The 458,205-nt window shown below is 70.7% G+C and carries 409 protein-coding genes, 7 tRNA genes, 5 pseudogenes and 1 riboswitch (2 of these 422 only partly in view); of the genes and pseudogenes, 229 read left to right on the top strand and 192 right to left on the bottom strand.

Annotation, left to right across the window (positions count from 1 at the left end; translation table 11 throughout):
- From EDD27_RS26275 to EDD27_RS26260, 4 genes are all read right to left on the bottom strand, one after another.
- On the bottom strand, positions 1-669 hold the 5' portion of the coding sequence (locus EDD27_RS26275; protein WP_127934750.1) for a F510_1955 family glycosylhydrolase. 183 nt of this gene lie to the left of the window's left edge; 669 of the gene's 852 nt are visible here — the first part of the coding sequence; it begins with the start codon at positions 667-669; its stop codon lies off the left edge, out of view.
- A 116-nt stretch (positions 670-785) separates the two neighbouring features.
- Positions 786-1,004, bottom strand: a complete 219-nt coding sequence (locus EDD27_RS26270) for an oxidoreductase C-terminal domain-containing protein (protein WP_164903791.1) — start codon at positions 1,002-1,004, stop codon at positions 786-788.
- Between the two features lie 244 nt (positions 1,005-1,248).
- Positions 1,249-2,223: a C40 family peptidase gene (locus tag EDD27_RS26265; RefSeq protein WP_241564259.1), complete on the bottom strand. Its 975-nt coding sequence runs from the start codon at positions 2,221-2,223 to the stop codon at positions 1,249-1,251.
- A 219-nt stretch (positions 2,224-2,442) separates the two neighbouring features.
- Positions 2,443-3,066, bottom strand: a complete 624-nt coding sequence (locus EDD27_RS26260) for a helix-turn-helix transcriptional regulator (RefSeq protein WP_241564258.1) — start codon at positions 3,064-3,066, stop codon at positions 2,443-2,445.
- A 56-nt stretch (positions 3,067-3,122) separates the two neighbouring features.
- On the opposite strand from EDD27_RS26260, the gene EDD27_RS26255 reads away from it, so the two are divergent.
- Complete coding sequence (locus tag EDD27_RS26255) at positions 3,123-3,713, top strand: MDR family MFS transporter (RefSeq protein ID WP_206641660.1); 591 nt, start codon at positions 3,123-3,125, stop codon at positions 3,711-3,713.
- A 200-nt stretch (positions 3,714-3,913) separates the two neighbouring features.
- Positions 3,914-4,062, top strand: a riboswitch (cyclic di-AMP (ydaO/yuaA leader).
- A 12-nt stretch (positions 4,063-4,074) separates the two neighbouring features.
- Entirely contained in the window at positions 4,075-4,728 is a 654-nt protein-coding gene (locus EDD27_RS26250) for a CHAP domain-containing protein (RefSeq protein WP_127934748.1), read from the top strand.
- Positions 4,729-4,982: 254 nt separating this feature from the next.
- Here EDD27_RS26250 and EDD27_RS26245 read toward each other — a convergent pair whose 3' ends face one another.
- The 7 genes and pseudogenes from EDD27_RS26245 to EDD27_RS26210 form a co-directional block, all read right to left on the bottom strand.
- The gene (locus tag EDD27_RS26245; protein WP_164903790.1) at positions 4,983-5,408 is read right to left on the bottom strand and encodes a cupredoxin domain-containing protein; all 426 of its coding nucleotides are present in this window, start codon (positions 5,406-5,408) and stop codon (positions 4,983-4,985) included.
- Between the two features lie 230 nt (positions 5,409-5,638).
- Positions 5,639-6,010 (bottom strand): BlaI/MecI/CopY family transcriptional regulator, encoded by a 372-nt coding sequence (locus EDD27_RS26240; RefSeq protein ID WP_127934746.1) that lies wholly within the window; start codon positions 6,008-6,010, stop codon positions 5,639-5,641.
- A 169-nt stretch (positions 6,011-6,179) separates the two neighbouring features.
- Positions 6,180-8,420 (bottom strand): heavy metal translocating P-type ATPase, encoded by a 2,241-nt coding sequence (locus tag EDD27_RS26235; protein WP_277750751.1) that lies wholly within the window; start codon positions 8,418-8,420, stop codon positions 6,180-6,182.
- Between the two features lie 64 nt (positions 8,421-8,484).
- Positions 8,485-8,697 (bottom strand): heavy-metal-associated domain-containing protein, encoded by a 213-nt coding sequence (locus EDD27_RS26230; protein WP_127934745.1) that lies wholly within the window; start codon positions 8,695-8,697, stop codon positions 8,485-8,487.
- 24 nt (positions 8,698-8,721) lie between these two features.
- Positions 8,722-9,003, bottom strand: a complete 282-nt coding sequence (locus EDD27_RS26225; protein ID WP_127934744.1) for a metal-sensitive transcriptional regulator — start codon at positions 9,001-9,003, stop codon at positions 8,722-8,724.
- A 579-nt stretch (positions 9,004-9,582) separates the two neighbouring features.
- A complete protein-coding gene (locus EDD27_RS26215; RefSeq protein WP_127934743.1) occupies positions 9,583-10,980 on the bottom strand; it encodes an MBL fold metallo-hydrolase in 1,398 nt (465 codons plus the stop codon).
- Positions 10,981-11,313: 333 nt separating this feature from the next.
- Positions 11,314-11,570 (bottom strand): annotated as a pseudogene (locus EDD27_RS26210) (metal-sensing transcriptional repressor).
- 215 nt (positions 11,571-11,785) lie between these two features.
- On the opposite strand from EDD27_RS26210, the gene EDD27_RS26205 reads away from it, so the two are divergent.
- The gene (locus tag EDD27_RS26205; RefSeq protein ID WP_127934742.1) at positions 11,786-13,213 is read left to right on the top strand and encodes a lipase maturation factor family protein; all 1,428 of its coding nucleotides are present in this window, start codon (positions 11,786-11,788) and stop codon (positions 13,211-13,213) included.
- A gap of 16 nt (positions 13,214-13,229) precedes the next feature.
- Here the strand turns inward: EDD27_RS26205 and EDD27_RS26200 are convergent, their stop codons facing one another.
- Positions 13,230-14,288 carry an alpha/beta hydrolase gene (locus tag EDD27_RS26200; RefSeq protein ID WP_241564256.1) on the bottom strand — a complete coding sequence of 353 codons (1,059 nt, stop codon included), beginning with the start codon at positions 14,286-14,288 and terminating at the stop codon, positions 13,230-13,232.
- A gap of 559 nt (positions 14,289-14,847) precedes the next feature.
- On the opposite strand from EDD27_RS26200, the gene EDD27_RS26195 reads away from it, so the two are divergent.
- From EDD27_RS26195 to EDD27_RS26175, 5 genes are all read left to right on the top strand, one after another.
- The gene (locus EDD27_RS26195; protein ID WP_127934741.1) at positions 14,848-15,267 is read left to right on the top strand and encodes a CBS domain-containing protein; all 420 of its coding nucleotides are present in this window, start codon (positions 14,848-14,850) and stop codon (positions 15,265-15,267) included.
- Positions 15,264-15,719: a hypothetical protein gene (locus EDD27_RS26190; RefSeq protein ID WP_127934740.1), complete on the top strand. Its 456-nt coding sequence runs from the start codon at positions 15,264-15,266 to the stop codon at positions 15,717-15,719. The genes EDD27_RS26195 and EDD27_RS26190 overlap by 4 nt, the downstream gene beginning before the upstream one ends.
- Complete coding sequence (locus EDD27_RS26185; RefSeq protein WP_127934739.1) at positions 15,703-16,209, top strand: hypothetical protein; 507 nt, start codon at positions 15,703-15,705, stop codon at positions 16,207-16,209. Before EDD27_RS26190 ends, EDD27_RS26185 begins: the two co-directional genes overlap by 17 nt.
- Positions 16,210-16,398: 189 nt before the next feature.
- Positions 16,399-16,740, top strand: a complete 342-nt coding sequence (locus tag EDD27_RS26180; RefSeq protein WP_164903789.1) for an STAS domain-containing protein — start codon at positions 16,399-16,401, stop codon at positions 16,738-16,740.
- A gap of 479 nt (positions 16,741-17,219) precedes the next feature.
- Complete coding sequence (locus EDD27_RS26175; RefSeq protein WP_164903788.1) at positions 17,220-18,251, top strand: LacI family DNA-binding transcriptional regulator; 1,032 nt, start codon at positions 17,220-17,222, stop codon at positions 18,249-18,251.
- Between the two features lie 103 nt (positions 18,252-18,354).
- Here the strand turns inward: EDD27_RS26175 and EDD27_RS26170 are convergent, their stop codons facing one another.
- The 4 genes and pseudogenes from EDD27_RS26170 to EDD27_RS56915 form a co-directional block, all read right to left on the bottom strand.
- A complete protein-coding gene (locus EDD27_RS26170; RefSeq protein ID WP_127934736.1) occupies positions 18,355-20,550 on the bottom strand; it encodes a xanthine dehydrogenase family protein molybdopterin-binding subunit in 2,196 nt (731 codons plus the stop codon).
- On the bottom strand, positions 20,547-21,527 hold the full coding sequence (locus EDD27_RS26165) for an FAD binding domain-containing protein (RefSeq protein WP_127934735.1): 981 nt from the start codon (positions 21,525-21,527) through the stop codon (positions 20,547-20,549). The genes EDD27_RS26170 and EDD27_RS26165 overlap by 4 nt, the downstream gene beginning before the upstream one ends.
- 1 nt (position 21,528) lies before the next feature.
- Positions 21,529-22,044, bottom strand: a complete 516-nt coding sequence (locus tag EDD27_RS26160) for a (2Fe-2S)-binding protein (RefSeq protein ID WP_241564848.1) — start codon at positions 22,042-22,044, stop codon at positions 21,529-21,531.
- A gap of 15 nt (positions 22,045-22,059) precedes the next feature.
- Positions 22,060-22,185, bottom strand: a pseudogene (locus EDD27_RS56915) (twin-arginine translocation signal domain-containing protein); the annotation flags it as partial.
- A 423-nt stretch (positions 22,186-22,608) separates the two neighbouring features.
- Between EDD27_RS56915 and EDD27_RS26155 the strand changes: the two are divergent.
- The 7 genes and pseudogenes from EDD27_RS26155 (at position 22,609) to EDD27_RS58390 (ending at position 29,528) form a co-directional block, all read left to right on the top strand.
- Positions 22,609-23,499 (top strand): helix-turn-helix domain-containing protein, encoded by an 891-nt coding sequence (locus EDD27_RS26155; RefSeq protein WP_127934733.1) that lies wholly within the window; start codon positions 22,609-22,611, stop codon positions 23,497-23,499.
- Positions 23,500-23,787: 288 nt separating this feature from the next.
- Complete coding sequence (locus EDD27_RS26150; protein ID WP_206641659.1) at positions 23,788-25,089, top strand: ABC transporter substrate-binding protein; 1,302 nt, start codon at positions 23,788-23,790, stop codon at positions 25,087-25,089.
- Positions 25,086-26,018: a carbohydrate ABC transporter permease gene (locus tag EDD27_RS26145; protein ID WP_206641658.1), complete on the top strand. Its 933-nt coding sequence runs from the start codon at positions 25,086-25,088 to the stop codon at positions 26,016-26,018. The genes EDD27_RS26150 and EDD27_RS26145 overlap by 4 nt, the downstream gene beginning before the upstream one ends.
- Positions 26,015-26,842 carry a carbohydrate ABC transporter permease gene (locus EDD27_RS26140; RefSeq protein ID WP_127934732.1) on the top strand — a complete coding sequence of 276 codons (828 nt, stop codon included), beginning with the start codon at positions 26,015-26,017 and terminating at the stop codon, positions 26,840-26,842. The genes EDD27_RS26145 and EDD27_RS26140 overlap by 4 nt, the downstream gene beginning before the upstream one ends.
- 4 nt (positions 26,843-26,846) lie before the next feature.
- Positions 26,847-27,629, top strand: coding sequence for an alpha/beta hydrolase family protein (locus EDD27_RS26135; protein ID WP_127934731.1), 783 nt, complete (start codon positions 26,847-26,849; stop codon positions 27,627-27,629).
- An 82-nt stretch (positions 27,630-27,711) separates the two neighbouring features.
- A complete protein-coding gene (locus EDD27_RS26130) occupies positions 27,712-28,974 on the top strand; it encodes a multidrug effflux MFS transporter (protein WP_241564254.1) in 1,263 nt (420 codons plus the stop codon).
- Between the two features lie 25 nt (positions 28,975-28,999).
- Positions 29,000-29,528 (top strand): annotated as a pseudogene (locus EDD27_RS58390) (cyclophilin-like fold protein).
- 52 nt (positions 29,529-29,580) lie between these two features.
- Here EDD27_RS58390 and EDD27_RS26120 read toward each other — a convergent pair.
- Positions 29,581-30,429, bottom strand: coding sequence for a class I SAM-dependent methyltransferase (locus EDD27_RS26120; RefSeq protein WP_127934730.1), 849 nt, complete (start codon positions 30,427-30,429; stop codon positions 29,581-29,583).
- Entirely contained in the window at positions 30,426-30,968 is a 543-nt protein-coding gene (locus EDD27_RS55795; protein ID WP_206641657.1) for a PhnE/PtxC family ABC transporter permease, read from the bottom strand. Before EDD27_RS55795 ends, EDD27_RS26120 begins: the two co-directional genes overlap by 4 nt.
- 10 nt (positions 30,969-30,978) lie before the next feature.
- Between EDD27_RS55795 and EDD27_RS55790 the strand changes: the two genes are divergently transcribed.
- The 13 genes from EDD27_RS55790 to EDD27_RS58880 all read left to right on the top strand — a co-directional run bounded on the left by EDD27_RS55790 (position 30,979) and on the right by EDD27_RS58880 (position 39,359).
- Positions 30,979-31,503 carry an ATP-binding protein gene (locus EDD27_RS55790; protein WP_206641656.1) on the top strand — a complete coding sequence of 175 codons (525 nt, stop codon included), beginning with the start codon at positions 30,979-30,981 and terminating at the stop codon, positions 31,501-31,503.
- Positions 31,504-31,585: 82 nt separating this feature from the next.
- Positions 31,586-32,293 (top strand): response regulator transcription factor, encoded by a 708-nt coding sequence (locus EDD27_RS26105; protein ID WP_127934727.1) that lies wholly within the window; start codon positions 31,586-31,588, stop codon positions 32,291-32,293.
- Positions 32,290-33,630, top strand: coding sequence for a sensor histidine kinase (locus tag EDD27_RS26100; protein ID WP_127934726.1), 1,341 nt, complete (start codon positions 32,290-32,292; stop codon positions 33,628-33,630). Before EDD27_RS26105 ends, EDD27_RS26100 begins: the two co-directional genes overlap by 4 nt.
- 42 nt (positions 33,631-33,672) lie before the next feature.
- Positions 33,673-33,924, top strand: a complete 252-nt coding sequence (locus tag EDD27_RS26095; RefSeq protein WP_127934725.1) for a multicopper oxidase domain-containing protein — start codon at positions 33,673-33,675, stop codon at positions 33,922-33,924.
- A gap of 80 nt (positions 33,925-34,004) precedes the next feature.
- Positions 34,005-34,532 (top strand): hypothetical protein, encoded by a 528-nt coding sequence (locus EDD27_RS26090; RefSeq protein WP_127934724.1) that lies wholly within the window; start codon positions 34,005-34,007, stop codon positions 34,530-34,532.
- Positions 34,529-35,578, top strand: coding sequence for a peptidoglycan-binding protein (locus EDD27_RS26085; protein ID WP_241564253.1), 1,050 nt, complete (start codon positions 34,529-34,531; stop codon positions 35,576-35,578). Before EDD27_RS26090 ends, EDD27_RS26085 begins: the two co-directional genes overlap by 4 nt.
- Positions 35,575-36,255 carry an ABC transporter ATP-binding protein gene (locus tag EDD27_RS26080; RefSeq protein ID WP_206641655.1) on the top strand — a complete coding sequence of 227 codons (681 nt, stop codon included), beginning with the start codon at positions 35,575-35,577 and terminating at the stop codon, positions 36,253-36,255. The genes EDD27_RS26085 and EDD27_RS26080 overlap by 4 nt, the downstream gene beginning before the upstream one ends.
- On the top strand, positions 36,252-37,427 hold the full coding sequence (locus tag EDD27_RS26075) for an ABC transporter permease (protein ID WP_127934722.1): 1,176 nt from the start codon (positions 36,252-36,254) through the stop codon (positions 37,425-37,427). Before EDD27_RS26080 ends, EDD27_RS26075 begins: the two co-directional genes overlap by 4 nt.
- Before the next feature lie 104 nt (positions 37,428-37,531).
- Entirely contained in the window at positions 37,532-37,774 is a 243-nt protein-coding gene (locus EDD27_RS26070; RefSeq protein WP_127934721.1) for an acyl carrier protein, read from the top strand.
- Entirely contained in the window at positions 37,771-37,989 is a 219-nt protein-coding gene (locus EDD27_RS55785) for an SRPBCC family protein (RefSeq protein WP_127934720.1), read from the top strand. The genes EDD27_RS26070 and EDD27_RS55785 overlap by 4 nt, the downstream gene beginning before the upstream one ends.
- Complete coding sequence (locus EDD27_RS55780; RefSeq protein WP_127934719.1) at positions 37,952-38,215, top strand: cupin domain-containing protein; 264 nt, start codon at positions 37,952-37,954, stop codon at positions 38,213-38,215. The genes EDD27_RS55785 and EDD27_RS55780 overlap by 38 nt, the downstream gene beginning before the upstream one ends.
- Entirely contained in the window at positions 38,212-39,084 is an 873-nt protein-coding gene (locus EDD27_RS26055) for a beta-ketoacyl synthase N-terminal-like domain-containing protein (protein ID WP_127934718.1), read from the top strand. The genes EDD27_RS55780 and EDD27_RS26055 overlap by 4 nt, the downstream gene beginning before the upstream one ends.
- Positions 39,015-39,359, top strand: a complete 345-nt coding sequence (locus EDD27_RS58880; protein ID WP_421917322.1) for a trypsin-like serine protease — start codon at positions 39,015-39,017, stop codon at positions 39,357-39,359. Before EDD27_RS26055 ends, EDD27_RS58880 begins: the two co-directional genes overlap by 70 nt.
- A 219-nt stretch (positions 39,360-39,578) precedes the next feature.
- Here the strand turns inward: EDD27_RS58880 and EDD27_RS26045 are convergent, their stop codons facing one another.
- Positions 39,579-40,190 carry a hypothetical protein gene (locus EDD27_RS26045; protein WP_127934717.1) on the bottom strand — a complete coding sequence of 204 codons (612 nt, stop codon included), beginning with the start codon at positions 40,188-40,190 and terminating at the stop codon, positions 39,579-39,581.
- Positions 40,191-40,384: 194 nt separating this feature from the next.
- On the opposite strand from EDD27_RS26045, the gene EDD27_RS26040 reads away from it, so the two are divergent.
- Positions 40,385-43,612, top strand: coding sequence for a CHAT domain-containing protein (locus EDD27_RS26040; protein WP_127934716.1), 3,228 nt, complete (start codon positions 40,385-40,387; stop codon positions 43,610-43,612).
- A gap of 6 nt (positions 43,613-43,618) precedes the next feature.
- Here EDD27_RS26040 and EDD27_RS26035 read toward each other — a convergent pair whose 3' ends face one another.
- Both EDD27_RS26035 and EDD27_RS26030 read right to left on the bottom strand, forming a co-directional pair.
- Positions 43,619-44,677, bottom strand: a complete 1,059-nt coding sequence (locus EDD27_RS26035; protein WP_127934715.1) for a tetratricopeptide repeat protein — start codon at positions 44,675-44,677, stop codon at positions 43,619-43,621.
- A 657-nt stretch (positions 44,678-45,334) separates the two neighbouring features.
- The gene (locus tag EDD27_RS26030; RefSeq protein ID WP_338324665.1) at positions 45,335-46,804 is read right to left on the bottom strand and encodes a family 43 glycosylhydrolase; all 1,470 of its coding nucleotides are present in this window, start codon (positions 46,802-46,804) and stop codon (positions 45,335-45,337) included.
- A gap of 247 nt (positions 46,805-47,051) precedes the next feature.
- On the opposite strand from EDD27_RS26030, the gene EDD27_RS26025 reads away from it, so the two are divergent.
- Positions 47,052-47,900 (top strand): endonuclease/exonuclease/phosphatase family protein, encoded by an 849-nt coding sequence (locus EDD27_RS26025; protein ID WP_127934713.1) that lies wholly within the window; start codon positions 47,052-47,054, stop codon positions 47,898-47,900.
- A gap of 105 nt (positions 47,901-48,005) precedes the next feature.
- On the opposite strand, the gene EDD27_RS26020 is transcribed toward EDD27_RS26025, so the two are convergent.
- The 7 genes from EDD27_RS26020 to EDD27_RS25990 form a co-directional block, all read right to left on the bottom strand.
- The gene (locus EDD27_RS26020) at positions 48,006-48,596 is read right to left on the bottom strand and encodes a TetR/AcrR family transcriptional regulator (RefSeq protein WP_127934712.1); all 591 of its coding nucleotides are present in this window, start codon (positions 48,594-48,596) and stop codon (positions 48,006-48,008) included.
- Positions 48,596-49,579 carry an aldo/keto reductase gene (locus tag EDD27_RS26015; protein ID WP_206641654.1) on the bottom strand — a complete coding sequence of 328 codons (984 nt, stop codon included), beginning with the start codon at positions 49,577-49,579 and terminating at the stop codon, positions 48,596-48,598. Before EDD27_RS26015 ends, EDD27_RS26020 begins: the two co-directional genes overlap by 1 nt.
- 251 nt (positions 49,580-49,830) lie before the next feature.
- Positions 49,831-52,002 carry a glycoside hydrolase family 43 protein gene (locus tag EDD27_RS26010; RefSeq protein ID WP_127934710.1) on the bottom strand — a complete coding sequence of 724 codons (2,172 nt, stop codon included), beginning with the start codon at positions 52,000-52,002 and terminating at the stop codon, positions 49,831-49,833.
- Positions 52,003-52,005: 3 nt separating this feature from the next.
- Positions 52,006-52,815: a carbohydrate ABC transporter permease gene (locus EDD27_RS26005; RefSeq protein ID WP_127934709.1), complete on the bottom strand. Its 810-nt coding sequence runs from the start codon at positions 52,813-52,815 to the stop codon at positions 52,006-52,008.
- Positions 52,812-53,726 (bottom strand): carbohydrate ABC transporter permease, encoded by a 915-nt coding sequence (locus EDD27_RS26000; protein WP_127934708.1) that lies wholly within the window; start codon positions 53,724-53,726, stop codon positions 52,812-52,814. The genes EDD27_RS26005 and EDD27_RS26000 overlap by 4 nt, the downstream gene beginning before the upstream one ends.
- A complete protein-coding gene (locus tag EDD27_RS25995; RefSeq protein ID WP_206641653.1) occupies positions 53,726-55,057 on the bottom strand; it encodes an ABC transporter substrate-binding protein in 1,332 nt (443 codons plus the stop codon). Before EDD27_RS25995 ends, EDD27_RS26000 begins: the two co-directional genes overlap by 1 nt.
- 452 nt (positions 55,058-55,509) lie before the next feature.
- The gene (locus EDD27_RS25990; protein WP_127934707.1) at positions 55,510-56,511 is read right to left on the bottom strand and encodes a LacI family DNA-binding transcriptional regulator; all 1,002 of its coding nucleotides are present in this window, start codon (positions 56,509-56,511) and stop codon (positions 55,510-55,512) included.
- A 128-nt stretch (positions 56,512-56,639) separates the two neighbouring features.
- Here EDD27_RS25990 and arfA (EDD27_RS25985) point away from each other — a divergent pair, with 128 nt between their 5' ends.
- Together arfA (EDD27_RS25985) and EDD27_RS56905 are read left to right on the top strand one after the other, a co-directional pair.
- Positions 56,640-58,118, top strand: coding sequence for an arabinosylfuranosidase ArfA (gene arfA / locus EDD27_RS25985; protein WP_127934706.1), 1,479 nt, complete (start codon positions 56,640-56,642; stop codon positions 58,116-58,118).
- 50 nt (positions 58,119-58,168) lie between these two features.
- Positions 58,169-58,375, top strand: coding sequence for a universal stress protein (locus tag EDD27_RS56905; RefSeq protein WP_421915820.1), 207 nt, complete (start codon positions 58,169-58,171; stop codon positions 58,373-58,375).
- A gap of 22 nt (positions 58,376-58,397) precedes the next feature.
- Here the strand turns inward: EDD27_RS56905 and EDD27_RS25975 are convergent, their stop codons facing one another.
- The 5 genes from EDD27_RS25975 to EDD27_RS54555 all read right to left on the bottom strand — a co-directional run bounded on the left by EDD27_RS25975 (position 58,398) and on the right by EDD27_RS54555 (position 68,173).
- Positions 58,398-59,366, bottom strand: coding sequence for a hypothetical protein (locus EDD27_RS25975; RefSeq protein ID WP_127934705.1), 969 nt, complete (start codon positions 59,364-59,366; stop codon positions 58,398-58,400).
- On the bottom strand, positions 59,363-64,222 hold the full coding sequence (locus EDD27_RS25970; RefSeq protein ID WP_127934704.1) for a hypothetical protein: 4,860 nt from the start codon (positions 64,220-64,222) through the stop codon (positions 59,363-59,365). The genes EDD27_RS25975 and EDD27_RS25970 overlap by 4 nt, the downstream gene beginning before the upstream one ends.
- Positions 64,219-66,216: a CHAT domain-containing protein gene (locus EDD27_RS25965; RefSeq protein WP_127934703.1), complete on the bottom strand. Its 1,998-nt coding sequence runs from the start codon at positions 66,214-66,216 to the stop codon at positions 64,219-64,221. The genes EDD27_RS25970 and EDD27_RS25965 overlap by 4 nt, the downstream gene beginning before the upstream one ends.
- A complete protein-coding gene (locus EDD27_RS25960; protein ID WP_164903787.1) occupies positions 66,213-67,388 on the bottom strand; it encodes a hypothetical protein in 1,176 nt (391 codons plus the stop codon). The genes EDD27_RS25965 and EDD27_RS25960 overlap by 4 nt, the downstream gene beginning before the upstream one ends.
- Positions 67,389-67,471: 83 nt before the next feature.
- Positions 67,472-68,173 (bottom strand): MFS transporter, encoded by a 702-nt coding sequence (locus EDD27_RS54555; protein ID WP_164903786.1) that lies wholly within the window; start codon positions 68,171-68,173, stop codon positions 67,472-67,474.
- Between the two features lie 222 nt (positions 68,174-68,395).
- Here EDD27_RS54555 and EDD27_RS25945 point away from each other — a divergent pair, with 222 nt between their 5' ends.
- Entirely contained in the window at positions 68,396-69,733 is a 1,338-nt protein-coding gene (locus EDD27_RS25945; RefSeq protein WP_127934701.1) for a sensor histidine kinase, read from the top strand.
- A 5-nt stretch (positions 69,734-69,738) separates the two neighbouring features.
- Here the strand turns inward: EDD27_RS25945 and EDD27_RS56900 are convergent, their stop codons facing one another.
- Together EDD27_RS56900 and EDD27_RS25935 are read right to left on the bottom strand one after the other, a co-directional pair.
- Entirely contained in the window at positions 69,739-70,587 is an 849-nt protein-coding gene (locus EDD27_RS56900) for a lytic polysaccharide monooxygenase (protein WP_241564252.1), read from the bottom strand.
- Positions 70,588-70,735: 148 nt separating this feature from the next.
- Entirely contained in the window at positions 70,736-71,959 is a 1,224-nt protein-coding gene (locus tag EDD27_RS25935) for a cytochrome P450 (protein ID WP_127934700.1), read from the bottom strand.
- Positions 71,960-72,155: 196 nt separating this feature from the next.
- Between EDD27_RS25935 and EDD27_RS25930 the strand changes: the two genes are divergently transcribed.
- Positions 72,156-72,689: an SgcJ/EcaC family oxidoreductase gene (locus tag EDD27_RS25930; RefSeq protein WP_127934699.1), complete on the top strand. Its 534-nt coding sequence runs from the start codon at positions 72,156-72,158 to the stop codon at positions 72,687-72,689.
- Here the strand turns inward: EDD27_RS25930 and EDD27_RS25925 are convergent.
- On the bottom strand, positions 72,652-74,010 hold the full coding sequence (locus EDD27_RS25925; protein ID WP_127934698.1) for a sensor histidine kinase: 1,359 nt from the start codon (positions 74,008-74,010) through the stop codon (positions 72,652-72,654). The two genes, EDD27_RS25930 and EDD27_RS25925, sit on opposite strands and share 38 nt — an antisense overlap.
- Positions 74,007-74,678: a response regulator transcription factor gene (locus tag EDD27_RS25920; protein ID WP_127934697.1), complete on the bottom strand. Its 672-nt coding sequence runs from the start codon at positions 74,676-74,678 to the stop codon at positions 74,007-74,009. Before EDD27_RS25920 ends, EDD27_RS25925 begins: the two co-directional genes overlap by 4 nt.
- A gap of 151 nt (positions 74,679-74,829) precedes the next feature.
- Between EDD27_RS25920 and EDD27_RS25915 the strand changes: the two genes are divergently transcribed.
- The 3 genes from EDD27_RS25915 (at position 74,830) to EDD27_RS25905 (ending at position 77,348) form a co-directional block, all read left to right on the top strand.
- Positions 74,830-75,717, top strand: a complete 888-nt coding sequence (locus EDD27_RS25915) for a class I SAM-dependent methyltransferase (RefSeq protein ID WP_127934696.1) — start codon at positions 74,830-74,832, stop codon at positions 75,715-75,717.
- The gene (locus tag EDD27_RS25910; RefSeq protein ID WP_127934695.1) at positions 75,717-76,379 is read left to right on the top strand and encodes a TetR/AcrR family transcriptional regulator; all 663 of its coding nucleotides are present in this window, start codon (positions 75,717-75,719) and stop codon (positions 76,377-76,379) included. The genes EDD27_RS25915 and EDD27_RS25910 overlap by 1 nt, the downstream gene beginning before the upstream one ends.
- A gap of 117 nt (positions 76,380-76,496) precedes the next feature.
- Positions 76,497-77,348 carry a glutamate ABC transporter substrate-binding protein gene (locus EDD27_RS25905; protein WP_241564251.1) on the top strand — a complete coding sequence of 284 codons (852 nt, stop codon included), beginning with the start codon at positions 76,497-76,499 and terminating at the stop codon, positions 77,346-77,348.
- A 50-nt stretch (positions 77,349-77,398) separates the two neighbouring features.
- On the opposite strand, the gene EDD27_RS25900 is transcribed toward EDD27_RS25905, so the two are convergent.
- The 9 genes from EDD27_RS25900 to EDD27_RS25860 all read right to left on the bottom strand — a co-directional run bounded on the left by EDD27_RS25900 (position 77,399) and on the right by EDD27_RS25860 (position 86,833).
- Positions 77,399-78,775 carry an NADH-quinone oxidoreductase subunit N gene (locus EDD27_RS25900; protein ID WP_127934693.1) on the bottom strand — a complete coding sequence of 459 codons (1,377 nt, stop codon included), beginning with the start codon at positions 78,773-78,775 and terminating at the stop codon, positions 77,399-77,401.
- A complete protein-coding gene (locus EDD27_RS25895; RefSeq protein WP_241564250.1) occupies positions 78,772-80,217 on the bottom strand; it encodes a complex I subunit 4 family protein in 1,446 nt (481 codons plus the stop codon). Before EDD27_RS25895 ends, EDD27_RS25900 begins: the two co-directional genes overlap by 4 nt.
- Before the next feature lie 14 nt (positions 80,218-80,231).
- Positions 80,232-82,028 (bottom strand): NADH-quinone oxidoreductase subunit 5 family protein, encoded by a 1,797-nt coding sequence (locus tag EDD27_RS25890; protein WP_206641652.1) that lies wholly within the window; start codon positions 82,026-82,028, stop codon positions 80,232-80,234.
- Positions 82,025-82,330: an NADH-quinone oxidoreductase subunit NuoK gene (gene nuoK / locus EDD27_RS25885; protein WP_127934692.1), complete on the bottom strand. Its 306-nt coding sequence runs from the start codon at positions 82,328-82,330 to the stop codon at positions 82,025-82,027. The genes EDD27_RS25890 and nuoK overlap by 4 nt, the downstream gene beginning before the upstream one ends.
- Positions 82,327-82,860: an NADH-quinone oxidoreductase subunit J gene (locus EDD27_RS25880; RefSeq protein WP_127934691.1), complete on the bottom strand. Its 534-nt coding sequence runs from the start codon at positions 82,858-82,860 to the stop codon at positions 82,327-82,329. The genes nuoK and EDD27_RS25880 overlap by 4 nt, the downstream gene beginning before the upstream one ends.
- Positions 82,860-83,735: an NADH-quinone oxidoreductase subunit H gene (locus EDD27_RS25875; protein ID WP_127934690.1), complete on the bottom strand. Its 876-nt coding sequence runs from the start codon at positions 83,733-83,735 to the stop codon at positions 82,860-82,862. Before EDD27_RS25875 ends, EDD27_RS25880 begins: the two co-directional genes overlap by 1 nt.
- Entirely contained in the window at positions 83,728-84,867 is a 1,140-nt protein-coding gene (locus EDD27_RS25870; protein WP_127934689.1) for a hypothetical protein, read from the bottom strand. Before EDD27_RS25870 ends, EDD27_RS25875 begins: the two co-directional genes overlap by 8 nt.
- On the bottom strand, positions 84,858-85,205 hold the full coding sequence (locus EDD27_RS25865; RefSeq protein ID WP_127934688.1) for an NADH-quinone oxidoreductase subunit A: 348 nt from the start codon (positions 85,203-85,205) through the stop codon (positions 84,858-84,860). The genes EDD27_RS25870 and EDD27_RS25865 overlap by 10 nt, the downstream gene beginning before the upstream one ends.
- A gap of 188 nt (positions 85,206-85,393) precedes the next feature.
- Entirely contained in the window at positions 85,394-86,833 is a 1,440-nt protein-coding gene (locus tag EDD27_RS25860) for an MFS transporter (RefSeq protein ID WP_127934687.1), read from the bottom strand.
- 228 nt (positions 86,834-87,061) lie between these two features.
- Between EDD27_RS25860 and EDD27_RS25855 the strand changes: the two genes are divergently transcribed.
- The 6 genes from EDD27_RS25855 to EDD27_RS25830 all read left to right on the top strand — a co-directional run bounded on the left by EDD27_RS25855 (position 87,062) and on the right by EDD27_RS25830 (position 94,711).
- The gene (locus EDD27_RS25855; protein ID WP_127934686.1) at positions 87,062-87,274 is read left to right on the top strand and encodes a heavy-metal-associated domain-containing protein; all 213 of its coding nucleotides are present in this window, start codon (positions 87,062-87,064) and stop codon (positions 87,272-87,274) included.
- Positions 87,271-88,239, top strand: coding sequence for a hypothetical protein (locus tag EDD27_RS25850; protein ID WP_127934685.1), 969 nt, complete (start codon positions 87,271-87,273; stop codon positions 88,237-88,239). Before EDD27_RS25855 ends, EDD27_RS25850 begins: the two co-directional genes overlap by 4 nt.
- A gap of 21 nt (positions 88,240-88,260) precedes the next feature.
- Positions 88,261-90,486: a heavy metal translocating P-type ATPase gene (locus EDD27_RS25845; protein WP_127934684.1), complete on the top strand. Its 2,226-nt coding sequence runs from the start codon at positions 88,261-88,263 to the stop codon at positions 90,484-90,486.
- Between the two features lie 368 nt (positions 90,487-90,854).
- Positions 90,855-91,466: a DUF305 domain-containing protein gene (locus EDD27_RS25840; RefSeq protein ID WP_127934683.1), complete on the top strand. Its 612-nt coding sequence runs from the start codon at positions 90,855-90,857 to the stop codon at positions 91,464-91,466.
- 378 nt (positions 91,467-91,844) lie between these two features.
- A complete protein-coding gene (locus EDD27_RS25835; RefSeq protein ID WP_206641651.1) occupies positions 91,845-93,071 on the top strand; it encodes a pectate lyase in 1,227 nt (408 codons plus the stop codon).
- A gap of 53 nt (positions 93,072-93,124) precedes the next feature.
- Complete coding sequence (locus EDD27_RS25830) at positions 93,125-94,711, top strand: right-handed parallel beta-helix repeat-containing protein (protein ID WP_206641650.1); 1,587 nt, start codon at positions 93,125-93,127, stop codon at positions 94,709-94,711.
- 143 nt (positions 94,712-94,854) lie between these two features.
- Here the strand turns inward: EDD27_RS25830 and EDD27_RS25825 are convergent, their stop codons facing one another.
- Positions 94,855-95,637: an IclR family transcriptional regulator gene (locus EDD27_RS25825; protein ID WP_127934681.1), complete on the bottom strand. Its 783-nt coding sequence runs from the start codon at positions 95,635-95,637 to the stop codon at positions 94,855-94,857.
- Positions 95,638-95,708: 71 nt separating this feature from the next.
- Here EDD27_RS25825 and EDD27_RS25820 point away from each other — a divergent pair, with 71 nt between their 5' ends.
- From EDD27_RS25820 to EDD27_RS25805, 4 genes are read left to right on the top strand one after another with little or no spacing between them, the layout of a single operon-like run.
- Positions 95,709-96,857, top strand: a complete 1,149-nt coding sequence (locus EDD27_RS25820) for a cupin domain-containing protein (protein ID WP_127934680.1) — start codon at positions 95,709-95,711, stop codon at positions 96,855-96,857.
- Positions 96,854-97,690, top strand: coding sequence for a fumarylacetoacetate hydrolase family protein (locus EDD27_RS25815; protein ID WP_127934679.1), 837 nt, complete (start codon positions 96,854-96,856; stop codon positions 97,688-97,690). Before EDD27_RS25820 ends, EDD27_RS25815 begins: the two co-directional genes overlap by 4 nt.
- Before the next feature lie 38 nt (positions 97,691-97,728).
- Positions 97,729-98,409 (top strand): maleylpyruvate isomerase family mycothiol-dependent enzyme, encoded by a 681-nt coding sequence (locus EDD27_RS25810; protein WP_127934678.1) that lies wholly within the window; start codon positions 97,729-97,731, stop codon positions 98,407-98,409.
- Between the two features lie 32 nt (positions 98,410-98,441).
- Positions 98,442-99,686, top strand: a complete 1,245-nt coding sequence (locus EDD27_RS25805; RefSeq protein WP_127934677.1) for an FAD-dependent monooxygenase — start codon at positions 98,442-98,444, stop codon at positions 99,684-99,686.
- A gap of 99 nt (positions 99,687-99,785) precedes the next feature.
- Here the strand turns inward: EDD27_RS25805 and EDD27_RS25800 are convergent, their stop codons facing one another.
- Complete coding sequence (locus EDD27_RS25800; RefSeq protein ID WP_127934676.1) at positions 99,786-100,613, bottom strand: intradiol ring-cleavage dioxygenase; 828 nt, start codon at positions 100,611-100,613, stop codon at positions 99,786-99,788.
- A gap of 178 nt (positions 100,614-100,791) precedes the next feature.
- On the opposite strand from EDD27_RS25800, the gene EDD27_RS25795 reads away from it, so the two are divergent.
- The 3 genes from EDD27_RS25795 to EDD27_RS25785 all read left to right on the top strand — a co-directional run bounded on the left by EDD27_RS25795 (position 100,792) and on the right by EDD27_RS25785 (position 104,127).
- Entirely contained in the window at positions 100,792-101,601 is an 810-nt protein-coding gene (locus EDD27_RS25795; protein ID WP_127934675.1) for an SAM-dependent methyltransferase, read from the top strand.
- Positions 101,602-101,861: 260 nt separating this feature from the next.
- On the top strand, positions 101,862-103,178 hold the full coding sequence (locus EDD27_RS25790) for an MFS transporter (protein WP_206641648.1): 1,317 nt from the start codon (positions 101,862-101,864) through the stop codon (positions 103,176-103,178).
- A 136-nt stretch (positions 103,179-103,314) separates the two neighbouring features.
- A complete protein-coding gene (locus tag EDD27_RS25785; protein WP_127934673.1) occupies positions 103,315-104,127 on the top strand; it encodes an IclR family transcriptional regulator in 813 nt (270 codons plus the stop codon).
- A 7-nt stretch (positions 104,128-104,134) separates the two neighbouring features.
- Here EDD27_RS25785 and EDD27_RS25780 read toward each other — a convergent pair whose 3' ends face one another.
- On the bottom strand, positions 104,135-104,749 hold the full coding sequence (locus EDD27_RS25780) for a helix-turn-helix domain-containing protein (RefSeq protein ID WP_206641647.1): 615 nt from the start codon (positions 104,747-104,749) through the stop codon (positions 104,135-104,137).
- A gap of 66 nt (positions 104,750-104,815) precedes the next feature.
- On the opposite strand from EDD27_RS25780, the gene EDD27_RS25775 reads away from it, so the two are divergent.
- On the top strand, positions 104,816-105,088 hold the full coding sequence (locus EDD27_RS25775; protein WP_127934672.1) for a hypothetical protein: 273 nt from the start codon (positions 104,816-104,818) through the stop codon (positions 105,086-105,088).
- 152 nt (positions 105,089-105,240) lie between these two features.
- Here EDD27_RS25775 and EDD27_RS25770 read toward each other — a convergent pair whose 3' ends face one another.
- The 3 genes from EDD27_RS25770 to EDD27_RS25760 form a co-directional block, all read right to left on the bottom strand.
- Positions 105,241-106,506 carry an MFS transporter gene (locus tag EDD27_RS25770; RefSeq protein WP_127934671.1) on the bottom strand — a complete coding sequence of 422 codons (1,266 nt, stop codon included), beginning with the start codon at positions 106,504-106,506 and terminating at the stop codon, positions 105,241-105,243.
- A gap of 98 nt (positions 106,507-106,604) precedes the next feature.
- On the bottom strand, positions 106,605-108,305 hold the full coding sequence (locus EDD27_RS25765; RefSeq protein ID WP_127934670.1) for an HAL/PAL/TAL family ammonia-lyase: 1,701 nt from the start codon (positions 108,303-108,305) through the stop codon (positions 106,605-106,607).
- Positions 108,306-108,468: 163 nt separating this feature from the next.
- Positions 108,469-109,833 carry a sensor histidine kinase gene (locus EDD27_RS25760; RefSeq protein WP_241564249.1) on the bottom strand — a complete coding sequence of 455 codons (1,365 nt, stop codon included), beginning with the start codon at positions 109,831-109,833 and terminating at the stop codon, positions 108,469-108,471.
- A gap of 244 nt (positions 109,834-110,077) precedes the next feature.
- Between EDD27_RS25760 and EDD27_RS25755 the strand changes: the two genes are divergently transcribed.
- Both EDD27_RS25755 and EDD27_RS25750 read left to right on the top strand, forming a co-directional pair.
- On the top strand, positions 110,078-111,016 hold the full coding sequence (locus EDD27_RS25755) for a sulfite exporter TauE/SafE family protein (protein ID WP_127934669.1): 939 nt from the start codon (positions 110,078-110,080) through the stop codon (positions 111,014-111,016).
- A complete protein-coding gene (locus tag EDD27_RS25750; protein ID WP_421915805.1) occupies positions 111,013-111,453 on the top strand; it encodes an RrF2 family transcriptional regulator in 441 nt (146 codons plus the stop codon). The genes EDD27_RS25755 and EDD27_RS25750 overlap by 4 nt, the downstream gene beginning before the upstream one ends.
- Here EDD27_RS25750 and EDD27_RS25745 read toward each other — a convergent pair.
- The 4 genes from EDD27_RS25745 to EDD27_RS25730 all read right to left on the bottom strand — a co-directional run bounded on the left by EDD27_RS25745 (position 111,450) and on the right by EDD27_RS25730 (position 114,361).
- Positions 111,450-111,953, bottom strand: coding sequence for a hypothetical protein (locus EDD27_RS25745; protein ID WP_127934668.1), 504 nt, complete (start codon positions 111,951-111,953; stop codon positions 111,450-111,452). The two genes, EDD27_RS25750 and EDD27_RS25745, sit on opposite strands and share 4 nt — an antisense overlap.
- Positions 111,950-112,171 carry a hypothetical protein gene (locus tag EDD27_RS25740; protein WP_127934667.1) on the bottom strand — a complete coding sequence of 74 codons (222 nt, stop codon included), beginning with the start codon at positions 112,169-112,171 and terminating at the stop codon, positions 111,950-111,952. Before EDD27_RS25740 ends, EDD27_RS25745 begins: the two co-directional genes overlap by 4 nt.
- A gap of 190 nt (positions 112,172-112,361) precedes the next feature.
- Positions 112,362-113,867 carry a multicopper oxidase family protein gene (locus tag EDD27_RS25735; protein ID WP_206641646.1) on the bottom strand — a complete coding sequence of 502 codons (1,506 nt, stop codon included), beginning with the start codon at positions 113,865-113,867 and terminating at the stop codon, positions 112,362-112,364.
- A 38-nt stretch (positions 113,868-113,905) separates the two neighbouring features.
- Positions 113,906-114,361, bottom strand: coding sequence for a hypothetical protein (locus tag EDD27_RS25730; protein ID WP_127934665.1), 456 nt, complete (start codon positions 114,359-114,361; stop codon positions 113,906-113,908).
- Between the two features lie 215 nt (positions 114,362-114,576).
- On the opposite strand from EDD27_RS25730, the gene EDD27_RS25725 reads away from it, so the two are divergent.
- Both EDD27_RS25725 and EDD27_RS25720 read left to right on the top strand, forming a co-directional pair.
- The gene (locus EDD27_RS25725; RefSeq protein ID WP_127934664.1) at positions 114,577-116,031 is read left to right on the top strand and encodes a hypothetical protein; all 1,455 of its coding nucleotides are present in this window, start codon (positions 114,577-114,579) and stop codon (positions 116,029-116,031) included.
- A gap of 128 nt (positions 116,032-116,159) precedes the next feature.
- Positions 116,160-117,878, top strand: a complete 1,719-nt coding sequence (locus EDD27_RS25720; RefSeq protein ID WP_127934663.1) for an RNA polymerase sigma factor — start codon at positions 116,160-116,162, stop codon at positions 117,876-117,878.
- Between the two features lie 118 nt (positions 117,879-117,996).
- On the opposite strand, the gene EDD27_RS25715 is transcribed toward EDD27_RS25720, so the two are convergent.
- Positions 117,997-118,818 (bottom strand): SAM-dependent methyltransferase, encoded by an 822-nt coding sequence (locus EDD27_RS25715; RefSeq protein ID WP_127934662.1) that lies wholly within the window; start codon positions 118,816-118,818, stop codon positions 117,997-117,999.
- 142 nt (positions 118,819-118,960) lie between these two features.
- On the opposite strand from EDD27_RS25715, the gene EDD27_RS25710 reads away from it, so the two are divergent.
- Both EDD27_RS25710 and EDD27_RS25705 read left to right on the top strand, forming a co-directional pair.
- Entirely contained in the window at positions 118,961-120,385 is a 1,425-nt protein-coding gene (locus EDD27_RS25710) for a basic amino acid/polyamine antiporter (RefSeq protein ID WP_241564248.1), read from the top strand.
- A gap of 19 nt (positions 120,386-120,404) precedes the next feature.
- Entirely contained in the window at positions 120,405-121,664 is a 1,260-nt protein-coding gene (locus tag EDD27_RS25705) for an arginine deiminase (protein ID WP_127934660.1), read from the top strand.
- On the opposite strand, the gene EDD27_RS25700 is transcribed toward EDD27_RS25705, so the two are convergent.
- The 9 genes from EDD27_RS25700 to EDD27_RS25660 form a co-directional block, all read right to left on the bottom strand.
- Positions 121,646-123,418 (bottom strand): cytochrome c oxidase assembly protein, encoded by a 1,773-nt coding sequence (locus EDD27_RS25700; RefSeq protein WP_127934659.1) that lies wholly within the window; start codon positions 123,416-123,418, stop codon positions 121,646-121,648. The two genes, EDD27_RS25705 and EDD27_RS25700, sit on opposite strands and share 19 nt — an antisense overlap.
- A gap of 117 nt (positions 123,419-123,535) precedes the next feature.
- A complete protein-coding gene (locus EDD27_RS25695; RefSeq protein WP_127934658.1) occupies positions 123,536-123,988 on the bottom strand; it encodes a hypothetical protein in 453 nt (150 codons plus the stop codon).
- A gap of 79 nt (positions 123,989-124,067) precedes the next feature.
- The gene (locus tag EDD27_RS25690) at positions 124,068-124,952 is read right to left on the bottom strand and encodes an aldo/keto reductase (RefSeq protein ID WP_127934657.1); all 885 of its coding nucleotides are present in this window, start codon (positions 124,950-124,952) and stop codon (positions 124,068-124,070) included.
- Entirely contained in the window at positions 124,949-125,245 is a 297-nt protein-coding gene (locus EDD27_RS25685; RefSeq protein WP_164903785.1) for a cupin domain-containing protein, read from the bottom strand. Before EDD27_RS25685 ends, EDD27_RS25690 begins: the two co-directional genes overlap by 4 nt.
- Entirely contained in the window at positions 125,238-126,212 is a 975-nt protein-coding gene (locus tag EDD27_RS25680) for an aldo/keto reductase (protein WP_127934655.1), read from the bottom strand. Before EDD27_RS25680 ends, EDD27_RS25685 begins: the two co-directional genes overlap by 8 nt.
- A 3-nt stretch (positions 126,213-126,215) precedes the next feature.
- A complete protein-coding gene (locus EDD27_RS25675; RefSeq protein WP_127934654.1) occupies positions 126,216-127,118 on the bottom strand; it encodes a carbohydrate ABC transporter permease in 903 nt (300 codons plus the stop codon).
- An 8-nt stretch (positions 127,119-127,126) separates the two neighbouring features.
- A complete protein-coding gene (locus tag EDD27_RS25670) occupies positions 127,127-128,017 on the bottom strand; it encodes a carbohydrate ABC transporter permease (RefSeq protein ID WP_127934653.1) in 891 nt (296 codons plus the stop codon).
- On the bottom strand, positions 128,014-129,426 hold the full coding sequence (locus EDD27_RS25665) for an ABC transporter substrate-binding protein (protein WP_164903784.1): 1,413 nt from the start codon (positions 129,424-129,426) through the stop codon (positions 128,014-128,016). Before EDD27_RS25665 ends, EDD27_RS25670 begins: the two co-directional genes overlap by 4 nt.
- Positions 129,427-129,445: 19 nt before the next feature.
- Positions 129,446-130,753, bottom strand: a complete 1,308-nt coding sequence (locus tag EDD27_RS25660) for an alpha-L-fucosidase (RefSeq protein ID WP_127934651.1) — start codon at positions 130,751-130,753, stop codon at positions 129,446-129,448.
- A 179-nt stretch (positions 130,754-130,932) separates the two neighbouring features.
- Here EDD27_RS25660 and EDD27_RS25655 point away from each other — a divergent pair, with 179 nt between their 5' ends.
- The 4 genes from EDD27_RS25655 to EDD27_RS25645 are packed head-to-tail and all read left to right on the top strand — an operon-like array spanning position 130,933 to position 135,604.
- Positions 130,933-132,678, top strand: a complete 1,746-nt coding sequence (locus EDD27_RS25655; protein ID WP_164903783.1) for a glycoside hydrolase family 97 protein — start codon at positions 130,933-130,935, stop codon at positions 132,676-132,678.
- Positions 132,675-132,809 (top strand): hypothetical protein, encoded by a 135-nt coding sequence (locus EDD27_RS57915; protein WP_277750750.1) that lies wholly within the window; start codon positions 132,675-132,677, stop codon positions 132,807-132,809. Before EDD27_RS25655 ends, EDD27_RS57915 begins: the two co-directional genes overlap by 4 nt.
- On the top strand, positions 132,806-134,002 hold the full coding sequence (locus EDD27_RS25650) for a carbohydrate-binding protein (RefSeq protein WP_127934649.1): 1,197 nt from the start codon (positions 132,806-132,808) through the stop codon (positions 134,000-134,002). The genes EDD27_RS57915 and EDD27_RS25650 overlap by 4 nt, the downstream gene beginning before the upstream one ends.
- A 9-nt stretch (positions 134,003-134,011) precedes the next feature.
- On the top strand, positions 134,012-135,604 hold the full coding sequence (locus EDD27_RS25645; protein ID WP_206641645.1) for a pectate lyase family protein: 1,593 nt from the start codon (positions 134,012-134,014) through the stop codon (positions 135,602-135,604).
- A gap of 5 nt (positions 135,605-135,609) precedes the next feature.
- Here EDD27_RS25645 and EDD27_RS25640 read toward each other — a convergent pair whose 3' ends face one another.
- Together EDD27_RS25640 and EDD27_RS25635 are read right to left on the bottom strand one after the other, a co-directional pair.
- Positions 135,610-137,697 carry a glycoside hydrolase family 36 protein gene (locus tag EDD27_RS25640; RefSeq protein ID WP_206641644.1) on the bottom strand — a complete coding sequence of 696 codons (2,088 nt, stop codon included), beginning with the start codon at positions 137,695-137,697 and terminating at the stop codon, positions 135,610-135,612.
- A gap of 1 nt (position 137,698) precedes the next feature.
- Positions 137,699-138,865, bottom strand: a complete 1,167-nt coding sequence (locus EDD27_RS25635; protein WP_127934648.1) for an ROK family transcriptional regulator — start codon at positions 138,863-138,865, stop codon at positions 137,699-137,701.
- A 338-nt stretch (positions 138,866-139,203) separates the two neighbouring features.
- On the opposite strand from EDD27_RS25635, the gene EDD27_RS25630 reads away from it, so the two are divergent.
- From EDD27_RS25630 to EDD27_RS25610, 5 genes are all read left to right on the top strand, one after another.
- The gene (locus EDD27_RS25630; RefSeq protein WP_206641643.1) at positions 139,204-141,615 is read left to right on the top strand and encodes a PQQ-dependent sugar dehydrogenase; all 2,412 of its coding nucleotides are present in this window, start codon (positions 139,204-139,206) and stop codon (positions 141,613-141,615) included.
- Between the two features lie 20 nt (positions 141,616-141,635).
- The gene (locus EDD27_RS56895) at positions 141,636-142,841 is read left to right on the top strand and encodes a carbohydrate-binding protein (protein ID WP_241564247.1); all 1,206 of its coding nucleotides are present in this window, start codon (positions 141,636-141,638) and stop codon (positions 142,839-142,841) included.
- 48 nt (positions 142,842-142,889) lie between these two features.
- A complete protein-coding gene (locus tag EDD27_RS25620) occupies positions 142,890-143,276 on the top strand; it encodes a VOC family protein (protein ID WP_127934647.1) in 387 nt (128 codons plus the stop codon).
- A gap of 29 nt (positions 143,277-143,305) precedes the next feature.
- Positions 143,306-143,734, top strand: coding sequence for a MarR family winged helix-turn-helix transcriptional regulator (locus tag EDD27_RS25615; RefSeq protein WP_206641642.1), 429 nt, complete (start codon positions 143,306-143,308; stop codon positions 143,732-143,734).
- Between the two features lie 115 nt (positions 143,735-143,849).
- Complete coding sequence (locus EDD27_RS25610; RefSeq protein ID WP_127934645.1) at positions 143,850-144,386, top strand: dihydrofolate reductase family protein; 537 nt, start codon at positions 143,850-143,852, stop codon at positions 144,384-144,386.
- On the opposite strand, the gene EDD27_RS25605 is transcribed toward EDD27_RS25610, so the two are convergent.
- Entirely contained in the window at positions 144,379-145,170 is a 792-nt protein-coding gene (locus EDD27_RS25605) for an isocitrate lyase/PEP mutase family protein (RefSeq protein WP_127934644.1), read from the bottom strand. The two genes, EDD27_RS25610 and EDD27_RS25605, sit on opposite strands and share 8 nt — an antisense overlap.
- 245 nt (positions 145,171-145,415) lie before the next feature.
- Between EDD27_RS25605 and EDD27_RS25600 the strand changes: the two genes are divergently transcribed.
- The 5 genes from EDD27_RS25600 (at position 145,416) to EDD27_RS25580 (ending at position 151,238) form a co-directional block, all read left to right on the top strand.
- Entirely contained in the window at positions 145,416-147,038 is a 1,623-nt protein-coding gene (locus EDD27_RS25600; protein WP_127934643.1) for an FAD-binding oxidoreductase, read from the top strand.
- Positions 147,039-147,174: 136 nt separating this feature from the next.
- On the top strand, positions 147,175-148,953 hold the full coding sequence (gene kstD / locus EDD27_RS25595) for a 3-oxosteroid 1-dehydrogenase (RefSeq protein WP_127934642.1): 1,779 nt from the start codon (positions 147,175-147,177) through the stop codon (positions 148,951-148,953).
- Between the two features lie 34 nt (positions 148,954-148,987).
- Positions 148,988-149,539: a Chromate resistance protein ChrB gene (locus tag EDD27_RS25590; protein ID WP_127934641.1), complete on the top strand. Its 552-nt coding sequence runs from the start codon at positions 148,988-148,990 to the stop codon at positions 149,537-149,539.
- A gap of 49 nt (positions 149,540-149,588) precedes the next feature.
- The gene (locus tag EDD27_RS25585; RefSeq protein ID WP_241564246.1) at positions 149,589-150,779 is read left to right on the top strand and encodes an MFS transporter; all 1,191 of its coding nucleotides are present in this window, start codon (positions 149,589-149,591) and stop codon (positions 150,777-150,779) included.
- 96 nt (positions 150,780-150,875) lie between these two features.
- Positions 150,876-151,238, top strand: coding sequence for a hypothetical protein (locus EDD27_RS25580; protein ID WP_127934640.1), 363 nt, complete (start codon positions 150,876-150,878; stop codon positions 151,236-151,238).
- On the opposite strand, the gene EDD27_RS25575 is transcribed toward EDD27_RS25580, so the two are convergent.
- The 8 genes from EDD27_RS25575 to EDD27_RS25540 all read right to left on the bottom strand — a co-directional run bounded on the left by EDD27_RS25575 (position 151,222) and on the right by EDD27_RS25540 (position 159,822).
- The gene (locus EDD27_RS25575) at positions 151,222-153,354 is read right to left on the bottom strand and encodes a SpoIIE family protein phosphatase (protein WP_127934639.1); all 2,133 of its coding nucleotides are present in this window, start codon (positions 153,352-153,354) and stop codon (positions 151,222-151,224) included. The genes EDD27_RS25580 and EDD27_RS25575 overlap by 17 nt on opposite strands.
- A gap of 175 nt (positions 153,355-153,529) precedes the next feature.
- Positions 153,530-154,624, bottom strand: coding sequence for a bifunctional 3-oxoadipate enol-lactonase/4-carboxymuconolactone decarboxylase PcaDC (gene pcaDC, locus EDD27_RS25570; protein ID WP_127940941.1), 1,095 nt, complete (start codon positions 154,622-154,624; stop codon positions 153,530-153,532).
- 2 nt (positions 154,625-154,626) lie between these two features.
- Positions 154,627-156,000 (bottom strand): lyase family protein, encoded by a 1,374-nt coding sequence (locus EDD27_RS25565; RefSeq protein WP_241564245.1) that lies wholly within the window; start codon positions 155,998-156,000, stop codon positions 154,627-154,629.
- Positions 155,987-156,511 carry a protocatechuate 3,4-dioxygenase subunit alpha gene (gene pcaG / locus EDD27_RS25560; RefSeq protein ID WP_127934638.1) on the bottom strand — a complete coding sequence of 175 codons (525 nt, stop codon included), beginning with the start codon at positions 156,509-156,511 and terminating at the stop codon, positions 155,987-155,989. Before pcaG ends, EDD27_RS25565 begins: the two co-directional genes overlap by 14 nt.
- Complete coding sequence (gene pcaH / locus EDD27_RS25555) at positions 156,508-157,269, bottom strand: protocatechuate 3,4-dioxygenase subunit beta (RefSeq protein WP_127934637.1); 762 nt, start codon at positions 157,267-157,269, stop codon at positions 156,508-156,510. The genes pcaG and pcaH overlap by 4 nt, the downstream gene beginning before the upstream one ends.
- A gap of 5 nt (positions 157,270-157,274) precedes the next feature.
- On the bottom strand, positions 157,275-158,420 hold the full coding sequence (locus tag EDD27_RS25550) for a thiolase family protein (protein WP_127934636.1): 1,146 nt from the start codon (positions 158,418-158,420) through the stop codon (positions 157,275-157,277).
- Positions 158,417-159,046: a CoA transferase subunit B gene (locus EDD27_RS25545; RefSeq protein ID WP_127934635.1), complete on the bottom strand. Its 630-nt coding sequence runs from the start codon at positions 159,044-159,046 to the stop codon at positions 158,417-158,419. The genes EDD27_RS25550 and EDD27_RS25545 overlap by 4 nt, the downstream gene beginning before the upstream one ends.
- Positions 159,043-159,822 carry a CoA transferase subunit A gene (locus EDD27_RS25540; protein WP_127934634.1) on the bottom strand — a complete coding sequence of 260 codons (780 nt, stop codon included), beginning with the start codon at positions 159,820-159,822 and terminating at the stop codon, positions 159,043-159,045. The genes EDD27_RS25545 and EDD27_RS25540 overlap by 4 nt, the downstream gene beginning before the upstream one ends.
- A gap of 109 nt (positions 159,823-159,931) precedes the next feature.
- Between EDD27_RS25540 and EDD27_RS58385 the strand changes: the two genes are divergently transcribed.
- Complete coding sequence (locus EDD27_RS58385) at positions 159,932-161,437, top strand: IclR family transcriptional regulator domain-containing protein (RefSeq protein ID WP_127934633.1); 1,506 nt, start codon at positions 159,932-159,934, stop codon at positions 161,435-161,437.
- 560 nt (positions 161,438-161,997) lie between these two features.
- Here EDD27_RS58385 and EDD27_RS25530 read toward each other — a convergent pair.
- Positions 161,998-162,930 (bottom strand): sporulation protein, encoded by a 933-nt coding sequence (locus tag EDD27_RS25530; protein WP_127934632.1) that lies wholly within the window; start codon positions 162,928-162,930, stop codon positions 161,998-162,000.
- 32 nt (positions 162,931-162,962) lie between these two features.
- On the opposite strand from EDD27_RS25530, the gene EDD27_RS25525 reads away from it, so the two are divergent.
- The 3 genes from EDD27_RS25525 (at position 162,963) to EDD27_RS25515 (ending at position 166,187) form a co-directional block, all read left to right on the top strand.
- Positions 162,963-163,151 carry a hypothetical protein gene (locus EDD27_RS25525; RefSeq protein WP_127934631.1) on the top strand — a complete coding sequence of 63 codons (189 nt, stop codon included), beginning with the start codon at positions 162,963-162,965 and terminating at the stop codon, positions 163,149-163,151.
- A gap of 81 nt (positions 163,152-163,232) precedes the next feature.
- Positions 163,233-164,468: a serine hydrolase domain-containing protein gene (locus EDD27_RS25520; protein ID WP_241564244.1), complete on the top strand. Its 1,236-nt coding sequence runs from the start codon at positions 163,233-163,235 to the stop codon at positions 164,466-164,468.
- Between the two features lie 153 nt (positions 164,469-164,621).
- The gene (locus EDD27_RS25515) at positions 164,622-166,187 is read left to right on the top strand and encodes an ATP-binding protein (protein ID WP_206641641.1); all 1,566 of its coding nucleotides are present in this window, start codon (positions 164,622-164,624) and stop codon (positions 166,185-166,187) included.
- 19 nt (positions 166,188-166,206) lie between these two features.
- Here the strand turns inward: EDD27_RS25515 and EDD27_RS25510 are convergent, their stop codons facing one another.
- The gene (locus EDD27_RS25510) at positions 166,207-167,349 is read right to left on the bottom strand and encodes an MFS transporter (RefSeq protein ID WP_206641640.1); all 1,143 of its coding nucleotides are present in this window, start codon (positions 167,347-167,349) and stop codon (positions 166,207-166,209) included.
- A gap of 253 nt (positions 167,350-167,602) precedes the next feature.
- Between EDD27_RS25510 and EDD27_RS25505 the strand changes: the two genes are divergently transcribed.
- Positions 167,603-169,684, top strand: coding sequence for an alpha/beta hydrolase-fold protein (locus EDD27_RS25505; RefSeq protein ID WP_127934628.1), 2,082 nt, complete (start codon positions 167,603-167,605; stop codon positions 169,682-169,684).
- 2 nt (positions 169,685-169,686) lie between these two features.
- On the opposite strand, the gene EDD27_RS25500 is transcribed toward EDD27_RS25505, so the two are convergent.
- Positions 169,687-171,165 carry an Nramp family divalent metal transporter gene (locus EDD27_RS25500; RefSeq protein WP_127934627.1) on the bottom strand — a complete coding sequence of 493 codons (1,479 nt, stop codon included), beginning with the start codon at positions 171,163-171,165 and terminating at the stop codon, positions 169,687-169,689.
- A gap of 214 nt (positions 171,166-171,379) precedes the next feature.
- Positions 171,380-172,615 carry a glucose-1-phosphate adenylyltransferase gene (gene glgC, locus EDD27_RS25495; RefSeq protein WP_127934626.1) on the bottom strand — a complete coding sequence of 412 codons (1,236 nt, stop codon included), beginning with the start codon at positions 172,613-172,615 and terminating at the stop codon, positions 171,380-171,382.
- Positions 172,616-172,824: 209 nt separating this feature from the next.
- On the opposite strand from glgC, the gene glgA reads away from it, so the two are divergent.
- Positions 172,825-173,997, top strand: coding sequence for a glycogen synthase (gene glgA / locus EDD27_RS25490; RefSeq protein ID WP_127934625.1), 1,173 nt, complete (start codon positions 172,825-172,827; stop codon positions 173,995-173,997).
- Positions 173,998-174,200: 203 nt separating this feature from the next.
- On the opposite strand, the gene EDD27_RS25485 is transcribed toward glgA, so the two are convergent.
- Positions 174,201-175,232, bottom strand: coding sequence for a TrmB family transcriptional regulator (locus EDD27_RS25485; RefSeq protein WP_127934624.1), 1,032 nt, complete (start codon positions 175,230-175,232; stop codon positions 174,201-174,203).
- A 73-nt stretch (positions 175,233-175,305) separates the two neighbouring features.
- Here EDD27_RS25485 and EDD27_RS25480 point away from each other — a divergent pair, with 73 nt between their 5' ends.
- Positions 175,306-178,593, top strand: a complete 3,288-nt coding sequence (locus EDD27_RS25480) for a S8 family serine peptidase (RefSeq protein WP_127934623.1) — start codon at positions 175,306-175,308, stop codon at positions 178,591-178,593.
- 58 nt (positions 178,594-178,651) lie between these two features.
- Here EDD27_RS25480 and EDD27_RS25475 read toward each other — a convergent pair whose 3' ends face one another.
- The gene (locus EDD27_RS25475; protein ID WP_127934622.1) at positions 178,652-179,056 is read right to left on the bottom strand and encodes a nitroreductase family deazaflavin-dependent oxidoreductase; all 405 of its coding nucleotides are present in this window, start codon (positions 179,054-179,056) and stop codon (positions 178,652-178,654) included.
- A 143-nt stretch (positions 179,057-179,199) separates the two neighbouring features.
- On the opposite strand from EDD27_RS25475, the gene EDD27_RS25470 reads away from it, so the two are divergent.
- The 7 genes from EDD27_RS25470 (at position 179,200) to EDD27_RS57910 (ending at position 193,059) form a co-directional block, all read left to right on the top strand.
- Positions 179,200-180,195 carry a LacI family DNA-binding transcriptional regulator gene (locus EDD27_RS25470; RefSeq protein WP_127934621.1) on the top strand — a complete coding sequence of 332 codons (996 nt, stop codon included), beginning with the start codon at positions 179,200-179,202 and terminating at the stop codon, positions 180,193-180,195.
- Positions 180,192-181,469, top strand: coding sequence for a sugar ABC transporter substrate-binding protein (locus tag EDD27_RS25465; RefSeq protein WP_206641639.1), 1,278 nt, complete (start codon positions 180,192-180,194; stop codon positions 181,467-181,469). The genes EDD27_RS25470 and EDD27_RS25465 overlap by 4 nt, the downstream gene beginning before the upstream one ends.
- Before the next feature lie 64 nt (positions 181,470-181,533).
- Positions 181,534-182,457 (top strand): carbohydrate ABC transporter permease, encoded by a 924-nt coding sequence (locus tag EDD27_RS25460; protein ID WP_206641638.1) that lies wholly within the window; start codon positions 181,534-181,536, stop codon positions 182,455-182,457.
- The gene (locus EDD27_RS25455; RefSeq protein ID WP_127934620.1) at positions 182,454-183,275 is read left to right on the top strand and encodes a carbohydrate ABC transporter permease; all 822 of its coding nucleotides are present in this window, start codon (positions 182,454-182,456) and stop codon (positions 183,273-183,275) included. Before EDD27_RS25460 ends, EDD27_RS25455 begins: the two co-directional genes overlap by 4 nt.
- A 12-nt stretch (positions 183,276-183,287) precedes the next feature.
- Positions 183,288-184,796 (top strand): glucoamylase family protein, encoded by a 1,509-nt coding sequence (locus tag EDD27_RS25450; protein WP_127934619.1) that lies wholly within the window; start codon positions 183,288-183,290, stop codon positions 184,794-184,796.
- Between the two features lie 13 nt (positions 184,797-184,809).
- Positions 184,810-186,588, top strand: coding sequence for a GH39 family glycosyl hydrolase (locus EDD27_RS25445; protein ID WP_127934618.1), 1,779 nt, complete (start codon positions 184,810-184,812; stop codon positions 186,586-186,588).
- Between the two features lie 45 nt (positions 186,589-186,633).
- Positions 186,634-193,059 carry a CHAT domain-containing protein gene (locus tag EDD27_RS57910; RefSeq protein WP_127934617.1) on the top strand — a complete coding sequence of 2,142 codons (6,426 nt, stop codon included), beginning with the start codon at positions 186,634-186,636 and terminating at the stop codon, positions 193,057-193,059.
- A gap of 8 nt (positions 193,060-193,067) precedes the next feature.
- Here EDD27_RS57910 and EDD27_RS25435 read toward each other — a convergent pair whose 3' ends face one another.
- Together EDD27_RS25435 and EDD27_RS25430 are read right to left on the bottom strand one after the other, a co-directional pair.
- On the bottom strand, positions 193,068-193,322 hold the full coding sequence (locus tag EDD27_RS25435) for a hypothetical protein (RefSeq protein ID WP_127934616.1): 255 nt from the start codon (positions 193,320-193,322) through the stop codon (positions 193,068-193,070).
- Positions 193,323-193,424: 102 nt separating this feature from the next.
- Entirely contained in the window at positions 193,425-193,880 is a 456-nt protein-coding gene (locus tag EDD27_RS25430; protein WP_127934615.1) for a hypothetical protein, read from the bottom strand.
- Positions 193,881-194,141: 261 nt separating this feature from the next.
- Between EDD27_RS25430 and EDD27_RS25425 the strand changes: the two genes are divergently transcribed.
- Entirely contained in the window at positions 194,142-194,657 is a 516-nt protein-coding gene (locus tag EDD27_RS25425; protein ID WP_127934614.1) for a hypothetical protein, read from the top strand.
- On the opposite strand, the gene EDD27_RS25420 is transcribed toward EDD27_RS25425, so the two are convergent.
- Positions 194,654-195,202, bottom strand: a complete 549-nt coding sequence (locus tag EDD27_RS25420; RefSeq protein ID WP_127934613.1) for a GNAT family N-acetyltransferase — start codon at positions 195,200-195,202, stop codon at positions 194,654-194,656. The genes EDD27_RS25425 and EDD27_RS25420 overlap by 4 nt on opposite strands.
- A 43-nt stretch (positions 195,203-195,245) precedes the next feature.
- Positions 195,246-196,013, bottom strand: a complete 768-nt coding sequence (locus EDD27_RS25415; RefSeq protein WP_241564242.1) for a sirohydrochlorin chelatase — start codon at positions 196,011-196,013, stop codon at positions 195,246-195,248.
- Positions 196,014-196,210: 197 nt separating this feature from the next.
- On the opposite strand from EDD27_RS25415, the gene EDD27_RS25410 reads away from it, so the two are divergent.
- On the top strand, positions 196,211-197,509 hold the full coding sequence (locus tag EDD27_RS25410; RefSeq protein WP_164903781.1) for an MFS transporter: 1,299 nt from the start codon (positions 196,211-196,213) through the stop codon (positions 197,507-197,509).
- A gap of 70 nt (positions 197,510-197,579) precedes the next feature.
- On the opposite strand, the gene EDD27_RS25405 is transcribed toward EDD27_RS25410, so the two are convergent.
- Positions 197,580-198,914 (bottom strand): MFS transporter, encoded by a 1,335-nt coding sequence (locus EDD27_RS25405; protein ID WP_164903780.1) that lies wholly within the window; start codon positions 198,912-198,914, stop codon positions 197,580-197,582.
- 94 nt (positions 198,915-199,008) lie between these two features.
- Between EDD27_RS25405 and EDD27_RS25400 the strand changes: the two genes are divergently transcribed.
- From EDD27_RS25400 to EDD27_RS25380, 5 genes are read left to right on the top strand one after another with little or no spacing between them, the layout of a single operon-like run.
- Complete coding sequence (locus tag EDD27_RS25400) at positions 199,009-199,689, top strand: GntR family transcriptional regulator (RefSeq protein WP_164903779.1); 681 nt, start codon at positions 199,009-199,011, stop codon at positions 199,687-199,689.
- A 9-nt stretch (positions 199,690-199,698) separates the two neighbouring features.
- Entirely contained in the window at positions 199,699-200,061 is a 363-nt protein-coding gene (locus EDD27_RS25395) for a DUF2203 domain-containing protein (protein ID WP_127934610.1), read from the top strand.
- Between the two features lie 47 nt (positions 200,062-200,108).
- Entirely contained in the window at positions 200,109-200,852 is a 744-nt protein-coding gene (locus EDD27_RS25390) for an SDR family NAD(P)-dependent oxidoreductase (RefSeq protein ID WP_127934609.1), read from the top strand.
- Positions 200,853-200,857: 5 nt separating this feature from the next.
- Entirely contained in the window at positions 200,858-201,199 is a 342-nt protein-coding gene (locus EDD27_RS25385) for an ArsR/SmtB family transcription factor (protein ID WP_127934608.1), read from the top strand.
- The gene (locus EDD27_RS25380) at positions 201,192-201,665 is read left to right on the top strand and encodes an SRPBCC family protein (RefSeq protein ID WP_127934607.1); all 474 of its coding nucleotides are present in this window, start codon (positions 201,192-201,194) and stop codon (positions 201,663-201,665) included. The genes EDD27_RS25385 and EDD27_RS25380 overlap by 8 nt, the downstream gene beginning before the upstream one ends.
- 47 nt (positions 201,666-201,712) lie before the next feature.
- Here the strand turns inward: EDD27_RS25380 and EDD27_RS25375 are convergent, their stop codons facing one another.
- The gene (locus EDD27_RS25375) at positions 201,713-202,495 is read right to left on the bottom strand and encodes a hypothetical protein (RefSeq protein ID WP_127934606.1); all 783 of its coding nucleotides are present in this window, start codon (positions 202,493-202,495) and stop codon (positions 201,713-201,715) included.
- A gap of 263 nt (positions 202,496-202,758) precedes the next feature.
- Here EDD27_RS25375 and EDD27_RS25370 point away from each other — a divergent pair, with 263 nt between their 5' ends.
- On the top strand, positions 202,759-203,763 hold the full coding sequence (locus EDD27_RS25370) for a TolB-like translocation protein (RefSeq protein WP_127934605.1): 1,005 nt from the start codon (positions 202,759-202,761) through the stop codon (positions 203,761-203,763).
- A gap of 5 nt (positions 203,764-203,768) precedes the next feature.
- Positions 203,769-204,737, top strand: a complete 969-nt coding sequence (locus EDD27_RS25365) for a hypothetical protein (protein ID WP_127934604.1) — start codon at positions 203,769-203,771, stop codon at positions 204,735-204,737.
- 424 nt (positions 204,738-205,161) lie between these two features.
- Here EDD27_RS25365 and EDD27_RS25360 read toward each other — a convergent pair whose 3' ends face one another.
- The gene (locus EDD27_RS25360) at positions 205,162-205,929 is read right to left on the bottom strand and encodes a VOC family protein (RefSeq protein WP_127934603.1); all 768 of its coding nucleotides are present in this window, start codon (positions 205,927-205,929) and stop codon (positions 205,162-205,164) included.
- A 161-nt stretch (positions 205,930-206,090) separates the two neighbouring features.
- Between EDD27_RS25360 and EDD27_RS25355 the strand changes: the two genes are divergently transcribed.
- A complete protein-coding gene (locus tag EDD27_RS25355; RefSeq protein WP_127934602.1) occupies positions 206,091-206,720 on the top strand; it encodes an alpha-ketoglutarate-dependent dioxygenase AlkB in 630 nt (209 codons plus the stop codon).
- 434 nt (positions 206,721-207,154) lie between these two features.
- Here the strand turns inward: EDD27_RS25355 and EDD27_RS25350 are convergent, their stop codons facing one another.
- The 7 genes from EDD27_RS25350 to EDD27_RS25320 all read right to left on the bottom strand — a co-directional run bounded on the left by EDD27_RS25350 (position 207,155) and on the right by EDD27_RS25320 (position 214,572).
- Positions 207,155-208,216 carry a WD40/YVTN/BNR-like repeat-containing protein gene (locus EDD27_RS25350; RefSeq protein WP_127934601.1) on the bottom strand — a complete coding sequence of 354 codons (1,062 nt, stop codon included), beginning with the start codon at positions 208,214-208,216 and terminating at the stop codon, positions 207,155-207,157.
- A gap of 149 nt (positions 208,217-208,365) precedes the next feature.
- Complete coding sequence (locus EDD27_RS25345; RefSeq protein WP_127934600.1) at positions 208,366-209,247, bottom strand: D-alanyl-D-alanine carboxypeptidase family protein; 882 nt, start codon at positions 209,245-209,247, stop codon at positions 208,366-208,368.
- Between the two features lie 135 nt (positions 209,248-209,382).
- Positions 209,383-210,564 (bottom strand): glycosyltransferase family 4 protein, encoded by a 1,182-nt coding sequence (locus EDD27_RS25340; protein ID WP_127934599.1) that lies wholly within the window; start codon positions 210,562-210,564, stop codon positions 209,383-209,385.
- The gene (locus tag EDD27_RS25335; RefSeq protein WP_127934598.1) at positions 210,561-211,406 is read right to left on the bottom strand and encodes a sulfotransferase family protein; all 846 of its coding nucleotides are present in this window, start codon (positions 211,404-211,406) and stop codon (positions 210,561-210,563) included. The genes EDD27_RS25340 and EDD27_RS25335 overlap by 4 nt, the downstream gene beginning before the upstream one ends.
- Positions 211,407-211,487: 81 nt before the next feature.
- The gene (locus EDD27_RS25330; RefSeq protein WP_127934597.1) at positions 211,488-212,321 is read right to left on the bottom strand and encodes a carbohydrate ABC transporter permease; all 834 of its coding nucleotides are present in this window, start codon (positions 212,319-212,321) and stop codon (positions 211,488-211,490) included.
- Positions 212,318-213,241, bottom strand: a complete 924-nt coding sequence (locus EDD27_RS25325) for a carbohydrate ABC transporter permease (RefSeq protein WP_421917320.1) — start codon at positions 213,239-213,241, stop codon at positions 212,318-212,320. The genes EDD27_RS25330 and EDD27_RS25325 overlap by 4 nt, the downstream gene beginning before the upstream one ends.
- The gene (locus tag EDD27_RS25320; protein WP_241564241.1) at positions 213,241-214,572 is read right to left on the bottom strand and encodes an extracellular solute-binding protein; all 1,332 of its coding nucleotides are present in this window, start codon (positions 214,570-214,572) and stop codon (positions 213,241-213,243) included. The genes EDD27_RS25325 and EDD27_RS25320 overlap by 1 nt, the downstream gene beginning before the upstream one ends.
- 166 nt (positions 214,573-214,738) lie before the next feature.
- On the opposite strand from EDD27_RS25320, the gene arfA (EDD27_RS25315) reads away from it, so the two are divergent.
- Positions 214,739-216,229 (top strand): arabinosylfuranosidase ArfA, encoded by a 1,491-nt coding sequence (gene arfA / locus EDD27_RS25315; protein ID WP_127934594.1) that lies wholly within the window; start codon positions 214,739-214,741, stop codon positions 216,227-216,229.
- On the opposite strand, the gene EDD27_RS25310 is transcribed toward arfA (EDD27_RS25315), so the two are convergent.
- Both EDD27_RS25310 and EDD27_RS25305 read right to left on the bottom strand, forming a co-directional pair.
- Entirely contained in the window at positions 216,216-217,229 is a 1,014-nt protein-coding gene (locus tag EDD27_RS25310; protein WP_127934593.1) for a LacI family DNA-binding transcriptional regulator, read from the bottom strand. The genes arfA (EDD27_RS25315) and EDD27_RS25310 overlap by 14 nt on opposite strands.
- Before the next feature lie 71 nt (positions 217,230-217,300).
- Positions 217,301-218,761, bottom strand: coding sequence for a family 43 glycosylhydrolase (locus EDD27_RS25305; protein ID WP_127934592.1), 1,461 nt, complete (start codon positions 218,759-218,761; stop codon positions 217,301-217,303).
- 145 nt (positions 218,762-218,906) lie between these two features.
- Between EDD27_RS25305 and EDD27_RS25300 the strand changes: the two genes are divergently transcribed.
- A complete protein-coding gene (locus tag EDD27_RS25300) occupies positions 218,907-219,638 on the top strand; it encodes a DUF3592 domain-containing protein (RefSeq protein WP_127934591.1) in 732 nt (243 codons plus the stop codon).
- 86 nt (positions 219,639-219,724) lie between these two features.
- Here the strand turns inward: EDD27_RS25300 and EDD27_RS25295 are convergent, their stop codons facing one another.
- Entirely contained in the window at positions 219,725-220,708 is a 984-nt protein-coding gene (locus EDD27_RS25295; RefSeq protein ID WP_206641637.1) for an AraC family transcriptional regulator, read from the bottom strand.
- A 35-nt stretch (positions 220,709-220,743) separates the two neighbouring features.
- Here EDD27_RS25295 and EDD27_RS25290 point away from each other — a divergent pair, with 35 nt between their 5' ends.
- The gene (locus EDD27_RS25290) at positions 220,744-221,523 is read left to right on the top strand and encodes a phytanoyl-CoA dioxygenase family protein (RefSeq protein ID WP_127934590.1); all 780 of its coding nucleotides are present in this window, start codon (positions 220,744-220,746) and stop codon (positions 221,521-221,523) included.
- A 3-nt stretch (positions 221,524-221,526) separates the two neighbouring features.
- Here the strand turns inward: EDD27_RS25290 and dusB are convergent, their stop codons facing one another.
- Positions 221,527-222,636 carry a tRNA dihydrouridine synthase DusB gene (gene dusB / locus EDD27_RS25285; protein WP_241564240.1) on the bottom strand — a complete coding sequence of 370 codons (1,110 nt, stop codon included), beginning with the start codon at positions 222,634-222,636 and terminating at the stop codon, positions 221,527-221,529.
- Positions 222,637-222,791: 155 nt separating this feature from the next.
- On the opposite strand from dusB, the gene EDD27_RS25280 reads away from it, so the two are divergent.
- The 5 genes from EDD27_RS25280 (at position 222,792) to EDD27_RS25260 (ending at position 225,054) form a co-directional block, all read left to right on the top strand.
- Positions 222,792-224,018, top strand: coding sequence for an RNA-guided endonuclease InsQ/TnpB family protein (locus tag EDD27_RS25280; RefSeq protein WP_127934588.1), 1,227 nt, complete (start codon positions 222,792-222,794; stop codon positions 224,016-224,018).
- A 136-nt stretch (positions 224,019-224,154) separates the two neighbouring features.
- Entirely contained in the window at positions 224,155-224,778 is a 624-nt protein-coding gene (locus EDD27_RS25275) for an ACT domain-containing protein (RefSeq protein ID WP_127934587.1), read from the top strand.
- Positions 224,779-224,817: 39 nt separating this feature from the next.
- Positions 224,818-224,889 (top strand) — tRNA-Gly (locus EDD27_RS25270).
- A gap of 14 nt (positions 224,890-224,903) precedes the next feature.
- A tRNA-Cys gene (locus EDD27_RS25265) sits at positions 224,904-224,974 on the top strand.
- A gap of 5 nt (positions 224,975-224,979) precedes the next feature.
- Positions 224,980-225,054: transfer RNA gene (locus tag EDD27_RS25260), tRNA-Val, on the top strand.
- A 72-nt stretch (positions 225,055-225,126) separates the two neighbouring features.
- Here EDD27_RS25260 and EDD27_RS25255 read toward each other — a convergent pair.
- Positions 225,127-225,609, bottom strand: coding sequence for a GNAT family N-acetyltransferase (locus EDD27_RS25255; protein WP_127934586.1), 483 nt, complete (start codon positions 225,607-225,609; stop codon positions 225,127-225,129).
- A gap of 83 nt (positions 225,610-225,692) precedes the next feature.
- A complete protein-coding gene (locus EDD27_RS25250; RefSeq protein ID WP_127934585.1) occupies positions 225,693-226,847 on the bottom strand; it encodes an ROK family transcriptional regulator in 1,155 nt (384 codons plus the stop codon).
- A gap of 160 nt (positions 226,848-227,007) precedes the next feature.
- Here EDD27_RS25250 and EDD27_RS25245 point away from each other — a divergent pair, with 160 nt between their 5' ends.
- From EDD27_RS25245 to EDD27_RS25215, 7 genes are read left to right on the top strand one after another with little or no spacing between them, the layout of a single operon-like run.
- Positions 227,008-228,312 carry a glycoside hydrolase family 36 protein gene (locus tag EDD27_RS25245; protein ID WP_127934584.1) on the top strand — a complete coding sequence of 435 codons (1,305 nt, stop codon included), beginning with the start codon at positions 227,008-227,010 and terminating at the stop codon, positions 228,310-228,312.
- Positions 228,309-229,241 carry a carbohydrate ABC transporter permease gene (locus EDD27_RS25240; protein ID WP_164903778.1) on the top strand — a complete coding sequence of 311 codons (933 nt, stop codon included), beginning with the start codon at positions 228,309-228,311 and terminating at the stop codon, positions 229,239-229,241. The genes EDD27_RS25245 and EDD27_RS25240 overlap by 4 nt, the downstream gene beginning before the upstream one ends.
- Positions 229,242-229,248: 7 nt before the next feature.
- A complete protein-coding gene (locus EDD27_RS25235; protein ID WP_127934583.1) occupies positions 229,249-230,058 on the top strand; it encodes a carbohydrate ABC transporter permease in 810 nt (269 codons plus the stop codon).
- A gap of 14 nt (positions 230,059-230,072) precedes the next feature.
- Positions 230,073-231,389 (top strand): ABC transporter substrate-binding protein, encoded by a 1,317-nt coding sequence (locus EDD27_RS25230; RefSeq protein WP_127934582.1) that lies wholly within the window; start codon positions 230,073-230,075, stop codon positions 231,387-231,389.
- An 8-nt stretch (positions 231,390-231,397) separates the two neighbouring features.
- Positions 231,398-232,942 (top strand): alkaline phosphatase D family protein, encoded by a 1,545-nt coding sequence (locus EDD27_RS25225; RefSeq protein ID WP_127934581.1) that lies wholly within the window; start codon positions 231,398-231,400, stop codon positions 232,940-232,942.
- A 10-nt stretch (positions 232,943-232,952) separates the two neighbouring features.
- The gene (locus EDD27_RS25220; RefSeq protein WP_127934580.1) at positions 232,953-234,890 is read left to right on the top strand and encodes an NPCBM/NEW2 domain-containing protein; all 1,938 of its coding nucleotides are present in this window, start codon (positions 232,953-232,955) and stop codon (positions 234,888-234,890) included.
- Between the two features lie 13 nt (positions 234,891-234,903).
- Positions 234,904-236,502, top strand: coding sequence for a beta-N-acetylhexosaminidase (locus tag EDD27_RS25215; protein WP_127934579.1), 1,599 nt, complete (start codon positions 234,904-234,906; stop codon positions 236,500-236,502).
- A gap of 16 nt (positions 236,503-236,518) precedes the next feature.
- On the opposite strand, the gene EDD27_RS25210 is transcribed toward EDD27_RS25215, so the two are convergent.
- On the bottom strand, positions 236,519-237,022 hold the full coding sequence (locus EDD27_RS25210) for a DUF2087 domain-containing protein (protein ID WP_127934578.1): 504 nt from the start codon (positions 237,020-237,022) through the stop codon (positions 236,519-236,521).
- A gap of 8 nt (positions 237,023-237,030) precedes the next feature.
- Between EDD27_RS25210 and EDD27_RS25205 the strand changes: the two genes are divergently transcribed.
- Positions 237,031-237,594, top strand: a complete 564-nt coding sequence (locus EDD27_RS25205; protein WP_127934577.1) for a sensor domain-containing protein — start codon at positions 237,031-237,033, stop codon at positions 237,592-237,594.
- A gap of 130 nt (positions 237,595-237,724) precedes the next feature.
- Here the strand turns inward: EDD27_RS25205 and EDD27_RS25200 are convergent, their stop codons facing one another.
- Positions 237,725-240,232 (bottom strand): DEAD/DEAH box helicase, encoded by a 2,508-nt coding sequence (locus EDD27_RS25200; protein WP_127934576.1) that lies wholly within the window; start codon positions 240,230-240,232, stop codon positions 237,725-237,727.
- A gap of 105 nt (positions 240,233-240,337) precedes the next feature.
- Entirely contained in the window at positions 240,338-241,606 is a 1,269-nt protein-coding gene (locus tag EDD27_RS25195) for an acyltransferase family protein (RefSeq protein ID WP_127934575.1), read from the bottom strand.
- Between the two features lie 179 nt (positions 241,607-241,785).
- Here EDD27_RS25195 and EDD27_RS25190 point away from each other — a divergent pair, with 179 nt between their 5' ends.
- Both EDD27_RS25190 and EDD27_RS25185 read left to right on the top strand, forming a co-directional pair.
- Positions 241,786-243,033 carry a sensor histidine kinase gene (locus EDD27_RS25190; protein WP_127934574.1) on the top strand — a complete coding sequence of 416 codons (1,248 nt, stop codon included), beginning with the start codon at positions 241,786-241,788 and terminating at the stop codon, positions 243,031-243,033.
- Complete coding sequence (locus EDD27_RS25185; RefSeq protein ID WP_127934573.1) at positions 243,024-243,671, top strand: response regulator transcription factor; 648 nt, start codon at positions 243,024-243,026, stop codon at positions 243,669-243,671. Before EDD27_RS25190 ends, EDD27_RS25185 begins: the two co-directional genes overlap by 10 nt.
- A 179-nt stretch (positions 243,672-243,850) precedes the next feature.
- On the opposite strand, the gene mihF is transcribed toward EDD27_RS25185, so the two are convergent.
- The 3 genes from mihF to EDD27_RS25170 form a co-directional block, all read right to left on the bottom strand.
- A complete protein-coding gene (gene mihF, locus EDD27_RS25180) occupies positions 243,851-244,156 on the bottom strand; it encodes an integration host factor, actinobacterial type (protein WP_127934572.1) in 306 nt (101 codons plus the stop codon).
- 103 nt (positions 244,157-244,259) lie between these two features.
- Entirely contained in the window at positions 244,260-244,664 is a 405-nt protein-coding gene (locus tag EDD27_RS25175; protein WP_127934571.1) for a GlcG/HbpS family heme-binding protein, read from the bottom strand.
- Between the two features lie 107 nt (positions 244,665-244,771).
- A complete protein-coding gene (locus tag EDD27_RS25170; RefSeq protein WP_127934570.1) occupies positions 244,772-246,028 on the bottom strand; it encodes an ROK family transcriptional regulator in 1,257 nt (418 codons plus the stop codon).
- Positions 246,029-246,051: 23 nt separating this feature from the next.
- Between EDD27_RS25170 and EDD27_RS25165 the strand changes: the two genes are divergently transcribed.
- The 11 genes from EDD27_RS25165 to EDD27_RS25115 all read left to right on the top strand — a co-directional run bounded on the left by EDD27_RS25165 (position 246,052) and on the right by EDD27_RS25115 (position 257,254).
- A complete protein-coding gene (locus EDD27_RS25165) occupies positions 246,052-247,278 on the top strand; it encodes an MFS transporter (protein WP_127934569.1) in 1,227 nt (408 codons plus the stop codon).
- Between the two features lie 268 nt (positions 247,279-247,546).
- On the top strand, positions 247,547-248,566 hold the full coding sequence (locus tag EDD27_RS25160; protein WP_127934568.1) for a LacI family DNA-binding transcriptional regulator: 1,020 nt from the start codon (positions 247,547-247,549) through the stop codon (positions 248,564-248,566).
- On the top strand, positions 248,563-249,477 hold the full coding sequence (locus EDD27_RS25155; protein WP_127934567.1) for a carbohydrate ABC transporter permease: 915 nt from the start codon (positions 248,563-248,565) through the stop codon (positions 249,475-249,477). Before EDD27_RS25160 ends, EDD27_RS25155 begins: the two co-directional genes overlap by 4 nt.
- Complete coding sequence (locus EDD27_RS25150) at positions 249,474-250,292, top strand: carbohydrate ABC transporter permease (RefSeq protein WP_127934566.1); 819 nt, start codon at positions 249,474-249,476, stop codon at positions 250,290-250,292. Before EDD27_RS25155 ends, EDD27_RS25150 begins: the two co-directional genes overlap by 4 nt.
- Before the next feature lie 9 nt (positions 250,293-250,301).
- Positions 250,302-251,612 carry an ABC transporter substrate-binding protein gene (locus EDD27_RS25145; RefSeq protein ID WP_127934565.1) on the top strand — a complete coding sequence of 437 codons (1,311 nt, stop codon included), beginning with the start codon at positions 250,302-250,304 and terminating at the stop codon, positions 251,610-251,612.
- The gene (locus tag EDD27_RS25140) at positions 251,609-252,637 is read left to right on the top strand and encodes an ADP-ribosylglycohydrolase family protein (protein ID WP_127934564.1); all 1,029 of its coding nucleotides are present in this window, start codon (positions 251,609-251,611) and stop codon (positions 252,635-252,637) included. Before EDD27_RS25145 ends, EDD27_RS25140 begins: the two co-directional genes overlap by 4 nt.
- 6 nt (positions 252,638-252,643) lie before the next feature.
- Entirely contained in the window at positions 252,644-253,609 is a 966-nt protein-coding gene (locus EDD27_RS25135) for an ADP-ribosylglycohydrolase family protein (protein ID WP_127934563.1), read from the top strand.
- Positions 253,606-254,745, top strand: coding sequence for an ADP-ribosylglycohydrolase family protein (locus EDD27_RS25130; RefSeq protein WP_127934562.1), 1,140 nt, complete (start codon positions 253,606-253,608; stop codon positions 254,743-254,745). Before EDD27_RS25135 ends, EDD27_RS25130 begins: the two co-directional genes overlap by 4 nt.
- Positions 254,742-256,076, top strand: coding sequence for an ADP-ribosylglycohydrolase family protein (locus tag EDD27_RS25125; protein WP_127934561.1), 1,335 nt, complete (start codon positions 254,742-254,744; stop codon positions 256,074-256,076). The genes EDD27_RS25130 and EDD27_RS25125 overlap by 4 nt, the downstream gene beginning before the upstream one ends.
- Entirely contained in the window at positions 256,073-256,957 is an 885-nt protein-coding gene (gene rbsK / locus EDD27_RS25120) for a ribokinase (RefSeq protein ID WP_127934560.1), read from the top strand. Before EDD27_RS25125 ends, rbsK begins: the two co-directional genes overlap by 4 nt.
- 60 nt (positions 256,958-257,017) lie before the next feature.
- On the top strand, positions 257,018-257,254 hold the full coding sequence (locus EDD27_RS25115) for a hypothetical protein (protein ID WP_127934559.1): 237 nt from the start codon (positions 257,018-257,020) through the stop codon (positions 257,252-257,254).
- An 18-nt stretch (positions 257,255-257,272) separates the two neighbouring features.
- On the opposite strand, the gene pyrF is transcribed toward EDD27_RS25115, so the two are convergent.
- The gene (pyrF, locus tag EDD27_RS25110) at positions 257,273-258,112 is read right to left on the bottom strand and encodes an orotidine-5'-phosphate decarboxylase (protein WP_127934558.1); all 840 of its coding nucleotides are present in this window, start codon (positions 258,110-258,112) and stop codon (positions 257,273-257,275) included.
- A gap of 122 nt (positions 258,113-258,234) precedes the next feature.
- Between pyrF and EDD27_RS55770 the strand changes: the two genes are divergently transcribed.
- Complete coding sequence (locus tag EDD27_RS55770; RefSeq protein WP_206641635.1) at positions 258,235-258,711, top strand: DUF2283 domain-containing protein; 477 nt, start codon at positions 258,235-258,237, stop codon at positions 258,709-258,711.
- 24 nt (positions 258,712-258,735) lie between these two features.
- Here EDD27_RS55770 and EDD27_RS25100 read toward each other — a convergent pair whose 3' ends face one another.
- Complete coding sequence (locus tag EDD27_RS25100; RefSeq protein WP_127934557.1) at positions 258,736-259,095, bottom strand: hypothetical protein; 360 nt, start codon at positions 259,093-259,095, stop codon at positions 258,736-258,738.
- 19 nt (positions 259,096-259,114) lie between these two features.
- Between EDD27_RS25100 and EDD27_RS25095 the strand changes: the two genes are divergently transcribed.
- Positions 259,115-259,909: a Cof-type HAD-IIB family hydrolase gene (locus EDD27_RS25095; RefSeq protein WP_127934556.1), complete on the top strand. Its 795-nt coding sequence runs from the start codon at positions 259,115-259,117 to the stop codon at positions 259,907-259,909.
- Here EDD27_RS25095 and EDD27_RS25090 read toward each other — a convergent pair.
- Complete coding sequence (locus EDD27_RS25090) at positions 259,900-260,289, bottom strand: winged helix-turn-helix transcriptional regulator (RefSeq protein WP_127934555.1); 390 nt, start codon at positions 260,287-260,289, stop codon at positions 259,900-259,902. The two genes, EDD27_RS25095 and EDD27_RS25090, sit on opposite strands and share 10 nt — an antisense overlap.
- Positions 260,290-260,377: 88 nt before the next feature.
- Here EDD27_RS25090 and EDD27_RS25085 point away from each other — a divergent pair, with 88 nt between their 5' ends.
- Positions 260,378-261,040: an NADPH-dependent F420 reductase gene (locus EDD27_RS25085; protein WP_127934554.1), complete on the top strand. Its 663-nt coding sequence runs from the start codon at positions 260,378-260,380 to the stop codon at positions 261,038-261,040.
- 119 nt (positions 261,041-261,159) lie between these two features.
- Positions 261,160-261,531 carry a hypothetical protein gene (locus EDD27_RS25080; RefSeq protein WP_127934553.1) on the top strand — a complete coding sequence of 124 codons (372 nt, stop codon included), beginning with the start codon at positions 261,160-261,162 and terminating at the stop codon, positions 261,529-261,531.
- Between the two features lie 246 nt (positions 261,532-261,777).
- Here the strand turns inward: EDD27_RS25080 and EDD27_RS25075 are convergent, their stop codons facing one another.
- Positions 261,778-262,413 (bottom strand): TetR/AcrR family transcriptional regulator, encoded by a 636-nt coding sequence (locus tag EDD27_RS25075; RefSeq protein WP_127934552.1) that lies wholly within the window; start codon positions 262,411-262,413, stop codon positions 261,778-261,780.
- Between the two features lie 142 nt (positions 262,414-262,555).
- Here EDD27_RS25075 and EDD27_RS25070 point away from each other — a divergent pair, with 142 nt between their 5' ends.
- From EDD27_RS25070 to EDD27_RS25060, 3 genes are read left to right on the top strand one after another with little or no spacing between them, the layout of a single operon-like run.
- Positions 262,556-263,749, top strand: a complete 1,194-nt coding sequence (locus tag EDD27_RS25070) for an NAD(P)/FAD-dependent oxidoreductase (protein ID WP_127934551.1) — start codon at positions 262,556-262,558, stop codon at positions 263,747-263,749.
- Between the two features lie 58 nt (positions 263,750-263,807).
- Entirely contained in the window at positions 263,808-265,019 is a 1,212-nt protein-coding gene (locus EDD27_RS25065; RefSeq protein WP_127934550.1) for a cytochrome P450, read from the top strand.
- Positions 265,020-265,059: 40 nt separating this feature from the next.
- Positions 265,060-265,260, top strand: a complete 201-nt coding sequence (locus tag EDD27_RS25060) for a ferredoxin (protein WP_127934549.1) — start codon at positions 265,060-265,062, stop codon at positions 265,258-265,260.
- 20 nt (positions 265,261-265,280) lie between these two features.
- On the opposite strand, the gene EDD27_RS25055 is transcribed toward EDD27_RS25060, so the two are convergent.
- The 6 genes from EDD27_RS25055 to EDD27_RS25030 form a co-directional block, all read right to left on the bottom strand.
- A complete protein-coding gene (locus tag EDD27_RS25055; RefSeq protein WP_127934548.1) occupies positions 265,281-265,943 on the bottom strand; it encodes an endonuclease V in 663 nt (220 codons plus the stop codon).
- A 120-nt stretch (positions 265,944-266,063) separates the two neighbouring features.
- On the bottom strand, positions 266,064-266,783 hold the full coding sequence (locus EDD27_RS25050) for a type 1 glutamine amidotransferase (RefSeq protein ID WP_127934547.1): 720 nt from the start codon (positions 266,781-266,783) through the stop codon (positions 266,064-266,066).
- 63 nt (positions 266,784-266,846) lie between these two features.
- Positions 266,847-267,674, bottom strand: coding sequence for a bifunctional 5,10-methylenetetrahydrofolate dehydrogenase/5,10-methenyltetrahydrofolate cyclohydrolase (locus tag EDD27_RS25045; RefSeq protein WP_127934546.1), 828 nt, complete (start codon positions 267,672-267,674; stop codon positions 266,847-266,849).
- On the bottom strand, positions 267,671-268,276 hold the full coding sequence (locus tag EDD27_RS25040) for a cyclodeaminase/cyclohydrolase family protein (RefSeq protein WP_127934545.1): 606 nt from the start codon (positions 268,274-268,276) through the stop codon (positions 267,671-267,673). Before EDD27_RS25040 ends, EDD27_RS25045 begins: the two co-directional genes overlap by 4 nt.
- Positions 268,277-268,305: 29 nt before the next feature.
- Positions 268,306-268,824 (bottom strand): ABC transporter permease family protein, encoded by a 519-nt coding sequence (locus tag EDD27_RS25035; protein ID WP_127934544.1) that lies wholly within the window; start codon positions 268,822-268,824, stop codon positions 268,306-268,308.
- A 49-nt stretch (positions 268,825-268,873) separates the two neighbouring features.
- Entirely contained in the window at positions 268,874-270,196 is a 1,323-nt protein-coding gene (locus EDD27_RS25030; protein ID WP_206641634.1) for a M1 family metallopeptidase, read from the bottom strand.
- 253 nt (positions 270,197-270,449) lie between these two features.
- Here EDD27_RS25030 and EDD27_RS25025 point away from each other — a divergent pair, with 253 nt between their 5' ends.
- A complete protein-coding gene (locus tag EDD27_RS25025) occupies positions 270,450-271,361 on the top strand; it encodes an NHL repeat-containing protein (RefSeq protein ID WP_127934542.1) in 912 nt (303 codons plus the stop codon).
- Here the strand turns inward: EDD27_RS25025 and EDD27_RS25020 are convergent.
- The 3 genes from EDD27_RS25020 to EDD27_RS25010 form a co-directional block, all read right to left on the bottom strand.
- Positions 271,351-272,016 (bottom strand): FMN reductase, encoded by a 666-nt coding sequence (locus EDD27_RS25020; RefSeq protein WP_127934541.1) that lies wholly within the window; start codon positions 272,014-272,016, stop codon positions 271,351-271,353. The genes EDD27_RS25025 and EDD27_RS25020 overlap by 11 nt on opposite strands.
- Positions 272,017-272,030: 14 nt before the next feature.
- On the bottom strand, positions 272,031-273,152 hold the full coding sequence (locus EDD27_RS25015) for an LLM class flavin-dependent oxidoreductase (RefSeq protein WP_127934540.1): 1,122 nt from the start codon (positions 273,150-273,152) through the stop codon (positions 272,031-272,033).
- A gap of 96 nt (positions 273,153-273,248) precedes the next feature.
- Positions 273,249-273,794 carry a CGNR zinc finger domain-containing protein gene (locus EDD27_RS25010; protein ID WP_127934539.1) on the bottom strand — a complete coding sequence of 182 codons (546 nt, stop codon included), beginning with the start codon at positions 273,792-273,794 and terminating at the stop codon, positions 273,249-273,251.
- Positions 273,795-273,886: 92 nt separating this feature from the next.
- On the opposite strand from EDD27_RS25010, the gene EDD27_RS25005 reads away from it, so the two are divergent.
- Positions 273,887-275,125, top strand: a complete 1,239-nt coding sequence (locus tag EDD27_RS25005) for an MFS transporter (protein ID WP_127934538.1) — start codon at positions 273,887-273,889, stop codon at positions 275,123-275,125.
- Here EDD27_RS25005 and EDD27_RS25000 read toward each other — a convergent pair.
- From EDD27_RS25000 to EDD27_RS24955, 10 genes are all read right to left on the bottom strand, one after another.
- Positions 275,112-275,762: an NAD(P)H-binding protein gene (locus EDD27_RS25000; RefSeq protein ID WP_127934537.1), complete on the bottom strand. Its 651-nt coding sequence runs from the start codon at positions 275,760-275,762 to the stop codon at positions 275,112-275,114. The two genes, EDD27_RS25005 and EDD27_RS25000, sit on opposite strands and share 14 nt — an antisense overlap.
- Positions 275,759-276,340 carry a DUF4291 domain-containing protein gene (locus EDD27_RS24995; protein WP_127934536.1) on the bottom strand — a complete coding sequence of 194 codons (582 nt, stop codon included), beginning with the start codon at positions 276,338-276,340 and terminating at the stop codon, positions 275,759-275,761. Before EDD27_RS24995 ends, EDD27_RS25000 begins: the two co-directional genes overlap by 4 nt.
- 50 nt (positions 276,341-276,390) lie before the next feature.
- Positions 276,391-277,527, bottom strand: coding sequence for a rod shape-determining protein RodA (rodA, locus tag EDD27_RS24990; RefSeq protein ID WP_127934535.1), 1,137 nt, complete (start codon positions 277,525-277,527; stop codon positions 276,391-276,393).
- Positions 277,524-279,377 carry a penicillin-binding protein 2 gene (gene mrdA / locus EDD27_RS24985; RefSeq protein WP_127934534.1) on the bottom strand — a complete coding sequence of 618 codons (1,854 nt, stop codon included), beginning with the start codon at positions 279,375-279,377 and terminating at the stop codon, positions 277,524-277,526. Before mrdA ends, rodA begins: the two co-directional genes overlap by 4 nt.
- Positions 279,370-279,876 (bottom strand): rod shape-determining protein MreD, encoded by a 507-nt coding sequence (locus EDD27_RS24980; RefSeq protein ID WP_127934533.1) that lies wholly within the window; start codon positions 279,874-279,876, stop codon positions 279,370-279,372. Before EDD27_RS24980 ends, mrdA begins: the two co-directional genes overlap by 8 nt.
- 3 nt (positions 279,877-279,879) lie before the next feature.
- Complete coding sequence (mreC, locus tag EDD27_RS24975) at positions 279,880-280,620, bottom strand: rod shape-determining protein MreC (protein ID WP_127934532.1); 741 nt, start codon at positions 280,618-280,620, stop codon at positions 279,880-279,882.
- Entirely contained in the window at positions 280,617-281,837 is a 1,221-nt protein-coding gene (gene mreB, locus EDD27_RS24970; RefSeq protein ID WP_127934531.1) for a rod shape-determining protein, read from the bottom strand. The genes mreC and mreB overlap by 4 nt, the downstream gene beginning before the upstream one ends.
- 134 nt (positions 281,838-281,971) lie before the next feature.
- The gene (locus EDD27_RS24965) at positions 281,972-282,403 is read right to left on the bottom strand and encodes a nuclear transport factor 2 family protein (protein ID WP_127934530.1); all 432 of its coding nucleotides are present in this window, start codon (positions 282,401-282,403) and stop codon (positions 281,972-281,974) included.
- A gap of 15 nt (positions 282,404-282,418) precedes the next feature.
- Entirely contained in the window at positions 282,419-284,965 is a 2,547-nt protein-coding gene (locus tag EDD27_RS24960; RefSeq protein ID WP_164903777.1) for a hypothetical protein, read from the bottom strand.
- A 57-nt stretch (positions 284,966-285,022) separates the two neighbouring features.
- Complete coding sequence (locus EDD27_RS24955; protein WP_127934528.1) at positions 285,023-285,457, bottom strand: hypothetical protein; 435 nt, start codon at positions 285,455-285,457, stop codon at positions 285,023-285,025.
- A gap of 133 nt (positions 285,458-285,590) precedes the next feature.
- Between EDD27_RS24955 and EDD27_RS24950 the strand changes: the two genes are divergently transcribed.
- The gene (locus EDD27_RS24950) at positions 285,591-287,579 is read left to right on the top strand and encodes a sensor histidine kinase (RefSeq protein ID WP_127934527.1); all 1,989 of its coding nucleotides are present in this window, start codon (positions 285,591-285,593) and stop codon (positions 287,577-287,579) included.
- Positions 287,579-288,244, top strand: coding sequence for a response regulator (locus tag EDD27_RS24945; RefSeq protein ID WP_127934526.1), 666 nt, complete (start codon positions 287,579-287,581; stop codon positions 288,242-288,244). The genes EDD27_RS24950 and EDD27_RS24945 overlap by 1 nt, the downstream gene beginning before the upstream one ends.
- A gap of 174 nt (positions 288,245-288,418) precedes the next feature.
- Here EDD27_RS24945 and EDD27_RS24940 read toward each other — a convergent pair.
- The 5 genes from EDD27_RS24940 to EDD27_RS24920 all read right to left on the bottom strand — a co-directional run bounded on the left by EDD27_RS24940 (position 288,419) and on the right by EDD27_RS24920 (position 290,653).
- A tRNA-Val gene (locus EDD27_RS24940) sits at positions 288,419-288,490 on the bottom strand.
- A gap of 5 nt (positions 288,491-288,495) precedes the next feature.
- Positions 288,496-288,566: transfer RNA gene (locus EDD27_RS24935), tRNA-Cys, on the bottom strand.
- A gap of 15 nt (positions 288,567-288,581) precedes the next feature.
- Positions 288,582-288,653: transfer RNA gene (locus EDD27_RS24930), tRNA-Gly, on the bottom strand.
- Between the two features lie 77 nt (positions 288,654-288,730).
- A complete protein-coding gene (locus EDD27_RS24925; RefSeq protein WP_127934525.1) occupies positions 288,731-289,456 on the bottom strand; it encodes an SDR family NAD(P)-dependent oxidoreductase in 726 nt (241 codons plus the stop codon).
- A gap of 15 nt (positions 289,457-289,471) precedes the next feature.
- The gene (locus EDD27_RS24920; protein ID WP_127934524.1) at positions 289,472-290,653 is read right to left on the bottom strand and encodes a hypothetical protein; all 1,182 of its coding nucleotides are present in this window, start codon (positions 290,651-290,653) and stop codon (positions 289,472-289,474) included.
- 102 nt (positions 290,654-290,755) lie between these two features.
- Here EDD27_RS24920 and EDD27_RS24915 point away from each other — a divergent pair, with 102 nt between their 5' ends.
- From EDD27_RS24915 to hutH, 3 genes are read left to right on the top strand one after another with little or no spacing between them, the layout of a single operon-like run.
- On the top strand, positions 290,756-291,307 hold the full coding sequence (locus tag EDD27_RS24915; protein WP_241564239.1) for a hemerythrin domain-containing protein: 552 nt from the start codon (positions 290,756-290,758) through the stop codon (positions 291,305-291,307).
- Between the two features lie 49 nt (positions 291,308-291,356).
- Positions 291,357-292,064, top strand: a complete 708-nt coding sequence (locus EDD27_RS24910; RefSeq protein ID WP_127934523.1) for an ArsR/SmtB family transcription factor — start codon at positions 291,357-291,359, stop codon at positions 292,062-292,064.
- 19 nt (positions 292,065-292,083) lie between these two features.
- The gene (gene hutH / locus EDD27_RS24905) at positions 292,084-293,634 is read left to right on the top strand and encodes a histidine ammonia-lyase (RefSeq protein ID WP_127934522.1); all 1,551 of its coding nucleotides are present in this window, start codon (positions 292,084-292,086) and stop codon (positions 293,632-293,634) included.
- Here hutH and EDD27_RS24900 read toward each other — a convergent pair.
- Positions 293,615-294,781, bottom strand: a complete 1,167-nt coding sequence (locus EDD27_RS24900) for an NAD(P)-binding domain-containing protein (protein ID WP_127934521.1) — start codon at positions 294,779-294,781, stop codon at positions 293,615-293,617. The two genes, hutH and EDD27_RS24900, sit on opposite strands and share 20 nt — an antisense overlap.
- A 57-nt stretch (positions 294,782-294,838) precedes the next feature.
- Between EDD27_RS24900 and EDD27_RS24895 the strand changes: the two genes are divergently transcribed.
- From EDD27_RS24895 to EDD27_RS24880, 4 genes are all read left to right on the top strand, one after another.
- Positions 294,839-295,741 (top strand): LysR family transcriptional regulator, encoded by a 903-nt coding sequence (locus tag EDD27_RS24895; protein ID WP_127934520.1) that lies wholly within the window; start codon positions 294,839-294,841, stop codon positions 295,739-295,741.
- Entirely contained in the window at positions 295,708-296,721 is a 1,014-nt protein-coding gene (locus tag EDD27_RS24890; RefSeq protein WP_127934519.1) for a chorismate-binding protein, read from the top strand. The genes EDD27_RS24895 and EDD27_RS24890 overlap by 34 nt, the downstream gene beginning before the upstream one ends.
- On the top strand, positions 296,718-297,548 hold the full coding sequence (locus EDD27_RS24885) for an aminotransferase class IV (protein ID WP_206641632.1): 831 nt from the start codon (positions 296,718-296,720) through the stop codon (positions 297,546-297,548). Before EDD27_RS24890 ends, EDD27_RS24885 begins: the two co-directional genes overlap by 4 nt.
- Positions 297,549-297,708: 160 nt before the next feature.
- Positions 297,709-298,224 (top strand): hypothetical protein, encoded by a 516-nt coding sequence (locus EDD27_RS24880; protein ID WP_127934518.1) that lies wholly within the window; start codon positions 297,709-297,711, stop codon positions 298,222-298,224.
- 1 nt (position 298,225) lies between these two features.
- On the opposite strand, the gene EDD27_RS24875 is transcribed toward EDD27_RS24880, so the two are convergent.
- Positions 298,226-299,566 (bottom strand): LVIVD repeat-containing protein, encoded by a 1,341-nt coding sequence (locus tag EDD27_RS24875; RefSeq protein WP_127940930.1) that lies wholly within the window; start codon positions 299,564-299,566, stop codon positions 298,226-298,228.
- Positions 299,567-299,691: 125 nt separating this feature from the next.
- Here EDD27_RS24875 and EDD27_RS24870 point away from each other — a divergent pair, with 125 nt between their 5' ends.
- Positions 299,692-300,306: a DUF305 domain-containing protein gene (locus tag EDD27_RS24870; RefSeq protein WP_127934517.1), complete on the top strand. Its 615-nt coding sequence runs from the start codon at positions 299,692-299,694 to the stop codon at positions 300,304-300,306.
- Between the two features lie 83 nt (positions 300,307-300,389).
- On the opposite strand, the gene EDD27_RS24865 is transcribed toward EDD27_RS24870, so the two are convergent.
- Complete coding sequence (locus EDD27_RS24865; protein WP_020547189.1) at positions 300,390-300,806, bottom strand: SsgA family sporulation/cell division regulator; 417 nt, start codon at positions 300,804-300,806, stop codon at positions 300,390-300,392.
- Positions 300,807-301,277: 471 nt separating this feature from the next.
- On the opposite strand from EDD27_RS24865, the gene EDD27_RS24860 reads away from it, so the two are divergent.
- From EDD27_RS24860 to EDD27_RS24830, 6 genes are all read left to right on the top strand, one after another.
- A tRNA-Val gene (locus EDD27_RS24860) sits at positions 301,278-301,352 on the top strand.
- 222 nt (positions 301,353-301,574) lie between these two features.
- Positions 301,575-303,071: a class I adenylate-forming enzyme family protein gene (locus EDD27_RS24855; RefSeq protein ID WP_127934516.1), complete on the top strand. Its 1,497-nt coding sequence runs from the start codon at positions 301,575-301,577 to the stop codon at positions 303,069-303,071.
- A gap of 141 nt (positions 303,072-303,212) precedes the next feature.
- Positions 303,213-304,769, top strand: a complete 1,557-nt coding sequence (locus EDD27_RS24850) for a phospholipase D family protein (RefSeq protein ID WP_127934515.1) — start codon at positions 303,213-303,215, stop codon at positions 304,767-304,769.
- Positions 304,770-305,328: 559 nt separating this feature from the next.
- A complete protein-coding gene (locus tag EDD27_RS24840; protein WP_127934514.1) occupies positions 305,329-306,072 on the top strand; it encodes an SDR family NAD(P)-dependent oxidoreductase in 744 nt (247 codons plus the stop codon).
- 83 nt (positions 306,073-306,155) lie between these two features.
- Entirely contained in the window at positions 306,156-307,019 is an 864-nt protein-coding gene (locus tag EDD27_RS24835) for a hypothetical protein (RefSeq protein WP_127934513.1), read from the top strand.
- Between the two features lie 169 nt (positions 307,020-307,188).
- Positions 307,189-308,457, top strand: coding sequence for a hypothetical protein (locus tag EDD27_RS24830; protein ID WP_127934512.1), 1,269 nt, complete (start codon positions 307,189-307,191; stop codon positions 308,455-308,457).
- A gap of 1 nt (position 308,458) precedes the next feature.
- Here EDD27_RS24830 and EDD27_RS24825 read toward each other — a convergent pair whose 3' ends face one another.
- Positions 308,459-309,031 carry an RNA polymerase sigma factor gene (locus EDD27_RS24825; protein WP_127934511.1) on the bottom strand — a complete coding sequence of 191 codons (573 nt, stop codon included), beginning with the start codon at positions 309,029-309,031 and terminating at the stop codon, positions 308,459-308,461.
- Positions 309,032-309,210: 179 nt separating this feature from the next.
- Between EDD27_RS24825 and EDD27_RS24820 the strand changes: the two genes are divergently transcribed.
- The 3 genes from EDD27_RS24820 to EDD27_RS24810 are packed head-to-tail and all read left to right on the top strand — an operon-like array spanning position 309,211 to position 314,466.
- Positions 309,211-309,921, top strand: coding sequence for a Crp/Fnr family transcriptional regulator (locus tag EDD27_RS24820; RefSeq protein WP_127934510.1), 711 nt, complete (start codon positions 309,211-309,213; stop codon positions 309,919-309,921).
- A 22-nt stretch (positions 309,922-309,943) separates the two neighbouring features.
- Complete coding sequence (locus EDD27_RS24815) at positions 309,944-311,263, top strand: oxygenase MpaB family protein (RefSeq protein ID WP_127934509.1); 1,320 nt, start codon at positions 309,944-309,946, stop codon at positions 311,261-311,263.
- The gene (locus EDD27_RS24810; protein ID WP_127934508.1) at positions 311,260-314,466 is read left to right on the top strand and encodes an ATP-binding protein; all 3,207 of its coding nucleotides are present in this window, start codon (positions 311,260-311,262) and stop codon (positions 314,464-314,466) included. Before EDD27_RS24815 ends, EDD27_RS24810 begins: the two co-directional genes overlap by 4 nt.
- A gap of 13 nt (positions 314,467-314,479) precedes the next feature.
- Here the strand turns inward: EDD27_RS24810 and EDD27_RS24805 are convergent, their stop codons facing one another.
- Complete coding sequence (locus tag EDD27_RS24805) at positions 314,480-314,899, bottom strand: hypothetical protein (protein WP_127934507.1); 420 nt, start codon at positions 314,897-314,899, stop codon at positions 314,480-314,482.
- A 495-nt stretch (positions 314,900-315,394) separates the two neighbouring features.
- On the opposite strand from EDD27_RS24805, the gene EDD27_RS57905 reads away from it, so the two are divergent.
- Complete coding sequence (locus tag EDD27_RS57905) at positions 315,395-315,517, top strand: hypothetical protein (RefSeq protein ID WP_277750749.1); 123 nt, start codon at positions 315,395-315,397, stop codon at positions 315,515-315,517.
- Between the two features lie 77 nt (positions 315,518-315,594).
- Here the strand turns inward: EDD27_RS57905 and EDD27_RS24795 are convergent, their stop codons facing one another.
- Complete coding sequence (locus EDD27_RS24795; RefSeq protein WP_241564237.1) at positions 315,595-316,875, bottom strand: alpha-hydroxy acid oxidase; 1,281 nt, start codon at positions 316,873-316,875, stop codon at positions 315,595-315,597.
- Between the two features lie 119 nt (positions 316,876-316,994).
- Between EDD27_RS24795 and EDD27_RS24790 the strand changes: the two genes are divergently transcribed.
- A complete protein-coding gene (locus EDD27_RS24790) occupies positions 316,995-317,693 on the top strand; it encodes an HD domain-containing protein (RefSeq protein ID WP_241564236.1) in 699 nt (232 codons plus the stop codon).
- On the opposite strand, the gene EDD27_RS24785 is transcribed toward EDD27_RS24790, so the two are convergent.
- The 5 genes and pseudogenes from EDD27_RS24785 to EDD27_RS24765 form a co-directional block, all read right to left on the bottom strand.
- Positions 317,682-317,954, bottom strand: coding sequence for a DUF4031 domain-containing protein (locus EDD27_RS24785; protein ID WP_127934506.1), 273 nt, complete (start codon positions 317,952-317,954; stop codon positions 317,682-317,684). The genes EDD27_RS24790 and EDD27_RS24785 overlap by 12 nt on opposite strands.
- A complete protein-coding gene (locus EDD27_RS24780; RefSeq protein ID WP_127934505.1) occupies positions 317,951-318,712 on the bottom strand; it encodes an HAD family hydrolase in 762 nt (253 codons plus the stop codon). Before EDD27_RS24780 ends, EDD27_RS24785 begins: the two co-directional genes overlap by 4 nt.
- 186 nt (positions 318,713-318,898) lie before the next feature.
- Positions 318,899-319,039: pseudogene (locus EDD27_RS58875) on the bottom strand (SDR family oxidoreductase); the annotation flags it as partial.
- Between the two features lie 235 nt (positions 319,040-319,274).
- Positions 319,275-319,967 (bottom strand): DUF2786 domain-containing protein, encoded by a 693-nt coding sequence (locus EDD27_RS24770; protein WP_127934504.1) that lies wholly within the window; start codon positions 319,965-319,967, stop codon positions 319,275-319,277.
- A 22-nt stretch (positions 319,968-319,989) separates the two neighbouring features.
- Complete coding sequence (locus tag EDD27_RS24765) at positions 319,990-321,228, bottom strand: hypothetical protein (protein ID WP_127934503.1); 1,239 nt, start codon at positions 321,226-321,228, stop codon at positions 319,990-319,992.
- A gap of 167 nt (positions 321,229-321,395) precedes the next feature.
- Between EDD27_RS24765 and EDD27_RS54550 the strand changes: the two genes are divergently transcribed.
- Together EDD27_RS54550 and EDD27_RS24760 are read left to right on the top strand one after the other, a co-directional pair.
- Positions 321,396-321,569, top strand: a complete 174-nt coding sequence (locus tag EDD27_RS54550) for a hypothetical protein (protein ID WP_164903776.1) — start codon at positions 321,396-321,398, stop codon at positions 321,567-321,569.
- Between the two features lie 147 nt (positions 321,570-321,716).
- The gene (locus tag EDD27_RS24760; protein WP_127934502.1) at positions 321,717-322,892 is read left to right on the top strand and encodes a cytochrome P450; all 1,176 of its coding nucleotides are present in this window, start codon (positions 321,717-321,719) and stop codon (positions 322,890-322,892) included.
- Positions 322,893-323,052: 160 nt separating this feature from the next.
- Here EDD27_RS24760 and EDD27_RS24755 read toward each other — a convergent pair.
- Positions 323,053-323,136 (bottom strand): annotated as a pseudogene (locus EDD27_RS24755) (IS200/IS605 family transposase); the annotation flags it as partial.
- Positions 323,137-323,317: 181 nt separating this feature from the next.
- On the bottom strand, positions 323,318-324,946 hold the full coding sequence (gene pgm / locus EDD27_RS24750) for a phosphoglucomutase (alpha-D-glucose-1,6-bisphosphate-dependent) (protein WP_127934501.1): 1,629 nt from the start codon (positions 324,944-324,946) through the stop codon (positions 323,318-323,320).
- Positions 324,947-325,044: 98 nt separating this feature from the next.
- On the opposite strand from pgm, the gene EDD27_RS24745 reads away from it, so the two are divergent.
- From EDD27_RS24745 to thrS, 3 genes are all read left to right on the top strand, one after another.
- Entirely contained in the window at positions 325,045-325,944 is a 900-nt protein-coding gene (locus tag EDD27_RS24745; protein ID WP_127934500.1) for a TIGR03564 family F420-dependent LLM class oxidoreductase, read from the top strand.
- Between the two features lie 39 nt (positions 325,945-325,983).
- Complete coding sequence (locus EDD27_RS24740) at positions 325,984-326,580, top strand: glycoside hydrolase family 25 protein (RefSeq protein ID WP_164903775.1); 597 nt, start codon at positions 325,984-325,986, stop codon at positions 326,578-326,580.
- Between the two features lie 64 nt (positions 326,581-326,644).
- Positions 326,645-328,609 (top strand): threonine--tRNA ligase, encoded by a 1,965-nt coding sequence (gene thrS, locus EDD27_RS24735; protein ID WP_127934498.1) that lies wholly within the window; start codon positions 326,645-326,647, stop codon positions 328,607-328,609.
- Positions 328,610-328,698: 89 nt separating this feature from the next.
- Here thrS and EDD27_RS24730 read toward each other — a convergent pair whose 3' ends face one another.
- Positions 328,699-329,424 carry a PIG-L deacetylase family protein gene (locus EDD27_RS24730; RefSeq protein WP_127934497.1) on the bottom strand — a complete coding sequence of 242 codons (726 nt, stop codon included), beginning with the start codon at positions 329,422-329,424 and terminating at the stop codon, positions 328,699-328,701.
- Between the two features lie 763 nt (positions 329,425-330,187).
- Positions 330,188-330,757 carry an Asp23/Gls24 family envelope stress response protein gene (locus EDD27_RS24725; protein WP_127934496.1) on the bottom strand — a complete coding sequence of 190 codons (570 nt, stop codon included), beginning with the start codon at positions 330,755-330,757 and terminating at the stop codon, positions 330,188-330,190.
- A 77-nt stretch (positions 330,758-330,834) separates the two neighbouring features.
- Here EDD27_RS24725 and EDD27_RS24720 point away from each other — a divergent pair, with 77 nt between their 5' ends.
- Positions 330,835-331,365, top strand: coding sequence for an HIT family protein (locus EDD27_RS24720; RefSeq protein ID WP_241564235.1), 531 nt, complete (start codon positions 330,835-330,837; stop codon positions 331,363-331,365).
- On the opposite strand, the gene EDD27_RS24715 is transcribed toward EDD27_RS24720, so the two are convergent.
- From EDD27_RS24715 to EDD27_RS24705, 3 genes are all read right to left on the bottom strand, one after another.
- A complete protein-coding gene (locus tag EDD27_RS24715; protein WP_241564234.1) occupies positions 331,321-333,444 on the bottom strand; it encodes a hypothetical protein in 2,124 nt (707 codons plus the stop codon). The two genes, EDD27_RS24720 and EDD27_RS24715, sit on opposite strands and share 45 nt — an antisense overlap.
- Before the next feature lie 385 nt (positions 333,445-333,829).
- A complete protein-coding gene (locus tag EDD27_RS24710) occupies positions 333,830-335,419 on the bottom strand; it encodes a glycoside hydrolase family 10-like protein (protein WP_127934493.1) in 1,590 nt (529 codons plus the stop codon).
- A gap of 151 nt (positions 335,420-335,570) precedes the next feature.
- On the bottom strand, positions 335,571-337,709 hold the full coding sequence (locus EDD27_RS24705) for an elongation factor G-like protein EF-G2 (protein WP_127934492.1): 2,139 nt from the start codon (positions 337,707-337,709) through the stop codon (positions 335,571-335,573).
- A 146-nt stretch (positions 337,710-337,855) separates the two neighbouring features.
- Between EDD27_RS24705 and pgsA the strand changes: the two genes are divergently transcribed.
- The 21 genes from pgsA to EDD27_RS24605 all read left to right on the top strand — a co-directional run bounded on the left by pgsA (position 337,856) and on the right by EDD27_RS24605 (position 359,814).
- A complete protein-coding gene (pgsA, locus tag EDD27_RS24700; RefSeq protein WP_127934491.1) occupies positions 337,856-338,479 on the top strand; it encodes a phosphatidylinositol phosphate synthase in 624 nt (207 codons plus the stop codon).
- Positions 338,476-339,384 carry a phosphatidylinositol mannoside acyltransferase gene (locus tag EDD27_RS24695; RefSeq protein WP_127934490.1) on the top strand — a complete coding sequence of 303 codons (909 nt, stop codon included), beginning with the start codon at positions 338,476-338,478 and terminating at the stop codon, positions 339,382-339,384. The genes pgsA and EDD27_RS24695 overlap by 4 nt, the downstream gene beginning before the upstream one ends.
- The gene (locus EDD27_RS24690; protein WP_127934489.1) at positions 339,381-340,508 is read left to right on the top strand and encodes a glycosyltransferase family 4 protein; all 1,128 of its coding nucleotides are present in this window, start codon (positions 339,381-339,383) and stop codon (positions 340,506-340,508) included. The genes EDD27_RS24695 and EDD27_RS24690 overlap by 4 nt, the downstream gene beginning before the upstream one ends.
- Before the next feature lie 37 nt (positions 340,509-340,545).
- Positions 340,546-341,076, top strand: coding sequence for a LemA family protein (locus tag EDD27_RS24685; RefSeq protein WP_164904229.1), 531 nt, complete (start codon positions 340,546-340,548; stop codon positions 341,074-341,076).
- 62 nt (positions 341,077-341,138) lie between these two features.
- Positions 341,139-342,152 carry a DUF3048 domain-containing protein gene (locus EDD27_RS24680; RefSeq protein WP_241564233.1) on the top strand — a complete coding sequence of 338 codons (1,014 nt, stop codon included), beginning with the start codon at positions 341,139-341,141 and terminating at the stop codon, positions 342,150-342,152.
- A 115-nt stretch (positions 342,153-342,267) separates the two neighbouring features.
- Positions 342,268-343,182 (top strand): pyridoxal 5'-phosphate synthase lyase subunit PdxS, encoded by a 915-nt coding sequence (pdxS, locus tag EDD27_RS24675; RefSeq protein WP_127940925.1) that lies wholly within the window; start codon positions 342,268-342,270, stop codon positions 343,180-343,182.
- Positions 343,183-343,399: 217 nt separating this feature from the next.
- Entirely contained in the window at positions 343,400-345,085 is a 1,686-nt protein-coding gene (locus EDD27_RS24670) for an alkaline phosphatase D family protein (RefSeq protein ID WP_127934487.1), read from the top strand.
- Between the two features lie 51 nt (positions 345,086-345,136).
- Positions 345,137-345,988 carry an endonuclease/exonuclease/phosphatase family protein gene (locus EDD27_RS24665; protein WP_127934486.1) on the top strand — a complete coding sequence of 284 codons (852 nt, stop codon included), beginning with the start codon at positions 345,137-345,139 and terminating at the stop codon, positions 345,986-345,988.
- Between the two features lie 265 nt (positions 345,989-346,253).
- A complete protein-coding gene (gene pdxT / locus EDD27_RS24660) occupies positions 346,254-346,868 on the top strand; it encodes a pyridoxal 5'-phosphate synthase glutaminase subunit PdxT (RefSeq protein ID WP_277750748.1) in 615 nt (204 codons plus the stop codon).
- 3 nt (positions 346,869-346,871) lie between these two features.
- Positions 346,872-347,627: a YebC/PmpR family DNA-binding transcriptional regulator gene (locus EDD27_RS24655; RefSeq protein ID WP_127934484.1), complete on the top strand. Its 756-nt coding sequence runs from the start codon at positions 346,872-346,874 to the stop codon at positions 347,625-347,627.
- A 64-nt stretch (positions 347,628-347,691) separates the two neighbouring features.
- The gene (locus EDD27_RS24650) at positions 347,692-349,323 is read left to right on the top strand and encodes a hypothetical protein (protein WP_127934483.1); all 1,632 of its coding nucleotides are present in this window, start codon (positions 347,692-347,694) and stop codon (positions 349,321-349,323) included.
- An 11-nt stretch (positions 349,324-349,334) separates the two neighbouring features.
- Complete coding sequence (locus EDD27_RS24645) at positions 349,335-350,492, top strand: GNAT family N-acetyltransferase (protein WP_241564232.1); 1,158 nt, start codon at positions 349,335-349,337, stop codon at positions 350,490-350,492.
- Positions 350,493-350,674: 182 nt separating this feature from the next.
- Positions 350,675-351,205: a crossover junction endodeoxyribonuclease RuvC gene (ruvC, locus tag EDD27_RS24640; protein WP_127934482.1), complete on the top strand. Its 531-nt coding sequence runs from the start codon at positions 350,675-350,677 to the stop codon at positions 351,203-351,205.
- Positions 351,202-351,561, top strand: a complete 360-nt coding sequence (locus tag EDD27_RS54545; RefSeq protein WP_164903774.1) for a hypothetical protein — start codon at positions 351,202-351,204, stop codon at positions 351,559-351,561. Before ruvC ends, EDD27_RS54545 begins: the two co-directional genes overlap by 4 nt.
- Positions 351,558-352,178: a Holliday junction branch migration protein RuvA gene (gene ruvA / locus EDD27_RS24635; protein ID WP_127934481.1), complete on the top strand. Its 621-nt coding sequence runs from the start codon at positions 351,558-351,560 to the stop codon at positions 352,176-352,178. The genes EDD27_RS54545 and ruvA overlap by 4 nt, the downstream gene beginning before the upstream one ends.
- Positions 352,179-352,355: 177 nt before the next feature.
- On the top strand, positions 352,356-353,387 hold the full coding sequence (gene ruvB / locus EDD27_RS24630) for a Holliday junction branch migration DNA helicase RuvB (protein WP_127934480.1): 1,032 nt from the start codon (positions 352,356-352,358) through the stop codon (positions 353,385-353,387).
- Positions 353,388-353,609: 222 nt separating this feature from the next.
- Positions 353,610-353,963: a preprotein translocase subunit YajC gene (gene yajC, locus EDD27_RS24625; RefSeq protein ID WP_241564231.1), complete on the top strand. Its 354-nt coding sequence runs from the start codon at positions 353,610-353,612 to the stop codon at positions 353,961-353,963.
- Between the two features lie 43 nt (positions 353,964-354,006).
- Positions 354,007-355,773, top strand: coding sequence for a protein translocase subunit SecD (secD, locus tag EDD27_RS24620; RefSeq protein WP_338324664.1), 1,767 nt, complete (start codon positions 354,007-354,009; stop codon positions 355,771-355,773).
- Position 355,774: 1 nt separating this feature from the next.
- Positions 355,775-356,764 (top strand): protein translocase subunit SecF, encoded by a 990-nt coding sequence (secF, locus tag EDD27_RS24615; RefSeq protein ID WP_127934478.1) that lies wholly within the window; start codon positions 355,775-355,777, stop codon positions 356,762-356,764.
- Positions 356,765-356,906: 142 nt separating this feature from the next.
- Complete coding sequence (locus tag EDD27_RS24610; RefSeq protein ID WP_127934477.1) at positions 356,907-357,425, top strand: adenine phosphoribosyltransferase; 519 nt, start codon at positions 356,907-356,909, stop codon at positions 357,423-357,425.
- A gap of 205 nt (positions 357,426-357,630) precedes the next feature.
- Positions 357,631-359,814: a RelA/SpoT family protein gene (locus tag EDD27_RS24605; protein ID WP_127934476.1), complete on the top strand. Its 2,184-nt coding sequence runs from the start codon at positions 357,631-357,633 to the stop codon at positions 359,812-359,814.
- Positions 359,815-360,292: 478 nt separating this feature from the next.
- On the opposite strand, the gene EDD27_RS56875 is transcribed toward EDD27_RS24605, so the two are convergent.
- The 3 genes from EDD27_RS56875 to EDD27_RS24585 all read right to left on the bottom strand — a co-directional run bounded on the left by EDD27_RS56875 (position 360,293) and on the right by EDD27_RS24585 (position 363,619).
- Positions 360,293-361,384: a cupin domain-containing protein gene (locus EDD27_RS56875; protein ID WP_241564230.1), complete on the bottom strand. Its 1,092-nt coding sequence runs from the start codon at positions 361,382-361,384 to the stop codon at positions 360,293-360,295.
- A 67-nt stretch (positions 361,385-361,451) separates the two neighbouring features.
- Positions 361,452-362,681 (bottom strand): DUF349 domain-containing protein, encoded by a 1,230-nt coding sequence (locus EDD27_RS24590; protein WP_127934475.1) that lies wholly within the window; start codon positions 362,679-362,681, stop codon positions 361,452-361,454.
- A 62-nt stretch (positions 362,682-362,743) separates the two neighbouring features.
- Entirely contained in the window at positions 362,744-363,619 is an 876-nt protein-coding gene (locus EDD27_RS24585; RefSeq protein WP_338324663.1) for a peptidylprolyl isomerase, read from the bottom strand.
- Between the two features lie 138 nt (positions 363,620-363,757).
- Between EDD27_RS24585 and EDD27_RS24580 the strand changes: the two genes are divergently transcribed.
- The 3 genes from EDD27_RS24580 to aspS are packed head-to-tail and all read left to right on the top strand — an operon-like array spanning position 363,758 to position 367,439.
- Positions 363,758-364,438, top strand: coding sequence for an MBL fold metallo-hydrolase (locus EDD27_RS24580; RefSeq protein WP_127934473.1), 681 nt, complete (start codon positions 363,758-363,760; stop codon positions 364,436-364,438).
- Positions 364,438-365,694 (top strand): histidine--tRNA ligase, encoded by a 1,257-nt coding sequence (gene hisS, locus EDD27_RS24575; protein ID WP_127934472.1) that lies wholly within the window; start codon positions 364,438-364,440, stop codon positions 365,692-365,694. The genes EDD27_RS24580 and hisS overlap by 1 nt, the downstream gene beginning before the upstream one ends.
- Positions 365,691-367,439: an aspartate--tRNA ligase gene (aspS, locus tag EDD27_RS24570; RefSeq protein ID WP_127934471.1), complete on the top strand. Its 1,749-nt coding sequence runs from the start codon at positions 365,691-365,693 to the stop codon at positions 367,437-367,439. Before hisS ends, aspS begins: the two co-directional genes overlap by 4 nt.
- 85 nt (positions 367,440-367,524) lie before the next feature.
- Here the strand turns inward: aspS and EDD27_RS24565 are convergent, their stop codons facing one another.
- Complete coding sequence (locus EDD27_RS24565) at positions 367,525-368,433, bottom strand: peptidylprolyl isomerase (RefSeq protein WP_127934470.1); 909 nt, start codon at positions 368,431-368,433, stop codon at positions 367,525-367,527.
- A 169-nt stretch (positions 368,434-368,602) separates the two neighbouring features.
- Here EDD27_RS24565 and EDD27_RS24560 point away from each other — a divergent pair, with 169 nt between their 5' ends.
- The 10 genes from EDD27_RS24560 to EDD27_RS24515 all read left to right on the top strand — a co-directional run bounded on the left by EDD27_RS24560 (position 368,603) and on the right by EDD27_RS24515 (position 379,336).
- Positions 368,603-369,085, top strand: a complete 483-nt coding sequence (locus tag EDD27_RS24560; RefSeq protein WP_127934469.1) for a DUF2231 domain-containing protein — start codon at positions 368,603-368,605, stop codon at positions 369,083-369,085.
- Positions 369,086-369,154: 69 nt separating this feature from the next.
- Complete coding sequence (locus EDD27_RS24555; protein ID WP_479680944.1) at positions 369,155-370,405, top strand: replication-associated recombination protein A; 1,251 nt, start codon at positions 369,155-369,157, stop codon at positions 370,403-370,405.
- Between the two features lie 44 nt (positions 370,406-370,449).
- Positions 370,450-371,388 (top strand): oxygenase MpaB family protein, encoded by a 939-nt coding sequence (locus EDD27_RS24550; RefSeq protein WP_127934467.1) that lies wholly within the window; start codon positions 370,450-370,452, stop codon positions 371,386-371,388.
- An 85-nt stretch (positions 371,389-371,473) separates the two neighbouring features.
- Positions 371,474-371,854, top strand: a complete 381-nt coding sequence (locus tag EDD27_RS24545; RefSeq protein ID WP_127934466.1) for a DUF948 domain-containing protein — start codon at positions 371,474-371,476, stop codon at positions 371,852-371,854.
- Positions 371,851-372,081 (top strand): hypothetical protein, encoded by a 231-nt coding sequence (locus tag EDD27_RS24540; protein ID WP_127934465.1) that lies wholly within the window; start codon positions 371,851-371,853, stop codon positions 372,079-372,081. The genes EDD27_RS24545 and EDD27_RS24540 overlap by 4 nt, the downstream gene beginning before the upstream one ends.
- 21 nt (positions 372,082-372,102) lie before the next feature.
- Positions 372,103-374,775 (top strand): alanine--tRNA ligase, encoded by a 2,673-nt coding sequence (gene alaS / locus EDD27_RS24535; protein ID WP_127934464.1) that lies wholly within the window; start codon positions 372,103-372,105, stop codon positions 374,773-374,775.
- Between the two features lies 1 nt (position 374,776).
- Positions 374,777-375,256, top strand: coding sequence for a Holliday junction resolvase RuvX (ruvX, locus tag EDD27_RS24530; protein ID WP_127934463.1), 480 nt, complete (start codon positions 374,777-374,779; stop codon positions 375,254-375,256).
- 376 nt (positions 375,257-375,632) lie between these two features.
- Positions 375,633-376,922 carry an endolytic transglycosylase MltG gene (gene mltG, locus EDD27_RS24525; protein WP_127934462.1) on the top strand — a complete coding sequence of 430 codons (1,290 nt, stop codon included), beginning with the start codon at positions 375,633-375,635 and terminating at the stop codon, positions 376,920-376,922.
- Positions 376,923-377,133: 211 nt separating this feature from the next.
- Entirely contained in the window at positions 377,134-378,291 is a 1,158-nt protein-coding gene (mltG, locus tag EDD27_RS24520; protein ID WP_127934461.1) for an endolytic transglycosylase MltG, read from the top strand.
- A 187-nt stretch (positions 378,292-378,478) separates the two neighbouring features.
- Positions 378,479-379,336 carry a shikimate dehydrogenase gene (locus EDD27_RS24515; RefSeq protein WP_127934460.1) on the top strand — a complete coding sequence of 286 codons (858 nt, stop codon included), beginning with the start codon at positions 378,479-378,481 and terminating at the stop codon, positions 379,334-379,336.
- Here the strand turns inward: EDD27_RS24515 and EDD27_RS24510 are convergent.
- Positions 379,311-379,727 (bottom strand): type II toxin-antitoxin system VapC family toxin, encoded by a 417-nt coding sequence (locus EDD27_RS24510; protein ID WP_127934459.1) that lies wholly within the window; start codon positions 379,725-379,727, stop codon positions 379,311-379,313. The genes EDD27_RS24515 and EDD27_RS24510 overlap by 26 nt on opposite strands.
- Positions 379,724-380,011, bottom strand: coding sequence for a type II toxin-antitoxin system Phd/YefM family antitoxin (locus tag EDD27_RS24505; protein ID WP_127934458.1), 288 nt, complete (start codon positions 380,009-380,011; stop codon positions 379,724-379,726). The genes EDD27_RS24510 and EDD27_RS24505 overlap by 4 nt, the downstream gene beginning before the upstream one ends.
- Before the next feature lie 316 nt (positions 380,012-380,327).
- On the opposite strand from EDD27_RS24505, the gene infC reads away from it, so the two are divergent.
- From infC to EDD27_RS24465, 8 genes are all read left to right on the top strand, one after another.
- Positions 380,328-380,936 carry a translation initiation factor IF-3 gene (gene infC / locus EDD27_RS24500; RefSeq protein WP_127934457.1) on the top strand — a complete coding sequence of 203 codons (609 nt, stop codon included), beginning with the start codon at positions 380,328-380,330 and terminating at the stop codon, positions 380,934-380,936.
- A gap of 125 nt (positions 380,937-381,061) precedes the next feature.
- Positions 381,062-381,256 (top strand): 50S ribosomal protein L35, encoded by a 195-nt coding sequence (rpmI, locus tag EDD27_RS24495; protein ID WP_043622108.1) that lies wholly within the window; start codon positions 381,062-381,064, stop codon positions 381,254-381,256.
- Positions 381,257-381,283: 27 nt separating this feature from the next.
- On the top strand, positions 381,284-381,667 hold the full coding sequence (rplT, locus tag EDD27_RS24490) for a 50S ribosomal protein L20 (RefSeq protein ID WP_127934456.1): 384 nt from the start codon (positions 381,284-381,286) through the stop codon (positions 381,665-381,667).
- 63 nt (positions 381,668-381,730) lie between these two features.
- The gene (locus tag EDD27_RS24485; protein ID WP_127940921.1) at positions 381,731-382,534 is read left to right on the top strand and encodes a TrmH family RNA methyltransferase; all 804 of its coding nucleotides are present in this window, start codon (positions 381,731-381,733) and stop codon (positions 382,532-382,534) included.
- Between the two features lie 50 nt (positions 382,535-382,584).
- The gene (locus EDD27_RS24480; protein WP_127934455.1) at positions 382,585-383,679 is read left to right on the top strand and encodes a sensor histidine kinase; all 1,095 of its coding nucleotides are present in this window, start codon (positions 382,585-382,587) and stop codon (positions 383,677-383,679) included.
- 141 nt (positions 383,680-383,820) lie between these two features.
- Entirely contained in the window at positions 383,821-384,861 is a 1,041-nt protein-coding gene (pheS, locus tag EDD27_RS24475) for a phenylalanine--tRNA ligase subunit alpha (protein ID WP_241564842.1), read from the top strand.
- The gene (locus tag EDD27_RS24470; protein ID WP_127934453.1) at positions 384,861-387,416 is read left to right on the top strand and encodes a phenylalanine--tRNA ligase subunit beta; all 2,556 of its coding nucleotides are present in this window, start codon (positions 384,861-384,863) and stop codon (positions 387,414-387,416) included. The genes pheS and EDD27_RS24470 overlap by 1 nt, the downstream gene beginning before the upstream one ends.
- Before the next feature lie 153 nt (positions 387,417-387,569).
- Positions 387,570-387,803, top strand: a complete 234-nt coding sequence (locus tag EDD27_RS24465) for a hypothetical protein (protein ID WP_127934452.1) — start codon at positions 387,570-387,572, stop codon at positions 387,801-387,803.
- A 3-nt stretch (positions 387,804-387,806) separates the two neighbouring features.
- Here EDD27_RS24465 and EDD27_RS24460 read toward each other — a convergent pair whose 3' ends face one another.
- Positions 387,807-388,415 (bottom strand): Uma2 family endonuclease, encoded by a 609-nt coding sequence (locus tag EDD27_RS24460; protein ID WP_241564228.1) that lies wholly within the window; start codon positions 388,413-388,415, stop codon positions 387,807-387,809.
- Between the two features lie 118 nt (positions 388,416-388,533).
- Here EDD27_RS24460 and EDD27_RS24455 point away from each other — a divergent pair, with 118 nt between their 5' ends.
- Positions 388,534-389,280 (top strand): metallophosphoesterase family protein, encoded by a 747-nt coding sequence (locus tag EDD27_RS24455; RefSeq protein ID WP_127934451.1) that lies wholly within the window; start codon positions 388,534-388,536, stop codon positions 389,278-389,280.
- Here the strand turns inward: EDD27_RS24455 and EDD27_RS24450 are convergent.
- The 5 genes from EDD27_RS24450 to EDD27_RS24430 all read right to left on the bottom strand — a co-directional run bounded on the left by EDD27_RS24450 (position 389,277) and on the right by EDD27_RS24430 (position 395,587).
- Positions 389,277-390,581 carry an MFS transporter gene (locus EDD27_RS24450; protein ID WP_127934450.1) on the bottom strand — a complete coding sequence of 435 codons (1,305 nt, stop codon included), beginning with the start codon at positions 390,579-390,581 and terminating at the stop codon, positions 389,277-389,279. The two genes, EDD27_RS24455 and EDD27_RS24450, sit on opposite strands and share 4 nt — an antisense overlap.
- Positions 390,582-390,681: 100 nt before the next feature.
- Positions 390,682-391,041 carry a nuclear transport factor 2 family protein gene (locus EDD27_RS24445; RefSeq protein ID WP_241564227.1) on the bottom strand — a complete coding sequence of 120 codons (360 nt, stop codon included), beginning with the start codon at positions 391,039-391,041 and terminating at the stop codon, positions 390,682-390,684.
- 17 nt (positions 391,042-391,058) lie between these two features.
- Positions 391,059-391,466, bottom strand: a complete 408-nt coding sequence (locus EDD27_RS24440) for a hypothetical protein (RefSeq protein WP_127934448.1) — start codon at positions 391,464-391,466, stop codon at positions 391,059-391,061.
- Positions 391,467-391,600: 134 nt separating this feature from the next.
- Complete coding sequence (locus tag EDD27_RS24435; RefSeq protein WP_127934447.1) at positions 391,601-393,868, bottom strand: hypothetical protein; 2,268 nt, start codon at positions 393,866-393,868, stop codon at positions 391,601-391,603.
- Positions 393,869-393,922: 54 nt separating this feature from the next.
- A complete protein-coding gene (locus tag EDD27_RS24430) occupies positions 393,923-395,587 on the bottom strand; it encodes a class I adenylate-forming enzyme family protein (protein WP_127934446.1) in 1,665 nt (554 codons plus the stop codon).
- Positions 395,588-395,835: 248 nt separating this feature from the next.
- On the opposite strand from EDD27_RS24430, the gene EDD27_RS24425 reads away from it, so the two are divergent.
- The 3 genes from EDD27_RS24425 to EDD27_RS24415 all read left to right on the top strand — a co-directional run bounded on the left by EDD27_RS24425 (position 395,836) and on the right by EDD27_RS24415 (position 399,180).
- Positions 395,836-397,497: an endo-1,4-beta-xylanase gene (locus EDD27_RS24425; RefSeq protein ID WP_127934445.1), complete on the top strand. Its 1,662-nt coding sequence runs from the start codon at positions 395,836-395,838 to the stop codon at positions 397,495-397,497.
- Between the two features lie 104 nt (positions 397,498-397,601).
- Positions 397,602-397,988: a hypothetical protein gene (locus tag EDD27_RS24420; protein WP_127934444.1), complete on the top strand. Its 387-nt coding sequence runs from the start codon at positions 397,602-397,604 to the stop codon at positions 397,986-397,988.
- A gap of 286 nt (positions 397,989-398,274) precedes the next feature.
- A complete protein-coding gene (locus tag EDD27_RS24415; RefSeq protein WP_127934443.1) occupies positions 398,275-399,180 on the top strand; it encodes a hypothetical protein in 906 nt (301 codons plus the stop codon).
- Positions 399,181-399,679: 499 nt separating this feature from the next.
- Here EDD27_RS24415 and EDD27_RS24410 read toward each other — a convergent pair whose 3' ends face one another.
- A complete protein-coding gene (locus tag EDD27_RS24410; RefSeq protein ID WP_127934442.1) occupies positions 399,680-400,585 on the bottom strand; it encodes a hypothetical protein in 906 nt (301 codons plus the stop codon).
- An 83-nt stretch (positions 400,586-400,668) separates the two neighbouring features.
- Here EDD27_RS24410 and EDD27_RS24405 point away from each other — a divergent pair, with 83 nt between their 5' ends.
- Complete coding sequence (locus EDD27_RS24405) at positions 400,669-401,133, top strand: ATP-binding protein (protein WP_127934441.1); 465 nt, start codon at positions 400,669-400,671, stop codon at positions 401,131-401,133.
- Positions 401,130-401,879: a tRNA(His) guanylyltransferase Thg1 family protein gene (locus tag EDD27_RS24400; protein ID WP_127934440.1), complete on the top strand. Its 750-nt coding sequence runs from the start codon at positions 401,130-401,132 to the stop codon at positions 401,877-401,879. Before EDD27_RS24405 ends, EDD27_RS24400 begins: the two co-directional genes overlap by 4 nt.
- A 16-nt stretch (positions 401,880-401,895) precedes the next feature.
- On the opposite strand, the gene EDD27_RS58870 is transcribed toward EDD27_RS24400, so the two are convergent.
- From EDD27_RS58870 to EDD27_RS24370, 5 genes are all read right to left on the bottom strand, one after another.
- Positions 401,896-402,330: a VOC family protein gene (locus EDD27_RS58870; RefSeq protein ID WP_206641631.1), complete on the bottom strand. Its 435-nt coding sequence runs from the start codon at positions 402,328-402,330 to the stop codon at positions 401,896-401,898.
- A 42-nt stretch (positions 402,331-402,372) separates the two neighbouring features.
- Positions 402,373-403,248 (bottom strand): LLM class flavin-dependent oxidoreductase, encoded by an 876-nt coding sequence (locus EDD27_RS24385; RefSeq protein WP_164903773.1) that lies wholly within the window; start codon positions 403,246-403,248, stop codon positions 402,373-402,375.
- Between the two features lie 213 nt (positions 403,249-403,461).
- Entirely contained in the window at positions 403,462-404,283 is an 822-nt protein-coding gene (locus tag EDD27_RS24380; protein WP_127934438.1) for a carbohydrate ABC transporter permease, read from the bottom strand.
- Entirely contained in the window at positions 404,280-405,197 is a 918-nt protein-coding gene (locus tag EDD27_RS24375) for a carbohydrate ABC transporter permease (protein WP_127934437.1), read from the bottom strand. The genes EDD27_RS24380 and EDD27_RS24375 overlap by 4 nt, the downstream gene beginning before the upstream one ends.
- Positions 405,194-406,549: an extracellular solute-binding protein gene (locus EDD27_RS24370; RefSeq protein WP_127934436.1), complete on the bottom strand. Its 1,356-nt coding sequence runs from the start codon at positions 406,547-406,549 to the stop codon at positions 405,194-405,196. Before EDD27_RS24370 ends, EDD27_RS24375 begins: the two co-directional genes overlap by 4 nt.
- 85 nt (positions 406,550-406,634) lie before the next feature.
- Between EDD27_RS24370 and EDD27_RS24365 the strand changes: the two genes are divergently transcribed.
- Positions 406,635-407,810, top strand: coding sequence for an ROK family transcriptional regulator (locus tag EDD27_RS24365; protein WP_127934435.1), 1,176 nt, complete (start codon positions 406,635-406,637; stop codon positions 407,808-407,810).
- On the opposite strand, the gene EDD27_RS24360 is transcribed toward EDD27_RS24365, so the two are convergent.
- A complete protein-coding gene (locus tag EDD27_RS24360; RefSeq protein ID WP_127934434.1) occupies positions 407,791-410,793 on the bottom strand; it encodes an alpha-mannosidase in 3,003 nt (1,000 codons plus the stop codon). The genes EDD27_RS24365 and EDD27_RS24360 overlap by 20 nt on opposite strands.
- A gap of 228 nt (positions 410,794-411,021) precedes the next feature.
- Here EDD27_RS24360 and EDD27_RS24355 point away from each other — a divergent pair, with 228 nt between their 5' ends.
- Positions 411,022-414,744, top strand: a complete 3,723-nt coding sequence (locus EDD27_RS24355; protein WP_241564226.1) for a S8 family peptidase — start codon at positions 411,022-411,024, stop codon at positions 414,742-414,744.
- Between the two features lie 32 nt (positions 414,745-414,776).
- Here EDD27_RS24355 and EDD27_RS54540 read toward each other — a convergent pair whose 3' ends face one another.
- Genes EDD27_RS54540 through EDD27_RS24325 form a run of 7 tightly spaced genes read right to left on the bottom strand, consistent with a single transcriptional unit; the run spans position 414,777 to position 422,134 of the window.
- Positions 414,777-414,950, bottom strand: coding sequence for a hypothetical protein (locus EDD27_RS54540; RefSeq protein WP_164903772.1), 174 nt, complete (start codon positions 414,948-414,950; stop codon positions 414,777-414,779).
- Positions 414,947-416,548 carry an ABC transporter ATP-binding protein gene (locus tag EDD27_RS24350; RefSeq protein ID WP_127934433.1) on the bottom strand — a complete coding sequence of 534 codons (1,602 nt, stop codon included), beginning with the start codon at positions 416,546-416,548 and terminating at the stop codon, positions 414,947-414,949. The genes EDD27_RS54540 and EDD27_RS24350 overlap by 4 nt, the downstream gene beginning before the upstream one ends.
- Positions 416,545-417,594, bottom strand: coding sequence for a serine hydrolase domain-containing protein (locus EDD27_RS24345; RefSeq protein ID WP_127934432.1), 1,050 nt, complete (start codon positions 417,592-417,594; stop codon positions 416,545-416,547). Before EDD27_RS24345 ends, EDD27_RS24350 begins: the two co-directional genes overlap by 4 nt.
- A gap of 37 nt (positions 417,595-417,631) precedes the next feature.
- Complete coding sequence (locus EDD27_RS24340) at positions 417,632-418,801, bottom strand: anhydro-N-acetylmuramic acid kinase (protein WP_127934431.1); 1,170 nt, start codon at positions 418,799-418,801, stop codon at positions 417,632-417,634.
- Positions 418,798-419,628 carry an ABC transporter permease gene (locus tag EDD27_RS24335; RefSeq protein WP_127934430.1) on the bottom strand — a complete coding sequence of 277 codons (831 nt, stop codon included), beginning with the start codon at positions 419,626-419,628 and terminating at the stop codon, positions 418,798-418,800. The genes EDD27_RS24340 and EDD27_RS24335 overlap by 4 nt, the downstream gene beginning before the upstream one ends.
- The gene (locus tag EDD27_RS24330; protein WP_127934429.1) at positions 419,625-420,593 is read right to left on the bottom strand and encodes an ABC transporter permease; all 969 of its coding nucleotides are present in this window, start codon (positions 420,591-420,593) and stop codon (positions 419,625-419,627) included. Before EDD27_RS24330 ends, EDD27_RS24335 begins: the two co-directional genes overlap by 4 nt.
- Positions 420,593-422,134 carry an ABC transporter substrate-binding protein gene (locus EDD27_RS24325; RefSeq protein ID WP_127934428.1) on the bottom strand — a complete coding sequence of 514 codons (1,542 nt, stop codon included), beginning with the start codon at positions 422,132-422,134 and terminating at the stop codon, positions 420,593-420,595. The genes EDD27_RS24330 and EDD27_RS24325 overlap by 1 nt, the downstream gene beginning before the upstream one ends.
- A gap of 78 nt (positions 422,135-422,212) precedes the next feature.
- Between EDD27_RS24325 and EDD27_RS24320 the strand changes: the two genes are divergently transcribed.
- Positions 422,213-423,100 (top strand): MurR/RpiR family transcriptional regulator, encoded by an 888-nt coding sequence (locus tag EDD27_RS24320; protein ID WP_241564225.1) that lies wholly within the window; start codon positions 422,213-422,215, stop codon positions 423,098-423,100.
- On the opposite strand, the gene EDD27_RS54535 is transcribed toward EDD27_RS24320, so the two are convergent.
- Positions 423,097-423,948: a hypothetical protein gene (locus tag EDD27_RS54535; protein WP_164903771.1), complete on the bottom strand. Its 852-nt coding sequence runs from the start codon at positions 423,946-423,948 to the stop codon at positions 423,097-423,099. The two genes, EDD27_RS24320 and EDD27_RS54535, sit on opposite strands and share 4 nt — an antisense overlap.
- 160 nt (positions 423,949-424,108) lie before the next feature.
- Between EDD27_RS54535 and EDD27_RS24310 the strand changes: the two genes are divergently transcribed.
- Together EDD27_RS24310 and EDD27_RS24305 are read left to right on the top strand one after the other, a co-directional pair.
- Positions 424,109-424,996 carry a sulfotransferase family protein gene (locus EDD27_RS24310; RefSeq protein ID WP_127934427.1) on the top strand — a complete coding sequence of 296 codons (888 nt, stop codon included), beginning with the start codon at positions 424,109-424,111 and terminating at the stop codon, positions 424,994-424,996.
- 97 nt (positions 424,997-425,093) lie between these two features.
- Complete coding sequence (locus EDD27_RS24305) at positions 425,094-426,728, top strand: arylsulfatase (protein ID WP_164903770.1); 1,635 nt, start codon at positions 425,094-425,096, stop codon at positions 426,726-426,728.
- A gap of 11 nt (positions 426,729-426,739) precedes the next feature.
- Here the strand turns inward: EDD27_RS24305 and EDD27_RS24300 are convergent, their stop codons facing one another.
- The 6 genes from EDD27_RS24300 to EDD27_RS24275 all read right to left on the bottom strand — a co-directional run bounded on the left by EDD27_RS24300 (position 426,740) and on the right by EDD27_RS24275 (position 435,043).
- A complete protein-coding gene (locus tag EDD27_RS24300) occupies positions 426,740-427,276 on the bottom strand; it encodes an NUDIX hydrolase family protein (protein WP_127934425.1) in 537 nt (178 codons plus the stop codon).
- Positions 427,277-427,410: 134 nt separating this feature from the next.
- Entirely contained in the window at positions 427,411-428,412 is a 1,002-nt protein-coding gene (gene nrfD / locus EDD27_RS24295; protein WP_127934424.1) for an NrfD/PsrC family molybdoenzyme membrane anchor subunit, read from the bottom strand.
- Between the two features lie 52 nt (positions 428,413-428,464).
- The gene (locus EDD27_RS24290; RefSeq protein WP_127934423.1) at positions 428,465-429,349 is read right to left on the bottom strand and encodes a 4Fe-4S dicluster domain-containing protein; all 885 of its coding nucleotides are present in this window, start codon (positions 429,347-429,349) and stop codon (positions 428,465-428,467) included.
- 3 nt (positions 429,350-429,352) lie between these two features.
- Entirely contained in the window at positions 429,353-432,559 is a 3,207-nt protein-coding gene (fdh, locus tag EDD27_RS24285; protein ID WP_127934422.1) for a formate dehydrogenase, read from the bottom strand.
- A gap of 70 nt (positions 432,560-432,629) precedes the next feature.
- Positions 432,630-434,042, bottom strand: a complete 1,413-nt coding sequence (locus EDD27_RS24280) for a rhamnulokinase (RefSeq protein WP_127934421.1) — start codon at positions 434,040-434,042, stop codon at positions 432,630-432,632.
- Complete coding sequence (locus tag EDD27_RS24275) at positions 434,039-435,043, bottom strand: LacI family DNA-binding transcriptional regulator (RefSeq protein WP_127934420.1); 1,005 nt, start codon at positions 435,041-435,043, stop codon at positions 434,039-434,041. The genes EDD27_RS24280 and EDD27_RS24275 overlap by 4 nt, the downstream gene beginning before the upstream one ends.
- A 352-nt stretch (positions 435,044-435,395) precedes the next feature.
- Between EDD27_RS24275 and EDD27_RS24270 the strand changes: the two genes are divergently transcribed.
- From EDD27_RS24270 to EDD27_RS24250, 5 genes are all read left to right on the top strand, one after another.
- Positions 435,396-437,324, top strand: coding sequence for a beta-galactosidase (locus tag EDD27_RS24270; protein WP_127934419.1), 1,929 nt, complete (start codon positions 435,396-435,398; stop codon positions 437,322-437,324).
- A gap of 98 nt (positions 437,325-437,422) precedes the next feature.
- Positions 437,423-440,308: an exo-rhamnogalacturonan lyase family protein gene (locus EDD27_RS24265; protein WP_338324662.1), complete on the top strand. Its 2,886-nt coding sequence runs from the start codon at positions 437,423-437,425 to the stop codon at positions 440,306-440,308.
- 230 nt (positions 440,309-440,538) lie between these two features.
- On the top strand, positions 440,539-440,856 hold the full coding sequence (locus tag EDD27_RS24260; RefSeq protein WP_127934417.1) for an L-rhamnose mutarotase: 318 nt from the start codon (positions 440,539-440,541) through the stop codon (positions 440,854-440,856).
- 10 nt (positions 440,857-440,866) lie between these two features.
- Complete coding sequence (gene rhaI / locus EDD27_RS24255) at positions 440,867-442,024, top strand: L-rhamnose isomerase (protein WP_127934416.1); 1,158 nt, start codon at positions 440,867-440,869, stop codon at positions 442,022-442,024.
- A 6-nt stretch (positions 442,025-442,030) separates the two neighbouring features.
- Positions 442,031-444,070, top strand: coding sequence for a bifunctional aldolase/short-chain dehydrogenase (locus EDD27_RS24250; RefSeq protein WP_127934415.1), 2,040 nt, complete (start codon positions 442,031-442,033; stop codon positions 444,068-444,070).
- Here the strand turns inward: EDD27_RS24250 and EDD27_RS24245 are convergent.
- Positions 444,067-444,600: a hypothetical protein gene (locus tag EDD27_RS24245; RefSeq protein WP_241564224.1), complete on the bottom strand. Its 534-nt coding sequence runs from the start codon at positions 444,598-444,600 to the stop codon at positions 444,067-444,069. The genes EDD27_RS24250 and EDD27_RS24245 overlap by 4 nt on opposite strands.
- Before the next feature lie 133 nt (positions 444,601-444,733).
- Here EDD27_RS24245 and argC point away from each other — a divergent pair, with 133 nt between their 5' ends.
- The 9 genes from argC to EDD27_RS24200 all read left to right on the top strand — a co-directional run bounded on the left by argC (position 444,734) and on the right by EDD27_RS24200 (position 453,922).
- Positions 444,734-445,762 carry an N-acetyl-gamma-glutamyl-phosphate reductase gene (argC, locus tag EDD27_RS24240; RefSeq protein ID WP_127934414.1) on the top strand — a complete coding sequence of 343 codons (1,029 nt, stop codon included), beginning with the start codon at positions 444,734-444,736 and terminating at the stop codon, positions 445,760-445,762.
- A gap of 106 nt (positions 445,763-445,868) precedes the next feature.
- Positions 445,869-447,020: a bifunctional glutamate N-acetyltransferase/amino-acid acetyltransferase ArgJ gene (argJ, locus tag EDD27_RS24235; protein WP_127934413.1), complete on the top strand. Its 1,152-nt coding sequence runs from the start codon at positions 445,869-445,871 to the stop codon at positions 447,018-447,020.
- Positions 447,017-447,889 (top strand): acetylglutamate kinase, encoded by an 873-nt coding sequence (gene argB, locus EDD27_RS24230; protein ID WP_127934412.1) that lies wholly within the window; start codon positions 447,017-447,019, stop codon positions 447,887-447,889. The genes argJ and argB overlap by 4 nt, the downstream gene beginning before the upstream one ends.
- A complete protein-coding gene (locus EDD27_RS24225; protein ID WP_127934411.1) occupies positions 447,889-449,052 on the top strand; it encodes an acetylornithine transaminase in 1,164 nt (387 codons plus the stop codon). The genes argB and EDD27_RS24225 overlap by 1 nt, the downstream gene beginning before the upstream one ends.
- 2 nt (positions 449,053-449,054) lie before the next feature.
- Positions 449,055-450,065, top strand: a complete 1,011-nt coding sequence (argF, locus tag EDD27_RS24220; protein WP_127934410.1) for an ornithine carbamoyltransferase — start codon at positions 449,055-449,057, stop codon at positions 450,063-450,065.
- Positions 450,062-450,580, top strand: coding sequence for an arginine repressor (locus EDD27_RS24215; protein WP_127934409.1), 519 nt, complete (start codon positions 450,062-450,064; stop codon positions 450,578-450,580). Before argF ends, EDD27_RS24215 begins: the two co-directional genes overlap by 4 nt.
- On the top strand, positions 450,577-451,776 hold the full coding sequence (locus tag EDD27_RS24210; protein ID WP_127934408.1) for an argininosuccinate synthase: 1,200 nt from the start codon (positions 450,577-450,579) through the stop codon (positions 451,774-451,776). Before EDD27_RS24215 ends, EDD27_RS24210 begins: the two co-directional genes overlap by 4 nt.
- An 8-nt stretch (positions 451,777-451,784) precedes the next feature.
- Positions 451,785-453,233, top strand: coding sequence for an argininosuccinate lyase (argH, locus tag EDD27_RS24205; RefSeq protein WP_206641629.1), 1,449 nt, complete (start codon positions 451,785-451,787; stop codon positions 453,231-453,233).
- Entirely contained in the window at positions 453,215-453,922 is a 708-nt protein-coding gene (locus EDD27_RS24200; RefSeq protein WP_127934407.1) for a DNA-3-methyladenine glycosylase, read from the top strand. The genes argH and EDD27_RS24200 overlap by 19 nt, the downstream gene beginning before the upstream one ends.
- Here the strand turns inward: EDD27_RS24200 and EDD27_RS24195 are convergent.
- A complete protein-coding gene (locus tag EDD27_RS24195; RefSeq protein ID WP_127934406.1) occupies positions 453,862-454,263 on the bottom strand; it encodes a PH domain-containing protein in 402 nt (133 codons plus the stop codon). The two genes, EDD27_RS24200 and EDD27_RS24195, sit on opposite strands and share 61 nt — an antisense overlap.
- Before the next feature lie 89 nt (positions 454,264-454,352).
- On the opposite strand from EDD27_RS24195, the gene tyrS reads away from it, so the two are divergent.
- On the top strand, positions 454,353-455,621 hold the full coding sequence (gene tyrS / locus EDD27_RS24190; protein WP_127934405.1) for a tyrosine--tRNA ligase: 1,269 nt from the start codon (positions 454,353-454,355) through the stop codon (positions 455,619-455,621).
- 112 nt (positions 455,622-455,733) lie between these two features.
- On the opposite strand, the gene EDD27_RS24185 is transcribed toward tyrS, so the two are convergent.
- On the bottom strand, positions 455,734-457,203 hold the full coding sequence (locus EDD27_RS24185; protein ID WP_241564223.1) for a glycosyltransferase family 39 protein: 1,470 nt from the start codon (positions 457,201-457,203) through the stop codon (positions 455,734-455,736).
- A 32-nt stretch (positions 457,204-457,235) separates the two neighbouring features.
- On the opposite strand from EDD27_RS24185, the gene EDD27_RS24180 reads away from it, so the two are divergent.
- Positions 457,236-457,841 carry an HAD family hydrolase gene (locus EDD27_RS24180; protein WP_241564222.1) on the top strand — a complete coding sequence of 202 codons (606 nt, stop codon included), beginning with the start codon at positions 457,236-457,238 and terminating at the stop codon, positions 457,839-457,841.
- 107 nt (positions 457,842-457,948) lie between these two features.
- On the opposite strand, the gene EDD27_RS24175 is transcribed toward EDD27_RS24180, so the two are convergent.
- Positions 457,949-458,205: the 3' portion of a PPOX class F420-dependent oxidoreductase gene (locus tag EDD27_RS24175; RefSeq protein ID WP_127934404.1), read on the bottom strand. The gene runs 127 nt beyond the window's last position; only the last 257 of its 384 coding nucleotides appear in the window; its start codon lies off the right edge, out of view; the stop codon is at positions 457,949-457,951.

Genomic DNA, 458,205 nt, shown 5'->3' with positions numbered 1-458,205 from the left:
CTGACCTGCGACGTCCACTCCGATCAACAGATCGGCAGCGGGCGCCTCGACCTGGTTGAGCGCGGGGGCGTTCTCCACCGGCTCGAATTCCATGCCGCCGTTCGCGCTCGCCTGCACACCGCTGCTCGTGGCCGCGTAAACCCGTTCGGGCTGCCCTGCGTGGGCGGCGAGGTCGATGATCTCCTCTTGAGCGCCCTGCCGCCAGGTCGCGCCGCCGTCGACACTGGCCCGGAGACGGCTGGTCTGGCTGTCGTACGCATAGAGGGTGGAGCCGGCCGGCTGGAGGGCATGGAAGTCGGCCGTGCCGTGCTCGGAGACCGTCTCCCACGTCCTGCCGGCATTGACGGTCCGGATCAGGCCGAGGTGGGGCGGTGCGGTGGTGTCGGCCTCGCCTGGGTGGCCGCTCGCGAGGAACGTCTTGGGACCGATCACAGTGAACCCCATGTGGTCCTGCACACGCCCGGCCACGCGCTCGGTGGTGTTCGCAGAAGTGACCTTGAACAAGCCGTAGTGCCCGGCAAGGTAGAGGGCGCCGTCGGCCGGGTCGACGCCGACGCCGTGAACGTGTCCGATGCCCGGATCCTGGCCCTCCACCGGCTCGCCTGACTGCGCGCAGGACCCCAGCGCCAGCACCAAGGCCGCCAGCGCGGCACCACGAAATCCTCGCATGGCGCCAAGTCTACTAAGTGTGTTCGTAGGCAGGCGAGAGCAGCAAAGGGCCATGATCGCGGATTAGAGCTCGCCGGGACCGCGTATCGTGCCGGTAATCCTGTGGGCGATCGTAGTCACACGGTCTCGCGTGCCGCGATCGCCCGCTTGAGCCTGATCAGGTCCCTGGGGGAGTTGACCGCGACGGCACCCACCAGCCCGCCGCCCCGCGTGAACGCCATCGCGAAGCGGTCCTCCTCTGGGCTGCCCGCGACGAGGCGAGCATCCTCCGTCAGATGCGGCAGCCCGGCCGTCTGGATGCGGGCGCCGTGCACGTGCGTGGCGAAGTTCGGCACCTCCGCGAACGGCTGGGCCTCCTGATGTCCGCCGAACCCCGGGCGAACAGGGTCGGCTCGGACAGCACGCTGTCGTCCACGGTCAGGCCGCTGCCGTCCAGCCATTCGGTGTACGGGACCACGCCACTGATCACGACGCGAAGGGCCTCCCTGCGCACGGGCGCGGGCAGGCCCCCCGCGTTCGCCCTCAGCCTCGCCTTCAAGCAGGCGCGAGGGATCCAGTGCCCATGCGGAATGCGTGCTGTCACGGCCGGACGGCGCCGAGGAGGCGGCCGCGCCAGTAGCCGTCGAGACTGCTCACCTTGATGACGTCACCGGTCTGGGGCGCGTGGACCATCTTGCCGTCGCCGGCGTACATGCCCATGTGTCCGAGCCCCTTGCTGAAGAGCAGGTCGCCGGGCTCCAGCGCGTCAAGGGGGACCCGACGCTCGGCGCCCCAGCTCCATTGGGTCCAGGTCGTGCGGGGCAGCTCGACACCCGCGGTTCGCCAGGCGGCCTGGGTGAGGCCGGAGCAGTCGAAGGATCCGGGTCCCGTGCCGCCGTACCGGTACGGCTTGCCGATCTGAGCGAAAGCGAACTGCAGCGCCAGGCGGGCGTTGCCGGAGGCTGGACCGGTGTATGTGATCCCCGCGCTGTTGGGGTCGCCGGCCTGGAATTCTCCCAGCCGCCGCAGGATCTTGGTCTGCTCGGCGACCATCTTGTCGACCTTCGCCTTCTCGTCGCGTACCTTGCTGCGCGCCGTCTCGGCCTCGGTCAGGACGCGCTTGGCCTCGGCGCGTCGATCGCGCAGGTCCTTGGTGGTCGCCTCGAAGGCCTGCACCTTCGCCGCCCTGGTCAGCGCGATGTGCTCCAGCGAGGCCATGGTGCTCAGAACAGTATCGGGGCTGCCCTGAAAGGTGAATCGTTGCCAGCCCAGGAGCGAGCCGGTCTGGTACTCGCCGACCACTGCCGTGACCAGATCCCTGCGCAGGAGGCCGGCTTGGGCGTTTTTGCGGCCGACCTCCGCGTTGAGCGCGTCGTACTTCTTCTTGGCGGCCTTGTGCTCTTCGGTGGCCTGGTTGTAGCGCTCGACCAGTTGGTCGGCCTGTTCGTTCAGCTTCACCAGTTTGGCCCTGGCCTCGGCGGGCGACGGGTCGGCGACGGCACTGCCTGAGCCGACGGTCAACACGGTCAAGGCCAGTGCCGCGGCCACTGCCATCTGCCCAAGCCTTGTCGGCACGGCCACTACGATGCCTCCTCGTAAATCGCTAAACCTGGGGCGAAATAGTACAGAAACGGAGGGTCTGGTTAGCCTGTTCGTGCCAACTGCCTTCGCGGGCGGGGACGTACTAACCGGCATAGCGGCAGCCGCGCCGGCCCATGTGGAGATACGCCCGGCACCTCCAGTGCGTTCAGCGCACGCAGGCGTACCGGCTCCGGGGAGCCGGGCGCAGGAACCTCAGCGATCGGCACCGCTCAACTGCTGAGGCCGAGCGGTGAGGCGGAGATCGGCGGCGGCGTGGGGATCTTCGTCCCGGCAGGGGAGGAACACCACTTCGTGGACATCACTGAGGACCTGGCGCTGCTGGTGGTGCGCTTCCGTTGAGGTAGCGCCGGGTGAGGTGCCGACGGTTCGGCGGAATGCCGCGAGAAAAGCACTCGGGGTCGCGTACCCCACGGCGTGCGCGGCCTGCGACACCGGCCGGCCTTCGGCGAGGAGAGGCAGGGCGGCCCGCAGCCGCATATGGGTGCGCCAGCGGTCGAAGCTCAACCCCGTGTCGCGGGCGAACAGCCGGGTCAGGGTGCGCCGGCTCGCCCCGATGGCGCGTGCGTGATCGTCAAGGCTCCGGGAGTCGGAGGGGTCGGCGAGCAGGGCGTCGGTCACGGCGCGCACGCGTTCGTCCACGGGAAGCGGAACATCGATCGGCAGCGCCGGCAAAGGATGCAACAGGTCGAGCACCACCGCCTCGGCCCGCAGCCGCGCGTCATCGGCGAGGTCCTCACGGGCGAGGTAGCCGATCAGATGGGGCGACCTGCTGGGTCGGCGCCGCGTCTTCCTCATCGGGGTGGCGCTGTTCGGCATGGCGAGTCTCGCCTGCGGGCTCGCCCAGCAGCCGTGGCAGCTCGTGGCCAGGCCTGGTGATCTCCGGTGTGCTGACCGACCTCACCTCGTGGCGCTGGATCTTCCTGATCAACCTTCCCGTAGCGGTGGTGGCCCTCGTACTGGTATCCCTGGTCTACGGCCTGCTCCAAGCCGGGGAATCGGGCTGGGGAGAGGTGGCCGTCATCGCTCCCCTGCTGCTGGCCGCCGTCCTGACCGCCGGGTTCCTCGTGGCGGAGTCACGGACGGCTGAGCCTCTGGTGCCGATGTCGTTCCTGGCCGACCGGACGCGTGCCGTCGCAGGCGGCGCGACCCTGCTGTTCTCCGCGGCCTTTTACGCGATGGCCTTCCTGCTGATGATCCACCTGCAGACCGTGCTCGGATACGGTCCGCTCCATGCCGGCGTCGCCTACCTGCCCTACGGCGCTGGAATCCTTGTGGGCATGTGGCTTTCCGCCCACGAGATGGGCTCCCCTCGTCCGGCGGCGGAAGGCTTCTCGTTCGCGCTCACCGTCGCCGCCGCCCTCCTCGCCCTCGGCTCCATCCTGATAGCCGCCCTGCTCCGAACCCGCCGCTCGGCCTCCGCACCTGACACCGCCGCCCACCAGACTCCAGCACGTCGCCGATGAAGTAAGCCCGGTTCGTAAAGTGCCGAAAGGTAAAGAATTATGCGGGAAATCCCCTATATGGCAGGGGATTTCGTCAGTCTGGCGAGAGGTGGAGTTGCCTAGCTCTATACGCGTCGCTTACGTTGAGGGATCCGTCGGGGGCCGATGCTGCCCCCACATTGCCGAGACCGCGTTCAGCAGCATGAACATCCTTCGTGTGGAGGACGCGGCCGCCGAATCCGCTTCGATGCGGAACCGGGGACCCAATCTCGTTGGGGTGAATCGGTGCGTGCCTCACGATGGCCGCCCCGTAGGGCACTTCCAGGCCCGAATCCGTCAGCTAACCCGGTAGGCGGCATGGAAGCAAGGAGCAAACCTCAGCATGACCAAGCACGTCCTCTCCCGTACCCTCATGCCCGCAAACCTTTCCCTGCTCGCTGCGGGCGTCACCATCGCGGCCGGCGCCCTTCTGGCGGGCGCCCCGGCATTCGCCGACCACCAGGGGCACAGGCAAGCCAACGCCCCTCAGGCCGCGCAGCAGAAGCCCGCCACGGCAGATGCGATCCTCAAGATCGCCGAGTCCCAGATGGGCGTGACGGAGAACGCGGCGGGCGGTGGGACGCCGTTCCACAGCTGGTACATGGCCTCGCAGCGGGCGAAGGAGACCGTGGCCCGTGACGGTGGGAGCATCCAGGCCTACGCGAACGCGCCGTGGTGCGCCATGTTCGTCTCCTGGGTCGGCGAGAAGGCCGGCGCCCGGCCGACCATCGGCTGGGACGCCTACACCATCACCTGGGCCAAGTGGTTCCAGAAGAACGGCCACTGGGGCACTCAGGCCAAGCCGGGCGCCGTCGTCTACTTCTCGTGGGACGACAAGAGCACCGACAGCATTGACCACATGGGGCTGGTCAAGAAGGACAACGGCGACGGCACCATCACCACGGTGGAAGGCAACACCGGCAACGGCAAGGTGGAGCAGCGCATCCGGCCCACGTCCCAGGTCGTCGGCTACGGCTACCCGCAGTACAACGCATAAGGAAAGCTTCATGGCTGGTGCACGGCGATGGTCTTCGCCGTGCACCAGCGCTTTTTCAGGAAAAGGTCGATGCCATCCGCAGCTGCCCGGTCCTGCTCAACACGTGCACAGCGGTCGCGCAGGCGCGGCCCACCGCGATCAACATCCACCACGGCAGACTCGGCAGCCCGAGCGACCGGCCGGCGTCGAGCGCAGCACGTGAGGTGGGCGCACCAGCCAGAGCGCCGCGTCTCGCCGTGCGGTGCCGGCATTGGTCACTTGACGGTCAGGGTGGTCTCCATGCCTTGGGCGCGGTGGTTTCCCACCGGGCACCACACCTCGTAGGTGCCGGGCTGAAGGGTTACCGTCCATTCGGTCTTCTTGCCGCCGTCGATGACGTCCGACTGTTGGGTGCCCATGCCGGGTCCCTTGAGGGCCATCGCGTGGGGCGCGCTTCCGACGTTGTCGAGCATGAACGTGTACGTGCCGGCGGTGAGGTCTCGCTTGGCCATCACGAAAGAGAACTCGTTCACCGTCACGTTGATCATGCTTCCCTGCTGGGCAGGCGACGTGGTCGCCTGACGGGCAGGAGGAGCCTCGGGTGCGCCCGCGCCGCCCCCGCAACCGGAGACGGCCAGCAGTGCAACGGCAGCCGCCCCTGTGGCGAGGGCCAGTCGCCGTCGATGGGTGATCCTGTGCATGGAAGACCTCCTCCTTGGCCTCGCTGCCCTGTCTCCTGCGGGCGCGGTGGCTTCGGCCATGGCCACGCCCGGTGGTCCAGACTGCTGCGGCCAGCCGTATGTGGTGGTCTCTCTCCAGTCTCCCGCCATCACCCTCAACTGGGAACACGCAGAGGTCCAGCGTGTGCCCCATGTTCTGCTACGGCTCGGTTCCCCCGGGCACTCTCTGTGCTCCAGCGCCCTGGCAACGATCAGGAGCGGCGGTCATGCGGCGGGAACACCTTGAGTGCGGCATCCAGCGCCGCCGACTCTTCCGGGCTCAGCCGCTCCAGGAAATGCACCAATGTGGCCGCCTGATTGCCGCTCCTGGCCAGCGTTTCGCGCATCAACTGAGCCGTGTAGGCCTCTTTGGTGGCCACTGGCTCATAAATGTAGGCCTTGCCTTGTGGATGCCGCTTGAGCAGGCCCTTCTTGAAAAGCTTGTCCATCACGGTCATGACGGTGGTGTAGGCGATCTGCCGGTCGCGACGCAGATCCTCCAGCACATCCCTGACTGACGCGGGTGCATGGTAGGCCCACATGCGATCCATGATCGCAGCCTCCAAATCCCCCAGAGTGCGCACTACGCGGACCGCCCTTCTCGCCGTAATACCCTCCGATGCTAGCCACGATCGTAAAGGCGTGACATCGGCTCGAAACCCACGTCGTTGGCGTACTCCCGCCCGTCCGACGGCGGTGCGGCCGATACGGATGGTCCTGTATGCCGACGGGCACACGATCGTGGGTGCTCTTCTACGTGAAACGCCGCAATCTGAGGCTGTTGCTGACCACGAACACGCTGGAGAACGCCATCGCCGCTCCGGCGATCATGGGGTTGAGCAGCCCCATCGCCGCCAATGGCAGAGCGGCCACGTTGTAGGCGAACGCCCAGAACAAGTTGCCCTTGATGGTGCGCAGTGTCCTGCGGGACAGCCGGATCGCGTCGGCCGCCACCCGCAGGTCACCGCGGACCAGCGTCAGGTCGGACGCCTCGATCGCGGCGTCCGTGCCGGTCCCCATCGCCAGTCCGAGGTCGGCCTGGGCGAGCGCGGCGGCGTCGTTGACGCCGTCACCCACCATGGCCACCGTCCTGCCCTCGGCCTGGAGCTTCTTGACCGCGTCGACCTTGTCCTTCGGCAGGACCTGGGCGATCACCTCGTCGATGCCCACCTCGGCGGCCACGGTCTTCGCGACGGCCTCGTTGTCGCCCGTCAGCAGCACCGGCGTCAGCCCCAGCGCCCGCAACCGCCGGACGGCCTCGGCAGAGGTGGGCTTGACGACGTCGGCGATCACCAGGACCGCTCGAGCCTTGCCGTCCCAGCCGACCGCCACGGCCGTACGGCCGGCGGCTTGTGCCGCTTCCAGAGACTCAGCAAGGCCGGCAGGCAGGTGCTGCGACCGCTCGGCGAGCAGCGCGGGCCGGCCCACGAGGACCGCGTGCCCGTCGACGATGCCCTGAACGCCGAGCCCTTCGACACTGGCGAACTCCTCGGGCGTGGACAGTTCGCCCACACGCTCGGCCGCGCCGCGGGCGATGGCCTGGGCGATGGGGTGCTCGGAGGCGTGTTCCAGGGCGCCGGCCAGGCGCAGCACCTCGGCGACGTCCTCGCCGTCGGCGACATGCGTCTCGACCAGCGTCATCTTGCCCTCGGTGACCGTGCCGGTCTTGTCCAGCACCACGGTGTCGATCCGGCGAGTGGACTCCAGCACCTCGGGGCCCTTGATCAGGATGCCCAGCTGCGCGCCGCGCCCGGTGCCCACCAGCAGAGCGGTGGGCGTGGCCAGACCCAGGGCGCACGGGCAGGCGATGATCAGGACGGCGACCGCGGCGGTGAAGGCGGCGGCCGCTCCCGCTCCGGTGCCCAGCCAGAATCCGAGGGTGCCCAGCGCCAGCGCGATCACGATCGGCACGAAGATGCCGGAGATGCGATCGGCCAGCCGCTGCACCCGTGCCTTGCCGGTCTGCGCCTCCTCCACCAGCTTGGCCATCTGGGCCAGCTGGGTGTCGGAGCCGATCCTGGTGGCCCTGACGACGAGCCTGCCGCCCGCGTTGACCGTCGCGCCCGTCACGGCATCGCCTGGCCGGACCTCCACGGGGACCGATTCGCCGGTCAGCATGGAGGCGTCCACCGCCGAGGAGCCCTCTTCGACGACGCCGTCGGTGGCGATCTTCTCACCGGGCCGTACCACGAAGAGGTCGCCCACGGCAAGCTGGTCGGTGGGGATCCGGACCTCCGCGCCGCCGCGGAGCACGGCGACGTCCTTGGCGCCCAGTTCCAGCAGCGCCCGTAGCGCGGCTCCGGCTCGCCGCTTCGAACGGACCTCGAAGTAACGGCCTGCCAGAATGAACGCCGTCACGCCCGCCGCGGCCTCGAGGTAAATGTTGCCCGAGCCGTCGGTACGGGCGATCGTGAACTCGAACGGGTGCGTCATGCCCGGCATGCCCGCCGTGCCGAAGAACAACGCCCACAGCGACCAGCCGAGAGCGGCCAGCGTACCGAGTGAGACCAGCGTGTCCATCGTGGCGGCGCCATGACGCAGGTTGGTCCAGGCGGCCTTGTGGAACGGCCAGCCCGCGTAGACCACCACCGGCGCGGCCAGAGTCAGCGACAGCCACTGCCAGTTGGTGACCTGGAGCGGCGGGATCATCGCCATCGCGATCATCGGGATGCTCAGGACCAGCGAGGTGATCAGCCGGTTGCGCAGGGGAGCGAGCTCATCCTCGGGCTCGGCCTCGTCGGCTGTGGTCTCCGGTGGAGCGGGGAGCGCCGCGGTGTAGCCGGCCTTCTCCACCTCCGCGATCAGCTGCTGCGGATCGATCCCTGCGGGGAAGCTGACCTTGGCCTTCTCGGTGGCGTAGTTGACGGTGGCGGTGACGCCGTCCACTTTGTTGAGCTTGCGTTCGATGCGGTTGGCGCAGGACGCGCAGGTCATGCCACCGATCGACAGCTCGACGGTGCTCTGAGGCTTCTCGTCAGTGATGGGGGAGGACACCACCGCTCCTTTCGTCTGCCCACCGCGTTGCCGCTGCCGAGGGCGTCGGCCTTCACAGCCGTGTTCAGGGCTGGCTCGCCACTTCGTATCCGGCCTCCTCGACGGCGGCAACGATCTTCGCCTCGTCGACCGGGGGCTCGCTCTCAACGGTCAGCAGGCCGGTGGCGAGGTCCACCTCGACGCCGGTGACGCCGGGCACCTCGCTGACCTCCTCCTTGACCGAGCTGACGCAGTGGCCGCAGGTCATGCCCTTGACGGTGTAGGTGGCGGTAGCCATACAGATCACTCCTTCTGAGGGAAATCAGGAACGGACGAGCCGCGCGATCGCGTCGGAAGCTTCTTTGACCTTGGCCTCGGCCTCGGGGCCGCCTTTCATGGTGGCCTCGGCGACGCAGTGGGCCAGGTGCTCTTCGAGCAGGGAGAGAGCGAAGGACTGCAGGGCGCTGGTGGCCGCCGACACCTGGGTGAGGATGTCGATGCAGTATTTGTCGTTTTCGACCATCCGCTGCAGCCCGCGAGTCTGTCCTTCGATCCGGCGCAGCCGCTGGAGGTGGTCTTGCTTGGTGTCGGTGTATCCGGCCATTTCCTTACCCCTCCCCCTTCTGTACTACCTATCTTAACACCATACCCCCCCACCGTATTCCGAAGGCTTTCGGACCTGCCTTTCGATGACGGATTGGCGACCTGTCCAAGCCCTCCGTCGCCATCGGGAGTCTCTCCGGTCGGCGGCGTTGACGCGGCCCACACGTCCCCAGGTCCCCGCCGGGCTCATTGAGCGTGGGCGAGGACCTCGGCGACCGAGTCGATCACAGCCGGTTGAGAGCCGCGCCTCGAAAGCGTGTCCGGTCCGCAGGGGGTCAGGGGCGCTCGGCGGCCAAGGCCCTGTGCACGGAATCGATGTCGGTACGCGGGCCGCGGTTGTAGGGCAGCTTGGTCAGCAGCATGCCCATGGCACAGGTGCCCGACAGGGTGGCGAAGACCAGCCCACCACCGATGAATGCGGCGATCCGAACTTGCCGGGGGTGCGCACGTCGATCAGCCGGGGAGCGCCACCGGACTCCAGCAGCCGCTGCAGGGTGGCGGCGTCCAAGGCAGTAGGGGCGCCGGGGTGGCGGCGGTCATGTCATTCTCCTGGTGGAACAGCGGCGATGCCGGGTCCGGGTCAGTTTCCGGGGGTGATGATGGTCAGGCCTGCCTCGGCGGCCCGGGCGTAGGTGTCGTCGATATGCACCACGTGGTGCCCGGACCTGGCCAGCAGGCTGCTGGCGGCTGCGGCGCGGTAGCCGGAGCCGCAGTGCACCCACACCGTGCCGTCCGGCACCTCGGCCAGGCGGGCAGGCAGGTCCGGCAGCGGGATGTGGGTGGCGCCGTCGATGTGCCCGGAGCGCCACTCGTTGGTCATGCGCACATCGAGCAGTACGTCCGGCGCCGGCAGGCCGTGCGGCGTGCGGCCGGCACGGGACGCGGCCAGATCGGCGAAGGCGGCCACCATGAGCTTGCCGAGGCGGGCCTCCTCGCCGGCGGCCCAGGCGTCGGGAGTGCCGGGCGCGGCGGCGGCCGGGCGGTCGATCCCGATGCGCGCCAGCTCCCGCTGGGCGGCGGCGACCTGCTCGGCCGACTCACCCAGCAGGGTGATGGGCGACCCCCACGGGGCCATCCAGCCCAGCCAGGTCGACATGGGCCCGTCCAGGCCGAAGCTGAGCGTGCCGGCAAGGTGGCGGTGGGCGAAGGCTTTGCGTGAGCGCAGGTCCACGACCCACTCGCCGGCATCGATCCGCTCCCGCAGTTGGTCGGCGCCGGCGATCTGGGCGGGAGTCAGGTCGATCAGGTCGGCGCCGGCGCTGTTGCGGGCGCCCATGTGCGCGTAGTAGGCAGGGTAGGCGTCCAATCCGGCCAGCGTCTGGGCGACGAAGTCATCGGCCTCCAGCCGCAGCACCGGGTTGACGTCCTTCTCCCGTCCGATGGTCGAAGCAGGGGCGTCTGACTGGGTGGCCGAGCAGAAGCTGCCGAAACCGTGGGTGGGCCAGATGTGCGCGCCGTCGGGCAGCAGATCGGCCAGGCGCCTGGCCGAGGCGTGCTGCTGGTGGGCCAGGCGGTGGGCGTGCCGGGCGCCGAGCAGGTCGGTACGGCCGGTGGTGCCGAACAGCAGCGACCCGCCCGTGAACACCCCTTCAGGGCCGCCGGGGCCGGACACGACGTACGACAGGTGATGGAAGGTATGGCCAGGCGTGGCCACCGGCGACACGCGCATGCGTCCAGAGATGACGATCTCCTGCCCGTCGGCCACCGGCGTCCGCTCGAAGGAGACGTCCTCGGCCTCGGCCATCAGGTAGGTCGCGCCGGTGACCCGGGCCAGGGCCAAGCCGCCGGAGACGTAGTCGTTGTGCAGGTGAGTCTCGGCCACATGCGTGATGCGCACGCCCAGCCGTCCGGCCAGGGCCAGGACGCGATCGATGTCGCGCTGCGGGTCGACCACCAGCGCGACCTGCCCATCGTGCACCAGGTAGCTGCGGTCCCCCAGGGAGGAAGTTTCCACCACCTCGACATGGACCGTCGTCATCGTCATGCCTTTCGCTTGGTCGTCGTTCTGATCGGTGCCGTGCCCCGGCAGCGGTCCGGCACTGCCCTCGTCCCGAGTGCCGCCCCGCTTCTGCGCAGGCCTGTTCACGCCACCGCGGGCAGGTGTCCTGAGCGAACTCCGCGTGGCCGCGCACACTTCCGGCCGTCGTCACACCGATCGGGACGTGTCGCTGCAGCTCACCGGGAGTCTGCTGACGCATCGCCATCAGAGAGCTCTCTTCCCCGCATATACCCATGGGGGTATATGCCACGCACACCATGGCCTTGCCGTCCCATGGCTCCGCGAACGTACCCGCCAGCGGGGAACCGCTCTTCAGGACAGGGCCAAAAACAGCGCCTCGAGCCGCTCGGTGCTGATCGATGGCTCTTCGCCACGTTCACGCGCGGCCTGGCATTGCTGCAGCCAGTCGATATGATCTTGAATCCGGCGCGGTCCAGCGCCTTGGACACCGCTGCCAACTGGGTCAGCACTCGCTCCCAGTCGTCGCCCTTCTCGATCATGGCGATCACCCCTCGCACAGTCTCCCTAATACCTGGGGGTATATCGCACAGGTCGGCACCAGTGGGCATACGTCGGCGCCGGCCTGTGCGATGAGCAGCGGTCATGGCTGCCGACCGGCACGGCGATTCTCCGCATCTCCACACAGAGACAGAACATTGCCTCATTTGGGGATTCTGTTGCCACGGGCCTCTGATGATGTGGGTAGGGCCCAGGCGGCGCATCTGGCGGCGCGCTGTGTGTTCCCATCGGTACCGGCGGAAGGGACGGTGAAGGGGGACTGGCCGTGGAGTGGTTGGCGGCATCCGATTACTGGCTCGGCCGGCTGGTCTTCCAGCGAGGCCTGGCGGTGATCTATCTGGTCGCCTTCCTGTCAGCGGCTCACCAGTTCCGTGCCCTCATCGGCGCGAACGGCCTGACACCGGTGCCGGCGTACCTGCGGCTCGTGTCCTTCCGCAGCGCGCCGAGCATCTTCCACCTGCACTACAGCGATCGGTTCTTCGCCGCCGTGGCCTGGAGCGGAGTGGCGCTGTCGGCCGCCGTCCTGGCCGGACTGGCCGATCTGGTTCCGCTGTGGGGCTCGATGCTGCTGTGGGCCGTCCTGTGGGTGGTGTACCTGTCGATCGTCAACGTGGGACAGGTGTGGTACTCCTTCGGCTGGGAGTCGCTGCTGTGCGAAGCGGGCTTTCTCGCCATTTTCCTCGGCAACCGGCAGATCGCCCCTCCGGTCCTGGTGCTGTTGCTGCTGCGCTGGCTGCTCTTCCGGCTGGAATTCGGCGCCGGCCTCATCAAGCTGCGCGGCGACCGCTGCTGGCGCGACCTGACCTGCCTGTACTACCACCACGAGACCCAGCCGATGCCCGGCCCGCTGAGCTGGTACTTCCACTGGCTGCCCCGTCCGCTGCATCGCATCGAGGTCGCCGGCAACCACGTCGCGCAGCTGGTTGCCCCGTTCGGGTTGTTCGCGCCTCAGCCCTATGCCACGCTGGCCGCGGCCATCATGATCGTCACGCAGCTGTGGTTGATCGTGTCGGGGAACTTCTCCTGGCTGAACTGGCTGACCGTCGTGCTGGCGGCATCCGTGGTGGACTGGTCGATGATTCTTGCCTCGCCCGCCCCGGCACCTGCCGCCCTGGCCGCGCCCGTATGGCACGACGCGCTGGTGGTGGCGGTCACGACGCTGGTCGTGGTGCTCAGCTACTGGCCGGTGCACAACCTGCTGTCCCGCCACCAGCTGATGAACGCCAGCTTCGACCCGCTTCGCCTGGTCGGCACCTACGGCGCCTTCGGAACCGTCAGCAAGGTCCGCGTCGAGGTCGTGATCGAGGGCACCGACGAGCCGGAGATCACGGCCGATACGCAGTGGAAGGAGTATCACTTCAAGGGCAAACCCGGCGATCCCGCTCGCCATCCGCCCCAAGTCGCCCCGTACCACCTCCGGCTGGACTGGCTCATGTGGTTCGCGGGTCTGTCGCCGATCTACGCCGAGCCGTGGTTCATCCCGCTGGCCGTCAAATTGCTCGAAAACGATCGGGCGACGCTCCGGCTGCTGGCCGGCAACCCGTTCCCCGACACCCCGCCGGCCTTCCTCCGCGCCCGCCTGTACAGCTACCGCTTCACCACCTGGCGGCAGCGTCGTGCGACAGGCGCATGGTGGGATCGGGACCTGATCGACGAGTACCTGCCGCCCGTCCGCCTGCAGCGGCTCTCATGACATGCGGCGGGCGGGACTAGGACGCGCAGGCCGCGCGCCGGCCTCGGGGCTGCCCGGCGCGAGCCGCGTGCCCGTCAGCCGTGCTCCGCACGATCAGCCGGGCGACCTGGTCGGGTGCGTCGTTCATGGGGACGTGCCCGCACCCGGGCAACTCGACGAGCCGTGCGTGGGGGATCACGGCCGTGACGCGCGCGGCCTGGCGACCGGGCAGGATGCGGTCGCAGGTGCCCCAGGCGATGGTGACCGGTATATCGGGGATGGTGCCCGTGAACAGGTCCGGTGCGCGTCCGGCACGCAGCGTGGCCTGGAACGCCACCGATTGGCGCAAGGAGTGCAGGCAGGCCACCAGGGTGTCGGGCGCGCAGGAGTCGGCGCGTCCGTACAGGGTGCCGGTCAGCGCCGCCCGTCCCACGGCCGTGCCGGCCATCCGCTCCACGACGGTGTCCGGCAGCCGGGCAAGCTGGCGTGCGGTCGTCAGGACGGCGAAGGCGTAGCGTCGCTCGACCTCGTTCCAGAACCCGGCCGGCGCCAGCGCGGTGACGCTGCGGGCGAGCCCGGCCTGGGCAAGCCGCAGCGCGATCAGGCCGCCCAGCGAGTGACCGACCACATGTGGCCGGCGAACGCCGAGCGTGGTGAACACCGCCTCCAGCGCCGCCACCATGGTGGGCAAGTCGCGCGGTGTGCCGTCGGGCAGGTCCGGCGACCTCCCGAAACCGGGCAGGTCCAGCACGATGACCTCGCGTTCGGCGGCGATCAGGGGGACCACCAGGTCCCAGGCGTGCAGGTCTTGTCCGATGCCGTGCAGCAGGACCACCGGCTCGCCCGTGCCCTGCCGTCGGTAAGCCAGAGTGGTCGCGGCCGAGCCGTCCAGCCGGCCCTCCACGAAGGACACCGTCTCGGCGGGCGCCGGGTCCCGGTCGGGGCGCCCGCCGGTGCCCGCCGGTCCCGCGCGAGCGCCGTGTCTGCTCGCTCCTATGAGGAGTTCGGCGGCGGTGCGCATCCCGACGGGGAGGACCCCACTCAGTCTGGTTACGGTGTCGAACCCGCGCGCCACCGTCGATGGAAGCTTCCACATGGCTTGCCGGACCCCCTTGTCACGGTGCGCCGTTTTGCAGGTATCCATCCTTGAGGCTGTGCTGACTCGCTGGATGTCCTGCGATGAGGAATGCCGTGAAAATCCTTCCCGCCGCTCTTGCCTTGACCGAACCGGCTGGTGCGGTGGTGTGGCGGTCCCGCTCGTGAAGCATGCTTCCTTGTCTCTCCTTTGTACCCACGAACCGGACGGGCGACGAGGGATTTGACCGATACCGTCCCGGATCATGGACATCTCCATGGGCCTGGCCCTTCATGCCACGGCGTCCTCCTGCTCTTCGTGGCATGGCAGATCAGTGAGAAGCGGCAGTGCGAGGGCTCGCCGGCGTCACCGCACCGCCGTCGCCGCGCGTTTGCGTACCAGGCCTTCGCTTTGCCGTCCCCTGACCGCGCCCGCAGCGCGGCCTTGAGAACGTGGGGATATCTCCTCAAGACTGCAAAATCGGCGAGGGACGCGACTTTGCTGCCTGTGCCCGGGGCAGTGTCGAAACCGGGAGCGCCGGTGGTGGTCTCCACATGCCGACGAATGGGGTGTGACTGCCATGAAACGCCGCGTTCGAGACGTAATGACGAGGGATGTCGTGATGGTGAGCGTCGACTCCACGCTGGTGGCCGCGGCTCGGCAGATGCGCGAGCACGATATCGGCGACGTCTTCGTCCTGGAGGACGGACGGCTGTTCGGTGTGCTGACCGACCGGGACATCGTGGTGCGCGCGGTCGCGCGCGGTCTGTCGCCGGACGTCGTCACGGCCGGCGACATCTGCAGCAGGAAACTCGTCACCGTATCGGCGGACGATGGTGAGTGGTACGCCGTGGAGTTGATGCGCCTGCACACGGTGCGACGGCTGCCCGTGCTCGACCGGGAGCGGCCGGTGGGCGTGCTCTCCCTGGGCGACCTTGCCATCGATCTGGACCGCGACTCCGCGCTGGCGACCATCAGCGCGGCGCCACCGAACACATGAGGTCCTATCAGCCGGCGCACGGCCACGAGCGCCGTGCGCCGGCGTACGAGTCCACCCGTCGGCAGCGGCAGCAGGCGATGGTCTTGCTGCGCCGGCTCACCGGTCTCATGGTCGCCCCGTCCCAGCGGCCGATCAAAGCCGTCCCGGGCAGGCCCGGCACAATGCTGCTGACCGGCCTCGCCTCGGCACTCCATTACTCGGCCCTGGCCTTGACCATGTGGGCGCAAAGCGAGTGGCCTGGTGCCGGCAGCCACACGTCGGCTGCGATCAAGGCGGATACCAGCATCACCAGACGGCAGCGCCGGATGCTGCTCGACATCTATGAGTCGTTCCTGAAAGAAAATCAGGCCAAGGCCGCGCGGGCCGGCCTGGAACATCCCACGGACAGACCGCCGACAGCGCCCATGCTGCATCAGACAACCGAAGGAACAGTCCATGACGCTCGCCTATGAAGTCAAGAAGATTGTCGAGTCCAAGCCCTTCTGTGCCGCGGCAGGCGCCGGCGGCTACGCCGTCGACCGGCTGCGCAAGGTGCGGGCCAGCGATGTTCCGCGGACCGCCCGTGCCGTGCAGGACAGGACAGCCGAGATCATCACCCAGGATCTGCCCGCCAAGGCCCGCAGCTACGCTGACAGCGTCGCGGAGAGGGTCGCCAAGGCGTACGACGACCTGGCCGTCCGGGGGCGTGAGATCGTCAGCAGCGTCAGCGGCCGGGCTGCCCACGAGTTCGAGGACGTCTCCGCGGGGGCGAAGCCGCGGGCCGGCCGGGCCAAGATCCCTGGTCGCAGGCAGGAACCGGTCGTGACCCCGTCGCCGGTCGGCGCTCCGGTGCGCAAGAAGCAGGAACCCGTGGTGCAGCCATCTCCCGTCGGCGCGCGCGTGCGGAGCGCTGCAAAGGCCGGCACATCCCGCGCTGGGCGCACATCGACCCGCAAGGTCTGACCGGCGCCGCGAAACCTCTCCAGGTTCGGTCGCAACGCTAAAGGGAAGCTCAACGCAAGTTTGGCCACCCGTGTGACAGGACTTGACAGGCCTTGACATCTGAGTGGATACGGTGTGGAGGCATTGTCCGCTTCTGCGTGGTTTATGTGAGTTGTGATGTCTTGTTTCAGCCCATGGCGCGAGGTCGAGATGTCCGATACTCGGCTGGCCTTGCGTGTCGATGACCATGAGGGGATTTCCGTCCTGCATTTGGACGGCGAGCTCGACCTGGCGACTGAGCACATCTTCCTGCGTGCCTGCGACCAGTTGCTGGCACGCGGCCACGCCAAGATCGTGGTGGACGTGAGCAGGCTCGGCTTTTGCGACTGCACCGGCCTGGGTGCGTTCATCGCCGTGCAGCAGCAGGCCGAGTTGTGGGGTGGCTACCTGCGCCTGGTCGGTGTGCGAAGGCAGCTGGCCAAGTTGCTGAGGCTCGCTCAGCTGGTCGACACCTTCCCGCCGTATACGGATCTGCAGCATGCCTGTGGCTGACCACCCTGTGCACACCGCTGGGGTGCCGCTGTGTGTCCGGCGGGCAGCGGGACTCCCAGCTCCGTACGTTCCGGAACTGACGCCCGCTGCCACTGCGCAGGGTTGCGGCGCGGTTCAGGGGGCCGTCGCCGCTATGAAGGTGAACGAACCGGACGGCACGTTGTACACGGCATAGTTCCCTTCCATCCGCAGGAACGTGGCCCGATGCGAGCTCGCGGTGGAACGGGCATCCTTGGCGGGCACCCATGCAGTGGCGGGGCGGCTTCCGCCTTGTCACAAAACGTTTTAACCTTGCAGGTCGGCTGGGGCGCGTCGATCACCAATCGTGAATGGTGCCGTCCGCGAGCCGGGCGCGCTCCGACTCCTCCGTCGGCGGTGATGAGTGACGTTGCCCAAGCTGGGCATCGCTCTGAGCTCGTACAATCGGATCACGCCTCGGGAGATGGAGTTCCATGGTCACGTCCGGACGACGACGACGAGTGACGATCGCCGACGTGGCGAGCCACGCCCAGGTCTCCGTCACCGCGGTGTCGAAGGTGATCCGCAACGCGACCGGCGTCAGCCCGGCCATGAGGGACCGGGTCAAGACAGCCATCGAAGAACTGGGCTATCGACCGCAGGCCGTGGCGCGCGGGATGCGCGGGCGCACCTTCACGATCGGCCTGATACTGCCGCACATCAGAAACCCCTTCTTCGCCGACATCCTCGACGGGCTCACCGAATACCTGGAGAACACCGACTACCAGGCCTTCATGATTCAGGGAGGCGCCACCCGCAAGGTCGAGAGGCGGGCGGTGGACGCCCTCATGGACCGGCAGGTGGACGGCATCATCATGGTCGCCCCGCTCGCCTCGAAGGCGCGGCTGGAGGAGGTGGCGAAGGAGAAGCCCACGGTGGTGCTCGCCCGGCACGAGGGGTCGGCGTTCTACGACTCGGTGTTCGACGATGACGAAGCAGGCGCCGAGCTCGTCGTGAAACACCTCATCGAGCTGGGTCACCGCCGGATCGCGCACATCACGCACCAGGACGACAGCCAGGCGCGCCCTGCCGACCTGCTGCACAACATCCGGGCCGCGACCTATGAGCGCGTCATGCGCGAGCATGGACTCGACGACGAGATCGCCATCGCGACCAGCTTCTACAACGAGCAAGGCGGCTACGACGGGGCTCGCCAGCTGCTGGGCCGTTCGCCGCGCCCCACGGCGATCTTCGCGGGAGCCGACCAGGCGGCGCTCGGCACCCTCGCCGCGGTCCACGAGATGGGCCTTTCCGTCCCGGCGGACGTCTCGGTCGCCGGCTACGACAACATCCACCTGGCCGCCCTGTCCAACATCACGCTGACAAGCGTCGACCAGGACGGCGCCGTGATGGGCCGCGCCGCCGGGAAGCTTCTGCTGGAACGCATCGAAGGGCGGATGTCCGCAGTGCGCTTCTCCGTGACCCCGAGCCTGGTCGTCCGCGGCTCCACGGCCCCGCCAGGGGGTCCGGCGGATGCGGCATCGATTCCCTAGCCCCCGCGGATCGACGATCGTCTTCCTCCACGGGGGGAGACCCAGTAACGCCTGAAAGTGACGTCATCGCGTGGGGCCGCCCTTGTCGGCGGCCATCCAGTGTTCAGAGCAGGGCTTCGGCGGTGATGGGGAGTTCGCGGACGCGGCGCCCGGTGGCGTGGAAGACGGCGTTGGCGATGGCGGGCGCCACGCCGACGATCACCACCTCGCCCAGGCCCTTGACGCCGATGGGGTCGGCGGTGCGGTCGTCGCCGTTGAGATAGATGGCGCTGACGTCGGGGACGTCGGCGTTGACGGGGACGAGGTAGTCGGCCATGTTCGCGTTGACGATGCGGCCGTCGCGTGGGTCGGTGACGGTGTGCTCCAGCAGGGCCATGCCGATGCCGCCGACCATGCCGCCGATCGCCTGGCTCTCGGCGAGCTTGGGGTTGATGATGCGGCCCGCGTCGTACACGCCGAGCACCCGCCGGATGCGTACCAGGCCGAGGCGTTCGTCGACGGCGACCTGGGCGAACACCGCGCCGTAGGCGTGCGTGGAGAACCGTTCCACCTCGTCGCCGGGGGTGTAGCCGCCGCGCACCTCCAGGTGGGGGCGGTTGGTGCGGGCCAGCAGTTGCCGGTAGGTCTCGCCGCGTCCAGGGTTGTCGCGCAGGTGCAGCCGGCCGTTCTGGACGACGACGTCGTCGGCCGGAATCCCGTGCAGAGGGGAACCAGGGTCCTCGACGGCGAGCCGGATGGCCTGCCGGCGGAGCTTGTCGCAGGTGTCCTGGACGGCGGAGCCGACGCTGGCCATGGTCATGGAACCGCCGTGGGGCGGGGCGGGCGGCATGGTCGAGTCGCCGAGCTGGAACCGCACCCTGGGTATCGGGAGGCCGAGGGCGTCGGCGGCGACCTGGGTCATGGAGGTGTAGGTGCCCGGCCCCATGTCGGAGGTCGCGCACTGGACGATCGCGGTGCCGTCGGCGTCGAGTCTGGCCAGGGCCTGGGCCGGGGCGCGCTGCGTGTGGTAGGTGGCCACGGCGACGCCGGTGCCGATCAGCCAGTTCCCGTCGTGGGCCGAGCGCGGCCGGGGGTTGCGTTCGTCCCAGCCGACGGTGCGGGAGCCGATGCCGAAGCACTCGCGCAGCCGCCGGGTGGAGAACGGCACTCCCGTGCCAGGATCCCGGTCGGGTTCGTTGCGCAGGCGTAGCTCGATCGGATCCATGCCCAGCTCGTAGGCGAGCTCGTCCATCGCGCATTCGATGGCGTACGCGGCGGTGGCGGCCCCGGGGCCGCGCATCCAGGTCGGTGTGTTGACGTCCAGTGGTATCGACCGGTAGGTCTGGCGGACGTTGGGCGTGGCGTACACCATCTGCCCCTGAACGGTCAGCGCCTCCCGGTAGTCCTCGTAGACGGAGGTCTCGGCGCGTATGTCGTGCACGGCCGCGGTGAGCCGGCCGCGCTGGTCGGCGCCGAGGGTGAGCTTGTATTCGGTCACGGGGCGAAAGCCCGTGCCGGAGTACATCTGCTTGCGTGTCAGCACCACCTTCACCGGGCGGCGCGCCTCGCGGGCGGCCAGTGCGGCGATGGCGACGTGCGGCCAGGCCCGCAGGGCGCTGCCGAACGCGCCGCCGACGAACGGCGAGACGACCCGGACCGACTCCTCCGGGATGCCGAACACGGTGGCCAGGTCGGCCCGGGTGTTGAGGACGATCTGGGTCTTGTCCCACACGGTGAGCCGGTCGCCGTCCCAGCGGGCGATGGTGGCGTGCGGCTCCATCGGATTGTGGTGCTCACGGTTGAGCCGGTAGGTCTGCTCCAGACGGGCGTGCGCCCGCCCCAGCGCCTGATCGACGTTGCCCCGCTGGTAGTTCTCGGGCTGGTTGGGCGAGCCGGCCGGGGAGGCCATGTCCGTCGCCGGCCGCTCGCCGTCGTAGCCGACCTTCACCAGGCTCGCCGCGTGCTGGGCGATCTCCAACGTCTCGGCCACCACGACCGCGACCGGCTGGCCGAAGAAGCGGACCCGGTCGTCCTGGAAGACCCGCAGCCGCTCCCCCCGGGCAGGGTCGGGCACGCCGCGGAAAGGCCGGTAGGGCAGTTTCGGCGCGTTCAGATGGCTGATCACCTTGAGCACACCGGGCTGCTCGACGGCGGCCCTGGTGTCGATCCCGGTGATCCGCCCCCGGCCGACGGTGCTGGTGACGATCACGCCGTGAACGACGCCGCGTACGTCATGCTCGGCCGCGTACGTGGCCTGGCCGGTCACCTTGAGTCGTCCGTCCACCCGGGACAGCGGCGTGCCCGCCGCAGGCCGTGTCATCGTGTGCCTCCCACAGCGCGCAGTTGACGTTCGACGGTGCGTTTGAGCAGCTCCGCCTTGAATCCGTTGTGGCGGAGCGCGCGGGCGCCGTCCGCCGCGACCGCCGCGGCCTGCGCCCACAGCTGGTCCGAAGGACGGGCGCCGGCCAGCCGCCGCTCCACCGCCGTCAGCCGCCACGGCACCGTGCCCACACCGCCGGCGGCGACCCGGGCGTCGCGGATGACATCGCCGGTGATGTTCAGGACGACCGCCGCGGAGGTGAGCGCGAACTCATACGACTGCCGGTCGCGGACCTTCAGGTACCCCGATCGCAAGGATTGCGGATGCGGCGGGATCTCCACCCCGGTGATCAGCTCGCCCGGCCGCAGGTCGTGCTCGCGGTCGGGGGTGTCGCCCGGCGGCAGCAGGAACTCCGCCAGGGCGAGGCTGCGCTCCCCGTCCGGGCCCAGCAGGTGCACGGTCGCGTCCAACGCCGCCAACGCCACGGCCAGATCGGACGGATGGGTCGCCACACACGCCTCCGACGTGCCCAGGATCGCGTGCGAGCGGTTGTAGCCCTCCAGAGCGGCACACCCCGAACCGCGTTGCCGCTTGTTGCAGGCGGCGGTGACGTCGCGGAAATAGGTGCAGCGGGTGCGCTGCATGATGTTGCCCCCGATGGTGGCCATGTTCCGCAACTGTGCCGACGCGCTCAGCTCCAGCGCCTGCGAGACGACCGGGTAGGCGGTGCGCACCCGTGGGTGCGCGGCGACATCGGACATGCGTGCCAGCGCGCCGATCCGCAGCCCGCCGCGCGCCGCGGCCTGCACGTCCCGCAGCGGCAGGCCGCTGATGTCGACCAGCGTGCCGGGACGCTCCACCGTCTCGCGCATCAGGTCGACCAGCGTCGTGCCGCCGGCGATGTAGCGGCCGCCGCGCGCCCCGGCGGCGAGCGCGGCGCGGGTGTCGGCGGGCTTGGTGTAGGCGAAGGGATACATGTCAGGCACTCCCCTTGCGTGCGGCCTGCGCGACCGCGTTGACGATCTTGACATAGCAGCCGCAGCGGCAGATGTTGCCGCTCATCCACTCCCGGATCTCCTCCCGGGAGCCGGTGTGGCCCTCACGGATGCAGCCGACGCCGGACATGATCTGCCCGGGGGTGCAGTAGCCGCACTGGAAGGCGTCCTGTTCGATGAACGACTGCTGCAGCGGGTGCAGCTCGTCGTCCGCGCCCGGGGCGAGCCCTTCGATGGTGGTGACCTCGGCGCCCTCCAACCGCACCGCCAGCGTCAGGCAGGCGTTGACGCGGCGGTCGTCGACCAGGACGGTGCAGGCCCCGCAGGCGCCGGCGTCGCAGCCCTTCTTGGTGCCCGTCAGGCCGAGCTGCTCGCGCAGCAGATCCAGCAGCGAGGTCCGGTTGTCGACCGTCACGGTGTGCCGCTCGCCGTTGACCGCCAGCGAGACACGTCCGCTGACCGGCGCCGCGGCCGCCGCCTCCGCCGGCTCTATGCCCAGCGGAGACAGCCCTGGGAGCAGACCGCCCGACGCGGCCGCACCTCCAGCGGCGGTGGCCGTCGAGATGAACGTCCGCCGAGACAACGTCGACGCAGAGTCCGCCTCGGGCGGAACATGGGAGTCCGGGGGTTCGGAAGACATATGCACCCTCTCGATTCCGCGCGAAGGATCGGTGCTCTCACTCGCCGGCGTGCCCCGCGGGGGCCATGTCCGTGTCGAGCAGCCGGCGGGAGAGACGGCAATGCTGACCAGCTCCCTCGCCCACTCTCCATGAAACCGCTGGTCAACGGCCTGTGGGAGGGCCTGTTGAGACACGTACTGACAGAGCACCCCTGAGCGAGCGTCGCCTTGGGACGTCTCCACCGTGCTGCCGAGAGCCGCCTTGACCTCTTCGCCTGGGAACGGTGGTCGGTGCGCCTCCGCTCACAGGGTGGCGGTGGCGACGTGGCAGCCGACGACACAGGGGACCAGGAAACCTCGATCGCCCATGACCAGGGAGTTCTTGATAAAAGGTGTACTGGCAGGGCATCCCACACGAGGGGCCGCGGAGCGTACGGTCGAAATGTGGACAATCGCAAGGAGGTCCGCGAGTTCCTCGTCTCGCGGCGAGCCAAGATCACGCCGGAGCAGGCCGGACTGCCCTCCGGACGCAATCGCCGGGTCCCGGGACTGCGCCGGAGCGAGGTCGCCGATCTCGCCGGCGTGAGCATCGAGTATTACTCGAAACTCGAACGAGGCGCCCTCGCCGGAGCGTCAGCCAGCGTGCTGGAAGCCATCGCCCGCGCGCTTCGGCTCGATGACGCCGAGCGGGCGCACTTGTTCAATCTGGCGCAAGCCGCGGAGGGGACGAACGCGATCGTGCGACCCCGGCGACGTGCGGCAAAGCCCTGGTCCCCACGCCCGAGCCTGCAGTGGACCCTCGACGCGGTCACCGAAGGGCCTGCCTTCGTCCGCAACGGCCGGATGGATCTGCTGGCCGCCAACCGGCTCGCGCGAGCTTTCTACGCCGATGTCTACGCCGATCCGCAACGGCCCGCAAATCTTGCCCGGTTCACCTTCCTCGACCAGAACGCCCACCGGTTCTATCCGGACTGGGACCTTTTCGCCGACACCTGCGTCGCCATCCTCCGCACCGAAGCCGGCCGCAACCCGTACGACAAGGAACTCCACGATCTGGTCGGCGAGCTCTCGACACGCAGTGACGACTTCCGCAGACGGTGGGGCGCCCACAACGTCCGACACCACGGCACCGGCACGAAGACCTTCCACCACCGCATCGTCGGAGACCTCACCCTCGCCTACGAGGGCCTGGAGATGGCCGCGGAGCCCGGCCTGACCCTCACCATCTACGCCGCCGAGCCCGGCTCGCCCTCCGAGGAGGCGCTGCGCCTGCTCGCGTCCTGGGCGGCGTCGCAGGAGACGGATGCCGCTCTGCATGCGGCATCGACCGACTGACGGTACGGGCTCACCGCACTCCAGGCGAGGAGGTCCCTCGCACAGTCCGGGGCCCGAAGCTGACCACCGCTGCACACTGCTGAGCCCCACGTCGCGCACCGGTCGCCGCCCGGGCGGATCCTGCCAAGCTGGAGAAACGTTACATAGAAAATCTTGAGTGCAGCGATGTAACCTGGGAAAAGGCCGGGTACCGTTACCCAAAACATGTCTTGACACTCCTCCACGTAACGCCTACGTTAACCGCATCGGGGAGCCGGTTAAAACGATTCAACAGCCCTGGAGGGGTGTGTGAAGACCTCCCACCGCACGATCGCGACGGCTGTGGCCGTTCTCGCGATGACGGCCCTGACCTCCTGCGGCTCCAGTTCGGAGCCCGCCGCCGACGGCACCGTCACCCTGTCCTTCATGACCGGCAGCGACCAGTCGACCGTGGACACGTCCAAGGCGCTGGCGAACGCCTTCATGAAGGCCAACCCCAGCATCAAGATCGACATGGAGCACCAGCCGGGAGGCAGCGAAGGCGACAACATCGTCAAGACCCGCCTGTCCACCGGCGAGATGACAGACGTGTTCTGGTACAACTCCGGCTCACTGCTGCAGGCGCTCAATCCGGCCCAGACCCTCGTCGATCTCACCGGCGACCCCGTCCTGACCAACGTCCAGCAGGACTACCTGCCCGTGGTGACACAGGGCGGCAAGGTCTACGGCGTCCCGGCCACCACGCTGACCGGCGGTGGCATCCTCTACAACCGCAAGGTCTACGACAAGCTCGGCCTGGAGGTCCCCAAGACCTGGGACGCGTTCATGGCCAACAACGAAAAGATCAAAGCGGCCGGGATCGCCCCGGTGATCAGCACGTTCAAGGACACCTGGACGTCCCAGCTGTTCGTGCTCGCCGACTTCTACAACGTCCAGGCCGCGGTGCCGAGCTTCGCCCAGGACTACACCGCCGGCAAGGTCAAGTACGCCACCACACCGGCCGCGCAGGGAGGGTTCCAGCACCTCGCCGACGTGCACGCCAAGGACTACCTCAGCAAAGGCTTCGGCTCGGCCACCCTCGACCAGGGTCTGAAGATGCTGGTCGAGGGCAAGGGCGCGCACTACGCGATGCTCAGCGGGCTGCTGCCGCCCCTGCTGGCGACCTATCCGCAGACGGCGACCGATGTCGGCTTCCTCGGCGTCCCAAGCAGCGACCCGGCCAAGCACGGCGCCACCGTCTGGGAGCCTCCCGCCATCTACATCGCCAAGACCACCGAGCACCTGGACGCGGCGAAGAAGTTCCTGGCCTTCGTGGCCTCCCCGGCGGGCACCGAGGCCGTCACCGCGGCCGTGCGGCCGTCCGGGCCGTACCGGATCAAGGGATCCAAGCTGCCCGACGACGCCATCCAGGTGGCCAAGGACCTGCAGGTCTACATCGACAAGGGCGCCACGTCGCCGGCTCTGGAGTTCCTGTCGCCCATCAAGGGGCCGTCGCTGGAGCAGATCACCGTCGCCGTCGGCTCCGGGCTGACCCCGCCCGCCGAGGGCGCCGCCCAGTACGACAAGGACGTGGAGAAGCAGGCCAAGCAGTTGGGCCTGGCAGGGTGGTGACCAAGCAGCAGACCGGGCCCCGCATGGGGCCCGGTGCGGCGCCAGGGCAACGGCACACCCGCCCGGCGGCCAGGCACAGATCGGCGTACCCCTATGCGCTGTACCTGCCGGCCGCCGTCGTCTACCTGGTGATCTTCCTGGTGCCGACGGTCACGGCCTTCTACTTCGCGCTGACCCGCTGGACGTTGTTCGACAGCACCTTCGTCGGGCTGGACAACTTCCGCGACTTCCTCGCCGAGCAGAACCTGCGCATCGGCTTCGCCAACACCATTGTCTACGCGGTGGTCACCAGCGGGCTGAAGGTGGTGCTCGGGCTGCTGCTGGGCGTGCTGCTCACCAGCAGGCTACGGTTGCGCGGCTTCCTGCGCTCGGTGGTGTTCTTCCCGGTGCTCGTGTCCACCGTGGCCGTCGGCATCACCTTCAGCGCGCTGCTGCGGCCCGACACCGGCCTGGTCAACAAGGCCCTCGCGCTGGCCGGCATCGACGGCCCCGACTGGCTGGGCGACGCGAACACGGCGCTGCTGTCGGTGGCGGCGGTGGACGTGTGGAAGGGCGTGGGGCTGGCCACCGTCATCTACATCGCCGGGATCATGTCCATCCCCCGTGACTACTACCAGGCGGTCGCGGTCGACGGAGGCACCGCCTGGCACCGGTTCCGGCACGTCACGCTGCCGCTGAGCTGGCCGGCGACGTACTCGGTGATCATCTTGTCGTTCATCGGCGGGCTGCGGTCGTTCGACCTGATCTGGACGATGACCCGGGGCGGGCCCGGCTTCACCAGCGACACCATCGCCTCGATCATCTACAAGCAGTACCAGGCCGGCTTCTTCGGCCTGTCCACCGCCGGGAACGTGCTGCTGTTCATCATCGTCACGGCTATCGTGCTCCCGCTCAACTACGTCCTGGGCAAGAGGCAGGTCGCCGTATGAGAGCGCTCAAGAAACTCAGCGCGGAGACGATCGCGTTCGTTCTGGCCACTGTGATCTTCCTGGTGCCGTTCTCGTTCATGCTGCTGACCGCGGTCAAGGATCAAGCGCAGGCCGCGGATCTGGACTTCGCCTGGCCGGGCGAGTGGCGGATCGTGGAGAACGTCATCGCGGTCGTGGAGGCCCGCGATTACGTGCTGCTGCGCGCTTTCGTCAACTCCACCATCCTCACCGTCGCATCGGTGGCACTGATCGTCATCTTCGCCGCGATGGCCGCGTTCGTGCTGCAGCGCCGCGCGGGGGCGATCGGCAAAGTGGCCAACTTCCTGGTGCTGTCCGGACTGATCATCCCGCCCGCGATCGTCCCCACGATCTGGCTGCTGCAGACGCTCGGCCTGTTCAAGACCCTGCCCGGGCTGATCCTCGTCGAAGTGGCCTTCGGCCTGTCGTACGCGGTGCTGCTCTTCCGGGCGTTCATCGCGGCCATCCCGCGGGAACTGGACGAGGCCGCCCAGATCGACGGTTGCAGCGGGCCGGCCCTGTTCTTCCGCGTGATCTTCCCGCTGCTGCGGCCGGTCACCATCACCGTCATCCTCACCACGTCGGTGGCCGTCTTCAACGACTTCGTCAACCCGCTGTACTTCACCCCGGGCGACGACAACGCCACCGTGCAGGTCACCCTCTACAACTTCCAGAGCCAGTACAGCACCCAATGGAACCTGCTGTTCACGGACATCGTCCTGATCACCATTCCACCGCTGCTGGCCTTCGTCTTCTTCAACCGCAAGATCGTCGCAGGCATGACCGCCGGCGCCATCAAGGGATGACCTGATGATCCACCACCACGATTTCCAGCACGAGGGGCTGACGCTGCGCTCCACGGTGCACGTCCCCGGGGTTCCGGCCGCGGCCCGCCGGCCGACGGTGGTGTTCGTGCATGGTTTCTCCAACAACCGTATGGAGAACCGCTCGTTCGTCCTCATGTCGCGACTGCTGGAGAGCATCGGCATCGCGTCGGTCCGGTTCGACCTGTCGGGACACGGGGAGAGCGACGGCGACTTCTTCGACGTCACCATCACCAACGAAATAGCCGAGACGCGATCGGTCGTGCGGACCGTCCGGAGCTTCGACTTCGCCGACCCCGGGCGGATCGCCCTGATCGGGATGAGCATGGGCGGCGTCGTGGCGGGCATCGTGGCCGCCGAAGAACCCGGAATCCGGGCTGCGTGCCTGTGGTCGCCGGCCGCCGTCGCCCCCTTCGAAGTGGGCTCGGGCTACCTCAAGGGCCGCGACATCGCCGCCGAGATCACGGATAAGGGCTACTTCGACGCCGACAGCCACCGGATGAGCCCCGCCCTCGCCGACGACATCGCCGGCCTCGATGTCTATGGCCGATCCTGTACGTATGCCGGGCCGGTGCGCATCATCCACGGCGACAAGGACGACATCGCCCCGCTGTCCTACGCCCGCCGTTATCTCGACCACTACGGCGGCAACGCTGAACTGGACGTCGTCCCCGGAGCAGACCACGGGTGGAGCACCGTTCCGCACCGCACGCGGCTGCATCAGTCCACGTTGCGGTTTCTCCGCGAGCACCTGGAGCCCGCCTCATGATGTCCGATGAGCTGGAGTTCCCTCGCAGTACACCCTTCGGCAGAGACTCCCACAGCGCTGCTGGGCGGCATTCACTGATGTCGTGCCACATCCGTCCTCACTTTCGCCGAGCCCTGTCACGCGACTGCTTCCGACGCTGCTGCTCGTACTGACCGTGTTCGGGCCCATCTCGATGGACCTCTACCTGCCCGTGCTGCCGGCGTTGACGATCGAACTGGACGCGGCGACCTCGATGGCGCAGCTGACCGTCACCGCGTGCCTCATCGGCCTGGCGCTCGGGCAGCTCATCGCCGGGCCGCTGTCCGACCGATTCGGCCGCCGCGGACCCCTGTACATCGGCGTCGTCGCCTACATCGCGACCTCTGCGCTGTGCGCGCTGAGCCCGAGCATCGAGCTGCTCATCGGCGCCCGTCTCGTGCAAGGGCTCGCCGGCGGCGTCGGCATCGTGATCGCGCAAGCAGCAGGGCGCGACGTCTACTCCGGCGGGGCGCTCATCCGCTACTACGGCCGCATGACCGTGATCGGCGGCTTCGCCGCCATCATCGGGCCGCTCCTCGGCGGCCAGCTCGCCACGGTCACCGACTGGCGCGGTCTGTTCGTGTTCCTCGCCGCGATCGGCGCGGTCATCCTCGCCGCCGTCGCACTCGCCTACCGTGAGACCCTGCCACCGCACCGCCGCACGAAGGGCGGGTTCACGCAGACCGGAGGCGACTTCCGCACGCTGCTGTCGAACCAGGTGTTCACCGGCGCCGTGCTCGTGCAGGGATTCGTCAACGCCGCCCTGTTCGCCTACCTCAGCGGGGCGACGTACGTGCTGCAGGGCATCTACGGCCTGTCCCCGCAGCAGTACGCGCTCGCCTTCGGCCTCAACTCGGCCGGATTCATGGTGTTCGGCTACCTCGCCGGCCGAGCCGGCGAACGATGGAGCGTGACGGGCACGCTCGTCGTCGGCCTCGCCATGTGCGCGCTCGGCGCCCTCGGCCTCCTCGCCTCCGGGCTCTTGGCTCTGCCCCTGGCCGCGGTGATCGTGTCGCTTCTGGTCATGGTCAGCGGCGTCGCCGTCACGACCCCACCGGCGACGACACTCGCCCTCGCCGACTACCCGCAGATGGCCGGCACCGCGTCATCGCTGCTCGGCATGGCGCGATTCGCGTTCGGCGGAGCGTCCGCCCCATTCGTCGGCATCGCCGGCGCGGCCACCATGCTGCCGTTCGGCATCGTCACCGTCGTCTCGGCCGCCCTCGCAGTGGTGGCGTACACGACGCTCGTGACCCGCCGGGGCGCTCCTACGGTGATCCCGGAATCCGTACCCGGGCGGCAGCTCACCGGACTGGAGACGCGCTGACCCCGCCCATCGGAAGGACGGAACCATGCGAATGAAGGACACCGTGACCGCTGCCGGCCTCTTGGCGTTGCTCGCCCTGACGGCATGCGGCGCGCCCGAGCCGGACGCCGCCCTCTCAGCATCCGACCAGCCCACGGCATCCACGGCCCCGCCGGCATCTCCCCGCTCAGGTACGAGAGAGGCGGACGAGGTCGTGGGAACGGTCGTGCGCTTCTCGTCGAGCGCGACCTCGGTCGACGTGACGATCGGGCAGGACAGCCCGGCTGTCCGTGACTTCGTGTCCATGCTGCCGCTCACGCTCACCTTCGAGGAGTTCGCGGGGAAAGAGAAGATCTTACCTTCCGCGGGAGCTGGAGCACAGCGGTTCCCCAGGGTCTGACCCCAAGGACGGCGACCTGATCTATTTCATCCCCTGGGGCAACCTCGGCTTCTACTACAACACCGCCGGGATCGGTTACTCCGACCAGACTGTCCATATCGGCACCTATCACGCGCCGCTGGAACAGCTCAAGCGCCTCGAAGGCGGAGACGTCACCGTCGAGGTCATCGACTGATGGCGGAACGATGCCGACGCTTCGCGTAACGCGGAGGCGCCGTCGGAGCGATCTATGCCTCACCGGGCCACCAGAGCGTGACCAGCTCGCGGCCGGATGAGCCCAGGTCGGGCGGGCAGTCCTCAGCGACGCCGGCGTTCAACAGTGCTGTGGCGACGTCGTCCCGGCGCTCCGGCGGCAGGCACAGGCGGCGGCGGGCGACGTCCACAAGGGTCGCGAAGCTGCCGTACTCGGCCATCGCCGGCCGGGTCCAGCGCTCGGCCTTCACGTGCAGACCGAGCGCTTCGACAATCTCGATCAACTGCTCGGCCGTCGGGCCCTCCGGCCGGTCCAGGCCATGGAACTGCTTCCAGTACGGGTTCAGATCCGCCAGCGGATGGCGAACGGTGATCTCTACGACCACCCGGCGCCGGGCGTGCCGGGTGGTCGCCGCGATGAACGGCTCCAGGTCGGCCACGTTGTAGATCACATGGTGGCAGAGCACCACGTCGGCCTTCGGAGCCTTCGCGGCGGCCTCGGGCCAGGTGCCGCATATGACCATCGGGCTCAGGCCCAGCGGCGTGGCGCGGCGCACCAGGTCGTCCAGGAGCGGCTGGTGAGAGTCCACGGCGGTCAGAGCCGTGGTGCGGGAGGCCAGGGGCAGGCTGGCCGCGCCGCCCCCTGCCCCCAGGTCGAGCACCGAGCCGCCGCGCCCGAGAGCCTCCAGCGCACACTCGTAGGATGGTCCGCCGGGCTCGGCCAGGTAGCGGTCGGCGCGGCGGGCGAAGACCTCCTCGGGCAGGACCCAGGGCGACTCGACGGTGCTGGAGAGAATCGACTCGGGAACGCGCCATGCTGCCAGGTCTTCGGCCCAGATGCGCAGCAGTTCGGTGGTGCTCACGATCTCCTTCACCCGTCTCATGCGGCCGCTCCCAGCCCGCGTCTCAGCGTACGGGAGGCCAGGTCGACGACGAGGATGACCGCGAGGACGGCGATGACCAGGGTCGACAGCTCGTCGTAGCGGAAGAGCCGGAGCGAGATGGCCAGTTCCTGCCCGATTCCTCCGGCGCCGACGAAGCCGAGCACGGTTGAGGTGCGCAGATTGCACTCCCATTGGTAGAGCAGCAGCGAGGCCAGGCCGGGTGCGGCTTGTGGCACCACGGCGAGGGCGGTGGTCGCCATGCGACCGGATCCGGTGAGGCGAAGTGCTTCGACGGGGGCGGGGCTCACCGCTTCGAGTTGCTCGGCGCAGAGCTTGGCCAGCAGGCCCGCCCCGTGCACGGCGAGGGCCAGCGATCCCGTGGCGGCTCCCGGCCCGAGCATCGCCACGAACAACAGCGCCCACAGCAGGTCGGGGACTCCTCGCAACGTCGCCGCGGTCGTTCTGGCCGCTGCCCGCAAGGCGGGCGCCGCCTCGACGTTGCCGGCGATCAGTCCCGTTCTGTCCCCGGCCGGCACCATGGAGTTCCTCGTGGACGACCGGGGGCGGGTGACCTTCATGGAACTGAACGCCAGGATCCAGGTCGAGCACCCCGTCACCGAAGCGCTCACCGGCATCGACCTGATCCGCGAGCAGATCAGGATCGCGGCCGAGCTGCCGCTGGCCGTCAAGCAGGAGGACGTGCGCCTGACCGGCGCCGCGATCGAGTGTCGGGTCAACGCGGAGGACCCCGACAGGGGATCCCTGCCTACCCCGGGCCGCCTGGACGTCTTCAACGTGCCGGGCGGGCCGTGGACGCGGGTGGACTCCGGGTTCGCGCCCGGCGACACGGTGCCCCCGTACTACGACTCCCTGCTGGCCAAGCTGATCGTCTGGGCTCCCACCAGGGCGGAGGCCATCGCCAGGGCCGATCGGGCGCTGGGGGAGTTCACCGTGTCGGGACCGGGCGTGGCCACCACGATTCCCCTGCTGCGCAGGCTGGTCACGCATCCCGTCTTCGCCGCGGGCGAGCACACCACCCGTTTCGTCGAGGAGTTGCTCGACGGGCAATCCTGATGCGTCTGTCGGTGGCTCTTCAGCTTTCGGTCAGCCTCACCGACGATGATGACGGCAGACGACGTGAAAGGGGAGGTGGGGCGTGGCCGACACCGCCAGGCGGCCGGAGGCGCGACTGCTCGTCATCGAGGATGAGCCGGACATCCTCGAACTGCTCTCCGCCAGCCTGCGCTTCTCAGGATTCGAGGTGCTCAGCCTGGCGAGGGGGATGAGCGCGGTCGAGACGGCGATACGGCACCGGCCCGAACTGATCATCCTCGACGTGATGCTTCCCGACCTGGACGGGTTCGAGGTCATCAGGCGGCTGCGCTCGGGCGGCGACCGGACCCCGGTCCTGTTCCTGACCGCCAGGGAGTCGGTGGAGGATCGGATCAAAGGGCTGACCTTGGGCGGCGACGACTACGTCACGAAGCCGTTCAGCATCGACGAGGTGATCGCCAGGATCAGGGCGGTGCTGCGGCGCTCGCGCGACGCCGCCGCCACGCCGCCGCCCCGGCTGACCTTCGCCGACATCGAGCTCGATGAGGAGAGCCACCAGACCTGGCGGGACGGCGAGCCCATCCAGCTCTCGCCGACCGAGTTCAAGCTGCTGCGCTACTTCATGCTCAACGTCGGGAGGGTGCTGTCGAAGGCGCAGATCCTCGACCACGTGTGGCACTACGACTTCCGCGGCGACGACGGCATCGTGGAGAAGTACGTCTCGGCGTTGCGCAGGAAGGTGGACTTCCGTGAGCCTCGGCTGATCCACACCCTGCGCGGCGTCGGATACGTGCTCAGGCCCCCGTGGTGAGCGGCGTACCGCTCAGGGTCAAGCTCACCGTAGCCGTGGTGCTGCTGGTCTCGGTGGCCGTGGGAGTGATCAGCACGGCCGCCGTGCTCGTGCTCAGAGAGCAGCTCCTCGGCCGCGTCGACAACCAGATCAAGCAGGTGACGGAGACCCTGTACAGGGACATGCGCGACGAACGCCCCACGCCCGGCGGGCAGCTGCTGGTGTTCGTGCCCAGCGACGTCTCCGTGCTCAAGATCGCCGGAGGTCAGGTGGTCGCGCGTTCCAGGAACGCCGACCCGGGCATCGAGGCCGCCCTGCCCCAGCCCTTGCCCGTCGGCCTGTCCACTGTGGACCGCTGGCGGGTGCTCTTCGACGGCAGCCTGGTCGTCGCCATGCCGCTCACCCACGTCGAGGAGACGGTGGCGCAGATGGCGTGGATCGACGCCATCGTGGCCCTCACCGTGGTGGCCATCGTCGCCACGGCCGGTGTGATCGTCGTCAGGAGGAGCCTGCGCCCGCTGGAGCAGATCGAACGCACGGCCGAGGTGATCGCCGCGGGAAACCTCTCGCAGCGCGTCGAAGGTGAGGACCCGCGTACCGAGGTCGGGCGGCTGGCCGGCGCGCTGAACGGCATGCTGGCGCAGATCGAGGGCGCATTCCGCGCCCGCGCCGCCTCCGAGCAGCACATGCGGCGCTTCGTCGCCGACGCGGGACACGAGTTGCGCACCCCGCTGACCGCCATTCGCGGCTTCGCCGACCTGTTCAGGCACCAGCGCGGAGAGGACGAGCTGGTCGAGCGGATCAGCGCGGCGGCCGCCAGGATGAGCCTGCTGGTGGAGGACCTGCTGCTGCTGGCCAACCTGGATCAGCGCAGGCCGCTGCGGAACGATCGGATCGACCTGCTGGCGCTGGCGGCCGAGGCCGTGCAGGAGGCGGCGCTGCTGGAAGGGGACAGGAAGATCGAGTTGGCGGTCGAGGGCGAGAACGCCCCGTTGGTGATCGGGGACGAGTCGCGGTTGCGGCAGGTCATCGGCAACCTGCTGAGCAACGCCGTGCGCCACACGCCTCCGGGCACGGCCGTCGAGGTGCGGCTGCTGGAGGGCCGGCTGGACGGCGGCGGCCCCGCGGTCGTGCTGGAGGTCGCCGACCAGGGACCCGGCCTGGAGCTCCGGCAGGCCGAGCGGGTTTTCGAGCGCTTCTACCGCGCCGACAGGTCCCGTTCCCGCGCGGAAGGCGGCACCGGGCTCGGCCTGGCCATCGTCGCCGCACTCGCGCAGGCCCACGGCGGCAGCGCGGAGGTCGACACCGCTCCGGGCGCCGGAGCCACCTTCCGCGTCCGCCTCCCCGCCGCCGACTGACGCACCCCGGCAGTCTATGACCGCAGCGGCTGGAGCGAGGAGGTGCGCGGCACCACCACGCCGATCAAGTTCCTCCGCCAGGGTCCGCTCGAAGGGCACGAGCAAGGCTGGAAGGACGTCGTGCGGGTGCAGGGGGTCGAGCTGGCCACGGTCGCGGGACAGTTTGACCGGATCGGCCGTTACGTCTATCACTGCCACATCCTCGAACACGAGATGCACATGATGCGGCCCTTCGTGGTCATGCCTCCCGAAGTGCTCAAGCTCCACCCTCCGGGCGGACACGGCGGCCACTGAAACAGTCAGCATCTTTTCGGCCGGACGGGCAGGGCTCGGTCAGCTTCGGACGCGAGGGTGAGCGCTGGAGGTGATCGACGATGAGACCACGATGGTCCCTGATCCTTATGTGCGCCGCCGCCCTCTCGCTCGCGTCGTGCGCGGGCGGCGAGCAGACGGCGGCGCCGCCCGCAGGTCAGTCCAGCCAGGCGGGCCAGGCCACGGCGTCCGCGTCCAGCGGCACCGAGGACAGCCTCGCTCGCTGGATGACCTGCATGCGGCAGAACGGCGTGCCGGTGGAGGACCCGAGAGAGAGCGGGCGGCTCAGCGCCGCCGACACCGGAGTCAGCCAGGAGGTGCTGGAGAAAGCCCAGGAGGCCTGCCGCCAGTACGTCCAGTCCGCCGCGGGCGACCGCCCCAACGCCAACGACCCGAGCGTGATGGACAAATACCTGGCCTACGCCGCCTGCATGCGTGAGAACGGTGTCGACATGCCTGATCCGAAGGCCGACGCCAACGGCGAGATCGTGATGGAGTCCAAGACCGCCACCGACTCGCCTCAGTACGTGAAGGCGCAGAAGGCCTGCCAGAGCAAGCTCCCCGGCGGCGGCCCCGGCGGGGCACGGTGAGCAGGCGAGGCATCGTCGGGGCCGCCGCGCTGGTGCTGCTGCTCGCGGCCGGTGCGGCGGCCGCGGCGCTGATCACGCGGTCCGGCGGTGCCGCAGCGGGAGAGCAGACGGCCACGCTGCCTCCGGCCACCGCCGCCGTGGAGCGGGGCGACCTGATCGACACGCTGACCGTCAGCGGCACACTCGGCCACGGCCCCGAGCAGCCGGTGGTCAACGCCGCCGGCGGCACGCTCACCGAGCTGCCGGAGGAGGGCGAGGTGATCAGCCGCGGCGAGGAGCTGTACGAGGTGAACCGCGACCCGGTGCTCCTCATGTACGGGCCCAAGCCCATGCACCGCACGCTCGAACTCGGCGTGCCCGACGGCGCCGACGTGCGGCATCTGGAGAAGAACCTCAGCGAGCTCGGCTACAAGGTCGAGGTCGACGACCACTTCGGCCTGAGCACCCTGGCGGCCGTCAGGAAGTGGCAGGACAAGGCAGGGCTGCCGGTGACCGGCTCGGTGAGCAAGGCCGAGGTGGTGGTCCTGCCCGGTGAGGTACGCGTCCAGGCGCTGCGCGCCCCGGTGGGCACCTCGGTCCACGCAGGCCAGACCCTGCTCACCGTCACGGGAGTGGAGCGCCTGGTGACCGTGCAGCTCGACGCGGGCCGCCAGTCCCTGGCCCGCAAGGGCGCCCCGGTGCAGGTGGAGCTCCCCGGCGAGCTAGAGCTGAAGGGGAAGATCAGCGAGGTCGGCACCGTGGCGAAGCAGGCGGACGGCGACACGACCGTGGACGTGCGGATCCGGCTGGACGACCCCGGCAAGGCGGGCAAGCTGGATCAGGTTCCGGTCAGCGTGGAACTGCAGAGCGAGATCCGCCGCGACGTCCTGTCCGTGCCCGTCGAGGCGCTGCTGGCGCTGCGGCAGAGCGGCTATGGCGTCGAGGTCGTGGAGGGATCGAACGTCCGCGTCGTGCCCGTGACCGCCGGGATCTTCGCCAATGGGCGGGTCGAGGTGTCCGGCGGCGGGTTGACCGAGGGCATGCGGGTGGGGGTGCCGGCCACGTGAGCCCCATCGTCCACCTGGAGAACGTCGTGAAGACCTACGGCAACGGCACGACCGCGCTACGCGGCGTGGACCTCAAGATCTTCACCGGGGAGTTGCTCGCCATCGTCGGCCCCTCCGGGTCCGGCAAGTCGACGCTCCTGCACATCATGGGCCTGCTCGACCGGCCCACCTCCGGGCGGGTTTCCCTCGCCGGGCAGGACGTCGCCCAGCTCCCCGACCGCGAGCTGTCCCGGCTCCGGGCCTCGTTGATCGGCTTCGTGTTCCAGCAGTTCCATCTGGCCGTCGGCGTGTCCGCGCTGGACAATGTGGCCGACGGGATGCTCTATTCCGGGGTGCCGCTGTCCGAGCGGCGTCGTCGGGCGGCGTGGGCACTGGAGCGGGTGGGGCTGGGTGACCGGCTGTCCCACCGGCCGCACGAGCTGTCGGGCGGCGAGCAGCAGCGCGTCGCCGTGGCCAGGGCGGTCGTCAAGGAGCCCGCGGTCCTGTACGCCGACGAGCCCACCGGCAACCTCGACAGCGCCTCGGGCTCGGAGGTGCTGGACGTGCTGAGAACCCTCCACAGAGACGGCACCACCGTCGCGATCATCACGCACGAGCACGAGGTGGCCGACGCCGCTGAGCGTCAGGTCGGGATCCGTGACGGCCGTGTGGTCACGGACGTCAGGAGGGGGACGTGACCTCCCGGCTGAGCGCCCGCGACCTGCTCAGGGTCGGGCTGGCGGGCCTGCGCGTCCGCCGGGCCCGGGTGGTGTTGGCCTCGCTGGGCATCGCCATCGGCATCGCCACGATGGTCGCGGTCGTCGGAATCTCCACCTCCAGCCAGGCGGACCTGCTCAGACAGCTCGACGAGCTCGGCACCAACATGCTGACCGTCAAGGCAGGCCAGACCCTGCAGGGGGAGGACGCCAAGCTGCCGGAGAAGTCGGTGGTCATGGTGAGCAGGATTCCCGCCGTCTTCGCCGTGGCCGCCACCGGCGACGTAGAGACCAGCGTCTACCGCACCGACCGGATGCCCGCCGACCAGACCGGGGGCATCTCCGTCAGGGCCGCCACGCTCGGCCTGCTGCAGACCGTGCAGGGCAAGGTGCGCAGCGGCGGCTGGTTCACCGCGGCGACCGAACGCTACCCCACGGTCGTGCTCGGCAGCATCGCCGCCCGCAGACTGGGCGTGACCTCGCCCGGCGCGCAGGTGTGGCTGGGCGGGCGCTGGTTCACCGTGCTCGGCGTCCTGGACCCGGTGCCGCTGGCACCGGGCATCGACAGGGCCGCGCTGGTCGGCTGGCCGGCGGCGCGGCAGCTGCTCGGCTTCGACGGCCATCCCACCACGCTCTACGAACGCTCCACGCCCGAGGAGGTGGAGGCGGTCAGGGCCGTGCTGCCGCGCGCCGTGAACCCGGAGTACCCGGAGGAGGTGACGGTCAGCCGCCCCTCCGACGCGCTGGCCGCCCGCGCGGCGACCGCGGGCGCCTTCACCAACCTGCTGCTCGGCCTGGGCGCCGTCGCCCTCCTCGTCGGAGGGGTGGGCGTGGCCAACACCATGGTCGTGTCCGTCCTCGAGCGGCGCAAGGAGATCGGACTGCGGCGCGCGCTCGGCGCGACCAGAGGGCACATCCGGATCCAGTTCCTCACCGAGTCGCTGCTGCTGTCGGGACTCGGCGGTGTCGTCGGGCTGGCGCTCGGCGTGCTGGTGACGGTCGGGTACGCGCTGTCGAACGGCTTCCCCACCCTGGTGCCGCTCTGGGCGATCGGCGGCGGCCTGGGCGCGGTCGTCGTCATCGGTTCGGCCGCCGGCCTCTATCCCGCCGTACGGGCGGCCAGGCTCTCCCCGACGGTCGCGCTCACCGCCTGAACCCCCTCCTCCGGGAGGGGGTTCTCCTCCCCCCGGAGGCGCGGCCGACTTCTCATCACGGTGGCGGAAGACCGGCCCGAGCGCCGGAACCTACTGTGAGCGGCATGCCAGCCAACACGTTCACTGACGCAGACCTGAAGGCCTTGCTCCTTGCCGTGGGCCTGGCGCCCGCGCAGGACGACTACTCGCAGACCTTCGATCAGCTCGGCCTCGAATCGCTCGCCAGAACCGAGATCTCCACCAGAATCGAGGACCGCACCGGCCTCCAGCTGGAGATCGACGCCGAGCACAGCCCCGCCCAGGTGGCCGCACTCGTCAACGCCCACCTGTCCGGAGCCACGTCATGATCGGGCACACCGACAACGCCGTCGAGATCGACGCGCCCATCGGCTTCGTCTGGGCCCAGACCAACGACGTACGCACCTGGCCCGGCCTGTTCACCGAGTACGCCAAGGTGGAGGTGCTGGAGGAGGCCGACGACCGCGTGGTCTTCCGGCTCACCATGCACCCCGACGAGCAGGGCGGTGCGGATAGCCCCCGGGGAGAAGGTCGCCGAGCATGACCACCCTTACTCGGAGGAGTTCATCTTCCTGGCCTCCGGTGAGCTCCGCGTGGACCTCGATGGCGAGCCCGTCTCGCTCTCGGCCGAGCAGTCGCTGCTGGTCCCCAGGAACGTACGGCACCGGCTGACCAACGTGGGCGAGACGGAGGCGCTGGCGGTCTTCCAGCTCAGCCCGCTCGCGCCCCGCCCAGAGCTCGGCCACGAGGACACCGAGGAGGGCCCGTGAGCGCGCGGCGCAGCGTGGTCACCGGCATCGGCGTGGTCGCGCCGGGCGGCGGCAACCGCGAGGAATTCTGGCAGCGCATCACCAGTGGCAAGCCCGCGATCCGGCGGATCAGCACCTTCGACCCGGAGCCGTTCCGTTCGCAGATCGCGGCCGAATGCGACTTCGAGCCGTCCGCCTACCGGCTGACACCGCAGGAGATCAGGCGGCTGGACAGGTTTGTGCTGATGGCCATGGCCTGCGCCGACGAGGCGTACGCCGACAGCGGCCTGGACGGGGTGAACCCCGAGCGCATGGGTGTCTCACTCGGCTCGGCGGTCGGCTCGACCATCCGCCTGGAGGAGGAATACGTGGTCGCCAGCGACGGCGGCCGCCACTGGGTCACCGACCCGACTCACGTCAGACCCTTCCTCTACCAGGCGCTGGTGCCGTCGAGCGCGGCCACCGAACCGGCCGTGCGCTTCCACGCGCAGGGCCCCGCCGCGGTCGTCTCCACCGGCTGCACCTCGGGCATCGACGCCATCGGCCACGCGCACACCCTGATCCAGGAGGGCGAGGCCGACGTCGTCATCGTGGTGGGCGCCGACGCCGCCTCCGGCATCGTCGTGCTCAAGGCGGACCGCGCCACGGGGCTGCGGCCGGCCCAGTTCGGGGACAGCGACAAGGTCGGGGTAGGCACGCGAGTGCTGGCCATCGGCAGCCCGTCGAGCCTCGGCGGCTCGGTCACCGCAGGCCTCGTCAGCGCCCTGCACCGCAACTCTTCACCGAAGGCCGGGACGAGAGCGCCCAGCCGGCCGTCGCGATACAGATCGACGCCGCCATCAACCCGGGCAGCTCCGGCGGCGCCCTGGTGGACACGGCGGGGAAGGTGATCGGCATCAACACCGCCGTCGCCGGCACCGGCTGCAGCGGCCTCGCCATCCCCGTCAACGAGGCCATACGCATCGCCGACCAGGTCAATCAGCGACGGCTCTGCGCACCGCGGCCACCCCGGCGTCTCGGCGAGGTTCGAGCCGGGCGGAGGGCTGAGGCCGGGCGGCCGATGGCGCACCGTGAGCTTCATCCGGGAAGGCGCGATCCATACGGTCGAGGGCCGGCGGCCACCTGGCGGATGCGGTCGCGGGTAGCGGCGATCCTCCGCGGTTAGAGGTCGTGCCAGTCGCGCCGACCGTCTCCTCGATCGGCACGGCCGGGTCCAGCCTGGCGGGGCGGTAGAGATCGATGTGGTCGGTGGCCAGGCAGCTCATTGCGACGCATGCCGTAGAAGTCGCCGGTGCCGATCAGCGTGATCCCGGCGTCGAGGGTTCGCGGTGTCAACCGTCAGACGGCTGGACAGAACGGTTCGGTCCGGAAATCGGCCATGCGTCTACGGCGCTTTGCGCCAGTCCTCATCAAGGGGATCGCCAGGCAACCACAGTTTGACCGGTCCGCGTCCCGGCTCGGGCTCCCACGCCTTCTTCTCCGGATTCCAGCGGAGCGTGGCCTCCCGCAGCCAATCGGCAGAGAGGTCGACTTCCAGCAGGGCGAGGAGCGCGGCTCGGTCGACGCTCGCGTCGATGATGACGCGTGCGTTGGTCGCCCGGTCGCCCAGCAGGATGTGCTGGGGATCCGGCCGGCTCGCCGAACCGGCCTCGGACTCCTTGCTTGCTCGGCGCCGGCGGACGATATTGACCAGTGTGCGGTAAACGTCATTGCCGGCGCTTTCGACGAGGCTCTGCACGAACGGAAGCACGATAGTGGTGATGCCGACCGTCGAAATGATGGTCAACGGATCGAACCCACGTGTGCCCGACTCCTTGACCGCCTCGGTGTCCAGCGCCGGATAGAGCGGCGCGAGCTGGTCGACCGCTCGGCACGCCTTGGACAGCAGCTCATGGGCTTCCGCGAGCAACTCGGGCTCGAACCCGTTCGAGTTGCCGCGCAGTTCGTCTCGGAGAGAGGAAAGCTGATCGAGAGCGGACATCAGCTCGGCACGCAAGTGGGACTCCACTTGTCTGTCGCTCATATCGCAAACCCTAGTGTAAATCTTGTTCCGTGCGGTGGTGGCGGAAGAGCGCGCGAAGCCAGGAGGTCGCCGGCGGGTCCGGCGGCGCCGATCTCCACGATCGGCTCAGTGCGGCGGTCGACGGCGTTTACGCTGCCGCGGGAGACACGGCAGGTCTGAGCGCGGCCATGGACGAACTCGCGTGGTGCTTGCGGCATATCGCGGCCGATCACCCGCACCGGGGGATCGTGCTCGCCGCCCTCAGTGAGGCGTTCGGGTTTCGGTTCGTCCTGACGGGCACCCCGGGTGACGCGGAAGCCGCGGTCGTGTACGGCGAGCAGGCCGTCGCGGTGCTGCCCGCTGAAGATCCGCAGCATGGCCTGGCACTCGGCAAGCTGGCCGAGCACTACATCGTGCGGTTCGAGACGACAGGTGACCGGCCATCCGACCTTGACGCTGCCATCAGGTGCTCCACGCAGGCGACGGTCGAGACGGCTGCGACGCCGGCGCTGCTGGCCTCGCTCGCCTATGCGCACCGGCTTCGGGCCGACCTCAGTGGGGTGCCGGACGACGTGGACGCGCAGATCCGGCACGCAGAGCATGGTCTGGCGATGGCCGATGCCGCGGATTCGCGCCGCTCGCTCCTGTATGGGCTGGTTGCCGGAGGTTACGAGCGACGCCACGACCAGGCCGGCGACATCCGTGACCTCGACGCGGCCATAGCCTGCCGCGAGGAGGCTGCGGTGAACGGCTGGCGTGACGCCGACGACCGGGCGCGGAACCTGTCCAACCTCAGCTTCGACTATCTGATGTGGCTCCGCGCCACCGACGACCCGGCGGATGTGCGGCGCGCCGTTGAGAGTGCCGCGAAGGCAGTGGAATTCGCCGGACAGGACAGCCCAGACCACGCCGAACTGCTCTACAAGCTGGGCATGACATACCAAGTGCGATTCAAGCTCGCCGGGGACATCGGCGATCTGCACGCGTACGTCGAACTGGCGGAGAAGGCACGGCAGCGCGCTCCCGCGGACTATGAAGGCACGGCCCTGGCCAATCTCGCAGTGGCCTACATAGAACGCTACGAACATGCCGGTGACCACCGCGATATGGACACCAGCATCGAGATCGGCGAGGAGGCCCTGGCGCATCCCGGACTGACCAGGGAACAACGCGGCGGTTGCCTGGCCAACCTTTCCACGATGTACCGGAAGAGGTTCCAGCGCTTGGGGGCGCAAAGCGACCTGGACTACTCCCTCCAACTCGGCCACCGAGCCGTCCGGGCCTCGCCTGACGGCCACCCCGAGCTCATCTCACGACTCGACGGCCTCGCCGACTCCTATGTCGAACGCTTCCGGCGCTTCCATGAGGAGGGCGATCTGGACACCGCCATCGAGCTGTGCGAGCGTGCCCTCGCCCTTCCGGGAATCACCTCCACGCAGCGGCGACACCTCCAGTCCGCCCTTAGCGGTCACCTACTGACGAGGTTCCAGGCGAGCGGCCGCCCCGCGGATCTGGACGCCAGCGTCGACAGCGCCGAGCATGCGCTCTCCGAGATCGACGAGAACCATCCGCAATGGCCCTCGTGCGTCGAGAACCTCGCCGGCGCCCTGCTGCATCGCCATAGGCTCGACGCCCGCACATTGCGGGAACCCGGCCGCGCGAATCTGGACAAGGCGATCGACCTCATCGAGCGCGCGATGTCCACCGCCAGGCCGGACTCCCCGTCGTTCCTGGGCCGGCTGGCCAACCTCGCGGTGGCGTACCAGGACGAGGCCGTTGACCCGGAGCGTCGGCCGAGTGTGGTGCGCAGGCTCATCAACGCCGTCGGCACCGCCACGGACACGACGCCGACGGCGCTGGCGCGTGCTCAGACCAACATCGGCCACCTGGCCCTGCAGGCCGGGCTGCACAGCGAGGCGGCGGCGATGTGGCGTAAGGCGATCGAGCTCCTGCCTCAGTGCGCGCCGCAGGGCATGGCGTGGGAAGACCAGGAGCACCAGCTCGGCGGCAAGAGAGGGCTGGTCGGTGAGGCCATGGCGACCCATCTCGCCATCGGTGACGTGGCAGGCGCCGTCGAACTCGCCGAGCTCGGTCGCGGCATCCTGCTGTCCAACCAGCTGGACGCCCGTGCCGATATAGCCGCGCTCTCCCGCTCAGCTCCCGGCCTCGCCGAGGAGTTCGAGCAGCTCGTGGCCGAAATGGAGGCCCGATCGCGCATTGGCGAGCGTCTGTACGATATTTCCGGCGCGTCCCCCCTGCGGCGACCGCCGCGACACATCGCCGATCGCTGGGACCGGTTGCTGCACCGGATCCGGCAGCTTCCCGACTTCTCGGACTTCCTGGCTCCGCCGCGGCTGGCGGAACTGCAGAACGCGGCGTCCGACGGAGCCGTGGTGCTCGTCAACGTCGGAACCCTCGGCGGCGATGCGGTGGTGCTCCAGCCGGACTCCGTGGTACGGGTGCCTCTTCCCAACCTCACCCAGACGGATGTGGAAGCCCACGCGAACGCCTTGGCTGGCGTGGAGTTCCTCCAGGACGACTCCGTCACCACAGCTCGGATCGCCCGAACCGAGGGAGCGTCCCACGACCTGCTCGCGTGGCTGTGGGAGACGGTCACCGAGCCGGTGCTCACCGAGCTCGGGTACGCATCACCGCCCGGCACCGGCCGGCCGATGCCGCGTGTCTGGTGGGTGGCGACCGGCGAGCTGAGCCTGCTGCCGCTGCACGCGGCGGGATTGCCTGACGGGCCTTCGGCGCTCGACCGCGTCGTCAGCTCGTACACGCCCACCATCCGCGCCCTGGCGCTCGCCAGGCGGCGCGGGAGCCCGGATGTCCGCACCCAGCTGACCGTCACCATGCGGCGCACGGACGGGCTGCCGAACCTGCCCGCGAGCCGGGCTGAGACCGCGCACCTGCTGGCCGGGCACCCCGGCGCGGTCTCGCTCGAGGACGGTGACGCCACCGCCGCGGCCGTTCTGGATGCGCTTCCCCGCGCCGGCTGGGTCCACTTCGCCAGCCACGCGATCAGTCATCCTGAACGCGCGTCGAAGAGCGGGCTGCACCTGCACGACCGCACGCTCCGCGTGCCTGAGATCAGCAGGGCCCGGCGGGAGCACGGCGAGCTGGCCTACCTGTCGGCATGCTCCACCGGGCAGGGAAGCCTGTTCCAGGCCGACGAGGCAGTCCATCTGGCGTCCGCGTTCCAGCTCGCGGGATACCGGCATGTCGTGGCCACGCTGTGGCCGGTCAACGACCAGGTCGCGGCCATGGCGGCGCGTCGCTTCTACCGGCTTCTCGGGGACTCGCCGACCGCGGACGGCGCTGCGGTGGCACTGCACGACGTGACGCTGCGGCTGCGTGCGCGATTTCCCGGCAATCCTGAGCTGTGGGCGCCGTTTGTTCACAGCGGGCCATGACGCGCCTCATCTCCTGCGAAGTCGCGCGATTAGCTTGCCCAGTCCGTTGGACTGCGGGTTCAGCCTTTGGTTCACGAGCCTGGCCAGCATTTTCGCCCTCCATGTCATGCCGAGGCTCATCAGTTGCTCGACGATGTCGGAGGCCAGCTCGGGCAGATCGGCAAGGGCGTCGGTGCGGCGGATGCGCGTCACGAACTCGGCGAAGGCCCTCTCGGCGTGGTCCTTTGCTTCCGGCGTGCGCCCCAGCAGCATGTGGAGCTTGCTCAGGTTGTTCAGCGCAATCGCGTAATTGAGACTGTCGGGCATGTGGCCGTAACGGTGTGCCTCCTTGTAGCTGAGCACGGCCTCCTCCATCACGGGAAGCGCGTCCGCCGGTCGCTCGAGGTTCGCCAGTGCCGTCGCCTTGAGATCGAGGGAGTTCGCCAGCAGGCGGGCCCGCGCCCCTTCGGAACCACGGGCACGCAGCCGTCGCGCGATCGTCACCGATTCCTCCGCGGGAGCCAGGATCTCCTCGTGCCGCTCGGCGTCCCGCAGGGCGAAGCAGACCGTGTGCAAGGCACCCGCGAGGTAGTAGTCGTGCTCTCCGGGTTGCTCCTCGGCCAGCTGCCGCCATATCGCCAGGGATTCCCTGGCCGCGCTGAGCGCCGCGCTGTGGTCACCGACTCGCGACAGCGTAAAACTGGTGAGGTCCAGGGCATGGGCGAGCTGGCTCTCGTACACGTCGGGCTCCGCACGCGCCATCGACCGGATCAGCCCCAGGCCCTCCTCCAAGAAGTCCTGGGCCTTGGCGTTCCAGCCGAGGTTGTATTGGGCGAAGCCGAGCCAGCACAGCATCAGCCCCAGTTGCGGAATGGAGCTCGGATTGCGTCCGAGAAGCCGCCGGTGCAGCGCGATGCCTTCCTCCAGCAGCTCGAGGTAGGAGGTGGTGATCGGGCCACCGATGTCTTTCAGCTCCATGCAGAGGGTGTACAGCGCGAGAGCGAGCTCTGGTTCGTAGGTATCGGGGTCCGCTCTTGCCAATTCCCGGAGTCGCATCACTTGTGCCCGCAAGGTCTCAACGCTCACGACTCGTCCTCCGTAAGGACCGGAGTTAGGAGCGACGATATTAACGCAGAGCGCACCGCCAGGCAGGCTCATGCCGCCGGTTGTATCCGGAAGGTGCGGATCTGGAAGGGGTGCAGGGTGACGCTAGTCGACGGTCGCCACCCAGTCGTCGCCCACGGTGGCCAGCTTGCCCTCCACCTGCCCGATCGGCTTGCCGGTGCGCAGGGGGTCCGCTTGTCAGTGCCGTCAACCAGTGCTTCCCGCGCTGCCCTTTCGGCAGGGTGCTCATCACCAGCGTCGTGCCGTCCCCGGCCAGTATGCCCAGCACGTGCTCGGTGGGGACGTCCAGCGCACCCGCCCGGTCCGGGCGTCCCGCGCGCTGAGCATGCAGTCGTCCTGCCGCGTGGTCTGCTTGCCCCCGGCAGACCGCCGCTGCTTTCACCGTAGCGGTGGGGGTCGGAGTGGGGGTTGGTGATCGGGTGAGCGTGGGGGAGTGGCTCGGCGTGGCGGCCAAGGTGGCCGGAGGCGGCTGGGCGGCGGAGCAGCCCGTGCACGGCACGAGCGCTCCGCCGATCGCTGCCAGGGTCCGCTTCACCGTCGCCCATCTCCGTGTGGCTTTTGGGACGAGAGCGATGCTGGGAAGCCTGGGTACGTTTCCCGGCATGCCGGGGCGGCAGGTCAGTAGACGAAGGGCCAGCCGGCCGCGTCGTAGCCGATCTTGTTGATGCCGAGCCGGGACGAGCCGTCGCTCGCGTACCAGTGGTAGAAGAGGATGTCGCCGTCGGTGTCGGCGATGACCGCCTGGTGGCCGGGACCGCGGATGGCGCCGTGGCCGGCGAGCAGTTGCGTGCCGCCGCCGGCGGTCAGCGCCACTCCGTTGCGGTCCACGTACGGGCCGGTGACCGAGGTGGAGCGGCCGACCATGATGCGGTAGGTGCTGTCGGCCCCTCGGCAGCACAGGTCGAAGGAGACCAGCATGTAGTAGTACTGGCCGTGCCGGTGGATGAACGGGGCCTCGATCGCGCCGCCGCCGCGGCCGGCGACGCTGCGGATGGTGGTGTCCACGCGCTTGCCGGTGGACGGGTCGAGCTGGACCATCTTGATGCCTGACCAGAACGAGCCGAAGTCGAGCCACCAGCGGCCCTGTGTGTCGATGACGAGGTTGGGGTCGATCGCGTTGAAGTTGTCCGAGCTGCGCGACTCGATGACCAGGCCCTGGTTGGTCCACGACCCGGATGCCCCCGTCGTGCTGGTGGCCAGGAAGATCGCCGAATGGTTGGAGCCGAAGGTGGAGGCCGAGTAGTACATGTAATAGCGGCCGTTGACGTAGGTGATGTCCGGTGCCCACAGGGTGTTGCTGCCGGCGGTGTACGGGTGCGCCCACGGGACGCCTCCGGGGAACGCCGATCCCGCGTTGCGCCAGGCCGTCCGGTCGGCCGAGGTCTTCAGCGAGATGCCGTCACCGGTGTAGGCCAGCAGGTAGCCGCCGCTGGGAGTCTTGGTCACCTCGGGGTCGTGGACGTTGACGTCGCCGGTGACGTATCCAGGATTCGGGTACGCGGGTGGCGGCGTGGTGGGGTCGCCGAGTTCGAGGAGCTGCCACTGCTGGTTGGCCCCGTTGAGGTCGGTGTACTGGGACAGGCGGCCGCCGTCGGCGGTGGACCACTCCCACACCTCCAGGGCCTTGCCGCTGTTGCGGTTGATCAGCTTGACGAAGCCGTTGTCGGTGTCGACCACGCGGAACTGCTGGTTGGTCCCGTTGAGGTCGCTCCACTGGACGATGTCCGCACCGTCGGCGGTGGAGCGGTTGGAGACGTCGAGGACCTTGCCGCTGTGGCGTGAGCGCAGGCGGTAGTAGCCGCCACCGGAGTCGACGAACTGCCACTGCTGCCAGGCGCCGTCGTTGCGGGTCCACTGGACGATGGGGGCGCCGTCGGAGGTGGCGCGGTTGTAGACGTCGATGGCCTTGCCGCTGTGCCGGTTGATCAGCACGTAGGAAGCGTTGGTGTCGATGGTGGCGCCGGTTGCCGGGCCGGCGGCCACGAGCGCATGGCACACCACGACCAGTACCACGACGATTGCCGTGACGGCAGCTCTGAAACGGTGGCGGCGGCCGGTCTTTAAGGGATAGAGGGCGAGTGTCTTCACGGGGGTGCCTCCTTGTGTTAGCGCTAACATCCGATCCATGACTGTGGCGCCAAAACCCGGTCAAGAGGAGCTGTGAGCAAGTGTTAACGTGAACAATGCGGCCGTCAAGCCCTCGTGTCAGGCCGCAGCAGGAGCTGGGTCGGTTCGCTGTTCCGACACTGAGTGTCGCGTTGTCGGTCATGCACCGGGTGCCGCGCCGTCACCGATTCGCCATGCGGGGGTCACGGCAGGCCGTCATGATCTCGGCATGATCGTGTCACGCCTTGCACAGTTAGCCCGTCGTGCCGCCGGAGTCGCCGCGGTCGCCGTACTCGTGATCACGGGCGCCACCACCACGGCGAACGCCGCCTCCGACGTGCCCGACCGCCGCATCAGGGTCGCGACCTTCAACATCCACCACGCCCAGGGAGTGGACGACAAACTGAACCTGGAGCGGGTCGCCGACGTGATCCGCACCGGCGAGGCCGACATCGTCGGCCTGCAGGAGGTCGACCGGCACTGGTCGGAGCGGAGCGAGTTCGCCGACCAGGCGTCGTGGCTGGCCGAGCGGCTGCGCATGCACGTGGTCTACGGCGCCAACCTCGACCTCGACCCGCTGACCCCCGGCGCCCCGCGCCGCCAGTACGGCACCGCGATCCTGTCCCGGTACCCCGTCCTCGACTGGGACAACACCCTGTTGCCGCGCTACGAAGGCCACGAGCAGCGCGGCTTGCTGCGGGCCCGGATTCAGGTGCGCGGGGTGCCCGTGCAGGTGTTCAACACCCACCTTCAGCACAACGACGCCAACGAGCGTCTGGAGCAGGTACGCGCCATTCAACCGCTCGTCGCGCGCGAGGAGCCGGTGGTGCTGGCCGGGGACCTCAATGCCCGTCCCGACGCGCCGGAGATCCGCGCCTTGTCCGAAACCCTGACCGACGCCTGGCCCCGGGCGGGCCGGGGCGACGGCTACACGTACCCGGCGACGGGCCCCAACGCACGCATCGACTACGTGTTCACCTCGCCCGACGTCCGGGTCGAGTCGGCCGCCGTCGTCCAGAGCGATGCTTCGGACCACCTGCCGCTGTTCGTGGACCTGCTGGTCGGCCGCCACGGCTGAACCGGCAGTGGGGCCGCCCGGTACACCCGAAACGGTGCTGGGCGGCTCCGGTTTCGATGCGGCCGGAGATCGGGGCATCTCGCGCAGCGGGTGCGCCCGTCTCTCCTATGGACGTACGGCGAGGCCCGACAGGATGAGCGCCCAGACGGCCTCGAAGCTCTCCGCCAGCCCCGGCTCCGACCACTCGGCCGCATGGGCCGGATTGTGGAAGCGGGACGTCGCATCCAGCACGGCCCGGCCGATCGCGACGTGGCCGGCCGGTGCCGTGAACGTCCCCTGGGCCACGCCGTCGGCGACGATCCGGGCCAGCTGCCCCGCGAGGGCGTCGACATGGGCGGCGACCACTTCGCGTGCCTCCATGGTCAAAGCCACGTAGGTGGCGAACAGCTCGGGCTCCTGGCGGGCCATGGTCTGCTTTGCCGTACTGAGCGTGGTGAGCCAGCGGTGCATGCGCTCGGCCGCGGGGCCGTCCTCGGCGGCGATCTCCGCGAGCGGGTCGGAGACACCTTTGAGCCAGCGCTCGGTCACCGCGTCGCGCAGCGCCGCCTTGCTCGCGAAGTGGCGGTAGACGCTGCCGTGGCTCACGCCGAGGGCGCGGGCCACGTCGACCACGGTGGCCTTGCCCGGTCCGTAGCGGCGCAGGACCTCTTCCGCCGCTTCGAGGATCCGAGCCGGGGTGAGCGCTGTGTCGGCCATCAGCGCTCACTGTCCAGCATGGCCATCTGGTGGGAGTCGTACCGATCACCGGCGGCGGCCCCGCGCGGCACGACCTGCTCGATCGCGGCCAGGTCGTCGGCGCTCAGCTGCAGGTCGATCGCGCCCACGGCCTCGGCCAGCCGGTCGCGGCGGCGGGCGCCGATCAGCGGGACGATGTCGGTGCCGCGCGACAGCGCCCAGGCGATCGCGACCTGCGCGACCGTCGCTCCCTTGGCCTGCCCGATCTCGCGCAGGGCCTCGACGAGGGCGAGGTTGTGGTCCAGGTTCTCGGCGTTGAAGCGGGGGCTGCGCGCGCGGAAGTCGGTCGCGCCGAGGGTCCGCTCCTTCGACCAGTGGCCGCTGAGCAGGCCGCGCGAGAGCACCCCGTACGCCGTGATGCCGATGCCGAGCTCGCGCGCGGTGGGCAGGATGTCGTCCTCGATGCCGCGTGAGAGCAGGGAGTACTCGATCTGCAGATCGGTGATCGGGTGCACCGCGTGCGCGCGCCGCAGCGTCTCGGCACCGACCTCCGACAGGCCGATGTGGCGGATGTATCCGGCCTTGACCAGCTCGGCCATCGCGCCGACCGTCTCCTCGATCGGCACGGCCGGGTCCAGCCTGGCGGGGCGGTAGATGTCGATGTGGTCGGTGCCCAGGCGGCGCAGCGAGTAGGCGAGGAAGTTGCGCACCGCGGCGGGCCGGGCGTCGAAGCCGACCCAGCCGCCGCCGGGGTCGCGCATGGCGCCGAACTTGACGCTGAGGAGGTAGTCCTCGCGAGGCCGCTCGCGCAGCGCGTTGGCGATCAGCAGCTCGTTGTGGCCCATGCCGTAGAAGTCGCCGGTGTCGATCAGCGTGATGCCGGCGTCGAGGGCGGCGTGGATGGTGGCGAGACTCTCGGCCTCGTCGGCTGGGCCGTACAGGTCTGACATGCCCATGGCGCCGAGGCCGAGGTCGGACACCTGAAGTGAGTTCAAGCTTCGCATAGTGTGAGTATCAGGTATGGAATGACAGATGTCAATTTCTGTCATTCCATATCCGTCGTGCTGTCGCTCTCCGAGGCGGTGCCGGCCGGTTTGCGCCAGGAGGCAGTCCCGCGCTCACCAGGTGGAGGGTGTGGCGCAGCGGGTGGACTCGCACCGGCTCACGCTCGGCGGTGGGCCGGGCCGACGCCGCCACCCATGTATCGCCGAGGGATGAACCGGGCCCGGAGCCCGGGTGACGGGCTCCGGGACGGTCACTTGCTCCGGTAGACGCGCACGTAGTCGAACTCGGCGTCGACGGCCGGCTGTGCGCCTCCATGCGCGACCAGGCCGATGCGCGGCGCCGTGTCCTTCGGGAACGTCCACACGCCGGCCCACGTCCACGTCTTGCCGTCACGGCTGGAGCCGGCGCGGAACTCGTGTTCGCCGTTGGCCGGGTCGACGCGGTGGGCGAGCCTGAGCCATGTGGTCTTCGCGGGCGGGCCGGCGATGTTGCCGCCGTACGACAGGCGTCCGGCGAACGGGAGCTCCCTGCCGTACTCCACCTGGCGGGTGTTCCAGATGGCCACCTGGCACAGGCGGGCGAAGTCGTCGTCGGAGACGTACGCGACCAGGCCCGCCTGCTGGTAGTTGCGCACCGTGTCCTCGCCCAGGTCGAGGGTCACCTTGGTCTCGACGATGTAGTCGCCCTCGGGCGGGGTGCGGAGCAGCACGCTCGCGGCGTTGGCCGTGCCGACCAGGTCCGCTCCCTGGACCGGCCAGCGGAGCACGCCGCCGGTGACGCGGGCGGAGGTGTCCTCGCGTACCCACTGCCAGCCGCGGCCCGTGCCGTCGAACTCGTCGGCGTCGAGCAGCGTGCCGGGGCGAGGGACCGGCGCCGGGCGGGTGACCGGGGTGGACAGCCGCGCCACGCTGACGTTGTCGAAGTCGGCCTGGCCCTCGGCGACCAGCCCGAACGTGCCGGACAACGGGACGGGGGAGTCGAGGCGTACGGTGGCGCGCGGGTCGCCGAGCCGATCGGCCGAGCCGACCTGAGCGCTGATCGTCCGGCCCTTGACCGTGACGGCCAGGTTGCGCCAGGTCGCCGCGCCACCCGGAAGGGCGGCCGTCCGACGCGCCCCGCCTGCGGTCACGACCAGCTCATTGCCGGACACCAGCACGGTCGCCCCGCCGATGCGCAGCCCTCCCGACCGGCCGGTCAGCCGGAGGTCCGTCTCGGCGCGAAGGTCGCCGCCGATGCCACGCCTGGAGATCAGCGTCGCCGCCGTGCCGTTTCCGGTGCCATGCCGGACATATCCGTCCTGTACGGTCCAGCCGTCCGTGCCACGCCACCCCGACAGATCACCTGTGAAACGCTCGTCCACGGACCCACGCGTGACCGGCGCCTGCTCCGGCCGCTCGGATGGCCCGGCGCCGGCCCGCACCACCGGCCAGCCGTCGATCCAGTCCAGCCGGTCCAGCAGCATGGGCCGCTCGTTGATCCCGTAGGGCTCGTCCAGGAACGGATCCGCCCGGTCGATCGCGTGGTACAGCATCCAGTCCTGCCCGGACAGGTCCGTCAGCTGCGAGTGATGACCGGTTCCGATCCAGCGGTTGCCGTTCTGATCCAGGACGGGGGTGCCACCGGCACGGGAGGCGAGCAGCGGCTGCCCTTCGCGATCGACGAACGGCCCGCGCGGGCTGGTCGCTCGCCCGGCCAGGACCGAGTATCCGGTCGTGGGCCCGGCGCAGCAGTTGGCGGACGAGGCCAGCAGGTAGTAGAACCCGTCACGCCGTACGACATAGGCGCCCTCGGACTTGTTGTCGATGGCCACCTGGGTCGGCTGTCCCACGGTCCGCAGTCCGTCGGGGGTGAGCTCCGTAACCCACAATCCCCCGAAAAATCCGCCGAAGTAGAGGTACTTCCGCCCGTCCGCATCCGTGAACTGCGCCGGGTCGATCGTGTTCCAGTACGAGTCCCCGGCCGGCCGCGGCGGCACCACGGGAGCGGCCTGATGCGTCCACGGCCCCGTCGGCGACGGTGCCGTGGCGACCCCGATCGAGAAGTCCCACGGGTGCGGGGTGCTCGCCGTGTTGGTGACGGTGAAGTACATGACGTACCGCCCGTCGAGATACCGGACCTCCGGCGCCCACAGCAGGCTGCCGGGCGCGGCATACGGCGGCAGGTTGTCCTCCCCGAACGCGTCCCCCACGTACGTCCACTCCACGAGGTCGCTGGAGCGGGCGATGGGCAGCCGGTGGTGCCGGCCTTCCCCTTCCCGCAGCGGATCGGAGGTTCCGTAGGAGTACCAGTAGCCGTCGAGCCCTCGGATGACCGCCGGATCGGCGAAGGTGTCGGCGAAGTCGGCCGACACGGGGTTGGCGTACGAGGAGGAGGGACCGGAGAGTAAGGACAGGACCAGCGAGGCAACCGCTGCGATGCGCATGTATCAGCCCTTCAGCCCACTACGGGAGATGCCTTCGATGACGTAGCGCTGCGTCAGCGCGAACAGGATCAGCACCGGCACGCTGGCCAGCACGGCCCCCGCCATGATCACCGGATAGTCGATCGTGTACGCGCCCTGCAGGATGGACAGCCCGGGCGGCAAGGTGAAGTAGTCCGGGCTGAAGATCACGAAAATCGGCCAGATGAAGTCGTTCCAGTTGCTCAGGAAGCTCAGCACCGCGAGCGTGGCCAGGGCCGGCTTCGACAGCGGCAACGTGATCCGCAGGAAGATGTGCCAGTGGTTGGCCCCTTCCATGAGCGCGGCCTCGTCCAGCTCCCGGGGCAATCCCAGGAAGAACTGCCGCAGGAAGAACACCCCGAACGCCCCCGCCGCCCCCGGCACGATCAACGCGGTCAGGCTGTCGAGCCACCCCAGCGCGTCCACGATGAGGAACGCCGGAATGAGGAAGACGAACCCCGGCACCAGCAACGTCCCCACGATGACGCCGAACATCACCCGCTTGCCCCGGAACTCCAGCCGGGCCAGCGCGTACGCGGCCAGCGACGACACGACCAGCACGAGCAGCATCTGGCCGGTCGCGGCGATGAGGCTGTTGGCGAACCACCGCAGCACAGGCGTCTGCGTCGTGCCCTCGAAGAGAGTGCCGTAGGCCCGGGCGGTCGGCTCCGCCGGCCAGACCGTGGGCGGGACGCGGGTGGCCTCGGTCTGGCTCTTCAGCGAGGTGCCGAGCGCCCACAGCAGCGGCGCCACGAACACCACGGCCAGCGCGACCAGGACGGTGTACCGCCTCATGACCGCCCCCTGAACAGCCGGAAGTTGATCACACTGACGACGATCAGGGCGAGCGTGAGCACGTAGCTCATGGCCGAGGCGCTGCCCATTTTGTACTGGCCGAGGCCCTGGTCGAGGATGTACACGATCGCGGTCCTGGTCTCGCCGCCCGGTGCGCCCTGGGTGAGCAGGTACGACTGGCCGAACATGTTCGCCGAGGCCAGAACCGTCGTGGTGACCACGAACAACATGACCGGCCGCAGCCCGGGCAGCGTCACATGCCGGAACTCGGCCCACCGGCCGGCCCCGTCCACTTTGGCGGCGTCGTACAGCTCACGCGGAATGTCCTGCATGCCCGCCAGATAGATCACACCGTTGAACCCCAGCGTCCACCACACGGTGACGCCGACCAGCGCGACCCACCCCCACGGCAACGACGTCGTCCACGCGATGTCGGTGCCGAGCAGCCAGTCGACGAGTCCGAGGTTCGGATCGAGCAGCAGCCGCCACATGAGGCAGACGACGGCGACCCCCAGCACGTACGGCGCGAAGAACAGCCCGCGGAAGAACGTCCTGCCCCGGAAGGGCCGGTTGAGCAGCAGCGCGATCCCGAGCGGCAGCACGACCAGGAACGGCACGCTGAGTAGCGTGAACCAGCCGGTGGCCCGCATCGACATCCAGAAATCGGCGTAGACGGCCGACGACGGATCGAAGAGCGCGGTGTAGTTGTCCAGCCCCACGAACGGCCTGCCCTCGAGCAGGAAGTCCCAGTCGTGCAGGCTCACCCACACCCCGTAGATCGCCGGCGCCAGCACGAACACGCAGAACAACACCAGGTACGGGGCCAGGAACAGGTATGGAGTGGCCCGCCCCGACCAGGCGACCGGCGTCGCCGCCCTGGCCGTGGAGGCCTTCGCGGTGAGCGTGGTCATCAGGCGCCGTACTTCTTCCGGTTCTGTTCGAGGATCTTGTCCGCTTTGGCGGCCGCCTCGGTGAGCGCGTCCTTCGGGCTTTTCTTCAGCAGGATCGCCGCGTTGATGGCCTGGTCCACGACGGCGGAGGCGTCGCCGATGCCGGGCACGGACGGCAGGAAGTACAGGTTGTCGATCTGGGAGCCGATGGCCGCCTGCTCCTTGAGCGCCTGGAACTCGGCGCCGTCGCGGATGGACTTGCGCGCGGGCACCTGCCCCGCCTTGGCCCATTCGATGGAGTGTCCGCTGATCCAGTTGATGAAGACCTTGGCCGCGGTCAGCTTGTTCTGGTCGGGTTTGCGCTGCTTGAAGAGCACGAACTGGTGGGAGCCCGCCCAAGCGGCGGGCTTCGCGCCGATCTGGGGCAGCGGCGCCACGCCCCACTCCAGGTCCTTGACCGCGCGCAACGTGTTGATGGACCAGATGCCGTTCCAGTTGAAGGCGGCCTTGCCGTTCTGGAGGGCGATGAGGTCGGCGTCCTGCCCCACGTTCTTGGGGCTGTAGCCCTTGTTGACCAGCTCGACCAGCCAGGTCAGCGCCTGCACGCCGGGCTCCTCGGCGAAGCGGGAGACGCTGGCGTCGTCGGCGAACAACTGCCCGCCGTGCTGGTAGAGCAGGCTGCCGAACTGCATGTTGCCGGTGAACGGGAACGGCGTCGCCCAGTGCCCCTGGATGCCCGCCTTCTTCAGCGCTTCCAGCGCGGCCAGGTACTCCTCGCCGTTCTTGGGCGGGTTGTCCGGGTCGAGCCCGGCTTTGGACAGGACGGTCTTGTTGTAGAACATGCCGAGCGGGTGCACGTCGAGCGGGATGGAGTAGCGGGCGCCCTTGTAGACGCCGGCCTGCCAGACCGGCGGGGAGAAGTCGGCCTCGGTCAGGTTGAGCGACGTGGCGACGTCGTCGAGGGGCAGCACCACCTGGCGGGCGGCGTTGGTGGCGACGCTGTCCACGTGCATGATGCCGAGGTCGGGGCCCTGGCCGGCGGCGACCGCCGCGGGGACCTTCGCGTAGTAGTCCGCCCACTGGTAGACGTTCATGGTCACTTTGATGGCGGGGTGGGCGGCGTTGAACTGCTCGATCAGCCGCTTCATGAACGGGCCGTCGCCGCCGGTGAAGCCGTTCCAGAAGGCGAGGGAGACCGCCGGGCCCGTGTACGTGGTGGGGGCCGCCGTCGTCGCCGTCTGCTGAGGGGCCTGCCTCGGCCCGCCGCCCCCGCCGCAACCGGTGAGAACAAGGGCTCCGAGGCCGAGGCCGAGCGCCCGTCGCCGGGTGAGGTTGTCCAGGGACATCTGCATCACACTCCTGACCCATATGGTGATGCCTCGTTCTACATCGTTGTATCTAACGTTGTAAACAGCGCCGCCGGAGTTCGTTACAGCGTTGTAAATCACGCCCGGCGGCATCCCGGCCTCGGTCCGTTCGGCCCTTCGCCTGCTGGGCGGCCGGCTTCGCCGCCGACCCTGCCGGGCAGGCGTGCGCGCCCTGGCCGGAGATCTCAAGGCCGGCGCCGCCCGGCCGGCTCCGGTGGGTCCACGGTGTGCAGGGTGATGCCCTGGCCGCCTCGGCCCGGCTGGCCGGGCACGCGTGGTCCGGCGAGCGAGCGGCGGGGCAAGCGGCGCCCGGCGGCCGGTCGGCGCCTCCGGCTCGCGCGCACAGCAGGGTCAGCCCGCCTCTAACACGCCGTGAACAGCGCATCGCGAATGGGGGAGTGCCGGCGTCTCATCTCGCGGAGACGCCGGCGGGTCGGCTAGAGGGACGTGGTCTCGCGGACGAGGAGGCGGTGGGGGGCGCAGAGCTCCTGGGGCGGTGGCCCGGGGGTGCCGGCCAGGCGGGTGGCGAGGAGATCGACGGCGGACTCGGCGATGTGGGTCTTGTCCGGCGCGATCGTCGACAGGCTGGGCGTGGAGAAGCGCCCGTCCTCGATGTCGTCGAACCCGATCAGCGCCACGTCCTGGGGCACCCGCACCCCTCTGGACAGCAGCGTCCGCAGCGCGCCCAGCGCCAGCGTGTCGTTGAAGCAGAAGACCGCGTCGGGCGGCGAGCCCGAGTCGAGCAGCTGCGCCATCGCGGCCGCCCCGTCCGAGCGGTGGAAGTCGCGCACGTACGCCACCGCGTGCGCCGTCAGCGAGGCGTCGCCCAGCGCGCTCTGGAACCCGCGCAACCGCTGCTTGGACGTCATGGCCGAAGCCGAGCGCTGGGCCCCGATGGCCGCGACGCGGCGGCGGCCGAGCTCGATCAGGTGCGTCGTGGCCAGCCGCGCCGCCGCGATGTTGTCCACCGCGATGTGGTCGAGCCGCGAGCGGCCGACCCGCTCGCCGAGCAGGACCATCGGCGTCCGGTCCGACCTGGCCGACAGATCGGCCCGGGTGAGCGCGAGCGGGCTGAACAGCAGGCCGTCGATGAGCTGGGCCCTGATGCCCGACACCACCAGCAGCTCCTTGGCCCGCTCGCCCTGGGTCTGGTCGATGAGCACGGTCCACCCGTGCCGGTCGGCCGCCTCGATCACCCGGGTGGCGAGCTCCGCGAAGTAAGGGATGGACAGGTCGGGCACGGCCAGCGCGATCACGCCCGATCGCCCCTGGCGCAGGTTACGGGCCGACAGGTTGGGCCGGTAGGCCAGCTCGGCGATCGCCGCCTCGACCTTGGTGCGGGTGTCATGGCTGACGTGCGGGTAGCCGTTCACGACGTTGGAGACGGTCTTGACGGACACTCCGGCGTGCTCGGCGACGTCCTTCAGTCGTGGCCGCATGATCCCCCCTCCTGCCAGCTCGCGAAGCACTCTACAGCCAGATTTCCAACGATGGAACAATGAGCATTTACAACGTTGCATACGACGTTGTAGAAGTGGTGGAACCCACATGCGTGAGGAGCCGCCCTGTGAAGAACGCACGACTGACCCTTGATCCGGCCTTCGAGATCGCTCCCGTGAGCCGGCGGCTGTTCGGCTCATTCGTGGAGCACATGGGCCGCTGCGTCTACACCGGGATCTTCGAGCCGGGACACCCGCGCGCCGACGAGCACGGCTTCCGCACCGACGTCCTGGAGCTCACCCGCGAAATGGGCGTCAGTGTCGTGCGCTATCCGGGCGGCAACTTCGTCTCCGGCTACCGCTGGGAGGACGGCGTCGGCCCCGACCGGCCCACCCGGCTCGACCTCGCCTGGCGGCAGATCGAGACGAACCGCTTCGGGCTCAACGAGTTCATGGCCTGGACCAGGACGGCCGGGGTCGAGCCGATGATGGCCGTCAACCTCGGCACCAGGGGCATTCAGGAGGCCTGCGACCTGCTGGAGTACGCCAACCATCCGTCCGGCACGCACTGGTCGGACCTGCGTGTCAAGCACGGTGTCGCGGAGCCGTACGGGATCAAGCTCTGGTGTCTGGGCAACGAGATGGACGGACCCTGGCAGATCGGGCACAAGACCGCGGACGAGTACGGCCGGCTGGCCAACGAGACCGCCAGGGCCATGCGCATGGTGGATCCAGGGGTCGAGCTGGTGCTGTGCGGCAGTTCCAACAGCCACATGCCCACGTTCGGGGCGTGGGAGGCGACCGTGCTGGAGCACGCCTACGACGCGGTCGACTACCTCTCGCTGCACGCCTACTACGAGGAGAACGGCGACCTCGACAGCTTTCTCGCGGCGGCGGTCGACATGGACCGTTTCATCTCGTCGGTGATCGCGACCGCCGACCACGTCCGGGCCAAGCTGCGCAGGAGCAAGTCGATCAAGCTGTCGTTCGACGAGTGGAACGTCTGGAACCAGAGCCGCTACGAGGGCCGCGAGCAGGGCGACTTCGAGGAGTCGCCCGAGCTCATCGAGGACACCTTCACCGCGGCCGACGCCGTCGTGGTCGGTGACTTCCTCATCACGCTGCTGCGCCACGCCGACCGGGTGAGCGTGGCCTGTCAGGCGCAGCTGGCCAACATCATCGCGCCGATCCGCACCTCACCGGGAGGTCCGGCCTGGCGGCAGACGATCTTCCACCCGTTCGCGCTGACCGCCCGCCACGCGCGCGGCACCGTGCTGCGGGTGGAGCCGCGCTCGCCCCTGCTGGACACGTCCAGGTACGGCGAGGCGGCGCAGCTGTCCGCCGTCGCCACCGTCGACGAGGAGGGCGTGACGGTGATCGCGGTCAACAGGAGCGCCCACGAGGAGCTCGACCTGATCGCCGACCTGCGCTCCATCGGTCCCCTCCACGTGGCGGAGACGCACCTGCTGGCGGCCGGCGACGACCCGCATGCGACGGATGCGGCCGTCGTGCCCCTCGCCAACGTACGGCTCGACGGGGGAGAGCTGCGGGCCCTGCTCCCGGCCGCGTCCTGGAGCCTGATCCGTCTCACCTTCCCCAGGGACTGAGCCCTGCGGGTGCGGCGCGTGGTGGGCGGCGGGATCACGCTCACTCGCGCTTGGAGTACGCCCTGGACGATCGTCCGCGGCCCCCGGTCCCAGCCCTGGTCCGCGCCTCGCGGGCGGCTGACCTGGTGGTGGTGGGGACACGCGGACTGTGCGGGTTCGCCGGGCTGGTGCTCGGCTCGGTCAGCCATGGCCTCCTGCATCGCGCACGCTGCCCGGTGGCCGTGGTGCGTAGGGGATCAATCCGGACAACCCCGTGAACCGCCCTAGCATGCCCTCTGATCAGCGCAGCAGGTCGTCCAGACGCAGGCGCTTCAGCTCGGGGTCGTCCCGGTCGGGCAGCCGGGACAGCAGCTCCTCCGTGGGCACGATGCCCAGCGGCCGGGCGGCGTCCAGCTCGGCGGCGATCAGCTTCGCCACCCGCCTGCCGTCCTTGGGCACCAGATCGGTGGAGTTCCAGGCCCGGATGATCGCCTCACTCCTGAACGCCCGCATCGAGTCGAGATTGCCTCGCAGTCCTTCTTCGGCGGCCCGCCGGACAAGCGCGTCCAGCTCCGGCGTGAAGGGATCGTCCCGCTCCTCCCTGCACTCGATCCGCAGCAGCAGATGATCCATCTTCAGCGGCTCACCTCCCGCCCGCAACCGCCCGTCCACGATGCTCAACGGCCCAGGGGGAAGCGGAGCGTCGAGTACGGCGAGATGCCCCGCCTGCACCGGCCGCCCGCCTCCGCCCGGAGCCACCATGCTCCAGTGCACGCCCAGCTGCGGCTGGTCGCCTGTGGCCTCCAGCACCGCGTCCAGCCCTTCCGACATCTTCCCCGCGATGGTGGCGGCCGTGGCCAGCGGCGGTCCGATCAGCCCCGCGAAAGCGCCGAGCACCTGCACGGCGGCCCCCAGCGGCCCCTGCTGCGACGCCTGGTAGAGGGCGGCGGTCACGGTCACCACACCCCCGTTGTACGGCACCAGCGGGGAGACCTGCTGGTCGAGGTGCACGCCCGGCGTGGACCAGCTAGGGGCGGTGACGGTGGTGAAGCTGACCGGCTCGGCGCCGAGGAAGCTCAGGGTGACGCCGCCGTGCAGGGCCGGATAGTGCTCGTTGCCCCACGTCCTGCGCTGGGCGAGGAACCCTTCGACGAGCCAGACGCGGATGTAACCCTCGCGGGGCAGCAGCGGGGCGGAGCCGGGCTCGGGGATGAACTCCAGGTGCATGTGCTCGGCCTCGGCCCGGAACCACTCGGCCACGCGCTTCATTGGTCATCTCCTCGATGGGACGGCAGGAAAAGGATCACGTCGCATTGCGCCTTGCGGTCGCCGCCTGCTCTGGCGACGATTCGGCGGATGCGTAGCTGAAGCGTGAGCAGACGTTCGGGACACAGGCGAAGATCGTCGCCGTAGGGCCAGTCGGAGCAGAGCGTCACCACTTCCCGAGCGTGCGCGTCGGGGAGCGGCGGCACGATGAGGACGCCCGGGCTGCCGGCTTCGCACAAGCTCCTGGCCATGCGGGCGAAACCGCGCCGTGTCTCGTCCGCCAGCGGACTCGCATGGTCATCGGTGGGCTCCGCCTGGAGGACGAAGATCCGGTTGGGGTCGCCGGGGGCGAACATCATACTGCTCCTGCCCCTCTTGACGTCCATCTCCGTTCGCAGTCGGATGCCGTCTGTGGTTTCCACCGGGGTACCGACGACGTGCATGACCGACCTGCCCCGGCGGACCCATCGCTTGAGGTGCGGAGGGCCGGCATAGTCGCTGGCCTCGGGCGAGAGGGTGATGGGCCCGACCGCGAGAACGTGCCTGAACGTCGCCGGCAGACGGCGGAATCTGCGCGCGCCGAACAGGGAGAACTCCAGGGGACGGTCGTCCAGCACGAGGACATCGGAGCTGAGCTTCAGGCGGATCGCTGAGATCGGCCACGTCGGAAGTCCCCACTCGCGCGGCTTCCTGCCGGCCGCATTCACCGCCTTCGTCCCCCAGGCCGGTCCCCAGCTGGTGCGTGTCAGCCGCCTGCGCCCCTTGTACGCTTTGTCGTTTTCCACGTACATCGTCACGTTGCCGGTGAGGCCTGCCGTCCACACGAGCTGGGCGGCGGGCACGAGCAGCGCGGCTCCGGGAATGAGCCAGAGCCACCACGGGAACTCCGAGGAAGGGGACGGCGCGGCCGTGCGCGAAGGACCGGTCGCGGGGCTGCTCGGCGTCGCGGAGCCTGGATTCGACGAGGTCACCGACGGCGAGACCGGGACGCTGGGGTCCGAGGACGACGGCGCGGACGTATTGACAGTGGCTGTCGGGGTCACCTGCGACTGACTGGGGCCAAACGACGGACCGAGGAAGAACACCAAGGCGATCCCGGCCGCCACCAGCGCCGCCACCGTGGTCGCCACCATGACGGAGCGCTTCACCCCCGTCGGGGCCGAACCGGCTTGCGGCACGGTCCCGGTTTCCGAAACTCGCTCTGACACCCACTCGGCGGGCGATGCCGTGGGAGAGGAGTCGGCGGGAGTCTGCGGCGGCGCGGACGGGGTGAGAGTGAGTTCGGGCAGTGTGCGGACGGAAGACGCGGTGCCCATGTCACGCAGAGCGGCCTTCCTGAGCTCCCAGCCCTCGCTGAGCCTGTGGTCTTCGTCGTCGGGCAGTGGCGGCGGGTCAGGCACCATCGCCCGCCGCGCGGCGATCCTGGCGAGGACCCGCGCCTGCCAACTCCTGACGGGATCGGTTTTGAGGTCCTCGGCGGCTTCGAGCAGGCGGAGGTGCGCCTGGGCGGGGAAGCGCAGTGCGAGGACCTCGGCCTCCTCCAGCGAGGCGACGCCCCGCGCCCAGGGCAGGTGGCGGACGAGCCACGCAGGCTCTGTCTTCGGCAGTGGTTTGTTGCCGAAGAACGCGATGAGCTCGGCCAGGCTGCGCTCGTACAGCTCCCTCGGTATGCCGGGTTCGGGGTTCGTGGTCGCCGGGCGCGCCCGCCGGCGGGAGTCGTTCTCGGACAGGCTCGCGACGTCCTGGCATTGCCACCAGCCGTGCCATGAGCCCGCCTCCTCCGGCGAGCCGGGCCGCTCGCCTGTCACGAGTGTGAGCGTGATCCAGGCCTCGGCCCGGCACCGGGGCGACCCGTGCCGTGCCAGGTCCCTGATGACCGGGTAGTGGCGCAGGTCGCGGTCCCTGCGGCACAGCCGGAGGAGGGCGAGCTGGCACTGCTCGACGGTGTCCGGGTCGTCCGCGGCCGCGATGGCCCTTTCCAGGCGGGTGCGCAGCTGGGACGCCGCGAGGTCGAAGTCGCCGTAGGTGACGCACGCGTCGGCGTGCGTCACCACCAGCGGTGGCACCTGACGGTGCGCCCAGCTCGTGGGCGGGGCAATGGTGCCGAGGCTCAAGACCCTCGACTTGATGAGGTTGAAGTATTTGGGCGGCAGCCCATACGCCGAGCGGAAGGCCAGCAGGGCGAGCGAGGCCAGCCGCTCTTGGTCGGCGGACAAGGTTTGGTGCTCGCCGAGCTCTTGGTCCAGCAACCGCAACAGCGTCGAGTAGTCCCGCAGCAGCGGCCCGTCCGTCGTGCAGGCGACGAGCAGCCGGGCGAGGTCCACGAACGCCTCCGCGGAGACGGGCGCCACCCAATCGGCCCACGGACGGGGCGCAGGCGGGGACCCTGCCGGCAGGAAGCGGACCGGGTCCGGTTCCTGCCGACGGGGCGCAGGTGGGGACCCTGCCGGCAGGTAGGGGTCCGGCTCCGGTTCCTGCTGTCGTAGCGCGACCAGGGCGGCCATCGCTCCGGCCACAGCCTGAGTCCCCGGGTCGTCGGTCAGATCCGCGATCATCGCCACGTCGCCGCACTTCAGCCCGTCCACCGAATCACGGAGCAGCCAGCTGTTCACAGCTGCCAGCAGCGCTCCCGCCGAAGCACTGCCGGAGGACAGGATGTCGATGAGATGAACGGGGAAGTCGATGTGCTGGGAGTCGCCGGCTGCGACCCGCCCGAGCGCCCCCCGGTGAAACAACCTGAGTACGTCGGGCGGCTCGCCGCCCGACGCCTCCGGCATCGGCTCCCACGGGGGCGGGACGACGAGGGCCTGGACCAAATGCCACAGCCCCGCGACGCCGCCTCCCCCGGTGTGCACCCGCGTGGCCGCCTGCGTCGCGATCACCGAGGCCTGCAACTCGCCCGCGGCCTCGGCCTCGGTGAGCTCGGCGGCGGCACGTGCGGTCACCTGCTCGGCCCAGCCCCACGCGCCCGCGGCCACCACGCGATCCTCCACCCGCTCCCAGAGGGCGATCGCCTCCTCCACGGAAGACATGCGCAGGGCGGTGAGCACGGTGTGCGCGGGCACGTCCTCGATCGAGCTCACCGCCTCCAGCGCGGCCCGAGCCGCGCGGCCGATGCGCTCCCGGTGCACGGGGAAACGTGTGGGGTCGGCGACGGTCACGGCCCGCAGCCGCTCCCGCAGGTTCTCCTCCAGCTCCACCACGGCGGGCCGGCCGTCGGCCGCGTACGCGCTCACCCGCGTCCACTCCTGTCCCCCCAGCACGGTGATCACCGCGTCGGCGTCCACGCCGAGCCGCGTGAGCTCCTCGCGTCCCAGGATCCCCTCCAGCCGCCCGAGCTCGGCGGCCACCCCGAGGCAGCGTACGACGGCGGGGTCGCGCAGGCGGCCGATGATGCGCTGCTCGATGTAGGGGTCACCCGGCGCGGAACGCAGCACCTCCGGGTCGAGCGTGGGTTCGCTCAGCACCCAGTCCGCGTAGGCGGCCAGGTCGAAGGGGTTGTACTCGTCGGCGGAGCGCGCACGTTCCATGACGGCCTCGACGTGACGATCGGGGACGCCACGGGCGGCGAGGTACGAGTGCGCCTCCTCCGGGGTGAAGCCGCCCACGTGGATGACACGCAGGTAAGGGCGCGGCCGCAGCAGCGGGCCCGCCGGGCCGCCCGGCGGTGGCGGCACCAGCCAGCGCCGCCCGGCGAACAGCACGCGCATGCTGGGCACGCGCGCGTGCAGGTCCTCCAGCAGCTCGAACGTCATGTCGATGCCGGGAGCGGGCTCGCCGGGAGGGTAGAGCTTGGCCAGCTCCTCGCAGGTGTCGAGGATCAGCAGCACCGGCTTGTCGAGGCCGATGAGCAGCTCGGCGAAGGCGGCCACCATCCTGCCCTTCGCCTCGGCCACGAGCCGGGAGAGCCGCTCGGACCTGGCCATCTCCTCGTGCAGGGCGTCCACCGTGTCGAGGAAGCGCCGGTAGGCGTACTCCGCCCGCCGGGTCTCGACGAAGCCGAGCAGGTCCACGGTCAGCGCGAGGAACATCTCGCCCGGCCGGTCCTCCGGATAACGGGGATCGAGGTGGTCGAAGTCGACCCGCCCGACGATCCTTCCCTCGAAAGGGCGCGGGCTCGAGGCAGCGCCGGGCTGGTCAACGGCCGCTGAGGCGCCGATGCTGCGGATGAGCATGGTCTTGCCCGCGCCGCCGCGCCCGAGCAGGTGCGAGGCCCACTGATCGTCGCCCGTGCCGAGCAGTTCGAGTTCCAGCCCTGGACGCCGCTGGAAGTGGCGCAGGTAATGGGCGTCCTCGGCCTGCCGATTGGCCCTGCCCAGCCGCCATTCCGCCCGCCTGGACGCGCCGGCCAGAGGCTCGCCCAGCACCTCGCCGAGGGCGCGGGCGGTGGCGACCAGGCGCGCCGCCTCCGGCAGCCGTTCGTCCGACATCAACGAGGACACCCTGCGGAGCAGCGTCAGCCCGGAGGGATCCTCGTGGAAGGCGGTCACCGCGTGCCGCCAGTTCGCGAGGAGCTCCGCGTCCGCCTGCGACAGTGCGGGGTGGTACACGGTGAGCATGTGGAGCAGGTCCTCGACCGTCTCCGTGAGCACGAGTGCGTGGTGGTCTCTGAGATAGGCGCCCAGCTCCGGGCGCACGCTCTCCCGGACCCAGAACGTACGTTCCTCCACGCCGTCGGCGTTGAGCACCGTGGTGCTCTCGATCAGGTCCGAGTCGGCGACGGGCTCGAACTCCAGCGCCCGCGACACCGCCGCCGTCCACTGCGGCAGCAGCGCCAGCCGGGCCAGCCACTCCGGCGGGTACCGCTCGAACCTGCGCTCCCGCAGCCGGTCGAGAAGCTGCTCGTCCAGCCCGCTCACGACGTGATCCGGTGCTTCTCGGCGTAGGCGCGCCAGGCGCCCTCGTCGTCGTGGGCGGTGAAGTGCTTCCAATCGGCCAGCAACTCGACCACGAAGTAGAGGGTGTCGGCCACCCCGGCGGGCTGGCCGCGTAAGTGTTTGCTGAAGGTCAGCCGCAGTGTGTCCCTGTCGTGGCCGGGAGCCGCCACCCACGTCTTCCTGTAGCGGTCGTCCGGGTGCCACGGGTGCAGCAGAACCCACTGGTAGCCGAGCGCCGCCTCGTCGTCGGGCAGCGCTTGCAGGGGCTGGAAGCGGTAGGCGCTCATGCCGGAGCGTTCGGACTTGAAGGCACGCAGGGGCACGCACTGGTCCAGGGCGGCGGTGGCGATGAGGGGGGCGGGGGAGGAAGGGGTTCCGAGGCCGTTGGGCGTGAGCAGGTCGAGCAGGCCGGGCGGTTCGGACTCGATCCAGCCGAGCGCGCCGCGCCAGTGGTGCAGGGCCTCGCCCAGGACGACGGCGCGCGTGTGCGGGCCGAACGGCGGCCCGAGCGCGGACGCCGCCCGGGCGGCGAAGGTTTCCAGGTCGAGAGCCAGCAACTCTCTGACGTCGTCGGGGGCCAGAGGAGCGTCCTCTTCGAGGAACGCGCCGATGGCCTTGCGCAGCGCCTGCCGTACGACCGGCTGGGGTTTGCCGGCGGGAGGCGTCGCCTCCACGGTTTCCAGGGGAGGGGCGTCCATGCCCAGCCGCTCGCACGCGGTCACCATCGCCTTGAGCACCGCTCCGACGGCCTGCCGGAGGGAACGGGGCGCGGTGTGCTCGGTGTGCGGGGCGAGCAGCAGCGGCAGGTGCCCCGCGTGCAGCAGCCTGAAGCCGATCTCGCGCAGCAGCCGGGTGGCGCCCAGCCGGGAGAAGCCGCCTTCGGTGCAGGCGGCCAGCAGCGCGCGGCGGCCGGTGAACAGCGCGTCCACCTCCTCGAAGATGGCGCGGCGGCCGATGTAGACGGGCTGCTGGGCCAGGTCGAGCTGGCGGGCCATGTGCAGGACCGCGCGGGCGGGGGCCGGATCCACGGGGCGGAAGTTCGCGGGCAGCGCGGCGGCGGTGAACACGGTGGGCCGGGCCCAGTCGTTCCTGTCGGCCGGGTCCTGCTCGCCGACCAGCGCCGCCCTGCGGCCGTGCGCCGCGGCCTCGGCCACGGCCTCGCCGTTCAGCAGGGCTCGCATCATGCGCTTGGAGAACAGGCGGCAGGCGGGCTCCGCCACCTCGCCGTCCATCGCGACCACGATCGGGACCCCGGCCTTGATCAGTGAGGCGGCGAGCGAGGCGGGGCTGAGGCGGGCGGTGTGGCAGACGCTCAGCACCACGGCCAGCGGCCGGTGCGCGCCCGGGAGCATGGCCTGCACGAGCCGGTGCGGTGTGACCAGGGTGCCGGACAACTCGACCAGCAGGCCGCCGTCCTCGTCCAGCGTGCCGTGGGCCACCAGGTGGATGAGGTCGGGACGGAACCCCTCGCAGCGCTGGGCCAGCGTCTCCGTCGTCAGTTCGTCGGCCACCCGGGCCAGCGCCAGCCCATCGGACTCGCACTCGCGCAGCAGGCCCAGGAACATGGAGCCGGGCAGGATCACCTGGTCGGTCAGCTCGGCGCCGGAGGCGAACAGCACCCTGGGCGCCCCCGCCACCGGGGCGGGCGGCGCGGTCTCGGACGCGACGAGTCTGGTGACGGCCACGAGCAGGCCGAGATTCGCGCCAAGGGGACGCTCGCCGTCGTGCATCGCCTCCCACATGTGCTCGTGCAGCTCAACCGGCAGGTCGAGGGCCAGCTCGATCCCACGCCGCTGCCTGACCTCCGGCTGGTCGAGCAGCTCGGTCCACAGCGGGCCCAGCAGAGCGGCGAACAGCGCCTGCCCGTACTCCCGGGCGGGCAGGCCGGGGCCGGGCAGCTCGCCGAGCGGGCGGTCGCCGACGGGCGTGCTGACCGTGCCACCGGAGATCGTGATCACGGCGCGGGGCAGCGTCATGGCGGCACCACCCGCGCGGCGAGGCGGTCGGCGAGCGCGGCGATCTCGGGTGCGGCGGGCGCGCTTCCCATCGTGCCGGGTGGGCCGCAGCGGGGCAGGTGAGCGATCAGGTTCTCGTGGGTGCGCCGCGGGTCGGCGGCGTGCCCGGCCACCCCGGCGGCGATCATCGTACGGGCGGCCGCCCTGGAGCCGACCTTGGTGATCGTCGGCTTGTGCGTGGCCAGGCTCGAGGCCCACACGGCCGCCAGCCGCTCGTCGAGACCCCGGCAGAGCTCGGCCAGGGGATGTCCGTCCACGTCGAGCGAGAGTATCGAGGACACAACCTTTGATACCCCGCTTTCGCCGGTTTCCCCAGGGGCCCGGCCCGCGATCAGGGCCAGCCGGGTGGCAAGCGGCGGATAGTACGGGCTGGAGAAGATGACGCCGTGCTGGAGCTCCTCCACCATCCACGCGGCTGCCGGGCCGACCATGAGCGCCGAGTACACGTCGGCGAAGATCTCGTCCGCCCAGTCCGACCACTCTCCCACGGCGATCTTCACCTGACGCGCGAGGGACGGCGTGAGGTCGCGCATCACGAGGTGGCCGGTCTCGTGCGCGGCCACCACCAGCCACCACGCCTCCCGCACCGCCCACGCGGGCAGCGAGATGACCGGGATCGGCAGCTCGGTGATCAGCTCGGCCACCACGGAATCCACGGGCGCGCGCAGGTCCTCGGGCACCGAGCGGCGCGGCGTGGCCGAGGCGTCGAACAGCGGGTCGAGATAGGGAAGCGGCCCCGCCGGTGGCCGCCTGCCGAGCGCTTCGAACGGCTGCCACCAGCAGCTGCGCACCACCTCGTCAGCCGCGGCCAAGGCAGGGCCGCGCACCGGATCGGCTCGCTGGTCGTATTTGGGCGCGTACCACTCGAACAGCCGCTTGACCGTCACCAGCGAACGGTCGAGCGCCGCGCATCGCGCGTAGACCTCCTGTGAGGACGGCAGCTGCGCGGCGGCGAGGAGGGAGTCGCGGACGCGGCGCAACATGCCGTTCAGGACCTGGTCGAGTACGCCGAAGTGATGGGCGAAACGGCCCAGCGCGCGGTCGGCGGAGCGATCGGCGAGCCAGGCGGCGATCTCTTCGCGCAGGAGGTCGGCGGCGCCTACGGACCGGTCCACACGCTGCTGCACGCGCACGCAAAGGAAGATACGTGGCGCCTTGATGATCTTCTAGGGAAACGTATACCTGTGACCCGGTCGTGACTGCCGCGGGGCTGGTTTCAGGGCTGTTCCGCTGTCGGGGCGTTGAGCGATGAGGTGGGGACCGCCAGGACGGTGCCGACAAGGGCGGCCATGATCAGGGAGGCGAGGCCGAGCACGGCGAGGGAGGCGGCGAGCCCGCCGGTGACCGCGGTCAGAGCGGCGACCAGCAGGGGAGAGACGAACTCTCCGAGGAACAGGGCGCCGGTCCACAGCCCGGTGCCCCGGCCGCGCTGCGCGAACGGCAGCCTGTTGACCGCCCAGGTGAGCAGGGTCGGCAGCAGCAGGCCGGTGGCCGCGCCGGTGAGCACGGCGCCCGCCACGATCGGGGGAACGGATCCGGCCGCGAAGATCAGCAGCAGGCCGAGGCCGGACGTGGCGAACTCCGCGATGAGCAGCACGCGCGGGCCGCGGCTCGCGACCTTGGTGAACAGGCCGGCCCCGATGGCGGTCGCGAGCGACATGACTGCGGTGATGCCGCCGATGGCGGCCGGGTCGGAAACGCCTGCTGCGTTGAGGACATAGGACAGTTGCACGATCAGGGTGTAGAAGACGATGCCTCCGCCGATGGTGACCAGCGAGGGGACGCCAGGTCGCGCCAGGGCCACGGTTGCCGTTCCTCGTGGTGGCGGCGATGGTGGCGACGAGGGCTGCAGGCCCAGGTAGCGGACGCGCCGGGGACCGGACCAGTAGTCGGCGATCAGGGTGGTGCAGCGGGTCATGATGGCCGCTTCGCAGATGCCCACCAGCACCCGACATTTCCGACGCCATGCGCGGACAAGACTGGTCAAAGGAACTTTGACCGTACGCAGTGTCGTCTTCCGCGACCAACAAGGGAAGTGATAGCGGTGAGCTAGCGGGACACCAGAAAGGATCGAGTGTCGCTTTCCAGTCGCCTTTCTGTCCAGGCGATCCTGACCTTGACGGCGGGACTCTTGTCGCTGATGGCTCTCAGCGCCGTCGGAATCGTCGCGGCCCTCGCCATTCGCGTCGACGTCGAACAGCGGATCTTCGAAGACACCGAGCGCGCGGCCGTCGACTGGATCGGAGCGATGAACGAGCCACGGCCTCACCCCCCGGTCACCGCCTCGGACGTCGACCTGATCCAGTTGGTCAACTCCTCCGGCAACGTGGTGTCGGCCAGCAGAGCGGCGGCAGGGCGCCCGGCGCTGAGCGAATACTGGCCGTCGTCCGACGATCGTATTCAGCATCGCATCGAGTGTGCCGCTGAGCAGTGCGTGATGTTCACCGCCGTCCGGCCCTCGCCGCAGGAGGAGCAACTGTTGTGGGGCGGCGAATCCCACATCGTGTACGCCGGCCGCACCCAACCCCCGATCCTGGCCACCCATATGCTGGAGCTTCTCCTCGGCGCCGGCGTCCTGACGGGCAGCGTGCTGTTCGCGGGGTCGGCCTGGATCCTGGTCGGGCTGGCGTTGCGCCCCGTTGAGGCGATACGGCGGCAGATCGCCCAGGTCACCGTGACCGACTTGAGCATGCGCATCCCGGAACCGTCCGGGCGGGACGCGATCGCGCTGCTGGCCCGCACGGCCAATGAGACACTGTCGCGGTTGCAGGAAGCGGTCGACCATCAGCGGCACTTCGCCTCGATGGTGACGCACGAACTGCGCACACCGCTCACCGGCCTGCGTGCCCAGCTGGAAGAGGCCTTGCTGTATTCCGACGTGGATCCGCGCCTGGCCGTTGAAGATGCGCTGTCCACGCTGGACCGTTGCCAGCTGATCATTGACGAGATGCTGGCGCTGACCCGCCTGCGCACCTCGCCGCACGAGCCCCAGCGGGTGGATCTCACTGCTTTGGTGGAGGAGGAGGCAGCGCAACGGGACCCGAAGGTGCCGATCCACGTCCACGCCGACGAAACCGTGGAGGTGTGCGGCAACCCCGTCCAGCTCGCCGAGGTGGTGGTGAACCTGCTCGTCAACGCCCAGCGTCACGCGCACACGTGCGTGGACGTCAGCGTGGCGGGCGCGGACGGGCAGGCGACGGTCAGCGTGCTCGACGACGGCGCCGGCATCGACCCGGCCGACCGCGAGCGGGTCTTCACCCCCTTCGTCCGCTTGAGCGCGGGACGCCAGCGCGATCCGCAAGGCAGCGGGCTCGGTCTCGCCATCTCCCGGGCCATCGCTCAAGCGCATCAAGGCACGCTGACCGTGGAGGACTCGCCGCGGGGCGCCAAGTTCGTCCTGCGCCTGCCGCTGGCGTCGGCCGAGCGGCGGCCCGGCGGCGACCGGCAGGAGGGCCGAGCGCCGCCGCGACCAGTTTGAGAGCGTCAGACGCGCTTCCAGAGGGCGGCCACGTTGGGCGGCTCCCAGCCGGGCAGCGCCGTGTGCGCTTGCACGCACTCGTAGGCCAGCCCGCCGTACGTCACTCGGTCACCCACCCGGTAGGCGGTGCCCGCGCTCCACGTGCCACCGGGCTGCGTGGGCGTGGGGCTCGAGGTGGGGGTGGGCGTCGGGGTCGGGGTCGGGGTCGGTGTGGGGGTGGGCGTCGGGGTGCCACCCCCGCCGAAGTCCACGTCCGAGCAGGTGTAGAAGGCCTCGTTGCTGCCCACCACCCGCTGCCAGATCGAGTAGAGGATGTGCCGGCCGCTGCGCTGCGGCAGGTTGATCGTCCAGTTGGTGAACGTGGTCGGGTTCTGGCCGTTGAACGTCCTGATGTGGACCAGGTCGGACCATCTGAGGGGCATGGTCGGGTTCCAGCCCTCGCGGGTGATGTAGAACTCGAAGTTGCTGTTGGCGTGCGGCGCGGAGGCGTGGTATGTCAGCGTGAAGCTGCCGGGCCGCACCTGGGTCGCCGGCCAGTCGGCCCGCTGCAGGTCCAGCCCGCGATACTTGTCGCGCCCCGCGCTGCAGAGCTTGCCGTCGGGGATGAGCTCGCGATGCCGTCCGCCTGCTTCCAGCAGGGAGACCTCGTTCCAGTCGTAGAAGGCCTGCGGGCCAGCGGCTGCCACGGCGGCCTTGCAGGCGGCCGACTTGGGCGTCTCCGGTCCTTCGTTCTTGCAGACGTAGACGCGGCTGGGCGGGTTGGACATCGTGCCGTGGGCGTTGGCCGCGGAGGCGGGCAGCAGGGCCAGCACTCCGGAGGCCGCGACCGCGGCGGTGATCGTGCTCTTGCGCACCTCGTAACTCCCTGGGTGAATAACTCTTAGGAAAGTTTCCTAAGAATTAGCGCGATGGTCGCATGCGCGAGTTCACTCCGCAAGACCCAAGTCAAGGCATGAGTCAGAGCCGTGCCCCATCACGGGGCACGGCGGAAGCGGGATGAAGTCAGCCGCAGATCGCCGGGGGAGTGGCCTGCGGCCGGCCGGACGTGCGGACGGGCACCCGCACGGGGCGGACGATGATGGAGCCCTGCGTCCACGGCACGTCTTCGGCGGGCTCGGTGAGCGCGAGATCGGGGAGTCGCTCGACGAGCACGCCGAGGATCTCCTGCAGCTCCATCCTGGCCAGGTTCGCGCCCAGGCAGTAGTGCGGGCCGCGGCCGAACGCCAGATGGTGCTGCGTCGTCTCGCGCCGCACGTCCATGACGTCAGGATCGGGGAAGACCGACGGGTCGAGGTTCGCGCCGGCGAAGGAGGCGATCACACCCTCGCCCTTGCGTACGACGCCCGACGGCAACTCCACGTCCTCGGTGGCCACCCGGATGAGCGGGCTGTCACCGGGCTGCTCCAGCCGCAGCAATTCCTCGACCACGATCGGGATCAGCCCCGGCTCGGTCACCAGCCGCTCGTAGCCCTCCCGGGGGTCGAGCAGCCGGAGCATCGACCTGGCCAGGACGGATCCGGTGGTCTCATGCCCGGCCAGGACCAGGCCGAGCGTGTTGCGCACCAGCTCGTCCTCGGTCAGCCGGTCCTCGCCGTCGCGGGCGTGGATCATCGTGGCCAGCAGCCCGTCGCCGGGGTGCTCGCGATGGGCGGCGATCAGCTCGGCGATGTAGCCGTAGAACTCCATCGCCGCGGCGAGCTTCTCCTCCTCCGTCAGGCTGGAGGTGGACAATATCGCGTCCGACCAGGCGCGCACGCGTACGGCGTCGACCCCCGGCACACCCAGAACGTCGCAGATGATCTGCACGGGCAGCGGGAACGCGAGGTCGCGCAGGAGGTCGAACTCCTCGGGCAGCGCGTCGATGAGCTCGGCAGCCAGCGTACGCAGCCGCGGTCGCCAGCCGTTGACCTGCCGCGGCGTGAACACTCCGGACAGCAGCCTGCGCTGCCGGGTGTGGTCGGGCGGGTCCATGCTGCTGAGGCCGGGCGCCTCGGCGATGGTGAAGCCGGGAAACATCCTGGGTGAGCCGGGGCGGCTGAGGTCCCGGCTGAAGCGCGGGTCGCTCATCACGGCGGCCGCGTCCTGGTAGGTCGTGGTGAGGTACACCGTGTCGCCGCTGGGCAGCCGCACCTTCCCCAGAGGCTCCTGCTCGCGCCGCTTCGCGTACGTCTCCGCCGGGACACCCCGTGGACCGGGCATGAACGGATATTGCTCAAGTTCGGCCATGATTCGGACGGTATACACCGGAGCGGCATCACGATAGAGGCCAGGCCCGGATGCGCTTTATGAGTAAGCGGTGACTCTGGGTGTTTTGTCACGCCCCTTCCTTCGCGCTTCATCGGCGCTGGACTTGCGCTAACCCGCCTCCCGAGAGGGTGAAAGCGAACTTTCCCCCATATGCCGAATATCTCGGGAGTTGATGATGCACCACAGGGTTCCGGTCCGCGCCGCCCTCGTCGCCAGCGCCGCCATTCTCGCCGCCGCCACCGGCGCCGGCCCCGCGGTGGCCGGCGTCCAGCCGGCCCACCACGCCGCGATCCAGCACGTCCAGCCCACCGGCGCGGGCAAGCCGTCCAAGGCGCAGATCGCGGCGCTCTTCGACAAGTGGAACGCCGCCCTCGCCGGCGGCGACCCCCGGAAGGTGGCCGCCCTGTACGCGCCGGACGCCGTCCTGCTCCCCACCGCCTCGCCCAAGATCCGCACCAACCGCGCGCAGATCGCGGACTACTTCGAGCACTTCCTGCAGAAGAAGCCGACGGGCAAGAAGATCCGTACCATCGTCAGCCTTCTGGACGCGGACACGGCGCTCGACACCGGCGTGTACCGCTTCACCCTCACGGACAAGGACGGCAAGAAGACGTCGCTCGACGCGCGCTACACCTACCTGTACGAGAAGCGCGGCGGCACGTGGCTGATCGTCAACCACCACTCCTCGGTGCTGCCGCCCGAAGGGTGATCCGCACGCACAGACCGCCGCCGGGAGCGTCGCGCAGGGCGACGCTCCCGCCGTCGTCCGTCACCAGCTGCTTGACGATGGCCAGGCCCAGGCCGGAGCCCGATCGTCCGGTGAGCCCCCGGCCGCGCCAGAACCGGTCGAAGGCGCGTGCCTTCTCCGCGGGCGGCATGCCCGGTCCCTCGTCGAGGACGTCGAGCACGACCACGTCACCCTGTGGCTCGACCAGCACCGTGATCGTGCCGCCGTCCGGGGAGACCTCAAGGGCGTTGGACAGGACGTTGTCCAGAACCTGGTCGAGGTGTCCGGAGCTGGCCATGACCAGCGGGCGGGAATCGAGAGCCCCGGCGGCCGTGAAGCGGATGCCCCTCTCCTCGCCCGCGACGCGCCAGACGGCCAGGCGCTCCTCGACGATCTCGGCCAGCGGCAGCGGCTCGGCGGCGGCCACCTCGACCTCCGCTCTCGCCAGCACCAGCAGGCCGCTGACCAGGCGGCTCATGCGGACGACCTCCGCGGTCGCCTGCTCGACGTCCTCCCGGACGTACTCGTCCTCGACGCCGTCGGCGATGTTGTCCAGAGACAGCCGGAGCGCGGTGAGCGGCGTGCGCAGCTGGTGGGAGGCGTCGGCGACGAAGATCCGCTGGGCCGCGATCAGCGTCTCCAGCCGCTCCGCCCCGGAGTTGAGTGTCCTGGCGAGCGTCTGCGTCTCGGGCGGGCCCGTGACGGGCGAGCGGGCGGTGAGGTCGCCGTCGCTGAACCTGCTGGCCATCTCGCGCAGCTCGCGCAGCGGCCGGGTGAGCCGCCGGGCGGCGAGCGCCCCCAGCGCCGCCGCCACGCCCACCACCCCGACGGCCAGCACCGCGCGGAAGCCCCAGATCTGCCACAGCCGGCCGTTGAGCTCGCCGGTCGGATAGCTGATCCGCACGGCGCCGGCGATCCGCCGGTCGGCGGCCCGGGCAGGCACCGTGACCAGCAACGACGGGCCCCACCGGACGCTGCTGCCGCCCTCCAGGGCTCGGGTGAAGTCCGCGTCGCCTGCGGCCCGGGGCAACGGCAACGGCGGCACCGCCTCCCGGCGCGCGGAGATCACCTCCACCCGGCCCGGTGTCTCCAGCTGGTACGCCTCCGCCATGCGGGCGAGCGCCTGCCGGGAGGGGGCGTCGTCGTTGGCCAGCAGCAGCGCCATCGTGGTGGCCTCACGCCGCACGGACTCCTCGGTGTCCCCGCGCAGTTGATCGGTCAGCGTGAAGGCCACCGGGATGGTGAAGGCGGCGAGCGCGACGGCGACCAGCAGCACGTAGCTGACGACCAGTTGCCGGTTCACGATGCCCCGGAGTCGACGACGAGCCGGAAGCCGACGCCGCGCACCGTCTCGATGGCGACTGTTCCGGCGAACTTGCGGCGCAGCGCCGCGACGTGCACGTCAAGCGTCTTGGTGGGGCCGAACCAGTTGGCGTCCCACACCGCTTCCATGATCTGCTCCCGGGTCATCAGCGCGCCCGGCTCCTCCGTCAGGAAGGCCAGCAGCTCGTACTCCTTGGGCGTGAGCGGCACCTCCGCGCCGTCGACGTACACGCGGGCGGCTCTGCGGTCGATCGCCAGGCGGCCGTGCCGGTCCGGCGCGTGTCCCGCCTTGTCCTGCGGCTTCACCCGCCGCATCACGGCCCTGATCCGCGCGATCACCTCGCGCACGCCGAACGGCTTGGACACGTAGTCGTCGGCGCCGATCTCCAGCCCGACCACCCGGTCCGTCTCATCACTGCGCGCGCTGATCACGATGATCGGCACGTCGCCCCGCGCCCGCAGCGCCCGGCACACGTCCAGCCCGTCGGTGTCGGGCAGTCCGAGGTCGAGCAGCACCAGATCGGCGGGCGCGGCCTGCAGCGCCGCCGTCCCGGTGGCGACCCAGTCCACGTCGAATCCGTACCGGGTCAGGCCACGCCGCAGCGACTCGGCGACCGGCTCATCGTCTTCCACCAGCAGTACGCGCACGCGAGCACCTCAACCGCAGGCTCAGAGGGTCAATTCGGACATTCACCATAACGGCCTAAAACAGCCCTGGAACCGGACGTTGACGGGGGACGTGCCGGGATGGAAGATGAATGTCTGTTCATGAACAACCATTCATTATGGAGGTGCCGCCGTGACGATCGAGAACACCGACCAGTCCGCCGCCTGGAACGGCGCCGAGGGAGCGGCGTGGGCCTCGGCGGCTCCTGAACGGGATGCCGAGGAGGGCCCGGAGGCCGAGCTGTGCGAGCGGCTGCTGGAGGCGGCCGGGATCGGCAGGCGCGACCGGGTTCTGGACATCGGCTGCGGCACCGGAGCCACCTCCCGCAGGGCGGCGCGCCGCGCGGCGGAGGGCAGGGTGGTCGGGGCCGACCTGTCGGCGCCGATGCTCAGCCAGGCTCGCCTGGCCGCGACGGCGGCCGGACTCGGCAACGTCACGTTCGAACAGGCCGACGCGCAGGCACACCCGTTCCCTGCCGCCGCCTTCGACGCGGCCATCAGCCAGTACGGCGTGATGTTCTTCGCCGACCCGGTGGCCGCCTTCGCCAACATCGGGCGCGCTCTGCGGCCGGGCGGGCGCCTGGCCTTCGTCTGCCCGCAGCCGCCCGAGGACTGCGCGTGGTACGTGGTCCCCGTCGCGGCACTGCTGGGCATCGACCCGCGGCCGCATGCCGTGGTCACCGCCTATCCGGGGACGCCTCCGGCGATGTTCTCCCTGTCGGACCCGCTGCGCATCGCCCAGGTGCTCACCGAGGCCGGCTTCACCGGCGTGGCCGTCGAGCCCCTCCGCGTGCCCGGCCGCTTCGGGGACACCGTGGCCGAGGCCGCCGACGCGTTCCTGGCGAGCGGTCCCAGCCGCTACATCGTCGAGCAGGACGACGATCTGACCTGGGAGGAGGCGCGTGCCCGGCTCACGGCCGCGCTGGAGCCGTACGCCGGAGCCGGCGGGGTGCTCATGCCGGGCGCGCAGTGGCTGGTCAGCGCGGTGCGGATGGCCCCGGACACCGCCGGGGAGCGCTGATGTCGCCGAGGAGGGCCGCCGCCCTTGAGCACTCCGGCGATCTGAGCCTGCGCGACCATCTCATCGCCGCCGCCACACATCTTATCGCCGAGCGCGGCATCGCCGGGCTCACCGTCCGCGACATCGCGCGCCACGCCAGGGTGGCGGACGGAGTCCTCTACAACCACTTCGCCAACAAGGAAGAGCTGCTGGCCCTGGCCCTGCGCGCCCACGTCGAGGCCGTCGAGAGCACCCTGGCGGACCTGCCGCCGCCCGGCAGCGGCAGCGTCGAGAGCTGTCTGCGTGCCTACGTCGAGTACGGGATCACGCTGCACGCCGCGCTCCTGCCCGTTTTCGCGCAGGCCCTCGCCCAGCCCGACATGCTGGCCCGCTTCGGCGCCCTCGCCGACGACGATCCCGAGTGGGGCCTCCAGCCGGCACTGCTTCGTCACCTGCGCGAGGAGCAGGACCTCGGCCGTATCGCCCGCGAGGCCAACGTCGCCGCCGCCGCCACCATGCTCGTCGGAGCCTGCCATGAGCTGATCCTGCCCCGCCTGTTCCGGCAGGACGCGATCGGCCCGCTGCAGGTCCCCGCCGGCTTCGTCGACGACCTCGTCGAGACGATATTGACCGGTATTAAATCATTGACCGGTATTAAATCCCCAAAGGTCAGGGCGAAATAGACATAGCCATACGAACGCTCAAGGTTGTCTTTACGCGACATGTGGCACGCTTCACTGATTCAGCCTGTGTCAGAAGGCTTTCCCTCATAGATCAGATTGAGGCCCACCACCATGCTGATGCGTCGAACAGGAGCGGTGCTGGCCGCTACGGCCATGGCGTTTGGCCTGGCCGCATGTAATGACGCGGTCGCGTACTCCAGTGTCGAGGAGAAGATCCGGGAGGCCGGGAAAGTCACCATCGGTACGAAGTGGGATCAGCCCAATCTGAGCCTGAAACAGGGGCACGGGGATCCCGCGGGCTTCGACGTCGATGTCGCCAAGTACATCGTGAAAGAGCTGGCCGGCGGCAAGGATGTGGAGATCACCTGGCGGGAGTCGCGACAGGCGAACCGTGAGGCGCTGCTGCAGTACGGCACCGTGGACATGATCGTCGCGTCGTACTCCATCACCGCGGCGCGCCAGAACTATGTGACCTTCGCCGGGCCGTACATCATCGCTCACCAGGACACCATGGTGCGTTCCGACGCCGCCCACATCGCCAGGGCGACCGACCTGGAGCACAAGCGCATCTGCCAGGTGCCGGGCTCCAACTCCTACAAGCGGATCACCGAGCCGCCGCCGGACGGCCGGCTCGGCCTGCCTGCCGAGCTCGTCGGCGCGGACACCTACACCGAGTGCGTGCAGAAGCTGGTCAGCGGTGACCTTGATGCGGTGACCACCGACGACATGATCCTGGCCGGGCTCGCCAGCCACAACCCGAAGCAGTACAAGCTGCTGAAGGATCCGTTCACGGACGAGAGGTACGGCGTCGGGCTGAAGAAGGGCGACGTGGCCACGTGTGAGGCGGTCAACCGGGCGGTCGCCAAGATGTGGCGGGACGGCACGGCGACGCGGCTGCTGCGGAAGTGGTTCGGGCAGACCGGTCTCGTCCTGCCCACAGCGGCGCCACCGGCAGAAAAGTGCCGGTGACGTGCCGATGCCTCGTTCACATGCTGTGCGACAGTGAAACTTTCAGGTGACTAGAACGGAGAGTAAAGGGCCAGGAGCGCTCCGCTGGCCAGGCCGAGCAGGACGGAGAGGGCGGCGGCCAGCTCGGCGATCCGTGACGCGACGGGCCGGATCTCGGCGGGCACCCCGCCCGGCCGGAAGAGCGGAAGGATCCACCGAAGGTAGTAGAAGACGCTGGCCACCGTGTTGATCACCGCGATGACCGCCAGCCACGCGTACCCGCCGTCCCAAGCCGCCGCGAAGACGAGCAGCTTGCCTGCGAAGACCGCCGTCGGCGGGGTGCCGACGAGGCCGAGCAGGCAGACCACCAGGGCGAGCGCCAGCAGGGGCGAGCGGCGGCTCAGCCCGGTGTACCCCGCCGGCGAGTCGCGACCGACGGCCACCACGACCGCGAAGGCGCCGGCGTTGGTGATCGCGTAGGCGGCGACGTAGAAGAGCAGGGCGGGCTGAGCCAGGTCGCTCCGTCCCGCGACGACGACGGGCAGCAGCAGATACCCCGCCTGGCTGATCGTCGAGTAGGCGAGCAGCCTGCGGACGTTGTCCTGGTAGAAGGCGGCCAGGTTGCCCAGTGTCATGGTGGCGACCGCGATCAGCGCGACGACCGGGCGCCACGTCCCGCCGAACACCTCGGTGGCCAGCCTGAACAGGCCGACGAACGCCCCGATCTTGGGCACCGTGGTGACGAACGCGGCCACGACGGGTGAAGAGCCCTCGGTGACGTCCGGCACCCAGAAGTGGGCGGGGACCGCTCCCACCTTGAACAGCACCCCGGCCAGCAGGAGCAGGACCGCGCAGCCGGCGGCGGCCGGGGGAGCGCCGGCCAGGGACCGGTAGGCGGTCGTGCCCGCGAGGCCGTACGTCAGCGTGACGCCGGCCAGCATGAGCACGCCCAGGAAGGCGCCCATCAGGTAGTACTTGAGCGCGGCCTCGGTGCCATGGGCGTCCTTGGCGAACCCGGCCAGCGCGTACGCGGGAATGCTCGCCAGCAGGTACGCGGCGACGAAGACGAGGAGATCGCTCGCGCCGGCCAGGACGATCGTGCCCAGCGCGGACAGCAGCACCAGGACGTAGACCTCGGTCTCCCGGCTGTCGCCGCGGGCCCAACCGGCGGCGAGCACGACGATGAGCAGGCTCGCGCCCGCCACCGCCAGCCGGGTCGCGTTGGTCGCCAGATCCACCGCGAAGGACTCGAACGCCATCACATCCTGCCCGGTCATCGCGACCGCGCCGGCCGTCATCGAAGCCGCGAGGGCCGTCCCGCAGATCCACGCCACGACCCGCTGCCGCCCGCGCGGCACGAACAACCCCACGAGCAGCCCCGCCACCGCCCCCGCCAGGATCAGCAGCTCGGGCAGCAGGTCGAGCGGGTTCTCCGCCATCCCGGTCATCGGCTCACCAGGGACACCAGCGCGGCCGCGGCGGGTTCGATGAGGTCGAGCAACCAGCGGGGCATGATCCCGATGACCAGGGACAGCAGCAACAGGGGCGCGACGGCGGCGACTTCGCTGGGCCGCGCTTCGATCATCCGTCCGGTGAGTTCGCCGGGCGGGCCCAGGAAGGCCCGGTGCAGGACACGCAGGAGCAGGGCGGCGGTGATGAGGATGCCGGCGATGCTGAGCGCTCCGGCCAGGACCGCGCCTGCTCCGATCACTCCGGTGAAGATCTGGAACTCCGCGATGAAGCCGGACAGGCCCGGCAGCCCGAGCGAGGCGAAGGCGGCGACCGCGGTCAGAGCGGTGAAGACCGGCGCGCCGGCGGCGATCCCGCCGAAGCGGCCGAGGTCGTAGGCGCGTGCCCGGTCCCACAACACGCCGGTCAGCAGGAACAGCGCGCCGGTGATCAAGCCGTGGCTGACCATCTGGGTGACCGCGCCGCTCACCGCGAGTTCCCTGGCACGCGGGTCGCCCGCCGCGAGGCCCGCGGCACCGAGGGCGAGCACGATGTAGCCCATGTGGTTGACCGAGGTGTAGGCGATCAGCCGCTTGAGGTTCTCCTGCGCGAGCGCGACCAGGGCGCCGTAGAGCACGCTGACCACGCCGACGACGATGATCATCCAGGCGTACGCGCGCCACGCCTCCGGCAACATCGGCATGGCGATCCTGGCGAAGCCGTACGTGCCCATCTTCAGCAGCACTCCCGCCAGGATCGCCGAGCCGGCGGCGGGCGCGTCGGTGTGGGCGGGCGGCAACCAGGTGTGCACGGGCACGGTGGGGGTCTTGACCGCCAGCCCGACACCGATCGCCGGCAGCACCAGCGCGCTCGCCGCCGGGGGAGTCCGGATGAGTTCGACCATGTCGAACGTTCCTCCGGCAAGGAACAGGCCGATGAAGCCGAGCAGCAGGACCAGCGAACCGAGGAAGGTGTACAGGAAGAACTTCAGCGCGGAGCGGGCACGGTCGCCGTGTCCCCAGCCGACGATCACGAAGTACATGCCGACGATCGACAGGTCGAAGAAGACGAAGAAGAGCAGCAGGTCGAGCGCGGCGAACAGGCCGATCGAGACCGTCTGCAGGAAGAGGAAGAGCGCGGCGTAGGAGCGGACCCGCTCCGTCTCGCGCCACGAGTAGATCGCGCAGGCCAGGAACAGCAGCGCGGTCATCGCGATGAGCGGCAGCGACAGGCCGTCCACGCCGACGTGGAAGCCCGCCCCCAGGGACGGGATCCACCGCAGGCGGGTCTCGTAGGCGATGCCGCCGTCGTAGCCGGCCCACATGACCACGACGAGCGCCAGGTCCAGGGCGGCCGCGGCGATCCAGATCGACAGGACCGCCCGCGTGCCGAGGCGCGGCAGGGCCAGCAAGGCCGCCGCCAGCAGGGGGAGAAAGATCACCAGGGAGAGCACCCTCACCTCACCAGCACGATCACGAGGGCGAGCAGGACGAACGCCACCGCCGCTTGGGCGAAGTAGGTGTGGACCTGGCCGGTCTGCGGTCTGCGGGCCAGCGTGCCGAGCCGGGCGGCGCCCGCGGCGATGCCGGCCACCACGCCGTCCACCCCGGTCTCGAAGGGTTTCCTGGCCGTGCGGGCGGCGGCCATCCCCACGCGGGGCACGGCACGTACGGCGCCGTCGAGGACCCGGTCGTCGAACCACGCCACGGCCTTGGCGACCCCGGTCAGAGGCCGCCACACCCAGGCGACCGCCGCCCGTTCCAGGTGCAGCCAACCGGCCCATGCGTCGCGGCCTGGGACTATCGCCTGGCGCCGCCGTACCGGCACCGCCATGGCCAGCACCACGGCGCACGCCAGCCCGCCCGACAACGCCAGCTCACCCGCGCCGGGCGGCGGTGCGTCCGGCCCGCCCACCAGCTCGGACCAGCCACCGAACACCTCTGGCACGCCGACGACCCCGAACGCGGCGGCCACGGCGGCGAGCACCGGCAACGGGATCAGCTCCGCGACCCTCACGCGGCGCCCCTGGACGTCACCCGGCCGCCAGACTGCGAGCACGGCCTTCGCCGCGTAGGCCGCGGCCAGCAACGCGGCACCGAGCGAGACGACGTACAGCGGGGGAGAGCGCACCGCGGCGAGCACGGCGTCCTTGGTGACCCAGAGGGAGAGGGGCGGCAGCCCCGCCAGCGCCAGGCCGCCGATCCCGAAGGTGACCCCGACCAGCCGGTACCGGCGGGCGGCGCCGCGGAGCTCGGCCAGGTCCTTGGTGCCGAGCACGGTCAGCCAGGCGCCCGCCCCGAGGAACAGCAGGCTCTTGACGGCGGCGTGCGCGACCAGGTGCGCCGCCCCGCCCGCCACGGCCCCTGCCCCCGCACCCAGCACCATGAATCCGAGCTGAGCGCAGGTCGACGCGGCGAGCAGTTGCTTGAGGTCCCGCTGCGCCACCGCCACCGCGCCCAGCAGCAGCGCGGTCAGCGCGCCCGCCCAGGCCACCAGGGTGGCGGCCCAACCGGTCGCGGCCAGCAACGGCTGCGTCCTCAACAGCAGGTACGCCCCGGCGGCCACCATGGTCGCCGAATGCAGCAACGCCGAGACCGGGCTGGGACCGGCCATGGCCCGGGAGAGCCAGAACGAGAAGGGAAGCTGAGCCGACTTCCCGAGCGCGGCGGCGACCAGCCCGGCGGCGATCAGGTCACGCCATGAGGACGCGGCCAGGCCGCGCAGGGCGAATGTCTGACCGCCGAGCATGGCGCAGCCGGCGGCCAGGTAGAGGCCCAGGTCGCCGGCTCGGGTGGTGACGAACGCGATGCCCGCCGACCGGACCCGGTCCGGGTCCCGCCACCAGAAGCCGATCAGCCCGTACGACATCGCGCCCATGACCTCCCACGCCATGAGCAGCAGGACGAGGTCGGTCGCGGTGACGGTGAGCAGCATGGCGCCGACGAAGATCAGCATGAAGCCGAAGAAGCGGGCCTCGCGCATCTCTCCCGTGGCGAACACCAGCACGGCCAGCGACACCGCCGCGACCGTGACCACCATCACGGCCGACAGGCCGTCGACCGCCAGCCCCGACTCGATGCCCGCGAACACCATGGTGCGAGCCGAGGGACGCGTCGCGGCGGCGGCCACCGCGAGGGCGAGCGTCAGAGCCGCCACGACGGTCGCCACCACCGCGGGCCGCCACCGCACCAGCAGGAGGAGTCCGCCGGAGGCGATCGGCAGCCCGGGCAGCGACCACAGCAGCGCGCTCATCCCTTGAGGTCCCCGGCGTCGTCGGTCATGTCGACGTCACGAGCGCGGAAGAGCGCGGTGACCACGGCGAAGCCCATCGCCATCTCCAGCGCCATCACGGTCACCGCGACCAGCACCAGCACCTGGCCGTCCGCGGAGGCGGGGGCGAGGAAGTACCAGAAGGCGCCGCCCGCCGCGATCAAGCCGTTGATCATGAGCTCCAAGCCCATCATGAGCATGACGATCGACTGCTGGGACAGCACGCCGTAGAGGCCCACGGCGAAGAGCGCCGCGGCGAGCAGCAGGAACGCCTCCAGCGTCATGACCCCTCCCCGTCCCGACGGCGATCGGGCATGGCGCTGCCGTACCGGCCCCGGTGCGTGGCCATCACCACACTGGCGATCATCGTGGCCAGGATCGCGACACCGATGACCATCATCACCAGCATCTTCGGGCCCATGATGGCCAGCCCGAGCGCGTGCGTCGGATCCGCCGGCGGCGTGCCCCTGCGCTCCGGCCACCGGGTGAGGACGGCCCCGGACGCCAGCAACACGAACACGGTCCCGGCGATGACGGCGGCGCCCGTCTTGTTGTGCACCATCTTCATCGGCATGAGCCCCGCCGGGTTCATCATGTACATGATCATGAAGACGGCCATGACCAGCATTTCCATGACCATCATCAGGATGATCAGCGCACCGAGGTAGCGCAGGTCGATCAGCAGGAACGTCACTCCGACGGCCAGCAGCGACGCGAGCAGGGCGAACGTCGCCCGAGCCATCGAGTCGACGACGAACACCGCGACCCCGCCGGCCACGGCGACGACGGCGAGGATCCAGAAGGCGACGGCCATCACACCACCACGATTCCGACGATCAGCAGTTGGACGAGCGTGACGGGGATCAGCACGAGCCAGGACGCCTGCATGAAGCGGTCCATCCTGACCGCCGGGAACCGGTGCCGCGCCCACACCAGCACGGCGAGCACCGCGGCGGTCTTGAGCACCGTCCACACCCAGGCAGGCAGCCACGGACCGGCGCCTCCGCCTAGAAAGAGCGGCACGGCAGCCGCCGCCACGACGCTGAGCAGCGCGTACCGGCCGATCCCGAACAGCAGCCGGTCGGCGCCCGCCAGCTCGGACGTCACCCCTCCGGCGATGTCGGCGCCCAGCGGCTGGCTCATCGGTCCCCAGAACGCCATCGCGAGGGCGGACACCAGGTAGACGCCGAAGGCCGCGGGCATCCAGACGGCGAACCACAACCCCTGCTGCGCCTGCACCACGTCGGTCATCCGCAGCGACCCCGCTCCCAGGCCGGCCGTGATGAGCGCGAACATGTGCGGCAACTCGTACGCCAGGCCCTGGGCGATGAACCGGTAGCCGCCCACCAGGGGAGGGACCGAGTTGACGCCCCAGCCGGTGAGCCACAGCGCGCCCCAGACGCACACCTCCATCGCGTTGAACCAGACGATGCCGACGTCCAGGCCGAGCAGCGGCACGTCGCCCAGCGGCAGCACGATGCCCGCCAGGACCGCGGCGGCGAGCAGACCGGCCACGCCGACCCGCACCAGCAGGGTGTCCGGCAGCAGCGTGCGGCGCCGCTGTTGCACGAGCAGCCGCGCCACCCGGCTGAGCGGGCGCCCGGTGTCGAACGCCGCCGCCGCGAAGGTGAACGCGCCGAGCGCGACGGGGTAGGCGACCAGTGTCCAGACGGGCGTGAGCTCAGGCATGCAGCACCTGCTCGACGTCGGGATCCAGGCCCGCGACGATCAGCCGGGCCGCGGCGAGCTCCGCGCCGGCCAGCAGATCGGGCAGCTCGGTGAGCAGCCGCGCCGACGGACGCTCGCTCACCGGCCCACGCGGCCCTCGATCGTCCGCGAGGGGCGAGTCGTCCGCCAAGGCGTCGAGTGCCGTCCGGGTCTCCGTGAGCCATACGCGCACGCGCCGCCCCACGTCGCCGACGTCCCGCAGCATCCAGCGAAGGATCCACGACCCGCCGACGCGGCCGGCGAACCGGTTGAACGTGGGGGCGAGCTGCGGCAGGGATGCTCCCGCCAGGGCGCGGTCGCGTAGCCGTCTCGCCCGCGCGGCCTCCGCGGGCCATCCCGCCACGGCCAGCAGCCGGCCGAGGCTGTCGAGGTGCGAGGCAGCCCTGCGCCGTTCCGCCTGTCCCCGGGTGATCGGGCGGCCCCGCATCGCCTCCAGCCACGGCGCGTCCCAGAACGATCCCTCACCGTCACGGGAGATCCCGTCGACGACCTTGACGGTGGCGTGCTGGATCACGTCGCCCTGCACCGCGGTCTCCACCACAAGGCCGCCGGGCCAATCGGTCAGAACCGGGCCCAACGGCAGGTGAAGCCGGTCGAGCTTCAGACCGTCACGGTCATCGGCCCGCTCGGCCATCTTGAGACCGCCCGGACTCCCCATGTGATGATCGTGCCCGCCATGCGCGCTGTGTCCGCCCTCCGGGCCGTGTGCCTGCTCATCGGCGTCCGGCCGCCACGGCTGAGAGAGGCGTTCGGCGGCGTCCCGCCGCTGCGCCCGCGCATCGGCCAGCCGGACCTTCCCCATGTCCAATGCCTGCGCCACGGAGGCGGCATCCGACACTGACGGCAGCTCCACCAGCGCCCGGGGGGTCGGAAGATCCGCCCAAACCCGCCGCACGGCCTGAGCCGGCTCTTCTCCAGGATCACCGCAGACCACCAGCATGCCGGCCTCGGCCGGCGATCGGGCCGTGACCCAGCCACGTCCGGCGAGTTCCGCCTCGACATGGAGCCGCGTCCGCGTGCCGTACGGGACGCTCACGACCAGCGGGCGGGGATCCCGCGCGGCTTCGCGCATCAGCCACTCGGTCAGACCCACCGGAACGCGCCCTCCCGCCACGCATAGATCACGCCGACCATGAGCAGGCCGAGGAAGATGAACATCTCCACGACTGCGACCGCCCCCACCTCGGCGACGACGAGCGCCCACGGATACATGAACACCATCTCCATGTCGAAGGCGAGGAACACCAGCGTGACCGCGTACCAGCGCACGTGGAAGCGTGACAGTGCGTGCTCATGCGGACGTGCGCCGGACAGGAACGGCGCGACCTCGGCGGTGCCGGAAGGGGCGATGAGCCTGGCGACCAGATAGACGCTGAGCACGCCGGCGAGAAGCAGGCTCAGCAGACTCAGAACGGCCGCCCATGGCGCCATGATTCTTCTCCCGCGAGATGGCTACTACGATCCGTAGTTCCCTCCTGTGACACCGTCAACCGGCACATCCGTAACGTCCGGACATGGTGACGCCCCGGCTCCGAAGGGATCTCGGAAACCGGGGCGCAGTCACCTCAGGGGCCGGCAATGCTCTCCAGGGGTTTTTCGGACGGAGAGCGTCACGGTCGTCACCGCGGGGGAACAGTGGTGCTGTCCCTGCGGGGTTCGGCCTCGGCGGGCGCGGCTGCGGGGGAGCGCAGTGTGGCGGCGGCGAGGACGGCTCCGGCGATGGCGATGCCGGTGGCTCCGATGAACGCGGCGGAGAAGCCGCTGGTCAGAGCGGGGAGGTCACCGAGCTGTGCGGCGCCGTTGGCGGCGGCGACGGCGGTCATGGCGGCGAGGCCGAGTGCGGAGCCGACCTGGTAGCTGGTGTTGACGATGCCGGAGGCCAGGCCGCCTTCCTCGGGACGGGCTGAGGAGATGGCGGTGCCGAGGGAGGGGATGAAGGCCAGCGACATGCCGAGGGCGGCCACCAGGCTGGCGGGCAGGACGTCGGCGGCGAAGCTGCCGTCCGGGCTGATCAGGGAGAGCCAGCCCATGCCGGCGGCGAGCAGGACCAGGCCGGCGACGGTGGTGGTCTTGGGGCCGAAGCGGTTGATGGTCCGCGGCGCCAGGACGATCATTCCGATCATGATGAGGACGGTCATCGGGAGCAGTGCCGCGCCGCTGGGGAAGGCGCTGTAGCCGAGGACCTGCTGCAGGTAGAGGTTGAGGAAGAACCACATCGGGATCCACGCCCCGCCCAGCAGGAGCTGGGTGAGGTTGGCGGCGGCGAGGTTCGGGGTGCGGAAGATGGACAGGCGCATGAGCGGCTCGCGGCGGCGGGCCTGGATGGCGACGAACGCGGCGAGCAGAACGACGGCGGCGGCGAGCACCAGCCACGTCTGCGCGGAGCCCCAGCCGATCTCGGGCGCCCGGACGACGGCGTACACGGCGGCGCCGAGGCCGAGGGTGACCGTCAGTGCGCCGGTCACGTCGATGGAACCGCGCTGGGATGGGGCGGCAGGCATCAGCGGGCCCGTGGCCAGCAGCGCGACGAGTGCGATGGGGATGTTGATGTAGAAGACCCACGGCCAGCTCAGGTATTCAGTGATGACACCGCCGAGGAACACTCCGGCGGTGCCGCCCGCGGGCGCGGCGGCGCCGTACAGGGCCAGAGCCTTGGTGAGCTCCTTGGGGTCGTGGCCGAAGAGCATCATGAGCAGAGTGAGGGCGGAGGGCGCGATCAGGGCGGCGCCGATGCCTTGCACCGCGCGGCCGGTCAGCTCGACCCACACCTCGGGGGCGATGCCCGCGATGAGTGAGCCGATGAGCAGGATGAGCCAGCCGGCGCCGAAGAGGCGGCGGGCGCCGAACAGATCCGACAGGCGGCCACCGAGCAGCAGGAGGCCCCCGAACGCGACGACGTAGGCGTTGAAAACCCAGGACAGGTTCTCCTGGGAGAAGCCGAGGTCTTCCTGGATGCGGGGAAGGGCCACGCCGATGATCGACGTGTCCATGATGACGATGAACTGAGCAGTGGCGATCAGGGCCAGGGCGGCCCATCGCCGGGGGGATGGTGCGGACATGTGCTCTCTCCATCTCATATGAACCTGGTACCCCTAAGGGGTATGTCAGTCGCTCAATAAATACCAGCGGGGGGTATGTGTCAAGTGGGATGACGTCTTGCGATCCGGCTCTTGCGTCAGGAATACCATAGGGGGGTATAGTGTTGGGCGCGGCGACGGACCGAGAGGAGGCCTCCGACGCCATCGCCAGACTTGTTCGTTCCTGATCGCATTGAAGGAGAGATGGATATGAGCACCGCCACCTACACCGTCAAGGGCATGACCTGCGGACACTGCGTCAGCTCGGTCAAGGAAGAGGTCAGCGAAGTGGCCGGCGTCACGAGCGTCGAGGTGGACCTGGCCACCGGGCTGCTGACCGTGGACAGCGACGGTCCCCTCGACCCGGCGAAGATCGTCGCCGCGGTGGAGGAGGCCGGTTACGAGGTGGCGAATCAGTCATGAATGCCGCAGCCAAGCTTGGTTCCTACGTTCTGGGTCTGGCCGTCGTCTTCGGCGGCGCTCTCGGCGTGGGCAAGGCGGTGGGGCCGGTCGCAGCGGCGGCTCCCGCCGAGGACCACGCCGCCATGACGGCGGCGCCCTCCGCGAGCCCGTCACAGAGTGCGGAGCATGGCGAGCACGCCACCACCCAGCAAGCCGAGAGCGATACCCCTGGGGGGCTCCAAGTGTCCGAGAACGGTTACACCCTCACCACGCTCACCGAAACGATCAATCCTGGCGAGGCGACCGAATTCCCTTTCACGGTGACCGGTCCCGATGGCAAGCCGGTGACCGGCTATGAGGTCGAGCACGACAAGAAGCTGCACTTCATCGTGGTCTCCCGCGATCTGGGCAGCTTCCAGCACCTGCACCCGGCCGAGGCGGGAGGCGGCGTCTGGTCGGTCGACCTCACGCTGCCGGAGGCCGGGACGTACCGCGCCTTCGCCGACTTCGTCCCCACCGGCGGCCAGGCGCTCACGCTGGGCACCGACCTGACCGTGGCCGGGGAGTTCGAGCCCAAGGCACTGCCGAAGATCAGCCGTACCGCGGAGGTCGACGGATACACGGTCACCCTCGACGGTGATCTGACGCCGGGGCAGTCGAGCAAGCTCTCCCTGAAGATCAGCAAGGACGGCGAGCCGGTCACGGACCTGCAGCCGTACCTGGGCGCCTACGGGCACCTGGTGGCCCTGCGCGCCCGCGATCTGGCCTACCTGCACGTGCATCCCGAGGAGAGTGAGAAGGCCGGGCCGGAAATCGTCTTCTATGCCGAGGTGCCCAGCACCGGCGACTATCGTCTGTTCCTGGACTTCCAGCACGACGGCAAGGTCCGCACCGCCGACTTCACCGTCGGCGCCGGCGAGAGGCCGGCCATCCCGGACGCCACCCCCACGCCCAGTGCCAGCGGGCACGGCGACCACAGCCACTGAGCGAGAGAAAGGAGAACGGTGATGTCCTCCCTCACCGATGACCGGCAGAACGCGGTCGAGCTCTCGATCGGCGGCATGACCTGCGCGTCCTGCGCCAACCGCATCGAGCGCAAGCTCAACAAGCTGGACGGCGTGACCGCGACGGTCAACTACGCCACGGAGAAGGCGAAGGTCACCTTCGGCGACGGCGTCGCCCCGGAGCAGCTGATCGCGGAGGTGGAGAAGGCCGGCTACACGGCCGCGCTGCCCGCCCCTCCCGCCCAGCGGGAAGAGCGGCAGGAGCCGGAGGACGAGCTGAGGCCGCTGCGCAACCGGTGGATCACCGCAGTGGTGCTCTCCGTGCCTGTGATCGCGATGGCGATGGTTCCGGCGTTGCAGTTCACGTACTGGCAGTGGTTGTCGCTGACGTTGGCGGCGCCGGTGGTGGTCTACGCGGGCCGGCCGTTCCACAAGGCCGCCTGGACGAACCTGCGGCACGGCACGGCCACCATGGACACGCTGATCTCGATGGGCACGCTGGCCGCGCTCGGCTGGTCGCTGTGGGCATTGTTCTTCGGCAGCGCGGGTGTGCCGGGCATGACGCACCCGTTCGAGTTCACCATTGAGCGCACCGACGGCTCCGGCAACATCTACCTGGAGGCGGCGGCGGGGGTGACGGCGTTCATCCTGGCCGGACGCTACTTCGAGTCGCGTTCCAAGCGGCGGGCCGGGGCCGCGCTGCGCGCGCTGATGGAGCTGGGCGCCAAGGACGTGGAGCTGGCAGACGGCCGGCGGGTCCCGGTCGACCGGCTCAAGGTGGGAGACCGCTTCATCGTCCGGCCAGGGGAGAAGATCGCCACCGATGGCGTGGTCGAGGACGGCAGCTCGGCGGTGGACGCCTCGATGTTGACGGGCGAGTCGGTGCCGGTCGAGGTCAAGCCGGGGGACGCGGTCACCGGGGCGACGGTGAACGCGGGCGGCCGCCTGATCGTCCGGGCGACCCGGGTGGGCGCGGACACGCAGCTGGCGCAGATGGCCCGGCTGGTGGAGGAGGCCCAGACCGGTAAGGCACAGGTGCAGCGGCTGGCCGACCGGATCTCCGGGATCTTCGTGCCGATCGTGATCGCGCTGGCGGTCGGGACGCTCGGCTTCTGGCTGGGCACCGGTGGCGGCGCGGGGGCGGCGTTCACCGCCGCGGTCGCGGTGCTCATCATCGCCTGCCCGTGCGCGCTGGGCCTGGCCACCCCGACCGCGTTGCTGGTCGGCACGGGCCGGGGTGCCCAGCTGGGCATTCTGATCAAGGGTCCAGAAGTGCTGGAGTCCACTCGCCGGATCGACACCGTGGTGCTGGACAAGACCGGCACGGTCACCGAGGGCAAGATGACCCTCATCGGCGTGCACGTGGCCGAGGGAGAGGACGAGGCCGAGGTGCTGCGCCTGGCGGGCGCCCTGGAGCACGCCTCCGAGCACCCGATCGCCCAGGCCGTCGCCAAGGGCGCCGCTGCCCGGGTCGGCGAGTTGCCCTCGCCCGAGGACTTCGCCAACGTCGAAGGGCTCGGTGTGCAGGGCATCGTGGACGGGCACGCGGTCCTGGTCGGACGTCCGAGACTGCTGGCGGAATGGTCGCAGCACCTCACCGCCGACCTGGAGCGGAAGCTGCACGAGGCGCAGGCCGCCGGGCGGACCGCCGTGGCGGTCGGCTGGGACGGCCGGGCCCGCGCGGTGCTGGTGGTGGCGGACGTGGTCAAGCCGACCAGCAAGGAGGCCATCGCGCAGCTCCGTGCCCTCGGGCTGACGCCGGTGCTGCTGACCGGCGACAACGAGGCCGTGGCCAAGAGCGTGGCGGCCGAGGTGGGCATCGACGAGGTGATCGCCGAGGTGCTGCCCGCTGACAAGGTCGACGTGGTCAAGCGGCTGCAGGGCGAGGGCCGGGTGGTGGCCATGGTGGGCGACGGGGTCAACGACGCCGCCGCGCTGGCCCAGGCCGACCTGGGGCTGGCGATGGGCACCGGCACCGACGCCGCCATCGAGGCCTCCGACCTGACCCTGGTCCGCGGCGACCTGCGGGTCGCGGCCGACGCCATCCGGCTGTCGCGCCGGACGCTCAGCACGATCAAGGGCAACCTGTTCTGGGCCTTCGCCTACAACGTGGCCGCCCTGCCGCTGGCCGCCCTCGGCCTGCTCAACCCGATGATCGCGGGAGCCGCGATGGCGTTCTCCAGCGTCTTCGTGGTCAGCAACAGCCTGCGGCTGCGCCGCTTCAAGTAACACCGTCGGATGGCTCCGGGCAGGGATGCTCGGAGCCATCGTCATTCCGGCCCTCAGGCGTCACGGCCTCGCGGCTCGGCGCAGATTGCCGCGACCGGGGTCCGGCTTGCCGTAGTAGTAAGCGCGCCACGGGGATCCCTCGCTCCGGCATTGCCTGATGTGCGATTTCAGCATCATGGTGAACGAATGCTTGCCGCGTGGCGTACCTCCATACGCAGAGTCCTACGAGGTCAGTTAGTAAACTGATGACTCCGGAGAGTTCCGATCATCAAGGGAGGGCGGTGGGAGCGGTGCGGCGGCGGACGGGCTCCGAGGCTGTCCGCGATCAGGCCGACAGCTCCGCCACCAACCGAGAGACCGAAGCAACCATGCATGTCAACCGTACGATGTCCGTCACCCTCGCCGCGGGCGCGCTGGCCCTGCTCACCGCCTGTGGCGGCGCCGGCGAATCCATGGCTGGGCACCAGCGGATGAGCAGCAGCGCCCCTGCCGCCACCGCGACCAGCCCCTCGCCGTCGGCTGCTTTCAACGACGCGGACGTCATGTTCGCGCAGACGATGATCCCGCATCACGAGCAGGCGGTCGAGATGGCCGACCTGGCCGCGACGCGGGCGAGCGACCCGGAGGTCAAGAAGCTCGCAACCACGATCAAGGCGGCGCAGGATCCGGAGATCCAGACCATGAGGGGCTGGCTGACCGAGTGGGGCAAGCCCGAGTCCGACCCTGAAGGACACATGGGGCATGGCATGCCCGGCATGCTGTCCGAGCAGGAGATGAACAGGCTCGAAGCGGCCAAGGGCAAAGCGTTCGACAAGCTGTTCGTCCAGCAGATGATCGCCCATCACAAGGGCGCGATCAAGATGGCCCGCACCGAGCAGAAGGACGGCTCCAACCCACAGGCCAAGGAGCTGGCCAAAACGATCGAGACCACCCAGAAGGCCGAAGTGGAGCAGATGCGGAAGATCCTCGACCGGCTCTGATCAAGGACCTGCCCGGGCGCTTGTGCGCGACAAGCGCCCGGGGCCGGCGGCGCTGATCTGTGACCACGCGACCCCAAATGCGTTGCCGTCGGCGGCGCCGATGAAATTTTCATCGGACGGTGCAACCGCAGCAGGCCCCGAGCATGCGACCTGACCTGGCCGAATTCCGAGCCGGCGGGTCGTGCCCTCACCGAGGGCTTCTCGTGTCGACCCACCTGTGCTTCACTCCTCCTGCGCGTGACGGAAAGCGCTTACCGACAGTCGGTAAGCGCATTCCGAACTATGGCCGACGTACCGGCCAGGTACAGCCATCACCCTTCGTACAACGGAGCTGACGTGCGGAAACACAGAAGTCCCTCCCTCAGACTGGCCATCACGATGACCGCCGGTCTCATGATGACCGGCGGGCTGGCAGTGCTGATCACCACGCCTGCCTCGGCCGCCCCCTCCAACGGCAACTACACGCTGGCCAACGCCGGGAGCGGCCTGTGCGCCGCCGTGCCGGGGCAGAGCGCCAGTGACGGCGTGCAACTCGTCCAGGCGACCTGCGCCGGCACCGCCGGACAGGTCTTCACCTTCACCGCCTCGGGCAGCGGCTTCCAGATCAAGGCGGCGCACAGCGGCAAGTGTCTCGGCGTACGCGACGCCTCCACCAGCGCCGGCAAGCCGGTCCAGCAGGAAAGCTGTACCGGAGCCGCGTCACAGACGTGGCAGCTCACCGCTTCGGGGTCGAACTACCGGGTCGTCAACACCAACGGGGGCAAATGCCTCAACGTCAAGGACAACTCCACCGCGGTCAACGCGCTGCTCCAGCAGAACTCCTGCGACTCGGCGGCCACCAAACAATGGACGCTGCGCCCCGCCGGCGGCGGCACCTCCCCCGGCCCGAACCCGACCCCCACCGTCACTCCCACCGGCGGAACCGGGGGCGGCGGCAGCGGCCCGTGGCCGTCGGACACCGGCAGCGTGCATCAGACGACGACGCGCAACACCGGCTCGTTCTTCGACGGCGGGATGAAGCGTTACTACGGCATCGGTGACGGCGGTCAGAGCGAGAGCCAGGATCCGATGTTCGTGGTGCCCAACGGCGGCACGATCCAGAACGTGATCATCGACGCGCCGGCCGGTGACGGCATCCACTGCGAGGGGTCGTGCACGATCCGCAACGTGTGGTGGAACGACGTCGGTGAGGACGCCGCCACGTTCAAGAGCTCGAGTTCGTCGGCGACGTATCTGGTGGACGGGGGCGGTGCCAAGTCGGGTTCGGACAAGGTGTTCCAGCACAACGGGGCCGGCACGGTGACGATCAAGAACTTCCAGGTGCACAGTTCCGGCAAGTTGTATCGGGCGTGCGGCAACTGCTCGACGTCGTATCAGCGGCATGTGGTCATGGACGGTGTCACCGCGCGGACCACGAAGGTGCTGGCCGGGATCAACACGAACTGGGGCGACACCGCGCGCTTCAGCCGGATCACGGTGTACGGCAGCGCCGTCATCTGCGAGAAGTACCGAGGCGTGCCCAAGGGCAGCGAGCCGGTGAAGATCGGTGAGGGCGCCGACGGTGTGAACTGCCTCTACTCCTCGTCCGACATCACCTACCGGTAGAGCCCCCCGGCCGGGCGGTACCGGGCCGCCCGGCCACCACCATGCGGAGAAGGATGATGAGACTCAGACCGTTCATCGCCTGCGTCACCCTGCTGGCCGGCGCGCTCGTGGTACTTCCCGCTGCCATGGCGTCGGCGGCGACCACCCGCCATGAGGCGGAAACCGCCCCGGCGACCTGCGACGGCACCATCGACTCCAATCACTCCGGTTACTCGGGGACCGGCTTCTGCAACGCCGGCAACGCTGTGGGCGCGGCCGCGCAGTTCACGGTGAACGCGCCGGCCGCGGGCGCCGCCACCGTGGCGGTCCGTTTCGCGAACGGGACCACGACGAGCCGGCCGGCCAACCTGACGGTCAACGGTTCGACCGTGCAGCCGGTGTCGTTCGAGGGCACCGGCGCCTGGTCGACGTGGGTCACGAAGACGTTGACCGTTTCGGTGAACTCCGGGAGCAACACGATCCGGTTCAGCCCGACGGCCTCGACCGGCCTGCCGAACATCGACTTCATCGAGGTCACCACGGACGGCACCCCACCGCCGGGTAACACGCTCTACGTCGCGACCAACGGCAACGACGGCAACCCCGGCAGCTTGTCGCAACCGCTGCGGACGATCCAGCGCGCGGTCGACCTCGCGCAGCCCGGGTACACGATCGTCATCCGCGGCGGGACGTACGCTCCGAGCACCAACATCCAGGTGTTGAAGAACGGCACGGCGAGCGCCCCGATCACGATGACCACCTACAACGGGGAGCGGGTCGTCATCGACGGCGAGAACATGCCGCACACACCGGCCCCGGTCGACGGCAGCATCCCCCGCCCGGAACGCGGGGCGATCCACATCGAGGGCGACTACTGGCGGCTGATCGGCCTGGAGATCATCAACGGTCCGTACGCCGTCTTCGGCCTCGACACCAACAACAATGTCTTCGAACGTCTCATCACGCGGGACAACTACGAGAGCGGCCTGCACCTGCAGGGCGCGTCCAGCAACAACCAGATCATCAACCTGGACGCGTACGGCAACCGCGACCCTCGCAACAACGGGGAGAGCGCCGACGGCCTGGCCATCAAGGAAGGCTCCGGCACGGGCAACGTGGTGCGCGGCGCCAGGTTGTGGAACAACTCCGACGACGGCCTGGACTTCTGGGAGTTCCTGTCCCCGGTGACGGTGGAGAACAGCATCGCCTACGGCAACGGCTTCAACCGGTGGAACCTGCCCGACTACACCGGTGACGGCAACGGGTTCAAGCTCGGCGGCGGAGACGTGGACCTGCCGGCGGCACACGTGGTCCGCAACAGCATGGCGTGGGACAACGCCACCGGCGGTTTCATCGACAACGCCAACCCCGGCCAGATGGTGATCGACCACTGCACCGCCTGGGACAACCCCGGCGCCGGCTTCGACGTCGCCGACGCCGACGCGACGCTGACCAAGAACCTCGCGGTCGCCAACGGCACCAACGTGTCACTGGGCTCGAACTCCAGCGGCAGCGGCAACTCGTGGGACCTCGGCGGCAGCTGGTCGTTCGCCGGCACCGACGCGAGCACCATCACGGGGCCGCGCAACGCCGACGGCTCGATCCGGACCTCCACCTTCCTGCGCCCCTCCAACGGCGCCGACGTCGGAGCCCGGTTCTGACCCTCACCCGTGCGTCCGGGGCCGGGTCCCATCCGGCCCCGGCCCACGCTGATCGCCCCGCGAAACCGCCCAAGGGCACATCGCCCCGCGAACTCGACGTCGCCGGCCTTCCCGCCGACCGGACGGGCCAGGGCGGGCGTCGATCATGACCGGATGCGGGGAGCGTCGGCGCCCCGCATCTCCTCCTCGATGTCGTGGGCGGTCAGGGTCAGGGCACTGACCAGATCCGGGAGACGCTCCCGCGAGAAGCGGCTGCTGGGCATCGAGACCGACACGGCCGCATGAGCACGGCCGTCCGCACCGCGCACGGCCCGGCCGATGGCGGTGACGCCCGACTCGGTCTTGCCGGCGTTGATGGCGAAACCCCGTTCGCGGACGTTGCGCAACTCGCGGCGCAGCGCCGCCAGATTGGGCCGCTCGTCCAGGCGATCGGCCCACTTCGCCTCGCTGTACAACGCGTCGAGCCGCTCGGGCGGCAGGTCGGCGAGCATGACCTTGCCGCCCGAGGCCAGATGCGCCGGGAAGACCATGCCCTCCCGGTTGCCGACCCGCAGCGCCTGGCTGCATTCGACCGACCCGATGAACCGCACGTGGTCACCGGACAGGATCTGCAGGTTCGCACTCTCCTGGACCCGCTCGACCAGGCCGGCCAGCTGCGGCATCGCGACCGAACGCAGCAGCGCGGTACGCGACTGGGAACTCCCGCCCAGGGAGAGAACCGGGCCGGCCGCGTATTGGTGGTCCTCACGCCGGATCGCGAAGTCCCGGTAGACGAGCATGGCCAGCAGCCGGTGCGCGGTGGAGGGCGCCACCCCGAGACGCTGGGCGGCCTCGCCCACACCGAAAGGACCCTCGACCTGCAGCATGACCGCGAGCTGCAGCGCATGGTCGACACTGCGCACGAAGTAGTTGGGGGGATTCTTCATAGCAGAATCTCCTATTCTTCAATGCCTTCCACGATACAAGCTGGGAACCGTCACATCGTGAAGGAGCAGGCATGACCGAGACCGCGAACTCCCCGGTTCGCCTCAGTGTGGTGGACTCGCCAGATCAACCGGCGCCGTCGGTGGCGTTGGCGGAGCTGTATCGCGGCTTCGAGCAGGAGTTGCTGGTCCCGTTGTGGACCGAGATCGGCGATCTGATGCCGCCGCACCCGCGCTCCAAGGCGGTCCCGCACCTGTGGCGGTGGGAGAACCTGGTGGCCCTGGCGGACCGGTCCGGGCACCTGGTGCCGGTCGGCCGGGGCGGGGAGCGGCGCGCGATCGCCCTGGCGAACCCGGCGCTCGGCGGCCGGCCGTTCGCGACGCCGACGCTGTGGGCGGCGATCCAGTACCTGATGCCGGGCGAGGACGCTCCGGAGCACCGGCACAGTCAGCATGCGTTCCGCTTCGTCGTCGAGGGGGAGGGAGTGTGGACCGTGGTCGGCCGCGATCCCGTGCCGATGCGCCGCGGCGACTTCCTGCCCCAGGCAGGGTGGAACTGGCACGCCCACCACAACGCGGCCGACCGGCCGATGGCGTGGATCGACGGCCTGGACATCCCGTTCCAGTACGTCACCGAGACGCAGTTCTTCGAGTTCGGCCGCGACCAGATCAGCGCGGCCGAGCGCACCACCCCCGAACGATCCCGGTCCGAGCGGCTGTGGGGCCACCCCGGCCTGCGCCCGGTCTCCTCCCTCGGTGCTCAGCCCGGCACCCCCTTGCTGGCCTACCGGTGGGCCGACACCGACCGCGCGCTGGCGGACCAGCTCGAGCTCGAGGCCGAGGGCCATGCCGGGACGGTCGAGCCCGGCCACGCGGCGGTGCGCTACATCAACCCCACCACCGGAGGCGATGTGCTGCCGACCATCCGCGTCGAGATGCACCGCATCCGCAGCGGCGCCGAGACCGCACCCCGGCGGGAGGCCGGCTCCTCGGTGTATCAGGTCTTCGACGGGAGCGGGCGGGTCACGGTCGGCGACGTGTCCTGGTCGGTCACCCGGGGTGACCTGTTCGTCGTGCCGTCCTGGGCGCCGTTCTCGGCGAAGTCCGAGGCCTCGGCGTCCGACTCCGACTCCGCCGCTCTCGACCTCTTCAGATTCAGCGACGGGCCGATCTTCGAGGCGCTGCACCTCGGCCGCGCCCACGTGGAAGGACACAACGCATGAAGCTCGCCACCATCCGCACCGCCGACGGCCTCACCCGGGCCGTGCGCGTCGAGGGGGAGACCCTGGTCGACCTGGGCCTCGCCGACGTCGGTGAGCTGCTGGCGCGGCCGGACTGGGCCGAGCACGCCGCGCGGACGGAGGGGCCCGCGGTCGAGCCCGCCGGCTACGCGCCCGTGGTGCCCCGTCCCGGCAAGATCATCTGCGTGGGGCTGAACTACCGCAACCACATCCTCGAAATGGGCCGGGAGCTGCCGCAGTACCCGACGTTGTTCGCGAAGTACGCCGAGGCGCTCGTCGGGGCGTACGACGAGATCCGGCTCCCGCCGGAGTCCGACCAGGTGGACTGGGAGGCCGAGCTCGCGGTCGTCATCGGCAAGACCGTGCGGCGCGCCGGCGAGTCCGAAGCCGCCGAGGCCATCGCGGGGTTCGCCGTTCTCAACGACGTCACGATGCGCGACTGGCAGTACCGCTCGGCGATGTGGCTGCAGGGCAAGACCTGGGAGGGCAGCACGCCGTTCGGCCCCTACCTGGTCACCCCCGACGAGCTGGACGGCGGCACCCGGCCCTCGCTCACCCTGACCGGATACGTCGACGGCGAGGTGGTGCAGCAGGCCGACACCTCCGACCTCGTGTTCGACCCCGTCGCCCTGGTGCGGTACGTCTCCACGATCATCACGCTCAGCCCGGGCGACGTCATCGCCTCCGGCACTCCCGGCGGGGTGGGCCACGCGCGCAAGCCCGCCCGGTACCTCACCGAAGGCAGCGTCCTGGCCACCGAGATCACCGGGCTGGGCCGGTCCGAGGTCAAGGCCGTCGCCGAGCCGGTGGCATGATGCCCGCCGGCAGGACCCGCGCCGACAGCCTGCGGTGGATGGCGCAGGGCACCGCCGTCTTCTTCGACGCCCTGGCCTCGGTGCCGGACGACCGGCTGGACCGGCCGACGGCGCTCGACGGCTGGAGCGGCAAGCACCTGCTGGCCCACCTGGCCGCCAACGCCGACGCGCTGGTCAACCTGGCGCATTGGGCCCGCACCGGCGAGGAGACCCCGATGTACTCCTCCCCGGCGCAGCGCGATGCCGACATCGAGGCGGGCGCGACGCGGCCGGCGGCCGAGCTGCGGGCCTGGGCCGTACGGTCCGCCAAGACCCTCGACGCGCGGCTCGCCGAGCTGGACGAGCAGCAGTGGAACCGGGAGGTCCGCACCGCCCAGGGCCGCACCGTCACCGCCGAAGAGATCCCCTGGATGCGCACCCGCGAGGTCATGGTGCACGCCGTCGACCTCGGCGCCGGCGTGGAGTTCGACGATCTTCCAGCCGATTTCCTCGCCGCCCTGATCGACGACATCACCGCCAAGCGGTCCGGCGCGGACGGGCCCGCGCTCACCCTCACCGCGACCGACCACAGCGGCACGTGGGCCGTCTCCGGCGCCGGCGACCCCGCTCCGGTCACCGGCACCCTCGCCGGCCTCGCCGCCTACCTCTCCGGCCGCCGATCGCCCGGCGTGACCGGCGCGCACGGCGGGCCGGCGCCCGAACTTCCGCGGTGGCTCTAGTCCGGCGCGAGTCGAGAAAGGAATCACGAGACATGGCACACGACGGCCACGACGTCGATGTCGTCGTGGTGGGCGGGGGCATCGGCGGTCTGGCCAACGCCTTGGCGCTCACCCGGAAGGGCCTGCGGGTGCGGGTGCTCGAGCAGGCTCACGAGTTCGGTGAGGTCGGCGCCGGGCTGCAGATCGCTCCCAACTGCACCCGCATCCTGGACCAGTGGGGCCTGCTCGACGAGGTCAAGTCACTCGGTGTGCTGCCCGAGAACATCCTCATGAAGGACGCGATCGACGGCGGCGTCCTCACCAGCCTCGACCTGAGCGACGTGGAGCGGCGTTACGGCTTCCCGTACATGGTGATCCACCGCAGTGACCTGCACGGCACGCTGCTGCGCGCCTGCCGTCGGGCCGGGGTGGACCTGGTCAACGACGTCACGGTGACCGCGTACGAGCAGGCCGAGGGCGGTGCCGTCGCCGTCCACGCGGGCGGGCGTGAGTTCGGGGAGATCGTCCTTGCCGCCGACGGCCTGCGCTCCGTGGCCCGCCGGATCGTGAGCGACGACGAGCCGGTCAGCTCCGCGTACGTCGCCTACCGGAGCGCCGTGCCGTTCGAGAAGGTCGCCGACCTCGATCTGCACCCCAAGGACGTGGTCGTCTACATTGGCCCCAGATGCCATTTCGTCCAGTACTCGCTGCGCCACGGTGAGATGTTCAACCAGGTCGCGGTGTTCGAGTCGCCGAAGGCGCTGGCCGGCGAGGAGGACTGGGGCACGCCCGACGAACTGGACGGGGCGTTCGCGGCCGCCTGCGACCAGGTGCGGGCCGGCCTGCCGCTGATGTGGCGCGACCGCCGGTGGCGGATGTACGACCGCGAGCCGATCATGGACTGGGTACGCGGCCGTATCGCCCTCACCGGGGACGCCGCCCACCCGCCGCTGCAGTACCTCGCGCAAGGCGCGATCATGGCCATCGAGGACGCGTGGGTGTTGTCCGAGCACGTGGGCGCGCAGGACCGGACGGGTTCCGTCGACTGGGACGCTGCCCTGGCCGCCTACAACGCCGTCCGCCCGCAGCACTGCCGCCGGGTGCTGACCACGGCTCGGGCCTGGGGCAACCTGTGGCACCACGACGGGGAGAAGCGGGAGTGGCGCAACGCGGTGCTCCGCGATCGTGACGTCTACGACTACAGCTACGTGGACTGGCTCTTCGGGCCGACGGCTCTCACACCTGACCAACTGTCACCGATGTTCCCGCAGTACGCCGGCGACGACACGCAGGCGTGACGAGCGGTAAAAAAAGCTGTACAAATCGGACGCAAAGGCATACTCTCGACATGCCTCAGCCGGGGGAGCTGAGGCCCAAACTTCCTCCGTGGCCTTGGGTCACACGGGGACGGTGAGGCCGACGGTGAGGCCAGAGGACACGCTTCCCGCCACCGTGCCGAGCTGGCTCGTGTACCCGTCGCTGAAGATGTTGTCGCTGTCCAGGGAGAGCCGGCTCAGGTTGCTGACGCTCTGGCTGTAGCCGTCGGTCGCGTACACCGAGTCACAGATGTCCTTGGGCAGCGCCAGCTGCGAGGTCGCGATCTGGTTGTCGGACGTCGTGGCTTTGGCCAGGCTGGGATAGACCTCGAAGTGCACGTGCGGCCATCGGCCCGCGTAGCAGCCCGGGAAGATGCTGGTGAAGGAGACCTTGCCGGTGCTGTCGGCCTCCTGGACGCCGCGCAGGTAGTTCTCGCCGGTGACGGCTTCGGAGTACATCGAGTAGTTGCCGTCGCGGTCGCAGTGCCACAGGTAGACGGCTGCGCCTGACAGTGCCGAGCAGCCGGCCGAGGTGTCCTGGATGGTCAGCTCGATGGTCAGGGGGACGCCCGCGGCGGTGCCCGAGGCCGAGCCGATGCTGGAGCGGATGTCGCTGCGGACGATGCCGCTCTGGGTGAGGATGTTCGGGCCGTTCGAGCCGTCGCCCGGGAACGGCCCGGCGGTCTCTTCCGGGATTTCGGCGCAACTGCCGCCCGTCGCCGTCCCGCTCTGCGCGGCCGAGGCCGTCGAGGCTGGGGTGGCGCCTGTCGAGTCGCTGCTGCAGCCGAGCAGGGTCGCCAGGCCCGCGCCGGCGAACAGGCCCAGCATCCGCCGGCGTTCCAGCAACGTCGACATGTCGAACTGCAGTCCTCTGTCGAAGATGTCGTCGCCGTGGGGGTGGTCGTGCATCGTCACTCCATGCTGAGCATGCGCCGCTCCGTAGCCGGCTTGATGAGGGCGGCGGCGCATGGGGGGTCCTCATCAAAGCAGGCAGCACACCGATTGTCACCTTAAGCCACCACGGTTCCGACATAGCGCTCTGTTTTCCGACATAATCAAGGAGCTGTCGATCGGTGGAGGACGACGCATGGGTGACGAGGCGAAGCGGTTCGCTGGAGTGGACACCACCACCCCCAACCTCGCCCGCATGCACGACTACTTCATCGGCGGGAAGGACAACTTCGCCGCCGACCGGGAGGCCGCCGAAGCCGTGCTGGCCATCGCCCCGGAGGTCCGGGTGATGGCGCAGGAGCATCAGGCGTTCCACGTACGGGTGGTCCGCTATCTCGTGGACCAGGGCATCACCCAGTTCGTCAATCTGGGCGCCGGGCTGCCCACCGAGCTCAACACGCACCAGCTGGCCCGCTCTCTCGTTCCCGAGGCTCGCGTGGTCTACGTCGGCGACGATCCGGTGGTGCTCACCCACGGCAGGGCGCTTCTCGCCAGGCAGCCCGGGATCGCCGTCGTCGAGGGCGACGTCATGCATCCTGCCGACCTGCTCGCCGACCCCGTTCTCCGGCAGACGATCGACCTCGGTCAGCCGGTGGCGGTGTTGTTGTTCGCCGTCCTGCAGTACATCGCGGACAGCAGCGATCCCTTCCGGCGGGTTGCCGAGCTGCGTGACGCGCTGCCGGCCGGCAGCCACATCGTCATCACGCACGTCGTCTTCGACGCACGCCCGGAGATCGCGGAGCCGATCGTCGATCTCTACAGGAAGTTTCTGGGGGATGTCGAGGGCGTGGCCCGTACCCGGGAGAAGGTGTCGACCTTCTTCGACGGCCTCGAGCTGGTCGAGCCCGGGCTGGTCTATGTCCGCGACTGGCGGCCCGAGAGCCCGTTCGCGGCCGAGAGGTCGGACAAGGCCTGGGTGATCGTAGGGGTCGGTCGCAAGACCTAGCCATCGGCGACGGCCGTCCGGCAGCTGCACGCGCCGACCGGCCGCCGCCCCGCGCGGCCGGCCGGTCATGGTGCCGGCGGTCCTTCGGCTGGTGGCGGGGGCGAGGAGATGAGGGCGGGGGAGAGGCGCCGGGAGAGCTGTGCCACGGAGTGGCACGGGCGCGTGCTCTCCGCTTCCGCCGGCCCTTCCATTCTCTTGTAACCCCCAGTCCCCCCATGACCTGGATCGCCAGACCCGGGTCCATTCGAGGGAGTCGCCTCATGTCCGATACCGCCGCTCCGTCTCCACCCAAGCCGGCTCCCGCGACCGACAAGCGCACGGTGTCGCGGGTCGTCGCCGCGAGCCTGATCGGCACCGTGATCGAGTACTACGACTTCGCCGTGTACGGCACCGCCGCCGCCCTCGTCCTGGGCCCCGCCTTCTTCCCGTCCGGCAGCCCCACGGTGCAGACCCTCGCCGCGTTCCTCACCTTCGCCGGGGCGTTCCTGGCGAGGCCCTTCGGGGTGGTGCTGTTCGGGACCATCGGCGACCGGCTGGGCCGCAAGCGGGCGCTGGTGCTCTCACTGCTGCTGATGGGCGCGGCGACGGTGGGCGTCGGCCTGCTCCCGACGTACGAGAGCGCAGGACTGCTCGCCCCCGTCCTGCTGGTGGCCCTGCGCCTGCTCCAGGGCGTGAGCATGGGCGGCGAGTGGGGCGGCGCCGTGCTGCTGGCCGCCGAGCACGCCCCGCCGGCCCGCCGGGCGATGTTCGCCTCCATCCCGCAGGCCGGACCGCCACTGGGATTCCTGCTGTCCAGCGCGGTGATCCTGCCCACGCTGGCCATCGCCGGCCGTGACGGCTTCGCCGCCGGGGCATGGCGGATTCCGTTCCTGTTCAGCGCGGCGCTCATCATCATCGGTCTCTGGGTGCGCAGCCGGGTGACCGAGTCCCCGGTCTTCACCTCCGCGCCCCGCCGCACGGCCTCCCGTTTCCCGCTCGGCACGCTGGTGAAGGAGCACCCCGGCCGGCTCCTGCTGGGCGTCGGCGCGGCGATCGGCGGCTCGTCGGTCTACTACCTCACCACCGTCTACAGCCTGCAGTACGCGCCGAAGGCGCTCGGCATCTCGCAAGGCACGGTGTTGACCGCCGCGAGCCTCGCGGCCGCGGCCGGAGCGCTGGCCACGGTTCCGGCCGCCCGGCTGGCCGACAAGGTGGGCAGGCGCCCGGTGATGCTGGCGGGCCTGGTCGGCTGCGTGCTCTGGGCGTTGCCCATGTTCGGCTCGCTGCAGACCGGCAACGGTCTGTTGATCACGGGAGCGTTCGTGATCGGGCTGGTGCTGTTCACGCTCAGCTTCTCGCCGATCGCCGCCTTCCTGCCTGAGCTCTTCCCCGCGCGGCTGCGCTACACCGGCGCGTCGGCGGCCTTCATCCTCGCCAACACGCTCGGCGGCGGCTTCGCCCCGGTCGTCGCCACCTGGCTGAACACCCACTGGGCCTCGCCGCTGGTGCTCGGCTGCTACGCGGGCGCGCTCTGCCTGGTCAGCCTCGTCTGCGTGCTCGTGCTGCCGGAGACCCGCGATCGCGAATTCGCCGCCTGACCGCGGCTTCGCTCCTCATCGCGCCCGGGACCTGCCATGATGGCGGATCCCGGGCGTTTACATTGCCGAAACTGTCCTTTAAAGTGGACTCGCGTCCATCATGGTGGTCGCCTTGAAGGAACCCCTGGAGACCTCCATGGCTACGTCACATCGCGATCCAGGCACAGACCTGGGACTCGCCGAGCCGGATCAGCGGCACACGGCCGTCGACAAGGCGCTCGTCCTGCTGAAGTCGCTCGCCGACCACGACCGCGAGATCGGCGTCAGCGAGCTGGCCCGGCGCACCGGGCTGACCAAGTCCACGGCCTTCCGCCTGCTCGGCATCCTCCAGCGCAACGACCTCGTCGAGCGCGTCGGCAGCGACTACCGGCTTGGCATGCGGTTGTTCGACATCGGCACCCGGGTGTACGGCCCGACCTCGCTCGTGTTGCGGGAGCGCCTGCTGCCGTATCTCGCGGACCTTTACGAGCTGACCCACGAGACGGTGCACCTGGCCGTGCTCCACGACACCGGGATCGTGTACATCAACAAGATCCACGGCCATCGGCCGGCGCGATGCCCTTCCCAGATCGGTGCCCGCCTGCCCGCCTACTGCACCGCGGTCGGCAAGGCACTGCTCGCCTTCGATCACGACGCCGCCGAGGCGGCCATCGCCGAGGGACTGTCGCCACGCACCGGCTACACCCTCACCGACCCCGCCCGGTTCCGGGCCGAACTGCGGCGGATCCGGCAAGACGGGGTCGCCTACGACCGGCAGGAGGCCGTCCCCGGTCTCGTCTGCGTGGCCGTGCCGATCATGAACGGAGTGGGCAGGCCGGTGGCCGCGTTGTCGGTGGCGGGTGCTCACCATCGGTTCGATCCCGCACGCTTCGCCCCGGCGCTGCGCCGGGTCGCTTACGAGGCGTCGCGGGCGATCGTCTCGGCCCAGCGGCAGGCGGCGAGCGGCTGAACCACGGTCAGCGTGGCTGACCGTCGTGGGTGCGTGCCACGCCCGTCGCGCCGGTGCCCGGCTGCACGCGGGGCACGCTGACCACGACGTGGACCAAGCCCTCGCCGTCGAGCGCCTCGTAGATGTGCGGCCGGTCGCCTGGGTAGCGCACGAAGTCGCCGGTGCTCAGCTCGACCGTGTAGTCGACGGGGCCCACCCGGACCCGGCCGCTGATCACGTACAGATGCTCGAGGGTGCCGACCGGATGGGGGGCGGACGGCTCGACGGCATCGTCGCCGGGCGCCGGGAAGATGCGCAGCAGGTAGTTCTCGATCACGCCGGAGCCGTATACATGGTCGAGGGAGCGGGAGGCGTAGCCGCCGTGCTGGTGCCACGCCACCTCCTCGCCGCGCTGCACCACCATGACCTGCTCACGTTCGGCCACCAGCCGCGTCACCGGCACGCCGAGAGCGTCCGCGATGGAGAACAACGTTTCCACGGTTGGATTGCCCGTGCCCTGCTCGATCGTGGACAGCGTCTGCTTGGCCAGCCCGGCCTGCCGGGCCAGTTCGGCCAGCGACATGCCCCGCTGCTCTCTGAGGAGCCGCACATTGCGCGCGACAACGGAATTTCCCGACGACACGGCACCACTGTAGGCGCAGCCCGCAGGCGTCCGCGCTCAAGGGCATGGCTGCGGGAAACTCAAGGCATGGCATCGCTCGACGATTCCGCGCACGACGTCATCAAGCCCGGGGTCATCTACGAAGACTGCGCATTCCACCCTGTCGTGTGTGCGGAGGTGCATGAGGACCGCTCGGTCGTCGGTATATCACTGATCGACGGATCGTATCCGCGGAGCTGCTCGCTCGATCACTGCGGGGTGATCGTGATCGATCCCGCTGACCTGATGGCTATACGGAGCGACTTCGCGGGTTATGTCGCCAGGAGGCAGGACGAACTGCGCCGGGACCTGTCGCCGTGAAGGCCCGTGCGTCGAAGCTTGGCGGCTCGGCGGAAGTAGTTCCGGCTTCCGCGCGTGGACGGACCGGCTCCGCGATGAAGGTGCGCCGTGGGTGTGGTGGTGGTGCGCGAGGACCTTCAACGCGGAGCCGGAGTCGGAGCCGGCGCCCCAGATCAGGCCGGGGAGGCCGGGATGGGGGCCGTGGCCTGGCCGGTGCCGAAGGGAATGCCGCGGGCCTCGTGACCGAGCGCGGTGAGGGCCGCGACCACGAGGAGCACCGGGGTCACCGTGACCGCCAGGGCGAACGGGTAGCCGTGGGAGTGGGCCAGCGCCTGCTGGATGGGCAGATTGAAGGCCGCCAGGAGGTTGCCGAGCTGGTAGGTGACGCCGGGGAAGAAGCCGCGGATCTCGTCCGGGCTCAGCTCGGTGAGGTGTGCGGGGATGACGCCCCAGGCGCCCTGGATGAGGAATTGCATGAGGAACGCGCCGAGGGCGAGCGTGGCGAGCGTGGGCGCGAAGGCGAACAGGGGGACGATCGGCAGGCCGACGAGGACGGCGGCGATGATGGTGCGCCGGCGGCCGAACCGCTCCGACAGCCCCCCGAGGAGGGTGCCGCCGAGGATCGCACCGAGGTTGTAGACGATCGCGACGACGATGGCCTCCGTGCCGGTGAAGCCCTTGCCGTCCTTGAGGAAGGTCGGATAGATGTCCTGGGTGCCGTGACTCATCCAGTTGAACGCCGTCATGAGCAGGACGAGGTAGAGGAAACGCCGCAGCACCGGGGGATCGAGGAAGACCGAGCGCAGGCTCGTACGGGTACGGGTGAGGCGTTCGTGAGTCCGTTCCCAGGCTTCGCTTTCGTGCACCCGGGCGCGGATGAAGAACGACACCAGCGCGGGCACCAGACTGAAGGCGAACATGCCGCGCCAGCCCCAGATCGGGTTGACGACGAGGTAGACGACGGCGGCGAGCAGGTAGCCGGCGGCGTAGCCCTGCTGCAGCACGCCGGAGAAGAAACCGCGCTTGCCGACGGGCATCTTCTCCATGGCCAAGGCGGCGCCGAGTCCCCATTCGCCGCCCATGCCGATGCCGTACAGCAGCCGCAGGACCAGCAGGACCGTGTAGGTGGGGGCGAAAGCGCAGGCGAAGCCGACCGCCGAGTAGAAGGCGACGTCCACCATGAGCGGCCGCTTGCGCCCGGAGGCGTCGGCCCAGCGGCCGAACAGGAACGCGCCGAGCGGGCGCATCGCGAGCGTCACCGTGGTGAGGAACGCCATCTGGGTGAGCGGTACGCCGAACTCCTTGCCGATGTCGGCGTAGACGAGGACGACGATGAAGTAGTCGAAGGCGTCCATCGTCCAGCCGAGGAAAGCGGCCAGGAAGGCGTTGCGCTGGTCGCGGTTGAGCCCGCGCGCCTGTTCGATGAGGGCCATTGCCATGGCGGGGACCTCCTCCGGCGCGGCGTGAGGGGTACCGCGCCGAAGGTCATCGTGCCCGGGGGCCGATGAGAGGACGGTGAGAAACCGTCATGCCGCGATCACGCGCTGGGGACGGGCGGCCTCAGCTGCCCGTTGCGCACCAGCCAGATGGCCCGCTCCAGGTCAGGGGTGAGATAGCGGTCGTCGCCCAAGGGCGCGATGTACCGCCTGATCTCCTCGTGCAGGGCCCGCGTGCCGGCGCCGAGCGGCAGGCCCGTCATCTTCGGCGCGATGAGGTCGATCCCCTGGGCCGCCATCAGGTATTGGACGGCCAGGACGATTTCGAGCCGGTCGAGGTTCTCGTGCAGGTGCCGGACCGAGGCCATGGCCATCGTGTTGTGGTCCTCCTGCCCGTCCTTGACCGGCCGGGACAGCGTGCCCGCGGGCGTGGCCCTGGTCTGCATCTCCGGGATCAGCGCCGCGGCCACCGTCTGCACCTGCACCATCCCGGAGTTCAGCCCGACCGTGCCGCCGGCGAGGTTCGCCGGAAGGCCGTAGCTCCACCGGGGCGACATCAGCCGCCCCGACAGCTCCTGCGACAACACCCCGATGTCGGTGATCTCCGCGTTCAGGGTGTCGGCGAGGTGGCCCATGACCGAGCCGTCCCAGTTGCCGCCCATCACGAACTCGTAGCCGGGCCCGGGCTCCCGCTTGAAGATCAGTGGGTTGGAGGTGGAGGAGTTGGCCTCCCGTACCAGCGTGCGGCGCGCGTCGGCGAGCTCGTGCCGCAGTCCCGCCATGATGTGCGGCGCCGCCCGCACCGACACGGCGTCCTGGATGCGCGGCTCGTAGTTCGCCGGGTCGAGGCGCTTGCGCCCCTCCTCCGTCATCCAGCCCGAGCCCGCCACCATCGTGCGCAGCCGCGCGGCGACCGCGTCCTCCTCGGGGATGTGGCGTTCCTTGTGGGTACGCGCGTCGAGCGACCCCTGCTCGGCCCTGGTCGCCTCCATGAACAGGGCGAAGGCGCCCTCCGCCTGGTCGGCGAGCACGGTGGCCCGGTGCAGGGCGTGCATCAGGGTGGCGGCCAGGACGGTGCTGCCGCTGACGATCGGCAGCGCTTCGCCGGCTTGGAAGGTGAAGTCCCTGACCAGCCCGGCCTTCGGCAGCAGCTCGGAGGCGGGTCCTTCGATGCCCTGATAGCGCACCGGCGCGTTCTCGCCGAGTGCCGCCAGACCGGCCGCCGCCTGCGGCTGCAGATCGCCGGTGCCCAGTGACCCGATTTGCGGCATGCGCGGCACGACCCCGGCGTTGACCATGGACAGCAGCCGCTGGGGCACCTCGGGGCGTACCCCCATCTTGCCCCTGGCCATCTGGTTCGCTTTGAGGACCAGGGCCAGCCTGACCACGTCGTCGGGCAGTGGCTCGCCGACGCCCGCGGCGTGGGAACGCAGCACGTTGCGCTGGAACTGCTCGGCCTGCTCGGGTGTGAGCGGACGGTCCTTCAGCGGCCCGAGCGCCTGGTTCCAGCCGTACACCCGCTGGGTCTCCAGGGCCTTCAGCGCTCCCGACCGCACCTGGATCAAGTTGGCCTGTACGTCCGGCGCGAGCCGCGCGGAGACGGGACGGCCGTCGAGGATCGCGAAGGCGTCCCGGAGGGTGAACGAAGCGCCGTCCAGTACCAGGTCCAGCGTCGGCTGGGGCGCCGCCATCGCGGGCGCCGTCACCGCCGGTGGCGCCTCAGGGTCGGCGACCGCCTGCCCCGGCACGCCCAAGGCGGCGAGCAGGCCCACACCGGCGGCGATTCGTCCTACTTTGGTCATCAGCTTGGTCCCCCGGCTCGTACGACGAAGAGCAACGCTGCACCGTTATAGCGACGGGACAAAGGGGCGCCAGGAATGGCTCAACGTGGTCGGGACAAGTGCTGACCTGCTCCATGCCGCTCCTATGCAGCACGATGCCTGTTCTGTGCACGAACGCAACGGGTCAGCCATCTGAGGCCGGAAGCCGGAGCACGAACCGGGCGCCGGTGTCGGAGTCCTCGATGGCCAGCGTGCCCTGGTGGGCGGTCGCGATCTCGCGGGCGATCGGCAGGCCGAGCCCGGTGCCGCCGGCGTCGCGGTTACGCGAGTCGTCGAGCCGGGCGAACCGCTCGAAGACGAATTCGCGCTGGTCCGGCGCGATGCCCGCGCCGTCGTCGAGCACTTCGAGCACGGCCTGCCCGCGCTCCTGCCGCACCGTCACGTTGATCTGCGTCTCGGCGTGCCGCTCGGCGTTGTCCAGCAGGTTCGTCAGCAGGCGGGCCAGCTGCAGCCGATCGCCCGTGATGACCACGCTCCCGTGCGTGGCGGTGACGACGCGCTTGGTACGCGGCCGGGCGGTCTCCGTGACGACCAGCTCGCTCAGGTCGAGGGGCTCGCGGCGGCTCGGGGCCTCCGCGTCCAATTTGGTCAGCGTCAGCAGGTCCGTGACGATGGCCTGGAGCCGGTCCAGGCTGGCGAGCACCTCGGTGCCCGTCTCCTGCCAGTCGGTCTCCTCGGGGTGCAGCATGGCCCCCTCGACCTGGGCGCGCATGGCGGTGATCGGGCTGCGCAGGTCGTGCGAGGCGTCGCCGGCGAACCTGCGCTGCCGCTCGATCGCGACCTCCTGCTGCCTCATCGCCGTCTCCAGCCGCTCCAGCGTCTGGTTGGCGGTCTCGGCCAGGCCCCTGATCTCGTCGTCGGTCTCCGGCACGGGGACACGCATCCCGCCGCCGTCCGCGGTGATCTCCGCCAGCCTCGTCGTGATGTGGCTGACCGGGGCGAGTGTCTTGTCCACGACACGCGACACCCCGAACCAGGTCAGCGCGGCCAGCCCGGCCGTCATGCAGAGCAGGAACACGATCACCTGCGGGGTGACGTACCAGGGCACTGTCGGCTCGAAGGCGTAGATGACCCAGGTGCCGTCCGATTGGTACGCCCGCAACGCGACCACGATCTTGCACTTGCCGGGAAAGGCGGGCAGGTCGCAGAGCTCCGCGTCGTCATTGGCCTGGTCCGGCCGGGGGATGACGGTCGTCTGGCGGGGCATGCCGGCCATGCTCGGCGTCCAGGAAACGGGCCGCCCGGCCGGGTCGACCACCTGCATGCCGTCGAGGCCGCTCGGGTCCAGCACGGGGGGCAACTGGTTCCGCTTGACCATGAGAAGCACCTGCAGGGCCTTGCCGGACACCTCGAGTGTGCGGATGTCGGCGGTCTCGTCCCGGGTGCCGTACAGCAGGAACGTGCTGACGATGATGTTCAGCAGCACCATGGCGATGCTGGCGAGCAGTGCCAGCCGCGTCCGCAGCGACCGGCGCAACCGTGCTCTCACGCTTCTCCCCTCCGGCCATCAGAGGATCACGGTCGTGGTGCTCGCCGCTAACTTAGGGAGATTCCTCGATAAATACGGTTACGCACACCTGGATGCGGACAATCTCCGCCTCCCGCCCAAGTCGGCGGGACACCCTCTCCTGGGCGAGCCGGACCAGAAACAGAAGGGCGGCCCACCCCCTTGACGGAACGGCCGGACAGGATTGATGATTATTCCTACTTAAAAAGTAGAGAAAGGGGAGATCGTGCGAGCGCTCATCCTGCTCGGGCTCGTCGGTTTCGCGGCCCAGCTCGTCGACGGCAGTCTCGGCATGGCCTACGGCGTCACCTCCAGCACGCTGCTGCTGGCCATCGGCACCAACGCGGCCGCGGCGTCGGCCACCGTGCACCTGGCCGAGATCGGCACCACGCTCGCCTCGGGCATCTCCCACTGGCGCTTCGGCAACGTGGACTGGAAGGTCGTCGCCAAGATCGGTGTCCCCGGCGCCGTCGGCGCCTTCGCCGGGGCGACGTTCCTGTCCAGCCTGTCCACCGAGGTCGCCGCGCCGGTCATGTCGCTCATCCTGCTGACGCTCGGCGCGTACATCCTCGTCCGCTTCACCGCCTTCGGCCTGCCGCGCGGCAACCTGGGTAAGCCGCTGCGCAAGCGCTTCCTGGGCCCGCTCGGCGTGCTGGCCGGCTTCGTCGACGCCACCGGCGGTGGCGGCTGGGGCCCGGTCGGCACCCCCGCCATCCTGGCCAGCGGCCGGCTGGCGCCGCGCAAGGTGATCGGCTCCATCGACGCCAGCGAGTTCCTCGTCGCGATCGCCGCCAGCATCGGCTTCTTCGTCGGCATCGGCTCGGAGAACATCGACTTCGCGTGGGTCGCCGTCCTGCTGCTCGGCGGCGTCATCGCCGCGCCGATCGCGGCCTGGCTGGTGCGCCACATCCCGCCGCGCATCCTGGGCTCCGCCGTGGGCGGCGTGATCATCCTGACCAACGTCCGGAGCCTGCTGCGCAGCGACTGGATCGACGCCTCCGGCGGCGTGCAGACGGTCGCCTACCTCGCGATCGCCGTGGTCTGGGCCGCCGCCATCGCCTACTCCGTCCGCGAATACCGCCGCGACAAGGCCGCCGAGTCCGTCGAGGCGATCGAGACCGAGCTACGCGGCCGTACCGCCGAGGAGGAGCAGGCCTCCGCATGAGGGCCGTACGCACCTGGCCCGGCCCCGAGCCGGGCCGCGGTGCCGCCACGCCTCCTATGAGAATCTCCGCCCGCACCCAGTACGCGCTCGCCGCCATGCTCGCCCTGGCCGCCGCCGAGGGCCCGGTCCACGCCGAATCGATCGCCCTCTCGCAGGAGATTCCCCGCCGCTTCTGCGACAACATCCTGCTCCAGCTCCGCCGGGCGGGCCTCATCCACAGCCAGCGCGGCCCGGACGGCGGCTACTGGCTGGCCCGCCCCGCCGCGGAGATCGTGCTGGCCGACGTCATCCGCGTCACCGAAGGCGTCGAGCCGGTCGGCCGGCCCTTGCCCAAGGCGGCGGCGCCGCTGGCCGCGATCTGGGCCGAGCTCCACGACCACGAGCACCGCCTGCTCAGCAGCACCACTCTCGCCGACCTCCTCGCGTCCTCCACCTAGCCCGGGTCATCGTGGCGGGCGGCTGCGACGGACTCCCGTAACCGGGCCAGGAACGTCTGACCGCTCGCGGCGGCGTCCAGGGGAAGCAAGTACGAGCTCGCCTCTGTGGCGCCGAACCAGCGGGCCTGGACGAAAACCCCCGTCGTGCCCTCGAACACCGCCGGGTTCGGCAGCTCGAGCGAAACGTCCGCGAGCCTGGCGCCCAGTTGCGCCGATGTGCCCTTCTCGGTGACCGTGGCGATCACGATGACGCCGCCGGTGAGGACGGCGGCTGTCGTGAAGTCCCCGGCCTCCGGACCGGCCATCCGGAAAATGCTCATGAAGCCGCGCGGAACCGTGGCCGCGATCGGAGTGCTCCGGGTCTCGCAGCAGATGGTGGCCAGGCCGTCCAGGTCACCGAGCAGATGCCGCTCCGCATAGGCCCTGATCAAGGCCTGCAACCGGGGATCCAGCTCGCCCATCGAGCACAGCCGGGTCGATCTGGAGTATTGAACGTTCATGGAGATCCCTTCAGCGCCCGGCGCGTATGTGGTCGGGGGAGGTGGGCGCCCAGCGGCGTGCCGGCGAGCGGTTGTGCGGTGAGGTAGGGGTCGAAACCGCTGAAGTAGCCCAGCAACCATGCAGCGTAAAGCCCGTGTGCCGAGAGCGCCGGGACGCCGGCTGCGGCGAGTTTCCCGTCCAGCGAGCGGAGGTCCTGCTCCAGGCAGGCGCCGACCATGTTCTTGACCTCGGCGAAATCCCGGGCCGCCGCGGCGAGCAGCGCCCGAGGCTCCTTGAGATGGAGCGGGTGGCCTGGCTGCCGCGTTGACCCAGGCTTTGACCGCCGGGATCGTCGCAGGCCGGTGGGATGCGCGGGATCTTGACCTGTTGGCCGCCGGTGTCGGGCCGGATGGGCGGGTGTTGCGGCGTCACTCCGGCTCGTTGGCCGCGGGTCCTCCCACGGTGAACGGCGTGGTGACGCCCTCGTACATCAGATGCGCGGTGAGCCCTTCCGAGGCGTGGGGCAGGTTGTGGCAGTGGTCCATCCAGACGCCGGGGTTGTCGGCGACGAAGGCGATCTCGTACGACTCCCCGGCCCCGACCTCGAGGGAGTCCACCCACCAGGGGCTCCCGGTGGCGGGCACGCCGTCGCGGCTGAGCACCACCGCGTGGTGGCCGTGCAGGTGCATGGGGTGGGCCTCGCCGCTGTCGTTGGAGATCCGCATCCGGACCACGTCGCCCTCGGCCACGTGGAACATCGGCACGTCGGGATAGAGGTGCCCGTTGATCGTCCACCACAACCCGGGGACCCCGTCGAGGAAGCCGGGGCGGCGTCCCATGTCGTACGCGAACCGCCGATCGGGCCTGCCGGGATCGAACGCGAGCGGCGCCGGAGCGCCGTACGTCAGAAGGTCCAGCATCGCCGCCGGCCGGGGGACCGGAGGCGCGGCGTACGACGCCGAGCCGAGCACCACGCCGGCCGGGCCGCCGAGGTGGATCCGGACCGGCGAACCGTCCTCGGGCATGGTCACCTCGATGTCGGCGCGTCCTCCGGCGGCCACCGCCACGGCCTTGTCGCGGACCGGCGCGGCCCCGTTGACCTCCGTGCCGTCGACGGCGGCCAGCCGGTACGGTGCGCCGCCGGCCCACGTCGGCATGAGCCCGTACTCGGTGTTGATCACCCGCACCCGCACCCGCGTCCCGGGCGGCGCCTGGACGGGGACGTCGCCCTCGCGCCCGTTGACGGTGCGCACCCCGTTGTACAGGTGCACCAGCGCCACGACGTCCATGGCCTCGTCCGCAGCCTCGTCCGTGGCCTTGTCCTGCGCCGCCGGCGCGACGACCAGCGCGCCGAGCAGCCCCCCGCGGACCTGCTCATGCGACATCTGGTGCGAGTGATACCAGAAGGTGCCTGCCTGGTCGGCGACGAACCGGTAGGTGAACTCCTTGCCGATGCCGACCGCGTCCTGCGTGACACCGGCGACGCCGTCCGCCGCGTTGGGCACGTCCATGCCGTGCCAGTGCAGCGTGATGCCGCCCGGCACCGACTCGTTGATCAGCCGGACCTGCACCAGTTGCCCCTTGGTGGCCTTGATGACCGGTCCCGGCGACTGGCCGTTGAGGGTGAATCCCTCGAAAGCGCGGCCGGAGGGCAGCCGGAACCGCTCCTTGCGGGCGACCATGGTCACCGCGACGTCGGCTCGGCGGTCCGGATCGGCGACCAGCCGCGTGACGTCCCGCCCGGCACCCGCGTGCGCTCCATGGGCCGAGGCGCCTCCGCCCGCATGAGCCATGGCGCCGCGCGGCCCGCCCCCGTAGTCGACGTGGCCCATGTCCATGACCGAATACGTCTCCGGCAGCAGGCTCGCCTGCCACAGCCAGACCAGCGGCCCCAGCACGGCCATGGTCGCGGCGCCCGCGACGGCGAGGCGCACGCGGCCACCGGCATTCCCGTCGCCGGAGCGACGCTCCATCACCCGCGAGCCGCGAGCTGCGGTTCCGGAGCACGCACCGCCGCGCCGCGACGGGCGGCGTAGAGCGCCGCGGTGAACAGCAGCAGCGCGTTGAGGCCGTGCACGGCGCCCACCAGCGGAATGCTGTGCCCCAGGATGCCGAACGTGACCTGCAGGACGACCAGCAGCAGCACCAGGCCGGCCGCCTTCACCGCGCCCGGCACCTTTGCCCAGAACGAGCTGATCAGGAGGAGCAGCGCGATGACCGGGATGGCGATCATCCCGTTGAAGGCGTGGATGATGAGGCCGATGAACTCGGGGAACGGCATCTCGCCGCTCTCGCCGAGCGTCTTGTCGAGCACACCGCCCTCGCTGACCCACTTGCCCATCCCGGCGTCACCCCAGACCATGACCGCCGCCTGCACGGCCACCTCGATCGCGACCAGGTAGGCCAAGACCTTGTAGACGTGTTTCACGACGCCCTCCCCTCTCAAGACCGCTTGTTCTCGCGTGCCACGGTAGGGAGCGCCACTTGGGGAGCAATGGTGGGCGACTTGGAACGTACTAGCGGCGGTCACGGCTCCCGCCGAATCGGCCGGCGGCATCGCGGAGCTTCACGGGCGGGCATACCTTCCGGCAAGTTGTCGTGGGGCGCCCGCCCGACCGGGGCGGCCCGCGCTAAGAAGAGCCGGTGGCATCGAACATGTCGTGGCTGCGCGCCGACCCGTGGCGGGCACTGCTGATCCTGGTGGCCTGCTGCTACGGGGCCGTGCAACTGATCGTCGTCAGCCCAGGGATGGGACTCGGGTGGGACGAGTCGATCTATGTCAGCCAGGTCGATCCGCGGGTGCCGGCGGCCGAGTTCATCGCGCCCCGAGCCCGGGGCATCACGTGGGTGGTCGCGCCGGTGGTGCTGGTCACCTCCTCGACGGAGGCGTTGCGGGTCTACCTCTGCCTGCTGTCCGCCCTCGCGCTGTACGCGTCGTTCGGGATCTGGCTGCGGGTGCGCACCGGGGGGATGGTGCCGCTCGCCGCCCTGCTGTTCGCGTCGTTGTGGTTGTCGTTGTTCTACGGCGGCCAGGCCATGCCGAACCTGTGGGTGGCCTTCGGCGCGGTGGCCGCCGTCGGCTGCTTCCTGCGGTGCGTGCGGCCGGGCAGCGGGAAAGCACCGGCGGTCGGGCTGGCGCTGAGCGTGGCCGCGGTGGGCCTGCTGCGCCCGCCCGACAGCCTGTGGCTCGTGCTCGCGCTCGCGGCGGCGCTCGCCTGGCCGGCGTGGCGGCGGGTCAAGGTCGCGGCCGCCCTGGTCGCGGGCCTGATCGCAGGCTGGGCGGACTGGGTCGCCGAGGCGTACGTACGGTTCGGCGGGCTCGCCGCACGCTGGCAGGCCGCCGGGGCGGCGAACGAGACCGGCCTGCACTTCTCCCTGCTCGAACACGCCCGCGCGCTCAACGGCCCGCTGCTGTGCCGGCCTCCCGCGCACTGCGGGCCGATCCCGCTGCCCTGGCTGCTGTGGGGGAGCACGATCCCCGTCCTCGTCCTCCTCGGCCTGTACGCGGCCCGGCGCCGCGGACACCTGACCGAGTGCGCCCTGCCGGCCCTCGCCGGCCTGCTGATGGGCATGCCCTACGTCTTCCTCGTCGGATACGCGGCGCCCCGCTTCCTGCTCCCGGCGTACGCGCTGCTGGCGCTCCCGATCGCCTACGGCGTGCTCTGGCTGCTGGGCCACCGGCCGTTCCGCCCCGTCCTGGCCGGCCTCGTCGCCGCGGGTTTCCTCGGCCAGCTCATCCTGCAGGCGCTCACCCTGGACAAGGTCGTCGGGCCCCGGCTGGCCAAGCGCGAAGCCGACGTCGAGGTCGCTCGCGCGTTGAGCGCCCTGGACCTGCGCCCGCCCTGCCTGGTGTACGGCGAGCACGCGGCGATGATCGCCTACCGCGTGGGCTGCGAGTCGTACACGATCCTGCGCTGGCCGCAGCAGTCTGCCGCGCCCGCCCCGATACGCGCCGCCCAGAGCGCGGGCAAGCTCGTGGTCGCCGTCGACAGGGGCCGGCACCTCGCCGCGCCGTTCCTGCAGGATTGGGAGCACAGGCCGTTGCCGCAGGCCCGGCCCGGCCCGTGGCAGGCCTACCTTCCCCGGCCGCTCTCGTAGCGGCGCCGCAAGCCGGAGACGTACCCGATCATAAGTGACAAATGGAACAATTCCAGTTTTGTGTTATGTGAGTGGTGATTCTCCCGTCTCCTGTCCGGAGCTGCGGAGGCTCCGGATTGAGGTGATGGATGTACGCACGGCCGACGTACGAGGTCGAAACGGTGCTCGCGGCCCGCGCAGGGGATCGCGGCGCCATCGACGAGCTGGTCAGGAGTCACCTGCCGCTCGTGTACAACATCGCCGGCCGCGCCATGAACGGGCATCCGGATGTGGACGACGTCGTCCAGGAGACGATGGCCCGGGTCGTGACCGGCCTGGCCGGGCTGCGCGACCCGGAGAGCTTCCGCTCCTGGCTGGTCGCCATCACGATGAACCAGGTGCGGGAGTGGCGGCGCTCCACGGCCACCACCCTGTCCGTCCTCGACGAGGCCCTGGGCATGGCGGACCCCGGCTCCGACTTCGCCGCCCTCACGATCGCCCGGCTCGGCCTGTCCGGGCAGCGCAGGGAGACCGCTGAGGCGGCCCGCTGGCTCGACGCCGACGACCGCGAGGTGCTCACGCTCTGGTGGCTGGAGGTCGCGGGGGAGGTCACCAGAGCCGAGCTGGCCTCCGGGCTGGAAACGAGCGAGCAGCACGCCGCCGTCCGCGTGCAACGCACCAAGCGCCGCCTGGAGAGCGCCCGCGCCGTGGTGCGCGCGCTCGCCGCCCCGTGCCCGGAGCTGGCCGAGGCGGCGGCGCCTTGGGACGGCACGCCGTCCGATCTGTGGCGCAAGCGGTTGTTCCGGCACGTGCGCGAGTGCCCGGCGTGCACCGCTCAGGCGTCCGACCTGGTGCCGGCCGACCGGCTGCTGGCCGGGATCGGCCTGGTGGCCGTACCGACCGGCATCGCGATCGGCCTGACGGAGCTCGCCCGTACCGCCGCCGTACCGGTGGTGAAAGCCGGCCTGCTGGCCAAGGGCAAGGCCGCGGCCGGCTCGCTGCTGGCGGCCAAGCCCGTCGCGGTCGCGGCGGCCGGCGCGACGGTGATCGCCGGGGGAGCGATGATCGTCCAGACCATCGAGGACCCGCCCCCCGAACGCGCGGCTCCAGTGATCGTCACCTCGTCGCCCGCGACCGCCCCGCGCTCACCCGCCCCGACGGCGTCCGCGGTCTCCGCGCGCCCGCTCAGCCCCAAGCCGACGCCAAGCCTGTACGGGCGCACCGTCGACACGGTGGACCAGGCCCCGCCCAAGAACCGCCCGCCGGCCCCGCTGCCCCGGCGCCGCGCCGGCCAGGTCGCCTTCGCCGGTGAGTACGGGCATGCCCGGTTCGGCGGACCTGGGCTGACGAAGCGGGGCCACTACCTCACGATCACTGGAAGAGGCTACTTCCTGGTCCGCTTGGGGATCCTCTACCACAACAGGGTCGGCCCCTTCCCGCCGGTCACCTGGACCGGCCTGAAGGGCAAGCTGTTCCACGTGGCCTCGGGCGGCGGGCGCCGCATGGATGACGAGCAGGCGCCGGGCGTCACCTGGATGGGCTCCACGGAGACCGGCTTCGCCCGGTTGCCCAGCGGACACCAGCCGAGATGGCAGAACGAGTTCTACTACATCGACGGCAGCGTCACCGTGCACAACAACGACGGCGGCAGCGGCGTGGACGTCGACTTCACCGTCGTGCCCAAGACCTGGGCGGACGTCTGGGCCGACATCTCGGCCAAGCCTGACCGGGCCAGGGGCATCCTCCGCTACGGCCTGACCCGCGACACCGGTAACGACCTCGCTCCCGTCCCGCAGTACGTCACCAGGAAACGACCCGCGGATCCGGCCCAGGTCCCGCAGCGCAGCCAGGTCTCGACAAGCCGATGACCCGATTTGCGTTATCCGCGGCCTCCGCCGGACGTCTCCTGTGGCGAAGGCGGCCTGACCGTCTCGTGGCCCGCTTCCCACGGGGGAGGAAGCGGGCCACGCCATGGCGCGGGGACGGTCACGGTTTGCGGGCGACCCCGCAGAACGCGTCCACCTCGGCGGGCAAGCCGAACACGTCCGATTCCACCCGCCAGCGGGAAACGGACACGACGCCCGGCTCCACGAGCTCCAGCCCGTCGAAGAACCGGGCGATCTCGGCGGGGGAGCGCAGCCGGTACTGGTAACCCTCGCCGCGCTCGCGCAGCCGCTCTGCTTCGGCCGCCGCCTCCGGCTTGATGACGTTGGTGCCGTCCTCGAACACCAGGTAGCTGCTGGACGGCAGCGCGTCCATCAGCTGCTTCACCAGCGCGTACGCCTGATCGTCGGCCATGATGGTGCCCATCACGCCCAAGATCATGAGCGCCGTCGGCTGGGCGAAGTCCAGCGTCTTGCCCGCGGCCGCCAGGATGGCGTCCGGGTCGCGCGCGTCGGCCTCGATGTAGTCACAGGCGCCCTGGGGGTCGCTGGTGAGCAGGGCGCGGGCGTGCACCAGCACGAGGGGGTCGTTGTCGACGTACACGACCCGGCTGGACGGGGCCACACCCTGCGCCACCTCATGGGTGTTGTCCACGGTCGGCAATCCGGTGCCGATGTCCAGGAACTGCCGGATGCCGGCCTCGCCGACGAGGAACCGGACCGCCCGCCCGAGGAACGCCCGGGCGTGCCGGGCGATGTCCTCCATGCCGGGGTAGGCCTCCTTCAGCTTGGCGGCCATTTCCCGGTCGACCGGGTAGTTGTCCTTCCCGCCCAGCCAGTAGTTCCAGACCCTGGCCTGATGCGGCCGGGTGGTGTCGATCCTGGCGAGCAGATCCGGGTCCGGAGGGGACGAGTCATCCGTCACGAGCGCTCCACCTCATATACGGCGTTTGCGGGCTTTTCACGATAGCGCGGACTCGATGGGTGCACCTGGTAGGTGTGCGCGCATAGAGGAATTTGACGGTTTACCGACACTCTCGTCGTTTGCGGCCGGGTACGCCGCGAAGGTGACCACGCGGACCGAGACCGTACGCAAGATGCCGCTGCCGGCGCTGACCGCGATGGTCGTCGGGTCGATGGTCGGCGCCGGGGTGTTCTCGCTGCCGCGTAACTTCGCCCAGGCAACCGGCGTGCTCGGGACCCTGGTCGCGTGGCTGATCGCCGGCATCGGCATGCTCATGCTGGCCTTGGTGTTCCAGACGCTCGCCGTACGCAAGCCGCAGCTGGACGCCGGCGTGTACGCCTACGCCAAGGCCGGGTTCGGCCAGTTCCCCGGCTTCTTCTCCGCCTTCGGCTACTGGGCCAGCGCGTGCGTCGGCAACGTCTCCTACTGGGTGCTGATCAAGTCCACTCTCGGCGCGGTCGTCCCCGCCTTCGGCGAGGGCGCGACGCTGATCGCGGTGGTCGTGTCCGCGATCGGCGTGTGGGCCTTCCACTTCATGATCCTGCGCGGCGTCAAGGAGGCCGCGACGATCAACCAGATCGTCACGGTCGCGAAGGTGCTGCCCATCTTGACGTTCGTGGTGATCCTGGCGATCTCGGTCAAGGGCGGGGTGTTCGCCGGAAACCTGCACGGCGGCCCGCAGAGCCTGTTCGAGCAGGTGAGGTCCACGATGCTGGTGACGGTCTTCGTGTTCCTCGGGGTGGAGGGCGCCAGCGTCTACTCCCGGTACGCGCGCCGGCGCGCCGACGTGGGACGCGCGACCGTGCTCGGCTTCCTGGGCGTGCTGGCGTTGTTCGCCTCCGTGACCATCCTGTCGTACACCGCGCTGCCGCAACGGGAGCTGGCCGGCCTGCGCCAGCCGTCGATGGCCGGGGTGCTGGCGGCGGTGGTGGGCCCGTGGGGCGCGACGTTCGTCTCGATCGGGCTGATCGTGTCGGTGCTGGGCGCGTACCTGGCCTGGACGCTCATGGCGGCCGAGGTGCTGTACGTGGCCGCCAAGGACCGGGACATGCCGGCCTTCCTCACCCGCGAGAACGACCAGAACGTGCCGGTCGCGGCCCTGCTGATGACCAGCGTGCTCATCACCTGCGTGCTGTCCATCACGATCTTCTCCGACGACGCCTTCACCTTCACCCTGGAGCTCACCAGCGCGCTGTCCCTGATCCCGTACCTGCTGGCCGCCGGCTACGCGCTGCAGCTCGCCATCAAGGGCGAGACCTACGACCTCGACCCCCGCGGCCGGCGCAAGGACCTGACGATCGCGGCGCTCGCCACGTTCTACACGGCGTTCCTCATCGTCGCGGCCGGGCTGAAGTTCCTGCTGCTGTCCTGCATCATCTACGCCCCGGGCACGGTGCTGTTCGCGCTCACCAGGCGCGAGCACGGCATGCGCGTGTTCTCCCCCGCCGAGTTCGTCCTGTTCGCCATCACCGTCATCGGTGCCGTCATCGCCGTTGCCGGCCTGGCCATGGGGTGGCTCACCATCTAGCCGTGAAGGAGACCCCAGCATGAACGACCAGCCCTACGGCGTCCACTCCGAGGTGGGGACGCTGCGCAAGGTCATCGTCCACCGGCCGGACCTCAGCCTGCGCCGGCTGACTCCGGGCAACAAGGACGGGCTGCTGTTCGACGACATCCTGTGGGTGGAACAGGCCCAGGTCGAGCACGACGCGTTCGTCCAGGTGATGCGCGAGCGCGGCATTGAGGTGTACTACCACCACGACCTGCTCGCCGAGGCGCTGGATGCGAGCTTCGACGCCAAGCAGCACGCCATCGAGCAGGCCGTCACCCACCTGACCGTCGGCCCGGCCCTCGTCGACGTCGTCCGCGAGACGCTGTCCGGATGGAGCGGCGACAAGCTGGCCACCCACCTGATCGGCGGGTTGTCGAAGGAGGAGTTCGGCATCGCCGACATGGACGGCATCTCCCTGGTCGCGGCCTCGGCCGACCCGCGGGAGTTCATCCTGCCGCCGCTGCCGAACTCGCTCTACCAGCGCGACCCGGCGGCCTGGTTGTACGGCGGCGTCTCGCTGAACCCGATGTTCTACCCCGTCCGCCTGCTGGAGACGATGAACCAGTCCACCATCTACCACCACCACCCCATGTTCGCCGAGCAAGACTTCTCCTACTGGTATCCGTACGCCGGCGAGGACGAGCGATTCCACGAGGAGTCCTACGGCGCGGCCGCGATGGAAGGCGGCGACATGATGCCCATCGGCCACAAGACGGTGGCCATCGGCATCAGCGAACGCACCAACCCGCGCACCATCGAGCACATCGCGCTGTCGCTGTTCGCCGCCGGCGCGGCCGAGCGGGTGATCGCGGTGGACATCCCCAAGTCCCGCTCCTACATGCACCTGGACACCGTCTTCACGTTCCTGGACATCGACAAGGCCAGCGCGTTCCCGCCCTTCCTGGAGACCGCCACCACCTACTCGCTGCGTCCCGGCGACAAGAGCGGCACCCTGGAGGTGCACCGCGACCGCAGCCTCCTGACCGCCCTGCGCGAGGCGCTGCGCCTGACCGGCCTGGACATCGTCCCCACCGGCGGCGACGACTACCAGCAGGCCAGGGAGCAGTGGGACTCCGGCAACAACTTCTTCGCCCTGTCACCCGGCGTGGTCGTCGGCTACCACAAGAACCAGTTCACCAACCGCAAACTCCGCGAGCACGGCGTCGAGGTCATCGAGATCGAGGGCTTCGAACTCGGCAAGGGGCGCGGCGGCACCCACTGCATGACCTGCCCGATTCAACGCGACGCCATCTGAGACGCCCGCGCCCGCGCGCCCAGCCGCACCGCCACCGGTGTGAGGGCGAGCAGCGGCACGAGCAGGTAGACCGCCCCCGCCAGGCGCTGGTCGGCGAGGAGGTCCGGCGCGCCCGGCGGGGCCGCGAGGGTGAGCCAGTCCGCCGCGACCGGCGGTCCGGCCAGCAGGTACGTCCCCAGAACGAGGTGCGTGCCGGCCACCACCGCCAGCAGCCGGACCCGCGCCGCCCAGGAGAGCGATCCGGGCAACGGGTCCGCGCCGGCCAGCACCCACGACACCGCCAGCCCGAGCCCGAGGAACAGCAGACCGGTGGCCAGGTGCACGGCGTACTCGTCCAGCGACCACGGCAGCCATCCCGTCGCGTAGAGCAGCAGGAACGGCGCCGGGTAGGCGACCGTCAGAACGGCGGGCCTGCTGAAGCCCGTGACGGTCCTGCCGGCCAGCGTGACAGGCGCGCCCGCGCACAGCAGCAGCGGAACGACGACGGCGAGCACGACGTGCTGCAGCGCCTGCACCGACAACATGGCGCGCGCGTAACCGGCGACCCCGCAGACCAGGACGAGCGCGGCCAGCGCCAGCCCGGCGTACCAGGCGAACGTGCGGCCGGACGGCCACGCCGCGACCCTGCGCAGGCCGGCCAGGTACGCGGCCGCGGGCAACGCCAGCAGCAGGATGATCAGCGCGTCCGGGCGCACCTCGCTGATCAGCGCGCCAGGGGAGAACGGCGCGAGGTCGTGTCCCAGCGCCCCATGCCCCGATCCCTCGCCGCCTGCCGGCGGGGGAGTACGTGACAGGCCGACGGCCAGCCCCATCGCCGCCGCCATCACGCCGACCTCGCCCGCCGCGAGCCGGACGAACGTACGGCGCACCCCGCGGTCGGCGATGCCCATGACCGTGCGGCGGCGGTGGTTCCGGCCGAACCAGCCGAGCACCGCCAGCACGGCGACCTTGGCGAGCAGGAGCAGGCCGTACGGGGTCCGCCACAGATCGGACGGCGCGCCCAGCCGTACCCACGCGCCGGCCAGCCCGGAGAAGGCCACCGCGACGAAGCAGCACAACGCGAGCGTGCTGAACCTGGGCAGCACCACCGGCAGGTCGTGCGAGCGTCGGAAGTGAACGAGCACCGCGCCCAGGCCGCCGGCCCACAACGACGCCGCCACCAGGTGCGCCATCAGCGCGGACACCGCGAGGTCGTGGTCGGCGGCCGAGGCGGCATGGCCCACGTAGGCAGGCGGCAGCAGCCCGGACACGGCGACCGCCAGCGGGATCCACCGGGGCAGCCGCGGCACGAACGTCGCACCCGCCACCACGAACGTCAAGCCCAGGACCACCAGCAGCGCCTGGGTCTGCGGGAGCAGCGTGCCGAGATCCAGCTCATCGGGCTTGGCGAGGAGATCCGCCACCGGCATCGGGATGAAGCTGGACAACGTCAGCACGTAGCTCAGCAGGGTGGTGAACGCCCAGCCCAGCGCCCACCAGCCCGCCGCCCGCAGGCACCGCGCCGGCTCCGCCGACCCGGCGGGGGCCAGCACGGCGGCCAGCAGCGTGCCCACGCAGGCGACCGCGCACACGACGTGGAGCAACCGCGTCAGGGGCAGCCCCCAGTCCGTCAGCGGCCCCGCCGTGGGAAGGCCGGAGATCGCCGGCGCACCTGCCCCACCGCCGAACCGCAGCACCGCGACCAGCACCACGACACCGACACCGACCGCAAAACCGGCATACGCCGTCTTCCACTGCATACGAGGGGTACGCACGCCCGGCCCCGCCGGTTCACCCACCACACCAGGCCCCCGGCCGGTTCGCTCACCGGCCGCACGTCGGCGCAGGTCCCTTTGGAAAGGGCGCCGGCGCGGGTCGCGTGGGCAGGAGGGTCAGGCGTCCGGCGCCGCCCCCGGGCGGACGATCATGAGGACCACGACGATCGCCCACACCAGGTTGTAGACGCCGGCGAGCATCGACAACGTCCGCAGCCGCCGGCCGTCGTCCGGCGTGCTGAGCGCCGCACGCTGGCGCGGCCAGATCTGCGTGGCCAGCAGGCCGCCCGCCACGATGGTGAGGACCATGGCGACGTTGATCCAGATCTCGCCCATCCGGCCCTGGACGATGGCCAGCGCGATCCCGGCGACCGGGACCACGACGCCGAAGGCGGCGTACCCGCCGGTGATGCGGTGCAGCAAGGCCGCCACGGCCGGGTTCCGCTCACCCGGCGGATCCGCGGCCGGCGCGACCGGCGCGTAGCGGGGAAACAGACTCGACGCGACGGCCGAGCCGCCGACGAACACAATGCTCGCGAGCACGTGTATCGACAGCAAGACATGATCCATGGGATCTCCTCCAACCTTCAGATTGCCTGAAGCCTAGCCGACGCTTCAGGCAGCCTGAAGGTTGGGTGCCGTGTGAGATTCAGGCGAGCTCGTCCCAGAGGGCGATGGGAACGGGGCGGTCCAGGGCTTGGAGGTTGGCGGTGACATGGTCCGGAGCGTGGGCGCCGACGAGGACCGTGCTCACTGCCGGATGCCGCAAGGGGAACTGCAGCGCCGCCGACGGCAGCGGAACGTCGTGCCGGGCGCACGCCGCCGCGTAGGCGTGGACCTCGGCGGGCGCGTCCGCGGGCGGCTCGGCGGCGGCCAGCAGCCCGCGGTGGAAGAGGCTGGCCGCGATGACCGGGATGCCGCGGTCCTGGCAGATCGGCAGGAGCTCGTCGAACGCCGTCCGGCGCAGAAGGGTGACCTGGTTGGCGGCCAGCAGCAGGTCCAGGTCGGTGTGCTTGACGAAGTCCACCAACATGGGCGACTGGTTCATGCCCACGCCGATGGCGCGCACGACACCCTGGGAGCGCAGGTCCGCCAGCGCGGGATAGGCCTCGTCGAGCGCCTGCGGCCAGTGGCGGTCGGGATCGTGGATGAACAGGATGTCCACGTGGTCGAGGCCCAGGCGGTCCAGGGACTCCTCGACGCTGCGCAGCACCCCGTCGCGGGTGAAGTCCCACTCGACGTGACGGTCGCCGGGCACGGCGAAGCCGCCGTTGTCGCCCGGCCCCGGCCGTACGAGCCGTCCGACCTTCGTCGACAGGACGAACTCCGAACGTGGGCGCTCGCGCAACGCGCGTCCCATACGCCGCTCGGACAGGCCCAGTCCGTAGAACGGAGCGGTGTCGTAGTAGCGGATGCCGCACGCCCAGGCCGTGTCCATGACGGCCTGGGCGTCGGCGTCGGAGATGGACAGCAGGTAGTTGCCGAGCGGGCCCCCGCCCAGGCCGACGCGGGGGAGCGGGACAGGGCACGTCACGCGGGCTCCAAGTGCAGCCAGGTGGTGACCACCTCCGAGACGGCCTCCAGATGGTGGTCCTCGCCAGGCTCCACGATGAGCACATCACCCCCGGCGAAATCTGAAATTTCGCCATTTATATGGATCTTTCCGGTACCGGAGAGGATGAGGAAGATCTCCGGATCCGGGTGGGTGTGCAAGCCCTTGGCGTGGCTGATCCGGCCGGGTGGCAACGTCGAGACCCCGCCGGACTCGACCCGGAACCCCGGCAGCGACACTCCTGCTCCCATGGCCGCCAGCGTGCTCCTACGCATGGACATCTGCCTCCTTCGCGGCTTGGTCGATGGCGGTGAGCTCGTCGTCGGTGAAGTCGAGGTGGTCCACGCAGGCGACGTTGGCCTCGAGTTGCTCGGGGCTGGAGGCGCCGACCAGGACGGAGGTGATGCGGGGGTCGCGCAGGGCCCAGGCCAGAGCGAGCTGGGCGACGCTCTGGCCGCGGGCGGTGGCGATCGCCGACAGCGCGCGGACGAATGCCAGCACCTGCGGGGTGACCCGGTCGGGGGTGAGGAATCGTCCTTCGGCGGCGCGGGAGTCGGCCGGGATGCCGTCCAGGTAGCGGTCGGTCAGCAGGCCCTGGGCCAGCGGCGAGTAGACCACGCAGCCGACGCCCTCCTGCTCCAGGACATCGAGCAGGGCGTCCTCGATGCCGCGGTTGAGCAGCGAGTAGGAGGGCTGGTGCACCAGCAGCGGCGTGCCGAGGCCGCGCAGCAGCCTGGCGATCGCGGCGGTGCGTTCGGGCGAGAAGTTGGAGACCCCGACGTACAGGGTGCGGCCGGTGCGGACCATGTGGTCCAGCGTGGCCGCCGTCTCCTCCAGCGGCGTCTCCTCGTCATCCCGGTGCAGGTAGAAGATGTCGACGAAGTCGAGGCCGAGCCGGGCCCGCGACCGGTCGAGGGTGGCCAGCAGGTGCTTGCGCGAGCCGCCGTACCCGTAGGGGCCGTCCCACATGGGGTTGAAGCCCTTGGTGGTCACCACCACCTCGTCCCGCAGCGACTTCGGGAAGATCCGCCCGAACGCGGACTCGGCGGCGCCGAACGGCGGGCCGTAGCGGTCGGCGATGTCGAAGTGGGTGATGCCCAGGTCGAGCGCCTTGTGCAGGATCGCGCGCTGGGTCTCGACCGGCTTGTCCTCGCCGAAGTTGTGCCACAGGCCGAGCGACACGGCGGGCAGGAGCAGTCCGCTGTGGCCGCACCTGCGGTACGGCTGACGTTCGTACGACAACGATTACCTTCCTGCGATACCCGTGAGCGTGACACCCCGGATGAACGTCTTCTGAGCCAGGAAAAAGATGACGAGGATGGGCAGCATCGACATGATCGCGACGGCCATCATCTGGTTGTACTGGGTGACGAACTGGCCGTTGAACATGCCCAGACCCTGCGCGAGCGTGAGCTTCTCCACCGAGCGCAGGTAGATGGTGTTCTCCAGATACTGGTTCCAGTTGCCGACGAAGGAGAACAGGCAGATCGCCGCGATCGCCGGCTTGGCCAGCGGCAGCATGACGCTCCACAGGATGCGCAGCTCCGAGGCCCCGTCGATGCGGGCGGCGTCGATGAGCTCCTGCGGGATCGTGGTGAAGAACTGCCGCAGCAGGAAGATGTAGAGCGCCACGCCGAAGAACTCCGGCACGATCAGCGGCAGGTACGTGTCCACCCAGCCGAGCTTCGAGAACATGATGAACTTCGGCACCAGCGTGATCTCACGCGGGATCATCATCGTGGCCAGCAACGCCGTGAACATGACGCCGGCCGCCCGCGCCCGCATCCGCGCGAAGGCGTAGGCGGGCAGGATGCACGAGATGAGGTTCCCGAGCATGGACAGCGCGGTGATCAGGATCGTGTTCAGCAGGAACCTGGTGAACGGCAGCGACCCCGACCAGCCCTTGACGTAGTTGTCGACGTGGAAGGAGTCCGGGAACCATTGGGGCGGGAAGGCCAGGTTCTCGGCGTCGGATTTGAGCGAGGTCGTCAGCATCCACAGGAACGGCAGCAGGAACACCGCCGAGCTGATGATCAGCAGGATGTACGCCCCGCTACGCCGGATCCGCCTGATGCGCTCGGCCTGATCGGACGTCAGGGACGGGCCCGGCTTCGTACGCGCGGGCCGGGCCGCGGTCTCGAGGAGCATCGGGGACCTCACTTGAACTCGTAGTGCACCCAGCGCCTGGCCAGGCTGAACTGGATCGCGGTCACGACGATGACCAGCACGAACATGGCCCACGACAGCGTGGCCGCGTACCCCATGTCGAAGTAGACGAAGGCGTGCCGATAGATGTAGAGCCCCAGCACCATGGTCGCGTTGCCGGGACCGCCTTCGGTCATGACGAGGATGAGCACGTAGCTCTGGAGCGCGGCGATGAACCCCGTCACCACGTTGAAGAAGATGACCGGCGACATCATCGGCACGGTCACGCTCCAGAACCTGCGCCACCAGCCGGCCCCGTCGATCTCCGCCGCCTCGTACAACGTCTTCGGGATGCCCTGCAGGCCGGCCAGGTAGATGACGATGGTGTTGCCCGCGCCCCACACGCTCATGAGCACCAGCCCGGGGATGGCCCATTCCTGGGAGGCGAGCCAGCCGGGCCCCTGGACGCCGACCGAGGCCAGCACCTTGTTGATCAGCCCGTAGTCGGGGTGCAGGATGTTCAGCCACAGCAGCGCGGTGGCGAGGCCCGACACCACCGACGGCAGGTACATCACCGTGCGGAACAGGCCCTGGAAGCGCAGCGGCTGGTTGAGCAGCAACGCCAGCAGGAACGTGAACGTCACGCCGAGCGCCACCGAGCCCAGGCCGTACTGCACGGTGTTCTCGATGGACTCCCAGAACTCGGGATCGTGGAACATGCGGACGTAGTTGCCGAACCCCACCCACGTCGGCGTCTGCAGCAGGTTCCACTGCATGAAGCTCAGGACCACGGCGGCGAGGATCGGGCCCGCGCTGAACAGCACGAACCCGATCAGCCACGGCGAGACGAACAGGTGGAAACGCCGGGCCTCCCGACGCGCCAGCGGACTGACGGCAGTCATGCGATCTTGTTCTCGCTCAGCACGGGCGTGACCTTGTCGGCGATCTCCTTCAGCGCGTCAGCCAGGTTGATCTTGCCGAGCTGCGCCCGCTCCCAGATCGGCAGGGCGGTGTCCACGACCTTCTTGTTGGCCGGCAGCCGCAGCACGCCGTCGCCGGAGGCGTAGTCGGCCATGACCTTCTTGACCAGGTCGGCCGAGTCCGCCGGGATGCCGAGCGCCTTGGCGTTGTCCTCCCACGCCGACTGACGGGCCGGGGCGGCGATCCGGCGGAACTTGTAGCCGGAGGCCGACAGGTACTCGTGCATGTAGATCCAGGCGGCGTCCTTGTTCTGGGACGAGGACGCCATGACCAGCGCGCTGCCCACGGCCGGGGTGGTGCGGCCCTCCGGCCCCTTGGGCACCTCCGTGACGCCCCACTTGAGATCCTTCAGCTTGGACAGCTCCAGCATGATCCACGCGCCGTTGATCGTCATGGCCGCGTGCCCGGCCCTGAACGGATCGACCTTCTCCAGCGCCTGCATCTCGGCCAGGCTCGGCACCGCCTTGTCCTTGACCAGCAGGTCCAGCCAGCGGCCCATGACTTGACTGGCGTTCGGCTCGGTGATCAGCACCTTGGACTCGGTTTCGTCCAGGAAGCGGCCGCCGAACGGCATCAGGTACACGGGGCTCAGGTCGGGCGCCGGCTTCGGCATCGGCGTGAACCCGTAGACCTTGTCCACGCCCGTCCCGCTGGTCATCTTCCTGGCCGTCTCGAAGACCTGGTCGAACGTCCAGCTCTCGTCCGGGTACTTCAGCCCGGCCTTGTCGAACAGGTCCTTGTTGTAGAAGAGCAGCTTGGGCGCCATGTCGGTGGGCAGCCCGTACAGGGCGCCGTCCCGCTTGAAGTAGTCCAGCCCGGGTTGCGGGATGTCGTCCATGTCGAACTCGGGCGTCTTGGCGATGTAGTCGTCCAGCGACTGCAGGACCTTGTTGGCGATGAGGTTCTGCGTCCAGGAGTAGTGGTTGTAAAGCACGTCGGGCAGCGTGCCGCCGGCCGCCTGCGCCATGTACTTCGTGAGGAACTGGTCGAAGGGCGCGGACTCGCGCTTGATCTCGATGTTCGGGTGCCGCTTCTTGAAGAAGAAGTCGAACTGCGCGTTGCGGACCTCGGTGACGGCGTCCGTGGTGAGCGCCACCGTGATCACGACCTTGGACGCCGGATCGGCCACGTTCGTCTTCGGCCAGGTCAGCGAGTTGTTGAGCTGCTCGGCCTCCTCGAACGGCCAGGCGTCGCTGCTGGGACGGTTCGGGTCGATCACCTGCGCACCGGACTTGACCGGGGCCGCGGCCTGTTTCTGCTGGCGGGTGTCGCCACAGGCGGACAGGGCGGCGGCCGCCACCGCCAGGGCCAGCATCTGCCGACGGTTCATCTCCATGGGGGTGGGCCTTTCACAGGAAGAGCTCGAGCACCGGCACGGCCACGTCGGGGCGCTGCACCGGGAGCTGCAGGGTCAGGGTGCCGGGCGGCAGCGCGCCCAGCTTCGTGTGCCCGCTGTCCACGGCCGGGTCCGGGACCAGGACGCGGATCTCTGAGGCGTCGTTGAGCAACTGCGCGTACCGCACCTTGCCGGCCAGGCCGGGCAGGTGCAGATGCTTGTACGGCCACGCGAACAGGTGCACGTAGAGCCGGTCGCCGCGCTGGGTGTAACGGCAGTCGGCGGGCGCCTCGTACGCGCTCGGCCCGGCGCCGTAGATGGACCGGCCGTGCAGCCGCATCCACTCGCCGATGCCGCGCAACGACTCCAGCGCCCGCGGGTCGAACGCGCCGCGCCCGTTCGGTCCCACGTTGAGCAGCAGGTTGCCGTTCTTGGCGACGGTGTCGACCAGCATGCGCACGAGCAGGTCCACCGGCTTGTAGTCGAGGTTGTCACGGTCGTAGCCCCAGCTGCCGTTGAGCGTCTGGCAGGCCTCCCAGACCTCGGCCGGCGGGGCGGGCGGCTGGAACTGCTCGGGCGTGGTGAAGTCGCCGGGGATCTCCAGGCGGTCGTTGATCAGGATGTCCGGCTGCAGCCTGCGGACCATGGCCGCCAGTTCCTCCGAACGCCAGTCCGCCGCGCCCTTGCCGCCGGGGGTGCGCTTGCCGTCCCTGACCCGCTTCGAGTAGGAGAAGTCAAACCACATAGTGTCGATTCGGCCATAGCGGGTAAGCAGCTCTTCGACCTGGTTGTGTAAATAGGACTGATAGATCTCGATATTTCGGTCAACTGGGGTGGCGCCCTCGGCGTACGCCGGGTGCAGGCCGTCGATCGGGAAGTGCGCGTGATGCCAATCGATCAGCGAGTGGTAGAACCCCACCCCGAGTCCGCGGGAGCGGAACGCCTCCACGATCGGGCCGACGAGATCCTTGCCGTACGGCGTGTTCGCGACCGAGTAGTCGGTGTAGGCCGAGTCCCACAGGCAGAAGCCGTCGTGGTGTTTGGTCGTCAGCACCATGTAGCGCATGCCCGCGCCGGCCGCCGCCTCCGCCCACGCGTCCGGGTCGAACAGGTCGGGGTCGAAGTGGTCGAAGTAGGGCTGGTACTGCTCGTCGGTCAGCCGCTCGCGCTGCTTGACCCACTCGTGGCGGGCGGCGAGCGCGTAGAGGCCCCAATGGATGAACAACCCGAACCGTTGCTCACGGAACTCCGCCAGTCTGGCAGGAGAGGTCCGATGTATAGCCGGAGTGGTGCGGTCGTGTGGCGACAGTCCGTGAGGCATGGCTGCACGGTAGACCGACTAATTAACTTCGTCAAGAATTGAATTGACACCCGTCGCAACCTAGGCTCTTGCGCATTGTGAGGAGAGTCGGGCGCCTTGCACGGCCCGAGCGGGGCCGGTCGGCGCCGGGCGGCAGGACGCGATCGACTCCTCCTATCTCTTTCTCTATGGAGGGTCACGTGCCGAATTGGACGCTCAGCGACGGGGATCTGAAGGCGGTGCTCGACCTGTCCCCGGCAGGCGAGCTCACGATGGAGGTGCGTCACGCCGGGCGGGTCGTGCTCGAGCCGTCGAGGCTCGGCGTCCGCACCGCCCACGCCGACCTCAGCACGGGCCTCGTCCCGGCCGGGATGTCGGAGCGGCAGGTCGAGGAGTCCTACCGGACGGTCACCGGGAAACGCCGCGAGCACCGGTACACGGCAGGCGAGTGGACGTTGTCGTTCACCAGCGGTGGGCACCGGCTCGACCTGCGGATCCGGGTCGGCGACCATGGCGTCGCCTACCGCTACGTGATCCCGTGGAGCGGCCCGGTGACCGTGGTGGAGGAGGTCTCGGAGTACGTCGTGCCGGGCGACGGCCGCGCGGTCCTGCTGCCGTACGAGAACGGGCGCTGCGACTACGAGGAGATCCACCGGCACACCACGGTGGCCGGCGCCGAGCCCATCCTGTACGGCTACCCGTCGCTCTTCCAGGTCGGCGGCGCCTGGATGCTGATCACCGAGTCGGACCTGGACGCCGGATACGCCGGCTCCCGCCTGCGCTTCGACGGCCGCGCCTTCCGCCTCGACCTGCCGGACCCGTACGTGACCGCGGCCAGCCCGCTGGTCACCCCGTGGCGCACGATGATCGTCGGCGACCTGGCCACCATCGTCGAGAGCGACCTGATCACCAGCCTCGCCGCGCCGTCCCAGGTGGAGGACACATCCTGGATCCGGCCCGGGGCCGCCGCCTGGTCGTGGTGGTCCGACGGGCCCTCCACCCGCGACCTGGACGCCCAGAAACGCTGGGTGGACTTCGCCGCCGCGAACGGCTGGCCGTACCTGCTGGCGGACGCCGGCTGGAACAAGGAGTGGATGCCCGAGCTCATCGCCTACGCCCGCGACCGGGGCATCGGCGTCTGGCTCTGGTCCCACTGGCAACACGTCGACACCGAGCTGGAGCACCGCGAGAAGCTCGCGCTCTGGAAGGAGTGGGGAGCCGCCGGCGTGAAGATCGACTTCACCGAGTCGGACGGCCAGGACCGGATGCGCTGGTTCGACGCCATCCTGGCCGCCACCGCCCGGCTCCGGCTCATGGTGGTCTTCCACGGCGGCACGATCCCGCGCGGCACCGAGCGCACCTGGCCGCAGTTCATGACCGCCGAGGCGGTCAAGGGCGCCGAATGGATCAAGCCGAAGCCCGGCAAGGAGCCGCTCTACCCGGCCACGCACTACCTGTCGCTGGCGTTCACCCGCAACGTGCAGGGCCCGATGGACTTCACGCCGTGCACGTTCACCGCGGTGCGGGCCATCTCGGCCGGGTTCGAGCTCGCCCTGTCGGTGCTCTTCGAGTCCGGGATTCAGCACTTCGCCGACTCCATCGAGGCCTACCAGGCCAGGCCCGAGGCGCTGCGGCTGCTGTCCACCGTGCCGGCCGCGTGGGACGACACGCGGCTGCTGTCCGGCGACCCCGCCGACCACATCGTGCTGGCCAGGAGGAGCGGCGACGACTGGTACGTCGCCGCGGGCGTGTCGGGCGAGCCCCGCACGCTCACCGTGCCGCTCGACTTCCTCGACGCGGGGGAGTGGACGGCCGAGATCTACCGGGACGCCCCCGGCGACCAGATCGCCATCGAGACCGCCGTGGTCCCGGCCGGTGGCAAGCTCGACCTCGCCGTCGCCCAGAACGGCGGCTTCACGCTGCATCTGAGGAGAACACTCTCATGACGACCAGACGATGGGGCGGCGTCTTAGCCGCCCTGCCACTCACCGGTGCCGCCAACTCCCGCCCCGGCGTCATGCACCTCCACGAGGAACTCACCGGGAGCGGCGCCGGCGAGCAGGCGAGGACCTCATGAGGGGCCTGCGCCTGGCGGGCGCGCTTTCGGCACTCGCGCTGCTCCTCGCCGCCGCCCCGCCGGCCGAGGCCGGGGCAGGGGAGCCGCGCTGGGAGACCCGGTGGAATCCGAGCCCGTGGCGGGACGGCGTCAACGCGTTCGAGGCGCTGGAGGACGACCGGCGCGGCTCCCACCCCGAGGGACAGCCGCACGTCTACGTCCAGGGCAACGCCTGGCGGTTCGACGCGCACCTGGAGGACCGCGACGGCTCCGACCGGATGCGGAACGAGGTACGCGGCATGCGGGCCTCTGGCGCCCGGGCGCTGGAGATGCGCGAGGAGGAGACGTGGCGGATCTCGTACCAGATGTACATTCCCGACACGCTTGACGCGACCACCAGCTTCACCCACATCTGGCAGCTGAAGACCTCCGACATCGGCACCCCGGTCGCGCAGGTGTCGCTGCCGGTCGTCAACGGCGTGCCGAAGATCGCGGCCCGCTACTGGACGCTGGAGGACAACAAGTCCCACGACTTCGCCACCGCCGACCTGGAGCCGATCCAGAACAAGTGGGTCGGCGTCACCATCGAGCTCAAGTCGGCCGACGACGGCTACATGAGGTGGGTGCTGCGGGACGGGTCGCGGACGATCGTCGACCAGAAGGTCGAGGGCATCGACCTGTGGTGGACGCCGGAGCAGTACAACCGGCCCAAGTGGGGCATCTACCGCAGCATCAGGAGCGCCGGGCTGCAGGAGACGTACCTGCTGGTCAGGAACCTCAGGGCGGAGCAGCTCGGGCCCGCGACGCCCCCGGTCACGCTGCCGCCGCCGGACCGGAGCCCCGGCACGTACGAGGCCGAGCGGGTCGGCAACGTGTGGGAGGGGGCGGCCGAGCCCGCCTACTGCGCGGTCTGCTCGGGCGGGCGGAAGGTCATCCTCATCGGCGGCAACGTCTACGACTACACCGTGGTCAGGGGCGTGTTGTCGGAGACCACCGGGACCAGGCAGATGACCGTGCACGCGCTGGTGGACGGCTCCCAGACGTATGCGGTCAGCGTCAACGGCGGCGACGCGATCCAGGTGCCCATGAGCGGGACCAAGGACACGGTGACCACCGCGACCGTGCCGGTGAACCTGGTGGCCGGGGTCAACACGATCCGTTTCTACAGCCACACCGCCCGCTCGCCCGAGCTCGACAAGATCGTCATCAAGTGAGGACCGTACATGGCACATGACCTCAGCAGGCGCGCCGTGCTGACGGCGGGCGGCGCGCTGGCGCTGACCGCGGCGGCCGGCGCGCGCCCCGCCGCCGCCCATGCGGCCGGCACACCACCCTGGCAGTCCCGGCTCGTGCACTACGACCGGCGGGGGCGGCTGGCCTACGAGCAGGACGCCGAGGCCAACCGCGTCCCCGACTTCAGCCACGCCGGCTACCGCAACGGTGAGCGGCCGATTCCGCACGTGCCGGTCGTCAAGACGATCCGGCCGGTCGAGGGCGACAACACCGCCCACATCCAGGCGGCGCTGGACGAGATCGGGGCCCTGCCCCGAGCCCGCCGCGGAGCGTTGCTCCTGCTGCCGGGCACGTACCCGGTGGCGGGCACGCTGTACGTGCGGGCCGGCGGCACCGTGTTACGCGGCGTCGGCGACGGCGAGGACCCGTCGGGCAACACGATCATCAAGGCGACCGGCAACAACCCCAAGGACCGCGACGTGATCGTGGCCGGCGGTGTCGAGGGCGGCGGCTGGAAGGGCGAGGTCCCCGGCACCCGTACCGACATCACCACAGGGTTCGTGCAGGTCGGGTCGCGCCAGTTCGAGGTGGCGAACCCGGGGGCGCTGCGCCCCGGCGACAACATCGTCATCACCCACCCCTGCACCGAGGAGTGGCTCAAGGCCATCGACTACGGCGGCCATGACGTGGGTCCGCCGTGGAAGGTCGGCGAGCATCCGCTCGTCTACAACCGGTACGTCCGCGACGTGTCCGGGAACGTCGTGACGATCGACGTGCCGGTCTTCAACCACCTCAACCGCGCCCACGCCACCTCCTACCTCTACAAGTGGGACCAGGCCGGCCTCGTCACCGAGGTGGGCGTGGAACGGCTGCGCGTGGACATCGAGTACCACGGCGACCCCGAGCAGGACGAGGACCACGCCTACAACGCGATCGTGCTGCTGCGGACCGAGGACTCGTGGGTGCGGGACTGCACCATGCTGCACTTCACCCAGGCCGGCGTCGCCACCCAGGAGACCACCCGGGCCACGGTCGAGAACTGCCGGGCCATCGACCCCGTCAGCATCGTGACCGGCAGCAGGCGCTACAACTTCAACGCCTACACCTACTCGCAGCAGGTGCTCTTCCGGGACTGCTACGCCTACAAGGCCAGGCACGCCTTCGTCTCCAACGGGCACAGCACGGTCTCCGGCGTGGTGTTCCTCCGTGGCACCTCCGACTACGCGCTCAACTCCAGCGAGGGCCACCGTCGTTGGTCACAGGCGCTGCTGTTCGACGGCCACCGGGACGTGGACCCGCACTACAGCTACACGCTCGGCCTGTACAACCGCGGCCGCTACGGCACCTCGCACGGCTGGTCCGCGGCCCACTCGGTGGCCTGGAACTGCGACGTCGCCACCAGCAGGCTCATCGTCCAAAAGCCGCCGACCGCGCAGAACTACGCGATCGGCTGCCGCGGCACGATCACCGGCGACGGGCCCTTCGCGCAGCCGGCCGGCTACATCGAAGGCGCCAACCAGCCCGGCCTCTTCCCGCCCTCGCTCTACGAGGCGCAGCTGCGGGACCGGCTGCGCTCCGCCTGACCGAGCTACCGCTCCAGGCGCAGCAGCCCGCCCTCGGGCACGGTGACCTCCACCAGCCCGAGGGCGAGCTCCACGACCTCGTCCCCCTCGGTGCGGCCCCGGCAGTCGACGACGGTGGCGCGGGCCGGGCCGGCCGCGGCGACCTGGAGCAGCACGTCAGCGGAGGCGTCCCCATTGGCCAGCAACAACGTGCCCGTGTCGGGGACGCGGACGGGTATCGGCGCGTACCTGGCAGTGATCACCGTGTCGTCCGAGCGTGCCGTCACCTGCGGGTAGGCCAGGTCCGGCCGGGCAGGCTCGAACCGCCCCCGCTGGAGCACCTCCGCGTGCTCCCTGAAGAACGACAACCAGAACCGCAGCGCCTCCTCCTGCGCTGAGGTCAGCGCGGTCAGGTCCACCGAGATCTGCGGGACTGCGAACAACACGTTGATCAGCTGAGTGGCGACCCGCTGCGGGCTCTCGTCCGGGTGCCACATCAGCATGTCCGCGTGCACGGCCAGCGGGCCGGCGATCAGGCGCAGGTCCACGGTGCGCTGCCGGTTGTGCGCGGGGCTGAGCGGGCAGTCGGAGGCGCGGATCATCGTGGCGTACGGCCACAGGCCCGGGCTCACGTACGGCTGGCGCAGCTCGACCAGGCAGTCGCTGGGGAACTGGGCGAGGAGCCTGCGCACGCCCTCGTTCACGGTGGCGCAGTCGGCCTCGGGGCCCGGCGCCGGCGGGTCCTCGACGGCGAACTGGTCGATGAAGTCGATCTTGAGGCCGTCCATGCCCCACTCCGTGACCGCCCGGGTGAGGTGCTCGGCGAGCAGGTCCCGGATGACGGGGTAGCGCGGGTCGACGATGGCGGCGTTCATGTGCTCCTTGTAGGCCAGCGTGTACGGTCGCACGCGGTCCCAGAGCGCGGTGTGGCGGCCGACGAACGGCAGGGCGTACCAGAGCAGGTAGGCGAGCCCTTCGCCGCGAACCTTCGCCACGTGTGCCGAAATATCGGGAAATGAGGTGCGGGAGGGCTCCCACTCGCCGACGTAGCCGTAACCGCGGCCCCGGTCGTCGCTGTGCCAGCCGTCGTCCACGATGATCGCCGCGCAGCCCAGCTCGGCCGCCGGGGCCGCCTGCCGCTCGACGCTCGCGGCATCGACATGTTGCTGCATGGCGTACCAGGTGGAGTACGCGGGCATCCGCGCCGCCCGCGGGACGTCCCGGGCGGGCTCGTTCCGTGCTCCCCACCAGTCGGCGACCTCGGCCAGCGTCTGCGCGAAGTGCCGCCGCGTCAGGTCCAGCCGCAGCACGAGCCCATTGTCCGGGGCGGCCTCGTGCTCCACCCAGAACCCGAAGTCGCCGGTCTCCTCGACGACTCCCGTGCGGATGCGCACCGGCCTGACGACCTCGGCGGCGGCATACGTGCACAGCGCCACGTCACCGGCGCCCACCAGGCAGCCGACCGGGGCGTTCTTCTCCAGCGCCGCGGTGCGGGGACGCCGCCAGAACGGCGGCAACCCGCGATGCTCACCGCCGTCGGCGGCCCAGAACGCGGTCGCGTCCACACACGGCATCCGCCATCCGAGGCGCACGGTGGCCGGCCGGCCGGGCGTGACGCGCACCTCCAGCACCCCCGGCACGGTTTCGACCACCACCCAGCTCAGCTCCGCCGCTTTCCCACTTCCCAAGACGGCCCCGTCCCTCTGGGCCGGCTGCGGCTCGGTGGCGGTCGTGTCGAGAGCGGCGCCGTTGGAGCCGCCCCCGGCGCTGAGGGCGGAGGCGGGGTCACCTGCGGCGCTTCCCGTCGAGTTGGTCTCGGGCCCGGCGAGCGTCGCGTCCCGCCCAGTCCTGCCTGCGGCGCCTGTGGCAGCGCTCGCGTCGGCTGTGGCAGTGGTCGTGTTGCCGGCGATGCCGGGCGAGTCGGTGGTGGTGGTGAGGAATGTGGTGGTGAGCTCGGAGGTGGTGACGGTGGCCGGGGCGGCGGCCGTGGGTGGGGGTTGTGTGGGGGTGGCCGTGCAGGTGAAGGCGAGGCCCATGGCCGGGAAGCACACCTCCTCCGGCTCCTGTCGCGCCGTTCCGTCGTGGGGCTGCCAGATGCCGGGGGCGGTGGTCAAATCAGCGCTCCTGGGAGGAGAAGAGGGTCTGGATGGCGACCGCGGCCGCGCCGCGCGCCCACTGCTCGAAGGTCCGCGGCCGCAGCAGCAGACGGCAGTCGGCCGCCGCGCCGAACGCCTGGCTGGTGAACGACCGGTTGATCTGCTCCTCGAACAAGTCGTACGCCGCGAGCCCCTGCACGTCACCGGTCACGATGATCCGCTCCGGCCCGAACAGGTTGGCCATCGCCGCGATGCCCAGCCCGATGGCGTGCCCCGCCCGGGCGAAGACCTCCCGCGCCGCCGTGTTCCCCGCGTGGGCGACGTCGATGGCCGCGTCGATGGTCAGAGACGCGTCGCCGGTGGCCGCGCGTACGGCGGCCACGATGGGCGCGGTCCCGGCGATGGCCTCCACGCAACCGCGCCCGCCGCAGTGGCACTCGGGCTCCTCACCGCCCACCGGGATATGGCCGATCTCCCCGGCCACGCCGTGCGAGCCGGCCACCACCCGGTCGTTGGCCACCAGCCCGCAGCCGATGCCGGCCCCCACCGTGACCAGCGCGAACGACGACGCCCCCACGCCGTCGCCGAACCACTGCTCGGCCACGGTGAGCGACCGGACGTCGTTCTCGACCGTGACGTTGAGTCCGGTCGCCTCTCCGGCGAGCCGGGCCAGCGGCACCTTCCGCCAGCCCAGAAACGGGGAGTACCGAACCAGCCCTAGGGCCTTGTCCACGTCCCCCGACACCGCCAGGCCCAGCCAATGGCAGCGCTCGTCGTAGGCCGGATCGTCCGACCGCAGGTCGGCGACCAGCTCGGCGAGCGCCTCGACCACGCCCTCGGGTGACGTGGTCGTCAGGCGACGGTGCGCCGACACCAGGGGCTGGGCCCGCAGGTCGGTGATGACGCCGATGAGCTCGTCATCGGTGATCTTCACGCCGGCGAAGAACTCCCGGTTCGCCCTGATCGTCAGCGGGCTGGCCGGCCGTCCGGCGCCGGGTGCCGTACGCTCGGTGGCCTCCAGCTCTTCCAGGTAACCTGCCTCGATGAACGGGCGGGCGGCCTTGGTCACGGCGGCCGACGACAGGCCGCTGCGCCTGGCGATCTCCACTCGGGTCACCGGACCTTGGGTGAGCACCATGGTGAAGACGGTGGCCTCAGCGCGGGTGGTGGTGAGCCGAGGATGCATGGCGGCAATCGTAGCACTAATTAACTTCGTCAAGAATTGAATTGGAACGTTACAGTGAGACTTTGAGCACCGGATGCCCACCATCAGTGGCCGAGATCCGTCCACTACGTTCCCGAAGACATCCCATGTCTGTTTCCGGGCTCTAGCGAGCCAGTGACGCCGCCCGCGCCACCCTACGGGGCAATGCGGGCTGCCCACGTGGCAGCACTGGCTCTAAGTTAGGAAACTTTCCTAAAGAATGGCGCGTTCCAGGTGTTGACGCCTGTGGCTGTTTGTGGGAACACGTTCTAAAGCTCCAATCTCTTACCCGAGGCATCACTCTCAGCCAGGAGCGCCCGATGAACTTCAGCAAGTCCCGGGCCTGCGCCATCGCCTGCTTACTCGTCCTGGGAATGGCCGCCCTCCCCGCCGCCGCGGCGCCCATGCGGTACGAAGCCGAGAACGCGACGATCTCCCAAGGAGCCGTGGAGTCGAACCACGCCGGCTATTCCGGCACCGGCTTCGTCAACGGCACCAACGTCGCCGGCTCCTTCACCGAATGGACGATCACCGCGCCCAGCGCCGGCACCGCCACGCTGGCCTTCCGCTACGCCAACGGCACCGGCGCGGACCGCCCCAGCGACATCTCGGTCAACGGCACCGCCGTGGCCGCGAGCCGGTCCTTCCCCGCCACCGCGAGCTGGGCCACCTGGGCCACGGTCACGCTGACCGCGCCGGTCGTCGCGGGCGCGAACAAGGTCAGGGCCACCGCCACGACCGCGGGAGGCAACCCCAACTTCGACTACCTCGACGCCGACGTCCCGGCCGGCGCGTTCACCGACTACCAGGCGGAGACGGCGACCATCGCCCAAGGCGTCGTCGAGTCGAACCACGCCGGCTTCACCGGCTCGGGCTTCGTCAACTACGCCAACGTGACCGGCTCGTACGTCGAGTTCTCCGTCAGCGCCGCCGCGGCCGGCACCGAGACCCTGACCTTCCGCTACGCCAACGGCACCACCGCCGACCGGCCCATGACCATCACCGTCAACGGCACCGCGGTGGCCACCGCCCGGTCCTTCCCGAGCACCGGCGCCTGGGCCACGTGGCAGGAGGTCGCCCTGGACGCACCGCTCACCGCGGGCGCCAACACGGTCCGCGCCACGGCCACCACGGAAGGCGGCGGGCCCAACCTCGACCGGCTGCGCGTCACCGGCGCCGGCGACACCGAGAAGCCCACCTCGCCAGGGCAGCCGGTCTGCTCGGCCATCGCGCACAACGCCCTGACGCTGGACTGGCCGCCGGCCACCGACAACATCGGCGTGGTGGCGTACGACATCTACCACCAGGGCCAGCAGATCGCGACCGCGCCCGCGCCACCGCACCGGCTGACCGGGCTCACCCCCGACTTCGGCTACCAGCTGTCGGTGTTCGCCCGGGACGCCTCCGGCAACGTGTCGCTGAGCAGCCCCGAGGCGAACTGCCGCACGCTGCCCGCCCCCGCCGACGACCCGCCGTCGCCACCCGGACAGCCGACGGTCAGCGGCGTGCAGGCCACCTCGGCCACCGTGAGCTGGGCAGCCTCCACCGACGACAACGGCGTGCGCGCCTACCTGGTCCGCGACCACGCCACCAACGCCGTGCTGGCCACCGTCACCGGGACCCCGCCCGCGACCACGGCCACGGTGCCGCTGGAATGCGCCCGCACCTACCAGGTGCACGTCGTGGCGCGCGACAGCGCCAACCAGCTGTCCACGCCGAGCGCGCCGTCGGCGTCGTTCACCACCAGCACCTGCGGCACGGTGCCGCAGCCGCCGACCAGTGTCGCCGGCGGCTGGGACGTGCCGTGGGACATCTCCTGGGCGCCGGACGGGACGTACGCGCTGGTGACCGAGCGGGACACCTTCCGGGTCTTCAAGGTGACCACCTCCGGCGCGAAGACGCAGGTCGGGACCGTCCCCAACACGCAGACGACCAACGGCGAGGGCGGCCTGATGGGCCTGGACTTCTCGCCCACCTGGAACGGCACCACCGACCAGGACGTGTTCTTCATGCACACCGCGTCCGAGGGCAACCGCATCGCCAAGATGAGCTTCAACGGCACCACGCTCAGCGGCTACGCCAGTGTCCTGCAGGGCATCGACAAGAACCGCTACCACAACGGCGGACGGATCAGGTTCGGCCCCGACGGCTACCTCTACGTCGCGACCGGCGATGCCCAGCAGTCGAGCAACGCCCCGGACCTGGACTCCCTCAACGGCAAGATCCTGCGCATCACCAGGACCGGCGCCGCCGCGCCCGGCAACCCGTTCGGCACGCGCGTCTACAGCTACGGCCACCGCAACCCGCAGGGCCTGGCCTGGGACTCGGCCGGCCGGCTGTGGTCGTCGGAGCTGGGCAACTCCTCACGCGACGAGCTCAACCTCATCCTGCCGGGCCGCAACTACGGCTGGCCCACCTGCGAGGGCACCTGCAGCGTGTCCGGCATGACCAACCCCAAGTACACGTGGGGCGTCGCGGAGGCCTCCCCGAGCGGCATCGCCATCGTCGGCAACACGGTCTTCATGGCGGCGCTGCGCGGCCAGCGGCTGTGGCGCATCGTGCTCAACGGCGAGAACGTCACGACCGTCAACTCCTACTTCAACGGCACCTACGGCAGGCTCCGCGCGGTCGAGAAGGTGCCCGGCGCCGCCGCCATCTGGTTCGGCTCCACCAACTCCGACAACAACGGCGACGGCTCCGCCGACACGATCCGCCGCTCCACCATCCAGTAATCACCCCAGGAAGTGACCACATGACACAACCCTTGTCCCGGCGCCGCTTCGGACTTCTCCTCGGCGCGGCCGCCGCCGTGCCGCTCCTGCCGGCGCGTCCCGCGTTCGCGGCGCCCACCCTGCTCCCGTCCGGGATGACGTGGCAGCTGATGTGGTCGCCGTCGGCCTCGGCCAACGGCATGGGGGCGTGGGAGACCATCGAGGACGACCGCGCCGACTCCCACCCGGCGGGCGCGCCCCACATCCGCCCCGACGGCGACAACTACCGCTTCACCATGCACATGGTCGACCGTGACACCAGCACGGACCGGCAGCGGCACGAGGTGACCGGCAACCGTACCTCCAGCAGCAGCTACCTGTCCTGGAAGACGGGCGAGTTATGGCGGGTCACCTACTCGATGTACATCCCGAGCACGCTCAAGGCCACCACGACCTTCACCCACATCTTCCAGACCAAGATGCCCGGTTCGGGAACGTCGCCGATCACGGTCACCTCGCTGCGCCGGGTGGACGGCAGGCAGACCATCGAGCACAAGATCTTCGAGCCGAACATCCTGGTCGGGCGGACCGACCTGGAGCCGCTGCACAACAAGTGGATCGACATCGACTACGAGATCAAGATCGGTGACGGCTCGGCCGGCGCGGTCCGGTGGGTCGTCAGGAACGGCGGCACCACGGTGGTGGACGCGACGACGACGGGCGTGGACACGTTCCTCGGCGACCGGGTGCGCCCGAAATGGGGGATCTACCGGTCGCTGGGCGACACGTCGGGCTCGCTGCAGGACTGCCACCTGCTGCTGACGAGACTCAGGTCGTACAAGGCCGTCCCGGGCGGCGGCGGGGGCGTCACGCGGTACGAGGCGGAGAACGCCACGATCTCGCAGGGCGCGGTCGAGTCCAACCACGCGGGATACTCCGGAACGGGCTTCGTCAACGGCGACAACGCGGCGGGCTCGTACGTCGAGTGGACCGTCAACGGCGCCGCCGGAGCGGCCACCCTCAGGATCCGGTACGCCAACGGCACCACCGCCGGCCGCCCCGCGACGATCACCGTCAACGGCGCCACGGTCGCCGCCGACCAGCCGTTCAACGGCACCGGCGCCTGGGCCACGTGGGCGACCGCCACCGTGCCCGTGACCCTGCGCTCGGGCGCCAACACGGTGCGGATCACCGCCAACACCGCCGCCGGCAACCCGAACCTGGACTACCTCGAAGTGGTGCAATGACGAGCCGGGCCGTGCGTCTTCGGTGGTCTGCCGGGGAACAGGTGCGGCATGGAAGTGCTGAGCAGCCGCGTGCTGCTGCGTCCGAAGGATCTCGCGCGCAGCCGCCGCTTCTACGCCGAGACGCTCGGCCTGGCCGTCTATCGCGAGTTCGGCCCGGCCGACGCGCCGGGGACGGTGTTCTTCCTGGGCCAGGGGTTCCTGGAGCTGTCGGGGCACTGTGAGGACGGGGCCAGCGCGGGCGTGTCGCTCTGGCTGCAGGTACGCGATGTGGCAGGCGAGGAGGAACGCCTGCGCCAGGCGGGCGTCACCGTGCTGCGGGAGGCCCGCCTGGAGCCGTGGGGGCTCGTCGAGTCGTGGATCGCGGACCCCGACGGCCACCGCATCGTCCTGGTCCAGGTGCCGCCCGACCACCCCCTGCGCCGCGATCCGCGCTGATCGGCCGCTCGGTGGGGGAGACTGAGGAGGTGAGCAACGACCGTCCCGCCCCGCCTGTGACGAGCCCCTCGATCATCCTGCTGACGCTTGCCCGCCGCATCGAGACCGAGCTCAACGCCGCTCTCGCGCCGCTGGAGCTCACCGTCAGCAGGCTCGGGCTGCTCGGCCACATCGCCGTGGTGCCCGGGGTGTCGTTCAGCGACCTGGCCCGGATGTCGGGCACCACGGTGCAGAGCGTGCACACCGCGGTGAAGGCGCTGGTCGGCGCGGGACTGGTGCACGACCACACCGCCCGCGCGGGCTCCGCCTCGGCGATCGAGGTCACGCCCGAGGGGGCCCGCCTGCTGGAGCGGGCCAAGCAGGCGGTGGCCGAGGTGGACGAGCGCATGTTCGGCCCCGACGCCGATCCCGTGCAGCGGCAGATCGGACAGGCGGTGCTGGCCGCCTTCGCGCTCTGAGTCATGCTCCCGGCCGGCCGGCGGCGCGACCTTAAGCGCATGAGCAGGAATCCGTAAGCGACTCCGGCGAGGGTTGTGCCCAGGAAGCACGACCGCAAGGTGAAGGAGATCTGCCATGAGGAAACTCATCGAGTCGACGTTCGTCACCCTCGACGGCGTCATCAGCGACCCGCACGTCTGGGGCCGGCCGTACTGGGACGAGGAGCACAGTGCGTATGCGAACAAGCTGATGTTCGCCGCCGACGCGCTGCTCCTGGGCCGCGCGACGTACGAGGCGTTCGCCGAGGCCTGGCCCGCGCGGTCGGGGGACCCGTACACCGATCAGATCAACAGCATGCCCAAGTACGTCGCCTCCACCACGCTGAAGGAGGCGAGCGCCTGGAACGGCACCCTGATCGAAGGCGACGTCGCCACGGCGGTGGCCGAGCTGAAGCGGCAGCCGGGGGAGAACATCCTGAAGTTCGGGACCGGCCGGCTCGACCGCACACTGATCGACAACAAGCTGGTCGACGAGTTCCACTTCTGGGTGTTCCCCACCATCGCGGGCGGCGGCGAGCGGCTGCTGGACGGCCTGGACCTCACCCACCTGAACCTTCTCGGCACGACGCGGTTCACCTCGGGCATCGTGGTCCACACCTACGGGCTCAAGTAGACAGCGCGGCGTTGAGCGCGCCGTAGTCGAGACCGTCCGCGAGCGCGTCGTACGTGCCGGCGCCCAGCAGCTCGGCGGCCGCCCGCGCGGCGCACGCGTACGCGGACTGGGCGATCGCGGAGCCGACGCTGACCCGCGCGACCCCGGCCGCCGCCAGCTCGGCCACGGCCGGCGCGCCGGGCCCGGCCATCACGTTCAGCGGCAGCGGCCCGCCGGCCAGGCGGGCGATGACGTCCAGATCGAGCAGACCCGGCACGAAGAGCCCGTCCGCCCCGGCATCGGCGTAGACCCGCGCCCGCTCCTCCACCTCGGCCGGCTGGTCCCCTGGGATGCCGACCAGGTAGACGTCGGTGCGGGCGTTGATGAACACGTCGACGCCGGCGGCATCGGCCGCCGCCCGTGCCTCGACGATGCGCCGTGCCTGATCCTTCGGCGAAAGCAGGGGCGTCCCGCCAGAGTCCTCCAGGTTGACGCCGACCGCCCCGGCCTCGATCACCGCGCGTACGGTGGCGGCCACGTCCCCGTACCCGCCCTCGATGTCGGCGGTGACCGGCACGCGCACGGCCGCCACGATGCGGGCGACCGCCGCCACCATCCGCTCTCGGGTGAGCCCCTGAGCGTCGGGCGCGCCGTTCGCCCAGGAGACGCCGGCGCTCGTCGTCGCGATCGCCCGCGCTCCCGCGGCCTCGATCACGGCCGCGGAGGCGGCGTCCCAGGCGTTGGGCAACACGAGCACCGCTCCGCCTCGGTGCAGGCCGCGGAACAGGGCCGCCTGGTCACTCATGATGATCTCCCTCTCGCCGGTGCGCTTCCGAGACCAGAGCATCGTGGCCAGGACCCCGGGCTGTCTGGCTGGATTCGGACATGACCGTCGTCGTTTCCTGATGTGGCCGCGACAGGACCGGCCGGCACGGCGTAGTGGTGGAGTTACCTCCACCCCCGCGTACATCTGGATGCATTCTCCGGCCAGGTCCGCGCTCCTAGCGTCGAAGACGCAGATTGGCGGACGAACGGCAGGGGGAGTGGATCATGGGCAAGGTCACACGCCGTGGATTTCTCGGCGGCACGGCCGCGCTCGGCGGCGCGGCGATGACGGCGGAGCTCACGGGATCAGGGACGCCGGCGGAGCCGACCGGTGGGCCGCCTTTCGGCCCCGTCGTCGTGCGCCCCGCCGACCCCCGCTACGACGACCTGGCGGTACGCAGGACGAACCAGCGTTTCCGCCCCCAACCCGACTACTTCCACGTGGTCGGCTGCACGGAGCAGGTCGTCGCGGCCGTCAACGAGGCGGTCCGCGCCGGCCGCCGCGTCACCGTCCGCAGCGGCGGCCATTGCTACGAGGACTTCGTCGGTGACGGCGCCCAGGTTGTGATCGACATGTGCGAGATGTCCGAGGTGTATTTCGACCACGAGCGCGGCGCGTTCGCCATTGAGGCCGGCGCCACGCTCATGCAGGCGTATCGCAAGCTCTACCTGGGGTGGGGCGTCACCATCCCCGGCGGCCAATGCGGGGGCGTGGCCGCCGGGGGTCACATCGCGGGCGGCGGGTACGGCCCGCTGTCGCGCCGCCACGGCCTCACGGTCGACCACCTGCACGCCGTGGAGGTCGTGGTGGTCGACCGCACCGGCCGGGCCCGCGCCGTGGTGGCGACCAGGAACCCGGCCGACCCGAACCACGACCTGTGGTGGGCGCACACAGGCGGGGGCGGCGGCAACTTCGGCATCGTCACCCGCTACTGGATGCGCGACCCGGCCGCCCGGGGCGGCGACCCCGCCAAGCTCCTGCCCAAGCCGCCCGCCGAGGTGTTGTCCGGCCTGGCCGCCTGGTCATGGGCGGGCATGACCAAGGAGTCGTTCCGCAGGCTGCTGCGTAACTACGCCGAATGGCACCAGCGCAACAGCACCCCGGGCAGCCCGGAGGTCTCGCTCTGGGGCTCCCTGCTCATTCCCGGCCGCCAGGCGGGCGACGACCCCGGCGGCATGATCCTGCCCGCCCAGATCGACGCCTCCGTGCCGGACGCGGAGCGGGTGCTGCGCGATCACTTCGCCGCCGTGGCCGACGGCGTCACCCCCGAGGTGTACGTGTCGCCGATCACGCGCGAGCCGTGGTTCCAGGCGGTGCGTACGCTGTCGCTCGGCGCCGAGGCGGAGTCGGGCCGGTACAAGGGCAAGTCCGCCTACCTGCGCAAGCCGTTCACCGACGAGCAGGCCGGCGTGGCCTTCGAGGCCCTCCACCAGGCCGGCGACGTCTCCTCGAACGGCCTGTTGTGGCTCCTGTCGTACGGCGGGCAGGTCAACACGGTGCCGCCGGCCGCGACCGCCACCGTGGAACGCCAGTCCATCCTGAAGGCGCTCCACCTGGTCACGTGGGACGAGAGCCAGGACGGCAAGGCGCACCTGGAATGGGTGCGCCGGCTGCACCAGCGGACGTTCGCGGCGACGGGCGGCGTGCCCGTGCCCGGGGGCGACTGCGGCGGCGCCTACATCAACTACCCCGACATCGACCACGCCGACCCCGCGTGGAACACCTCCGGCGTGCCCTGGTCCACGATCTACTACGGGGACAACTACGCCCGCCTGCAGCGGGTGAAGGCCCGCTGGGACCCGCGGAACGTCTTCCGCCACGCCCTTTCCATCCGTCCGGCTCACTGAGTATTACCCAAGCGCTTGCTTCGATCATGATGCGGTGTGATCCTTCGAGTGGCGATCACGGCCATGAGGCCCCAGCGCCCCATGGCCCGCTTCGTACGCCATGTGAACGCCCCACGAGCGAAGGGATCGACCCGCCATGGCCGATGCGACGCACACCAACCCTGCCCCCGGGGGTCCCAGCCGGCGCACGCTGCTGCGTGGGGCCGCCGTCGCCGGCGGCGCGCTGGTGACGGGCGCGGCGCTGGGCGCCGCCCCCGCCCGCGCCGCGATCGAGTACGACGTCGTCGTGGTCGGGGCCGGCGCCGCGGGCATGACCGCGGCGCTGACCGCGGCCAAGCGCGGCCTGCGCACGGTCGTGGTGGAGAAGGCGCCGACCTTCGGCGGGTCGGCCGCCCGCTCCGGCGCCGGCATCTGGATCCCGAACAACGAGGTCATCCTGGCCGCCGGGGTGCCGGACACCCCCGCCAAGGCCGCTGCCTACCTCGCCCGCGTCGTCGGCGACACCGTGCCGGTCGACCGGCAGCAGGCGTTCCTGGCCGCCGGCCCGCCCATGATCTCGTTCGTCATGCGCAACAGCCCGCTGCGGTTCCGGTTCATGGAGGGCTACTCCGACTACTATCCGGAGTTCCCCGGCGGCCTGCCGAACGGGCGCTCCATCGAGCCCGACCAGCTCGACGGCCGCGTCCTTGGCGCGGAGCTGGACCGGCTCAACCCCTCCTACATCCCCACGCCGGCAGGCATGGTCGTCTTCAGCGCCGACTACAAGTGGCTCACGCTCAGCACCGTCAACCTGAAGGGAACGGAGGTGGCCGCCGCCTGCCTGCTGAGGGGCACCGAGGCCGCGCTGCGCGGCGAGAAGCCCCTGACCATGGGCCAGGCCCTGGCCGGCGGGCTGCGTGCCGGACTGCTCGCGGCCGGGGTGCCGGTGTGGCTCAACACCCCGCTCACCGACCTGCGCATCGAGGGCGGCCGCGCGACCGGCGTCGTCGTGTCGAGGAACGGCACGCAGACCGTGATCAAGGCGACCCGCGGCGTCATCATCGGTTCGGGCGGGTTCGAGCACAGCGCGGCCATGCGGGCCGAGTTCCAGCGCCAGCCCATCGGGACGAGCTGGACAGTCGGCGCGAAGGAGAACACCGGTGACGGCATCGAGGCCGGCGAGCGCGCGGGGGCGGCGCTCGGCCTGATGGACGACGCCTGGTGGGGGCCCGCGATCCCGCTGCCCGGCGAGGCGTACTTCTGCCTGGCCGAGCGCACCCTGCCGGGCTGCATCATGGTCAACGGCAACGGCGTGCGCTTCGTCAACGAGGGAGCGCCCTACAGCGACGTGGTGCACGTCATGTACGACCGCAACACGCCCTCCGCCCCGCACATCCCCGCCTGGCTGATCGTCGACCAGCAGTACCGCAACCGCTACCTGTTCAAGGACATCGCCCCGCTCCTGCCGCTGCCGGACTCCTGGTACGACAGCGGCGCCGCGCACAAGGCGTGGACCATCGAGCAATTGGCGCAGCGGATCGGCGTGCCGGCGGCGGCGTTACGCGGCACGGTCACCCGCTTCAACGGGTTCGCGACGACCGGGAAGGACCTCGACTTCCACCGCGGCGACAGCGCCTACGACCGTTACTATGCCGACCCGGCCGTCAAACCGAACCCCTGCCTGGCGCCCCTGTGGCTGCCGCCGTTCTACGCGTTCAAGATCGTTCCTGGGGATCTCGGGACGAAGGGCGGGATGCTCACGGACGCGCGGGCACGCGTACTGCGCGCGGACGGCTCGGTCATCCCCGGCCTGTACGCCGCCGGCAACGCCAGCGCCGCCGTCATGGGCCACAGCTACGCCGGCGCCGGCTCGACCCTCGGACCGGCCATGACCTTCGGCTACGTCGCCGCCAACCACATCGCCGACACCGTATGACAAGCGCGATGTAACAGCTGATACATTCACTGTTGTGACAGTGCAGTGGGTGGTGCTGCTCGTCCGGCTGCCCGCCGGTCCGTCACGGCACCGGGTCGCGTTGTGGCGGGAGCTGCGCCGGCTCGGGGCCGTGTCCCTGGGGCTGGGCGCCTGGACGGTGCCCGACGTGCCGGTCTTCGCCGACGGGCTGGCCCGTGCGGTCGAGCTCGCCGGCACGGCCGGGGGAGAGGCCGTGGTGCTGGAGGCGGCCGGGCGCACACCCGCCGACTCCGAGCGCCTGCAGGCCATGTTCGCGGCCGCCCGCCGGGACGACTGGGCCGAGTTCCTCGCCGACTGCGGCAAGTACGAGGAGGAGCTGGCCAAGGAGATCCGGCAGGCCAAGTTCACGCTGGCGGAGCTGGAAGAGGAGGAGCAGTCGCTGGAGCGGCTGCGGCGCTGGCACCGCGCCCTGAGCGCGCGCGACGTGTTCGGCACCCCGGAGGCCAAGGAGGCCGCCCAGCGGCTGGCGGCGTGCACGGTGGCCTGCGAGGACTACGCCGAACGCGTCTTCGCCGCACTCCACCAGACACCGGGGGAGTCCGGATGACGGCGTCACCAGCCGTTCGCCGTCCGACGCCGTCCGCGGACCGGCGCGGATGACGGCGCCGCTCGCTCAGGCGCCGCCCACACCCCGCGGGCGGATGTGGCCGCTCTACGCGGCCGGCTTCACCACCGCGTTCGGCGCGCACGGCGTCGCGGCCAGTCTCGGCGGCTCCCCGGACGCGGTGACGTCGCTGCTGGTCCTGGGTGGCCTGCTGGCGCTGTACGACGGCGCAGAAGTCCTGCTCAAGCCGCTCTTCGGCACCCTGGCGGACCGGATCGGCGCCCGCCCGGTGCTGCTGGGCGGCCTGGTCGCCTTCGCCTGCGCCTCGGGCCTGTACGCGCTCGCCGACAACCCCGCCGCCCTCTGGGCCGCCCGGCTCGGGCAGGGCGCCGCCGCCTCGGCGTTCTCCCCGTCGGCCTCCACCCTGGTCGCCAGGCTCACCCCGGCCACCGGGCACGGCCGCGCGTTCGGCGGCTACGGCTTCTACAAGAGCATCGGCTACACGCTGGGCCCGCTGCTCGGCGGCGTGCTGGTGTGGGCAGGAGGATTGCGGCTGCTGTTCGCGGTGATGGCGGTGCTCGCGGCCGCCGTCGCGGTGTGGGCCGCGCTCGCGGTGCCACGGGTGCCGCCCCTGCCCAGAGCCCGCCAGACCGTGCTCGACCTCGCGCGCCGCCTGGCCGACCGGGCGTTCTGGCAGCCCACGGCCGCACTGGCGGCCGCCACCGCCGCGCTGTCGGTCGGCGTCGGCTTCCTGCCGGTCTCCGGCGCGGCCGCGGGCCTCGGCCCCGTCGCCACCGGGGCCGCGGTGTCGGTCCTCGCCGCCTGCGCCGCCGTCGTGCAACCGGCCGCCGGGCGCGCCCTGGACGCCGGCCGGATCACGACCCGCGCCGGCCTCGCTGCCGGCCTCGCGATCAGCGCCGCCGGCCTGGCCCTGGCGATGGTGCCGGGCCTGGCGGGGGTGCTCGCCTCGGCCGTGCTCATCGGGGCGGGCACGGGACTGATCACCCCGCTCGGGTTCGCCGCCCTGGCCGCCTCCACGCCGCACGAGCGCCTCGGCCAGACCATGGGCACGGCCGAGCTCGGCCGCGAGCTGGGCGACGCCGGCGGCCCGCTCCTCGTGGCCGCCGTCGCCACGGCCGCCACCCTCGCCCACGGCTACGCCGTGCTCGCCCTCCTGCTGGTCATCGCCCCGGCCGCCATGCTCGCCGCCGCGTTCGCCGGCCGCCTCCGCAGCCGCCGCTGACGCCGTGGCACAGAAAGATCAGCGATTCGCGACGGGGTCCCGGCAAATCCGGGCACACTCACCGGGGTGGCCGCTTCGTACCGCATGAGGAGGATCATGCCCCCCAGGATCACCACCGCTCTGGTCGTCGCCGCGTCCGTCATCAGCCTCGCCCCGGCCGTGCCGGCGTCCGCGTCGCCCCTGTCCACGGCCAAGCCGAACCTGCGTGCCTGCTTCGACGGCAGCTGCAAGCTGACCATCACCAAGCGTGTGTCGTTCCGGGTCAGCTCCCGCTTCGGCATCACCCGGCTGTCGGTCGGCTTCACCGCCGACCGCGTGTCCGTGAAGGGCGCCGGGCCGGGCGTGGCGACGGCAGGGTCGTTCACCAAGGGCGGGTCCGCCACGGTGAGCGGCATCCATTTCCGGCTCGTGTCGTTGTCGTCGCGCAAGGCGGTGCTGCGCCTCACCCCCGTACGCTGACCTGCCGGGTGGCGTCACGCAGGAGCAGCAGCGCGATGTCATCCCCACGCTGGTCCACGGTGGCCTCCTCGATGAGGGACTCCGCCAGGTCGTGCAGGGGCAGGTCCGGGGACAGGGTGAAGCGCTCGGCCAGGCCCGCGATCGACTGGCCCAGGTCGAGGCCCGGCTCCTCGATGAGGCCGTCGGTGTAGAGGGTCAGCACGGATCCGGGCGGCAGGGCCAGCTCCGTGGTGGCGTACTCGGCCTTCGGGTCGATGCCGAGCAGCAGGCCCGGTGAGGTGTCGATGATCCGGGCGGCCCTGCCGGGGAGGGCGAGCAGCGGCGGAAGGTGGCCCGCGCTGGCCAGGCAGGCGCTGTGCCGCTCCAGGTCGAGGCTGACGTACAGGCAGCTGGTGAACCGGTCCGGGGCCAGCTCGATGAGCAGGCGGTTGGTGTGCGCGAGCACCTCGCCGGGGCTGGCGCCGGCGGTGGCGTGGGCGTGGATGGCGGTGCGCACCTGCCCCATGAGGGCGGCGGCGGTGACGTCGTGGCCCTGCACGTCGCCGATGACCGCGGCGGCCACGGTGTCGCTCAGCCGGATCAGGTCGTAGAAGTCGCCGCCGATGTCCATGCCGGGGGTGGCGGGCACGTACCGGGCGGCCAGCTCCAGGCCGGGCATCTCGGGCAGCGTGTGCGGCAGCAGGCTCGACTGCAGGCACTGGGCCAGCTGGTGCTTGACGTCGTAGAGCCGGGCCCGCTCGAACGCCTGCGCCATCAGCCCGGCGAGCGCGGTCAGCGTGGCGCGCTCGTCGGTGCTGAAGTGGTGCGGACGGTCGTAGGCCAGGATGCAGGTGCCGATCGGCCGCCCGGACGTGACCAGCGGCAGGAACGCCCACGCGGACATGTCGTCGGAGCGGATGGCGTCCGGGTAGGTCGCGCGGAGCTCGTCCCAGGAGGAGAAGAAGGCCGGCTTCCCGGCGTTGTTCGGGCGGCGCTCACCAACCGGCGGGATCACCGGACGCCCGTCGAACTCCTCGACGGCCTGGCGGCTGTAGCCGCGCGAGGCGGCCACGCGCATCCTGTCGCCCGTCGACGTGAGGATGGCCAGAGCCTGCACGTTGTAGACGGGCATGACGTGGTCGGCGACGAGGTCGATCACCTCCTGCGCGGTCACCGCCCGGGCGAGGGTGGTCGCCAGGTGCAGCATCTCGTGCAGGGCGATGACCCGGGTGGGCCGGTCGGCCCCGGTCTCCGGAACCCGGCGGAGCAGGTCGCGGCCCGCCGAGTCGGGCGAGATGCGTACCGTGATGCCGGACACGCCGGGGAACAGCCGGAAGGACAGCAGCTGCCCCACGGGGTTGCGGGCGGTGAACGAGGTGACCTGCCGGCTGAAGACGGCGGCACGGTGACGATCCTCGAAGATCGAGTTCTCCATCCACGGCAGCGCCTTCCACAGGCGTGCGCCGAGCAGCTCGGACGAGCAGCTGCCGAGCAGCTCCGCGGCCGGCGCGCTGAGGAAGGTCACGCGGCCCTCCACGTCCAGCGAGCAATACCCCTCGGGTAGCCGGTTGACGCACTCCAACGCCCTCACCTGCGCGCTCGGCTCCGCCGGGTGCACGCGACGGGGATTCAGAACCCGGGGCCTGGGCCCGGGCGTGATCGGACGGCCCTTCTCGGCCGCCTCCATGAGCGCTTCCCCCATCCGGGCGCAGGTCGCGTTGATGGTGGTGCGCAGACGCCGGCTGAGCCTGGTCGCCGGGCCGGCCGGCCACAACAGCACGAGCCCGCCCCAGACGGTGTCATCGGTGCGGATCGGGGAGATCGCCGCGGCGTAGTGGTACGGCAGCAGGACCGCCGACGTCGGGAACGCGCGGGCCATGTGCTCCCGGTCGGCCAGCCAGATCATGTGTCCGTCGCGCACCGCCACGGCGATCGGCACGTGGTCGTTCGTCCTGACCCTCGCCCACGCGCGGGCGACCGCGGCGGGCATGCCCACCTGCGCGTCCATCAGCAGGATCTCGCCGTCACCGTCCAGGAGATAGACGGCGCCGATGTGGGCGCCCGTGCCGGCCACGGCCTCGATCAGCAGCTCATCCAGGGGCGACGAGCCGGAAGGCGAGGCTGCCTCCTCCCGCACCGCCTCAGCCCATCCTCACGATCACGAATCGTGAACAGAAAAGCAGCTCCAAACCCCCCATACGGGCAGAATACACGTACGAATGCAGGGATTTGGTTACATTCTGTCTACGTCCTGCCTTTCGTCCCGATCCGCTGACGCGCTAGGAGCCCGCGGTGGGCCGATGATCCCCGTGTCACTCCGTGGGCGCGGTCTCGGCCAGGACCCGCTGGGCGACCGCGAAGGCGGCGTTGGCGGCCGGCACACCGCAGTAGACGGCGGTCTGCAGGAGCACCTCGCCGATCTCGTCGGGGGTCAGCCCGTTGCGCAGCGCGGCGCGTACGTGCATGGCCAGCTCCTCCAGGTGGCCGTGGGCGACGAGCGCGGTGAGCGTCACGCAACTGCGGGTACGGCGGTCCAGGCCCGGCCTGGTCCAGATCTCGCCCCATGCGTAACGGGTGATGAAGTCCTGGAAGTCCCTGGTGAAGGGGGTGGTGCGGGCGATCGCCCGATCCACGTGCGCGTCCCCGAGCACCTCGCGCCGCACCCGCATGCCCGGCACGGCGGGCAGGTGCGCGAGGAGCGCGGCCGTGACACGTTCCGGCTGGTCGACGTTGGCCAGGTGGGCGGCCCCGGCGATCTCGACGAGCGTGGCGCCGGTGATGCCGTCGGCCAGCTGCCTGGCGTGGGCGGGCGGCGTCGCCGGGTCGTCCCGTCCGGCCACGACCAGGGTGGGCGCCTTGATCGCCGTCAGCGCATCGCGCAGGTCGTAGGCCGACAGGGCGTCGCAGCAGGCGGCATACCCTTCGGGGTCGACGGTCGCCAGGTCGTCCAGCAGCGCCGGGTCGGGGGGTCCGGCGAACCAGCGCGTGGCCGTGGCCTCCAGCAGCGGCGCCGTGCCCTCGGCGCGGACCAGCCGCGCCCGGTCCCGCCACGCCTGCGGCTCGCCGAACCTGGTGGAGGAACAGATCATGGCGAGGGACCGCACCCGGTCGGGGTGACCGAGCGCGAGGGCGGCGCCGATCGCGCCGCTGATGGAGATGCCGGCGTAGTGGAAACCGTCGAAACCCTGCGCGCCGGCCAGCTCCAGCACCATGCCCGCCAGGTCGTCGATCGAGCTCAGCGGGGTCGCCGGCGAGCCGCCGTGGCCGGGCAGGTCGAACCTGAGCACCCGGAACCGCCGCGCGAGTGCGGCCAGCTGCGGCTCCCACACGCGCAGGGACGTGCCCACCGACGGCCCCAGGATCAGCGGCTCGCCGTTCTCCGGGCCGTCCAGCCGGTGCTGCAACATCGTCATTCCTCCTCCAGCGCCCGGTCGACGAGGGCCCGTGCCGAGCCCGTCGAGCCGGACAGGGTCAGGTTGGCGCGCATGCGCTCCGGGTGCACGCGCAGGTCCGCGACCAGTTCGGCGGCGTCGCGGGCGGCCCCGGCCACCAGGCGCAGCGCCTCGCGCAGCGGCTGCCATTCCGCGTGCCAGGCGCCCGACGGGCGCTCGTCCTCGGCGGCGAGCCCGCCGTACAGGATGGCCGCCAGCGCGGGGAGCTGGCGGGCGGTGGTGGCGATCATCGTGGCTCTGACGGGGTTGTGCTTGTGCGGCATCGACGACGACCCGCCGCCGACGCCCTCGGACACCTCGCCGATCTCGGTACGGGACAGGACGAGCACATCGGCCGCCATCTTGCCCAGCGCCCCGGCCGTGAACGCCAGCGCCCCGGCCAGGTCGGCGACGGGGGTCCGCAACACGTGCCACGGCAACCGCGGCTCGGCCAGCCCGGCCTCCACCGCAAACCGCTCCACAAGCCGCAACCCCACATCGTCACCCGCCGCGCCGCCGGCTGTCGGGCCACTGGCCGCCGCGCCGCCGCCTGCCGCGCCGCCGCCTGCCGCACCGCCGCTGGTGGGGCTGCTCGCTTCCGCGCTGCCGTTCGCGGTCGTGTCGGTGCTGGCGCCGACTGCGCTGCTCGTCACCGCGCTGCCGCCGCTACCGGCCGCTAGGGCGCCGGGTGCCGGGCCGCTGTGTGTGCCGCCGGGTGTCGGTGTGGTGGGGGACGAGGTGGGGTGGAAGGCCGCCAGGGTGCCGGCGGCGCCGCCGAGCTGGGCCGGGAGCGACACGCGGGCGGCACGCAGGCGGGCGCGGGCGTCGATGGCGAGCTTGCGCCAGCCCGCCGCCTTGAGCCCGAACGTGGTCGGCACCGCCTGCTGGGTGAGCGTCCGCGCCGCCATCGGCGTGTCGCGGTGCTCGGCCGCCAGCCGGGTGAGCGCGGCCACGATCCGGTCGACGTCCGCCAGGACCGGACCCAGCGTACGGTGCGCGACCAGCATGATCGCCGTGTCGACGATGTCCTGGCTGGTCGCGCCCAGATGCACGTACGCCCCGAACGGCGACGCCGCCTCGCGCAGGTCCTCGACCAGCGGGATCACCGGATTGCCACCGGAACGAGCCCGTTCGACCAGCCCCGGCAGGTCGAACGCCGACACCCGCGCCGCGGCCGCCACGGCCTCGGCCGCTTCCCGCGGCACCAGGCCGAGCGCCGCCTGCGCCCGGCTCAGCGCCACCTCGGCGTCCAGCATGGCCCGCAGGAAGGCGACGTCACCGGTCTCCTCGGCCGCGCCCCGCATCGGCGACAGCAGCCCGAGGTCAGCGCCGGGCACGTCACCCGAAGTCAAGGAAGACCGTCTCCTTCTCGCCCTGCAGGTGGATGTCGAACCGGTAGACGTCCTCACGCTCCCGGACCGCGACGAGCGTGTCCCGCCGGTGCGGCGGAAGCGCGTCCAGGAAGGGGTCCTGGCCGAAGTAGATGCGCGTGTACAGGTGGTGGAGCAGGCCGCGGGCGAACACGCACACGCTGATGTACCCGTTGCCGGGCATGAGCGTGTGCAGCGCGTACCGGCCGTCGGCGTCGGTCGGCACCCGTCCGAACCCGGTGAAGTCCAGCCCGTGCCGCCCGATGACCGCCCCGGTCACCGGATCCCGCCGCAACGTCCCGGGCGCCCCGCTCAGGTCGCCGGACGGGTCGGCCTGCCAGAACTCCAGCAGCGCGTCCGGCACCGGATCGCCGGCCCCGTCGTACACGTACCCCTGGACGGTGATCCCGCCGGCGGCCACGTCCCCGCCGCCGGGGAACGGCAGCGCGTAACCGTAGAACGGGCCCACGGTCTGCGAAGGCGTGGGGTTCATCGGCCCTCCTCCATCCAGGTCGCCGCCGGCCCGTCCAGCACGATGTCCCACCGGTAGCCCAGGGACCATTCGGGCACCGACAGGTCGTGGTCGTAGGCGCCCACGAGCCGTTGCCTGGCCCGCTCGTCCGTCACCGACTGCAGCACCGGGTCGTAGGCGAACAGCGGATCGTTCGGGAAGTACATCTGCGTGACCAGCCGCTGCGTGAAGGCCGTGCCGAACACCGAGAAGTGGATGTGCGCGGGACGCCAGGCGTTGACGTGGTTGCGCCACGGGTACGCGCCCGGCTTGATCGTGGTGAACGCGTAACGGCCCTCGTCGTCGGTCAGGCACCGGCCCACCCCGGTGAAGTTGGGGTCCAGCGGCGCGGGATGGTCGTCACGCTGGTGCAGGTAGCGGCCGGAGGCGTTGGCCTGCCAGACCTCCACCAGCTGGCCGCGTACCGGCCGGCCCGAGCGGTCGAGCACCCGCCCCTGCACGGTGATCCGCTCACCGAGCGGCTCGCCGAGGTGCTGCTTGGTCAGGTCCGCGTCGAGCGCGGTGACGTCGGTGACACCGAAGACGGGACCGGACAGCTCGGTCGCCTCCGGGTCCTTCACCGGGATCAGCGGCTGCTTGGGGTGGCGCAGCACGCTGCTGCGGTAGGGGGCGAAGTCACGCGGCGGGTGGTTCGCCTCCTGACCGTCGCCGGCTTTGTGCAGCTCCTCGATCTCGCGATCGATGTCCGCCTGGGTGAGGGGTGGGGTCGGTGGGGTCATGGAGCCTACCTTTCCAGTACGACGGCCAGACCCTGGCCGACGCCGATGCAGAGACAAGCCAGGCCGGTGCCGGAGCCGGCTGCCGCCAGGCGGTGCGCCACGGTGCCGGTGACGCGGGCGCCGGAGGCGCCGAGGGGGTGGCCGAGCGCGATCGCGCCGCCGTTCGGGTTGACGATGGCGGGGTCGAGATCGGGGAGCTCGGCCAGGCAGCCGAGCACCTGGGCGGCGAAGGCCTCGTTGAGCTCGGCCGTGTCCAGGTCGCCGAACGACCTGCCCGCCTTCGCGAGGGCCTTCTGGGCGGCTTCGACCGGCCCGAGCCCGAAATAGCGGGGTTCGAGCGCGCTGGCGGCGCCCGCGGTGATCCGCGCCAGCGGCTCGCGGCCGCGCAGCCCGGCCTCGTCGGTGAGCAGCAACGCCGCCGCGCCGTCGTTGAGCGGGGAGGAGTTGCCCGCGGTGACCGTGCCGTCCTTGCGGAAGACCGGCTTGAGCCGGGCGAGCTTCTCCAGCGAGGTGTCCTCACGGATGCCCTCGTCCCTGGTCACGTCGCCGACCGGGACGATCTCGCGGTCGAAGGACGCCTTGGCCGCCTTCTGGTGGCTGGCCAGCGCGTACGCGTCCTGCTCCGCCCGCGTGATGCCATGCTTTTCGGCGATCAGCTCCGCGCCCTCGCCGAGCGGCACGGTGTGCTCGGCCGGCATCTTCGGGTTGACCAGCCGCCAGCCGAGCGTGGTGGACACCAGCTCCTGCCCGCCCGCCGGGAAGGCCCGGTCCGGCTTGGGCAGCACCCAGGGGGCGCGGGTCATGGACTCCACGCCGCCGGCGATCACGGTGGACGCGTCGCCGAGCGCGATCATCCGGTACGCCTGGATCACGGCCTCCATGCCGGAGCCGCACAGCCGGTTCACGGTCGCGCCCGGGGTGGTCACCGGCAGGCCGGCCAGCAGCGCGGCCATGCGGGCGACGTTGCGGTTCTCCTCGCCCGCGCCGTTGGCGTTGCCGAAGATCACCTCGTCGGGGGCGGCCACGTCGTTGCGCTCGGCGATGGCCGCGACGACGTGGGCGGCCAGATCGTCGGGGCGGACGCCGGCCAGCGCTCCGCCGTGCCGGCCGAAGGGCGTGCGGACGGCGTCGACGATGTAGACGGTGTTCATGCCAGCACCTCGGCTTCCGTACGGTCCCGCAGCTCTTCCACGCTCACGCCCGGCGCGCACTCCACCAGCCGCAACCCGTCTGCGGTGACGTCGAGCACGCCGAGGTCGGTGATGATCCGGTGGACGCACGCCTTGCCGGTGAGCGGCAGCGAGCACTCCTTGACGATCTTCGGTGAGCCGTCCTTGGCGGTGTGGTCCATGATCACGATGACCTTGCGCGCGCCGTGGACCAGGTCCATCGCCCCGCCCATACCCTTGACCAGCTTCCCTGGAACCACCCAGTTGGCCAGGTCGCCACCGGCCGAGACCTGCATCGCGCCCAGCACGGCCACGTCGATGTGCCCGCCGCGGATCATGCCGAACGACAGCGAGGAGTCGAAGAACGCCGCCCCGTCCCGCACGGTCACCGTCTCCTTGCCCGCGTTGATCAGGTCGGGGTCGACCTCGTCCTCGGCCGGGTAGGGGCCGACGCCGAGGATGCCGTTCTCCGAGTGCAGGATCACGTCCACGTCGGCCGGCAGGAAGGACGGGATGCGGGTGGGCAGGCCGATGCCCAGGTTGACGTAGTCGCCGTCACGCAGCTCGGCCGCGGCGCGGGCCACCATCTCGTCACGCGTCCAGCTCATGAGCGCACCGTCCCTCGTGCCGAAGGCGCGGAAATCGTGCGCCGTTCGATGCCCTTGTCCGCGGCCTGTTCGGGGGTGAGCGGGAGCACGCGCTGGACGAAGACGCCGGGCAGGTGCACCTCGTCCGGGTCCAGCTCGGTCAGCTCCTCGACCTCGGCGATCGTGGTCCGCCCCGCCATGGCGGCGAGCGGGTTGAAGTTCCTGGCGGCCTTGTTGAAGACCAGGTTGCCGTGCCGGTCGCCCTTCGCCGCACGGACCAGCGCGAAGTCCGTCGTGATGCCGTACTCCAGCACGTACGGGCGGCCGCCGAACTCGCGGACCTCCTTGGGTGGCGAGGCGACCGCGATCGAGCCGTCCGGGTTGTGGCGCAGCGGCAGGCCGCCCTCGGCCACCGGCGTGCCGACCCCGGCCGGCGTGTAGAAGGCGGGAATGCCGCTGCCGCCCGCGCGCAGCCGCTCGGCGAGGCTGCCCTGAGGGGTCAGCTCCACCTCCAGCTCGCCCCCGAGGTACTGCCGGGCGAACTCCTTGTTCTCGCCGATGTACGACGCCGTCACCCGGGCGATGCGCCCGGCCGCGAGCAGCACGCCGAGGCCGCCGCCGTCGACGCCGCAGTTGTTCGACACCACGGCGATGCCTGTCACCCCGGTGTTGTAGAGGGCCTGGATCAGCACGTTGGGGATGCCGCTCAGCCCGAAGCCGCCGACCGCGAACGACGCGCCGTCACGCACGCCGGCCAGCGCCTCCTCGGCGGTCGCGACCACTTTGTCTCTCCGCACGACGCTCCATTCACCGGGAGTGTTCGCATAGTGAACTTTTGTCCACTATTGTGTGGTCGAGTATCTGTAATGAGAGGCGCTCCTGTCAAAGGATCTCGAGGGGTGGGCGATGGAACCGGCCGGAACCCTGGACCGCGGCCTGGCCGTGCTGCGCGTGCTGGCCGGCGACCCGCGCCGCCGTCTGGGCCCCACCGACCTGGTCCGCGCGACCGGCCTGGCCAGGTCCACAGTGGACCGCGTGCTGGCCACGCTCGCGCATCTCGGCTACCTCCGGCTGGACGGGCGCGAGGTGCAGCTGGCGCCGCGCCTCATGGAACTGGGGGAGGCGTACCTCGCCTGCGGCGGCCTGCGGGACGTGCTGTCCCCGTTCGCCGAGCGGCTGGCCGAGGACCTCGACGAGTCGGTGTCGCTGGCCGTCCGGGACGGTGGCGCGGTGCGCTTCATCGGCCAGTTCACCCGGCGGCGCACCATGTCCGTGGCCTTCCGGGTGGGGGACGTGCTGCCCGCCGACCGGTGCGCGGCCGGGCTCGCGCTGCTCGACCCGTCGGCGCCGTGGGCCGAGGACGACCAGCTCGTCGAGCCGGGCCTGGTGGCGGTAGCGGTGCCCGTACGGGACCGCGACGGCACGCCGGTGTGCGCGGTCAGCGTGGTCAGCCACACCAGCAGGCACACCGTCACCGGGCTGCGCGAGCACGCCCTGCCCCGCCTGCTCAAGGCGGTCGCGGAGATGGAGGCGGCGCTGGCCCGGCCCGCCCTCGAGCCGCGCAGGGAGGTCGCCGCCGAGGACGCCTCCCGGGCGGCCAAGAAGGAGCTGGGCGCCGGCTACCTGCAGTCGCTCGCCCGCGGCCTGGCCGTGCTGGTCTCGCTCGGCACCGCGCCGGGCGGCTTGACCCTGGCCGACGCGGCCAGGGTCACCGGGCAGCCGCGGGCGACCGTGCGCCGCGCCATCCAGACGCTGGAACGGCTCGGCTACGTGGCCGCCGAAGGCTCCCGCTTCGTGCTGCAGCCCAAGGTGCTGGAGCTCGGGTACGCCCACCTGTCCGGACGTGCCTTCCGCGCCGTCGTACAGCCGCACCTGGCCGACCTGGTGGCCCGCGTCCACGAGTCCGCCTCGGTCGCCGTGTTGTCCGGCGACGACATCGTCTACCTGGCCCGCGTGCCGACCCAGCGCATCATGAGCGTCGACATCACCGTCGGCACCCGCTTCCCCGCGTACGCCACCTCGATGGGTCGGGTGCTCCTGGCCGGGCAGCCGGAGGAGCGGCTGGACGCCATCACCCCCAAGCCGCTGTCCCGGCACACCATCACCACCACCGCCGAGCTCAAGGCGGTGGTGCGGCAGGCCGCCGCGGACGGGTACGCCCTGGTCGACCAGGAGCTGGAGGAGGGCGTTCGCTCGCTGGCGGTGCCCATCAGGGACCGCGCCGGGCGAGTGGTCGCGGCGGTGAACGTCGCCACGCACGCCAGCCGTGCCACCCCCGCCGACCTGATACGCGACGTCCTGCCCGCGCTCCAGGACGTCGCCGCCCGCATGGAGGCCGACCTGGCGTACGTCCACGGCCCCGCCTGGAACGGCGCCCTCCCCGAGACCGTCAGGCTCGGCGGTCAGAAGTAACGCGGGAACAGGTCCGTGGTCGGCCACGTGCTGAGGTGGCCCGCCACCTGGGCCTACCCGCAGTCCCGCGCCGTACGGCCAGCACTGGTAGACGTCCAGCCGCCCGGTCTGGCACGGGCCAATCTGGTCATGGAAGCGGTACGCGAAGGACGGGGTGCCGTTGTAGTGAGCCTCCCAAGCGGTGGCGCCGGCGAGACCGAGTGGCTGCTTGATCATTGCGGCGGCCGGGCCATTCACCCAGGACTCACAGCGCTCCCGGACTGTCTCGACGGGAAGGCGTCCCACCAGCTGGGAGATCACGGTCGTGCCATCGACCATGCCATACGAGCACTTGAACGGCATGGTCTCGCCGCGGGCGTCTGCGGCGGCCTCGAGTGCGCTGTTGAGGCCGCCGCAGATGCCATCGCCGGCTGCCTGCAACTGCATGGGAACCTGGGCGGCGCCAGGCACGTGCTCACGCAGCAGGTGCGGCTGTGCTCGTCCAAGCGTCGCCCAGCCAGTAGATGAACGCTTCTACCGTGTCATCATCCTGGGCGATCGCATGAGAAGCGAGCCGCGGGTCACCACTCGTCGCCGCCCTCGAAGAACTCCTCGACGACTTCCTCGACGACCTCGCCCGCCACGAGGCCGCCCGCCACGCCCAGGGCGCCTGCCGCGGCCATCGCACCGAGGCCGGCACCGCCGCCGTGGCCACGGTCGTGGTGGCCGACGTAGCCGTGGGCGGGGCCGTACTGGGACAGGCCGGACAACCAGCGGCTGATCTCGCCGGGCCAGTCGGTACGCAGGGCGTCCTCGTGACTGATCGTGAAGTGGCCGATCGCGTCGCCCGAGTAGCGGCCGGCCCGCTTGTCGGCCTCCAGGACCACCACGAGCCCGTCGGGGGTGGTGACGAAGGTGACCTCGACCTCCCCCACGACCCCTCGGTGCTGGGCCGGCGGGTGGAACTCGATCTCCTGGTAGAACGGCAGCTCCTGGTCCACCCCGTACAGACGCCCGACCTCCAGGTCGGCCGACTTGAACCGGAAGCCGAGATCCAGGAACGCCTCCAGGATCCGCAGCTGGGACGGCAGCGGCTCGACGGCGATCATGTCGAGGTCGCCCTTGTCGACGGCCTTGGCGATGGCCAGCTCGGTACGCACGCCCAGCGCCATGCCGGTCAGCGGCTGCCCGCCGATCTCGCTGATGGGCGTCTCCCACGGCACCGGGATCTGGAAGGTGACGACGCGGTCCTCGCCCTTGCGCAGCGTGAAGGGACCGGAGACCTGGGCGCGGGAGAACTCGCCGACTCCGGAGCCCTCCATGTCGCCGTGCTCGATCTCCACCCGGGCCACCAGGCCGAGGGTGATGTGCTCGATCTCGGCGTCGAAGTCGCCGCCCTTGAGCCGTACCTCGCCTCCCAGGGTCCCGCCCGGCCGGGTGCGCGGGGTGGACAGGACGGTGTCCACCGAGGGCGCGCCGACGCCGAGAGCACCCAGCATGCGTTTGAAGACCACGGCTTTGCTCTCCTCGTTCGAAGATCGGTTGTGTGCCGCCGACCTCAACGAACGATGATCAGATCGAGTTCCTGACGCGGTCGACGAAGCAGCCTCGCTGGGACCTTGATCCGCCGGGCTGGGGCGTGGAGATCGAGGAGTCGGTGCTGGGGACGGACGACTACGTGCGGTGGGAGCGGGTGCTCCCCATCCGGCCCGACGGCTCCACCGGCTACGTCTGAAGCCGCATAAAGACCACCCGCAAGAACTGGCAATCCAGTAGAAATCTGGGCATGCCTATAAACGATCAGCATGCGTCCGGATTGACGAGACGAGGGTTCCTGCTGGCGGGCGCGGCGGCGGTGCCCGCCGTCGTCGTCGGCACCTCGCGCCCGGCCGTCGCCGCCGCCGTCCAGACGTCGGGGGTGGCGCCGGCCGCGCTGGCCGGATTCGACAACGTGCTGAAGACCTACATCGTGGAGCGCGGGATCTCCTGCGCGCAGCTGGCCATCACCAAGAACGGCAAGCTCGTGCTGGCCAGGGGCTATCGCTACAGCGACGACGCGTCCGTGCCCACGGTGTCGCCGACGTCGTTGTTCCGTATCGCGAGCCTCAGCAAGCACATCACCGCCGTGGCGATCATGCGGCTGGCGCAGGACGGCAAGCTGAGCCTGGGCACGTCCGTCGCCAAGCTGCTGGGCCTGTCCACCGCGGCCGACGCCCGGCTGGCGAACGTGACGGTGTGGCGGTTGTTACAGCACACGGGCGGCTGGGACCGCGACATCTCGCGCGACTACCTCTACCTGGACCACACCATCGCCTCGGCCCTGAAGGTGTCCCTGCCCATCACGCGCGGCCACATCGTGCAGTACGCCGGCGGGCGCTCCCTCGACTTCGCCCCCGGCAGCAGGTACGCCTACAGCAACTACGGCTACCTGCTGCTCGGCATGATCGTCGAAAAGGTCTCCGGCATGAGCTACGAGGCGTACGTCAAGCAGAAGATCCTCGCGCCGGTCGGCATCACCCGGCTGCGTCCCGGCCGTACGCTCAAGGCGCAGCGTGCCCCCGGCGAGGTGATCTACGAGTCGGATCAGACGAGCAAGACCGTCACCGACGCTTCGGGCACGATCGTGCCCGCGCCGTACGGCGGGTTCAGCATGGAGAATCGCGGGCCGGGCGGCGGTTGGCTGGCCTCGGCGGTGGACCTGGTGCGGTTCGCGAGGGTGCTCGACGCGCCCGGCGCGGTGCTGAACTCCACCTCGATCGGCAGGATGCTGGCCAAGCCGGAGATCGGCGTCGACGAGAGCGGCGCCTGGTACGGCGCGGGACTGTGGGTGCGCCAGGTGACGGGCCACCTCAACACCTGGCACAGCGGCGGGCTGCCGGGCACCTACACCTACACCGCCCGCCTGCAGAACGGCTTCACCTACGCCGCGCTGTTCAACCGGGGTGAGGAGTCGGGGTCGCCCGACTTCGACGCGCTCAGCCCGCGCATCAACGAGCAGATCGGCAAGGTGACCACCTGGCCGACCACGGACCTGTTCCCGCGTTACTTCTGACCGTCCTTCACCTCCGTGCGGCCGGGTCCCGGGCCAAAGCCCTGCCCGGCCGCCGCGGGAGAGTCCGAGAGCCGAGGCGAGGAGCGGCCATGTCCGCCGGGCTCGTGAGTTGATCCGAACGAATCTGTCACCGTTCGATGGCAGACTGTAACGGTGACCAAGCCCAGGTACTTCAACACCACTGGACCGTGCCACCCCCGGGTCCACTACGTGTTGCCGTCGCAGCCCCGGCTGCCGCAGGCGCGCCAGTTGATCGGCATGGATCGTTTCTTCGTGATCCACGCTCCACGTCAGTCGGGCAAGACGACCTTGCTCCATTCCCTGCAGCATGAGCTCACCAAAGAAGGCGCCGCCGTGGCGGCGACGATCTCCTGCGAGGCGGCATCCGTGGCGGGCGACGACTACGAGGCCGCGGAGTTGATCCTGCTGAACGAGCTCCGGCGGTCCACCGCCTCGGCGCCCGACCCCTGGCCTGAGGCCCCACCGGGTGGACGGCTGGGCGCCGCTCTCGAGGCGTGGGCAGCTCAGTGCGAGCTCCCGCTCGTGTTGCTCATCGACGAGATCGACGCGCTGAGCGGGGAGAGCCTGAAAGCGGTCCTGCGGCAACTACGCACCGGCCACAACAATCGCCACAACGGCGTTCCGTTTCCCAACTCCGTGGTGTTGTGCGGGCTGCGGGACGTGCGCGAATACAAGATCGCCTCAGGTGGCGACCTCGCCCGGCTCGGCGCCATCAGCCCCTTCAACATCTCGGTCAAGTCGCTTCGCCTGGGCGACTTCACTCGGGAAGACACGGAGGAGCTGTATGGCCAGCACACCGCCGAGACCGGGCAGGAGTTCACCAAGGAAGCTCTCGCCGCGGCCTGGGATTTCACCCGCGGACAACCCTGGCTGGTCAACGCCCTGGGTTGGGAGATCACCTTTGAGATGCGGGTCCCTCCAGAGGAACCGATCACCGTCGAGCACATGGAGCAGGCCAAGGAGCGACTCATTCGCGCCCGCGCCACCCATCTGGATTCTCTTGTCGCCAAGCTGTACGAACCGCGGGTCAAGCGCGTGATCGAACCGGTGCTCGCAGGCACGTCGGTCAACTTCGACGCAATCTTCACGGACGACTTCTCCTACGTGCGTGATCTCGGCCTGGTGGCCATGGGATCCTCCGTCGAAATCGCCAACCCCATCTACCGCGAGGTCATCCTCCGCGTGCTCGGCTTCGGAGTGGAAGTCAACGTCGTCCTCGACGATTCGCGGTCTTTCGTCCTCCCCGACGGCCGTCTGGACCTGCTCAAGCTCTTGCGTGAGTTCACCGCCTTCTGGAAGCAGCACGGCGAGATGATGGTCCGTGGCACCACCTATCACGAGGCCGCCTGCCAGATCATCCTCATGGCTTACCTGCACCGGATCGTCAACGGCGGTGGCTTCCTCGACAGGGAATACGCGGCGGGCACCGGGCGGCTGGACGTCTACCTGCGCTGGCCGTACGGCGAGCGGCAGGTGCAGCGGGAGGCCATGGAGCTCAAGGTGTGGCGGCCTGGCCAACGTGATCCGGTGGACGAGGGGCTCGCGCAGCTCGACCGCTATCTGGACCGGCTCGACCTCGACACCGGCTACCTGGTGGTCTTCGATCGCCGTCCCGAGGCGGCTCCGATGGAGGAGCGCGTCCGCTTCGATCAGGACCGCACTCCGGCGGGGCGACAGGTCACCGTTCTGAGGGCGTGAGGAGTCGGCAGCACGCGGGTCACGGGTCGACGGGCAGCCGCCTGGCGGCCACGCCCGCCCAGCCGAGCCCCAGCGCGGTGACCAGGAGCACGCCGGCGGCGCCCAGGCCGGCCGCCACCAGCCCGGCCAGACCGGGCAGGATCAGCTGCCCGGTACGGTTCCCGACCAGGCGCAGCGACATCGCCCGGCCGCGCAGTCCCGCGGGCGCGGACTCGGCCAGCCACGACATGGTCAGCGGCTGCCCGACCCCGAGCCCGAACCCCAGCACCAGCAGCACGAACGCCAGGGACCACAGCGGCATGGGCACGGGGATGACCAGCAGCGCCGCGGCAGCCGCGACCGTGCTGGTCACCAGCAGCCTGCGCCGGCCGACGGACCGCGACAGGCGGCCGAGGAAGAAGCGCGAGGCCATCGACGCCACGCCCCGGAGGGTCAGCAGCAGGCCGATCGTGCCCGAGGTGAGGCCCCGCTCGGTGCCGAACGCGGGCAGGTAGACGATGGTGATGTCGAGCGCGGCCAGGACCACGCAGCTCGTCACCAGCGCGTGCGCCAGGCCGGGCAGGCGCAGCAGCGAACGTACGCTGCCTCCCTCCGTCCGGTCCCCGCCCGCCGCGCGCGGGCTGCGGGCCAGCAGCGCCGACAACACGACGAGCAGCACGGCCAGACCGCACGACCAGGCGAAGATGCGATCGGTGTCCGGGATCGCCCGCTCCCCGCCGAACGCGGCCATCAGCACCGGACCGGCGGCCTGGCCCAGCGAGGCGGCGAAGGTGTAGTGGCCGAAGGCGGTGTCGTGGCCGCCGCGCCGCGTGGTGTTGGCCACGAGCGCCTGCTGGGCGATCACGCAGCCCAGATGCCCGGTGCCCAGCAGGACCCCGGCCGCGAGCAGGCCCGGCACGGTGTGTCCGATCGCCAGGAAGGCGACGCTGGCGGCTGTGAGCAGCAGCGCCCCCGCCACGGCCAGGCGCCGCTCGCCGTACCGGTCGGCGGCGTGCCCGGCGGGCAGCGCCAGCAGCAGCGGTGCGATCGCGAAGCTCGCGCCCAGCAGGCCGAGCAGCGCCGCGGGCACGTCGAGCTCGATCGCCCGGTACGACATGGTCGGACGCAGCACGAACGTGATGACCTGCGTGACGGCGGCATGAGCCAGCAACACGGCGGTCACCCGCCTCCCGCGACCGTCCTCAGACATCGCCGCCCCCGACGCCGCGACCGCCCTCAGACATCGCCGCCCCGCCGCCGCCCAGGCCTCCGCCCCTGTCGTCGGCCGGCCGCCGGACTGTGGCTACGGCGTCGATGTGCACACGCATGACGCTCCAACCTATCGAGCCGCCTTGGTTGACATCGCAACACCCCTCCCTGGAAACTCTCCCGAAACACCACAAGGTGCCTTCAGTAAACGTTTACAGGAGCGGTCGATGCCCTTACCCCGACGCCTCGGCGCCGCCACGCTGGCCGCCCTCACCGCGTTCTGCCTCCTCGCAGTCCCCGGCGAGACGGACGCCCGCGCGGCCGGTACGCTCACCACAGGCTCCGCGCCGTCCCCCGCGCTGGACGGGGAGCGCATCGCCTACACCGCCTACCTCCCGTACGGCTACGACCGGGGCGCCGCCCGCCACCCGGTCCTCTACCTGCTCCACGGCCGCGGCGACACCATGCAGGCCTGGACCCGCGTCAAGACCGTCCTCGACGACATGATCCGCACCAAGCGCATCCCGCCGGTCATCGCCGTCATGCCGGACGCGCCGTGGAGTGAGCGCGGCAACTGGTACGCCGACTCCCGCTACACCGGCGCCGACCTGCCGGGACGTCCGGTGGAGACGGCCCTCACCCGCGACCTGGTGGCCCACGTGGACGCCACGTACCGTACGGCGCCCATCCGGGAGGCCCGCCTGGTCGGCGGCTACTCGATGGGCGGGGCGGGCGCGCTGCGGTTCGCCCTCGCCCACCAGGACGTGTTCAGCGCCGCCGCCGTGCTCAGCCCGGCCGTCTACACACCGCTGCCGCCGTCCGACTCCTCCACCCGCGACTACGGCGCCTTCGGGCGAGGGGAGGAGAAGTTCTCCGACGAGGTCTACCGCGAGCTCGCCTACCCGGCGCTGCTGCCCGGCCTGAACCCCGACCTGCCGGTGCGATTGTTCGTGGCCGTCGGCGACGACGAGTACGCCAACCCCGACCCCGCCGACGCCCGCCACGACCTGGACTTCGAGTCCGCCGCGCTCTACAACGCCGCCAGGCGCTCACCCGCGCTCTCCGCGCAGCTGCGCGTCATGGACGGGGGCCACGACTGGTCGGTCTGGACGCCGGCCTTCGAGCAGGCCATGGCCGAGCTCGGTCCCGGGCTGAGCGTCACGCCCCCGACCGGCCTGCCCGCCCCGCTGCACGGCACGGCCGCCACCGACCGGGCGGGCGGCGTCGCGGCCCACCCGGACGGGGCCCTGACCATCGGGTACGCGGCGGGCCAGCCCTCCACCGGCCGGCTCGATGCCGTGGTGACCAGGATCGGCGGCTGGACCAGGCAGTTCGGCAGCCCGGCGGACGAGCGCCTCTACGGTGTCGCGCCGCTGCCCGACGGCGGCGTGCTCACGGCCGGCTACACCAAGGGCGACCTCGACGGACGGCACCCGGGCAACGCGGCCGACGACGCGTTCGTGGCCAGACTCGGCCCCGACGGCACGGTCCGGTGGATCACCCAGTTCGGCGCGCCGGACGCCGCCGACCGTCTCTACGGATTGGCCGCCGCGCCCGACGGCGGCGCCTACGTGGCGGGCTACACCAGGGGCTCCCTGGACGGGCCGAACAACGGCGACAAGGACGCCATTGTCGCCAGGCTCACCCCGGCGGGCGAGCTGTCCTGGATCAGGCAGTACGGCGGCACCGGGGAGGACAAGGCGTACGGCGTCGCCGCGGACGCCACGACCCTCTACGTCGCCGGCAGCGCCACCGCGGCCCTGCCCGGCACGAGCGCGCTCGGCGGCCTCGACGGCTGGCTCGCCGCCTTCGCCGCCGCCGACGGCAGCAGGGCGTGGGCCACGACGGCAGGCGGGTCCGGCGACGACCGGCTGAACGCGGTGACCGTCACCACGGCGGGCCTGGCCGTCGCCACGGGCGCGTCGGGCGGCGACGCGTACACGGTGGCCCACACCGAGCAGGGCCGCCGCCGCTGGGAGCACACGCTCGCCACCCCGGCCGCCGACGAGGGCGCCGCCGTGACGGCGCTGCCCGGCGGCGAGGTGGAGGTCGTGGGCTACACCCGCGGCCGGATCGGGGTGCCGGCCGGCGGCGCCGACGTGCTGACCGCACGCCTGGACGGGCGGGGCACGCAACGCGCCGCCGCCCAGCTCGGCACCGCCAGGGACGACGCCGTCGACCCCTTCGCCGAGCCGAACCTGTACGCCGCCACGACCTCCACCGGCCGGGTGGCGATCTCCGGCCTGACGTACGGCGCCCCGGCCGGGGGCGCCGCACTGGGCAACGGCGACGTCTTCCTGATCAGCTGAGCTCAGAAGGTCACCAGCGGGTCGCCGAAGAAGTCGGCGATGAAGTTGACGAAGAAGAAGCCGAAGAACAGGAAGTTGAGGACGAGGATGATGTAGTGCCACGGCCGGGGGCGCGCCGGGCGCGGGAGCTTGCTGTTGAGATACATCAGCAGGAACGGGTAGAACAGCGCCCCCAGGTTGGACATGTTGGCCGACCACTCCACCAGCCCCACGGGCACCGACTGGAAGATGACGATCGAGATGATCACCAGCAGCAGGAGCATGAACGGGTAGTAGAACTTGCGCGGGTCGCCCTCGATCAGGCGGCGCAGCCGTGGGCTGGTGGCGTTGGCGGCGTCGGTCGTCACCCGCACCATCGCCTCGAAGATGCCGAGCTGCGTGGAGAACAGGATGAGCACGCCCACCACCAGCGCGACGTAGAACGCCGTGCGCCCGTACTCCTCGCCCAGCGCGCTGGCCACGAACGTCGGGACGTTGGCGCGCGTGGGCTTCTCGCCGGCCATCTGGACCGCCTGGGACATGAGGATCGTGGGCAGCAGCATGCCGAGGATCGCGCCGACGAAGAACACGCCCCACATGTCGGTCAGCAGCAGCCGGTACCACCGCCGCCACAGGCCCCGGTTGCGCTCGTCGTCGGGGAAGGTGACGCCGCTGGCCAGGATCTGGCGCCGCTCGCCACGCATGCCCGAGATGTAGCCGACGCGGTGGCCCATGCCGTAGCCCTTGTCGCGGTAGTGACCCATGACGTACCAGTTGAGTCCTGACGCGAGCGCCGTGAACCCGGCCAGGGCGCCGAGCTGGGTCGCGGTGATCCCGGCGGGCGGGGCGGCGGGGGTGACGAAGCCGCGGATGCCCTCCCACCACATGCTGAACGGCACCACGAGCAGGTCGACGGCCAGCAGGGCGAGGAGGATGGCGCTGATCATCACCCAGTTCGCCAGCTCCAGCGCGCGGCTGACCCGGCGCGCGGCGGCGGTGATGAGGAACACCAGCACCAGCAGGGCGATGGCCCACAAGCGCGGCTCCGTGGCGTCGGCGGGCGGCGGCGCGCCGTGGACCAGCGCGTACACGCCCTGCCCCGCCGAGGCGGCCCAGCCGCCCGCGATGAACGCGAAGATCACGATGAAGACCGAGAGCGGCACCCAGAGCGGCCAGCCCGGCGGCACCCGCCCCCAGCCGACCACCGGGGTCTCGCCGGTGGCGACGACGTAGCGGGAGCATTCCACGTTGTAGAAGGTCTGCAGCAGGGCCGAGACCAGGATGACCCAGCCGACCCCGACGAAGCCGTACTGGCCGACGTTCAGCGGTCCGAGCAGCCATTCGCCGCTTCCGATCGAGATGCCGAGCGCGATCAGGCTGGGGCCGACGGCGTATTTGAAGAGTTCCTTGGGGCCGATCTTGGAGACCTTGAAGACCTCCTCCGGCGTGGGCAGGTCGGTGACTTCGAGATCTGGGCGGCTGACTCCGAGTGGGTGCGACATGTCACTGCCTCCTGTCGTTCAGCGTGATCCCGAACGACGGTGGCATCAAGACCCAATCGGCAAAGGAGTCGCGTGGCGTTGCAGCACGTCACGGGAGCCGATTACGTACAGTAATTAGCGTGTCCCACTGCGGCTGCAGGGAGAGATCATGATCGTCGACCTCCCCCTGCCCGAGCCGGCCGGGGACCCCGTGCCCAGGCCGGCTGCGCGCCGCCTACCGCTCGACGATCTCGTTCTTGCCGATGACCACGACCCCGCTCCGGGTCAGCGCGAACCGGGTGCGGTCGTACTCCAGGTCGAACCCGATCCGCGCTCCGTCCGGGATCACCACGTTCTTGTCGATGATCGCCTTGCGCACGATCGCGCCCCGCCCGACCTTGACGTTCTCCATCAGGACCGAGTCCTCCACCCGCGCGTGCGAGTGCAGCACCACCTTGGGGGAGAGGATCGACCTGATCGCCGAGCCGCCGGAGACGATCACGCCGGGGGACACCAGCGAGTCGATCGCCCGCCCCACGCGGTCCCCGTCGTTGTGCACGAACTTGGCCGGCGGCAGCGGATCGTGCCCGGTGAAGATCGGCCATTTGTCGTTGTACAGGTTGAACACCGGGTGCGCCGAGATGAGATCCATGTGGGCGTCGTAGTACGCGTCCAGCGTCCCCACGTCACGCCAGTAGCCCCGATCGCGCTCGCTCGATCCGGGCACGATGTTGTTGGCGAAGTCGTACACGTCGGCCCCGCCGGACTTGACCAGCATGGGGATGATGTTGCCGCCCAGGTCGTGTTTGCTGGTCGGGTCGAGCGCGTCCTCCCGCAGCGCGTCGATCATCGACTGCGTCTTGAACACGTAGTTGCCCATGGAGGCGTAGACCTCGTCGGGGGAGTCCGCCAGCCCCACCGCGTCCTTGGGCTTCTCCCTGAACGCGACGATCCTGCGCCCTTGGGGGTCGGTCTCGATCACGCCGAACTGGTCGGCCAGCGACAGCGGCTGCCGGATCGCGGCCACCGTCACGTCGGCGCCGGAGTCCTCGTGCTGCTCGACCATCTGCCGCGGATCCATGCGGTAGATGTGATCGGCCCCGAACACGATCACGTGCTCGGGCATCTCGTCGTAGATCAGGTTGAGGTTCTGGAACAGCGCGTCCGCGGATCCGGAGAACCACCGCGGACCGAGCCGCTGCTGCGCCGGCACGGGCGTCACGTAGTTGCCCAGCATCGCCGACAGCCGCCAGGTACGCGAGACGTGCCGGTCCAGGCTGTGGTTCTTGTACTGGGTCAGGACAACGATCTTCAGGAAGCCGCCGTTCGCCAGGTTCGACAGCACGAAATCTATGAGCCGATATATCCCCCCGAACGGCACCGCCGGTTTCGCCCGATCCGCCGTGAGCGGCATGAGCCTCTTACCCTCTCCACCTGCCAGCACAACCGCAAGCACCCTCCGGGACCTCATGCCCGAGACGCTACCCTCAAATGGGCGTTCTATCGACGGATCGCGGCACGGTGAACTTCCTTCGTGTCCTGATTTGCCGCTCAACGCCCCTTGGTGGGGTTGCCGATCGCGGGGTTGCCGATCGTGTTCCCCATGCTCGCGTTGATCGTCAGTGCGACATTCGCTCCTTGCGGTGGGCTGCTGGACGCGGCCCACCGTAAGGTCTTGTCATGCGTGTTGATCTGCTCAGCCGGGAGTACCCGCCCGAGGTGTACGGCGGCGCCGGTGTGCACATGGAATACCTGGCCAGGGAGCTGCGACGGCTGGCCGACGTACGAGTGCGCTGCTTCGGCGCCGACCGCGACGAGCCGGGCGTCTCCGCCTACCGGGTGCCGGGCGGGCTGCGGGACGCCAACGCGGCCCTGCAGGTGCTCGGCGTCGACCTGGAGATGGCCGCCGCCTGCCAGGGCGCCGACGTCGTGCACTCCCATACCTGGTATGCCAACTTTGCCGGTCATGTGGCGAAGATGTTGCACGGCATCCCGCACGTGGTCACCACGCACAGCCTGGAGCCGCTGCGGCCGTGGAAGGCCGAGCAGCTCGGCGGCGGCTACACGATCTCGTCGTGGGCCGAGCGCACCGCGCTGGCCGCCGCCGACGCGGTGATCGCGGTCTCGGAGGGCATGCGCCGCGACGTCCTGGCCGCGTACCCGGAGATCCCGCCGGACAAGGTCAGCGTCATCCACAACGGCATCGACACCGCCGAGTACGCCCCCGACCCCGGCCGGGACGTGCTGGTGAAGCACGGCGTGGACCCGGACAGGCCGTACGTCGTCTTCGTCGGCCGCATCACCCGCCAGAAGGGCCTGATCCACCTCCTGCACGCGGCGCGTTCCTTCGACCCCGACGCCCAGCTGGTGTTGTGCGCGGGCGCGCCCGACACGACGGAGATCGCCGCCGAGGTGACCCAGCTCGTCCGCGACCTCGACCGCGACGGCGTCTTCTGGATCCAGGAGATGTTGCCCAAGCCCGAGGTGATCCAGTTGCTGACGCACGCGACGGTGTTCGTGTGCCCGTCGGTCTACGAGCCGATGGGGATCGTCAACCTGGAGGCGATGGCCTGCGAGACCGCCGTGGTCGCGACGGCCACCGGCGGCATCCCCGAGGTGGTGGCCGACGGGGAGACGGGGCTGCTCGTGCCGATCTCCCAGGGAGCCGACGGCACGCCGCACGACCCGGACCGCTTCGCCGTCGACCTCGCCGACCGCGTCAACACCCTGCTACGGGACCCGGGGCGGGCCGCCGCGATGGGCAAGGCAGGTCGCGCCAGGGCCGTCGAGCACTTCTCCTGGGAACGCATCGCCCACCGCACCATGGACCTGTACGCGGCCCTCCGCCCCTGAACCGCCCCACCGGCCGGAGTCCTCTCGGGGGACGTTGGGCCTGCAGCCGCGCGCCACATGCAGGCGCGCGGCCCGTCCGACCGGCCGTCCCACGCCGCCGGCCCCACCCCCCCGACCGGGGCGCGGTCGTTTCCAGGAGGTGGAGGGGACCGTCGCGCGTCGCATGACCGTCTTCGCAGGCGCGGCCGGTGGGGGCAGGGCGGTCAGACGAGGCCGCGGCGGCTGGCCTGGGCGCCGGCCTGGAAACGGGTCTCGGCGTTCAATTCGTCGAGGAGGTGGCGCAGGCGGCGGCGGAGGCTGCGCGGGCTGGTGCCGAGCTGGCGGGCGATGGCGTCGTCCTTGAGCCCGGCCGCCAGAAGCGCCAGCAGCCGGCGATCCTCGAGGCCGAGGTCCGCCGCCGGCTCCTCCTCCTGGCCGGGGTCCGGCCAGGAGGAGGAGCCGGACGACCACAACTCCGGGCGCACCGGCAGCGCCTCCCGCCACAGGCGCTCGAACAGCTCCACCAGCGCCACGACCATGGTGGACCCCCTGATCAGCACCCCGCGCGTCAGCGGCGGATCCATGTGCAGCGGCATGACCGCCCGCCGCCGGTCGACGAGCGCCATCTTGAACGGCAGCGAGGGCAGGATCCGCGCCTCCTCGCCCGCCCTGATCAGGCTGCCCACCTCGTCCAGCGCGCCCGTGTGGTCGAACGCCTCCGGCACGTAGATGGTGCGGTAGCGCACGCCGCTGCGGAGCAGGTCGGTCTGCAGCGGGTTGTGGTAGTCCAGCACGTACGGGGGCCGGTCGAAGGTCAGCACCTCCTCCTTGGCCTCCTGCTGCAGCCGGACGTACCAGCGGGCCTGCTCCTCGGGCCCGGCCAGGACCTCGAACTGCCCGCTCCCCTCGGGGTCCGTGCCGACGTTGCGGAAGGCCGCCTCCAGTTCGTCGGCCGTGTCGGTGAGCCGGTCCAGCTCGCTCTGCATGCCGCGGACCAGCGAGCGGATCGCGGTGCCCGGGTTCGTCGCCGTCCAGCGGGGCGAGCGGCCCCAGAGGCGGCTGACCAGGCCCTTGCAGCGGAGCCTGGTCAGCGACGACTGGATGCGCCCCGCGCTCTCGCCGCTCCGCATGACGAGCTCCTGCACCGTGATGCCGGGGCAGGCCAGCACGCCCCGGTAGATGCGCTCGTCGAACGTGCTGATGCCGACGATCTCCAGCGCCCGGCCGTCTTCTTGCATGGCCCCGATCTTGGCCATTTCCGGCAGTTGCCGCAATAGGCCACAGGAACCACCTTGTCCCCAAAATTCACTGGCAGTTAGAAAGCGGGGTGTGCAACAGAGAATCGCCATTCTGGGCGCCGTGATACTGGCCGTCACAACGGCCGCCGTACCGGCTCAGGCGGCACCCACCCCGCCCCCGGCCCAGTTAGAGCCCGCCAGGACGATCACCCTCATCACTGGGGACAAGGTCACCCTCCGCGCGCTCCCCGACAAGCAGACCCAGCTCGACATCGCTCCCGCCCCCGGCCGGGAGAAGATCGACTTCGTGCACCGCCGGTCCACGGACGGGCTCAGCATCGTGCCCGTGGACGCGATGCCCCTTCTGGCGGCGGGCACGCTGGACCCCCGGCTGTTCAACGTCACCAAGCTGGCCGCGCTCGGCTACGACGACGCCGCCGGCCCCGGGCTCCCGCTCATCCTGACCTACCCGGAGCAGGCCGACACCGCCACGCTCAGGGCCGCGGGCGGGCGCCCACTGCCCGCGATCAACGGCGTGGCCAGGAACGAGCCCCGTACCGGTGCGCTCTGGAAGACACTGACCGCGCAGGCCAGGACGTCGGCGACGCCCGCGAAGATCTGGCTCGACGGCAAGGCCAAGGTGTCGCTCGACGTCAGCGTCCCGCACATCGGCGCGCCCGCGGCCTGGGCGGCCGGCCACACCGGCAAGGACGTCCCCGTCGCGGTCCTCGACACCGGCTACGACCCCGCCCACCCCGATCTGCAAGGCCTGGTCGCCAAGGCCGAGAACTTCACCTCCGAGCCGGACACGCGCGACCTGCACGGCCACGGCACCCACGTCTCGTCCACGATCGCCGGCTCCGGCGCCGCCTCGGGCGGCAAGCACAAGGGCGTCGCCCCCGGCGCCCGGCTGCTCATCGGCAAGGTCTGCGACCAGAGCGGGTTCTGTCCCGACTCGGGCATCATCGAGGGCATGACGTGGGCCGCGGAGAACGGCGCCCGCGTCGCCAACCTCAGCCTCGGTGGCCCTGACGCGCCCGGCACCGACCCGCTGGAGCAGGCCGTCGACAACCTCACGGAGAAGTACGGCACGCTGTTCGTGATCGCCGCGGGCAACGACGGGCCCCAGCGCCTCGGCTCCCCGAGCAGCGCGGACAGCGCGCTGTCGGTCGGCGCCTCCTACCGCGACGCCGACACGGTGGCCGATTTCAGCAGCACCGGCCCGCGCCCCGGCGACGCCGCGGTCAAGCCGGACCTGATCGCGCCCGGCGTGGGCATCGTCGCGGCCAGGGCCGCCGCCGGACAACCCGTTGAGGACTCCTACACGGCGATGAGCGGCACGTCCATGGCCACCCCGCACGTGGCGGGCGCCGCGGCGATCGTCGCCGGCCTGCACCCCGACTGGAAGGCCGACCGCATCAAGGCGGCGCTCATGGCGTCCACCGCCCCCGGTGAGGAACTGGGCGCCTATGTCCAGGGCTCCGGCCGCGTGGACGTCGCCCGGGCCGTCACCCAGCAGGTCACGGCCGAGCCGGTCTCGCTCTCCATGGGAGACGTCGAGCTGCCTGACAACGAGCCGAAGGAGCGCACGCTCACCTACCGCAACGACGGCGACGCCGCCGTCCGGCTGGAGCTCGATGTGACGGCCAAGGACGGGCACGGCGAGCCGGCGACGGTGTTCGCGCTCGGCGCCACCACGGTCGAGGTGCCCGCGCACGGCACCGCCCAGGTCACGGTGACCGCCCGGCCCGGCGCCACCGGCATCTACAGCGGCACGGTCGTGGCCAAGGGCGGCGACGTCACCGTACGCACCGGCATCGGCATGCGCGTCGAACCGGAGAAGCGCGGCCTCAAGCTGACCTTCACCGGCACGGACGGGCAGCCCGCCCAGAACGCCTTCGCCGGGGTGATCGACCTCGACGCCAAGGAACAGACCAACTACGACATCACCGGCGGCACCCTGGACCTGCGGCTGCTCAAGGGTCACCGCTACACGGTCGTCACCTTGATGGCCGACCACGACGGCACGCTGGTGATGGCCGCCGAGCCGGAGTTCACCCTCGACGCCGACCGCACCGTCACCGCCGACGCCCGCCGGGCCAAGCCGGTGGACGTGCGTACGGAGGAGCCGACCGCGCGGCTGGCCATCGGCATGCTCGGCATGCTGCAGCTCATCGAGGGCATGCAGCCCTTCGGCGTGGACGTGGACCTGAACTCCATGTGGGGCGCGGACCGCGTCGAAGGCATCAAGGCCATCCCGACGACCCGCACGGCCGGCAAGAACTTCGCCTACTACCGCTGGACCCAGTGGGCCAAGCCCAAGGGCGACGGCAGCTATGACGACAGCCCGTACTTTTACCACCTGATGAAGGCCGAGCCGCGCATCCCCGCCGACCCCGGCTACCGTCCGCGCCGCGGCGACCTGGCCGAGGTCACCTCCACGTACGCCGCCCAGCAGGACGGCAAGATCGGCGAGCACATGGCGCTGCCCGTGCTGTACGGGAAGACGCTGGCCTGGATGCCGTACAGCCACGTGTCCCGCATCCCGCTCCCGTTCCACCGGACCGAGTACTACACGCCCGGCGACACCGGCTGGTACCCGTCCTTCGTCCAGTACAAGACGCCGCCGGAGGGCCTCAACGACCTCGACCAGTTCTTCTTCGGCCAGACCACCGTCTACCGCGCCGGCCAGAAGGCCGAGGACCGCTGGAACACCGGCGTCTTCGGGGCCGGGCTCAACCCCGACGGTGACTACAACCTGCGGGAGGAGAACATGCTGCAGTTCACGGTGAGCCTGTTCGACGACGGGACGGCCGATCGTCACTCCTTCAGTGAATACGTCTCACCGCAGGCCAAGCTCTACCGCGACGGCAAGGAGATCTTCGCCGACGACTACCTGCCCTCCTTGATCGACGTGCCCGCCGAGCGGAAGGAGAGCGACTACCGGTACACGATCACCGCCGACCGAGCGCCGGCCTTGACCAAGTTCTCCACCCGGGTCAGCGCGGAGTGGCGGTTCCGGTCGAAGACCCCCGAGCCGGGCACCCGGCCGGCGCTGCCGCTGCTGACCGTCAAGGCCAACCCGGAGCTCGATGACCGCAACCGGGCCGCCGTGGGCCACACGCGCATCCCGCTCCGCGTCCAGCGCCAGGCAGGCTCGCCCGACCTGAAGCTGCGCACGCTCACGCTGGAGATCTCTTACGACGACGGCCGCACCTGGTTGCCCACACTGGTGCACCCGTCCAAGGGCGGCTGGTCCGCCGAGACCTGGCACCCGGCCTCGGCGCGCGGAAAGTTCGCCTCCCTCCGCGTCAAGGCCGCCGACACCGGTGGCAACGCCTTCACCCAGACCGTCATCAGGGCGTACGAGATCAAGTAGTGCCCACAGCCGCGGCCGCCCGCGCATGACGCGCGGGCGGCCGCGGCAGGGTTTTCCGTCAGGTGACGCGCTCGAGGACGACGACCGGGATGTCGCGGTCGGTCTTGCGCTGGTATTCGTCGTAGTCGGGCCACGTCCTGGTCATGAGCCCCCAGAGCTCGGGCTTCTCCTCGGGGCTCGACGTGCGGGCGCGGGCCTTGAACTTGTCGCCCTTGACCTGCACCTCGACGTCGGGGTTCGCCTTCAGGTTCTTGTACCACTCCGGATGGTCGGGATCCCCGCCCTTGGACGCCACGACCACGTGGTCGTCGCCGTGCCGCTGGTAGATGAGCGGGGTCGTATATGGTCTGCCCGACTTGCGGCCTTTGGTGGTGAGGAGGAGGACTGTGGTGTTGTTCCAGTCGTGTCCCTCCGCGCCGTCGGTTTCCTGATAACGCCGGACGTGTTCCTTGCCGTAGAGCATGCCGTCCAGCTACCCATCCCCGGCGTGACCTCACCGTTACTCCACGGGGTCTGTACGAGAAGTTAACAAGCCTGGCACACTGCATTTGTGTAAGCGCTTACACCACGCCATCATGAAAGCGCTTACACAAAAGGAGTGGCTCCATGGACGTGACCATCTACGAGGTGGCCAAGCGGGCCGGCGTGTCCATCGCGACCGTGTCCAGGGCACTGCGCGGCACGGGACCCGTCGCGGCCAAAACGCGGGAGAAGGTGCTCAAGGCCGTCGAGGAGCTCAACTTCACCCCCAGCCGGCTCGGCGTCAGCCTGGCCGAGGGCCGGCACGCCGCCAACGGCGTCGTCTTCCCCGACCTCGCGGGCCCGTACTACACCGAGGTGCTGCTCGGCTACGAGGAGGTCGCCTCCGAGCTGGGCCGCTCGGTGGTCATCCTGTCGACCAAGGGCCGCACCAAAGTCAACGACCTGATCAAGGACCTGGCCGGGCGCGTGGACGGCCTGCTGGTCTTCGGCCACGCCGTCCCCGACCCGCTGATCGCCGAGCTGGTGCGGCTCGGCGTGCGGCTGGTGGTCATCTCACGCGACCCGCTGCCCGGCGCGGACACGCTGCGCAGCGAGAACACCGCGTCGGCGCGGGCGCTGGCCGAGCACCTGGCCGGCCACGGCTACGAGCACTTCGCGTTCCTCGGCGCGCCGCTGACCAGCGGCGACGACGTGGACGAGCGCTGGCGTGGCGTGCGGTCGGTGCTCGGCGGCGCGATCGAGGCCGTGGCCACGCGCGAGTACACCGTGGAGTGCGGCTTCGACGCGGCCAAGGCGCTGCTCAAGGACAAGCGGCCCGAGGCGATCGTCTGCTCCGACGACGAGGTGGCGTTGGGAGCGCTGCTGGCGGCCGAGGAGCTCGGTCTCGACGTGCCCGGCGACGTGGCCGTCACCGGCTGGGACGACATCATGGCCGCCCGCCACGCCAGGCCCGCGCTCACCACGGTGCGCCAGCCCATGCGCGAGCTCGGCGCCCGCGCCGCCCGTGCGCTCGACGAGCTGATCACCGGCGTCCGCGACACGCCGCGCCACCTCATCCTGACCACCGAGCTGGTCGTGCGCGCCAGCTGCGGTCCCCACCCCCAGGAGGTAAGCACGTGAACACCATCACCCGGCGCGCCGGAGCCCGCGCCACCGGCGGCCTGCTGGCTCTCGCGATCCTGGCCGCGGGATGCGGCCGCGACACGGCCCAGACACCCGAGCAGGCGCAGAACGTCACGACCGGCAAGGTCACGGGGGAGGTCACGGTCTGGGCGATGGGGGAGGAAGGCAAGGCGCTCGGCACGTTCGCCAAGGACTTCGAGACCGCCAACCCCGGCGTGAAGGTCAACGTCACGGCGATCGGGTGGGACGTGGCGCACGACAAGATCACCGCGGCCATCGCGGGCGGCGCCACACCCGACGTGAGCATGATCGGCTCCACCTGGTCGGGCGAGCTGGCCAAGACCGGCGCGCTCGACCCGACGCCGGGCAACCTCGTCGACAAGGCGGCGTTCTTCCCTGGAGCGTGGCAGACGGTCGAGCTCAACGGCACGGCGTACGGCGTGCCGTGGTACGTCGAGACCCGCGTCCTCTACTACCGCACCGACCAGGTCAAGAAGGCCGGCGTCGAGCCGCCCGAGACGTGGCAGGAGTTCATCGACTTCGCCAAGGCGCTGAAGGACAAGGGCGGCGCCACGAAGGGCTTCCAGCAGAGCTTCACCCTGGGCGCCTCCTGGCAGGAGGTGCTGCCGCTGATCTGGCAGGCCGGCGGCGAGATCGTCAAGGACGGGAGATACACCTTCGACACCCCCGAGGCCGTGACGGCGCTCAAGCAGTACGAGTCGATGTTCAAGCAGAAGCTCGCCCCGACCGACATGCCGGAGAACGCCTTCCCGCAGAGCTTCATCAAGGGCCAGGTGGGCGGCTTCTTCTCCGGACCGTGGATGATCGGCGTGCTCAACAACGACGGCGGCGCCGACTTCAAGGACAAGTTCGACGTCGCGCCGTACCCCAAGGGCCCCGTCTCGGGCACCAGCTTCATCGGCGGGTCCGCCATGGCCGTCTTCAAGAAGGCGAAGAACCGTGATGCGGCCTGGAAGTTCCTGCAGTGGCTGAGCGAGCCCAAGGTCCAGGCCAAGTGGTACACGACGGTCAAGGCCCTGCCTGCCGTTCAGGTGGCCTGGCAGGAGCCCGAGCTGACCGCGGACAAGCAACTGGCCGTCTTCGGCGAGCAGCTCAAGGACGCCAAGACGCCGCCGCCGTTCCCGACGTGGGAGCAGGTGGCCAGGGTGCTGGAGACGGAGCTGGAGAAGCTGGCCCGCGGCACGCAGACCCCCGAGCAGACGGCCAAGTCGATCCAGTCGCAGGCCGACACGATCGGAACGGGCATGTGAGCGAGCGTAGCGAGCGAACCAATCGACACAGCACGCTCGTCGCAGGCCCGACGAAGGAGGGCCTGTGACGTTGGCGGTTCCCGCGACGGGCCGGGCGGCGGACGTGGCCCGGATCGCCTTACGCCGGAGCTGGATCGGCTGGATGTTCATCCTGCCGTTCGTGGTGTTGTTCGTCGTGTTCTACCTGGGGCCGCTGCTCGTCGGCATCGGCATGAGCTTCACCGACATGCGCAGCACCGACGTGACGAACCCGTTCGCCGTCGACCTCGTCGGCGTCGACAACTACCTCCGGCTCGTCAACGACGGTGCCATGCGGCAGGCGGCGGTCAACACGGTCGTGTTCGTGGTGACGGCGCTGCCGCTGACCATCGGGCTCGGCCTGGCCGCCGCCGTCCTGCTCAACTCGGGCATCGCCCGGCTGCCGGCCGCCTTCTTCCGGCTCGGCTACTACCTGCCGAACATCACGAGCATCATCGGCATCGCCGTGGCCTGGAAGTTCCTGCTGGAGCCGGAGGCCGGGCTGGTCAACCGGCTGCTGGAGCTGGCCGGCGTCCAGGGCCCTAACTGGCTGCAGAGCACGAGCACAGCGCTGCCCTCGATCATCGTCATGACCGCCTGGCGCAGCTTCGGCTTCAACATGGTCGTGTTGCTGGCCGCGCTCCAGACCATCCCGAAGGAGCTGTACGAGGCCGCGGAGGTGGACGGCGCCGGCCGATGGGCCCGCTTCCGCGCGGTGACCGTGCCCGCGCTCCGCCCCGTGCTGCTGTTCTGCACCGTCTACAGCTCCGTCGGGTTCATGCAGTTCCTGGAGGAGCCGCTGGTCATGACCCGCGGCGGGCCGCTGAACTCCACGCTGTCGGCGTCCCTGGCGATCTTCAACCAGTTCGGGGTCGGTAACTACGGCTACGCGGGCGCCGCCTCGACGGTGCTGTTCACCGTGATCGTGGCTCTGGCCGTGCTGCAGCTGAGGCTGGGGAGGAGACGATGAGAAGGACCCGCCGCCAGCACGTCGTCGTCTACCTCGGGCTCACGCTCGGCCTGGCGCTGGTCGTGGGGCCGTTCCTGTGGACCGCGCTCAGCTCGGTCAAGCCCGAGCGGGAGATCAGGCGCGACCCGCCGACGTTCTGGCCCCAGACGTGGACGCTGGACAACTTCGCCGAGCTGTTCGAGCGGGTGAACATCGGCACCGCCTTCGCCAACAGCATGATCATCGCGCTCGTGCTGGTGGCGACGAACCTGCTCTTCTGCTCCATGGTCGGCTACGCCTTCGCCAAGCTCGACTTCCGCGGCAAGAACCTCGCGTTCGGGCTGGTCCTGGTGCAGCTCGCGATCCCGGCGATCGTGCTGATGGTGCCGCAGTTCGTGCTGATCGCCAAGCTCGGCATGGTCAACACGTTCATCGGGATCATCCTGCCGACCGTGGTGACGCCGCTCGGCGTGTTCATGATGCGGCAGTTCATCTCCGACCTGCCCGACGAGCTCATCGACGCGGCCAGGGTCGACGGCGCCCGGGAGTTCCGCATCTTCTTCACGATCATTCTGCCGCTGTGCGGGCCGGCGCTGGCCACGCTGGGGCTGATCACGTTCCTCGGCTCCTGGAACAACTTCCTGTGGCCGGCCGTGGTCGCGCAGAGCGAGAACATGTACACCCTCCCGGTCGCGCTCAACATCCTCAACGGCCACGAAGGCACCCACTACAACCTGCTCGTCGCCGGCTCGGTCGTGGTGATCGCGCCGATCCTGTTCCTGTTCGTCTTCCTGCAGCGCTTCTTCATCCAGGGCATCGCCACCACCGGACTCAAATAAGAGGAGCCCCTCATGCGCAAGACGATCCTGTCCGGTTTAGTCGTGCTGGCTCTCGCGATCCCGGCAACCCCGGCGAACGCCGACAGCACGCTCCACCGTTACGCCAAGGACACCTGGCGGTCGATGGACGCCATGGTCGAGCCGGCCACCGGCCTGCCCGCCGACAAGGTGACCGGCGATCTCAAAACCCGTGCCAAGGTCACCTCACCCACCAACATCGGCACGTACGTGTGGAGCACGCTCACCGCCCGCGACCTCCGCCTGATCACCGGCCACGACGCAGCCACCAGGATCGGCCGGGTCCTCACGGCACTGGAGCGGCTGGAGCGCAACGCCCCGACCGGCCAGTTCTACAACTGGTACGACCCCGCCACCCTCCAGCTCGTGCGCACGTGGCCGGAGACCGGCGACCCCGTCCGCCTGTTCGCCTCCAGCGTGGACAACGGCTGGCTGGCCACAGCCCTCATGATGGTCCGCAACGCCACCCCGCAGCACGCCGCCCGCGCCGACCGGCTGCTGACCTCGATGAACTTCAAGTCGTACTACGACCCGGCGGCCCGCCCGGATGCCGGCACGGGCCTGCTGCGCGGCGGTTTCTGGCCGGAGCCGCCCGACGGCTGTCACGTGGCGAGCGACTACGCCGGCACCGGCACGACCGTCTACTCCACCTGCCACCACTACGGCGCGCCCGCCGAGACCCGCATCGGCCAGTACGTGGGCATCGCGCTCGGCCAGATCCCGCGCGAGAGCTACTTCGGCCCGTACCGGACGTTCCCCGACAACGGCTGCGACTTCGGCTGGCAGGACCAGAAGCCGGTCGGCTCGTGGAAGCAGTACCTGGGCGTGAACGTCTGGGAGGGCACGTACGCCTACCGCGGCATGCGCTTCGTCCCGAACTGGGGCGGCTCCATGTTCGAGGCGCTCATGCCCGACCTCGTCGTCCCCGAGGCGGCGTGGGCGCCGCGCAGCTGGGGCCGCAACCACCCGGTCTTCGTCCGGGCCCAGATCGAGCACGGACTGAACGAGGCCCGCTACGGCTACTGGGGCTTCTCCCCGTCCAACGACCCGCACGGCGGCTACCGCGAGTACGGCGTGGACCCGCTCGGCATGGACACGCCTGGCTACACCTCCGACCGTGAGCGCACCAGCACCGACCCCGGCTACGAGGGCTGCCGCCCGGCCCAGCCGGAGCCGGCCGCCTACGGCGACGGCGTGGTGACGCCGCACGCCAGCTTCCTGGCGCTGCCGTACGCGAAGGCCGCCGCCATGGCCAACCTGGCCAAGCTGCGCCGCGACTTCGACGCCTACGGACCCGGCGGCTTCTACGACGCGATCGCGGTGCGCTCCGGCGTCGTGTCCAAGTGGTACCTGGCCCTCGACCAGGGCATGGTGATGGCCGCCCTGGGCAACGTGCTCACCGAGGGCAACCTGCACCGCTACTTCGCCGGTTCCGGCGTCGAGGCCAAGCTCCGCCCGGTGATGCAGCTCGAGGAATGGGACGTCGTCCCAGCGAAACGATGAAACGGGGAACCTCTTGACGAACACGCCCGCCCACCGCGACTGGCAGGAGCGCATCGGCCAGGCGTCCGGCGAGATCACCGGGGCCGCACGGCCCGTCCTGGAGGCCCCGACCGGCCTCCGGGCGGTGCCCGGCGCCGGTGCGGTGACGCTGACCTGGGATCCCGTGCCGGGAGCCATCGGGTACCTGGTGCACAGGGACGGGGCGCCGGCCGGGCAGCCGGACGTGGACGTGCCGGCCGTCCCGTCCTGCCGGTACGTGGACACGGGCCACGGGGCGGCGGCCTACGCGGTGGCCGCCGTCTCCGCCATGGACGCCGTCGGCCCTCTGTCCCCGGCGGTCCACGCGGGACCGGCAGCGTCCGCCGGGGAGGTCTCCGTCCACGTCGACGCGCGGGAGTCCACCCGTGACCTGCCGCGCCCCTGGAAGCTCATGGTCGGTTCCGAGCACCTGTCGTACCTCCTCAACACCGGCGAGACCGGCGGCCGGCCCATCGGCGACGAGCTGACCGAGGCGCTGCGGATCATGCAGGACGAGCTGGGCGTCGAGACGGTGCGGGCGCACGGCATTCTCTGCGACGACCTGGGCGTGTACAAGGAGGGCAACGTCTACGACTTCAGTGGCGTGGACGCCGTCTACGACAAGGTCGTCGGCCTGGGCCTGCGCCCGGTCGTGGAGCTCGGCTTCATGCCGCGGGACCTGGCCGCCGACCCGTCCAAGACCGTGTTCGCCTACGAGGCGATCATCTCGCCGCCCAAGGACTTCGAGGCGTGGAGCGACCTCGTCAGGGCCCTGGTCGAGCACCTGGCCGCCCGGTACGGCATCCACGAGCTGATCGACCACTGGGCCTTCGAGGTGTGGAACGAGCCCAACCTGGCCGTGTTCTGGTCCGGCACGCCCGAGGAGTACTTCCTGCTCTACGACGTCACCGCCGCCGCGGTGAAGAACGTGCACCCGGACCTGCGCGTCGGCGGCCCCGCCTCGGCGGCGAACGGCTGGGTCGAGGAGCTGCTCGCCCACGTCGCCGAGTCGGGGGCGGCACTCGACTTCCTGTCCACGCACACGTACGGCAACGCCCCGCTCGACTGGCGCCCGGCCCTGGCCAGGCACGGGCGGGACATCCCCATCTGGTGGACCGAATGGGGTCCCACGCCGACCCACTTCCACGGCATCGGCGACGGGCCGTTCGGGGCGGCGTTCCTGCTGCACGGCATGAGATCGGCGGCGGGCAGGATCGGCGCGCTGTCGCACTGGGTGGCCTCCGACCACTTCGAGGAGCTGGGCCGCCCGCCGCGGCTGTTCCACGGCGGCTTCGGCCTGCTCACCGTCGGCAACCTGCGCAAGCCCCGCTTCCACGCGCTCGCGCTCGCCGCCCGCCTCGGCGACACCGAGCTGCCGGCCACGTCGGAGGGGGACGTGGCCGGCGTGGAGGCGTGGGCGGCCAGGCACGACGACGGCCGGATCGGCGTGCTGCTCTGGAACGGCACGCTCAACCACTCCCAGGCGGCCGGCACCCCCGAGCTGGCCCGTACGATCACGCTGACCATCGACGGCCTCGAAGATCGCCCGCGGACGCTCACGCACCATCGCATCGACCACGATCACTCCAACATCGAGGCCGTCTGGCACGCTATGGGGGGTGGAGACTGGCCTGCGGACGAGCAGTGGGACGCACTCCGCGCCGCCAACACCCTCGACGAGCTGGACCCGCCCGCCACGGTCACCGGCACCGCCGTCACCCTCCGCTTCGACCTGCCCATGCCCGGGGTGTCCTTCGTCGAGCTGTCGGGCTGAGCGGCGCTTCTGTACGGGCGCGCACGCCGGTGAGAGCCTGTGCCCATGACCGATCCGGCGGCGGCGCTCGCCGCCCGCATCGAGCAGTTCGAGCAGGCCGCGGATCCCGGGCTGATCTGGGATCCCGCGGCGCTGGGCGAGGCTGAGCAGGCGATGCTGGCGTGCGCCGGCGACCGCTCCGACGCCGCGGTCTGGCGCCTGATCGGCATCCTGCACCTGGCCCGGTACCGGCTCGACCAGCGGACCGCGCAGGACGCCGCGGTGGCCGGCGCCTTCTTCGCCGCCGTTGCCGTGGTCGACCCCGGGCGGCTGCCGGAGAAGCTGCGCGGCGCCGGCGCGCCGCCGGGCGACTCGGCCGGCACGTGGGCCGGGCTGGTGGAGGAGGTGTTCCGGCACGTCGACCCCGCCGCGTACGCGCACGTCGGCCTGCTCATCCGCGCCCTGGTCCGCCGCGCCATGGCCCATCCCACCGTGGACGCCGCCGACCGGCTCGAACAACTGCTGTTAGAGCAGGCCATGCGCTCGTCCGACCCATCCTGGGCGCCGGGGGCGCTGGCACTGCTCGGCGGCGGGCTGATGCGTTTGTACGGGCAGACCGGCGCGCGGGAGCTCATCGACGACGCCGTGCACGTGCTGCTCAGAGCGGCCTTGGGGGCGCCTGGCGAGGCCGCCTTCCTGGGCGAGCTGGCCGCGGCGCTCGCGGTGGCCGCGCCCGACGACGATGACCTGGTCGGGGCGTACCTCACGGCCGCTGAATCGGCCCCGGGCACCCAGGACAGGTCCCAGGCGCTGCTGGCGCTCGTGGACCTCACCCGGGCGCGGGCGGAGGGCTCGGTCCTGGACGACGACCTGCTGGCGTTCATCAGGGTGGGACAGTGCGCGCTGGACTTCTGGCACGAGCAGTGGGCGCATCCCGGGGTGCTGGCGCTGTATGCGGCGGGACTCGTCGAGTGGTACGTGGTCACAGGCGACGAGCGCTCGCTCGAAGCCGGCCGGGAAATGCTGCAGGCCCTGGGCGTCACCCCCGACGAACCGGCCCGCCGCCCAGGCGCCGAGCCGCTCGCGCGGGTGAGCGGCGAGACGGCGCGCCGGCTCGGGACCGATCCCGTCGTGCGCCTCGGCCTGCTGGCCGGCCGCCGATGGCGCCGCTACGGCCTGACCGGGGAGCCGGCCGACCTGGACGTGGCCGTCGACGCCATGCGCGAAGCGGCCGCCTCGGCCCCGCCCGGCCACCCGGACCGCGCCCGCCTGCTGACCGCCCTCGCGAAAGCCCTGCTCGAACGGGCCGTGGTCACCCAGAGCGACCCGGCGGAACCGATCAGCGCCGCCCGCACGGCCCTGGCCGCCCACGACGAGCACGACACCGCCAGACCGGTAGCCCTCCTCCTGCTCGCCCAGGCCCTGAGCCTGCGTCTCACCCGGTCCACGGCCGGCCAGGCGGTCACCGCACTGCGCGAAGCCCTCACCTCCGCCGAAGACCTGACGGTCCGCGCCGACGCCTACGGCCTGCTGTCGGAGGTGCTCCAATGGCGCGCCGGGGAAGCGCACGACGAGGCGGACCGGCGAGCCGAGGACCTGAATGACGGCGTGGACCGGCGAGCCGAGGACCTGAACGACGGCGTGGACCGGCGAGCCGAGGACCTGAATGACGGCGTGGACCGGCGAGCCGAGGACCTGAACGACGCCGTCCTGGCCGCCCGCCAAGCCGTCGAACTGGCCGTGAAGACCTCCGGCGACCAGGCTCCCGCCCAGCGGCTGCTGTCCCACGCCCTGCTCGGCCGCTTCTCGGCCCTGGGCGACGCCCGCGACCTGGGCGAGGCCCTGGCACTGGCCAGGGACGGCGACACCGGCCTGCTGACCCGGCTGGCCGCCGTGCTCGACGGCCCACCGCCGCCGGTGATGGACGAGCACCTCGCGCAGGCCGCGGCCGACCTGGCGTTCCTGACCTCGGACGAGGACTTGACGCTCAAGCTCCTGCGCTTCGCCGAGCACCGATTCGCCCCGGCCGGGGAGCGTGCCGAGGCATCGGGCGATCGCGGGACGTTCCTGCTGACCGCGGCGCTCCACCTGACCGAGCTCGGCCGCCTCCGGGCCGCCAACGCCGTGCTGACCAGGGCAGCGGCCGCGTTCGACGAGGCCGGCCGGCGCTCGAGCACCGCCGACGCGCTCTCCAGGCTCGGAGTCAACCACGCCGAGCTGGACGAGCCGGACCAGGCCCTGGAGGCGTACGAACGTTCCGCGGCCGTCTACCGCTCCCTGGGCGAACCCTGGTCCGAGGCCCGGCAGCTCGGCAACATGGGCGCCGTCCTCCTCCGGGCCGGCGACCCCGCGCGCGCCGTCGACCAGCACCTCCGCGCGGCCGCCTTGTGCGCGGCCACCGGTCTGGCCGCGGAGGAGGCGTATCACCAGGTTCAGGCGGCCGACGCCTACCTGGCCGCGGGAGACCCGGCGGCGGCCGTGGCGTGCGCGGCCCGGGCCCGCGAGCTGTATCTGACACTCCGCGAACCGAAGCCGGCGGCCTGCGTCCTCATCTCCGCCGCCCGCGCCGCCGTCGACCAGGGCGACCTCACCGCCGCGGTGGAGCGCATCGCCGCCTGCGCCATCGAGCTGGAGGCCGCCGGTGACTGGCAGTCCGCGTGCCGGGCGCTCGACGCGCACGCCGTCCTGCTGGCCGGACGCGGCCACCGTCCGCAGGCCGCCGCGTGCGAGGCCCGTGTGGTGGAGATCGTACGGCGCAACGGTGAGCGGCGGGAGCCTGCCGACGAGTGGTACCGCATCGCGCAACGGCATCGCGCCACCGGCGACGCCGCGGGCGCCAGGTTCGCCTTTGAACTGGCGGAACGCGAGTACGACGCGATCAGCCACCATGACGGCTCCGCCTCGGTCCGCTACAACCTGGGCGTGCTCGCGTACACGGAGGGCGACGCCGAGCGGGCGCTGGAGGAGTTCGGGGCGGCGGGGGAGACGTTCGCCCGGTTGCGGGCGCCCGGCAAGGAGGCGGCCGTCCTGACCATGCGCGCATCCTGCCTGGCCGGCCTCGATCGGGTGGACGACGCGCTGCCGGAGCTGGAGCGGGCGCTGGAGCTGGCCGCCGCCGAAGGCGACCTCGACGCCCTCTTCACCGCCACCCTGCACCGCGCCGTGCTCGACCTCCGGCGGGGCGAACTCCAGGAGGCGGAGGAGCGCCTGCACGCCGCCCTCGGGCTGGGCGCCGGCGACCCGTTGAAGGAAGGCGTCGTACGGGACCGGCTGGCGGCTCTCGCCTTCCGTACCGGTGATCAGAAGGCCCAGGCGGAGGCGCTGGAACAGGCGGTGACAGCCTTCCGCGCCGCGGCGCAGAACCGGCTGGCCGCCCTCGCCTCCATCAGGCTCGGCTTCGTCCTGGAGGAACGCGGCGAATACCGCCGCGCCCGGACAGCCCTGGAAGCAGGCCTGACCAGCCTCGCCACGCCGCAGGCGGCCGTCCCAGCGGGGGAGGCGCCGTTCGAGACCGTCCCGGCGGGGGAGGCGCCGTTCCAGACCGTGCCGGCGGCGGAGGCGCCGTTCCAGACCGTGCCGGCGGCGGAGGCGCCGTTCGAGGTCGTCGCGGCCATGGCGGCGCCGGGCGGCGTGGACGTGGCCGTCCTCGAACGGGTGGCCGCCATCCAGCTCGCCCTCGGCGACCTCACCGACGGCCGCACCACCCTGTCCGAGGCCGTCACCGCGCTCCGAGCCGGCGGCGAGCAGCCGGAAACCCTGGAACGACTGGAGCTCCGCCTCCGCCTGGAAGAGGCAGAGGCCGCGGGCGACCTACGCCTGGCCCGCGCCACAGCCGAACAGGCCCTCACCCTCGCCACCCAGCCCAGCGCTCGGGCCGAACAGCCCGGCGCTCTCGCCGCCCAGCCCGACGCTCTGGTCGCCCAGGCCGGCGCCGGCGACACCGGCATCTCGACCGATGGTGACGCTTGGCGCGTCCGGGACGGACACCGCCCCGTCCCCGCCGAAGACCTGTCCCATCTCCTGGCCAAGCTGTCCGCCCTCTGCCTCACCATGGGCGACCCCACCGCCGCCTACGGCCACGCCGCCCGCGGCTGTGAACTACGCGACGACCGGATGGCCGAGCACCTGCGTAACCTCGGTGCCGCCGCCCGCGCGTTGGGCCGCCCCGACGAGGCGATCGGCCACCTCACCAAGGCGGTCGAGCTGGCCCGCAGCCCGGGCGCAGCGCTGCCCGCCCAGCTCGTCCACGCGCTCGGCTCCCTCGCGTCGGCCCTGTCCGACCAAGCCCGCTGGACGGACGCCGCCCGCGCCTACGACGAGGGCCTCGCCCTGACCACGGCCCCTCTATGGCGAGCGCTGCGTGTCCCGCTGCTGTCCGGCCGTGCCGGGCTCCACCTCAAGCTGGGCGAGCTGGACGAGGCGGCCACGGCCTACCGGGACGCCATCTCGATCGCCGAAGAGCTGGGCGGCCGGCCCGGTCTCGGCGACGACTACGCCGACCTCGGCCTGGTGCACCTCCTGCGCGGCGATCGGGACCAGGCCAGGCCGCTCCTCGCACGAGCCCTGGACCTCCATCGGACGAACGGCGACGACCGCGGCGCCGCCCTCGATCTGATCATGCTCGCCCGCCTTCACCAACCGGCTCTCCTCCAGGCCACCAACCCACCGGCGACGCCCCCAGAGCGGCCGACCCACCCGGCGACGGCTTTCCACGAGACCCCCGCCCGGCCACCGGCGCATCCGCAGGCCGCGGCAGACCAGGAGACGGCGGGGCGGTACGGGGCGCGAGGGGAGGCGGGAGCGTGGCTGGAGGAGGCGCTGGCCGTGGCCGAGGGGATCGGGTTCGGCGCGGGAGAGGCGATCGCCCTGGCCGATCTCGGAGCGCTCGACGTCGCCGCAGGCGAGCATGCCCGCGCCCATCACCGCCTCTCCCAGGCGATCGCACGGCTGGAGGACCTGGGCCACGAGCCGGCGCTGGCGACCGCCTGCCACCACCGGGCCGCCGCGGCGGAGGGGCGCGGCGACCTGCCGGGAGCCCTCGCCGACGCCGAACGCGCCGGCGCCCTCGGTCACACGCCGGCCCTCGACCGGGCGATCAGGCTCGCCGTACGCCTCGGCCGCGGGTCGGCGGCCTGGACGCTCGCCGAACAGGCCAAAGCGCGCAGACTGATCGCCCTGCTGGGCCACGACCGCTGGCCCGTGCCGGACGGCGTACCCGCCGGCATGCTGGAGGCCGAACAACGCGCGCTGGACGACGTGCGCACGCTCACCTCGGCGGCTACCACGAGCCGCGACCCCGCGCAGGCCGCGGCTCTCACCCGCCGCGCCCACGCCGCGCGGGCCGGAGTGGAGGCACTGTGGCGCCGTATGGAGCTCCTTGCCCCCGACCACGTGGCCATCCGCCGCGGCACTCCGCCGGGCGAACTCGAACTGCACACCCTCGTGCGACCTGCGGAGGATGGCCGGACCGGCGGCACGGCCACCGTGGGCGGCACGGCCACCGTGGGCGGCGCCGCCCCTGCGGGCGGTATCGGGCTGCTGGGCTTCCACATCGGCGAGGGCGACGACACCGTGACCGTGCATGCCCACCGCACCGGCTGGTCCGAGCCGCGGGCCTTCCCCGCCACCGCCGGCCGCGCCCTCCTGGCCGAGTTCATCAGGAGCATCGACGGCGACCGGCCGGGCCTGCTCGATCTCGCGGCCCGCCGCCATCGCCTGGACCTGTGGCGCCGCCTGGCCGACCTGCTGCTGGCCGACGCACTCGACGCCCTGGCCGCCGACGACCTGGACGTGGTCCACCTGCTCCCGCACCGGGAACTGCACCGCGTACCGCTGCACGCCCTCGCCCCGGCGGGCGGGCCCTCTCTGCTCGAACGTTGCCCCGTGACGTATGCCCCGTCCGCCGCCGTCCTGACCCGCCTGGCCCGGCGCGTCCCGCACCGCACCGGCCGGTCGCTCGTGCTGGGCTACGGGACGGAAACGGAGACGCGGGCGGCCGAGGAGATCGCCGCGCTGCTGGGCGAGGACGCGCGAACCGGCCCCGCCGCCACCTCGTCGCTCCTCCCCGGGTCCTGGGACATCGTGCACATCGCCGCCCAGGCGGTCCTCGACCGGCACGACCCGTTCGCCTCCGGTGTCCGGCTCGCCGACGGCCTTCTCACCGCCAGGCGGTTGATGAGCACGCGGACAAGCGTGGGGCTCGTGGCCGTCACAGGCTGCGAACGCGACTCCGGCGGCCCTTCGGAGGGGGACGGCATGGCGGCGCTCGGACACGCCCTCCTCCATGCCGGAGCCAGGTCGGCCCTGCTCACCCTCTGGCCGGTCGCCGGCGAGATCACGCGGTCGCTGATGCGCGACTTCCACACCAGGCTCCGCACCGGCACGGGGCCGGCGCAGGCGTTACGCGAGGCCGTGCTGGGACTGCGCGAGTTGTACGGGTCCGCCGAGCCCGACCTGTGGGCCCCGTACGTGCTGGTCGGCCTCCCGGGCTAGGACCGGTCCTAGTGGTCCATCCACTTCGAGTCGGGCATCAGGGTGGCCGCGACGAGGTAGCCGAAGAAGCCGACCGCGAGCCCCACCGCGTACGCCCCGAACACCTCAGGCACATCGAACAACGCCGTCACCGCCGCACCGCCCACCGCGGCCAGCACCGTGGCGAGATCGGTCAGTCCCACGGAGCCCTCCCTGCGGCGCAGCGTCCGGTACGTGATCCACCCGATCACCAGTCCGAAGCAGATCGCGCCGAGCACCGCCATGGGGAACCTCCTCGTCGTCCGGACCGCCGCCGGCGGCCGCGCTGCGTGCGGTCTCGACCGGAAGGATCTTCGTTCACCATGGCATGCGGCGAGACCGTCTGACTAGAGGAACGACTTGGCCGCGCTCACGAGTCCGGCCGCGCCGTCCGGCGTGTCGACGTAGAGGGCGGACTCGGGGGTGCGCTCGCGGACGTCCTGATCGCGGATCGCGAACACGGCCGGCGCCACGCCGACGTCGCCGTAACGGCCCGCCACGGCCGCGCTGATCGCCTGCCGCACGTCGCCGACCACGTCCCTGGTCGTGTGGCCGGAGCCGGAGGCGGCGAGGTAGCCCAGCATGCCCGCGAAACGCAGCTCGGTCTCGGCCGCCGGGCGCTGCTCGGGCAGCACGGGCCGGTCCAGCCAGAACACCTTGCCGGCGAGGAACGCCTCGTAGCCGGCGCCCTCGTGGCCGAGCACGCGTGCCGTCCCGGCGAGCAACGCCCCGAACTCGGCCAGGTCCGCCTCGGGCGGCAGGTCCGTCGTGACGAACAGGGGCACCACCAGCGAGTCCACCATAGGATCATCCCTCCGTGAGGAGGCTCATCGTAGGGTGCCCGACCGACAATCCCCGTCCGCGCCACACCTGGCTCCCTCGCAGTGGCCAGGCCGGGAGAATCGCCAGACCGCGCTGCTCTCGGGCGGCCAGGCCGAGGGAATCGCCAGACCGCGCTGCTCTCGGGCGGCCAGGCCGAGGGGATCGCCACCCCGGGCCCCCTCTCGGGCGGCCAGGCCGATCGCGTCGAGCGACTCGCCACGTCGGCCGGTAAGATCGCGTGCGTGGCGACGGCTCTTCTGATCACCGGCACCGTCGGCGTGGGCAAGACGTCCGTCGCCGATGCCGTGGGCGACCTGCTGGCCGGCGCGGGCGTGCCCAACGCGGTCATCGACCTCGACTGGCTACGCCGCGCCTGGCCCGCGCCACCGGACGACCCGTTCCACGGCGCCCTGACCCTGCGCAACCTGCGCGCCGTCGCGGCCAACTTCCTGGACGCGGGCGCCGAACGCCTGGTGCTCGCCGGAGTGATCGAGGACCGCGAGGAGCGGCGCCGCCACGAGGAGGCGGTCGGTGTCCCGATGACGGTCTGCCGGATCAACGTCGCGCTCCCCGAAGTGCACCGGAGGCTGGCAGGACGGCACACGGACGACGCATCCGGACTTGACTGGCACCGCGAAAGGGCCGGGGAGTTGGCGGAGATCCTTGACAAGGCCCGGGTGGCGGACTTCGACGTGGACGGCGCCCACGCCTCCATCGCCGAGGTCGCCGCCAAGGTCCTCGCAGGCTGGCGAGCCTAGCGTTCGATCCACTCGTCCTCGAGGGCCGAGTGCACGATCGAGTCGCGCCACCCCAGCGGCGTGTGCACGTGGTGCCGGATGCGCCCCTCCTCCACCATCCCCGCCGTCAGCATGGCGAGCTGCGCGGGCAGGTTGGCCGGCGACCGGGCGCCCCAGATGCGGTGCAGCCGGAGCCCCTTGAACCCGAACGACAGCAGCGACCGCACCAGGTCCGTGCCGGCGCCTCGCCCCCACACGTCGGGGCGCAGGCCGAAGCCGATCTCCGCGCTGTGCGGGTGATCGGCCTCGATGTGCAGGCGGGCCACTCCGATCACGTCGTGGCGCTCGGCGTCGACCACGGCCATCACGTACAACAAGCGCGGCTCCGCGCAGGCCGCCGCCATGGCCGCCTCCACGAGTCCCGCGACCTCGCCCACGGTGCGCGGTGCGAAGGGCATGTGGTGCGTCACAGTGGGATCGCCGTAGATGGCGTGCAACGCGGGCACGTCGGCCTCAGTGACGTCACGGAGGCCGAGCCGTTCACCGTTCCACACCACCTGGCGCATGCGCAGACGGTAACGCGAGTCCCGTGATCTTTACAAGCCCTTGTCAAGTCGCGAGTTGACTCCCGTAAGCTCGCGCGACAAGTTCCGCGACCGCACTGTGCGAGCCGAGCGGCTCCGCGTGCCCGGCGTCGATCTCCGCGGCGGCCCGCTCGACGATCGCGGGCGGCGCCTCGTGGCCGATCATGCAGGGGGCGATCGCCAGCCGCTCGGCGCCGGCCGCGCGCAGCCGCTGGGCGGCCACGCTCACCCCGGGATCGCTGTCGAGCGCGGCGGCCACGACCGGGAGCGTGAGCCGGGAGGCCAGGAGCACGGCGGTGGCCTGCACGGCACGCACCCCGCGTTCGCCGCCGACCGTGCCGAGGATGACCGCGTCCACGGGGCTGGAGACGTTCAGCAGGCGTACGCGGTCGGCCCTGGCCAGACCGCGCTCGGCCAGCCGGATGTGCAGCGCCTCGGCCAGCAGCGGATGCGGCCCGAGCGCGTCGGTCACCACGGCCCCGGAGCCGGCGGCCGCCACGGCCTTGCCGATCTCCGCCATGACGACGGGGTCTTCCCAGGTGAGCAGCGGCACGATGACGGCCTCGCGTCCCGGGGGAAGGGAGTCCGCCAGGTCGGTGACGCTCGTCAGCAGTACCTCGATCTGCGGGTTGTCCACGCGTACCACGGCCGCGATCTCCTCCGCCACGCCGGCGGTGTCGCCGGGGGTGGCGAGCACGAGCAGAGGAGCGTCCGGCGGCAGGGACGTGGGCACGGGACGGCGGTGACGACCGCCGCCCGGCCGGGGGGAACGTTCACGTACAGGCAGGCTCACAGGCGCGCAGTTTATGCCCATTCGATGGGTGTTGTTCCGTGAATAGATGGCGATTCCGTCACAACGCCGACCCTGTGCTCGAGATCACATCGTGATCCCTCGAAATGTTGACTTATCCGTACAAAACGGAGAGCTTGGAGCAACTAGAAGCGCGTTCTAGAGCGACGTTCCCCCAGCCGTCCCCCGGAGGATGGGTCATGAAGCCGTTCTATGTCCGCGAGCTGAGCGTTTACCCGGTCGGTCGCCGCCGGATCTTCCTGCTGGCGATCGCGGTGCTGGCGAGTCTGGTGGCCAACTTCGAGACCACGATCGCCACCATCCTGCCCCTCCTCATGGAGGACCTGGGCATGTCGCTCACCGTCTACGGGCAGATCGCCGCGCTGTCGGTGCTCGTGGGCGGTCTCTCGGCCGGGTTCGGCGGCATCCTGTCCGACCGGTGGGGGCGGGTCACGATCCTGGTGCCCACCCTGACCATCACGGCCGCCTGCAACTTCCTGCTCGCCACTGTGGACTCCGTGGCGGAGCTCTTCTGGATCCGCTGCCTGATGTTGTTCATCGAGGGCGCGGGGATCACGATCACGGCTTCGCTCGTGCGGGACTTCTCGCCGCGGATGGGGCGGGCGCAGGCGTTCGCGTTCTGGACGTGGGGTCCTGTCGGGGCGTCGTTCCTGGCCTCGTTCATCGCGGGGTTCACATTGCCGCTGTTCGGCAACGCGTGGCAGTCGCAGGCGATCATCATGGGTGTGGTGTCGCTGGCCATGTGCGGTGTCATCATCTGGAAGATCGCCGAGCCGTCGGGGGCGCTGCGGGCCGAGGTGCTCCAGGACGAGGTCGCCGTGAAGGCCGAGGGGCGGGCTGACCACGGCCGGGTACGGCAGTTGTTCCGGCACCCGCACCTGTGGGCGCACGTCTTCGGCAACACCGGCTGGCAGGTGCTCTACTGGACGTTCGCGATCTTCGGCCAGACCATGCTGACGGGCGCGCTCGGCATGGAGGCGGCCGCGGCCAACCGGGTCGTGGCGCTGGGCATCGTGCTCAACGCCGTGGCCGTCGTGATCGTCGGCCGGGTCTCCGACCGGATCCAGCTGCGCAAGCCGTTCACCGCGGTGGGCACCGTGCTGACCGTGGCGACGCTCGCGTACTTCATCTCGCTGATCGGCCCCGGCGTCTCCGCGGCGCACGTGACCGTCGTCTTCGCGCTGCTCTACCTGTTCATGGGCGTCGCGTACGTGCCGTGGATGGCCAACTTCTCCGAGAACGCCGAGGACGTCGAACCCCGCCTCCAGGGCTCGGCCCTCGGCATCTGGGGCATGGTCGTCCGCGTCATGATCGTGGTGCTGCTGATCGTGTCGCCCCTGGTGGTGGAGGTCGGCGGCTGGCAGACGTGGCTCGGTGTGGCGCTCGCCGGCCAGCTCGTGTTCCTGGCCTCGATGGCGGCCTACAAGGGCAGATGGCGCACGGCTCTCAGCGCGCCGGCGCCGCAGCCGGCGGATTGACGCCCGTACCCTTCCCCGCGGGCGGCGGTGGCAGCCACCGCCCGCGGCTTTCGCGGCAATCAAGGATGGTTCAGGCGAACGGCCCGACCTGGCCGGGGATGCCGGGGCGCGGGGCGGGCTCGACGTCGGCGGCCAGGTCGAGGTCGCGGGTCTCCGGCGCGATGGCCAGGCCCAAGGTGGTGACGGCCAGGGCGATGACCACGTAGATCGACACCGCAACCGTGGTCTGGTACGTCTGGAACAGCTGCAGCGCGATGATCGGCGCGAGAGCGCCGCCGACGATGCCGGCCACCTGATAGCCCATGGAGGCGCCGCTGTAACGCAGCCGGGTGCTGAACAGCTCGGCGATGAACGCGGCCTGCGAGCCGTACATCGCGGCATGCGTGACCAACGCGACCACGGCGGCCAGCGCGATCAGCGGGAACGACTTCGTGTCCAGCAGCGGGAAGAACGCGAACACCCACACCGCGGCGCCCACCACGCCCGCGAAGTAGACCGGCCGCCGCCCTACCCGGTCCGACAGCGCCCCGAACAGCGGGATCAGCGCCAGTTGCAGCGCCGAGCCGATGAGGACGGAGTTCAGCGCGTACGAGCGCGGCAGGTCCAGTTGCCCCGTGATGTACACGATGATGTACGCGGTGAAGGTGTAGAACGCCACGTCCACCCCGATCCGCGCGGTGAAGGCGGACAACAACGCGCGCGGATGCGTGCGCAGCACCTCCAGCAGCGGCATCTTCGCCTTGGCGCCCTGCTGCTCGACCTCGGCGAACAACGGCGACTCGGTGATCCTCAGCCGCACCCACAGGCCCACGAACACCAGCGCGCCCGACAACAGGAACGGCACCCGCCAGCCCCACGACAGGAACGCCGCGTCCGACTGGACGAACGACAGGAGCGTGAGCAGCCCGGTGGCCAGCACGTATCCGGCGGGCACGCCGACCTGCGGCCAGCTGGCGTTGAAGCCGCGCCGCCGCCCGTCGCCGTGCTCCAGCGACATGATCACCGCGCCGCCCCACTCGCCACCGAGCCCGAGACCCTGAACGAAGCGCAGCAGCGCCAGCAGGATCGGCGCGATCACGCCCACGGCGGCGTAGCCGGGCAGCACGCCGATGAGGAACGTCGAGACGCCCATCACGAGCAGCGTCACGACCAGCACGGTCTTGCGGCCCACCCGGTCGCCGAAGTGGCCGAACACCACGCCGCCCAGCGGCCTGGCGACGAACGCGACGGCGTTGGTGGTCAGCGACGCCAGTGTCGCGTTGAACGGGTCGAGGTCGGGGAAGAACAACTTCGGAAAGACCAGCGTCGCGGCCGTGGTGTAGAGGAAGAAGTCGTACCACTCCAGCGACGTGCCGATCAGGCTGGCGAGGATCACCCGCCGGGTCTGTTGCGTGGAGCTTGACATCGATCGCTCCTAGGCTGTCGAGGGGGAGATAGTTTCAACATAAGAATCGTTGAACAATTCGACAAGAGGTTTGCTCCATGATTCCCTGTTAAATGTGGATGACGTCGTCGCTGATCTCTCCCAGGACCGGCCCCGGCTGGGACGCAGCAGCACGGCCGAGCGGGTGGCCGACATTCTGCGCGACCGCATCAGCGAGGGTTTCTTCCGCCCCGGCCAGCGGTTGTCGGAGGAGGCCATCTCCGAAGGGCTCGGCGTCTCGCGCAACACGCTGCGCGAGGCGTTCCGGCTGCTCGGCCACGAGCGGCTGCTCGACCACAAGCTCAACAGGGGCGTGTTCGTACGCCTGCCGTCCGTCGAGGACGTGCTCGACCTCTACCGGGTGCGCCGCGTGCTGGAAGGCGCGGCGGTGCGCCGGCCACCGTCACGGAAGGCGCTGGCCGTGGTCAGAGAGGCCATGCGCGACGCCGAGCGGGCCGCCGCCAAAGACGACTGGCAGGGCGTCGGCACCGCCAACATCCGCTTCCATCAGGCCCTCGTGTCGCTGAACGACAGCCCGAGGATCGACGAGCTCATGCGCCAGCTGCTCGCCGAGCTGCGCCTGGTCTTCCACGTGATGGAGAACCCGCGGGCCTTCCACGAGCCGTTCGTCGACCGCAACCGCACGCTGCTGGAGCTGATCGAGGCGGGCAAGCCGGAGGAGGCCGCCGCCTACCTGGACGACTATCTCGAGCATGCGGAGGAGCTGCTCGTCCACGCGTACGAGCCGAACCGTTAACGTTTCCACATGGAACGGATCTTCACCGTCGACGAGGCCCGCGCTCTGCTGCCCGGTGTGATCGAGGAGGCCCGCGTGGTGATCGCCGCCCGCGCCGACCTCGCCGAGATCACTTTCGACCGGCAGGCCGCGGGCGGTTCGCAGCTCGGCGGCATTGCCGAGATCAAGGCGCTCGAAGCCCGCATCGAGGAGATCCTCAGCGGGTGGACCGGCAGGGGGATCGAGGTGAAGGGCATCGCGCCCGTGCTGGTCGACTTCCCCGCGGTGCTCGAGGGGGTGTCGGTGCGGCTCTGCTGGATCGAGGGGGAGCGGGAGCTTGCCTGGTACCACCGTACGGACTTGGGCTTCGCCGGCCGCCGTCCGCTCCCATGAGGTATCGTATTCAACCTCAGCGTTGATAAACCGAAAGGTTGAATGCAATGCTCCTCGAGAACAAGGTCGCCGTCGTGTACGGCGCAGGCGGGTCGATCGGCGGCGCGGCGGCGCGGGCCTTCGCCCGCGAAGGCGCCCGCGTCTTCCTCGCCGGCCGCACCCCGGCCACACTCGACAAGATCGCGGCAGAGCTCGGCGGCGCCGCGGCGGCTTTCGTCGTGGACGCCCTGGACGAGGACGCGGTCGGCGCCTTCACCGACCAGGTCGCCGAGCGGACCGGCGGCATCGACGTCTCGTTCAACGCCATCGGCGTCCAGGACGTGCAGAAGCCCCTGATGGAGATCACCGCCGAGGAGTTCGCGCGGCCGATCGCGACCGCCACCCGCACGCAGTTCCTCACCACCAGGGCCGCCGCCAAGCACATGATCCCGCGCCGGTCCGGAGTGATCCTGATGTTCGGCGGCAGCGGGCCGCAGACGGCGCCCGGGCTGGGCGGGTTCAAGGTCGCCCTCGACGCCATGGAGGGCATGCGGCGGCAGTGGGCCTGCGAGGCAGGCCCGTACGGCATCCGCGTCGTCACCATGGTGACGGGCGGCGTGCCGGAGAGCCTCCCCGGCGATTACCCCGGGAGGGACGAGCTCGCCGCGAGCCTGCGCGAGCCGACCCTGCTCAAGCGCACCGCGACCCTGGCCGACGTGGGCAACGTGGCCGCGTTCGTGGCCTCCGACCGCGCCCGCACCATGACGTCGGCAACCGTCAACATCTCCTGCGGCGCGATCGTGGACTACTGAGCCGCATGCCGGACGACCAGCTCAGCCTCACCTTCGCCGCCCTCGCCGATCCGACCAGGCGGGCCATCCTCGCCCGGCTGGCCGACGGCGACGCGACGGTCAACGAGCTGGCCGAGCCGTTCGACATGAGCCTCCAGGCGGTCTCCAAGCATCTCAAGGTGCTGGAGCGGGCCGGGCTGATCAGCAGGGGCCGCGAGGCCCAGTGGCGGCCGTGCCGGCTGGAGACCGAGCCGCTGGAGAGCGCCTCGGCGTGGATCGACCGGTACCGCGACCGCTGGACCGACCGGTTCGAGCGTCTCGACCAGGAGATCAAGCGGATCCAGCGAGGAGAGGACGACCATGAGTGACACCACCGAGTTCGTCATCGAGCCCGGTCGCCAGGACATCATCATGACCCGGGTCTTCGACGCGCCCCGAGAGCTGGTGTTCCGGGTGGTCACCGACCCCGAGCTGCTCCCGCGCTGGTGGGGGCCGCGGTTCCTCACCACCCGGGTGGAGCGCATGGAGGTCAGGCCGGGCGGCCAGTGGCGTTACGTCAACAGCGACGCCCACGGCAGGGAGTTCTTCTTCCGCGGCGTGTACCACGACGTCGTGGCGCCGGAGCGGTTTTCACGGACGTGGGCGTTCGAGGGCTGGCCCGCGGACGTGGCACTGGAGACGGTCACGCTCGTCGAGGTGGACGGCGGGACGAAGTACGTCGCCCAGTCGGTGCACCAGTCGGTGGAGGCCCGCGACGCGATCATCCGCGCCGACGGCCCGCGGGGCGGCCGGGAGTCCATGGACCGCCTCGCCGAGGTGCTCGCCAGCCGCTGACCGTCACGTCGCCGCCTGGCCGGGCGGTGCGTCCGGGCCGCTGAGCGTCACTTGGGCCCCTGGGCCGGCGGGGCGTCCGGGTCTCGGTCAGGCCGGGCGTCCTTCCCCGCAGAGTCCCCACCCCGGTCGCCGGCCCGTCCCGGGGGCTCCCTGATCTGTCCGGGAGCCGTGGGCCGGGCCTCAGGGGTGGTGGGCCGCGCGTCGGGAGTGGTGGGCCGGGCCTCCGGAGGCGTTGCGGAGGGCTTGCCGGGCGTGGCCTTGGCGGGTGTGGGCTTGGCCGGCGTCGTCTTCCCGGGCTGTGTGGCGGTCTTGGCGGGGTGCGCGGTGGACTTGCCCGCCCGCGCGGTCGTGGCCACGGCCGCCGGCGCCTCCCGCCCGGACGGCGGGGTTGCAGCGGCCGTCGTCATGCCACCGGCAACGGCGGGCGGCGGCGTGCGTCCGTGACCGGCGACAGGCGTCGCGCCGCTCGCCGGGTCAGTGGCGGGCACGGCGGAGTCCGCCCGCGGCGTGTCGACGATCGGCGACGCGGCAGGCCTGGCGCTGAGCCCGGCCGGCGGCGTCGCCGCCGGGTAACCCTCGGGCACCGGTACGTGGTCCAGCGTGGGGGAGCTCCCGGGAATCCCCGCCAGCACGGCGGCCACGGCCAGATGGAGCAGCCCGGCGAGCACGGTGGAGATCCGCACCGCACGCGCCCGCCGCGCCCCCCGCTCAGCCGCCACGTCCTGGGACCGCGGGGACTCCGGCGTCACGTCCTGGGGCCGTTGAGGCTCCGGGGCCGCGTCCTGGGTCTGCCCAGGCTTCGGGGTCAGGTCCGGGCTCGCAGTGGTCACGAGGGGAGAGCCCATGCCGATGCCATGCCGAATCCTCCGATCGGGAACGATCAACCTTTTGATCTAGACATGGATGGCAGCGACGGTCAAGTGGTTCGCGAGCCGCCACCCGCAATGCCCACGGGTGCTCAGATCGGCCATCTCCCACAGGTTCACCGTCCGAGACTCTCACGCTCCACGTCCGACGGACAGCCGTGGCTGATCTGTGACCAACCGGACACGGCATGTGCGGATCTAAGCAGGTGAGCGAAAGGACCACAGCCATGAGGCATCACTCAGCGACCGCCGCCCTCCTGGCGGCGGCGGTCCTCGGCGGGCTGGGGCTCGTACCCGGCGCCGCCCACGCGCGGACCGGGCCCGCGGTGGCCCGCGCCGCCTGGATCAAGTCCTGCTACGACAAGAAGGAAGGCGACTCCCGCCCCTGCGGCCACTGGCGGCTGCTGCGAAGCGACGGCACGCAGGCCACCGTGCGCGACGCGGCCATCACCAAGATCGACGCTGCGGGGAAGGAGGTCCGCGACTCGGGCACGTTCGCGATCAGCGCGGACGGGAAGGTGCTCGCCTACGAACGCGCCGGCGACCACCGCCTGGTCGTCCGCCGGGTCGCCGGCGGCCCGGCCACGGTGCTGCCGAAGTCGGTGGTGCCCAAGGGCATCGGCACCGACGAGATCGGCGTCGACCTGTCACCGAGGGGCGACAAGATCCTGATCGACTACCTGGACGACCCCTCTCGCCTGCCCGCCAAGGTCGTCACGGTCGTCACCGGCAAGATCATCACGCTGCCCGCCGATGACACGATGCTGGGCTTCAGCGGCGACGGCGATGAGGTCCTCGCCACCCGCTACCAGGGCGACAACACCACCGCCATGCACGCCTACCCCCTCGACGGCGGCGCCCCGATCAAGAGCACGCCGCCCCAGGTCGTCGCGAACGCCCTCGCGCACGCCCTGGCCCCCGACGGCAAGACCGTGGCGACGTTCACGGCCGGCGACCCTGAGACGAAGCAGCCGCCGAGGGTGCGGATCTACGACCTGGAGACCGGGGACCTCTCCGCGAGCGGGGACCTGCCGGTCAAGCCCGGCGCGGTGCCGTACGCGCCGTACTGGACCGCGGACGGGCGGCTCGACGTGGTCGTGCACAGCGGGGAGGACGGGATGCCGGCGGTGATACGGGTGCTCACCGTCGACCCCGAGACCCGAGAGGCCACGCAGGCCGACAAGTACACGATCAGCAAGACCAGATACGCCTACTTCGCGGCCGGGGAGTGACCCACATGAGAACCACGATCTTCACGACCCTCACCGCCGCGCTCGTCGCCCTGGTCGCGGCCCCGGCGGCCGTGCACGCCAGTCCGCACCACCACGACAGCATCAGGTACGCCTCCATCAAGAGCTGCGAAGACCGGGGGGACGAGACGAGGCCGTGCGGCGGCTGGCGGCTCGTCATGCACAGCGGCAAGCAGGTGACGCTGGGCGACGCGCAAGGGGTCGCCCTCGACGAGAAGGGCAAGTCCACCCGCCACTTCCCGGCGGCCATCGCGGTCAGCGGGAACGGGCAGCGGGTCGCGTACTTCACCAAGACCGGCAGACTCGCCGTCCGGACACTCGGGGGCGGCGTCAAGCTGCTGGCCAAAGACGCGCTGCCGCGGGTCGGCCAGAACGAGGTGACGCTGATGCTGTCCGACGACGGCGGCCGGCTGGCCGCGATCTTCAGCGACGAGAAGTCCCACGCCACCCGCCTCTTCGACACCGCCACCGGCGACCGGCTCGGCACCGTGCCGGCCGACCTGGCCGTGCTGGGCTTCAGCGGCGACGGAGATGAGGTGCTCGCCACCTTCGACGCCGGCGAGACCGTCACCGACCTGCTGGCCTACAGCGACGCGGGGGAGCAGCTGCATCGTGCTACACCGCCGCAGGTCGTCGCGGTGAACGGGCCGCAGGCGCTGGCCGCCGACGGGCGTACCGTGGCGAACATCGTGCAGGGGGACAAGCCGGAGCTGGTGCTGTACGACCTGGAGTCCGACCAGGTCACCGACCGCAAGAAGATCAAACTGCCGGCCGGCGACCTCGACATGATCGACTGGACTGGCGATACCCAGGTGACCCTCCACCTGGTCCGCCACCTGTCCGGCTCCACCAGGATGACGGTCGTCCAGATCGACACGGGGACCGGCGCGGTCAAGGTCAGGGACCGGTACGCGGTCCTGAAGGACACCTTCGTGTTCGCCGCCTGCGGCGGCTGACCCACAGCCCGGTCGGTTTGCCCTGCGTCCTGCGCGACCACGGCGAGGCCGGAGACCTCGACCTGTGCGAGGCGGACGTCACGGGCATGCGGGCGGTGGCGGCGCGGCTGTGCGAGGTGCTGGGCGCCCGGACGCCGGCCGGGCGCGCTGCTCAACCGGCTGCTCGCCGGGGCGGCCCGCGCACCGAGGCTGACCAGCCATGGGGGTATGACGAGCTGGCTGGCCGCGGCGCCTGGTGCAGCATCACCCCGAGCGGCGGCCCGCCGACGGCGGGCAGAGCGCGCGGAGGAGCCGATGTTAGGAAAGGCGGGCGACGGGAAGGTGCGCGGATGCAAGCGCTTGAGCTGGACGTCGCGGGATCATGCGGCGGGGGACCCGGCCCGGCCTGTACGGGCTGCGTGCCGCACAGGCCGGGCCCAGCCGCTCACTCCGCGCTGGTGACGACCGCGAAGCGGGCCCCGTGCGGATCGATGAGGACCGCTATGCGCCCCACCCCCTCATAACTCATCGCAGGACCCCGCACCGTGCCGCCGAGCTGTTGCGCCATGGCCACCGTGGCGTCGCAGTCCGGCACCTCGAAGAACGGCAGCCAGTGCGAGCTGTCGCCGGGCTCCAGCTCGGCGAGCCCGGCCATCGACGACTCCTCGCCGCCCCCGGCGGGGGAGACCACGGGATAGGACAGGTCGCCCATCGGCATGTCCTGGATCGACCAGCCGAAGACCGCCTCGTAGAAAGTGCGCGCGACGGCGAGGTCGGGAACGTAGAGCTCGATCCAGCCGAGCGAACCCGGCTCCGTGACCAGCTCGAGCCCTTTGGTCGCGCCCGGCTGCCACACGGCGAACCTCGCCCCCGCCGGATCGGCGAACACCGCCATCCGGCCCTGTCCCTCGATGTCGCGCGGTGGGGCGACGACCGTGCCGCCCGCCTGCTCGATCGTCTTGGCGACGGTGTCGGCGTCAGGCGTCTGGAAGTACGTCAGCCAGGCCGCGGCCGGGTTGTCCTCGGTGGCGTGGCTGATCCCGGCGACGGTCTTGCCGTCGACCTGACACAAGCGGTAGTCCCTGTGCTCGGGGCCGAGCGTGAGCGACTCCCAGCCGAACAGCCCGGTGTAGAACGCCGCGGAACGGTCGACGTCAGGGCTGTTGACGTCGATCCAGCAGGGGGTGCCCGGAAGGTAATGGGTGGTGAGCATGACGTGGCTCCTTCGCGTGACGAATCGGTGTGGTGGCCTCCTCACCTCACGGCGCGGTCTGAGGGCGACGCCACTCGAATCCGGCGACTGACAGCGTCGCACGCCCCACAGGCCACGGCCACCTCGAATATGTGTTTGAACCATGGCATAGAATCGACACTATGACAGCCGCGTTCCAAGCATCTCTGCTGGGCCTCGACGAGGAGCTCGGCGTCGGTCCGCTCGGCGACACCGTGCGCCGGACGCATCTGGGCCAGGGCGCCTGGATCGACCTGCGGCCGGGCTGGCTGTCGGGGGCCGACACGCTGTTCGAACGGCTCGCCGAGGTGGTGCCGTGGCGGGCGGAGCGGCGGCGGATGTACGACCGGATGGTGGACGTGCCCCGGTTGCTGAAGTTCTACGACGAGGACGAGACCCTGCCGGACCCGGTGCTCGAGGACGCCCGGCGCGCGTTGAACGCCCATTACGAGGAGGAGCTCGGGGAGCCGTTCCGCACGGCCGGACTCTGCTTCTATCGGGACGGGCGGGACAGCGTGGCCTGGCACGGGGACACGATCGGCCGGGGAAGCACCGAGGACACGATGGTCGCGATCGTCTCGGTCGGCTGCCCCCGCCCTCTCCTGCTCCGTCCGCGCGGCGGCGGTGCCTCGATCCGGCGCGACCTGGGTCACGGGGATCTGATCGTGATGGGCGGCAGCTGCCAGCGCACGTGGGAACACGCCATCCCGAAGACGACCCGCCCGACGGGCCCGCGCATCAGCATCCAATTCCGCCCCCGCGGCGTCCGCTGACTCCCGGACCGCGGATCAACGCCCGCCCGCAGTCGTCGGCACCGCCGACGCACACGCGCCCTCAGCAGCGTCCGGGCCGGCAGTGACACGGCGCCCGCACCTGGCGCACCCTTCGGGCATCCCCACCCACGGGGGCATGCGCGCCGTGTGCCACGCACGACCCCACCCGCGCATCTCCCCGCACTGGCGCCCACATGCGGCACGCACCGGCACCCCACATGGCGTGCCCCTCGGGGGCGTTCGCGTCCACGGGGCATGCGCCGTGTGGCACGCGCGCTCGCATGCAGCCCCGGGCCCTGCAGCGGCGCGTCCCCACCCACGGGCATGCGCGCCGACGCCACGTGCGCGTGCCGTGCCGTGCCCGGATGTCAAGGCGCCGCCGGTGCGGCCGTTGGTGACGGAGACGCGCGCCCGCGATGAGGGAGGGGCCAGGGTTACGTCATGGTGAGCCTGGCGACGCGGCCCTGTTCGCCCGACGCCCAGCAAGCCCCGTCCCGAGCGCACGACACCGTGTCGAACGACCCGCCGTCGAACGTCTCCCAGCTCCGCCCGCCCGAGTACGTCACATCACTCCCGGACGGCCCCACCGCGACAGCGGCGAACGGCGGGTACGGCAACCACGTCACCCCGGACCGGTACGCCGGCGGCGGGACGGCCGCCGGTTGCCAGGTGGCGCCGCCGTCCCTGGTCACCGCGCCCGCGCTGGGCGACTGCTGGTCCGGCCGGAAGTCGCCGCCGACCGCGATGCCGCGGTGCCGGTCGCGGAAGGCCAGCGCGAACACGCCGCGCGCCGGGTCCCCGGCCGGGATCGGCGTGTCGGCCACCGTCCACGTACGCCCGCGATCCGCCGAGTGGAACACCCGCGACCGCTCGGCCCCGCCGGCGGCCAGCCACACGTCCCGGCCGCCGGCCGTGACCAGGCACTGCCCGCTGGCCGCGAACCCGGCCTCACCCGGCAGCGCCTCCGGCATGCCGTCCGAGGGGAGCACCCGCCAGCTGCGCCCGCCGTCCTCCGTGGCCAGGATCCGGAACTTGCCGTCCACCGGGTCGCTCATGGCCAGCCCGTGTGACCGGTCGAAGAACGCCAGGCAGTCGTAGAACGCGCGGGGCTCGTCGTTCCTGAACGTTTCCGCCCAGGTCTGCCCGCCGTCCTCGGTGCGGTAGACCCGCGAGTCGGTGCCCTCGCCGATGGACAGCGCCACGGCCCGGCGCGCGTCGAACGCCTCGATGTCGCGGAACTGAAGGGCGGCGGTGCCGGGCGGCGAGACGTTCTGCCAGGTCCGGCCACCGTCCACGGTCCTCAGCACCGTGCCGCCCGAGCCGGAGGCCCAGACCACGTCGCGGCTGACGGGCGACAGGCCGCGCAGGCGCGCGGTCACCCCGGTCTCCTTGAGCTCCCAGCCGAGCCGGAGCGGGCCGGCGTGGGCCGGGAACGGGGCCGCCGCCGCGAGTACGAGGGTCGCTGACAGCGCGCTCAACGCGATGCGAAGGTTCATGTCGGGCAAACTAGACCAAAGGATCAACACCGTCCATGGGGCCGATGGATCCAGTTGGCTGATCGACCACGCCTCGCGTCACGCGGCCGGCCGCCCCGGCGTCGGACGGCCGGCTCGCCCAGGGGTCATGCGGCCGGCTCGCTCAGGGGTCAGGCGGCCTGGCGGCTCGCGCCCCAGGTCAGCAACTCCTCGGCCGTGGCGAAGCGGCGGCTGGAGTCGGACTCCCCGAGCAGCACGCCCACCAGGCGCTGCCCGTCCTGCTCACTGGCGAACGCCAGGCAGAACCCGGCCGCCCGGGTGAACCCGGTCTTCAGCCCGATCGCGTCCGGGGTGGTCCGCAGGAGCCGGTTGGTGTTGCGCCAGCTGTACGACCGATGCTCACCGTTGGCGTCGAGCGAGTGGTACCGGGTGCCGGCCGTCTCCTTGATCAGCGGGAGCTCCAGCGCCTTGGCGGCCAGCAGAGCCTGGTCCCGCGCGGTGGAGTAGCCGTCGCTGCCCGGCATGGGCAGGCCGTCGGCGTTGACGTACTGGGTGTCGGCCATGCCGAGCTGGCGGGCGGTCGCGTTCATCTTGGCGACGAAGCCGTCGACGCCCGGGCCGTACGTGCGGGCCAGGGCGTGCGCCGCATCGGCGCCCGAGGGCAGCATCAGGCCGTACAGGAGCTCGTTCACGGTGAGGCGGTCGCCGGCACGCAGGTCCGCGGTGGTGCCGCCGCCGTCCTCGGCGTACGAGACGTCGGCGGGAGCGATCTGGACCACGTCCGTCGGCTTGGCGGTCTTCAGGACGACATATGCCGTCATCGTCTTGGTGAGGCTGGCGATCGGCATCCGCTCGGTGCCGTTGTCGTCGAACAACACTTTGCCGGAGGAGGCGTCGATCAGGTAGGCGGCGCGGCCGTACACCGTGGGGGTGTCGACGGCGGCGGCCGCGGGAAGGAGCGCTGACGCGCTCGCGTGTGCGGGCGCGGCGAGCCCTGTGGCCAGGGTAAGAATGCCTGCCAAGGCGGCCGTGATGGCTTTCCAGGTACGCATTGACCCAGGCTGCCCCGCCCTTGAGGGTGCTTTTGCCGAAATAAGCGAAATTGAGGGATAAAGCGCCCGGAAAGGCCGATAACGCCGCGATTTCCGGTTGGTAGATCTTTGGGGAATGTCTAAAGAAACCGGGGTCTACCTGCTGCCGCTCCAGAAATTGTCCGTCACGCGCTCGCCCTGCAGCAGCTCAGAGAACAAATCCTCCCACAATGGCATCACGAGTTCCGGCGCGTACGCCCGAGACGTTTTCACCGCCTCTTTTCCCATCCGCACCCGCAGTTTCCGATCCGCGACGACGCGCTTCAGCGCAGCGGCCAGCGCGTCCACGTCCCGGGGCGGCACCAGCATCCCGTCCACGCCGTCGGTCAGCACGTCCCGCGGCCCGGTCGGGCAGTCGAAGGCCACCACGGGCAGCGCGTGCGTCATCGCCTCGACCATCACCATGGGCAGGCCCTCGAACCGCGAGCTCAGCGCGTACACGGAGGCCTCGGTCAGCTCGCGCTCCAGGCGATCGGTGCGCCCGGGCAACGTCACGTGCTCGCGCAGCCCGTACTGCTTGATGAGCCCGCTCAGCTGGCCCTTGCGCGGCCCGGTGCCGAAGATGCGCAGCCGCCACTCCGGATGCTCCGCCACCACCTGCGCGAAGGCCGGGATCAGCAGGTCGAACCCCTTCTGCGGCACCAGCCGGCCGGCCGCGATCACGACGGGATTCACCTGCTGGGAACGTTCCTGGTCGACCTTGTGCACGGCGTTCGGGATCTGCACGATCGGCGTGGCGGGGAGCAGCCGCTGGTATTCGAGCCGGTTCGTCTGCGTCAGCACGGTGATCGCGTCGAAGCGGCCGTAGTGGCGGGCGATCTCCCTGCGGATGGTGTCGGGGTAGGCCGACAGGTTCATGTGCTCCTGGGCGACCCTGATGACGCTCTTGGGGGTACGGCGGGCGGAGATCAGGTTCAGCGCCGGCCGGGTGGTGATCAGGATGCCGTCGCGCAGCTTGGCGCAGTAGTCCATCGCCGCCCACTCCACCCGCTCGGTGAAGTAGTCGGCCGCGAACTCCCCGCGGGGCACGACCTTGCCGCGTACCCGGCGCCAGGCCCGCCGCCCGATCGAGTCGGGCCGGCGCCCACCACGCTGGTCCACCAGCGTGGTGATCGTGATCCGCGGGTCCAGCGCGAACTGCGGCGTGTCGCGCCGCCGTACCACGCTGACCAGCTCCACCTCGTGCCCCGCCGCGGCCATCGCGTTCGCCTGGTTGACGACCGTGCGAATGGTTCCGCCCATGCCGTACGCGTGCAGCATGAGATAGCGGATCTTCACGAGAGGTACCCCCAGGTGCGGGAGATCGGCTTCAACGCCTCGGGGATCTCGTGCTCGGCCGGCAGTTCGCGGGCGGGCTGCACGGTGCCGGTGCGGATCTTGTCGCGCCAGTCGCCGAGCCCCTTCTGGATCACAGTCTGCTTGCCGTACGAGAGCATCTCCGGCTCCCACTCCAGGTCCAGGAACGCGCAGATCTCGCGGGTGACGCGCTCCGGCTCGGCGCTGAGCTCCTCGTACTTGACGGTCAGGCCCGGCAGCGCCTTCCTGGCCCGCTGCACGGCCTTCATGTACCGCAGCGCGTCCAGCGCGGCCTCGTCGGCAGTGCGCTTGTCGGGGCTGGCCTCGTGCCAGGACGTGGCGATCGAGGCGGGGTGGCGCAGCAGGAAGATGAAGCGGGCGTCGGGCCAGCAGGTCGCGATGCGCTGGTAGGCGAAGGCGTTCGCGGGTGTCTTGTCCACGATGTACCGCTTGCCGCTGCGGACCAGTTCCCGGTGCAGGACCCGGTCCCACAGCAGATGCTCCAGATCGGCCTGGTTGTGGCCGAGCGCCGCCATCGCCTTCGACGCCAGGTTCGTCTCGAAACTCACCTTCAGGCGTCGTACGTGCAGCTCATGGGGAGCATGCAGGGCCGAATGGGCGTTCAGTATCGACCGCAGGAGCGTCGAGCCGGACCGCACGGGGGACAGGAGGAACACGGGGGCTTCGAGCAGCCGGTCGGTCAGCGGATCCGCGGGCGGTCTGACCTCAGGACCGGGAGGGGCCGAAGGCTCTTTCCCGGCCCGTTCGATCTGGAATCCGGTGAACCTGACCAGCGCTTTGTTCACCTTACGCTGCCAGTTCATGCCGAGCGAGACTACCGTCAGTTCCTGGTAATTGTCTGGCAACCCGAGGGCCAGCCGGTCGCCTCGCTCAGGGGATGGACGTCACTGGCCGGCCAGGCCGGTGTGGGCGACGCCGCGGACGATCTGCCGCTGGAACAGCACGAACACCACGAGCAGCGGCAGCCCGGCCAGCACGACGGACGCCATGATCTGCGCGTACCGCAGGCCGAAGGTGCCCTGCACGACGTTCGCCAGCCCCACCGGCAAGGTCATCGTGTTCGGGTCGGTGGAGACCAGGAACGGCCAGAGGAAGTTGTTCCACGTGGTGATGAACGTGAAGATCGACACTGCGGCGAGCACGGGCCGCGACAGCGGCAGCACGATCGTGAAGAACACCCGCCACCGTCCCGCGCCGTCCACGAACGCGGCCTGCTCCAGCTCCGGCGGCACGTCCTGGAAGAACTTGTACAGGACGTAGACGATCAGCGGCGCGGCCACCTGCGGCAGGATGATGGCCCACCAGGTGTCGACGAGCCCGAGCGCGACCATCTCCGCGAACAGCGGCGCGATCAGCACCTGCGGCGGCACCATGATCCCGGCCAGGATGATCGCCAGCAGCGCCCGCTGGCCGCGGAACTGCGTGCGCGCGAACCCGTACGCCGCCATCGCGGAGAGCAACACGGTCAGGAACGTGGTGATCACCGCGGTGATCGTGGAGTTGATCGCCCACTTGACGATGCCGCCGGTGCCCAGGACCAGCTGGTACGAGTCCAGCGTGATCTCGCTGCCGATCCACTCCAGCGGGATCTTCGTGGTCTCGGACTCGGGCTTGAGCGAGGTGGCCACGGCCCAGGCGATGGGCGCCAGCCAGAGGATCGCCAACGCCAGCGCCACCACCAGCAGGATGAGCTGGCTGATGCTGAACCGCTTGGTCATGACGAACCCTCCGCGCGCTTGCGGAACAGCCGCAGCTGTGCCAAGGAGACGATGACGATGATGGCGAACAGGATGTACGACACGGCCGAGGCGTAACCGATGCGGTAACCGGTGAAGCCCATGTCGTAGGCGTACTCGATGATCGGCCGGGTCGAGTCCTCCGGGCCGCCGCCCGTCATGAGATAGATCTGGTCGAAGACCTTGAGTGAGGCCAGCAGCTGCAGCACCACGATGAGCGCTGTCGTGCGGCCGAGCAGCGGCAGGGTGATGGAGCGCAGCTTGTCCCAGGCCGAGGCGCCGTCGATGGCGGCGGCCTCGTACAGGTGCTGCGGGATGGACTGAAGAGCGGCCAGGTAGAGCAGGAAGTTGAAGCCGACCGTCCACCAGACCGTGGTCAGCACCACCGAGAACATGGCCGTCGACGGGTCGGTCAGCCAGGTGAAGTCGGTGCCGAGCGTGCCGTTGATCAGGCCGTAGTCGGGCGGGTAGATCATCTGCAGCCAGAGGATCGACACCACGGCCGACGGCAGCAGGAACGGCCCGAAGAACGACAGCCGCCACAGCCACTGCACGAACCGCAGATGGTGCACCAGCAACGCGAACCCGAGGCCGAGCAGCACCAGCGGGACCGTGCTCAGCACGGTGAAGACCACCGTGTTCCAGAGCGAGCGCCACATGCGCGGGTCGGCGAACGCCTCGGCGTAGTTGTCGAACCCGACCATGTTGTCGTTGGTGCCGGCGATGTTGACGCTCGACATGCTCATCCGCAGGCCGAGTATGGTCGGCCAGACCAGGAAGACCACGTAGATGACCAGGAAGGGCGCGACGAACAGCAGCCCGTGCTGGGTCCAGCCGCGCCGGACCTTGGCCTCGGTGGCGGCGGGGGTGGCGGCGGCGGGGGCGGCGACGGTGGTGGTCATCATCGCTCCTGCTCGGGGAAGGGGTTCGGGGCCGACAGGAGCCGGTTCAGCGAGGCCTTGGCCGCGGCCAGGCCCTCTTCAGGCGTGCGCTCACCGCTGATCACCGGGGAGAACGCCTCCCCGATCTCGATCCACATCCTGGACGCCGACCCGGCGAACCACACCTGGGGATCGAGCGCGACCTCGGTGATGACGGAGCGGTACTCCGACTGGGGCTGCAGCGCGAGGTAGTCGGGCTCCTCGAGGGCGGGCAGGTACGCGGGCACGTGCCCGGCGACCGCCCAGTCCGCGCTGTTCTTGACGAGGTAGGCGATGAATTGGTACGTGGCCCGCTCGACCTCGGGATCACGGTTGCGCTGGTGCGGCAGGACGAACGAGTGGCAGTCGGCCTGCGCCGCGCCGGTGCCGAAGACGCTGGGGAAACGGGTCATGCTGAACGGCGTCTTGCGTTCCTTGAGCCCGGTCGTCTCCCAGTCGCCGTTCCACAGGAACGCGGACTGGCCGTTGGTGAAGCTGGCGACGGAGGCGCCGTAGTCGGTGCGCGGATCGCACAGCCCTTCCTGCCCGAGCTGGGCCATGAGCCGCAGCGCCTGCAGTGCCTTCTGGTCGTCGATGGCGATCGTGGTGCCGTCGTCCGACAGCAGGGTGCCGCCGCTTTGCGGGTAGAGCGAATACCACACCCGCCAAGGGCCGACCGTGCCCAGGCCGAGCGCGTCGAACACCAGCGGCGGCTTGCCGCCCAGCGCCTCCTTGGCCTTGCGGAGCATGGCCAGCAGCTCGTCCTGGTTCCGGGTGGGCAGGAGCTTGCCGTCCGAGCCGAGCAGTCCCGCCTTGCCGCAGATGTCGGTGTTGTAGTACTGCACCATCGGGTGGGCGTCGAACGGGATCGCGTACAACACACCGTCGAGGTGGGCCCGCTCCCAGATGGGCGGGCTGAAGTCGGCGGCCCGCAGCCCGACCTCCTCCAGCAGCTTGACGTTGATGGGGTCGAGGATGGCGCCGGCGCCGATCCCGGCCAGCCGGGCCAGGTGGAAGGTGGCCAGGTCGGGAGAGCGGCCGCCGGCGCCGGCCATGGCGATCTTGGTGTAGTAGGGCTCGCCCCAGGCGAGCACGTTCTCTTCAACGAAGATGTTCGGATTGTCCTTGGCGAACGCCGTGACCATCTTGTTCATGATGATGCCGTCGCTCGCACCGAGGAAGTGCCAGTACTGGACGCGGTTCTGGGCGGAGCCGAGCCCTACCGGAATGGCGCAACCGGCGGCCGTGGCGCCGGCGAGCGCCAGGCTGCCGCCGAGGAGGCTCCGGCGGGTGATTTTGGGGGGTTCTTGCACGGTTGCCTCGATGTTTCGTCGGGGTTACCCGAGTGTTAGCGGTAACAACAGGGATGTCAAGGCCCTGATCGCAACTGGTTTTCGTGATCGCACGACCTTGACCAGCCGCGCTGATAACGCTAACAATTCTGAGCGAAGTAACGCCCGCGAAACAGGAGCCACCTTCGTGCATCAGGCCAAACTCACGATCGATCCCGCGTTCAAGGTCGCTCCGGTACGCCGGCGTACGTTCGGCACGTTCGTCGAGCACCTCGGGCGCTGCGTCTACACCGGCATCTACGAGCCGGGGCACCCGGCGGCCGACGAGGACGGCTTCCGCCGCGACGTGCTGGACCTGACCAGAGAGCTGGGCGTCTCCACGGTCCGCTATCCGGGCGGCAACTTCGTCTCCGGCTACCGCTGGGAGGACGGCATCGGGCCCAAGGACCAGCGCCCGCGCCGGCTCGACCTGGCCTGGCACAGCACCGAGACGAACGAGGTCGGCGTCGACGAGTTCATGCGCTGGTGCCGCAAGGCCGGCGTCGAGCCGATGATGGCGATCAACCTCGGCACCCGCGGCATCGAGGCGGCGCTCGACCTGCTCGAATACTGCAACCACCCGTCCGGCACCGCCTTGTCCGACCTGCGGATCGCGAACGGCGCCAAGGAGCCGCACGGGATCAGGATGTGGTGCCTGGGCAACGAGATGGACGGCCCCTGGCAGACCGGGCACAAGACGGCCCGCGAGTACGGCAGGCTCGCCGCCGAGACCGCCCGCGCCATGCGCATGGTGGAGCGGGACCTGGAGCTGGTGGCCTGCGGCAGCTCCAGCTCCGGCATGCCGACCTTCGGCGCCTGGGAGGCGGAGGTGCTGGAGGAGACGTATGACCTGGTGGACTACATCTCCTGCCACGCCTACTACGAGGAGAAGGACGGCGACCTCGGCAGCTTCCTGGCCTGCTCGACCAACATGGAGTACTTCATCCGCTCGGTCGTGGCCACCGCCGACCACGTCGGCGCCCGGCTCAAGTCACGCAAGCGCATCGACATCTCCTTCGACGAATGGAACGTCTGGTACCTGTCGCGCTTCGAGAACGCCGAGCCGCCCGCCGACTGGCCGGTCGCGCCGCCGCTGCTGGAGGACCACTACCACCTGGCCGACGCGGTCGCCTTCGGCGGCCTGCTCATCACGCTGCTGCGCAACAGCGACCGGGTGACCGCCGCCTCGCTGGCGCAGCTGGTGAACGTGATCGCGCCGATCATGACCGAGCCAGGCGGGCGGGCGTGGAAGCAGACCACGTTCCATCCGTTCGCCCAGGCCTCCAGGCTCGCGGCGGGCGACGTGCTGCGGGTCGAGCCGGTGTCGCCGCTGTACGAGACGGCCGAGTACGGCGAGGTGCCGCTCCTGCACGCGGTGGCCACGCACTCCGGCGAGGGCACGACCGTGTTCGCGGTCAACCGCTCCACCGACGGGCCGCTGTCCCTGGAGATCGACGCGCGGGCCCTCGGCGGGAGGCGGATCGTCGAGGCCACCACGCTGACGGACGCCGACGTCTACGCCCGCAACACGGCCGACGACCCGGACCGCGTCGCGCCCCGGCCGAACGCGGACGTCGAGCACGACCCGATGCGGGTCCTGCTGCCGCCGGTCTCCTGGAACGTGATCAGGCTCGGCTAGCGGTGCTCTCGCGGACGATGAGCTCCGGCTCCACCAGCCGGCGGGCGTCGGACTCGGCGCCCGCCATCCGGTCCAGCAGCAGGTGGAAGGCGTGCCGGCCGACCTCATGGAAGTCCTGCCGCACGGTCGTCAGCGGCGGCCAGAAGTACGCGGCCTCGGGAATGTCGTCGAACCCGGCCACGCTCACGTCCTCGGGGACGCGCCGCCCCGCCTCGCGCAGCGCACGCAGCACACCGAGCGCCATCTGGTCGTTGGCCACGAACACGGCGGTGACTTCGGGGTTGCGGGCGAGGTCGCGGCCGAGCTGATAGCCGGAGCGCGCGCTCCAGTCGCCGCGCAGGATCTCGGGCACCGGCCGGTCGGCGGCCTCGAGCACGCCGCGCCAGCCTTCGATGCGGCCGTTGGCGTCGAGCCAGTCCGCGGGCCCCGCCACGTGCCAGACCGTCTCGTGGCCGAGGCTGAGCAGATGCCTGGTCACGCGGACGGCGCCGGCCCTCTGGTCCACCTTGGCGACGGGCACCGGGATGTCGTCGCCCGCGTCCACCGCGACCACCGGCATCTCGGGCGGCAGATGGCGCAGGCCGTCGGCCGCCGACTCGTGCGGGGCCACGATGATGATGCCGTCGACGGCCTGGGCGCGCAGCCGCTCCACGCCTTCCTCCATCGACCTGCGGTTGAGCGAGCTCAGGCTGGCGATGCTGACGTTGTAGCCGGCGTGCCTGGCGGCCTGCTCGATGCAGTAGAGCGTGGATGCGGGACCGTAGAGCGTGGTGTCGATGCTGACCACGCCGAGCACGCCGGAGCGGCCGGTGACGAGCTGGCGGGCGGCCTGGTTGGGGCGGTAGTCGAGCTCCTTGACGGCGGCCAGCACGCGGGCCCGGGTCTCGGCCCTGACCCGTTCGGGCGCGTTGAGCACGCGCGAGACGGTCATCGTGGAGACGCCGGCGAGCACGGCGACGTCCATGAGCACCGCAGGCCTGCCGTTCTTGGATTTGACCACGGCTCACCCCCTCGGCGGTAACGCTAACAGGCCGAAGGGGCGAGCGCGCGATCATATTTTCCGGCGGGACCTCATGCGGGGCGGATGGACCACTGCTGGCAGTTGTTGTTCAGCCAGCTCCAGAGGCGCACGTCAGTCCCGTCGGCGGTGCCGCAGTCGGCCACGTCGGCGACCTTGCCGGTGGCGGCGTTCACCAGGCGGACCCAGCCGCCGGTGGCGGTGTAGACGAGCCTGAAGCGCTGGCAGGTGTTGTTGAGCCAGCTCCACTGGCGGATGTCGGTGCCGTCGGCGGAGGCGCAGTTGGCCACGTCGGCGACCTTGCCGGTGGCCACGTTCACCAGGCGGCTGGTGTCGTCGGCCTGGTCCTCGATGCGCCAGCGCTGGTTGGCGCCGCCGTTGCAGGTCCACTGCTGGATGTTCGCGCCGTCGGCCGTCGCGCCGCCCGCGACCTCCAGGCACTTGCCGCTGTTCCGGTTGACCAGCGTGTACGCCGCCGGCGTCGCCGCGGTCTCTCCGGCGGGTGCCGGGAGGCTCGTGCCGGTGGCGACGGGGGTGCCGAAGTTCGGCGTGCCGTCGGAGTTCCAGGTGAACCGCTGGGCGCGGGTCGTGCGGTTGTTGTCGCAGCCGCCGCCGGAGGAGCTGTTGGCGTGGTAGACGATCCAGCTCTCGCTGCCGTTGGGGGAGGTGAAGAACCCGTTGTGGCCGGGGCCGTACACGGTGCCCGACCGCTGGAACACCGGCGTCGCCTTCTTCACCCACGAGGAGGCGCTGAGCGGGTCGCCGCCGTTGTAGGTGAGCTGGCCCAGCTTGTAGTCAGGTCCCCAGCAGGCGCTCGCCGAGTAGATCACGAAAGTCCGCCCGCCGCGCTGCAACGCCACCGGCGCCTCGTTCACCGTGCCGCCCTGGGTCTCCCAGCTGTGGGTGGGGCTGGAGATCCGGCTGAAGGTGCTGCTGCTGAGCGTGTACGGATTGCTCATCGGCGCGATCACCAGGCTCTGCGTGCTCCCGGCGATGAACCCGCTGCCGAGCAGGTAGAGCGAGCCGTTCAAGGTCATGGGGCTGGCGTCGATGAGCCAGCCGCCGGTGCTGAGGTTGGAGCCGGTGAGCATGTTCCGGTACGTGTACGGCCCGAGCGGGTCGCTGCCCGCGCTCTCCAGCACATGCGTCCGCTGGCTGTCACAGCAGGCGGCGCCGACCGCTCCCGCCGAGTAGTAGATGTACCAGCGGCCGTTGAACATGTGCATTTCCGGCGCCCAGAAATTGGTCCCCCGGGAGGCGGTGGTGTCCTGCCAGACCTGGACGCTGGGGGCGGTGGGCAGGCCCTGGAGGGTGGGGGACTTGCGGATGACCAGCGTGTTCGTGAACGTCGTGTTGATCAGGTAGTAGTTGCCGTCGTAATACGTCAGCCAGGGGTCGGCGCCCTTCTGGGACTTGAGCGGGTTGGTGTAAGACGTGGCTGCCGAGGCGGGTCCCGTGCCGGGGACCAGGGCTAAGAGCAGGAGGGCCAGGGCGGCCAGGACTCTACTGATCATGGGCAGGCTCCCTTGGTAGCGCTAACATTGCACGGTCTCGCCCACTCGCTGTCAATGGCCCCTGAAACTTTCACCTCACGGCGTCGTCGCCCGCGAGCATCGTTTCCCGTACGACACACTGCTCCGTATTGGGCAAACTCGTCCCATGCACAACGGACGGTTCTTCACCATCGTCGGCGGGATCTTCGGTCTCATCGGGCTGGTGCTGCTCTGCGTCGGCATGGCGCTGGCCGCCTCTACCGCGAGCTTCCTGGCCTCGGCCGACCAGACCGAGGGCACCGTGGCCGAGTTGACCGCACGGACCACCACGTCACGGAATTCCGACGGCCATACCCGCAGGAGCACGTCGTGGTACCCGACCGTGGAGTTCACCGTCGACGGCAGGCGCTACTCGTTCCAGAGCTCCACTGGCAGCAACCCACCGTCCTACAAGAAAGGCGAAGGCGTACCTGTCGCCTACGACCCGGACGATCCGTCCAACGCGCAGATTGCGTCGTTCTGGTCGGCGTTCCTCGCTCCGCTGATCGTCGGTGGACTCGGCGTGGTGTTCACGCCGATCGGTGCGGTCTTGTTCGTCAAGGGACGACGGAGCACTCGGCAGCGAACCTGGCTACGGGAGCAGGGCCAGGAGGTGTGGGCGGAGATCGAGCATGTGGGACGCGACTTCACCGTGCGGGTGAACAACCGGCACCCCTACGTCGTCCATGCGACGTGGCAGGATGAGCGGACGGGCCGGACATACACCGCAGCCAGTGACCACCTTCGCTACGACCCGGGCCCTCGCCTGCAGGGTCAGACCCGCGTTCGCGTGCTGTACGACCCTGCCGACCCGGACCGGAACCTGGTCGACCTCGGCGCGCCGTCATCCCATTCCTGAGACTCTCGTTGGAGGCGGCGTGCCGAAGCTCGTTCCGCGGTCGTACCGCATGGTCGCGATCGCCGATCGGGACCGCATCCGGGCGATCAGGGCTGACGGCGCAGGCGGGCGCGGTAGTCGCGGGGCGGGAGCCCGTACTCGCGTTTGAAGGCGCGGCTGAAGTGGAATGGGCTGACGAACCCCGACGCCGCCGCCACCTGCCCGACGTCCAGGTCGGTCACCTCCAGCAGCCCGGCCGCGTGACGTACCCGCGCCTGCCGAACTGCCTGCATCGGGGTGCGGCCGGTCTCGGCCGTGAACAGGTGGGCGAGCCGGGACGGCGAGAGCGCGACTGCACGCGCGAGTGAGGCGACCGAGTGCGGGGCTCCCGGCTCGGCGGCAATGATCGCCAGGACGCGCCGCACCCGTTCGTCTCCTTCGTCGGACTGCCGCGCCCCCTCGGGCCGCGCCGATGCGGTGGCCAGCACCAGTGCCTCCTCGACAGCGCCCAGCACCAGTTCCCGCGCCGGGCCACCCATGACGACCGCAGGCATCGGCTCGCCACCACGCCCTACCGCCTGCTCGGCACCATGCCCAGGTGCCGGCACTATAACGGCCTGTTCGGCGCTCCTGTCAGGCGGGGCGGGGCCGGACATGCCCCGGGACGGGCTCGGCGGCACCCACCTGGCGTCCCGGAGCGCTCGCCCGAAGGCCATGTCCATCCGTTCGTGCAGCTCCCCCGGCACCCGCGGGACGACGTGACACCCACCGCCCCGCCCGTACGGGGCCAGCCACGCCGGCCACGACGGGCGCGGCTGGAAGTGCACCCACCAGAATCGCCACCGCGACGCCCCGGGCGCCACCCTGTAGTGCTGCCCTACCCCGGAGCCCAGCACCACCAGGTCCCCTGCCCGCGCCTCGAACGGCGCCCCGCCCTGCGCGACCAGCCCCGCGCCCGCCTGCGTCCACATCAGCAGCCAGCTGGGCGACCCCGCCGGCCGCCGCGTGTCGTACCCAGGAAGCTTGTCGTAGTGGCCCACGATCATCAGCTCGGCAGCAGGAACGGACATGTCCTCAGCAATCACAGGCATACCGATACCCGATCCTGGTCCGTAGCGTGAGATACATGCGGATCGACGATTTCCACAAACAGGGGTACATGCTGGTGCCCGGCCTTCTCGCCCCAGAAGAGGTGGCCGAGCTGCGCGAGGAGTTCATGGCGATACACGCCGGAGGGCCTATCCCGGGTCACTTCGCCCCTCAGCCGCAGGAGCCCGGCCGGCCGTACGACATCCTGCGCGAATACCCGCGCATCATGCATCCCCACGAGGTGAACGACCTCGCCCTGCGCTATCTGCTCGACGCGCGCATCGCCGCGATACTCCGCGACATACTCGGCGAGGAGCCGATAGCAGCCCAGAGCATGTTCTACTACAAGCCGCCGGGTGCCAGGGGCCAGGCGCTGCACCAGGACAACTTCTACCTCCGCGTCGAGCCGGGCACCTGCGTGGCCGCGTGGGTGGCGCTCGACCGCGTCGACCGGGCGAACGGCGGCCTGGAGGTCGTGCCGGGCACGCACCTGATGGACCTGTTCTGCCCGGAGGAGGCCGACCAGGACGTCTCGTTCACCAGGGAGTACGTGCCGCCGCCGCCCGGCCTGAAGAAGGTGCCCGTCGACATGGACCCCGGGGACGTGCTGTTCTTCAACGGCAGCCTGGTCCACGGCTCGGAGCCGAACAGCACGACCGACCGCTTCCGGCGCAGCTTCATCTGCCACTACGCCGGCCGCTCGGCGGAGCGCATCGCCGAGTACTACCCGACGCTCACCATGTCCGGCGAGCGTATCCAGCTGGAGCGCGCCGTGGGCGGCGGCCCCTGCGGCACCGAGGTCACCGGACCGCACTAACCCTTAGCCGCCGGAAATATCGGATTCGGCGTCCTCGGGCACCACGCAGTCCCACGGGTCGTCCAGCCATCCGTCGGGAAGAAGCACTTTGGACCGCTCACCCGACTTGCCGCGAGGCGTGTCGGTGTTCGAAGGCCACGGCTGGTCGTGCTCCAGCTTCGCCAGCCCCTCGCGCAGCCCGTCGAGCGACTCCGCCGTGGCCAGCTCCCGCCGCAACTCGCTGCCGACCGTGAACCCCTTCAGATACCAGCCGACGTGCTTGCGGAAGTCGGCCACCGCGTACCGCTCGACGTCGAAACACTCGGCCAGCCCCTCGGCGTGCCTGGCCATCACCTCGGCCACCTCGCCGAGCGTCGGCCGGGTCCGCTCGGGGCTGCCGTTGAACGCGTTCTCCAGGTCCTTGAACAACCACGGCCGCCCCAGGCAGCCGCGTCCGACCACCACGCCGTCGCACCCGGTCCGTGCCACCATCCGCAGCGCGTCGTCGGCGCACCAGATGTCGCCATTGCCCAGCACGGGGATCTCCGGCACGGCGTCCTTCAGCCGGGCGATGGCCTCCCAGTCGGCGACCCCGCCGTAGTGCTGCCTGGCCGTACGGGCGTGTAACGCGACCGCCGCGATCCCCTCCTCGACGGCGATCCGCCCCGCGTCCAGATACGTCAGGTGATCGTCGTCGATCCCCTTGCGCATCTTCATCGTCACGGGCAACGACCCCGCGTTGGCGACCGCCTCCCGCAGGATCCTCCGCAGCAGATTCCGTTTGTACGGCAGCGCGGACCCGCCCCCACGCCTGGTCACCTTGGGCACGGGGCACCCGAAGTTGAGATCGACGTGATCGGCCAGGTCCTCCTCGGCGATCATTTTGACCGCCCGCCCCACGACGCCGGGGTCCACCCCGTACAGCTGGATGCTCCTGGGCTGCTCGGACTCGGCGAACCTGATCATCCTGAGCGTCTTGGGATTGCGCTCCACCAGCGCCCGCGTCGTGATCATCTCGCACACGAACAGCCCGGCGCCCTGCTCCCTGCACAACACGCGGAACGGCGCGTTCGTGATGCCCGCCATCGGCGCCAGCACCACCGGCGGCCAAACCCCAATCGGCCCAATCTTCACCAGATTTCTCCGGGGATGCTCCGGCCCTCAGGCCCGGGAGGAATCGGACTCCTGCGCAGCAGGCCAAGGATAGCCTGATCGCCATCAAGGCAATCAGGCGTCCGGCCACGACGAACGCTCAAAATTGTCGTACCTCCTCGGTAAATTGTACGATCATGAGTGCGGCAGCGAAGTCGGGCGAGGGCGCCGGGCACACCCGGTACACCTACCGGCTTCGCGTGTCGCGCACGGCAAGCCGCGCCTTGCTGGGTGAGTGGGATCGCTGCCGTTGGGTGTGGAACCAGTGCGTTGCCACGTCGAAGACGGTGTACCTGCGCAATAAGGCCCATCCCGACGACAGGCAGACGTGTGGTCCGGCCCAGCTCGACAAGATGCTGACCGGGTGGCGGGCTGAGCACGCATGGCTTGCGGCGGGGGCGTCGGTGCCGCAGCAGCAGATCATCCGCGACTTCGCCAGGTCCCGCGCCAAGGCAGTCAAGGACATCACCGGCCGGCTGCCCGTCCGGCAGCGGGCCGGGATGCCCCGCTTCAAGAAGAAGGACCTGGCCGACCCGAGCCTGAACTACACGCGGCGCGGCTTCCGCCTCAAGGACAGACGCCTGCACCTGGCCGGGAACATCATCCTGACCGTGGTGTGGTCCCGCGACCTGCCCGCCGACCCGTCCAGCGTGCGTGTTTACCGGGACAGCCTCGGCCACTGGTATTGCTCGTTCGTCGTCCCCGCCCAGGCCGAGCCGCTGCCCGCCACCGGGCAGGCGATAGGCATCGACTGGGGCGTGACAGAGGTCGCCACCACCACCAGCGACGACCATGACCTGCCGCACGCCGAGTACGGCAAGCAGGCCGCGAAGAAGCTGGCCCGCTACGACCGGATGATGGCCCGCCGAAAACCCGCCCCGGGACAGCCGGGCTCGAAGGGCTACCGCACGGCGAAGAAGCTGCGCGCCAAGCAGTACAAGAAGATCGCCCGCCAGCGCCAGGACACCGGTCACAAGTGGGCCAAGAAGGTCGTCCGCGACCATGACGTGATCGCGGCAGAGGACTTCCGCCCGAAGTTCCTGGCCAAGTCCAGCATGGCGCGTAAGGCCGCCGACGCGGCCATCGGTGCGACCAAGCGCGCCCTGGTCGAGATGGCCGGCAAGCACCGCCGTGACCTGCGGCTCGTCAGCCCCGCTCATACCACCATGGACTGCGCACGGTGCGGAGCGAGAACCAAGCACGCACTACCTCTTTCCGAACGTACCTACACCTGCGCCGTGTGCGGAGCCGTCTCCCCGAGAGACAAGAACTCCGCACGCGTGATGCTGGTCCGGGCTGGTCTGAACCCGGCTGGTGCTGATCGCATAAGACCCGACTGTCCGCTGGACCGTCAGGCAGCGTGAGCCAGGAATCCCCCGCCTTCTTCAGGCGGGGGAGCAGTCAATTCCTCAGTTGTAGCGCAGGTCCGGTCGCGAGCGGTATTCGCGGATAGGGTGAGAAGCAGCATCTTCGGCGGATGGGGGATGGATGCTTCTTCGCATGCGCATCGCACTGCCCGACAGGCCGGGTTCGCTGGCGCAGGTCACCAAGGTCCTGGGAGTGGCGGGGGCCGACATCACCCAGGTGATCGTCCTCGACCGGGGCGCGGGTGTGGCCGTGGACGACATCACGGTCTTCTGCCCGGACGGCACGCCCAGGCAGGCCCTGGTCAAGAGCCTGGAGGGGGTCGACGGTGTGCGGGTCGAGGGCATCTGGACCACGCGGGAAGCGCCCGGCACCTATCCGGAGCTGGAGATACTCAAATACATCACGACGGCGGGCGACCGGGCCCTGACCACGCTCGTCGACTCGCTCCCCGTGCTGTTCAGCGCCGACTGGGCCGCGACGACCGCCGAGAACCGCGTGCTCTACGCCAGCTGGCGCGCCCCGCAGGAGCTCGCGATCCCGGACACCGTGCCCACGCGCCCGACGGCCATGACGCTCGACGAGGGCCTGCACGTCATCCACGCCCCGCTCCCGCCGCTCGCCATCGCGCTCCTGCTGGCCCGCTCGGAAGGCCCGGCCTTCCACCGCCTCGAGGTCCACCGCCTCACCAGGATCCTGGAGATCTTCCTCAGCCTGCCCGCCACGGAGCGAAGCGTGGCCCGCCAACTGCGCAAGTAACCATCTGGCCGGAAAACCCGCTAGAGTTACTTGAGCAACGCGGAAGTGGCTCAGTGGTAGAGCATCACCTTGCCAAGGTGAGGGTCGCGGGTTCGAATCCCGTCTTCCGCTCGGAGACATGGCCCGGTGGCGTGGCCGAGAGGCGAGGCAGCGGCCTGCAAAGCCGTCCACACGGGTTCAAATCCCGTCGCCACCTCACAAGGACGATTAGCTCAGCGGGAGAGCGCTTCCCTGACACGGAAGAGGTCACTGGTTCAATCCCAGTATCGTCCACCACACTGCAGTCAGCCCCAGATCACGGCACCGGCCGGGAGTCTGGGGCTGTTTGTTGTTCCTGGTTGATCGCCGTTACAACGGCTGTTCCAGCCAATGCCGCATGGGCGCGAGACCTGAGGCTCCGAAGAAGGCCAACGCAGGCCTGTTGAAGTCCCACACGTCGGTGAGAAGGCTTGTACAGCCCGCGTCCTTGCCGGCCACACGAACTGACTCCACCAAGGCGGCACCCACTCCAGTACGTGCTACGGCAGGGTCTATGGCGATGTGTTCCAAGAAGACAAAACTCCGGGGGTGCGTCAGCACGTCCCCTGGGCGCTGGTGAATGGTCGCCGTGACATAGCCGACAGGACCTTCCGATGAGTCTGCGACGAATGCAAGAGCGTTCTCGCGTGCCAGGAAGGAGCCGAAGAGGGACACCAACTCTTCAGCCGACGAGGGCGGATGGAAGACATCAGGTCGCTCATTGACGTGGAGGGCATGGACGAAGTCGTTGAGCCGCGCCAACGTGGCCGCGTCTTCTGGCGTCGCAGGGCGGACCTCTATTGCTCTTTTCATGGGGAGATAGTGGCCTTGATCCGCGCTCCGCACCACCGGGATATCAGCTCCTTGATGCCCCGCGCACAAAGTGGGGAACGGAGTCAGCGGGTGAGGGGGAGGGGGCCCTTGTCGGGGGTGAAGAGCTGGTCGTCCAGGTGGTCGACGGCGTAGTCGATGGCGCCGACCACCACGCACTCGTCCCCCAGCGTGGAGGCGCGTACCTCCGGCATGCGCATGCACACTCGCTCCAGCCGCTCCCGCAGCCGGTCGAGCAGCACGTCCGACGACCGTGAGAATCCGCCCCCCAGGACCACCATCTGCGGGTCCAGGATGAGCACCATCGCGGCCGTGCCCACCGCGAGGTCGTCGACGTACCGTTCGACGGCCTCGACCGCGACCGGGTCGCCGTTCCTGGCGGCGGCCAGGGTGTAGCCGGCCGCGTCCTCGGGTGCGGTGCCTTCGGGCACGCACGCGCAGGTGTTGAGGTGCTCGGGCGCGTCGAACCAGCGGGCCTCGGGCAGCATGGAGATCTCGCCGGCCGCCGCGCCGAAGCCCCTGTGCACCTTCCCGCCGATGATCAGGCCGGCGCCCATACGCCGGCCGACGTGCAGGAACACCACGTCCCTGGCTCCGCGGGCGACGCCGCGGCGGGCTTCGGCCATGGCGGCCAGGCGGCTGTCGTTCTCGATGAGCACCTGGCAGGGGAACATCTCGCGCAGCTTGCCCGCCAGGTCCAGGTCCCGCCAGGCGGGCACGGCGGCCGAGTAGATGACGCGCCCCTCGACGTCGATCACGCCGATCGTGCCGACCGAGATGCTCCACAGGTCGGCGACCGTCGTACGGCTGAGCGCCAGGCACCCGCTGACCGCCCGCTCGATCGCCGCCAGCCGCTCGTCGAGCGGGGCGTCGGGCAGGACCGGCTGCCGGGTCTCGGCGAGGATCTCGCCGTCGAGGTCGGACAGGGCGGCGCGGATGTTGTGACCTCCTATGTCGACGCCCACCAGGTAGCCGCCGTCGGCGCGGAAACGGTAGCGGCGGGCGGGCCGGCCCATCGTGCCCGGGCTCGGCGGCACCTCCTCCACCCAGCCCAAGGACATGAGCTCGTCGGTGACCTCCTTCATCGACGGCCGCGACAGGCCGGTGCGCTCGGCCAGCGCCGACAGGGTGAGCGGGCCCGCCCTGCGTAGTGCCCGGATGGCGCTCAGGGAGTTGAGCTGCCGCAGCCGTGACAGGTCGCCGCCGCGTAGGTCCGCCATCCGCCGTCCTTAATGTAGCTCTCCTCTGTAACACGACATTATGCCAGCGCTTGATTGGTGTATACGGCCCGTTCTCGTGCAGGAATCGGCCGTTGACCCCTCCGCGAACCCGGTGCTACTAATGAAGGGCTCCTACGTAAGTTGAGAGGAATGAGGACTGATGTCGTTCGCGGACATCGGCGAGATCACGTGCGTTCCCGGCCGGGCGTGGGTGTTCGAGCACGGCTGGCAGTCGTGGAGCCCCACGGGCGCCTACGGCTTGGGAGACGCCCCGCCCCGGCCCGCCGACGAGACGATCCAGATCCTCTGCTACCGCCCAGAGACCCCGGTCCCGAACGGGGTGTTCCAGGGGGAGGGCTTGCTGGCGGTGGAGCCCGGCGACGGGTCCGTGGAGCTGTGGTCGGCGGCGGGCCCGCTCCACGTGCCCTCGATCAGGGCGCGAGAGGCGGAGCCCGGCCGTCTGGTGATCTCCGCCGACGGCCCGGTACGTCACCGCCGCGCCGAAGGGGGCCTGGCCCAAGCCCTGCGCGGCTGGGCGGACACCATGGCGCAGCCCAGGACGTTCCCCGCGGTCCCGCCCATGTGGTGCACCTGGTACGGCTACTGGGACAAGGTCACCGACGCCGACGTCATCGAGAACCTGGCACTCGCCTCCCGGCACGGGCTGCCCGCCGACATGTTCCTCATCGACGACGGCTACGAGGCCGAGATCGGCGACTGGCTGGAGGGGCGGCCCGGGTTCGGATCGCTGGAGCGGGCGGTGGACGCGATAACGGCGACGGGCCGGCGGGCCGGGATCTGGACCGCGCCGTTCCTGGTCGGGCACCGCAGCCGGGTCTTCCGCGAGCACCCGGAGTGGCTGGTCGACGGCGCCTACGCCGGCCGCATGTGGAACCAGGACCTGGCCGTGCTCGACGTCACCCACCCCGGCGCGGCCGAGCACCTGGTGAACGTCTTCCGCACGTTCCGCGCCATGGGGATCACCCACTTCAAGCTCGACTACCTGTACGCGGGGGCGCTGGCGGGCGGGCGGCACGAGGACCTCGACCCGATCGCCGCGTACCGGCGCGGGCTGGAGCTGATCCGCGAAGGCGGCGGCGCCGAGGCCACCTTGCACGGGTGCGGCGCGCCGATGTTGCCCAGCATCGGGCTGGTCGACATCATGCGGGTCAGCCCGGACATCGCGCCGACCCTGCTGCCCAGGTCAGGGGACATCAGCCAGCCGTCGCAGCTCGGGGCCCGGCTCACGGGGGCCGCCAGGGAGTTCCTGCACGCCCGGTGGTGGGTGAACGATCCCGACTGCATCATCCTGCGGCCCGAGGTCGAGTCCAGGGAGGAATGGGCGGCGCACATCGCCGGGACGGGCGGACTGCGCGGCGCCGGCGATCCGATCGCGGCGCTGGACGCGTGGGGCCTGGAGACGACCCGGCGCCTGATGGTCCCGACCGCCACGGACCCGTCATGACCGGCCGCACCGCCGCTGCCCGCCTCCCGTTGCGGGCCGTGCGCGGCCGGGGGAGGCGGCCGGGGAGCGGCTGGCACGCGTACCTGTTCATCGCCCCGAGCCTCTTAGGCGTGGTGGCGTTCCTGCTGCTCCCCATGGTGATCGTCCTCGTCCTGAGCCTGTTCGACTGGGAGCTGCTGTCCGCCCCCGAGTTCGCCGGCCTGGACAACTACCGACGCCTGGCCGCCGACGGTGAGACCTGGCACTCGCTGGTGGTCACGGCCGGCTATGTCCTGCTCTGCATCCCGCTCCAGACCGTCCTCGCCCTGGCCCTGGCCATGCTGCTCAACCAGCGGATCAAGGGCGTCAGGTTCTACCGCTCGCTCTTCGTCATCCCCTGGATGGCCACGCCGATCGTCCTCGCCCTCATCTGGAACTGGATCTTCGACCCGCGTGACGGCGCGATCAACAGTGCCCTGGCCCTCGTCGGCATCACGGGTCCCGACTGGCTGTCCGACCCGGCCTGGGCGCTGCCGGCCGTGGCGCTGGTCAGCGTCTGGCAGCACACCGGCTACAACATGCTGTTCTTCCTGGCCGGCCTCCAGGGCATCCCGCAAGAGCTGTACGACGCGGCCGCCACCGACGGCGCCACCTCCGCCCAGCGGTTCTGGCGGGTGACGTTGCCACTGCTCAACCCCACGATGTTCTTCGTCACGGTGACCAACCTCATCGGCGCTTTCCAGGTCTTCGACACGGTCTACGCGATGACGAACGGCGGGCCGAGCCGCAGCACCGAAGTGCTGAACTTCCGGATCTTCGAGACCGCGTTCAAGGAGTTCGACTTCGGCTACGCGGCCACGCTGTCCACCCTGCTGTTCGCGGTCATCTTCCTGGTGACAGTGGCGCAGGTCAGGTTCTTCGGCAAGCGCACCACCTACGACCTGAGCTGAGTGACCCATGACCAAACGCATCCTGGTGTACGCCGCGCTCGCGGCCGGCGCCTTCCTGTCGGTCTTCCCGTACCTGCTGGTGGTGCTGACCGCTGTCAAGACGCAGGCGCAGCTGAGCTCCACCCCGCCGTGGCTGCCCGGATGGCCGCCGACCACGGACAACCTGGCCAAGATGCTCGGCGGGGACTTCCCGCGTTACCTGCTCAACACGGCCGTGATGACGGCGCTGCTCACGGCGGGGCAGCTGGTGTTCACGACGTTCGCGGCCTACGCCTTCGCCCGGCTGCGGTTCACCGGCAGGGACGTCCTGTTCTGGCTGTACGTGGCCACGATGATGGTGCCGAGCGCCGTCACCATGATCCCGCTGTTCCTCATCATGCGGGAGCTGGACCTGGTCAACACGTGGTACGGCCTGCTCGCCCCGTACATCCTCGGCACCCCGTACGGGATCTTCCTCATGCGGCAGTTCTTCAAGAGCCTGCCCGCCGGGCTTGAGGAGGCCGCGCGGATCGACGGGGCCGGGCCGATGACGATCCTGCTGCGCGTCCTGCTGCCGCTGTGCCGGCCCGCGCTCGGCACGCTGGTGATCATCACGGTGATCTCGTCGTGGAACAGCTTCCTCTGGCCGCTGATCATCACCAGCGGCGACGACACCAGGGTGATCACCGTCGCGATCGCCACGCTCAAGGACGGCATCGGCGTCGACTACCACCTCATGATGGCCGGCAGCCTGATCGCGCTGGCGCCGATGGTGGCCGTCTTCATCTTCTTCCAGAAGCACATCGTCCGGTCTGTGGTCCTCACAGGCCTCAAGTAAGAAGAGGTCAGCGAATGTTGAAATCCCCCCGGATTCGCTGGGCCGGGGCGCTGCTCGGCGCCGCCCTGCTTACCGCTGGGCCCACCCTCACCGGCTGCTCGTCAGGAGAAGGAGGCGGGACGGACAAGGTCACGTTGACGTACCGGCTCTGGGACGACCAGCAGAAGGCCGGCTACGAGAAGGTCATGGCGGCCTTCGAGAAGGCCAACCCCGGCATCGACGTCACGATCGAGCTGCTGCCGTACGACCAGTACTGGACGAAGCTCACCGCCGACGTGGTCGCGGGCACCGCGCCGGACGTGTTCTGGATGACGCCCACCCAGTTCCCCGAGTTCGTCACCAAGGGCGTCCTGTCGCCGGTGCAGGCGGACACGTCGAAGTACCACCAGACCGTCGTCGGCTCCTTCACCTACGAAAGCAAGCTGTACGGCGTCCCCAAGGACTGGGGGATCGTCGGCCTGCTCTACAACAAGGACCTGTTCAAGCAGGCCGGCGTGGAAATGCCGGACAAGCTCACCTGGACGGCCGACGGCACCGGCACCCTGCTCGACACGGCACGCAAGCTCACCGTGGACGAGGCCGGCAAACACCCCGGCGAGGCGGGCTTCGACCCCGCCAAGGTCAAGACGTACGGCTTCGCCTCCTGGAACCACTACCAGACGCAGTGGATGAACTGGGTCAGCTCCAACGGCGGCAAGCTCGTCGACCAGCCCTTCGGCAAGTACGTCTTCAACGACCCGGCCTCGGTGCAGGCGCTGCAGTTCGGCGTGGACCTGGTGAACAAGCACCACGTGTCCCCGCCCGCCACCCAGACGAACCCGCCCACCGGCAAGGTCACCGACATGTTCAAGGCGGGGCAGATCGCGATGTTCCCCGCCAACAACGCGCTGCTGCCGTTCGTGGCCCCGGAGGCGACGTTCGAGGTGGGCGTCGCCCTCATGCCGGAGGGCCCGGCCGGCCGCTCGGTCAACCTCAACGGCCTGGCCGAGGCCGTCTACGCCAAGAGCGAGCACCCGCAGGAGGCCATGAAGCTGGCCGCATACCTCGGCACCGAGGAGCCGCAGAAGATCATGGCCGACGGCGGCTACGTCTTCCCCGCCCTCAACGGCCTCTCCCAGGGCTACGTCGACTACTGGAAGGCCAAGAAGATCGACGTTTCGCCGTTCGTCGAGGAGGCGGAGGGCTCGACCTTCCCGCTGCCGATCACCACCGGCTTCACGGGCTTCGAGACAAAGCTTAATCAGATCTTCAACGAGATGTACCTCGGCAAACTCTCTCCGCAAGAAGCCGCAGACCAGGCTGTCGCCGCAGGTAACGCCACCCTCGAGTAAGGACCCCCATGATCACCCGGCGTTCACTCTTCGCCGGGGGCGCGAGCCTGGGCATTTCCGCCGCACTGGGCACCCCACCCGTGCGCGCGGCTGCTCGCCGTGCCCCTCTCTCCGACCCCTTCCAACTCGGCGTCGCCTCGGGCGAGCCCACTCCCGACGGCGTCGTCCTGTGGACCCGGCTCGCCATGGACCCGATCGCCCTCGACGGCCTCGGTGGCATGCCGAGCCGCCCGATCGCGGTCCAGTGGGAACTCGCCAAGGACGAAAATTTCCGACATGTCGTACGCCGCGGCGCCGAAGTCGCCCGCCCTGACGCCGCCCACAGCGTGCACGTCGAGCTCGACGGCCTCGACCCGGGCGCCGAGTACTTCTACCGCTTCAAGGCCGGCAACGAGCTCAGCCCCGTCGGGCGCACCCTCACCGCCCCCGCCCCCGGCACGCGCGGCCGGCCGCTGAACCTGTCGTTCACCTCGTGCGCCGACTACCAGGCCGGCTGGTTCACCCCGTACCGCAGGATGGCCGAGGACCAGCCCGACCTGATCGCCTTCCTCGGCGACTACATCTACGAGTACGGCGACTACAAGTACCCGGTCCGCGACCAGGCCGGCGGCGAGTGCCTCGACCTGGCCGGCTACCGCCTGCGCCACGCCCAGCACAAGGCCGACCCCGAGTCGCAACTCGCCCACGCCATCGCGCCGTGGGTGGTGGTGTGGGACGACCACGACATCGAGAACGCCTGGGCCGGCGACGTGCCCGAGCAGCCGGACCCGCCGTTCCTCGCCCGGCGCGCCGCCGCCTTCCAGGCGTACTACGAGAACATGCCGCTGCGCCGTGCGCAGAAGCCGGACGGCGCGGCGCTCAAGCTCCACCGCAGCATCCGCTGGGGCGCCGTCGCCAACCTGCACCTGCTCGACACCCGCCAATACCGCGACCTGTACGCCTGCACCGGCAAGAGCGGCACCGTCGGCCCCGACTGCCTGGACCGCTTCGCGCCCAACAGGACACTGCTCGGCCGCGACCAGGAGGCGTGGCTGGACGGCGAGCTGAAAGGCTCGAGCGCCACCTGGGACCTGCTCGGCCAGCAGGTCTTCTTCATGGAGATGGACTGGGCCAACGGCCCCGGCAAGGGCTACTCGAACGAGGGCTGGGACGGCTACGTCGCCTCCCGCAACCGGCTGACCGCCGCCTTCGACGCCTACAAGCGCAACGCGGTCGTGCTCACCGGCGACGTGCACTCCCACTGGGCCGGCGAGATCAAACGCGACCACCAGGACCCCGAGTCCAAGTCCGTCGCCGTCGAGCTGGTCACCACCTCGGTGACGAGCGCGGGCAACGGCCTGGACGAATACCCCAACACGCAGATCCTGCTGGATGAGAACCCGCACGTGAAGTTCTTCAACGGCCGCCGTGGCTACGTCAGGACCAGGATCACCCCGCGGGAGATGACGGTGGACTTCCGCTCGCTGTCGCGCATCACCGAGCCCTACGCCCCGGCCTACACCTCCGGCTCGTTCGTCATCGAGCCCGGCAACCCCAGACTCAACTCCGCCTGACAGGACCACCATGCGCACCATCACGGCCGCCGCCGCGGCGGCCCTTGTCGCCCTGCCCTTCGTCCCGTTATCCAGCGCCGCCGAAGCCGTGTCCGGACTGCCGATGGGCTGGAGCAGCCGCTCGCTCGGCTGCTCGGTCTCCGAGGCGTCGGTACGGCAGGCCGCCGACGCCCTCGCCCCGCTCGCTCCGCTCGGCTACCGGTACGTCATCGTCGACGACTGCTGGCTCGCCCCGCAGCGCGCGTCCGGCGCCCTCGCCCCCGACCCGGCCCGCTTCCCCGGCGGCATCAAGGCGCTCGCCGACTACGTGCACGGCAAGGGCTTGAAACTCGGCCTCAGCCTGTCGGCCGGGACCAAGGCCTGCGCCGGCGGCGGCCCCGGCTCGTACAAGAGCGAGGCCGCCGACGCCGCCCAGGTCAAGGAGTGGGGCGTCGACTACGTCAAGTACGACTGGTGCAACATCCCCACGGCCGACTTCCCCGGCCGGAACGTGCAGCAGATCGCCCAGACCCTCTACCCGCCCATGCGCCAGGCCCTCGGCGGCGACGTCGTGTTCGCCATGAACAACGAGGACGGCAGCACCGTCCCGTGGCTCTGGGGCAAGGACGCGGGCGCCACCACCTGGCGCACGAACGTCTACAACCGGCCGATCGCCGACGCCTACGCGACCATGGTCGACATCTGGGAGTTCAACCAGCTCAGGGCCGAGTACGCGGGCCCGGGCAGCTGGGCCGACCCCGACCTCATCCAGGCCGGCCGCGGCGGGATGACCGACACCGAATACCGCACCCAGGTCACGCTCTGGGCCGTGGGCGCGGCGCCGCTCATCCTGCAGGCGGACCCGGCCAAGGCGCCACCGGCGATCGTCGCCAACCCCAAGGTGATCGCCGTCGACCAGGACACGCTCGGCGCACACGGCCGGCTCGTGAAGAGCGACGGCTGGTACCACGTGGTGTCCAAGCCACTGGCGGGCGGCGACCGGGCGATCGTGCTGTTCAACGAGAGCGACCGCGCGGCCACGATCTCCACCAGGATCGGCGGCTCCCGTTACCGCGTCGAGGAGTTGTGGAGCGGCGCGGTCTCCTCGTCAGCCGGCGAGCTGGCGGCCCAGGTGCCCGCCCACGGGGCCTTGCTCTATCGGGTGAGCGAGAGCCGTGAGCAGGCGCCGCCGCTGGTGACGTTCGAGGCCGACCCGCCGAGGTTCCTCGGTGAGGACCGGCCGTCGGTGCTGGAGCCCGGGCGGACCGGCGAGATCGTCACCCGGGTCACGAACACCGGTGCCACCGGGCGGCTGCGCGATCTCGAGGTGACGGCCGCCGCGCCTCAGGGGTGGCAGGTCACCGCGCGCACACCGGCCAGGAAGAGCCGGCTCGACGGCGGCGAGACGTTCACCGTGACGTGGGCGGTCACTCCGCCGGCCGATGCCGCGCTCCAGAACCACGCCCTCACCTTCTCACTGGGTGGCCAGAGCGCGACCGCGGTCGTGACCGTCGCCAAGGCGCCGGGGGCGGGGCGGACGTACCTGAGCGACCTGGCCTGGACCAGCGTCAAGAACTACTTCGGCCCGGTCGAGAAGGACACCAGCAACGGCGAGCGGGCGGCCGGTGACGGCCGGCCGATCACCATCGAGGGCGTCACGTATCCCAAGGGCCTCGGGACGCACTCGCCCGCCGAGATCGAGTACTACGCCGGCGGGCGCTGCTCGACGGTGGAGTTCCAGGCCGGGATCGACGACGAGGTCGGCGCGGCCGGCTCCGCCGGGTTCGAGGTCTGGGCCGACGGCGGCCGGGTCGCGTACTCGGGTCTGCTCACCGGCGCCATGCCCGCCCGCAAGGTCACCGCCTCCATCGAGGGCGCCCGATATATCCGGCTGGTCGCGACGAACGGCGGCGACAACGCCACCTCCGACCACGCCGACTTCGCCGACGCCACCATCACCTGCAAGTAGACAAGGAGAGTTGATGATCGTTCCCAAGCCCGTCAACCACGAGTCCCGGCCCGGCTCGTTCGTCCTCGACAGCCGGACCTCGCTCGCCGCGGATCCCGAGCTGCGCGAGGTGGCCGCCTGGCTGCGTGGCGAGCTCGGACCCGTCACCGCTGGTGAGCTGCTGCCAGGACCGGGCTCGGGGACGATCACTCTCACGCTCGGCGACCTGCCGCCGGAGGCCTACCGGCTGACCGTCGGCCAGGACGTCGAGATCGTCGCGGGCGGGCCCGCCGGGGCGTTCTACGGGTCGCAGACGTTCCGGCAGCTGCTGCCTCCCGCCGCCTTCAGGAAGGCCGCGACCGGCCCGTTCACGGTGCCGGGCGCGTACGTCGAGGACGCGCCGCGGTTCCGGTGGCGCGGTTGCCTGCTCGATGTCGCCCGGCATTTCATGACCAAGCACGACGTGCTGCGCTTCATCGACCTGCTGGCGTTGCACAAGCTCAACGTGCTGCACCTGCATCTCACCGACGACCAGGGCTGGCGGATCGAGATCAAGCGCTACCCCCGGCTGACCGAGGTGGGGGCGTGGCGCGGGGAGAGCCAGACCGGCTGGAACGGTGCCATGGACGGCCGGCCGCACGGCGGCTACTACACCCAGGACGACCTCAGGGAGATCGTCGCCTACGCCGCGCGGCGGCACGTCATGGTCGTCCCCGAGATCGACCTTCCGGGGCACACGCAGGCCGCCATCGCCGCCTACCCGGAGCTGGGCAACCTCGGCACGCCGCTGGAGGTGCGCACCACCTGGGGCGTCGGCGTGAACGTGCTCAACGTCGAGGACTCCACGATCGAGTTCTTCCAGAACGTGCTCGACGAGGTGCTGGAGCTCTTCCCCAGCCCGTACGTGATGCTCGGCGGCGACGAGTGCCGCAAGGACCAGTGGCGGGCGAGCCCGGCCGCGCAGCGCCGGATGGCCGAGCTCGGGCTGCGGGACGAGGAGGAGCTGCAGAGCTGGCTCATCCACCGCTTCGACGACTATCTGACCGCGCGCGGCCGCCGGCTGGTCGGCTGGGACGAGATCCTGGAGGGCGGCCTGGCGCCCGGCGCGGTGGTCGCCTCCTGGCGAGGCGAGCTGGGCGCGGTGGCCGCCGCGAGACGCGGCCACGACGTGATCAACTGCTCCAACACGAGCCTCTACCTCGACTACCGGCAGGGGCCGGGGGAGGAGGAGCCGATCCCGTTCGGGACGGTGCTGACCCTGGAGGACGTCTACGCCTTCGAGCCCGTCCCTGAGGAGCTGCGCGGCGACGCCGCCGCCGAGCGGGTGCTCGGCGCCCAGTGCGGCATCTGGACGGAGCTGATCGACTCCAGCCGGCACGTCGACTACATGGCCTTCCCCCGGCTCGCCGCCTTCGCCGAGACCGTGTGGAGCCCCGCGGGGCGCGACCTGCCCGGTTTCCGCGAGCGGCTGGCCGCGCACCTGCCCCGGCTGGAGGCCATCGGTGTGGAGTACCGGCGCGCCGCCGGCCCGCTGCCCTGGCAGCGCCGGCCGGGCGTGCCGGGACGGCCGGAGGACCCGGAGCGGTGGCAGGCCAAGCTCGACGCCTGGACCAGCAACCTCCGCACGCTCTAAAGGTGGACGGGGCCGCTTAAAGGTGGACGGGGCCGCCGCTGCGCCAGTAGACGTTGTCCTCCCTGGACAGCAGCTCCTCGTCCACCAGATACCGCCGCAGGGCCGCGTAGTCGTCATGGAAGGCCCGCAGCGCCACGTTGACGTCCTTCTCCGGGTAGCGCACCCCGGGCTCGAACACCAAGGCGATGTAGCGCAGCACGACAAGGCGCTTGTCGCGCCGCATCGCCAGGGTCGTCAGCCGCCCGTCCACCAGGAAGGTCCGCAGCACCCGCTCTTCGGCGGTCAACTCCTCGGCCGGCTCGGTACGTGCCCGCAGCAGCTCCCTGAACCGCTCGGGCCTCGCCCGCCACTGGCCGCCCTCGTCACAGACCGCCAGCCCGCTGCCGGCCAGCTTGTGGAGCGCCTTGGGGGAGAGCCCTTCGCTGTCGCCGAGCACGAGGGAGGCGAAGGCCCGTAACGTGTCGTCCTGGTAGAGCAGGCCCAGGACGCGTCTGATTTCTTCGTCGCTCACCCCTACCATTTTGTCCCATGATCTCAGCACTCATCCTGGCGGCCGCGGTCGCCATCCCGAACAACTTCCTCCTGTACGAGAAGGCCGCCGCGAAGAAGGACGACGACCCGGAGACCAGCTGGTCCGCCAGCGGCAAGAAATCGGCCAGGTTAGTCGTCAACCCGTGCCAGAAGAGCACGCTCGGCCAGAGCGGGCGCACCGCGGCCAGGACGCTGACCTACACGGCGGTCCCCGACTACTCCAAGTCCGAGCAGGTGATCCTCTATGCGTCCGCGGCGGCCGCGGGCAAGGCCCTGCGGGACCTGGAGGCCGCCGTACGCGCCTGCGGCACCAAGGGTTACCGCTACACCGCCACGTCCGTGAGCCTCGGCGACAAGGCGCTGAAGGTGACCGGCCAGGTCTACCAGGGCAAGAAGGCGGCCGTGGGCGGCGAGCGGGCCGTCGTCGCCCGCCGCGCGAACGCCCTGATCGTCTACACCGTGTCCGGCGAGTGGGGCAAGCCCGCCGCGGCCGACTTCAAGCAGCAGACGAAGGACGCCACCCGGATGCTCGCCAAGATCTGCACCATCGCCGACTGCTGATCCCCCGGGAAATGTCTCGATCTTGGGACATTGTCATGACACGATACCGACGTTGGGGGAAAGACACTGAATTAACAGGCGTGTGCCGGGACGCCCTTGCCAGTCCGTTCCGGCACACGGCTTGTCACGTCTAGAGCCGGTTGAGTCCCTGCACGTGCAGGACGGCCCGGCCCTCCTCATCCGACGCGGCCAGATCCACCTGGGCGTCGATGCCCCAGTCGCCGTCGCCGGCCGGATCCTTGATCGTCTGGCGTACCTTCCACAGGCCGCTCTCCTCCTCGATCCGCAGCAGCGCGGGCCCGCGCGCGTCGGCGTCGGTGCGGATCTCCTCGTGGTCGGCGTAGTAGGCGTCCAGCGCCGCACCCCAGTCCACGTCCGGAGCGAGCTCCTCCAGCTCCTCCTCCTTCTCCAGGGCGCAGAGCTCGACCAGCCGGAACATGGCGTTGCGCACCAGCACGCGGAAGGCACGCGGGTTCGCCGTGACGGGGCGTACCTTGGCCTCGAGCTGCTCCTGCTGCTCCAGCGCCGCGGCCGGGTTGGTCAGCTTCTCCCACTCGTCGATCAGCGACGAGTCGACCTGCCGCACCAGCTCGCCCAGCCACTCGATCAGGTCCACCAGGTCGTCGGTCTTGAGATGCTCGGGCACCGTGCGCGACAGCGTCCGGTAGGCGTCGGCCAGGTATCGCAGGACCGTGCCCTCGGAGCGGGCCAGCTCATAGAACTGGATGTATTCGCTGAACGTCATCGCCCGCTCGTACATGTCGCGGACCACGGACTTCGGGCTGACGGTGTAGTCGCCCACCCACGGATGCCCGCGCCGGTAGGTCTCGTAGGCGCCGAGCAGCAGGTCCTCCAGCGGCATCGGGTACATGACCTCGGCCAGCTGCTCCATCCGCTCCTCGTACTCGATCCCGTCGGCCTTCATCTGCGCGACCGCCTCGCCCCTGGCCTTCTTCAGCTGGGCCGACAGGATCTGCCGGGGGTCGTCGAGGATGGACTCCACGATCGAGACCATGTCCAGTGCGTACGACGGCGACTCGCGGTCCAGCAGATCGAAGGCCGCCAGCGCGAACGTCGACAGCGCCTGGTTGAGCGCGAAGTCCTCCTGCAGATCGATCGTCAGCCGGGCCCTGCGGCCCTGCTCGTCGGGCTCGGGGAACTGCTCGACGATGCCGCCGGCCAGCAGCGACCGGTAGATGGCGATGGCCTGGCTGATGTGCCGCCGCTGCCACTTGCGGTCCTCGTGGTTGTCGGTCAGCAGGTGCTTCATCGCCTGGAAGCAGTCGCCCGGCCGGTTGATGACCGCCAGCAACATCGCGTTGGTGACCTTGAACCGCGAGCTGAGCGGCTCCGGCTCGGCCTCCTGCAACTTCTGGAAGGTGTCCTCGCTCCACCCGACGAAACCCTCGGGCGGCTTCTTGCGGGCGTAGCCGCGCCGCCGCTTCGGGTCGTCGCCGATCTTGGCGAGGGCCTTGGCGTTCTCGATGTCGTGCTCGGGAGCTTGGCAGGCCACGTAGCCGATCGTGTCGAAGCCCGCCCGGCCGGCCCGGCCGGCGATCTGGTGGAACTCGCGGGCCCGCAGCCGGCGCACCTTGTTGCCGTCGTACTTGGACAGTGCCGTGAACAACACCGTCCTGATCGGCACGTTGACGCCGACGCCGAGCGTGTCGGTGCCGCAGATGACCTTCAGCAGGCCCGCCTGCGCCAGCCGCTCCACCAGGCGGCGGTATTTCGGCAACATGCCGGCGTGGTGCACGCCGATGCCGTGCCGGACCAGCCGCGACAGTGCCCGCCCGAACCTGGTCGTGAAGCGGAAGCCGCCGATCATCGCGGCGATCGCCTCTTTCTCGGCCTTCGTCGCCATGTTGATCGACATCAGGGACTGGGCCCGCTCCATGGCGGCGGCCTGGGTGAAGTGCACGACGTAGACCGGCGCCTGCCCGGTCTTGAGCATCTCCTCCAGCGTCTCGTGCAGCGGGGTCATCCGGTAGGAGTAGACCAGCGGCACGGGCCGCTCGGCGTGCTTGACCACGGACGTCGGCCGCCCCGTGCGCCTGGTCAGGTCACGCTCGAACATCGACACGTCGCCGAGCGTGGCCGACATCAGGATGAACTGCACGTTGGGCAGCTCCAGCAGCGGCACCTGCCACGCCCACCCGCGGTCGGGCTCGGCGTAGAAGTGGAACTCGTCCATCACGACCTGGCCGATGTCGGCGGCGGCGCCGTCGCGCAGCGCCACGTTGGCCAGGATCTCGGCCGTGCAGCAGATGATCGGGGCGCCCGGGTTGACGCTGGCGTCGCCGGTCATCATGCCGACGTTCTCCGTGCCGAAGATCGCGCACAGGTCGAAGAACTTCTCCGACACGAGCGCCTTGATCGGCGCGGTGTAGAAAGTGCGCATGTCCCGCGTCAGCGCCGTGAAGTGGGCGCCCGCGGCGACCAGCGACTTGCCGGAGCCCGTCGGCGTGGCCAGGATCAGGTTGCTGCCGGAGACGACCTCGATGAGCGCCTCCTCCTGGGCCGGATAGAGCGTGAGCCCGCGCTCGGCGTTCCACGCGACGAACGCGTCGAAGATGGCGTCGGGCTCGGCATCGATCTCTTCGGGGAGGCGGTCAACGAGTAGGCTCACGGTCTCTATCCTGCCGAAGTTTCCTCGGTGGTCGGACCGTTGAGATGGATCCGCAGCGCAGCGAGGACATCCATCTCAGCCCGCCGAGCGGAGCTCGGCCAAAGAAACGCTGTCTTACCCTCGGGCTCTCGGGGCCGTCATGAGGAGGCCGCCAAGCACGGCCAGCACGGCCAGGAACGGCCCGCCGCCGGGCGCGAACCCGCCGACGGTCAGCGTCAGAACCCCGCCGCCGGCCAGCGCCGACGCCGCGAGCGTGCCGCCCCACCCGCTCGTGCCGTACGGCAGCGCGGGCGGCGTCTCGAACCTGGCGAACACCTTCATCAGCGGCCACATGACCAGGCACAACATCCCGAACCAGAGCGGCAACCCGGCCCACCAGAACGTGCTGCCCGGCGCCGGCGTGTCGATCCCCAGCAACACCACCACCACGCCGGTCACCGCGAACAGGGCCGGCATGTGCCACAGGTACATCGTCATGACGCGCGGTCCCGCCCAGGCCAGCACCCTGCCCTTGGGCAGCCGCACCAGCCACGGCCGCAGCAGCGTGGCGAGCCCGATCTGCCCGGCGCCCACGGCCAGCATGGCCAGCGTGGGCGGCGCCATGTTCGACACTTCGGCTCCCCGCAGCCCGATCATGCTGCCCGGGTACGGCCCGTACGCCACCAGCAGCGCCGCCGCCCCGAACCCGCCCGCGGCCAGCGCCCAGGCATGGCGCAGCCGCCCGTCGGCGTAGAAGAAGCCGAGCTGGTGCACGGCCAGCCACACGAACACGACGTTCAGATAACCCACCGGCTCGAACCCGGCCGAGAACCGCACCACGTCCGTCACGACCGCCCCGGCCGCCAGCGCCGCCGGCACGCGCCAGCCGTGCCGCTCGTGCAGGCGCAGCGCGTACGGCGTGGCCACGACGGCGATCAGGTAGACGGCGAGGAACCACAGCAGCTGGCCGGTCAGCCGCGCCCCCACCTCCAGCGGCTGCTCCGGCACCCCGAACGAGAGCAGCACGTGGGGGAGCGGGATCCACACGGCCGCCAGCGGCAGCAGCGGCCAGGTCAGCCGCCGCAACCGCGCTGCCACCCACCGTGGGGCGTCCGCGGCCGAGCGGCCGAAGTTGATCGCGTTCGCCGCGCCGCCCGCGAAGAACACCAGCGGCATCACCTGGCTGAGCCACGTCACCACCCACACGCCCGGAGTCGCCAGCGCGTTCCCCGTGGTCAGCCGGATCCCGTCATAGGACAACACAGGGATCGTCCAGTGCTGCACCACGATGAGCGCCATGCCCAGCACCCGCAGCAGGTCGATGAACGGATCCCGCGGCGCGCCGGCCGCTTTGACGCGCGGCTCCGCGGCTACGGCGACGGGGCGGTCCAGCAGGACGGTCATGGGAGCCTCGATTCAGGAGAGGGATGGCTCAAGGCTCCCGCCGGAGAGGCCGCGGCACAGTGACGCGAGCTGCCGTATCGCCGTCGGATCACACCACTGGGCGGGGTAGGGCCAGCCCTACCCCCGCACACCGGTGCACCTTCTCGTCACGTCAGAGGCGAAGCCCTACCGTGAAGGTCATGCGCTCCCTGATGAGGCGTGTCCTTCTCGACACCCGCTACACGCTGGTCGGCTTTCCCACGGCCGTCATCGGCTTCGTCCTCATGGTCGCCGGCTTTTCGGCGGGCGTGGGCACCGCGGTCGTGTGGATCGGCGTGCCGCTGCTGGCCGGCACGCTGATGGTGGCCCGCGGCTTCGCGGACGCGGAGCGCGGCTGGTTGTCCGACGTGCTCAAGCGGCCTCCCGTACGGCCGCGCTACAAGCCCGCCCCGCCCGGCGCGGGCCGCTTCCGCCGGCTGATCAACCCGCTGACGAGCGGCCAGTCCTGGCTCGACCTGCTGCACGCCATCCTGAACTTCCCGTTCGCGATCCTGTCGTTCGTGCTCACGATCGTGTTCTGGGCGATCGCCCTGGCCGGGCTGACCTGGCCGCTCTACGGGTTCATCACCATGCGCATCCCCGGCAACACGGAGCTGCCTGAGGTGCTCGGTCTCGGCGACGGCTACCTCGTCAACGCGGTCTTCCACGGGTCCATCGGCCTGGTCTTCACGCTGCTGCTGCCGATCACGGTGCGCGGAGCCGCGCTGATCAGGGCGGGGCTCGGCCGGGCCCTGCTGACCGGCGTGGCCGAGCTGCAGGAGCGCATCGACGACCTGGCCGAGGGCCGCGCCGCCGCCGTGTCCGCCGAGGCCAACGCGCTGCGCAAGCTGGAGCGCGACATCCACGACGGGCCGCAGCAGCGGCTGGTGTCGCTGGCCATGGAGCTGTCCAGGGCGCAGCGGCAGCTCGCCAAGGACCCCGAGGCCGCGCAGGCCACGATCAAGTCGGCGATCACCGCCACCCGCGAGACGCTCGACGAGCTGCGGGCGCTCTCGCGCGGCATCGCCCCGCCCATCCTGTCCGACCGCGGGCTCGCGCCCGCGCTCGCCGCCCTGGCCGGTCGGTGCACCGTACCCGTCGATCTGGACGTGCAGACCGTCGAGCGCTACCAGGCCGCCGTGGAGAACGCCATCTACTTCGTCTGCGCCGAGACCCTCACCAACGTGGCCAAACACAGCCGCGCCACCATCTGCACGGTCCAGCTGCAGCGCATCGGCGACGTGCTCATGCTCACGATCGGGGATGATGGGGTCGGCGGCGCGCACGTCGCCAAGGGACATGGGCTCGCCGGGCTGGCCGACCGGCTCCGCGCCGTCGACGGGGAGCTGACCGTGCAGTCGCCGGACGGCGGGCCGACGTTGATCGTGGCGGAGGTGCCGTGCGGGTAGTCGTGGCCGATGACGCGGTTCTCATCAGGGAGGGCCTGGTCAGGCTCCTGGAGGAGTTCGGCTGCGAGGTGGTCGCGACCGTCGGGGACGGCGAGGGCCTCGTCGCGGCGATCGCCGAACACAGGCCCGACGTGTCGGTGGTCGACGTGCGGATGCCGCCGTCGTTCACCGACGAGGGGCTCAAGGCGGCGGTCGAGGCGCGGCGCAGGGTGCCGGGGGCGCCCGTGCTGATCCTGTCGCAGTACGTCGAGGTCTCCTACGCCGACGACCTGCTCGCCGATGCCCGCGGCGCGGTGGGCTACCTGCTGAAGGACCGGGTCGTGGACGTCGACGAATTCCTGGAGGGCCTGCGGCGGGTGGCCGCGGGCGGGACCGTGTTCGATCCGCAGGTGGTGTCCCAGTTGATGGTCCGCAGGCGCAGGGACGACCCGCTGGCGCAGCTCACTCCGCGCGAGCGCGAGGTCCTCGGGCTGATGGCCGAGGGGAAGTCCAATCCGGCCATCGGGCGGCAGCTCGTGATCAGCGACGGAGCCGTGGAGAAGCACATCAGGAGCATCTTCAACAAGCTCGGCCTCTACGCGGAGGACGGCGACCAGCATCGCCGGGTGCTGGCCGTGCTGGCCTACCTGCGTTCCTGACCCCGGGGTCCTCACGTGGCGTGGTGCGGCGGGGGAGCCGCGCGTGGGGGTGGGGGTCCCTCGGCTCGGCCCGCCGGGGAGAGCGGGGCGGCTCGCTGCTCTCCGGCCCCTCCTTGCCTGTTGCCGAGGGTCGCCGGCCGGTCCGCGCGGCGTTGCGCGCGGACCTGGCCGCCCGGCATTTAGCCGAGCGCTTCGACCAGCTTCTTGCGCTGCTGGGCGCCCAGGCCGCCGAGGCGGCGCTTCTCGTCGACGCCCGCCTCCTCCATCAGCGCGGTGGCCTTGGCCGGACCGACGCCCTTGACGGCACGCAGCGCCTGCGACACCTTGATCTTCTTCGCGATGTCGTCGTCGCGCTCCAGCAGCTGCGAGAACGTCATCTCGCCGGCCTTGACCTTCGCCAGCAGGGCCGTGCGGGCGGCGCGGGCCTCGGCGGCCTTGGCCAGAGCCGCTTGCCGCTGCTCGGGGGTGAGAGTGGGAAGTGCCATCTCTGTTCTCTCCTCGGGGAGTTTACGATCGGGATTCTGTTACCCGTGGTGCAGTGGCTAATCATGGCGGATACCAGCGGTGTGTGTTGCGGAAAGCGCTCGCTCACCGCGTCCGCCACACCATCGCCGCCGCTTCGGCGCACGCCACGTCCTGCGCGACCGTGCCTCCGCTGACCCCTACGCCGCCGACCACGCGTTCTCCCTCACCGTAGTCCGCCCACAGCGGGATGCCACCTCCTACGCCGACAAATCGTTCGCCCGGCAGGCCTGCCAGCTCCCCTCCGCGGGCCATGTGCCTGGCCACGTCGGCGCTGTCCCTGCGCAGGGCCACCGAGGTGTACGCCTTGCCCGGCGCGAGGACCGGTCCCGAGATCTCCGCACCGTCCATACGCTGGAAAGACACCAGATTTCCGCCCTCGTCCACGACGGCGACGGAGATCGACGCGCCCTCCCTGATCGCCTGTCTCATGGCGGCCTCGGTCATGCGGAGCGCGAGCTCGAGATTCACGCGTTCCATCCCTTGGGTCGTGATTCTTTCGCGCATCGGACCCCTCCATGGGAACAGGCCCGCCACGTACCCGGCAAGATCGCTCAGTGACAGGGTGAGCGGTTGTGTTATGGCGGGCTTTCCCCCGGCAACGTGGAATTCATCACATTTCGCCGGTCGGGCGTGTCGCGGGCCTGGTCAGAGTGGTTTGCGCGCCACCGGTCGAGGCCCTCCGGGGTGAGGAACGCGTCGAAGACCGACTCCATGGCGCCCAGCAGCGAGCCGCGCCAGCCCAGTGCCGAGCCCTCGATGCGGGGCGGGTGCTCGCGGCGGATCGCCATCAGGCCCGGCTCGCAGGCCGCCATGAGGATGTCCCCGGCCCGCTCGTACAGCTCGACGCCGTGGCCCGACAGGGTGACCGCCTCGGGGTCGTGGGCGTTGACGAGGGCGGCGATGCCGCGGCCCAGGGCGCGGGCGTTCGCGGCCACCGCCTCCTCGCTCGTCGCCAGCACGTGCTCGGCCTGCTCGCGCCCCCGGCCGCCGCCGGCGGCCAGGCCGACGTGGCGCAGCAGCGCGTTCGCGCCGACGTCCATGCCCCAGCAGCCGATCGCGCCGCACATGCAGGTGCGCTCGCCGCCGGTGAGCGGCATGTGCCCGAACTCGGCGCCGGTGCCGCTCGCGCCGCCCAAGGGCCGGCCGTCCACGACCAGCACGCCGCCCAGGTCGAAGTCCACATGCAGGTGCAGCCCCATCCGCACCCCCCGCAACCGGCCCCGCCGTGCCTCGGCCACGGCGGCGAACGCGGTGTCGTTACCGACGACAACCGGCCCCCCGCCGCCCGCCGCGCCCGCGGCAGGCGGGGCCAGGCCGAGGAGGTGCGGGACGTCGACCGAGCGCCAGCTCAGGTGGGCGATGTCCACCAGGCCGCCGTGGCGGACCGGGCCCGCGAGCGCCACCCCGGCCCCGATCACCCGGTGTCCGAGCCGCTCCCGTTCGGCGGCGATGGCTTCGCCCAGCGAGCCGAGCGCGTCCTCCGGCGTGCCGTCGTGCGGGCGTACGGCCAGGACCGTCGCGCGCCCGCCCAGCTCGCACGCCGCCAGCTCCCAGGCGTCCTCGCGCACGTCCACGGCCAGGGCGAGCGGACCGCGCGGATGCGGCCCGGGCACCAGCGTGGGCCGGCCCCGCCCGTGCTCGGGCGCGGGCTCCTCGTGCAGCAGCGCGTCCTCCACCAGCCCCGCCACCAGCACGGACGCCGTGCCGCGCGCCAGCCGCAGGTCGCGGGTCAGCTGTGACCGGGTGCGGGTGGCGCCGCAGTCGTGCACGGCACGCAGCAGCCTGACCCGGTTGTGCGCGCGGAGTTCGCCACTGGTCGTAGCTCCATTCACGGAACACAGTTTATGCTCTAGCCGTGAACAAAAGCCTCATTGATGCCAGACGCGCCCGTGTCGGAGTGTTCGGGTTCTTCTTCCTTGCCGGTTTCGTGATGGGTCTGTGGGCGGCGGGGTTGCCGTCGCTGAACGACCGGCTCGACCTCGGCCCCGCCCGGCTGGGCAGCGTCCTGCTGCTGATCTCGGGCGGGGCGCTGGTGTCGATGCTGGCGGCCGGGCCGCTGGTGGACCGGTGGTCGAGCCGGCGCGTGTGCTGGATCGCCGGGCCCTTCTCCGGCCTGGTGCTGCTCGGGCCCGCGCTCGCGTCCTCCTACTGGGCCCTGGCGGTGCTCGCGGTCCTGTTCGGGATCGGGCTGGGGGTGACCGAGGTCGGCATGAACGCCCATTCCGTCGAGGTAGAGCGCCGCTACGGGCGGCCGATCATCTCGGCGTTCCATGGGACGTGGAGCCTGGGCGGGGCCGCCGGAGGCGCGCTGACCTCCCTGATCCTGAGGGCCGGACTGGATGCTCAGGTGCTGCTGATCGTGGCCTCGGTGGTGGTGCCGTTCCTGTACGTCCCCGCGGCTCGGCTGCTGCTGCCCGATCCGCCCGAGCACACTTCGTCCGAGACGGAGGGCCGGCGGGCGGGCTCTTCGCTGGGGTGGGGGCTGATCGCGCTGCTCGGGCTGGCCGCCTTCGCCGGGCACCTGAGCGAGGGCGCGGCCATCGACTGGGCGGCGCTGCACGCCCGGTGGGTGCTGGAGACCGATCCGGCCGCGGCGCCGCTGGCGTACACGATCTTCTCCGTGGCCATGACGACCGTGCGGCTGCTGGGCGACCCGATCAGGGCCCGGCTCGGCTCCGTGCTCACCATCCAGCTGGCGGGGCTGTTCGCCACCGTCGGGTACGTGCTCGTGCTGGTCGCGCCGCTGACCGGCGAGGCGCTGCGGGTGGCGTGCGCGTGGACCGGGTGGGCGCTGGCCGGGGTGGGGCTCGCCACCGTGGTTCCGGTGCTGTTCAGCGCCGTGGGGGCGGCCGGCGGCCGGGTCGGGCGCGCCCTGGCCATGGTGACGGCCTTCGGCTACTCGGGGCTGCTGCTGGGGCCCGCCGTGCTGGGGTACGTCGCCGAGGCGTCGTCGCTGCCGGTGGCACTCATCATCCCGGCGGTGCTGGCCGCCGTGGTGACGCTCGCCGGCATGCCCGCCATCCGCTCGCTGCTGCGCGTCTCGGCCCCGGCAGCCCCCATGCCCGAGCCGGTACGCGACTGACGTCCTCCGGCCGCCGCCGTCCGGCACCACCTGACGCCCTCCGGCGCGCGCCGCCGTGCCGGAGGGGAGGGCCGGGCCGGCGGCGGGGTTTTGTGGTGCCGTGGTCTGTTCTTGTGCGCGCATGGCGGGTGGTTTGCCGTGAGGGGCGCTGACCTGGTGTTATGTGATCGTGACTTGACCTGCAAGTTACATCCAGGTTTCATGTGGCCACACCGTAAACGTTTACAGGGCAGGCGTCGTAAACGTTTACACCGATGGAAGGACTACCTTGGCCGACGGACCCACGATCAACACGATCGCCGAGCGTGCCGGAGTCTCGATCGCCTCCGTCTCGCGGGTGCTGAACGGCCTGCCGACCAGGCAGGAGACGGTGCGCAAGGTGATGGCGGCGGCCGATGAGCTCGGCTACGTGCGCAACGCCGTGGCCAGGTCGCTCAAGTCCCGCCGCACCCACCAGGTGGCCTTCGCCATGGCCGACGTGGGCAACCCCGCCTACCTGGCGATGCTGCGCGAGATCCAGCCCGTGCTCAAGGCCGCCGGATACCGGCTCGTGCTGCACTCCACCGACGCCGTCGTCGCCGACGAGATCGACGTGCTGCACAGCCTGGGCGAGCGGTACGTGGACGGGCTGATCATGAGCCCGCTGCGGGTCACCGAGGCCCACCTGGAGATGCTGGCCGCCGCCAGGGCCCCCGTCGTGATCATCGGCTCGGTGCCCGAGGGCACGCGGGTGGACAACGTACGCGCCGACTCGCGCACCGGTGTCCGGCTGGCGATCGACCACCTCTACTCGCTGGGCCGCCGCCGCATCGGCATGATCAACGGCCCGCTCGACACGGTGCCCGGCGCCGCCCGCGGGGCCGCGTACCGGGAGGCGCTCGGCGACCTCGGCCTGCCCTATGACGAGGACCTCGTGCAGATCGGCGACTTCTATCGCGCGGAGGGGGCCCGCGCGGTGGGGGAGCTGCTCGCGCGGGTGCCCGACGTGGACGCGCTGATGTGCGCCAACGACCTGATCGCCCTCGGCGCGCTGGACGTGCTGCGGGCCTCGGGTCGCCGGGTGCCGGACGACGTGGCGGTGGTCGGCATGGACGACACCGACCTGGCCGCGGCCTCCTGGCCGTCGCTGACCAGCGTGTCGCTCGGCTCGGCCGAGCGCGGCAAGGCCGCCGCCGAGCTGCTGCTCGACCGGCTGCAGGGCGGCGACCGCGAGCCCAGGGTGGTCACCGTACCGCCCCGCCTCGTGGTCCGCGCCTCCACGTGCCCAGAGGAAGGGGGAACGGCGTGACGGCGACCGCGACGAGGCCCGCGCCGCCGCGCCGCTCGCACGCGCGGCGGAGGGGCATCTCGCGCAGGACGCGCGAGATGTGGCTGCTCATGCTGCCCGCCCTGGTGCCGGTGCTGCTGTTCAGCGTGGGCCCGCTGCTGTACGGCATCGGCCTGGCCTTCACCGACGCCCGCAACACCCGCAACCACGAGACGAGCTTCGTCGGCCTGGAGAACCTCTGGGAGCTGCTGAGCGCGGCCGACTTCTGGTCATCCTTCCGCATCGGCATGATCTGGGCCGTCTCCGTGACGGCGCTGCAGTTCCTGGCCGCGCTGGGCCTGGCCTTGCTCCTCAACGAGAACCTGCGGTTCAGAGGCGTGGCCCGGGTGCTGGCGGTGGTCCCGTGGGCGATGCCGCCCGTGGTCATCGGCCTGATGTGGCGGCTCGTCTACCACCCCGACGCGGGCATACTCAACAGCCTGCTCGGCACCGAGATCAACTGGCTGGCCGACTTCTCGCTCGCGCTGCCCGCGATCATCGTGGTCGGGATCTGGACCGGCATGCCGCAGACCACCGTCGTCCTGCTGGCCGGCCTGCAGGGCATCCCGAAGGAGCTGTACGAGGCCGGCGAGGTGGACGGCGCGAGCCGCTGGCGGCGGTTCTGGAACATCACGCTGCCGCAGCTGCGCCCGGTGATCGTGGCGATCACGTCGCTCGACTTCGTCTGGAACATCAACCAGTTCGGCCTGGTCTACGTGCTTACGCAGGGCGGCCCCGGCGGCCAGACCCGGCTGCCGATGTTGTTCGCCTACGAGGAGGCGTTCCGTTACCGGTTCGCCGGCTACGCCTCGATGCTGGGCCTCGCCATGGCGATCGTCGTGCTCGCGGTGCTCGGCCTGTATCTGTGGCGCCAGATGAGGGAGGCCCGATGAGACGCGCGTCGCAGTACGCCGCGCTCGCCGCGTACATCGTCTTCCTGGCCTTCCCGCTGGTCTGGCTGCTGTCCACGGCGCTGAAGACGCCGCAGGAGATGGCGCTGGCCGACCCGACGTGGATCCCGCGCGAGCCGACGCTCGCCAACTTCACCGACGCGTTCGGCGAGCAGGACCTCGTGGGCGCGGCCGTGCGCAGCCTCGGCGTGGCGCTGGCCAGCAGCGTCATCACGGTGCTGATCTCGCTGCCCGCCGCCTACGCGATGGCCCGCTACCGCGGTCTCGTCAACAAGGTCGCGATCGGGTGGGTGCTGGTCAGCCAGGTGTTCCCGTTCATCCTGATCATCATCCCGCTCTTCATGATCCTGCGCGATCTGGAGCTCGTGAACACGCTGCCCGGCCTGGCGGTCGTCCACGTGACGTTCACGCTGCCGTTCGCGCTGTGGATGCTGCAGGGGTACGTGCGCGCGGTGCCGGTCGAGCTGGAGGAGGCCGCGGCCGTGGACGGGGCGACCCGGCTGCGCTCGATCGTCAAGGTCGTGGCGCCGCTGCTCGCGCCGGGCGTGGTGGCCACGTTGCTGTTCGCGTTCATCTCGTCCTGGAACGAGTTCATGTTCGCGCTCGTCATCCTGCAGAACCCCGACGTCATGACGCTCCCGCTCACGCTGGTGAGGTTCACCGGCCCCGAGGGGGTGGCCAGGCTCGGCCCGCTGGCGGCGGCGTCGCTCATGGCGACGATCCCGAGCCTGATCTTCTTCGCAATCATCCAGCGGCGCCTGAAGTCCGGCCTCATGGCCGGCGCCGTCAAGGGCTAGGAGGCTCACATGCGAATCACGTCCGCTCTGGCGGCCGCGGCGATCGTCGCGCTCACCGCCGCGTGCGGCAGCGGAGGCGGCGGCGGATCGTCGTCCTCCGCCCCCAACGAGCCAGTCAAGATCAATTTCCTCAGCCTGGCGTGGCAGAAGGAATCCATCGCCGCGAACAAACAGCTCGTGGACGAATGGAACAAGGCCAACCCCAACATCCAGGTCACCTACGTCCAGGGCAGCTGGGACAACGTCAACGACCAGCTGGTCACCCAGTTCGCCGGCGGCACCGCTCCCGACGTCATCCACAACGACTCGCCCGCGTTGTCCGGCTTCGCCACCGACGGCTACCTCCTGGATCTGAAGGACAAGCTGCCCGCCGAGCTGAAGAGCGACATCCCACAGGCCGCCTGGGACACCGTCACCTTCGACGGCGGCAAGGGCGAGCAGGGCGTCTACGGCGTGCCCTTCCTGCAGGAGTCGCAGGTCATCATCGCCAACAAGAAGCTGCTCGAGGCCTCCAAGGTCCGCATCCCCACCGCGGACAACCCCTGGACGTGGGAGGAGTTCTCCGAGGCCGCCAAGACGATGACCAAGGGCGACACGTTCGGCGTGGCCTGGCCGATGAAGTCGCCGGTCAACAAGACCCTCAACCTGGCGCTCAACTTCGGCGGCACGTTCTTCCAGACCGGCGCTGACGGCAAGACCACGGTCAAGGTCGGGCCCGAGGAGCGCGAGGTGCTCCAGCGCATCCACGACCAGCTCTACAAGGACAAGTCGGCCGACCCGGCCGCGCTCGGCCAGGGCACCGCGGACCCGCTGCCGGCCTTCTACAAGGGCAAGTTCGCCCTGCTGCCGGCCGGCGTGTTCCTCCGCCAGCAGGTCGCCGAGCAGGCGCCCGACGGGTTCGAGTGGGTCACGCTGCCCGGCCCCAAGGGCACCTCGGCCCAGCAGGGGGCGGTCTCGCAGACGCTGTCGATCGCGCAGGACAGCAAGCACCCGGACGAGGCCATGAAGTTCATCGCGTTCTTCCTGAACGGCCCCAACCAGGCCAAGCTCGCCAAGGGCGACTGGCTGCTGCCGACCTCCCAGTCGGCCGCCGCGGACCCGGCCATGACGACTCAGGAGAACGGCTGGGACGTGGCCACCGCCTCCGCCAAGAACCTCGTCGTGGCGCCGTTCCTCAAGGTGAACGGGTTCGACGAGTGGAAGAGCAAGGTCGCCACGCCCGTGCTGCAGGAGTTCTACGCCAATAAGATCACCATCGACGAGGCGGCGAAGCGGCTCGTCGATGAAGGGAACAAGGTGCTGGAGCGGTACCAGCGGTGACGCATCGCGACAGGGCCCGGGGGTGTCTGCTCGGCCTGGCGGCCGGCGACGCCCTCGGGGCCCCGGCCGAGAACCTGCCGCCGGCGGAGATCCGGCGGCGGTGGGGGAGGCTCACCGAGATCGAGGGCGGGGGCACGGACGACACCGAGTACGCCATCTTCGCGGCGTCGCTGCTGGTGCGGCACGGACACGGGCTGACGGCCGAGCTGGTGGCGCAGGCGTACCGGACGGAGATCATCCCGCGGGTGGCTGGGCCGATGCGGGGCGCCGGGTTCTCCGAGCTGGGCACCGTCGAAGCGCTTCGACGCGGCCTGGAGCCGCCGTTGACCGGGCTGGTCCATTCGCATGGGTGGTCCGACGGGCTGGCCATGCGGGCCGCGCCGTACGGGATCTTCTGCCCGGGCGATCCCGCGGCGGCGGCTCGGCTCGTCGAGCAGGACGGGCTGGTCAGCGGGTCGTGCGAGGGCATCCTGGGCGGTCGCGCCGTCGCCGGGGCGGTGGCCGCGGCGATGGGCGGGGCGGCGGTGCGGGATGTGGTGCTCGCCGCGCTGTCGGTCATCCCCGCTGACTCGTGGACGGCCAGGAACATCGTGCGAGTGTGCGAGGTGCTCGGCTGGTCGCCGCCCACGGGCGCCGGTGTGGCGCGAGGGCGGTCGGCGGAGTCCGCGACGCCTGCGGCGGCACCGATGGGCGAACTGGAGCTCGTCGAGGCTTTGCACGAGGCCGTCGTCGTCAAGCATTACCCCTGGACGGACATCGCGCCCGAGGCGGTGGCGCTGGCGCTCGCCGCGTTCCAGGCAGGCGACGGCGAGGTCGAGGCGGCCGTGACGTTCGGGGTGAGCCTGGGCAGGGACGCCGACACGATCGGGGCCATCGCCGGGGCGATCGCCGGAGCCCGGCAGGGCGAGGGTGGCGTTCCGGCGCGGTGGACCGCCAGGATCGGGCCTGTGACGGGCAAGTGCCTGCCCGTCGTGGCCGGAAGACACGTGCTGGATGTGGCCGACGAGCTCGCGAAAGGACTGTAGATCACGATGTCGGGGGACAGGATCAGGGGAGCCTTCGCCGGGCTCGCCGTCGGGGACGCCGCGGGCTGGCCCGCCGCCAGGCACCGGGCGGCCCTGCACGCTCCCTGGAGCCGGCGCCTGCACAGGGAGCTCGACGCGTTCGCGGAAGAGCACAAGGTGACCACGCTGCCGGTGCCGTTCGCGCTCAATCAGCCCACGGCGCCGCTGGCCATCGGCCCGTCCGACGACGCCGAATGGCTCGCCTGGACGGTGCTCACGATCGACCGGCCGCGGGCGGAGGCGTTCAGGGAGCTCGCCGGCGCGGCGGTGCGGGCGCGGATCTCGGTGGCCACCGCACTGGACAACCTGGCCAAGGGCGTCGAGCCGCCCGCGTCCGGGCACGACAACCCGCACCATTTCGACGACGCCGCCGCCGTCAGGGCCGTCGCGTTCGGGGTCCTGGGGAGGGACCCCACGCCAGACGCCGAGGTGACGAACGCCGCCGACGGCATCCTCGCCGCCCAGGCCATGGCCGCCGCCGTGCGCGAGGCGGTCGCCTCCGGCGCGATCGGCCCGGCCGTGGAGGCGGCGCTGGCCGTATTGCCACCGGACACCGCCATCGGGCACAACGCCCGCGTCGCGCTGGCCGCCGCGCGGAAGGCGGGCGACGCGTTCGCCGCGGTGCCCGCGCTGGACGCTGCGCTGCTCGACCACGTCTACAGCTACGGGGTCGGCGCCGCCCAGACCGTGCCCGTGGCGCTGGCGCTGGCCGAGGCGGCAGGCGGCGATCTCACCAGAGCCGTGCCGGCGGCGGCGTGCCTGGCCGCGCTGGCCGACTCGGCGCCCGCGTTCGCCGGGGCGCTGACCGGGGCATGCGGTGGGTACGAGGCGATCCCGGAGGGGTGGACCGCCTCGGCCCGTACGCTGGCCGGCTGTTGCCTGCCCGAGCTGGCGGGCAAAGACCTGATCGAACTGACGAAGGGAATCGCATGACGCCGCTTGAGGACAGAGCGACCGGCTGCGTGGCGGGGGCGGCGGTCGGTGACGCGCTGGGCGGCGCCACCGAGGGCTGGACCCCCGAACAGATCGTCGAGCGGTACGGCGGCCGCGTCGAGGGCATCGTCCCGCCGTACAACGAGGACTGGCGCAATGCCCGCCCCATCGCGCCCTACCACAAGGGCGACGGCCACATCACCGACGACACCCTGATGACGCACGCCCTGATCCGCGTGTACGACAAGGCCCGCGGCCACCTCGACGCGTACGCGATGGCCGACCACCTCGTGCCCGAGCTCATGGGCGAGCGCCGCTGGATCCCCGAGCTGGAGAGCGACGCGCTGCCGCTGCAGCGGATCTTCCTGGCGGAGAAGTGGATCGTGGCCAGGCTGCACTACGGGCACGTGGACCCACGCGAGGCCGGTGTCGGAAACATCGTGAACTGCGGCGCCGCCATGTACGTCGCCCCCGTCGGCATCGTCAACGCCGCCGACCCCGACGCCGCCTACGCCGAGGCCATCGACCTGACCGGGGCACACCAGTCCAGCTACGGCCGCGAGGCCGCCGGTGTCATGGCGGCCGCCGTCGCCGAGGCCATGCGGCCGGGCGCCACCGTCGACTCCGTGGTCGCGGCCTGCCTGCGGCTGGCGAAGGACGGCACCCGGGCCGCCATCGAGTCGGTCTGCGAGACCGCGGCCGGGCTCGGGCACTGGGACGGGTCGTTCGAGGCGCTGCGGGCCGCCGTCCGCCCGTACGACACGGTCGCCGACACCTACCGCGACCAGGGGCTGGGGGCACGGCGGCCGAGCCGGTTGCACAGCATCGAGGAGCTGCCGCTGGCACTCGGCTTCCTGGTGATCGCCAAGGGCGACTACCGCGACACCGTGCTCGGCGGCGTCAACTACGGGCGCGACGCCGACTCGATCGCCTCCATGGGCGGGGCCATCGCGGGCGCCCTCGGCGGGCTGAGCGCCGTGCCGGCGGAGTGGGTGGAGCGGGTGGGGGCCGCCAGCCGTACCGACCTGGTGGCTCCCGGGCTCGCGATCGCTGAGGTGGCGCGCCGGGTGCACGCGGACGACCTGGCACGCCGCCGCGCCCACGAGGCCGCCTTCGCCGACCTCGACCGCCGATGATCCGCCTTACCTGGGTCCAGCCCGAGGACCTGATCGGGCACGAGCTCCGCCAGGCCGCCGAGGACGGCCGGGACGTGGCGGACATCGCCGCCCGCTGGCGCGCGGCAGGCGGGCACGACGCCCCGCCCCGGGCCGGCGCCTCGGACCCGGAGGCCGCCCGGCTGCGCGGCTTGGCCCAGGACCTGCTGGACGAACTGGCCGAGATCCCGTCGCCGCTGAACGAGCCGTCCGAACTGCCCGCCATCATCGCCGCCTGCCCAGCCTGGCCCGCCCACCCGTCCGGCCTGCCCGGCACCGCCGGTAGGGCGCGGGTGCTCGGGGCGTGGCTCGGGAGGGCGGCCGGGTGCGTGCTGGGCAAGCCCGTCGAGAAGATCCCGCGCGAAGGCATCAGGCAGATCGCCGAGGCCACGGGCAACTGGCCCATGCGCGGCTGGTTCACGGCCAAGGGCCTGCCGGACGACATCGCCCGCCGCTGGCCCTGGAACCGCCGCAGCGCCGTCAACTCCCTGGCCGAGAACATCGACGGCATCCCCGAGGACGACGACCTCAACTACCCGCTGCTGGCCCTGACCGTCCTGGAGCGCCACGGCCGCGCCTTCACCACCGACGACGTGGCCAAGCTGTGGCTCGACGAGCTCCCGGCCGGCCGTACGTTCACCGCCGAGCGCGTCGCGTACCGCAATCTCCTGGACGGCGTCGAGCCGCCGTACACGGCCTCCCACCGCAACCCGTTCCGCGAGTGGATCGGCGCTCTGATCAGGGCGGACGTCTACGGCTGGGTCAACCCGGGCGATCCGGCCACGGCGGCCGAGTACGCCTGGCGCGACGCCCGTCTCACCCACACCGCGAACGGGATCTACGGGGCGATGTTCGCGGCCGCGATGTGCGCCGCCTCGCTGGTCGCCACGTCGCCGGAGGAGGTCGTGACGGCGGGCCTGTCCGTCGTGCCCGCGGGCTCGCGCCTGCACGAGGCGGTCCGCCTGGCCACCGAGGACGCCGCGGCGGAAAAGGACTTCGAGGTGGTCGTCGACCGCCTGTACGAGCGCCACGGATCGCTCCACTGGGTCCACACGATCAACAATGCCGCCCTTGTCGCGGCCGCCCTGATCCATGGCCGGGGCGACTTCACCGCCACGATCGCCGGCGCGGTCGCCGGCGGCTGGGACACCGACTCGGCGGCCGCCACGGCCGGGTCCATCGCGGGCGCGCTCAACGGCGGCGTGCCGGACCAATGGCGGATGCGCGACAGCCTGGCCAGCAGCCTGACCGGGTTCGACGGGGTGGGCCTCGTGGAGCTGGCCCGGCGTACTCAGGAGATGATGCACCCATGATCTCGGTTTTCGGCAGCGCCAACATGGACCTGGTCGCCTACGTCTCCGAAGCCCCGAAGCGGGGTGAAACGGTGACAGGCCACCGCTTCCGCACCATCCCCGGTGGCAAGGGGGCCAACCAGGCCATCGCCGCCGCCCGGGCGGGTGCGGAGGTGGCGTTCCTCGGAGCGGTCGGCGACGACGGCTTCGGGGCAGAGCTGCGGGCCACGCTGTCGGAGGCCGGGGTGGACGTACGCGGCCTGCGCCAGGTGCCCGGCCCGAGCGGCATCGCGCACATCGTGGTGGACGACGCCGGCGGCAACTCGATCATCGTCGTGCCCGGCGCGAACGGCACCGTCACCGGCCCCTCGGGCGATGACCTGGCCGTGATCGCGCGGTCGGAGGCGCTGCTGCTGCAGCTGGAGCTGCCCATGGCGGCCGTCGTGGCGGCGGCGGAGGCCGGCCGGGTCGCGGGCGTGCCCGTCATCCTCACTCCGGCGCCCGCCCAGCCGCTCCCGGACGAGCTGCTCGACGCGGTCACGCTGATCGTCCCGAACGAGCACGAGGCCGCCGCCATCACCGGCGCCACCGCCCCCGCTGCCGCCCTGGACGCGCTGCTCGAACGTGTCGAGGAGGCCGTGATCACGCTGGGCTCCGAGGGCGCCTTGTACGGATCCCGGTCGGGGGAGCGGCTGCGGGTTCCGGCGGTCGAGGTGAAGGCGGTGGACACGACGGCGGCCGGGGACACGTTCGTGGGCGCGCTGGCCGTGGCCAGGGCCGAACGGCTGCCCGTCGCGGACGCCCTCCGCTTCGCCTCCGCGGCGGCGGCGCTGTCGGTGCAGCGGGAGGGCGCCAGCACGTCGATGCCCACCCGCTGGGAGATCGAGGACTCCCTCCCCTGACGGCCCTCGCCCGGCCCGGCAAGCAGGTTCGCGGGATTTCGGGCGGGGCAGGGGGCGGTGATGAACGAGAACCCCGAAGAACTGCCGGAAGCCGTGGGCGGAGTGGAGGGGGAGAGCGACGTCGTCGCGGAGCGGTCCGGCGCCGAAACGCCGAAGGCCCGCCGTCCCATCCCGGCCGAACCGCCCGAGCTGAGGGACGAGCCCGAGGGGGCCGAGGAGGACGCGAAGAAGGCCGAGGAGGAGGCGCGGACGGGCGCCGAGGAGGTCACCCGCCCCGACGCCGGCCCCACCGGCTGACACACCTCCGCTCGCGGGTCAGGAACGCGAGGAGCGGCGGGGCCCGGTGAGGTCGCCGGACAGGTAGGCGGTGCACTCGTCCCGGTAGTAGAGCGTACGGGTGCGCAGCCGCTTGGGATCGGCGAGCACCGACCGGGACACGGAGGGCAGGACGGCGTGGCGTACCGGCCCGAACAGCCGCGCCACGTCGGCGGGCGTGGCCCCCTGTGCGCCCAGCCCGGGAGCGAGGATGGGCCCGTTGAGGTCGGTCAGCGAGTGCTCCAGCTCGGGCAGCGTGGCGCCCATGACCACCCCGACGGGCCCGAACGGCGTGCGTCCCGCGTTGGCCGCGGCGGCCCCGGCCAGCACCTGGCCGGCCACGAGCTGCTGCAGCCCGGCCGCCTCCGGGTTGGAGGTGCGGGCCAGCACGAACACGCCCGCGTCGTTGGCCACGGCCGAGGTGATGGCCCCTTCCAGCGACCCGAACCCCAGGTACGGGCTCAACGTGATCGCGTCGACGGCCAGCGGGCTGCCCCGGTCCAGGTACGCCTCGGCGTAGGCCGCCATCGTGCTGTCGATGTCGCCGCGCTTGACGTCCAGCAGCACCAGCGTCCCCGCCTCGCGCAGGTCGGCGATGGTGCGTTCCAGGACGGCGATGCCGCGGCTGCCCCACCGCTCGAAGAACGCCGACTGCGGCTTGACCACGGCGGCCACGTCGGCCACGGTCTCGACGACCGTGCGGCTGAAGCGTTCGAGACCGGACGGCGAGTCGTCCAGCCCCCAGGCGTCGAGCAGCGCCGGGCTCGGATCGATGCCCACACACAGCGGTCCGCACTCGTCGAGCCTAGCTCTCAGGCGCGTCCCGAACGAATCGTTCATACCGGGCCCCTTCACGTGTTCCTTGCGGCGACCCTATGGGACCGGCCGCCGGAGTGAACAGGAGAGAGACCGTTCCCGTTGGTCAGTCTTCCAGGAGTGGCCTCTGGGGTAGATCACCAGACATGTACGAGATCGCCCGTCGGGTGCTGTCGCTGCGTAGCGAACCGCCGCGTGACGTGGTCGTCACCGTCGGCGTGCCGTATGAGGAGCCGACCGGGGAGTGGTCGTGCCCCTACCGGATCGACGGGCTCGCCGGATGGGAACATGAGAGGAAAGTCACAGCGCTCGATTCGCTGGGGGCGGTCGAGCTGGCGCTGGCGATGACGCGGGCCGCGGTCGCGGGCTCGCACGAGGCCAAGGAAGGGTTGCTGAGCTGGGAGGACGTCACCTCGGGCGGGCAGGCACGGACGGTGTACGTCACGTGGGACAAGGAACGCGACATCGCCTACATCGCGATGAAGCACGAAATAGTCCCAGGTGAGGCGGTACGTCAGGTCGTGGCGGAGGACGTCGTCCTCGACTACGAGGACTCCGGGCGGCTCCTCGGCCTGGAGCTCATGAACGCCGCCACCCGGCTCCCGTCCGAGATGCGCTTGTGACCTCCGCGCTCTTGGGCGGCCGGATCACCGGGACGTCAGCCACCGCCAGCGCGGCAGCTCCAGCACCACCGTGACCACGGCCAGCACGGACACCAGCGCGGCGGCGACCGCGTGCCACGCGGACCACGCCGCCGCCACCGCGGCCACCAGCTGCAGGACGACCAGGCCGATCGTCACATGACCCGGCACGGCGACGATCACGCTCCGCTTGTCGCCCGGGGTGGAGAAGACCGTCGGAAGCCCGATCAGCACCACGACCGACACCACGGCCAGCGGTACCGAATGAGGGGCGAGGGCCCAGGGGGTCGCGACCCAGGCGACCAGCTCGGTGGCGAACCGGAACGCGGACGCGACACGACCCTCCGGGCGGATGGGGGAGGACACTCCCGTACCTTACCTTTCCATGATCTTCCCCCGCATCGTCGCCACGGACCTCGACGGCACGCTTCTCGCCTCCGATCGCACCGTGTCACCGCGTACCAGGAGAGCGCTCCAGACGGCCCGCGCGGCCGGCGCCGAGATCGTCTTCGTCACCGCGAGAGCGCCGCGCGGCGTGCGTGCGGTCGCCGAGCAGGCCGGCGTCACGGGCACCGCCATCTGCAGCAACGGCGCGATCGTCTACGACCTGGGAACGGATGAGATCACCGGCAGCCTGCCGCTCGACCCGGCCTCCGCCAGGAAGGCCGCCCAGGCGCTCGCCGAGGCCCTGCCGGGGGTGGGACTGGCGGCCGAGACCGGCCGGGCGGTCCTGACCGAGGCCGCCTACACCAGGAGGATCGCCGACGACCTGGCGTATTACCGCCAGGTGCGCTCGGTCTTCGACGAGGAGCAGCCCATCGTCAAGCTGCTCGCCCTGTCGCCGGCGCACACGGCGGACGAGATGGCCGCGGCCGTGACGGCAGTGCTCGCGGGGCTCGCCGAGGTCACGCACTCCGGCGAGCACGGGCTCCTGGAGATCAGCGCCCCGGGGGTGACGAAGGCCGCCACGCTCGACCGGCTCTGCAAGGAGCGCGGCGTCGATCCGAGCGAGGTCGTGGCGTTCGGGGACATGCCGAACGACCTGGCCGTGCTCGCGTACGCGGGCGCCGGCTACGCGATGGCCAACGCCCACCCGGCGGTGCTGGCCGCCATCGAGCGGCGCACGCTGTCCAACGATGAGGACGGCGTGGCCGTGGTGCTGGAGCGGCTCTACGGCTGACCTGCGGCGTGGTCGCTGCCTCTGGTCGCCGGTGGTCCAGGGGCGGTGTCCCATCGATCTTGGGCGGCCAGCACCTCGTCGGCGTGCGTGAAGGCCCATTCACCGAACGTCTCGATCGGGCCGAGGAGGGTGCGGCCCAGGTCGGTGAGCTCGTACTCGACTCGCGGCGGGGCCTCGGCGTACGTACGGCGCGCCACCAGGCCGTTGAACTCCAGGCGGCGCAGCGTCTCGGTGAGAACCTTGGTGCTGATGCCGCCGATCTCCTCGCGCAGCCGCCCCGGCCGCCGGGGGCCGTGCCGCAGGGCCCAGAGGACGACGGCGCTCCAGGTGTTGCCGATCAGGTCGAAGGCGAGTCTGGCCTGGCAGTCGGCGAGGAACAACGAGAGCCTCCGTTAGGCACCGAATGGTGTGTGACGAGCTTTCTACTGTCCTCCTATCAGATAAGCCCTTCACAGGAGGAGGACGGGCATGCGTATCGGGATTCTGGGCGCGGGCGGCATGGCGGACGCGCTGGGCACACAGTGGGCCAGGGCCGGGCACGAGGTGATGATCAGCGGCAGGGACCTGGGCAGGAGTGCCGTGCAGGCCGAGAAGATGAGTGTCTCCCTGCGGGGGACGCCGGTCCGCGCGGGGAGCTGGGCGGAGGCGGCCGGGTTCGGGGAGGTCGTGGTGGTGGCCGTCAGGGAGGCGGGGCTCGTCGGCGTGCTGGAGGCGTGTGGTGCTGCGCTGCGCGGCAAGCCCCTGGTCGACGTCACCAATGCAGCCGACCTGGCCGCGTATGATCCGGGACGCCCGCTCGCGGGCCTGATCCGCGATCTCACCGGCGGTCACGTCGTGAAGGCGTTCAACCTGTGCCATGTGGACGTGTGGCGGATGACGCCGCCCGTGTTCGACGGGCGGCCGCTCGCCGTGCCGTTGTGCGGCGACGATCCGGCGGCGCTGGCGGCCGTACGCACGCTGGTCGCCGATCTCGGCTGCACGCCGGTGGACGGCGGAGGGCTCGACCGGGCGAGGTTGCTGGAGGCGACGGCGGCGTTCGTGATCGGCCTGTGGTTCGGGGGCGCCGACGCCCAGGCGATCCTGCCCCCGCTGCCCTCCTCCGGCGCCCACCTCCCAGCCGAGCCCCGCTGACGCTCGCGCGGCCCGCGTACGCCCTGAGGCGTAGCGGTGATGACGACGGATGGCGGATGCCCGGCGCGCCTCACGGCAAGATCCTGGAGGCCTTCCTACGAGGTCGAAGGAGTGTCCACGTGGTTACACAGGTCGCCAAGGCAAGCGGGTACCTGACCGCGTTCAAGATCGCCGCCACGCTCAGCACGCTGGCCGTGCTCGTCCAGGCCGTCACGGCCGGCCAGCTCATGAGCGGAGGAGGCGCCGGCATGCATGGGATGGGGGCGCTGGCCGTGCACCTGCTGGGTCTGGCGCAGCTCGTCGCGGCCGTGCTGCTGTGGCGGCCTGGGCGCGGCGCCGCCTGGCCCGCCCTGGTCAGCCTGGCGGTGCTGCTGCTCGGCTTCGTCCAGTCCATGCTCGGCGGCTCGGGCGCGATGGCCGCGCACGTGCCGCTCGCCATGGGGCTCTTCGGGCTGAGCGTGTGGCTGCTCGTGTGGGCGTGGCGCCGCTGAACCCATGGGCCGGCCGGCCAGGTGGCGCCCAGATCCGGCTGAGCCCGGTGGCGCCCTTATCCGGCCGGCCCGCGGTAGCGGTGATATCCCGCGGGCCGGCGGTGGCGGCCAGAGCCCGGAGGGCCAGCGGTGGTATCGCGCAGGGCGGCGGTGGCCGCGAGATCGCGCAGGGCGGCGGTGGCCGCCGGATCGTCGGGCGTGGCGGTGGGCGCCGAGATCTCGGGGAAGCGTGGTGGACCGGCGGGCTCAGAGGGCCGTGCCGGCGTCGACGTGGTAGAGCCCTGTGAAAAGTGGCCAGGTCAGGGCGGCCATTTCCGCAGGGGAGCGGGGGCAGCCGCGCTGCAGCCAGTCGGCGGCCACGCCGGTGATCGCCCCGGCGGTGAACGCGGCACGGACGTCGTGCGGGCTGTCCAACGGCGAGGAGGCCCGCCGCGGGAGAGCGCCGTCGGCGTCCCGATGCGTGTGGTCGTAGACGGTCGCGGTGATGCGGCGGCGGATGTGGTCGGAGACGCGTGCGCTCCCCTGCGGCCCCAGCAGGGCCCGGTAGAGCCCGGCGTGCTCGGCGAGGCTGGCGAAGAACGCCTCCAGTGACTCCGCCGCGTCCTGTTCCCGGTCCGCCGAGTCCACGTCGGGGACGGGCAAGGAGTCGATCAAGCCGTCGATCATCGCGGTGCAGGCCGCCTCGGCCAGCTCGTGGACGTCCCGGTAGTGGTCGTAGAAGGTTGAGCGGCTGACTCCGGCCCGCTCGGCGACGTCGGCGACGCTGATCCGGGACAGGTCCTGCTCCTCGACGAGCTCGATCAGTCCGCGTGCCAGGGCCGCATGGGTGCGGCGCACGCGCCGGTCGCCCGCTGAGGGGGTGGTGTTTCTGGTCGTGGCCACGTCACCAGCTTACCAACAAACGACATATGCAGGTTTTCCTACATCTGTCGGGTAATGTGGTGTCACGGGACGACCGAAAGGAACCACGACACATGCGGAAACCTGCCGTCCGGGCCGCCGCCCTGCACCGGGGCGACGCCCCGTGAGCACGCCCGCGAGCGTCCTGATCGTCGGGGCGTCGGCCGCCGGCCTGAGCACGGCGGAGGCGCTGCGGCGGCACGGCTACCAGGGCCGGCTGACGCTGCTGGACGCCGAACGTCACCAGCCCTACGACCGGCCACCGTTGTCGAAGCAGATCCTGGCCGGCGCCTGGGAGCCGTCCCGCGCCCGGCTCCGCGCCGACGCGCAGCTGGAGGCCTTGCGGGCCGAGTTCGTGCTGGGCGAGCCCGCCGTCGCCCTGGATGCGGCGGCGCGTGCCGTCACCACCGCCTCCGGCCGCGTGCTGCGTGGTGACGCCGCGGTCATCGCGACCGGCATGACGCCCTGCCGGCTCCCCGGCCAGGACGGGCTGGCGGGCGTGCACGTGCTCCGCGGCCTGGACGACGCGCTCGCCCTGCGCGAGGACCTGACCGCCGCCGAACGGCTCGTGGTCGTGGGGGAAGGGGTGCTGGGGGCGGAGACCGCCGCCACAGCCCGCACCATGGGCCTGGACGTCACCCTCGCCGGAATGGGGCACACCCTGCTGGGTGACCAGCTCGGCGACGTGGTCGGCACGATGCTCATCCGGACGCACACCGAGCGCGGCGTACGGTTGCGGCTCGGCTCCGTGGTGGAAGGGCTGACCGGCGCCGGCGGACGGGTCACGGGGGTGCGGCTGGCCACCGGCGAGCTCCTCCCCGCCGATGCGGTCGTGGTGGCCATCGGCTCCCGCCCGGCCACCGGCTGGCTGGCGGACAGCGGCCTCACCGTGACCGACGGGGTCGACTGCGACTCACGCTGCCGCGCCGCCGAGGGCGTCTACGCCGTCGGCGACGTGGCCTCCTGGGAGCACGAGGGCCTCGGCAGGCGGCTGCGCCTGGAAAACCGCACCAACGCCACCGAGCAGGCCCAGGTGGTCGCGGCCAACATCCTCGGCGCCGACCGGCCCTACACGCCGATCCCCTACTTCTGGACCGACCAGTACGACGTCAAGATCCAGGCCCACGGCCTCCCGTCGGCGGCGGCCGAGGTGGACATCGCCGAGGGCGACCCGGCGCAGCACCGCTTCACCGCCCGCTACATCGAGGGCGGCCAGGTCACCGGCGTGCTCGGCTGGAACATGGCCAAGCAGGCCCGCCTCCTGCGGCAACAGGTTCTCGGCCGCCGGCAGCCTGCTCAGCCCTTCGCACCCGCGTGACGGCGAACAGCCGGCTGTGCACGGGCGACCAACCCATCCGTTCATGAGGAGATGTCGAATGAGTCTCGACGAGCAGGTCTTGAACTACCCGATCCCCGCCGACGCGGCGCTGGAGCCGCCCGCGGAATGGGCCGAGTTGCGCGGCAAGTGCCCGGTGGCCCACGTCCAGCTGCCCAGCGGCGACCAGGCGACGTTGCTGACCCGCTACGACGACGTCAAGCGGGTGCTGGCCGACCCCCGCTTCACCCGCCAGCTCAACGCCCCGGACGCGGCCCGCATATCGGCGGAAGGGGACGGGGTGTTCAACAGCGACATGGCGATGATCATCCCTGACGGCGGCGAGGAACACCAGCATTGGCGGCGCCTGGTCGGCAAGTGGTTCACCGCCAAGCGGATGGCCGCCCTGCGTCCCTCGATGGCCCAGATCGCCGAGGAGCTCATCGACGACATGGTCGAGCGCGGCGCGCCCGGCGACCTCAAGGCGAGCCTGGGCTTCCCGCTGCCGGTGTACGTCATCTGCGACATGCTCGGCGTGCCGGCCGCGGACCGGGACCGGTTCTCGTACTGGTCCGACACGTTCCTCAACCTCACCCGCTACAGCAAGGACGAGATCGACGCTGCCCAGGCCGAGTTCTTCCAGTACATGTCCGGCCACGTCGCCGCCAAGCGGGAGCAGCCGGGCGAGGACATCCTCAGCGAGCTGATCGCGGTCGGCGGCCCGGAGGACGGCGGGCTGACCGACATGCAGATCCTGGTCACCGGCATGGCGCTGCTGGTGGCCGGGCACGAGACCACCGCCAACATGATCGGCAAGATGGTGAGCATGCTGCTGGCCGATCGCTCCCGGTGGGAAGCGCTGCTGGCCGACCCGAAGCTGATCCGCACCGCGGTGGAGGAGGCGCTGCGCTTCGACGCCAACTCCGGCTTCGGCCTGCCGCGTTACCTGCGTGACGAGACCGAGGTCAGCGGCACGGTCCTGCCCCGCGGCACCACCGTGGTGTGCAGCATGGCCGCGGCCAACCGGGACGAGAGCGTCTTCGACGGCGCCGCCGAGATGGACCTGAGCCGCAGCCCGAACCCGCATCTGGCCTTCGGCTCCGGCGCCCACTCCTGCCTGGGCCAGGCGCTGGCTCGCACCGAGTTGCAGGTCGTGCTCGAGGTGCTGCTGCGCAAGCTGCCCACCCTGGACCTGGCCGTGCCCGTGGAGGAGCTGGAACGCGTGGAGGGGCTGGCCGTCGGCGGTCTGCGCACGGTCCCGGTTCGCTGGTGACCCGCACGGCGGTACCCGACCCACAGAGAGGAGATTCCGCATGAAAGTCACCGTGGACGAAGTCAAGTGTTGCGGCGCCGGCCAGTGTGTGCTGCTCGCGCCAGAGGTGTTCGACCAGCGCGAGGACGACGGCATCGTCATCCTGCTCGAGCCCGAGCCGTCCGCCGACCAGCACGCCCTGGTCCGTGAGGCCGCCGCGGTCTGCCCGGCCGCCGCCATCGAGCTCAGCGAAGAGGCGTGAGCTGAGGGCCGATCCAGGCGTCAGCCCGGGTGCCTGGCCAGGTGGTCGGCGCGCCGGACCGGCTCGGGGAGGCGGTAGCGCGGGGCGAGGCGGAGGACCTGGTCCGTGGCCGTGTCCAGGGTGATGCGGTGCCCCTGGGAGACGTACACCGGCTTGACGCCGCGCTGCGTGCGCAGCGCCCGCCCGACCGTGGCACCGTCGTGCGTGATCGGTGTCCACGCTCCGCGCTCCGCCCCCGGCGGCTCGTGCCGGCCGACGAACGGCGTCTTGCCCACGCCCAGCGCCGGCAGCCCCGTCAGCACGCCGACGTGGCAGGCCAGGCCGAACCCGCGCGGGTGCGCGAGCCCGTACCCGTCGCAGACCAGCAGGTCCGGCGTCACCGTGAGCTGCTCGAGCGCCTCGACCAGCGCGGGCAGCTCGCGGAAGGCGAACAGTCCGGGCACGTACGGGAACGCCGCCTTCCCATGGGCGACCACCTGCTCCACCACGGCGAGGGTGGCGGCGTCCATGACGACCACCGCGGCCGTCAGGTCGTCGCCCGGGCCGTGATAGTGCACGTCCAGGCCCGCCACCAAGGCGAAGGTGTCCGGCCCGGTGAGCTCGACGTGCCCGCGGAGCCGGTCCTGAATGGCCTCCGCCTCGGCGACCGTGGAGGGCCAGGGGTGAAGCTGCTCGACCTGCACCCGCCCTACCGTAGTGCCCTGATCGCGATGGCATCGCTGCTGTTCGCCCGGCCGCCCTCCGGCCGGGTGCACGGCGAGCACGCGATCCCGGGGGTACGGCGGACTCCTCCACCCGCTGACTCACACTGGGCTGGGACTCCCGGACACGCTGACGGCATGCTCGGTGACGAGCGCGGCGAAGCGCATCGTCACCTCGCGCCAGATCGGCGTGGACACCGGCTCGTCGGCCACGGCCCCGGCGTACACCTCGTCGGGGTCGAAGCCGTCCGCGCGCCACTCCTTGATGCGCTCGGGCAGCACCTCGGGATGGAACTGCACCCCCCACGCCCGCTCGCCCACCCGGAACGCCTGGTGGGGGCACGCCTGCGTCTCCGCCAGCCAGACGGCGCCCGCGGGTAACGCGGTGATCGCGTCCTTGTGGTGCTCCACGGCGGGCACCACCGGCGGCAGATCGCGGAAGAGCGGGTCGCCGGCGGCCTCCGGCCTGATCGTCAGCGGGATGCTGCCGTTCTCCGGCGCGCCCATGTCGCCCGTGACCTCACCGCCCGCGACCTCGGCGAGCATCTGCCCGCCGAGGCAGATGCCGAGCAGCGGCACACCCTCCGCGAGCGCCTGCCCCACCAGCCGCCGGGCGTCCGCCAGCCACGGGGCTCGGTCGTCCTCGCTCGGCAGGTAGCCGCCACCCAGCATGATCATGGCGTCGTGGCCGAGCCGATCGGGCAGCGGAGCACCGTCGTGGGCGAGCACGATGTCCAGCTCGTGCCCGGCCTCCGCCAGCCAGCCGGCGAGCCGGCCCGGGCCGCCGCTCCTGCTGTTCTGCACGACCAGCACGTCACCCATCACACGCCTCCGTCATTCACTCAAGGATCTGCTCGGCCACGGGGTTCCGCCGGCCGATGGTGGTCACGGGAGGTTCGCCGCTCTGGCGGTGTGGCGCAGCAGCAGCGCGGTCGTCACCGGTCCGACGCCGCCGGGCACCGGGGTCAGCGCCCCGGCCACACCGGCGACAGCGTCGAAGTCGACGTCGCCGGTCAGCCCGCCGTCGTCGGTCGGGTTGGTGCCGACGTCGATCACCACCGCGCCCGGCGCGACGTGCCCGGCGCCGATCAGCCCCGCCCGGCCGGCGGCCGCCACCAGCACCTCGGCCGTGGAGGTGACGGAGGCCAGGTCGCGGGTGCGCGAGTGGCAGACGGTGACGGTGGCGTGCCGGTCGAGCAGCAGGTGGGCGAGCGGTTTGCCGACCACGGTGGAGCGGCCGACCACGACGGCCCGCCGACCTTCCAGCTCCACCTGGTAATGGTCGAGCAGGGCCATGACGGCCGCCGCCGTCGCGGGCGGGAACGCCGGCAGCCCGGCCGCCAGCCGGCCGAGCGAGAGCGGGTTGGCGCCGTCGACGTCCTTGCGCGGGTCGATGGCCCCGGCCAGCTGCTGCGCAGAGGCTCCAGGGGGCAGCGGGGTCTGCAGCATCACGCCGTGCACGCCGGGGTCGCCGCTGAGCCTGGTCAGCGTCTCGCCGATCTGCTCGGGGCGGGCGCCGGGCCCCAGGTCCACCACGTCACAGAGCAGGTCGACGCCGGCCGCCGCCTTGGCGATCGACCGGACATACCACAGGCTGGCCTCGTCGTCCGTGGCCACCACCACGGCCAGCCGCGGCTGCGGACCCGCCGCGGCCTCGGCCTGCGCCTGGGCTCTGATGGCGGCGGCCAGCTCCTTGCCGGTCAGCGTCCTCACCGGTTGATCTCCTCGCGTACCTCGGCGGTCACCCAGTCTGCCCTGGCGACGGCCGCGTCGACGCCGGAGAGGCGGATGTTCAGCTTCTCGCGTACGTGCTCGTCCTTGACGCCGCCGAGGTTGACCTCCACGTTCACCCTGGCGGTGGTGAGCGCGGCTCGTGCAGCCTCCGCCGCGGCGGCCACGTCGGTGACGACGTTGCGGTTGCCGATCGGCAGCAGCAGCTCGCACAGCTCGATCACGCGCCCGGCCTCCTCGATCACGCGGGCCGGCGGTTCGGCGGCGCCGGCCAGCGCGGCCGCGATCGCGGCGCTGCGCTGCTCCCCCTTGGGCAGCCGGTAGGCGTCCGTGACCGCCGTGAACGCCGCCGCGTCCTCCTCGGCCAGCTTCAGCGCCCGCGCCCGCAGCGTGTCGGTCTCGGCGATCACGGCGACGACGGTCTCGGCGTGGTCGGCGTACTTCTCGCCGGTGCTGTAGCGGGCGACCATGCCGAGCAGCGCGGCGGCCTGGGCGGCGTGCAGGGCCGCCGTCGCGCCGCCGCCCGGCGCGGGCCGCCGGTCGGCCAGCTCGGTCAGGAAGTCGACGATCTTCAAGTCGCGCATGGCTGGCATTCTGCCAGGCCACGCGGGGCTCACTCGCGGTACATCGGCCGTGTGGCGTCCTCGGCGCCGCTCGGCGGCGGCAGGTAGGGCGACGGCCCCTCGCTGTAGGCCGGCGAGTACACCGGCGGCTCGGCGATGGAGCGCCAGCGCGACGGGAAGAACGAGACCATCAGCAGCACCACGCCGAGGACCAGCTGGAGCCCCGTGTAGCCGATGGTGACATAGCCGACCTGCAGAGGGTTGGGCAGGAGGAACTGCGGAGGCAACAGCAACTGCATGCCCATCATCTCCAGCAGGGGCAGGAGGCCCAGGGTGACGAACGACAGGCCGCCGAGGAGCGAGGCGACGGGCGACAGGCGCGAACCGGCCAGGAACGCCAGGACGATCCCGGCGGCGACGAGCACGCCGACCGCGGGCCAGGAGATCTGGGCCTCCTGGGCGGTCGTGAGGCGGAGCTCGCCGGCGCCGTACCACAGGCCGGCCGCGATCAGGGGAGTAAGGAGCAGCCCGGCGACCACTCCGAGGACATGACGGGCACCATTTGACATGACTAACCCCGTTTGTGTGGTTACGCCTCAACCTACCCTGCGCGATACCTCACCGTGGGGTGGTCTTCGAGTCCAGCCAGGTGTCGATGAGCTCGGTGAAGTCCTCGCCGGTGTGCTTGTTGATCCACTTGGTGAACGACGCCCGGTCCTGAGTGGTGTTGCGGTGCTCCTGCGGCCACGCCGTGGTCATCGCGAAGAACCTCTTGTCGCCGAGCCGCTCCCTGATCTCGTGCAGCATGATCGCCGGACAGTAGTAGACGTTGCTCTGCCCGAACGAATCCCGTCGATACCGGCCCGGCGGACCGTTCTCCCTGCGTAGCTGGGCATCCAGCCGGCGGATGTTGGCGATGTACGTGTCGATCGACTCGCCCTGGTCGTCGGCGAACCACTGCATCTCGAAGTACATGGCGAAACCCTCGTTCAGCCACATGTCACGCCAGGTGCGCGGGGTGACGGTGTCGCCGAACCAGTGGTGCGCCAGTTCGTGCGCCACCACCGACGGCTCCATGTAGCGGGGGCCGAGCGCGATCATCTGCTGCGTCTCCATGCCGGAGTCGCTCGTCGCCACCAGGCCGGCGCTCGGGAACGGGTACGGGCCGAGCTTTTTCTCCAGCCACTTCATGATCGCCGGCATCCGGCGGGCGACGGGGAGGGTCTTGGCCATGTCCTGGGGGCGGATCCAGTACGTGATCGGGATGCCGCGCGGGCCTTTGTCCTTGAACATGCGGAACTTGTCGGCCGCGAACACCGTCAAGTAACTGGCCACGGGATCGGTCGACTCCCAGCGGAACGTGCTCGACCCACCCTTCGTGGTCTTGCCCTTGTACGTGCCGTGCGCGACACCCGACCAGCCCTTGGGCACCGTGACCGCCACGTCGTACAGCGCCTCGTCCGACGGATGGTCGTTGACCGGGAACCAGGTGAACGCCCCGAACGGCTCCTGCAGCGCCCACGCCCGGCCGCCTTCGCCGGTGCGGAAGCCCAGGATGCTGATGTCCTTGCGCCGCTGCTTGGCGTCCACCGGGCGGGGCCGGCCGTGGTAGCGCACGGTCACGACGGCGCCTTCGCCGGCCTTCAGCGGCTTGGCCAGCGGGATGGTCAAGTCGTCCCCGGTTCGCCGCGGCTTGGCGCTCGTCCCGTTCACCGTGGCCTGGTCCACCTTCAGCGCCCGCCCGAAGTCGACGGTGACGCCGGTGAGGGGCTTGACCGCGCGGAGCGTGAGCTTCGCCGTGCCCGAGAGGATGCGGCTCGCCGGCTTCCAGTCCAGGGTCAGGTCGTAGTGGAGCACGTCGATCGCCGGGTTGCCGTAGGCGGGGTACACCGGGTCCTTGACGGGCTGCGACCTGCCCTTCTCGTAGGCGCTCAGGTCCACCTGGGGCTGCTGCGGCTCGGCGGCCGGCCTGGCGGACTGCTGCTGCCTCGTGGCGGGCGGGGATGTGCTACAGCCCGATAAGGCCAGGGAAAGGGTCAGAAGTAGTAAAAGGGGCCTCCGCATTCGGGCAAAGGTAACGGCCCCCGCCGATACCCACAAGAGCCTTCGATCAATCAGATCGTTTCTGCAAACTCCCTGTGAAGCACGCAGTACCTCTTCACCTGAAGGAGGGGACGCGGGCATCGTGGGCCGCATGAGACCCGCGATCCTGAAGACCGCACTCGGTGCCTTAATCGTGCTCCTGCTGGGCACCGTGCCCGCGCAGGCCACGTCGAAGCCCGACCAGTTCGCGCTGCCCAACGGGTTCCAGCCGGAGGGGATCGCGATCGGAGGCGGGCCCTACGCCTACTTCGGCTCCCGCGCGACCGGTGACATCTACCGGGCGGACCTGCGTACCGGTGAAGGCTCGGTCATCAGCAAGGGCCCCGGCACGCCGTCGCTCGGGCTCAAGACCGACGGGCGCGGCCGGCTGTTCGTGGCCGGGGGGACGGGCGGCGACGCCCGCGTGGTCGACCTGCGTACCGGGGAGGTCGTCAAGTCGTACAAGCTGACCACCGACCCGGCGTTCGTCAACGACGTGATCCTCACGCGCAACGCCGCCTATTTCACCGACTCCCGCAACCCCGTCCTGTACAAGCTGGCGCTCGGCCGCGGCGGTGTGCTGCCTGACGAGGCCGTCAAGATCCCGCTCAGCGGGGCCATCCAGTACACGACGGGTAACAACGCCAACGGCATCGCGCCCAGCCCCGACCGCAAGTCGCTGCTGATCGTCCAGTCGAACACCGGCAAGCTGTTCGAGGTGGACCCGTCCACCGGCGTCACCACCGAGGTGGACCTGGGCGGCGAGCTGCTGACCAACGGCGACGGGCTGCTGCTGTCCGGCCGCACCCTGTACGCCGTGCTGAACCGCCTCAACACCGTCGCCGCCATCAGCCTGGCCGCCGACGGCTCGTCCGGGAAGATCGTCAAGCGCCTGACCGATCCGCGTTTCGACGTCCCGACGACGGTCGCCAAGTACGGCACGCGCCTCTACCTCCCCAACGCCCGCTTCACCACCACGCCGACGCCGGACACGACCTACAACGTGGTGGCGATCAAGCCTTGACGGCCTGGGCCTGATGCGGCGGGCGCAGCGCCGCGAGCTGCTTCTCGAACGGCACCACGACCTCCTCCTGCTCCGTCCCCGCGCTGGGCGCGCGGTGCAGGAGGAGGTCGGCCAGCTCGCCGGCGGCGCGGTCGATGCGCTCGCCCAGGCCGTCGGTGAACGAGTCGCCCCCGCCGCCCCAGTCCTCCGCCGCCGCGTAGACGGCGGTCGGGACGACGACGGCACGCAGGTAGGCGAACAGCGGCCGCAACGCGTGCTCCAGCGCCAGCGAATGGCGGGCGGTCCCGCCGGTGGCGGCGATCAGCACGGGCTTGCCCGCCAGCGCGGTGTTGTCCACCACGTCGAAGAACGACTTGAACAACCCGCTGAAGGAGCCGCTGAAGATCGGCGTGACCGCGATGATGCCGTCGGCCTCCGTGACCGCCTCGAGCGCCGCCCGCAGCCGGGAGTTCGGGAACCCGGTCACGAACGCGTTCGCGACGTCCACGGCCAGCTCCCGCAGCTCGATCACGCGCGGCTCGGCTGCCGGCTGCCCGGCCGGACCCGCCGCCGGCCGGTCCGCCAGCCGCCGGGTCACGGCCTCGGCGAGGCGGTCGGCGAGCAGACGGGTCGACGAGGGCTGGGTCAGCCCGGCCGTGACGACGACCAGCTTCATGATGTGTCCCTTCCTTAAGCCTCGACGGTTTCGGCGGTGGTTTCGGCGGTGGTTTCGGCGGCAGCCGTCTTGGCCGCGAGCAGGGAGGCGTGCGTGGGCGCGTCCGGCACCTCGGCCGGCCGGCCCTTGGCGAACTCCGCGCGCAGCACCGGCACGACCTCCTCGCCGAGGATGTCGAGCTGCTCCAGCACGGTCTTCAGCGGCAGCCCCGCGTGGTCCATGAGGAAGAGCTGGCGCTGGTAGTCGCCGAAGTACTCCCTGAACTGCAGGGTCCGGTCGATGACCTGCTGCGGGCTGCCCACAGTGAGCGGCGTCTCGGCCATGAACTCCTCCAGCGACGGCCCGTGGCCGTACACGGGGGCGACGTCGAAGTACGGGCGGAACTCGCGTACCGCGTCCTGGGAGTTCTTGCGCATGAACACCTGGCCGCCGAGCCCCACGATGGCCTGCTCGGGCGTGCCGTGCCCGTAGTGGGCGTAGCGCTGCCGGTAGAGGTTGATCAGCCGCATGAAGTGCTCCTTCGGCCAGAAGATGTTGTTGGCGAAGAAGCCGTCGCCGTAGTAGGCGGCCTGCTCGGCGATCTCCGGGCTGCGGATCGAGCCGTGCCACACGAACGGCGGCACCCCGTCCAGCGGCCGCGGCGTCGAGGTGAAGCCCTGCAGCGGCGTGCGGAAGCGGCCCTCCCAGTCCACCACGTCCTCGCGCCACAGGCGGTGCAGCAGCGCGTAGTTCTCGATGGCGAGCGGGATGCCCTGCCTGATGTCCTGGCCGAACCACGGGTAGACGGGCCCGGTGTTGCCCCGGCCCATCATGACGTCCACCCGCCCGTTCGCCAGGTGCTGCAGCATGGCGAAGTCCTCGGCGATCTTCACCGGGTCGTTGGTGGTGATCAACGTGGTGGCGGTGGAGAGAACGAGGCGCTCGGTCCTGGCCGCGATGTAGCCGAGCATGGTCGTGGGGGAGGACGGCACGAACGGCGGGTTGTGGTGCTCGCCGGTCGCGAACACGTCGAGCCCGACCTCCTCGGCCTTGAGCGCGATCGTCACCATCGCCTTGATCCGCTCGTGCTCGGTCGGCGTCCTGCCTGTCGTGGGGTCCATGGTCACGTCGCCCACGCTGAAGATTCCGAACTGCACTTTAGTCACCATCCATGACTGTTGAATCTTTGACGGCTAAGGTAGCGTCAAGCCCTCCCGGGTTATTCCATCATCCTGCATGGGGGGTGTGCGCGGTCAGCCCTGCCGCTGGGCGCGGGCGCGGAACGCCGCCGCCTTGGCCCGGTTGCCGCAGCCGCGCATGTCGCACCAGCGGCGGGTGCGCCGATGGGAGGCGTCGATGTAGAGCCGGGTGCAGGGCGCGGCCTCGCACTCCCTGATCAGCGCGGCCTGCGGGCCGCCGAGCAGTTCGACGGCCGCTCGCGCCGCACTGGAGAGCGCGGCCCGCAGGTCGCCGGCGCGCTCCAGGTTTTCCGCCTCGCCCAGCCTGACCGTCGCCGGGGGGTGCTCGGCGGCCCGGTTGAGCACCTCACGGTCGGCCGCCTCGAACGGGCCTCCGGTGCGGGCCGCGGACGCCAGCCGGTAAATCGCCTCCCGCAGAGTGATCGCCAGGTGGAGGTCGTCGTCGCTCACGGCGGGCGGCGTGTCGAGGAGCCCCGCCGCGACCGTCCACCGGGCCAGGTCCGCGGGGGTGGCCAGCAGGTCGATGCGCTCGCTGCGTCGATGGCCGATGGTCCCGGCCAGGTCGAGTCCGAGGTTCCCGCTGACGAAGGTGAAGTCCACGACCTCATAGTAACCGCATTGACAAGTTACTTCGGTGGCCGGGAAGCTTGGCTAACCGGAGATTCCGGTTATTTCTCGAAAGGTGGGTGCTTATGGCGACGGCGACCTCGATCTCGGCCGCCGGCGGGAGCACCGGACGCCGGTACGGGCCACGGCACCGGTGGATCGTGCTGGCCGTGGGCGTAGGGGCGCAGGGCAGCTTCGCGGCCATGTTCGCCGGCATCCCGGTCACCGGGATCGCGATGCGCGCCGATTACCACCTGTCCATCGGGCAGCTCGGGCTGGCACTGGCGTGCCTGGGGCTGGGCGTGGCGGTGTCCGACATCGTGTGGGGCCTGCTGACCGACCGCTACGGGGACCGGCGTGTCCTGCTCATCGGGCTGACCTCGACCGGCGGGCTGCTGGCGCTGATGGCCGCGGCCGTCACGCCCGGTGACGGCGCCGGTGTCGCCGCGCTGGCCGCGTGCCTGCTGGCCGCCGGCGCGCTGGGCGGCAGCGTGAACGGCGCCTCGGGCCGCGCCGTCATGACCTGGTTCGCGGACGGGGAGCGGGGGCTCGCCATGAGCATCCGCCAGACGGCCATCCCGGCGGGCGGCTCGCTCGGCGTGGCGGTCCTGCCCTGGCTGGCCCACTCGTACGGCTTCCGCGCGGTCTACGCGTTCCCTGCCGTCCTCTGCCTGATCGCCGCGGCCGCCACCTGGCGCTGGCTGCCCACGTCCGACGCGCCGCCCCCGGCCGCGACGGGCGACGTCGGCCGCTCGCCCTTGGCGCGGTGGGACGTCTGGCGGGTGGCGCTGGCCAGTGCCCTGCTCACCGTGCCGCAGTTCGCCGTCCTGTCCTTCACCGCGATCTTCCTCCACGACGACAAGGGGCAGGGCGCCGCTCTGGCCGGCGTCACGATCCTGATCGCCCAGATAGGCGGCGGCGCGGCCCGCATCTGGACGGGCCGGCGCACCGACCGGCGCGGGAACCGCGGCGCGTACCTGCGCGGCATCGGCGCACTCACCGGCGTCGCCATGGCGGCCGCCGCCGTGCTCACGCAGGCCCCGACCCCGATCACGGTCGCCGCCCTGGCGCTGGGCGGCCTGCTGGCCAACTCCTGGCACGGCGTCGCCTACACGGAGATCGCCGCCCTGGCGGGCCCCGCCAGGGCGGGGACGGCGCTGGGCCTGGAAGGCACGACCGTGTTCGGAGCCGCGTTCCTCACCCCGCTCCTCATCCCCGTCGTCCTGACGGTCGCCTCGTGGGAGGCGGTGTGGGCGCTGGCCGCGGCGGCGGCGCTGCTCGCCATCCCGCTCGTCCCCCGCCCGCGGGCGGTCACAGCGCGTTGATGTCCGCGGGCCCGAGGATGCGCTTGGCCGCGCCGCGCTCGGCCACCGTGATCATGGCCTGCCCGATCCGCTCCGTCGTGGTCACCGCGGACGGGAAGAGCAGCCGCAGCAGCGGGTACAGCGGCCGGCTGGCGACGTAGGCCACCCGGTAGAGCCGGGTACGCGAGGTGATGCCGTGCATGGGCTGGATGTAGCCGGGCCGGAACATGTAGGCCTGCAGCGGCAGCGCCAGCAGGGCGTTCTCGGTCTCCCCCTTCACCCTGGCCCACATCGCCCGCCCGCGGGCGTCGGTCCCGGCCCCGGACACGTACACGAAGGTCATGCCGGGGGTGAGCCGGGCCAGGGTGCCGGCGACGGACAGCGTGTAGCCGTAGGTGATGTGCCGGTAGTCCTGTTCGCTCATCCCGGCTGACGAGACGCCCAGGCAGAAGAAGCACGCGTCGAAGCCCGTCAGGTGCTCCTCGACGGGCGTCAGGTCGAGCAGGTCGCCATGGACGAGGTCCCGCAGCTTGGCGTGTGCGACCCCGGTCGGGGAGCGCCCGACCGCGAGCACGGCGGAGACCCGCTCGTCGAGCAGGCACTCCCGGAGCACGCCGCGACCGACCATGCCGGTCGCCCCAAAGATGATCACGTTCACGCCGGGCTGACCCCGATCGTCTCGCCGATGCCGTCAGGCAGAGGATACGGTCGTTCGGCGGGCAGCAGCCCGTTGACGTCGGCGCGGCGCCGGACCGCCGCATGGACCTCCCGGGCCAGCTCCGTCACGTCGGTGATCGCCAGCGTCCACTCGTCCACATAGCGCCGCACGGCCTCCCCGGACAGGCCGATCTGGATGGACCGGTACGGCAGCGGCTCATGGTGCGGCCCCCGCTCGGGATCCCACTGGATCCGCACCGGGCTGCGCCGCACCCGCGAAGGCCAGTCAGGACGCCCGTCGTCGTGGCTGAGACACGCGTGCTCCAGGGCCCATGCGAAGCCGCCGCGGCTGAGCTCGATCGCCAGCACCCGCCCCTGGCCGGGCTTGGTCGCGTAGCCGCAGCGGTACATCATCCACAGGAACGACGGCTTGATCCACGTCATCCGCTCCCGCTTGAACGGCGCCACGAACCGCTGCGCCGCCACGGCGGGCCCGGCGATGGCGGCGTCGTAGGCCTGGTAAACGGTGATCGACTCGTCGGTGTAGACGGCGCGGATCTGCCGGTACGGCACGTTCATGCCGGCAAGCCTGCCCAAGATCGCCAAAGGACGGCAACCGGTTAACACGCCTACGGCTGCATGGCCTTGGTCCGGTGCACGGCCTGGAGCAGGCCGATCGCCAGCAGGCCCGCGACCGTGGCCGAGCCGCCGTACGACACGAACGGCAGCGGCACGCCCACGATCGGCATGAGCCCCACCGTCATGCCCACGTTCACGAACGTCTGGAACGCCAGCCACGACACCACGCCGCCGGCCAGCACCGCCCCGTACGGCGAGGCGCTGTGCCGCGCGATCGACAACCCCCGCCACAGCAGCACGCCGATGGCCAGCACGATGGCCGCGGCCCCGGCGAAGCCGAGCTCCTCGCCGGCGACGGTGAAGATGAAGTCGGTGTGCTGCTCCGGCACGAAGTGCCCGGCAGTCTGCTCGCCGTTGAACAGGCCCTTGCCTGTCAGGCCGCCGGAGCCGATCGCGATGCGCGCCTGGGCGGCGTTGTAGCCCACGCCGCCCGGGTCGGCCGCTGGGTTGGCCAGCACGAGCAGCCGCTCCAGCTGGTACGGCCGGACCAGCCCGAGCTTCCACGCCGCGGCCCCCGCGGCGGCGGCGCCTGCGACGAGCACCAGCAACCACCGTTTGGGCGCCCCGGACACCAGCAGCGCCCCGCTCACCATGGCCGCGAACACCAGCATCGTGCCCAGGTCCGGCTGCAACGCGATCAGCCCGATCGGCACGGCGGCCAGCACCAGCGCCAGCAGCACCCCGCCGAACCCGGGCCTGGCCTGCCCGTCACGCAGCTCCCCGAGCGGCACCGCGAACGCCAGCGCGAGCGCCACCTTGGCGAACTCCGACGGCTGGAACTGCACCCCTGGCGCCAGCACGATCCACGAGTGCGCCCCGTTGACCCGCACCCCGAGCGGCGAGAGCACGCCCGCCAGCGAGACCAGCGCCAGCACGTACGCCAGCGGCACGTACGCCCGCAGCACCCGCAGGTCGCACCGGGACACGAACCACATCAGCAGCAGGCCGAGCCCGACGCTCACCGCCTGCCGGATCAGCAGCCCGTGGTCGCCGTCCATCCGCGTGGCCGACCACACCAGCAGCAGCCCGACCACGGACAGGCCCAGCGCCAGCAACGTCAGCGTCCAGTCGGGCGCGCCCAGCGTCGGCGCCCACACGATCCGCCGTTTCCCGGCAACAGCGATCACCGCCGCTCCCTCAGTCCAATGATGCCCTCCCAGATGTCGCGGGCGGCGGGCGCCGCGCCCTCCCCGCCCCGTCCGCCCTCCGACAACACGACGACCACCGTGTAGGCGGGGTCCGGGGCGAACGAGGCGAACCAGGAGGTGTCGCGGTGCCCGAACGACTCCGCCGTGCCCGTCTTCCCGGCGACCGCGACCTTGCCGAACGGGAACCCCTTGAACGCCTCTTCGGCCGTGCCCTTCCTCGGCACCTGGCTCAGCGCGTTCCTGATGAACCGCAGCGTCTCCGCCGAGGCCGGCAGCCGCCCGGCCACCGGCGGCGTGATGGTGGTGACCGTGGTCCCGTCCGGCTTGACCACCTTCAGCCCGACCCGCGGGCTGTGCAGCGTCCCGCCGTTGGCGACGGCCGCGTACGCGCGGGCCAGCTGCAGCGGCGTGACGAGCACGCCGCCCTGCCCGATGGAGAAGTTGGCCGCGTCGCCGCCCCGCCACACGCCGGCGCCGCGGCAGTTCTCCTTGGCGATCGCGGTCAGGTACGCCGCCCGCCCGCGGTCGGCCATCTCCGGGTACCCCTTGACGGCCCGGCGGCAGCTCTCCTCGCGTGTCGCCTGCCACAGAGCCTTCTTCGAGGCCCGGTCGGGGACCGCCCCGGCCGCCTCGCCCGGCAGGTCCACACCGGTTCGCTTGCCGAAGCCGAACCCGCGCGCGGTCTTCTCCATGGCCTCGGACCCGCGCTGCCACAGCTGATCGGCGAGCCGGTAGAAGATCGTGTCGCAGGACTCGACCAGCGCCCCGTGCATGGTCATCAGGCCGAGGTCGGCGCTGGCGAAGTTCCTGAACACCCGGTTGCCCACCGTGTAGCCGCTGGGGCAGTCGTAGAACGCGCCGAGCCCGTACCCGGCGTTCGCGGCCGCCGCGACCGAGGAGACCTTCCACGTCGACCCCGGCGCCCACTCGCCCTGCACGGCCTGCGACAGCAGCGGCAGCCGCTTGTACTCGCGGGCGGTCACGCCGTCGGTCCACACGGCCGGGTCGTAGGAGGGTAGTCCGGCCAGCGCGACCAGCCGCCCGGTCTGCGACTCCATCACCACGGCCGCGCCCGACTTCGCGCCACTGGCGGCCAGCGCCCGGGCGACCGCCTGCTCGGCGATGGTCTGGATGCGGGAGTCGAGGCTGGTCACGAGTGTGTTGCCGGGCACGGGCGGCTCCTCGCGGAGCGTCCTGGTGACCTGCCCGGTGTTGTCCACGGCCACGTCACGCCGGCCAGGGCGGCCGGCCAGCTCCCGGTCGTACACGCCTTCGAGCCCGTCGCGGCCCTGGGCGCCCTGCACGTACCCGAGGGTGTGCGCCGCGGCCGCGCCGAACGGGTAGACCCGCACCGGCCGCAGCTCCGTACGCACGCCGGGGAAGTCCTGCTGCCGCTCGCTGATCTGCAGCGCCACGGGCGCGGTGACGTCCTCGGCGACGGGGATCGGCTCGTACGGCGACCCCTGCCAGCACGGTTGCGCCACCTCGGGACCGCACAACCGGACCTTCTCCGCGATCTGCCGGTACGGCTGGTCCAGCACCTCGCCCAGGCGCTCCAGCACCGACCGCCCGCCGTCGGGCTGGTGCGCCAGCGCCACCGCGTCCACCGTGACCACCGGCCTGGTCCGGTTCGTCACCAGCGGGCGGCCCGCCACGTCCACGATCTGGCCGCGCACCGGCGCCACCGGCACGGTCCTGATCCGCACGTCCGCCGCGGCCCGCACGTACTCAGCGCCGCTGACCACCTGCAGGAACCACAACCGGCCCACCAGCGTGGCCACCATCGCCACGACGAGCAGCCGCAACACCAACAGCCTGGCCCTAGGCACGGCGCATCGCCACCCTGGGCTCGCCCTCCCGGGACCGCCGGCGGCGCAGCAGCACGGCGCTCACCAGCGCCCCGAGCGCCACCGTCCACCCGAGCGTCCACGGCAGCGCCGCGAGCGCCGCCCGCCACGGCTCGTCGCCGAGCGCGACGGCCGCGCCGGCCTGCAGCAGCGTGGCGAGGGCGGCGCCGGCCGCGCCGACCAGGAGCGGATTGTGCTCCCGCGTCCGCCCTTCCGGCGATGGCTTGCCCTCGCGCCAGCGGCCGGCCAGCAGGCCCGTCACCGCCAGCACCAGCGCCGTGCGCCCCACCGTGCCGTCGGCCGGCGGCGTCACGTCGGCGGCCAGCCCGCCGGCGAGCCCGGCCACGCAGCCCCAGACCGGCCCCCTGGACAGCGCCAGCCACACCACGGCGAGCGCGACCAGGTCGGGACCGCCCCACGGCGACCTGTTGACCAGCAGCACCTGCAGCAGCGGCGCCACGAGCAGGAACAGCACCAGCACGGCTCACCTCCCGGGGTCGGGCACGACCACCGCGACGAGGTCGAGCGCGGACAGCCGGGCGGCGGGCCGCACCAGCGCCGTGCGCGTCGCCGCGCCGGGCACCCGCTCGATCTGCGCGACCGTGCCGATGGGCACCCCGGCCACGTACGGCCGCCCGCCTGCCGACCCGAGGGTCATCACCTGGTCGCCGACCTCGAGCGGTGCGTTGGGGTCGAACAGGCTCAGCCGCAGCAGGCCCTCGCCCGGCACCCCGGCCACCACGCCCAGCTCGCCGGAGTCCGCCATGCGCGCGCCCACCGAGGAGCCGGGGTCGGTGATGAGCGACACGGACGCGGTGGCCGGTCCCGCCCAGCTGATCTTGCCCACGAGGCCGTCGGCGTTCAGCACCGTCACGTCGCGGACGACGCCCGCCGCCGATCCGGCGTCGATGGTGACGTTCCTTCCCTGACCGAACCCGACCACGTGCGCGGAGACGCCGCGGTAGGGCGCCGGCACCGTGGCGGCCGGCCGGCTCTTCACGCCGCCCGCCAGCATCTCGGCCCGCAGGCGCGCGTTCTCCTGCTCCAGCGCCCGCAGCCGCCCTTCGCCGCCGACGGACCGGGTGACCGTGCCGATCGCGCTCTGGACCGTGCCGTACACGGTGGAGCCCGCCGCCCGCAGCGGCTCCAGCGGCATCAGCGTGCGGTCCACCACGACCAGCACGATTCCGGAGAGCAGCACGAGCAGGACGAGCGCCCGTTTCACCGCCGGGACCAATCGGGCAGCAGCACGTCACGCATGGCCTGGAACCGCTCGACGCAGCGGCCCGCGCCCAGCGCCACCGAGTACAGCGGCTTGTCCACGACCTTGATCGGCATGCCGGTGGCCTGGCCCATCCGCTCGGCCAGCCCGCGCAGCAGCGCCCCGCCGCCGGTCAGCACGATGCCGTTGTCCAGCAGGTCGCCGGCCAGCTCGGCCGGGCACTGGTCGAGCGTGGTCTGCACGGAGTCGATGATGGTCTGCACCTGGTCCTCGATGGCCTCGCTGATCTCCTGGGAGGTCATCGAGGCCGTCTTGGGCAGGCCGCTGACCAGGTCGCGGCCGCGTACCGGGGCGCTGGCGTCCGGGGCGATCGGGCGCGGTGCGGACGGCGACGGCGCGGCGTCCTGCTTGGGCCTGGACCTGAACGGGTTCCACCGGTGCGGGGCCGGCGGCGGCTCGGGCTCCTCGTCCTCCACCACGACCGGTGGCAGGGACCCGGCGGGCGCGCCCACCCGGTGCCTGCCCCTGGGAGTGACCTCGGCCTCCCGGCCGGACGCGGGCTTCACGGTGCCCAGGTCGATCTTCAGCCGCTCGGCGGTACGCTCGCCGAGCAGCAGCGCGTGCTCCTTCTTGGCGTAGGCGATGATCGCCTCGTCGAGCTCGTCGCCGCCCACCCGTAACGACTTGGCGACCACGACGCCGCTCATGGAGACGATGGCGACCTCCGTGGTGCCGCCGCCGATGTCGACCACCATGTTGCCGGTGGCCTCGCCGACCTTGAGCCCGGCGCCGATCGCGGCGGCCATCGGCTCCTCGATGATGTGCACCCGCCGCGCGCCCGCCTCGTAGGCGGCCTCCTTGACCGCCCGCTGCTCGATCGAGGTGGTGCCGCTCGGCACCGCCACCACGATCCGGGGCTTGGCGAGGAATCTGCTGGGGTGCGCCTTCTGAAGGAACATGCGTAACATGCGCTCCGCCGCGTCCAGATCCGCGATCACGCCGTCCTTGAGCGGCCTGATCGTGGCGATGTGCGGGGGAGTACGGCCCATCATGCGCTTGGCCGCCTTGCCCACGGCCACGACGGTGTTCTTGTGAAGGTTGATCGCGATGACGGAGGGCTCGTTGAGCACGATGCCCTTCCTGCGGACGTAGACGAGCGTGTTGGCGGTGCCTAAGTCGACTGCTATGTCATGACCGAGAAGACCCAATGCGAATGCCATGTGCCGCACAGCCCTTTCGACCCGGTGAGGGGCAGGGGGACACTGCCCGCCTTCGCGCTGCCCTCAGGGTTTTCACCACAAACGCGATATCTCTGTAGCCGCCCCCGTTTCCGCAGATCAGCCTGAGCGCGGGCTCAGCGCGCGGTGCGCCAGCTCTGCTCCTCGACCAGCTCCGTGCTGCGCCATCCGCCGGGTGTGCGGCGCAGGCGGTGGTGGTACCAGCCGCCGCCGTGAAGGAATCCCTCCGTGCCGGCCGCGACCATCTCGCGGGTCGGGGCGAGCGTGTCGGTGAAGGGTGCGCTCACCCGCGCCTCCCCCTCGTGGAAGTCGATCACCGGGGCGCCGATCAGGTGCAGGCGGCCGGGCCAGTGGGTGAGCACCTCGGCCAGCCACGCCTTGACCTCCTCCCGCGTGCCCTTGATGCCGCCGGCAGAGGTGTAGTCGATCACCGCGTCTTCGCTGAACACCTCGTCGAGCAGTTCCCAGCGGCCGGAGTCGATGGCGCGGGTGTAGCGGGCCAGCAGGTCCGCGATCTCCAAGCGGTCGGCGAGTTCCTGAGCGTCCATGGTGTGATCGTCGCGCTAAGGACGCTCCGTGACCAGCCCGGCGAGCCGCTCGCGCGAGGCCCGTACCGTGAAGGGCTCGCAGCCGGCGCAGAAGTAGCCGCGGCCGAACGTGAACTCGACCGCGCCCCTGCCCAGATTCACCAGCAGGCGTTCGTTGTCCACGGTGACGGTCCGTGGATTCTGGCGCGCCGGCATGAGGGGCCGCAGCGCGGCGGCCAGCCGTCTTCTGCCCTCAGGGGTGAACGCGACCGGGGCGAAGATCTCCCGCACCGTGAGCAGGCGCCCCTCGGCCACGTCGTAGTTGACCGCCCGCCGGTGCTCGCCCGCCAGCAGGTAGCGCACCGAGATCACCTGGGCGTCGTCGCGTACCACGACGTGGGTCCCGGTCACGGCCCCGTGGGCGGCCGGGTTCGCGCGCAGCTCACGCAAGGTGTCCTCGACGCGTTCCCGGACCGGCGCGAACAGCGCCGCGTTGACCCGCCGGGCGTCACCGCCGGAGGCGCGCGGGTAGGTGACGTCGATCGTGAGCCGCGGCCGCTGCTCCCGCCAGGTGGCCGAGGTGATCACGAATGCGGGGGGTGCTCCCCGTACGAGGGGCGCCGCCGCCACGGCGATCATCACGGCGGCGCCTGCCGCCAGAACCTTTCGCGGCGGCGCCGCCACCGCCATCCCCGCCAGGACGAAGGGCCCCGCGACGAACCCGGCCTGCAGGCCCGCCACCGGGTCCAGCGGCAGGTTCGCCAGCCCGCCCGCCACCACGGACAAGCCCCACACGGCCGCCGATGAGCCGAGCACGTGGGTGTTCGACCGAGCCAGGACGAGATAGACCAGCCCGGCCAGGAGGACGACGTAGAGCGCGCCGGCGAGGTTCTCCAGCGGCTGTTGCGCGACGGACACGGCAGGCGCCGTCAGGAAGACCCCGCTTCCCGGAAGCTCGGCGTGCACCTCGACGCCGAACCCGCGTACTGCCCCCGCCGCCACCGCCACCACCAGAGCCGCGCCCGCCGCCCGGCGGGAACGGGCCGCGGCCCGCTCCCGCCGGGCCGGCACGTGCTCGCGCACCTGCTCCTTCCACGCCCGGTACCGCTCCGCGAGCGTCCCCCAGGTTTCCTCGTCCGCCAGCTCGACGATCCTGACGAACCTGGTCAGGCCCACCTGTGAGTGCACGATGAATAACAAAGCCGCCAGTCCCGGCACGACGACCCCCGTGAACAGCGCCGCCTCGGCGGCCGGGGAGATGCCCGGCGGCCGCTCACCGGTCACCGCGTACGCGATCACGCTGCCCGCGTTCCAGCCGACCGCCGCCGCCAGCGCCAGCACGCCCACCAGCACCAGGTAGTCGGAGGCGGGGAAGAGCCGCACGAGCCGCCCGCGTACCGCGAGATGGACCAGGGCCGCCGCCGACGCCCCGAACACCGCCGCCACCGTCCACAACCACACCACGGCGGTCCAGCCCAGCACGGGGTCCGGCGGGGTGAGGAAGGCGAGCGCCCGCGCCATCACCGGCGTCCCGTCGTCATACGCCCGCCGCGTCAGCACGGGATAGCGGGAGGTAGCGGCCAGGCAGAAATACGTCAGCGCGAGGGCCGCCCCGGCCACGAACAGGCTCCACCGCCGATCGGGCCGCACCGGATCGGGCGGCGCGGGCTCACGTTCCTTACCCGGGAGCACCAGCTGCAGGCCGGTGCCGGCCAGCGCGAGCAGCAACGGCGGCACCGCGATCTGCGCGGGCTCGGCGACCAGCGCCGCCCCTATGTCGCGGGCGTACTCCACCGCCCAGGCCGCGTTCAGCGGGTCCGCGAGCAGCGGCTCACGCATGCCGCGGTCGATCGCGACCACGGCCGCGTACACGATCGGGGCCGCGCACAACGCGATCCACGCCAGCACGAACGCCCGCCCCGGCCGGCCCTCCACGGGTAATCGCCGCCGCAGCGCCCCCTCCAGGTAACTCGCCACGATGGCCGCCAGCACCACGGCCATCTGGTCGAAGTAGTCGAGCGAGAGCGGCAGCCAGGCCAGCAGCGGCTCCTGGTCCCTGATGAGAACGCTCCAGACCAGGGACCAGCCGATCACCAGGCACGGCAGCACCCACCGGCGCGCCCGGAACACGCGTTTCGCGGGCGGCGGGGGCGAGGCGGGCAGCGTCCGCGTCACGGCCAGCGCCGCCAGCGCGGACACCAGCGCTGTCGCCATCCCCCATGAGGCGGCGTACGGAGCGTGGTCGAGGAACGCCGAGCCCCGCGCTGCCGACCAGGCCAGCACCGCGATCACCCCGGCAGGCCCGCCCGCCAGGCACCAGCAGACCACCAGCCCCACCCGCGACGCCCCGAACCCGGACCACCGGAACACCGCATACGCCCCGGAGGTGAGCGTCACGGAGAAGCCCGCCAGGGTGACCGCCGCGATCGCCGCCGGCCCCTGACCCATGCCGGGAAAGACCAAGGCGCCCGCGAACGGCCGGCCGAGCAGGAACCCGCCCACGGGCGGCAGGGCCGCGAGGCCCGAGACGGCGAACGCGATCCCCGCGGCCGCGAGCAGGAACGTGCCAGTCGACTTCACCACGCCCCGGTAACTGCCCGCTCAGCGCGCTCCCGTGCGCGGACCGGGCAGCCGCCCAGGTCAGGGGCGCTTCGCCCGAAGGAGCCGCGCCAGCCGGAACGACGCCAGCACGCTCACGCCCAGATGACCCGACACGAGGGCGATCTGGTAGACCCGCTGGCCCGCCGTCAGATCGGCCGCGTATCCGCCGTCGAAGAACCCCGACACGAAGGCCAGCACCCCGGCGACCGCCAGCAGGGCCGCGGCGGGGACGGCGACCGCACGGCGGCGACGGGTGGCCCCGGCGACCAGGACGGTCATCGCGATCATCATCGTGATCGGCGCGGACAACCGCGCCTGCGGGCCGAGGGCGTCCAGGACCGTCGGGTTCAGGCCGGCGGACACCGACAGGAACGCGCCGGCGACGTCCATGGCGAGCAGCGACCCCACGCCGGCGAGCAGCGCCGTGTTGAGCACCCGGCCGCCGTCGGGCTCGGCGGTGATGGGACCGGACATGTGATCTCCTCTCAGCGGAAGCTCCCTCGAGGATGTGCGGGGCAGAGGTCGGGCGTCATGAGCCTGCGGTCCCGAGCAGGAGGGGACTTGTCGTCCCGTGACGGCGGGACAACCGAATGGCACGATTCACCTCATGATGGACAGATCGGCCTGGCGGTCCGCCGCGGCCGGAGGTGTGCTCCTCCTTCTGGTCGTGGCCGCGGTGGTGGTCGAGCCACGGCTGCGAGCGCTGGGCGTGACCGGGATCGTGGAACGGTTCGACGCCTTCCGTGTCGTCGCGGCGCTCTCGTTCGGGGTGCCCGGCCTGTTCGTCGTGTCGCAGCGGCCGGGGTCGCGGGTGGGCTGGTCGATGGTGTTCGTCGGGGCGGCGCAGGCGCTGGGGGTCGCCCTGGGGGCGTACGGGCTGCTGGGGATCAACCACGGCGTGCAGGGCGGGCGGCTGCCGGGCGACGACTGGGCCATGTGGGTGTCCACGTGGTTGTGGATGCCCGCGTACCTGGTCGTGCCGACGGTCTTCCTGCTGATCTTCCCCGATGGCCGGCTGCCCTCGCGCCGCTGGTGGCCCGCGCTGGCGGCGGCGGTCGCCGGGATCGCGGTGCACACGCTCGACTGGGCGCTGCGGCCGGTGACCTACGTCGACGTCGCCGGTCTCTACCCGGCCGGGTACACGGGCGTGCTGGCGGGTCTCCGCGGCCTTCCAGGCACCCTGAACGCCATCGGCGCCGCCTTGACGATCGGCGCGGTGGCGGCCGCTGTCGTCTCGCTCGCCGTCCGGTACCGCTCCTCGGATGCCGAGGTGCGGCGGAGGCTCCAGTGGGTTCTCGCCGCCGCGCTGCTGACCGTGGGTCTGCTGGGCTTGGCGCTGGCCGTGCCGTGGGGGCCGGTCATCATCGCGTTCGCCGCCGTCCCGCTGCCGGTCGCGGTGTCGGTCGCGATCGTGGCGCACCGGCTGTGGGACCTGGACCTGCTGCTGTCGCGGGCGCTGGCGTTCGGGGCCGTCAGCGTGGTGTTGCTGGCGGTGTATGCGCTGGTCGCGTTCACCCTGGGTGGCGTCGTCGGCGCGGGCGCCTCCGCGGTGATCGTGGCGCTCGTGGTGCACCCCGTGTACCGGCGGGTCCTGGCCGCCGCCAACCGGCTCGTGTACGGCGATCGGGAGGATCCGTCGCGGGCGCTGCGGCGGCTCGGTGCGCGCCTGTCCGACGCCGGGGCCCCTGGCGACCTCCTGGACCGGATGGCCGCCGAGGTCGGGCGCGTGCTGCGCGTCCACTACGTGGCGGTCGAGGAATCGGGCACGGTCGTCGCGTCCTGGGGCCGGCCAGGCCGGGTGGATGCGGGGGAGACGGTGGCGGAGAGCGTGCCGCTGCTGCACCGGGGCGAGCCGGTCGGCACCCTGCTGCTGGGCGAGCGGCTGCGCCCCAAGGACCGGCCGCTGGTGGCGGAGCTGGCGCCGCACGTGGCGGTGGCCGTGCATGCTCATCGGCTCGGCGCGGACCTGGAGCGCTCCCACGGGCGGATGCTGGCGGCCAGGCAGGAGGAGCGGGACCGCCTGCTGTACGAGCTCCACGACGGGCTCGGACCCACCCTGGCCGCTCTTGCGCTCCAGCTTGACCGTGGCCGCCGCCTCGTGGACTCCGACCCCGAGGAGGCCAAGCAGGTGATGGGGGAGCTGTCCGGGCGTATCCGCGGCACGGTCGAGGACGTCCGCTCGATCGTCAACGACCTGCGCCCGCCGCCGCTGGACGACCTGGGGCTGGCCGGGGCGCTGGCCGAGCTGTGCCGCGGCTTCGCCGGCGACCTCACCGTCGAGGTGGAGGTCCCGCCCGACCTGCCCGCGCTGCCGCCGCCGGTCGAGCTGGCCGCCTACCGGATCGCCGCCGAGGCGCTGACGAACGCCGTACGACACGCCATGGCCTCCCGCTGCACCGTCACCCTGCGTGCCGCCGGCGCCCTGGAGCTGCGGGTGCAGGACGACGGCGTGGGCGTGGGCGCGCCCGCTCGCCACGGGTTCGGCCTGGCCTCGATGCGGCGCCGCTCGGAGGAGCTGAACGGCACGTTCGAGCTGCTCACCGGCGCGGGGGCGGGCACCCATCTGATCGTCAGACTGCCGCTGGCGGCGGCCTGATGATTAGGGTGCTGGTGGTGGAGGACCACCCGGTGTTCGCGGAGGGCCTGGTCGCGCTCTTCCGCGATCTGCCGGAGGTGGAGGTCGTGGGTGTCGCCGCAACCGGCGAGGCCGCCGTGGACCTGGCCGGGCAGGCGGCCCCGCAGGTGGTGCTGATGGACCTGCACCTGCCCGGCATCAGCGGGGTCGAGGCCACGTCCCGGATCATCGCACGCCACCCCGAGGTGGCCGTGCTGGCGCTGACCATGCTGTCCGACGACGAGACGGTCCTGGCCGCCATCCGCGCCGGGGCCCGCGGCTATCTGCTGAAGGAGGCGACGGGGGAGGACATCGTGCGGTCGCTGGAGGCGGTGGCGGCCGGGCAGGTGGTGTTCGGGGGCTCGACGGGCGACCGCGTGCTGGCCGCGCTCTCCGCCCAGCCGGGCCGTCCCCGTCCGCTCCCGGAGCTGACGGACCGCGAGCTGGAGGTGCTGGACCTGGTCGCCACCGGCCTCAACAACCAGGCCATCGCGCGGCGGCTGGTGCTGAGCGAGAAGACGGTGCGCAACCACGTGTCCAACATCTTCGCGAAGCTGCAGGTCTCGGACCGCTCGGCCGCCGTGGCCCGCGCCCGCGACGCCGGCCTCGGCACCACGAGGGACCATCCGCTGGGCAGAGCCGACTGATCGCCGGGCTGCGGGCGGCGGGATTCCCCGCGGCCAGGGGTTCCGCCCGCTGGTGCGGCCGCCAGGGCCGAGCTGACCAGTGCGGAGGCGTCATCGTTACGCGTTCCGGACCCTTCCGGCCACAAGCAAGAAGCCAGGCTCGGATCGGCGAACCTGGCTTCTCGATAAACCGTGTGGACGATACTGGGATTGAACCAGTGACCTCTTCCGTGTCAGGGAAGCGCTCTCCCGCTGAGCTAATCGTCCTTGTGAGGTGGCGACGGGATTTGAACCCGTGTGGACGGCTTTGCAGGCCGCTGCCTCGCCTCTCGGCCACGCCACCGAGCCGGAAGCTCCGAGCGGAAGACGGGATTCGAACCCGCGACCCTCACCTTGGCAAGGTGATGCTCTACCACTGAGCCACTTCCGCGTCCGCCCCCGTCGGGGCGACGAGAGAACTCTAGCGAATCCTGGCCGAGTCCCCAAACTGGATTACGCCCGCGCACGTCAGCTGTGGCCGCCGTTGACCGTGACACGCTGTCCCGTGATGAAGGCGCCACCGTCCGACGCCAGGAACGACACCGCCGCCGCCACGTCCTCCGGCGTGCCCATCCGGCGCAGCGGCACCTCCTCCAGGTAGCCGCTCTGGTCGAGTCCGGCGTGCCGCTCCACGGGGATCCAGCCGGGCGCGACGACGTTGACCGTGATGCCGTACGGGCCGAGCTCGCGTGCCCATGCCTCGGTCAGCGCGTGCTGGGCGCCCTTGGCCGCGATGTACGCCGACATGCCGGGCAGATTGCGGTCGACGACGTCGGAGCCGATCTGGATGACACGGCCGCCACCCCGCTCCCGCATACCGGGCAGGACCGCCTGCACCAGCAGCGTGGGGCTCTTGACGAAGAAACGCAGCTGGTCGAGGTGCGCCTCCCAGGTGAGGTCCGGCAGCGCGATCAAGGGCTGCGGGCCGGTGGCGTTGGCCACCAGCACGTCCACCGGGCCGAGCCGTCCGGTGATCCGGTCGACCAGGTCGGCCACGCCCGCCTCGTCGGTGACGTCGGCGAGGAAACCCTCGGCGGCGCCGCCGGCCGCGCGGATCTCGTCCACGACCCGCTCGACGCCCTCGGCGTCCTTGCGGGAGTTGACGGCGACGGCCAGGCCGTCCGCGGCGAGCCTGCGCGCGATCACGGCCCCCAGGCCGCGGGACGCGCCGGTGACAAGGGCGACTAAGGTCATGAAAGAGACCTTAGATCAGCGGCTGACCGCCGCCTCCACCTCCAAGCGGTAGTCCTGGCCCGAGATGGCGCGGTTGTTCTCGATGACCCGCTCCGACGGCGGCTGCTCGCCTCCCATGATCGCCTCCTGCATCTTCGAGAACCGCTCGTGGGCCTCCCGCACGTAGCCGGTCCCCAGGGTGGTGCAGTCGATCTGGGTCGAGAGCAGGTCCCGCACGTAGGCCTTGTTCGGCTCGAACGTCACCGGCGGCGGCAGGGCCGGGGCCAGCACCTGGTCGGGGTCGCGGCCGTCGAACCGCTTGAACAGCTCGGCCGCCAGCCGCAGGTGCTCCAGCTCCATGCCCAGGTGCAGCTCCCAGATGTTCTTCACCTTGGGGTCGGACTCGGTCTCCATGAACGAGTAGTACAGGTAGCACTCGTTGTACTCGTGGTTGAGCAGCATCTCCCACCAGCTCTCGCCGGGGTCGACGAGCGACTCGTAGTGGGTGACGTGCTCCTCCTCGATCAGCCCGATCTCCTGATACAGCCGGCGGGCGATCGGCTCCATGTACATGGGGCCGACGTTCATGTAGAAGTTCATGGTCTGCTGCTCGGCCGCCATGATCGTCAGCGCGTGCAGGCGTGACAGCGGCTCGGTCGTGTTCCGGTCGTACGGCTCGCGCACGTTGTCCACGGGGTCACGGTGGTGCAGGTAGGTGGGCCGTCCCGGCATGACCTCGGTGAGGTTGTCGACGATCTTCTCGGCCTTGCGGTGCTCGATCATCTCGTACAGGTTGGCGTACCGGTAGAGATGGTCGAAGTCCTCCAGCACGCCGAACTCGTAGGCCTGCCGCAGGTACGGGTCCGGCTCCATGCGCGCCACCCACGAGGTCAGGTCCACGGCGACCTGCTCATAGGCGATGGTGGTCTCCAGCACCGAGGCCAGGCCGGGCAGCAGCCAGTTGACCGCCTTCTGCTGCTGCGCCTCGAGGTAACGGACGCAGGCCAGCTGCCGTTTGAGCTCGGTGTCGGGGCAGTGGCGGGCCAGCTGGTGGCTGAAGGAGATCGCTTCTGTCTCGATGCCGTTCATCGTGATGATCCGGCACCGGGTGTACGGGTCGGCGTGATCGGGATCGATCGGCGTGACGTTCAGCTCGCGCCAGTCGCGCACCTGCTCGTCCAGCGGGATACCCCGCTCCTGCAACGGGTCGAAGGCCATGTCGCCGCCCGTACCCGGCGCGGCCTCCGCGTTAAGTCCTCGGAGGGCACGTCTTCGGTAAGGAAACGCGTGTCGCCCGCGGCCTTCGGGTAGGGCGCTGACGTGGCTGAACAAGATGTGATCGAGCTGCTGATGGCCCAGCACGGGCAGATCAGGGACCTGTTCGACGAGGTCGAGCAGGCGCCGCCGGACAAAGTGGAGGCGGCTTTCGGCCGGTTGACGCGGATGTTGTCCGTGCACGAGACCGCCGAGGAGGAGATCGTCCACCCGTACGCGCGCAGGAAGCTCGACAACGGGCAGGGCGTGGTCGCCGACCGGCTGCACGAGGAGAACCGCGCCAAGCGACTCCTGCTCGGCCTGCACAACGACGGCGTCGATCACCCCAAGTTCTGGGAGCGCCTCGCCGAGCTGCGCACCGCGGTCATGGCGCACGCGCGGGGCGAGGAGCGGTACGAGTTCGCGAGGCTGCGCGCGCACACCTCCACGGCCGAGCGGCGGGCGATGGCGGCGGCGGTGCGGGCGGCCGAGAGCCTCGCGCCGGTGCGCCCGCACCCCGGCACGGAGTCGGCCACGAAGAACCTGCTGCTGGGAACGCCTCTGGCGGTGATGGACCGGGCCCGCGAGCTGATCCGCAGGGGCCTCGGAAAGGCATGACGGCATCCTTCGACGCCGGGCGAAATATCGGCGTATTACCGTCGGGAGCATGGAGCACATCGCTCGAGACGCCGACATCGCGCCCGTCGCCGCGCTCATCGCGGACCCGACCCGGGCGGCCATCCTGACGGCCCTGCTCGACGGGCGGGCGCTGGCGGCCGGCGAGCTCGCCAGGGTGGCCGGCGTGAGCGCCGCCACCGCAAGCGCGCACCTGGCCAGGCTGCTCGACGGCCGGCTGGTGGACGTCGTGCGCCAGGGCCGCCACCGCTACTACCGGCTGGCCGGGCACGAGGTGGCCGAGGTGCTGGAGGTGCTGGCCAGGATCAGCGCCCGCCCGCCCGTGCGTTCGCTGCGCCAGTCCCGGCAGGCCCGGATGCTGGAGGAGGCCCGCACCTGCTACGACCACCTCGCCGGCCGCGCCGGGGTGGGACTGCTCGACGGGCTCAGGGCGGGCGGCTACTACGCGCCGCACGACCTGACCGACGCGGGCGAGCGGCTGCTGGCCGGGCTCGGCGTGGACGTGACCGGCGCGCGGCGCTCGCGCCGCAGGTTCGCGCCCGAGTGCCTGGACTGGACCGAGCGCAGGTCGCACCTGGGCGGGGCGCTGGGGGCGGCGATCACCGAGGCATTGTTCGACCGCGGCTGGTTCCAGCGCGGCAGCGTGCCCAGGGCGGTGACCATCACCGACGCGGGCAGGGAGGGGTTGTCGGCATTGTTCCCAAGTAAGGAGCTAACATCGCATACGCCGGTTACCTAGCAAGTGAGAGTGACGCACCATGCGCGACAACGGAGTCGTGAACGTCGGCCCTGAGCCTCTGACCTTCCATGACGTGATCGAGGTGGCCCGGCACGGGGCCGCCGTCCGGCTCACCGACGACGCGGTGGCCGCCATGTCGGCCGCCCGCCAGCGAGTGGACGAGCTGGCAGAGAGCCCGGTGCCCGCGTACGGCATCTCGACCGGGTTCGGGGCCCTCGCCACGCGCCACATCGACCCGGTGCTCCGCACCCAGCTCCAGCGCTCCCTCGTCCGCTCCCACGCGGCCGGCAGCGGCCCCGAGGTCGAGACCGAGGTCGTGCGCGCGCTCATGCTGCTGCGGCTGCGCACGCTCGCCTCCGGCCACACCGGCATCAGGCCGAACACGGCCAAGACCCTGGCCGGGTTGATCAGCTCCGGGATCACGCCGATCGTGCACGAGTACGGCAGCCTCGGCTGCTCGGGCGACCTCGCGCCGCTGGCGCACGTGGCGCTCACGCTGATGGGCGAGGGCGTCGTCCGCGACAGATCCGGAAACATGCTGCCCGCCGCCGAGGCGCTCAAGCAGGCCCACATCGAGCCCGTCGAGCTGGCCGCCAAGGAGGGCCTGGCGCTCATCAACGGCACCGACGGCATGCTCGGCATGCTGATCCTCGCCATCGAGGACCTCACCAAGCTGGTCAGGACCGCCGACGTGAGCGCCGCGATGAGCGTGGAGGCGCTGCTGGGCACCGATCGCGTGTTCGCCCCCGAGCTGCAGGCGCTGCGCCCGCACCCGGGGCAGGCGCGCGCCGCCGCCAACATGACGAAGATCCTCGCTGACTCCGGCATCATGGCGAGCCACCGCGACCCGGAGGCGTGCACCCGCGTGCAGGACGCCTACTCGCTGCGCTGCGCCCCCCAGGTCGCCGGGGCCGCCCGCGACACGATCGCGCACGCCGCCACCGTGGCCGGGTGGGAGCTGGCCAGCGCCGTTGACAACCCGGCCGTGCTGGCCGACGGCCGGGTGGAGTCCAACGGCAACTTCCACGGCGCGCCGGTCGCGTACGTCCTGGACTTCCTGGCGGTCGTGGCCGCCGACCTGGCCTCGATGTCGGAGCGCCGTACCGACCGGTTCCTGGACGTGGCGCGTAACCACGGGCTGCCCGCGTTCCTGGCCGACGACCCCGGCGTGGACTCCGGGCACATGATCGCCCAGTACACGCAGGCCGCGATCGTCTCCGAGCTGAAGCGGCTGGCCGTGCCCGCGAGCGTGGACTCCATCCCCAGCTCGGCCATGCAGGAGGACCACGTGTCCATGGGCTGGTCGGCCGCGCGCAAGCTGCGCAGGTCGATCGACGGCCTCACCCGGGTGCTGGCCGTCGAGGTCCTCACCGCCGCCCGCGCGCTCGACCTGCGTGCCCCGCTGGAGCCGGCGCCCGCCACGGCGGCCGTGGTCCGGGCGCTGCGGGAGACCGTGCCCGCCCCGGGGCCCGACCGGTTCCTGGCGCCGGAGATCGAGTGCGCCGTGCGCCTGGTGGCCGACGGGGGTGTGGTGGCCGCCGTCGAGTCGGTCACCGGCCCGCTGGAGTGAGCGCCACGATCAGGTCCACCTCCAGCAGCAACCCCGGCATGAACAACCTCGACACCTCCACAGTGGTGCTGGCCGGGGGCGTGCCGGTGATGTAGCGGCGGCGCACCGCGCCGTACTCGGCGCGGGCGTCCATGTCGGTCAGGTACGTCCGGATGAACGCGATGTCGCCGAACGCGGCGCCCTGATCGGCCAGGATGCGGGCGATGACCTGGAAGACGTGTTCGGCCTGGGCCGCCATCGAACCCTCGCCGGCCACCTTCCCGCTCTCGTCGAAGGCCGCCACGCCCGAGACGTAGAGCATGTCGCCGACGCGGACGGCGTGTGAGTACATGCCGTTCGTCGCCGGGATCGCCGGCACGGTGACCGGTACGGCACGAGAGGCGCGCCCGCCCTCCACGTGCTCCACGATCGCGGTCACGTCGCGGTCGCCGAATCCGGCCGCCCGCGCCTCCTGCAGCCGCTTGCGTGCCGCCGTGGCCAGCGACCCGCGCTCCCAGGCCCCCAGCTCCAGGTCCTTGGCGGCGTGCGCCAGGGAGTAGCGGGTCTCCTCGGAAGGCACCCGCAGCCGCTCGGCCAGCACGCCCAGCGGGGTGCCCGACAGCACGTCGATCAGCGCCTCGCGGTCCACGCCGTGCGCCTGCGCGTACGCGTACGTCTCGGCCAGCAGCACCTGGGCGGGCACCATCGCGCTCATCACGGCGATCTTCATGGCCGCGCCCGCCCCCAGCGGCCCCAGCTCACGTACGGACCCGAACACCGGCAACACCTCGCGGCAGCCCGACAGGTCGCCGCCGGCGAGCACGGTCAGCGTGCCCTCGGCGGCGGGGCCGACGCTGCCCAGCACCGGCGCGTCCACCAGGTTGACCGAGGGCGGCAGCAACGCCCGCAGCTCGCGCACCGCCTCCGGGCCGATCGTCGACATCTCGACCACCGTCGCGCCGGGTCGCAGCCCCGGCAGCGCCGCGGTCAGCACCTCGCGTACCGCGGCCGGGTCGCTGAGCATGGTGATGACCAGGTCGGCGCCCTCGACCGCGGCGGCCGCCGGCACGCCGGTCCCGCGCCGCCAGGTCGTCACCTCGTGCCCGGCCGCCACCAGCCGCCGGGCCATGGGGACGCCCATGCGTCCTTGTCCAAGAAAAGCAATCATGCGGCCAGTACACCTGTAGGCGTGGTATGCCACCACCGACTAGATTGCATGGCAGCCATGCTTGATGCGAATACCCTCCGCCTCTTCCGCGAGGTGGCCGAGTCCGGCTCGTTCACCGCCGCCGCCGAGCTGCTCGGATACACCCAGTCCGCGGTCTCCCGGCGCATCGCCGCGCTGGAACGCGACGCCGGCGGGCCGCTCTTTGAACGCCTCGCCCGCGGGGTGCGCCTGACGCCCGCGGGAGCGGCCCTGCACCGGCACGCCGTCGCTGTCCTGGACCGCCTCGAACGGGCCGGCGAGGAGCTGGCCGCCATCCACGGCGGGCGGGGCGGGACGCTGCGCGTGGGCGCGTTCGCCACCGCGAACGTGGACCTCGTCCCCAGGACCTTGAAGCAGTTCGCCGCGCGGCGGCCCGGCGTGGAGCTGCGGCTGGTCGAAGACCTCACCGGCCGGCTGATGGAGCGGCTGCGCGCGGGCGCGCTCGACGTGGCCGTGATCAGCGACTACCCGGCGGGGCTGCCCGCCGACGCGCCCCGTACCGTGCTGCTGCGCGAGGACCGGCTGTTCGTCGCGCTGCCCGCAGGCCACCGGCTGGCCGGCGACGCCGATGTGGACCTGCGTGACCTGGCCGAGGAGACCTGGATCGAGGCGGCCCCGCGCGGCCAGCCCACCCTGCTGGTCACCGCGTGCGCCGCCGCCGGGTTCACGCCGCGCAGCGGGTTGCGGGTGGCCGGATGGGCGGGCAAGTTCGGATGCCTCGCCGCCGGGCTCGGGGTGACGCTCGTGCCAGAGCTCGCCGCGCGGGCCGTACCGCCCGATCTGGTGCTGCGGCCGCTGCGCGGGATGGCGCCGGTCCGCAAGGTGTACGCGGCCCTGCCCGAGCAGCCACTGCCCGCCGCGCTGGAGCTCGTCGAATTGCTGGGACAATGGGAGACGTGTACGACGGCTTCGCCTACTTAGGTCACACCCTCGCCACCGGTCTGCGGGACGTGACCTCCGACCTCGCCGCGCTCGACGGCGAGGGCTGGTGGGCGGTCGTCGTCGACTACGAGGGCAAGGTGACGTGCGCCCGGTTCGACCAGGTGCGCCGGGCGCCCCTGCCCCGGCCGGCCGTCCCCTGGCACGGGCCGCACCCGGGCCAGTGGCGCAGCTCGCTCGACCGGACGGCCTACGAGCGCGGCGTGCGGGCCATCCGCGACTACATCGAGCAGGGCGAGGTCTACCAGGCCAACCTGTGCCGGATCCTGACCGCGCCCGTCCCGCCCGACGCCGACCCGCTCGCCCTGGCCGCCAGGCTCGCCACCGGCAACCCGGCGCCCTACGGCGGCGTGATCCAGGTGCCCGGGCTCAGCGTGGTGTCGGCCTCGCCCGAGCTCTACCTGTCGCGGGACGGCGACGTCGTGGAGTCCCGGCCGATCAAGGGCACCGGCGCGACCGCCGGCGACCTGCTCGACAAGGACTACGCGGAAAACGTCATGATCGTCGACCTCGTCCGCAACGACCTGGGCAGGGTCGCGGCCGTCGGCTCCGTCGAGGTGCCGTCGCTGTGCGCGGTCGAGACGCACCCCGGCCTGGTCCACCTCGTCTCCACCGTGCGCGCCCGGCTGGCGCCGGGGATGGGATGGCCGGAGCTGTTCGCGGCGACGTTCCCGCCCGGGTCCGTCACCGGCGCGCCCAAATCGTCGGCGCTGCGGATCATCAATGAGCTCGAACCAGCACCTCGCGGCCCGTACTGTGGGGCCCTGGGCTGGGTCGACGCCGACCAGGGCAAGGCGGCGCTGGCCGTCGGCATCAGAACATTCTGGATCTCGGCAGGCGAGATCCGGTTCGGCACGGGAGCGGGCATAACCTGGGGCAGCGACCCCACGCGCGAATGGCTCGAGACCGAGCTCAAAGCAGCCAGGCTCATCGCACTGGCGTCCACAGGAGGAAATGCATGAACATCCCTGTCTGGGTCAACGGGGAGCTGATCGACCCCGCACGTGCCAGCGTCTCGGTGTTCGACCACGGACTGATGGTCGGCGACGGCGTGTTCGAAACCATCAAGATCGTGAACGGGAAGTCGTTCGCCCTCACCCGGCACCTGGACCGGCTCAAGCTCTCCGCCCAGCGCATGGACCTGCCCGAGCCCGACCTCGAGGCCATCGCCGACGGCGTCGCCAAGTGCGTGGCGGCCGCGCCCGCCTGGGAGCTGGGCCGCATCCGCGTCACCTACACCAGCGGCCCGGGCCCCCTCGGCTCCGACCGCGGCGACCAGGGCACCACCGCCATCGTCATCGTGGACGAGCAGAAGCCGTTCCCGGCCACCGCCAACGTCGCCGTCGTGCCCTGGCCGCGCAACGAGCGCGGCGCCCTGTCCGGGGTCAAGAGCACGTCTTACGGCGACAACGCCAAGGCCCTGCTGCACGCCAAGAAGCGCGGCGGCGGCGAGGCGATCTTCGGCAATCTCGCGGGCAACCTCTGCGAGGGCACCGGATCCAACATCTTCATCGTGCGCGACGGCCGCCTGCTCACCCCCACCCTGGCCTCCGGCTGCCTGGCCGGCGTCACCCGGGCGCTGGTGCTCGAATGGTGCGGCGGCGAGGAGGCCGACGTGCCGCTGTCGGCCCTCTACGAGGCCGAGGAGGCGTTCCTCACCTCCACCACCCGCGACGTCCAGCCGATCAAGCTGGTGGACGACACCGAGCTGCCGGTCGCCCCCGGCCCGATCACCACCAAGGCGATGCGGGTCTTCGCCGAGCGCTCCGCCGCCGACCTGGACCCGTGATCCACTTATCCGGGGCCGGTGACGCGCGGAGGCTCCGCCCCGCCCCCGTGGAGGCGGCCCCCACGAGGGCCGCCTCGCCCCCGGATCCGGCCCGACGGCGGGCGTCCTTATGGCGGCCGGGTGAACGAGCCGGAAGGCCGCGCGCCGGACGGTGGGGAGCATGAGCGGGCCGGGCGGCGCCGCGCCGCTGCCGCCGATCCCCGAGATGGGCGCCGTCGTCTCCGTGGAACGTGTGCTCGCCCGCACCCCGGTCCTGGCCGTCCGGCTGCCGATGATCCAGGCGTACGCCACCGGCTGCCTGCTGAACCTCGACGTCGTGGCCCGCAACGCCACCGCGCCCCGCAGCCTGGCGCTGCAGCTCGACTCGGCGTTCTCCGGCGAGGAGAGCACGTCGCTGCACGTCACGCTCCGCTATCCGGACGGCGTCGAAGTGGACTCCGGCAAGGACCACGACTGCGCGCCGCCGAGCCTCTCCTGGTTCCCCGGAGGGGTCCGCGGCGACGCGTCGTTCACTCTTTACCAGATGCCCCTGTGGCTGTTTCCCCTGCCGCCGCCCCAGGATTTCCTGCTGACCGTGGAATGGCCGTGGGCGGGCATCCCGCCCGAGCACGTGTGGCTCGACGGCGCCGCCATCACGGGGGCGGCGGCGCGGTCGGCGCATTCCTGGCCCCAGTGAATCAGTAGGACTTCTGGGTCTGGACGTTGAAGTCGTCCATCGTGACCTTCTTGGCCGGGTCGGTGAGCGGGTCGTTGAGCTCCAGGACGTCCAGGCCCTCGGTGATGTCGCTGGAGTAGATGTAGCCGTTGTAGTAGTAGGCCGACCAGGAGCCGGCGATGATCTCGCCCTGGACCGGGCCCCGTTCGAAGTAGCCGATCTCCTTGGGGTTCGCCGAGTCGGTGAAGTCCCAGATCGACACGCCGCCCTGGTACCACGCCTGCACCATGATGTCCTTGCCGGGCACCGGGATCAGCGAGCCGTTGTGCGCCACGCAGTTCTCGTTCGGCTGCTGCTCCCTGGGGATCTTGAAGTAGCCCCGCTTCTCCAGCTTGCCGTTCACCAGGTCGTAGACGGCGTTGGCGCCCTTCGTGCTCGGCGTGTTGCGGTCGCAGGTGGCCTGGCCGCCGCCGCCGAGCTCGTCGCCGAACACCACCTTCGTGCCGTCGTTGTTGAACGTCGCCGAGTGCCAGATCTGGAAGTTCTCCCGGTCGGTGAGCTGCTGCAGCACCTTCGGGTTGACCGGGTCGGAGATGTCGAGCAGCACGCCGTCGCCGAAGCAGGCGGCCGCGGCCAGGTTCTTCTCCGGGTAGGCGGTGATGTCGTGGCAGCCGGAGGCGAACTCGGAGTGTTGCCGCTCAGGGAAGATATTCGGCTTCGCCACGATTTTTGCGGATTGAGGCGACGAAAGCGGGACTTCCACGATCTGGATGAGTTCGTGGGGTGCCGGGCAGGTCTCCGAGTCGGGCTCGGGGCCGGGCGAGGACACGTACACGTACAGGCTGTCCTGGTTGGGCACCATCGTGTGGGTGTGCGAGCCGCACTCGGTCTGGACGGCGCCCACGTACTTCGGGCTCTTCTTGTCGCTCACGTCGAAGATCCGCAGGCCCTCCCAGGAGCGCTCGTTCCGGGCCGCGTCGCACTCCGGGCCGCCGGTCGGCTCGTCGATGGACAGGATCAGCAGATTGTCGTAAATCGTGACGTCGTTCTGCTGCGCCGGGCAGGACACCTGGCTCACGATCTGCGGCTTCGTGGGATCGGAGATGTCGTAAATGGAGAAACCGCCGAAATTGCCCACGAAAGCGTAGTCGCCCTGAAAGGCCAGGTCCGTGTTGATGTTGTCAGGCCCGGTGAAGGGGGCGGTCCTGGGCGCGTGGGCGACGTGTTCGACGTTGTCACTCTTCATGACGCCACCGGCCGCGGCGGATGCGGTGGCTGGAGCGCTGGTCTCCTGCAGTGTGGTCGGCTGTGCCGGCGACTCCTCTGAGGCCTGTGGGCCGGCCGCGCAGGCGGAGGCCAGCATCAACGCCGTACACACCACCGCTCCGCGCAACTTTGCAGAGATCAACGCGTATCCCCTTTGTCTCGTAGGTCAGTATGGAAGCTATGTCAGTAGGTTCGCGGTCGCGCACGGTCTTCGTCACGGTTATGACGACTTTCGTCCTGGCCGCCTGCTCTCAGCCACCGGCCCAGCCCGTCAGGCCGATCGGCACGGAGGCGCCGGTGCTGGTGCCGGGCAGCCCGGGGGCGCCTGCCCGTACCGCGACTCCGGGGGAGCGGATCGGGCAGCCGCCGAAGGCGGCGGTGGCTTCGGACGTACGCTTCGCGGAGGCCATGATCCCGCACCACCGCCAGGCCTTGGAAATGACCTCCTTAGTGAAGGACCGCACCACCACGCCCGCGATCCGCGCCATCGCCGGCGCCATCACGGCCGCCCAGACACCGGAGATCAAGGCCATGAGCGGCTGGCTCACCGCGCTGGGTCGCCAGGCCCCCGCCGAGCACGCGCACGAGCAGGCGGCGGGCTACGGGATGGCGACGACGCAGGAGCTCAACGCACTGCGCGCGGCCAGGGGGACCGCCTTCGACCGCCTGTTCCTGCAGCTGATGACCAGGCACCACCAGGGGGCGGTGAAGATGGCGGGGGAGGAACTGGCGAACGGCCGCGACCAGCGCATGCGGATGCTGGCCAAGGACGTGTACTCGGGACAGAGCATCGAGATCGCCCGGATGCGGGAGCTGTCGAAGTCGCTGCCCTCCTAGCCCTGGAGAAGGGCATGGGGCCGAAAGGAGACGGCCCCGCCCGTCGTGCGGGCGAGGCCGTCAGAGTGCCTGTGGGGGGTGGATCAAGAAGGCCACAGCATGTTCGTCAGCTCGGCGTCCAGGTCCATGAAGTCGGTCTCACGCCCCGCCGGCACCTTCTCGTAGGTGCGGTGCAGGAACTCGGTCAGCGGGGCGAGGGGCACTTCGAAGAGCGCCTGCCCGAACGGTGACGTGAGGCTGATGTGGAGGGTGCGCTCGCCGTCGGCGCGCGCCGGCCACACCTGCACGTCGCCGTCGCCGACACGCCTCACGATGCCCACGGTGAGCAACTCGCGGGCGAAGATCCACTCGACCGGTTCGTCGTTCCCTACGTGGAAGGCCATACGGATGGCGTACGGATCGTCGGCCGTGTAGCTGAGTCCGGCGAGCAGGGGGACGGTAGTACGGTCGGGGACCACAAGCCGAAGGCCAAGCTCGGCGGAGACGGTGGTGCTGTTCATCGTCAGCCAAACCTTTTCGTCGTAGGTCCCCTCTTCGGGGCTTTCACTGCTCTGACGGACTTCGTCCTGAGCTATGACGCGGAACGAAGAAACCTGTAGGAAAGATTCCGCCTCAGGGGCCTTCTGTAACGCACATCACAGCTGGACATTTAGGCATCTACCTGGCTAAACGGCATCAATCGGGTCGTATTTGCAAGGGTTTTGCGTCCTGTGGAGCCTGCCCCGGAGCGCCGACCATGAACGTTTTCTCGAGAAAAGATCGCGACCGACTCCTTCCGGAACACGACGATGGTATGTCACCGACCCCCGGTGCCGGTGGGCAACCGCCGCCTTTCACCTGAATCCCTCCCATCGCCCTCCCTGCTGCCATCAGTCATCCCCCGGATCCCCCCGCCGATCACTTTCGCTTCGCCAGCACGTGCCAGAGTGCGGTATGGTTTTCCCCGTCGGCACCGCGAGGGACCGGCGGGCGGGCGATTAGCTCAGCGGGAGAGCGCTTCGTTCACACCGAAGAGGTCACTGGTTCGATCCCAGTATCGCCCACCAACGTCAAGGGCCACATCTCCAACACGGGATGTGGTCCTTTTGATGTTCCTCCGGAGCCGAATCCGTCAGGCCGGAACGCGTGAACTCATCGCGGTGCGATCTATCGGACATCCATGCTCACGGAAGGCTCCCGGACATCGCATCTCTGATGCGCCTCTGATCCGCGCCCTCTACCGTGAGTTCAGTTCTACGACGACACCGGATGCCCAGAGGAGCCCGGCCATGCTCTTCCCGCACCCCCTGCTCGACGCCTTGCGCGCCGCACCCGGCACCTCCGCCTTCGAGCACGCAGGACGGACCGTCTCGCGAGGCGAGCTGCTGGACCTCATACGGCGGCTGGCGGGCGCGCTGGCCGACGCGGGGCTGGGCCCCGGCCGGGCGCTGGCGGTGCGCACCGCCCTCACGCCCGAGGCGTTCGCCGCCCACATGGCCGCGCACGCGCTCGGCTGCCGCGTCGTCGGCATCCCCTCCGGCCACACCCCCGCCCAGCTCGCCCACGTGCTCGGCATGGACGTGGACGCGGTGCTGGTGGACCCGTCGACCGCCGCCCCCGAGCTGATGGTGAAACCCGCGCTGTCCCTGGGCCCGTGCGCGGAGGCGGTCGACCTGCTGGCGCACCCCGACGACGGCCGCCCGCTCACGGTGCAGGGCCGGCCTGACGACGTGGCCGCGCTGATGTTCACCAGCGGCAGCACCGGCCGGCCCAAGGGCTGCGCGATCACCTACCGGGCGCTGAGCGAGCACTGGGCGTGGCAGCCACGCACGTGGGGGCCGTTCGCGGCCGCCTTCGCCCGGGACTTCGAGCGTTACCTGCTGTTCGGCACGCTAGCCAGCATGGTCGTGATGGAGTTCGTCGCGCCGTGCCTGCTGGGCGGCGGCACCGCGGTGATCCCCGAAGAGGACGGGCGGCCGCCGTTCCCGTACGCGATCGAGCGGCACCGCATCACCGGCTCCATCATCACCGTGCCGAGGTTGTTCCAGATGCTGCGCCTGCTGGAGGAGCGGCCCGCGGACGTCGGCAGCCTGCGGGCGCTCATGGTGTCAGGATCGCCGATCAGCGCCAAGCGGCTGGCCGCCGCGGCCGAGCGGCTCGGCCCCGTCGTCTACCAGGGATACGGGCAGACCGAGGCGGGCAACGTCGCCATGCTCACGCCCGAGCACATCGCCGCCGGACGCGGGCTGGACTCGGTGGGCCGGCCGCATCCCGGCGTAGAGATCAGCGTGCGCGACGAGGACGGCTGGGAGCTGCCGCCGGGGCTGACCGGCGAGATCCACGTGCGCAGCCCGTACGTGATGGCCGGCTACTGGGGCGAGGAGGAGGAGACCCGTGACACGCTGCGGGACGGCTGGCTGAACACCCGCGATCTCGGTCACCTGGACGACAGCGGCTTCCTGCACCTGGCCGGGCGCACCCGCGATGTGATCATGGTCAACGCGATGGTCGTGTACGCGGGCCCGATCGAGCGGGTCCTGGCCTCCCACCCCGACGTGGCGGAGGCGTACGTGACCGGCGCCCCCGACGAGGACACCGGCGAGGCCGTGCACGCGTTCGTCGTCCCGCCGCCCGGCCGCATCCCGGACCCCTCCGCCTTGTCCGCGCTGGTCAGGGCGGAGCTCGGCGAGGACAGCGGCCCCAAGACGATCACGACGGTGGCCGGCGTACCGGTCTCCACCGGCGGAAAGCCGGACAAACGCGCCCTACTGGCCCGGTTGCTCTGAGCAACCTCTGAGCATCGCCCGCCCACACTCCCTCTGACAGCGAGCGGTTGTTCACCCGGTTCGTGGGCGGCGGGTACGGGCTCGGGCCGGCGCTTGTGCGGAGCCCGCGTAGGGACTCGCTACCGGGGTAGCCGGACGCCGATGCGCATCGAGGACTGGTTCCTCACCGAGGAGGAACGAGGCAACGGGGCGACCCGGCTCGAACCCTGGTCGACCGGCAACGACGTGCGCCCGCTCGTGCACGGCGCGACCTACTTCGCCGAGCTGAAGTCCCGCCTGGAGGCGCTCGGCAAGGACGACCTGCTGCTGTTCGCCGACTGGCGCGGCGACCCCGATGAGCGCCTCACCCCCCACGGGCCCACCGTGGGCGCGGCGATGACGGCCGCGGCCGAGCGGGGCGCCCTCGTCCGCGGCCTCATCTGGCGCTCCCACCTGGACAAGCTGCGTTTCAGCTCGGCCGAGAACCGCCACCTGGGCGAGGAGGTCGAAGGGTCCGGCGGCCAGGCCCTGCTGGACACGCGGACGAAGCATGGCGGCTCACACCACCAGAAATTCGTCATCCTGCGCCACGACCGCGACCCCGGCCGGGACGTGGCCTTCGTCGGCGGCATCGACCTGTGCCACAGCCGCCGCGACGACGCCACCCACGCCGGCGACCCGCAACGCGCCCCGATGCCCGCCGCGTACGGTCCCCGCCCGCCCTGGCACGACGTCCAGCTCGCCATCAGCGGCCCCGCGGTGGCGGAGGTGGAGCAGGTGTTCTGCGAACGCTGGGAGGACCCCACCCCGGAGACCCGCGACCCGCTGCGCCGCCTGCGCGACCACGTCGAACGTCTCGACGACGCCCCGGCCCTGCCGGCGCCCGGGCCGCCGCCGCCCCGCGCCGGCCACCACACCGTGCAGCTGCTGCGCACCTATCCGGCACTGCGCCGCCACTACCCGTTCGCGCCGCACGGCGAGCGCAGCATCGCCCACGCCTACCTCAAGGTGCTGGCCCGCGCCCGCTCGCTGATCTACCTCGAAGACCAGTACCTGTGGTCGACGGACGTGATCGAGCCGTTCGCGCGGGCGCTGGAGCGCGAGCCGGAACTCCGCATGATCGTCGTCGTGCCGCGTCACCCGGACCAGGACGGCTGGCTGGCCGCACCCGCCAGCCTGATCGGCCGCGCGGACGCGCTGCGGCGGCTGCGCGCGGCCGGGGGCGACCGGGTGGCCGTGTACGACCTGGAGAACCACGCGGGAACCCCGATCTACGTGCACGCCAAGGTGTGCGTGGTGGACGACGTCTGGGCCGAGGTCGGCTCCGACAACGTCAACCTGCGCTCCTGGACCTACGACTCCGAGCTCAGCTGCGCGGTGCTGGACGAGCGCGAGGATCCCCGCCCGCCGGGTGGCGCGCTGCGGTTCGCCCGCGACCTGCGCCTGACTCTCATGGCCGAGCATCTGGACCTGCCCTCGGACGAGCATGACCGGCTGTGCGACCCGGTCGCCGCCTTCGAGGCGTTCGCGCGCGCCGCGTCCCGCCTGGAGGACTGGCACCGGCGCGGCCGCACGGGGCCGCGCCCGCCCGGCCGGCTGCGCCCGCACCCCTCCCCGACGCTGTCGCGGCTCCAGAAGCTGCTGGCCCTGCCGATGTACCGGCTCGCCATCGACCCGGACGGCCGCCCACCACCCCTGCGCCGCTCAGGCGGCTTCTGACCCGCTGCCGCCCACGCCACGTCGCCCCGGCCCCCTTTCCGAGGCGGCCACCGATCGGCGAACGCCGTGCGGCCCCCGTCGGAATGCCATAGGCCCGTCAGCCTGGCCACCGCCTCGTCCGGCACCGCCGAGATCATCGCGCCGTTGAGCGCGCCGGCCGACGTGCCGATCACGCGGTCCGGCCTGACGCCGCCTCGTCGAGCGCCCCTGTCCTCCCGCGGCGGCCGCACCTCCCCCGCAGGCCCCGCGCCGGCGTGGGGGTCGGGGAGGCGGGACGTCGCTCGCTCGCCGAGGGGCCTGCGGCGGTGCCGCGCCTGCGCGCATCGGCGGTGGCCTGTGTGCCCCTTCCTTCCGCAGCGACCGCGCCGCCACCTCTCCCAAAGGTTCCGTGCCGCAGTGCGGCGTGCGGTGGCGGAGACGGGATGTCGCTCGCCCGAAGGCCTGCGTCGGCGTGCGGTGTGGGTTGGAGTGGTGGGATGTCGCCGCCTCCCCCGAAGGAGCCGCACTGGCGTGTGGCCCGGTCGGGGTGATGTGCGGACCATGGGCTAATGTGCGGCGGATGAGCGGACGTGGAGTTCTCATCACCGGCGCGTCGAGAGGGATCGGACGCGCGATCGCCGCGGCGTTCGCCGAGCAGGGCGACCGGGTCGCGATCCACCACCGGGACTCGGCCGCCGAGGCCGGCGACCTGCTCGGCGCGCTGCCCGGCCAGGGCCACGCGGTCGTCCAGGCCGACCTCGCCGACCCCGAGGACGTGCGCCGCATGGTGGAGGCCGCCGCCGGAGCGCTCGGCCGGATCGACGTGCTCGTCAACAACGCCGGGATCTTCCTCCACCACCCCATCACCGAGCAGACCTACGAGCAGTGGCAGGCCGCCTGGCGGCGCACCCTCGACGTCAACCTGGCCGGCGCCGCCGACGTCACCTGGTGCGCGCTCCAGCACATGCCCGCCGGCGGCAGGATCATCAACGTCTCCTCGCGCGGCGCCTTCCGCGGTGAGCCCGACAGCCCCGCCTACGGCGCAAGCAAGGCGGGGCTGAACGCGTTCGGCCAGTCCCTGGCCATCGCGCTCGCGCCGCGCGGCATCGCGGTCGCCACCGTGGCGCCCGGGTTCGTCGAGACCGACATGACGAACGAGCACCTCAAGGCACCCCGCGGGGATGCGATCCGGGCGCAGAGCCCGTTCGGGCGGGTGGCCCGCCCGGAGGAGATCGCCGCCGCCGTCCTGTACCTGGCCTCGCCGGCCGCCGAATGGGCCAGCGGCGCCGTCCTCGACCTGAACGGCGCCTCGTACCTGCGCTGACCTCGGAAAGCACTGATCTTCGCGAAATCCGCGGCTATTGTGGCACTCAGGGCACTGCGGGAACTCGCTCAGAGGGGGACGGTGTGGCCAGAGGCTGCGGCTTGGCGCTGGCGTCGATCGCCGCCTTCAGCGCGGTCGTCGTCACCGGCGTCACTCTCTACGTGTGGGTCGGCCCCCCGGACGTGGTGCTCGCGGTGCTGCTCGCTCCCCTCCTCCTCTGCGGCATCGTCGTCGGGCACGACGTCTTACGCCGCAGAGCGCTCGCCGCCGAGGAGCGCCGCCTGCTCGCCAGGGAACGGGACCACGTCAGGCGCACGGTCGATCTCGTCATGGACCCGGCGCTGACCGAGGAGGAACGCCTCGCCGTCCTCGACTGCTTCATCCCCAGGCTCGCCGAGGACCGGCCGGACGCATCCGGCCCCGAGCGGTTCGTGATCGTGTCCGAGCTGTCCCCGCCCTCGCGGGCCCTGCTGGAACGCGCCAGGCAGGCCGTCACCACCGTCTACTCCTCCCAGGTCATGCGCCGTCGCCTGCTGGACGGCCTGGCCAACGAGGTGCTGCTGCCTCGCCAGGTCTGGGAGATCGCGGCGCTGCTGCGGACGCAGACGCACCTGCAGGACGAGCAGCACCGGGCCAGGCAGGGCGTGGTGACGCCAGAGCTGCTGGCGGTGCTGGAGCCCCAGCAGGAGGCGCTGAACCGGTCCGTCGCCGCCGTCACCGCCAGGGTCGAGGGCCTGGAGCGGTACGCCCGCCGCGTCCAAGAGGCCGACGCCGCCCTGCGGGCCCGCGAGGCGCTGGACAACAACGACAAATACCGCGAGCTGCTGGCCCACACGGACGACGCCGACGGCATGCGCGCGCTGGCCGCCCACGGTGACGCGCTGGAGGACACCTTGGCCAGGAGCGTCCGCGAGGCCATCGAGGCGGGCCAGACCCTCGCCCCCTGAGCGATCCGCTGATCGACCCTTTTGCAAGCCCTTCGCAAGTGCCCCCTCCTACGCTCGGTGCCCCGGCGGCGGCCACGGGGAGGCAAAGCCGGCCGCCGGCCTGTATCTGACGCCCGCGGGGGCGCTCTTAACTCCGTGAGGCGACGGGACCAGCGAAACGGGAGACCACATGTCCGACCCTCGGATGACCGCGGACGACGTGCTGCGCATCGCGGCCTACAAGGACCGGAGCCCGGCACTCGAGGCCATGGTCATCGCCTACGCCTACCATCGCGTCGCCGGCGACCTGGCCGAGCACCTCGGCAAGGACGCCAACAACTGGTACTGCTACGCCACCTGGACCTCCAAGGCGGTCGGCGAGAGCCTCGACCTCACGCCCGCCTCGCCGTTCATCGAGGACTTCGGCCGCAAGCTCAGGGTGCCGCGCCGGTTCCGCCGGCTCTTCCGCGCCACGTTGCTCACCTTGCTGGGCCCCAGCTACCAGCTCGGCCTCGCGCTCGCCAACCGCGCGATCTTCCTCGAGACCGCCAGCCTCGCGGTCAACCTGTGGAAGGACACGCCCGACCGGTTCCTGAAGGTGAGTCCGGAGTCGGACCTGACGCCGACGCCGCCCGAGTTCCTGACCGAGCTGCTGGAGAAGGCCGACCCCCGCTACCTGAAGGACGCGGCGCAGCTGCTGCTGGAGGCCAAGGAGGCGACCGACCCGGCGGTCCGGGCCGAGCTCATGCTGGGCGCCAACATCGCGTTGTCGGCGTACGAGCAGAAACGTGCCCAGAAGGCGCTGGAGCTGGTGCTCTACCGGCCGGTCAGGTGGCTGACCCGGGTGTCGTGGCGGTCGTTGCTCTCCCTGATCACCCGCCGCCCGTTCCCCAGGTTCCGCCTCTACGCCGCCCGGCACGAGGACCAGCCGTGGCTGACCCGCACGCTGGAGGAGCTGTGGGCCGGGCTCTACACCCGCCACCTGTTCGCCGTGCAGACGCCGCTGAGCGACATCAAGGTCGGCACGCCGCTGACCGCGCCCGCGGGCGTGGACATGGCGAAGGTGTGGGCGCCGATCCAGCACGAGAAGGTGCGCAAGCTGGCCGAGGAGTTCATCACCGAGGACCAGGAGGCGTCCACGGCCGGGGTGGCCAACTGGGTGTCCTACCCCGACCGTATGCGCTTCATCGTCAGCTATTTCCGCGTCTACCAGCACGTACGCGCCCTGTACGACGTGCCGTTCGACAAGAAGGTCGCCGACGGGCTCGCCGAGGAGATGCGCCGCGGGCTCGTGCCCCAGGCCGTCAGCGAGATGTTCAAGAACGACCCCGCCCTGCCCACCATCCGGCGCAAGGTCTACCGCTACCCGACCGAGACGGACCCGGACGCGTACGAGATGGCGCACTTCGACTTCGAGCCGTTCCTGGAGGCGATCCCGCTTGACCCGGCGAGCAAGTAGTTCAGTCCAGGAAGTCCCTGGTGATCTCGCGGGCTTGGAGGAGTCCGCGTAGTTTCGCGAAACAGCGGGCTCGGGTGGGCCCGATGCTCCCTACCGGCCTGCCCAGCCTGCGTGCCACGTCCACATAGTGCGGCTCGGAGGTTTCCGTGAGCGCCCTGAACAGGACCCGCTGCGCGTCCGGCAGCTCCTCGACCAGCTCGTTCAGCGTGCCGGCCAGCCAAGTCCTGGCCAGCTCCCTGTCCACGTCATCCGTGCTGCCCAGGGTGTCCAGGTCCGGGGTGCAGATCTCCTTCGTCCGCTTGGTGATCTTCAGGCACTCGCGGAAGGCGATCGTGGCCAGCCACCCGGCCATCCGCTGCCCGTCCGTCACGCTCTTGAGGTTCTGCCAGGCCAGCAGCCAGGTGGTCTGCAGCACGTCCTGGGCGTCCTCGTGGCCGAGCCTGAAGCGGCGGATGCGCGCCTTCAGCATCGGCGTGAACTCCTCGACCAGCCGCTCCCAGGCGTCGGCGTCGCCGTCCTGCGCGGCCGACACGAGCGCGCCCGTGTCGAGGCGTTCGATGGTGTCCAACTGCATGTTCTACTCCCTGCCGGTCCGGATACTCGGGGGGTCATGTCCGGCCGGCAACCCCACGGTCCGCCTGAAGATCCCGTGGGGCTGTTTCGGGGGTGACAGTCCGGATGTGTTGCTGGTCACATTTTGTAGATCACTGACCGGATACTGTCCGGGCGTCGATTGCGGCCTAAAGTTCTTGCATGAACGGGCGCAGCGGGGTTCCACACGACGTCCAGCCGGTCGCCGCCGTGCTGGCGGAGATCCCGCTGTTCCGCGTACTCGGAGAGAGCGGCATCCAGAGCACGGCGCGGGCCGGGCTGGCGAGGAGATACCGGTCCGGGCAGATCATCTTCCACCAGGGGGACCCGGGGGAGTCCCTCTACGTGTTGCTGGACGGCCTGGTGAAGGTCGTCTTCACCACGGAGCACGGCGACGAGATCGTGCTCAACATGCTCGGCCGCGGCGACACCTTCGGGGAGATGGCGCTGCTGGACGGCTCGCCGCGCTCGGCCTCGATCGTCACCGCGCGGCCCTCGTGGGTGTTCGCGCTGCCCAGGGCCCGGCTGCTGGAGCTGATGCGGGAGCATCCGGGGCTGGCCGACGAGTTCCTGCGCATGCTCGGGCACATGGTGCGCAGGCTCACCGGCCAGGCGGCCGACCTGGCCTTCCTGGACCTGGGCGGGCGGCTGGCGAAGCTGCTGCTGCAGCTGGCCGGCAAGCACGGCACCACCGAAGGCGTGGTGGACCTGCCGGGGCTGACGCAGTCGGACCTCGCCGCGCTGATCGGCGCGACGCGGCCGGCGGTCAACCGGGCCCTGCAGTCGCTGGTCTCGAGGAAGCTCATCGCCATCGAGGGCCGGACGATCACGCTGCTGGACGTCGCCGCCCTGCGCAAGCGGGGCGGGCTCTGACCGAATCTGGAGTACGGGGACCATGAACGATCGCAACGACCCCATGCACAGCGACCCATTGGACAGGGATGAGCGCTGGCCGGAAGAGCGGTTCCGGCAGCTCAGGAAGCAGGCCGACCCGGCGGTCGACGAGGTGGTGGCCGCCTACCTGAGCGAGCACCCCGAGGGCAAGGGCCCGCTGGAGCTGGTGCGGGCCGTGATCGAGGAGCTGGGGCGGGCCAAGCGGGAGGCCAGGGCGCCCTCGGGAGAGCCGCCCGCCTCCCGGATCTTCGACGCGCTCGACTTCGCCAGTGACCTGCCCGACTGGGGCGACGACAAGGAGCTGCTGGCCAAGGGGCAGGCCGTGTTCGCCGACTACGGGCTCTACCAGTCGGCCGCGCTGTTCTGCAAATGCCTGCCCATGGCGTACGTCGAGGTGTCCAGCGCCAAGGTGCTGGCCGGCGTGTCCCGGCTCGCCACGCACAGCCTCACCCGCCGGGTGGCCGAGACCGGGCAGATGCTGGTGGACGTGATGGGGCTGAAGGCCACCGACAGCCTGCAGCCCGGCCGTCCCGGCCACACCACCGCAATCGGGCTGCGCATCTTGCACTCGTTCGTACGTGCCCTGGTCGACGAGCGCTTCGGCGACAGCTGGGACACCGAGCGGTTCGGGCCGCCGGTCAACCAGGAGCTCCTGCTGGCCACCATCTTCGACTTCTCCGTGGTGACGTGGGAGGCTCTGGAGAGCATGGGCGTGGTGCTGACGGACGAGCAGCGCGCCGCCCACCTCTACACGTGGAGCGTGTTCGGCCACCTCATGGGTGTGGAGGCGTGCCAGGACGGGCCGCTCACGCTCGACGACGTGGTGCCCGTCAGCCAGCGCCTCGGCCGGCTCTACGAGTCCAGCCCCGAGGGCCGCATGCTGATGGCCAGGCTCCTGGAGGAGATGGAGGAGTTCATGCACCTCGGCTGGCGCAAACTGCCGCGCAGCCTGGTGCACTGGGTGTTCCGCGACGCCGAATACGGCGCCGACCGGGTGCCGGAGCTGCTCGGCGTGCCGCCGGCCGCATGGTGGTTCACCGCCCTGTTCAAGGCGGCGCGGGCGGCGCACCGGCGGCCGTGGCTGGGCCGGCGGGCGGACTCGGTGGTCCGCTGGCTGGTGCGCCGGGCCGGACGGGACATGGTGATCGCCCTGATCGACCGCCACTCCGGCGGGCAGGCGGCGTTCCGCATCCCCGCGGAGCTGGCCCGTGCCTGGCGGATCAAGCAGTCGAAGACCGCCGTGAAAACCCGCGAGATCCGCCGCGGCGTCCGGCACAATATCCGGCATAAAGCAGTCAGGCGGAAGGGACTGCGCGCGTGACCGCCCCGCACGAGCCAGGCACGCTCACCACGGCGACGATCCTGTTCACCGACGTGGTGAGCTCCACCGCCCTGCGGATCAGGCTCGGCGAGGAGCGTGCCAACGTCGTCTTCCGCCGCCTCTACCAGCTGCTCCACTCCGTGGTGACGGCCAACGGCTCGACGTTCACCAAGAGCCTGGGTGACGGGCTGATGGCCGTGTTCGACTCGGCGACCGTCGGGCTCGACGCGATCATCGCGGTGGAGCAGGCGGTCGCGGACGAGAACGAGCGGGCGATGGAGAAGATCTCCATCAAGGCCGCGCTCGCCGCCGGCGACGTGTGCTGGGGACACGACGACGTCAGCGGGCTGCCGACGGTGGAGGCCGCCCGGCTCGTCGCCATCGCCGAAGGCGGCCAGGTCCTCTGCACCGACCTGGTGCGGCGGCTGGCCCAAGGGCGCAGCCGGCACGAGTTCAAGGACCTGGGGCGGCTGCCGGGCAAGGGGCTGCGCGAACCGCTGCACACCTACGAGCTGCACTGGCAGAACGCCGACCACCACCAGAGCGGCGGGCTGCCCACGTGGCTGGACAACGGGCACGAGCTGCCGTTCGTGGGCCGGGACGAGGAGCTGCGGGCGCTGGACGGTGAGCTGGCGGCGGCCGAGTTCGGCAGCGGGCTGGTGATCCTGCAGGGCGACCCCGGGGTGGGCAAGACGCGCCTGGCGTCCATGGTGGCCAGGCAGGCGCTCAAGCGGCAGTTCACGGTGCTGGCGGGGCGGTGCACCGATCCCGCGCGGCAGGCTTACGAGCCGATCGCCGGCGCCGTGGAGCGGCTGGCCCGCACTTCGCCCGCGCTGCTGCTGCGCGCCGGGGTCGACCAGCAGTGCGGCCAGCTCGTGCGCCTGGCGCCGTCGCTCGGCGCGCCGCCGCTGTCGCTGCAGGTGCCGCCGGCCACCGAGCCGGTCTCGGAGCGTTACCAGCTGATGGCGGCGGCACGCACGCTGATCGAGCGGCTGGCCACCGTGCGGCCCGTGCTGCTGGTGATCGACGACCTGCAGTGGGCGACGCTGGAGTCGCTGCAGATGCTCAACGCGCTCAAGTACGACGCCGACGCCATGCCGCTGCTCATCCTGGCCACGTCACGGCCGGTGCCGGTCGAGTCCGCCATGCCGGAGCTGCACAAGCTGACCGCCGACGGCCGCGTCGTGCAGGTTCCGTCGTTCGGCCTCGGCGAGGTCTCCGACCTGCTGTCGGAGGTCCGCTCCGGCGGCGACCCCGAGGTGCTGCACCGGATCACGGGGGGCAACGCGTTCCTGATCAGCGAGGTGGCCACGGAGCTGGCCGCGGGCAAGGACCTGGACGCGCTGAGCGTGCCCGACTCGGTCACCCGGATGGTGGTGGCCCGGCTGGCGCAGCTGCACCCGGACGCCAGGGACCTGGTCAGCCTGCTGGCGGTCGGGGAGCGGATGGAATCGGCCGAGCTGCGGCTGGGGCTCGGACTGGATGAAGCGCGGTTCGTGGCCGCCGTGGAAGAGGCCCTCGGCGCGGGCCTGGTCACCATGTCGGCACGCGGCACCTGCCGGTTCTCGCATGAGCTGACCAGGAACGCCCTGTACGCCACGCTCTCCCCGCTGCGTGCCGGGCTGCTGCACGGGCGGGTGGCCGACGCGTTGTGCCAGGCGGACCCGAAGGCGATGGAGTCGCGGCCGTACGTGGTGGCCGCGCACCTGCTGGCCGCCGCCGAGCACGGCCGAGACCCGGCCCGCGTGAGCGCGGCCGCGGAGGCGGCGGTACGCGCGGCGCAACACGCGCTGGCCGGGCTGGCGCACCGCGAGGCGGTCACCTGGTACCAGCGGGTGCTGGAGCTGCTCAAGGACTTCCCCGGCGCCGGCCTGGAGCGGCGCGCGGAGCTGCTGCTGGAGTGCGGCACGGCGATGTGGCTGGCCGGGCACCCCGAGGCCCGGCCGACCCTGGCGGCGGCGGCGGACCTGGCCAGGGAGTGCGGCCGTGGCGATCTGATCGTCACGGCGGCGCTCGGCGGCGACCGCGGCTTCACCAGCATCTCCGCCGCCCCCGACCAGCAGCGCATCGCCCTGCTGACCGAGGCCAGACGGCTGGTCGACTCCACCGACGTGAGCACCAGGGCGCTGCTGGCCGCCCATCTCGCCTCGGAGCTGATCTGGGCACCCGACGGGGAGCGCCGCTTCGCGCTGAGCGACGAGGCCGTGGCGCTGGCCCGCAAGTCCGGTGACCCGCGCACGCTGGCCCTGGTGTTGTGCCTGCGCAGCCTCACCATCATCCCCGCCGATCCGCTGCACCAGCGCCACCGCGACGGCGACGAGATGCTGGAGGCGGCCCGCAGGACCGGCGACGACCTGGTGCTGTTCCACGGCTACATGCAGCGGACGCCTCCCGTCCTGGACAGCGGCGACGCCGCCCGCGCGGCTTCGCTGCTCGCCCAGGCCGACGAGCTGGCCCACCGGCTGGCCCAGCCGTACCTGCACTGGCTGGTCGGCTACTCCAAGAGCGGGCTGACCCTCATGCAGGGCGATCTGGCGCAGGCCGAGGCGGAGGCGACGGCGGCCTTGCGGCTCGGCTCGGAGATCGGCCGCCGCCTGGAGGCCATGGCGATCTACTCCGAGCAGATCGCCGAGATCCGGCGGCTCCAGGGACGGCTGTGGGAGTTGCGCGACCGGCTGCGCCGCGCCGCCCAGGCACCCCGCGTGGACCCCGTGCACGCGGTGCTGCGCTATCTGTGCGAGGTGGGTGACGAGGAGGCCGGCCCGCTGCTCGATCGCATCCTGGCCGACCAGGGCGCGGTGCCGCCGCGCACCATGGGGCACCGGCCCGCCCTGGACAATCTGTCCGTGGCCGCCTCCCGGCTGGGGCGGCCGGAGCTGGCCGCGCAGCTCTACGACTCGCTGGCCGCCGAGGGGGAGACGTTCGGCCACAGCACGGTGGCGCACCACTGCGGGCACCACTACCTGGCCCACCTGTGCGTGACGATGGGCGACCCGCGGCGGGCCGCCGAGCACTTCGAGGCCGCCGCCGAGGTGCACGAGCGGCGCGAGGTGCCCCTGATGCTCGCCGAGTCCCTGCTGGACTGGGCGGACCTGCTGGACGAAGGCCAGGTGAGCGGGCCCAAGCCGGCGGACCTGCGCGAATGGTGCGCCTCCCTGCTGTCCGGCCGCGGCGCCCTCCTCCTCGAGCGCCGCCTGCACTGACCTCACGCGCGGATCAATCCTTCACCACGATCTTGCTGAGCACCACGAACCCGCCGAGCGCCCCCGCGGTGCCGGCGGCGGTCGTGGTGGTGAGGTTGACCACGAGATCATAGGTTCCTGCGTCGAGCTCACCGCGCATCGGAATGGAGGCCGTATATCGGCCTGACCCGGGTGTGAAGGTCATCTCCACGGGGGACGCAGGATGCCTCGACTCGCCACCGCCCAGCAGGTCGGCGATGATCTGCACCTGCCAGCAGCCGGCCAGCCAATCGACGAGCTCGCCGGTGACCTCCCAGCTCACGTCCACGGTCCATCCCTCGCCACGCTTGACGACGGTCGTGGGTTGCGCGCCCGGATCGACAACCTGGCCGTGGAGAGCACCGGCCAGCTGCTCGGCCGGTACTTTCATCACCTGGAACTCTCCGGTTGCCATCTGTTCTCCTTTCCGGTGAGGACCGTGTCCCCGTGTGAAGGAGCAGAGAGCCGGCACCGGCGGTCAGATACGCGTCCTCCCTGAGGAGATGTGCCGGGCTGGTGTCAGAGGGCGCCGAGCATGATGAGGTCCGCCGGCCCCGCGGTGACGATGGTCTCGCCGTTCAGCGTCACGCGGGCGGCAACAGCCGACGGCAGGTAGCCGTTGACGCCTTTGACGATCAGGTCGCCGAGCCGGCCAGGCGCAGCACCGCCGCGCCGCCGTCCGCGGCGGCGATCTCGACGGTTCCGTACGGCGTGCGGACGCCGGCCGGGCCGCGGTTGCCGGCCTGCACGAGCACGGTGAGGTAGTGGACGTCCCGGCCGGGGTGGCTGCGCAGGAAGGCGTCGGCGGCGCCGTACAGGACGGGGCTCTCGCCGCTCTCGGCCGCCGTGGGGAGGAGCAGCCCGCCTGTTCAATCCCGAGCGCATCGTCATCGGCGGCTGGGCCGGGCTCATGCTGGGCGGCCGGCTCCTGGAGGAGATCCGCGCGGCCACCGCCGCCAACACGCTGGCGCAGCCGTTCCACCCGGAGTCGGTCGTGCTCGGCAGGCTGGGACCGGACGCCCGGTGGCCCTAGGAGCGGCGACCCTGGTGATGGAGCCCTTCTTCGGCGGCGCCACGCTCCGGGTCGCTCAATTCAAGGATCGACAAAAGTCAGGGCGGGCGCAACCGCACGACGTCGCGATCGAGCCCGCCGACGCCGGCCACGCCGAGCAGCTGCGTCGTCCGTACGAGCTCGGCGTGCAGCAGGTCGAGCACCCGCGTCACCCCCGCCTCGCCGCCCGCCATCAGGCCGTACAGGTAGGCCCTGCCGATGAAGCACGCCCGCGCGCCCAGCGCGACGGCGGCCGCCACGTCGGCCCCGCTGCGGACGCCGCCGTCCAGGAAGACCTCCGTGCGGTCACCCACGGCGTCGACCACCTCGGGGAGCAGCTCCAGCGGCGTGGGGGAGCGGTCGAGCTGCCGCCCGCCATGGTTGGACACCACCAGGCCGTCCACCCCGACGGCGGCCAGATCCTTGGCGTCGTCCACCCGCTGGACACCCTTGACCAGCAGCGGCCCCCGCCAGGCCGACCTGATCCACTCCAGGTCCTTGATCGTCACCGACGGATCGAACATCATGTTCGTGATCCCGGCCAAGTCCTCCGGCGCACCCTCGACCGTGGCGAACCTGAGCGGCTCGCTGGTGACGAAGTCGAACCACCAGGCCGGCCGCGCCAGCGCCTGCAGCACGCTGCGCCAGCGCAGCGACGGCGGGACCGTCAGGCCGTGCCGCACGTCACGCAGCCGCGCCCCGGCCACCGGCACGTCCACGGTCACCACCAGAACGTCCATGCCCGCCTCGCGTGCCAGGGCGAGCGTCTCCAGGCTGCGGGCGCGGTCGCGCACGACGTACAGCTGGAACCAGTTCCACCCGCCGGGCGTCGCGGCCGCAACGTCCTGGGCGGTCGTGGTGCCCATGGTGGACAGCGTGTACGGCACGCCCGCCCGCTGCGCCGCCCGCGCCACGGCACGCTCGCCCGCCCGGTGCATCATCCTGGTGAATCCGGTGGGCCCGAGCACGACCGGCATCGCGATCCGCCTGCCGAGGATCTCGACCGCGGTCGGGGCCTCGGCGACGTCCCGCAGCACCCGCGGCCGGAACTCCACCCGCCCGAACGCCTCCACCGCCCTGGCCATCGACCGCTCGCCCTCGGCGGCGCCGTCGACGTAGTCGAAGACCATCCGCGGCGCCCGCTTCATGGCCAGCCGCCGCAGATCCTCGACGTCCGCCGCGTCCGCCACGCGCCGCGCCCTGCCCACCCGCGGCCGGCCGGGCAACACGGTGCGCAGCTCCCGCCACCGGGGCAGGCGCCGTGGTTCCTTCGGTGCCGCGTCGATGCCCAGAACGCTACCAAAGGGGACGGCGCGTACGGTGGGATGGTGATCGACCACCCGGCCCCGCCCCCCGCCTCCCCGACCCCGCCCCCCGGCCGTCCGGGTCCGGCGACCGGCCGTGCGGCTCCCGCCACCGGCGGGGTGGCGGACGGCGCCGCGGTGTCGTGGTGGGGACGATGAGCAGGGGTGCGGCGGGCGAGCGGAGGGCGGGCGCCGCGGGCCGGAGGGCGGCCGGTCGTTCGGGGGAGACACTCGCCGGCCGGTGGGAGGCGCTCGTGGGCGGCTCCGCGGCCTCGCGCGCCCTGGGTGCCGAGCTGATCGCCCGGTGGTCCGAGCCGCACCGCCGCTACCACGACCTCGCCCACCTGGCCGCCGTGCTCGACGCCGTCGACGAGCTGGCGGGCGAGGCCCAGGACCTGGCGGCGGTGCGGCTGGCCGCCTGGTTCCACGACGCCGTGTACGACGGCAGGCCGGGCTGGGACGAGGAACGCAGCGCCCAGCTGGCCCAGTCCAGGCTGTCCAGGTGCGGCGTGCCCGCCACCCGGGTCGCCGAAGCCGCCAGGTTGGTACGCCTCACCGCCGCCCACGACACCCTGGCCGACGGCGACGCCAACGGCGCGGTCCTGTGCGACGCCGACCTGGCCGTCCTGGGCCGCCCCGGATACGAGGCCTACGCCGCCGCCATCCGCCAGGAGTACGCCCATGTGCCCGACGACCTGTTCAGGGCCGGACGCGCCGAGGTGCTGCGCCGCCTGCTGGCCACGCCGCGCCTCTACCGCACCGCCCAGGCGGCCGGTCTGTGGGAGGAACGCGCCCGCGCCAACATGACCGCCGAGCTGGCCGGCCTCACGGAAGGGCAGGGCTCAGCGGGGTGAGTGGCGCTTGCGGCGGCGCAGGCCCGCGGCGATCAACCGCCGTAACAGCTCGCGCGAGCTGACCGCCTCGGCCCCCAGCGACACCGCCCGCGCGTGCACGGTCTCCGGCACGTCGTAGTGATCCCGGTCGAACGCCCGCCCCGGCACCCCCAGCCGCGCCGCGAAGTCGTGCAGCTCCTCCAGCGAGGCGTCGCTGACCAGGTGCGACCACATCAGGCCGCGCGGCCCCGGCCAGTTGGGCGGGTCGATGAGAACGGTCACGACGTCAAGGGTAGGACCCTGCCGCGCACCTCGAGCTCACCCACCCCGGACACCACGACCTCGGCCCCCCGATCACGTGGCTCCTCCGGGCCGCCGCCTTCCCTGACCACCCCCACCACCAGCCCGAACCCGCCCTTCCTGCCCGCCTCGATCCCGGGCAGCGCCGCGGCCACCACCGCGATCCTGTCCGCGGGCAGGTCCAGCCGGCGCGCCGCCTCCAGGAACAGGGCGGGCTCCGGCATGCCCGGCAGGTTCATCAGGGCAGCGTCGTCCCCGTCGATCAGCTCGTCGAACAGGTGCGCCACGCCCGCCGCGTTCACGAGCTTGCGCCCGTGCAGGCTGGGGGAGACGGCGGCGGTACGGGCGCCTCGCCGCCGCAGCTCGTGCAGCAGGGCGACCGTGGCCGGGAACGCGGCCACCCCGTACTTGTCCACCTGCGCCACGAAGATCTGGTCCTTGGCCAGCCCGAGCCCGTGCACGGTGGCCGCGCCGGGCTCGTCGTCCGCCGACCCCTCGGGCAGCGTGATGCCCCGCGAGGCCAGGAACGTGCGGATGCCGTCGAGCCGCGGCCGCCCGTCCACGTGGCGCAGGTAGTCGTCGCGGATGTCGAACGGCCCCGAGCGGCCGCGCAGGAAGGCGTCGAAGACGTGCTTCCAGGCGGCCGCATGCCCCCGCGCGGTGTCGGTGACCACCCCGTCGGTGTCGAACACGACGGCGCTGATCCTGGCCAGATCGATGAACTGATGTGAACCCTTCATAGTCGCTATGAAAACCCAAGGTGCTGCTTTGGACTATTCATCCACGCTGTGCCCGTGGAAGGTGACCCGCCGCGGGGTCCGGTCCGGTCTGCGGGGTTTGGATGAGGTCGGTTCGGCCGATGAGGTCCGCCAGGCGCACGGTCGCGGCTGGCCATGCCGGTGCTGAATGTGGCGGAATTGGGTGGATCAGTAGCCCAGGTGGCGGCCGCCGTCCCCGACCAGCACCTCCCCGGTCACCATGTCCGATTCCAGCAGCGCGAGCACCATCTGGGCGATGTGCTCGGGCTGGGCCGTGCGCCGCAGCGGCGCCTTGGCCTCCTCCCGAGCCGCCGCACGCCGTGCGAGCCGTGCCCGGCGAGGCCGGCCTCGTACGCGGCGACCGTGGCCGCGGTGCCGCCGGGGCGCCGGCCGCGATCAGGAGGTCGCGGGCGAGGTCGCGGAGGCGGTCGGCGGTGATGAGGCGGGGGGATGCGTTCACGGGAGGCCTGTCCCCATCGTGAGGCGTTCCGTGTGCGCGCTCATGCCCGTTCCACGCCAGCCCAAACGGATCTATGGAAAGGGCTTACCGGCTCAGCTCGCGGGCTGTGGCGGCCGGCATCCCGGTGCGGCCGAGGTCGGCGCGGCGGCCTGCGGCCACGCCGTCGCGGTAGCCGGAGCCGCTGGTGCGGGGCACGCTCATCCTGATGTGCGGATAGTGGGCCGCGACCGCCCGCGCCACCTCGGCGCGGCGGTCGGCCAGGACGAGCTCGGTCCCCGTGCCGGCGGACTCGGCCTCGGCGCGGGACTCGGCCTCGCACAACAGCCGGTACACCTCGTCGGTGAACCCCAGCATCCACGACCGCCGGTAGGCCCGCACGGCCGTGACGTCCTCGGGGACCCGAACACGCGCCAGCCCCGAGGCCATCTGCAGCAGCAGCGACGTGGCCAGCAGGTCGGCGCGTTCCAGGTCGGCGGCGAACCCGAACACGTGCACCCGCTGCCCGCCGTCCCCCCGCCCGATGAGCAGCGGCCGGCAGCGCACGGCCTGCGCCACCAGGCTCACGAGCCGGGCCTTCTCCCTGGCCCAGGGGCCCGGCAGGGTGACGATCCGGTCGCCGGGCGTCTGCCGCGTGCCGGCGGGCGGAAGCGTGTCGATGCCGTGCTTGGCCATGAGCGCCGACGCCGCCGCCATGAACGTGGCCCGCTCGTGGTCATTGTCGGTGCGTTCGGCCTTGGCCAGGAGTTTCCTGACGCGGTCGAGTGTGCGCTCCCGCAAGCGTGTGCTCCCCCGGTGCCGCTCAGTGCTTGGTCAGCACCCTCCCGTCGGCTCCGAGTGCGGGGAAGGCGCCGGTGTCCACGATGCCATGCTGCTGGTACAGCGCCTCGATGATGGCGTGCGCCTGCGGCTCCAGCTTCCACAGGGCACGATACTCGCGCGCCGTGGCCAGCGAGATCCCGATCTCCTGGGCGATGTCCACGGTACGCGGCACGATGCCCTTGGCGATCTGCCGGTCCCAGAACTCGCGGGCGGCCCGGATCTGCGCCGCGCGCTCGGCGGTGGAGACGACCTGCGGGGTGGTGTCGAGCACCTCGACGTCCTCGTCCTCGTCGTTGACGAGCTCGGCCAGCGCGGGAGGCAGCGCCGGGCGGGCGGGCACCGGGTGGTGGTCGGCCTCCGGCTCCCAGGGCACGCGGGGATCGGCGTCGATGAGCGCGGAGGTGTTGTAGAGCGCGGCGATCTGGGCCAGCAGCGCTTCCTGGCGGGCCGGGTCCACGGCCAGGCCGGTGTGCTCGACGGCCTGGTCCATGGCCTTGTCGAGCTTGGCCAGCGCGTGGCGCATCTTGCGGTCGGAGGCCCCGGCCTCGCGCAGCGCCTTGGCCCGCTTGGCGGCCAGCGCGACCCGGGTGAGCCTGCGGTGGGCGTCGACCTCGCTCGTCGTACGGTCGCTGACCTCGGCCAGCCCGAGCCTGACCAGCAGCCGCTCCGGCGTGAGCCGCCAGTTGATGCGGCCCGTGCCGCGGATGCGGTGGCGCTCGATGGCCATGCCGCGCTCCCACAACCAGGCGGCCACCAGCGGGGCGGCCAGCCGGAACACCGCCTCGGGCAGGCTACGCGCGTCCATGCTGGACAGCACCGCGGTCAGGCAGGTCAGCGCCCACACGGCGATGCCGTCGATGCCGGCGGAGAAGTTCTCGCGCATGTTGCGGCGGGCGCGGACGGCGCTGGTGATGATCGCGATCTCGATGAACGCGAACAGCAGCAACCTGAGCGGCCCGTCGAGGCCCAGCACGTCTTCGGAGAAGCGCCACATGCCCTGCGCGGACACGCCCGTGGCGATGGACGCGGCCACGATGGTCAACACGTCCTCGATCGGACGCGGGGCGACGTATCTGGAGATCAACCAGGCTGCGGCTCTCCAGGTGATCCTCAACACCACGAACGCGACCGCGAGCCCGGCCAGGCCGAGCAGCGCGATGACAGCGGTGGCGAGCGGCTTCTCACTGACGAAGGCGGCTATTTCCTCGAATGTCGGCATCTGTCACTATCCGTGGTGGCTCGGGGGGTGGCTCTGGGTCCGGCTCTGCGACGAGATCATCGCAGAATGTCGCCATCTTGTACGCCAAACGCCGTCTGCAGCCTCAGTTTGCTCCTGATTCCCACCATCAACGGCGTACGCACCGGCCTACCCAGAGGGTGACAGGCATGGACCGAAGCCGTCCGCCGGGCGGGGAGGGCGGCGTACGGGAGCCACGCCGGCCCAAGCCCGCACCCCCGGCGCTGCCGGCCGAGGCGCCGCTGCCCGAGCCGTTGCTCTTCGCCCGCGACCGCACCGAACCACCGCCCGCGGAGGTCACCAGGACCGTGGCCGCCGGCTGAGGGCACGAGGCCGACGGGACGATGGCCGACGCGGGTCTGAGATGAAAATTCCTCCTTTCGGAGGGCACCGAACGCGCTTCTAAATGGGACCATCTATCGAGGGATTTATCCCAAGATCGTGTGATGTATCCCAGCAGGACGGATTCGATGTCAGACAGTGATTTCCCGCTCGTCCAGTTCATGCGCGACGGGTTCGATCCCGTGGGTGAGCTCGGACGCATCCGGGCCGAGCACCCCGTCTTCCCGATGGAGATCCCCGGCGACCAGACCGTGTACCTCGTCACCCGCTGGGAGGACGTCCGCGCCGTGCTCGGCGACCACGAGCGCTTCAGCAACGACTTCGCGGGCGTGATCGGTCTCGGCTCCAACCAGGAGGACCCGGGCGGCCTCGGTTTCCGCGACCCGCCCGAGCACACGCGCCTGCGCAAGTTCCTGACCCCCGAGTTCACCGTGCGGCGCCTGCGCAGGCTGGAGCCGCGCATCGAGGCCATGGTCGACGAGGCGCTGGACCGCATCGAGGCCAAGGGCGCCGAGAGCATGCCGGTGGACCTCTTCGAGGAGTTCGCGCTGCCGATCCCGTCGCTGGTGGTGTGCGAGCTCCTGGGCGTGCCCTACGACGAGCGCGCCGGGTTCGTCAAGATCAGCAAGGACCGGTTCGACTTCACGGCCGGGCCCGAGGCCTCGCTGCAGGCGATCAACGACGCGATGACGTACCTGACCGAACTTGTCGCCAGGGAGCGGCAGAACCCGGGTGACGGCCTGCTGGGGCAGCTCCTGCGCGACCACGGCGACGAGCTGGACGACCGCACGCTGGCCAGCATGGCCGACGGCCTGCTGACCGGCGGGCACGACACCAGCACCAGCATGCTCGCGCTGGGCACGCTGTGGCTGCTGCAGAACCCGGAGCAGGCCGCCAAGGTGCGCGAGGTCGACGGCTACGTCAACGACGTCGTCGAGGAGCTGCTGCGCTACATGTCGGTCGTGCAGGTGGCCTTCCCGCGCTTCGCCCGCCAGGACCTGGAGCTGCACGGGGTGCCGATCAAGAAGGGCGAGCTGGTGCTGTGCTCGCTGATCGGCGCCAACCGCGACCCCGCGGCGCTGGGCGAGGACGCCGACGAGATCCGGCCGGGCCGGGACGTCTCGCACCTGGCGTTCGGCCACGGCATCCACCGCTGCATCGGCGCGCCGCTGGCGCAGATGGAGATGCGCATCGCCTTCCGCGCGCTCCTGCGCCGTTTCCCGGCGCTGAGGGTCGCCGGCGAGGTGCCGTTCAGGGAGCTCGCCATCGTCTACGGCGTCAAGGAGCTACCCGTCGCCTGGTAGAGGGGTTACCGAAGGTCCGCGGAAAAGCCTCGGCCTTCAGGATCCTGTTGCTGGTCTGCCAGCAACAGGATCCTTCAGGCCGGGGATGAATGCGGTCCCCGTCAGGGGATGACTCGGTGGAGCCGGGACAGACCGGAGCGCGTAGCGCGTACCCAGGGTGTCAGGTCGGTCGGCGTTGCTGTTCGATGTACTGCCTGATGATCGATAGTGGGGCTCCGCCGCAGGAGGCGGCGAAGTAGCTGGGGACCAGAAGGGGCCGTGCGTGAAAAGGGGCGCCAGCCGAGCCCGCCGACGCCCCTTTCCTCGCGCTCTGGTCAGGTGGTGGGAGGCGTGGCGGTCGGGTCGAACGGCCGCCCACATATCTGGGATCAGGTCGTCGCGGCGCGCTGATGTCGCCGCCGAGCACGCCCAGCCGCGGCGGGACGTCAGCCGAGGGCGGCGGAGACGAGGGAGCGGGCCTCTTCCTGGACCTTGGCCAGATGGTCGGGGCCGCGGAAGGACTCGGCGTAGATCTTGTAGACGTCCTCCGTCCCGGAAGGCCGCGCCGCGAACCAGGCGCTCTCCGTCGAGACCTTCACTCCGCCCAGCGACGCCCCGTTCCCCGGAGCCGACGTCTGCACCGCCGTGATGGGCTCGCCCGCCAGCGACGAGGCCGTCACCTGCTCGGCCGACAACTTCCCGAGCACGGCCTTCTCCTCCCGCGTCGCCGGCGCGTCCACCCGCGCGTACGCGGGCTCGCCGAACCGCCCCACCAGCTCCTGGTAATGCGCGCTCGGCGACTTGCCGGTGACGGCGAGGATCTCCGACGCCAGCAGCGCCAGGATGATCCCGTCCTTGTCGGTCGACCACACCGACCCGTCCCGCCGCAGGAAGGACGCCCCGGCGCTCTCCTCGCCCCCGAACCCCAGCGACCCGTCCAGCAGCCCCGGCACGAACCACTTGAAGCCCACCGGCACCTCGTAAAGCCGCCGTCCCAGCGACTGCGCGACCCGGTCGATGATGCCGCTGCTGACCATGGTCTTGCCGATCCCGGCGTCCGACGGCCAGCCGTCGCGGTGGGTGTAGAGGTAGGAGATGGCGACCGCCAGGTAGTGGTTGGGGTTCATCAGCCCGCCGTCCGGGGTGACGATGCCGTGGCGGTCGGCGTCGGCATCATTTCCAGTGGAAATATCGTATTTGTCCCGGTTTGCGATCAGCGATGCCATCGCGTACGGCGACGAGCAGTCCATCCGGATCTTGCCGTCCCAGTCGAGCGTCATGAAGCGCCACGTCGGATCGACGAGGGGATTGACCACGGTCAGGTCGAGGCGGTGCCGCTCGGCGATCTCCCCCCAGTACGCCACGCTCGCCCCGCCCAGCGGATCGGCCCCGATCCGCACCCCGGCCGACCTGATCGCGTCCAGGTCCAGCACGGACGGCAGGTCGTCCACGTACGAGCCGAGGAAGTCGTACCGGCCCGCCCGGTCCAAGGCCTTCGTGTACGGGACCCGCCGCACGGCGCTCATGTCGCTCAGCAGCCGGTTGGCCCGGTCCTGGATCCACGAGGTCGCGTCGGTGTCGGCGGGCCCGCCGTGCGGCGGGTTGTACTTGAACCCGCCGTCCGCCGGCGGATTGTGCGACGGCGTGATCACGACGCCGTCCGCCAGCCCCGACGTCCGCCCCCGGTTGTGCGTCAGGATGGCGTGCGAGACGGCGGGCGTGGGCGCGTAGCCGTCCCGCGTGTCGATCAGCACCTCGACCTCGTTGGCCGCGAACACCTCCAGCGCCGACACCCGCGCGGGCTCCGACAGCGCATGCGTGTCGATGCCCAGGAACAGCGGCCCGTCCGAGCCCTGCTCGCGCCGGTATTCGCAAATGGCCTGGCTGGTGGCCAGGATGTGGTCCTCGTTGAACGCCGTGTTGAACGACGAGCCCCGGTGCCCCGACGTGCCGAACGCGACCCGCTGCCCCACCTCCTCAGGATCGGGATGCAGGGCGTAATAGGACGTCACCAGCCGGGCGACATCGACCAGGTCGGCGGGCTGAGCGGGCTGTCCGGCGCGTTCGTGGGTCATGTAGGCCACTTTACAAATGCGGGCCCTTCCGGCGGATGACCGCACGGCGGCGTGGGAAGGTACATTCGCGTCAGCCACCAGAACGGAGTTCTGTTACTATGCGTTACGGGTATTACCTCACCGAGCCCAAAGGACCCGACCCCATCGGCGGGCTCCGCGACCAGATCGCGCAGGCGGCGGAGGACGGCTTCACCTCGGCCTGGCTCGCCAACATCTTCGGCCTCGACGCGCTGACCGCACTGGCCGCCGCCGGCGCGCAGGCGCCGGCCATCGAGCTCGGCACCGCCGTCGTCCCGACGTACCCGCGCCACCCGGCCGTGCTCGCCCAGCAGGCCATGACCGTCAACGCGGCGCTCGGCGGGCGGCTCGCGCTCGGCATCGGGTTGTCACACAAGATGGTGATCGAAGGCATGTACGGGTACGACTTCGAGCGCCCGGGCCGGCACATGAAGGAATACCTCGACATCCTGATCCCGCTCAGCCGGGGCGAACACGTCAAATACCAGGGCGAGACGCTCAAGGCGAACCTCAAGCTGACCACGCCCGGCGCGGGCTTCCCCGTGCTGGTGGCCGCGCTCGGCCCGCGCATGCTCAAACTGGCCGGCACCGTGGCCGACGGCACCGTCCTGTGGATGACCGGGCCCAAGACCGTCGCCGAGCACGTCGCGCCCACGATCACGGCAGCGGCGGCCGAGGCGGGCCGCGAGGCCCCGCGCATCGTCTGCGCGCTGCCCGTCTGCGTCACCGACGACCGCGACGCCGCCGTCAGCCGGGCGAACGAGATCTTCGCGGTCTACGGGCAGCTGCCCTCCTACCGTGCCATGCTCGACAAGGAAGGTGCCGCGAGCCCCGGCGACGTGGCCATCGTGGGTGACGAGAAGAGCGTGCTGGCCCAGCTCGAAGAGCTGGAGCGGGCCGGGGTCACCGACTTCGTGGGCTCGGTGTTCAGCAACAAGGAACGCACACGGAACCTGCTAATCGGCGCGGCGCGGGGCTGATCGGTAGACATCTCAATAAAATCCGGCAAGGTGAAGGGCGTGCTGCAAGGCATAGATGTGTCCAACTGGCAGGGCTCCGTCGACTGGACCGGCCACGCAGAAGCCGGAGTGGCCTTCGCCTTCGCCAAGGCCACCGAGGGCGGCGACTACACCGACAAGTGGTTCGCGCGTAACTGGAACGGCATGCGCGAGACCTGGATGGTGTGCGGCGCGTACCACTTCGCCCGTCCCAAGGGCGACCCCATCGAGCAGGCTCGCCACTTCCTGGCCACGATCCGGGCGGCGGGCGGGTTGCGCCGCGGCGACCTGCTCGCGCTCGACCTCGAAGAGGACGACGGCCTGCGCCCCGAGCGGGTCGCCAGGTTCGCGCGCCGCTGGTGCCACTACGTCGAACGGCACGGGCGGGTACGACCGTTCGTGTACACGTACCACTCGTTCGCGAACCGCGGAAACTGCGCGGGCCTGGCCGAATACCCGCTCTGGATCGCCGGCCCCGATCGGCCCCGCGGCCGGCCTCTGGTGCCCAGGCCGTGGCGGGACTGGACCATCCACCAGTACGTCAACAGCCCCCTCGACCGCAACGTCTTCCACGGGACCCGCAAGGAGCTGACAAAGCTGGGCTTTCACCCGCGATAGCATCGGTGTTCACCACCGAAGCAGCGCCGGTGCCGGGCGCCGGCGCGATCCCAAGGGAGTCACCGTGTCAGCCGAGCTACGCATCACCCTCGCCGGAGCCGAGCGTGTGGTCGCGGCCGGCACGACGGCCGGTGAGGCGCTCGAGGCCGACGGCCGCACGGTCGTCGCGGCCAGGGTCAACGGCGAGCCGCGCGACCTGGCCCACGTCGTGGCCGAGGGCGACGTGGTGGAGGCGATCGAGGCCTCCAGCGAGGAAGGCCGGGCCATCGTCCGCCACTCCACCGCCCATGTCATGGCGCAGGCGGTGCAGGAGCTGTTCCCCGAGGCCAAGCTGGGCATCGGGCCGCCCGTGGAAAACGGGTTCTACTACGACTTCGACGTCGAGCAGGCGTTCCACCCCGACGATCTCAAGCGCATCGAGAAGCGCATGCGGGAGATCGTCAAGGAGGGGCAGCTGTTCTCCCGCCGGCCTGTCAGCGACGAGGACGCGCGCGAGGAGCTCGCCGCGGAGCCTTACAAGCTGGAGCTCATCGGCCTGAAGGGCGGCGCTGCTGACGAGGAGTCGGTCGAGGTCGGCGCCGGGCAGCTGACGATCTACGACAACCTCGACCCCAAGACCGGCGAGCTCAAGTGGAAGGACCTGTGCCGCGGCCCGCACGTGCCGTCCACCCGGTCGATCCCGGCGTTCAAGCTCATGCGCGCCGGCGGCGCCTACTGGCGGGGCAGCGAGAAGAACCCGCAGTTGCAGCGCATCTACGGCACCGCATGGGAGTCCCGCGACAAGCAGGACGAATACCTCAAGCTGCTGGAGGAGGCCGAGAAGCGCGACCACCGCAAGCTCGGCGTCGAGCTCGACCTGTTCAGCTTCCCGCCGGAGCTGGGCAGCGGCCTGCCGATCTTCCATCCCAAGGGCGGGATCATCCGCAAGGAGATGGAAGACTACATGCGCAGGCGGCAGGCCGAGGCGGGCTACGAGTTCGTCAACACGCCGCACATCACCAAGTCGTCGCTGTTCGAGACCTCCGGGCACCTTCCCTGGTATGCCGAGGACATGTTCCCGGCGTTCGAGCTGGAGGGCATCGAATACCGCGTCAAGCCGATGAACTGCCCGATGCACAACCTGATCTACCGGTCGCGCGGGCGTTCCTACCGTGAGCTGCCGCTGCGGTTGTGCGAGTTCGGATCGGTCTACCGCTACGAGAAGTCCGGCGTGGTGCACGGGCTGACCCGCGTACGCGGCATGACGCAGGACGACGCGCACATCTACACCACCAGGGAGCAGATGGCCGATGAGATCAAGTCGCTGCTGAGGTTCGTGCTCAGCGTGCTGCGTGACTTCGGCCTGACCGACTTCTATCTGGAGCTGTCCACCCGCGACGAGTCGGAGAAGTTCATCGGCGACCCCGCCGAGTGGGAGGAGGCCACCGACGCGCTGCGCCAGGTCGCCACCGAGTCGGGGCTGACGCTGAAGGACGACCCGGGCGGCGCGGCCTTCTACGGGCCGAAGATCTCCGTCCAGGCCAAGGACGCGATCGGCCGCACCTGGCAGCTGTCCACCATCCAGCTCGACCTCAACCAGCCCAAGCGGTTCGGCCTGGAATACCAGGCGGCGGACGGATCCCGGCAGACCCCGGTCATGATCCACCGGGCGCTGTTCGGCTCCGTCGAGCGCTTCCTGGGCGTGCTCACCGAGCACTACGCCGGCGCCTTCCCGCCCTGGCTGGCGCCCGTGCAGGTGGTGGGCATCCCGATCGCCGAGGCGCACGTGTCCTACCTGCAGGACGTGGCGAAGAAGCTGGCCGAGCGGGGGGTGCGGATCGAGGTCGACACGGCCGACGACCGCATGCAGAAGAAGATCCGCAACGCGCAGAAGGCCAAGGTCCCCTTCATGCTGCTGGCCGGCGACGACGACATCGCCAACGGGGCGGTCTCGTTCCGCTACCGCAGCGGGGAGCAGAAGAACGGCGTGCCGGTGGACGAGGCGATCGCCGAGATCGTCAACGCCGTGGAGCGGCGCATCCAGGTCTGACGACGATGATCGGCGGAGCGGCGTGGCTGCTCCGCCGAGCATCAGGGGCGAGATCGGGGGCCGTCGCCGCCGTTTCCGGACGTGTCGAGTTACTTGGTGAAGAGGCGGAATGTCACGGCCGGGCGGCCGCCGAAGCGCTCCGCCGTCTGCCGGGCGAAGCCCTCGATCAGGTCGCGTACGTAGGTCTCGGGACTCTCGTCGGTGAGGGCCTCGATGTAGGCACGGTGCTCCATGAGGGACCGCACGCCGCGCTCCAGCCCGTCGGTGACGTCCACGGCGTGTGTGGGGGAGTCGGTGCCGGCAACGGCGACCCAGCGGACGCCGTTCCAGGGCTCCGCATCAGTGTCCGGAAATATCCACCTATTGCCCGCGTCTCCCGCGGCGTCCAGCACCGCTCTGCCCACCGCCCGGTGATCCGGAGTGTTCCAGTACGTGCCGCCCCAGGTGTCGTCCGGGTTCAAGGTGATGACCAGTTCGGGGCGGTGCCTGCGGATGGCGGCGGCGATGTCCTTGCGCAAGGCGACGCCGTACTCGATGACGCCGTCCTGATGGTCGAGGAACTCCACACTGCTCACCCCGACCACGGCGGCGCTGGCCCGCTCCTCACGTTCCCGCACGGGACCGCATGTGGCGGGCTCGAGCGTGTCGATGCCTGCCTCACCCCGGGTCGCGATCACGTACGCGACCTCGCGTCCGGCATCGGTCCAGGTGGCGATCGCGGACGCGCAGCCGTACTCGAGGTCGTCGGGGTGGGCCACGATGGCGAGGGCCCGCTGCCAGTCGTCTGGCATGGGCTCGAGCTGATCGGTTGTCATGGCTCACACCCTAGGCAGCACCGGCACGGCGCGGCACGAGCCGAGACAAACCCGACGCCCCAAGAAGACGCCCTCCGCCCCGCGTCCGGCGCCCCCGCGTCCGGCGCCCCCGCGTCCGGCGCCCCATGTCCGGCGCCCCGTGTCAGGCGCACTCAGGTCTGTCGCCTTCACGTTTGTCGCACTCGGGTCCGTCGCATCCACGTCCGTGCACTGACGGCGTCGCGCCTGCCGGGTGGGAAACGGTCTATGGCTGGCCGCGTACCTCGCACCTCGTGCGGCACTGCGCTGGCTGTAGCCTGCGGCGCGCCGGCGGTGCCGTGCCGTGCTGCGCGGGCGGTGCCGTGCCGTGCCGTATGCGCCGGCGGTGCGGTGTGGCGCCCTGCGAGCCGCGGGCCGTGGGGTGCGGTGCACTGGCTGTGCCCTGCGGTGGTGCTCGCCGTGCCTGCGTTGCGGTGGCCGCCGGCCGTGTGCTGCGCTGTGCTGCCCGTGCCGCGTGGTGTGACGGCTGGCGGCCGCGCGTTGCGCTGCGCCCGCCGTGAGGCGCGGGCGTCGGCCGTGGGGGTGCGCCGTGCTGTGCGCGCCCTGTGGTGCGCTGGCCGTGCCCCGTGCCATGCCCCGTCCCATGCGTTTTGCGGCGGCCGGCGGGTCGTGCGCTGCGCCGGCCCGGGGGCGGGGGCGTGTGCTGATGGCCGGAGGGCGGGAGGTCGGCGCTGTTGGGAGGCGCGTGTGAGGTGGCCGGCCGCCCGCCTCCGGCCGTGGGCGGTCAGGGGGCCATGGTGGCGTCGTCGGACGGGTCTTCGGAGGGGGCAGGGCGGCCCTCGCCCGGCAGGCGGACGTCGTCCACGGTCACGTTGACCTCCATGACGCGCAATCCGAGCATCCGGCTCACGCTCCTGGCCACGTTCATCTTGACCTCCGAGGCGACCTCCATCACCACGTGCCCGTACTCCACCACGATCGTGACGCTCACCGCCACCTGACGGTCCTGGATCTGCGCGCTGACCCCCTGGGTGCCGCGCCGCGAGCCGATGCCGATGCGGTCGCGTACGGACTCGAAGGCGCGCGCCAGGTCGCCGCCCATGTCGGCGACCCCAGCCACTTCGAGGGCCGCCAGAGCGGCGACCTTCTCCACGACCTCGTCGGCGATCTTGATCCGCCCCTTCACCGTCGCGCCGGACGGGTAGGGCGCCGGCGGCTCGACGAGGGGGCCGTCGTCCGGCGGTACCGGGTTCTCGGCGTTCTCGGCGGTCTCGCCAGTCTCGGTGTACTCGGTGTTCTGGGCGTTCTCGGCTTCGGCGGGCGGTACGGAATGCTCTGCTAAAGCTTCGCTCATCGCGGCCTCCTGTAGGCGAATGCTCAGGATTGTGCCGGAAGCGGACCCCATTTGTCCGTGGTCCTATGCTGCTAGTTATGCACGATCAGGCAGGGGCCGGGGCTCCCGACAACTTCGACCGTCTGTGGACCCCGCATCGCATGGCCTACATCAAGGGTGAGAACAAACCGACGGGCACCGGCCCCGACGACGGGTGCCCGTTCGACGCGATCCCCAAGATGAGCGACGAGGACGGCCTGATCGTCGCCAGGGGCGAGAGCGTCTACGCGGTGCTCAACCTCTACCCGTACAACTCCGGCCACCTGATGGTCGTCCCCTACCGGCACGTGTCCGACTACGACGAGCTGCGTCCGGACGAGCTGGTCGAGATGGGGGAGTTCACGCAGAAGTCGCTGCGGGCGCTGCGCAAGGCCAGCGGCGCGCAGGGTTTCAACGTCGGCATGAACCTCGGTCACGTGGCCGGCGCGGGCATCGCCGCCCACCTGCACCAGCACGTCGTGCCCCGGTGGGGCGGCGACACGAACTTCATGCCGGTCGTCGCCCAGACGAAGGTCCTGCCGCAGCTACTTCGCGACACGCGCCAGCTTCTCGCCGACGCCTGGGGCTGACTGCTCCCGCCGCATGATCACGCCGATGCCGGTGGCCAGCAGCAGGGGTACGGCCAGCGCCAGCGCCATGGACAGCACGGCCGCGCCCGAGTCGTTGACGAGCATCCCGACCACGCCGCTGACCAGCGTACCGATCAGCCCGGCCCGCAGCGCGGGGGAGTGCTCGAACGCGGCCGGGACGACTCCGGCCGAGGCCTGCTCGGGACGCAGCATCGCGTACACGAGGAACGCCACGGCCACGATCACGATCGGCATCAGGTTGGGGTTGAGCAGCGTGCCCAGCATGGCCATCAGCTTGCGCCAGATGACGTCGAGCGCCTCGCCGGTCAGCACCTGGCCCACGAACCGGCCCAGGTGGGTCTGCTCGTTGGCCGGCTTGAGGTAGTTGATCCAGGCGAACGTCATCACGATCACCCCGCCGGCCACGCAGAACAACGCCAGCTTCATCAGCGACACCCGCCGGCCCGCCAGGATGAGCGCGGTCACCGCGATGCCCGGCACGAACGCGATCACGCCGCCGAAGTCGCTGCCCAGCCCGGACCCGCCGAGCACCATCGCGGCCGCGCCGAGCCCCACGATCGCGGCCAGCCCGATCTTGCCCGGCCAGCGGTGCGCGATCGCCGTCGTCGTCAGCAGCGTGCCGGTGGCGAACAGCGCGAACGGGATGTTGCCCAGCCCGAAGTAGCGGGCCCCCTGCTCGGCGCTGAAGCCCATGAAGCTGTTGAGCTGGAGCGTGGTGCCGGTCAGCAGGTCGCCGGCGAGCGTGAGCGCGGTGACGCCGGCGACAACGGCCAGCGGGCCGAGCGGCCGGCGCCGCCAGGGCCCGGCCAGCGCCAGGGCGGTGATCGCCGCCCACCAGGCCAGCATGCCGCCGAACAGCTCCAGGTGGGTGGACCACGGCAGCAGGTTGACCAGGAACGAGGTGACGGGCAGCGCCGCCAGCGCCGTCGCGGCCGCGCGTACCCAGGGCAGCTGCTTGCGGCGGCGCAGCAGCAGGAACGCCAGCACGTAGAACAGGACCTGCAGCACCGCCAGGGCCGTGAAGTATTGCCCCTTCGCCGAGCGCATGGTCTGGGCGGTGGCATCGGCACGCTGGAGGCGTTCGAAGGTGGCGCCGTGCTCGCCCGCCTGCATGGGCACACCCACGACCGTGCTGGGCACCGCCACGCCGAGCTTGGTCAGCGCGGTGGAGGTCAGGTCGGGCAGGATCGAGATGTCCTCGCGGCGGGTGGAGGCGGCGCCGAGCAGGCGGCCTTCCGCGCCGGGCTCGCGGAGCGCGGCCACTCGCAGGTGAGGTACGGAGCCGTGGTCGGACAGCCCCGCGAGCAGCACCGTCGTGTCGGCGGGCAGGACTGCCAGGAGCGCGCCCGCCTTGGCGTCGGCCAGGCGCAGCGCCTGGCGCCGCTGGGCGGGGGTGAGGAACTCGGGCTCCTTCGGCAGCCGGTCGCCGGTCAGGTAGGGGCGGATGAGGTCGTCCACGTCCATGGCGATCATCCGGCACTTCTCCAGGTCGGCGGTCGTGACCTGGAGCGGCGAGGCGTGGTACTGCTGAACCGCGCCCTGCCGGTCGGCCAGCCCGAGCGCGGCGCCCGGCCCGATCGCGATCGAGCACTGCCCGGCCGCCTTCAGCGACTCTCCGAGAGTGCCGGCGTTGCGCTGTCCGGCCACGTCGATGAGGTAGCGGTAGTCAGGGATGACCGCGCCCGCTCCCTGCTGCTCGGGCATCGGGGGTGCGCCGCAGCCGTAGCCGACGGCCGACCTCGTGCCCGCAGACACGGTCAGCCAGCCGTCGTAGGGGCAGGTCACGTTGCCGACGGTCCGGACGGAAAGCGAGCCGATCGCGCTGGATGAGGCCAGGTCCCAGAGGTTGGGGGTGTCGGCCTGGGTGAGGTCGTTCCAGTGGAGCCCGGACACCCCGATGAGGGCCACCCGCCCCGTCTGCGCCACCCGGACGGCGCCGTCCTCGGCGCGTGCCATTCGATCGGCGCCGTCTTCGGCTCGCGCCGCCCCCGTGAACAGCCCCTGGCCGGTCAGCAGCTGGCCGAGCAGCACGGCCAGCACGACTACCGCGCGCCTCACCCCGATGACCTCCCGCGTCGATGATGTCCGTGGCACGGTAGAGGAAGGTCGCCTCCAGGCGCCACAGGTTGCGACTACCCTCTCACGAACCGGAGGTGCGCCGAGGCAACGTCGGGCATGGGAGATGGCCTGACGCGGCGGCCCTGCCCTGACACCACCGACCCCGCCCGCCCTGGAACGGCAGCGACCGGCCAGAACGGGTCAGGCGTGGCTGCGGCGGGATCAGGCGCGACGGCGGTGACCTGTCAGGGGGCCGTGCCCGCCGTCGCTACGTTGCGCTGTCCGTGCACCCTGTGCCGTGCCGAGCCGCGGCGTCGGCCGCGTGCTGCGCTCGGCCCTCGGGCGGTCCCACGGTGGGGCCGGCGGGCATGGTGAGCGGCGGTGATCAGACCGCGTCCACCTTCACCTTGACCGGCTTGCTCTCGTTGTGCAGGCGGTCGAGCGAGGTGATCAGGTAGGTTCCCGGCGCCTTGACCACGTACGACGGGTCGGAGACGACCGCGACCAGGTTGCGGGCGTCCGTGGCCTGGCAGTCCTCGCCGGGCTCCGGCAGCTGGTAGACCGCGTACGCGCGGGCCCCGGCCGACGGCGTCCAGGTCATCGTCGAGCCCGTGGCCTTCGCCCCCGCCGACTGGGCAAGGGCCTTCGCCCCCGCCGGCGCGGCCGGCGCCTGGCCGCCGCGCTCCTTCATGAGCGGCAGCAGGGCAGGCCGGCCGTAGTGGTCCTTGGCGACCCGGTCCATCGCGCCCAGCGGGTTGGTGAGCAGCTGCTTGGCGCTGAAGTAGACGTCGCCGTCCACCTGCTTGTGCTTGCGGTTGAGCGTCAGGTGCGCGGCCAGCTCGTCCGGCTTGGTCCAGGCCTTGTCGTCCTGGGCGCCGACCCGGTAGAGGGCCTGCCCGATGTACAGGTGCACGTCGGAGCCCTTGACGGCCTGCGCCCACCACGGAGCCAGCACCTTGTAGTCGGCGGCCTTGAAGCCGCGCGGCCAGTAGAGCTGCGGCATCACGTAGTCGACGGTGCCCGAGTTGATCCACGCCTTGGCGTCGGCATAAATCGAGTCATAGGCGGACATGCCGTTGGTGGCGGAGCCCGACGGGTCGTTCGACTTGTTCCGCCAGATGCCGAACGGGCTGATGCCGAACTTGACGTGGCTCTTCCGCTCGTGGATGACCTTGTCCACCTCGGCGACGAGCGTGTTGACGTTGGCACGCCGCCAGTCGGCCAGGCTCTTGCCCTTGCCGTACTTTGTAAAGGCGGCGGTGTCGTTGAACTGGCCGCCCTCGCCCGGGTACGGGTAGAAGTAGTCGTCGAAGTGCACCCCGTCCACGTCGTAGCGGTCCACCACGTCCGTGATGACCTTGACGACGTGCTCACGCACCTGCGGCAGGCCGGGGTTGTAGTAGAGGCGGTCGCCGTACTTGACCGTCCAGTCCCGGTGCTGCCGGGCCGGGTGGTTGGCGGGCAGCTTCGCGACGTCGGCGTCGTAGGAGGCCCGGTACGGGTTGAACCACGCGTGGAACTCCAGGCCCCGCTTGTGAGCCTCGTCGATGAGGAACGGCAGCGGGTCCCAGCCCGGGTCCTTGCCCGCCGTGCCCGTCAGGAACTGAGACCAAGGCTCGATCGACGACTTGTAGAGCGCGTCGGAGGCGGGTCGCACCTGGACGAAGACGGCGTTGAAGTTGCGCTTGGCCGCGCTGTCCAGGATCTTGATGTATTCGGCCTTCTGCCGCTCGGCGGACAGCCCGGTCCGCGAGGGCCAGTCGATGTTCTTGACCGTGGCGATCCAGACGCCCCGGAGCTGGCGCTTCGGGTAGCGGGCGTCGGCCTTGCAGGCGGCCACGGGGGTGGCGGCGGTGGTCGTCTTCTTCTTGCTCGCCGCGGGGGCCTCGGTCGCACCGGGGCCGAACGCGTAGGCGGCGGTGGCGGTGACGACGGCGAGGGCTGCGGCGGCTAGGAGTGGGCGTCCAGTTCGCATAATGCCACCCAGTGTGACAGCTGCTCAGGGGTGGTCGGGACGAAAAAAAGAAATGAAGTCGTGATCACTCTGTGATAAAAGAGCATGGCTGGGCCGGGAGGGACCAGATTGCCCTCCCGGCTCCTCAGCTCATCCGATGCTCATCCGGGGCTCAATCCGCCGCCGCCACCTTGCTCGCGAGGTTGGGCGGCAGTGGCTCGTAGCGCAGGAACGAGCGGGTGAAGGTGCCCGTCCCGTGTGACATGGATCTCAGGTCGATCGCGTACCTCGTGATCTCCAGCTCGGGCACCTCGGCCTTGACCAGGGTGCGTCCGGTGCCGACGGGCTCGGTGCCGAGCACCCGCCCGCGCCGCGACGACAGGTCGGACATCACCGACCCCACGTAGTCGTCGGCCACCAGGATGGAGACCTCGTCCACCGGCTCCAGCAGCAGGGTCGGCACCTTCGATGCCGCTTCCTTCAGCGCCAGCTGGCCGGCGATCTGGAAGGCCATGTCGGAGGAGTCGACCGAGTGCGCCTTGCCGTCGTAGAGCGTGACGCGCACGTCGACCATCGGGTAGCCGGCGACGACGCCCCGCTCCATCTGGGCCCGTACACCCTTCTCCACCGACGGAATGAACTGCCGGGGCACCACGCCGCCCACGATCTTGTCAACGAACTCGAACCCGCCGCCGGACGGCAGGGGCTCCACCTCCAGGTGGCAGATCGCGAACTGGCCGTGCCCGCCGGTCTGCTTGACGTTGCGGCCCATCGCCTGGCATTTGCCGCCGAACGTCTCGCGCAGCGGCACCCGCAGGTCCACGCGCTCGACCTCGACGCCGTGCCGTTTGGACAGCCGGTCCAGCAGCACGTCGGTGTGGGCCTCGCCCATGCACCACAGGACGAGCTGGCGGGTCTCGGCGTTGTTCTCCAGGCGCAGCGTGGGATCCTCGGCGACGAGCCGGCCGAGCGCCTGCGACAGCTTGTCCTCGTCGGCCTTGGACTTGGCCCTGATCGCCACGGGCAGCAGCGGTTCGGGCATGGCCCAGGCGGTCATGAGCAGCGGCCGGTCCACCTCGGACAGGGTGTCGCCGGTCTCGGCGCGTGACAGCTTGGCCACCGCCACGATGTCGCCCGCCATGCCCTTGGCCGCGCCGCGCTGGTGCTTGCCCAGCGGGCAGGTCAGGGTGCCGATGCGCTCGTCCACGTCGTGGTCCTCGTGGCCGCGGTCGGCCAGGCCGTGCCCGGACACGTGCACGGTCATGTCGGGTCGCAGCGTCCCGGAGAAGACGCGGACGAGGCTGATGCGGCCCACGTACGGGTCACTGGTGGTCTTGACGACCTCGGCCACCAGAGGCCCGTCCGGGTCGCAGACAATGCCCTTGACGGGTTTGCCGGACAGGTCGGTGATCTCGGGCATCGGGTGTTCAAGGGGCGACGGGAAGCCCTGCGTGATGACTTCGAGCACCTCGTGCGCCCCCACGCCCAGCCCGCTGCAGAGCACCGGGTAGAAGCTGCCGCGCGCGACGGCCTTCTCCAGGTCCTCGATGAGGACCTTGGTGTCCATCGGCTCGCCCGAGAGGTAGCGGTCCATGAGCGTTTCGTCTTCGCTCTCCTGGATGATGCCCTCGATCAGGCTGCCGCGGTATTCCTCGATCTGCGTCTCGTACTCCGCGCCGGGCTCCTTCTCGGTGCGGGTGCCGGTCGCGTAGTTGTAGAACTTCTGCGTGAGCAGCCCGATCAGCCCGTTGACGTGCCCGTTGGTGATCACCGGCAGGTAGAGGGGCGCCACGCCGTCGCCGAAGACGTCCTGGCAACTGGTGAGCACCTCGTCGAAGTCGGCCCGCTGGTGGTCGATCTTGGTGATCACGACTGCGCGCGGCATGCCGACCTGGGCGCACTCCTCCCAGAGCATCTGGGTGAGCCCGTCGATCCCCTCGGAGGCCGACACCACGAACAACGCGGCGTCGGCGGCACGCAGCCCGGCCCGCAGATCGCCCACGAAGTCCGCGTAGCCGGGGGTGTCGAGAAGGTTGATCTTGATTCCGCTGTGCAGCAGAGGCGCCAAGGCGAGGTTGACCGACCGCTGTTGCCTGACCTCGACCTCGTCGAAGTCGCTGACCGTGTTGCCGTCCTCTACCCGTCCCGGGCGCTGAATAGTGCCCGTGGCGGCCAGCAGCTGCTCGACCAGAGTCGTCTTACCTGCTCCTGAGTGGCCGACCAGCACGACATTGCGTATCGCATCCGCCCTGTCGGCCGCGGGTGCCCTGCCCGCGGCTCCTACGGCGCCTCCCGTGTTTCTTTCCGCCACGTCGCCTCCCGCGTCGTCGGTGTGTTTTCCAACGCCGCGCCCGCGCGGAAGCGTGACAGAAACCGCATGGACGCGGTGTGTTCACCAAATACCCGTGTGGCGGATATCACAAGAGGGGCAGGGCAAAGAAAGTTGTCAGGTCCGTGATGGCCTACGATCGGACGGCGATGCTCAAACTCCTGCGCCCGGCCATGACCCGGATACTCACCCCGCTGGGCAGGGCTCTGGTGGGCCACGGGATCGGCCCGAACGCCGTCACGGCGATCGGCACCCTCGGCACCGTCGTGTCCGCCCTGACCTTCTTCCCCCTGGGCCATTTGACCCTGGGGGCACTCGTGATCACGGTTTTCGTGCTGTTCGACCTGCTCGACGGCCTGGTGGCCCGGCTCGGTGGGAAGGGGGGCAGCACCTGGGGGGCGTTCCTCGACTCGACGCTCGACCGGGTGGCCGACGCCGCCATCTTCGCCGGCCTGATCTTGTATTTCATCTCCAGACAGGACACGCTGATGGCGTCGGTGACGCTGGTGTGCCTGATCGCGGGGGCCGTGGTGTCGTACGCCAAGGCCAGGGCCGAAGGGCTTGGGCTCACGGCCGACGTCGGGCTGGCCGAGCGGCCGGAGCGGCTGGTCGTGGCGCTGGTCGCGGCCTGTTTCTCGGGGCTCGGCGTGCCGTACATTCTGCCTGCGGGGATGTGGCTGCTGGCGGCGGCCAGCGTGATCACCGTGGGGCAGCGGGTGGTGGCCGTCTACCGGCAGACGAGGGAGACATGAGCGAGAAGGCGTCGTTCGGCGATCGCGTCGTAGCCGCGGGCTTCGCGGCCGGCTGGAAGCTCGTTCCGCTGCTGCCCGAGCGGCCGACGGCCGCGGTCTTCCGCTTCCTGGCCGACCGGGTGTGGGCCAAAGGCGGCAAGTCGGTGCGCCGGCTGGAGTCCAACCTGGCCAGGGTGACCGGCCTGGGCGTGGGCAGCCGGGAGCTGCGCGAGCTCACCAGGGCGGGCATGCGCTCGTACTTCCGCTACTTCCACGAGATCTTCCGGCTGCCGTCCATGAGCACCGAGGAGATCGTGCGGCGCACCCACGTCATAGGGGCCGAGCACATCCACGACACAGTGGCGGCCGGGCGGGGCGTGGTGCTGGCGTTGCCGCACATGGGCAACTGGGACCAGGCCGGAGCCTGGCTGGTGGGCGTCGGACATCCGTTCACGACGGTGGCCGAGCGGCTCCGGCCGGAGTCGCTCTTCCGCCGCTACGTGGCCTTCCGCGAGGGGCTCGGCATGGAGGTGCTGCCGCTGACCGGCGGCGACGGGCACAACTTCGCCACCCTGGCCATGCGGGTGCGCAAGGGCGGCGTGGTGTGCCTGCCTGCCGAGCGTGACCTGACCAAGAGCGGCATCGAGGTGCGCTTCTTCGGCGCCACCACGAAGGTGCCGGCCGGGCCGCCGCTGCTGGCCGTGCAGACCGGGGCCGCGTTGCTGCCGGCGACCGTCTACTTCGTGGACGGCGACTGGGGCATCCACATCCACGAGGAGATCCCCGTCCCGGAGGAGGGCACGCGGCAGGAGAAGGTCGCGGTGGTGGCGCAGCGGCTGGCCGAGGTGTTCGAGAAGGGCATCTCCGAGCATCCGGAGGACTGGCACATGCTGCAGCGGCTCTGGCTGGAGGACCTGCCGCGATGAAGGTCGGCATCGTGTGCCCCTATTCGTGGGACATGCCGGGCGGGGTCAAGCAGCACATCGACGACCTGGCGCAGGCGCTGATGGCGCAGGGGCACGACGTGTCGGTGATCGCGCCGGCGGCCGACGACGATGATTTGCCGCCTTATGTGACCGGGGCGGGGCGGGCGGTGCCGGTGCCCTACAACGGGTCGGTGGCCAGGATGTCGTTCGGCTTCCTGTCGGCGGCGCGGGTGCGGCGGTGGGTGCGCACGGGCCGGTTCGACGTGCTGCACATCCACGAGCCGCTGATCCCGAGCCTGGGCGTGCTGGCGTGCTGGGCGGCGAAGGGCGCGATCGTGGCCACGTTCCACGCGTCGTTCCAGCGCTCGCGGGCCATCGCGGTGGCCGAGCCGCTGCTGCAGAGCGCGCTGGAGAAGCTCAGCGGCCGCATCGCGGTCTCCGACGCCGCCCGCAAGAGCCTGGTCGAGCAGTTCGGCGGCGACGCGGTGCTCATCCCGAACGGCGTGACCGTCTCCCGCTACACCGAAGCCGACCCGCTGGACGGGTGGGGGGCCGACGGCGCCACGATCGGCTTCCTGGGGCGGATGGACGAGGAGCGCAAGGGCCTGCCGATCCTGCTGGAGGCGTTCGCGACGCTGGCGGCGGAGCGGCCGGAGGTGAAGCTGCTCATCGCCGGGCCGGGCGATGCCGAGGACGTCTACGAGCGGGTGCCCAAGCGCTTCCACGACCGGGTGACGGTGCTGGGCATGGTGAGCGAGGCGGACAAGATCCGCGCCTACCACTCGGTCGACGTGTTCTGCGCGCCGAACACGCGGGGGGAGAGCTTCGGCATCGTGCTGGCCGAGGCCATGGCCTCCGGGGCCACGGTGCTGGCCAGCGACATCCCGGCCTTCCGCAGGGTGCTGGGCGAAGGGCAGGCGGGCGCGTTGTTCGCCAACGGTGACGCCGGCTCGCTGGCGCGCGAGGCGGCGGCGCTGCTCGACGCGCCGGAGCGGCGGGCCAAGCTGGCCGCGGAGGCGCTGGTGGCGGTCAGGAAGTACGACTGGTCCACGGTGGCGCGGGACGTCGTACGCGTGTACGAGACGGTCACGAGCGGCGCGGGCCGCGTGGAGGAGGATCTGTGACCGCGGGCGGCTGGGGGGATGATCGGTGACCTCCACCATGGTCATTCTGATCGTGGGCATCGTCGTGGTGCTCATGGCCGTGTACATCTCGTGGCGGGCGGGCCGGCTCGACCGCCTGCACATCCGCCTGGAGCTGGCCCGCGAGTCGCTGGACGCCGCGCTGATGCGGCGCCGGGCGGTGGTGCTGGAGCTGGCCGGCGCGCGGCTGCTGGACCCGGCCACGTCGCTGGTGCTGGCCGCGGCCGCCCACGAGGCCAGGATCGCCGGGCCCGAGGAGCGCGAGCACGCCGAGAGCGACCTGTCGCGGGCGCTGCGGGCGGCGGTGGACCAGGAGCGGTTCAGGGAGAAGTTGTCGGAGTCGCCCGGCGGCCGCGACCTGCTCGATGAGCTCGACACGGCCGTGGCCAAGGTGGTCTATTCGCGCCGCTTCTACAACAACGCGGTGGCGGTCACCCGTACGGCGCAGCGCCGCTGGCTGGCGAGGACTCTGCGCCTGGCAGGTCACACGGAGTATCCCGATTTCTTTGAGATCGATGACAATCCACCGGCGACTATGGCAACTGAATGACCTCATTTGGGGAAGCCAGTAAGCTTCATCCCGTTTTCGGGCTGAAGCGAGGAGTGTTGCAGGTGCGGCTACCCCGGATGATCACGCTCACACTTGCCGGAGCGGCCGTGCTGCTGCCCGTCGCGGCCTGCTCGTCGGAGGAGCCGGCCTCAGGTAAGGTGCCGCAGGCCGCCACCGCGGCGCCGAGCGAGGAGCCTGAGGAGGTTCCGGCCCACCCCTTCACCGGCAAGCCGTACGACCAGCTCAAGCCGGTGCTCGCCGTGAAGATCGAGAATACGGCGGCGGGCAAGCCGCAGATGGGGCTGAAGAGCGCGGACATCGTCTACATCGAGCAGGTCGAGGCCGGGCTGACCCGTCTCATGGCGATCTTCTCCTCCAAGCTGCCGTCCAAGGTGGGCCCGGTCCGCAGCGCCCGCATCTCCGACCTGCACATCGCGCCGATGTTCGGCAAGCCGGCATTTTCCTATTCGGGCGCGCAGACCAAGATGTTGCCGCTGATCGCCGAGGCGTCGTTGTGGGACGTCGGCGACACCCGCAACCCGGGGGCGTACTTCCGGCAGCCGGGCCGCTTCGCCCCCTACAACCTGTTCGCCAACACCAAGCAGCTGCTGGCCAAGGCGCCCAAGGCCAGCAAGGCCAAGGACATCGGCTTCACCTTCGGCGACGCGCCGGCCGAGGGCGGCGTGGAGCGGAAGGCGTACACCGTCAAGTGGCCGGCCGCGCGCTTCACCTTCGCCTGGTCCGAACAGCGCAAGATGTGGATGATCTGGCAGGACGGCAAGAAGGACATGGCCGCCGAGGGCGGGCAGCTCGGCGCGCCGACGATCGTCGTCCAGTACACCAAGACCGAGCGCTCGCAGTTCCACGACAAGAACGACAGCTACACGCCGCTGGTGCACACCACGGGCAAGGGCACGGCGATCGTGCTGCGCGACGGTAAAGCTTTCAAAGCGCGGTGGGAGCGGGAATCGGAGAAGGACGGCACGACGTTCACCACTGAGAGCGGCGAGCCGATGAACTTCGCACCCGGCCAAGTTTGGGTGGCCCTCGCCAGCCGCAAGCCCGTGATCCCCTGATCGTCCTGTACAAGCCGGGCGACAAATCCTGACATCTTGGCATGTCGGGATGGGAGCCCTTCAGGACCTACGATGGGCTTGATAACTTACCGATCCGCCCTGAGAGCCCGTGAGGATGACCTTGTCCAGCAGTGCGCCCCAGAACACCCCCGTCACCGGAACCGCCCGCGTCAAGCGCGGCATGGCCGAGATGCTCAAGGGCGGCGTCATCATGGACGTCGTCACCCCCGAGCAGGCCAAGATCGCTGAGGACGCCGGCGCGGTCGCTGTCATGGCCCTGGAGCGCGTGCCCGCCGACATCCGCGCGCAGGGCGGCGTGTCCAGGATGAGCGACCCGGACATGATCGACGGCATCATCAACGCCGTGTCGATCCCCGTCATGGCCAAGGCCCGCATCGGCCACTTCGTCGAGGCCCAGGTGCTGCAGTCGCTCGGCGTGGACTACATCGACGAGTCGGAGGTGCTCACCCCCGCCGACTACACCAACCACATCGACAAGTGGCAGTTCACGGTGCCGTTCGTGTGCGGCGCCACCAACCTGGGCGAGGCGCTGCGCCGCATCACCGAGGGCGCGGCCATGATCCGCTCCAAGGGTGAGGCGGGCACCGGCGACGTCTCCAACGCCGTCACCCACATGCGCACCATCCGCGCCGAGCTCAAGCGGCTCGCCTCGCTGCCCGAGGACGAGCTCTACGTTGCCGCCAAGGAGCTGCAGGCTCCCTACGAGCTGGTCGCCGAGGTCGCCAAGGCCGGCAAGCTGCCGGTCGTGCTGTTCACCGCGGGCGGCATCGCCACTCCGGCCGACGCCGCGATGATGATGCAGCTGGGCGCCGAGGGCGTGTTCGTGGGCTCGGGCATCTTCAAGTCGGGCGACCCGGCCAAGCGGGCCGCGGCCATCGTCAAGGCCACCACGTTCCACGACGACCCCGACGTCATCGCCAAGGTCTCGCGCGGCCTGGGCGAGGCCATGGTCGGCATCAACGTCGACGAGATCCCGCAGCCGCACCGCCTGGCCGAGCGCGGCTGGTAGTCCGGCGCGTCGTTGCGGGCCAGGCACCTGCCTCCGGTGAGATGATCACTGCGGGCGGGGGTGCCACCGGGCGACGGTGACGACGGAAATTTCCGAAAGAGGCGACATCCGCGAAGGATGTCGTCTTTTTCGTGTTGTGCGGTGTTAACTGTGCAGTCATGATCGTCAGTAAGGCTACGGGAATTCCCCTCACCCTCGATCGTCCCAGGAGCCACTGATGTCCAAGCTGAACCGCCGGCATTTCCTCGTCACCGGCTTAGCGGCGGGCGCCGCCGCGGCCATCCCGGCCACCGCCGCGCACGCCGACGAGCCAGACCCCGCCGCCGAGACCGCGCAGAGCCTCGCCTCGCGCGGGCTGCGTACCGACCCGTTCACGCTGGGCGTCGCCTCCGGCGACCCCGACCACGAGGGCTTCGTGTTGTGGACCAGGCTCGCCCAGGAGCCCCTTGCCGAGGACGGCCTCGGCGGCATGCCGCAGCGGCCGTTCCCGGTGCAGTGGCAGGTGTACGCCGACGAGCGCCTTCGCCGCGTCGTCCGCTCCGGCGTGACCGTGGCGGCGCCGGAGTGGGGCCACAGCATCCACGTCGAGCTGCAGGGCCTCAGCTCCGACCGCGAGTACTGGTACCGCTTCCGCGTCGGCCCGTACGTCTCGCCCGTCGGCCGCACCCGCACCGCCCCGCACCCGCTGGCGTACGGCGGCGGCCTGGCCATGGCCTTCGTCTCCTGCGCCCAGTACGAGCACGGCTTCTTCACGTCCTACCGCAGGCTGGCCGACGAGCACCCGGACCTCATCCTGCACCTCGGCGACTACCAGTACGAGTACACCAAGAACACCTACACCATCCCCGGCGGCAACATCCGCCACCACGAAGGCCCCGAGACCGAGACCCTGGCCAACTACCGCCAGCGCCACGCCCAGTACAAGGCCGACCCCGATCTGCAGGCCGCGCACGCCGCCGCGCCCTGGCTGGTCGTGTGGGACGACCACGAGCTGGACAACAACTGGGCCGACGAGGTGCCCGAGAAGCCCGAGGTCCCGCAGCCGAACTTCCTGACCCGCCGCGAGGCCGCCTTCCGCGCCTACTACGAGAACATGCCGCTGCGCCGCACCTCCATCCCGCGCGGCATCGACATGCAGCTCTACCGCCGCATCCGCTGGGGCCGCATGGCCACCTTCCACATGCTCGACACCCGCCAGTACCGCGACGACCAGGGCTGCGGCGACGGCTACAAGGACTGCCCGGCCTCCATCGACCCCGCGCGCTCGATCACGGGAGCCGAGCAGGAGGCGTGGCTGCTGGACGGCTTCCGCCACTCGCGGGCGCAGTGGGACATCCTCGGGCAGCAGGTGTTCTTCGCCCAGCGCGACAACAACGCCGGGCCCGCCAAGGTCACCAGCCAGGACGCCTGGGACGGCTACGTCGCCTCCCGCCGCCGCATCACGCAGGGCTGGATCGACGCCGAGGTGCGCAACCCCGTCGTGCTGACCGGAGACGTGCACGCGCACTGGGCCAGCGACCTCAAGCTCGACTACGACGACCCGACCGGGCCGTCGGTGGGGTCGGAGCTCGTGGCCTCGTCGATCTCCACCGGCGGGAACGGTGTCGACTCCGACCCGGCCACGCATCCGTTCCTGACGATCAACCCGCACCTGAAGTTCTACAACAACCAGCGCGGCTACGTGCTGACGAAGATCGAGCGGGAGCAGATGTCGGCCGACTTCAAGGTCGTGCCCCGGGTCACCGAGCCCGGCGCCGAGGTCTACACCCGCGCCACTTTCGTCGTCGAGGACCGGGTGCCGGGGGTGCAGCAGGCGTACCTGCGGCCGCTCGACCCGACGATCCTGCGCAGGCAGCCGATGACGATCGAGGAGACCGTCCGCCTGGAGACCGAGCGCCCCTAGCGACCACAAGCGCCCGGCCGCCGTCGCGGCCGGGCGCTAGGATGTCCCACCATGCTGGGACACGTCCTGCTCCTGGTGGCCGGATCGCTCGTGGCGCCCGCGCCTTCCGACCTGTCGGTCATGACCTGGAACGTCTGCACCGGCACCAACTCCGCCTGCCGCCTCTATCGGGCGAGCGCGATCGAACTGGCCGAGACGATCGGCACGTACGCGCTCAAGCAGCCGATCAAGCCGGACGTGATCTTCCTGCAGGAATTCTGCACGGGCGCCACCGGCACGCTGGAGCTCTGGCTGGAGCAGCGCACCGGCCGCCGCTGGACGATCGGCTCGTGGGGGCTGCTGTCCGGCGACGGCGCCCCGTACGCCTGCCACCCCGACCGTCTCGGCCGCCCGCGCGGCGCGCAGAGCATCGCCGTCGCGGTGGCGGGCGACGCGGCCTCCTTCGCGATCCATCCGCTGCCCGCCCCCTCCTGGTACGTCAAGCGCGCCGCCGTCTGCGCGACCATCCCCGCCAGGAAGGTCCACGCCTGCGGCACCCACCTGTCCTCCGGCGCCCAGTACGACGACCGGCAGCCCGGCGCCCCCTACCGGACCAGGCAACTGCGGCGGCTGCTGGAGATCGCCGCCAATCCCGGACACCGGACGGTCGTCGGCGGCGACCTCAACGTCTCGCCGCCGGACAGCGGGTACGGCAGCGCGGCCGGCCGCCGCGCCGTCGTGCCGTTCTACCGGGCGTACCAGGAATGCGATCAGCGCGGCGCGAGGCGCACCGGGCGCTGGACCCGCGAGGGCAAGAAAATCGACTACCTGTTCGCGCCCAAGGGCACGGTCCGCCGCTGCGACGTCGACCGCCGCGTCACCCTGTCCGACCACAAGCCCGTCTACGTGAAGCTGGCCCTCTAGGCCCGTGTGCCGCACGTGCCGCTTCGTCGCAGCTTGGCTGGCTATGGGGGTCCCCGCACCAACCGCTGCTCTCCTCCGAAAGGGCCTGTACCGACCGCCCTTTCCTCCGAAAGGACCCGCGCCGAAGTGCGGCGGGGCGGTGGCACGCAGACCGGCCGTGATGACGTGCGGAATACACGTCCAGGCGCGGACCGCGTCCGCCTGCCCGCAGCGGGACGCTGAATGCGCCCCACTGAAGGAAGATGCCGGGCCATCCTGGTGTTGAATGGTCGGAACCCGCACCCGGACGGAAGGATCGACTGTGCCCACGATCGGTGTACTCGCTCTCCAAGGAGACGTGCGCGAGCATGTGCGCATGCTTCAGGAGGCAGGTGCGTCGGCCCATGCCGTACGCAGACCGGCCGAGCTGGACGCGGTCGACGCCCTCGTCATCCCCGGCGGCGAGTCCACCACCATGTGGAAGCTCGCCGAGACCTTCGACATGCTGCAGCCGCTGCGGATGCGGGTCAAGGAAGGCATGCCCGCCTACGGCTCCTGCGCCGGCATGATCATGCTGGCCGACAGGATCGAGGACGGCATCGCCGGCCAGCAGACGATCGGCGGCATCGACATGGTGGTCAGGCGCAACGCGTTCGGCCGCCAGGTGGACTCCTTCGAGTCCGATCTGGACTTCGCGGGCGAGCGGGTGCACGCCGTGTTCATCCGCGCTCCCTGGGTCGAATCCATCGGCACGGACGTCGAAGTGCTGGGCCGGTGCGAGCCTGGGGATAGGATCGTCGCGGTCCGTCAAGGTCCGCTGCTCGCGACATCGTTCCACCCCGAACTCACCGGGGACGCTCGCGTGCACCGTTACTTCGTAGACATGGTTAGGGAGCTCTAAGTAATGTCCGGCCACTCCAAATGGGCGACGACGAAGCACAAGAAGGCCGCGCTCGACGCCAAGCGGGGCAAGCTGTTCGCCAAGCTCATCAAGAACATCGAAGTGGCGGCCCGCACCGGTGGCCCTGACCCGGACGCCAACCCCACCCTCTTCGACGCCATCTTCAAGGCGAAGAAGAACTCCGTGCCCAACGACAACATCGAGCGCGCCCGCAAGCGCGGCGGCGGCCTGGAGGCCGGCGGCGCCGACTGGCAGACGATCATGTACGAGGGCTACGCGCCCGGCGGCGTCGCGGTGCTCATCGAGTGCCTCACCGACAACCGCAACCGCGCCGCCTCCGAGGTGCGCGTCGCGCTGACCCGTAACGGCGGCTCGCTGGCCGACCCCGGGTCCGTGTCCTACATGTTCAACCGCAAAGGCGTCGTCATCGTGCCCAAGAACGGGCTCGACGAGGACACCGTGCTGATGGCCGTGCTGGAGGCGGGCGCCGAGGAGGTCAACGACCTGGGTGACTCGTTCGAGGTCGTCTCCGAGGCCGGGGACCTGGTGCCGGTGCGCAAGGCGCTGCAGGAGGCCGGGATCGACTACGACTCGGCCGAGTCGAGCTTCCTGCCGACGATGAGCGTGCCGCTGGACGAGGAGGGCGCCAAGAAGGTGTTCCGCCTCATCGATGCGCTGGAGGACAGCGACGACGTGCAGAACGTCTTCGCCAACTTCGACGTCAGCGACGCCGTGCTCGAGCGCCTCGGCGCCGAGTAGGCCTGAGGGCTCGCAGGAGTCCTGAGATGCGCGAGAGGCCGGGAGCGGCGTAGGGTCGGGCGACGTGACTTCCCCCAACCCACCGCAGACGTCCTACCGGGCGATCGGCTGGCTGCTGGCCGTGCCGGCTCTCTTCGGCACCCTCATCACGCTGGTGCTGCCGACCGCGCAGACGATCTGGCTCAGCTTCCAGAGCGGCGGCGTCCTCAGTGAGAGCACCTATGCGGGGTTGTCCAACTACGCCGACCTGCTGGGCGACGACGTGTTCTGGCGGGCGCTCGGCTTCACGCTCTCGCTGACCGTCGTGCCGCTGCTCGTCGCCCTGGTGGTGGCCCCACTGCTGGCGGCGGCACTCGACCGGGGCGGCACCTGGCCGCGCCGGGCCGGGCGGATCGTGTTGTCCCTCGCGATCGTCACGTTCTCCCCTGTGGGCATGGCGGCGGCGTGGATGCACGGGCTGAGCCGGGACGCGTCCGGCCTGCTCGCGCTGGCGCAGGGGCTGAGCGAACCGGACACGGCGCCGGGCACGCTGCGGCTGATCGTCGCCGCGGCGACGTTCGGCGTGGTGTGCTCGCTGGCGGTCGTCGCGTTCCTGCCCGCGCTGCGGGGCGGCACCGTCGCGCCGGCCATGCTCGTCGTCGGCGTGCTCCTGGCGCTCGCCACCGTCGCCGTCGGCCTGCAGACCTTCTCGCTGGGGATGGTCCTCACCCACGGAGGCCCTGAGCGCTCCACAGGGACGCTCGCGGGCCTCCAGTACGACTTCGCCTTCAGGTTGGCCAAGTTCGGCCCTGGTGCGGCCGCAGCGACGCTCACAGGGGTGGCTCTCGGCGTGCTGGGGATCGTCGCCACCGTCGTCGCCGTGGCTTCCAGGCTGCGCATCACGCTCACGCCCGCCGGTGCCCCAGGTTCCCCGGCGTCTCCCACGGCGGGGCCTCCGGCGGCCGGGCCGGTGAAGACGACCGGGGCCGTCGTCGGGGTGGCGGCGCTGGTGCTCTTCCTGGTCGTGGGGATCCTGGCGGCCTGGCCCTGGATCTCCGGCGTGCTCGGCGCGCCCGTCAGCCCGGCGGGCGGACTGCGTGCGCAGGTCAACACCTGGGTTCCCGCCGTCGCAGGAGCGCTGGTGTCGGTCGGGGTCGCCTACCTGGCCGCACTCGGCATCGGCGGTCTGCGGCCGCTCGGGCGCGGCAGCGAGTGGCTGCTGTTGGTGTTCGCGCCCTGGCTGTTCGTCGGCACGGGCCCGCTCGGCGTGGCGAACTGGCAGAACATGCGCAACCTGGGCCTCATCGACACCTTCGTCGCGCTGTTCCCGCCCCTGCTGGTGAGCGTGCCCGCCCTGCTCGTGCTCACTCTGCTGTGCAAGGGACTGGCTGAGCGGAACGACAGGGACTTCTTCAGCGGCGTCGTCCTGCCTTCGCTGCCCATGGCGGGCGTTCTGGCCGGGGCCGTCGCGCTGATGAACGCCCAGGACCTGCTCTGGCCGCTGCTGGTCGCCCAGCAGCCCGAGCTGTTCACCGCCCCCGTCGCCCTGCTGAACGAGCTCACCTCCTTCGGCACCACCTCGCCCGCCGTCGGCGCCACCACGCCGCTGGTCGTGGTCGTCGTCGCGCTGGCCGCCGTCGTGACCGCTCAGCTGCTCTACCTCGACCGGCTCGCCGTCAGCACAAATGGTTCGCGGCGGCGTGCCCCGGCTGCGTAAGTTGGAACGCTGTGGAAATTCGCGATCTGACTCCTGAGGACCTCGACGACGTCCTCGACCTCCGCAAACGCTCGTTCGGCCCGCTGTCGGCGGCCGACACCGAGCGGTGGCGCCGCGCGTCGGCCCCCTTGCTGGGCGAGGGCCGCTACCTGGGCGTGTTCGACGGCTCGCGGCTCACCGCCGCGGCCCGGCTGCGGCAGTTCACGCAGTGGTGGCACGGCAGGCCGCAGCCGATGGCCGGGATCGCCGGGGTCACCGTCAGCCCCGAGGACCGCGGCCGCGGTGTCGGCACGAAGGTCATGCGGGCCGTCATCGACCGGGCCGTGGCGCTCGGCGACGCCGTCTCCGTGCTCTACCCCGCCACCACGCCCATTTACCGGGGCCTCGGCTACGAGCACGCCGGAGCGCAGCACAACGTGCGGATCCCCGCCGAAGCGCTCCGCCAGATCCGCCCGTCCGGGCACGCCAAGCTGCGCAGGATGGGGCCGGGCGACGCCGCCGAGATCATCTCCGTGCTGCACCGCGTCTACGGCGCCGCGCGCGTCAGCGGGCCCGTCTCCTGGGACGAGCGCACCTGGGAGCTGTGGCTCGAGGAGGAGGACGACTTCCTCTACCTCGCCGACGACGGCTTCCTGGTCTACCGGTGGAAGGGCGACGACATCCAGGTCGACAACCTCGTCGCCGGATCGGGGGAGACCGCCAGGACGCTGTGGTCCCTGGTCGGCACCGCCTCCTCGATCGCGCAGCACGTCATCGCGCCCGTGGCGCCCGACGACCCGGTGTTGTGGCTGCTGCGTGAGCGGGGCAAGGAGCAGGTCAAGCAGGTGCGGTGGATGTTCAGGGTGCTGGACGTGGCTGCCGCGGTCGAGCGCAGGGGCTATCCGCTGCCCGTGAGCTGCGAGGCCGTCGTCACCGTCGAGGATCCGGTGCGGGGCGGAGGCACCTGGCGGCTGGAGTTCGCGGGCGGGTCCGGCGCCGCCACGCCGGTCGGGGAGTCCGGGCCCGGCGCGCCGGGAGCGGTGCTCAGCGCGAACGGCCTGGCCGCCCTTTACACGGGGGTTCCGACGAGCACGTTGCGGATCGCCGGGCTCATGTCCGGTGACGACCGGTACGACGAGGCGCTCGACACCGTCTTCGCCGCCAAGCCGTACATGCTCGACTACTTCTGACAGGCTGATGACGGCGGCCCGTGCCCAGGCGACAGGCCGTCCCATGCCGATGACGGATGGCCCCGCGCGTGGGCGTACCGGCTCCAGGCGGTGGGGCGGGCGTTTCGCGGTGCGCGGGCGCGTCGGCCGGGGTAGAGTCTGGTGCCGAACAGGTGTTCGGCGGCGCGGGGAAGGGCGGGCCTGTGCGGGTGATAGGCGTCGATCCGGGGCTGACCCGGTGCGGCCTGGGCGCCGTCGAAGGGCGTCCGGGCGCGCCGCTGACGCTCGTGGGCGTCGGAGTGGTCCGCACCGGCGCGGACGAGGAGCTCGGCGCGCGGCTCATCGGCATCGAGGCGGGGATCGAGCGGTGGCTCGACGAGGTCCGTCCCGACGCGGTCGCGGTCGAGCGGGTCTTCAGCCAGCACAACGTCCGCACCGTCATGGGCACCGCCCAGGCCGCCGGCATCGCGGTGCTGTGCGCCGCGCGGCGCGGGCTGCCCGTGGCGCTGCACACGCCGTCCGAGGTCAAAGCCGCCATCACCGGCAGCGGCACCGCCGACAAGAAGCAGATCGGCGCCATGGTCACCCGCCTGCTGCGCCTGCCCGAGATGCCCAAGCCGGCCGACGCGGCCGACGCGCTGGCCCTGGCCATCTGCCACGTGTGGCGCGGCGGCGCCCAGTCCCGCCTGGCCGAGGCCCTCGCCCGAGCCACGCGAAAGGACGCCAGGCCATGAACGCGTCGTCATTCGCGGGGCCGGCGACGATCACCTCGGGCGCGGCGAGCCGGGTGGCCCCGGCGAACCGCACGCGGCTCGTGTCAGCGGCGGGAAGCGAGGCTGCGGCGGGGCGTGCGGTCGCGCTCCTCCCGGCCGCCGCCCGGAGCCGGGTTCCGGAGACCGAAGGTGAGGCCGTGGTGCGGCTGGTCGAGAGTGGTGTTGTGGCCGCGCCGGAGGGCGGGCGTGGTGTTGTGGGCACGCCGGAGGGCGGGCGTGGTGTTGTGGCCGCGCCGGAGGGCGGGCGTGGTGTTGTGGCCGCGCCGGAGGACAGGCGTGGAGTGGTGATCGTGCCGGTGACGGAGGGCGAGCTGTGATCGCGTCGGTGGCGGGGAGGGTGGCGGCGATCGCGCCGGACGCCGCGGTGATCGAGGTCGGCGGGGTCGGCATGCTCACGCATTGCACGCCGGGCACGCTCGCCACGCTGCGCGTCGGCGAGGAGGCCCGGCTGGCGACGTCGCTGGTGGTGCGCGAGGAGTCGCTCACCCTCTACGGCTTCGCCACCGACGACGAGCGGGCCGTGTTCGAGCTGCTGCAGAGCGCCAGCGGCGTCGGGCCCAAGCTGGCGCTCGCCATGCTCGCCGTGCACACGCCCAACGCGCTGCGGGTGGCCGTGGCCGGCGCCGACCTCAAGGCGCTCACGCAGGTGCCGGGCATCGGGCAGAAAGGCGCCCAGCGCATCGTGCTGGAGCTCAAGGACCGGCTCGGCACGCCGGAGGAGGCCGTCAACGCCGCGCTCAACGGGGAGCGGCGGGTGGCGGTGTGGCGGGAGCAGGTCCACTCGGGGCTGGTCGGGCTGGGCTACTCCAGCAAGGACGCCGATGAGGCGATCGCCGCCGTGGAGCCGGACGCAGAAGCCGAGCTCGCCGCCGGCCGCCGGCCCCAGGTCGCCGCCCTGCTGAAGGCGGCGCTGCGCTCGCTGAGCGTGCGATGAGCGCTGACTGCGCGCTGAGTGCCGACTGCGGGGTGAGCGCTGACTGCGCGCTGAGTGCTGACTGCGGGGTGAGTGCTGACTGCGGGGTGAGTGCTGACTGTGCGGTGAGTGCTGAGGGCCTTACGGTGAGAGCTTCGGACCCTGAAGGCCGGTTCCCGGCGAGGAGGTGTGGCGGGCGTGGGATTTGAGCGCGAGCTCGTGTCGCCCGATGCCGCGGGCGACGAGCTGCAGATCGAGGCGGCCCTGCGGCCCAAGCGGCTCGGCGAGTTCATCGGCCAGGGCCGCGTGCGAGAGCAGCTGTCGCTCGTGCTGGAGAGCGCCCTGCGCCGGCGCCGGCCGCCCGACCACGTGCTGATGAGCGGATCCCCGGGACTCGGCAAGACCACCCTGGCCATGATCATAGCGGCGGAGCTGAACGCACCGCTGCGCATCACCTCCGGCCCGGCGCTGGAGCGGGCGGGCGACCTCGCCGCCATCCTGTCCACGCTGGCCGAGGGCGAGGTGCTGTTCATCGACGAGATCCACCGGATGGCCAGGCCCGCCGAGGAAATGCTCTACATGGCCATGGAGGACTTCCGGGTCGACATCGTCGTCGGCAAGGGCCCGGGCGCCACCGCCATCCCGCTCGACATCGCGCCGTTCACCCTGGTCGGCGCCACCACGCGGGCCGGGCTGCTGCCCGCGCCGCTGCGCGACAGGTTCGGCTTCACCGCCCACATGGACTACTACGAGGTGGCCGAGCTGGAGCAGGTGCTCTTCCGCTCGGCCAAGCTGCTCTCCGTCGGCCTCCCCGCCGAGGGCGCCCACGAGATCGCCAGGCGCTCGCGCGGCACGCCCCGCATCGCCAACCGCCTGCTGAGACGCGTACGCGACTTCGCCGACGTGCGTGCCGACGGCGTGATCAACCGCGAGATCGCCTCGGCGGCACTCGACCTCTACGAGGTGGACGCCGAAGGGCTCGACCGGCTCGACCGGGCCGTGCTCGATGTGCTGCTGAAGAAATTCGGCGGCGGCCCGGTCGGCCTTTCCACCCTGGCCGTGGCCGTGGGGGAGGAGCCGGAGACGGTCGAGGTGGTGGCCGAGCCCTTCCTCGTACGCCAAGGACTGCTGGCCAGGACCCCGCGCGGACGGGTGGCGACCGCGGCCGCGTGGGCGCACCTCGGAATGACACCGCCCCCGGACGCGTTCGGAGCGTCGCTTTTCGCCTGATCACAGAACGGTTGCAACCGTTTCAAATTGGGAACTTCCCCGCGCGCCGAAACGCTGCCTCGTTGCCGCGTTTCGCAACAACGGCCTACACTCCGTGGCTTGGCTGGCTGTGTAGGCTGACGGGCTGAGCGGCGCGGCCCGACGCAACGCACGGAATTTCCGGCGCGAGGCCGGTGTCAACTTTTTGTACGACTATGAAAGGTCGCCCCAATGGACCAACTCATGAGCATCCTGCCGCTGATCCTGCTCGTGGTGGTGTTCTATTTCCTGTTGATCCGCCCGCAGCGCAAGCGCCAGCAAGAGGCGCTCAAGATGCAGAACTCCTTGACGCCCGGCACTCGCGTCATGACCACCACAGGCCTGTTCGCGACCGTCGTCGCGGTGGACAATGAGGACGTCATCCTCGAAGTCGCGCCCGGCATCGAGACCCGCTGGGTGAAGGCCGCGATCGGCCGCGTCGTCTCGCCCGCCGACGCCACGGCGCCGGAGGAGCGGGAGTCCGAGGAGGACACGAACGCGTCCGAGCCCACCGTGGATCGCAACGACGGTCAGGACTCCAGCACCAAGCAGTCCTGACTAAGCTCTGCGACAAACCTCTATCCGAAAGAACTGACGACCAGTGGCCCGACCGACAAGCCGCCACAGCCGACCGGGGCGAACGCTCCTGGTGCTGCTGGCGCTCATCCTCGCCTTGGGCGGGACGATGTTCCTGCAGAAGGCGTACACGCCCAAGCTGGGACTCGACCTCGCCGGCGGCACGACGGTGACCCTGTCCCCCGTGACGCAGAACGGTGCCTCTCCTCCCGAAGAGATCCTGGACCGCGCGGTCAACATCATCCGCGACCGGGTCAACGGCACGGGCATTTCCGATGCGGAGGTCGCCAAGTCCGGCGACAACATCATCATCTCGATCCCGGGCGTCGGACAGAATGAGGCCATCCAGCTGGTCGCCACCACCGCGGAGCTGCGCTTCCGCCAGGTGCTCGCCATGCAGGCGACGCAGATCCCGCAGGAGCTGGCCACCAACGCGCCCACGCCGACCGCCTCGCCTTCGGCCTCCGCGACGGGATCGGCCAAGCCGTCCCAGTCGGCGGGCACGCCGGCGCCCAGCGCCTCTCCGACGGGCAAGGCCCTGTCGTCGGCGCTGACCGCGCCGACCCCGCAGCCGTCCGCCACCCAGAGTGACCAGAAGCAGGACAAGAAGGGCCAGAACGCCAAGGCCACGCCGACGGCGAGCCCGACCGCGCAGGCCAGCACGCCGCCCGCTCAGGATCCCAACGCCGGGATCAACACCGAGGGCATCGACCCCGCGGTGCTCAAGCAGTTCCAGGCACTCGACTGCACCGACCCCAAGAAGCGCGGCCAGGGCGTCCAGGACGACCCGACCAAGCAGTTCGCCGCCTGCGATGCCGACGGCAGCGCCAAGTACGTCCTCGACGTCGCCAAGGTCGTCGGCACCGACATCGACACCGCCAGCGCGGGCATCCGCCAGGGCACCACCGAGTGGATCGTCCAGCTCGACTTCAAGAGCAAGGGCGCGGGCGAGTGGAGCAAGCTCACCACGCAGGCCTACAACTCGCAGGAGCCGCGCAACAAGGTCGCGGTCGTCCTCGACGGCGTCGTCATCACCGCGCCCAACATCATCAGCCCGATCCCCGGCGGCCGGGCCGAGATCACCGGCGGCTTCACCCAGGCCAGCGCCACCACCCTGGCCGACCAGCTGAAGTACGGCGCGCTGCCGCTGAAGTTCAACCGCAGCTCCGTCGACACGGTCTCCTCGACCCTGGGCCAGGACCAGCTGCGGGGCGGCCTGATCGCGGGCGTCATCGGCCTGGTGCTCGTGGTGCTCTACTGCCTGCTCTACTACCGGGGCCTGGGCATCGTGGCGGTGCTGAGCCTCGTCGTGGCGACGATCCTCACGTACACGTCGGTGGTCGTGCTCGGTCACAACGCCAACTTCCGGCTGTCGCTCCCGCACATCATCGGTCTGGTGGTCTCGATCGGCATCACCGCCGACTCCTTCATCGTCTACTTCGAACGCATACGTGACGAGATGAAGGAGGGGCGGCGCTCGCTGCGGGCGGCCGTCGAGGTGGCCTGGGTCCGTGCCCGGCGCACGATCCTGATCGCCGACGCCGTCATGTTCATCGCCGCGATCGTGCTCTACTTCCTGGCGGTCGGCGGCGTGGCCGGATTCGCGTTCGCGATGGGCCTGACCACACTGATCGACGTCGTGGTGGTGTTCCTGTTCACGAAGCCGTTCATCGCCCTGCTGGCCAAGGTGAAGTTCTTCGCCAAGGGTCACCCGCTGTCCGGCCTCGACGCCGAGCGCATGAGCGAGGCCGGCAGCACGACCGGCCGCACGACCACTCCGCAGGAGGCATGAGATGGGACTCGCGCGTCGCCTCTACCGCGGCGAGATCGATGTCGACTTCGTCGGCAAATGGAGGCTGTGGTACAGCCTTTCCGGCTTCCTACTGCTCGTGTCGCTGGCCGGATTGCTGATCAACGGCCTCAACCTGGGCGTGGAGTTCAAGGGTGGCACGGTCTTCTCGTTCAAGGCCGCCTCTCAGGTCACCGTCGAGCAGATCCGCGAGTCCGTTCGCGAAGAGGGCGTGCACCAGGTGATCGTGCAGTCGGCCGGCACCGGCTGGCGGGTCACCACCGAGAGCCTTTCCGAAAGCCAGCTGACCCAGGTGCAGTCCGAGATCGCCAAGGACTTCGACACCCCGGTCGGGCAGGTCAGCGTCCAGTCCATCGGCCCGTCCTGGGGCGGTGAGGTCTCCACCCAGGCCTGGATCGGCCTGGGCGTGTTCATGCTGGCGATCATCTTGTACCTGTCGATGGCGTTCGAGCCGAAGATGGCGTTGGCGGCCATCGTCGCGCTCGTGCACGACCTCGTCATCACGGCCGGCATCTACGCCTGGTCGGGGTTCGAGGTCACGCCGGCGACGCTGCTCGGCTTCCTGACCATCCTCGGTTATTCGCTCTACGACGCGGTCGTGGTGTTCGACATGATCAAGGAGGTCACGGCCAAGCTGGGGCACACCTCGAAGATGACGTACTCGATGGCGGCCAACAACGCGCTCAACCACACGCTGATCAGGTCGCTGAACACGTCGCTGGTCGCGATCCTGCCGGTGGCGGCGATCCTGTTCATCGGCACCACGCTGCTCGGCGCGGGCACGCTGAAGGACCTGTCGCTGGCCCTGTTCGTCGGCATGATCGTCGGCACGTACTCCTCCCTCTGCGTGGCCACGCCGCTGCTGGTGACGCTGAAGGAACGCGAGCCGAAGTATCAGGCCATCGCCAGGAGGCTCGCCTCCACGGGCGGTGGCAAGAAGGGTTCCAAAAGCGCCGCGGTAGCCAAGGGCTGACCCGGACCGCGTGGACGACGCCCTCACCCCCTCAGCGGGTGGGGGCGTCGTGGTTTTGGGGCGGACTGGTCCGCATGAGGGCTGGAATGCACCATCATGGTGCCCGGCACACGGCCGGTGGAGAGAGGCGAGGGAGACCCCGATGAGTGAGCTGAGTACGATGATCTTGGATCGGATTCGGGACATCCCGGACTACCCAAAGCCAGGAGTCATGTTCAAGGACATCACCCCGCTCCTGGCGGATCCGGTGGCGATGGCGGCCGTGGTGGACGAACTGGCCGGGCTGCGCCAGGTCGACAAGATCGTGGGGATCGAGGCACGCGGCTTCATTCTGGCCGCGCCGGTGGCGTACCGGGCCGGAGCCGGGTTCGTGCCGGTGCGGAAGAAGGGGAAACTGCCCGCCGAGACCCTGGAAGAGTCCTACGATCTGGAGTACGGCTCCGCGACCATCGAGGTGCACCGCGACGCTTTCGCGCCCGGCGACCGGGTCCTCATCGTCGACGACGTGCTCGCCACGGGCGGCACGGCGAAGGCGGCCGTGGAGCTGGTGGAGAGGGCCGGCGGCGACGTCGTGGGCATCGCGGTGCTCATGGAGCTGGCATTTCTCAAGGGCCGCGAGCGTTTGCCGGGAGTAGAGCTGCATTCCCTGGTGATCGTCTGAGCCCGGCCCGCGAACGGTCGAGGTTCGCCACCTGGATACACTGGGGGATCTGGACTCGAACGTGAGGAGCCAAATCGCGTGATGAGTCATTGCGGGAGGAGTCTGAGTGCCCCGTGATGCGGTCGTGCCCGACGTAACCGACTCCGGCAGTGCCGAGCCGAGCGGCGTACCAGCGACGCGCCGGCGGAGGTTTGGGGGTGGGGCGATGAACCCGGTGCTGGAGCCGCTGTTCCGCACGGTCCGCGCCACCCATCCCAAGGCCGACTTGCGCGTGATCGAGCGTGCCTACGACGTCGCCGCCTATCACCACCGCGACCAGAAGCGGAAGTCCGGCGACCCGTACATCACGCACCCGCTCGCCGTGGCCACCATCCTGGCCGAGCTCGGCACCGACGACGAGACGCTGTGCGCGGCGCTGCTGCACGACACGGTCGAGGACACCGCCTACAGCCTCGACGAGCTGCGCGGCGACTTCGGCGAGACCATCGCGTCCCTGGTGGACGGCGTGACCAAGCTGGACAAGGTCAAGTTCGGCGACGCCGCGCAGGCCGAGACCGTGCGCAAGATGGTCGTCGCCATGGCACGTGACATCCGCGTGCTGATCATCAAACTGGCCGACCGGCTGCACAACATGCGCACCATGCGCTACCTGCCCGAGCACAAACGCCACCAGAAGTCCCGTGAGACCCTGGAGATCTTCGCGCCGCTGGCCCACCGCCTGGGCATGAACACGATCAAGTGGGAGCTCGAGGACCTCGCCTTCGCCATGCTCTACCCCAAGCGCTACGACGAGATCGCGCGCATGGTGTCGGAGCGGGCGCCGCGCAGGGACCTGTTCCTGCAGGAGGTCATCGAGAAGGTCTCCGGCGACCTGCGCGAGGCCAAGATCCGCGCGGTGGTCAAGGGCCGGCCGAAGCACTATTACTCGGTCTACCAGAAGATGATCGCGCGTGACGTGGCGTTCGACGACATCTACGACCTGGTGGGCATCCGCGTCCTCGTCGACACCGTCCGCGACTGCTACGCGGCGCTGGGCACCATCCACGCCCGGTGGAACCCGGTGCCGGGGCGGTTCAAGGACTACATCGCGATGCCCAAGTTCAACATGTACCAGTCGCTGCACACGACGGTGATCGGTCCCGAGGGCAAGCCGGTGGAGCTGCAGATCCGCACCCACGCGATGCACCACAGGGCCGAGTACGGCGTGGCCGCGCACTGGAAGTACAAGGAGGAGGTCGGCGCCCCTCCGGGAAAGGTGAAGCCCGGCAGCGACATGGCCTGGCTGCGCCAGCTCCTCGACTGGCAGAAGGAGACCTCCGACCCGGGCGAGTTCCTGGACTCCCTGCGCTTCGACCTGTCGGTGTCCGAGGTCTACGTGTTCACCCCGAAGGGGCAGGTCATCGCCCTGCCGGAGGGTGCCACGCCGGTCGACTTCGCCTACGCCGTGCACACCGAAGTAGGCCACCGGTGCATCGGGGCCCGCGTCAACGGGCGGCTGGTGCCGCTGGAGTCGCGGCTCGGCAACGGCGACACCGTCGAGATCTTCACCTCCAAGTCGCCGGACGCCGGGCCGTCGCGCGACTGGCTGAAGTTCGTCAAGTCGGGCCGGGCCCGCAACAAGATCCGGCAGTGGTTCTCCAAGGAGCGCCGCGAGACCGCGATCGAGGCGGGCAAGGAAGCCATCGGCCGCGCCATGCGCAAGCAGGGGCTGCCGCTGCAGCGGCTGATGTCCGGTGAGGCGCTGCTGGCGCTCGCCCGCGACCTGCGCTACCCCGACGTGTCGGCGCTGTACGCGGCCGTGGGGGAGGGGCACGTCGCGGCCCAGGCCGTCGTGCAGAAGCTCGTGGCCTCGATCGGCGGCGTCGACAGCGCCGAGGAGGACATCGCCGAGACCGCCCTGCCGACCCGGCTGCGCGGCCGCCCCCGGGGCGGCGGCGCGGGCGTGGTCGTGGCCGGGGACGCCGATGTGTGGGTGCGTCTGTCGAAGTGCTGCACCCCGGTGCCCGGTGACGAGATCGTCGGATTCGTCACCCGCGGGCACGGCGTGTCCGTGCACCGGGCAGACTGCACCAACGTCCAGCAGCTCAAGACGCAGCCGGACCGGCTGGTCGAGGTCAGCTGGTCGCCGAGCGACGACAGCGTCTTCCTGGTGGCCATCCAGGTGGAGGCGCTGGATCGGCCGCGGCTGCTGTCCGACGTCACCCGGACGCTGTCCGACCAGCACGTCAACATCCTGAGCGCGTCGGTGACGACGTCGCGGGATCGGGTGGCGATCAGCAAGTTCACGTTCGAGATGGGGGACCCGAAGCACCTGGGGCACGTGCTGAAGGCCGTGCGCAGCATCCAGGGCGTCTTCGACGTCTACCGGGTGAGCGGCGCCGGCAGCTGACCCCCGGCCCGCCGCACGCCAGCCCGGCCGCCGCACGCCTGCCCGGCCCGCCGAGCGCCTGCCCGGAGCCGTCCAGGCCTGCCGGTCTGCCTGGAAGGGCTCGGGGCCGTGCTGTCAGGGCGTCGGCCAGTGCCCGCCACACGATCCCTGTCCTGCCCGCAACTGGGTTGCGGGGGTTTCGATGCCCGGCCAGCAGCCGCCGCTGTGTCGCCAGGCCGCTGTCGGCCGCCTGGCGCCCGGGTCGCGGGGCCCCGGCACCCAGGACTGCGCCAGCGCCCGCCGCCGGCCGCGCCACCGGGCCGCGGAGCCGGTTGCACCGGTGGACTGGGTCCTCCAGAGGCGGTGGCGGCGGGGGCCGGGCCGACTGGTCAGCGGCGGCGCGGGGCGCCTGTTGCCGGGCGGCGGACGGTTCGGCCGGGGCGTTGGGCGGGCTCGGGGCGGCGCGCCCGGCGGGGTGAGGCGACCGTAGGGCCGGTGGTCAGCGGGGGCGAAGGTCGGGGAGGTTGACGACGATGGCCTCCTGGGTGCTGCGGGCGATCACTACCACCGCCTCCTGCGACGGGTCCGGGTTTTCCTCCCGGTGAGGCACGTACGGCGGCACGAAAACGTAGTCGCCCGGCTTGGTCTCCAGGCGCACCTCCCGTTCGCCTTCCAGGAAGACGAACGACGGCGTGCCGCTGACCACATAGATGGCCGTCTCCGACGCCCCGTGGTGATGGTCGGACGACCGGGTGGCGGGCGCGACGTGCGTCTGCCCCATCCACAACCGCCCCGATCCGGCGGTGGCCCCGCTGATGGCCGCCAGCCGCCGCATGCCGGAGCTCTGCGCCGTGTCGCCCGAGAGCTCCCCAGAGGGCACGTGACGCAGCGGCCGGTGGAAGGGGTCGCCCTCTGCCCTGTAGCCCTCCCAGAGGCGCCCTCCCGCCCTCTCCAGCACGTCGGAGGCCACAGCCGTCAGCCGTGCCGGGTCGTCGTGCGCGGCCAGCAGCTCGCCGGCCAGCTCCGGGTCGTGCGCGCGCAGCTCGCGCAGCAGCCACTTCCCGCTGCCCTGCCACCTGCGCCCGAACCCCAGGGCCAACCTGGCCGTCTCCTGCACCACCTGCCACCGGATGAACGTCTGCTCGCCGGCGTCCATCGCCCCCGACAGGTCGTCCAGGAGGTCGGAGAGCGCGTACCTGGCCCGCTCGGCCTCCGTGTCCGTCAACCCGCCGGGACCGGCCGCCAGGCGCTCGCTCAGCGCCGTCTGGAGGTCGCTGGCGCGGCCGCTGGTCCGGTCGGTCAGCACCGCACCCTCGGCGCACATGCGCGCCAGGGTCGGCTGCCGCCGGTCGAAGTCCTTGTCGAGGTATGCGTGCAGGCTGGTCTCGCTGTGCACGAACAGCTCGACCGGCCACCCGCGCCACCGCAGCGACTCGCGGTAGGGGACGGGCAGGCCGTCGAGCACCACGACGACGTCCAGGTCCGAGGTGCTGGTGCGCTGCTCGGTGAGCGAGCTGCCGCCGACGAAGGCGTACAGGGCCCCCGGGAACATCTCCTCGACGAGAGCACGAGCGACGCTGACGGGATCCATGCCGCCAGCCTAGATCGCAGGCCCCCGCGCGTGCCGCCCGATTCCCCGCGATCGGGCGGGAAAAACGTCAGCTGAACTCGGCCAGCGTGCGCTCGGCCTCCTCGAGCCAGGAGCGCCGGGCCCCCAGGGCTTCCTCGGTCTCCTTGATGTCCTTGGCACGTCCGGCCGCCTGCGCCTTGGCCAGCCGCTTCTCCAGCTGCTCGATCGAGGTGCGCAGCTGGTCGACGGTGCTCTGCGCGCGGGCCCTGGCCTCGGGGTTGGAACGCTTCCACTCGGCGTCCTCGGCCTTGCGCACGGCCTCGTCGACCTTGCGCAGCCCGCCCTCGAGCCGGTCGCGCTGCTCGCGCGGCACCGGGCCCGCGGCCTCCCAGCGCTCCAGGATGTGGCGAAGCGCCGCCCTGGCCGTGCGTACGTCGGTGACCGGGAGGATCTTCTCCGCCTCGGCCAGCAGCTCCTCCTTGACCTGCGCGTTGGCCGCCAGCGAGGCGTCACGCTCGGCGAAGACCGCCGACCTGGCCTGGAAGAACTGGTCCTGCGCGGCCTTGAAGCGGGCCCACAGCTCGTCCTCGGCCTCGCGCGAGGCCCGCCCCGCGGTCTTCCACTGCTGCATCAGGTCGCGGTAGACGGCTGCGGTCTGTCCCCAGTCGGTGGAGTCGGCGAGCGCCTCGGCCTCGGCCACGATGCGCTCCTTGGCCGCGCGTACGCCCTCGCGCTGCTCGTCGAGCCCCGCGAAGTACTGCTTGCGCCGCTTGGCGAAGGCCGTGCGGGCGGCCGACAGCCGCTTCCACAGTGCGGCCTCGGTGACCCTGTCGATGCGGTCCGCGGCCTTCCACTCCTCGACCAGCTGGCGCAGCCGCTCACCGCCCGACTTCCAGTGGGTGGTCTCGTCGGCGATGCGCTCGGCCTCGGCGACGATGCGCTCCTTGACCGCTCTGGCCTCGGCCCGTGCCTGCTCGCGGGCTGCCTTGACCTCCTCACGGCGCTGGGCGACCAGCTCCGTCAGGCCGTCCAGCCGGGCGGTCAGCGCGGCCAGGTCGCCGATGGCGTGGGCGTCGGCCACGGCTTCGCGCAGCTTGACGATGCTGGCCTCGGCCTGCGCCGGAGCCAGATCGGTGCCCCTGACCCGCTGTTCGAGCAGCTGAACCTGGCCCGCCAGCTCGTCGTACTTGCGATGGAAGTAGGCCAGTGCCTCTTCGGGTTCACCGGCCTGCCAGGAGCCGACGGCCCGCTCTCCCTCAGCCGTACGCACGTAGACGGTGCCGTCGTCGTCTACCCGGCCCCACGGGTCGGTGCTCACCGTGTCCTCCCGCACTATCCATCAGACCCTTCGGGACTACTTCGTCCCTAGTTTGTATTACGTCAGCTCTTGCCGGCGATTGTCACGTCTTTGATTTCGAGGGTTTGCTTCGGTGCTCCCGTCCCGTCCCCCATGTCGGCGATGACGCCTGCTTTGTTTACCTTGTCCAGGATGTCGAGCCCCTTGCTGATCGTACCCACCGGCGTGTAATCCGGGGTGAGTCCGATGTCTCCGTAAACCAGGAAGAACTGGCTTCCCGTGCTGCCCGGCGCCTGAGTTTTGGCCATCGCCATCACGCCGCGCTTGTACTGGGCGCCCTGGAGGTTCTCCTCGGCCATGACATAGCCGGGGCCGCCCGAGCCGTCCTGGCTCTTGCCGTCGGCCTTGGCGGTCGGGTCACCGCACTGCAGCATCGGGAACTTGTCGCTGCCGAGCCGGTGGCACTTGCTGCCGTTGTAGTAATTCTTCTTCGCCAGGAACTCCAGCGAGTTGGTCGTGCAAGGCGCCTTGGCGTTGTTCAGCTCGACCACGATGTCGCCCTGGTTGGTCTTGAACGTCATCGTCTTCGTGGCCGGAGTGGTCTTGACCTTCGCCGGCGGCATGCCGACGTCCTTGACCTGCCCGCCGGCGGTGTCCTTGACGTAGTCGCAGGTGCCGGTCGCCGCGTCGTACGGCTTCGGCCCCGTGGCCGCGCTCGGCGACGCCGCGGCGGTGTCGGTGGGCGCCGCCGTGGGCGAGGCGGCCGCCTCCGTCGCCGGGTCGTTGCCGCCCAGCAGCGCGACAGCGGTCACGATGCCGCCCACCACGATCACCACGCCCACGGTGGAGCCGATGATCGCGTTGCGCTTGGACTTCTGCTCGCGCTCGAGCCGGCGCTGCATCTGCCGCTCGTAGTGCTCGCGCGCCAGCTGCTTCTGCCGGTCCTTCCCCGTGGCCACCGCTTTGCCTCCCATAGTCAATCAACTGAGGTGGGCGAATCGTATCGGCCAACGGGTAATGATTCGCAGCCCGGCGACCCGCACCGGTACCCTTCGGTTACATTCCCATTGGCTTTTCGACGAGATCACCTGAGGCAGATGCTCATCGCCGGCTTCCCCGCAGGGGCCTTCCAGACCAATTGTTACGTCGTCGCGCCTGCCGCCGGTGAGGAGTGCGTCATCGTCGATCCAGGTCAGGACGCGACCGACGGCGTCGAGGAGCTGCTGCGCGAGCACCGGCTCAAGCCGGTCGCGGTCCTGCTCACCCACGGCCACCTCGACCACGTCTGGTCGGTCGCCCCGGTCTGCGGCGCGCGTGACGTCCCCGCGTGGATCCACCCCGAGGACCGGCACCTGCTGAGCGACCCGGCCGCGGGCTGGTCCGACACGAGCGCCTCCCTGTTCGGCGGCATCACGCTGAGCGAGCCGGACGACGTGCGCGAGCTGACCGACGGAGCCGTACTCAAGCTCGCCGGCCTCGAGCTCGTGGTGGACCACACGCCCGGCCATACCAGGGGGTCGGTGAGCTTCCGGCTGCCCGATGACGAGGTCATGTTCTCGGGCGACCTGCTGTTCGCCGGCTCCATCGGACGCTCTGACCTGCCCGGGGGCGACTACCCGACGATCCTGCGCAGCCTGGCTACCAAGTGTCTGCCGCTGCCTGACGATACGGTCGTCCTGCCGGGCCACGGACCACAGACCACGATCGGCCGCGAGCGCGCTACCAACCCATACTTGAAAGAAGCAGCTCCGCACGCCGGTCCCACACGAGGGATCTAATGAGCTTCCAAGCACCCAAAGGCGTCAAGGAATACGTTCCGCCGCAGGCCTCGACGTTCTACGCGATCCGGGGAGCGTTCGCGGAGACCGCCAGGCGCGCCGGATACTCCTACCTGGAGACCGCGGTCTTCGAGGACACCCAGCTGTTCGCCCGCGGCGTCGGGGAGTCGACCGATGTCGTGAGCAAGGAGATGTACACCTTCACCGACCGTGGCGGCCGGTCGCTGACGCTGCGCCCGGAGTTCACCGCCGGCGTGCTGCGCGCGGTCCTGGAGTACGGCCTGCACCGCGGGCAGCTCCCGGTGAAGGTCTGGACCGATGGGCCGGTCTTCCGCGCCGAGGCGCCCCAAGAGGGCCGCTACCGGCAGTTCTACCAGCTCGACCTGGAGGCGATCGGCAGCGAGGACCCGGCTGTCGACGCCGAGACCATCGCGCTGGCCTGGCAGTGGTATTCCGCGCTCGGCCTGACCCGGGTGCGGCTGCTGCTCAACTCGCTGGGCTGCACGGAGTGCCGCCCGGTCTACCGGGCCCGGTTGCAGGAGTTCCTGCGCGCGCTCGATCTCGACGAGGCCACCAGGGCGCGGATTGAGATCAATCCGTTGCGCGTGCTGGACGACAGGCGTCCAGAGGTCCGCGCTCAGCTCGAAGGCGCGCCGCTCATCGGCGACCACTTGTGCGCCGATTGCAAGGCCTACCACGACCGGGTCAAGCAGCTCCTGGCCGACCTCGGCATCCCGTGGGAGGACGCGCCCAGGCTGGTGCGCGGGCTCGACTACTACACCCGCACCACGTTCGAGTTCGATCACCCGCTGCTGGGCGCGCAGTCCGGCATCGGCGGTGGCGGCCGCTACGACGGGCTCTCCGAGGCCATCGGTGGCCCCCCGCTGCCCGGCATCGGCTTCGGTCTCGGCCTCGACCGCACCGTCATCGCCCTGGAGCGGGAAGGCATCGCGCTCGACACCCCGCCGCGCTGCGAGGTGTACGGTGTGGCGCTGGGCGACGAGGCGGCGCGGGCCATGTTCAGGCTGCTGAATAAGCTGCGCGCGGCCGGTGTCGCTGCCGACATGGCCTTCGGCGGCAAGGGGCTCAAGGGCGCCATGAAGGGCGCCGACCGTTCGGGGGCCGCGTTCGCGCTGATCCTGGGCGAGCGTGACCTGGCCGCCGAGGCCGTGCAAGTGAAAGACCTGACCACCGCTGACCAGACCGAGGTGCCCTTGGCCGAGGTCGTCGAATTCTTGAAAGGGAAAGTGCAGTGATCCGCACGCATACGGCCGGGTCGCTCCGCGAGGAGCACGCCGGGCAGCAGGTGACGCTCGCGGGATGGGTGGCCCGCCGCCGCGACCATGGCGGCGTGGTCTTCATCGACCTGCGTGACGCCTCCGGCTCGGCGCAGGTGGTCTTCCGCGAGGAGGACCACGCCCACGACCTGCGCGCCGAATACTGCGTGAAGGTCGTCGGCGAGGTCCGCCTGCGCCCCGAGGGCAACGAAAACCCCGACCTGCCCACCGGCAGGATCGAGGTCGTCGCCGACACGGTGGAGGTGCTGAGCGAGTCGGCGCCGCTGCCGTTCCCGATCGAGGGCAACGTGGGCGTGTCGGAGGAGGCGCGGCTGAAATACCGCTACCTCGACATCCGCCGCCAGCAGGTGGCCAACGCGATGCGCACCCGCTCCAAGGCCACCTACCTCGCCAACGAGGTCATGAACGAACTCGGCTTCGTCTACGTCGAGACCCCCACGCTGACCCGCTCCACCCCCGAGGGCGCGCGCGACTTCCTCGTGCCGGTGCGCCTGCAGCCCGGCAACTGGTACGCCCTGCCGCAGTCGCCCCAGCTGTTCAAGCAGCTGCTGCAGGTCGCCGGCCTGGAGCGCTACTACCAGCTCGCCAAGTGCTACCGCGACGAGGACCTGCGGGCCGACCGGCAGCCGGAGTTCACCCAGATCGACGTCGAGATGTCCTTCGTGGACCAGGAGGACGTCATCGAGGTCGGCGAGAAGCTGATCGGCCGGCTGTGGCGGGAGATCGTCGGCTACGAGCTGCCGACGCCGCTGCCGCGCATGACGTACGCCGACGCCATGGCCCGCTACGGCTCCGACAAGCCCGACCTGCGCTTCGGCCAGGAGCTCGTCGAGATGACCGACTACTTCGCGAGCACGTCCTTCAGGGTCTTCCAGGCCGAATACGTCGGCGCGGTCGTCATGCCGGGCGGCGCCTCGCAGACCCGCAAGGAGCTCGACGGCTGGCAGGAGTGGGCCCGCTCGCGCGGCGCCAAGGGCCTGGCCTACGTGCTCGTGCAGGAGGACGGCACGCTCGGCGGCCCGGTCGCCAAAAACCTCTCCGAGGAGGAGGCCGCCGGGCTGGCCGCCAAGGTCGGCGCCAACCCCGGCGACGCGATCTTCTTCGCGGCCGGCCCCAAGCACGCCTCCCGCGACCTGCTCGGCGCCGCCCGCCTGGAGATCGGCCGGCGCTGCGACCTGATCGACGAGTTGGCCTGGTCGTTCCTGTGGGTCGTCGACGCCCCCATGTTCGAGCCCGTACACGACGAGGTGGGCCGCGAGATCGGCTGGACGGCCGTGCACCACCCGTTCACCGGGCCCAAGCCGGAGTGGGCCGACAACTTCCAGGACCACCCGGGCGAGGCCCTCGCCTACGCCTACGACATGGTCTGCAACGGCATGGAGATCGGCGGCGGCTCCATCCGTATCCACCGGGCCGAGATGCAGCAGCGCGTCTTCGACGTGCTCGGCATCTCCAAGGAGGAGGCGGAGAGCAAGTTCGGCTTCCTGCTGGAGGCGTTCAAGTACGGCCCGCCGCCGCACGGCGGCATCGCCTACGGCTGGGACCGGATCTGCATGCTGCTGTCCGGCGGCGACTCGATCCGCGACGTGATCGCCTTCCCGAAGACGGCCTCCGGCTTCGACCCGCTCACGGCCGCGCCCACGCCGATCACGGCCGAGCAGCGCAAGGAGGCGGGCGTCGACGCCCAGCCGAAGAACGCCTGAGCGAGCAGAACCGCCAGGACGTCAAGCAGAAAGCCGGTAGGGCGCTCGCCCTACCGGCTTTCTGCTCGGCTTTTTGAGGAGGTTCTCAGGAGAACGTGATGCTCTTGATGATCACCGGATTCTTCGGAACGGTGGTGCCCCCGTCGCCGGTGATGTCGGCCTCGTTGACGATCAGGTCCTTGCCGCTCGACGCCAGGCCGACCAGCATGTCCAAGCCCTCGCTGACCACGCCCACGACCGAGAAGCCGGCGCCGATCTGCTGGTTCTCGTCCGAGAGCGAGAAGGCGAACTGGCTGTTGTTCTGACCCGCCGCTTCTGCCGGCTGCGTCATGAACATCACGCCCTTGACGGGGGGGATCTCGGTGTTCTCGTCGGCGTAGGTGTAGCCCGCCGTGCCCTGTCCGTCGGTGGGGTTCTTGCCGTCGGCCTTGGCCAGCGGGTCGCCGCACTGCAGCATGTGCACTCCGGACACGTCCGGGGTGACCAGACGGTGGCACTTCATGTTGTTGTAGAAGCGCTTCTTGTTCAGGAAGCTGAGCGAGTTGACGGTGCACGGCGCCGCGTCCGTCATGAGATCGACGACGACCTTGCCGCGGTTGAAGTTGATCGTCATCTTCTTCAGCTTCATGTTGGGCTTCTTGCCCGGCAGGCCCACGAACTTGTTCGGAACCGAGGTGTCACGCTTGTACGCGCACGACACCGGACCGGTCTTCGTGGCTGTCGCGCTCGGCACCGGCGCGCTGGCAGAGGCGGACGCGGAGGCGGAGGCCGAGGGCGTGCTCGCCGCCGAGGCCGTCCTGCCGCCGTCATTGCCGACCAACGTGGTCGCGGCGAAGATGCCGCCCGCCACCACGACCACGGCCACGCCCGCGCCGATGAAGGTGTTCCGCCTCGCCTTGGAGGACTGCTCGGCCGCTTCAGCTCCGGCGCGCTGCTTCTGCCGCTCCTTGTGCTCCCGCGCCAGCTCGCTCTTGCGGTCGTCGTCGCCGCTCACCGGTTGTCTCCTTCATCTTTGCCGTCACATGACCAAACAACTCCGCGCATGCTACCGGCCTGTGAGATGTGCCGGACGTAAGTGGCGAAAGCCGTGATGTGCGACTTGTGAGGTCGCGAACCATATGGTGCTCCCATGCGTAGGTGAAATGAGCACTAAGGAGCCCCCCATGTTCGACCAGATCCTGGGCCTCCCGGCCCACCCCTTGATCATCCACTTCGCCGTCGTTCTGACCCCGCTGTTCGTCGTCGTGGCGGCCGTCTACGCGCTGCTGCCGCGCTGGCGGCCGTACGTCGCCTGGGCCGTCGTCCTGCTCTCCCTGGCCGCGCCCGCGGCCGTCTACGCGGCCAAGGAGAGCGGCGAAAGCCTCAAGGCGGCCCGCTTCGCCACCGCCGACGGCGAGCTGGGCGCGCGCATCTCCGCCCACCAGAGCTTCGCCAATCCGCTGCTGCTGTCAGTGCTCGGGCTGGCCGCCGCCGCCCTGCTGCTGGTGTTCGCCACCCGGCCGTCGCGCGATTCGGTCGGCCGCGACCGGTTCGGCCGCGCCGCGACGCTCACCCTGTCGGGCCTGACGCTGGCGCTGGCCGCGGTGGCCGGCTACTACGTCTTCCAGGCCGGCGACTCCGGAGCGAGAGCCGTGTGGGGAGTGTAATCTCGCGTTGTGGAGAGCCTGTTCGATTCGGCGGCTGAGGAGGCCACCCCGCAGCCCCTCGCGGTGCGCATGCGCCCGCGCACGCTCGACGAGGTGATCGGCCAGCGGCACCTGCTCGGCCCGGGCACCCCGCTGCGGCGCCTGGTCGAGAGCGAGGCTCCCATGTCGCTGTTCCTGTGGGGACCGCCCGGCACCGGCAAGACCACGCTCGCCTACGTCGTCTCCAACGTCACCAAGCGCCGCTTCGTCGAGGTCTCGGCCGTGTCCGCCGGCGTCAAGGACGTGCGTGCCGCCATGGACAACGCCCGGCGCGAGCTGGGCATGACCGGGCGGCAGACCGTGCTGTTCGTGGACGAGGTGCACCGCTTCAACAAGGCACAGCAGGACGCGCTGCTGCCCGCGGTGGAGAACCGCTGGGTCACGTTCATCGGCGCGACCACGGAAAACCCGTTCTTCTCGGTCATCTCGCCGCTGCTGTCGCGCTCGCTGCTGCTGACGCTGGAGTCCCTGGTCGAGGACGACATCCGCGCGGTGCTGGAGCGGGCGGTCGCCGACCCGCGCGGCCTGGACGGCCGCGTCACGCTCGCGCCGCAGGCGCTGGAGCACCTGGTGCGCCTCGCGGGCGGGGACGCGCGCCGGTCGTTGACGTACCTGGAGGCGGCGGCGCTGCTGGCCGACGACATCACGGTCGAGGTCGTGGAGAAGGCCGTCGACAAGGCCGCCGTACGCTACGACCGGCAGGGCGACCAGCACTACGACGTGATCAGCGCGTTCATCAAGTCGATGCGCGGCTCGGACGCCGACGCCGCCCTCCACTACCTGGCCCGCATGATCGAGGCGGGTGAGGACCCGCGCTTCATCGCCCGCCGCATCGTCATCTTCGCCTCCGAGGACGTCGGCATGGCCGACCCCACCTGCCTGCAGACCGCCGTCGCCGCCGCCCAGGCCGTTCAGCTCATCGGCCTGCCCGAGGGGCAGATCAACCTGGCGCACGCCGTCATCCACTGCGCCCTGGCCCCCAAGTCCAACGCCGTCGTCAAGGCCATCGGGGCCGCGATCGGCGACGTGCGCCGCGGCCTGATCGGCCAGGTGCCCGGCCACCTGCGCGACGCCCACTACCCGGGGGCCGCCAAGCTCGGCCACGGCGAGGGCTACAAATACCCGCACGACTTCGAGCACGGGCTCGTACGGCAGGACTACGCGCCCGAGCAGGTGCGCGAGCGCCGCTACTACGAGCCGACCCGGCACGGGGCCGAGGCCCCGGTCGCCGACCGCTGGAGCAAGATCCGCGACTTCCTGCGCGGAAGGCCCGACGCATAGGTGAAAGCCGTACTAAACGGCTGTTCACGGGGAATCACAACGGTGTGAAGGCGACCGTTACCCCCGGCGGCGGCCTGTTCGGCCCCCAATCCATCACCTGGCGCATCCACACCGAGCCGCTCGGCTGGCCCGCCGTGCTGCGCGCCTTTCAGCTGCAGGCCCTGCATCCCCGCACCATCCGCGGCATAGCCCAGAACTGCCTGCTCGACGACCCCGAGGTGGCCCGCGCCCGGCTGCGGCGCCAGCTCGCCTTCATCACCGTGCGCACGTTCGGCACCCGCGAGCAGGCCGAGCAGGCGGCCGAGCGGGTGCGCCGGGTGCACGCCCGCCTCATCGGCCTCGACACCGACACCGGCACCCTGTTCCGTGTGAACGACGAGGAGAACCTGCGGTGGGTCCACTGCGTGGAGACCTCCTCGCACCTGGAGGTGGCCCTGCGCGCCGGCGTGCCGCTCACCGGCGCGGACGCCGACGCCTATGTGGCCGAGCAGCGGCGCAGCGCGAGCCTCGTCGGGCTGCACGACGTGCCGGCCGACGTGGCGGAGCTGGGCGACTATCTCGACGGCATGCGCCCTTACCTGTCGGCCACCGACGAGGCACGCGACGCGCTGCGCCGCAGCGTCAGCCCGCAGGTGTCGTGGCGGCTCCTGCGTCTATGGTCGCGCTCGCACGGGGCTCCGCTGGCTACGCAAGCTACCGCTCTCCGCCCCAGGCTCGTCGCTCCGCTGCTCACACCGCCGCTGGCGCTCGGCTCCTTGCCCGCCGCAGGCGCCCTCGCCTTCGCCACGCTGCCCGCGTGGGCGAAGGAGATGTACGGTTGCCAGACGGGCAAGGCCGCCGAGTACGCGGCAGGCACGGCGCTCAGGGCGTTGCGCGCGGCGGCGGGCGCCCTGCCCGAACGGCTGGTAGCGCCGGAGATCAGGGCGGCCCGCGCCCTCATGCGGGCGGTCACGCCCGCGCCGGGAGCGGACGTGGCGGCCTGACCGGGCTCGTCGTCCTCACCGACGTTGTCGCTCGGACGCGATAGGGTCGTGCCGTTCCGGCCCAGCGTACGAGGGAGATGCGCGGATGCTTACCGCTGGAGAGCTCGCCGGGCTGATCGCGGCCACGGGCTGGATTGTCCTGGTCTGCGTTCTCGCCATGGTGCTCGTCAAGCTCGCCAAGCTCCTCACGGAGACCACCAAGGCGGTCTCCGACCTCAACAACCGCCTGACGCCGCTGCTCGACGACCTGAGCGTCACGGTCAACGAGACCAACAGGCAGCTGATCGCCGTCGAGGCCATCGCCAAGGACGTCAAGCAGGTCAGCGGCCACGCGGCCAAGCTCAGCGCGGTCACGCAGACCGTCTTCACCGGGCCCCTGATCAAGGTGTCGTCGCTGAGCTATGGCGTGCGGCGCGCCATCGAGGCCAGGCGGCCGCGCAGAGCCGTGCCGAGGCGGACACGATGATCAGAAGGCTGTTCTACCTGTCGCTCGGCGCGTTCCTCGCCTTGTGGGTGATGCGCAGACTGCAGGCTCTCCACCCCAACCATGTCATCCACAGGACCGCAGACGGTGCGGCGGGCATGCTCCAGCGGGTGAGAGACTTTACCTCTGACGCACTTGGCGAGGCCGCCGAGCGCGAAACCGAGTTGCGGGCACGCTTCGGGCTCGACAACGCTGAAGATGACAACTGACTAACGCAAAGGATGGCCACCATGGAGTCGGCAGAGATCGCCCGCCGCTTCCTGCGCTTCTTCGAGGAGCGTGGGCACAAGATAGTGCCCTCGGCCAGCCTGATCGCTGAGGACCCGACGCTTCTCCTGGTCAATGCGGGTATGGTGCCGTTCAAGCCGTACTTCCTGGGGCAGCGCAAGCCTCCGGCGTCACGGCTGGCCACCGCGCAGAAGTGCGTGCGCACCCCCGACATCGACGAGGTCGGCAAGACCACCCGGCACGCGACGTTCTTCCAGATGCTGGGCAACTTCTCCATCGGCGACTACTTCAAGTCAGAAGTGATCCCGTTCGCGTGGGAGCTGCTCACCCGGTCCGAGTCCGAGGGCGGCTTCGGCTTCCCCGAGGACAAGCTGTGGGCGACGGTCTACCTCGAGGACGACGAGGCCTTCGACATCTGGCGCAACAAGGTCGGGCTGCCCGAGCACCGCATCCAGCGCCGCGGCCTGGAGGACAACTACTGGCACATGGGCGTGCCGGGCCCCGGCGGCCCCTGCTCGGAGATCTACTACGACCGCGGCGCCGAATACGGCAAGGAGGGCGGCCCGGTCGCCGACGAGGACCGCTACCTCGAGGTGTGGAACCTCGTCTTCATGCAATACCAGCTCAGCGCGGTCCGCACGAAGGTCGACTTCGACGTCGCGGGCGAGCTGCCGGCGAAGAACATCGACACCGGCATGGGCCTGGAGCGCATGGCGGCGATCCTGCAGGGCGTCGACAACATCTACGAGATCGACACCACCTACAAGATCCTCGACAAGGCGGCCGAGCTCACCAAGACCCGCTACGGCCGCGACCAGCGCGCCGACGTCAGCCTCCGGGTCATCGCCGACCACGTGCGCACCGGCACCATGCTGGTCGCCGACGGCGTCATGCCCGGCAACGAGGGCCGCGGCTACGTGCTGCGCCGCATCCTGCGCCGTTCGGTGCGCAACCTGCGCCTGCTCGGCTCCGGCGACGAGCGCTACATGCACGAGCTGACCGACGTCGCGATCAACGTGATGGGCGAGCAATACCCCGAGCTCAAGGCCGACGCGCCGCAGATCCACGGGGTCATCGACGCGGAGGAGGCGTCCTTCCTCGGCACGCTGCGCACCGGCACCGCGATCTTCGACGTGGCGGTCGAGGAGACCAAGCGCAAGTCCGGCACCACGCTCTCCGGCGCCCAGGCGTTCCAGCTGCACGACACCTACGGCTTCCCGATCGACCTGACGCTGGAGATGGCGTCCGAGCAGGGGCTCAAGGTCGACGAGGAGGGCTTCCGCCGGCTCATGAAGGAGCAGCGGCAGCGGGCCAAGGCGGACGCCGCGGCGAAGAAGACCGGCAACGCCGACATCTCCGTCTTCGGGCAACTGCTCGAGGCGGCGGGCAAGGTGGAGTTCCTCGGCTACGACCAGACCGAGGCCGACACCACCGTTGCGGGCATCCTGGTGGACGGCGTCTCCGTCCCGGCGGCGGGCGCGGGCACGACCGTGGAGGTCGTGCTGGGGCGCACGCCGTTCTACGCCGAGGGCGGTGGCCAGCTCGCCGACCAGGGCGTGATCCGCACCAGCGGCGCCGAGGTCGAGATCGTCGACGTGCAGTCCCCGCTGACCGGCCTCGTCGTGCACCGCGGCAAGGTCCGCAGTGGCGAGCTGAAGATCGGCGACGAGGCGCAGGCGGAGATCGACATCGAGCGCCGCCGCGCGATCTCGCGCAGCCACAGCGCCACCCACCTCGTGCACCGCGGCTTCAAGAACGCGCTGGGCGAGACCGCGGCGCAGGCGGGCTCGGAAAACTCGCCCGGCCGCTTCCGCTTCGACTTCACCGCGGCGGGCGCGGTGCCACCGAGCGTGCTGCGCGACGTCGAGGACGAGGTCAACGCGGTGCTCATCAACGACCTCAAGGTCAACGCCTTCTACACCTCGCAGGCGGAGGCCAGGGCGATGGGCGCGCTGGCGATGTTCGGTGAGAAATACGGCGACGAGGTCCGCGTGGTCGAGATCGGCGACTACTCGCGCGAGCTGTGCGGCGGCACCCACGTGCACAGCTCCGGCCAGCTCGGCCTGGTCAAGGTGCTGGGCGAGCAGTCGGTCGGCGCGGGCGTGCGCCGTGTGGAGGCGCTCGTCGGCATCGACGCCTTCCGGTTCCTGGCGCGCGAGAGCGTCCTGGTCCACCAGCTCACCGAGCAGCTCAAGGCGCGCCGCGAGGAGCTGCCCGAGCGCATCGACGGCATCGTCACCCGGCTGCGCACGGCCGAGAAGGAGCTGGAGAAGCTCCGGTCCGCCCAGGTGCTCCAGGTGGCGGGCGACCTGGTCGCCCAGGCGGGTGACCTGCGGGGAGTCTCCGTCGTGACACACCGCGCGCCTGATGGCACCGGGGCCGACGACCTGCGTAAGCTCGCGCTTGATGTGCGTGGCAGGTTCCCGGCCGACCGGCCGGCGGTCGTCGTGATCGCTGGTGTCCCCTCCGACCGGCCCGTGGTGGTTGCCACGGTCAACGAGGCGGGGCGCGAGCGGGGGCTCAAGGCCGGACAGCTGGTCGGCGTCGCCGCCAAGGCGCTTGGGGGTGGCGGTGGCGGCAAGGACGATGTCGCGCAAGGCGGCGGCACACGACCGGAGGCGATCGGCGACGCGCTGCGCCTGGTTGAGGAGGCCATCGCGGGGCAGCTCGGCTGACATGAGGTTCGGTTCACGGATCGGCGTGGACGTCGGCTCCGTACGCGTCGGCGTGGCCCGCAGCGACCCTTCGGGGCTGCTGGCCACGCCGGTCGAAACTGTCAAACGGGGCAAGGGCGACCTCGACCGCATCGCCGCAATCGTCGCTGAGCACGAGGCGATCGAGGTCGTGGTGGGGCTGCCCACCTCGATGTCGGGGCGTGAGGGGCAGGCGGCCACGCTGGCCCGCCGGTTCGCCGCCGCTCTCGCCGCCCGGCTCGCGCCGACGCCCGTTCGGCTGTTCGACGAGCGGCTGACCACGGTCGCCGCCCAGCAGGGGCTGCGGGCCAGCGGCGTGAAAGCCAAGAAACAACGTGGCGTCGTCGACCAGGCGGCGGCCGTCGTGCTGCTGCAGGATGCGCTCGACTCCGAGCGCGCCACGGAAAGACCACCAGGCAGGCCCGTCGCACCGCCCCCGGCGGACGACGGACCTGCCCAATGAGCGGGCGATTCACGGGGCAAGGCGACACGGCGGCGACGGCAGGGGGCCGATCGGCCGGGCGTGCGAGCGTGGTGTCGGCCGCAAACCCGTTCAGTGTGTGCGCGAGCATGGCGCCGGCGGAGGGCTGGTGCCGCGCCGGCGTAGGTCGGGCGCTGGCTGGGGGCCGATTCGGGGCGTGCGTGCCTGTGGCGCCGGCGGAGGTCCGGTTCCGGATTTCCGCAGGCGTGGCTTCGGTGACGGGCCAGTCTGGGGCCTCCAAAGGTGAGGCGCGGGCGGTAGGCCGGTACGGGGCCTGTGCGGGCGCGGAGTTGGAGCCGGGCCGTGGGTGCGGGGCGGCCAGTCTTGGGGGTCGGCAGGCGCTTGGCGGGGGGATCGCATGAGCGGCACGCCGAAGGAGCCTCGCGAGGACGAGCAGGGCGGCGACGTCGGCGACGTGATCCCGTTCCAGGCCGGCGACGACCTGCCCGGGGAGGCCGAGCCACAGGGCGGCGAGCGGGCCGAACCCAACGACTTCAGTGGTCCCGAGGGCGGCGAGCGGGCCGAACCCAACGACCTCAGTGGTCCCAACGACCCCAAGGACGCCCAGGGCGGGGGTGACGCCGAGGCGGACGTCATCCGGCTGCCCGCGGCCCGCAAGCAGGCCGTGCGCAAGGTCGCCCTGGTCTCCGCCGGCCTGATCGCGGCCCTGGTGGCCCTGGGAGTGGGGGCGTTCGCAGTGCTCAAGCCGTACCTCAGTCCTGAGGACTTCGAAGGGCGCGGCAACGGCGCGGTGACCGTGCGGATCGCGCCAGGCTCCAGCGCGGGGGCCATCGGATCGACCCTCGAAGAGGCCGGGGTGGTGGCGAGCGCACAGTCGTTCATCCGTGCCACGCAGGACCGCGGGGTGGCCGACCGGCTGCGGCCCGGGCACTACCGCCTGCGCAAAGGCATGGCCGCGAGCGCCGCGCTCGATCTGCTGCTCAGCCCCGCGTCCCGGGTCGTGCGGCGCGTCACCATACCCGAGGGCCTGCGGACGAGCGAGGTGCTGAGCCGCGTCGCCAGCCAGGCCGGGTTGCCGCTCAAGGATCTGCAGAACGTGGACAAGGCCCTGATCGGCCTGCCCAAGTACGCACCCGGGCTCGAAGGTTTCCTGTTCCCCGCCACGTACGAGATCGAGCCGGGGGACACGGCCGTGGACGTGCTCGCCGCGATGGTCGAGCGCTTCGGCGTGGCGGCGAGGAAGGTACGGCTGGCCGAGGGGGCGGAGCGCGTGCGCCTGAACCCGCTGGAGGCCGTCACGGTTGCCAGTCTGATCCAGGCGGAGGGCGGAACCGACGAGGACTACCCCAAGATCTCGCGAGTGATCTACAACCGCCTCGCGAAGGGCACGCCCCTCGAGATCGACAGCACTGTCCTGTACGCGCAGAACCGGCGAACACTCAGGGTCACCGAGAAGGACACCAAGGTGGACTCCCCTTACAACACCTATCGCCACAAAGGACTGCCGCCAGGGCCCATCGCCAATCCCGGGGAGAAGGCGCTGATGGCGGCCTTGCACCCGGCCAAGGGCGATTGGCACTGGTTTGTAACGACGGATCCGGCGCGTAGAATCACCAAATTCACTAACAAAGAGAGCGAGTTCGTGAGATACCGGGAAGAGTTGAACAAGAACCTCGGGGCGAACTGATGGTCGGTGGGACCGCGGCCGTTCCAGCGCAAAAGCCCCAAAAAGGGGCATGCGTCCTCTTTCCGTCCCCTAGCATGGCTACCCAGAGTGATCCCCGCCGGTCGTGGCAGCACGTCCGGTGGCTCCCCCAGTTCCACTCGGTAACCCCTGCCGGTTGGGCACTTCCGCTTGACTCCTGGCCGGCTGTACCGGGAGATTGGCCAGCGAACCTATGAACGATCTCGATCTGAACACGCTGCTCGGCGCCGAGGACGACGAAGGTCAGACGCGGCGCCGTACCCGGGGCTCCGGCAAACGCGGCAACGGCCGCAGGCGGCGCAGGCGCCGCAACCGGGGCCGATTCCTGGCACCGCTGCTCGCCTTCGTCGTGTTGGCAGGCATCATCGGCGGCGGTGGATACTACGGCTACCTCTGGCTCAGCGACGCTCTCGTACCCGATGACTACACCGGCCAGGGCGCCGGTGAGGTGGTCATCGAGATCAAGGACGGGCAGAACGCCTCGGAGGTGGCCGAGGAGCTGGAGCGGCAGGGGGTCGTCGCCAGCGCCAGGGCCTTCACCAACGCGATCGCCAACGCCGGTATGAGCGACAAGCTACAGCCAGGGTCGTACAAGCTGCGTAAGCAGATGTCGGCGGCCAGCGCCGTGGGGATGCTCGTCCCGGGGAACCGGCTGCTCGACAAGGTGACGATCAAGGAAGGGCTGCGCCTGTCGGACACCCTGACCACCCTCGCCAAGGCGACCGGCAAGCCCGTCAAGGAATTCACCGCCGCCGCCAAGGACGTCGGCGAGTTGGACCTGCCGTCCTACGCCAAGGGCAAGCTGGAAGGGTACGCCTTCCCGGCCACGTACGACTTCCAGCCCAAGACCACCCCGGCGCAGATGCTGGCGCAGATGGTGCAGAGGTTCAACCAGACAGCCGAGAAGGTGGATCTCCAAGGCGGTGCCAAGGCGCTCGGCCACACGCCGCACGAGATCGTCGTCATCGCGAGCATCGTCCAGGCCGAGGCCGGCCGGACGGAGGACATGCCGAAGATCGCCCGCGTCATCTACAACCGGCTCGAGCGCAAGCCGCAGATGAAGCTGGAGATGGACAGCACGGTCATGTACGCGCTCGGCAAGTACGGCACGGCTGCCACGTTCGCGGAGACGAAGACCAAGCACCCCTACAACACCTATCGGAACGAGGGCCTGCCGCCCGGACCGATCGTGAACCCCGGCGATCATGCCCTCGAGGCGGCGCTGAACCCGGCGAAGGGGGACTGGCTCTGGTTCGTCGCCACTGACCCCAAGAGCAACGTCACCAAGTTCGCCTCAACAGAGGCTCAGAGGCAGGCGCTTCTCGCCGAGTACCGGAGGAACGGCGGCTGACCGGCGTCCATCCGCTCGCGCTGGGGGGCCTGGCCGCCTCGCACCGCCCACCCGCCGACACGGGTGGGCGGCCGAGCGGCTCCGCTGCGTGCAGCCCCCCGGTCTTCCATCCATCGGTGCCGCGGGGCTGGCCGTGCGGTGCGGGAGTTGGCGATAGGGTCGTCGTGTTCGTTCGGAAGGAGTGCGGATGCGAGCCGCCGTGTTGGGGTCGCCCATCGCCCATTCGCTCTCGCCCTACCTGCACAGAGCCGCCTATCAGGCGATGGGCCTGGACGGGTGGAGCTACGAGGCGTTCGAATGCGACGAGGCGCGGCTGCCGGGCCTGCTGCGCGAGCTGACACCCGTGCGCGGGCAGGGCCACGAGGACGGTGACGACGCCTGGGCGGGGCTGTCGCTGACCATGCCGCTCAAGCGGGCGGTGCTGCCGCTGCTCGACTCCGTCTCAGAGCTCGCCGTCGAGGTCGGCGGCGCGAACACGGTGGTGTTCCGCGACGGGCTGCGGCACGGCGACAACACCGACGTCTACGGCATCGAGCAGGCGCTGGCCGAGGCCGGGGTGCCCGCGCCGCGGTCGGCCACCGTGCTGGGCGGAGGAGCCACCGCGGCTTCCACGCTGGCGGCCCTGCGCAACCTCGGGCTGTTCTCGGCGACCCTGCTGGTACGCGACCCGGCGCGGGCGGGCGAGACGGCGGAGGTGGCGGAGCGGCTCGGCGTGGCGCTGGCGGTGGAGACGTTCGACAAGCTCGACGCGCTCACCGGGGTGGACCTGGTGGTGTCCACGCTGCCGAGCGGCGCCGCCGACGCCTTCGCCGACCGGCTGCACGGCGTGCCCGCACTCTTCGACGTGGTCTACTCACCCTGGCCGACCACCGCCGCGTCGGCCGTGCGGGCGGCGGGCGGCACCGTGGTCGGCGGGTTCGCGATGTTGCTGCATCAGGCGGTGCGGCAGGTGGAGCTGATGACCGGCCGGGCGGATGTGCCGGTGGAGGCGATGCGTACGGCCGGCGAGGCGGAGATCCTCAGAAGGACTTCTCAAACGGGTTGATCATTTTCACGTCTAGCCCGGCGAAGTCCTTCACGTTGCGAGTCACAAGTGTCCAGCCATGCGTCCGTGCTGTGGCGGCGATGAGGCCGTCGACGATCGGGAGCGGTCGCATCGCGTGCAGCCGCCCCCATTCCTCCGCCACGGCGGTGGTGATCGGCAGGATCCGGGTCCTGAACTCGCGCTGGAGGCGGTCGAGCCAGCCGTCGAAGCCGACCGCCTGCGCCGGATCACGGCGGCGTAGCAACTCGACGCCCTTGCGGATCTCGCCGAACACCATGACGCTGAGGTAAAGACTGTGCCCGGTGATGGTGTCGAGCCATGCCTGCACGTTGTCGTCCCTGACGCGCTTGGTCATCTCGGACACGATGTTGGTGTCGAGAATGTAGCTCATTCGATGCCCTCGAAGTCGATCTCCCGCATCTCGGTGCTCGTATCGCGGGTGAGGTCGAGTCCACTCAGGTCAGGCCCCGAGAGCAGGAACTCCTTGAAGTCCGGCTTGGGCTCCTGCCTCTTGAGCCGGCGATATTCCTCCATGTCGAGGATCACCGCCACGTCCCGCCCGTGCCGCATGACGATCTGCGGCCCTTCGTCATGCGCTCTGCGGACGACCTCACTGAAGCGCTGCTTGGCCTCCTGCAGCTGCCATTTGGTCGCTTCGAGCGGTTCTGCTGTCATAAGACCCCCTTCTGACTATTTTCCTGGACAGAATCCTAGAGAAAAGTGTCCGGCCAGCAGGGAAGATTCGAGGATGCTGTGTGGTTGTGGTAATGTAGCTCTCTGATCGGTCCGGCATGCACTGCTGGACGCGCAAGCGGAGGTCTCCCTCCCACCCGAGTCGCCGAAAGGTGGCCGGGTCCAGGATCACGCCGGACTACTCCGGGGAGCTCGAGGCCACGAAAGCCACAGAGCTCAGTGGCCCCGCATGCGCGACGTGCGGGGCTTTTCGCGTTAGGGAGCGCGGAAAGGCCCTCGGCACGACGAGCACGTAGGGATCGCAAACCTAGGAGGCCCCATCAGCACTGAGCCCCGCATCAACGAGCGTATCCGAGTTCCCGAGGTTCGCCTCGTGGGCCCGAACGGCGAGCAGGTAGGCATCGTCTCGATTCACGATGCACTGAAGCTCGCCCAGGAGGCCGACCTCGACCTGGTCGAGGTCGCGGCCACGGCTCGACCGCCCGTGTGCAAGCTCATGGACTACGGCAAGTTCAAGTACGAGTCCGCGATGAAGGCGCGCGAGGCGCGCAAGAATCAGGCGCACACGATCATCAAGGAGATCAAGCTCCGGCCGAAGATCGACCCGCACGACTACGAGACCAAGAAGGGTCACGTGGTGCGGTTCCTCAAGGCGGGAGACAAGGTCAAAGTCACGATCATGTTCCGCGGACGCGAGCAGTCCCGGCCGGAGCTCGGTTTCCGGCTGCTGCAGCGCCTCGCGGACGACGTCCAGGAGCTCGGTTTCGTGGAGTCCCACGCCAAGCAGGACGGCCGTAACATGATCATGGTGATCGGTCCGCACAAGAAGAAGGCCGAGGCCAAGGCCGAAAAGGCCGCAGCCAAGGCACAGCGTGGCAGCGAGGACGCTTCCGTACAGGAAGGATGACCCCCGGTTGGGGTTAGCCTTACAAAGCGCCCCAATTGAGCCACCGGCAGACGAAAGACGCCGCGACCGGGTCGGCCAGCACCGGCCCGGCCACCGGCACGACCGAAATGAGGAGAGACGGCGACATGCCGAAGATGAAGACGCACAGTGGTGCGAAGAAGCGGTTCCGGCTCACCGGCACCGGCAAGATCAAGCGTCGCCGTGCTAATCGCGCCCACTACAACGAGTGGAAGTCGTCCACGCTGACGCGCCGTCTCAAGAATGAAGTCGTCCTTTCCGACGCCGATTCCAAGAAGATCAAGAAGCTGCTCGCCAAGTAGCGCGAACTTTCCCCGGGGAGAAGAAACATGGCACGCGTGAAGCGGGCGCTCAACGCCAAGAAGAAGCGCAAGGTCGTCCTCGAACGGGCCACCGGTTACCGTGGCCAGCGGTCGCGGCTGTACCGCAAGGCCAAGGAGCAGATGCTCCACTCGATGACGTACGCCTACCGGGACCGTAAGGACCGCAAGGGCGCGTTCCGCCGTCTCTGGATCCAGCGGATCAACGCCGCGGCCCGCCAGAACGGCATGACGTACAACCGCCTGATCCAGGGCCTGCGCCTGGCCAACATCGAGGTCGACCGCAAGATCCTCGCCGATCTCGCGGTGAACGACATCCAGACCTTTGCCACGCTCGTCGAAGCCGCCAAGAAGGCGCTCCCGGCGAACGTGAACGCTCCGGCCGCGAGCTGAAGCACCACTGAGGGGGCCCACCGGCTTACGGTGGGCCCTTTGCCGTATCCACAGGGGGAGAGCATGGCCGGGTCCGAGCTGACCAACGTGAAGTCGCCGCGGGTGAAGGCCGCCAGGCGGCTCACCAAGCGCGCGTTCCGGGAGCAGGACCGCAAGTTCCTGGCCGAGGGCCCACAGGCGGTACGCGAGGCGCTGCGGCTCGACGGCGTCACCCTGGAGCTCTTCAGCACGGCCGAGGCTGAGCTGCGTTACCCCGAGCTGATCACCGAGGCCACGCTCAAGGGCGTGCCCGTGCACCGCGCCAGCGGCGAGGTCATGGCCGAGCTGTCCCAGACCGTCACCCCGCAAGGGCTGCTGGCGGTCTGCAAACTCATCCACATCCCCTTGGACGAGGCGCTGAAGGAGGCGCCGCGGCTGGTGGCGGTGCTCGCCCACGTCCGCGACCCGGGCAACGCCGGGACCGTCATGCGGGCGGCCGACGCCGCCGGCGCGGACGCGGTGGTCTTCACCGACGCCTCCGTGGACCCGTACAACGGCAAGTGCGTGCGCGCCAGCGTCGGCAGCATATTTCATTTGCCCGTCGTCATCGGTGCACCCGTGAGCCCAGCCGTGCGTCAACTGAAGGAGCGAGGCTTGCGGGTGCTGGCGGCCGACGGCGCGGGCAAGCACACGCTCGACGACGTCGATCTGTCGGGTCCCACCGCGTGGATCTTCGGCAACGAGGCCTGGGGACTGCCGGAGGAGATACTGGCCGAAGCGGATGATGTGGTCAGAGTGCCCATCTACGGACAGGCTGAAAGCCTCAACCTGGCCACCGCGGCGGCGGTATGCCTTTACTCCTCCGCTAGGGCTCAGCGAGTGCCCTAGGCGGCCGGAAACCCGCTATTGTCGGCGTTGTAGGCGGAGGAGGCGAGGTCGTGCACGGTGCGGAAACCGACGGAAAAGTAGTGGCCGCCGCGTGCACGATAGCCATCGACGACCTTCCCGACGGCCTCATCGTGACGGACCGATATGGGTGCGTGCTGGCCGTCAACCGGGCCGCCGCCCGGCTCACCGGCGTCTCCATGGAGCGCGCGGTCGGCGGGCACATGAACGACGTGTTCCCCTTCCGCGACCACGACGGGCGCGACTGGTGGAAGGCACTCGACCCCGAGTGCGGGCTGCGCACGCGCAGCAGGGTGCCGGAGCGGCCGCTGCACCTGCCGGGCGGGCAGGAGCTCCACGTCACGGCGCGGCTCGTACGCGAGCCGGAGCGCGGCGGTGAGGTCGAGCGCGTCGCGATCACCCTGCGCGACGGCGGCGCCCGCGCCCGGCTGGAGCGCAGCCGTGCCGACCTGGTCTCCACGGTGGCCCACGAGCTGCGCTCGCCGCTGACCAGCGTCAAAGGCTTCACCGCGACCATGCTGGCCAAGTGGGAGCGGTTCACCGACGAGCAGAAGCGCGTCATGCTCGAGACGGTCAACAACGACGCCGACCGCGTCACCCGGCTCATCACCGAGCTGCTCGACGTCTCCCGCATCGAGTCCGGGCGGCTGGAGGTGCGCCGCCAGGTCGTCGATCTCCCCGCCAGGGCGCGCAGGCTCATCGCGGGCCGGGTCGCGGCGGGCGAGCCGGAGGAGCGCTTCCGTCTGATCGTGGGCGACGACCTGCCCGAGATGTGGCTTGACCAGGACAAGATCGACCAGATTCTGGGTAACCTAGTAGAAAATGCGCTGCGCCATGGGCGCGGCACTGTGACCATGGAGATCGAGTCCGTCGGATGGGGAGTTGCCGTGTCGGTGCGCGATGAGGGCGAGGGCATCGAGCCCGAGCTGGCCCCGCGCGTCTTCCGGCAGTTCTGGCGGGGCGGCAACAGCCGCAGGCGCGGCGGCACCGGGCTCGGGCTGTTCATCGTCAAGGGCCTGGTCGAGGCGCACGGTGGCACCATCACCGTGCAGCGCGCGCCCGAGGGCGGGGCGGAGTTTCGATTTACCGTGCCCACCGGCACGCCCGACTTCGCCACTTCTGCCTGAAACGCGGAAATCACGGGATTCGGGTCCGGTGGGCCGACGCCACTAGACTCATTTCCGCTCAAGCCCTGGATACGGAGCTCACTCTTGTCTGACTACGACCCCGTCGAGGTGACACCGCTGCATGCCGACGAGGTGTCGCGCATGGAGGCCGACGCCATCGCGGCGATCAAGGCGGCCGACAGCCTCGACGCACTCAAGCAGGCCAGGTTGGCGCACGCGGGCGACCGCTCGCCCATCGCCCTGGCCAACCGCGAGATCGGCACCCTGCCGCCGGCCGCCCGCGCCGAGGCCGGCAAGCGCGTCGGCACCACCCGCAAGGCGATCAACGAGGCGCTCGCCGCCCGCCAGGCCGAGCTGGAGGCCGAGCGCGACGCGCGGGTGCTCGTCGAGGAGACCGTCGACGTCACCCTGCCCTGGGACCGGCGGCCGCGCGGCGCCCGCCACCCGCTGACCACGCTGCAGGAGCGCATCGCCGACGCGTTCATCGCCATGGGCTACGAAGTGGCCGAGGGGCCCGAGCTCGAAGGCGAGTGGTTCAACTTCGACGCGCTCAACATCGCCAAGGACCACCCGGCCCGCTCCGACCACGACACGTTCTTCGTGGGCTCCACCGAGTCGGGCATGGTGCTGCGCACGCAGACCTCGCCGGTGCAGATCCGCGCGCTGCTCCAGCGTGACCTGCCGGTCTACGTGATCTCGCCGGGCAAGACGTTCCGCACCGACGAGCTCGACGCCACCCACACGCCGGTCTTCCACCAGACCGAGGGGCTGGCCGTGGACGAGGGCCTGACGATGGCCCACCTCAAGGGCACGCTCGACCGGTTCGCCGAGGTGATGTTCGGCAAGGGCATCACGACCCGGTTCCGGCCCAACTACTTCCCGTTCACCGAGCCGTCCGCCGAGATGGACCTCAAGTGCTTCGTCTGCCGCGGCGCCTCGGCGATCCCCGGCAACCCGCCCTGCCGCACGTGCAAGTCGGAGGGCTGGATCGAGTGGGGCGGCTGCGGCATGGTCAACCCGCGCGTGCTCGTCGCGTGCGGGGTGGACCCTTCGCGCTACTCCGGGTTCGCGTTCGGCATGGGCATCGAGCGGACCCTGATGTTCCGCCACAACGCCGAGGACATGCGAGACATGATCGAAGGAGACGTGCGCTTCACGCTCCCGTTCGGAATGGAGATCTGATGAAGGTCCCGCTTTCCTGGCTGCGGGAGTACGTCGATCTCCCGGCGGTCACCGCCCACGAGGTGGCCGACAAGCTCACCATGGCCGGGCTCAAGCTCGAGTCGATCACCTCGCACGGCCACGACGTCAAGAACGTCGTGGTCGGCGAGGTGCTGGAGATCGAGGAGCTGACCGGCTTCAAGAAGCCGATCAGGCACTGCAAGGTCGAGACCGGTGAGGCGACGCCCCGCGAGATCGTCTGCGGCGCCACCAACTTCGAGGCCGGCGATCGCGTGCCCGTCGTCCTGCCCGGCGGCGTGCTGCCCGGCGGGTTCGAGGTCGGGGCGCGCAAGACGTACGGGCGCATGTCCGAGGGCATGATCTGCTCCGAGCGGGAGCTCGGTCTGAGCGACGAGCACGCCGGCATCATGGTGCTGCCGCCGGACACGCCGATCGGCGCCGACGTGGTCGAGCTGCTCGGCCTGCGCGACGACGTGATCGAGCTGGAGATCACGCCCGACATCGGCTACGCGCTGTCGATCCGGGGCGTGGCACGGGAGGCGGCGACCGCGTTCGGTGTGGCCTTCCGCGACCCCGCCGACCTCGAGCCTCCCGCCGAGACCGGCACGGTGTGGCCGGCCTCGATCGCCGACCCGACCGCCTGCGACCGGTTCGTGCTGCGCGAGGTCACCGGCTTCGACCCCGCCGCGCCCAGCCCGCTCTGGATGCGGACCCGCCTCACGCGGGCCGGCATGCGGCCGGTGTCGCTGGCGGTCGACATCACCAACTACCTGATGCTGGAGCTCGGGCAGCCGCTGCACGCGTTCGACCGGGCCAAGCTCAACGGCGAGATCGTCGTACGCCGGGCCCAGCCGGGCGAGCGCCTGGAGACGCTCGACCATGTCGTCCGTGAGCTCGACCCCGACGACATCCTCATCACCGACCGGTCGGGGCCGATCTCGATGGCGGGCACCATGGGCGGGCTTGCCACTGAGATCTCCGACGAGTCCACCGACATCGTGATCGAGGCCGCGCACTTCTCCGCCACCGGCATCTCACGCGAGTCCCGCAGGCACGGTTTGGTGTCCGAGTCGTCCAAGCGGTTCGAGCGCGGAGTTGACCGGGAGCTGCCGCTCGTCGCCTCCTGGCGGGCCGTGCAGCTGCTGGCCGAGCTCGGCGGCGCGACCGTCCAGCCCGGGGTCACGCATGCCCAGGTCGAGGTGTCGCCGCCGCGCATCGCGATCCCGTCCGGCTACCCGAGTGTCGTGGCCGGGGTCCCGTACTCGAAGGACACCGTGGTCGCCCGGCTGCGGCAGGTCGGCTGCGTCGTCGTGGACGGCAACGACCCCGCGGTGCGCACGGGCGGCGTCGACCCGACCGGGGTCGTGACCGGAGGCGCGCTGGCGGCCAAGCTGGCCGTCAACGGCGACGACATGATCACGGTGACGCCGCCGTCCTGGCGGCCCGACCTCACCGACCCCAACGACCTGGCCGAAGAGATCATCCGGCTGGAGGGCTACGACACTCTGCCGTCGGTGCTGCCCAGCGCTCCGGCCGGGGCCGGGCTCACCGAGGGGCAGCGGCTGCGCAGGCGAGTCGGCCGGGCGCTGGCCGAAGGCGGCTACGTCGAGGTGCTCAGCTACCCCTTCATCAGCGCCGACGACTTCGACCGCCTGTTGCTGCCCGCCGAGGACGCGCGACGCCACGCCATGCGGCTGGCCAACCCGCTGTCGGAGGACGAGCCGCTGATGCGCACCACGCTGCTGCCGGGCCTGCTCAAGACCCTGGTACGCAACGTCGGGCGCGGCTTCACCGACGTGGCGCTGTTCGAGACCGGGGCCGTCTACCGGCCGCGGGAAGGCGCCCCCAACGTCGCTCCGGTGCTCGGCGTCGAACGCCGGCCGACCCCCGAGGAGCTGGCCTCGATCGAGGCCGCGCTGCCCGACCAGCCGGTGCGGGTCGCGGTCGTGCTGGCCGGCGAGTTCGAGCGGTCCGGCTGGTGGGGCGGCGGCCGTCAGGCCACGTGGGCCGACGCGGTGCAGGCCGCGCGGCTGGTGGCGGCCGAGGCACGGCTCGAGCTGTCGGTCACCGCCGACCAGCACGAGCCCTGGCACCCGGGGCGCTGCGCCGCACTGTACGTGGGCGACACGCTCGTCGGGCACGCGGGCGAGCTGCACCCGCGCGTGATCGAGGCGTACGGGCTGCCGCCGCGCACCGCTGCGATGGAGCTGGAGCTGTCTCGCCTGGAGCCGGCCATGCCGGGGCCCGTCGACGCGCCTGCCGTGTCGTCGTATCCGGTGGCCACGCAGGACGTGGCGTTGATCGTGCCGGACTTCACGCCGGTGGCGGACGTGGAGTCGGCCCTGCGCGACGGGGCGGGGGAGCTGCTGGAGTCGATCCGGCTGTTCGACGTCTACGCCGGCGAGCAGGTGGGCGAGGGGAACAAGTCGCTCGCCTACACGATGCGGTTCCGGGCGGCTGACCGTACGTTGACGGTGGAGGAGACGACGGCGGCGCGGGACGCGGCGGTGGCCATGGCGGCCGATCGCGTGGGGGCTCAGCTGCGGAGCGCCTGAACCGGTGAAAGGGCCGGTACGGCGGATGCCGTGCCGGCCCTCCATGTTCTCGATCTCGGCGAGATCGCGAAGACGACCAGGTCCGGTCGATCACAAGGCGTGCGCCGGCGCTCGGTTCATCGCGTACGTGGTCGACTGGCAGAATGCGGTCTCATGAGGCAGCTACTGGTGTTCGGCGAGCGAGAAGACGCCGAGGAGGTCGCTGAGACGCTGGCCGAGTGGTTCCCTGAGCTCGGGATGCCGCGGGTCGTGCGAGAGACGCTCGCCGGGGAGGACGACGCCGAGGACGCGCAGTGGGTGGTCGTCATCGAAGGGCTCGGCGAGGATGCGCTGGCGAAGGTGGACCAGCTGGCGGAGCAGCACGACGGGTGGCGGGAAGCGGGCTGAGCCTTAGAACTTGCTGATCTCGGTGAGGTCGATGGCGATGTCGAAGGGGACGGTCAGCTTCAGTGATTCGTAGTGGGCACCCGTGAGGGCGTAAGACCTGGTGGCGGGGTCGAGCGTGTAGACATATGCCACGGGCTTGCCTGAGTCCTTCTCCACCCGCCAGAAATGCGGGATGCCAGCTTCGGCGTAGAGCACCGGCTTACGGTGACGATCGCGGGTCGTGGACTCCGGAGAGACGACCTCGACGGCGAGCACCACGTCCTTGGCCTCGTAGAAAGTCTCACTATCGTCGTCGCGCACCGCCTCGGCGTTGACCACGATGAGATCAGGCTCTGGGCGTTGATCTTCGGCGAGGATGACGCTCATCTCGCGACGCACGCGAAGATTCTCTGGGGCGGACTGGCGCAGGGCAGGGACGAGGACATCGAGAATCTTGGTGTGGAAGGAGGCTTGGGGGCTCACGAAGACCAAGCTTCCATCAATCAACTCTGTGTGCGCAGGCAAATCCGGAATGTGATCGAGATCTTCGGCTGTGAAGCCCCCGGGTGGCGGGAAGACCCAGTCAGGCAGCGAGGAAGACGTCATCTCTTGGATCACCGCTTCGGCCGTCATGCTGCAACGCTACCAATCTAATCCCCTCACGCCAGGTGAATGGACGGATACTTAGAGAGTCGTTCGTTGGGCGCGAACGGCTCTCCCATCGCGGCCACGATCGGGGCAGAGTGGCGGCATGCGAGTCGCCGTGCTGTCCGACATCCATGGTGTGCTGCCCGCGCTCGAAGCCGTGCTGGCCGAGCCCGACGTGGCAACCGCCGACCTCATCGTGCTGACCGGGGACATGGCGGCGGGACCGATGCCGGTGGAGACGCTGGATGTGCTCGTGGCGCTGGAGGAACGGGCGCTGTGGGTGAGCGGGAACGCCGACAGGGAGCTCGTGGAGGTGGCCCGGGGGAAGGCGCATCCTCGTGCGGTCACTCAGTGGGCGGGGGAGCGGTTGCGGGGCGATCAGGTCGAGTTGCTGGCCGGGTTGCCGGCGCGGCAGGTGGTCGAGCTCGGGCGGCTCGGTGCGACCTTGTTCGTGCACGCCACGCCGCGCAGCGACGAGGAGGTGATCCTGGTCGACAGCTCGCTGGAACGGTGGGCTGACGTGCTGGCGGGCGAGACGGCCGAAACCGTGGTGCTGGGCAACACGCACATGCCGTTCGTGCGGCTGGCCGATCGGGTGCTGGTCGTCAACCCGGGATCGGTCGGCATGCCCTACGGGAGGGGCGGTGTGGCGCACTGGGCGTTGCTGGATGGGGAGAGCGGCGCGGTCAGTCTGCGGTGGACGCCCCTCGCTGCGGCCAGGGTGGGGGAGCGGCTGGCCGCCGAGAGCGGGTTCGAGGAGATCCAGGAGTGGGTGGGGGAGTACGTGACCAGTGTCTACTCCGACGCCGAGGCGTTGCGGGTGTTCGCCCGGGCCGAGAATCGCGGTTAGGCGCTGGCATCCTGTGCCGCCGGCTCCTCACGGCGGGCCTTTTCCGCCAGGGCGTGCTCGTCCGTCCTGGCGTCGTAGCGGCGGAACTTCGGCAGAGCCGCGGCCAGCCCCAGCACGGCGGCGACGCACAGCAGGCCGCCCGCGCTCAGTGAGAAGCGGGTGCCGCCGAGGTTGGCCATCAGGCTCGCCCGGGTGTTGCCGAGCATCGGGCCGCTGGCGTACGAGAGGAGCTCGATGCCGGCGAGGCGCCCGCGCAGCTCGCGCGGGATCGTCTGGTTCCACATCGTCATCCGGAAGATGCCGCTGACCATGTCGGCGGCGCCCGCCAGCGCGATGCAGACGAAGACCAGCCACACGTCCGGGGCCAGGCCGGTCAGGGCGACCGCCACGCCCCACAGCGTCGCGGCGACGATCACGCCGATGCCGTGCCGCTGCACCCGCGCCGTCCAGCCGCCGGTGAGAGAGGCGATCAGCGCGCCGACCGCGGCGGCCGAGTAGAGCATCCCGAGCGCCTGCGGCGCGTGCAGTTCGTCAGCCAGGAAGGGGAACAACGCCGTCCCCATCGCGAACACCATGGCCGCGATGTCCACCAGGTACGTCCCCATCAGGTCACTGCGCCCCACGGCGTAGCGCACCCCCTCGACCAGCGACTTCAGCGAGGCGGGCGTGGCGACCTCGGCGGGCGGCAGGGATCTGATCCGCCACAGCAGCGCCAGCGACAGCAGGAACGTGACCGCGTCCACGCCGTACGCGGTCGCCGTGCCGGCCGTGGTCACCAGCAGGCCGCCCAGGGCCGGGGCCACGATGGCGCCGAAGTTCCAGCGCAGGCTCGCCAGCACCGCCGCCGCGCCCTGGTGTTCGTGCTTGACGACCTGCTGGAACACCGCCTCCATGCTGGGCCGCTGCAGGCAGGCGATGCCGGTCGAGATCGCGCCCACCACGTAGAGGACCCAGACCTTGGGGTCCGGTAGCAGCGCGTTGACCATGAGAGCGGCCGAGGTGACCAGAAGGCCCAGCTCGCTCAGGACGATGATCTTACGGCGGTCCAGGGCGTCGGCGAGGGCGCCGCCCCACAGGCCGCACACCACCATCGGCACGAACTCCGCCAGGCTCACCAGCCCGACCGCGAGGTAGGAGTCCGTCAGCTCCTTCATCTGGTACGGCACCGCCACCAGGGTGATGAACGTGCCGAACATCGTGATGACCCCGGCCCCGAACAGCAGGCGATAGTCACGTGAATCGCGCAGCGGGCTCAGGTCGATGGAAAGGTGACGAAGAAGGCGTCTTGCTCGATCGGGCACGAGGTCCGATTGTCCGGCGGAAGCTGCGGTCCCCGCAAATCGTTTTCCCGCACAACGGACACGCGAAGGCCCCGGGGTGACCGGGGCCTTGGTTTCGGGGTCAGGCGGTGGGGACCTTGTCGAGGAAGCCGAGGACCTTGCGGATCCTGCCGTCCTCGGCCAGCTCCACCACGTCGAAGCCGACCACGACCGGCTCCCCGCCCGCGGGGCCGAGGTGCCAGGTGAACCTGGCGATGTGGTGGTGGGCCTCGTGGACCTCGCCCGGGGTGAACACGAGGCCGGGGAACATGCCCTGCGCCCCCTCGATCACCGCGGCGATCCCGGCGTGACCGGCCACGTCGGCCAGCGGGTCGGTGTACGTGGCGTCCTCGGTCCACACCTCGGCGACGGCCTTGGCGCGGGCGTCGGCGTCGGTTTCGTTCCAGGCGGCGATGTAGCGTTCGACGAGAGTGCTTTCCATGGTCATCCCCCTTGGCGTCACTGGTTGCGGGCCTTGCGCAGGCCCATGATCTGCAGTTCGGCGAACCCGGCGACCGTGAGGGCCTGGGCGATGGCCCAGATGGCGCCGATCGTGGTGAAGTCACCCGCCCCGGTGATGACGGCCGCGACGCTGCCCAGGGTCCAGGCGATGTTGAGGGCGATCACGGCCTTGGTGGCGGCCGGGCTGATCGTGCGGCGGGTGGCCAGCAGGCCGACCGCGGCGCCGTACACGAGCAGGAAGACGCCGATCCCGCGCAGCAGGCCCGCGTCCGGGCCGAGCAGGCCCGCGACGGGGCCGGCGAAGGCGAGGTAGACCAGCCCGTTGCCGCCGGTGACGACGGCATCGGCGGCCAGCGCCAGGCGCAGGAACTTGGCCTTGTCGGCGGTGACGGTAACGGCGGTCATATCGGCTCCTTCTTCGGTGTGGTGCGACACCTGAAAGATGTCAGCCACCGCATAGGGGCCGCGATTACGCCGGAGGTAAGTGAAGGTGTCGACCTGCCTCTTGACCTGCGGCGATGGACATGCTGTGACGCTTGTCACCGCCGTCGCTCCACAGGCTGGTGGTACGTGATGACCTTGTCCCCCTTGGCCGGGAACGCCATGATCAGGAGGCGTTGGCCCTTCCCCTGCTCGCCCTTCCATGCGAACGAGTCGTAGTGCACGCGGATCCGGTAGTGGCCTTTGCGGCCGTTGAGCGAGAGGTCGGGCAGCTCGGTGCCGCTCAGCATGTCTGCGAGCACGATCTGGCCGGTGGGGCTCTCGTAGCCGACCTCGACGACCTGGTCCCAGCCTGTGGTCTCGACCGGTGGGCGGCGAGTGTAGGTCTCGAGGGTGACGCAGAGGCGGAAATCCGAGTGGGCCCGGACGAAGAGGTGGCCGGGGCGGGCGGCGACGAGCCCGTTGTCCTGGGCCTTCCTCAGGAGGGTCATGTCCGCGGGGTCGTAGTCGTCCCCCGTCTCCTCGTACACCTCCAGGAGGCCGTGGTCGGTCCACTGGGGTTCCTTGATGCGGATGGCCTTGGCCGGGGTGATGCGCGGGCGGTGGTGCGGGGTGGAGTCGCACATGCGCTGCGCGTCCGCCTCCCATGCCTCGAACTCCTGGTCGTCGGCTTCCTGCGCCTTCTTGGCCGTCGCGGCGGCGCTGGGGCAGATGTCGGCGAGCGGGGCCGTCAGTGCCTCGCGGCTCAGTCCCTCGCGGGCGAGCTCCCCGAGCTCCAGCGGGTCGTTGCGGGTGTAGACGCCGCACAGACGCCTGCCGTGAGCCAGCAGCACCTGGTCGGGGGTGGTGGCGGCGAAGGAGAACATTCTGTTCTGCCGGATGCCGCACACGAACTTCTGCTCCGGGCTCAGGGTGAGCTCTTCCGGCTCGCCGGTCTCCCAGTGCTCGGGCGGCTCGCAGTCCGCGGCGGTGGTGACCGGGCCGCGTGCCTGGTCACTCGTGGGCAGGAAGGCGAGGGTCACGGCCGTGGCCAGACCGCCCACGAGCACGTGGTGGCGCAGGCGCTGGGCGGGGGCGGGGGCGTACAGGGCCATCAGGACGAGGGCGGAGGCGAGCAGCGCGGTGCTGTACCACAGGGGCGAGATGCCGCCGCCCAGGACGATCTCGCCGTTCTCGACGAAGAGATCGTCCGGATAAATCGGTACTTGGTTGCCTGGTCCCGGTAACGCCCATTCGCCGGGTGCGGTGGTGAGCACGCTGACGACGCCGACCGCGGCGGTGATGATCAGGGTCAGCTTCGTGACCCGGAGGAAGCGGTCGGTTCTGCGCAGGACCGCGATCAGGATCAGGACGGCGGGGGCGCCGACGCCGACGAGGAGATCTACGGCGACCCATGCGATGCTCATAGGCACGCTGCCGTCCTCGCGGATGAAGCGCCCGAGCGCACCCCTGGGGCCGAGCCAGAACGGCATCCCCTGTGTGAGGTTGACCGCCGCGGGGAGCAACGGGGGCACGATCGCGACCACGGGGAGCGGCCATCGCCGGGCGGAGAACCGGGCGGGTGGCGGGGAAGCGGGTTGGGGCGGGCTCGCGAGGTCGTGCGCGGATCGGGCCTGCCACACCAGGCCGAAGACGTTGAACGCGCTGAGCAGCGAATAGATCAGCAGCTCGATGGCCACCTCGTCGAGCGACGAGATCGACATGATCGCCGAAGGCTGGAGGAGGACCATCGCCAGCGAGAGCGCCCCCATCCCCACCGTGGTCCTGCTCCAGCGGGGATCCCTGGCCTGGGCCACCAGGAGCGGCACCATCCAGGCGGCCCAGGTCACGTCGTGCCACCTCGTGAACTCGGAGAGCCAGCCGGGAGTGTCGAGGCTGAACCACACGGTGTCGGCGATCCAGCTCAACACCGACAGCATTCCCCCGCAGAGCACAGCAAGGCGCAGCCACCTGGCACCGCGCAGCACCAGGAAGTACAGCACGACGGTGGTGGCGTACAGGAGATAGAAGGCGCCGCTCAGCCACCACGTCCATGGCAGGAGCGGTGCGACGGGGGCGAAGGCGACGGAAACGTACAGCGTCCCCCGCAGCAGGGCCACCCGCCGGTCCGCAGCCGGTGACTCGCCGCGGACCCGGCCGCGCAGCACCTGCCAGTAGGCCCAGCTCTGCACGGCCGCGACCAGCCCCAGGAGCAGCAGGATCCACCACGAGAGGGTGAGCCGTTCGAGTGGCTCCTCGCGCATGACCGGCCACCAGACGAGGCCGATCCTTCCGGTGGCCGACGCGACCACGCCGAGCGCGAGGATCACGACAAGATAGGCCACGGCCGCGAACGCGGCGATCCTGCCGAAACGGTAGCGACGCACGAGGCACTCCTGAGAGGTTGGAGCGCCGACTCTAGCGAGCCACCGAAAAGTTGATCAAGCGCTTCCGAGGATCTCCCTGCGCAGGTGGGTCTTGAGGATCTTGCCGCCGGGGTTGCGGGGCAGCTCGCCGTCGCGGAACCAGATGTGCGCCGGGATCTTGAACTTGGCGATCCGGGCGGCCAGGAACGCCTGCAGCTCCTCCGCCGTGACGGACCGGCCGGGAGCCAGGCGGATGACGGCGCCGACCTCCTCGCCCAGCTCGTCGTGCGGCACGCCGATCACGGCCGCGTCGTCGACCGCCGGATGCTCGAACAACGCCGCCTCCACCTCGGCGCAGTAGACGTTCTCGCCACCCCTGATCACCATGTCCTTGGCCCGGTCCACGATGTAGACGAAACCCTCGTCATCGATCTTGGCCAGGTCGCCCGTGTGCACCCATCCGTCGACGAACGTCTGCGCCGTCGCCTCCGGCTTGTTCCAGTAACCGAGGATGACGTTCGGCCCGCGCAGGCACAGCTCGCCCACCTCGCCGGGCGGCAGCTCGTTGTCCAGCGGGTCGACCACGCGCACGTCCACCACGGGAACGGGCCGGCCGATGCTGTCGGGCTTGGCCCGGTAGTCGGCGCCGCCGTTGCCGATGGCCAGCGCGGTCGTCTCGGTCATGCCGTACCCGTTGGAAGGGGCGCGGTCCGGGAGGTTCTCGGTGATCCGCTCCAGCAGCTTGGGCGGGGCCGGTGCGCCGCCGTAGCCGAGGTTGGTCAGCGACGACAGGTCGTACTTGCCGAAGTCGGGATGGGACATGAGCTGCCAGGCGCTGGTCGGCACGCCGATCATGGCGCTGACCTTCTCCCGCTCGATCAGGCGCAGCGCCTGCTCGGGGTCCCACTTGTACATGAGCACCAGACCGCCGCCGGTGAACATCGTCGTCGTCATGCCGGAGAAGCAGCCCGTGACGTGGAACAGCGGCACGGTCAGCAGCATGACCCGGCGGGTCCCGGCGGCCGCCGCGAGGTCCTTGCCCGCCATCGCGAGCGAGTGCATGAGCCCGTAGGCCACGGTCATGGGCGACTGGCCGAGGTTGCGGTGGCTGCCCAGCGCGCCCTTGGGATGGCCGGTGGTGCCGGAGGTGTAGAAGATCGTGGCCGGGTCGTCCGGGAACAGCTCCACGTCAGGCAGCTTCACGTCGGCCGCGACCTCGCCCAGCACCTCGCCGAAAGCCCGCGCGCCTGCCGGCGGCTCGCCCCGCGTGACGATCAGCGGCACGCCTGTCGAGGCCAGGCGCACCGCCCGCTCACCGTCGGCGATCAGCACCTTCGCGCCGGAGTCGCGGACGCCGTAGGCCAGCTCGGCCTCCGTCCACCAGGCGTTGAGCGGTACGGCGACCGCCCCGGCCGCCAGCACCGCCGAGAACGAGATCACCCATTCCGGGTAGTTGCGCATGGCCACGGCCACCCGGTCGCCCTTGCGTATGCCGTAGTCGTCGACCAGCCGGTTGGCCAGCGTGGCGGCCCGGCGGAAGTGCTCCTCGAACGTGATCTGCTCGTCCTCGTAGACGAGGAAGACCTTCTCACCGTGGAACCTGCTCATCTCGAGCAGGGCGCGGAAGTGCGCGGGCGCGTGCTTCCATGTGCGTACCCCGGTGTCGCCGATCTCCTCCATCTCGAAGAGCTGGCCGGGGCCGGTGAGCTGCTCCTGGACCTGGGCGTGCGTAAGGGACATCTGCAGAACGCTCCCCGCGGTGGACGATTATTCTGGGTAAATCACAGTACCGACCGGTAGGTACGTCGCGCTAGAACCTCCTTGAGTGTGAAAGTTTCATTTCCACTCCGATAGTTTCTGCTCTCGAGCTGGCGCTTTAGCGGCTCGTGACGACCGGCATTGACCCTTCACTTGCATGTCAATACCGTCTGCGATGCGATCCAAGCGAGATCGAAACTTTCGGGTCGAGTGCCTGCCTCCGGAGGTAGATGTTCGTGCTTTCGTCCTCGTTCACCAGAGTCCTCGCCTTGGCGGGGATGTCCTTAGCCTTCCTCCTGCCCGCCTCCTCGGCCGACGCGTCGGCGTCCCTGCGTACGCACGCGGCCGCGAAGGGCAAGTTCATCGGCGCGGCGCTCGCCACCAGCCCGCTGTCCAATGAGACCTCCTACCGCAACATCGCGGCCACCGAGTTCAACCAGGTCACCGCCGAGAACGCGATGAAGTGGGACGCCACGGAGCCCAGCCAGGGCCAGTTCAACTTCTCCGGCGCCGACGCCATCGTCAACTTCGCCACCCAGAACAACCAGCAGGTTCACGGCCACACGCTGGTGTGGCACAGCCAGACCCCGAGCTGGGTGCAGAACCTGGGCGCCAGCGCCATGCGCCAGGCCATGCAGAACCACATCAGCCAGGTCGTCGGCCGCTACGCCAACAACGCGACCGTGGTCTCGTGGGACGTGGTGAACGAGATCTTCGACGAGAACGGCGGCTGGCGCACGTCGTTCTGGTACAACACGCTGGGCCAGAGCTTTGTCGCCGACGCCTTCCGCGCCGCCCGCGCCGCCGACCCCAACGCCCGGCTGTGCATCAACGACTACAACGTCGAGGGCATCAACGCCAAGAGCACCGCGATGTACAACCTGGTCTCGTCGCTGCGCCAGCAGGGCGTGCCCGTCGACTGCGTGGGCTTCCAGAGTCACCTCGCCATCCAGTACGGCTTCCCGAACGACCTGCAGCGGAACCTGCAGCGCTTCGCCGACCTCGGCGTCCAGGTCCGCATCACCGAGCTCGACGTGCGCATGCAGATGCCCAGGGACGCCACCAAGGACGCCACCCAGGCCACCTACTACCGCAACGTCGTCAACGCCTGCCTGGCCGTGACCGCCTGCGCCGGTGTCACCATCTGGGGCTTCACCGACAAGCACTCGTGGGTGCCGGACACCTTCCCGGGCCAGGGCGCCGCGCTGATCTACAACGAGAGCTACCAGCCGAAGCCGGCGTACAACGCCGTGCACGACGCGCTGGCCGGCGGCACCACGACCGACACCACGCCGCCGACCACGCCGGGCACGCCCACGTCGAGCAACGTCACCTCCAACTCGGCCGCCCTGACCTGGGCCGCCTCCACCGACAGCGGCGGCAGCGGGCTGGCCGGCTACAACATCTACCGCGAGCAGGGCGCCACCGACACGCTGCTGGCCCAGAGCACCACGAACTCGGCCACGCTGACCGGGCTGAGCTCCACCACCGAGTACCAGGTCTACGTGCGCGCCCGTGACGGGGCCGGCAACCTGTCGGCGAACTCGCCGCCGGCCACGTTCACCACGACGTCGGGGCCGGGCGGCGGCGGGTGCACCGCGGCCGGCACCGTGCAGACCCAGTGGAGCACCGGGTACGTCGTGCAGCCGGTGACCGTCACCAACACCGGCACGTCCGCCATCACCGGCTGGACCGTCACCTTCACGCTGCCCGCCGGCCACACGCTCACCGGCTCGTGGAACGCCGACGTGACAGTGAGCGGGCAGACCGTCACCGCCAAGAACGCGGGCTACAACGGCAACCTGGCCCCGAACGCCAGCACCACCTTCGGGTTCCAGGTCAGCCGCCCGAACGGGAACACTCAGACGCCCTCCGGATACACCTGCGCCTGATGTTCCGCGGATCCCCTGGGCGTCTCTCCTGCCGCCCAGGGGATTCTCTGCAGCAGATATCGACCGTTGAACCGTTGCCGTCTGTCGTTCGCCATAGGAACGGCATGAACGAATGGGATGCCACCTCGTACGCGGGCAAGGACACCATCCTGCGGGTCGTCAGGGACGAGGCCGAGCGGCTGTTCGCACTGGCCGAACCGGAGGAGGCACGGGAGGCGCCGACCGACCGCGTGCCCGGCATGGGCGAGCGGGGCAACGAGCAGGCCGTGGCGCTGCGCGGGATCCCGCAGAAGGAGCTGCTCGACTTCCGCGTCTCGGTGGGACCGGGCGGGATGACGTACCAGACGGGCGATCTGACCGGGATGCCGACCGTCATCGAGTTCGACGCGGGGAACATGGTGCTCGCGACGTTCGGGCGCAGCAACGCCGGCACGGTCAGGGGCGACCTGGCGATCGCCGACCGCTTCCTGAACCTGTTCTTCCGGATCTAGCGCTGACCTGCGGCTTTGTGGCCTGCTGGTGTGAGGGGCGGCAGGTCACTGAGCTGCGAGAACCTTGTTCATGATGTTGCATGGGCTTCCACGGGTTCATGTTGTCTGACGGCCCGCAGAAGGCCCGTGTCGGGTCGCAGATGAAGCCGTCGGTGTTCGGGGTGAGTTGTCGGATTCCGCTTCGTCTCGGATCTTGGTGCTGCACAATGCTTGCCATGACGGCTTTGCGGGCGCTGGCCGACGGGATGGATGCTCCGCCCCGCTGGCAGAGTCTCGGGGTGAAAGCGTGAGGTGGCGGCTGGCAGCCTCAACCGTTTGCGCGCTGGTCGCCGCAGTTCTGGCGGCCGCGCAGGTCCTCGCCGCAGATCGCTTCGGCATCAATCAGTGGACGACCGAAGGGGGCTCGTACGGGGAGTACATCGACTGGGACCACGCCGTGACCCGTTCCACGTGGTATCCGGTCGCTTCCACACTGGTCGCCTCCGCGATCGCGTACCGCGCTTTCCGGCGTGCGCCGTGGTCCTGGCTGTGGCTGCCGCCGGCGGCTTGGCTCGGCTCCTGTCTGATCGCTGCCCCGCTTCTGTACGGTCTCGCATCCGCGGCGCCGGAAGACGGCATCAACTCCAGCCCGTCTGAGGTGGCCCTGGCGACGGTCATCGGCGGCGCGATCGGCGTCGCCGCAGCGATGGCGGCGCTGCGGCATCGGGAGGTCGGGGTCGGCTTGGTGGCCTACACCCTGTGGGTCTCTCTCGTGGAATTCACCCGACCCTGGTGGTGGGACAGGCCGCCGGCCTTCGACCCCATGCTCTCGGAACGCGTGCTAAGCGGCGGTACTGGTGAGTGGGTGGTGAAGGCCACGTTCATGGAGGCCGGTGGGGTCACCGCCGGGTTGATCGGACCGGTCATGGTCAGCGGCATCGTCGCGGCATGGGGGACGGCGCAGCAGGGCCGATGGATGAGCGGTGCCCTCGCGGGCACGGCCGGCCCGCTTCTGCTCTGCTCCGTCTACTTCACGACCGATTCGGGCTTGGACAACCAGGACAGCATTCAGGACACTCTGTGGGTCTACTCCATCTTGGCGATGCTGATCGGGCTATGCGTCAGCACGATCACCGCCGCCATCGTCCAGATCGTCGCTAAACGGCAGCAGGCCGGTGCTGGTCAGCTCCGACGACCCAGATCCGGATCGTGAAGGGGATCCGGGTTGTGACGATTGCTCGGACCCCGCCTCCCCTTCCCCGACACGCGAGGCCGCACGATCGATGGCACGCCTTCCGAGCGCCTGGATTTCCGCGAGTTGGAGCTTCAGCGCGAAGCGCGTCGAGAACTCAGGAAGCGCCGGCACCCCGGTTCCTGGCGGCTACCACGCCCACATCGAGATCCAAGGGTGGTAACCGCATCTCTACGCAAGGTGCCTGTCTGCCTGATCAGCTAATCAGTCCAGTGATGCGATGAACGACAGGGTCAGCAGACCCACCAGGCCCCATGGCAATGCCGGGCAAGATGGCGGCGGCGTCTCTGCGGTGGAGGACTACGCCTCGATCCTGCCGAGCTCCGAGCAGCGGATGAGGAAGACCATCGACGCGGCCCTGCGGCGGCCCAGCGCTGCGGCAGACGGCCCACGGGGATCGGAAATGACCGTTGTACCAGTCAGATGCGGCATGTCGCCGGGACCTGTTCTTTTTCCGGATCTAGCGCCGACCTGCGGCTTTGTGACCTGTCAGGGTGAGGGCCGGCAGGTCACGCAAGGAGTACCGATGAAGGGTGACTCCCGGTGGAGCGGTGCGGATGAGGTCGTGCACCGTGAGCACTTGACGAGGGGTGGCCCATGATTGCGATGGTTTGTGCAGACCCCAGCCGCCACCCAGGGTGACCGCGGCGTGCTGGCCGGTCCGATCGCCGGCGCGCCATACCAGCACGGTTCCCGGGAGGTCGTCACGACCTCCTTCGGTGCAGTTGGCGGCCAGCCATGCTTCGAAGGGCTCCTGAAGCATCCAGGTCTCGGCGGCTTCCTGGACGCCGGCCGCGGCCATGACGGTGCCGAAGCAGTTTGCGCCGCTTCCGTTGGCGAAGGTTCCGCTGAGCGCTCTGGCGTGCGGCAGCGTGGAGGCGGCGGCACGCCAGACGTCAACCGGCACCGAGGTGCGCCGGCAGGGGAGGTGACCGTCGTCGAGGAGGATGCGCTCGAGGACGGCCTCGGCACGCGGTTCCACCAGAGCCGGCCACCAGACGAAGTGATGCCCATCAGCCTGCTCGCGCAGCACCTGGGCATCGATGACGTCCGCCCAACCGCTGATGGCGGGCACCGCTCCGCGCCCGTGTCTCAGCTGCGCTCGGACGAGCTCGGCACGCACAGGGCGCGGCAGCGCGTGAAAGGCAGGTCCGTCCAGCCATACGACGTCTGATCCTTTGGGGAGATTCCACACCTCGTAGGTGTCGCGCAGCTCGGCGGACAGAGCGCGTTGCGGGCGATCAGGCGTGAGCCCCAGCTCCACCACCTCGCCGGCGGTCAGGAAGAACGGCTGACAAGCGGGCGCCAGCCAGCGAGCCCAGCGTTGAACCAGCGAGCTCTCGACATCGATCCCTAAGACGTTCACGGTGACACGGTACGAGCTGAGCGCGGCGGCGCGGGGCTGCAAGCCCGTCCGAGGGTGGTGCGCGTGACCCTTACTGTGGGGGGATGACCGATCGGGAAGTGGCCGTTCTCATCGGCCTGCAGGCTTCCGGCAAATCCACCTTCTACCGGCGATGCCTGGCCTCTACCCATGAGCATGTGAGCAAGGACGATTTCCCCAACGCGCGGCACCGGCAGCGCCGCCAGCTCCGGTTGATCCGCGAGGCGCTGGAGGAGGACCGGAACGTGGCGGTCGACAACACCAATCCTTCGCCCGAGGAATGGCGGCCGTTGATCGTGACCGGGCGGGAGCACGGGGCGCGGGTGGTGGCCTACTGGTTCTCGCCGAACCTGACGGAATCCCTCCAGCGCAACGCGGAACGGCTCGGCCGGGCACGAGTGCCGGAGGTGGGCGTTTTCGCGACGCTCAGGCGTATGCGGCGGCCCCGGGTGGCCGACGGGTTCGATGAGGTCTCCGTGGTGGAATTCGACGGGCGCGGCGGCTTTGTCGTACGGAAGGAAGAGGGATGAAGGCCGACCGGCTGGAGGCGGGGATGCGGGCTCGGGAGTGGTTTCACTCGCTGAAACTGCTGCCCGGTGCGTGGGCGATCCTGCGGGTGGATGGGCGCGCCTTCTCCGGCTATACGGAACACCGCTTCGAGAAGCCTTTTGACCTGCGGTTCCGTGAGTTGATGGCAGTTGCGGCGCGGAGCCTGCTGGAGGAGTTCCAGGGGTGTTACGCCTATACGCAGAGCGATGAGATCTCCCTGGTGCTGCCTCCCTCCTTTGACCAGTTCGGGCGGGAGGCGGAAAAGCTGGTGTCGATCTCGGCGGGTGTGGCGTCGGCGGCCTTCACGCACGCGGCGGGCGAGCCGGTGCATTTCGACAGCCGGATCTGGCTGGGCACGACGGTGGAGGACGTCGTGGACTACATGTCGTGGCGGCAGGCCGACGCCGCCAGATGTGCACTGAACGGCTGGTGCTACTGGACGTTGCGCAAGGACGGCAGGACGGCGCGGCAGGCCGGCAGGCTGCTCGAGCACACCACGGTCGCCGACAAGAACGAACTGCTGTTCCAGCACGGCGTCAACTACAACGAGCTGCCTGCCTGGCAGCGCCGCGGCATCGGCTTGTGGTGGGAGACGTTCGACCATCAGGGGCACGACCCGGTCCGCGACGTGGACGTGGTCACCCAGCGGCGGCGGGTGCACGTGGAGTGGGAGCTGCCCATGAAGGTGGACTACCGGCGGCTCGTGGAGCGGCTGGTCACCGGCTGACCATCGTCCTGGCGGCTCAGCCCAGGTCGTGCTCCTTCGGCGAATGCCCGTCCGGGAGCAGGTGCTTGGCCACGCGAGCGGTGGATGTGCGCGGCAGGGCTCCCCGATCACCGCGCATTCGAGCACGTCGGGATGGGCTCGCAGGGTCTCCTCGACCTCCAGCGGCGAGAGGTTCTCGCCTCCGCGGCGGATGACCTCCTTCTTGCGGGCGACGAACGTGTAGGTGCCGTCGGGATTGGCCGTCACCAGATCGCCCGTGTGCAGCCAGCCGTCGCGGATCGTAGCCGACCACGGTCTCCAGGCCGAAACGGCGCTCGATCTCCAGCTGCCGTTCGCGGGCACGGGCGCCGAGCACACCGTGCCAGAACCGCACGGTGGCGTCCATGTCCGCGGTCACCAGGGCGAGATGGTGCACGCCGCGCCAGTGCACCGGGTCCGGAGTCGCGACCATGCGTCAACCGTACGCCTTTCAACTATCGCCGTTAAGTGAGGACTACCTGCCCACGTGCGGATGGACCTGCTCGAAGAACAGCCGGATCTGCTCGCGCACGTCCCCCTGCACCGGCCAGAACACGAACGAGTCGAATCCGAGCCGGTCGCGGTAGTCCCGCAGCGCGGTCACCCAGTGCCGGGCCGAGCCGTTGAGCAGCCGGTCGTTACGCTCCGGCACGCGGTCGGAGATCGTGCCCATCACGTTGAAGACCCGCCTGATGCGGCCCGGGTCGCGGCCGGCCGCCTGCGCCGCCTCGTCGATGCGGCGGTGCAGCTCAGGCACCTCGGCCAGGTCCAGGTAGGCGTTCGTGGGCAGCCAGCCGTCGGCGTGGCGGCCGGTCACGGCCAGCATTCTCGGCTTGAACGAGCCCACCCAGATCGGCACGTCCGGCTCGGGCGCGGGGCCGGCGTTGGCCTGCTTGAGCCGGAAGTACGTGCCGTCGTGATCGATGGACTCAGGTCCCCACAGCCGCCGGATCAGCGGGATGGCCTCGTCGAGCGCGCTGATGGCCTGGCCGATGCCGGGCCACGCACCGCCGAAGCCGGGCGTCAGCTCGTACGGGCCGCCGACGCCGAGCCCCAGCACGAACCGGCCGCCGCTGACGAACTGCAGCGTGGAGGCGCTCTTGGCCAGCATGGCCGGTGGCCGCAACGTCAGCGGGGCGACGTTCGGCGCCACCAGCACGCGCTCCGTCCGGCCCACCAGCAGCGCCAGCAAGGTGAAGGTTTCCAGTTCCGATGGGAGGTACGGGTGGTCCGACACCGTGACCAGGTCGGCGCCGAGTTCCTCGGCCAGCCGGGCCGACTCGACGAGCCGGCCGAAGTGCCGGGGCGAGGCCGGCAACGCCACGCCGTACAGGCTTCTTCGTTCGCTCATGGTTCTCACGGTAGGCAGACGGCCCGCGCCGGGCATGGGGCCGTGGCCGCGGTCGGCTTCGGCCCTTCGGTCTAGGACCGCGGGAGTATCGACAGCTGCTGTGGCGCAAGGATGAGCTCGGGCAGGCAGGGCTGGCGCTGCCCGACAGCGACACCGCGATCGTCCTGTCGAAAGGCCGGTACGTGACCGACGAGACCGGGGCCGTGACCGGGGTCAGCCCTTCACCGAGCCCGCGAAGTTGAACGAACCGGCCAGATACTTGTTGACCGCCACGTACAGGACCACCGCCGGGGCCGTGTAGAGGATGGAGAAGGCGGCCAGCTGGCCGTACGCGACCTGGCCGTACTCGGAGAAGAACGTGAAGACGGTGACCGCGGCCGGCTGCTTCTCCGGCGTGTCCAGCAGGACGAACGGGGCGAAGAAGTTGCCCCACTGCCCGACGAAGACGAAGATCGCCACCACGGCGATGCCGGGCGCCATCAGCGGGCCGACGACGGCCGTCAGGGAGCGCACCCAGCCGGCCCCGTCCACCCAGGCCGCCTCCTCCAGGTTCACCGGCACCCCGTCCATGAAGTTCTTCATCATCCAGATCGAGAACGGCAACGAGCTCGCCGTCAGGAACAACACCATCGCCGGGACCGAGCCGTAGAGGTTGAAGCGGAAGAACATCGCGTAGACCGGCACCAGGATCGCGGTCACCGGCAGTCCGGTGGTGAACAGCAGGGTCAGCATGAAATGGCGGCGGTAGCGCAGCTGGTAGCGCGACAGCGGATACGCCGCCAGACCCGACACCAGGACGGTCAGGATCGACGTCGAGCCCGAGATGACGATCGAGTTGATCAGCGGAAGGATGATCGTCTCCCAGGTCAGGACGGCTTCGAAGTTGTCCAGGGAGAAGGTGAGCGTGGGGGCCGCGGAGAGGGTGGCGTCCGGCTGGACGGAGGCGATCAGCACCCACAGGAACGGGCCCAGGAAGGCCAGGGTGATGATCAGCAGGGCCAGCCCCGCCGCGACCCTCGCGGCCAGCCGCGTCATGCGTCCTCCACCTTGATCAAACGCAGGTAGATCAGCGAGAACAACGCCCCGATCACCAGCATGACGAGGGCGATCGCGGAGCCGTAGCCGATCTCGAAGTAGCGGAACGCCTGCTCGTACATGTACAGCGGCGTCGTCTGGCTGGCCGTCCCCGGGCCGCCGCCGGTGAGGGCGTAGATGAGGCCGAAGCTGGCCAGGGTCTGCAGGGTGATCAGCATGAGGTTCGCCATGATGGAGCGGCGGATCAGGGGCAGGGTGATGTGCAGGAGGCGGCGGCCGGGCCCGGCGCCGTCCACCGCCGCGGCCTCCACCAGGTCGGCGGGCACCTCCGAGAGCGCCGCCGAGTACACCAGCATCGAGAACGCCGTGCCGCGCCAGATGTTGGCCAGGATGACCGCGACCATCGGCGCCGTGTAGAGCCATTCCTGCTGGATGCCGAGCACCGTGTTGAGCGTGCCCTCCTCGGCCAGGAACGAGAACCAGCACGCCGCCGCCACGACCTCCGGCACCACCCAGGCGGCGATCACGACGCCGTTGACCACGCTGCGGGTCACCCGGCCGCGGCCGCGCTGAAGGAGGGCGATGATCAGGCCCAGGGTGTTCTGGCCGATGACGGCCGAGCCGATGACGAAGACGAACGTCAGGAAGAACGAGTTGAGGAACGTCGGGTCGCCGAAGAGCTTGACGAAGTTGGCCACGCCCACGAATTGCGAGTTCACCGAGGCCGAGCCGGTGAGCGTCTCGTTGGTGAAGGCGATGTAGACGCTCCACAGGATGGGCCCGGCCAGGAACACGGCGAGGATGAGCAGGGCGGGGCCGAGGGGGAGGAGCCAGCGCAGGACCCCGCGCCGTGCCGGGCCGCGCTGGGGCGGGCTCGTCACGGGCGGGGACTGCGGCGCGGTGGCGACCGTCATCGGGCCAGGACCTTGTCGGGGCCTCCCACGGCGGCAGGCAGCCCCTTGACGTACGCGGCGGCCGCCTCCTCAGGGGTCTGCGCTCCGGTGGTGACCGCCTCCATGGCCTTCTGGATCTCGGTGGACACCTTCGGGTACTCCTCGAAGGCGGGCCGGTAGTGGGTGACCGAGGCCAGGTCGGTCCAGAACTTGATGCTGGGGTTGCCCTCGCTGTACTTCGGGTCGGCGGCCACGTCCTTGCGGGCGGTCAGGTCGCCGGTGCCGACCGAGTACACCGTCGAGTTCTCCTTGCTGGTGGCCACGGTGATGAAGTCGAACGCCTCCTGCTTGTTCTTCGCGTAGGCGCTCATCGCGATCACCCAGCCGCCCGACATGCTCACCGCGCCCGGCGGCTCGCCGTTCTGCGTCGGCATGGGCGTCCAGCCCATCTTCTCCGTCCACTCCGGCCACGGCTTCGTGCCGGTCGCCTTCCAGGCCGAGGAGGCCCAGGCGCCGTCCAGGGAGATGCCGAGCTTTGCGGTGGGGAACCACTCCAACGTGATCTTGTCCCCGAGCTTGGCGTTGTGCGCGTCGGCCTGCTTGGGGCCGAGCTCCTCGCGGTAGATGGTGTTGACGAAGGTCAGGGCGTCGGTGAAGTTCTTGCCGCCGGCCACCCACTTCTTCTGCGTCTCGTCGTAGAGGGTGCCGCCGGGGGTGCCGTACAGGAGCATCTCGAAGCCCTGCATGGTCGACGCCTCGCCGTGGATCTTCGTGGAGTACATGGCGAAGGGGACGACGCCGGGGACCTTCTGCTTGATCGTACGGGCCGCGGTCAGCACGTCGTTCCAGGTCTTCGGCTCCCACGGGACCGGCAGGCCGGCCTTGGTGAAGACGTCCTTCTGGTACCAGAGGCCGCGCGTGTCCGTGCTGATCGGAACGCCGTAGACCTTGCCGTCACCGCCCATGGCCGCCTGCTTGACCGAGTCGGGGAACTGGCTGCTCCAGTCGGGCCATTTGGCCAGGTAGTCGTCGAGCGGGGCCAGCTTGCCCGCCGCGACGTCCGCGTTGACCTGGAACGTGTCGTGGTAGTAGACGTCGGGCGCCGAGTCGGGGGAGCGGTTGAGCAGGGCCAGTTTGGTGTAGTACGCCTCGTTGGTGCCCTGGACGGCGGTCAGCTTGACCGTGACGCCGGGGTGGGTGGCTTCGTACTGCTTCTTCGCGCCGGTGAGCATCTTTTCCAGATGCGGCCACGTCGGCTCGACTCTGTAGAGGACTTCGAGTTCCTTGCTGCCGGAGGTGTCCTGCGCGGGGTCGGCGCCGCAGCCGGCGACGACTGCGAGCAGCAGGAGGGAACCGGCCAGCGGACGTTTCATCACGGCCTCCCCTTGTTGCCTTGGGTTGACGTGAAGGTAAATCTTTTTGATTTACTTAGTCAAGAGTTTGTGCTGACATGTTGACATGCAGCTGGGCACGAACCTGCCCAAGATCGGCAGCTACAACCGCGCCGTGGTGCTCGAGGCGATCCAGGCGTCCGACGGCATCAGCCGGGTGCAGATCGCCGCCCGCACCCGGCTCACCGCGCAGACCGTCTCCGTGATCGTGCGCAGGTTGCTGGAGGAGGGCCTGGTCGTCGAGGACGGCTCGGCGCCGTCCAGCGGTGGCAAGCCGAGGACGATCCTGCGCGTCGATCCGGGCGCCGGGTACGCGGTCGGCGTGCACTTCGATCCGAAGGAGATCTCGTGCGTGCTCGCCGACCTGGCGGGGCGGCCGGTGGCCCGCTCGCACCTGGCCGTGCGGCCGGGGCTCAAGCCGGAGGCGGTCATCCGGCAGATGGCCAGGGCGGCGCGGCGGATCCTGCGCGAGGCGGGGGTGCCGGACGGGAAGGTGCTGGGCGTGGGGCTGGCCTGCCCCGGCCCGCTGGACGCGGACGGCGTGATGGTGTCGCCGCCGCGGCTGCCGGGATGGGAGCAGGCGCCGATCAAGCAACTGCTGTGCGAGCACACGCGGTTCCCGGTGACCGTGGACAACGACGCGACCGCGGCGGCGATCGGGGAGCGGTGGGCCGGGATCGCGCGGACCACGCCCAGCTTCGCCTACCTGTATCTGGGGACCGGCATCGGCGGCGGGATCTTCCTGGACAACCAGGTGTATCGGGGGCGGTCGATGAACGCCGCCGAGTTCGGGCACATCACGGTCGAGCCGGACGGGCCCGCGTGCTATTGCGGCAATCGGGGCTGCGTGGAGGCGGTGTGCTGCCCGAGCGCCATCGAGGCGGCCATGGGCGGAAATATCTCCCATGACGTCATCTGCGCGGCGGCCGCCCGAGGGAACCCCGCGGCGCGGCAGGTGATCGAGCACGTGGCGCGCCGGCTCGCCGACGCCGCCGTGAGCGTGGTGAACATGCTGGACATCGACCTGCTCGTGCTCGGCGGGCCCGCGCTCAGGGAGGTGGGCGAGATCTACCGCGAGGTGATCGCGCGGGCCGTGGCGAGCCGGGCATTGGCCCGGCGGCTGCACGCGGTGCGCGTGGAGACCTCGCCGATCGCGGCCGACGCCGCCGCGATCGGCGCGGCCTCCCTGGTCTTCCACGCGACGTACGCGCCGCGGCTCGGGACTACCCTGCTGAGCGGCTGAAACGCAGGGTGACCAGCTCGAACGGGCGCAGCGTCAGGGACACCGCGTTCCCGTCACGGCGCGGCTCTCCCGGCAGCGGGCGTTCGAGCAGGTCGGTGGCCACCACGTCGGCGAACGGGAAGGCCGCCGTCAGCGTGGCGCGGGCGCGGCCGCCCCGGGACTCGTGGAACCGGACGACCACGTCGCCGCTCTCGTCGTCGGCCAGCTTGACCGCCGTCACCACGACCGCGTCGTCGTCCACCGTGACCAGCGGCTCCACCTCCGCGCCGCCCGGCACCAGGCGTTCGGGCAGGTTGACGAACCATCCCTCGCGGACCGCGTCGCCGATCGCCGCGCCGGGCACCAGCGCGTGCCGGAACGTGTGCACGCCCTGGTCGGTCTCCGGGTCGGGGAAACGCGGAGCCCGCAGCAGGGACACGCGGACGGTCGTCGCCGTGCCGTGCTCTTCGACCGTACGGGTGACGTCGTGGCCGTAGGTGGAGTCGTTGACCAGCGCGACTCCCCAGCCGGGCTCCTCCACGTGCACGAAGCGGTGGTTGCACGCCTCGAACTTGGCGGCCTCCCAGCTCGTGTTGGTGTGGGTAGGGCGGAACGTGTGGCCGTACTGGCTCTCGGAGGCGTAACGGTCGGCGTGCACGTCCAGCGGGAACGCCAGCTTCAGGAACTTCTCCGTCTCGTGCCAGTCGACCTCCGTGACGATGTCGAGCCGCCCGCCGGCCAGCGTGAGCAGCTGCGTCACGCGGGATCTGCCGAAGGAGCGCCGGACGCGGACCGTCTCGCCGTCCAGGCTCACCTCGTCGCAGTCCACCAGGTCGGTGACCGTGTTGCGGTAGAACTCGTCCACGTCCCACGCGTCCCACTTGTTGGGGAAGTCGGGGTGCAGCTGCAGCAGGTTGGCCGCCCGGCCGGGCGCGACCGTCTCCCGGCCGGCGGAGCGGTCGTAGGCCGACACGACCAGGCCCCGGCCGTCGATCTCCACCCTGAGCAGGTCGTTCTCCAGGACGTAGCCGCCCCCGTCGCGGACCCGGGCACGGGAGGCGTACGTGGGACTCGGGCGCCCGGCGCCGCCGGCCGGGACCCCGTGGCGGGCGTGCGGGGCGGCGTTGAACAGCAGCGTGCCGTCGCCCGGGCTCCCGGCCAGAATGCGCTGCGCGGAGTCGATGAGGGCGTTCAGCTCCCGGGCCACCTCCTCGTACGTCCTCCTCGCCTCCCGGTGCACCCACGCGATCGACGAGCCGGGCAGGATGTCGTGGAACTGGTGCAGCAGCACCGTCTTCCAGATCCGGTCGAGCTGCGCGTACGGGTACGGCGCCCCCGCCCGCACGGCCGCCGTCGTCGCCCACAGTTCGGCCTCCCGCAGCAGCATCTCGCTGCGCCGGTTGCCCTGCTTGGTCTTGGCCTGACTGGTGAGCGTGGCGCGGTGCAGCTCCAGGTAGAGCTCGCCGACCCAGACCGGCGGATGGGCGTACTCGGCCTCCGCCTTGGCGAAGAAATCGGCAGGCGTCTCCCACGTGACCGTGGGCGAGCCCTCCAGATCGCGCACCCGGGCGGCCTTGGCGACCATCTCGCGGGTCGTGCCGCCGCCTCCGTCACCCCAGCCGGTCGGCGCGAGCGAGTGCCGCGCCACGCCCTTGTCCTTGAAGTTGCGGGCCGCGTGCGCGAGCTCGCGGCCCTGCATCGAGCAGTTGTAGGTGTCCACCGGCGGGAAGTGCGTGAAGATCCGCGTCCCGTCGATGCCCTCCCACAGGAACGTGTGGTGCGGGAACGTGTTCGTCTGGCTCCACGAGATCTTCTGTGTGAGCAGCCGCTTCGACCCCGCCGCCTTGATGATCTGCGGCAGCCCGGCGGCGAAGCCGAACGTGTCCGGCAGCCACACCTCCTCGTTGTCGACGCCGAACTCGTCGATGAAGAAACGTTTGCCGTGCACGAACTGCCTGGCCATCGCCTCCGAGCCGGGCATGTTCGTGTCGGACTCCACCCACATGCCGCCGGACGGGACGAACCTGCCGGTGGCCACCGCCTTGGTCACCTTCGCCCACACCTCGGGCCGGTGCTCCTTGATCCACGCCCACTGCTGCGCCTGCGACATCGCGAACACGAAGTCGGGGTCGTCCTCCAGCAGGGCGGTCATGTTCGCGGCCGTGCGGGCCACCTTGCGCACGGTCTCGCGCAGCGGCCACAACCAGGCCGAGTCGATGTGCGCGTGCCCGACCGCGCTGATCCGGTGCGCCGACGGCACGGCCGGCGCCGACAGCACCTTGGCCAGCCGGTCGCGGGCGGCCTGCGCCGTGCCGTTGACGTCCTGCAGGTCGACCGCGTCGAGTGCGCGCTCCACGGCCCGCAGCAGCTCCCAGCGGCGGGCGGACTCGACCGGCAGCTCCGCCATCAGCTCGCCGGCGACCTCCAGGTCCAGCACGAGCTGCCACACCGTCTCGTCGAAGACGGCCAGGTCCATGCGGGCCAGCGTGTACAGGGGGTCGCTGCCGGCGGTCTCCTTGTCGCCCAGGTGGGTCGGCTGGAAGCGGGGGTGGCAGAGGATGACCGGATTGGAGGCGGCCTCGATGTGCAGGCGCACCTGCTCGCCGCCTTCGACCGGGGATCCGACGCGTACCCAGTGGTTGCGGGGATTGAGGCCCTTCACCGGGGAGCCGTCGGGGCGGTAGACGAGGCCCTCGCACTGGAAGCCCGGCATGGTCTCGTCGAAGCCCAGGTCGAGCAGGGCCTCCACGGTACGGCCCGCCCACTCGTGCGGCACCGTGCCGGCGACCGTGAACCAGCTCGTGCCCCAGGGCGCGCCCCACGCCGTGCCGGCCGCGATCGGCTCCGGCGTGGCCGCCAGCCCCTCCGCGACCGGCACCGGCTCGCCGGGCGCGTGCCAGACCGACACCTCCAGCGGCACGGACTCGGGGTACACGGCCGGACGGATGCGTTCGTCCAGCACGCGCTTCAGTCGGGCCTCGACCAGGGTGCGGTCGTCATGCATCAGGGGACCCCCAAGAAAGGTGACAAAGCAGCCTTTAGCACGGTAAACAACCCCGTCGGCTCGGGCAACGCCCTGCCTGGTCAGCGCCCTGGTTGCTTCGGCCCTGTCCGGGTTTGCTGGCGAGTTTACGACAAGTCGGGATCTAGCCACACCAGCCTCATGGACAACGGCTGATCAGGATGACTAGGAATTCGGTAGTCGTGCTTACCGAATCTCTGGAGGTCCTCCATGCCGCGTGGGTTGCAGCGAGCGGGGCGATGGCGGCGGAAGGCCGCGGTGGCGTGGGTCCTCGTCATGTGCGCTGGGTCGCTCTCGGCTCCAGGCGCGCACGCGTCGGCGGCTCCGCCTGTCACCTTCACGGCCACGGGCGATGAGATCACGCTGATCACCGGTGATCGGGTGCGGGTGCGCGCCGTGGACGGTGAGCGCAGCACGGTGACGGTCACCCCGGCGCCGCGCGCCGACGGCTCGGTGCCGTCGTTCCAGGTGCTGGAGGCGGACGGCGCGGTGAGCGTCATCCCCGACGACGTCGCCGCCCTGGTGCCGGAGCGGCTCGACAGCGCGTTGTTCAACGTGACAGAGCTGGCCGGGCAGGACTACGGCGCCGACATCCCGCTGATCCTGGACTACGCGGGGAACGCGACCAAGGCCGCGATCCCGGCCGTGAAGCACGTCCGGACGCTGGAGAGCATCGGCGGAGCCGCCGTGACGGTGGCCGCGGCGGACGCCTCCAAGCTGGGCGCCCAGCTCACCTCGCCGCGGGCGCGGGCCGCGGGACCGCTGGGCGGCGTGTCGAAGATCTGGCTGGACCGCAAGGTCGAGCCGGTGCTGGAGCAGAGCGTTCCGCAGATCGGCGCCCCCGTGGCGTGGGCCGCCGGGTACGACGGCGCGGGCACCACCGTGGCCGTGCTGGACACCGGCGTGGACGCCGAACACCCCGACCTCGCGGGCCGGGTCGCCGACCGGCGCGACTTCGCCGGCGGAGCCGTCACGGGCGACCCCCACGGCCACGGCACCCACGTCGCCGCCACGGTCGCCGGCGCGAAGGGCGTCGCGCCCGGCGCCCGGCTGGTCAGCGGCCGCGTGCTGGACGCCACCGGCCACGGCCTGTCGTCCTGGATCATCGACGGCATGGAGTGGGCGGCCGGCGAGCAGCGTGCCCAGGTCGTCAACATGAGCCTCGGCGCCCGCGAGCCGGGCGGCCCGCTCACCGACGCGCTCGCGCAGCTGACGAAGCAGCACGGCACCCTGTTCGTCGTGGCGGCCGGCAACGACGGTTGCGACCGGTGTGTGGGCACCCCGGGCGACGCCCCCGAGGCGCTGACGGTCGGCGCGGTGGACCGGGATGACCGGCTGGCCGGCTTCTCCAGCCGCGGCCCGGTCGCCGCCGACCAGGCCGTCAAGCCGGACGTCACCGCGCCCGGCGTGGAGATCACCGCGGCCAGGCCCGGTGGCGGCCACGTCGCGATGTCGGGCACCTCGATGGCGGCCCCGCACGCCGCGGGCGCGGCCGCGCTGCTGCGCCAGGCCCGCCCAGGGATCACGGGCGGCGAGCTGAAATCCCTGCTCATGGCCTCTGCCACGCCCGGCAACGACATTCCGGTGGACGCGCAGGGCTCGGGCCGCATCGACGTGGCCGCCGCGCTCAAGGGCTCGGTCGTGGCCTCGCTCGGCTCGGCCCACTTCGGCCGCCTCACGACGGGCGAGCGGAAGAGCATCACGGTGACTTACCGCAACCTCGGCCAGGAGCCTGCCGAGCTGGCCCTGACCAGCGGCCCGGCGTTCACGGTCGAGCCCTCGAAGCTCACCGTGCCGCCGTCGGCGACGGCCGAGGCCACGGTCACCTTCGCGGCCGGCGAGCCGGGCCCCCTGCGCCAGGAGCTGACGGCCGCCGTCGCGGGCGGGCAGCCTGTGCGCACCCTGCTGACGGGCGTCGTCGAGGACCGGCGCGTCGAGCTGCGGGTACGCGGCATCGCCAGGGACGGCCGCACCGCACGCGGCGGCTTCACCGTGCTCAACCTCGACGAGGGCACCCTGGTCGGCCGCGTGCTGCCCGGCAACCCGGCGCTACCGTGCACCGACCAGAAGTACGGCACCGGCACCTGCCTGCTGGTCAAGCCCGGCACCTACTCCGTGCTCGGCCACGTCTTCACCATGCCGGCCGGCCAGGACAGCACCGCACCCGGCAAGCCGCTCAACGAGAGCCTCCTCGGCGACCCGGAAATGGAGATCACCGAGGACACCGAGATCGTGCTGGACGCCCGCAAGGCCGTCGAGGTCGAGATCGACACCCCCGACCACAAGACCAAGCGGAACACCGGCGCGGCCGCCGCGCTCATGTGGTACCGCGCCGGCGAGCAAGGCGCCGTGCTGCGCGGCGGCACCACCATCTCGCCCGGCGCGCACATCGAGGAGCGGTTGTTCGTCCAGCCCACCAGGAAGGTCACCAAGGGCGTCTTCGCCGTCGCCACCCGCTGGCGGCTGAAAGCCCCAGAGATCGCCCTCACCGCCCCCGGGCTCGAACTGGACCCGCAATACGTGGACCCGGTCCAGTTCAGCGACTTCTCCACCGAATATCCGCGCCTGGACGGCACCCGGCTGCTCATGGCGGTGGACGCCGGGCGGGGCGGCGCCGAGCAGATCCAGACCCGCGACCTGCGCGGCAAGCTGGCCGTCATCCGCCGCACGGACGGCGTGCCGGTCTCCGCCCAGGCCAACGCGGCCGCGGCCGCCGGGGCCGCGATGGTGGCGGTCTACAGCGACCGGACCGGCGCCGACGTCACCACCGGCGGCAACAAGGTCAAGCTCGCCGTCCCGACCGTCCGGCTCACCCACGAGGAGGGCCTGGCGCTGGTCGACCGGCTGCGCCGCATGCCGGTGCCGGTCCTGGCCAAGGGCGTCGTGGCCAGCCCGTACGTGTACGACCTCGTCCTGCGCGAGAAGGGCCGGGTGCGCGACTCGCTCGCGTACGTGATCCGCGCCCGCTCGCTGGCCAGGATCGAGACCGGCTACCACAGCCAGCTCGCCGACGACGTGACCGTGAACGAGGCCAGGTTCGCCTTCGAGCCGTGGGACACCCTGTCGATCTCCACCAACCACCCCATGGCCCAGGTGCCGCGTACCCGGGTGGACTACGTCACCCCGGACCCCGAGGTGCGGTGGAGCTCGTCGGCGATCAGCCCGGAGCGGCCCTACAACAACATGTGGCCGCACCCGGACACGCCGCGCATCGCGGTGTCCTCACCCGACTTCCGCCCTTTCCAGGCGGGGGAGCGGGTGAGCCGCACGGTGTTCAAGCAGCCGCTGCTGCCCGGTGTCAACCCGCGCAACCCGCTGCGCCGGGAAGGCGACCGGTTGCGGATCTCGATGCAGGGCTTCGTGGACGCGGGCGGCAACTACGGTGAGGCGTACACCAGCTCGTACGAACGGGGCCTGAAGACCGACTTCCGGCTCTACCGGGACGACACGCTGCTGGTGCAGACGAACCACCTGCCCTCGGGCACGGCGGCGCTGCCGGCCGGGCGATCCGCGTACCGGATCGAGTTCGAGGTGGCCAACGAGGCCGAGTGGGCCAGGATGTCCACCCGGACCAAGAGCGTCTGGACGTTCGCCTCGGAACGGGCCGCGCAGACCACGGTGATCCCGCTGCTGCTGGCCACGTTCGACGCGCCGGTGGACCTGACGAACCGGGCCGCCTCCCGCCGGCTCGGCGTGCGGCTCCACCACCAGGAGGGCGCGGAGCCCAGCGCGATCAAGAGCGTCGCGCTGGAGGCGTCGTACGACGAGGGCGCCACCTGGAAGCCGGCCCGCCTGCGCGACAAGGGCGACCGGAGCTACGAGACGACGCTCGACCGGTCACCCTCAGGGTTCGTCTCGCTGCGGCTCACCGCCACCGACGTCGCGGGCAACACGCTGACGCAGGAGGTGATCCGCGCCTACGCCGTACGCTGAGGCGCGCTCGGGCGCCGCCGCCCGGGTGAGCCCTACCGGAAGCCGCGCTCCGAGCGGTCGGCGCGGAAGGCGTCCAGACGGGCGCCCGCCAGCTCGGGCAGCAGCATCACATCGCCGGATCGGCCGCTGACGAGCCGTTCGATCGTGTCGAAGTCGGCGTGGCCGTCGGGCGACCAGTGCGGGGGCTGTACCAGGAGGATCTTCACATGTCCGCCTCTGGCCGGCCCGGGATCGCGGCCAGCAGCTCCCGGGTGTAGTCGTCGGCCGGACGGTCGAAGATCTGGTCGGTCGTGCCGCTCTCCACGATCCGCCCGCCGCGCATCACGTGCACCGCATCGGAGATCATCCGCACCACGGCCAGGTCGTGGCTGATGAACAGGTAGCTCAGCCCGAGCTCCCGCTGCAGCTCGGCGAGCAGCTCCAGGATCTGCGCCTGGACGATCACATCGAGGGCCGAGACGGCCTCGTCGAGCACCACCAGCTCCGGCGACAGCGCCAGCGCCCGCGCGATGGCCACGCGCTGGCGCTGGCCGCCGGAGAGCTCGTGCGGCAGCCGATCGCTCAGCGAGGCCGGCAACGACACCTTCTCCAGCAGGTCGGCGGCGCTCTTGCGGCGTTCGGCCGCCGTGCCGACGCCGTGCACGCGCAGCGGCTCGGTGATCGACTTCTCCACGGTGTAGCGGGGGTCGAGCGAGGCGTACGGGTTCTGGAACACCGGCTGCACCCGCCGGCGGAACGCGAACAGCTCGCGCCGTCCGAGCCCGGCCAGGTCCGTGCCGTCGAAGCGGATGCTGCCCGCGGTGGCGTCGTCCAGGCCGAGCAGCAGGTTCGCGGTCGTCGACTTGCCGGAGCCCGACTCGCCCACGATCGACACGGTACGGCCCCGCGGGATGGTGAAGGAGACGGCGTCCACCGCGGTCAGCTCCTCACCCGTGCCCCTGATCGGGAACACCTTGCGCAGGCCGTCGACCACCACCAGGTCCTCCGCGGGCGTCTCGGGCCGGGCCACCCGCACCGACGACAGGCTCGGCACGGCCCGCAGCAGCCGCCTGGTGTAGTCGTGCTCCGGCTCGGCCAGGATCCGCGCCGCCGGCCCCGTCTCGACGATCTCGCCCTGGTACATGACGGCCACGACGTCGGCCCGCTCGGCCGCCAGCGCCAGATCATGCGTGATGAGGAACACGGCCGTGCCCATCTCGGCGGTGAGCTGCGCGAGCTGGTCGAGGATGCGCCGCTGCACGGTCACGTCCAGCGCCGAGGTCGGCTCGTCGGCGATGAGCAGCCGCGGCCGGCAGGCCAGCCCCATGGCGATGAGCGCCCGCTGCCGCATGCCGCCGGAGAACTCGTGCGGGTACTGCCCGATCCGCCGGGCCGGGTCGGGGATGCCGACCATGTCCAGGAGTTCCAGCACGCGGGCCCGCGCCGCCTTCCCGGCGGCGACGCCGTGCACCTCGAGGGCCTCGGCGATCTGGTCGCCGATGCGCATGAGCGGGTTGAGGTTGGACATGGGGTCCTGCGGGACCAGGCCGATGCCGGCGCCGCGGATCGCGGTCATCTCCCGCTCACTGGCCCTCGCCAGGTCGCGCCCCTCGAACACGACCCGGCCGGCGGTGATGCGGCCGTTGTCCGGCAGCAACCGGTTGACCGCTGCGGCCGTGGTGGACTTGCCGGACCCGGACTCGCCGACCACCGCGACGGTCTGGCCCGGCATGACCTCCATGGAGACGTTCTTGACGACGGTGACGTCCTGCTTGCGGGTGCGGAAGGCGACCGACAGGTCGCGGATCTCCAGGAGCGGGGTCATGCGGTCCTCGATCGTTGCGTGGTGGCCTGCAGCAGGCCGTGCCAGAGGTCCTCGGTCGGCGTCGGTACGCCCGCGACGAGCAGGCGGTTGCTCGCCACGACGAGGGCGACGTCCCGGCCGGGCACGAAGCCGATGGCGCAGCCGACGTAGCCGGGGTGGCCGAGCACGGTGACCGTCTCGTCCCCCAGGTCGAGGGCGTGGCGGCGGAAGCCGAGCGCCTGCTCGGGGTCCGGGCCCGGGGCGAAGAACTCCCGGGCGACCTCGGGCCGCCACAGCCGGTCGTGCTCCTCGTACCGGGACAGCGCGGTGCAGTATTTGAGCAGGTCGGGCACGGTCGAGAAGAGCCCGGCGTGCCCGGCGACCCCGTCGAGGGAGTGGTAGGCGTTGCCGTCGGCCACCTGGCCGAGCACGGGCTCGCGCCGCCACCGTGTGAAGTCGGAGCTGCGGTAGGGGACCGGGTACGGCCTTCCCGTGTCGAGCATGGTCATCTCGACCCGGTCGTCCAGGGCGCTCATGGCGACCTCGGTGCCCGTGGGGCGGGCGTACGTGGTTTGGGTGAGCCCCAGCGGCCTCGTGACCAGCTCGGCCACCGCCCGGTCCAGGCGCAGCCCGGTCGCGGCCGTGACGATCCGGCCGAGCAGGATGAAGCCGAGGTCGGAGTAGTGCCGCGCGCGGCCGGGCCGGTAACGCGGTGGTGGCAGCTGCGCCTGGATGTAGAGCGGCCACCACTCCCACAACCCGCCCCGGTGCAGGAGCAGGTCCCGCACCGTGATCGCCTCGTAGGACCGCGGCAGGTACGCGCTCAGCGGCGCGTCCAGGTCCACCAGCCGCTCCGACACCAGGCGCATGAGCGCCGTCGTGGTCGCCACGATCTTCGTGACCGAGGCCAGGTCGTGGTAGGTGTCCAAGGTCATGGGCGCCTCGCCCCAGCGCTCGCCGCCCTCCCAGCGCACGGTCCGGTGGCCGGAGCACTCGGTCAGGTCGAACCAGGGTGTGCGCGCGGCCATGATCAGGCCCGCGGGCGGGTCGACGGGCGGCCGGCTCACGCGGGCCTCCCGCGGCGTGGTGCGGTGCGGTGCGGGCTCATCGGGTCAGCACCAGGGAGCGCGGTGGCTCCGTCATGGGGGCGGGCAGGACGAGCGGGCCCGCGCCGGGCGTGAGCGTGCCGAGGATGCGGGCGGCGCTCGCGCCCGTCCCTCCGGGCACCGTGCCGGGCAGGCCGTGCGCGGTCAGCCAGCCGATCAGGGCGAACGCGATGGCCTCCTTGTCGTCGGCGGGCGCGCCGTACGCGTCGGACGGCGCCACCTCCACGCCGGGCAGGGCCGCGCGCAGCCCGCGCATGATGACGGGGTTGCGGCATCCGCCGCCCGAGACGACCAGGGCGCTGACGCCGGCGGCACGCACGTCGTCGGCGACGGTGCGCACGGTCAGCTCCGTCAGCGTCGCCACCAGATCCGCGTCGCCAACCGTGCCGCGCAGACCGGCCCTGGCCAGGGCCGTCTCCACGTACTCCAGGTGGAACAGCTCCTTGCCGGTGCTCTTCGGGGCGGGCAGCCGGTAGTAGGGCTCGTCGAGCAGGACCTCCAGCAGCCGGCTGTCGACGCGCCCCGACGCCGCGATCGCGCCGTCCTCGTCGAACCCCCGCTCGTTCAGCCTCCGGCTCGTCACCACCGCGTCGATCAGCGCGTTCGCCGGACCGATGTCGTAGGCGGACAACGCGCCCTCGCGCACGACGGTCATGTTGGCGATGCCGCCCAGGTTGAGCGCCGCGGCGCCGCCCGCGTGCCCGCCCAGCAGCAGCCCGTCCAGCACCGACACCAGCGGCGCCCCGTGCCCGCCCGCCGTGATGTCGCGGACGCGCACGTCCGACAGCACGGGAACACCGGTCCGCTCGGCGATCCACGCGGGCTGCCCGATCTGCAGCGTGCCCCGCGCGTGCGCCCCCTCCACCCAGTGGAACACCGTCTGACCGTGCGACACGATCAGATCGACGGGACCGCCCCGGGCGATCGCCTCGGCGGCGGCCGCGGCGAACCTCTGCCCGATGAGCGTGTCCAGCACGCACACCTCCGCCAGCGTCGTCGGCGCCGGAGGCAGCGCCGCGATCAGCCGCGCCCGCAGCTCCTCCGGGTACGGCGTGCTCGCCGTGTGCCCCACCCGGCCCTCCAGCACCTCGCCGGTACGCGAGAAGTCGACGACGGCCACGTCGATCCCGTCGTGCGACGTGCCGGAGATCATCCCCAGAACCCTCATGAGCGCCTTCCTCGGTTACGCGGGTCGAGAGTGTCGCGCAGGCCGTCGCCCAGCAGATTCAGCCCTACCACGAGCAGCACCACGACCACGCCCGGCGCGACCAGCGTCCACGGGGCCACGAACACCAGGCTGCGCGCCTCGAAGATCATCGACCCGAGCGACGGGGCGGGCGGCGGCGTGCCGAGCCCCAGGAAGCTCAGCGACGCCTCCGTCAGCACCGCCCACGACAGCGACAACGCCACCTGGACCACGATGATCGAGGTGATGTTCGGCAGCACGTGCCGCAGCATGATCTGCCAGCGGCTCTGACCGGTCGCGACCGCCGCCTTCACGTACTCGATCTCTCTGAGCGACAACACGGGGCCGCGGGTGACGCGGATGAAGATGGGCACGTACACGATGGCGATCGCCACGGCGATCGTGAACCAGTTGCGGTCCAGCACCGCCGCCAGCGACAGCGCGAGCAGCAGCGGCGGGAACGCGAACAACACGTTCGTCACCCCGCCGATCGCCCCGTCGGCCCAGCCGCGGTAGAAGCCCGACACGAGCCCGCCGAGCGTGCCGATCACGGTCGCGAACGCCACCGCCACGACCGCGATGAGCGCCGAGTTGCCCACCCCGGCCGCCACCCGCGAGAACACGTCCCTGCCGAACTGGTCGGTGCCGAACAGATGCCCGCCCGACGGCGGCTGGAACCGCGCCGGCGGGTTCTGCGCGATCGGGTCGTACGGCAGCAGCCCGAAGTACGCCAGCGCCGCCACCCCGGCCAGTATCACGAGGACGACCGAGCCCGCCAGCGCGGCGGGACTCCTGCGCAAGGCCGTCACGACGCCCTCACCCGCGGGTCGATGATCCGGTAGAGCACGTCGGTCAGCAGATTGACCAGCACGAACGCCAGCGCGATCACCAGCACCGTGCTCTGCACCACCGCGTACTCCTTCTGCTGGATGCCCAGCAGCACCTGCCGCCCGATGCCCGGCACGGAGAAGATCTGCTCGACCACGACCGCGCCGCCGAGCAGGTAGCCGAACTGCAGCCCGGTCATCGTCACGATCGGCACCAGCGCGTTCCCGAGCACGTGCCTGACCTGCAGCCGCCGCTCCGGCACGCCCTTGGCGCGGGCGGTGCGCACGAAGTCGTGCGAGCGCACCTCCAGCACCGCCGCCCGCGTGGTGCGCAGGATCGGCGCCGCGATCCCGAAGCCGAGCACGAGCGCGGGCAGCACCATCTGCTGCAGGTTGAGCAGCGGATCCTCCAGCAGCGTCGCGAAGCCCTGTCCGTTGGGGTTGAACCGGAACGACGCCGCGAAGATCGACAGCAGCGTGGTGGCCAGCAGGAACGCCGGGATCGACAGGCCCGCCAGGCTCACCGCCTGCCCGACGGCGTCGCGCGGGGCGCCGGCCTTCGACGCCGACACCATGCCGAGCGGCACCCCGATCAGCAGCGCCAGCACGATTGACAGCACCGCCAGCTCGAACGTCACCGGCAGCGACTGCAACGTCAGGTCGAGCACGCTCTGCTGGTTACGTGCCGAGTAGCCGAAGTTCCCCGTGAGCATGTTGCCCAGCCACGAGAAGAACTGCGTGACCAGCGGCTGGTCGAGCCCGTAGTAACGCTCGAGCGCCGCCCGCTGGGCGGGGGTGAGCGCCGCGGCCTCGGTGCCGAGCCCTGCCGTGATCTGGTCGCCGGGGATCGCCCGGAGCATGACGAACACGAACACGGCCACCCCGAAGAGAGTGCCGAGCGTGCCCGCCACCCGCCGGACGACGCGGTTGCGCAGGAGAGCACGCATCAGGATGCGGACGTGGTGCGCAGGTACTGCAGCGAGCCGTTGGCCATCGGCGTGAAGCCCTGCACGCCCGCGGTCGTGGCGGTGTAGGTGTAACCGGAGAACAGCCAGATCCAGGCCGCGTTCTCCTCCAGGTGGGCGGCGACCCGGTCGTAGATCGCCTTGCGGGCGGCCTGGTCGGTGGTGGCCTTGCCCTCGGCGAAGAGCTTGTCGAGCTCGGGGGAGCTGTAGCCGGCGACCTTGTTGAGGTTGCCCTTGCTGGTGAAGTAGCGGCCGTAGGAGCCGTCGGGGTCGGGGCGGCCGCCGTTCAGCGCGACGGCGGCGTCGAAGTCGGCGGCCACCCACCGGTCCACGAACGCGCCCGACTCCAGCACCTCCAGCTCAAGGTTGATCTTGGCCTCGGCGAGCTGGGCCTTGAGGTTCTGGGCCTCGTTGACGGAGGTCGCGTACTCGCCCTGGGAGACGATGGTCTTGACGGTCACCCCGCCGGACTTGCCGGCCTTGCTCAGGTATTCGGCGGCCTTGGTGAGGTCGCGGTTGGGGCAGGGGCGCTTGTTCGGGTCCGACTTGAACGCGGTGGCCGTGATCGGACCCGTCACCTCGCCCTCGCCGAGCGCGGCCGTGCTGAGCACCTGCTGCCGGTCGATCGCGCACTGGATGGCCAGGCGCACGTTGACGTCCTTCAGGTCGCCGTTGCGCGCGTTGAGCTGCAGCACGTGGTAGTTGAGCTGCGGCGTCTTGGTGACCGTGATCGTGCCGCCGCCCTCGGCGGTCTGCGCCACCAGTGGGTCGTTGAAGACCGCCAGCTGCACGTTGCCCGACTGCATGGCCGAGACGATGGACGACTCGTCGGGGATGACCCGGAACTCGACCGTGGGAACCTTCGGCTTCTCGCCACCCCAGTACTTGTCGTTCCTGGCCAGGGTGATCGACTGGCTGGGCACGCGCTTGCTCAACGTGAACGGCCCGGTGCCGTTGGGGGCGGTGTTGAGCTTCTCCTCGGTGTCGTCGGAGGAGAGCATCGCCATGTTGACCGTGGCCAGGTTGGCGGGCAGCGCGGCGTCGGGGCCCGTCAGGTTCAGCACCACCGTGGCCGGGTCGGGCGCCTCGACCGACGTCACCGATGACAGCGACGCCCTGGCCACCGCCGCCGTGGCCTCATCCATGATCTTGTCGAGGGACGACTTGACGTCCTTGGAGTCGAACGTGCTGCCGTCGGCGAAGGTGACGCCCTGGCGGAGCTTGAGCGTGAGCGTCTTGCCGTCCTCGGCGGTCTCCCACGACTCCGCCAGCCCGGGCACCACGTTGAGGTCCTTGTCGAACTCCGTGAGCGTTCCGTACAGGTTCTGCAGCACGTTGACGGCCTGGAACTGGGTGGCCTTCCACGGGAAGAGCGTGTCCGGGTCTGACGTGACCCCGACCACGAGCCCCTTGGCGGCGGCCGTGCCGGTGCCGGTGGCGGGCCCGGAGGAGGACGAGCAGCTGGTGAGGGCGATGGACAGCGCCGCCGTGAGGGCGACTGCGGAGAACGCGCCACGGGGCATGTGGCCTCCTCGGGGCAGTAGGTCATAAAATTACGCAGACCTTACCACCAGGGTATTTTCTTTTCTTTCGTTGGGTGGATGACCATGGCCGAGGACGACGGCAGCTTGTTGATCCGTATCCGCGCGGCCATGCCCGCCCTGCGGCCGTCCGAACGGCGCATCGCGGAGGCGTTCGTCGCGGCGCCGGCCGCGGCGGCGAACCTGTCCATCGCCGACCTGGCCGCCCGCTGCGGCACCTCCACCACCTCGGTGGTGCGCTTCTACCGGCGCATGGGGTACGCCCGGTACAAGGATTTCAGGATCGACCTGACGAGGGCGGTGGCCAGGGAGGAACTCGCCACGTCGAGCCTGCCGGAGGCATCCGGCGACATCGACCGCCACGACAGTCTGGAGGGCATCGTCTCCAAGGTGGCGATGAACGAGACGCTGTCCATCGCCGACACCGCCCGCTCGCTGGACATGGCGGCCTTGGCCGAGGCGGTGGCGCTGCTGGGGGCGGCCCGCAGGATCGACACCTTCGGCGTGGGCGCGAGCGCGCTCGTCGGGCTCGACCTGCAGCAGAAGTTGTCCAGGATCGGGCGTACCGCGATCAACTGGCACGACGCGCATGCGGCCTGGACGTCGGCGGCCACGCTGGACGGGACGTGCGTGGCGGTGGCGGTCTCGCACTCCGGCGCCACGGTGGACACCGTCGAGTTCCTCTCGATCGCCCGAGGGTCCGGGGCCGCGACCGTCGCGATCACGAACTTCCGCGACTCGCCGCTGGCCGGGGCGGCCGACGTGACGCTCACGACGGCCGCGCGGGAGACCAAGTTCCGCTCCGGTGCGCTGGGCAGTCGCATCGCGCAGCTCATGGTGGTGGACTGCCTGTTCACGGGGGTCGCGCAGGCCTCCTACGACGAGTCGATGGAGGCGCTGCGCGCCACGTACGCGGTCGTGCACGGCCGCGTGGTCAAACGGGCCTAGGCGCCGTGCTGCACCGTCTCGCAGTCGACGTTGACCGTGTCGCCAAACCGGTCGGCGAGGGCCAGATCGCCGGTGCCCTCGCCGCAGCTCACGGAGTTCTCCTGCGCCTGGTCCTGGACGTTGACGACGTCGTCGCCGCCACCGGCCGAGACGGTGTCACGCCCGTTCCCCGCGGTGATCTTGTTGCGCCCGCCGTCGCCGGACAACCGGTCGCCGAAGGAGCTGCCGATGAGGTTCTCGACCTGGATGTTGTCCTTGTCGGCCGGTCGGACGCCGTCGCTGTCACGGCCGTCGTTGGCGGCGGAGTCCAGGCTCACGTGCACGCCCGTGTTGCCCGTCGGCCCGGTGGCCGGGACCCCGGCGTAGGTCGCGGTGTCCTCGCCGTCACCACCGACGTACATGATCTCGGTGTTCGAGGCGCCGGGGCCCACGCTGCGGCTGGGGCGGAAGGTGTCGTTCTGGCCGTCGCCCTCGACGGTGCCCTTCAACGGCACGAGGGTGGTGAAGGCGTCGGCGCCGGCGCCCAGCCGGGCGGCGATCCTGCTGATGCCGACCGAGCAGCGCACCGTCTTGGAGTCGTTCGGGGCCGAGGCACAACCGGGTCCTGGGGTGATGGTCACCGAGTCGTTCACCCGTAACACGTTGGTGCCGGACTCGAGGGTGATCAGCACATTGTTGGCGTCGGCCGAGCCTGTGTAGACGAGCTGCAGGAAGCCGCCGGTGACGACGCGGACCGAGGCGCTCGAGGTCCCGGCGGCCGCGTGGCTCGTGCCGGGGAGCGCGGCGAGCGCCCCGACCATGAGGCCACTGAGTAGAGAAAAGTGCATCGCTTGCTTGAGCGTGCGCATGGCTCCTCCTATGGAGTCGATGGTGTTGGACGGGCACCATCATGCGGCCGGAACATTGTTCTGCTCTGCGTCTTTCTGCACGCTTGATCTGTGTTCCCTGCAACAGGTTCACAGGCCGGATTCACCTGGGGTTCACTGGCTGTCTCTACCTTTTAGCCCCATGAGCTGGAAGTACCGGGCCAACGCGACGCTTGAGGGCCTGACGGGATACACCTTGACGCGACGGCTGCACAAGGAGCCGCCGAAGCCGCCACCGAAGCCCCCGCTGGAGCTGCAGCGGCTCCCCGGCGACACGGTGCGGCCACCCGTCGACCCGGCGCACGACCGGCTGCTGCGCGAGCCGGTCTTCCTGTTGTCGTCCGTGCGGTCGGGCTCCACGCTGCTGCGGGTCATGCTCAACAGCCATTCGCAGGTGCACTCCCCGATCGAGACGCACTTCAGGCGGATCACCGTGGGCCTCGGCACCGACCCGGTACGGCAGGCCATGGAGGCTCTCGGCCACACCCACAGCGACATCGAGCACATCGTCTGGGACCGCATGCTCCACCGGGAGCTGACCCGCAGCGGCAAGCCGATCCTGGTGGAGAAGACGCCGAGCAACGTGTTCGTCTGGAAGCGCCTGGCCACGTGCTGGCCGGACGCGCGGTTCGTCTTCCTGCTGCGCCACCCGGCGTCCATCGTGCAGTCCTGGCACGAGGCCGACCCGGAGAAGCGGCCCATGGAGGAGGCCGTGCCGCGCACGCTGAGCTACATGACGTACCTGGAGGAGGCCCGCACCCATCTGGACGGGCTGACCATGCGCTACGAGGACCTGGTCGCCGGCCCGGAGGCCGCGCTGCGGCGGCTCTGCCTGTTCCTCGGCGTCGAGTGGGAGCCCGGCATGCTCTCCTACGGCAACAAGGACCACGGCGGGTTCGTCAAGGGCATCGGCGACTGGCGGGACAAGATCCGCACCGGCACCGTCGTCGCCGGCCGGCCGCTGCCTACGCCGGATGAGGTGCCCGAGGCGCTGCACGACATCTGCCGGAAGTGGGAGTACCTGCCCTGACCAGAACCCGTCTGCACAGTAACGGTTGCAGGTCTGTGACAGAGTTTCGTCCGCTATTTGCCCGCCGTTCGCCGCGCGCTCCGATATGGTGCCCGTCGTGATCAACGGGCCCTCGCGCCGCGCTTTAATCGCCGGAACCTTCGCCAGTCTCGCCGTGCCTTCCGCCGCTTCGGCCACCGCCGAACCCGGCGGCCTGCCGTCGCGTCCCAACGTCGTCGTCATCCTGGCCGACGACCTGGGGTGGGGCGAGATCGGCGTGCAGGGCCAGCGCCTGATCAGCACGCCGAACCTGGACCGGATGGCGGCCGAGGGCGTGCGGTTCGAGGCCGCGTACTCGGGGGCGCCGCTCTGCGCCCCCTCGCGCTGCGCCCTGCTCACCGGGCTGCACGCCGGGCACGGCACGGTACGCGAGAACCCCGAGGGCGGGGCACAGCACTCGCTCACCGACGCCGACGTGACCTTCGCCGAGCTGCTGCAGCTGTCCGGTTACCGGACGGCCTGCATCGGCAAGTGGGGCTTCGGGCCAGAGCTGCCGGGCCAGGTCTCGCACCCGAACATGCGCGGCTTCGACGAGTTCTTCGGCTACATCGGCCACCGCCACGCCCACCAGTACTTCCCCAAGTACCTGTGGCGCAACGGGGCCAAGGTGCAGCTCGACGGCAAGTCGTACGCGCCGCACCTGTTCCGCGAGCGGGCCGTCGACTTCATCCGGCAGAGCGGCGACGACCCGTTCCTTCTCTACTTCGCCACCAACCTGCCGCACTCGCCGAGCGTGCTCCCCGGCGACGCGGGCCCGTACGAGGACAGGACGTGGAGCGGTCCCAACCGCCGCCACGCCGCGCAGGTGGCCAGGCTCGACACCGACGTCGCCGCGCTGCTGCGCGCGTTACGCGACGCGGGCGTGGCCGAGCGCACGCTCGTGTTGTTCACCAGCGACAACGGCCCGCACCGGGAGAAGGGCGTGACCCCCGCGCTGTTCAACTCCAACGGACCGTTCCGCGGCGACAAACGCGAGGTGTACGAGGGCGGCATCCGCGTGCCGCTGATCGCCTGGTCGCCGCGGCTGCGGCCGCGCGTGGTCAAGCAGCCGGTGGCGTCCTGGGACGTGCTGCCGACGCTGGCGGACCTGGCCGAGGTGCCGGTGCCGGCGAACCTCGACGGGCTGTCCTTCCGCGGCCTGCTCACCGGCGCGGGCGCGCCCAAGCACAAGCATCTGGTGTGGAACCGGCCGCGCAAGGCCCAAGCCATCCGCCGCGGCCGGTGGAAGGCCGTCCGGCTCGCCCCGAACATCGACGGCGCCGGGCCCGAGGGCCGGATCGAGCTGTACGACCTGGCCGCCGACCCGGGGGAGCGGCTCGACCTGGCCGCGGCCCGGCCCGACCTGACCGACGAACTGATGGTCGCGCTGGACGAGTCGATCGGGCCCGACCCGCGCATCCCGTACGGACTGAAGACGGAGACCACCGGCAGCGAGATCGTCGTGACCCTGCACAACGGATCCACCGTGCCGTGGAACGAGATCAAGCTGGGGCTCGACGGGCCACGCAAGAGTCGCGCCCACACGGTGGCGCGGCTGGACCCGGGGATGGCGATCGCGGTCGGCTTCCAGCTGCCCGCCGGGAGCAGGGGCCGCGTCGTCGCCCTCGCCGACTTCGAGGCCGCCGGCCGGTCACAGCACTTCCGCAAGGTGCACCGCAGAAACCCGTTCCCGGCCGACCCCGTCGCCCCCTGACCGGTGGGTGGTCAGGGAAGGCAGCCGACGTGCGCGAGTGCCTGCTTCAGCAGCACCCCCTGCCCGCCGGCCATCTCTTGCTGCACCATCGGGGACGCCGCCTCCTCGGGCGTGAACCACACGAGGTCCAGCGCGTCCTGCCGGGGCCGGCAGTCGCCCGCGACGGGGACGATGTAGGCCAGGGACACGGCGTGCTGGCGCGGATCGTGGTACGGCGTGACGCCCGGCGTCGGGAAGTATTCGGCGACGGTGAAGGGCTGCGGGGACGCCGGGATGTGCGGGAGCGCCACCGGGCCGAGGTCCTTCTCCAGGTGGCGCAGCAGCGCGTCGCGGATCCTCTCGTAGTACAGCACCCGTCCCGAGACGAGCGCCCGGCTGACCGTTCCGTCCGACGCGATGCGCAGCAGCAGGCCGACGCGGGTGACCACGCCGGTGTCGTCGACGCGCACCGGCACCGCGTCGACGTAGAGAATCGGCAGCTGGCCGCGGACGGACTCGAGCTCTTCCGGGGACAGCCAGCTAGGCGTCGTTTCGGTCTTTTCGGTCATTGGCTGATCGTACGTCCCCCCGCCCTACTGGCGTACCGGGACCGGCTCCGGAAGGGCACGACCGGCCAGCCACGACGCCGCGCAGATGACCATCACGAAGCCCACGAAGGGCAGGTACTCGACGATCTTACGCTTCATTGGAGATCACGCTCCGCTCTCGCTCTCGCCAGCCGCCTGCGTTGCGGCTGGATCGTGTACTTCGGGTCGTTCGCCGACCCCATTCCTGCGTGGAAGATCCCGAACCGGGTGCACGCCGACCCCGCCAGCAGAGCCGCGCCCGCCGCGGCGGCCGCGATCCTGCTGCGCCGGCCGAAGGCGAGCCCGGCCAGCGCGCCGCCCAGCGACAGCGCCTCGCCCGCGCGCAGCAGCCTGCTGTGCTTGAGAGGCTCGGCCAGCGGCCCGAGCCGCCGCTCCATCCTGAGGGCGGCGGCGCACTCCGCCGCCGCGCCCAGCAGCGCCACCCGCCGGGCCGGGCCCGCTTCGGCCGTGGGCGCGGCCAGCATGCCGAGCCCGCCCGCCGCCGCGGCGGCCGATCCGGCGAACAGGAACGGCATCTCCTGGTAACTCTCGTGCCAGGCGGGTACGGCGGTGTTGCAGATCAGCGCGGCGGTGTAGGTGGCCACCGCGGACCCGGTCAGCGCGGCTCCGATCGTGGCCGTCCGGCCGAGCCTGGGGAGGCGCCCCGTCAGGGCGGTGGCCGCCGCGCAGCCGGCCGGCGGGCCGTACGCGGTCAGCAGCCAGGTGCCGACGCTCATCGGCGAGGTCACCTTGAACACCCGCAGCATGTTGAGGAAGCGCCCGGGCCGGCCGAGGTCGTGGATCAGCGAGTACAAGGACCCGCCGAGTGCGCACAGCGCTCCGGTCTTGGCAGCCCTGGCCAGGTGCGGGCGGCCGGTCAGGTCGGCGGCGGCCGCCAGTGCGGAGGAGGCGCCGGCCAGGCCGCCGAGGAACAGGTAGCCGGCGATGTCGGGCGCCTGCCACGTCGGCTCGTTCAGCACCGGTCGGCCGTAGTAGGAGGTCGGTTCGGGCCGCGCCGTCTCGGGGCGCAGCGGCCTCGGGCCCGCGGACCCGGGCGTGGCCTCGCGCTCCGTCCGCACCTCGGCCGATCCGTCCATCCGCACGTCGGTCTGACTCATGCTCTCCTCCGCCCTGGATCGGCCGTGGCGTCCTTCGCCGCCGTGGGCCCGCTCATGCTTTCCTCCGCCGCCGGGTCGCCGGACCCGCCCATCGCCGCAGCGCCACCGTCGTGCCCGGGCGCCGGAGCCAGGCCGCCGCGGCCACCCCGGCCAGCAGGGCGAGGGCGGCGGTGGCGGTGTGGCGCCACATCGACGGCAGGTCCCTCGTGGTCACCACCGGGTCGGGCGGCAGGCCGTAGACCTCGGGCTCGTCGAGCAGCAGGAAGAACGCGCCCATGCCGCCCACGCCGTCACCGGTGTCGTGCCCGTACAGCTGGGCCGACGTGACCCCGGCCGCGCGCACCTGCTCCAGCCGCCGCTCCGCCCGCTCCCGCAACTCCTCCAGGTCGCCGAACTGGATCGAGTCCGTGGGGCAGGTCTTGGCGCAGGCCGGCTCCTCCCCGGCCCCGAGCCGGTCGTAGCACATGGTGCACTTGGCGGCCGTGCCGCCATGCTCGCGCTCCCGTTTGCCGATCACCCCGAACGGGCAGGCGGGCACGCAGTAGCCGCACCCGTTGCACACGTCCTCCTGCACCACCACCGTCCCGTACTCGGTGCGGAACAACGACCCCGTCGGGCACACATCCAGGCAGGCGGCGTGCGTGCAGTGCTTGCACACGTCGGAGGCCATCAGCCAGCGGAAGTCCTGGCCGTCCAGCCCGGGCTCCTGGTGGCCGAGCGGCCGCCGCTGCTCGATGAACGCCACGTGCCGCCAGGTGTCCGCGCCCAAGCTCACGGTGTTGTCGTAGGACATGCCGGTGAAGGTCAGGCCGTCGTCGGGGACGGCGTTCCACTCCTTGCACGCCACCTCGCACGCCTTGCACCCGATGCAGACGCTGGTGTCGGTGAAGAACCCCACTCGCCCGGCGCCGATCGCCTCGTCCAGGTCGAAGGCCATGGCTCAGGCCTCCATTCCGGTGTCGGCGGTCACGCCGGCTCGCCGCCGGTATTCCATGACGAGCTCGGGCAGCGCCGCGCCGCGTGGCCGCCGCCCCGGCCGGATGTCCGCCGACAGCGCCTTGACCTCCTGAATGTGGGAGTTGGGATCAAGGGAGATCGACGACAGCTCGTTGGCCGCGTCGCCCCTGGCCAGGCCGTTCGGCCCGAAGTGGAACGGCAGCCCGATCTGGTGGAGCGTGCGCCCGTTCAGGTGCAGCGGAGGGATCCGGTCGGTCACCAGCACCCTGGCCTCGATGGCGTTGCGTGCCGTGACGATCGTGGCCCAGTCGCCGTGCACCAGACCGCGTTCGGCGGCCAGCTCGGGGGAGATCTCGCAGAACATCTCCGGCTGAAGCTCGGCCAGGTACGGCGTGTGCCGGCTCATGCCGCCCGCGGTGAAGTGCTCGGTCAGCCGGTACGTCGTGACCACGTACGGGAAGACCGACGCCCCCGCCTCGTCCCCGCTCGGGTGATACCGGTTGTCCTCGTGCGGGTAGAGCCTGCGGGCCGGGTTGCGCTGGTGCCCGTACAGCGGGTTGGCCACCGGCGAGTCCTGCGGCTCGTAATGCGCCGGCAGCGGCCCGTCCACCACCCCGGTGGGCGTGAACAGCCACCCCTTGCCGTCGGCCTGCATGATGAACGGGTCGATGCCGGACAGCGCCGCCACACCCTGCGCACCCGGCGGCGGCCGGTAGTCCGGGCTCTTGTCCACCTCGAAGTCGGGCACGTCATAGCCGGTCCACCGGCTCCCGTCCCACCACACGAGTTTCTTGCGCTCGCTCCACGGGCTGCCGTCCGGCCTGGCCGAGGCCCGGTTGTAGAGGATGCGCCGGTTGGCCGGCCACGCCCACGCCCATTCGGCGGCGATCCAGTCCTGCTCGGCGCCCGGTCTGCGGCGGGCGGCCTGGTTGACGCCGTCGGCGCGCACGCCGCAGTAGATCCAGCAGCCGCACGCGGTGGAGCCGTCGTCCCGCAGCTCGGCGTAGCCGGACAGCGGCCGTCCCTGCGCGTCCCAGCCGTTGATCTCGGCCTGCACCGCCTCCGCGTCCGGCTCGGCCGTCGCGCCCGCGACCGGGTAGTCCCAGGTGAGGTCGAGCACAGGCCGGTCCATCGGGTCGAGCGAGTCGGCCAGCTTCTCCCGGATGATCCGCCCGAGGTGGTACATGAACCACAGGTCGCTGCGGGCGTCCCCCTCGGGCTCGACGGCCTGGTGGTGCCACTGCAGCAGCCGGTTGGTGTTGGTGAAGCTGCCGCTCTTCTCGGTGTGCGTGGCGGCGGGCAGGAAGAACACCTCGGTGCCGATGTCCTCGGTACGCAGCTCGCCCGTCTCGATCTCCGGCCCGTCCTTCCACCACGTGGCACTCTCGATCATGGTGAGGTCGCGTACCACCAGCCAGTCCAGCTTCGCCATCCCGAGGCGCTGCATCCTGGCGTTGGCCGACCCGACCGCCGGGTTCTCGCCGAGCAGGATGTAGCCCTTACAGGTGCCGTCCAGCTGCGCCAGCACCGTGTCGTACGTGCTGTGCGACCCCGTCAGCCGCGGCAGGTAGCCGAAGGCGAAGTCGTTGTCCGGCCGCGCCGCCTCGCCCCACCACGCCTTGAGCAGGCTCACCAGATAGGCGGGCATGTTGGCCCAGAATCCCTTGGGCGGGGAGTCGGCGTGCAGGAAGTCGCGCAGCCGCTCGTGCTCGTGCGCGTACGGCATCGGGATGTAGCCCGGCAGCAGGTTGAACAACGTCGGGATGTCGCTGGAGCCCTGGATGCTGGCGTGCCCGCGCAGCGCCTGGATGCCGCCGCCCGGCCGGCCGATGTTGCCCAGCAGCAGCTGCAGGATGCTCGCCGCGCGGATGAACTGCGAGCCGTCGCTGTGCTGCGTCCAGCCCACCGCGTACACGAACTCGGCCGTCTTGTCGGGGCCGGAGTTCTCCGTCAGGTGCCGGCACACCTCCTCGAACAGCCGGCGCGGCACCCCGCAGGTCTGCTCCACCATCTCCGGGGTGTAGCGGGCGAAGTGGCGGCGCAGGACTTGCAGGACGCAGCGCGGGTGCCGCAGCGTCTCGTCGCGCTGCGGCGTGCCGTCCATCGGCGCGCCGAGGCTGCCCTGCGCCTCCGCGCGGCCCGCCCGCCGCTCGAAGTCCTGGTCCCTGGCGCCGGCCGCGGGGACCACTTCCATGCCCTCGTACTGCCAGGTGCCGTGGTCGTAGGTGTGGTCCTCGGGATTGAAACCGGAGAACAGGCCGTCGAGGTCCTCGGCGTCGCGGTAGTCCTCGCGCAGGATGGTGGCCGCGTTGGTGTAGTCGACCACGTACTCGCGGAAGTACAGCTCGTTCTCCAGGACGTGGTTGATGATCCCGCCGAGGAAGGCCACGTCGGAGCCGGCCCGGATGGGCACGTGCAGGTCGGCCAGTGCGCTGGTGCGGGTGAACCGCGGATCCACATGGATGATCACCGCACCGCGCGCCTTGGCCTCCATCACCCACTGGAAGCCCACGGGGTGGGCCTCGGCGAAGTTGGAGCCCTGGATGACCACGCAGTCGGAGTGCTGCAGGTCCTGCATGAACGTGGTGGCGCCGCCCCGCCCGAACGACGTGCCGAGTCCCACCACGGTCGAGCTGTGGCACACGCGGGCCTGGTTCTCGATCTGCACCACGCCGAGCGCCGTCAGCAGCTTCTTGATGAGGTAGTTCTCCTCGTTGTCCAGCGTGGCGCCGCCCAGGCTCGCGATGCCCATCGTCCGGGCGGTGCGCCGGCCGTCCCGCTCCTGCTCCCAGGTCTCACGGCGGGTGGCGATGATCCGGTCGGCCACCATGTCCATGGCCGTGTCCAGGTCGATCTCCTGCCAGTCCGTCGCGCCCGGCGGCCGGTGGAGCGCCTTGTGCCGCCGTGACGAGCCAGTGGTGAGCTGGAGGCTGGCCGCGCCCTTGGGGCAGAGCCGTCCTCTGCTGACCGGCGAGTCGGGGTCGCCCTCGATCTGGACGACCTTCCCCTCCCGTACGTACACGTTCTGGGCGCAGCCCACCGCGCAGTACGGGCACACCGACTTGACCACCCGTTCGGCGTCGGACGTCCGCGCCCGCAGCTTCTCCGTACGGGCGGACTTCACCGCCTGCCCCCGACCGTAGCGGTCCCTGCCGGTCAGCTGCCGCAGCAGCGGCCACGCGAAATCCATGACACCCCCCGATGTCCCTGGTCCGACTCTTGCCCGGACCGGACAGAGCGAAAACCCAGGTCAAAGGGGGTCAGAAGACGCGCGAGGCGGCCTCGTCCCACGCGCCGGCGTCACCGGACGGCTCGTAGCGGCGCAGCGGCTCGGCCGCGGCCACCAGCGAACGCATCTCCGCCAGGTCGGAGACCAGCCCCGCGGCGCGTGCCTGCACGAGCACGTTGCCGAACGTGGTCGCCTCCGCCGGGCCGGCCACCACCGGCAGCCCGCAGGCGTCCGCGGTCAGCCGGCACAGCAGCTCGTTGCGGGACCCGCCGCCCACCAGGTGCACGACCTCGACGTCGCGCCCCGACAGCTCGACCGCCTGCCGGATGGCCTGCCGGTGCCCGAGTGCCAGGCTCTCCAGCACGCACCGCACGTACGCCGCCGGGGTGGCCGGCGGGCGCTGCCCGGTGCGGCGGCACTCGGCCGCGATCCTGGCCGGCATGTCGCCCGGCGGCAGGAACACCGGCTCGTCGGGGTTGACCACGGCCGCGAACGGCCGCTCGCCCGACGCCGCCTTCAGCAGATCGCTCAGGTCGGAGCCCGGCCAGGCGCGCAGGCACTCCTGCAGCAGCCACAACCCCATGACGTTGCGGAGGTAGCGGACGGTGCCGTCGATGCCGGCCTCGTTGGTGAAGTTCGCGGCGCGGCTCTCCGGGGTCAGCACCGGCCCCGGGAGCTCCACCCCGGCCAGCGACCACGTGCCGCAGGAGACGTACGCGAACGCCGGGCCGGTGGCGGGCACGGCGGCGACGGCCGAGGCCGTGTCGTGCGAGCCCACCGCCCTGACGGGCGCGGACCAGCCGATCTCGGCGGCCACGTCGCGGCGCAGCCCGCCGACCGCCTCGCCGGGGTGCCGCAGCGGCGGGAAGATCCCGGCCGGCAGGCCCAGCCGCTCGATCAGCGGCTGCGCCCACGTCCTGGTCCGTACGTCGAGCAGGCCCGTCGTCGAGGCGTTGGTCACCTCCGCGCCCGCCTCGCCGGTCAGCCAGTAGCCGATCAGATCGGGGATCAACAGCATCGTGGCCGCCTGGTCCAGCCGATCGGCCAGCAGCTGGTAGATCGTGTTGAACGGCAGCACCTGCAGCCCGGACACGTCGTACAGCGTCTCGGCCCCGATCTCTTCGGCCACTCGCTCGGCCACGCCGTGCGTACGGTCGTCGCGATAGTGCACCGGATTGCCCAGCAGCGCGCCGGACTCGTCCAGCAGCCCGTAGTCGACCGCCCACGAATCCACGCCGATCGACGACACCGGGCCCGCGGCGCGCAGGCCCGTCAGGATCTCCCGGTAGAGGCCCAGGATGTCCCAGTAGAGGCGGCCGGCCACACGTACCGGGCCATTGGGAAATCGATGCGCCTCCGTCAGCTTCAACCCGTCGGACAGATCGGCCAGCATCACCCGGCCACTGGAGGCGCCGAGGTCCACGGCGGCGAAACGGCGGCTCACTGCGTCGACTCCCTCGCGACAAGCTCCGGCTGGAACATGATGTGCTGGTGGGCGTGCGTCTCCGGATTGTCGCACTCGTCCAGCAGCAACTCGGTGGCGATGCGGCCGAGCTGATAGGTGGGCTGGCGCATCGAGCTCAGCGACACCGTCGAGGCGGCGGCGAAGTCGATGTCGTCGTAGCCCATCAGCGCCACGTCCTCCGGCACCCGCACTCCGGACCGCAGCAGCGCGCGCAGCACGCCGAGCGCGAGCAGGTCGTTGGCGCAGAACACGGCCTCGGGCAGGGGGCCACCGGACATCAGCTCGGCGGCCGCCTTCTCGCCCGAGCGGGCCGTCATGGTCGCCGTCTCCACCACCCGCAGTTCCGCGGGGTCGAGCCCGGCGGACCGCATGGCCGCCTTGGCGCCCTCCCGGCGCTCCACACACTGCCGGATCGTCAGCGGTCCGGTGACGTAAGCGACGCTCCGCGCGCCCTTGGACAGCAGGTGCGCGACGGCGGCCCGGCCGCCCGCCACGTCGTCCACGGCGACCGCGCACTGGTCGGGCCGGTGCGCCGGATGGTCGACCAGCACCACGCTGATGCCGTGCTCGCGCAGCCGGTCGAGCCTGGCCGGGTCCTCTCCGGACGGGGTGATCAGCACGCCGCGCACCCGGTGCTCGGCCAGCACCCGCAGATTGCGGTCCTCCTTGTCCTGCGAGCCCGCGGAGTTGCCCAGGATGACGGCGTAGCCCAGCTCGCTGGCCACGTCCTCGACCCCGGCCGCCACCTCCGTGAAGAACGGGTTGCCGATGTCGATCACGCTCAGGCCGATCGTCCTGCTGTGCCCCGCACGCAGCGTCGAGGCCGAGCCGTGCCGGACGAACCCCAGCTCGCTGATGGCCGCCTCCACCCGCTCCCGCGTCGCGGGCGCGACTTTGGCCGGCCGGTTCAGTACGTTGGAGACCGTGCCGGGGGAGACGCCGGCGTGCGCGGCGACGTCCTTGATGCTGACCATGGCCATGGAGCCCAATTAAAACGTACAAACGCGCGCGACGCCACATGGCCACGGGTCCACCAGGCAGCGCAGGGGGATCGGGCGGCAAGCTGCTGCGGGCCCTCGGGCCGCATGCCCGCCGGGGACGACGAAGCCGCCTCTCCGGCATTGAATCGGTTCACCGGCAGGCAGGCCCGCACGTGCATCCGGTAGCGGCTGCGAGGATGGGCCTCGAGGGTGATTTCCGCTGCCTGACCAGCGACTACCCTCTCGCCATGACCTAAAGGTCTTGTGCGGCAGGCCTGATGAACGTTTTAATCCCCCGTAAACGTAGGCGTAACACGCTGTGGGCGCTAACAGTTATGCGAAAGGCAGGCTCATGCCGGATGTCATCGCCTATGGCGGGGACTGGAATCCCGAGCAGTGGCCCGAGGAGACGTGGGAGCAGGACGTCGCGCTGATGCGCGAGGCCGGCGTCAACAGGGTCAGCGTCGGGATCTTCTCCTGGTCGATGCTGGAGCCCGTGGAGGGGGTGTTCGACTTCGACTGGTTAGACCGGGTGATGGACCTGCTGGCCGCGAACGGCATCCAGGCCAACCTGTCCACCCCGACGGCCTCTCCGCCGCCGTGGTTCTCCGACGCGTACCCCGAGGCGCTGCCGGTGGACGCCGACGGGCGGCGGCTCTACCACGGCAGCAGGCAGGGCTTCTGCCCCAGCTCGCCGATCTACCGCGAGAAGGCGCTGCGGATCGCCGAGCAGGTGGCCCTGCGCTACCGCGACCACCCGGCGCTGGTCCTGTGGCACGTGCACAACGAGTACGGCTGCCACAACGCCCGCTGCTACTGCGACACCTCCGCCGCGGCGTTCCGCGCCTGGCTGCGCAACCGCTACGCCTCCCTGGACGAGCTCAACGACGCCTGGGGAACGGCCTTCTGGTCGCAGCGCTACAGCGACTGGGCCCAGATCGTGCCGCCCCGCGCCACCCCCAGCTTCCCCAATCCGGGGCAGCAGCTCGACTTCCGCAGGTTCAGCTCCGACGCGCTCGTCGAGCTGTACGTCGCCGAGCGCGACCTGCTGAAGTCGATCACCCCGGACGTGCCCGCGACCACGAACCTGATGGCGGGCGCGCACTGGGACATGGACTGCTGGTCCTTCGCCGCCGAGCTCGACGTGGTCTCCACCGACCACTACCTGATCGGTGCCCGCGCCGAGCCGCACATCGACCTGGCCTTCGCCGCCGACTACGCGCGTTCGCTGAACGGCGGGCGGCCCTGGCTGCTGATGGAGCACTCCACCAGCGCCGTCAACTGGCAGCCGCGCAACCTCGCCAAGGTCCCCGGCGAGCTGCGCCGCAACTCGCTGCAGCACCTGGCCAGGGGCGCGGACGGGATCATGTTCTTCCAGTGGCGGGCCTCCCGCGCCGGCGCCGAGAAGTGGCACTCGGCGATGCTGCCGCACGCCGGGCCCAACACCAAGATCTTCCGTGAGGTCACCGCGCTCGGGGCCGAGCTGGCCGGGCTCTCCGACGTCGTGGGCAGCACCGTCAAGGCCGACGTGGCGATCCTGCTCGACCACTCCAGCGTGTGGGCCCAGGACCATCCCGCCCAGCCGACGGCGGACCTGGATCCGGTCGAGGAGACCAAGCGCTGGCACGCCGCGTTGTGGCGGGCGGGCATCACCTGTGACCTGGCCCGGCCGGAGTCGGATCTGTCTGGCTATCGCCTGGTGCTGGTGCCCGCGCTCTATCTGGTGAGCGACGCGGGAGCGGCCAACCTGGAGGACTTCGTCCGCCGGGGCGGGGTCGCGCTCGTGGGGCCGTACAGCGGGATCGTGGACGATCATGACCGGGTGCGGCTGGGCGGCTACCCGGGGGCGTGGCGTGACCTGCTCGGGGTCACGGTCGAGGAGTTCTTCCCCCTGGAGCGGCCGATCCGGCTGGCCTCCGGGGCGACCGGGACCGTGTGGAGCGAACTGGCGCACGCCGGCGGGGCGAAGGTCCTGGACACGTACGCCACGGGTGAACCTGCCTGGACCCGCAACGCATGGGGCGACGGGACCGCGCACTACCTGACCACCCGGCTGGACGACGGGGCGCTGGCCGAGGTCGTGGCCGCCGTCTGCGCCGAGGCCGGCGTCGAGCCCGTGGCCGAGGCGGGTCCGGGGGTGGAGGTGGTGCGGCGCTCGCACCCCGGCGGCCGCTCGTTCCTGTTCGCGATCAACCACACGGGCGAGGACGCCGTGGTGACGACGCCGGCCGGCGACAAGGTCACCGTCCCGGCCGGCGACGCCTTGGTCCTGCCCGGCTGACCCCGTTCCCCACCCCCGATGCTCCGCCCACCGCACGGCCCACGCCGCGCCGCCTGACTTGCCGCCTCGCCCGCTCGACCGTCCAGCACTGCCGCGTCATGCTGCGTGCGCCGAGGTGGGCGGTGGCGCAGGGGCTGTGCGGTCTGAGCCGGGTGTGGTGGGCGGCGGCCTCGTCCGCCGTTTGTCATGCGTGGCGGGAAAGCGCTTCCCAGGAAGCGGGCCCGTCCGGCGAATCACCCCCCAAGGGCGCGTTCGAGCGCCCACGTACCAACGGAGGTGCACCCCCAATGTCCGAAATTTCGCGACGTGATGCATTAAAGGGAATGGCCGTCGCCGGTGCGGCCGTGCCGCTGGCCTCGATGCTCGAGTCGCCGGCCCTGGCCGCACTGGACATCCCCGACGTCAGCCTGCGCTGGCTCGAAGGCAAACCCGCCGAGGCCCCCGGCACCACCTGGGGCGTCCCGTGGCCCAAGGGCACGGTGCCCAAGGAGCAGCAGTTCGCGCTCACCGCCGCCGACGGCGCGGCCGTGCCCGTGCAGACGTGGCCGCTGGCGTACTGGCCGGACGGCTCGCTCAAGTGGACGGCCCACGCCGCGGGCCCCGGCACGCCCGTCGCCGAGACGTACACGCTGCGCCCCGGCACCGCGGCCGCGCTCGCCAAGCCGGTCACGGTCAAGGACGAGAAGCAGTACGTGGACGTGGACACCGGCGTCATCCGGGTCCGCGTCCGCAAGAACGGCGGCGAACTGATCTCCCAGATCTGGCGCGGGGAGACCGAGATCGCCCGCAAGGGCCAGCTGGTCAGCCTCCGGCAGGGCAAGATCGACGACGGTGACGACCGCACCACCGAAGTGGACTCCTACCTCAGCGACATCGCCAAGGTCGAGGTCGAGCAGTCCGGCCCGGTGCGCGCCGTGGTGCGGATCGAGGGCCGCCACACCTCCAAGAAGGGCAAGTCCTGGCTGCCGTTCACGATCCGGCTGTACTTCTACGCCGGCGCGGAGAGCGTGCGCATGGTCCACACGTTCGTGTTCGACCGCGACGGCCAGCACGACTTCGTCGCCGGCCTCGGCGTGCGCTTCCGCGTCCCGATGCGCGACGAGGCCTACAACCGGCACATCCGCTTCGTCGGCGACGGGCACGGCCAGCTCGGCGAGGCCGTCAAGGGCATCACGGGCCTGCGCCGCGACCCCGGCCTGGCGGTGCGCAAGGCGCAGGTCGCCGGTCAGAAGCTGCCGGACGTCGCCACCTGGGACACCCGGGTGAGCAGCCGTCTCCACCTCATTCCCGACTGGGGCGACTACACCCTCTCCCAGCTGTCCTCCGAGGGCTTCACACTGAAGAAGCGCACCAAGAAGGGGTATGGCTGGGTTCCGATCGACCAGGGCAAGCGGGCCTCGGGATTCGGCTACGTGGGCGGCGTGAGCGGCGGCTTCGCGTTCGGCATGCGGGACTTCTGGCAGCGCCACCCCACCCAGCTCGACATCCGCGACGCCGCCTCCGAGGAGGCCGAGGTCACGGTCTGGATGTGGTCGCCCGAGGCCGGGCCCATGGACACCCGCTTCTACCACGACGGTCTCGGCCAGGACACCTACCCCGAGCAGATCGAGGGCCTCAACATCACCTACGAGGACTACGAGCCCGGCTTCGGCACGCCGCTCGGCATCGCGCGTACGACCGAGCTGACCTTCTGGGCCCTGGCCGCCACGCCCGACGCCGCGCGGCTCGGCGCGATGGCCGACGCCGTGCGCACGCCGCCGCTGATCATCGCCCCGCCCGAGCACCTGGCCGCGGCGAAGGTGTTCGGCGGCCTGTTCAGCCCGGTCGACCGGTCCACCCCGGAGAAGAAGACGATCGAGGACCGGCTCGACTTCCTCTTCGACTACTACAAGAAGCAGGTCGAGCAGCGTCACTGGTACGGCTTCTGGGACTACGGCGACATCATGCACACGTTCGACGAGGACCGGCGCGTGTGGCGTTACGACATCGGCGGCTACGCCTGGGACAACTCCGAGCTCTCGCCGGACCTGTGGCTCTGGTACGCGTACCTGCGCTCCGGCCGGGCCGACGTCTTCAGGTTCGCCGAGGCGATGACCCGGCACACCGGCGAGGTGGACGTCTACCATTTGGGCCCGTGGGCGGGACTGGGCACCCGGCACAACGTGCAGCACTGGGGGTGCAGCGCCAAGCAGCAGCGCATCTCGACCGCCGTCTATCGCCGGATCTTCTACTTCCTGACCGCCGACGAGCGCACCGGGGACCTGATGCGGGCCCTGGTGGACTCCGACAAGACGTTCATGGCGCTCGACCCGCTGCGGAAGATCCGTACGGCGCCGTACACGCCGAACCCGGAGGCCCTGGCCATCGGCCTCGGCACCGACTGGAGCGGCCTGGCCGCCGCCTGGCTCACCGAGTGGGAGCGCGGCGGCGACCCGATCGCCGAGAAGAAGCTCAAGGCCACGATGCGGACCATCGCGGCCATGCCCAACGGCTTCGTCACCGGCGAGGGCCTCTACAACATCAACACCGGCGAGTTCGCGCCTGCCGCGAAGAAGGTGTCGGTGTCCCACCTGTCGGCCATGTTCGGGCAGGTCGAGATCTGTGCCGAGCTGATCGATCTGATCGACATGCCGGACTTCGAGAAGGCGTGGCTGCAGTATTGCCGGCTGTTCAACGCGACCAGGGCCGAGCAGAGCGCCGAGACCGGGGCCCACTTCGGCAACCTCATCCTCAAGCAGGGCCACTCCAGGCTCACGGCGTACGCGGCGGTCCGGCTGAAGCGCGACGACCTCGCCACCCGCGCCTGGACGGAGTTCCGCACCGGCGACGGGTACGCCCCGACCCTGCCGTGGAAGTCCGAGAAGGTCACCACCACGCTGAATCCCACCGACGAGGCGGCCTGGATCTCGACCAACACCACCGCCCTGTACGGCCTGGCCGCCATCCAGAACCTGGCCCTTGTGGGCAACAAGCTGCCCACCTGACTCCGCCACTGTCTCGCCGTGTACCACCGCCTGCCCGTCCTGCGCCGCGTGTCGCGGGCCGGGCAGGGCGGCCGTCCGCATGCCGGGGCCGGTCCGAGGTGGGCATTAAAACGTGTCACCGCCCCGGTGGACCGCCTGTTCAAGCCGGAGGCCGGTGTCGCATTGACAGCGGGCACCAGGAATCATAGTTTCCTGACACGACGCATTAAAACGTTTTGAAGGGAGTGCCAGTGCAACGCGTCTGCTTCCTCCTGAAAGTCCGCCCAGAGCGGCTGGCGGAGTACCGGGAACGCCACCAGAACGTCTGGCCGGAGATGCGAGAGGCGCTGTCGCGCACCGGCTGGCACAACTACTCGCTCTTCCTCAGGGACGACGGGCTGCTCGTGGGCTACCTGGAGACCGAGGACTTCGAGGCCGCCAAGAAGGCCATGGCCGAGACGGAGGTCAACGCCCGCTGGCAGGCCGAGATGGCGCCCTTCTTCGAGGACCTGGACGGCCGCCCCGACGAGGGCATGGCGCCGCTGACCGAAGTGTTCCACCTGGATTGATCGGGGAGTCATGACTGACATCAAGGCCGCGCTACGCGCGCAGCACATCGAGACGCCGTCCTGGGCGTACGGCAACAGCGGCACGAGGTTCAAGGTCTTCGCGCAGCAGGGCGTGCCGCGCGACCCGTACGAGAAGCTCGCCGACGCCGCCCAGGTGCACGCCTACACGGGGATCGCGCCCACGGTCGCGCTGCACATCCCGTGGGACAAGGTGGACGACTACGCCGACCTGGCCCGGCACGCCAAGGACCTGGGCGTCGGCATCGGAGCGATCAACTCCAACGTCTTCCAGGACGACGACTACAAGCTCGGCAGCGTCACCAACCCGTCCGCGCGGATCCGCCGCAAGGCCACCGACCACCTGCTCGAGTGCGTGGACATCATGGACGCCACCGGCTCGGACACGCTCAAGCTGTGGTTCTCCGACGGCATCAACTACCCGGGCCAGGACGACATCCGCGCCCGCCAGGACCGGCTGGCCGAGTCCCTGGCCGAGGTGTACGAGCGCCTGGGCGAGGGCCAGCGTTTCCTGCTGGAGTACAAGCTGTTCGAGCCCGCCTTCTACGCCACCGACGTGCCCGACTGGGGCACCGCCTACGCGCACTGCGTCAAGCTCGGCCCCAAGGCCCAGGTGGTCGTGGACACCGGGCACCACGCGCCGGGCACCAACATCGAGTTCATCGTGGCGTTCCTGCTGCGCGAGGGCAAGCTCGGCGGCTTCGACTTCAACTCCCGCTTCTACGCCGACGACGACCTCATGGTGGGGGCGGCGGACCCGTTCCAGCTGTTCCGCATCATGTTCGAGGTGCTGCGCGGCGGCGGGTTCGACCCCGCGGCCAATGTGGCGTTCATGCTCGACCAGTGCCACAACCTCGAGCCCAAGATCCCCGGCCAGATCCGCTCGGTCATGAACGTTCAGGAGGCCACCGCCAAGGCGCTGCTGGTCGACCGGGACGCGCTGGCCGCCGCGCAGGCCGAGGGCGACGTGCTCGGCGCCAACGCCGTCTTCATGGACGCCTACAACACCGACGTGCGGCCGCTGCTCGCCGAGCTGCGGGACGAGATGGGCCTCGCGCCCGACCCGATGGCCGCGTACGCCAAGTCCGGATATTTCGAGAAGATCGCCGCCGAGCGCGTCGGCGGCACGCAGGCCGGCTGGGGGGCCTGAAGCACCATGGATGTCATCAACGAACTGCTGGAACGCTCGCACCGCCTGGGAGCCGACCCGCGCAACACCAACTTCGCCGGCGGCAACACCTCGGCCAAGGGCAGCGAGCCCGACCCGGTGACCGGCGAGGACGTCGAGCTGCTCTGGGTCAAGGGCTCCGGCGGCGACCTGGGCACGCTCAAGGCATCCGGCCTGGCCGTGCTGCGCCTGGACCGGCTGCGCGCGCTCAAGGGCGTCTACCCCGGCGTCGAGCGCGAGGACGAGATGGTCGCCGCGTTCGACTACTGCCTGCACGGCAAGGGCGGGGCCGCGCCGTCGATCGACACGGCCATGCACGGCCTGGTCGAGGCGGGTCACGTCGACCACCTGCACCCCGACGCGGGCATCGCCATCGCCACCGCCGCCGACGGCGAGGAGCTGACCAGGCGCATCTTCGGCGACCGGGTGGTGTGGGTGCCGTGGCGGCGTCCCGGCTTCCAGCTCGGCCTGGACATCGCCGCGATCAAGGACGCCAACCCGCAGGCGATCGGCTGCATCCTCGGCGGCCACGGCATCACCGCCTGGGGCGCCACGTCCGAGGAGTGCGAGTCCCGCTCGCTGGAGATCATCCGCACCGCGGAGGCGTACCTGGCCGAGCACGGCCGCCCAGACCCGTTCGGCTCGGTCGTCTACGACACGCTGGCCGAGGCCGAGCGGCACGCCCGCGCGGCCGCGCTGTTCCCGGTCATCCGCGGCCTGGCCTCCACCGACGTGCGCACGGTCGGCCACTACACCGACACGCCTGAGGTGCTGGACTTCGTCTCCTGCGCCGAGCACCCGAGGCTGGCCGCGCTGGGCACGTCCTGCCCGGACCACTTCCTGCGCACGAAGGTCGCGCCGCTGGTGCTCGACCTGCCGCCGGACGCGCCGCTGGAGCAGGCGGTCGAGCGGCTGCGCGAGCTGCACGCCGCCTACCGCGAGGAGTACACCGCCTACTACGACCGGCACGCCACCCCGGACTCGCCGCCGATGCGCGGCGCGGACCCGGCGATCGTGCTGGTGCCGGGCGTCGGCATGTTCTCCTTCGGCAAGGACAAGCAGACCGCCCGGGTGGCCGGCGAGTTCTACGTCAACGCCATCAACGTCATGCGCGGCGCCGAGTCCGTCTCCACCTACGCGCCCATCCCCGAGTCGGAGAAGTTCCGCATCGAGTACTGGGAGCTGGAGGAGGCCAAGCTCCGCCGCATGCCCAAGCCCAAGCCGCTGGCCACGCGCGTGGCGCTGATCACCGGCGGCGGCTCGGGCATCGGCGCGGCCACCGCCCGCCGCCTGGCGGCCGAGGGCGCCTGCGTGGTGATCGCCGACCGCGACCTGGGCGCCGCCGAGAAGGTGGCCGCCGAGATCGGCGCCGCCGCGTACCGCGTGTCCGACGTGGCCGTGGCCGTCGGCGTGGACGTCACCTCCGAGGATCAGGTCGTCGCCGCGGTACGCGCGGGCGTGCTGGCCTTCGGCGGCGTGGACCTGGTCGTCAACAACGCCGGCCTGTCGTTGTCGCGCGCGCTGCTGGAGACCACCCTCGCGGACTGGGACCTGCAGCACGACGTCATGGCGCGCGGCTCGTTCCTGGTCTCCCGCGAGACCGCCCGGGTGATGATCGACCAGTCCATGGGCGGCGACATCATCTACATCTCCTCCAAGAACGCCGTCTTCGCCGGCCCGAACAACGTCGCCTACGGCGCCGCCAAGGCCGACCAGGCCCACCAGGTCCGGCTGCTCGCGGCCGAGCTGGGCGCGCACGGCGTGCGCGTCAACGGCGTCAATCCCGACGGCGTGGTCCGCGGCTCCGGCATCTTCGCCTCCGGCTGGGGCGCCAACCGCGCGAAGGTCTACGGGGTCGAGGAGGAGAAGCTCGGTGAGTTCTACGCGCAGCGCACGTTGCTCAAGCGCGAGGTGCTGCCCGAGCACGTGGCCGCGGCCGTCTTCGCCCTCACCGGCGGCGACCTGACCCACACCACGGGCCTGCACATCCCGGTGGACGCCGGCGTGGCCGCCGCCTTCCTGCGTTAGGAGTAGGCGGCCACCATCCCGACCAGCATCCCCGCGACGCCGGCCGCCGTGATCAGCCAACCTCCGATCACGGCGGCCCGCCGTCGCCTGCGCGCGCCCGCCCAGTACATGATCACGTACGGCAGGAATCCCAGCCCGCCGAACCCGACCGCCGGCAACGTCAGAGCGGCGAGCACGCCCATCGTCCCGGCCGGAGCGGCCCGATCCCCTTCGGGCGTGAGCTGCGCGCGCTTGACGTCCCCGGCCGAGGAGTCGGGTGAGGCGTCCACCGGCATGGGCGCCCCGCCCGTGTCGGAGGTGAACATCCCCTTGCAGTCGTAGCGTCCCTCGCCCAGGTCCTCGCACGAGATCACCTGCAGCGTGCCCGGCGTGCCGATCCGGCCGGTGGCGAGCTGGAGGTCCCGGACCGCGAACACCATCGGCAGCAGACACACCCCGAGCCAGAGCAGCACGAGGATGACCTTCCCCACGCGCCCGGGGTCTCCACCTCCAGGTGTGACGTACTGCACATCGGACAAGAAATCGCTCATAGGCTCATCATTCTGCCTGCGACTTGGGTTTCACCTGCAGCCTGCTGGGACAGCTAGCTTGCATATCCATCCCGGGCAGTGCATCATCTTCACAAGCAAGGTCATGAGCAGTTATGCATGAATATGCAGGAGGATGGGGATGAGGGCGGCGATCGCCGGAGCCAGCGGCTATGCGGGTGGGGAGCTGCTGCGTCTCCTGCTCGGCCATCCCGAGCTTGAGATCGGCGCGCTCACCGCGGCCTCCAGTGCGGGCAGCCGCCTCGGCGCCCACCAGCCCCACCTGCCGCAGCTGGCGGATCGGGTCATCGATGACACCACGGCCGACGTGCTCGCCGGCCATGACGTCGTCTTCCTGGCGCTGCCGCACGGCCACTCGGCCGCCGTCGCCGCCCAGCTGGGCGCGGAGACGATCGTGGTGGACTGCGGCGCCGACCACCGGCTCACCGACCCGGCCGCCTGGCAGGAGTTCTACGGCGGCGACCACGCGGGCACCTGGCCCTACGGGCTGCCCGAGCTGCCCGGACAGCGCGACGTCCTGCGCGGGGCCACCCGGATCGCGGTCCCCGGCTGCTACCCGACCTCGGTCCTGCTGGCCCTGTTCCCGGCGTTCGCCGCCGGGCTGGCCGGGCCCGACGTGGTCGTGGTGGCCGCCACCGGCACCAGCGGCGCCGGCAAGGCGCTCAAGCCCAATCTGCTGGGCAGCGAGGTCATGGGCTCGGTCAGCGCGTACGGCGTGGGCGGCGTGCACCGGCACACCCCCGAGATGGAGCAGGGCCTGTCGGCCGTCGCCGGCACGCCGGTCCGCGTGTCCTTCACCCCGATGCTCGCCCCGATGAGCCGCGGCATCCTGGCCACCTGCGCCGCCCCCGCCGCGCCCGGCCTCACCAAGGAGTCGCTCAGGGCGGCGTACGAGGTGGCGCTGAAGGACGAGCCGTTCGTCCGGCTCCTGCCCGAAGGCGTCTGGCCGGCCACCGCCATGACCTACGGCGCCAACACCGCCGCCCTGCAGGTGACGCTCGACGAGCGCGCGGGCCGCGTGGTCGCCGTCATCGCGATCGACAACCTCACCAAGGGCACGGCCGGAGGCGCCATTCAGAGCGTCAACCTCGCCCTCGGCCTGCCGGAAGAGCTCGGCCTCCCGGTGACAGGAGTCGCACCGTGACATCCGCCCTCATGACATCCACCCCCGCCTGGACGGCCGAGCCGAGCTTCTCGGACGCCACGTTTACTCGCAGGCGCGCGACGACGCGGCTGACGAAGGAGGAAGTGTGAGCGTTACAGCGCCACTTGGTTTCAGAGCCGCGGGTGTCGCCGCCGGGATCAAATCCGGCGGCGCCCGCGACCTGGCCCTCGTCGTCAACGACGGGCCCAGCCGCGCCGCCGCCGGCGTCTTCACCGCCAACCGCGTGAAGGCCGCTCCCGTGCTGTGGTCGCAGCAGGTCCTGGCGGGTGGCCGGCTGCGCGCGGTGGTGCTCAACTCCGGCGGCGCCAACGCCTGCACCGGCCCGGAGGGCTTCCAGGACACGCACGCCACCGCCGAGAAGGTCGCCGACGTGATCGAGGACTCGGCTGGAGAGGTCGCGGTCTGCTCGACCGGCCTGATCGGCGAGCGCCTGCCGATGGACGCGCTGCTGTCCGGCGTCGAGACAGCCGCCACCCAACTGTCCCGGGACGGTGGCCTGGCCGCGGCCGACGCCATCCGCACCACCGACACGGTCTCCAAGATCTCGTTCAAGCGGGCCAACGGCTACATGGTCGGCGGGATGGCCAAGGGCGCGGGCATGCTCGCCCCGGCCCTGGCCACGATGCTCTGCGTGATCACTACGGACGCCGACGTGACCAGCGATGAGCTCGACACGGTGCTGCGCAGCGCGACCGCCAAGACGTTCGACCGGCTCGACACCGACGGCTGCATGTCCACCAACGACACCGTGCTCCTGCTGGCCAGCGCCGCCTCCGGGGTCAAGCCGGACCTGGCGGAGTTCGAGCAGAAGGTCACCGAGGTCTGCGCCGACCTGGCCAGGCAGCTCCTGGTGGACGCCGAGGGCGCCAGCAAGGCCATCGCCATCGAGGTCATCGGTGCCCACTCCGAGCAGGACGCGGTCAAGGTCGGCCGCTCGGTCGCCCGCTCCAACCTGCTCAAGTGCGCCATCCACGGTGAGGACCCCAACTGGGGCCGCGTCCTGGCCGCGGTCGGCACCACCGACGCCGTCTTCGAGCCGGATCGGCTCAACGTGGCGATCAACGGCATCTGGATCTGCCGCGGCGGCGCGGTCGGCGACGACCGCTCCAAGGTGGACATGCGCCCCAGAGACGTGACCATCACGATCGACCTGTCGGCCGGACCGCACACCGCGACCGTGCACACCACGGACCTGACGGCCGACTACGTCCACGAGAACTCGGCGTACAGCTCATGAGGCTCTCCACCGCCCAGACCAAGGCCGAGGCGCTGATCGAGGCACTGCCCTGGCTGACCCGCTTCCACGGCGCCACCGTCGTCATCAAGTACGGCGGCAACGCCATGACCGACGAGGCGCTCAAGGCGGGCTTCGCCGAGGACGTCGTGTTCCTGCACCACGCGGGCCTGCGTCCGGTGGTCGTGCACGGCGGCGGCCCGCAGATCAGCAACGCGCTGGACCGGCTCGGCATCGAGTCCACGTTCACCGCCGGACTGCGGGTCACCACCCCCGAGGCCATGCAGGTCGTCAGGATGGTCCTGACGGGCCAGGTCAACCCCGAAATCGTGGGCCTGGTCAACCGGCACGGCCCGTTCGCGGTCGGCATGTCCGGTGAGGACGCCCACCTGTTCACCGCCGTGCGCAAGCACGCGCTCGTGGACGGGGAGCCGGTGGACATCGGTCAGGTCGGCGAGATCATCAAGGTCGACCCCGGCGCCGTCAAGGCTTTGATCGACGACGGCCGCATCCCCGTCGTCTCCAGCGTCGCCAGGGGAGACGACGGCCAGATCTACAACGTCAACGCCGACACCGCCGCCGCCGCGCTGGCCGTGGCGCTCCAGGCGCAGAAGCTGATCGTGCTGACCGACGTCGAAGGCCTGTACGCCAATTGGCCCGACGACACCGACGTGATCGACAACCTCACCGCGGACGAGCTGGAAACGCTCATGCCCACGCTGTCCAGCGGCATGGTCCCCAAGATGGAGGCCTGCCTGACGGCGGTGCAGGGCGGCGTGCCGCAGGCCCACGTGCTCGACGGGCGCGTGCCCCACTCGCTGCTGCTAGAGATCTTCACCAACGAAGGAATCGGAACGATGGTGATGCCCTGATGAACCTTTTTGAGAGGTTCGAGAAGGCGTTCATGCCCAACTACGGCGTCCCGCCGATCGCGCTGGCGCGCGGCGAGGGCAGCCGCGTATGGGACGTGGACGGCAAGGAATACCTCGACTTCATCGGCGGCATCGCGACCAGCTCGCTCGGCCACGCGCACCCCGCCCTGGTCGAGGCCGTTTCCACGCAGGTCGCCACCATCGCGCACACCAGCAACCTGTTCCTGCACGAGCCCGAGGTGCTGCTCGCCGAGAAGCTCCTCACCCTGCTCAACGCCCCAGCCCGGATCTTCTTCGCCAACTCCGGCACCGAGGCGAACGAGGCGGCGTACAAGCTGGCGCTCAAGTACGGCCGCCGCGAGGGCCGCTCCTACTTCGTCGCCGCCGAGAACGGCTTCCACGGCCGCACGATCGGCGCGCTGTCGCTGACCGGCAAGCAGTCCATCCGCGACCAGTTCGGCCCGTTCCCGGTCGACGTCCGCTTCGTCCCGTACGGCGACGCCGACGCGCTCAAGGAAGCCGTGACCGGCGACTGCATCGCGGTCTTCCTCGAGCCCACCCAGGGCGAGGCCGGCGTGGTCCCGCCCCCGGCCGGCTACTTCGAGGCCGCCCGCGAGATCTGCGACTCGACCGGCGCGCTGCTGGTCGCCGACGAGATCCAGTCGGCGATCGGACGTACCGGGCACTGGTTCGCCCACCAGGCCGACGGCGTCACGCCCGACATCCTGACCCTGGCCAAGGGCCTGGGCGGCGGGATGCCGATCGGCGCCTGCATCGGATTCGGCGAGATCGGCAAGCTGTTCCAGAAGGGCGACCACGGCTCGACGTTCGGCGGCAACCCCGTCTCCTGCGCCGCCGCTCTCGCGGTGCTGGACACCGTGGACCTCGACCACGTGAAGTCCGTTTCCACACGCCTGCGCACCGGGCTGGAGGCTGTCAGCCATCCGCTGCTGAAGGGCGTCCGCGGCCGCGGCCTGTGGCTCGCCGCGGTGCTGAACGAGCCGCGCTCGGCCGACGTCCAGAGGGCCGCCGCGGACGCCGGCTTCCTGGTGAACGCGCTCCAGCCCGACGCGGTGCGCATCGCCCCGCCGCTGGTCGTGACGGCCGACGAGGTGGACGCCTTCGTGGCGGCGTTCCCCGCGATCCTGAGGGAGGCTCACTAGACATGGTCAGACACAGCGCGGACTCGGCGCGAATCAGACACTTCCTGAGGGACGATGACCTCTCGCCCGCGGAGCAGGCGGAGGTCCTGGACCTCGCCGCCGCGATGAAGAAGGACCGGTTCGGCTACCGGCCGTTCGAGGGGCCGCAGACGGTCGCGGTGTTGTTCGACAAGCCGTCGGCCCGCACCCGCGTCTCCTTCCACACCGGCATCGGCGAGCTGGGCGGCCTGCCGCTGGTCGTGGACAACGTCTCGATCCTCATGGGCCGCGGCGAGCCCACCGCCGACATCGCCAGGGTGCTCGACCGGCAGGTCTCCGCCATCGTCTGGCGGACCACCGGCCAGGAGCTCATCGACGAGATGGCCGCCCACTCCCGCGTGCCGGTCGTCAACGCGCTCACCGACGAGTTCCACCCCTGCCAGATCCTCGCCGACCTGCAGACCGTCCGGGAGCACCTGGGCAGCACCGCAGGCCTCACGCTGACCTTCCTCGGCGACGGCGCCAACAACATGGCCCACTCCTACCTGCTCGGCGGCGCCACGGCCGGGATGCACGTCCGCATCGCCGCCCCGCCCGGCTACCAGCCCGACCCGGTCATCCTCGACCAGGCCGCCGCCATCGCCGTCAAGACGGGCGGATCGGTGGTCGCGCTGTCGGACCCGGTCGCCGCGGCCCAGGGCGCCCACGTGATCGCCACCGACACGTGGGTGTCGATGGGCCAGGACGGCAAGGAGCAGCGGGTCCGCGACCTCATGCCGTACCAGGTCAATGCCGAGCTGCTGCAGCACGCCGCGCCGGACGCGATCGTGCTGCACTGCCTGCCTGCCTACCGCGACTACGAGATCACCGACGAGGTGCTCGAAGGTCCGCGCAGCGTCGTGTGGGACCAGGCCGAGAACCGGCTGCATGCCCAGAAGGCCCTGTTGCACTGGCTGGTGACCCACGTGAGCGAGCGAAGCGAGGGCACCAATAAGCACAGTGACGATATCGTCATGAGGCCGGAGGGCTCATGACGATTCCGATGACCAAGGCGGCCAGGCAGCAGAAGATCACCGACCTGCTGCGCCGGCAGGTCGTGCGCTCCCAGCCGGAGCTGGCGAAGCTGCTCGCCGACAGTGGTGTCGAGGTCACCCAGGCCACGCTCTCGCGCGACCTGGATGAGCTCGGGGCGCTCAAGCTGCGCGCCGAGGACGGCTCACTGGTGTACGCGCTGCCCGGCGAGGGCGGCGGCCGGATTCCGGTCGCCCGCGTGGGCACCGGCGAGTCCCCGTCGGCGAGGCTGCAGCGCGTCGCCGAGGAACTGCTGGTGAGCGCCGAGGCCTCGGCCAACCTGGTCGTCGTGAAGACCCCTCCGGGGGCGGCACAGTTCATGTCCTCCGCCATCGACCACGCCGACTGGGAGTCCATCCTCGGCACGGTGGCGGGCGACGACACCATCCTCGTCATCACCCGCGACCCAGCGGGCGGGCCGGCGGTCGCCGAGGCCCTGCTCAAAGTCGCCGACCGGCGCAATTGGGAGCACAAATGACCGAGCGAGTAGTCCTCGCCTACTCCGGCGGGCTCGACACCTCCGTCGCCATCCCCTACCTCGCCGAGAAGATGAACGCCGAAGTCGTCTGCGTCGCCGTGGACCTCGGCCAGGGCGGCGAGGACATGGAAGCGATCCAGAAGCGCGCCATCGACTGCGGCGCCGCCGAGTCGGTCGTGGTGGACGCCAAGGAGGAGTTCGCCGCCGACTTCTGCGTGCCCGCGCTGCAGGCCAACGCCCTCTACATGGACCGCTATCCGCTGGTGTCGTCGCTGTCGCGGCCGCTCATCGCCAAGCACCTGGTGACGGCGGCCCAGCAGTTCGGCGGCACCATCGTCTCCCATGGCTGCACCGGCAAGGGCAACGACCAGGTCCGCTTCGAGGCCGGCCTGGCCGCTCTGGCGCCCGATCTGAAGGTCGTCGCGCCCGCCCGCGACTTCGCCTGGACCCGCGACAAGGCCATCGAGTACGCCGAGGCCAAGGGCCTGCCCATCGAGACGTCGAAGAAGAACCCGTTCTCCATCGACCAGAACCTCTGGGGCCGCGCCGTCGAGACGGGCTTCCTGGAGGACATCTGGAACGGCCCGACGGAGGAGGTCTACTCCTACACCGCCGACCCTTCCCAGCCGCGTGAGCCCGACGAGGTCGTCCTCACCTTCGAGGCCGGCGTCCCGGTCAAGATCGACGGGCGGTCGCTGACGCCGTACGAGATCATCGACGAGCTCAACAAGCGCGCCGGCGCCCAGGGCGTCGGCCGGATCGACATGGTCGAGGACCGGCTCGTCGGCATCAAGTCCCGCGAGGTGTACGAGGCGCCGGGCGCCATCGCGCTCATCAACGCCCACATGGAGCTGGAGAACGTCACCGTCGAGCGTGACCTGGCCCGCTTCAAGCGCGGCGTGGACCAGCGGTGGAGCGAGCTCGTCTACGACGGTCTGTGGTTCTCGCCGCTCAAGGACGCCCTCGACGCGCTCATCCGGCAGGCGCAGAAGCACGTCTCCGGCGACGTCCGCATGACCCTGCACGCCGGCAAGGCCACCGTCACCGGCCGCCGCTCCGAGGAGTCCTTGTACGATTTCTCGCTGGCCACGTACGACACCGGCGACACCTTCGACCAGTCGCTCGCCAAGGGCTTCGTCCAGCTGTTCTCCCTCCCCGCGAAGATCGCCGCGGCGCGGGACGCGAGGAAGGGCTGATTGCACTAATGTCGCGGGGGACACAGGAGGAGAAGATAACGGTGAGTGATGGCAAGCCGATGCGGCTGTGGGGCGGGCGGTTCGAAGGCGGCCCGGCCGACGCGCTGACCCGGCTGTCGGTGAGCGTGCACTTCGACTGGCGGCTGGTGCCGTACGACCTGGCGGCGTCCAGGGCGCACGCACGCGTGCTGCACAGAGCGGGGCTGCTCAACGGCGAGGAGCTCGAGCGCATGATCGGCGCGCTCGACGACCTGGAGCAGGCCTGCAAGGCAGGCGAGTTCCGGCCGACGGTCGCCGACGAGGACGTGCACACCGCGCTGGAGCGCGGCCTGCTGGAGCGGCTCGGCTCGCTCGGCGGCAAACTCCGCGCCGGCCGTTCGCGTAACGACCAGATCGCCACCGACCTGCGCCTCTACCTCCGCGACCACGCCCGCACGATCGTCTCCCGGCTGGTCGAGCTGGAGACGGCGCTGATGACCCAGGCCGCCGCGCACGCGGAGACGGCCGCGCCCGGCATGACGCACCTGCAGCACGCGCAGCCGGTGTCCTTCGGCCACCAGCTGCTGGCGCACGTGCATGCCTTCACGCGCGACATCGACCGGCTCATCGACTGGGACAAACGCGCCGCGATCTCCCCGCTCGGGTCCGGCGCGCTGGCGGGCTCGTCGCTTCCGCTGGATCCGCAGGCCGTGGCGGAGGAGCTGGGCTTCTCGGCCGCCGCACCCAACTCCATGGACGCCGTCGCCGACCGGGACTTCGCGGCCGAGTTCCTGTTCGACGCCGCCCTGATCGGGGTCCACCTGTCGCGGCTGGGCGAGGAGATCGTCCTGTGGGCCTCGCAGGAGTTCCGCTGGATCGAGATGGACGACGCCTACTCCACCGGCTCGTCGATCATGCCTCAGAAGAAGAACCCCGACGTGGCCGAGCTGGCCCGCGGCAAGTCAGGCCGCCTGATCGGCAACCTGATGTCGCTGCTGACCACGCTCAAGGGCCTGCCCTTGACCTACAACCGTGACCTGCAGGAGGACAAGGAGCCGGTCTTCGACACGGTCGACACGCTCCTGCTCGTTCTGCCCGCGATGGCCGGGCTCGTCGCGACCATGCGGGTCAACACCGCCCGCATGGAGGCCTCCGCCCCCGACGGGTTCGCGCTCGCCACCGACCTGGCCGAGCTGCTGGTGCGCCGCGGCGTGGCGTTCCGCGAGGCACACGAGGCCGTCGGCCACCTGGTCGTGTGGTGCCAGGTGCACGACAAGGACCTCGGCGAGCTCACCGACGACGAGCTGGCCAAGGTGTCGCCGCACCTCACGCCCGACGTGCGCGACGTGCTCAACGTGCCCGGCGCGCTGGCCGCGCGCAAGGCGCACGGCGGCACGGCGCCCGACCGCGTACGCGACCAGCTCATCGCGCTCCGCGAAGCGGTCGACGCGCAGGCGGCATGGGCGGCGGGCAGCTGAGCTCCGCCCCGCTGCCGCGGAGCTTCTTCGACCGGCCGTCGCACGAGGTGGCGCCCGACCTGCTCGGGCGCGTGCTCGTGCACGGCGGCGTGGACGGCATCGTGGCCGTGCGCCTCACCGAGGTAGAGGCGTACGGCGGCCCGGGTGAGGACCCGGCGGCGCACACCTACCGCGGCAGGACGCCCCGCAACGCCGTCATGTTCGGCCCGCCGGGCCACCTGTACGTGTACTTCACGTACGGCATGCACTTCTGCGCGAACCTCGTGTGCCTGCCCGACGGCTTCGGCTCGGCCGTGCTGCTGCGGGCGGGCGAGGTCGTCGAGGGCCTGGCCGCGGCGCGGGCGCGGCGCTCCAGCTCCAACGGAAAGCCGATCGCCGACCGGGACCTCGCCCGCGGCCCCGCCAGGCTCGCGGTCGCGCTGGGTCTGACGCGCGAGCACAACGGGCTCGACGCCATCCTGGAGGGCTCGCCGCTCGGCCGGCCCCGGCAGTCGGCCACCATGCTCGAAGGCGTGCCCGCCGACCCTTCCTTGATCAGGTCAGGACCCCGCACCGGCATCTCGACGGCCAAAGAAGTGCCGTGGCGGTTCTGGATCGACGGCGACCCCACCGTGTCGCCGTACCGTGCTCACGTCCCGCGCCGCCGCAACACCGCGGCCACCTCCGTGGGGGAGGCGCCCAGGTCGTGAGGGCTGAAGATGTGCAGGTAGTCGCCCGTGTCGATCTCCAGCATCTCGCTCCTGATCCCCCACCGCCTGCGGACGTCCACCTTGATGTCCCAGATGGCCTCCCAGGGCACATGCCGTTTGCCGGCGAACCCGTGCACGACGGTGATCCCGCTCTCATCGGCCGCCAGCCGCACCGGGGCGAGCACGTCACGCAACCCCATGGCGCCCACCAGGACGGCGGCGGGAACGGCCAGGATCACGCCGCGGAGATCGCCCTCGGCCCACCAGTAGACGGCGAGCCCGGCACACACCAGAGCCCCTAAGATCTTCAAAACGGCCTGCTCGCGACGGACCCTCCACATGGACACCGAGCGTATCCAAGTGGCGCGCGACCGGGGCGATCGGGCACGCTGTATCCATCCCAATGTCTGACTACTGGAAAGCCGGCACAGTGACCGACATTCTCGATGACCTCGCGTGGCGAGGCCTTATCGCTCAGTCCACCGACCTCGACGCCCTGCGCGCGTCCATGGCCAAGGGACCGATCACGGTCTATGCCGGTTTCGACCCGACCGCCGCCTCCCTGCACGTCGGACACTTCGTGCCGCTGCTCACGCTGCGCCGCCTGCAACTGGCCGGGCACCGCCCGATCGGCCTGGTCGGCGGTGCGACCGGCCTGATCGGCGACCCGAGCGGACGCAACACCGAGCGCTCGCTCAACGCCGCAGAGGTCGTCGACGAGTGGGTGGAGCGCCTGCGCGGGCAGGTCGGCCGCTTCCTCGACTTCGACGCCCAGTCCAACGCCGCCCTCATGGTCAGCAACCTCGACTGGACCGGCCAGCTGAGCGCCATCGGCTTCCTGCGCGACATCGGCAAGCACTTCCCGGTCAACCGCATGCTGGCCAGGGAGTCGGTCTCCGCGCGCCTGCAGGGCGAAGGGCTGAGCTACACCGAGTTCAGCTACCAGATCCTGCAGGCCAACGACTACCTCGAGCTCTACCGCCGGCACAACTGCACACTGCAGATCGGCGGCAGCGACCAGTGGGGCAACATCACGGCGGGCGTCGACCTGGTCCGCCGCATCGAGGGCGCGCACGTCCACGCGCTGACCCTGCCGCTGATCACGAAGGCCGACGGCACCAAGTTCGGCAAGACCGCGGGCGGCGCGCTCTGGCTCGACCCGGAGATGACCTCGCCCTACGCCTTCTACCAGTACTTCCTCAACTCCGACGACCGCGACGTGATCCACTACCTCAAGGTGTTCACGTTCAAGAGCCGCGAGGAGATCGAGGCCCTGGAGAAGGCCGTGGCCGAGCGGCCCTTCGCGCGCGAGGCGCAGCGGACGCTGGCCGAGGACCTGACCGAGCTGCTGCACGGCAAGGAGGAGCTCGACGCGGTCGTGGCGGCCTCCAAGGCGCTCTTCGGCCAGGGTGGCGCGCTGGAAGACCTGCCCGCTTCGACGCTGGCGGCGGCGCTGGCCGAGGTGCCCAAGGCCGAGATTCCCGCGCTGGGGGTGCCGTTCGTGGACCTGCTGGCCGACAGCGGCCTGGTGGAGTCGAAGTCGGCGGCCCGGCGCGCGGTCAAGGAGGGCGGGGCCTACCTCAACAACGTCAAGATCACCGACGAGGCTTACGTGCCGACCGCCGACGACCTGCTGCACGAGCGGTTCATGGTGCTGCGGCGCGGCAAGAAGTCGATCGGCGGCGTCGAGGTCGGCTGACCGTCTGGTCCTCTTGTGCCGAGCGGGCCTTTCCCCATGGGGGAGAGGCCCGCTCCGGCGTCGTACGCGCCCTCGCGCCGATGTGCCGCGCCCCCACGAGCCGGCTGCAACGTCACCGACGGGTGAACAGCGCCACGGTGAGGCCGGGCAGATCTCCGGAATGCTTGGCCCCGCTCAGCTCGAATCCGGACTGGCGCACCTCTTCGACGCGGCGAATCCCGTCACCCTCGAGCCCCGACTTCTTGGTCCCGCGCCACACCACCCAGACCCGTTCGAGCCCGTCCAGCGCCGCGGAAACATCGGACCGCTCGGGATAGCCGAACCCGTCAGCCTGGGGCGCATCACTCGCCCGCAGCACATCCACCGGCATCGCGGAATCCGCGTAGTAGTCGAACCCCGTGCGCAACTGGCTCTGCCCGTACACGATCGCGTCCTCGGGCTCGGCCTTGATCACCCGCAGCGCCCACGGAATGTTCTCGAAGCGCCCGTTCTCCTCCCGGATCTCCAGATGATCAGGGATGGCCAGCACGCACCCGAGCAGCACGACCACCGTCGCCACCACCACAGGGAAGCGGGGGACGGCGGCCACCGCGAGCCCCGCCAGCAGTGCCAGCGCCGGAGCGGCCACGAAGAGATACCGGTCCACATAGACCGGCGTGAGCAGATGTGACACCGCGAGGAGCAGCAGCGGCGGCAGGATCAGCCATCCCGCCAGCGCGAGCGCCCACGCCCGGTCCCTTGGCGATCTCCCGCCTCCGTCCGCACGCCGGGCCGACCACAGCACCACCGCCCCGGCCAGCGCCATCGCGAACAACACCACACCGAGCGCCGTCGTCCCGGCCGCCATCTTCGGGAACTTCAGCCACACCTCCGGCCCTCGCTGCGGAATCCAGCTGATCGCGTGCCGCTCGCCGTACCCGATCAGCCCCAGCACGGCGGCGGGCACGCAGCCGGCGGCGAGCGCGGCGACCATCGGAGCAAGCACGGCCCGGCGGGCAAGCACCAGGTGGGCGGGCAACACCAGCACCGCGAACAAATGCGTCGAGCACACCAGCGCGACCGCCACCCCGTAAACCACCCACCGCCCGCCTCTGGGACGATCGAGCGCCCGGTGCAGGGCCCAGAACGAGAACACGACTGCCGCGGCCGCGAACGCATACGACCTGGCGAAAGCCCCGAAGTAGGACACTGAGGGCAGGATCGCGAAGAGGGCGGCGGCGATCACGCCGGCGCGGGCGGAATGCAGGCGACGGCCCAGGTCGGCCAGGAGCCACGCCGCCACACCGATCGCGATCGCCGACGGCAGCCGCAGCCACAGCTCCGCCGTGCCGGCCTTCACCCAGACGTGCATGAACACGTAGTAGGGCAGGAAGTGGCCGTCGATGTGCTGTGCCAGCTCCCACATGCCCGGCAGCGACCGGGTGGCGGAGCTGATGGTGGCCAGCTCGTCGCCGTTCAAGGTGGCGGAGCCCGTTCCCGAGAACGCCGCGCCGCCTGCGAGCAACGCCATCCACCACGGGGTCCACGTGCGGAGGCGCTGTGCGGGGCGGGCCGGGGGTGCAAGAGTGGCGGCTGTTGTCACCGGGGCAGGATACGCGGCATAGGGTCGGTGATATGCCGAATGTGATCGTTTTCGACCTCTACGGGGTGATCGCCCGAACACAGTCCCCTGCGGCGCGGCAGCGGATCGTGGACCTGGCGGGGGTGCCGGGGGAGCGTTTCTGGGAGGCGTACTGGGGCTGCCGGCCGGACTATGACGCGGGGCAGGACGGCACCGCGTACTGGGGTGCGGTGGCGGAGCGGCTCGGCACGCGCTTCGCGGACGTGCCGGCGCTCATCGATGCGGACCTGGACAGCTGGTGCCACGTGGACGGCGAGATGGTCCAGGTGGTGCACGAGCTCGCGGACCAAGGGCATCGCCTCGGGCTGCTGTCGAACATCATCGAGGAGCTGGTGCCGGTGTGGGAGACGCGGCACGGGGAGTGGCTGGGGCGGTTCGCGACGTTGACGTACTCGTGCCGGATCGGGGTGGCCAAGCCGCGGCGGCGGGCGTACGAGATCTGCGCCGAGCGCATGGGGGTGGCACCGGGGGACGTGCTGTTCATCGACGACAACGAGGTCAACGTCGTGGCCGCGCGGGAGGCTGGGATGTCGGCGGAGGTGTTCGAATCGCCGGATCAGGTACGCGCGCTCGCGCGGGCGGTCACGCTCGGGCGATGACCGGAACGCCGCGCATCCCGGCCTTCCTCCGTGTCCAGGCCCCTGCACCCGCGCCGCGGTGACGCGCGCCGGCCGGGCAGCGTGGGATCGGCCGGCTCAGCTCCGTGTCACTGACTGGTGGTATGCGTCGGCTTCATGACGATCACCACGCGCCGCTCGGCATCACCGACCGGGCGCTCGTACTGCAGGCCGTAGCGCGTCGCCAGCACGTCGAAGAAGTCACCCGACGAATCCGGCTCCACCCGCTCGACCACGCCACGGATCTCCAGATAACGGTACGGCTTCTCGGGGTCGTTGATCGAGACCGCCAGGTGCGGGTTCCCCACGACATTTCGGTGCTTGCGGCGGTCCGTCGTGGTGGTGA

It is taken from the genome of Nonomuraea polychroma, from assembly GCF_004011505.1.
Classification (GTDB): domain Bacteria; phylum Actinomycetota; class Actinomycetes; order Streptosporangiales; family Streptosporangiaceae; genus Nonomuraea; species Nonomuraea polychroma.
The sequence above is the reverse complement of the archived record's forward strand: the minus strand, read 5'-3'. Positions and strand labels throughout refer to the sequence as shown.

Excerpts from the sequence above, each read along its gene's own strand:
- EDD27_RS55785 (WP_127934720.1), top strand. The coding sequence starts at position 37,771 with ATGATCGGGCACACCGACAACGCCGTCGAGATCGACGCGCCCATCGGC.
- EDD27_RS26190 (WP_127934740.1), top strand. The coding sequence starts at position 15,264 with ATGAGGTCCTATCAGCCGGCGCACGGCCACGAGCGCCGTGCGCCGGCG.
- mltG (WP_127934461.1), top strand. The coding sequence starts at position 377,134 with ATGAACGATCTCGATCTGAACACGCTGCTCGGCGCCGAGGACGACGAA.
- EDD27_RS26185 (WP_127934739.1), top strand. The coding sequence starts at position 15,703 with ATGACGCTCGCCTATGAAGTCAAGAAGATTGTCGAGTCCAAGCCCTTC.
- EDD27_RS25275 (WP_127934587.1), top strand. The coding sequence starts at position 224,155 with ATGCGCATCGCACTGCCCGACAGGCCGGGTTCGCTGGCGCAGGTCACC.
- pcaH (WP_127934637.1), bottom strand. The coding sequence starts at position 157,269 with ATGACCCCACCGACCCCACCCCTCACCCAGGCGGACATCGATCGCGAG.
- EDD27_RS24865 (WP_020547189.1), bottom strand. The coding sequence starts at position 300,806 with ATGAACAGCACCACCGTCTCCGCCGAGCTTGGCCTTCGGCTTGTGGTC.
- EDD27_RS58870 (WP_206641631.1), bottom strand. The coding sequence starts at position 402,330 with ATGGTCGCGACTCCGGACCCGGTGCACTGGCGCGGCGTGCACCATCTC.
- EDD27_RS25230 (WP_127934582.1), top strand. The coding sequence starts at position 230,073 with ATGTTGAAATCCCCCCGGATTCGCTGGGCCGGGGCGCTGCTCGGCGCC.
- EDD27_RS26015 (WP_206641654.1), bottom strand. The coding sequence starts at position 49,579 with ATGCGAAGCTTGAACTCACTTCAGGTGTCCGACCTCGGCCTCGGCGCC.
- EDD27_RS25420 (WP_127934613.1), bottom strand. The coding sequence starts at position 195,202 with ATGCGCCAGGTGGTGTGGAACGGTGAACGGCTCGGCCTCCGTGACGTC.
- EDD27_RS24310 (WP_127934427.1), top strand. The coding sequence starts at position 424,109 with ATGAGCTGGAAGTACCGGGCCAACGCGACGCTTGAGGGCCTGACGGGA.
- EDD27_RS24825 (WP_127934511.1), bottom strand. The coding sequence starts at position 309,031 with ATGCAGTTGGACACCATCGAACGCCTCGACACGGGCGCGCTCGTGTCG.
- EDD27_RS24730 (WP_127934497.1), bottom strand. The coding sequence starts at position 329,424 with ATGACAACCGATCAGCTCGAGCCCATGCCAGACGACTGGCAGCGGGCC.
- EDD27_RS24505 (WP_127934458.1), bottom strand. The coding sequence starts at position 380,011 with ATGACAGCAGAACCGCTCGAAGCGACCAAATGGCAGCTGCAGGAGGCC.
- EDD27_RS26180 (WP_164903789.1), top strand. The coding sequence starts at position 16,399 with ATGTCCGATACTCGGCTGGCCTTGCGTGTCGATGACCATGAGGGGATT.
- EDD27_RS24320 (WP_241564225.1), top strand. The coding sequence starts at position 422,213 with ATGACCATGGCCGAGGACGACGGCAGCTTGTTGATCCGTATCCGCGCG.
- EDD27_RS25380 (WP_127934607.1), top strand. The coding sequence starts at position 201,192 with ATGAGTGACACCACCGAGTTCGTCATCGAGCCCGGTCGCCAGGACATC.
- EDD27_RS25345 (WP_127934600.1), bottom strand. The coding sequence starts at position 209,247 with ATGCGTACCTGGAAAGCCATCACGGCCGCCTTGGCAGGCATTCTTACC.
- EDD27_RS25365 (WP_127934604.1), top strand. The coding sequence starts at position 203,769 with ATGAGAACCACGATCTTCACGACCCTCACCGCCGCGCTCGTCGCCCTG.
- EDD27_RS24610 (WP_127934477.1), top strand. The coding sequence starts at position 356,907 with ATGAGTGAGCTGAGTACGATGATCTTGGATCGGATTCGGGACATCCCG.
- EDD27_RS24430 (WP_127934446.1), bottom strand. The coding sequence starts at position 395,587 with ATGTCCCTTACGCACGCCCAGGTCCAGGAGCAGCTCACCGGCCCCGGC.
- EDD27_RS24605 (WP_127934476.1), top strand. The coding sequence starts at position 357,631 with ATGAACCCGGTGCTGGAGCCGCTGTTCCGCACGGTCCGCGCCACCCAT.
- EDD27_RS24210 (WP_127934408.1), top strand. The coding sequence starts at position 450,577 with ATGACCGAGCGAGTAGTCCTCGCCTACTCCGGCGGGCTCGACACCTCC.
- EDD27_RS25250 (WP_127934585.1), bottom strand. The coding sequence starts at position 226,847 with ATGGCGGACCTACGCGGCGGCGACCTGTCACGGCTGCGGCAGCTCAAC.
- EDD27_RS24485 (WP_127940921.1), top strand. The coding sequence starts at position 381,731 with ATGGCCGGGTCCGAGCTGACCAACGTGAAGTCGCCGCGGGTGAAGGCC.
- EDD27_RS25775 (WP_127934672.1), top strand. The coding sequence starts at position 104,816 with ATGGCATCGCTCGACGATTCCGCGCACGACGTCATCAAGCCCGGGGTC.
- EDD27_RS24870 (WP_127934517.1), top strand. The coding sequence starts at position 299,692 with ATGACGACTTTCGTCCTGGCCGCCTGCTCTCAGCCACCGGCCCAGCCC.
- EDD27_RS26200 (WP_241564256.1), bottom strand. The coding sequence starts at position 14,288 with ATGTGGAAGCTTCCATCGACGGTGGCGCGCGGGTTCGACACCGTAACC.
- EDD27_RS25785 (WP_127934673.1), top strand. The coding sequence starts at position 103,315 with ATGGCTACGTCACATCGCGATCCAGGCACAGACCTGGGACTCGCCGAG.
- EDD27_RS24760 (WP_127934502.1), top strand. The coding sequence starts at position 321,717 with ATGTCAGACAGTGATTTCCCGCTCGTCCAGTTCATGCGCGACGGGTTC.
- EDD27_RS25705 (WP_127934660.1), top strand. The coding sequence starts at position 120,405 with ATGAACGACCAGCCCTACGGCGTCCACTCCGAGGTGGGGACGCTGCGC.
- EDD27_RS25290 (WP_127934590.1), top strand. The coding sequence starts at position 220,744 with ATGCGGATCGACGATTTCCACAAACAGGGGTACATGCTGGTGCCCGGC.
- EDD27_RS24805 (WP_127934507.1), bottom strand. The coding sequence starts at position 314,899 with ATGGCAACCGGAGAGTTCCAGGTGATGAAAGTACCGGCCGAGCAGCTG.
- EDD27_RS24765 (WP_127934503.1), bottom strand. The coding sequence starts at position 321,228 with ATGCCGACATTCGAGGAAATAGCCGCCTTCGTCAGTGAGAAGCCGCTC.
- rbsK (WP_127934560.1), top strand. The coding sequence starts at position 256,073 with ATGATCTCGGTTTTCGGCAGCGCCAACATGGACCTGGTCGCCTACGTC.
- EDD27_RS24440 (WP_127934448.1), bottom strand. The coding sequence starts at position 391,466 with ATGACCGCCGTTACCGTCACCGCCGACAAGGCCAAGTTCCTGCGCCTG.
- EDD27_RS26215 (WP_127934743.1), bottom strand. The coding sequence starts at position 10,980 with ATGACGACGGTCCATGTCGAGGTGGTGGAAACTTCCTCCCTGGGGGAC.
- EDD27_RS26010 (WP_127934710.1), bottom strand. The coding sequence starts at position 52,002 with ATGCGCATCGCAGCGGTTGCCTCGCTGGTCCTGTCCTTACTCTCCGGT.
- pgm (WP_127934501.1), bottom strand. The coding sequence starts at position 324,946 with ATGACCCACGAACGCGCCGGACAGCCCGCTCAGCCCGCCGACCTGGTC.
- rplT (WP_127934456.1), top strand. The coding sequence starts at position 381,284 with ATGGCACGCGTGAAGCGGGCGCTCAACGCCAAGAAGAAGCGCAAGGTC.
- EDD27_RS25210 (WP_127934578.1), bottom strand. The coding sequence starts at position 237,022 with ATGGTAGGGGTGAGCGACGAAGAAATCAGACGCGTCCTGGGCCTGCTC.
- EDD27_RS26070 (WP_127934721.1), top strand. The coding sequence starts at position 37,532 with ATGCCAGCCAACACGTTCACTGACGCAGACCTGAAGGCCTTGCTCCTT.
- nrfD (WP_127934424.1), bottom strand. The coding sequence starts at position 428,412 with ATGAGTCAGACCGACGTGCGGATGGACGGATCGGCCGAGGTGCGGACG.
- EDD27_RS24300 (WP_127934425.1), bottom strand. The coding sequence starts at position 427,276 with ATGACCGAAAAGACCGAAACGACGCCTAGCTGGCTGTCCCCGGAAGAG.
- EDD27_RS25660 (WP_127934651.1), bottom strand. The coding sequence starts at position 130,753 with ATGCCTCACGGACTGTCGCCACACGACCGCACCACTCCGGCTATACAT.
- EDD27_RS24875 (WP_127940930.1), bottom strand. The coding sequence starts at position 299,566 with ATGCTGGCCTCCGCCTGCGCGGCCGGCCCACAGGCCTCAGAGGAGTCG.
- EDD27_RS24790 (WP_241564236.1), top strand. The coding sequence starts at position 316,995 with ATGAGCAGGGGTGCGGCGGGCGAGCGGAGGGCGGGCGCCGCGGGCCGG.
- EDD27_RS25145 (WP_127934565.1), top strand. The coding sequence starts at position 250,302 with ATGCGAATCACGTCCGCTCTGGCGGCCGCGGCGATCGTCGCGCTCACC.
- nuoK (WP_127934692.1), bottom strand. The coding sequence starts at position 82,330 with ATGACGCTGGAGGCGTTCCTGCTGCTCGCCGCGGCGCTCTTCGCCGTG.
- EDD27_RS25995 (WP_206641653.1), bottom strand. The coding sequence starts at position 55,057 with ATGCAGATGTCCCTGGACAACCTCACCCGGCGACGGGCGCTCGGCCTC.
- pcaG (WP_127934638.1), bottom strand. The coding sequence starts at position 156,511 with ATGAACCCCACGCCTTCGCAGACCGTGGGCCCGTTCTACGGTTACGCG.
- EDD27_RS25835 (WP_206641651.1), top strand. The coding sequence starts at position 91,845 with ATGACCGCCGGTCTCATGATGACCGGCGGGCTGGCAGTGCTGATCACC.
- EDD27_RS25325 (WP_421917320.1), bottom strand. The coding sequence starts at position 213,241 with ATGACCACCACCGTCGCCGCCCCCGCCGCCGCCACCCCCGCCGCCACC.
- EDD27_RS25545 (WP_127934635.1), bottom strand. The coding sequence starts at position 159,046 with ATGAGCTGGACGCGTGACGAGATGGTGGCCCGCGCCGCGGCCGAGCTG.
- EDD27_RS25880 (WP_127934691.1), bottom strand. The coding sequence starts at position 82,860 with ATGGCCGTCGCCTTCTGGATCCTCGCCGTCGTCGCCGTGGCCGGCGGG.
- pgsA (WP_127934491.1), top strand. The coding sequence starts at position 337,856 with ATGGCCTACGATCGGACGGCGATGCTCAAACTCCTGCGCCCGGCCATG.
- EDD27_RS24340 (WP_127934431.1), bottom strand. The coding sequence starts at position 418,801 with ATGAGGGTTCTGGGGATGATCTCCGGCACGTCGCACGACGGGATCGAC.
- EDD27_RS25875 (WP_127934690.1), bottom strand. The coding sequence starts at position 83,735 with ATGCCTGAGCTCACGCCCGTCTGGACACTGGTCGCCTACCCCGTCGCG.
- EDD27_RS25790 (WP_206641648.1), top strand. The coding sequence starts at position 101,862 with ATGTCCGATACCGCCGCTCCGTCTCCACCCAAGCCGGCTCCCGCGACC.
- EDD27_RS25300 (WP_127934591.1), top strand. The coding sequence starts at position 218,907 with ATGCACAACGGACGGTTCTTCACCATCGTCGGCGGGATCTTCGGTCTC.
- EDD27_RS25890 (WP_206641652.1), bottom strand. The coding sequence starts at position 82,028 with ATGAGCGCGCTGCTGTGGTCGCTGCCCGGGCTGCCGATCGCCTCCGGC.
- EDD27_RS25610 (WP_127934645.1), top strand. The coding sequence starts at position 143,850 with ATGAGGAAACTCATCGAGTCGACGTTCGTCACCCTCGACGGCGTCATC.
- EDD27_RS24250 (WP_127934415.1), top strand. The coding sequence starts at position 442,031 with ATGGATGTCATCAACGAACTGCTGGAACGCTCGCACCGCCTGGGAGCC.
- EDD27_RS24925 (WP_127934525.1), bottom strand. The coding sequence starts at position 289,456 with ATGACCTTAGTCGCCCTTGTCACCGGCGCGTCCCGCGGCCTGGGGGCC.
- EDD27_RS24510 (WP_127934459.1), bottom strand. The coding sequence starts at position 379,727 with ATGAGCTACATTCTCGACACCAACATCGTGTCCGAGATGACCAAGCGC.
- EDD27_RS24555 (WP_479680944.1), top strand. The coding sequence starts at position 369,155 with ATGCGCCCGCGCACGCTCGACGAGGTGATCGGCCAGCGGCACCTGCTC.
- EDD27_RS25485 (WP_127934624.1), bottom strand. The coding sequence starts at position 175,232 with ATGGCCAAGATCGGGGCCATGCAAGAAGACGGCCGGGCGCTGGAGATC.
- EDD27_RS25900 (WP_127934693.1), bottom strand. The coding sequence starts at position 78,775 with ATGACCGGGATGGCGGAGAACCCGCTCGACCTGCTGCCCGAGCTGCTG.
- EDD27_RS26260 (WP_241564258.1), bottom strand. The coding sequence starts at position 3,066 with ATGCCGAACAGCGCCACCCCGATGAGGAAGACGCGGCGCCGACCCAGC.
- EDD27_RS24690 (WP_127934489.1), top strand. The coding sequence starts at position 339,381 with ATGAAGGTCGGCATCGTGTGCCCCTATTCGTGGGACATGCCGGGCGGG.
- EDD27_RS25190 (WP_127934574.1), top strand. The coding sequence starts at position 241,786 with ATGCGCTCCCTGATGAGGCGTGTCCTTCTCGACACCCGCTACACGCTG.
- EDD27_RS25850 (WP_127934685.1), top strand. The coding sequence starts at position 87,271 with ATGAATGCCGCAGCCAAGCTTGGTTCCTACGTTCTGGGTCTGGCCGTC.
- EDD27_RS25220 (WP_127934580.1), top strand. The coding sequence starts at position 232,953 with ATGCGCACCATCACGGCCGCCGCCGCGGCGGCCCTTGTCGCCCTGCCC.
- EDD27_RS25195 (WP_127934575.1), bottom strand. The coding sequence starts at position 241,606 with ATGACCGTCCTGCTGGACCGCCCCGTCGCCGTAGCCGCGGAGCCGCGC.
- EDD27_RS24945 (WP_127934526.1), top strand. The coding sequence starts at position 287,579 with ATGATTAGGGTGCTGGTGGTGGAGGACCACCCGGTGTTCGCGGAGGGC.
- EDD27_RS26250 (WP_127934748.1), top strand. The coding sequence starts at position 4,075 with ATGACCAAGCACGTCCTCTCCCGTACCCTCATGCCCGCAAACCTTTCC.
- EDD27_RS25450 (WP_127934619.1), top strand. The coding sequence starts at position 183,288 with ATGCGCAAGACGATCCTGTCCGGTTTAGTCGTGCTGGCTCTCGCGATC.
- rhaI (WP_127934416.1), top strand. The coding sequence starts at position 440,867 with ATGACTGACATCAAGGCCGCGCTACGCGCGCAGCACATCGAGACGCCG.
- EDD27_RS55770 (WP_206641635.1), top strand. The coding sequence starts at position 258,235 with ATGTACGAGATCGCCCGTCGGGTGCTGTCGCTGCGTAGCGAACCGCCG.
- EDD27_RS24375 (WP_127934437.1), bottom strand. The coding sequence starts at position 405,197 with ATGACGGTCGCCACCGCGCCGCAGTCCCCGCCCGTGACGAGCCCGCCC.
- EDD27_RS25295 (WP_206641637.1), bottom strand. The coding sequence starts at position 220,708 with ATGCCTGTGATTGCTGAGGACATGTCCGTTCCTGCTGCCGAGCTGATG.
- EDD27_RS24245 (WP_241564224.1), bottom strand. The coding sequence starts at position 444,600 with ATGAGCGATTTCTTGTCCGATGTGCAGTACGTCACACCTGGAGGTGGA.
- EDD27_RS24720 (WP_241564235.1), top strand. The coding sequence starts at position 330,835 with ATGCACGATCAGGCAGGGGCCGGGGCTCCCGACAACTTCGACCGTCTG.
- EDD27_RS25240 (WP_164903778.1), top strand. The coding sequence starts at position 228,309 with ATGACCGGCCGCACCGCCGCTGCCCGCCTCCCGTTGCGGGCCGTGCGC.
- EDD27_RS24360 (WP_127934434.1), bottom strand. The coding sequence starts at position 410,793 with ATGCATGACGACCGCACCCTGGTCGAGGCCCGACTGAAGCGCGTGCTG.
- EDD27_RS25930 (WP_127934699.1), top strand. The coding sequence starts at position 72,156 with ATGCACCACAGGGTTCCGGTCCGCGCCGCCCTCGTCGCCAGCGCCGCC.
- secF (WP_127934478.1), top strand. The coding sequence starts at position 355,775 with ATGGGACTCGCGCGTCGCCTCTACCGCGGCGAGATCGATGTCGACTTC.
- EDD27_RS25050 (WP_127934547.1), bottom strand. The coding sequence starts at position 266,783 with ATGGGTGACGTGCTGGTCGTGCAGAACAGCAGGAGCGGCGGCCCGGGC.
- EDD27_RS54550 (WP_164903776.1), top strand. The coding sequence starts at position 321,396 with ATGGACCGAAGCCGTCCGCCGGGCGGGGAGGGCGGCGTACGGGAGCCA.
- EDD27_RS25435 (WP_127934616.1), bottom strand. The coding sequence starts at position 193,322 with ATGGCGGTGCTCGGCGCGATCTGCTTCGGACTGGTGATCGGGTGGATC.
- EDD27_RS25635 (WP_127934648.1), bottom strand. The coding sequence starts at position 138,865 with ATGCATCCTCGGCTCACCACCACCCGCGCTGAGGCCACCGTCTTCACC.
- EDD27_RS24325 (WP_127934428.1), bottom strand. The coding sequence starts at position 422,134 with ATGCCCCGTGGCGCGTTCTCCGCAGTCGCCCTCACGGCGGCGCTGTCC.
- EDD27_RS25810 (WP_127934678.1), top strand. The coding sequence starts at position 97,729 with ATGGCGCAGGGCACCGCCGTCTTCTTCGACGCCCTGGCCTCGGTGCCG.
- EDD27_RS24465 (WP_127934452.1), top strand. The coding sequence starts at position 387,570 with ATGAGGCAGCTACTGGTGTTCGGCGAGCGAGAAGACGCCGAGGAGGTC.
- EDD27_RS25245 (WP_127934584.1), top strand. The coding sequence starts at position 227,008 with ATGTCGTTCGCGGACATCGGCGAGATCACGTGCGTTCCCGGCCGGGCG.
- EDD27_RS25990 (WP_127934707.1), bottom strand. The coding sequence starts at position 56,511 with ATGCGGCCACGACTGAAGGACGTCGCCGAGCACGCCGGAGTGTCCGTC.
- EDD27_RS24830 (WP_127934512.1), top strand. The coding sequence starts at position 307,189 with ATGTCCGACCCTCGGATGACCGCGGACGACGTGCTGCGCATCGCGGCC.
- EDD27_RS24710 (WP_127934493.1), bottom strand. The coding sequence starts at position 335,419 with ATGCGAACTGGACGCCCACTCCTAGCCGCCGCAGCCCTCGCCGTCGTC.
- EDD27_RS25600 (WP_127934643.1), top strand. The coding sequence starts at position 145,416 with ATGGGCAAGGTCACACGCCGTGGATTTCTCGGCGGCACGGCCGCGCTC.
- EDD27_RS25605 (WP_127934644.1), bottom strand. The coding sequence starts at position 145,170 with ATGAGTGACCAGGCGGCCCTGTTCCGCGGCCTGCACCGAGGCGGAGCG.
- EDD27_RS24900 (WP_127934521.1), bottom strand. The coding sequence starts at position 294,781 with ATGATTGCTTTTCTTGGACAAGGACGCATGGGCGTCCCCATGGCCCGG.
- EDD27_RS25410 (WP_164903781.1), top strand. The coding sequence starts at position 196,211 with ATGAAGCCGTTCTATGTCCGCGAGCTGAGCGTTTACCCGGTCGGTCGC.
- EDD27_RS24195 (WP_127934406.1), bottom strand. The coding sequence starts at position 454,263 with ATGTGGAGGGTCCGTCGCGAGCAGGCCGTTTTGAAGATCTTAGGGGCT.
- EDD27_RS26120 (WP_127934730.1), bottom strand. The coding sequence starts at position 30,429 with ATGAGACGGGTGAAGGAGATCGTGAGCACCACCGAACTGCTGCGCATC.
- EDD27_RS24400 (WP_127934440.1), top strand. The coding sequence starts at position 401,130 with ATGAAGGCCGACCGGCTGGAGGCGGGGATGCGGGCTCGGGAGTGGTTT.
- EDD27_RS25470 (WP_127934621.1), top strand. The coding sequence starts at position 179,200 with ATGGACGTGACCATCTACGAGGTGGCCAAGCGGGCCGGCGTGTCCATC.
- EDD27_RS24855 (WP_127934516.1), top strand. The coding sequence starts at position 301,575 with ATGCTCTTCCCGCACCCCCTGCTCGACGCCTTGCGCGCCGCACCCGGC.
- EDD27_RS26230 (WP_127934745.1), bottom strand. The coding sequence starts at position 8,697 with ATGGCTACCGCCACCTACACCGTCAAGGGCATGACCTGCGGCCACTGC.
- EDD27_RS25350 (WP_127934601.1), bottom strand. The coding sequence starts at position 208,216 with ATGAACCTTCGCATCGCGTTGAGCGCGCTGTCAGCGACCCTCGTACTC.
- EDD27_RS24515 (WP_127934460.1), top strand. The coding sequence starts at position 378,479 with ATGCGAGCCGCCGTGTTGGGGTCGCCCATCGCCCATTCGCTCTCGCCC.
- EDD27_RS25355 (WP_127934602.1), top strand. The coding sequence starts at position 206,091 with ATGACAGCCGCGTTCCAAGCATCTCTGCTGGGCCTCGACGAGGAGCTC.
- EDD27_RS25665 (WP_164903784.1), bottom strand. The coding sequence starts at position 129,426 with ATGAACCGTCGGCAGATGCTGGCCCTGGCGGTGGCGGCCGCCGCCCTG.
- mltG (WP_127934462.1), top strand. The coding sequence starts at position 375,633 with ATGAGCGGCACGCCGAAGGAGCCTCGCGAGGACGAGCAGGGCGGCGAC.
- EDD27_RS55795 (WP_206641657.1), bottom strand. The coding sequence starts at position 30,968 with ATGGTGCCGGCCGGGGACAGAACGGGACTGATCGCCGGCAACGTCGAG.
- EDD27_RS26170 (WP_127934736.1), bottom strand. The coding sequence starts at position 20,550 with ATGACACGGCCTGCGGCGGGCACGCCGCTGTCCCGGGTGGACGGACGA.
- EDD27_RS24885 (WP_206641632.1), top strand. The coding sequence starts at position 296,718 with ATGAACATCCCTGTCTGGGTCAACGGGGAGCTGATCGACCCCGCACGT.
- EDD27_RS24895 (WP_127934520.1), top strand. The coding sequence starts at position 294,839 with ATGCTTGATGCGAATACCCTCCGCCTCTTCCGCGAGGTGGCCGAGTCC.
- EDD27_RS24950 (WP_127934527.1), top strand. The coding sequence starts at position 285,591 with ATGATGGACAGATCGGCCTGGCGGTCCGCCGCGGCCGGAGGTGTGCTC.
- EDD27_RS25745 (WP_127934668.1), bottom strand. The coding sequence starts at position 111,953 with ATGAACGTTCAATACTCCAGATCGACCCGGCTGTGCTCGATGGGCGAG.
- EDD27_RS26225 (WP_127934744.1), bottom strand. The coding sequence starts at position 9,003 with ATGGCCGGATACACCGACACCAAGCAAGACCACCTCCAGCGGCTGCGC.
- hisS (WP_127934472.1), top strand. The coding sequence starts at position 364,438 with ATGAGCTTCCAAGCACCCAAAGGCGTCAAGGAATACGTTCCGCCGCAG.
- argH (WP_206641629.1), top strand. The coding sequence starts at position 451,785 with ATGTCGCGGGGGACACAGGAGGAGAAGATAACGGTGAGTGATGGCAAG.
- EDD27_RS56875 (WP_241564230.1), bottom strand. The coding sequence starts at position 361,384 with ATGGATCCCGTCAGCGTCGCTCGTGCTCTCGTCGAGGAGATGTTCCCG.
- EDD27_RS24995 (WP_127934536.1), bottom strand. The coding sequence starts at position 276,340 with ATGAACGTGCCGTACCGGCAGATCCGCGCCGTCTACACCGACGAGTCG.
- mihF (WP_127934572.1), bottom strand. The coding sequence starts at position 244,156 with ATGGCACTTCCCACTCTCACCCCCGAGCAGCGGCAAGCGGCTCTGGCC.
- EDD27_RS26165 (WP_127934735.1), bottom strand. The coding sequence starts at position 21,527 with ATGTATCCCTTCGCCTACACCAAGCCCGCCGACACCCGCGCCGCGCTC.
- EDD27_RS25740 (WP_127934667.1), bottom strand. The coding sequence starts at position 112,171 with ATGGTCGGCGCCTGCCTGGAGCAGGACCTCCGCTCGCTGGACGGGAAA.
- EDD27_RS25845 (WP_127934684.1), top strand. The coding sequence starts at position 88,261 with ATGTCCTCCCTCACCGATGACCGGCAGAACGCGGTCGAGCTCTCGATC.
- EDD27_RS24745 (WP_127934500.1), top strand. The coding sequence starts at position 325,045 with ATGCGTTACGGGTATTACCTCACCGAGCCCAAAGGACCCGACCCCATC.
- EDD27_RS24420 (WP_127934444.1), top strand. The coding sequence starts at position 397,602 with ATGAACGAATGGGATGCCACCTCGTACGCGGGCAAGGACACCATCCTG.
- argB (WP_127934412.1), top strand. The coding sequence starts at position 447,017 with ATGAGGCTCTCCACCGCCCAGACCAAGGCCGAGGCGCTGATCGAGGCA.
- EDD27_RS25370 (WP_127934605.1), top strand. The coding sequence starts at position 202,759 with ATGAGGCATCACTCAGCGACCGCCGCCCTCCTGGCGGCGGCGGTCCTC.
- EDD27_RS24355 (WP_241564226.1), top strand. The coding sequence starts at position 411,022 with ATGCCGCGTGGGTTGCAGCGAGCGGGGCGATGGCGGCGGAAGGCCGCG.
- EDD27_RS58385 (WP_127934633.1), top strand. The coding sequence starts at position 159,932 with ATGGAACCGGCCGGAACCCTGGACCGCGGCCTGGCCGTGCTGCGCGTG.
- EDD27_RS25825 (WP_127934681.1), bottom strand. The coding sequence starts at position 95,637 with ATGAAGAATCCCCCCAACTACTTCGTGCGCAGTGTCGACCATGCGCTG.
- EDD27_RS24330 (WP_127934429.1), bottom strand. The coding sequence starts at position 420,593 with ATGCGTGCTCTCCTGCGCAACCGCGTCGTCCGGCGGGTGGCGGGCACG.
- EDD27_RS25855 (WP_127934686.1), top strand. The coding sequence starts at position 87,062 with ATGAGCACCGCCACCTACACCGTCAAGGGCATGACCTGCGGACACTGC.
- EDD27_RS24370 (WP_127934436.1), bottom strand. The coding sequence starts at position 406,549 with ATGAAACGTCCGCTGGCCGGTTCCCTCCTGCTGCTCGCAGTCGTCGCC.
- EDD27_RS24455 (WP_127934451.1), top strand. The coding sequence starts at position 388,534 with ATGCGAGTCGCCGTGCTGTCCGACATCCATGGTGTGCTGCCCGCGCTC.
- EDD27_RS24425 (WP_127934445.1), top strand. The coding sequence starts at position 395,836 with ATGTTCGTGCTTTCGTCCTCGTTCACCAGAGTCCTCGCCTTGGCGGGG.
- EDD27_RS25645 (WP_206641645.1), top strand. The coding sequence starts at position 134,012 with ATGGCACATGACCTCAGCAGGCGCGCCGTGCTGACGGCGGGCGGCGCG.
- EDD27_RS24850 (WP_127934515.1), top strand. The coding sequence starts at position 303,213 with ATGCGCATCGAGGACTGGTTCCTCACCGAGGAGGAACGAGGCAACGGG.
- EDD27_RS25150 (WP_127934566.1), top strand. The coding sequence starts at position 249,474 with ATGAGACGCGCGTCGCAGTACGCCGCGCTCGCCGCGTACATCGTCTTC.
- EDD27_RS25115 (WP_127934559.1), top strand. The coding sequence starts at position 257,018 with ATGAACGAGAACCCCGAAGAACTGCCGGAAGCCGTGGGCGGAGTGGAG.
- EDD27_RS24540 (WP_127934465.1), top strand. The coding sequence starts at position 371,851 with ATGATCAGAAGGCTGTTCTACCTGTCGCTCGGCGCGTTCCTCGCCTTG.
- EDD27_RS25390 (WP_127934609.1), top strand. The coding sequence starts at position 200,109 with ATGCTCCTCGAGAACAAGGTCGCCGTCGTGTACGGCGCAGGCGGGTCG.
- EDD27_RS25720 (WP_127934663.1), top strand. The coding sequence starts at position 116,160 with ATGTACGCACGGCCGACGTACGAGGTCGAAACGGTGCTCGCGGCCCGC.
- EDD27_RS26195 (WP_127934741.1), top strand. The coding sequence starts at position 14,848 with ATGAAACGCCGCGTTCGAGACGTAATGACGAGGGATGTCGTGATGGTG.
- EDD27_RS25125 (WP_127934561.1), top strand. The coding sequence starts at position 254,742 with ATGATCCGCCTTACCTGGGTCCAGCCCGAGGACCTGATCGGGCACGAG.
- EDD27_RS24405 (WP_127934441.1), top strand. The coding sequence starts at position 400,669 with ATGACCGATCGGGAAGTGGCCGTTCTCATCGGCCTGCAGGCTTCCGGC.
- EDD27_RS57905 (WP_277750749.1), top strand. The coding sequence starts at position 315,395 with ATGCTGGGCGGCCGGCTCCTGGAGGAGATCCGCGCGGCCACCGCCGCC.
- glgA (WP_127934625.1), top strand. The coding sequence starts at position 172,825 with ATGCGTGTTGATCTGCTCAGCCGGGAGTACCCGCCCGAGGTGTACGGC.
- EDD27_RS24890 (WP_127934519.1), top strand. The coding sequence starts at position 295,708 with ATGGGAGACGTGTACGACGGCTTCGCCTACTTAGGTCACACCCTCGCC.
- EDD27_RS25800 (WP_127934676.1), bottom strand. The coding sequence starts at position 100,613 with ATGCACGACCACCCCCACGGCGACGACATCTTCGACAGAGGACTGCAG.
- fdh (WP_127934422.1), bottom strand. The coding sequence starts at position 432,559 with ATGGATTTCGCGTGGCCGCTGCTGCGGCAGCTGACCGGCAGGGACCGC.
- EDD27_RS24695 (WP_127934490.1), top strand. The coding sequence starts at position 338,476 with ATGAGCGAGAAGGCGTCGTTCGGCGATCGCGTCGTAGCCGCGGGCTTC.
- EDD27_RS26005 (WP_127934709.1), bottom strand. The coding sequence starts at position 52,815 with ATGAGGCGGTACACCGTCCTGGTCGCGCTGGCCGTGGTGTTCGTGGCG.
- EDD27_RS25405 (WP_164903780.1), bottom strand. The coding sequence starts at position 198,914 with ATGTCAAGCTCCACGCAACAGACCCGGCGGGTGATCCTCGCCAGCCTG.
- EDD27_RS24290 (WP_127934423.1), bottom strand. The coding sequence starts at position 429,349 with ATGGCCTTCGACCTGGACGAGGCGATCGGCGCCGGGCGAGTGGGGTTC.
- EDD27_RS25305 (WP_127934592.1), bottom strand. The coding sequence starts at position 218,761 with ATGATCAGTAGAGTCCTGGCCGCCCTGGCCCTCCTGCTCTTAGCCCTG.
- EDD27_RS24470 (WP_127934453.1), top strand. The coding sequence starts at position 384,861 with ATGAAGGTCCCGCTTTCCTGGCTGCGGGAGTACGTCGATCTCCCGGCG.
- EDD27_RS24385 (WP_164903773.1), bottom strand. The coding sequence starts at position 403,248 with ATGAGCGAACGAAGAAGCCTGTACGGCGTGGCGTTGCCGGCCTCGCCC.
- EDD27_RS24780 (WP_127934505.1), bottom strand. The coding sequence starts at position 318,712 with ATGAAGGGTTCACATCAGTTCATCGATCTGGCCAGGATCAGCGCCGTC.
- EDD27_RS25910 (WP_127934695.1), top strand. The coding sequence starts at position 75,717 with ATGTCGCCGAGGAGGGCCGCCGCCCTTGAGCACTCCGGCGATCTGAGC.
- EDD27_RS26020 (WP_127934712.1), bottom strand. The coding sequence starts at position 48,596 with ATGGCCGACACAGCGCTCACCCCGGCTCGGATCCTCGAAGCGGCGGAA.
- EDD27_RS25550 (WP_127934636.1), bottom strand. The coding sequence starts at position 158,420 with ATGAACACCGTCTACATCGTCGACGCCGTCCGCACGCCCTTCGGCCGG.
- EDD27_RS25620 (WP_127934647.1), top strand. The coding sequence starts at position 142,890 with ATGGAAGTGCTGAGCAGCCGCGTGCTGCTGCGTCCGAAGGATCTCGCG.
- EDD27_RS24265 (WP_338324662.1), top strand. The coding sequence starts at position 437,423 with ATGCTGCGTGCGCCGAGGTGGGCGGTGGCGCAGGGGCTGTGCGGTCTG.
- EDD27_RS24965 (WP_127934530.1), bottom strand. The coding sequence starts at position 282,403 with ATGGACGCTCAGGAACTCGCCGACCGCTTGGAGATCGCGGACCTGCTG.
- EDD27_RS25695 (WP_127934658.1), bottom strand. The coding sequence starts at position 123,988 with ATGGATCATGTCTTGCTGTCGATACACGTGCTCGCGAGCATTGTGTTC.
- EDD27_RS24910 (WP_127934523.1), top strand. The coding sequence starts at position 291,357 with ATGGAGCACATCGCTCGAGACGCCGACATCGCGCCCGTCGCCGCGCTC.
- EDD27_RS24580 (WP_127934473.1), top strand. The coding sequence starts at position 363,758 with ATGCTCATCGCCGGCTTCCCCGCAGGGGCCTTCCAGACCAATTGTTAC.
- EDD27_RS25025 (WP_127934542.1), top strand. The coding sequence starts at position 270,450 with ATGAGACCCGCGATCCTGAAGACCGCACTCGGTGCCTTAATCGTGCTC.
- EDD27_RS24200 (WP_127934407.1), top strand. The coding sequence starts at position 453,215 with ATGGGCGGCGGGCAGCTGAGCTCCGCCCCGCTGCCGCGGAGCTTCTTC.
- EDD27_RS25965 (WP_127934703.1), bottom strand. The coding sequence starts at position 66,216 with ATGACGCTGCCCCGCGCCGTGATCACGATCTCCGGTGGCACGGTCAGC.
- EDD27_RS25860 (WP_127934687.1), bottom strand. The coding sequence starts at position 86,833 with ATGTCCGCACCATCCCCCCGGCGATGGGCCGCCCTGGCCCTGATCGCC.
- EDD27_RS25975 (WP_127934705.1), bottom strand. The coding sequence starts at position 59,366 with ATGAAGCGCGTGGCCGAGTGGTTCCGGGCCGAGGCCGAGCACATGCAC.
- EDD27_RS25060 (WP_127934549.1), top strand. The coding sequence starts at position 265,060 with ATGAAAGTCACCGTGGACGAAGTCAAGTGTTGCGGCGCCGGCCAGTGT.
- EDD27_RS26090 (WP_127934724.1), top strand. The coding sequence starts at position 34,005 with ATGAGACCACGATGGTCCCTGATCCTTATGTGCGCCGCCGCCCTCTCG.
- EDD27_RS24725 (WP_127934496.1), bottom strand. The coding sequence starts at position 330,757 with ATGAGCGAAGCTTTAGCAGAGCATTCCGTACCGCCCGCCGAAGCCGAG.
- EDD27_RS25235 (WP_127934583.1), top strand. The coding sequence starts at position 229,249 with ATGACCAAACGCATCCTGGTGTACGCCGCGCTCGCGGCCGGCGCCTTC.
- EDD27_RS25225 (WP_127934581.1), top strand. The coding sequence starts at position 231,398 with ATGATCACCCGGCGTTCACTCTTCGCCGGGGGCGCGAGCCTGGGCATT.
- EDD27_RS24380 (WP_127934438.1), bottom strand. The coding sequence starts at position 404,283 with ATGACGCGGCTGGCCGCGAGGGTCGCGGCGGGGCTGGCCCTGCTGATC.
- EDD27_RS25360 (WP_127934603.1), bottom strand. The coding sequence starts at position 205,929 with ATGCTCACCACCCATTACCTTCCGGGCACCCCCTGCTGGATCGACGTC.
- EDD27_RS24350 (WP_127934433.1), bottom strand. The coding sequence starts at position 416,548 with ATGACCCCGCTCCTGGAGATCCGCGACCTGTCGGTCGCCTTCCGCACC.
- EDD27_RS25505 (WP_127934628.1), top strand. The coding sequence starts at position 167,603 with ATGCCCTTACCCCGACGCCTCGGCGCCGCCACGCTGGCCGCCCTCACC.
- EDD27_RS25840 (WP_127934683.1), top strand. The coding sequence starts at position 90,855 with ATGCATGTCAACCGTACGATGTCCGTCACCCTCGCCGCGGGCGCGCTG.
- pcaDC (WP_127940941.1), bottom strand. The coding sequence starts at position 154,624 with ATGTTGCAGCACCGGCTGGACGGCCCGGAGAACGGCGAGCCGCTGATC.
- EDD27_RS25005 (WP_127934538.1), top strand. The coding sequence starts at position 273,887 with ATGGCGACGGCGACCTCGATCTCGGCCGCCGGCGGGAGCACCGGACGC.
- rpmI (WP_043622108.1), top strand. The coding sequence starts at position 381,062 with ATGCCGAAGATGAAGACGCACAGTGGTGCGAAGAAGCGGTTCCGGCTC.
- EDD27_RS25475 (WP_127934622.1), bottom strand. The coding sequence starts at position 179,056 with ATGCTCTACGGCAAGGAACACGTCCGGCGTTATCAGGAAACCGACGGC.
- EDD27_RS26140 (WP_127934732.1), top strand. The coding sequence starts at position 26,015 with ATGAGAGCGCTCAAGAAACTCAGCGCGGAGACGATCGCGTTCGTTCTG.
- argC (WP_127934414.1), top strand. The coding sequence starts at position 444,734 with ATGGGGATGAGGGCGGCGATCGCCGGAGCCAGCGGCTATGCGGGTGGG.
- EDD27_RS25630 (WP_206641643.1), top strand. The coding sequence starts at position 139,204 with ATGAACTTCAGCAAGTCCCGGGCCTGCGCCATCGCCTGCTTACTCGTC.
- EDD27_RS25280 (WP_127934588.1), top strand. The coding sequence starts at position 222,792 with ATGAGTGCGGCAGCGAAGTCGGGCGAGGGCGCCGGGCACACCCGGTAC.
- EDD27_RS25750 (WP_421915805.1), top strand. The coding sequence starts at position 111,013 with ATGAGGGCCGTACGCACCTGGCCCGGCCCCGAGCCGGGCCGCGGTGCC.
- EDD27_RS25040 (WP_127934545.1), bottom strand. The coding sequence starts at position 268,276 with ATGCGCGACTTGAAGATCGTCGACTTCCTGACCGAGCTGGCCGACCGG.
- EDD27_RS56895 (WP_241564247.1), top strand. The coding sequence starts at position 141,636 with ATGACACAACCCTTGTCCCGGCGCCGCTTCGGACTTCTCCTCGGCGCG.
- pdxT (WP_277750748.1), top strand. The coding sequence starts at position 346,254 with ATGGTCGGAACCCGCACCCGGACGGAAGGATCGACTGTGCCCACGATC.
- EDD27_RS25455 (WP_127934620.1), top strand. The coding sequence starts at position 182,454 with ATGAGAAGGACCCGCCGCCAGCACGTCGTCGTCTACCTCGGGCTCACG.
- EDD27_RS25385 (WP_127934608.1), top strand. The coding sequence starts at position 200,858 with ATGCCGGACGACCAGCTCAGCCTCACCTTCGCCGCCCTCGCCGATCCG.
- EDD27_RS25205 (WP_127934577.1), top strand. The coding sequence starts at position 237,031 with ATGATCTCAGCACTCATCCTGGCGGCCGCGGTCGCCATCCCGAACAAC.
- EDD27_RS25500 (WP_127934627.1), bottom strand. The coding sequence starts at position 171,165 with ATGTCGCACCCACTCGGAGTCAGCCGCCCAGATCTCGAAGTCACCGAC.
- EDD27_RS25805 (WP_127934677.1), top strand. The coding sequence starts at position 98,442 with ATGGCACACGACGGCCACGACGTCGATGTCGTCGTGGTGGGCGGGGGC.
- EDD27_RS25095 (WP_127934556.1), top strand. The coding sequence starts at position 259,115 with ATGATCTTCCCCCGCATCGTCGCCACGGACCTCGACGGCACGCTTCTC.
- EDD27_RS24215 (WP_127934409.1), top strand. The coding sequence starts at position 450,062 with ATGACGATTCCGATGACCAAGGCGGCCAGGCAGCAGAAGATCACCGAC.
- EDD27_RS24225 (WP_127934411.1), top strand. The coding sequence starts at position 447,889 with ATGAACCTTTTTGAGAGGTTCGAGAAGGCGTTCATGCCCAACTACGGC.
- EDD27_RS24820 (WP_127934510.1), top strand. The coding sequence starts at position 309,211 with ATGAACGGGCGCAGCGGGGTTCCACACGACGTCCAGCCGGTCGCCGCC.
- argF (WP_127934410.1), top strand. The coding sequence starts at position 449,055 with ATGGTCAGACACAGCGCGGACTCGGCGCGAATCAGACACTTCCTGAGG.
- ruvX (WP_127934463.1), top strand. The coding sequence starts at position 374,777 with ATGAGGTTCGGTTCACGGATCGGCGTGGACGTCGGCTCCGTACGCGTC.
- EDD27_RS24670 (WP_127934487.1), top strand. The coding sequence starts at position 343,400 with ATGTCCAAGCTGAACCGCCGGCATTTCCTCGTCACCGGCTTAGCGGCG.
- EDD27_RS25430 (WP_127934615.1), bottom strand. The coding sequence starts at position 193,880 with ATGGTGGACTCGCTGGTGGTGCCCCTGTTCGTCACGACGGACCTGCCG.
- EDD27_RS24460 (WP_241564228.1), bottom strand. The coding sequence starts at position 388,415 with ATGACGGCCGAAGCGGTGATCCAAGAGATGACGTCTTCCTCGCTGCCT.
- EDD27_RS25255 (WP_127934586.1), bottom strand. The coding sequence starts at position 225,609 with ATGAAAAGAGCAATAGAGGTCCGCCCTGCGACGCCAGAAGACGCGGCC.
- EDD27_RS25820 (WP_127934680.1), top strand. The coding sequence starts at position 95,709 with ATGACCGAGACCGCGAACTCCCCGGTTCGCCTCAGTGTGGTGGACTCG.
- EDD27_RS24920 (WP_127934524.1), bottom strand. The coding sequence starts at position 290,653 with ATGGCCTTCGACCCGTTGCAGGAGCGGGGTATCCCGCTGGACGAGCAG.
- EDD27_RS25815 (WP_127934679.1), top strand. The coding sequence starts at position 96,854 with ATGAAGCTCGCCACCATCCGCACCGCCGACGGCCTCACCCGGGCCGTG.
- EDD27_RS25585 (WP_241564246.1), top strand. The coding sequence starts at position 149,589 with ATGACGGCGCCGCTCGCTCAGGCGCCGCCCACACCCCGCGGGCGGATG.
- EDD27_RS25795 (WP_127934675.1), top strand. The coding sequence starts at position 100,792 with ATGGGTGACGAGGCGAAGCGGTTCGCTGGAGTGGACACCACCACCCCC.
- EDD27_RS24880 (WP_127934518.1), top strand. The coding sequence starts at position 297,709 with ATGAGCGGGCCGGGCGGCGCCGCGCCGCTGCCGCCGATCCCCGAGATG.
- EDD27_RS26245 (WP_164903790.1), bottom strand. The coding sequence starts at position 5,408 with ATGCACAGGATCACCCATCGACGGCGACTGGCCCTCGCCACAGGGGCG.
- EDD27_RS57915 (WP_277750750.1), top strand. The coding sequence starts at position 132,675 with ATGACGACCAGACGATGGGGCGGCGTCTTAGCCGCCCTGCCACTCACC.
- EDD27_RS25945 (WP_127934701.1), top strand. The coding sequence starts at position 68,396 with ATGGCTCTCAGCGCCGTCGGAATCGTCGCGGCCCTCGCCATTCGCGTC.
- EDD27_RS54555 (WP_164903786.1), bottom strand. The coding sequence starts at position 68,173 with ATGACCCGCTGCACCACCCTGATCGCCGACTACTGGTCCGGTCCCCGG.
- glgC (WP_127934626.1), bottom strand. The coding sequence starts at position 172,615 with ATGAGGTCCCGGAGGGTGCTTGCGGTTGTGCTGGCAGGTGGAGAGGGT.
- EDD27_RS24560 (WP_127934469.1), top strand. The coding sequence starts at position 368,603 with ATGTTCGACCAGATCCTGGGCCTCCCGGCCCACCCCTTGATCATCCAC.
- EDD27_RS25865 (WP_127934688.1), bottom strand. The coding sequence starts at position 85,205 with ATGGCGCCATGGGCGGCCGTTCTGAGTCTGCTGAGCCTGCTTCTCGCC.
- EDD27_RS54535 (WP_164903771.1), bottom strand. The coding sequence starts at position 423,948 with ATGCGCACGCTCAAGCAAGCGATGCACTTTTCTCTACTCAGTGGCCTC.
- EDD27_RS24445 (WP_241564227.1), bottom strand. The coding sequence starts at position 391,041 with ATGGAAAGCACTCTCGTCGAACGCTACATCGCCGCCTGGAACGAAACC.
- EDD27_RS25135 (WP_127934563.1), top strand. The coding sequence starts at position 252,644 with ATGTCGGGGGACAGGATCAGGGGAGCCTTCGCCGGGCTCGCCGTCGGG.
- pyrF (WP_127934558.1), bottom strand. The coding sequence starts at position 258,112 with ATGAACGATTCGTTCGGGACGCGCCTGAGAGCTAGGCTCGACGAGTGC.
- kstD (WP_127934642.1), top strand. The coding sequence starts at position 147,175 with ATGGCCGATGCGACGCACACCAACCCTGCCCCCGGGGGTCCCAGCCGG.
- EDD27_RS24665 (WP_127934486.1), top strand. The coding sequence starts at position 345,137 with ATGCTGGGACACGTCCTGCTCCTGGTGGCCGGATCGCTCGTGGCGCCC.
- EDD27_RS26000 (WP_127934708.1), bottom strand. The coding sequence starts at position 53,726 with ATGACCACGCTCACCGCGAAGGCCTCCACGGCCAGGGCGGCGACGCCG.
- EDD27_RS25650 (WP_127934649.1), top strand. The coding sequence starts at position 132,806 with ATGAGGGGCCTGCGCCTGGCGGGCGCGCTTTCGGCACTCGCGCTGCTC.
- EDD27_RS25935 (WP_127934700.1), bottom strand. The coding sequence starts at position 71,959 with ATGGCCGAACTTGAGCAATATCCGTTCATGCCCGGTCCACGGGGTGTC.
- pheS (WP_241564842.1), top strand. The coding sequence starts at position 383,821 with ATGGAGGCCGACGCCATCGCGGCGATCAAGGCGGCCGACAGCCTCGAC.
- EDD27_RS26040 (WP_127934716.1), top strand. The coding sequence starts at position 40,385 with ATGGACGAACTCGCGTGGTGCTTGCGGCATATCGCGGCCGATCACCCG.
- hutH (WP_127934522.1), top strand. The coding sequence starts at position 292,084 with ATGCGCGACAACGGAGTCGTGAACGTCGGCCCTGAGCCTCTGACCTTC.
- EDD27_RS25670 (WP_127934653.1), bottom strand. The coding sequence starts at position 128,017 with ATGACTGCCGTCAGTCCGCTGGCGCGTCGGGAGGCCCGGCGTTTCCAC.
- EDD27_RS25580 (WP_127934640.1), top strand. The coding sequence starts at position 150,876 with ATGCCCCCCAGGATCACCACCGCTCTGGTCGTCGCCGCGTCCGTCATC.
- EDD27_RS24365 (WP_127934435.1), top strand. The coding sequence starts at position 406,635 with ATGCAGCTGGGCACGAACCTGCCCAAGATCGGCAGCTACAACCGCGCC.
- EDD27_RS25065 (WP_127934550.1), top strand. The coding sequence starts at position 263,808 with ATGAGTCTCGACGAGCAGGTCTTGAACTACCCGATCCCCGCCGACGCG.
- EDD27_RS26025 (WP_127934713.1), top strand. The coding sequence starts at position 47,052 with ATGATCGTGTCACGCCTTGCACAGTTAGCCCGTCGTGCCGCCGGAGTC.
- EDD27_RS25675 (WP_127934654.1), bottom strand. The coding sequence starts at position 127,118 with ATGCTCCTCGAGACCGCGGCCCGGCCCGCGCGTACGAAGCCGGGCCCG.
- EDD27_RS24270 (WP_127934419.1), top strand. The coding sequence starts at position 435,396 with ATGCCGGATGTCATCGCCTATGGCGGGGACTGGAATCCCGAGCAGTGG.
- alaS (WP_127934464.1), top strand. The coding sequence starts at position 372,103 with ATGGAGTCGGCAGAGATCGCCCGCCGCTTCCTGCGCTTCTTCGAGGAG.
- EDD27_RS24655 (WP_127934484.1), top strand. The coding sequence starts at position 346,872 with ATGTCCGGCCACTCCAAATGGGCGACGACGAAGCACAAGAAGGCCGCG.
- mreB (WP_127934531.1), bottom strand. The coding sequence starts at position 281,837 with ATGGCATTCGCATTGGGTCTTCTCGGTCATGACATAGCAGTCGACTTA.
- EDD27_RS25765 (WP_127934670.1), bottom strand. The coding sequence starts at position 108,305 with ATGACCAAAGTAGGACGAATCGCCGCCGGTGTGGGCCTGCTCGCCGCC.
- EDD27_RS24545 (WP_127934466.1), top strand. The coding sequence starts at position 371,474 with ATGCTTACCGCTGGAGAGCTCGCCGGGCTGATCGCGGCCACGGGCTGG.
- EDD27_RS26135 (WP_127934731.1), top strand. The coding sequence starts at position 26,847 with ATGATCCACCACCACGATTTCCAGCACGAGGGGCTGACGCTGCGCTCC.
- EDD27_RS25035 (WP_127934544.1), bottom strand. The coding sequence starts at position 268,824 with ATGTCAAATGGTGCCCGTCATGTCCTCGGAGTGGTCGCCGGGCTGCTC.
- EDD27_RS24180 (WP_241564222.1), top strand. The coding sequence starts at position 457,236 with ATGCCGAATGTGATCGTTTTCGACCTCTACGGGGTGATCGCCCGAACA.
- EDD27_RS24840 (WP_127934514.1), top strand. The coding sequence starts at position 305,329 with ATGAGCGGACGTGGAGTTCTCATCACCGGCGCGTCGAGAGGGATCGGA.
- EDD27_RS25335 (WP_127934598.1), bottom strand. The coding sequence starts at position 211,406 with ATGAACTGGCAGCGTAAGGTGAACAAAGCGCTGGTCAGGTTCACCGGA.
- EDD27_RS25395 (WP_127934610.1), top strand. The coding sequence starts at position 199,699 with ATGGAACGGATCTTCACCGTCGACGAGGCCCGCGCTCTGCTGCCCGGT.
- EDD27_RS25770 (WP_127934671.1), bottom strand. The coding sequence starts at position 106,506 with ATGGCAATGGCCCTCATCGAACAGGCGCGCGGGCTCAACCGCGACCAG.
- EDD27_RS24685 (WP_164904229.1), top strand. The coding sequence starts at position 340,546 with ATGGTCATTCTGATCGTGGGCATCGTCGTGGTGCTCATGGCCGTGTAC.
- pdxS (WP_127940925.1), top strand. The coding sequence starts at position 342,268 with ATGACCTTGTCCAGCAGTGCGCCCCAGAACACCCCCGTCACCGGAACC.
- EDD27_RS25085 (WP_127934554.1), top strand. The coding sequence starts at position 260,378 with ATGCGTATCGGGATTCTGGGCGCGGGCGGCATGGCGGACGCGCTGGGC.
- EDD27_RS24275 (WP_127934420.1), bottom strand. The coding sequence starts at position 435,043 with ATGGCCATGGTCAGCATCAAGGACGTCGCCGCGCACGCCGGCGTCTCC.
- EDD27_RS25215 (WP_127934579.1), top strand. The coding sequence starts at position 234,904 with ATGATCGTTCCCAAGCCCGTCAACCACGAGTCCCGGCCCGGCTCGTTC.
- EDD27_RS24955 (WP_127934528.1), bottom strand. The coding sequence starts at position 285,457 with ATGTCCGGTCCCATCACCGCCGAGCCCGACGGCGGCCGGGTGCTCAAC.
- EDD27_RS25685 (WP_164903785.1), bottom strand. The coding sequence starts at position 125,245 with ATGCGTAGGAGCACGCTGGCGGCCATGGGAGCAGGAGTGTCGCTGCCG.
- EDD27_RS25330 (WP_127934597.1), bottom strand. The coding sequence starts at position 212,321 with ATGACCAAGCGGTTCAGCATCAGCCAGCTCATCCTGCTGGTGGTGGCG.
- EDD27_RS25905 (WP_241564251.1), top strand. The coding sequence starts at position 76,497 with ATGCGTCGAACAGGAGCGGTGCTGGCCGCTACGGCCATGGCGTTTGGC.
- EDD27_RS54545 (WP_164903774.1), top strand. The coding sequence starts at position 351,202 with ATGAACGCGTCGTCATTCGCGGGGCCGGCGACGATCACCTCGGGCGCG.
- EDD27_RS57910 (WP_127934617.1), top strand. The coding sequence starts at position 186,634 with ATGACCGATCCGGCGGCGGCGCTCGCCGCCCGCATCGAGCAGTTCGAG.
- EDD27_RS24815 (WP_127934509.1), top strand. The coding sequence starts at position 309,944 with ATGAACGATCGCAACGACCCCATGCACAGCGACCCATTGGACAGGGAT.
- EDD27_RS25130 (WP_127934562.1), top strand. The coding sequence starts at position 253,606 with ATGACGCCGCTTGAGGACAGAGCGACCGGCTGCGTGGCGGGGGCGGCG.
- EDD27_RS25020 (WP_127934541.1), bottom strand. The coding sequence starts at position 272,016 with ATGAAGCTGGTCGTCGTCACGGCCGGGCTGACCCAGCCCTCGTCGACC.
- EDD27_RS25830 (WP_206641650.1), top strand. The coding sequence starts at position 93,125 with ATGATGAGACTCAGACCGTTCATCGCCTGCGTCACCCTGCTGGCCGGC.
- yajC (WP_241564231.1), top strand. The coding sequence starts at position 353,610 with ATGAGCATCCTGCCGCTGATCCTGCTCGTGGTGGTGTTCTATTTCCTG.